Origin of the sequence: Lentzea sp. NPDC005914 (assembly GCF_040629405.1) — a bacterium.
Classification (GTDB): domain Bacteria; phylum Actinomycetota; class Actinomycetes; order Mycobacteriales; family Pseudonocardiaceae; genus Lentzea.
On record NZ_JBEXVQ010000006.1, the window covers coordinates 1 to 346,787 of the forward strand.

The following is a 346,787-nucleotide window of genomic DNA, read 5'->3' on the forward strand; positions in this document are numbered from 1 at the left end:
CGACAGTGCCGCCCTAGCGGGCCGAGCGTGCGGGCCGAGCGTGCGGGCCGAGCGTGCGGGCCGAGCGTGCGGGCCGAGCGTGCGGGCCGAGGGTGCGGACACGGCAGTGCGGACACGGCAGTGCGGCCGGGCAGGGCGGCGCGGACAGGCCGGGCGGTGCGGCCGGGCCGGGCGGTGCGGGGCGGTGCAGGCGAGGACGGCTCCTTTCTCGGGACGCGGGTCGGGCTGCGGGCTTTGGTGGCAGCGGGTTGCTGATCAGCGGTGGCTCGCGGCCGGGTCGTGCGCACGCGCGTGGGGACGGCGGGTGCGTTGTCCGCTCGCGAGCCTTCGATCTGAACATGCCCGTGCGGACGGGGCTTGCGGGTGCGTGCGTGGGTGCCGGATAGCAGGGGTGGACTGGAGCGGGTGTCGGGTGCGGGTTAGCCGACTGCTGCAGGGACGCGAGCCGGCACAGGGGTAGGGGCACGGCGGGCCATCACGGCTCGTTCCAGTTGGCGGGCCGGAGACTCGCCCAGGAGCTTGCGGGCCAGAGCCGTGCCCCGGGTTGGTGCCAAGGCCAGTTCCAGGCGCAGGGCTTGGACACCTACGAAGTGGCCCACCTCCTCGAGGATGGCCTTGGTGTCCGGGATGGACTTGGTGCGGCGGACGGCGTCGATGGCGGCTCGTTCCAGCGGGGCCGTGTGGAAGCCTCGGCGGATCACCGGTTTGGGGAGGCGGTCGGTGTGTTCTACGCGCAGGGCGCCGTAGCCCATGGCTCTGGAGCGGCGGGGAGCCAGGACGTGGATCGGGCCCAGCAGCGGGATCGCTGACTTCATGCCGTGCAGGCACAGGGCGTCGAAGGCGGTGAGCATGGCGCCTTCGCCCGCGTACATGAGGGCGGCGTGGACCAGCTGGGTGCGGCTGGGGCCCGCTCGGCTCAGGAGCAGGATGCCGGGCAGGAGGCGTTGCCAGGGGCCGCCCGGGCGGGAGCGTTGCTCTACGAGGGACGGAGTCAGTCCTATGTGGAGCAGGGCGGCCACCTGGGCTACTCGGTGGTCGAAGAGGGTGCCCAGGGCTTCCAGGTCGATGGGGTGGCGCATGGGTTCATGGTGCGCCGGGGGAAGCGGGGTGGATCCGGGTCAGGCGGGAAGCTGTGGACAACTTCCGGGTTGTGGACAGGTTGCGATCACTCGGGCTTGGGTTCGAACTCGGCTGTCCTTTCCGGACTGTTGCCGAGAAGTGAGGCTGGGCGCACGGCTAGCGAGCCGAAGCGGGAACGGGCCTGGTCAGCGGCTTGCTCGGCTTCGCGCCAGCCGTGTTCTGGGGCGTCGAAGATCAGTTGCTGGGCGGAGTCAGCGTTGTCAAGACCCTCTATTCGGACGCCAATCAGGCGGACCGCGCCGGGCGGGACCTGGGTGTCCAGGAGGTCGACGGCGGTGCGGTAGACCTCCTGGGTCACGTCGGTCGCCACGGGCAGGGTTCGCGAGCGGGTGATCGTGGTGAAGTCGGCGAAGCGGACCTTGATGGAGACGGTCCGGCCGCGCAAACCCTTCGAGCGCAAGGAACCTGTCGAGCGCTCGGACAGGCGCAGCAGCTCGCGGCGGAGCACTGCGCGGTCGTGGTGGTCGACCTCGAAGGTTTCCTCGGCGCCGATCGACTTCTCGCGCGTCTCAGGCTCGACCGAACGCTCGTCGACGCCGGCTGCCAGTGCGAACAGGTGCTCCGCCATGGCCACGCCGATCATGCGACGCAGGCGGGGCAGAGGTGTCGCGGCGACGTCGGCGACGGTGTCCAGGCCCAGTTCCTCAAGGCGCGCAGCGGTTTTCGCGCCCACGCCCCACAGAGCCGAGACGGGCAGCGGGTGCAGGAACTCCAAAGTGGCGGAACCAGGGACGACCATCATGCCGTCGGGCTTGCACATGCCGGATGAGAGCTTCGCGAGAAACTTCGTTGGAGCAACGCCGACAGAGCACGTCACGCCGTGCGCATCGAACACGCGAGAGCGAACCAACTCCCCCACACCACCCGGCGTGAGACCCAGACGACGAAGAGCCCCGCCCACGTCCAGGAACGCCTCGTCCAAAGACAGCGGCTCGACGAGAGGCGTGATGTCGCGGAAGATCGCCATGACCCCGCGCGAGACCTCCTGGTAGAGATCGAACTGCGGCGGCAGGTACACGGCATGAGGGGCCAGGCGACGAGCGTGCGCGGTGGGCATCGCGGACCGCACGCCGTACTCACGGGCCAGGTAGTTGGCCGAGCAGACGACGCCACGGCCACCAACACCGCCGACCACGACCGGCACCGACGACAGCTCCGGACGTTCGCGGATCTCCACCGACGCGTAGAAGGCGTCCATGTCGACGTGCAGCATCCGGCAGCCCGTGTCGTCGGGCCAGACGCCATCGCGGGCACGGAACCGGTCGACCAGGCCGCGTGGCAGGTTCGCACTGCGACCCATGAACACCCCCTCGAACGTGAGTTCGAGAGAATCCTACAGTTTGTACACGCGCGCCGCGTTCTCCGACGCGATGAGTCGCGCGATCCGGTGCGCGTCCTCCTCCACCAGAGCGTCACGACGAAGTCCATCGGCCAGGAAGTCGGACAACGCCTGCCGGAACATCAACGCGCCGAGGTAGTACAACTCGGGCAGTCCGAACGCGTCGGACGAGAACAAGAACTTGCCGTACGGCACGATCTCCAACGCCTCGGCGAACACTCGCGACGCCTGATGCCCCAGCCCGTGCGTCGCCAGCCCGAGGTCGCAGAACACGTGCGGGAACACCTGCGCGAGATACCCGGCCTGCCGGTGGAACGGGTAGTTGTGCAACAACAAGATCGGCACACCCAAGCCCGAAGTCGCGCGCAGGAACGGCGTCAGCAACGACGGATCGCAACGGTGCAGATCGATGTCCGAGTCGCCGTAACCGACGTGGAACTGCAACGGCAACCTGGCGTCCAACGCCTCCCACGCCAGCCAAGTGATCACCACCGGGTCGGCCAACCGCCCGCCCGGCCACGCCCCGACCGCGGCCAGAACGTCCGAATCCGAAGGCCGATCACCAGGCAGAGAAAGCCCGACCCGATACGCCGCAACGGATTTCGCCCCAACAGCCCCACCAGAAGCCAGTGACGAACGCACAGCAGCAACAAACTCCGCAGGCGACACCGATGGCCGCAACGATTCAGCCAGGTACTCCAGCCGCACGACGGAGTGCGAAACAGCCCCCGCCAGCGACGCCAGCTCACCACCGGACAGCAGCCGATCCGGCTGGAACCCACCGTCCACGAGGAACGTGTGGATCCCGGACGCCATCAGGAACGTCCGCGACACCTCGGTGATGTGCAGCGAGTTCCTCCGTTCGAGGTACGCCTCGGCCGACGCGTGCCGGGGCAGGTCCAGCAGCGGAGCACACCACCGCCGCACCGCGAACCCCACCGCCGAGTCGAAGAACGACCCGCTCAGCGGCGCGACGGAACCAGCCTCCAACAGCAGCGACTCGAACTCCTCACGCGTGCTGTCAGCGCGCAACACACCGTGGCAGTGGTGATCTATCAGCCCGAGTTCGGCGACGAACGGCAAGATGCCCATAACCTTAGGATCGTGGACTCTGCGGAACGGGACCAGCGGTTCGACCGGGCGACGGAACTCTTCGACGGGCTGAACGCCAGGGACGTGCGCGTCGTGGCGCTCACCTGGGTCGACAACAGCGGCATCACCCGCACGAAGTCCGTGCCTCTGCGCAGGCTCGCCCACGCGGCGGCGCACGGCGTCGGCGCGTCACCGGTGTTCGACGTCTTCCTGTTCGACGACTGGATCATCCAGGGCCGGTTCGCCGGCGGCCCGGTCGGCGACCTGCGCCTGCACCCCGACCTCGACCGCCTCACCGTGCTCGCGGGCCAGCCGGGCTGGGCCTGGGCACCCGCCGACCGCCACTTCCAGAGCGGCGTCCCGTATCCGATGGACCAGCGCCTGCAGGCCCGCAAGGCCGTGAAGAACCTCGAACACCAGGGCCTCACCGCCAAGGCCGGATTCGAGATCGAGTGGTGCGTCGGCAAGCCCGACACCGACGACTACGTTCCCGCTACGAGCGGCGCCGCCTATGGACACGCACGGCAGGTGGAGCTGTCCGACTACTGCGTCGACATCCTCACCGCGTTGGACCAGCAGGACGTCGAGGTCCTCCAGTTCCACCCCGAGTACGCCGCCGGTCAGTTCGAGGTCTCCACGGCACCCGAAGACCCGGTCGCGGCAGCAGACACCGCGGTACTGGTCAAAGAAACCATCCGCGCCATCACGATCCGCCACGGCATGCGCCCGTCGTTCTCCCCCAAAGTCGTCAACGGCGGTGTCGGCAACGGCGGTCACCTGCACTTCAGCATCTGGCGCGACGGCACGAACCTCTTCAAGGACTTCCACGACGAGGCCAAGCAGTTCACCGCGGGCGTCCTCAACCACATCCGCGCGTTGTGCGCCATCGGCTGTCCCTCTCTCGCGAGCTACCTCAGGCTCGTGCCGCACACGTGGTCAGCACCGTTCGTGGCGTGGGGCGAGGAGAACCGCGAGACCGCGCTCAGGCTCATCCAGGACAACCTCGAGATCAAGTGCTTCGACCTGACCGCGAACCCGTACCTGGTCGTCGCTGGTGTCATCGCGGCCGGTCTGGACGGCATCGCCACCCAGGCCGTGCTGCCCGAAGGCCTCAACGTCGACCCGGCACTGCTCGACGACGCCCTGCGGCTGCCCACGTCCCTCAGGGAAGCCGTCGACGAGTTCGAGAAGGACGCCGTGCTCACGGAAGCGTTCGGCAAGGAGCTGGCGGGCACGATCGCGGACGTCAGGCGCGGCGAGATGGAGCGCTACAAGGACGCCAGCCCGCAGGGAATCGCCAACATCACTCGCTGGCGCCACTGATTTCGCGACGTAGCCGGTTCAACGCCCGGTGCTGAGCCACCCTCACCGCACCGGGCGTGGAGCCGACCGCCTCGGCCGTCTCCTCCGCCGACAGCCCCACCACCACACGCAGCACCACGATCTCGCGCTGCTTATCGGGCAACACGCGCAGCAGAGCAGCCATCTGCGAGGACATCTCCCCCTGCATCGCACGCTGCTCCGGCCCGGCCTCGTCATCGACCGACTCGGGCAGTTCGGAGACGGGCTCCGCGCGGTTGCGAGTGTGGCTGCGGTACGAGTCGGCGACCTTGTGCGCCGCGATCCCGTACACGAACGCCAGGAACGGCCGGCCCTGATCGCGATACGACGGCAGCGAGGTCAACACGGCAAGACACACGTCCTGCGCAACGTCATCCGCCGACGCGAACGATCCAACGCGCGCACGGCAGTACCGCACGACCAACGGCCTGATGGTCCCCAACAGCCTGTTGATCGCCGCACGATCCCCCGCCACGGCCAGCGCCACGTGGCTGTCCGCCGCCTCGGGCTTGGTGGAGTAGTACGACGGCGCGGGCGGATCGACCGGCTCCTTCCCACCCACCTGAGCGGTCCGCTCGACCAACGAGTCCAAGGAACCCTTCGACACGTCGACCGAGCCGTCGACGGAGGACTGCCGCACGGCCTCCGCGGGGACCTTGCGATGCAGACCGGGTGTGAAGTCCACGCGGATCACCGTTCCTCGTCCGTGTGCTGGCGTGCGGTGAGCCGAGCGCGCCGGATCCTGCCCTCGACGGCCCGCGGGGTGAGGCGGGTGATCTCCGCGATCTCGGCGTGCGAGTAGCCCTGGTCGTGCAGGAGCAGCAACCGGCGGCTGTCCTCGCTCAACGCCGCGAACGCCGCGTTGGCCGCCTGCTGCTCCACGACCGCGTCCTCGGGGTTTCCCTCGGCCACGACCTGTTCGAGCGAGGCGAACGAGTCCAGCAGGTCGACGTCCCGCCAGCTGTTCATGCGGGTCTGCCAACGCCGGTAGACGTTCGGGAACGCCAGCACGCACGCGTTGACGAAGTACTCGTGCAACGGCTGTCCGTGCTCGGCCGACCACTCCTTGCCGAGCAGGCCTCGCTCGCAGAAGATGACGAACCCGTCGAAGACCGCGTCGCTCGCCAGCTCTTCGGCCTCGTCCAGCGGAATGGCCTGTTGTTGCAGGTAACGGCCGTGTTTGCCGCAGCGGGCGAACATCGCCCCGGACCGTACAAGCCTTGTAACAATCGTGAGCCCGCGTCCGAGAAGCTGGCGTTGGAAGTGGTCCCACAGCGGACCCGTCAGTCCTGACTCGCGGAGGTGCTGCACGAGCACCCCGTCGACGCGCAGCCGATCCGCGGCGAGCGCTGAGTCAGAACCCCTCATGCCCTTAGGTATGTCGTTTGGATTCATTTAGCCCACGCGCCCAGCCGAGATTCACCCGATCGGCACACTGGCGGCGGCTATTTCCTTCCGCAGACGCCCTAGTGCACGGTGCTGAGCGACCCGGACGGCACCCGGCGTGGACCCCACGGCCTCGGCGGTCTCCTCAGCGGACAGACCCACCACCACACGCAGCACGAGGATTTCGCGCTGCTTCTCCGGCAGCACCCGCAGCAACTCGCCCATGGCACCGTTCAGCTCGACCTGGAGGGCGAAATCCTCCGGGCCGGTCCCCCGCGAAGGTTGATCCGGCACCTCGGCCATCGGCTCCGCACGGTTACGAGCCAGCGCCCGGTGCGCGTCGGCGACCTTGTGCGCCGCGATGCCGTAGACGAACGCCAGGAAGGGCCTGCCCTGCTCCCGGTAGTTCGGCAACGCCGTCAGGACGGCCAGACAGACGTCCTGCGCCACGTCGTCCGCGGTTGTCGCGGAACGCCCCACCCGTGCGCGACAGTACTTCACCACCAGCGGGCGCAGGTAGCGAAGTAGCTGGTCAGTGGCCCTCTGGTCGCCATGCACAGCCAGGTTGACCAGTTCCGCGGATAAAGCCGAACTCTCCATCCGAAGTGTCCCCTCTTTGACTTCCCGGAGAGGAGACGTGCCACATGTCACTCCTTATGCGGAAAGTAGGGAGAAACTTCAAACGTCACCCGTTCGGAGCAACCATCAGCGGTTGGTAATAGGCGTGGAGCAACCACTCCGCGTAACCGAAACCAGCGCGTTCCACCAATTCGGTGATTTCGTGACGAGTAATCGCCCAATACCGTGCCTTGCCCACCACAACGCGCCAGGAGTCGGCCTCGTGCAGCTGGAACATCTCCAGCTCGTACTGGTCGCCATCCCAGTGCCAGAGCTGGAACCACACGACACGACCTGGGCCAACGGACGGTGGCGTCGACAACGGCCGTTCGCGGCGAATCGCGTCGTAGTCGCGCGTCGAGAGAATGAGCCGGCCACCGGGCCTCAACACCCGCCGCATCTCTCGCAACGCCGCGAGGACGTCCTCAGCGGTCAGCAGGTGCGGCAACGCGTTGTCCGCGGCGAGCACGACGTCGAACGAGTCATCAGCGAACGGCAACGCACGCATGTCCGCCGCGAACGCAGATAACGACACCCCACGCGCAGAGGCCTCCACAACGGCCCGAGAAGCCGCCTTAGGACTCAGATCCGCCCCAACGACCGAATAGCCGCGCATTGCCAGACCGATCGCCTGCGTGCCGATGCCACACGCGCAGTCCAGAACGCGCGCACCAGGTGGAATGAACTCCGAGAGCTGCGAGGCCTGCCGGGCCATCGACGCGTCCCAGTCCGGGAACATCAGGTCGTACGACCCCGCCAGCCCGTCGTAGAACGCCCCGGTCAAATCAGCTCCTCGACCCCCACGGACGACCGCAGCTTCGCCAGCGCCCGGTGCTGAGCCACCCGGACGGCACCCGGCGTCGACCCGACCGCCTCGGCCGTCTCCTCCGCCGACAACCCGACCACGACGCGCAACAGCAAGATCTCGCGCTGCTTGTCCGGCAGGCTCCCCAGCAACTGACCCAGCCGCTTCGAGAGCGACCCGAGCAGCGCGTTCTCCTCCGGATCGACGGTCAGCGACGGCCCGTCCGGCACCTCGGCGACGGGCTCGGACCGGTTGCGCGCCGACACCCGGTGGGCGTCCGCGACCTTGTGCGCGGCGATGCCGTACACGAACGCCAGGAACGGCCGGCCCTGGTCGCGGTAGGCGGGCAACGCCGTCAGCACCGCCAGGCACACCTCCTGCGCCACGTCGTCCGCCGAGGCGTACGCGCGCTCGTTGCGGCCGACGCGCGCACGGCAGTACCGGGACACGAGCGGACGCACGGACGCCAGCAGCCGATCGACGGCACGCCGATCACCCGCGACAGCCTCGTTGACGAGCGAGGCCAGCAGGTCGGAACTCTCCATGGCGTTGGTCCCTACTTTGGCAGCGGAGCCATCATCTTTCGCCGCGAAGTCGTTTGGGACCAGTCATCGGGACCAGAAAAATCCCGAGTGCAAACCCCAATGATCGGGCACTGTCAGGCGGTACGACGGGCCAGTACGTGCAGTCGAGCGGCCACATCTCTCAGCGGAGACCGTGTGGCAGCAGCCAGTTCCAGCTCGGCGAGCGCGTCGGCAGCACCCGGATTCGCGTCCAGCACCACGCCGGGCACGAGGTCCGAGACGATGCCATGACCTTGCAGGAGCTCGACAGAAAGCCCCGCCTCCAGGACCAGCTTCTCAAGTCCTGGAACGTCGAACCTACGTTGCAACGGATCGCGCGTGCCCGCAAGCTGACCCGCGTCGTCGTCCAGCAGCCGCCGGGCGTCCACGATCCGGCCCGCGATGGCCCGGTGCAGGATCGCCGCGAACCGGTTCGCCACCAGCACCGACACCGCCCCGCCCGGCGCCACGGCCGCGGCCAGCGAGATCAGCGCGGCAGGGGCGTCGTCGACGACCTCCAGCACACCGTGTGCGAGCACCAGATCGGCCTCACCAGCGGGAACGCCGAGATGGTCGGTGTCGCCCTGGACCGCGTTGATCGTCACCCCGGCCTCACGCGCACGGGTGTTCAACGTGGCCAGCGCGTTCGGCGACGGCTCGACGACCGTGACCGCGCAGCCCGTCGCGGCGAGGGGTACGGCCCAGACGCCGCTGCCACCGCCCACGTCGAGGACGCGCGGGGGTTCGCCACCCCGGCGCGTGCGTGCGGCGGCCAATTCGGCGTCGAGCACCCTGTGTACGGCGTCCGGTCGCATGGCACACAGAGTAGGAGACCCTAGAGTAGGTCTGTGCATACGGTGTCCGTGCTCAGCCTCAAGGGAGGCGTCGGCAAGACGACGGTGGTCCTCGGCCTCGCCTCGGCCGCGCTCCGTCGTGGCGTCCGCACGCTGGTGATCGACCTAGACCCGCAGTGCAACGCCACGTCGACGCTGGAGCCAGAGGAGTCCAAGGCCAGCATCTACGACGTCCTGCAGGACCCGTCCGAGGAGAACCTCGAGCAGGCGATCCGCCCGAGCAGGTGGGGCGACGGCATCGACGTGCTGTCCGGGTCCGAGGACGCCGAGCTGCTCAACCACCCGGATCCGAACGAGGGCAGGCTGCACCGGCTGAAAGACGCGTTGCGCACGTTGCGGGACATGTACGACGAGTTCCCGTACCACCTCGTGCTGCTCGACTGCCCGCCGTCGCTGGGCCAGCTGACCCGCTCGGCACTGGTGGCCGCGGACCGCGCGCTGCTGGTCACCGAGCCGACGATGTTCGCGGTCGCGGGCGTGCAGCGGGCGTTCGAGGCGGTGCAGAACGAGCGCGAGATCAACAACGCCGACCTGCAGCCGTTGGGCGTGGTGGTGAACCGGGTGCGGCCGCGGTCGCACGAGCACCAGTTCCGCATCGAGGAGCTGCGCGACATCTTCGGCCCGCTGGTGATGCCGGTGGCGCTGCCGGACCGTCTCGCCGTGCAGCAGGCTCAGGGCGCGTGCATGCCGATCCACGAGTGGGGCACGCCGGGCGCGCGTGAGGTGGCGCTGGCGTTCAACCTGCTGCTGGCCCGCATCCAGCGCATCTCCCGCAGCCGCCGCCGCGCGGTGCACCACGACTTCGACGACGACGAGATCCAAGAGGCGGTGGATGCCTGAGGGCGACACCGTCTTCCTGGCCGGGCACCGCATGCACGAGGCCCTGGCCGGCAAGACGCTGCGGCGCGGTGAGCTGCGCCACCCTCGGCTGGCCGCGCTCGACCTGGCAGGGCTCGACGTGCTGGGCGTGCGCACCTACGGCAAGCACATGTTCACGCACTTCTCCGACGGGAACAGCCTGCGCAGCCACTTCCGGATGGACGGCGCATGGCACCTCTACCGGCCGGGTGAACGCTGGCGTCGTCCCGCGCATCAGGCCCGCGCGGTCTTCGAGGTGGACGACCGGCAGGCGATCGGGTTCGCGCTGCACGACCTGGAGTTCGTGCCGACGTCCCGAGAAGATGAGCTGATTTCGCATCTCGGGCCTGACTTGCTTTCCCCTGACTTCGACGCCGCTGAGGCCGTTCAGCGGTTGACCGCGGATCCTTCCCGTCCTATTGGCCTCGCATTGTTGGATCAGCGGATCATGGCCGGCGTCGGCAATCTCTACCGCGCGGAAGTTTGTTTCCTGTTGCGGGTTCTGCCGACGGCACCTGTGTCATCTGTGGACGCGTCACGTGCGGTTGCTTTGTCGCGCAAGCTGTTGCAGGCGAACCAGTGGCGGCCCGAACAGATCACGACTTCTGATCCGCGAGTCAAGAACTACGTTTTCGAGCGCACGGGCAAACCCTGTTTGCGTTGCGGCACAAGGGTCCGATCGGGCGAGTTCGAGACAAGATTTGTGTACTTCTGCCCAAAATGCCAGTCCGGTTGAACCGAGGCGGTCTCCTGCCCGTGTCCTCCGACATGGCGGTAAATCTGGATGCGCTGCGCCCCGGCTTCACCGACGACCCGTACGCGGTGCTGAAGAGCCTGCGCGAAGCAGGCCCCGTGCACCGGGTCGAGTCCTCCGGCGTACCGATGTGGCTCGTGACCCGCTACCCCGACGTGCGTGCCGCGTTGGACAACCCGCTGCTGTCCTCGCACGGCTCCGCGCTCGCCGAGCCGCTGCGCGGTCATCCGCACTTCGCGTCCTGGTGGTTCGGCGACCTGTCGGACCACATGATGACCAGCGACGCCCCCGACCACACCCGGCTGCGACGCGCGGTGTCGAGCGAGCTCACGACGCGCCGCATCGCCGCTCTGCGCCCGCGTGTCGAGGCGCTGGCGGCGTCGCTGGCCGACAGCTTCGCGGAGGGTGGCTGCGACCTGATCGCGGACTTCGCGGCGCCACTGCCGATCACCGTGCTAATGGAACTCCTCGGCGTTCCTGCCGTCGACCAGGAGAACTTCCGGTACTGGGCGGACGTGGTCACCGGGCTGGCCGACGGCGACGCGTCCTCGGCCCGTGAAGAGGCGTCCGGCTACCTGCGCGACCTCGTGGCGCACAAGCGGACGTCCGGCGACGACGACCTGATCGGGGCCCTGGCACGCGCCAAGGGCGAGGCCGCGCTGACCGACCGCGAACTGGCCTCGCTGGCGTTCCTGCTGCTCGTGGCCGGCTACACGACCGCCGTCGACCTCGTCGGCAACGGCACGCTGGCGTTGCTGCGCCACCCCGAGCAACTGGAACTGCTGCAACGCTCGTCGTCACTGCTGCCCGGCGCCATCGAGGAGTTCCTGCGCTTCGACGGCCCGACCTCGCACCTGCTTCGGTTCGCCGCCGGGCCGGTGACGATCGGCGGCGCACAAATCCCGGCCGGTGACGTCGTGCTGCTGTCGCTGGCCTCGGCCGAGCACGACAGCGCGCGCTACCCGCGGGCCGACCAGCTCAACATCGAGCGGGCCGACCGGCAGCACCTGGCGTTCGGGCACGGCATGCACTTCTGCCTCGGGGCCCCGCTGGCCCGGCTGGAGGGCGAGGTGGCGTTCCGCACGCTGCTGGGGCGGTGCGCGGGGCTCTCACTGGACGCGTCGCGGCCGCTGGAGTGGCGGGTGTCGCTCGGCAGCCGCGGGCTGCGGGGGCTGCCGGTGACGTTCCGGACCAAGCCGGCGATGCCGCTGGACGAGCAGGCGACGATCAAGGTGCCCAAGCCGCTCTAGCCGCGGTGCTCCAGCTCGAACAGGACCCGGCGCCGGACTGTCTGCGTGAGGTAGGCGACTGACCGCCTGCGCGCCCACCCTGAGCTGCCGTTATAGGGTGGGCGCGTGGTCTACAAGCAGGTGGTTCGCAGGGCGTTGTTCGGAATGCACGGCGGCGACGCGGAGCGGGTCCACGAGACCACGCTCAACGTCATGGCGAAGCTGAGCCCGCTGGCGAAGTTCGCGCGCAACCAGAACAACCCGCGCACCGTGTTCGGCGTCCGCTTCCCCAACCCGGTCGGGCTCGCGGCCGGGCTGGACAAGGACGGCCGCGCGCTGCCCGCCTGGGCCGCGCTGGGGTTCGGGTTCGTCGAGGTCGGCACGGTCACGTGGCACGCGCAGCCGGGCAACCCGAAGCCGCGCCTGTTCCGGCTCCGCGAGGACGAGGCGATCATCAACCGGATGGGCTTCAACAACGCCGGTGCGCAAGCGCTCGCGGCCAAGCTCGACAAGACCGCCCTGAAAGCGCCCCTGGGCATCAGCCTCGGCAAGTCCAAGATCACTGCGGTCGAGGACGCCGTCCAGGACTACCTGAACTCGCTCACCGCGCTGCAGAACCACGGCGACTACTACGCGATCAACGTCAGCTCACCGAACACGCCGGGCCTGCGGAGCCTCCAGGACAAGGGTGCGCTCACCGAACTCGTGCAGACCCTCACGCGGGCCACCGACAAGCCGATGCTGGTCAAGATCGCGCCGGACCTCACCGACGACGCGATCGAAGAGGTCATCCAGGTGTGCGTGGACAACGGCATCAAGGGCCTCATCGCCACGAACACCACACTCAGCCGTGAGGGCCTCACGAGCGCCCACCGGACCGAAACCGGCGGGCTCAGCGGCAAGCCCCTCACCCAGCGCGCGAACGAGGTCGTCCGGTTCATCACCAAGAACAGCGAGTTGCCGGTCATCGGGGTCGGCGGCATCGCGACCGCGGACGACGCCAAGCGCATGATCGACGCCGGCGCGAGCCTCGTGCAGATCTACACCGGCTTCATCTACGAGGGTCCGGGGCTGGTCTCCCGCATCAACCGGGCCCTGTCAAGTGGGCACTGAGGTGAGCGTGCGTTCGACGTGTTCCCAGCGGCCGACCGGACGGTAGCCGCGCAGCACGGTCAGCAGTGAGCGCAGCACGGCCACGAAGTCGACGAACACGATCACCATCAGCAGCGGGTAGGCGAACGGCGCCAACGCGAGCAACGGCGCCTTGGCACGCCACGGTTCGGTCAGGTCGCCGATGATGGTGAAGAACGCGACGCCCGTGTAGACGGCACACAGCAGGAGGACGCCGGTGAACCAGCCGGTTTGGAACGTTGCGCTGACGACGACGTAGATGAAGACGGGCTCGAACAGCACGAGCACCTCCCCTGCCGCCGTGTAGGGCAGGTGCAGCCACGAGAGAAGGCGCGAGCAGGACGTGCCGAAGAAGAGCGAGCGGTGTTTGTAGAACGCTTGCAGGCGCCCGAATTTCCAGCGGAACCGTTGCCGCAGCAGGCCGTGCAGTGACGGCACGGCCTGGGTGTAGGCGATGGCGTCGGCCGCGAAGATGATGCGCCAGTCGAAGTTGCCGCGCACCGAAAGGATCTTCATCGAGAAGTCGATGTCCTCGGTCATCGTGTCGGTGTCGAAGTAACCGCATGCGCGCACGACCGAGGTGCGGAACATCGAACCGACGCCGCCGATCACGTACTCGCAGTTGAACACCGTGTACCCCTGCTTCAACCGGTGCACCACCGCGTACTCCAGCCGCTGCACCCACCCCAGCACGCCGCGCTGGTCGCGGATCTTCACGTTGGCCGCGGCGGCGAGCACCACCGGGTCCGCGAAGTGCGCGACCATCCGCGAGACCGCGGTCGTGGACAACGCCGAGTCCGCGTCCAGCACCATCACGAGACCGTCGCCGACGAGACGCATGCCGGTGTTGATCGCCTCCGCCTTGCCCGCGTTCGGTTGCGAGACAACACGAACGCGCGACCCGAAGCCCTCCAGCACGGCGACCGTGCCGTCAACGGAGCCGTCGTCGACGACGATCACGGACACGTCGGGGTAGTCACTGTCCAAAACGGACTGCACGGCCTGGGCGACGCACAGCTCTTCGTTGTAGGCAGGGATCACCACCCAGACCCTTGGCGCGTAAGGCAACGGGCGTGCGCGACGCAGGGACAGGTCGTAGAGATCAGCCGCCACCAGGACGACGCACACCCGCACCACGCCGATCATCGCCAGTGGCACCATGAGCCACACCAACGAGTTCATCGGCGGTGGCGGAGCAGCAGGATGCGGGACGCGACCAGACTTCCCGCGATGATGGCGCAGGCCGAGAACAACACCACGTAGTACGCGGCGACCATGACGGAACTCCCTCCGTGGACCGGAAGCAGGATCGGTCCGAAGTGGAGGGATGAAAACCACACAAAGGTGTAAAGACTAGTTACGCCGCGCAGCCCTGAGCCAGCGCATCACCGGGTGCAGGATCACGACGAGCAGCGAGCCCCACACCATGCCGCCCATCGACAGGTCGCCGATCTCGATGGTCAGGTCGCCGACGCCGGCCACCAGTGCCGCGCCGCCCACCATCGCGTTCGCCGGGTTCGTCAGGTCGACGCCGCGGTCCATCCAGATCCGCACGCCGATGAGCACGATCAGGCCGTAGAGCACCAACGTGCACCCGCCCAGCACACCGGCCGGGATGGTGCCGAACAGCGCGATGGCCTTCGGGGAGAACGCGAGAGCAGCGGCGAACACGCCGGCGAACGCGAACGCCGCGGTGCTGTAGACGCGCGTCACGGCCATGACACCGATGTTCTCGGAGTACGTCGTCGTCCCGACACCACCGCCGAGCCCGGACAACGCGGTCGACAGCCCGTTGGCGATGATCGCGTCACCGGCGCTGCCGTCCAGGTTGCGGCCCGTCAGCGCGGCGACGGCCTTCACGTGGCCCACGACCTCGGCCACGAGGACGATCACCACCGGCAGCATCAGCAGCACCACGGACGGCCGGAGCTCGGGCTGGTGCAGCTGCGGCAGGCCCACCCACGCCGCGTCGCGCAGCGCCTGGATCTGGGCGGACGGGACGGCGCCGAACACCAGACCGCCCACCCACACCCCCACGAAGCCCACCAGGATCGAGAACCGGTAGAGCAACCCCCGACCCAGCACGCCGGCCAAGAGGATCACCACGGTCGTTATGGCGGCCAGCAACGGCTGCCTGGCGAAGTTCGAGGTGGCCTGGTGCGAGAGGTTCAAGCCGATGATGATCACGACGGCGCCGGTGACGACCGGCGGCATGACCGACTCCAGCAGCCGGACGCCGAGCGCCTTGACCGCGATGCCGACGACGATCACCAGCAGGCCCGCGGCGACCACCCCACCGAGCTGGGCGGGGATGCCCTGCTCGCGGGCGGCCACGAGAGGCGCGACGAACGCGAAGGACGAGCCCAGGTAGCTCGGGACCCGGTTCTTGGTGATCACCAGGAACAGCAGCGTGCCCAGACCGGAGAACAGCAGAGTGGTGGCGACGGGCAGACCGGTGGCGGTGGGTACGAGCACCGTCGCGCCGAACATGGCGACCAGGTGCTGCACTCCGAACCCGATGGTGAGCGGCCAGCTCACCCGTTCTTCTGGCGCTACGGTTTCACTGTCGGTGATCCGACCGTCCCCGTGCACGGTCCACAACGCCAACGCACTGCCTCCCGGCAACCCAGCCGGACTTCCCGCAGACCGGCCCCGGAATCCTGCCACGCCATGTAGTGGCTACGGCTAGATAACGGTCTGATAATCACACGATTGCCCTAAAGATCCCAGAGAGACTCGCCGAATAGGCGCATGCGATTACCAAGCGTCACAGTCAGTACGCTGAATAGCCTGACACGTCTCGCATCGCAGACGCGAGGCCGGCCATGTGGTCGGTGGCGTCGTCGAGCACCTCGCGCGGATCCTGGAACGCCGTGCTCGCCGCCAGCGCCTGTCCGGCGGCCGCCACCAGCGAACAGTAGCGGTCCACGCCGTCCGCCAGTTGGATCCTGAGCACGCGCACGCCCTCGACCAACGGCGCGCGCTCCAGCGGCGGTGCGGTGTTCCTGGCGCGTTCGACGGCCTGGAGCTGCGCGGAGACCGAGCGGATGGCCGCAGAGGCCTCCTGGGCGGTCTGCCGGGCGTGCTGGACGGACTCGGTCGGCATCGACGTGAGCATCGGCGAGTCGAGCTGACGCAGCAGCTCGTGCATCGCGTCCTCGGCCCCGTGGAGCTTCTCCATCGGGACGCGGGCGGCGGAGATGTGCGCGGGCAACGGCGGCCGCACGTCCGGCGGTGGAGTCAGCTCCAGCCGCTGCCTGGCCGCCTTGAGGGCGCTCAGCTTGAACCCGCTGCGCACGGCGAGCAGGCCGGGCACGGCGGCACCGATCGTGCCGGTGACCGCGGCCCACGTGCCGAGCACGCCGGTGAAGCCGAACACCGCCAGGGTGCCGAAGATCGTGATGAGCGCCAGCCAGAACGTCAGCACGGCGTTGGTGCGCTTGCGCTTGCGTTCGAGCTTGGCGCGCGGGTCGTTCCACTTCTGCAGGCGGTACCGCGCCTGTTCGGCCAGCGGGTGGCCCTGGAGCGACACACCCAACTCGTTGACGACCTTGCGGACGATCTCGTTGTTGGGACGGTTTCTCCAGGGCTCCATGATCACCTGCTGACTCCTTCTGCAGGAAGCACCGCGCCCGATCAGTGCTGGGCGGGCGGGACCTGCTGCTGCGTGGTCTTCTGCTCCTGCTGGACGCGCTGCGCGATCTCGGCCTGGATCTGCGCGGCCGCGCTGTTGCCCGCGGTGACCTGCTGCGGGGTGCTCGCGGCGCCACCGTGCATGGACGCGCGGATCTGCTCCAGTCGCGACGACCCCGCGAGCTGGGTGGTCGAGGCCTGCACCTCGAGCATCCGGCCCTGCACGGAGTTCTGCGCGAGCTCGGCGGACCCGAGCGCGGTCGAGTAGCGCTTCTCGATCTTGTCGCGAACCTCTTCCAGCGACGGCACGTTGCCCGGCGCGGCGAGCTCGCTCATCTGGTTCAGCGACGCGGAGACCTGCTCCTGCATCTTCGCCTGCTCCAGCTGGCTGAGGAGCTTGGTGCGCTCCGCCAGCTTCTGCTGCAGCATCATCGAGTTGCGCTCGACCGCCTGCTTGGCCTGTGCGGCGGCCTGCAGCGACTGGTCGTGCAGCGTCTTGAGGTCTTCGATGCCCTGCTCGGCGGTGACGAGCTGGGTCGCGAAGCCCTGCGCGGCGTTCTCGAACTGCGACGCCTTCTGCTCGTCGCCCTTCGAGCGCGCCTCGTCGGCGAGCACGAGCGCCTGACGGGCGGAGGCCTGCAGCTTCTCGACGTCGCCGAGCTGCCGGTTCAGCTTCATCTCCAGCTGCCGCTGGTTGCCGATCACGGCTGCCGCCTGCTGAGAAAGCGCCTGGTGCTGACGCTGCGCCTCCTCGATGGCCTGCTGGATCTGCACCTTCGGGTCAGCGTGCTCGTCGATCTTCGACGAGAACGAAGCCATGAGGTACTTCCAGAACTTCACGAACGGACTGGCCATCTCCTACGCCTGCCTTCTCGGTGCCGGTGTTGGATCCATCGTCTCAATTGTGCGTCGGCGGTTCCACCAACCTGGGGAGATATCCGGGAAGACCCCGACCCACCCCCGGGACTTTGGAGTGAAACGCCTGACGGCGCCCAATCCTGCCCGCACCCGCGTCCCCAGACGCGGTGACCCAACGTGCTGATGCCAAGCCGTTGCCTGCCGTTCAGCGTGCTGGCGTCGTTGCCTGATGAACGTACGAATGGGCAGTCTTGTTGCAGACCGTCACGTGGCGGGCACCACAGCTCACCCGAATGCAGGCGACCCCGCACGCCTGGTGGCGTACGGGGTCGGAACGACATGGGTCATCAAGCCGCGACGACTGCTTTGGGCTTCTCGCCGATCTTGCTCGTGAGCCTGTGACTGAGCATCGGCTGCAGCCGCAGGTCGGACAGGTCGTCCGAAAGCGTGGTCGGCAGCACGCGGCCGCCCTCCAGCTTCCCGCGATCCGATCGCCCGTCCGGGACGGTGTCAGGAACCGTGTCCGGCGTCTGCGAGACGGCGCCGATGTCGGAGGCGACGTGGTGCAGCAGTTCGGACAGCGGCAGTTCTAACGCGTCACAAATGGCCGCGAGGAGCTCGCTGGACGCCTCTTTGCGGCCGCGCTCCACCTCGGACAGGTACCCCAGGCTCACGCGGGCGGTCCGAGAGACCTCGCGCAGCGTGCGGCGTTGGTTGGTGCGGGCATGGCGAAGTCGATCACCGATCGCCTCGCGTAGCAGCACGGTCATCGCGCGCCTCCTTCCGGCCGGCCGTGTCCCTACGTTACCGATCGACACCGACAACGGGCAGTGACTTCCGAACACGTCCGCCAAGGGCGAACGAACGCCGAGTCATCGTTTGTTCCCGTCCCCGGTCATCAGCAGGTATTCCGACAGCAGGACCAGCGCTTTTTCCACGGCTGTGAAACGCACCGCTTTTCTGTCGCCACTCACCGTGATTGTCCGCACTGTGGACACTCCAGGCCCGCTCAAGCCGATGTGGACCGTTCCTGGAGCGACTCCGTCCTGCGGATCGGGGCCGGCGACCCCGGTGAGTCCGATCCCCCAGTCCGATTTGCACCGGTTCCGGGCTCCCTCGGCCAGTTGGATCGCAACGTCGGGGTGCACGGCGCCGTGCTCGTCGAGCAACTGCTGATCCACGCCGGCGAGCTCGTGCTTGAGCTCGGTGGCGTAGACGATCAACCCACCGCGGACCACGGCACTCGCCCCCGGTGTGTCAACGATCGTCGCGCACAGCAGACCCGCGGTCAGCGACTCGGCCGTGGCGACGGTTTGGTGCCTCGCTTTGAGCAGCTCGACGACGTTGGTCATGCGACGGCGCGACCTGCCCTTGCCTTCAACTTGAACGCTCGGATGACGTAGTCGATTCCCGTGACGATCGTGAGGACCAGCGCGGCGGCCATGATCACCCACGCGATGACCGCGATCACGTCGTTCTGCGGGAGCAGGAACAGCCCGATGGCGATGACCTGGGCCAGCGTCTTGGCCTTGCCGCCGCGGCTGGCCGGGATCACGCCGTAGCGGATCACCCAGAACCGCAGCAGCGTCACGCCCACCTCGCGCACGGCGATGACGATCGTGATCCACCACGGCAGCACGTCGAGAATGCTCAGCCCGACCAGAGCGGACCCGGTCAGCGCCTTGTCCGCGATCGGGTCGGCGATCTTGCCGAAGTCGGTGATCAGCCCGTGCTTGCGGGCGAGCGTGCCGTCGATGTGGTCGGTGAAGCTCGCGACGGCGAAGATCCCGAACGCGATGAGCCGCCACGTGGTGTCGAAGCCGCCCGCCGCGAACAGTGAGAGCAGGAAGACCGGAACCAGTGCCATCCGCGCCATCGTGAGGATGTTGGCGACGTTGAGCAGCGGGACCTTCCTGGCCTCCGTCATGTCCCCAGCACCTCTACGACCTCGACCACGAGGTCAACGCCCTCGGAGTCCACGACACGGCACCGCACGAGGTCGCCGCGCTTGAGGTCCTCGCCCTCGAGCACGATGCACTCGCCGTCGACCTCGGGCGCCTGGTGCTCGGCCCGGCCGACGCAGTCGCTCTCCTCGTCCTCCTCGTGCTCGATGAGCACGACGACCTCGGTGCCGACCCGGTCCTCGGCGCGCTGGCTGGTCAGCTCCTCGACGAGGTTGCCGATGCGCTGGACCCGTTCCGCGATGGTGTCCGTGTCGAGCTTGCCGTCGAGGTTCTCGGCCTCGGTGCCGTCCTCGTCGGAGTACCCGAAGATGCCGACCGCGTCGAGCCGCGCCTCGGTCAGGAACCGCTCGAGCTCCTGCAGGTCCGCCTCGGTCTCGCCGGGGAAGCCCACGATGAAGTTGCTGCGGATGCCGGCCTCGGGCGCGTGCTCGCGGATCTGCCACACGAGCTTGAGGAAGCTGTCGGTGTCTCCGAACCGGCGCATGCGGCGCAGCACGTTCTCGCTGGAGTGCTGGAACGACATGTCGAAGTAGTTCGCGACCTTCTCGGTCTTCGCGATGGCGGCGACCAGCGACGGCTTGGTCTCCGCGGGCTGCAGGTAGCTGACCCGCACGCGCTCGACGCCCGGGATGGACGCCAGCCGCGGCAGCAGCTGTTCGAGGGCACCCTGCTCGCGCGGCAGGTCCTTGCCGTAGCTGGTGCTGTTCTCACTGACGAGGAACAGCTCCTTGACGCCGTTCTCCGCCAGCCACATGGCCTCGGAGACGATCTCGTCGGGGAGCCGCGACACGAACGCGCCGCGGAAGCTCGGGATGGCGCAGAAGCTGCACCGGCGGTCGCACCCGCTCGCGATCTTCAACGGCGCGACGGGGGCGTCGTCGAGCCTGCGGCGCTGGACCTTGGTGGGGCCCCAGCCGTGGCCGGGCACCTGAACGCCGTCCTTCGCTTCCTGGCGCTTGACCGGCGTGATGGGCAGCAGCGTGCGGCGGTCCACCGGCACGTGCGACTCGACCGGCGTGCCGTGCAGCACGTCGTTGAGGCGCTCGGCGAGGTCGTTGTACTGGTCGAAGCCCAGGACCGCGGCCGCCTCCGGGAGACTGTCCGCGAGCTCCTTGCCGTACCTCTCGGCCATGCAGCCGACCGCCACGACCTTGGCCCCGGTGTCGGACGCCGCGAGCAGCGTGTCGACCGAGTCCTTCTTGGCCTGCTCGACGAAGCCGCACGTGTTGACGACGACGACGTCCGCTTCGGCGCCCTCGTCCACCAGCTCCCAGCCGCCTTCGCCGAGGCGTCCGGCGAGTTCCTCGGAGTCGACCTCGTTGCGGGCGCAGCCCAGGGTCAGCAGCGACACGCGTCGCGGAGTGGTGGGAGAAGACACGGTGCTCAGAGTAACCGGCCCAGGATGCCAGCCCGGAATCGTGCCCACCTCATACTTGACGGTTGTGACCAGTGGGGTAGTCGTGCGGCGTGCCCGCACCAGCGACGTGCGCGCCATCAGGGCGTTGATCGACGGGTACGCGGGCAAGGTGCTGCTGGCCAAACCGCTGGTCACGCTGTACGAGGCGGTCCAGGAGTTCTGGGTCGCCGAGGAGGACGGCGAGCTGCTCGGCTGCGGGGCCCTGCACGTGATGTGGGAGGACCTGGCCGAGATCCGCAGCGTGGCCGTCTCCCCCATGGCGCTCGGCCGCGGTGTCGGCCACCGGATCGTGGCCCAGCTCATCGCGACCGCCAAGGAGCTGCAGCTCAAGCGCATCTTCGTGCTCACGTTCGAGACGCGGTTCTTCGGCAAGCACGGGTTCGTGGAGATCGAGGGCACGCCGGTGAGCCCCGAGGTCTACGAGGAGATCATGCGATCGGTGGACGAGGGCGTCGCCGAGTTCCTCGACCTCAGCTACGTGAAGCCGAACACGCTCGGCAACAGCCGGATGCTCCTGGAGCTGTAACTCTTCGAGTAATTACTCGAAGAGTCTTGACTCAACGAACCGGGGCACGCCAGGATCAGCGGCGTGTCCGAATCGCTGACCGTCGACGAGCTCGCTGCCCGGATCGGCCTGCCCAGCAGCACCATTCGCATGTACCAGACGAAGGGTGTGCTGCACGCGCCGAGAAGGCAGGGACGCGTGGCGTACTACGACGCCTCGCACGTCGAGCGGTTGACGTTGGTGCAGCGGTTGCAGCAGCGGGGGTTCTCGCTGCCGGCGATCGCCGAGCTGATCTCGGCACGCGAAAAGGGCGAGTCGGTCGCCGCGGTTCTCGGCATGGGCGAGACCGAGGGGCCCGACGACTGGGTTCGGATCAAGGTGCGCGACATCAAGCACCTGATTCCGATGGGAGACGTCCAACCGCGACTCCTCCTCCGGGCTATGCGGTTGGGCTTGGTGCGGTGGAAGTACGGCTGGCCGCACGCGCGTCGCTGGGCACTCGAAGCGGGCGGCAGGCTCGCCGGCCTCAGGGTGCCCAGCGATGACGTCATGGACAGCTTCACCCGCCTGCGCACAGCGACCGATGCCATCGCGTCGGACTTCGTGCGGTTGTTCGAACGCGAGTTCTGGCCGGAACTGGCCCGCAAGGCAGGTGACGACAACCAACTGGAGAACGTGCGGGCGCTGCTGGTCGAGCTCACCTACACGGCGGAGACCGCGGTGGTGGGGACGCTGCGGGAGTCGATCCGGGACGCGGCCGAGGAGTTCGCGTCGCGGCACGGGTTGCTGCCCAGCGCCGACTTCCAGCCCGCGTGGGCCGAGCAGCCGTTGCCGCCGATCGCCGAGAACCTCGTCGATCCGGCCGGTGATCTGCCGACCGAGCAGGAGATCGAGTGCTTCCTGGCCAGAGGGGACGAAGATGAGTCTGGTCGCTGATCCCGCGTGGCACGCCCAAGTTCGTGACGAAGGCCTTGTCGTGTACGCGGGAGCTGATCTCGCGTACCTGATTCCTGACCTGCCCAGGGCGGTGGCCGTGGCGCTGGCGGGACTGTTCGAGCCAGTTTTGAGGGGAGTGGCTCGAACGGTCGACGAAAGCCGGTTGGGGGAACCGGTCCGCCGGCACGTGGCCCAGCTGAGGACCCTGGGCGCTCTCCGCCCGGCGGGGTTGCCCTCACCAGAACTGCCGCCTTCGGGGGTTGGCACGCGGTTCGTCGGTGGGGCGCCCGCCGGGCTGGTGGAGCGGTTGCCGCACAACGACGATCCGGACCTCCTGCTCGTCGTGCGGACGACCGGCACGCTGGTCGACCTGGTCGAGGTGGCGCGTTCGGTTCGGGTCCCGCACCTGTTGCTGGACCTCGCGTACCACCACACCGCCGCGATCGGGCCCTTCGTGGTGCCCGGTGCCGGCGCGTGCCTGGCGTGCCTCGCGGTGCGGGCGGGGCGGCGGTGGGGGGATCCGCCGCCTCCCCCGCATCCGGGAGCTGTCTCCTCGGATTTCCCGATTTCACTTGCGTTGCAGGCCATCCAGAACATCCTGGGCGGTTCGCTGGCGCTGCTCGACGCGGTCGTGACCGTGAACCTCGACGAGTTCACGACGACCCGCGAGAGCGTGCTGCCCGCCGCCGACTGCGAGATCTGCCCCGCGCTTCCGGTCGGGCGCGTGGAGTTGCCTTGGGGGGACCACCTTGACCACTGCAGTCCGGTTACCTGACCAGTTCTCACCTGGTGCGGCCGCCGCCAGCGCCGCGACGCCCACGTGTTGCTGTTGTTGTTGCTGTTGCGCGGTTTCCTCGGTGGGCGCGGCCGTGCACATCCCGGAAGCGCTGTACCAGGACACGAAAGAGCTGCCGAGGCCGCGCAGTGCCCTGGTCCTGCCCGCCGCGTTGTACCCGCTGCTCGTCGTCGTGCTGCCGTTCCTGACCATGGGCGCGGTCTTCGACCTGCACTGGGGCTGGTGGGCCGGCGGATTCGGGCTCGCACTGGCGTGGGCGCTGGCGGTCGGGGTGATCTCGAAGTCGCCCAAGCCGTTCGCGAGCGCACGGCGACTGCTGGGGTGGGGGCTGCTCTGGTGTCTCGAACCGATCGTCGTGCTGGCCGTGCTGGGGCCGATCGCCGGCATCTCGTACTTGACCTACGTGGCGCTGGGGGCCTACCTCCTCGGGGCTCTCGGACTCGGCTACTGGCTTTGGAAGCACTACCGGGGCAAGCTGTGAAGACCGTCGCGGAGGCGCTGGTCGAGCGCGCGGTCGGGTGGCGGCAGGGCGTGGTGTCGCAGCTGCATCCCGTGCCGCACAGTCTGTCCGATGTGGACGTCGAGGGCTGGGCCGCGGTACCGGAGCCGTTCGCCACGGGTGGCACTTCCGGTGGCACCACGAGGGTTGCGGCCATCGCGGAGGCATTGGAACGGCACGCTGCCGCGCGGTCACCGCTGGAGATCGTGACCGACGGGGAGTGCTGGCCGTTGGAGCACTTCAGCCTGCACACGGTCGAGCAACGCGTGCGTGGCGACTACCGCTACCGCAAGGGATACGTCGACACCCGGTACACGCGGGCGTGGACTTTGCCCGGCAACTCTCCGATCCGCGTGCCCGCCGGGCTCGTGGGCCTCGACGCGTCCTACGGGCTGCCGACGACGTCCTCGGGGCTGGCGGCTGGGCCGTCGACGACGAGCGCGTTGCTGAGGGCCACGCAGGAGCTGGTCGAGCGCGACGCGTTCACCACCACCTGGCTGCATTCCATTGCACCTCAACGGTTCGAGGCCGGCCTGCCGCACGGCGCGCAGGCGTTCGACCTCACACCCGCCTACAGCCCGCATCCGGTGATCGCGGTCGCCGGGTCGCTGCCGATCGCCGGTCGTGCGAGGCCGACACTGGGCCTCGCGTGCCGGGCGACCGTGGCGGAAGCGCTGCGGAAGGCCTACGAGGAGTGGGTGCAGGGCACGGTGTTCATCGAGGTGTGGCTGGCGCGCAACGGTTCTGAGCCCGTCGTCGACGTCACCGACTTCGACGAGCACGCCGTCTACTACGCGACGCGCCCTGACGAGTGGGACGCGCTGCCGTGGTTCGGCGGCATCGTGATGGACCCACCGCCGGACGCCGCCGGCCGTGGTGCCGTCGCCGAACTGACGGAGTTGGTGCACGCGCTGGACAGGCGCGGGATCCGGCTCGCGTACCGGGAGCTGACGACGCCGGAACTGTCGGCGGTCGGACTGCACTGCGTCCGCGTGCTGTCTCCCGACCTCGCGCCGCTGCACTCCGACCACCGCTGGCCCCACCTCGGCGGCCGCGCCCGTGAGCTGGCGTGGCGCTACCCGCACGCCTCGCCGGGCGTGTTCCCCAATCCCGCACCGCATCCGCTGGGGTGACCGCGTGTTCAACGACTTCTGGGCCGCCAGCCGGTTCTCGCCTCTACATCAGCGCCGGCTCGGTGAGCGGCTGCGCGACTTCCGGCCGCAGCCACCGCTGATCGACCCCCTGGAACTGCCTTCCGCACCGGTCGCGCTGCCCAAGCCGTCCGACCGGCTGCAGAAGCTGTTCCAGGCTCGCCGGAGCACCCGTGAGTTCGCTTCGAAACCGTTGACGGACAAGCAACTCGGGTTCGTGCTCGGCGCACTGGGCGACCAGAGCCACCCGTCGGCCGGCGGGCTGAACCCGTTGCGCTGCTACGCGTTCGTGAACGACCGCGCGGTCCGCTACGACATCGCCCGGCACGCTCTGCAGGACATCGGCCCGGCCCCTTCGGACCTGGCCTCGATCCTCGGCACGCCCGACGTGCCGCCACTCGCGATCGTGCTTGTGTTAAAAGACAACGAGTCGTTCGAGAAGTACGGCGAACGCGCCGGCCGCTTCGGTCTGATCGAGGTCGGCGCCGCCGCCCAGAGCATCTGCCTCCGTTTGGCGCAGCAGAACCTCGGCGGCTATCTGCTGGGCGGAGTAGCGGACAACGAGATGCTTCACTCCCTTGGGCTACCCCGCGAAATTCGCGTGGCCACGGCGATCGCCTGCGGTCACATCTCCAGGCACGTGATCACCTGACGTTCATCAGATCGTGTCTACCGAGGACAGTCGATCACCCGCTACAACTGGCGAGACCCTGCTCACACCCGAGGAGCTCGCCATGTCGAAGACCCTGCGTTCGGCATTCGTGGGTGCCGCCGCGTCCTTGGCCCTGATCTTCACAGGTGCCCCGGCCCAGGCCGTGGACATCCCGGCAGTCACCGACGACTACCTGTTCTCGAAGACCCTCAGCCAGTTCACAACACTGCGCGCACAACAGCCCTACGCGGGCCAGCTCGACTGGTCGTCCGACGGCTGCTCGTACTCGCCGGACAACCCCTTCGGCTTCAAGTTCCTGCCGGCGTGCGAGCGGCACGACTTCGGCTACCGCAACTACAAGCGGCAGTCGCGGTTCAGCGAGGCGAACCGGCTGCGCATCGACAACAACTTCAAGTCCGACATGTACAGGCAGTGCGGCAGCAACACCCCCTGCAAGTGGACCGCCGACCTGTACTACAAGGCGGTGCGCGAGTTCGGTGGCACCGCGTCGTCCACGGCCACGAGCATCCAGAAGGCCGGTCTGAACTAGATCGCCCAGAACTGTCAGACCTCCCGAGTACGTTGTGACGCAGGGGTTTCCCAGCTAGAGGGGAACCCCTGCATCAGCTTGGAAGAACGACACATGAGCCCAGGGGTGACCGACAGCCATATCCGCGGCCCAGTTCGCCGCCGTGCGCAAGTCCGTGAACTCAGAGCCTCGAGGCACTGCACGAAGTGGCCGCAGGCCCAGCAGGTCGAATGCGAGGCCAAGGCGCGACGCGATGCCGTGCGCAGCCCACCGGACTAGTCTGCCGCGGTGCCGACCACCGTCTGGGTTGTGAACGCCGTTCAACCCACCTCGACGTCTCCCGTGCCACCGTCCTCGGCGGAGCCGTCGACTGTGACCACTGTCGTGTCCACGGTGACATCGCCGCCGTCATCAACCGTTGACTTGTGGTTCGTAGGACCGGCACCGACAGACGTGTTCGCGGCCTGGGGGCAGTGGGGCGGCGCGTTGGGCAGCATCGCCGCCGTGGCCGTCGCGCTGGCGGTGCTCGAAGTCGACCGCCGCAGAAGAAAGCGCGATGAGCAGGACCGTCGTGTCGGCCGTGCCCGCACGGTCATCGCAACCGCCATTGAGCATCCCACCAAGGTTGGCGATGTCGTTGTCCCGCACCTCGGCGTGGAGATCGCCAACCACGGTCAGGAACCTGTGTTGGAGGTTGTGGTCGAAGCGATCGAGTTTGTGATCGCGAACGGCGCACCGAACCCGTTCTGGGTGCAGATCAAGGAGATAACCCCCAGACGGCAGCCAATCTCACTGGTCGATCCGGTGCTCGGAGCGGGAGGACGCGAGTTCTTCGAGAACGAAGACGTTGTACGCATGTGGAACGAGCTTCGCCACGGGCGTGCTCGTGTCCTGGTCACGATCACGTTTCTCGACACCGAAGGAAACCGATGGCGGCGGACGGGTAACGATGCTCCACAACAGATCAAAGGTCGAGACGCGGCCGCAGCGTGGACTCCCTCCTAGCTCGACGAGTGGACTGCAGCACCGCCAGCCGCGGCAACGGGTACGCCGTCGAGGCCCGCACGGCAGCACCCGGCTGTTTCGCCAACACCGCCTCGATGCGCCTCGTGGAACAGCGGGGTTCGCCGAACTCGACCGATTCGAGGAGTGGGGCGTCCACAAGTGGTTCTGGGTGTAGAGCCGTCAGTCCTCGTCGCCGTCGGCGGGGCCGCCTCCACGCATCAGGTAGACCACGTTCTCGAGCTCGTCCGGCTTGATCAGCACCTCACGTGCCTTCGAGCCCTCGGACGGCCCGACCACACCACGGGTCTCCAGCAGGTCCATGAGGCGCCCCGCCTTCGCGAACCCGACGCGGAGCTTGCGCTGCAGCATCGACGTCGAGCCGAACTGCGAGGTGACGATCAGCTCGGTCGCCTGCACCAGCAGTTCGAGGTCGTCGCCGATGTCGGCGTCGATCTCCTTCTTCTCGGCCGACTTCTGGGCCGTGACGCCGTCGGTGTACTCGGGCTGGGCCTGGTTCTTGGTGAACTCGACGATCGAGGAGATCTCCTCGTCGCCGACGAACGCGCCCTGGATGCGTACCGGCTTCGAGGCGCCCATCGGCAGGTACAGGGCGTCGCCCATGCCGATCAGCTTCTCGGCGCCGGGCTGGTCCAGGATGACCCGCGAGTCCGTCAACGAAGAAGTCGCGAAAGCCAGGCGCGACGGCACGTTCGTCTTGATCAGACCGGTGACGACGTCGACGGACGGGCGCTGTGTCGCCAGAACAAGGTGAATGCCCGCCGCACGCGCCTTCTGCGTGATGCGGACGATGGCGTCCTCGACGTCGCGGGGCGCGGTCATCATCAGGTCGGCCAGCTCGTCGACGATCGCCATGATGTACGGGTACGGCCGGTAGACGCGCTCGGAACCGGGCGGAGCGGTGATCTCGCCGGACTTCACCTTGCGGTTGAAGTCGTCGACGTGCCGCACCCGGTTGACCTGCATGTCCTGGTAGCGCTGCTCCATCTCCTCGACGAGCCACGCCAGCGCGGCCGCGGCCTTCTTCGGCTGGGTGATGATCGGCGTGATCAGGTGCGGGATGCCCTCGTACGGCGTCAGCTCGACCATCTTCGGGTCGATCAGGATCATCCGGACCTCGTCGGGCGTCGCGCGTGCCAGAAGCGACACGAGCATCGAGTTGACGAAGGACGACTTACCGGAACCCGTGGAGCCCGCGACCAGGAGGTGCGGCATCTTCGTCAGGTTCGCGGTGACCATGTGGCCCTCGATGTCCTTGCCGAGGCCGATCACCATCGGGTGCGTGTCCTTGACCGTGGACGACGCGCGCAGCACGTCGCCCAGGCGCACCATCTCGCGGTCGCTGTTCGGCACCTCGATGCCGACCGCGGACTTGCCGGGGATCGGGGCCAGGAGGCGCACGTTGTCCGTCGCCACGGCATACGCGATGTTCTTGGTCAGCGCGGTGATCTTCTCGACCTTCACGCCGGGACCGAGCTCGACCTCGTAGCGCGTGACCGTCGGGCCGCGGGTGAAGCCGGTGACCTGGGCGTCGATCGAGAACTGGTCCAGCACGCCGCTGATGGCCTCGATCATCAGGTCGTTGGCCTTGCTGCGGGTCTTCGGCGCGTCGCCGTCCTTGAGGACGTCCGGCGGCGGCAGCTGGTACTCGCCCTCCACCGCGCGCACGGCCATCGCCGGAGCGGCGGCCTTCTTGGGCTCCTTCACGGGCTTGGGAGCGGGCTCGGAAGGCTCCTCCAGCGGCAGTTCGGCCTGCGTCTCCTCCTCCACGGGCACAGCGGCCTGGCGACGGCGCGACGGGCGGCGCAGGCGAACCGGCTTCGGCTCCTCCTCCGCGGACTCCTCGTCGCCGGGAGCTTCTTCCTTCGACGCGCCGGGGTGCAGCAACGAACGGATGCGTTCGGGCGCCTGGCGGATCGGCGTGTGCGTCACGACCAGCAGGCCGTACCCGAAGATGAGGAACAGCAACGGCCCCGCGACCCACGGCGTGAGGCCCTGCGCCAGGAACCCGCCGGCGAGGTAACCGAGGGCGCCACCGGCGGTGCGGCGGTCGACCGGGTCCATCGGCAGGCCGCCGATGAGGTGGAACATGCCGAGCACGCCGATCATCAGCAGCAACGAGCCGATGATCAGTCGCGGCCGCGCGTCGGGTTTCGGGTCGGTGCGCATCAGCGTCACGCCGATGCCGAGCAGCACGACCGGCACGATCACCGCGGGGAACCCGACGGAGCTGCGCACCGCGACGTCGACCCACTGCCCGACCGGACCGCCCGCCTGCCACCACACACCGGCACCGGTGATGAACGCGAGCGCGATCAGCAACAGCCCGACGCCGTCCCGGCGATGTTCGGGATCGAGGTCTTTAGTACGGCTGACCGTCCGCACCAGGCTGCCGACACCACGGCCCAATGCGCCCCACACGGCGCTGATGGCGCCACCGCTCCTGCGTGGAGCGGGCTTTCTGGACGCGGTGGATCGCGCCCGCGGCTTGGCTGGTGCTTTGCCGCGTGACGTGGTCTTTCGTGAAGTCCCTGTACGCCCGGCCATGTGTATAAGGTAGTCCCTCGCGTCTCACCAGCCACGTTTGCAACCGGGACGCGTGCGAAAGCTCATGGTTCCCCGGAACCGGCATGGTGTCGTTCCGACACGCCGTACGCTGCCCCGCGTGTCCACACCGCTCTTCTGGCGCGTGCTCATGGCGATCGACCGGGGCTTCGTCGCGCTGACCGGCAAGCTCGAAGTGTCCGGCGACGTTCCACCAGAGCTGCTCGGCAAGCCGTTGCTGCTGGCCTCCAACCACATCGGCAACCTCGACCCGTTCGTGCTCATCGCGGCGTGCCGCAAGCTGGGCATCAACCCGCGCTTCATGCTCGCGGGCGGGTTGCTCGACGCGCCGATCATGGGGCCCGCGTTGAAGGCCTGCGGTCACCTGCGCGTCGACCGTGCGTCGGCGAACGTCGGCGAGGCCATGCACCGCGCGGTCGAGGCGTTGCAGAAGGGCGGCGACCCGATCGCCGTCTACCCCGAGGGCAAGATCACGCTGGACCCCGGCATGTGGCCCGAGCGCGGCAAGACCGGCGTCGCCCGCATGGCGCTGGGCGGCGGCATCCCGGTGATCCCGATCAGCCAGTGGGGCGCGCACGAGGCGGTGTACTGGGGCAACCTGCACGTTTCCGGCTGGCGGGACTTCCTGCCGTACCTGACGTCGTGGCTGTCCTCAGTCCGCAAGCGCCCTACGTTCAAGGTCCACTTCGGCAAGCCGGTCGAACTGTCCGACCTGAACGCCGACACGATGGGCGACGCCCGCCGCGCGCACGAGCGGATCATGAGCGCGATCACCGAGGGTTTGGTGCCGCTGCGTCTCGACGAGCCGGACGTGCCGAAGTTCCACGACCCGACCCGTCCGACGACCGGATCCTCCCCCTGGCGGCCCGCCTGATCGAGCAGGCGACGACCGTGATCAGCATGAGGAACGGCATGGGCCTGCCCGTGTAGAGGCTGATCGCGAAGTCCGCCGCCGGGATCGCCAGCGCCAGCGCGAAGGTGGTCACGTTCGCCGTGGGCAGTTTGATCTTCGGGTCCGCCCACGGCGTGCGACCCCACGGCTTGGCGACGCTGAGCCACGTCTGGAACGCGATGGCGCCGACCATCAGCCCGGTGCCGACCGGCATCCACCCGGTGACGCGGCCTTCCGTCGCGGCCTGGAGGTTGTCGCTCAGGATGAAGATGCCGATGTAGAGCTGACTGACCGTGATCCCGAACTTCGCGAGCACCCACCAGTGCCGGAACCACCCCCACGGCGTCGTGGCGCACAGTGCCATGCCGGTGAACGCGCTGGTGTTGGCCATGATCGCGAGCACCTGGTGGTCGAGGACCCTCGCCATCTTGAAGGCGTTGACGTCGCTCGTCTTCATGCCGTAGAGCACCAGCGCCAGCAACGCGACGGCCTGGCTGAGCCAGCCGACGGACGTGACGACGTGCAGCCACACCAACAAGGTTCGAGCGCGCTTCTGCATGACATGTAGCTTGCCTACGCATCAGGCCACGCACATCAGGGATCACCCTGAGCGGTTTCTAGGCCAGCTCGTGCAACCGCGCCCGCACTTCCGGCGTGAGCGGGTGGTCGTAGTCCTCGTAGATCGTCAATGCTTCCAGCAGGTGCGTGCGCGCGACATCGGGCTGACCCGCGCTCGCCTCCCCCAGGCCGTGCAACGCCTCCGCGAGGCTCTTGCGGTCACCGAGCACCCGCAGGAACGCCAGCGCGTGCCGGAACGAGTCGCGTGCGAGGACGCGGTCACCCAGCTTGTGCTGCGCCCAGCCGATCGCGACGAGCGCCATCGCCTTGCCGTGCACGGCGTCGTGCGAGTCCATCAGCTCGAACGCCCGTTGCGCGGCCGCCAGCGACGCGTCGTACTGGCCCGCCGAACGGAGGATGTCGCTCAGGAACAACCGGGTGCCGCCCTCGCCGAACCACGACCCCACCTCGGCGTGGCGGTCGAGGGCCTCGCCGAAGCGGTCCACGGCCAGGTCGAACTGGCGCAGGCCGCCGTACGCCATGCCCAGGCCGGTGAGGCTCCACGCGGCGCCGACGTGGTCGTCGATGTCGCGGCGGATCGACAGAGCGCGGTCGAAGAGCTCGAGGGCGTCGGCGAAGCGCTGGCCGCGGAAAGCCGCCAGACCCTGGCCGTGGATCGCCCAGGCGCGGGCGGCCTGGTTTCCGTCGCGGGCCGCGGTGCGTTCGGCGACGCGGTAGGTGCGGGTCCACTCGTCCAGGGCGCTGGAGACGATGAAGTAGTTCCACAGCGCGACGGGAATCTGCCAGGCCGTGGGCGAGTGTTCCTCCTCGGCCAGGCGCGAGACGGCCAGCAGGTTCGAGGACTCCGTGCGGCACCAGGTGAAGGCCTCGTCGTGCGAAGCGAAGTCCTGAGTGGACAGTGGCGGCAGCAGGAACGACGGGTGGTCCGGGGGCGCGATGACCGTGCCGGCGGCGTTCGCGGTGTCGAAGTACCACCGCAGCAGGCGTTTCACGGCCTCCGCGCGCCCGTCCGAGGACTCCTCGGTGGCGCTCAGCTCCGTGGCGTACAAGCGAAGCAGGTCGTGCAGGCGGAAGCGGCCGCGGGCGACCTCCTCCAGCATGTGGCCGCCGGCCAGCACGTCCACCAGGACTCGAGCCCGGGACACGGGCACGCCGGTCAGCGCGGCGACGGCGTTCAGGCTGATCTCGGCGCCCGGATGCAGTCCGATGAGCCGGAACATCCTCGCCGCGTCGGGCTTGAGGGCCAGGTACGACCACGAGAAGGCCGCGCGCACGGCCGTGTCCTCGTCGTCGCCGGTCGCCAGGACGTTGAGGCGGTCGCGTTCGTCGGCCAGGTCGTCGGCCAGATCGGCCAGCGTCAGGTGCGGGCGGGTGACGACGCGTTCGGCCGCGATCCGCACCGCCAGCGGCAGATGGCCGCACAGCTCGACGAGCTTGGCGGCAGCGGCGGGTTCGGCGGCGACGCGGTCCGGCCCCACCGCGGAGGTCAGCAACGCCAGCGCCTCGTCGCGGGTCAGGGTCGACAGCGTCACCGAGTGCGCGCCGTCGCGAGCCACCAGGCCGCCGAGGTGGTTGCGGGACGTCACCAGCACCATCGACGACGACCGGCCCGGCAGCAGCGGGCGCACCTGCTCGGCCAGCCGCGCGTTGTCGAGCAGCACCAGAACCCGTTTGCCGGCCAGCACACTCCGGTACAGCGCGGACTTCGCGGGCAGGTCGTCCGGGATGCGTTCGGCCGGAACGCCGAGGCTCTGCAGCAGCTGGTGCAGCGCGGCGGCGGGCTGCACGGGCGGCGACGACGCGTCGAACCCGCGCAGGTCGACGTGCAGCTGCCCGTCGGGGAACCGGGACGCCACCTGGTGCGCGAACCGGACGGCGAGCGCGGTCTTGCCGACGCCGCCGGTGCCGGTGATGGCGACCAGAACGGGCGAGTGGTCGTGCGGAACGACTTCGGCGAGCTTCGCGAGCTCCTTGGCACGGCCGGTGAAGTCGCGGATCTCGTGCGGCAGCTGGACGGGCACCAGGACGGGTGCCGCGGGCTCGGGCTGCGGGTCGTGGCGGCCGACGAGCAGTTGCTCGTGGAGCTGGCGGAGCTCGGGGCCGGGCTCGATGCCGAGCTCTTCGATGAGCAACCGGCGCAAGTCGGTGTAGACGGCCAATGCCTCCGCCTGCCTGCCTCCGCGATAGAGAGCGGACATCAGCAGGCCGTGCAACCTCTCGCGCAGCGGATGCGCACTGACCAACGTCGTCAGCTCCGCCGCCACTTCCGCTTCACGCCCGACGGAGAGCATCAACGCGGCGCGCTGCTCCACGGCCGTGAGTCGTAACTCGGCGAGGCGCGCGCGTTCGACAGCGGCGAACGGGCCGGGCACGCCGTCCAGAGCGATGCCGCGCCACAAGCCCAGAGCCGCGTCGAACGCCGCGATGGCTGCCGCGGGTTGTGCGCGCAGACGGCCCGCGTCGTCCAGATGAGTGCGGAACGTGGCGGCGTCGGAACTGTCGGACGGGAGCCTCAGCATGTATCCAGCGTCCGTGGAGAGCAGCACGGAACTCGGCGCGCGCGAGGCCCTGTCCGGCTCGAACAGGCGCCGCAGACCCGCCACGTAGGTGTGGATGCCGTTGTCGGCACTCGCGGGCGGCTCGTCTCCCCAGACGGCGTCGATCAGCTCGCTGCGGGACACGACGTGGTTGGCGCGCAAGGCGAGCACCGCGAGCACAGCTCTCTGCCGCGGCGGACCCAGGGTGAGCTCCTGACCGTCCACCGTCGCCGCGAGCGCGCCCAGCAGGCTGACGCGCAACTCGTTCTGCACCCTTTGTCTCACTTCGTCGCTGTCCGCAGTCACCTAGCAACCTACCGTCAGTTTCCGTCCAGAAACCATCCAGAGACCGTGCAGAGACCTTCTCCACACTTCACATCAGGTGGATTGGGCCGAAATGAGGGGGCGGACATGAACGCGGCCGATGTCTTCGACACGCTGGGGCTGGAGTACCAACGCGCTTGGTCGCACCAGCCCGCACTGCACGGCACCCTCGCCTGGTTCGCCGCGACGCAGCCCTCGGGCTCGCGCGTGCTCGACATCGGTTGCGGCACGGGCGTTCCCGTGGCCCGCACGCTGGCCAAGGCCGGCATGAAGGTCACCGGCCTCGACGTCTCCCCGGTGATGGTCGACATCGCCACCGCCCAGGTACCCGACGCGACGTTCCACAAGATCGACATCCGCGACTTCGAGTCGCCCGACGGTTCGTGGGACGTCATCTGCGCCGTCTTCTCACTTCTGCAGATGCCGCAGGCCGAGATCATCCAGACCCTCGGCCGCGTCTCCGCGTGGCTGCGCCCCGGCGGTCACTTCTTCCTGGCCACCGTGGCGGTCGACGCCGAGCAGGTCTCGCTGCCGTGGATGGGCCAGGAGATCGAGGTGTCGTCGTTCTCGGAGGAGAACTTCGAGTCCCACCTCGGCGACGTCGGCCTGCGGGTCGTGCGCCGGAGCCGTCCGGTCTTCACACCGTCCTACCCCGGCGCCATGCCCGAGGAGTCGCTGCACCTGGTGTGCCAGCGTCCCTAGTGCTGTTCAGCGAGCGCGCGGCCGATGAAGTGCGCTGACAGCAGCGCGAAGATGTAGGCCTGCAGCACCTGCACCAGCGCCTCGAGGAAGATCAGCCCGATCGCGAGCCCGAAGCCCAGCAGCGACGCCGGCTTCAACCAGATCGGGCCGTGCAGCAACAGGAACTCGCCGCCGAGCGTGAACACCAGCACCAGCAGGTGGCCCGCGAACATCGCCGCGAACACCCGGATCATGAGGTTCAGCGGGTCGAAGAAGAACTTCAGGATGACCTCGGTGGGGATCAGCAGTCCCCACAGGACCGGCTTCGGAACGTCCGGGATGATGAACTGGTTGCGCAGGTAGCCCCTGAGCCCGAACTTCCTGATGCCCACGAAGTGGTAGAGCGGGTAGATGATCAGCACCACGGCGAACGGGAAGCCGGTGTGCGTGAACGTCGGGAACTGCACGAACGGGATCAGCCCGTAGAGGTTGTTCACCAGCGCGAAGCAGAAGATGCTGAGGATCAACGGCACGTACGGCGCGAACTCCTTGGCGCCGATCTGCTCCCGCGCGATCGTGTTGCGGCCGAAGTCGTAGACCGACTCGGCGGCGAACTGCCAGCGCGACGGCACCAGCTTGAGGTTCCTGGTGGTGACCAGGAAGAACGTCAGGATGATCACGATCGACAGGACCAGCAGCACGTGCGCCTTGGTCACCGCGAGGTCGATCGGCAGTCCGAACGGATCGTGCCAGGTGAAGATGGGCGGCAGAAAGACGTCGTCTTTGCCCGGTGGTACGAAAACATCGTCGGCCATGAGGCGAACCCCCTCGTCCATGGTCTGGGACTAGACCTTATCGAACGAGGGGGACACAGATCACAGCCGGGTCACAGAACGTGGGCGAGGCCGAGGGGGCGGCGCCGGACGAAGCGGACCTTGACGCGGCGCTGCTGAACCTCGAAGAGCAGGTCTTGATCGACGAGTGGCAGCTCGTCCTGTCCGGGCGGACCGTGCGGGAGTTCTACCGGCCGGCTGCTCGACACGTTCGTCGCGGCCCAGTTGCGGGCAGAACCCCAGCTCTGCGAACGAGGAGCGACGCTGCACCACCTGCGCAACGCCAACGGGTCACGCGAAGTGGACCTGCTGATCGAGTTCGACGACGGCCGCGTGATCGCCTGCGAGGTCAACGTGACCGGGCGCCGCGCAAGGAACTCGCCAAGCACCTCACCTGGTTGCGCGACGAGCTCGGCGACAGGTTCGTCGCCGGCATCGTCTTCCACACAGGTCCGCGCGTCTTCCCGCTCGACGAGAAGGTGTCAGCCGTGCCGATCTGCGCGATCCGGCACGGCTGACCAGAACTCAGACGGGAATGACCGTGGGCACGATCATCGGCCGGCGGCGGTAGGTCTCCGCGACCCAGCGCCCCACCACACGGCGCACGGCCTGAGCGACCCGGTGCGTGTCCGTGATGCCCTCGGCCTCGGTGCGCGCCAGCTCCATCTCCACCAGCGGCACGACCTGGTCCAGCGCCTTGGGGTCGTCCGAGAACCCGCGCCCGGAGATCGTCGGCGAGGACACGGCCCGCCCGGTCGCGGTGTCGATGGCGACGGAGATCGAGATGAACCCGCCCTCCCCCAGCACCAGCCGGTCGGACAGGGTGGACTCACCGACGTCGCCGACCGACAGGCCGTCGACGTAGACGTGGCCCACCACAACGCGTCCGGACACCGCCGCCTTACCGTCCACCATGTCCACGACGACGCCGTCCTCGGCGATCACGACGTGGTCCTCGGCGACACCGGTGGCGACCGCGAGAGCCGCGTTGGCCCGGAGGTGCCTCCACTCGCCATGCACCGGCATGACGTTGGACGGCCGGACTGCGTTGTACAGGAACAAGAGCTCGCCGGCCGGTGAGTGCCCGGAGACGTGGACCTTGGCGTTGCCCTGGTGCACGACGGTGGCGCCGAGCTTGACCAGGCCGTTGACGACGTTGAAGACCGCGTTCTCGTTGCCGGGGATCAGCGACGACGCCAGGATCACCGTGTCGCCCTCGCGGACCGAGATCTGGCGGTGCTCGCCGCGGGCCATGCGCGACAACGCTGACAGCGGCTCGCCCTGCGACCCCGTCGACACGAAGAGGACCTCGTCCTCCTCCATCCGCATCGCGACGTCGAGGTCGACGAACAACCCGTCCGGCACGTTCAGGAAGCCCAGTTCGGCCGCGATGCCCATGTTGCGGACCATCGAGCGGCCCACGAACGCGACCTTGCGCTTGTACTGCACGGCGACGTCGAGCACCTGCTGCACGCGGTGCACGTGCGAGGCGAAGCACGCGACGATGACCCGCTGACGGGCCTTGCGGATCACGTTCTCCAGCACCGGGCCGATCTCGCGCTCCGGCACCACGAAACCGGGCACCTCGGCGTTGGTCGAGTCGACCAGGAACAGGTCCACGCCCTCGTCACCGAGACGGGAGAAGCCCGCCAGGTCGGTGAGCCGGCCGTCCAGAGGCAGCTGGTCCAGCTTGATGTCACCGGTGTGCAGCACCAGGCCGGCCGCGGTGCGGATGGCGACCGCGAGAGCGTCCGGGATGGAGTGGTTGACGGCGAAGAACTCCAGCTCGAACGGCCCGTAGGTCGCGCGCTGGCCCTCCTTCACCTCCACCAGGCGCGGGTTCTGCCGGTGCTCGCGGCATTTGGCGGCGAGCAGCGCCAGCGTGAAGCGGGAACCCACGACAGGCACGTCGGGGCGCAGCTTCAGCAGGAACGGCACGGCGCCGATGTGGTCCTCGTGGCCGTGCGTCAGGACGATGGCGTCGATGTCGTCGAGCCGGTCCTCGATGGCGCGGAAGTCCGGCAGGATCAGGTCGACGCCCGGTTGGTCGTCTTCGGGGAAAAGAACGCCGCAGTCGACCACGAGCAGCCGGCCGGCGTGCTCGAAGACGGTCATGTTGCGGCCGACCTCGCCAATTCCGCCGAGAGCGACGACGCGGAGGCCGCCTTCCGGCAGTGGGGGCGGCAGTTCGGTCGAGTGGGTCACGCGTTGACTCCCAGTTCGGCCGCGATGGCCTCGATGTCTTCGGCCGCGGCCGGCACGAGCGGCAGACGGGGGTCACCCACGTCGAGCCCGCGCAGGCGCAGTGCGGCCTTCGTGTACGTCACGCCGGGAACCCGGCGGAATGGTCGCAGCAGCGGCAGCAGCGACTCGTGGATTTCTTTTGCCCGGACCACGTCTCCGGCTTCATACGCATCAATGAGATCCCGCAGGCGGTCTGCGGCGAGGTGACCGATGACGCTCACGAACCCGACGGCGCCGACGGACAGCCACGGCAGGTTCAGCGGGTCGTCGCCCGAGTAGTAGGCGAGATCGGTCGAGGCGATCACCCGGCTGCCCGCGTGCAGGTCGCCCTTGGCGTCCTTCACGGCCAGGATCCGCGGGTGTTCCGCCAGGCGCAGGATCGTGTCGACCTCGATCGGCACGACCGCGCGCGGCGGGATGTCGTAGAGCATCACCGGCAGCTCGGAAGCGTCCGCGACCGCGGTGAAGTGCGCCAGCAGACCCTCCTGCGGCGGCCGCGAGTAGTACGGGGTCACGACCAGAACGCCGTGCGCGCCCGCCTTCGAGGCCTGCTGCACCAGGTGGATGCTGTGCGCGGTGTCATAGGTGCCCGCGCCCGCCACCACGTGCGCACGGTCCCCCACGGCCTCCACGACGGCCGTGATCAGCGCGGCCTTCTCGCGGTCGGTCGTGGTCGGGCTCTCCCCGGTCGTGCCGTTGACGACCAGGCCGTCGTTGCCCAGGTCCACCAGGTGTTTCGCCAGTTCCTGCGCCTTGGCGAGGTCGACCTCGCCGCGGGAGTCGAACGGCGTGACCATGGCGGTGAGAACGCGGCCGAACGGGCGGTCCGGCCCTGCGTACGGGCTTGCAGGCATGCGCAGAAACTACCCGAGATCAGACACTTCGGTTCAACGACCGCACCCGTTCGACCGCGTCGGCGTCCCCGCTGTATTCCACGCGGACCTGGTCACGCCCGAACGCGAGCATCACCAGCTCGGCCACCTCACCCGTGATCACCACGCCGTTCGCCCCCGGCTTGGCCACGTAGTGCGCGCCGTCGGGCCGCACGAGCGTCACGCCGACGGGCGACGACCGGTAGGTGAACTTCGCGGTGAACGGCAGGAACTTCCACAGCACGTGCTCGCGCTTGCCGTCGTAGGGCCGCGGTTCCCAGCCGGCCTGGGCCCGCCGCACGTCCTCGTGGTGCACGAAGTACTCGGTGGTGTTGATGTACGAGTCGAGCGGCTGGATCCAGAACGGCGGCGTGCGCACCAGGTCCAGGAGCTCGCCCCACGCCTTGTGCGCGTAGTCGTCCTGCACCTTCTCCGACCACTTCGCGAACGGCTTGAGCAGGATGCCCGGCGCGGTGTCCGGGCGCCGCTCGCGGATCGCGAGGTGCGCGGCCAGGTCCCTGTTCGTCCAGGTGCCGCACAACGTGGGCGCGTCCGGGCCGAGCTCGGTCATCAGGTCGACAAGGGCCTTGCGCTCATCACGGGCAACACTCACCCCGCCATTCCACCACAGACGCGGCTCAGGCCTCGTTCGGCTTGTAGCAGTCCTTGAAGCCGTCCGGCTTGGCCGAGCTGTCGGCCAGCAGCTTGACCACCTGGTCGCGGGTCAGGTTCTCCGGATACCCGGGCCAGTCCGGTTCCTGTCCCTTGACGTGCAGCTCGTCCAGCCAGTAGCCGGACTGGCCGGAGATCTTGGCCATCTCCAGGTCGCAGCCCTTCACCCGCACCATCACCTCGATGGTGCTCTGCGAGGACTTGACCGTGCGCTTGCCGACCTTCTTGGACTTCTTCTCCGTCTCCGTGCTGGGCGCGCCGGGGTTGCTGAAACCGGCGGCCTTGAGCTCGGAGACGAACTTGCTCTCGTTGCTGGTGCACGCGGACAGGGCGGCCGCACAGCCGAGAACCAGCAGGGCGGAAACGATCCTCTTCACGCGGGGGAGACTAGTTGTCCTTCTTCGCGCTGATGGTCGTATTCAGCTGACTGCCGTCCTTTTTGCTCGCAACGCAGTAGATGCGGCGCTGCGCGTTGTCGTTCTTGTCCTTCTTCCACGCCGTCTCGGTGGGGACCAGCGTGCTGAGCTTGAGCTTGGCGCCGTCCTTGATCCACTGCGATTTCAGCGTGAGCTCGCAGCGGGAGACGCCGAACGTCTTCAGCACGTCGGCACCGGGGTAGGTGGCGTCGGGCAGGTTCGACTGCACCGGCAGCGTCTCGGTCACGTCGAACACCTCGAAGTCGTGCGGCTTGTCGCACTCCTCGCGGGTGTCCGAGTCGAGCTGCTTGGTGGGCGCGACCTGGCCGTTGCCGCACACGTTCTCGGAGAGGCCGAAGACCGGGATCTCGCCCTCCTCGCCGTAGGTCAGCGCGACGCTGCTGCCTCCACCAGGCGACGTGAACCAGCTGTGCGCGTAGATGCCGCCGGTGAACGCCAACGCGGCAACGAGAACCGCGCCGGCGATCGTGAGGATGCGGTTGCGCTTCTTCTTCGCCGGGTCGACGGCGGGCGTCTGCTGGTACTGCTGGGTCGCGGCCGGCGGAATTCCGGTGGGCGGCGTCGGCTGGTTGCCGATGCTGCCGAGCATGGCGCGGGCCTGCGGGCCGGACAGCCGCGCGTTCGGGTCGGCGATCAGCAGACCGGTGATCACGGCGCTGAGCACGCCCGTCGCACGGGTCAGCCGCGGCGTCTCGCTCATGATCGCGTGCAGCGTCGAGGCCGTGGAGGAGCGCTCGAACGGGCTCCAGCCCTCGACGGCGTAGCAGAGGGTCGCGCCGAGAGCCCACAGGTCGGACGCGGGGCCTGCCTCGTGGCCGTGGATGCGTTCCGGCGCCATGTAGGCGGGCGAGCCGATCAGGCTGCCGCTGGTCGTGAGGCGCGGGTCGTCGACGGCCTGGGCGATGCCGAAGTCGGTGAGCTTGAGCTTGCCGTCCGGGCGGACCATCAGGTTGCCGGGCTTGACGTCGCGGTGCACGATCCCGGCCTGGTGCGCGGTCTCCAGCGCGGACAACGCCTGCAGCGCGATCGACACGACCTGGTTCGGCGGCATCGGGCCGTGGGTGCTGATCAACGTCGACAGCGTCGCCGCCTCGACCAGCTCCATGATGATGTACGTCAGGCCGTTCTCGTTGATCGCGTCGTAGACCGTCACGACGGCGGGATCGTTGAGCTTGCCCGCGGTGCGCGCCTCACGCAGAGCGCGCTCTTCGAGCACACGGCGTTCCTCGTGCGCGATGCCGTCGGGCAGGTGCAGTTCCTTGATCGCGACGAAGCGTCCGATGTGGCGGTCCTGGGCACGCCACACGATGCCCATGCCACCACGGCCCAGCTCGGCCACCAGGGCATACCTGCCGGCGATGACGCGTGGTTCGACAGCCTGTCCGTGCAACGTGCGCTCCTAGACCCGGGAACCGAGGCGTTGACGGTACTTCAGACCGTCCAACCGGGGGATCGGTTCCTAGACTTCCGGCGCTACAACCAGTTCGTGACCTGCGGCACGCAACGCCAGCACCGCGCGACCGAGGTCCGTGTGCTTCACGAGCAGGTGGTCCGTGTCGTAAGTGGACAGCGCGAACAACGACACCCCGGCCGCGGCCAGCTCCCCGGCCAGCGCGGCCATGATGCCGGTCAGGGTGAACTCCAGCGGCCCGCGCACGGTGAGCAGCCGCCAGCCCTTCTCGGCGTTGTCCGCCGCCAGGTCGAACGACGAGGGCGCGATGATCGACATCTCGGCCGGGGTCCTGGTCACCGACACCAGCACGCCGGTGAGGTCGAGCAGCCCTGAGGGGACCGGAGCGTCTGCTGCCAGGCGCGTGACGGTGTACTCGCCAGGGCGGACGTCCACGATGAGCCGCTTCATGGGCGTCAGCCTTCAACCACCAGTGGGCTGGAGGCAACTTCTGTGCCGTCCGGGAGTGTCGAGACGACGAAGTCCGCGAACGCGTTGGGCGCCGCCTTCGTCAGCTCGCGCAGGCACGCGACCGCCAGCTGACGCAGTTCGACGTTGATGTGCTCGGTCGCGCGCATCGCGATGAAGTGCCGCCACGACCGGTAGTTGCCCGTCACGACGATCTCGGTGCCGGTCGCGTTGGGGAGCACCGACCGTGCGACCTCCCGCGCACGCCGCCCGTTGACGGTCTTCTCGAGGCTCTGCACCAGCTCCTCGTACGCCTTGAGGCTCGCCTCGGTCGCCGCGACGAACCGCGCGTGCAACTCGGGGTCCTGAGCGATCAACGACGGCTCGACGACGTCGGTCGGGTCGGTGCGCTGGGACAGCTGCGAGTACGAGAAGTGCCGGTGCCGGATCAGCTCGTGGGTGAGCGACCGGGGCAGCTCGGTCAGGTACAGCGTCGCGCTGCCGTGCTCGAACGCGGCGAGGTGGCCGACGTCGAGCAGGTGGTGCAGGAACGTCGCGTTGGTGTTCGTCATGGGGTTCGAGCGGTCCCACGACTGGTAGCAGGCCCGGCCGGCGAACTCGACGAGCGCCGCGCCACCGTCCGCGTCGGTCGACCACGGCACGTCGTCCGGTGCGATGAACTCGGTCTTGGCCACCAAACGCACTCTCGGCATGACCCGGGACATTAACTGACGGTTGCGCGACACCAGATGTGACGCCATAGTGGTGTCATGGATCTGTCGCCGTACATCGCGTCACTGCGCGAGGACCTGGCGACGGCCGCATCTGCGGGGGACGAGAACACCCGTCGAACGGCCGCCGCGTTGTCCGCAGCGCTCGAGCCAGCCGCGCGACTGGCAATCATGAACGCGCTCTCCGACCTGGCCGCGGAGGTCACCGCCTCCCTGGAAGGCCAGGTCGTGGAGGTTCGGCTGGCCGGCCGGGACGTCCAGGTGGTCGTCACCGGGGCGGCCCAGCCGGAGCCGGAGCCCGGCCCGCACCAGGAGGTGCCGCTCGGTGACGCCACCGGTGACATCAGCCGCATCACCCTGCGCATGATCAACGAACTCAAGTCGAAGGCCGAGGCTGCCGCAGCCGCTCAGGGCGTGTCGCTGAACTCGTTCATCCAGCAGGCCGTGCAGGGGTCGGTCCACGGCAAGCACAAGCATCAGCACAAGGGGTGGAGCGGGAACGCCGGCTCTGGGTCGCGCGTCCGCGGATGGGTGCAGGGGTGACCGGGATGACTGAGCAAACCGAACCGACAGGCGTCGTGCGGCAGCAGAGTTTCGAGTTCGCGGGCATCGCCGAGATCGACATCTCGCTGCTCAGCGGCCGCGTGCAGGTCCACCTGTCCGACGAGCCGGGCGTGCACGTGGAGGTGCGGCACGACCCGACCGCGGGCAACTCGTGGACCGAAGGCCTCTCCAGCGTGCTGAGCTGGGTGAGCGGCCAGTTCGGACCGGACAAGGGCGCCGGGCCCGGCGGTCCCGAGGACGCCGTCCGCGAGGCCCGCGTCGAGCTGCTGGGCAACCGTTTGCGCATCGAGTCGTCAAAGGCGCTGCCGTTGCGCGCGGTGCCGCTCTCCGTGGTCGTGACGGCACCGGTGGGGTCACACGTGACGTCACGGACCGGCGCGGCTGACGTCTTCGTGACCGGCGGCGCGGGCAGGCTCGACCTGAACACCGGCACGGGCAGCGTGTCGGCGGACAGGGCCACCGGCGAGGCCAAGATCAACTCAGGCGCGGGCACGGTCCGGCTGGGCACGATGCTGGCGGGCCTCAAGGCCAAGACCGGCAGCGGTGACGTCGAGGTGTCGTCGGTGGGCGGCAGCTCCACGTTGATCACCGGCACCGGCGACGTGTGGCTGGGCGCCGTGCAGAGCGACGTCATGGTGCGCACCGGCAGCGGCGACCTGACCGTGGCCGACGCGGCCGCCGGCGAGGTCCACCTGGCCACCGGCTCGGGCAACATCCGCGTCGGCATCCGCCAGGGCACCCTCGCGCGCATCGACCTGGTGTCCACGTCCGGCAACGCCCGCAGCGACTTCGACGTCTCGTCCGCTCCGCTGGGAGACGCGGCGCTGACGGTCACGGGCCGCACGGGCAGCGGCAACGCACTGGTGACCGCCGCAACGAGCTGACCGGGGGGTCGGGAGGGAAACGACGTCCCCGGTCAGGGCTCCTGGAACGGTTTGGAGCCGCCGGGGACGTCGTCCGGGAAGATCGGGCAGGTGATCTCGCCGGTCAGGAACTTCCTGATGAAGCTCGAGAAGTTGCCGTCGTACGACCAGCTCTGCCGCAGGTCCGTGATCACCACGGTCCACTCGTCCGGTTCGCCGCGGGTGTACCAGAGGCAGTGGTCGCCGTTCAGCGTCGTGCCCCAGGGCAGCAGGCCGGGGACTTCCGGGTGCACGCGCAGTCCAGGTTGGCGGCGAAGGGCCCGCAGGAGCTTGGGCGCCTGCGCCATCCAGTTCATGAACCCGGCACGGGCCGTCGGGTGCAGGATCCGGACGTAACCGCCCACCACCAGCGGCGGATAAGCCTCCGCGAGGTGCACGAAGTCGCTGGGAAGCGCTGTGCCCGCCCGTGCTCTGACCGCGTCCCAGTCGACCGGGTCCGGACGCCTTTCGGGCGCTCCCAGCAGATCGATCCACTCGTCAGGCGGCACAGCTCACCTCCGTGACCCTCAAGCATCGCCTGCGGCACTCGGAGTTCGGTTGTACCGCAGTCCAGCGATGACCAGTGAGACGACGGCGTCGAAAGCTGCCTGAATGTGAGGATCCCCCCACTCCTGGGCGTGCGCCGGGTGGTGGAACATGTCGGTCGCGTCCCACACCGCCTTCGCCGTTCTCTCCACGTCGTCGGTCACGAACTCCTGGGTTTCCACTCCCGCCGAAATGATGCGCGCGACCTGACCCACCAGGTGCCCGATGTGGTAGTCGGGGATGACGCAGCTCTCGCTCACCAGCACCCGGAACGTCGCGAACAGCTCGGGTTCGTCGACGTGCGAGCGCCTCTTCTTGTCGAACAGGCGCTGCAGCCAGGCCCTCAGGTTGTCGGACGCGCTCGCGTTCTCGTCGAGCACCGACTCCATCTCGACGTGGATGGCGTCGAGCCAGCGCCGCGTCACGGCCTCGCGCAACGCGGCCTTCGTCGGGAAGTGGCGGTAGACGCTGCCGTGGCTGACCCCGAGCGCCTTGGCGACGTCGACCACCGTCGCCTTGGCAGGGCCGTACCGTCGCAGCACCTCTTCGGTCGCCGCGAGGATCGCCTCGCCGGTCAACGCCTCCGCCACCGCACTCACCTCTCGCTGTCCAGCATGGCCATCTGCTCCGCGGCGTACCGCGTGCCCGCGGCGGCCCCGGCGGGAGCAACGGCCTCGATCTCCTGCAGCTCCCGGTCGGTGAACGTCACGTCGACGGCCCCGATCGCCTCGTTCAGCCTCGCACGCTTGGTCGTGCCGACGAGAGGCACCACGTCCTCCCCGCGTGCCGCGACCCACGCGATGGCGAGCTGCGCGACGGTGACGCCCTTGTTCGTCGCGATCTCGTTGAGCTTCTCGACCAGGGCGAGGTTCTGGGCGAGGTTCTCGCCCTGGAACCGCGGCGTGTGCCCGCGCCAGTCGGTGGCGCTGATGGCCGGCGGCGTGGCGGAGATCAGTCCGCGCGACAGCACGCCGTACGCGGTGATGCTGATGCCGAGCTCGCGCGTGGTCGCCAGGATCTCCCGCTCGACGCCGCGTTCCAGCAGGCCGTACTCGATCTGCAGGTCGACGATCGGGTGGACCGCGTGCGCCCTGCGGATGGTCTCCGCGCCGACCTCGGACAGGCCGATGTGGCGGACCGTGCCCTTCTCGATCTGCTCGGCGATGGCGCCGATGGTGTCCTCGATCGGCACGCTCGGGTCGAGCCGCGCGGGCCGGTAGACGTCGACGTGGTCGGTGCCGAGCCGCTCCAGCGAGTACGCCAGGAAGTTGGCCACCGCGACCGGTCGCGCGTCGAACCCGAGGAACGCGCCGGTGTGGTCGCGCATGCCACCGAACTTGACGCTGAGCTGCACCTCGTCGCGGCGGCCCTTGATGGCCTCGTTGATGAGCAGTTCGTTGTGCCCCATGCCGTAGAAGTCACCGGTGTCGAGCAACGTGATGCCCGCGTCCATGGCGGCGTGGATGGTCGCGATGCTCTCGTCGCGGTCGGCCGGGCCGTAGGCGTTGGACATGCCCATGCAGCCCAGACCGATGGCGGACACGACCGGGCCGGTGGCTCCGAGCTGACGCTTCTGCATTTCGAACCCCTTCGTCTCTTCGGTGCCTCCAGCTTGCCCGATGGACTGACAGATTTCAATATCTGTCAGTCCATAGTTGTCTGCTCGATTGACAAAATAGTTTTGAACGTTCAAAGTTGTTTTTGCGATGAGAGACGTGATCTATCTGGACCGGATGGAGCAGGCCGAGACCCTGCTCAAGCCGCAGCGCGTGGAGGTGCTGCGGCAACTCGCCGCGCCGCGCTCGTGCACCGAGGTCGCCGAGGTGCTCGACCAAACGCCGCAACGCGTGCACTACCACGTGAAACAGCTGGTCAAGGCCGGTCTCGCGACCCAGGTGGCCGAACGGAAGGTGCGCGGCGTCCAGGAAGGCCTCTACCAGGCCGTGGCGCGGTCGTACTGGCTGTCGCCGCGGCTGGTGGGCCGGATCGGGTCGCGTGACGAGCTGGCGCTGGGACACCTGGTCGACCTCGCCGAACAGATCCAGGTCGACGTGGCGGCACTGGACCGCACGAGCGAACTGCCGTCGGTCGGCGTGTCCGGCGAGATCCGGGTGCGACCCGAGGACCGCCAGCAGTTCCTGGCCGAACTCCAGAACACCCTGCAGGACCTCTTCACCCGATACGGCGGCGCCGAAGGGGACGCGTTCCGCCTCGCGCTCGCCTGCTACCCCAAGGGAGACAACCGATGAGCACCGGAACCGTCCGCGTCCGCACCTCCGCATCCGCCACCAGGGTCCACGAGGCGCTCACCACCGCCGACGACCTGCGGGTGTGGCTGGCCGAGCACGCGCACGTCGACCTGGAGGGCGGCCAGTACGAGTTCTGGGGGCGCTACACACCGGACGGCGAACGCGGCCGGCAGAAGCTGCTGGGCTTCGACGACAAGTCGGTGCGCTTCTCGTGGTTCCTCTACGACACCGAGTACACGGTCGAGCTCGGCGTGGAACAGCGCGATGGCGAGACGCTCGTCGCGGTGACGCAGTCGCCGTACCCGACCTGGGGCCAAGGCGACGACAAGTCGGAGATCCTCCAGACGTTCTGGCCGCTGGTGCTGGGCAACCTGGTCGAACACGTCGAGGGCCGCCCGGTGCTGGGGTTCTGCGACTTCACCTCGCCCGAGCAGCGGTTCGAGTTCGACATCGCGGCAGCTCCGGCGGCCATCCTCGACGCGCTGACCGACCCCGACGTGTTCGCGCGGTGGTTCGGGGCGCGGATGGAGATCGAACCGCACGTCGGCGGCCGGTGGTCGATGGGGAGCCTCGACGACAACCCGCACCCGGCGAAGATCATCGCGCTCGACGAGGGGCACTTCGCGCTGGACTTCCAGGAAGGGATGGTGGCGTCCTGGGAGCTCAAGGGCTCGGAGGGCAGGACGCACCTGACGTTCGTGCAGAGCGGGTTCGACCCGGCCACCCCGCCTTACGGGCCGTGGATGGGCTGGCTCAGCGGGTTCGCGGACCTCAAGCGGATGCTGGAGTTGCCGAACTGGCGGCCGATGTGGCACTCGTTCGAGCTCCCCGGTCTGCCCGACGGGGTTCTCGTCCTTGAATGATCGGGTGTGAAACGGCGGGTGAGAGCCGGATCATTCGGCTCTCACCCGAACCAGGCCATGACCATCGCCGGTGAGGCCGCGAGGAAGCTGAACCTCGCGAAGCGGCCCACCATCCCGGTCACGATGAACATCAGCGTGGACATGCCAGCGAGCCCGGCGAGCACGCTCGTCGCCATGAACGGCGGGACACCGACCAGCGCGCTCACCGCGTGCGTGCCGGCCATCCAGTTCGGGTGCGCCTTGCACTTCACGTGGATCCAGTCGCCCCAGCGGTGCATGCGCGTGCCGGGCCCGAACCAGCGGGCGAACTTCGACGGCTTGGTGCGCTCTCGTTTGGTGCGGTGCATGAACTTGGGCAGCTTCAGGTCGCCTCGTGCCGCGTAGAAGTACAGCAGCTTGCCGAGCACCTGGGCGACGGCGACCACCAGGCCGACGAGGAAGCACGAGACACCTGGCCAGCGCACGCCAACGCCCACCACCCAGGCTTCGACACTGATGAAGGGGATGAGGGCCGAGCCGAGCGCGACCCCGAAGGTGAGGCCAACCAAGCCGAACACCCGGCCGAGGCTACACAGGTCTCAGTCGTCGAGTCGGACCGCGAGTGGTCCGGAAACCCGGATTTCGCGCAATGGACGCCCGCCCGCGTCCAATGTGCGCACCGTGCCGTCCCCCGACCAGCCGAGCCGTTCGTAGAAGTTGCGCGACGCCTTGTCGGCTTCCGGCACCCACGCGATGCCCCTGGTCGCTCCGGCTTCTTTCAGGCGCCTGGTCGCTTCCGCCACCAGCCGCGTGCCGTGCCCGCGCCGCCCCCACCGCGGCTCGACGAGGACGCTGAGCAGGGCCGTCGTATCCGCGTCGTCCGGCAGAGAACCGTCCGCCTTGGCCACTTCGTCGTCCGGAGCCTTGCTCGCCACGACGAACCCGACCGTCCAGTCGCCTTCCATTGCCTTGAGCACCGCTCCCTGTTGGACGGCGAGCGCCCACGCCTCGTCCGTGTCGAGCGTGTCCAGCACTTCCTGCGGGAGCAGTTGGGAGTAGGCGAGCCGCCACGTCTCCCGGTGGATGCGGATGATCTCCGCGAGGTCAGCAGCGGTGGCGATGTCCACGCCGGCGTCGGCCATAACCGCAGCTTATCCACGGGGTGTCCGAGAATTGTCAGGGGTGCGTGGCAACATCGGTCCCGTGCAGACGATGAGTGCGGACGTGGCCCGTCGAATCGCCCTGGCGGCGCAGGGCTTCACCGACCTGCGACCCTCGATGGCCACCCGCAGGCACCTGCAACGGGTGCTGTCGCGCGTGCAACTGCTGCAGATCGACTCGGTGAACGTGGCCGTGCGCGCCCACTACATGCCGCTGTTCTCCCGCCTGGGCGCCTACGAGCCCACTCTGCTGGACGACGCCGCGTGGACGCACTCGTCGCGCAAGCCCCGCATGCTCGTAGAGACGTGGGCCCACGAGGCCTCGCTGGTGCCGGTAGCGGACTGGCCGCTGTTCCACTCAGGCGCGAAGAAGCGCGGCTGGTGGCAGAACTACCAGACCATCCTCGAACGCTCCCCGCAGCTGGTGGACGAGGTCCTGGCCGCGATCAAGGAACTGGGCCCGATCGGCGCCGGCGCCCTGGAGAAGGCCCTGGTCGGCGACTCCGGCCGTGCCAAGGGCCCGTGGTGGGACTGGTCAGAGGTCAAGCGCGTGTGCGAGGTCCTGTTCGGAGTCGGCGTGCTGACGACGGGCACGCGCCGTTCGTTCGAACGCCTCTACGACCTGAGCGAGCGCGTAATCCCCGCCGACGTGCTCGCCCAGAAGTGGACGCCGGAGTCCGGTGCCCGCGAGCTGATCACCCGGTCCGCCGTGGCGCTGGGCGTGGCGACCGAGCCGGACCTGCGCGACTACTACCGCCTCGACCCGCGGCGCTCGCAGGCCGCCGTGGCATCGCTGGTGGAGGACGGCGTGCTGGAACCGGTGTTAGTCGAGGGCTGGCGCGGCGCCGCCTACCGGCACGTCGAGGCCAAGGCCCCGCGCCGGGTGACCGGGCGGGCGTTGCTCTGCCCGTTCGACCCGCTGATCTGGGAGCGGGCGCGGACCGAGCGCATCTTCGGCTTCCGGTACCGCATCGAGATCTACGTGCCGGAGCCGCGGCGGGTGCACGGGTACTACGTGTTCCCGTTCCTGCTCGACGGCGAACTGGTCGGCCGCGTGGACATCAAGGCCGACCGGGCGGCCGGGGTGCTGCGCGTGCAGTCCGCGTGGGCGGAGGAGGGCGTCGACCGCGGCCGGGTCGCTGCGGAGCTGGCCGGGGAGCTTCGGCACATGGCGGAGTGGCTGGGCCTGGAGGACGTGCTGGTGGTGCAGAAGGGTGATCTGGCGGCCGAGCTGATCGCCGCTGTCTGATCCGCTGCCCGCCCGCGCTTCATGCTAAGCCTGGACCGCTCCTCTCCAGGCACTTCCTGCTTGGCCTGGTCCGCTCCTCTCCAGGCACTTCCTGCTTGGCCTGATCCGCTCCCCTCGCGCGCATCCTCCTCGTGCCTGATCCGCTTCCCCGCGCTTGGGTGCCCGATCCGCGTCCCGGCGCGCTTCCTGGTGCCTGAGCCGCGTGGCCGTGCGCTTCCTCCCATGCCTGGTTCGCTCCCTCGCGCGCTTCCTGCTGGTGCCTGATCGGCGTCCGCGCGCTTCCTGCTGGTGTCTGAGCCGCGTCCCCGCGCGCTTCCTCGTGCCTGATCCGCGTCCCAGTGCCTGACCCACGCCCCGGCCCGGTCGCTCATGTCTGATCCGCTTCCCCGCGTGCATCCTCCGATGTCCTGGTTCGCTCCCCCGCGCGCTTCCTCATATGCGAGGGACCGGTAACAACGTTTCAGGACATCGTTCACCCGACCGGGCGACCCTAGGGGCGAAGCAACTTGTCGGCCAGGTCCTGCGCGACCCTGGCCAGCTGCTCCGCAGGCAGGCCACTGCGTCCAATGTAGACCAACCCCTGCTGCGCGGTCTGCAACATCCGCGCGAACGCCGTCGACTCAACCCCTACAGGCAGATCGCCCTCCCGCTGGGCCCGTTTCACCGCGGCCGCGACCAGCTCCACGATGTCCTCGTACGCCTGCCGCGCCCGCGCCGCTACCTCCGGATCGGTGGCGGCGAGCTCGGTGGTGCTGTTGGCCAGGTAGCAGCCCTGGCGCAGTGACGACGCTCCAGCCAGGACGAAATCCCGCAGCCCGTCCACGGCGCGCTCGGACCCCTCGAGGTTCTGCCGCAGCCCGGCGCACGAGTCGGTCACGTAGTCGTCGAGCGTCCGCATGAACAGCTTGTGCTTGTCCCCGAAAGCCCCGTAGAGGCTGCCCTTGCCGAGCCCGGACGCCCGCGTGAGGTCGTCGAGCGACGTGGCCGCGTAGCCCGCGGCCCAGAACTGGTCGCGAACGTCCCGCAGGACGTCTTGCTCCTCGAACTTCCGCGGTCGTGCCACATCCCGACGATACCGGTTGTTGACCGATCGGTCCATAACTGAGTAGGTTTTGGACCGATAGGTACAGAACCTGGAGGACAGTCAGATGGGTGCACTCGATTCGAAGACCGCGCTGGTCACCGGTGGCACGTCGGGAATCGGTCTCGCGATCGCCACGCGGTTCGTCGCGGAAGGAGCCGACGTCTTCATCACCGGCAGGCGTCAGCCGGAACTGGACGCCGCGGTGGCCCGGCTCGGACCGAAAGCCGTCGGGGTGCGCAGTGACGTGTCCGACCTGGACGACCTCGACCGGCTCTTCGCCCGCATCGCCCAGCACGGCAAGGGACTCGACGTGGTTGTCGCGAACGCCGGCGGCACCGCGGCCATGGAGAGCATCGAGACGCTGACCCCGGAGGCGTTCGAGTCGGACTTCCGGATCAACGTGCGCGGCACGGCGTTCACCGTGCAGAAGTCCTTGCCGCTGCTCAACTCCGAGGCGTCGATCATCACGCTCGGCTCGACGTCTGCGTCCCGGGCGACAAAAGCGTTCGGCACCTACTCCGCGACCAAGGCGGCCATCCGCCAGTACAGCAGGGTGTGGGCGCTGGAACTGGCGCCGCGCGGCATCCGCGTCAACACGCTGGTGCCCGGCCCCACCGAGACCCCCGGCATCAAGGGGCTGGCGGACACCCCCGAGGAGGTCGAGGCGGTGCTGAAGCAGGAGGCGAGCCGGGTGGCGTTCGACCGCATGGGACAGCCCGAGGAGATCGCCGCGGCGGCGCTGTTCCTGGCGACGAGCCAGTCGAGCTTCGTGACCGGCAGCGAGTTGTTCGCCGACGGAGGTGAAGCCCAAATCCTGATCTAGGAGTGCAGCTCGATGGCCTTGCGCATCGTCTCGCGGGCACGACCGCGGTCGCCCGCGATGTCGTAGGCGTAGGCGAGGCGGAACCAGACGCGCCAGTCCTCTGGCGACGCCTCGACCTCGGCCCGGCGCTCTTCGAACCACTCGTCGGCCGCGTCCCGGTCGACCCGGCCGGACGGCCGGCGCGGCAGGTGCGAGGCGTCCGGGAGCAGCCCGTCGGCGTCGAGCTCGCGGGCCATCTTCTCGGTCTCCCAACCGAAACGCAGGTTGGAGTACACGAGCCACACGCCCAGCAGCGGCAGGATCAGCACGCCGACGCCGAGCAGGATCCCGACCAGCTCACCGGTCTGCAGCAAAGCGACCGCACGACCGGTGAGCAGGACGAAGTAAACGGCGAGGGCCGCGATCAGCACCCCGACGGTGATCCTGACCTTCACAGGTCGAGGTACTTGTCGAGGCCTACAGCGAGTCCGGGACGACCGACGATCTCCCGCACTCCCAGCACGACACCGGGCATGAAAGAGGTGCGGTGCAACGAGTCCTGACGAATCGTCAGCGTCTCGCTCTCGCCACCGAACACGACCTCCTGGTGCGCGATCATGCCGGAGATCCGCAGCGAGTGGACGCGCACGCCGTCGACGACGGCACCGCGCGCGCCCGGCTCCTCCTGCGTGGTCGCGTCGGGCATCGGGTCCATGCCCTCCCGCGCCGCCGCGATCAGCCGTGCGGTGTGGGCGGCGGTGCCCGAAGGCGCGTCGGCCTTGCGCGGGTGGTGCAGCTCGATGATCTCGGCCGACTCGTAGTAGCGGGCGGCGATCTCCGAGAAGCGCATCAGCAGCACGGCACCGATGCCGAAGTTCGGCGCCACGAGCACACCGACGGACGGCTGCGAGGCCAGCAGCTGTTCCACCGCGGCGAGCTTGGCGTTGTCGAACCCGGAAGTGCCTACCACGCAATGGATTCCGTTCGCGATGCAGAACGAAAGGTTGTCCATCACCACGTCGGGGTGCGTGAAGTCGACGACGACCTGAGCACCGGCGTCGACCAGGGCCGACAACGGGTCGTCGGCGTCGATCGCGGCCACGACCTCCATGTCCTTCGCGGCCTCGACCGCGCGGACCACCTCGGAACCCATGCGGCCCCGCGCGCCGAGAACTCCGACGCGAATCATGCAATCACCTCGTGTACCTGGTCCGGCAGATCGTCGGCATGATCGTAGGGGCCGACCACGGCCGCGGCGACGGGCCTGCGCAGCAGCTCACGTGCGAGCATCGCCACTTCCTCGGCGGAAACGGCGTCGATGCGCGCCAACGTGTCTTCAACGCTCAGGTGGTCGCCGTAGTTCAGTTCGGACTTGCCGATGCGCGACATCCGGGAGCTGGTGTCCTCGAGACCCAGAACCAGAGCGCCGCGCAGCTGTCCCTTGCCCCGCGCCACTTCCGCGTCCGAAAGCCCGCCGCGCGCGACGTCCACGAGCACCTCGCGGATCACACCCGCGGTCTCCCCCAGACGGTCCGGCTGGCAGCCCGCGTAGACGGCGAACGTGCCGGTGTCCGCGTACAGGCCGACGGACGAGTACACCTGGTACGCCAGGCCGCGCCGCTCACGAACCTCCTGGAACAGCCGGGAGCTCATGCCGCCGCCGATGGCCGCGTTCAGCACGTTCAACGCGAACCGGCGCTCGTCGTGGCGGTCCAGGCCGCGCATGCCGAGCATCATGTGCGCCTGCTCGGTGTCGTCGGTGTGCAGCACCAGCTTGCGGGCGTCGGCGATGCGCGCGCGACCCGCACGAGGCACCACCGCGCTGCCCTCCCGCGACAGCCGGTCACCGATCGCCTTGCGCACCAGCCGCATCACGTAGGCGTGCTCGATGTTGCCCGCGACGGAGAACACCATGCGCGGCAACGTGTAGCGCTTCTTGTAGAACGAGTAGAGGTTGTCCCTCTCCATGTCCTGAATGGACTTCTCGGTGCCCAGCACCGGACGCCCCAGCGCGTGCCCGCCGAAGATCGCCTCGATGAACGCGTCGTGCAGCAGGTCCTCGGGGTCGTCGTCGCGCATCGCGATCTCCTCGAGCACGACACCGCGTTCGGTCTCGAAGTCACGCGGACCGCAGATCGCCTCGAACACCACGTCGGACACCAGATCCACCGCGAGCGGCAGGTCCTCGTCCAGCACGTGCGCGTAGTAGCAGGTGTGTTCCTTGGCGGTGAACGCGTTCAGCTCGCCACCGACCGCGTCGATCTCCTCGGCGATGGCCGCGGCTGACCGGCGCGACGTTCCCTTGAACAGCAGGTGTTCCAGGTAGTGCGCGGCACCCGCCACCTCGGGCCGTTCGTCACGGGACCCGACCTGCACCCACAGACCGACCGACGCGGACCGCACGCTCGGGATGCGTTCGGTGATGACCCGCAGGCCCGAGGGCAGCATGCTGCGCCGCACCTCGATTCCCGCGGACATCTCGAGCACTCGCGTGCTGCCCGGCTTCTGGAGGTGCCCCAACACGGGAGTACGCGGACGGCCGCGGGTGGATGCACCCGCGGCCGTCACGTTGTTGTCTGTCGCACTCACTGCGCGGGAGCCGCCTCAGCAGCAGCTTCCTCGACAGCGGGCGCCTCGTCGGACGCGGGCGCCTCGGCGGCGTCCTCGTTCACGACCACCAGGCTGATCTTGCCGCGCTGGTCGATGTCGGCGATCTCGACGCGGAGCTTGTCGCCGACCTTGACGACGTCCTCCACCTTCGCGATGCGCTTGCCGTTGCCCAGCTTCGAGATGTGGACGAGGCCGTCCTTGCCGGGCAGCAGCGAGACGAACGCGCCGAACGCCGCGGTCTTCACCACGGTGCCCAGGAAGCGCTCGCCGACCTTCGGCAGCTGCGGGTTCGCGATCGCGTTGATCATGCCGATCGCGGCCTCGGCCGACGGGCCGTCAGCCGCACCGACGTAGATCGTGCCGTCGTCCTCGATGGAGATGTCGGCACCGGTCTGCTCGGTGATCGAGTTGATCATCTTGCCCTTCGGGCCGATGACCTCGCCGATCTTGTCGGTCGGGATCTTGACCGACGTCACGCGCGGCGCGAAGGCGCTCATCTCGTCCGGGTCGGAGATGGCCTCGGCCATGACCTCCAGGATGGTGTAGCGCGCGTCGCGGGCCTGGCCCAGCGCCGCCGCCAGCACCTCGGACGGGATGCCGTCGAGCTTCGTGTCGAGCTGCAGCGCCGTCACGAACTCCTTGGTGCCCGCCACCTTGAAGTCCATGTCGCCGAACGCGTCCTCGGCACCGAGGATGTCGGTCAGCGCCACGTAGCGGGTCTCGCCGTCGACCTCGTCGGACACGAGGCCCATGGCGATGCCGGAGACCGGGGCCTTCAGCGGGACGCCGGCGTTGAGCAGCGACATCGTCGAGGCGCAGACCGAGCCCATGGACGTCGAGCCGTTGGAGCTCAGCGCCTCGGACACCTGGCGGATCGCGTACGGGAACTCGTCGCGCTTGGGCAGCACGGGCATGATCGCCCGCTCGGCCAGCGCGCCGTGGCCGATCTCGCGGCGCTTCGGCGAACCCACGCGGCCGGTCTCACCGGTCGAGTAGGGCGGGAAGTTGTAGTGGTGCAGGTAGCGCTTGTGCGTCTCGGGAGCCAGCGAGTCGATCTGCTGCTCCATGCGCAGCATGTTCAGCGTGGTGACACCCAGGATCTGGGTCTCGCCGCGCTCGAACAGCGCCGAGCCGTGCGTCCTCGGGATGACCGCGACCTCGGCACCCAGGTCGCGGATGTCGGTGAGGCCACGACCGTCGATGCGGACCTTGTCGCGCAGGATCCGCTGGCGCACGAGCTTCTTGGTCAGCGAGCGGAACGCCGCGCCGATCTCCTTCTCGCGACCCTCGAACTGCTCCGCGAGCTTCTCGAGCGTGGCGGCCTTGACCTCGTCGAGCTTGGACTCGCGCTCGGCCTTGCCCGCGATGGTCAGCGCCTGGGCCAGCTCGGCCGAAGCGGACTGCTCGACGGCCTCGAACGCGTCGGCCTGGTAGGCCGGGAACGTCGGGTACTCGCCGGTGGCCTTCGCGGCGACCTGGGCGAGCTGCGCCTGGGCCTCGCAGAGGACCTTGATGAACGGCTTGGAGGCTTCGAGACCCGCGGCCACGACCTCCTCGGTCGGGGCGGTGGCACCCTCGGCGATCATGTCGATCACGTTGTCGGTGGCCTCGGCCTCGACCATCATGATCGCGACGTCGCCGGAGTCGACCACGCGGCCCGCGACGACCATGTCGAACACGGCCTTCTCGAGCTGCTCGTAGGTCGGGAACGCCACCCACTGGCCCTCGATCAGAGCGACGCGGACGCCGCCGATCGGGCCGGAGAAGGGCAGGCCGGCGAGCTGCGTGGACGCGGACGCGGCGTTGATCGCCACGACGTCGTACAGGTCGGCCGGGTTCAGGCTCATCACCGTGATGACGACCTGGATCTCGTTGCGCAGACCGTCCACGAAGGACGGGCGCAGCGGCCGGTCGATCAGGCGGCAGGTGAGGATGGCGTCCGTGCTCGGACGGCCCTCACGCCGGAAGAAGGAGCCGGGGATGCGGCCCGCCGCGTACATGCGCTCCTCGACGTCCACCGTGAGGGGGAAGAAGTCGAAGTGGTCCTTGGGGTGCTTCGACGCCGTCGTGGCGCTCAGCAGCATCGTCTCATCGTCCAGGTACGCGACCACGCTACCGGCGGCCTGACGCGCGAGGCGCCCGGTCTCGAAGCGGATCGTGCGCGAGCCGAACTTGCCGTTGTCGATAACGGCAGTCGCCTCGTGGACCTCGATGTCCGTCATTTACTTGTTACTCCTCGTCTTTTGGACACCGCAGCACGCGTTTCTGACGAGGCCGGTCTTCGATCGAAGTCCCCTGGTTGTCATTGCCAGGGGGCCACTACCGAGGACCGGCGAAAACTGCTTCGCGCGATGCGGGCCCTGTTCTTTTCCTCTTTGCAGCCAGGGATGTGTATACACCCGGCTGTGCGCCGAGGGGGAGTGACCGGCCGGTCACTCCCCCTCGGCAGGTATCACCTGCGCAGACCGAGGCGCTGGATCAGCGCGCGGTAGCGGTTGATGTCCACCTTGGTCAGGTAGTTCAGCAGACGGCGGCGACGGCCGACCATCAGCAGAAGACCACGGCGGGAGTGGTGGTCGTGCTTGTGCTGCTTGAGGTGCTCCGTGAGGTCAGCGATGCGCTTGCTCAGCAGGGCGACCTGCGCCTCGGTGGAGCCGGTGTCGCTGTCGTGCAGCCCGTACTCGCCGAGGATGGACTTCTTCTGATCCGTGGACAGTGCCACTAGGTACTTCTCCTACTTGTTCAGGTCCGTGCGGCCCCACGCCCGCCGTATTGCTGGCCGGGGTAGCCGGTACTGGCCGCCACGGACCGCAGCCAGACCCAACTGCGAAGGCTATCAGGCACGGTGCTCAGTGGCGCGCTGACGTGCGCAACCCCACCCGTGCGACGGGTGTGTGGACGCCATCGGCGCTGCTCACGAGCACTGCTTCGGACGGCTGCCACGGGCTGCTCAGGAACTCCGGCATCGGTTGTCCCTTGTACCCGTACGCCACCGTCAGGTGCGCGAACCAATTGTCGTTCGCGCCCGCCGCCCGTGCCAACTCATTTAAATCTCCGTGAATTCCCGCCCACAGGACCTTCCCGCGGAAGTCGCTGAAGTTCCTGAGCCGGATTTCGGGCACCTCGTGGCCCTCGAGCGCTTTGAAGCGTTCCTCATCAGCGGTTTCGCCGTGGAAGCACAACGTGATGTGCCACTTCTCCGGCTTCGTCCACTCCAGGTCGAGGCTTCGGTCGAGCACCGCGTCGAGCTCGTCGACCACGCGCTGAGGCGGGTACAGGGCGGTGAAGAACTTCATCGCGCTCGCGCGATCTCGGGGGTCTGGGGGTCGCTCCCCAGAAGACACTGCGAGCGACGTGGTCCGCGCTGTCCGCGGACACACCTCTCCGAAGAGCGAGTCACTTCACCTACCGGCGGCCCGGATCACTCGGCGGAACAGGTCGGCGATGGCCGGGAAGTCGTCGGAGAGCAGATCGGCGGCCTGCTGGAGCTCGGTGCGGTCGGCGACCCGGCGAAGCACCGGGTACGCGACGCTCTCGTCTCCGTTGACCGGCAGCGAGTCGCGGGACACCGTCGGCTTGGACTCGCGCACGTCGTCGAGCGCGCGCTGCAACGCCTCCGGAGCGCCGGTCGCCACGTCCGGCGTGAGCACCTTGCGCTCCAGCATGATCATCCGCGCGAGCACGGACGGGTTGCCGATCTTGGCGCGGCGGCCGCTCATCACCTGGCTGAGCATCGGCGCGCTGATCCCCAGCACGTCGGCGAGCTGAGCCTGGGACACGTTGAAGGCCACGACCAACCGGCGCACTCGGTCACCCAAAGGCTCCCCGTACCACTCCCGCTGAAGCGCGAGATTGCGCTGAACGATCTTGTGGTCCTCCACCTTTGCCTCTCCCGTTGCACGCACTCCGACCCGCATCCTGCCAGCCTGCGGACGCCCTCATGCCCGCTTCGCCCAATCTGACGGTCACGACTCGGTCAGGAGTTCCCTCGTTCGGTCTACATCTCGGTGCATCTGCTCGAGAAGCTCCTCGACGGAGTCGAACTTGACCATCTCGCGCAGCCGGTCGACGAAGTCCACCGCGACCCGCTGCCCGTAGTAGTCCTCGTCGACGTCCAGCACGAACGCCTCGACCCGCCGCTCCCGCCCCGAGAACGTCGGGTTCGTCCCCACGCTGACCGCAGCCTTGAGCTTCTTGCCCTTGGAGTCGGTGAACCAGCACGCGTAGATGCCGTCGGCCGGAACAGCCGCGAACTTCGGCGTCGACAGGTTGGCCGTCGGGAACCCCAGGTCCTTGCCGCGCCCGTCGCCCTTGACGACGATCCCCTCGAGCCGGTGCGGCCGCCCCAAAGCCTCGGCCGCGGCCTTCACGTCGCCGGCGTCGATGCACGCCCGGACGTAGGTCGACGAGTAGGTCACCTCGTCAGCGGACACCAGATCAGCCCCCTCGGTCACGAATCCGAACCGCTGCCCGAGCTGGCGCAGCAGTGCGACGTTACCCGCCGCCTTGTGCCCGAAGGTGAAGTTCTCACCCACTACGACAGCCGCCGCGTGCAGCTTCTCGACCAGCACCTCGTGCACGAACTCGTCCGCGGGCATCCGGCTCGTCTCGAGGCTGAACGGCACCACGACGAAGTGGTCGATCCCGAGCTCCTCGACCAGTTCCGCCCTGCGCCGCAGCGTCGTGAGCTGCGCGGGATGGCTCCCGGGCCGCACCACTTCGGAGGGATGGGGGTCGAAGGTCATCAGCACGCCCGGCAGCCCGCGCTGCTCCGCGAGGGCCACCGCCCGCCCGATGAGCGCCTGGTGGCCTTTGTGGACACCGTCGAACACGCCGATGGTCACGACGCAGCGGCCCCAGCCGCCGGGAAGGTGGTCTAGTCCGCGCCAGCGTTGCACGGTGATCAGCCTACGACGGCGGCCGAAGCCGCCGCAGTCGCAGGTCCGGTCACGCGCTGCCGGAGTCGTCGCGGCCGAGCTCGCGCAACAGGTTCGACACCAGCAGACCGAGGTCGAAGTCCTCGAGATCCGCGGCGGTGAAGTCGTGCTCGGGCTTGATCAGGATGTTCCAGAGGCTCGGCCAGTAGACGCACGACCACACCGCCTCACCGTCCGACAGGATCGTCAGCCGCCGCCGGGGACCGGCGACGTCCGTCAGTTCCGCGGTCATGCCCGGTTCCAGCGCGAACCGCCGCCACCGATCCCGCAGCCAAAGCCGTCCGTCGCGCCGATGAAACGCGACGAACCACAACGCTCGTCCACTCGTCATGGCGCCCCCGGACGAAGCCTAGCCAGCCGGGCTCAGCACCACCACGGGCTTGCAGACGGTGCCCTCGTCCTTCGCCAGCGCGATGACGTGGCCGTCCGGCCCGAACACGCCGTAGGTGCCCTCGATGCCGCCCGAGCGCAGCCGCTGCCCGTGCGAGAGCGCCGAAGCTTCCTGCGGGTCGATCTCGCGGCGCGGGAACGCCGTGGTGACCGCCGCGTCGAGGTCCAGCGACAGCTCGGGCTTCTCCTCCAGCTGCTCCAGCGTCCTGGCCACGCGGAGGTCGAACGGACCGACCCTGGTGCGCCGCAACGCACCCAGGTGCCCTCCGACGCCGAGCGCCGCACCGAGGTCGCGGGCCAACGCGCGCACGTAGGTGCCGGAGGAGCACTCGACCATCACGTCGAGCAGGACCGTCTTGTCCTCACGGCGCGTGAACAGGACGTCGAACCGATGCACTGTCACGGGGCGTGCGGGGATATCGACCTGTTCGCCCGCACGCACCCGTGCGTAGGCGCGCTTGCCGTCGATCTTGACCGCGGACACGGCCGACGGCACCTGCTGGATCGGGCCGGACAGCTTCGCGATCTCGGCGGCGATCGCGTCGTCGGCCACGTCCGAGGCGTCCACAGTGGACAGGACTTCGCCCTCGGCGTCGTCCGTCGTGGTGGACGCGCCGAGCACGATCGTCGCGAGGTAGGCCTTGCTGTCGAGCGCGAGGTGGCCGAGGAGCTTCGTCGCGCGTTCGATGCCGAGCACGAGCACGCCGGTCGCCATCGGGTCCAGCGTGCCGGCGTGCCCGACCTTGCGGGTGCCGAGAATCCTGCGCACACGCGCCACCACGTCGTGCGAGGTCATGCCGTCCGGCTTGTCGACGACGACCAGGCCCGGTGCAACAGAGGGTTTCACGGCCGGGAATCCTAAGCGACGCGCAAGGCGTCCCAGCGACGACGCCGCAACTGCACCGGCACCGTCTCACCACGCTCCTCGGCCTCGAACACCGCGGCACGCGCGCGACGCCACCACACGAGCATCCGCCAGCCGCCGAAGACCAGCGCAACGACGCAGAAGCTGAACGCCACCCGGAACGCCGTCTGCGGGGCCATCACGTTCTCCATGAGGTCCAGCAGCACGCCGACGCCCAGTGCCATGACGGTCACCGCGAGGAAGCCGCCGACGTTGACCAGGCCGCTCGCCGTGGACTGGCGGTGCGACGGGTTGTAGTCGCGGGCCAGCGCGAACGCGACACCGGAGATCGGGCCGCCCACGGTCAGCACGAGGAACACGACGGCGATGACCGGCACCGGCACGTGCCCGCCCGGCCACAGCAGCAGCACGCTCCACCCGGTGAACGCGAACGCCAGGAACCAGCCCGCGATCGGCATGCGCCACTCGGGGTTGCGAGAGAAGAGCGCGCCGACGATCGGACTCGACACGATCGCGCCGATGACCAGCAGTCCGAGCGTGGACGACGCCGCCTTGGCCGACATGCCCTGCGCCTGCACGAGGTACGGGTACCCCCACAGCAGCCCGAGCACGGCCGGCGTCGACATGGTGCTGAAGTGCGACCAGAACCCGAGCCGGGTGCCGGGCACGCTCCACGCCTGCCGCACCTTGGGCCAGATCTTGGTGAACGGCACGGGTTCCGGCTTCGGCGCGGTGAAGTCGCGCGGCACGTCCTTGATCCTGATGAACGCCACGACCGAGTACAGCGCGGTGACGCCACCCGCGACGAGGAACGCCCAGGTCCACCCGATCGAGCCGAGCGCGAGCGTCAGCGGCACGGTGGCGACGAGGTTGCCCACACCGCCCAACGCGGCCGTGACCGCGACCACGAGCGAGTACTGGCGCGGCGGGAAGTGCGCCGCGACGATCCGGATCACGCTGATGAACGTCATCGCGTCACCCATGCCCAGCACGGCGCGGGCAGTCAGTCCCAGCGCGTACGAGTCGGCGACGGCGAAGAGCACCTGGCCGGTGCCCATGAGCAGGGCGGCGACGGTGAGGATCTTGCGCGGACCGAAGCGGTCCACGAGCAGACCGGTCGGGATCTGCATGAGGGCGTAGACACCGATCTGCAGCACGGTGAACACACCGAGCTGCGCGGGTCCGAGCCCGAACCGCTCACTCGCTTCCAGCCCGGCCACGCCGAGCGTGCTGCGGTGGAAGACGGCGGCGAAGTAGACGAGAACGGCGGTGGTCCAGATCAGCCACGCGTTGCGGGTGGCGCGATCGACCGACGGCAAGACAACACACTCCCAGGTCAGAGGCGGGCAGACATTAGTTACATCGCCTAAACAACCTTCTTGGTAACGGTTTCATGCCGTGAGGTCGGACACAGCGCCCGTTCGGGCGTTTTGCCCGTGTGCCCCGCCTCACCCACCCGCGCTACCTGACCGCGCCCTCGACGGCCCAGTCCCCCGAGCGCGTCCGCCACACCACCGCGACCAGCCGCAGCACCATGAACGCCGACAGCCCGGTCCAGATCCCGGCGAGCCCCCACCCGAACGCATACGAGGCCCACACCAGCGGCAGGAACCCGACCACCGCCGACCCGAGCGTCGCCGTCCGCATGAACTTCACGTCGCCGGCGCCCAGCAACACCCCGTCCAACGCGAACACCACACCCGCGATCGGCTGCAGCGCAACGAAAAACCACCACGCGTTGGGGATTTCCCTCAGGACGCCCGCATCCGACGTGAACGCGTGCGGCAGAACCGTTGCCAGCGCGGCGAACACGACCCCGAGCCCGATCCCGAACACCAGCCCGTACCGCGTCACCTGCCACGCGAGCTTCTCGGCCTGCTTCTTGTTCGAGGCCCCGAGCGCCGCGCCCACCAGCGACTGCGCCGCGATCGCCAACGAGTCGAGAACGAGCGCCAGGAACGTCCACAACTGCAACACGACCTGATGCGCCCCCACGGCCGCCACCGACGTCCGCGCCGCCACCGAAGCCGCACTGATGAAGCACGCCTGGAACGCCAAACTGCGCAACACGAGGTCACGCCCCATGCCGAGCTGCGCGCGCATGGCTTGGTAGTGCGGCGTGAGCGGCACCTTCTCACTGATGAGCGCTTTGAAGAACAAGCTCGCCGCCAGCACCTGCGCGACCACGTTGGCGACGGCCGACCCCTCAAGCCCCCACCCAGCGCCGTACACGAGCGCCGGACACATCACCGCGCTGATCCCGTTGCCGATCAGGATGTACTTGAGCGGCCGCCTGGTGTCCTGAACCCCGCGCATCCACCCGTTGCCGGCCATCGTGACGAGAATGAACGGCGCCCCGAACAACGCGATGCGCACCCACTCCACCGCCGCGTCAGCCACCGCCCCACCACCAGCGAGCAACTCCGCCAACGGCCGCGCGAACACCTGCCCGAGCACCACCACGAGCAGCCCAGCCGCCAATGCCAGCCAGGTGGCCTGAACCCCTTCCTCAACGGCCTCCCGCCGCCGCCCGGCCCCGTGCAACCGAGCCGTACGCGCCGTGGTGCCGTACGAGAGAAACGTCAGCTGCGTCGACACCTGCGTCAGCAACACCCCGCCAAGCGCCAGCCCGGCCAACGGCAACGCCCCGAGATGCCCCACCACCGCCGTGTCGACCAGCACGTACAACGGCTCGGCCGCCAGCACCCCCAGGGCAGGCACGGCCAGCCCGATGACCCGCCGAGCGGGAACCCGATCCTCCACACGTCGAACCTAGGTGGTCAGCGCAACTTTCCGCCGGTGACGACGGCCACCCGTCCATCCCGCGAGACCCACCAGCGTCCGCGCCAAATCCGCCTCATCGACGCAGCCCACGCCCCATCGGCGACGGCCTCAGCGCACGCAACCTCGCGCGCCGGTTCGCGACGCTCGACCCCGGTGGAGGCAGCCCGAGCGATGGCCTCGACGTCGACGCAGCGAGCCCGCGGCGCCGCAACCCTTTTGCGCGTCACCGAACACCACTCAGCCGACCCTGCAGGCCCACGTGACAGGCACCCAGGCCGGCCGCAGCAACCCCTGCCCACCACAAACGATCACGACCAGTCGCACCTGGCCAGCACCCCCATGGCCAGCACCGTCGACGACACGCGACAAGCCCGCGCGAGCATGGGCAACTCAACCCTGCCGCGGGTTGCCGGGCACCGTTCGTCCCGCCGGCGGCGACCGGCCAACCCGGCCGCAGCACCATGTCCCTGCTACCGATGCCGCGCCACCCACCGACAACCACGCCCGCGCAGCGGCTCAACCTGGCGCACGTGGCCCACGCGGGCTCCTGCCGCGGCCCAGTGACCACGCCACGCCAGCGACCGCTGCCCTCCACCGCACCTCCACGGCGACGGCCACGGCACACCAGCCCGGAGCCCATCAGGACGGCGACCACACCACGGCCACACCACAGCTAAGCCGCACGCCCCGGTCTGCTCCCCCACGCGCTTCCTCATACGCGAGGCGACCGAACCAGCGTTTCAGGACACTTCCCGGGCCACGTTCACCCGACCGTGTGACCTAAGCGCGCTGCGGCAGGCCGAACACGCGTTCTCGCGCCACCGCCAGCGCCGAGTGCAGGGCTCCCGAGCGCACCGGGTTCGCGGTGATCTGTGCGAGCTGCACCGGGGTGCGCGGGACCACCAGCTTCAGCAGTTCCACCGACACCAGCTCGCACAACGTCTCGCCGCCCGCCTGGGCGACGCCGCCTGACAGCAGCACCAGTTCCGGGTCGAGCACGCACACGACGTTCGCCAGGCCCAAAGCGATCCTACGAGCCAGGTCCGACAGAAACGCGCGGCCTTCGGTGCCCGCGGTCAGGGCGTGGGCTACCGCCTCCAGGCCGGAGGAGGCCGAGATGCCGTGCGACGACGCCAGGTTCACGATGGCGTCGCTGTCCACCTGGTCGCCGTAGCGGCCGCCGGGGATCTGCATCGAGTCGATCTCGCCCGCGCCGCCCGTGACGCCGCGCAGCAGCACGCCGTTGACGACCACGGCCGAGCCGATCTCGTCGGCCGGCCAGAACAGGACGAAGTTGCGGACGCCCACTGCCTTGCCAGAGCTCATCTCCTCCAGCGCGGCGAGGTTGATGTCGTTCTCGATCGACACCGACGTGCCCAGCTGTTCGCGCAGGGTCGCGGGCAGGTCGACGTCGACCAGGCCGGGCAGGTGCGGTGCGAAGCCCAGGTGGCCGGTGGCCGGGTCTACGGCGCCGGGCGTGCCCACGACGACGTGGGACAGCGCGTCCAGCCGCAGGCCCGCCAGGGCCGCTGCCTTCTGGACGGTCTCGCGGAAGGCGGCGAGCGTCTCGGTCTTGGGCATCGGCGCGCTGTGCTCGGACAGCAGCGAACCCGTGATGTCCGCGATGGCCACGTCGATCAGGTCCGGCGTCAGCGCCACCGCCGCCACGTGCCCGACGCCGCCGTTGACCGCCCACATCTGTGCGCGCGGGCCTCGGCCGCCGCCGCGCAGGCCGGTGCGGACGACCATGCCGTCTTCTTCTAGCCGGGCGAGCAGTTGTGCGGTCGCGGGCTTGGAGAGGCCGATGACCTCCTCCAGCTCGGCGCGCGTCATCGCCCCGCTGCGCAGCAAGGTCTCGATGGCCGCGCGGTCGTTGATCTCCCGCAGCAGCCGCGGGCTTCCTGTCCTCGTCATGACTCCACCTGCTCCAGCGCGCCCTTGAGCGCGGCGACGACCTGGTCGGCGGACCCGTCGAACGTGAACCCGGCCGCCAGCCGATGCCCACCGCCCCCGAGCACCTGCGCCACCTCACGCACGTCGACCCGGCTCACGGCCCGCAACGAGACCGACCAGAACCCGGGTCGCAACTCCTTCAGGACGGCGGCGACCTCGGCCTCGGAGGCAGAGCGCACCACGTCGATCACGCTCTCCACCTCCTCGCTCCGCACATCGCGCGCGTCGTCCATGCCCACCACCGCGTGCACCAGCCCCAAGCCGTGAGCAGCACGCGCGTCCAACTCAGCCCGAGCCAGCACACGCGACAACATGCCCAAGTACGCGAACGGATGTGCGTCCATCAACGGCCGTGTGACGCTGTACGCGTCCACTCCGGTCTCCAGCAACCGCGCCGCCGTCACGTGTGCGGCAGGCCCTGCCTTGCGAAAGCCTCCGGTGTCCGTCACGAGCCCGGCGTAAATGCACCGCGCGATCGGCTCGTCGAGGTCCACGTCCATCTCGTCGAGCAACTTCAAAGCGATCAGCGCCGTGGCTTCCGCGTGCTCGTCGATGCAGTGCAACGTCCCGTACCGCGTGTTCGACACGTGGTGGTCGATGACGATGACCGGACCCGTGCAGGCGGCGACGCGATCGGCCAGCGGTCCGAGGCGCTGCAGGCTTCCGGTGTCCATGACCACGAGGAACTCCGGCGCTGCGGGCACCTCGTCGCGGTGCACCAGCAGCCCGGCCGTGTCCAGCGCCTTCAACGACTCCGGCACCGTCGAGGGCTCACCGAACGCCACGCGCACCGCTACTCCGCGCCGGTGCAGCGCGAGTCCCACCGCCAGGGCACTCCCGAGCGTGTCCGCGTCGGGGTTGATGTGACTGAGAAGGGTCACATCACGGGCGCCGGCCAGCAACCGCGCGGCCTCGGCAATGGTGGTGCTCAGGTCGTCTGCCACAGGGAGACGTTAGCTGTTCACCGTCTCAATGTGCTGCAGGGCACCCTCGGACAAGACAGTTTCCATCCCATAGACAGCCTGCGGGGACCTTCCGCGTGCGAAAGGTCCCCGGGCAAACGAACTCAGTCCTCGTCGTCCTCGCGAGGCGCCTTGTAAGGATCCGCTTCTCCAGCCGGAGAAGCACCGGCGGCGAGCCGGGCCACCTCGGCGTCGGCGGCCTGAGCCTGAGCCAGCAGCTCGTCCATCTTCCGGGCCGTGTCCGGCACGGTGTCGGTCATGAACGTCAGCGTCGGCGTGAACCGGACCCCGGTCTGCTGCCCGACCATCGAGCGCAGCACGCCCTTGGCCTTTTCCAGAGCGGCAGCCGCCCCGGCGTAGTCGGGCTCGGTGTCCAGGCGCTCCCCGAGAACCGTGTAGTACACGGTCGCGTCGTGCAGATCGCCGGTCACCTTGGTGTCGGTGATCGTGACGCGAGCCAGACGCGGGTCCTTGACCTCGTGCTCCAGAGCCGAAGCCACGATCTGCGAGATCCGCTTCGCGAGCTTGCGGGCACGTGCCGTGTCGGCCACGAGCCTCCCCTTCCTAGTCGTCCTCCGGCCCGACGAAACGTGTGCGGGCGGAGAGCAGTTCCAGTTCGGGACGTCCGGCGACCAGCCTTTCACAACTGGCCAGCACGTCCCTGACGTGCTCCAGGTCGGCGGCGACCGCCGCGACCCCGATCAAGCTGCGCCGATGCAGGTCGAGATGACCGGCCTCGGAGACAGCGACCTCGAAGCGCTTGCGCAGCTCGGCCACGACGGGCCGGACCACCGAGCGCTTCTCCTTCAACGAGTGGACGTCGCCCAAGAGCACGTCCAGTTCCAGAGCCCCCACGTACATGGGCAAGATCCTCCAGAAGAAAAGGGTGCGGAGCCACCGGTTAAATGGCCCCGCACCCCCATCAAGCCACTATGCGCGCGGCTTCTCGCGCATTTCGTAGGTCTCGATGATGTCTTCCAGCTTGAGGTCGCTGTAGTTGCCGAGCGTGAGACCACACTCGAAACCTTCGCGAACCTCGGTGGCGTCGTCCTTGAACCGCTTGAGCGAGCTGATCGGGAGGTTCTCCGCGATCACCTTGCCGTCACGGAGCAGGCGCGCCCTGGCGTTGCGGCGAATCTCGCCCGACAGGACCATGCAACCCGCGATCGTGCCGACCTTGGAGGACTTGAAGACGTCGCGGATCTCGGCGCGGCCGAGCTGGACCTCTTCGTACTCCGGCTTGAGGAGACCCTTGAGGGCCGCCTCGATCTCGTCGATCGCCTGGTAGATGACCGTGTAGTAGCGGACGTCGATGCCCTCGCGGTTCGCGAGCTCGGTCGCCTTGCCCTCGGCCCGGACGTTGAAGCCCAGGACGATGGCGGAGGAGGCCACGGCGAGGTTGATGTCGCCTTCGGTGATGCCACCGACACCGCGGTGGACCACACGAAGCTCGACGTCGTCGCCGACCTCGATCTTCATGAGCGCGTCCTCGAGGGCCTCGACGGTACCCGAGTTGTCACCCTTGATGATCAAGGTGAGCTGGCTGGTTTCCTTGAGTGCTGCGTCCAGGTCCTCGAGGCTGACGCGCTTGCGCTTCGCGGCGTTGGCAGCGTTGCGAGTGCGGGCCTGACGACGCTCGGCGATCTGGCGAGCAACGCGGTCCTCGTCGACGACCAGGAACGAGTCACCAGCGCGCGGCACCGACGTGAGGCCGATGACCTGCACCGGACGCGACGGGGTCGCGTCGTGGACGTCGTCGCCGTGCTCGTCCACCATGCGGCGGACGCGGCCGTAGGCGTCGCCCGCGACGATCGAGTCGCCGACGCGGAGCGTGCCTCGCTGGACCAGCACGGTGGCGACCGGACCGCGACCGCGGTCGAGGTGCGCCTCGATCGCGACACCCTGGGCCTCCATGTCCGGGTTGGCCCGGAGGTCCAGCGAAGCGTCGGCGGTCAACAGGATGGCCTCGAGGAGGCTGTCGATGTTGATGCCCTGCTTCGCGGAGATGTCGACGAACATCGTGTCGCCGCCGTACTCCTCGGCGACCAGGCCGTATTCCGTCAGTTGCTGACGGATCTTGGCCGGGTTGGCGCCTTCCTTGTCGATCTTGTTGACCGCGACCACGATCGGCGCCTGAGCGGCCTGCGCGTGGTTGATGGCCTCGACCGTCTGCGGCATCACGCCGTCGTCGGCGGCGACGACGATGACCGCGATGTCGGTCGCGTTCGCACCACGGGCACGCATGGCGGTGAACGCCTCGTGACCGGGGGTGTCGATGAAGGTGATGAGACGCGGGTTGCCCTCGAGCTCGGTCTCCACCTGGTAGGCGCCGATGTGCTGGGTGATGCCACCGGCTTCACCCTCGTGCACCTTCGCCTTGCGGATGGTGTCGAGCAGTCGGGTCTTACCGTGGTCGACGTGACCCATGACGGTGACGACCGGCGGGCGAATCTGCAGGTCCTCCTCGTCGCCGGCGTCCTCGCCGTAGGTGATGTCGAACGTCTCGAGCAGCTCGCGGTCCTCCTCCTCGGGGGACACGACCTGCACGACGTAGTTCATCTCGGAGCCGAGCAGCTCCAGGATCTCGTCGGACACCGACTGGGTCGCCGTGACCATCTCGCCCAGGTGGAACAGCACCTGCACGAGCGACGCCGGGTTGGCGTTGATCTTGTCGGCGAAGTCGGTCAGCGAGGCACCGCGCGGAAGGCGGATCGTCTCGCCCTGGCCCTTGGGCAGGCGGACGCCACCGACCGAAGGCGCCTGCATGTTGTCCATGTACTCCTGGCGCTTCTGCCGCTTGGACTTGCGTCCACGACGCGCCGGACCACCCGGACGACCGAAGGCACCAGCGGTACCGCCGCGACCTGCGCCGCCACCGCCACCGGGACGACCGCGGAAACCGCCGCCACCACCGGCAGGGGCACCGCCGCCTGCGCCGCCGCCACCGCCGGGACGGAAGCCACCGCCGCCGCCACCGCCGCCACCGGGACGGAAGCCACCGCCACCGCCACCACCGGGACGGAAGCCGCCACCGCCGCCACCGCCACCGCCGCCGCGGAAGCCGCCACCGCCGCCGCCCCCACCGGGACGACCGCCGCCACCGCCACCGCCACCGGGACGGCCACCGCCGCCACCAGGACCGGGGCGACCGCCACCGCCGCCACCGGCCGGGCGACCCGGCATCATGCCGGGGTTCGGGCGCGGAGGCATGTTGCCCGGGTTGGGGCGAGGACCGCCCTGACCGGGACCGCCGGGACGAGGACCGCCCTGGCCGGGGCCGGGACGACCGCCACCCTGAGCGGCGGCCGGACGCTGACCACCCTGACCGGGCGCACCGCTCGGACGGGGGTTGGCCGGACGCGGGTCACCGGGCTTCGGGCCGGAAGGGCGCTCGCCCTGCTCCGGACGCGGGCCGGGACGAGGTCCGGGACGCGGGCCGGGAGGGTTGCCCCCGCCGACGCCGAAGGGGTTGTTGCCCGGACGCGGGGCACGCGGGCCCGCAGGCTTGGGAGACTGCGTGCGCGGCGGCACCACGGACGGGGACTGCTGAGAACCAGCGGACGCGGCCGGAGCCTGCGGCTGCTGGGGCTGCTGCGGAGCCTTCTCCTGCGGAGCCGGGCGCGGGCCCGGACGCGGACCGCCACCCGGCTTGGTGGCGGGAGCCGGGGCAGCCTTGGGAGCGGCCGGAGCCGACGCGGCGGGTGCCGGTGCGGCGGCGGCCGGAGCCTGGGGCTGCTCGGGTGCGGGCGCCGCGGGAGCCGGAGCCTGCGCGGCAGGAGCTGCCGCGGCGGGCTTGGGCGCCGGAGGGCGCGGGGCCGCGGGCTTCGGGCCGGGCATGGCCTTCGGCGCGGTGGCCGCGGTGTCGGATGCTGCCGGCTTGGACTCCGCCGGGGCGGCGGGCGCTGCGGCAGCAGCGGGTGCGGGTGCCTTGGGCTTCGGAGCGGACGGCTTGGGAGCCGGCTTCGAAGACTTGGCTTCGTAGGCATCACGAAGCCGCCGGGCCACGGGGGCCTCGACGGTGGAGGACGCCGACTTCACGTATTCGCCTTGTTCGGCGAGCTTGTTCAGAACTTCCTTGCTCGTAACACCGAGCTCTTTCGCGAGCTCGTGCACGCGGGCCTTGCCTGCCACTGCACTCCTCTGTTGTGAGGTCGGCGGGCAAGTCCCATCGACCTCGTCTTAACGTCGCGCGTTCATGTCTTCAGCTTCACGGCTGACTCATGACGGGTCGACCTGCTTCCTTGTTTCCTGCGGATCGAGAGGCTGTCCCTCGATCATTTTCCCGTACTGCTCGATGTGCTCGCGCAACGAAGCGACGTCGAGTGCTCCCTGGACCCGGAAGGCCCGCGAGAACGCCCGTCGCCGCTCGGCGTTGCGGAGACATTCGAGATCGAAATGCAACCAAGCACCCCGACCAGGAAGTCGCCTGCGGAGGTCCGGAACCACCGAACCGTCCACCGCGACCACACGCAGCAGCTCAGAGGGCAACGTCCTGGCGCGGCATCCAATGCACGTACGAACAGGGCCGATGTGTTGGGTGACCGAACCCGACGTTGAACCGTTGATGAGTCTATCCCCTGGAGCTCATTCGGCCGAACTGGATGTGACCGCTCCGGCGGCCGGAGCCTCCGCGTCACTGCGGATGTCGATGCGCCAGCCGGTCAGGCGGGCGGCCAGACGGGCGTTCTGCCCCTCCTTGCCGATCGCCAGCGACAGCTGGAAGTCCGGCACCACGACGCGAGCCGTCTTGGCGCGCTCGTCGAGCACCCGTACGGACACAACCTTGGCCGGGGACAAAGCATTCCCGACGAAAGTGGCCGGGTCGTCCGAGTAGTCGATGATGTCGATCTTCTCGCCACCGAGCTCGTGCATGACGTTGCGCACACGGGCACCCATCGGGCCGATGCAGGCACCCTTGGCGTTCACGCCGGAGACCGTCGACTTGACCGCGATCTTCGAACGGTGACCTGCCTCACGTGCCACCGCGGGGATCTCCACGGTGCCGTCCGCGATCTCCGGGACCTCGAGGGCGAACAGCCGCCGCACGAGGTTCGGGTGCGTGCGCGAGAGAGCGATCTGCGGTCCGCGCGCACCGCGGGACACGCTCACGACGTAGCACTTGATGCGCTCGCCGTGGTTGTACTGCTCGCCCGGCACCTGCTCGGCCGGCGGCAGCACTCCCTCGGTGTCACCGACCTGCACGACGACCATGCCGCGGGCGTTCGCGCGGGCGTCGCGCTGCACGACACCGGCGATGATCTCGCCCTCCTTGGCGGCGAACTCGCCGAAGGTGCGCTCGTGCTCGGCGTCGCGCAGGCGCTGCAGGATGACCTGCCGCGCCGTGGTGGCGGCGATGCGGCCGAAGCCTTCCGGAGTGTCGTCCCACTCCTCCTGCACCGCGCCGTCCGGGCCCAGGTCCTGCGCGAGCACGCGCACGACGCCGGTCTTGCGGTCGATCTCCACGCGCGAGTGCGTGGCATGTCCTTCGGTGTGCTTGTAGGCGGTCAGCAGTGCTGACTCGATCGCCTCCAGGACCGTCTCGAAGGGGATGTCCTTTTCACGTTCGATCGCCCTCAGGGCGGCGATGTCGACGTTCACCTCGGCTCCTCCTTCGGTGCTTTCCGAGTGAGCCGAGCCAGTTCCTCGACCGGCGGCTGCTTGAACTCGATCTCCATGACCGCGCGTTCGATGTGGCGGTACTCCACGCGTCGCAGCTCGTCCTTGTGCAGCAACTCGACACCTGTCTCGTCGCACTCGCCGACCCGGCCGAACCACTCGGCCTTCTCGGGCTGCTTGATCTTCACGAGACGCAGGTGCGCGCGCTTCCAGTGGCGCGGGCGGGTGAGCGGGCGGTCGACACCCGGCGAGGTGACCTCGAGGGTGTACGGCCCGTTGATGATGTGGTCGTGCTCGTCGAGCGTGGCGGAGACCACACGGCTCGCCTCGGCGACCTCGTCGAGCCCGATGCCGTCCTCGCCGTCCACCACGACCTTGACCAGACGGCGGCGCCCAGCCTGATTCACGTCGAGTGCGTCGAGGTCGAAGCCGGCGGCTTCGAGCGCCTCCCGCACAACGGGTGCTAGCTGCGCGGCAAGCTCTCCGCGCGGCGGGCTGGACACGTGGTGTCTCCTTCAGTTCGAACGCATGAAAACCCCGGCCGACGGTGTTTCGGCGGCCGTGGACGCCCAGACTATCTCCTTTGCCCGCCTCCCACCGCGCCGCAGGGCTGCTGGCAAGATGGGTTCGCGTGATCTCCGAATCGGTCAGCCGCCGCCGCGTGCTGTTCGCGGTGGCTGCCGCACCGCTCGCCGTTGCGTGCACCACAGAACCCCCGCCGCCACCGCCGCCGGACCCGTTGTCGGCACTCGCGGCCCAGGCTCGCGCGGACGCCGCGTTGGCCCAGACGCTCGCGGCGGTTCCGGGGGCCGCGGAGATCGCCAAGGCCCGTGACACGCACGCCCGCCTGCTGCAGGCCGAGGTCGACCGCGAACGCCCGCCGCTGTCCTCGACGGCCCCGCCCGCTCCCACCGCCCCGCCCACGCCGCCGGACCCCCAGGCGGCCTTGCGGACCGCGCTCGACGAGGCCGTGCGCGACGCCTCGGCCGTCGTCTCCACGCTGCCCACCTACCGCGCCGGTCTCGTCGGTTCGGTGGCCGCGGGCTGCGCGTCGCTGAGGGAGGTGCTCGCATGACCGTGGACGCCGTTCAGACCGCGCTCGGGACCGAGCACGCGGCGTTGTGGACCTACGGCCTGGTGTCGGCGTTCCTGGGCAACCAGGCCGCCGCCGTCGCGGAGGGTGCGAACGCGCACCGGGCACGCCGCGACACGACCGAGCGGTGGCTGCGGGACAAGGGCGCGACGCCGAACCCGCCGGCGGCCGCCTACCTGCCGCCCGCCCCGGTCTCCGACGGGCCTTCCGCGCTGGCCGCGCTCATCGCTGTCGAGCAGGACACCTGCGCCGCGTGGCACGGGGTTCTGGAGCGCACGGACGAGGCGACGCTGCGGACTTCGGCGCTGGACGCGCTGACGACGGCGGCGGTGCGGGCGACCCGGTGGCGCAAGGCGGCCGGCACGAACCCGGCATCCATCACGATGCCGGGTGTCGCTTCGGGCTAATTGCCGAACGAGGACGCGAGCCTGATCGCGTCGGCGGAGACCTTCTTCATCTCCTTGTTGTGCGCGAGCGCGTCGGTTCCGCGGTTCGGGGAGTCCGACTCGACGATCACGACGAGCTGGTCGCGCTGCTCGGAGGCATAGCCGCCGTTGGCCAGCGTGGTCAGCGGCGGCACGCTGATCGCCTTGTCCAGCACCAGGTCCTTGACGTTGCCGGTGCCGTCCTTCTGGGTCAGCTCGCGCAACGCCTTCGCCTCGGCCGCGGTCTTCATCTTCACCACGGACACCGACGAGTAGACGGTGCGCCCGTCCTGCAGCTTGGCGGTGTAGAAGGCGCGCGTGAGCTGGAGGCACGGCGTGGTCTTGAAGAACGCCTGCGTCTGGCTCGTCGCGTGGGCGGCGCAGTCGCTGTCCTTCACCGGCTCCGGGAGTTCGGGCACGGTGCTGAACTCGAACTCCCCCGCGGTCTTCTGCGGCTGCGCGACCGGCTGGTCGATTCGCTCGGTTGGCTGCAACACCCACCACACGAACCCCGACACCACCGCGACGCCGACGAGCGCCAGAGCCTTGCCCACCCACGTCCTCTTCCGAGGAGGCTGTGGTGGCAGCTGTCCCTGGCGGTTGTCCATGATCGACTGGAGCTTCATCAGCTCGTCGGCCGGGTAGAGCGGCGCGGTGTCGGTCGGCCTCGGTGGAAAGCGAGGCATGTTCTGGGTCACCTCTTCAGGTGACTGGCGTGGTTCCGACACAAGGACCCACGGTAACGGACGGCGGTCAGCCAAGCGCTTTGAGCACCCGATCCACGTCCTCGACCGTGTTGTAGAGGTGACATGCGAACCGTGTGCGAGCTGCGCGAACAGAGGAGACGACACCCGAAACGTGGGGTACGTCTACTGAGACGATGGCCGAGCCGTTGGGTTCGAGCCCCAGTCCGGTCAGCAGGTGATCCGTCAGGTTCGCGTTGTGCGCGCGCACGGCTGCGAGGTCCAGCGACGCCACCCACGGCAGCGCCACGGCGGCACCTACATGGGCGAACCACGCCGGCGCGAGGTCGAACCGCCGCGCGTCCGAACGGAGCACCAGCTCGGTCCCGTAGTTCTCCCCGGTGCTGTACCAGTTCGCCGCCACCGGTTCGAGGAAGTCCATCCGGTCCGGCCGCACCGCCATCCAGGCCGCGCCCTTCGGTGCCATCAGCCACTTGTACGCGACGCCGACCACGAAATCGGCCCACGCCAACGACAGCGGCATCCACCCGGCGGCCTGCGAGACGTCCAGCACCACCGGTTTGCCGGATGCCTTCAACGCCTCCAGGTCCGCGACCGCGCCGTCCGCCGACTGGACCACGCTCACCGCGACGAGATCACATTCGTCCACTGTGGACACCATCTCGTGCCCGGCCGCGACGAACGGCAGCGTGACACTGGTGAACTCGCCCGGCTGGACGAAGATCTTCGACCCCTTCGGCAACGCCCGCGCGACCAGTGACACGAACTGCGAGACCGTGGCGCCGCACGCGACCGACGTCGCGGGCACCCCGACCACCCGGCCGAACGCCTCACGCGACGTCTCGACCGCCGTGCCGAAGTCGGACGAGGTGTCCTGGCCGCGCCGCCACCGTTCGTGGGCTGCCGCGACCGCGTCGGCGACGTGCCGCGGGGGCACGCCGATCGAGGCCGTGTTCAGGTAACCCGGCTCGACGTCGAAAACCGCCCCGAAGGCCTCACGCATGCGCGAGCTGCTTGTCGCGCTTGCGGCGCGCGTAGACCTGCTTCTTCACCCGTGCGATCACGGTTCCATCCTGCCCGACGACATCGGTCTCGAACCAGATCAAGGCCTTCTCGCCGGACGCCGTCCGGTCCAGCACCTGCCCGACGTGCTCGTCGGTGAGCCGGAACTCCGCGTACACCGTGCCGCGGCCGGGTTCGACGAACTCGATCTCGCCGGCCCGGTCCCACACCACGTGCTGACCCTTGAGCTGGTTGAACAGCAGCAACACCCAGAACGGGTCGGTCATCGCGAACAGCGAGCCGCCGAAGTGGGTGCCGAAGAAGTTGCGGTTCCACGGGCGCAGACGCATCTTGACCCGCGCGTACCGGTAGTCCGGCGAGATCTCTTGCACGCGGATCCCGGCGAACAGGAACGGCGGCCACAGGTTCATCCCGAAGCGCAGGCGGCTTGCCTTCATAAAAAACAGTGTTACACAACGTCCGCCAGACTGTCCGCAACTTCCTGCGGCGAAGGCATGTGACGTATCTCTTCCGCGATCTGACCTGCGGCTTCCCGGTGGCTGCCGTCCACGAGCACCAGTCGTGCGCTCTCCGCGACCGCCTCGGCACTCACCGCGTCCAGCCGCACGCCCGCACCGCTCTCTACGAGCGCTTTGGCGTTGCCGAACTGGTCTGCTCCTTGCGGCAGCACGACCTGTGGGACCCCCTCGGCCAGAGCGGCGAGCATCGTGCCGCTGCCGCCGTGGTGCACGACGACGTCCGCCTGCCTGATCACCTCGGCCTGCGGCAGCCACCTGCCCGGTCCGGCGACCACCACCTGGGCGTCGAGCGACCCGAGCCCCGCCACCGCCTTCGCGAGCAGGTCCTCGCTGCCGAACACGGTCCCGAACGTGACGTAGATCAGCTTCTCGTGCGTGCGTGCCGGAACCTCGCCCGGGCTCTGATGCGCCACCGGTCGCAGCAGGATCCGGTCCGCGGTGAAACCCTTGTCCTGCAACGAGGGCGGGCAGATGTCGAGGTGCCGTCCACCCTCCGGCCGCGCGAGCCCGATCCCCTCGTCGAACATCCGCCCGAACCCGTGCCACAGCACCGGGAACGCCCTTCTGCGCGCCTCCCTGTACACCTGAGGCACGGCCCACCCGCTGATCACGAGGTCCGGCAGCACCCGTTCCAGCTCGGGCGCGATGTCCTCGGCGTAGATCTCGCCGAACACCAGGCCGGGGCGGAACGGCCGCAGCCCCAGCCTGGTCAGCTCGGGGTGCATTTCGTCGCCCACCGCGAAGTGGACCTCGTGCCCGGCGTCGCGCAGTGCGAGCGCCAACGGGATCAACGGATAGGTGTGGCCGACCGCGGCCATGCTGGCGAAGAGCACGCGCATGCCGTGACAATACTGACGTCCCATGGGAACCAACCGCGAGAAGATGATCAACGGCGAGCCCTACCTGGCGGTGGACCCCGAGCTGGACGCGGACCGCCGGCGAGCCTGGCGGGAGATGGCCCGGTTCAACGCGCACGACCCGGAAGACCTCGACGGCCAGTACGCGATCCTGAAGGGCTTCCTCGCGGAGATCGGCGAGAACACGACGTTCCTGCCGCGCCTGCAGATCGAGTACGGCTACAACACGCGCATCGGCTCGAACAGCTTCATGAACTACGACGGCATCATCCTCGACTGCGGCCCGGTCACCATCGGCGACAACGTGATGATGGGCCCGCGCGTGCAGCTGTTGACGGCGTTGCACCCGATCGAGGACCACGACGCGCGGATCGAGGGCTGGGAGACGACCGCGCCGATCGTCATCGGGGATCGTGTGTGGTTCGGCGGCGGCGTGATCGTGTGTCCCGGCGTGACGATCGGCAGCAACACGGTGGTCGGCGCCGGCAGTGTCGTGACGCGTGATCTGCCTGATCACGTGCTCGCGGTCGGCAACCCGGCACGGGTGGTTCGTAAGATCTGAAGCCATGCGCAGCGAGGAGATCGAAATCCGCACCGGTGCCGAAGAGGTCGTGCACGACCTGACGCGAGAGTGCGAGAGGTTCCTCAGCAGTGAGAACGGTGACGGCCTGTTGCACGTGTGGGTGCCGCACGCGACCGCCGGCGTCGCCATCATCGAGACGGGCGCGGGCAGCGACGACGATCTGCTGACCGCGCTGGAACGAATCCTGCCCCGCGACGTGAAGTGGCGGCACCGGCACGGCACCCCTGGCCACGGCCGTGACCACGTGATGCCCGCGCTGGTGCCGCCCTACGCGACGATCCCGGTGCTAGGCGGTGTGCTGGTGCTCGGCACGTGGCAGTCCGTCTGCCTCGTGGACACCAACGTCGACAACCCCGTCCGCACGGTCCGGCTGAGCTTCCTCGCCGGCTAGTTCGGTCTTCTTCATGGCAAGCAGCACGAGACCGACGAGCGCGATCCCGCCGAACACCCACCACTCGGTGCTGATGGAGCCGTCGTACATGAGGCTGCGCAGGCCTTCCGTGGAGAACCTGAACGGCGTCCACGACCAGAGGACTGCCCTGTAAGCCGGGTTGAGCAGCTCCGGCACCTGACCCGCCACCGCGGGCGCCATCAGGTAGAGCACACCGAGCACGCCCATCGCGCGGATGCCGAGGTGCTTGAACAGCCCCGCCTGCAGCAGCGCGAACGAGACCGCCACGGCGAGCATGAAGGTCAGCGCCTCCGCGGTGAACGTGACGCCCCACCACGCCAGCAGTCCGACCACCGAACCCTCCACGAGGACCGCGGTGGTCAACGCCGCCAGCCACCTGAAGCGCCGGCCCTTCAGCACCACGAACAGCAGCCCGGCGATCATGCCGCCGACCCACAGCAGCGCGCTCGCGGCGAGCGGCGCCGTGCGTTCGGCGGCGGTGACGGCCCGCGTCTCGACCTTGACCGGCAACCCGGCACCCTGCGCGACGCCGGTCAGCACCTGCTGCGCGACCTGCGTGCCGGACGGGTTGACCGCCGGGTTGAGCCGGATCGTCGCCTGACCGGGTGAGATTTCCAGGACGCCGTAGACGTCCTTGTCCGCCAGCAGGGTCTGAGCTTCGGCGGCGGACACGACCCTGATGTCGACCTCGGCCGAGTCGGCGGCCTTGACGCGTTCCGCGATCGGCGGAGGCGCCACCACGGCGAGCGGGACGTCGTGCGGGTGCACGGTCGCCTGCACGCCGAACGTCAGCAGTCCCAGGAGAAACGCCACCACCGTGCCTGCGACGGCGGTGACCAGCGCGGTGCGCATCACGGGCCTCCACTTGTTCATCACACGTTGAATTTAACGGGCACGCTACGCCCGGCTCGCCCTGGAAGTCAACGCATGATGAATTAAATCCCTGTCAGACCCACCAGGTACCGTTTGGCGCGTGACTTACCCAGGTGGCGGCGGACAGGGCGGCTGGAACGACCAGCAGCAGGGCTGGGGCCAGCAGCAGGGTGACTACCCCGGCGGCGGCTACCCGACCGGCGGCTACCCGCAGACGGGCGGTTTCCCGCAGCAGGGCGGCTACACCGACCAGGGCGGCTTCCCGCAGCAGGGCTACGGCCAGTACGGCGGTCTCGGCGTCTACGGCGGCTTCGACAGCGAACCGCCGAAGAGCAAGAAGACGCTCTGGCTGGTCCTCGCCACCGTCGTGCTGGTGCTGCTCGCCGGCGGTGGCCTGACGTGGTTCCTGCTCTCGCGCGACTCGGGCGACCCGAACGCGCAGAACACCCCGTCCACGCCGACCAGCGCCTCCTCGCAGCCCACCAGCGGCAAGTGCAAGAACGACGACATGCAGTGCGTCGAGACGACGCTCGGCTACAACTACGAGGTCCCGAAGAACTGGGACGTCGTGGCCGACGCGAGGATCTCCGTCGACAAGTTCCCCGGGATCTCGCTGTCCGGCGTCACCACGTACGGCGACTACAGCTGCGAGAGCAAGGCGTACACCAAGGGCACCAACGGCGGCACGCTGCTGCCCAAGGGCGACATCAACCAGACCGCCACCGACTTCACCAAGGCCGTGGCGACGCAGTTCTACGCCTCCGGTGGCGAGCCCCAGGTCGCGCTCACCCAGCCCAAGGCGGTGAAGATCCAGCACACCCAGAAGGACGGCAACAAGGTCACCATCGAGGGCGTGCAGGTCGACGCCACCGTCACCCAGACCGCCAACAAGTGCCTGGCGAGCAAGGGCGTCGTCAAGGTCGTGATGCTCAACGGCAGCAGCAAGCTGCACGTGCTGGTGGTGAACGGCGACCTGGAGGGTGGCGGAGGCGGCACGAACCCGCCGATGCCCAAGGAGGCCGAGCTGCAGAAGATGATCGACTCGCTGGTTCCGACCACGTAGTCGCGGCATCGCACGCCGCCAGCCGAAGGGGACGGCGGCGGGAGCCTTCCGGCCGCACACGCTAAGCACTGGCGCCGTGCAGAAGCGGCTCACGCCCGCACGACAGCCCGAACGGCGACTGGCCCGGGGCGGCCGCGACTGGGCAGCGTCTGCCTGCACCCTGCCCGGACATCAGCCCTAGCGCGCGCCGCCGTTCAACGTGACGGCGGCCGGCAGCGGGTTCTCGGCAGTGATCTTCTCCAGCACCGCCAGCGCCTTGCTCTCCCAGAGCGCCAGCCGCAGCTCCTGGAACGTCATCATCGCCTGCTCCACGATGGCGATCGCGTGGAACGTCTCGCCCCGCTGCGACACCAGCTGCGCCAGGTCGAGCCGGATCCGCGCCGCCCCCACCCGGTCGAGGTTCTCCTCGCACAACCGGATCGCGCGCCGTAGCAGCCGGCCGGCCTCCGCGAACATCCGCATCCGCCCGTGGATCAGCCCGAGCGAGTGCAGCGCGTAGCTCTCGCCGACGGTGTCGCCGGAGCGTTGCACCATGCCGAGCACCGACGTGATGAGCTGCTGCGCCTGCTCGTAGCGGCCCTGCACCAGCATGGCGCCGCCGAGCCGGTACAGGACCTGGGCCTCGACACGCGGGCTCGAGATCTCCCGGCACATCCCCAGAGCGCCGCGCAGCTGGCCCACCGCCAGCTCGTGTTCGCCGCGGTCCAGCGACAGCTGCGCGAGTTGAGACACCACGTAGGCCTGGCCCACGACGTCGCCGACGCGTTTGAAGCCCGCCAGCGACTGCTCGAAGATGCGGGTCGCGACCTCGGGGCGTCCCTCGTTGTACTCCAGCAGGCCCAGGTTCCGGCGCACCAGGGCCAGGCCGTGGGAGTCGTCGAGCTCGGTGAAGAGCTCCAGCGCCGGTTCCAGGGCGGCGCGCGCGGATTCCATGCGGCGCTGGCTGTGGTGCAACGAACCCAGCGAACACAGCAGGGCCGCGGTGCCGCGCTTGTTGCCCGCCTTGCGCACGGCGTCCAGGGCGCGTTCGTGGGTCTGCTGCCAGTCGTCGAGGTAGCTGCGGGTCTCGAACAACGTCACCAGCGTCATCGCGAGGTCCCAGCACAGCTCGTCCAGGCCCGCGTCGGCCGCCTGCAGCACGGCCGCGCAGATGTTGGGGCGCTCGCTTTCCAGCCACCCCAACGGGTCCTGCAGCACCTGGTCCAGGTACGGGGCGTGCGGCTGCCAGCGCCGGCCGTTGCCGTGCAGGACCGTGAAGTCGCCGCCGTAGAGGCGTTGGTGGGCCTGCTCGGCCATCGCCAGCCAGCCGCCGGCCACGCGTTCGACGGCGGCGAGCTGGGTCGCCGGGGACTCGTGCACGGCGAGCTGTTCCTTGGCGAACAAGCGAATCAGGTCGTGGAAGCGGTAGCGGGGCAGGCCCGTCACGTCGCTGCCGACCACGTCCAGCAGCTGGGCGTCGACGAGGCGCTCCAGCAGGTCGAAGCCGCGGTGGCGCTCGTCGTCGGTGAGCGCGGAGGCCGTCCAGACCGGCAGGCTTTCCGCCTCCAGCAACGACATCAGCCGCATCACCCGGCACGTGTCGGGCTCCAGGCCGTCGTAGGTGAGCGAGAGGCTGGCGCGCACGACCATGTCGCCGTGCACCAGCTCGTCGAGGCGGTGGCGTTCGTCGGCGAGACGTCCGACCATCGAGGCCAGCGTCCAGTGCGTGCGAGCCGCGAGTCGTGCTCCGATGATGCGCAACGCCAGGGGCAGACCTCCGACGACATCCACCAATGCTGATGCCGCAACGGGTTCGCTCTCCAGGCGTTGCGTGCCGATGATGCGGCCCAGGAGCTCGAGCGCGTCGTCGGAGTCCATGAAGTCGACGTCGACCAAATGAGATCCGGCGAGACCGGTCAACCGGGTCCTGCTCGTGACGACCACGCCGCACGTCGGTGAGCCCGGAAGCAGTTGGTGCACCTGCGACTCGCTGCCCGCGTCGTCGAGAACGACCAGCACACGGCGGTTGGCGAGCATGCTGCGGTACATGTCCGCGCGCTCGTCCACACCATCGGGCAACGTCGAACCCACGGCGCCCAGAGCGGACAGGAACCGGCCGAGCACCTCGGCCGGGGTCGCCGGTAGGGCCTGCGTGCCGCGCAGGTCGCAGTAGAGCTGGCCGTCCGGGTACTTCTCGGTGGCGACCCGGTGCGCGACGTGGACCGCGAGAGCGCTCTTACCGATACCCGCTTTTCCCGAGATGTTCACCACGGGCATCGTCATGTGGTCGCCGGACAGCACGGTCTCGGCGCGTGCCACGACGTCCTGGCGGCCGATGAAGTCCGAGATGGTGGCCGGAAGCTGGTGCGGTGACACGACGTTCTGCACGGTGACCGGGACTGCCTTCTCCTGGTCGAGGCGCAGTACCTCGTCGTCGGTCAGGATCGCGGTCTCGAGTTTGCGCAACTGGTCGCTCGGCTCGAGGCCGAGGTGCTCGATGAAGAGGTCACGGCCGGTGCGATAGACGTCGAGAGCCTCGGACTGACGGCCGGAACGGTAGAGCGCGAGCATGAGCTGGCCGCGCGGGCGTTCCCGCAGCGGGTGTTCGGTCACCATGCTCTGCAATTCACCGATGAGAGCGTGATGGCGGCCCAGCAACAACTCGATGTCGATGCAGTTCTCGAGCACCGACAGGCGTTTCTCGTCCAGACGTAATGCTTTGTTCTGCAAGGTGGCCGCGGCGCCGCCGAGCGCGGGGCCCCGCCACAACGCCAATGCCTGACGCAGAACAGCCGAGGCCTCCTCCATGCGTCCCTGGCGGACGGCGGCGTCGGAGTCGGCCACGCGGCGTTCGAAGAGGAAGGTGTCGATCTTGTCACCGGCGACGCGCAGCAGGTAGCCGGGCTGACGGGTCTCGATCTGGGCGTCGACGCCGACCCTCGCGAACTCCCGCCGGAGCGCGGACACGCAGATCTGGATCTGCGCCCGTGCGGTCGACGGCGGGGTGTGCTCCCAGACGAGGTCGATCAGCTGATCCATGCTGACCACGCGGTTGGCTTCGAGCAGCAGAGCGCCCAGGATCGTCTGCTGACGTCCTGGGGGTACCTGAACCTGCTCCTCGGGGCCGATGACCTCGATCGGGCCGAGCAGCTTGAAAATCAGCTTCTCATCGGGGGCGGAGCTCATGACGGACGACCCCTCGCGCCTTTATCTCTCGCAAAGCCCCGACACCTCACGCTCCGGACGATTACCGCTACGGATTTTCCGTGACGGAATTGCATTTACGGATGCGGCGTCACACACGTCGCGCAATCCGGCCGAAGACGCGAAAAAAGGCACTCCCAGGGCGTCACCTCAAGATCGGGTTAACAGTATGAAAATGTTTCATATCTTACGTTTGACCTCCCGTTAGCATCAGCTACAGACGGTCACTCGGATGGTGATGATCTCTAAAGTTAGACCTGGCAGGGAAAACTGTCAAGATCCTTCTTGTGCATCAGTGCACGATCCACCATAATGCGCCCGATCTCAATAGGCATCTCATTTGGAGATGATCCAAACGGGAACAAGAGGGCAGATCAAGCAGTACGTGTGCCCGAGAATTCACAGGTGTCGGTGGCGGCTTCACGACGATCGTACGTCATGGTGCCAAGCAGCCTGAACGACTGATCGGGGTTACTCCGAGCGGCACAAGCCGTTCGTTCGGATCGCTAACCGCACCCAACCATTGCGGTACACCGCACCTAATTCCGCGGATAAGCCACCACCCTGCGTAGTAACACCAGTTTGCTGAGTGGCGGATCAGCTGTTGAGGCGTCTCAATTGGCCACTTCAGTCCCGCCATCACGGCCGATTGATACGCGGTGGGTGCGCGATAGAGCCGCGATGGGCGGCACTTCTAACTTCGTTCTCAGACACCACTCGAAGGTGTCTGAAGCACAACTCGAAGCCAAGGTCCGACCAAGTATGAGGAGGCCGACATGATCCGCAAGACGACCGCAGCCGCTCTGGTTCTCTCCGCCGTCCCCGCGGCCCTGGCACTTTCCCTCTTCTCCGGCACCGCGCAGGCCGACGACACCCCCTGGGGCAAGACGGGCCCGGGCGGGACCACATCGGGCGCTGTCATCGCGAGCGACGACACCCCGTGGGGTCGTGGCATCACCACCTCCGACGACGACGCGCCGTGGGGAAAGGCCATCACGCTCCCCGCCATCCCGAACGACGACACCCCGTGGGACGACGACACCCCTTGGGGCTGATCTCTCCCCCTCCGTCCGGATAACCATCTAATGGAGGCCAGAACCATGCGATTCCACCTGCTGGGCTCACTGGAAGTCCTCGACGACGACATGCCCGTGCCACTGGGCGGCGTCAAGCAGCGCGCGGCTCTGGGTTTCCTCCTGCTGCACGCCAACCGCGTCGTGGCAACGAGCAAGCTGCTCCAGGCGCTGTGGCCGCGGGACGTCCCGCCCACCGCGCGCAAGATGCTCCAGAACGCGGTCTCCGGACTGCGTGGTGTTCTCACCCCACACGGCAGCCCTGAGGGATCCGGCCCGGAAGGATCGGGCCCAGACGGATCCGCACTGCTGCTGACCCACGCGCCGGGATACCTGCTGCGCGTGGACCCCGACTCCCTCGACCTGTCGCGCTTCCAGCAGCTCACTGAACAGGGTCGAGGTGAACTGTCCTCGGGCAACTGGCCCGCAGCCGCGAAGGTGCTCCGCAAGGCACTGAGCTTGTGGCGCGGCCCGGTGCTCGCGGATCTTGCGGAGACCGGCATCAACTGGCCGGAGCTGACCGCCATCAAGGACTGGCGGCTGGCGACGCAGGAGGACTGCTTCGAATCGGAGCTCGCCTGCGGAAGGCACTACGAGATCATCGGCGAACTGGAGTCGTTGATCGAGGTCGAGCCGTATCGCGAACGACTCAACGGGCAGCTGATGCTCGCTCTGTACCGGTGTGGCCGGCAGGTGGACGCCCTGAGCGTCTACCGCCGCACGAGGGCGGCGTTGGTGGAGGAACTCGGTCTCGAGCCGGGACGCGAGCTCCAGGAGCTGGAGCGCGCCATTCTCGACCACGCCCCCGCACTGGACCTGCCGCCGTCGGTGCAACGCAGGCACCTGCTCGCCGTCGGTCAGTCTTCTCCCGCTCTTCCCGTTCCCGCCCCGGCTCCTGTGGTGATCACGCCGCCTGTGGTGGAGCCCGCCGCGGCGGACGTGACGATCGTGGAGCGCAAGCTCGTCAGCGTCGTGATGGTGTCCGCCCAGCTCGGTCTCGCGGCCGGGGACGGCGATCCCGAGGACGTCGATGAGGTGCACCAGGAAGTCGCTGCTGTTGTGCGCGCTGAGGTTTCGCGTCTCGGTGGCGTCGTCGGAGGCAACGTCGGCTCCGTGTTCCTGGCTCTGTTCGGTGTGCCGCGCACGTCGGAGGACGACGCCGACCGCGCCGTGCGTGCAGCGTTGGCGATCCGCGACCGGTTGAGCTCCGTCGCAGACGTGCAGGTCGGCGTGACCACGGGCGACGCTCTGGTCCGCCTGCCTGGTTCCGGCACTCCTTCAGCCTCGGGCGTGCTGCTCGACCAGTGCCGCCAGCTCATGGCGCTCGCACCGCTGGGCGCCGTCCGTGCCTGCACCACGACCCGTGACGCCGGCCCTTCCGTGACGTGGGCCGCCGACCCGGCCCCCACCGGTGGCTGGCAAGCGGTCTCGTGCGTCTGTCCACGTGGCGCGACCCGCCGCACTCAGGCTTCGGTGCCGCTCGTCGAACGCGAACGTGAACTCTTTGTGCTGCAAGGACTTCTGGACGAGGTCCGGGACCGTCGCCGGCCGCACTTCGTGACGGTGCTCGGCGAGGCGGGCGTGGGCAAGACCCGCCTGGTGAACGAGCTGACTCCTTCGTGTGCCACCGCTTTGCGCGGCACCGCCACGGCGTTCGGCGACGACCACGGCTACGGCCCGCTCTCCGACGTCGTGCAGGGCTTCTCCTCCCCCGAGGCCCTGCACGACGCGCTCACCTCACTGGTCGGCGCCGGCGACCTCGCGGATCGGCTGCACTCGAGCCTGGCGGGCCTGGCCTCGGGCTCTCCTGACGTCTCCGCTGACTTCCCGGCCTGGCGGCGTTTCCTGGAGGAGATCGCCGACTCCGGTCCGCTGGTCGTCTTCCTGGAGGACGTGCACTGGGCCAACGACGTCGTGCTCGACTTCGTTGAGGAGCTGAGCGAACACGCAGGCTCGGTGCCGTTGCTCGTGATCGCGACCGCGCGGCCTGAGTTGCTGCAGCGCCGTCCGTCCTGGTTCGGCGGCAAGCGCAACGCCACCACCATCAGCCTGGAACCGTTGTCGCACAACGGAACCCGCAGCCTGTTGAACTCGCTGCTGGGAACCCGCGAGCTGTCCGCGGAACTGTGGCAGGCGCTGGTCTCGTGCGTCGGCGGCAACCCGTTGTTCGCCACCGAGTACGCCAGGATGGTGGCCGACCCGCGGATGCCGTGCGTGCACAACGATGGCGCGCTGCCGGTTCCGCCGCCGGTGCGCAGCGTGATCACGGCTCAGCTGGACTCGTTGCCGTTCCCGGTGAAATCGGTTCTGGGCGACGCCGCCGTCGTGGGCGACCTCGTCTCCCCCGGTGCGGTGGCGGCGACCGGTCAGCATGACCTCGGCGACGTGTCCAAGGCGCTGGAACTGTTGGAACAACGGGACTTCCTGCGCCGTCAGGGCCGCAACAGCGAGACGGGCGAGATCGAGTACGGCTTCCGCCACGGCCTGGTTCGCGATGTCGTGGCCGACCAACTGCCCCGTGCGGTGCGGTCGGAGAAGCAGGAACGGGCAGCGGCCTGGTTCGCCGAGCCCGCGCTGGACCTGATGCCGTTCATGGACCGCCGGGCGGGCTGATCCGCCGCAGACGGCGAAGGCCGCCTCCCCCGACGCGGGAGAGGCGGCCTTCAACCGTGCTTGGGCGCTGTATCAGTGCTGCGGAGCTGCCCGGCGCGGACGACCGGTGCCACCCGCCGGCCGGCCGAACGAACGGCCGCCCTCGGAGCGGTCCGGCCGACGCGGGCCGCTGCGGAACTCGCCGCCTTCCGAACGACGACCGGAGCCGCCGCGGTACTCGCCACGACCACCGGCGGCCGGGGCACCGAACCGGCGACCGCCACCGCCACTGCGACGGGCCGGCTTCTCCCGTTCGATGATCGGCTCACCGCTCGGGATGCGAGCACCCGTGATGCGGATCAGGTCGTCGTCGCCGGGGCGCACCTTCGTGCTCTCCGGACGGATGCCCGCGCGAGCGGCCATGCCCTGGACGGCGCGACGCTGGTCGTGCGTGACCAGCGTGACGACCGTGCCGGACTGGCCGGCGCGAGCCGTACGACCGGCGCGGTGCAGGTAGTCCTTCGGGTCGGCCGGCGGGTCGACGTGCACGACGAGCGAGACGTCGTCCACGTGGATGCCGCGCGCGGCCACGTCGGTCGCGATCAGGACCGGCGTGGTGCCCTCGCGGAACTCGCCGAGCACGCGGGTGCGGGCGCTCTGCGCCTTGCCGCCGTGCAGGGCTCCCGCGTGGACACCGACGGAGCGGAGCTTCTTGGCGAGGCGGTCGACGTGGTGCTTGGTGCGCACGAACATGATCGTGCGGCCCTCGCGCGCGGCCACCTCGGTCACCACGTTCTGCTTGTCCTCAGCGGACACGAACAGCAGGTGGTGGTCCATCGTCGTGACGCTCGCGGTGGCCGGGGCCACCGAGTGCGTCACCGGGCTGTGCAGGTACTGGCGGACCAGCTTGTCCACGTCGCCGTCGAGCGTCGCGGAGAACAGCAGGCGCTGCCCGTCCTGCGGGGTGAGGTCGAGGATCGCGCGGACCTGGGGCATGAAGCCCATGTCCGCCATCTGGTCGGCCTCGTCCAGCGCGGTGATCTCGACCGAGCCGAGGTCGCAGGTGCCCTGACGGACGTGGTCGGACAGCCGGCCCGGCGTGGCGATCAGCAGGTCGACGCCGCGGCGCAGGTGCTCGATCTGACGCGGGAACGACGTGCCGCCGACGATGACGCGGCACCACAGGCCCAGCGAGCGGGCGTGCGGCATGAGCGCCGTCTCCACCTGCATCGCGAGCTCGCGGGTCGGGACGAGGATCAAGCCGCGCGGCTTGTTCGGCAGGGTGCGGCCGCCCGCGAGACGGGTCAGCATCGCGAGACCGAACGCCAGCGTCTTGCCGGAGCCGGTCTGACCGCGGCCGAGGATGTCGCGGCCTGCCATGGAGTCGGGAAGGGTGGCCGCCTGGATCGGGAACGGCTCGGTGATTTCGTTGGCGACGAGCGACTTGATCAGCGCGTCAGCCAAGCCGAGCTCGGCGAACGAGGGCAGCGGGCCTTCCGGCAGCGTGCTCTCGAAGACCTCGGCGACGATCGGCTCCTCGACCCGCTGCTGCGGACGCGAGGAGTTGCCCTGGCGACCCGAGCGGCGCCGCGGTGCCCTGCGGCTGTTGGAGCGCTCGGAACGACCTTCGGACATTGATGGCAAAACAAACCTCCGGGACATGGCACGTCTCGAGGCTGCCCCGCGCGCTACCGCGGTGCCGATCACAAGGACGGGCCCGGCGTGATGGTCACGCCGCTGATGAGTGGGTGGAAACACCGGTCAACGGCCGTCAAGCCTTCATCGGTGTACAGCACAGTCTAGCTGATCAATGACCACACCTTGCGCGCCCGGCAGTGTCGTTGGACACGGCCGGACGCGCAACGTGGGTCACGCCATACCGGCCACGTCCAGCAGCGTCGCCACCAGCGCGGACGGGTCGGCGATCTCCGGCGGGAGGCCGCGCGAGGCGAACCAGCCGGTGATGTTGCGGACGTCGCGGTCGAGGAACTCCGCGCCGCGAGGGTTCGCGACGAGGTCGACCACCTGCGGCAGGTCGATCATGATCAGCTTGCCCTCGTGGACCATCAGGTTGTACGACGACAGGTCGCCGTGGGTGAGGCCCGCCTCTGCGAGCGTCATCAACGTGCCGACCAGCTGACGCCACAGGTCGAGCAGCTCGTCCTCGCCGGGACGGGTCTGCGCGAGCCGCGGCGCCGCGTTGCCCTCGTCGTCACCGATGAACTCCAGCAACAGCTCGGTGCCGCTGCGCTGCACCGGGTACGGCACTGGTGCGCCGAGCTGCCACAGCTGGGCGAGCGCGCGGAACTCCGCGACCGCCCACTGCTCCGCGATCAGGTTGCGCCCGAACGCGGTGCGGTTCTGGATGGCCCGCAGCTCGCGGGACTTCTTCATCCGCCGGCCTTCCAGATATCCCGCGTCGCGGTGGAACATCCGGTGGTCGTTGCTGCGGTAGCGCTTGGCGGCGAGCAGGCACGCCTTCTCGCCCATCGCGCGTTCCAGCAGGAAGACGTCCGCCTCCTTGCCGGTCTTCACGATGCCCAGCTCTCGGTCCACCGCGGCCAGCTCGGTGATGAGCCAGCCGGGGTGCGGCTTGGGGCCCTGGTCGGCGTCGCCCCAGGTGGACCAGCGGTCGCCGTCCTCAGGAGTGTCCGCCGTGCTGAGCTGGTCCTCGCGCAGTCGTGCGACCCGAAGTTTCTCTTCTTCGGTCATGCGGCCGCGACGCGTGGGCTCCGCGTCGGCGGCGTTCTTGTTGGTGCGCTTTCCCTTGCGCCGCATGGTTTCGTCGGCGCCATCGAAAGCAGACTCGTAGCGTTCGTAAAGATCGTGCTCGCGCACGGTGGGGTCTCCTGGATGATGAAGGTGACCGCCCCACTGGCGCTCTGCGATCAGACGGTGCTGATCAGGCGCGAAGGGCGGAGGGACGGGTCCTGCGGCCACGTCCGAAGACAGGCTCTGACATGTCGCACCTCCTCGTTCCTCACGCCGAACTTCGGCTGCGGTGAAGCTTGCCCGGTCGCTCACGGGCCCGCAACCGAATTAATCCGTGATCAGGTCCGCGGTCTTCTCGCCGGTCGGCACGATCTTGAGCCCGGCCTTCCGCGCGACCTTGACCAGGCCTTTCAGGTCGCCCGGCTCGGTGCTGGTGGTCACGATGGCGCGGGCGAGCAGGCCCTTGTGCGCCTTGTTGAAGTGGCTGACGATCTTGCCCTCGCTCGTGATCACCCGGACCACGACGGCGTGCGGGATCCTCGCGAGGCTCGAGTACGCGCCCGAACGCAGGTCGACGACGAACTCGTCCGCGTCCTTGAAGACCGGCTCCAGCACCGGCTTCCACACCGTGCGCAGGCTGCCGTGCGACGGGAGCGTGCTGCCGCCGGACAACCGGTACGCGGGCACCGGGTCGCCGCCGCGGATCGCCCCGAACAGCGCCGACGCGACCGCCAGCCGCTGGTAGGCACGTTCCTTCTCGGCCTTCTTGAGGGTGCCGAAGGCCAGGTTGTCGTAGAGGACGCCGGTGTAGCGCAGCAGCGCGGGCGTGGTCTCCGACGTGCGCAGCGCCGCGTTGCGCTCGATCTCGTCCAGCTGACGCTCGGAGATGTCGAGCGCCTTCAGGCTCGCCGGAACGTCGTTCGCCAGGTCCTCCAGCGCGGACACGAGCTTGTCCCGCACGGGGTTGAGCTCCGGGAACGACAACGCGTCGAGATCGAGCGGCGCACCCTCGCCGCCGATCGCCTTGGTCTCCGACGGGGGAAGCAGCACCAGCACGGTTCGCAAGCGTAGGGCAACGGCGGAAAACCGCTGGACCTGCGTGGTGCTCTGGACGACGTGGACGCCTTGGACCGCCTGTACGACTCGCTCGACGCACGGCCGCGCCCGGAGGACGTGGCCACCCTCGTGCTGGACGCGCTTCCGTCGCTGACGGATCACGAGCGCGAGATCGTCCTCGATGCGACGACGCACACTTGGCGCTGGCATGGCTTCTCCTGGATGAGTGACGACTTCGACCGCCCGGTGGGTGCCGCACGCCAGGTCGCCGCTACCCGCTTCCTGTTCGGTGTGGACGGAGGTGTAGTCGACGTGGACGATCCGATCTCGGTCCTGGAGTTCGCCGCAGTGGTCGGCTCCGAGATCAACTGGGACCCGGCGCGCACCGACTTCCTCACCGACCGGCTGAACCGCGAGGCCCGCGCGTCGGCGGGCATCGACCTGCCGAAGCGCCAGTACAACCGCCGGTTCCGCATGCTGCGCCGCCTCTCCGCCAAGGCGTCGCGAATGGAGCGCGCGCGGAAGAGACGCGGCACGACGCTGTTCGCGGCGGCCGGATTCGCCGGCGCGATCGACCGCGACCAGTTCCTCGCCGACCCGGACGCGGCCTGCTTCATCGCCTACTTCACCGCACTCCGCAAGCTGCGCCGCGAGTTCGTCCTGGGGTCCCGCGTGAACCCGTTCGACCTGGTGGCGCACGTGCTCTTCGCACGCTGCACCGCCCGCGGCGGCACCGACTGGCCGATGATCGCGCTGGCCTGCCCGACCCCGGACGTCCTGCAGCGCCTGCGCCCCGAGCAACTCGGCTCGTTGCTCGGCCGGTGGTCCGCGGCGACCAGGGCGGTCGCGACGTCCCTGGCCGCGCTGTGGCAGTCGTCGTCGATCGACAAGGCGACCATGACCGTGCAGCACGGCGTCGACTCGTCGACCTGGAACACCCTCGCCGACACCTACAACGCCGCCCGCACCGGCTGGATCGCCTGCCTGCACGCCGCCGGCCTGACGTCGCTGATCGACGACGCGTGGCCTGGCAAGGTCATGCGCGTGATGCCCGCCGACCTGGCCGAGTGGCACCGGAACCCGGGCGGTGGCCCGCACCCGGACATCTCGGTGTGGTCACGCCTGCCGTTGCCATGGGAAGTGCTCGACGGCACCGTTGGATGCTCACGCGCCGAGGTGGAAGCAGCGTGCCGTGAGCACCGCGTGGAGCCCGAGAAGTCCGGCTGGACGGTCCCCCGCACGCGCCGCGCGATCGCACCCGGCCGGCCGACTCCGGAACTCGTGCACGGCATCGCCGTGTCCGATCCGTTGTGGGCCATGGCGTTGCGGCGCGCGCACGCGTTGGCGCAGACCGAGGTAATCGGTGGACAGGACGCCCTCGACTGAGGAGTCTGTGCGAGAACACGTAGCTCAGTGGTAGAGCGCCCGGCAGCGAGTCGGGGGGACGCCGGTTCGAGCCCGGTCGTGTTCTCTACGGTGCCTGCAGCGTCAGGTACGCGAGGCCCATGGTGGCGCGCCACCCGCGCAGGCGCCACCCGCGCTGCCGGTCAGCCTTCGCCCTGATGTCGCCGGCGTGCTCCGAGTCCGGGTTGTCGCGCAGCCAGCGTTCCCACGCCAGCGCGTGCCCGTTCTCGAACACGTCCCACTCGTCGAGGCTCGCCTGTTCCGCCGCGATCAGCCGGTACCCGTGCTCGTGCGCGAAATCCACCAGGCCGGCGAGCGTGCGGTACTGGTCACGCGGGACCGGCATCGCGCCGAGCTGCTCGTCGGTCGGCTCACGCTCCCAGAAGCCCTCACCCAGCAACAGCCGCCCTCCCGGGTTGAGCAGCTTCCTCGCCGCCACGAGCGCGTTCTCCGTGTGCCGCAACGGGTCTCCGCCCCACACCTGAGTGGCGCCGTTGACGATCACGACGTCGGCCGGCTTCTCGGGTTGCCACTGCTGGACATCAGTCACGTGCAGGCTGACCCTCGTCGCGAGGCCCCGGGCTTCCGCATTGGCTTGCGCATGAGCGATCGCCGTGGCGTCCCGGTCGACACCCGTGCCGGTGGCGGTGGGCGCGGCTTCGAGCGTGCGGAGCAGGAACTCCGCCCACCCGCACCCGACGTCGATCACGTGGCTTCCGTCGAGCGGCTGCAACCCGCGGATCAGGCGGGCGGCCCGTTCTTCGGACAGCGGTCCGTGGAACGTCACGTCCTCGTGCAGCGGGGTGATCTCTGGTGTCGTCATCGCCCGTAGGATGGCGTCGGCCGCCGGTTCGTGGCAACGCGTTATTCGGTTGTTGGGTCCATCACCTCCCCGTAGCTTCGGTTTCGTGGAACTCGTGTGGCGCCCGCTCACCAGAGCGGACTTCCCTGCGGTGACGGCGTTGTGCGCCGCCGCCGAGGCTGCCGACGACACCGGCGAACATCTGTCCGAAGAGGACTTCGCCCAGTCGTTCGGCCAGACGGAGGTGGTACTGGGCGAGTCACTCGCCCAGGTCCCGGCTCCTCACGAGATCGCGCCGTTCTCCGCTGTCTACGCCTGAGAAGAACGCTTCGGGTCAACGCGGCGTTCGGCCGGCGCTGCTGAGCTGAACGCCAGCGCGGAGACCCCGTCGGCGTTGTCGACCCGAAGGCTCAAGGCTGCGCTGACCTGTGAGGGTCCGGGAGCACAGGCTGGACGGCCCGGTGGCGCTGAGATCCCGAGGGCCCATGGGATGCGCTGTGCCATGAGGGCTCGGGAGGACACGCTGGCCGACCCGGTGGCGCTGAGGTCCCGAGGGCCCATGGGATGCGCTATGCCATGAGGGCTCGAGAGGACACGCTGGACGACCCAGTGGCGCTGAAGTCCCGAAGGCTCATGGGGTGCGCTGTGCCATGAGGGCTCGGGAGGACGCGCCGGCGCGACGCTGGGGCGTTGGTTCTGAGGGCTCGCGGGAATGCGCAACGTCACGAAGGCTCAGAAGGTCACGCCGTGCGGCGTGGGGCCGGCTCGGCCGCGGCCTGGGTGCAGCCGTGCAGGGCCGGCGGCGGTGGCCGGGTCGTGCCGGGGTTCGGCTCGGGTGCGCGGTCCGGACGTGGTCGCGCCTGGTCTGCCGAGGTGCGGTGGCCTGTGCGTGCGCCTGGCGTGGGCTGCTGGGTCCGGTGCTGTCGCGTTGTGCCGAGCCGGGTGCTGGTCAAGTGGTCAAGGGCGGCTCCAGAGCGGTTGGTGGTGGGCCGAGGTGGCGGTGATCAGCCGCTGTCCCGGCCCGGTGCACGACCAGTGGTGTGTCTCGCCGGTCTTGTTTCGCGCCCAGCAGGGCACCTCGCGGTGTCCCGCCAGGCCACACCACTAGAGCGACTCGCCTGCCTGGCCGATGCAGAACTGGTTGCCGTCCGGGTCGGCGAGGACCGACCAGACGAGGCCGGGGATGCTGTGCACGGCCACCTCGGTGGCGCCCAGCTCCGTCAGCCTGGCGACCTCGGCCTTGCGGTCGGGCACGTGCGTGTCGAAGTGCACGCGGTTCTTGCCCGGCGTGGCGTCCGGCACCTGCTGGAAGGCCACGGCCGGACCGGTCTCGGAGGGCGGCGCGAGGACGATGAACTCGCCCCAGTCGTTCTGGATCGTCGTGTCCAGCGCGGCCGCCCAGAACTCGGCGAGCTTGCGGGCGTCGCCCGTGTCGAAGGTGATCATGTCGATGCTCATGGCCATGGGAGGGACGCTACTCATGGGGTCTGACAATTTTGGTTTGCCCAGGTCATGACCCATGACAGCCAGATCTGTACCGCTCAAATCCGTCGGCAGCCCAACCAGTAGGCTGCTCCAACAGCCCGAACGAGGAGTACCCACCGTGATCACCAGGATGTCGTCGCTGTTCCTCCGCACGCTTCGCGAGGACCCGGCCGACGCCGAAGTGCCCAGCCACAAGCTGCTGGTGCGCGCCGGCTACGTCCGCCGCGTCGCTCCGGGCGGGTACTCCTGGCTGCCGCTGGGTCTGCGCGTCCTGCGCAACATCGAGGCCGTCGTCCGCGAGGAGATGGACGCGTTCGGCGCGCAGGAGATCCAGTTCCCCGCCCTGCTGCCCAAGGAGCCCTACGAGGCGACCAACCGGTGGGAGGAGTACGGGCCCAACATCTTCCGGCTCAAGGACCGCAAGGGCGCCGACTACCTGCTCGGCCCCACCCACGAGGAGCTGTTCACGCTCACCGTGAAGGGCGAGTACAGCTCGTACAAGGACTACCCGGTCACGCTGTACCAGATCCAGACCAAGTACCGCGACGAGGCGCGTCCCCGTGCGGGCATCCTGCGCGGCCGCGAGTTCCTGATGAAGGACTCGTACTCGTTCGACCTGACCGACGAGGGCCTGAGCAAGTCCTACCAGGACCACCGCGACGCCTACATCCGCATCTTCGACCGGCTCGGCCTGGAGTACGTGGTCGTGTCGGCGACGTCCGGCGCGATGGGCGGCTCGGCGTCCGAGGAGTTCCTGGCCGTCGCCGAGACCGGTGAGGACACCTTCGTCCGCAGCACCGAATCCGGCTACGCGGCGAACGTCGAGGCCGTCACCACCCCGCCCCCGCCCGCCCAGTCGATCGACGACAAGCCCGCCGCGGCCGTGCACCACACGCCGAACACGCCCACCATCGAGTCGCTGGTCGACTTCCTCAACGCCAACACCGACCGCAAGTTCACCGCGGCGGACACGCTGAAGAACGTCCTGGTGAAGCTCAAGCACCCCGGCAAGGACTGGGAGCTGCTCGCCGTGGCCGTCCCCGGCGACCGCGAGGTGGACTTCAAGCGCCTCGAGGCGGCCCTCGAGCCCGCCGAGGTCGCGATGCTGGAAGAAGCCGACTTCGCCAAGAACACGTTCCTGGTCAAGGGTTACATCGGACCGGGCGCGCTGCAGGCGAACGGCGTCCGCTTCCTGGCCGACCCCCGCGTGGTCACCGGCACCGCGTGGGTGACCGGCGCTGACAAAGCCGACCACCACGTGGTCGACCTCGTGGCGGGCCGCGACTTCACGCCCGACGGCGTAATCGACGTAGCCGAGGTCCGCGAGGGCGACCCGTCCCCCGACGGCCAGGGCGTGCTCGTCGCCGCGCGCGGCATCGAGATCGGCCACATCTTCCAGCTGGGCCGCAAGTACGCCAACGCGTTCTCGCTGGACGCGCTCGGCCCGGACTCCAAGCCGGTCCGCATCACGATGGGTTCGTACGGCATCGGCGTCTCGCGTCTCGTGGCGGCGATCGCCGAGCAGTCGCACGACGAGCGCGGCCTGATCTGGCCTAGGAACGTCGCGCCCGCCGACGTGCACATCGTCATCGCGGGCAAGGACGAAACGCTCACCGCGGCGGGCGAGGACTTCGCGGCGCAGCTCAGTGCCAAGGGCCTCAAGGTCCTGCTGGACGACCGCAAGGCGAGCCCGGGCGTGAAGTTCGCGGACGCCGAGCTCGTCGGTATTCCCACGATCCTGGTGATCGGGCGCGGGCTGGCCAACGGTGTCGTCGAGGTCAAGGACCGCAAGTCCGGTGACCGCGTAGAGGTTGCAGTCGCGGAGGCCGTCGACCACCTCGTGAACGTCGTCAACAGCTGACTCACGCGTTGAGCAACGCCCGGCCGGGACTCCTGGCCGGGCGTTCGTCATCTGCGGAGCAAGTAACGGCGATGGCGAAGCCGAGCCCCCAAGCGATGGCGAAGCCGAGCAGTTCTTAAGGCATACAAATCCGGTGGGGTGGGTCCCGTCACCGCAACCAACAACGCAACAGGCAGCCGCCCCAAGCAACAGGCGTGCCATCAACCCGCGTGCGGCGCTGGTGGGTCTTTGATCAGATTGGCGGGGGCCTGGGGGCGGGGCCTCCCAGGAAGCAGCCGCCGGATCACTACGGAACACGCCCACCTACGAACAACAAACCGGCACCCGCCAACGCAACCGGGGGACGACCAACGGAACCGGCGCGCCCGAACACATAAGCTGCGGCATGGGGCGGAACTGGTACCTGCTGTGGACCAGCAGCGCAATCTCAGCACTAGGCGACGGCATCTTCCTCGCCGCACTCCCCCTACTAGCCGCAACACAAACCCAAGACCCAAAACTGATCGCAGGAGTCAGCTTCTTCGGCGCCCTCCCCTGGCTGCTCACAGCACTGCCCGCCGGCGCAGCCACCGATCGCTACGACAGCCGACGCCTTCTCCTCACAGCCCTGTGGATCCAGTGCGCACTCATGACCGTCCTGGCCACCTTCCACAGCACGCACATCGCATTCCTGTACGGCATGGCATTCCTGATCGGCACCGCGGAGACCGTGCCAAGGGCCGTAGGGCAGCCGCTGATCAAGGCGACCGTGGAGAACCACCTGCTGGAAAGGGCAAACGGCAGACTCTTCGCCTCACAAGCGGTAGCCCTGCAGTTCGCGGGCCCACCACTGGGCGGCCTACTGTTCGCCATAGCGGTACCGGCCCCGTTTTGGGTCAACGCACTGACGTTCGCGATTGCGGCAGTGCTGGTCACCACGATGCGCACGGAACGGCAGCCAAGAAAAGCCAAGCAGCGAGTTGTGGAAGGGCTGCGGTGGCTGGCGAGGCACAAGGCGTTGCGGGTGGTCACGGTCGTGTCCGCGACAACGAACCTGTGCATCGCGATGACCATGGCGACGCTGGTGTTGTTCGCGAATCACCGACTAGGCCTGACGAACGCGGGGTTCGGTGCGTTCCTCGCGACGCTGGCGTGTGGCGGGGTCGCGGGCGGGCTGCTTGCCGAGAGGATCCTTGCCAGGTGGCGCCACGCGGTCCCGACCACGGTGGTGCTGATTCCGTTGGCGTGGCTGGGGATTGCCACCGTGGCGCACGACCTGAAGACGGTGGCGGCGTTTGCGGTGGTGAGCTCGTTCTGCACCGCGGTCTGGGGCGTGGCCACGGCGGCACTGAGGCAACGAGCCGTACCCACGGAACTGCTGGGCCGCGTCAGCAGCGCGCAGACCCTGATCACCTGGGGTGTTCAGCCTGTCGGCGCGCTGCTGGGCGGGTTCATCGCGGACAGGTTCGGACTGCTGGCCCCGTGGTACGTCGCGATCACGCTCCGCACCACGGTCGGCCTGGTCAGCCTGAAGCCGCTACGTGCTCACTTCTTGGCAGCTGCCTTGAAGTCCCACTTGGCCACGTCACCGGAGCACGACGCCGCAGTGACCTTGCCCGAAGCGTCCCGGTAGCACTTGGTGTTGTACTGCATGTCCGAGATCGTCTTGTTCGGGTTGATGGACCACTGCTGAGCCGGGCCGCCGTCACACTTCTTCAGCAGCACCTTGCCCGAGGACAACGTGGTGCACTGCTGCGGCGAACCCTGCTCCATGAACGCACCGTGGAACTTGAACTGCTGGTTGGCAGCACCGGTACAAGTAGCCGTCGTCAACTGCGACCCGGACGAACCACCCTGCAGGCACTTGCCGGTCGACACGTTCTTGTACTCGCCGTTGGTGGTCTTGGGCTTGGCGCCGCCGTAGCACTCGCCGGTCTGGGTGTTGAAGATCGGCGTGGAGTCGACGGTGAGGTTGGACGGCGGGTTCAGGATGGTTTCTTCCATCACGGGCTTGCCGTCGTCGTGGTAGTTGGTCAGGGCGTCTTCGCAGTCGATGGCGTTCATGGCGTTGCCGCCCTTGCCGCCCACCCAGGCGTCGAAGTGCCACAGCTTCGGGCCGCCGTTGGGGCCGTTGCCGTTCCAGTCCTGCTCACAGGAGGAGCAGGAGTCCTCCATGATGAAGTACTTCTTCACGCGCGGGAAATAGATCTTCGTGCCCGGCTTGGCTTCCTTGCTGGACGTGGCGAACGTGATCGGGTCGGTCCAGGTTCCCTTGCCGCCGGCCGTCTCGTGGATCTTCGGGTAGGCGATGTCGCCACCGGGCGGCGTGTTGTCGTACCAGCCGTAGAAGGTCCAGAAGACCTGTTGGGGGGCGGCGCTCGCGGGTGACGAAGCGAACAAACCGGACATCATGAGCAAGATACCTGCCGCCACTGACAGGGCGCGTTTCATGCATGCCTCCGCAAGAACCGGTGGACTGGGGCGGCGTGAATGCAGAGTCCACCGGCCGGGCGGTTTTTGTAAAGAAACTTATCTAACTATTTGCGGAAGCAATGTTCGCTACCGGGCCCACGACGATGATCGCCGGCGGGCGGACCTCCCAGCGCTTCACGTCGGCGCCCAGGGAGTCCAAAGTGGACCGGTAGACGCGCTGGGAAGCTGTGGCGCCTTCCTGGATCACGGCCACCGGGGTGGAAGCGGGACGGCCCTCCATGAGAGCGGAAGCGAAGGCACCGGCGCGTTCTACGGCCATCATCAGCACGACGGTGCCCTGCAGGCGTGCGATCGCGGGCCAGTCCACGAGAGAGCGCGGGTCGTCCGGGGCCACGTGACCGGACACCACCACTACCTCGTGCGCCACGCCTCGGTGCGTCACTGGCACACCGGCCAATGCGGGCACACCGAACGCTGACGTCACGCCTGGCACCACGGTCACGGAGATGCCGGCCTCGGCGCATGCCAGCAGTTCCTCGAAGCCGCGCCCGAAGACGTACGGATCGCCGCCCTTCAGCCGGACGACGAACTTGCCCTCCTTGGCGCGGTCGATCAGCGTCTGGTTGATGAACTCCTGCGTGGCGGCACGGCCGTAGGGAATCTTCGCGGCGTCTACGACCTCTACGTGCGCCGGCAGTTCCTCCAGCAGCTCCCGCGGAGCCAGCCGATCAGCGACGACCACGTCCGCGTGGGCCAGCAAACGCTTGCCCTTCACGGTGATCAGCTCGGGATCGCCGGGGCCGCCACCCACCAGGGCGACGCCGGACGGCTTGGAAGTCTGATCCGCGATTCGACCGTCGCGCAAGGCCGCTACCAGTCCGTCGCGAACGGAAGCCGAGCGACGGTGCTCGCCGCCCGCCAGCACACCGAGTACGAGGCCATCGTGCGTGCCTACGGCCGGAGTGACGGCCGTGCCCTCGACGGCGATGTCCGCGCGCACGCAGAACACACGCGACGACGAAGCCTCATCGCCGATCTGCGTGTTGACCTCGACGTTGGACGTGCAGGCCACCACGTACCACGCGCCTTCGACGTCACCAGGCTGGAAGCGGCGCTGGTGCCACGTCAGCTCCCCCGCGTCGACCATGCCCTGGACGGCGGGCGTGACGGACGGCGACACGAGTTCGACGGCGGCGCCGGACGCGATCAGGCGAGGCAGGCGGCGCTGGGCGACCGTGCCTCCGCCGACCACGAGGACGCGCCGGCCCCGGAGATCGAGCCCGGCCAGGTAGTGCTGTTCAAACGGCATGAGTAGAAGCATCCACACCGGACACGCCGTGTCCAGCCGAAGGGAACATGGTCACAGGCTCAGCAGCTCGAAAGAGGTAGCGAGAACGCCGCCGAACCGCTGCCCCACGGCCTCCGCCGAACGGCGCAGGAACGGCTCCGGCTCGGCCATGTCCCCACCCAGCGCAGCCAGATACGCCTTGTGCTCGCGTAGGGATGCCACCGAAGCGTCGAACGAGTCGGTGATGTCCACGGCGTGCGTTGCCAACGGTGAGGACGCCGCCGCCACGTACTTGACGCCATTCCACGGCTCAAGGCCCAGGTCCTGGAACACCCACCGGTTGCCGGCATCGCGCACGGCGTCCACGGCTGCACGGCCGACCGCGATGTGGTCCGCCTGGTTCCACCCGCCACTGGGCCAGGTGTCGCGGAAGTTGCTGACGATCACGAACTCGGGCCTGTGCCGCCGGATCGCCGCCGCGATGTCGCGCCGCAACGGCACGCCGTACTCGATGACTCCGTCCGGGTGGTCCAGGAACTCGACGACCGAGACACCCACCGCCGCGCAGGACGCGATCTGCTCCTCGACCCGCACCGGCCCGCAGATCGACGGCTCCATCGTGTCGATGCCCGCCTCGCCACGGCTCGCGAGCAAGTACGCGATGTTCTTGCCCTGGGCGGTCCAACGCGCGATGGCGCCCGCACCGCCGTACTCCATGTCATCGGGGTGAGCGACGACGACCAGCGCGCTCGACCAGTCCTCCGGCACAGCTTCCAGATCAGCCATGAAGGCAGCATACGACTGCGCACCGAGTCCATTGTGGACTCGGTGCGCAGTCGTACCGGAACTAGAGCTGGGCGGTGATGGCCGAGTAATAGGGCGCGATCCGGCCGTACACGCCGGGGTAGCCCGCACCCGCACATCCGCGACCCCACGAGGTGTCACCGATGAGCTTGCCACCGAACACCAGCGGGCCACCGGAGTCGCCCTGACAGGTGTCCACGCCACCCTGCGGGAAGCCGGCGCACACCATCGAGGTGTTGCTGTACTGCGGGTACGCGGTCTTGCAGGTCGCGTCCGAGGTCAGCGGCACGTTGGCCTTCAGCAGGTACCGGGAGGCCGAGCCGCCGGAGGACGTGGTGCCCCAGCCGAGGATCAGCGCGGAGTTGCCCGCCGCGTACAGGGCGGTGTCGGCCGGGGTGGCGAGCGGCAGGGTGGCCGAGTTGATGTTGCGGTCCAGCGTCAGCACGGCGACGTCGTAGCCAGCGGTCGCGGTGGTGTAGCTCGGGTGAACCCAGATCTTGGTGACGTTCGCGGTGGTGCCCGCGGTGCTCTGCTTGTCGTCACGGCCGTGGACGACGCGCGTGCTGGCGGGCGTGCGGCCCTTCACGCAGTGCCCGGCGGTGACGACCTTGTTGGCCTTCACCAGCGTGCCACCGCAGAACTGGCCGCCAGAGGAGGAGGCGAGGAAGACGACCCACGGGTACGTCGAGGTGCTTGCGCGCGTACCGCCGACGATCATTGGCGACACATCGCCGGCGTTCGCTGCCGGTGCGGTGAAGAAGATGCTCGCGAGAGCGGTGACCACGACGGACACAATCAGGCGACGCAGGGTTTTCGCCATGTTGCCAGTCCTTCCCGATGACGCTGTGTGTGCACGGTGTCGAGCGGCGGCACACACAGCGTCACGGGCGGAGATTCGGCGGCATAACCGCCATTAGTCGTACATGTCCGACTTCACAGTTGACTACTTGATGATTCCGCGCGCTTTGAACGCCGACGTGACCGCAGCGGCGTCCGCGTCACCGTAGAGCTTCTGGGCCGTCGCCACCGTGGCGTTCGCAGCCGCCGTGAAGCTGGTCGACGGCGAGTAGGAGAACTGCGCCTCCAGCACGATCTTCGCCGACTTCTCCCGGCCGAACTTCTTGTAGATGTCGAACAGCGCACGCGACCAGATCTCGCCGTCGTCGTGCACTTCGCCGGTCTTGTCCGCGATCGTCTTGTTGGTGTCCGTACGACGAATGCAGTGCGGCGTCGTGGTCGTGTATGACGTCGAGTCCCAGTCCATGACGCACGCGTACGGGGTGGTCGCCGTGTCCTTCGAGTCGCGCGAGGCCATGATCATCGCCCACCAGTCACCGAAGCCCTCACCGATCGCGCCGCCCTCGTCGGACGAGCCGAAGCCCGGGACCTGGGCGTCCTGGATCGCGTGGCCGAGCTCGTGCCACACCACCTCGAGGTCCTCGGCGTCGTCCACGCCGCCGGTGCCGAACGTGATCAGGTCCTTGCTCGGGGTGTAGTACGAGTTGTCGGCGGTCTCGCCGAGGGTGGTGATCTTCTGAGCCTCGTTGTTGATGTTGGTGAAGCCGAGGCTCTGGATGTACTTCTGCGCCTCCGTCACGCCCCAGTAGACGTTGACCTGCTCGAAGAAGGGGTTGTGGCGCGTGTACTCGAACTTGTTGTTCTTGTTGTACGCCAGCTTGCTCTTCGCACCGGTCAGCTGCGCGTACTTGCCCTTGAGGTAGCCGGAACCGTCCAGATCGGACAAGGTGACCGACTTGTAGGCGGCGGCGGGAACGGCCGAGTCGGCGTCGTTGTTGTCCTTGAGGCTCTCGTTCTGCTGCGACACCACGGGGTTCGGGCTGAACACCTTGCCGGTGCCCTCGGCGAACTTGACCAGGCTCTCGGTCTTCACGACGGCACCGGTCTCCGCGTGCACCAGCGTGCGCTTGAGCTCCTTGCCCTCGCCCGAGGTCACCTCGTAGACGAGACCCGCTCCCGGCAACACCTTCAGCTCTGCCCCTTGAGGCGCACCGGCGGACTTGGTCTTCGCGTCCTCCGCGGTGACGGCGGGCGTGACGTCGACCGAACCAACGGCGAGACGGCCGTCGTCCACGGTCTTCACGCCAGTCGCCTTGTCGACGTGCTCAACGTAGTAGGCGCCCAGCACGGGTTTTCCGTCGAAGGTCTGCTCGTACCAGGTGTGCGTGGCGGTCAGCGAATCCTTGACGGTCAGCAGCCGCAGACCTTCTTGGGGAGCCGCGGCCTGGGCGTTGACGGTCAGCAGGGACAGGACGACGCCGGCGGTGCAGGCGACAGCGACGAGACGACGCGATCTCATGTCGGTCTCCAGTGCTTCGGGCCCAAGGCAGGGGAGGGCCGTGTGCATGGCGACGCTAATCAAGAAAACTTGAACAGAGACCCTACGAAAGAAGGAAAAACATCAGCGTTCCCACACTCCGGGAACAACAATTACGTCGGCTTCGACCGGATTGTCCAGCGTTGGTCCGGTTCCGAAAGCGATGAACGCGACCGCCGCACCGTGCGCGGCCAAGTCACCCGCACCCTCGTGACGGACCTCCGTGCCGGACCGCAGAATGGGCGAGACCGCGTCGATCGCCTCGGGCGTTCCGACCACGATCGAAGCCCGCCGGATCTCCGCCTCCGCACGCGGCGTGCGTTCCTCGGCGGCACCCGGACCGAGGCCGACCAACGCCAGCCGGCCACGCGGCAGCACCCGTGCCGCGGCCACGGTCACGTTGTCCCGCTTGAACTTCTCGGCCGCCATCTCGATCGGCGCGCCGTGCCCGAGGGTCTGCGCGCCCCGCAACGCCGCCGCCTCCGCCACGCTCGCCGTGCCCATCGAGTTGCGCACCACGGAGCTCGGGTTCGGCACCCCGATCCCGGCCAGCTCCTCGGTCGGGAACGTCAGCAGCTCGGCCGTGTCGCCGTGCCAGAAACCCCAGTCCTCCACGGCATCCACGATGCCGGGCTCGTCCGCTTTGGCGTCCGCGGTCGCAAATGCCTTGATGGCACGCAGATCCAGGCCGCCCTGCGCGTCCAATTCAGACAACGCCGCGCCCACGCTCGTGGCCGACGCACCGCGCGTCGAGCCCACACCGACGACGAGCGTGCGCGGGATGATCCGCAGCACGTTGGCCTTGGTCCCGGCAGCCCGGTCGTCGATGACGATCATCCAGCTGGCGTCCTCACCCGCCGCGATCACGTTGGGCGGCAGCGCGGGCAACGGGAAGCCCAGCGGGTTGCGCAGCACGACCTTCTCGCCCGCCTCGAGGGCGGCGGTGCAGGCCTCGACGTCGCCGTCCGCGGTCGCGTCGAGCTGCTCGACGAGCTCGTCCAGCACCGAGTCGACCGACGGTCCGCCGGTCACGACGGCGGTGCGGTTGAGCAGGTCGGCGACGTGGCGGGCGAACACGTCGGCGTCACCGGCCAGTGCCACCACGAAATGCGCGTCCACGCACACGACGGCGGGGTCGGATCGCCTGTCCCGCAACAAAGGCGCGATCAACCGGACCGCGGAACCCGCGTCCAGGAACAGAACCGCGGCCCCGAGCCGCGACCACAGCTGCCGCACGGCGGGCTTGACCGAACCGTCCGGCACGACCGCGTCCGCGCCCAGCAGACCGGCGAGGTCAGCGGCGTCACCGCGCTGAGCCGGACCGGCGAACACACCGATCACTTCTTGCTTCCCCACAGCACGGTCACCGGGACCGCCGGAGCGAAACCCGAGTCGAGCAGGCGGGAGGCGGTCCAGTGCACGCCCTCCACCTCGTATCCGGCGGCCTGCAACGCGTCACGGGCGGGCACGATCTCGTCCACGCTCTCGGTCACGACGACCACGCGCCGTGCGCTGACGGCCGCGCACGCCTTGACCTCGGGCAGCCGGCCGCGGCCGACGAACACCGCGTCCGGACGGGGCAACGACGCCGTGTCCAGTTCGGCTTCTTCGACACGGACATCGACGCCGTGCGCCGCGGCGTTCGCGATGATGCGCACGCACTGCACGGGATCCGGCTCGACCGCGAGCACCGCGGCACCCAGCCGCGCGCACTCCACGGCCACCGCGCCGGAACCGGCCAGAACGTCCCACACCAGCACGCCGGGACGCGGGGCGAGCCGGGCCAGCACGAACGCGCGGACCTCGGCTCCGAGGACGTGCGTGCGGCTGGCGAACGAGTCGTCCGGCAGCGCCCAGCCGTCGTTCGACTGGAGAAGCTCGTTGTCCGCCAAGCACAACACCGCGTCGGGCGCCGTCCAGCGACGAGTCACCGCGTCGCGCGGGTCCACAGTGGTCAGCTCGCCGGAGTCCGACACCGTCAGCGTGCGGCGCCAGCCCGCGAGGCCAGCGGCGATCTCGGCGGGACCGATGCCGTCGGTCAGCTCGACGATCACGGCGGAGCGGGCGCGGCACACGTTCAGCGCGGGACGCAGCCCGTCCGCCGCGTCAACGATCTCGACGGGGCGACCGGCTGCCTCTCGCAGCTTCTCGAGCGACATCAGTTGGCGGACCGCTTGGGCTTACGGGCAACCGGCTTCTTCTTCGCGGTCGCCGTCGAGGCACGGACCGTCGGCGGCTTCGGCTTCTCCGCCGCGACGACGGTCAGCTTCGGCTTGGGAGCAGGCTCCTCGGCCGGCTTGCGCACCGACTGCTGTATTTCCTCGACCGCCGTCCACGCCGGATTCGGCTCGGTCACGGCGGCGCCGGGCACAGGCTCGTCGGTGCGCGTCGAGATGCGCGTGGCGGCACGGCGCGACCACCGCGTCGGGCGGGCGGCGCGAATCGGCTCGTCCACCGACGTCGTCGCAGACGTGGAGACACGGCGCGTCGGCGCCTTCACCGCGGCACCGACGAGGAACAGCGTCGGCCGGTACAGCTTGTGCTTCTTCACGACCGACTCGAGGTCGCCGACCGTGGTGTGCACGACCAGCTCGTCGGCCTGGCTCACCTTGTACGCGACGACGACCGGGGTCTGCTCGGAGTAGCCGCCCTCCAGCAGCTTCTCGACGAACTGACCGGTGCGCGCGCCCGAGACCGTGGCGGCCATCGTGGTCTGCAACGCAGCGAACTCGACGACCAGCTCGCTGCTCTCCGGCGAGATCAGCACGGTCGACGACGCCTCGGTCAGCGTGATCTCGCGGCCGATCTTGGCGGCCGCGGCGGCGACCACGGACACGCCCGGCACGACCTCGACGTCGAGGCCGAGACGCACGCACAGGTCGTGCTGCTCCTGCACACCACCACCGGTCGCGGCGTCGCCCGCGTGCAGACGGACGACCGTCTGGCGTGACGCGGCCGCACGGCGGTAGAGGTCCGTGATCTCCTCGGGCGTGACGCGCGAGAAGTCGACGAGCTCGGCGTCGGCGCGGGCGTGCTCGCGGACGCACTCGGCGTCCACCGCCGCGGGAGCCCAGATGACGACGTCGGCTTCCGCGATGCGGCGCGCGCCTCGGAGAGTGATGAGGTCGGCGGCACCCGGACCGGCACCGACGAAGGAAACCCGACCGGTCGTCGTCACGACAGCTCCACAGGGGTTCGGACTTTGGCTTGAGCGAAGACCGTACCGTCTGCCACTCCGGCCACGAACGGGTGGCAGGCCCGCACGAACCGGGCTACGGCTTCCGGATCACCGGCGGGGTGCGTGTGGAGGTACGACGCGTGCACTCCCCCGGCCACGAAACCCTCTGCGACGGGCCGGGAGTCGACGCCGCGCCAGTGCCACGCGGGCGGGGTCGAGTGCGGTGTGGACAGCTGCGTCCGGTGGAACTCGTGGCCGGTCACGCGGCTGCCGGGCGGGTGCAGCGGTGAGCTCGCCGCCGCGACGGCGTCCCGGTAGCCCAAGGTCAGCTTCGAGGTCATGACCCCCTCGGCGTCGAGCACGCCGCACATCGGGTGCCCGTCGAGCGATCTCGCGAGGTACAGCAGGCCTCCGCACTCGGCGTGCACAGGCGCACCCGATCGAGCGAACCGCGCGACGGCCCCGCGCAACTTTGCGTTGGCTGACAAAGCTTCCGCGTGCTGCTCCGGGAAACCGCCGGGCAGCACGAGGCCCGCGGTGCCCTCCGGAAGATCTTCGTCGTTGAGCGGATCGACGACGGCCACCGCCGCGCCCGCCGCTCTGAGCACCTCGACGTGTTCCGCGTAGCCGAACGTGAAAGCCGCTCCGCCCGCGACCGCGACCAGCGGCTCGTCCGCGACCGGTTCGACCTTCGGTTCCCACGCCGCGACGGCCATCGCGGGCACCGACGACGCGAGTCTCCGCACCGCGTCGAGGTCGACGTGCTGGGCGACCGCGGCGGCGATCGCGTCCACGGCCCGCACCGCCTCCGAGCCGTGCTCCGCAGCCGTGACGAGGCCCAGATGCCTTGAGGGCAAAGAGAACTGGGGATCTCTCGGCAACACGCCGAGCACGTCCAGACCGACCTCGTCGCACGCGGATCTGAGGACCTGCTCGTGGCGTTCCGAACCGACCTGGTTGAGGATCACGCCGCCGAGCCGGACCGTCGGGTCGTAGCCGCGGAAGCCGTGCAGCAGCGCCGCCAGTGACCGGCTTTGGCCTCGCGCGTCCACCACGAACAGCACCGGGGCGTTGATCAGCTTGGCGACGTGCGCGGTCGAGCCGACGCCCGCGGTGTCGACGCGACCGTCGAACAGGCCCATGACGCCTTCGACGACCGCGATGTCGCAGCCCTTGGACCCGTGCGCGAACAGACCCGGGATCCGCTGTTCTCCGACGAGGACCGGGTCGAGGTTGCGGCCCGGCCGGTTGGTGGCCAGCGAGTGGTAGCCGGGGTCGATGTAGTCGGGGCCGACCTTGAACGGCGCGACCCGCGACCCGGCGCGGCGCAGCGCGGCCATGAGGCCCGTCGCGACCGTGGTCTTGCCGCTGCCCGAGGCCGGGGCCGCGACGACCAGCCTGTTCACCACTCGATCCCCCGCTGGCCCTTCTGCCCGGCGTCCATCGGGTGCTTGACCTTGGTCATCTCCACCACGAGGTCGGCGGCGGCGATCAACTTCTCGGGCGCGTACCGACCGGTGATCACGACGTGCTGGTGGCCGGGACGGTTGGCCAGCGCGTCCACCACCTCGTCCACGTCGATCCAGCCCCAGTGCAGCGGGTAGGTGAACTCGTCGAGGACGTAGAAGCCGTGCCGTTCCGAACGAAGGCGGCGGGCGATCTCCTCCCAGCCTTCCTTCGCGGCCGCGGCGTGGTCGTCCTCGGTGCCCTGCTTGCGGGTCCAGGACCAGCCCTCGCCCATCTTGTGCCACTCGACGGCGCCGCCCTCGCCGGTCTCGTCGTGCAGCCTGCCGAGCGCCTTGAACGCGGACTCCTCGCCGACCTTCCACTTGGCGGACTTCACGAACTGGAACACGCCGATGTCCCAGCCCTGGTTCCAGCCGCGCAACGCCATGCCGAACGCCGACGTCGACTTCCCCTTCATCTCACCGGTGTGCAGCATGAGCAGCGGCCGGTTGCGACGCTGCCGCGTCGTCAGGCCGTCCTTCGGCACCTCGGTGGGCTGTCCCTGTGGCACTTGGGTTTCTCCTTACGCGGCGCGGACTACGCCGGCGAGGTGGTCGGCGCTGAGCTGGTCGAGGCGGACGCAGGCGCCCTTCAGGGCCTCGGCGATCTTCTGGGCGAGCCCCAGGCGGATGTGGCCCTGTTCGCAGTCGACGACGACCACCGCGGTCTGTTCGAGCAGCCCGGCCGCTTTGAGCGCGTCCTTGGTCGGATCGCCGCCGAGTCCGGACGACGTGGCTCGGCCGTCGGTCAGCAGCACCACCAGCGGGCGCTTCTGCGGTTCCCTGAGCCGTTCGATCTCGAGGATCTTGTGGGTCTTGAGGATGCCGTCGGCCAGCGGGGTCCGGCCACCGGTGCGCATCTTCTTGAGACGGGTCGCGGCGGCGTCCACGGAAGTCGTTGGGGGCAAAGCGACTTCGGCGCTGCTGCCGCGGAACGTGATCACGCCGACCTTGTCGCGGCGCTGGTAGGCGTCGCGGAGCAGCGAGACGACCGCGCCGCTCACCGCAGACATGCGCTGGCGTGCGGCCATCGAGCCCGAGGCGTCGACCACGAACAGGATGAGGTTGGACTCCTTGCCCTCTCGCACCGCCTTGCGCAGGTCTGACGCGGCGAGGATGAGACCGGGGCTGGTGCGGCCGCGTTCGTGCTGGTGCGGCGCGGCGTTCAGGAGCGTGTCGACGAGGTGCAGGCCACTGCCGTCCACTTTGGACGAACGGACGATCCTGCCGGTGCGGGCGCGGGCCCTGGAACGCTTGCCCGGCGCGCCTTCTCCGACGCCGGGGACTTCCAGGAGCCTCGCCTTGAACGCCGGAGCGGGTTCCGGAGCCGGACGGTCGTTGGGCGCGTTCCCGTTGCCCTGGGGGCCTTCCTGCGGTTCGGGCAGCTCGCCGCCGCCGGGACCGTCGTCGTCGGGGCCGTCGCCGGGTTCCTCGGCGTGCTCGGCTGCCTCGCGCATGGCGTCCTCGAGCTGCTGCTCCTCGATGCCGGGCTCGTCGAACGGGTCGCGCCGGCGCCGGTGCGGCAGGGCGAGCCGCACGGCGGCCTCGACGTCCTGCTCCTCGACCTCGTCGGCGCCCCGCCAGGCCGCGTGGGCGGTGGCGGTGCGGGCGACGACGAGGTCCGCGCGCATGCCGTCGACCTCGAAAGCCGCGCAGACAGCGGCGATCCTGCGCACCTCACCGTCCGGAAGGGACACACGGGGCAGCTTGGCCCGCGCGTCGATGATCTGCTGCTTGAGCTGGGCGTCGTGGTGCGCCCAGAAGGAGGTGAACGACCCGGGGTCGTTCTCGTAGCCGAGCCGGCGCTTGATCACCTCGTACCGGGTGGCCACGTCCCGCGACGCCTTGACCGAGACCGTGAGCCCGAACCGGTCGAGCAGCTGAGGCCGGAGCTCGCCCTCCTCGGGGTTCATCGTGCCGACCAGAAGGAACTGGGACGGGTGCGACACCGAGACGCCTTCGCGTTCCACGTGCGCACGGCCCATCGCGGCGGCGTCGAGCAACAGGTCGACGAGGTGGTCGTGCAGCAGGTTGACCTCGTCGACGTAGAGCACGCCCCGGTGCGCGGTGGCGAGCAGACCCGGCTGGAACGCCCGCACGCCCTCGGTCAGGGCCTTCTCCAGGTCGAGCGAGCCGACCAGGCGGTCCTCGGTGGCGCCGACCGGCAGTTCGACGAGCTTGGCTGGCCGTCGTTCGCTGCCTTCGTGGGGCGCGTCGGGGCAGTCGGTGCTGCCGGGAACGCACCCGAAGCGACAGTTCCGCGAGACGTCCAGCTCCGGGAGGAGTGCGGCCAGGGCACGCACGATGGTCGACTTCGCGGTCCCCTTCTCGCCGCGGACGAGAACGCCGCCGATGCCGGGGTGCACGGCGTTCAGCAGCAGGGCGAGCCGGAGATCGTCATGTCCGACGACGGCCGAAAAGGGGTACATGCTCGGCGAAGTCCTTCCTCGGGTGTCCACGCCCGTGGCCGGTTGATCGAAGAGGGGGTCGAGTTCCTGACTCCCGGTCTCTCCAGGACCGGTCACAGTCGCGGGACGGCGCCGGATTCGCACCGGCTTCCTCGCACTCCCCTCACAGCCCCGGCATCGTCGCATTTCGCACCTGCGGGACCAACAGCCAGGTGAGCGACATCGCTCAGAGCAGGCTCTGGAAGTGCGCCCACGCCTCCTCGACCTCGTCCGCCGTCCACTCCAGCGCGGGCTCGGCGATCGTGACCTCGTTCTTCGCGAGCGTGCCGTCCCGCCAGAAGTTGCCGAGGAACTTGCCGCTGACCTCGGTCAGGTGCTTCGGATCGCCGGGCAGGTGCAGCGCGAACTGGTGGGTGTGCGGTTCCGGCAGGCCCATCGCCGCCGCCACGACCTTGGCGTGCTCGACGTACGTGCCGAGCTTCGGCAGGACGGTGTCGAGGCCGTGCAACGCCGAAAGCGCCGCTGGCCACTGCTGGAACAGCATGCCGCCGTAGCGGTGCCGCCACACCCGAGCCTGGTCGACGAAGTCCTGGCTGCCCGCGAGTGCCGCGCCGGAGACTCCCTCCAGCGACTTGTAGAACGACACGTAGACCGAGTCGAACAGGCCGGCGATCTCGGCCAGCGGCTTGCCCAGGCCGAACGTGCTCTCCCACAGCCGCGCGCCGTCGAGGTGCACGACCGCGTCCCGTTCACGGGCGGCGTCCACCGTCTCGGTCAGCTCGTCCCAGGTCGGCAGGATGAACCCGGCTTCGCGGTCCGGCACCTCCAGCAGCAGCGTCCCGAACGGCTCAGGACAGGTCGCGACCTCGGAGTTGCGCACCTTGATCGGACGGAGACCGGACAGCACGGTCAGCGCGTCGTCCTCGTGGTTGAGCGGGTGCGCCTGCGGATGCATCGCCACGATCGGGTTGTGCGTGCGGTCGGCCCAGCACTTCAGCGCGATCTGCTGCGCCATGGTCCCGGTCGGCACGAACAACGCGGCCTCGGTGCCCAGCAACTGCGCGACCCGCGCCTCCAGCGCGCCCACCGGGCCGCCGTCGCCGTACCGGTCGGGGTCGACGTCCGGCACGGGGCCGAGCCTCTCCAGCAGCGTCTTCTTGCGGGTTCCCGAGAGCTGACGATTCATCACCCGAGCATCAAACCTCAGGTCAGCGACTCACGGCCACCGACTTCGGCGCGCGGAACGACAGCAGGTTCAGCCACTGCGGATCCTCACCGACCAGGTGCAACGACGGCTCGTGCTCCGCCACGGTCCGCAACGTCACCGCGGTCTCCAACCGAGCCAGACCGGCGCCGAGACAGAAGTGGCGGCCGTAGCCGAACGCGAGGTGCCTGGGGTCGTTCTCCTTGCCGCTCAACAACAACACGAGCTCCGCACCGGCAGGAACGCGAACACCGGACAGCACGACCTCACGAGCAGTCAGCCGCCGCCAGGTCACCACGGGCGTGTCGGTCCGCAGCACGTCCTCCACGAACGACTCCGCGACACCCGGCACGCCCAGACGTGCCCACAACGCGCGGTCCTGCAGCGCACGACGCAACGCCGTGGACAGCAACTGAGTCGTCGTCTCCTGGCCCGCGATCAGCAGGAAGTAGCAGAGGCCGGCGGAGTCCTCGGCGGACACACCGGCGTCGGCCAGTGCTTCGAAGAGCTCGCCGTCCCGTGCGTGGTAACGCTTGATCAGCCACTGGTGGAAGTCGCCGACGTCGTCGACGAGCTCCAGCTGGCGTTCGGTGGAGATGTTGCCCCAGAAGAACTCCAGGGAACCCGTGCTCCAGCGCTTGAGCGTCGGGATGTCGACGTTCTCCAGGCCGAGGAGGTCCATCAGCACGATGGCGGGCGTGTCCCAGGCCAGGTCGTGCACGAGATCCGTGCCACCCAGGCGTTCCAAAACGAGCTCACGGATGCGAGGCTCCGCGGCGGCGACCCGAACCGGCGTGAAGAACGACGCGACGAGTCTGCGCAGGCCGGCGTGGGACTCGGAACCGTTGTTCGCGAGCGTCGGCGGCAGCGAGAAACGGGCCCTCACCAGGGCGCGCAACGCGGCCGGCGCGACCGGCGTGACGGCGGTCAGGGCGTTGTCGGGCAGGTAGGTGACAGGATCGGCGAGGATCGCGCGCACGTCGTCGTAACCCGACACCACCCAGCGGCCGTCGCAGAACTGCACCGGCGAGGTGAGTTCGGCGCGCGTGAAGGTGAACAGGTCCACGAGCGGCACGCTAGTCGGCGGATGGGAGACTCTGGCGGTGACCGTGAGCACAACTGAGGCGATTTCCAGTGGTGGTGAGTCCACGTTCGACTGGATCGACGTCCGTTCTGAAGCGAGGGCCAAGGCGGGTCTGACCCGCCGTCTCCGGCCGCGCACCTCGGACTCGACGGACCTCGACCTCGCCAGCAACGACTACCTCGGGCTCGCGAAGGACAAGCGCGTCGCCGGTGCCGCGGCCGCCGCCACGTTGAAGTGGGGTGCGGGCTCCACGGGGTCACGCCTGGTCACGGGGTCGACGGAACTGCACGCCGAACTGGAGTACGAGCTCGCGAACTTCTGCGGCTCGCAGTCGGCGCTGGTGTTCAGCAGCGGCTACCTGGCGAACCTCGCCGCGGTCACGGCGTTGTCCGGCCCCGGCACGGCGATCGTCGCCGACCAGCACATCCACGCGTCGCTGATCGACGGCACGCGGCTGTCCAAGGCGGACGTGGTCGTCGCGGACCATTGCGACGTCGGCAAGGTCCGGCACGCTCTGGAGACCCGCGGCAAGCGACGCGCGATCGTGGTCACGGACTCGGTGTTCTCCGTCGACGGCGACATCGCGCCTTTGAACGAGCTGCACGAGGCCTGCCGCGCCACCGGTGCCGCGCTCGTGGTCGACGACGCGCACGGGCTCGGTGTCGTCGGGCCCGGAGGACGAGGTGCGGTCGCCGAGGCGGGCATCATCAAGGCGCCGGACGTCATCACGACTCTGACGCTGAGCAAGTCGCTGGGCGCGCAGGGTGGTGCGGTGCTCGGGCCGAGCCGGGTGATCAAGCACCTGATCGACACCGCGCGCACGTTCATCTTCGACACCGGGCTCGCACCTTCGAGCGCGGCGGCGGCCCTCGCGGCGATCAAGATCCTGCGCGAGGAGCCGGACCGTCCCTCGCGCGCGCTGGCCGTGGCGCACGACCTGTCGAACCGGCTCAAGGAAGCCGGTTTTCAGGTGAGCACGCCGACGGCCGCCGTGGTGAGCGTGCGGGCTCCGTCGCCGGAGCAGGCGTTCCAGTGGGCCGAGAACTGCCGGACCAACGGCGTGGTCGTCGGGTGCTTCCGGCCGCCGTCGGTGCCGGACCAGATCAGCCGGCTGCGGCTGACCGCGCGGGCCGACCTGACCGAGGCGGAGATCGAACGCGCGGTGCGGGTGATCAGGGAGTGCGCGGCGGCCGCGGGTGTGGAGCCTCGGTCTCGGTGAGGCCGGCGCGCGGCATCGAGGCGTGCGGACCATCCGCATGCCGTCCTCGATGAACGCCGCGCTCTCGGGAAAGAAGCCGCACGGCTGGCGTGGAGCGCGCCGCGTCAGGGCGTGCGCACCATCCGCATGTGCGGGATGCCGTCCTCGATGAACTCCGCACCCTCCACCACGAACCCGAACGACGCGTAGAAGTCCGTCACGTACGTCTGCGCGTCGAGCACGCACGGCGTGGTGCCCACGTCGACCAGCGCGGCCTGCATCAACCGCCGGCTGAAGCCGCGGCCACGGGCCATGCGGGCCGTGGCGACGCGGCCGATGCGGAACGTGCCGTCGGGCTCCTCGACCAGGCGCAGGTACGCGAGCGGGTCGTGTGATCCGTCGGCTTCCAGCCAGAAGTGCCGGGTGCCCTGGTCCAGGTCGTGGCCGTCGACGTCGGCGTAGACGCAGTTCTGCTCGACTACGAAGACGTCCTGACGCAGACGCAGGATGGCGTAGAGCTGGCCGGGGCTCAGGTCGAGGCCCCACTGCCGGCGCAGAGTGGCGGGAAACGGTGTGGTTCGCACCGCACCTTGGATATCAGAAGCCCAGCACGGACCGGTAGTGAGCCAGACGGGTGTAGACACCCGGTTCGTCCGCCCGCGCACAGCCTCGGCCGAACGAGACGACACCCGCCAGCCTGCCCCGCACCACCAGGGGGCCGCCGGAATCGCCCGTGCACGCGTCACGGTTTCCTCGTCCTGCGCACAACATCGCACCCGGCCGGAAATCCGGCTCCTTCAGCATGCACTCCTGGTCCGACAAGATCGGCACGGTGACCTTGCGCAGGGTCATGGACGGCGGGGTGTTCTCGGCGGTGCGGCCCCAGCCGAGCACCATGCCCTCGTCGCCGACCTCGCCGAGCGCGATCGTCCGATACGGCAACGAGCGTTCCAGGGTCAGGATCGCCACGTCGTCGCCCTTGGTGACCTCGCGGTAGTCGGGGTGCCGCCACACGTCGACGACCTGAGCTTCGACGCCCTCGTCGTGGGAGCGCAGGTCGGTGCGGCCGGCGACCACGCGCACCTGGTCGGCCGGGCGCTGGTTCTTGCCCAGCACGCCCTTCAGCGTCACGCAGTGGGCGGCCGTCATGACCTTGTCCGGGGCCACCAGCGCGCCGCCGCAGATCAGCTGGCCGTCCGTGGTGGTGATTGCCACAACCCACGGGGTGTCGGCCACCCGCGCGGGTGTCCCCCCAACGATCGCATCAGCGGAGGAAGTACCGCTGACCAGCGCGATCACCGCCACCAGCACGGCAAGCCGCTTACCCCTCACGGACCACTCCTCGTTGCGCCAGGTGGACGATTGGTCACCAACGGTAGCGATCGCGCTAGGACGGCGTCAAAACCGGAGATTCTCGTGTTAGTGTCCAGTCAGGCCGGAGATTTTGCGGTCAGTGGCACAAATCACGGGGGTATGTACGGTGTTGTTCGACTTCGGCCAGGTTCCGGCCTTTCTCATCGCGTGCGCGGTCATCATCGTGACCCCCGGTGTTGACGCGTTCCTGTTGCTGCGCACGTCACTGCGGTCGGGCACGCGTTCGGGACTGCTCGCGCTGGCGGGCATCCACTCGGCCGCCGCGGTGCAGGTCGCGCTGGTGATCTCGGGGCTCGGCGTGGTGCTCGCGCAGTACCCGATGGTGCTCACGGCGCTGCGCTGGATCGGTGCCGCCTACCTGCTCTACCTGGCGGTTTCCATCACGCGGGGCCTCCTCAAGCGATCAGCCGCGGAGCCGGAGGAGGTCATGAGCACCAGGCCGTTCCGCCAGGGCTTCCTGACCAACATCACAAACCCGAAGATGATCCTGTTCTCGCTCGCGTTCCTGCCGCAGTTCATCGGATCGGGTGAACCGGCACCGCAACTCGCGATGCTCGCCGTGCTGTTCCTCGGACTCGCCGCGATCTGGGAGCTGATGATCGTGCTGGCGGCCTCCCGCATGGCCGGGAAGCTCAAGCGGCCCGGCGTGACCACGGCACTGGACGCGGTCTGCGCGGCGGTCTTCCTGACCATGTCCGTGGGGCTTGTGCTCTGAGGCAGACTCGATCTCGTGGCGGATCGACTGCAGGCCCTGCGCGACGCTCTGGCCGCGCACCCCGGTGAGCCCGTGTCGTTCGACCGACTGGTCGCCGAGGTCTGGCCGGACGATCCGCCGAAGCACCCGCGAGCGGCGCTGCGCACGCTGGTCCAACGGCTCCGCACCACCGAGCGCGTGATCACCGAACCGTCCGGTTACCGGCTCGTCCTCCGCCCGCCCGCGCCCTGCCAGCTCCCCGCGGACCTGCCTGATTTCGTTGGCAGGAAAGAGGAAATCGCACGACTGCGCCTGTTGGACGCACCGGTGCGGGCGATCACCGGCCTGCCGGGGGTCGGCAAGACCGTGCTCGCCGTGCGGGAGGCACACCGGTTGCGCGAGCAGTTCCCGGACGGCCAGCTGTACGTCAACCTGCGCGGCTACTCCACCGGGCCGTCGATGACCGTCGAGCAGGCGCTCGCCCGGTTCGTGAAGGTGCTCGGCGGCGGCCCGGACGACGACTACCGCGAGCTGCTGCGCAATCGGCGGGTGCTGGTGGTGCTCGACAACGCGACCGAGGACGTGATCGCCCCGCTGCTCCCCGAGGTGCCCGGCTGCGTCGCACTGGTCACCAGCCGCGCGGAAATGCCGATGTTCCCACAGGTCAACCTGGGTGTGCTGGCGGATCGGGAAGCACGCGAGCTGCTCGAGCGGATGCGCGTCGAGGGCGACCCGAGCGAACTGATCGAGCTGTGTGCGCGGCTGCCGCTGGCACTGCGCATCGCCGGGGCGAACCTCGCCGGCCGTCACCTGCCGGACTACGTGGCGGAACTGCGCGAGCACCGGCTGGAGGCGTTGGAGATCGAGGAGGACCACACCGCCGTGCGGGCGGCGTTCGACCTCTCCTACCGGAAGCTGCCGGAACGGGCGCGGCGGACGTTCGACTTCCTCGGCGCCGTGCCCGGTCCGGACATCCCGCGCGCGCTCGCGGGTGACACCATCGACGAGCTCGTCGCGGCGAACCTGGTGCAGAGCAACGGAAACGACCGCTACCAGCTGCACGACCTGCTGCGCCTGTACGCGCATTCCCGTGCGACACAGCAAGACCGGCGCACGGTCTTCGACTTCTACCTCGCCAGGGCGGACGGTGCCGACGCCGCCCTGAACGCCGGATTCACCCGGCTGCTGCCACCCGTGCCGGACGCCGTGCCGTTCGCGGACGAACACGAGGCCCAGGCGTGGTTCGAGGCCGAGCGGCTGAACCTCGTCGCGCTGGCCGAGGACCAACCGGACGCCGCGCTGGTCGCCGCGCTGCGCGCACACCTGTCCCTCACCGGGCCCTTCGCCGACCTGCGCTCGATCGCCCGTGCCGCCCTCGCCCGGGAGACCGGGCAACGCGCGGCCGCGATGCGCGTGTGCCTCGGGTATCTCGACTACCGCTTCGGTGAGCACCGCTCGGCCATCGAGCACTGCGAGCGGGCGATCGCCGAGTTCCGGGCGGCCGGCCGGCAGGCGGAGGAGTCCGTGGCGCTCAACATGCTCGCCGGCGCCTATCACAGCCTCGGCGAGCTCGATCTCGCGCGCAGGCATCTCGGTGCCGCGATCGAGCTGTACCTGGCGAACGACCTGAAGCCGAACCTCATCGGCGGCCTCGGCAACCTCGGGTTGCTGGAGATGGAGCTCGGCAACCTCGACGGCGCGGAGAAGACGCAACGGCGAGCGATCGGGCTGGCACGCGAGATCGACTACGTGAGCCAGCTCGCGAACCAGCTCGGCAACCTCGGCACGGTGCTGACCGCGCGGAAGAAGTTCGCTGAGGCCGAGGAGGCCTTCCGCGAGGCGCTGGAACTGGCCGGGCGGCACGGCCTGCGTCCGATCGAGATGTTCGTGCTGGTCGAGTTCGCCGAGCTGTTCACCACCACCGGCAGACGTGACGAGGCCCGCGACCACGCTCTGCGCGCGCTCGAGATGTCCGGGCAGGACAACCCGTTCGTCGAGGTCAACGCCCGCCTGGTGCTCGCGGGGTTGCATCGTTCGATCGCCGAGTACGACGACGTGCACCGGCGCGCGGCCGACGCCGAGTTCCGGCTCCTGGAAGTGCTCGCGCTCGCGGGCAAAGCGGCTCTGCTACGCGAAAACGGCGCCGCGGAAGCCGCGAACACGGTGTGCCACAAGGCGATCGAGCGCGCGGAGGCGGCCGGGTTCCGCTACCGCGCGGATCTGGTGCGCGCTCAGCTCAAGTAGGTCGTGACGCGCGTGTAGACCCCGGGCGTGTTCGGGCGAGCGCACCCGATGCCCCACGACACGATGCCCGCCAGCCTGCCTTCGACCACGAACGGGCCGCCGGAGTCGTCGATGCACGAGTCGATCCCGCCCTCCGGGTACCCGGCGCAGAACATGGCCTCGGCGTCGTACCGCGCGTACACCCCGGCGCACTGCTCGTCCGCCATGATCGGGATGGAAGCCTTGTGCAGCAACGGACTCTTGTTCGTGTCGCTCTCCGCCTGCCGCCCCCACCCGTACACGACGCCGACGTTGCGAGCCGCGTACACAGCTGTCGTGGCGGCCACCGGCAGCACCTCGTACGGCATGGGCTGAGCGAGCATCAGCAGCGCGATGTCCTTGCCCCGCGAGGGAGTCGAGTAGCCCTCGGCGATCTGGTACTTCTCTACGACCGACGCGGAACCGCCGTCGGTGCGCAGATCCAGCCTGCCACCGACCACGGTGATCGAGCTGGGCGTGCGGCCGTGGACGCAGTGCGCCGCCGTGGCCACCAGACCGGACCCGACCAGCGCGCCTCCGCAGAACTGGTAGCCCGACGACGTCGTCAGGGCGACCATCCACGGCGCCTCGCCGGCGTTCTCGACCACGACTCCGCCGACGACTCTGGGCTCGGCCTGCGAAGGGGGCGCCGTGATCACGAGCAGAGCCAGAACCGCTGCCAGCAGACGCATGCACCCCACTGAACCCAGGGGCCTACCGGTCGACAACTCCAGTCGGCAAAGCATCCACGACCGGGTGAAGGTCCTTCGCGTAGCGGGAGAGCCGGACGTAGACGCCGGGCTTGCCCCTGCGCGCACAACCCTCGCCCCACGACGTGACGCCGACGAGCTTGCCGTCCGCGACGATCGGGCCACCCGAGTCGCCCTGGCAGGTGTCGACCTTGCCGCCCTCGTAGCCCGCGCAGAACATGTCCGTCTTCACGAACTGCGGGTACGCCTCGACGCAGTAGTCGTCGGGCAGCACCGGCAGCACGGCCTGCATGAGGAAACGCGACGTCTTGCCGTTCTCGCTGGTACGGCCCCAGCCGAGCGCCCGCAGCTGCGTGCCGGGCTGGTAGAGCGCCCGATCGGTCAGTTCCGCGATGGGCAGCGGGGCGTAGGGCAGCGCCTTCTTGAGCGTCAGGACGGCGACGTCCTCACCCTCGTCGGCCGCGACGTACTGCCTGTGGATCCAGATGTCCGCGGGCGTCACCGACACCCCGGAGTCGCGGTCCTGCTTGTCCTCGCGGCCGGCGACGACGCGCAGGTCACGAGGTGCACGGCCGAGGGCGCAGTGGGCCGCGGTGAGCACCTTCGTCGGCGCGACGATCGTGCCTCCGCAGAACTGCGCGCCGGTGTCGTCGGTGAGGTAGACGGCCCACGGGCTGGCCTCGATCGAGGCCCGCTCGCCGCCGATGACCTGCTCACCGGCGGCAGCGGTGCCGCTCGAAACCAGCATGGCCGACACAACCAGCACCAGGAGTCGTCTCATGACTCCAGATGGTAGCTACTCCGATGCTCCATTCGGAGCAAACTTGCTCCAGGCCCTGCCCGCGGCACCCATTACGGTCTCGCCGATGTCGTTGATCGTCTTGATCAACGGGTCGGCGGAGTTGCCCATGGACTCCTTGTACGAGCGGGCGGCGGACTTCACGTCGTCCGTGAGGTTGCTCGCCGGCCGGTCGTCCTCGCGGCGCGGGTACGTGCCGGTCAGGATCTCGCGGTACTCCTCGGTCGCCGACCAGCGCTGCAGCTCGGCGGCCCGTACCACGACCAGCGGGTGCGAACGGTGCTCGGTGTGCAGGAGCTTGAGGAGGCTGTCGCGGATGTCCTCGACCTCCTCGTACTCCTTGGCCTGGGCGAGGAACGACGCGATGTCGACCTGGCCACCGAGGTCGCCCGCCATCGCGAGGTGCGTGCGCAACGCGGCCTGCGGGTCCTGGCACGCGAGCAGGCCCGCCCGGTCGCACGACAGCTCGGTCTTGCGCTGCCACTCGCGCAGCGCCGCGATGACCGCCCGCATGGCGATCGCACCCGCGGGCACCCACGCGAACGACGTGGTGAGGTCGATGAGCCGGCGCAGCAGCGTGTTGTAGAGCGCGTGGCCCGACATCACGTGGCCCATCTCGTGGCCGATGAGGAACCGCAGCGACTCGTTGTCGAGCAGGTCGACCGCGCCTGTGCTGATCACGATGAACGGCTTGTCGATGCCGTAGGTGAAGCCGTAGACCTGCGCGTTGCGCTCGACGTAGAGGTCGGGGATCTCGGCGAGGTCGAACGTCGCCGCCACCTCGTTGCGGATCCTGTCGAGCTGCGGGTACTGCTTCGGGCCGACCCGCACGGAGGAAGCCACCTGAAGCAGGCGCTCACCCCGCTCGGAGAAGGCTCCGGCGACCGCCTTGAGAATCGGTGCCACGGCGGGCACCGCCCTCAGCACCGCGAGGGCGCCTCGGTCGGCAGGGTGTTCATAGGCGCGCGGGCTCATGCCGACGAAGCGCACCCTCGATGACTGCTCAATATCCCCCGTCACACCCCCAGGTTAGACACGATCCGGACAAGGCTGCACGGAATCGGCGCCGGATGGTTGCAAACTGACGCGGTGACCGACGAAGACACCACCGTCCTGCCGCTGCGTGGCGGTGCCTCCGCGACCCTGGTCCGCAGGCGTGCCGTGGCCAACGACCGCGGCGCGATCCTCTACGTGCACGGGTTCGCCGACTACTTCTTCCAGGAGCACGTGGCCGAGCACTACACGGCCCAGGGCTACGACTTCTACGCCGTCGACCTGCGCGGATACGGCCGGTCGTTGCGCGACGGCGAGCTGCCGAACTACACGACCGACATCGCGGTGTACTTCGAGGAGATCGACGCCGCCGTCGCCAAGGTTCGTGAAGACCATTCGCGTGTGGTGCTGATGGGCCACTCGACCGGCGGACTCACCACGTCGTTGTGGGCGCACGAACGGCGCTCCAGCGACCTGATCAGCGCGTTGGTGCTCAACAGCCCGTGGCTGGACGTCGTCGAGCCGCCGTTCGTGCGCCAGCTGGTGCGCCTGATCGGGCAGGTCGCGCCGAAGGTGAAGATCCGCGCGAACCTCGGCGACGCCTACGGGTCGGCGATCCACAGTTCGCGCAACGGCGAGTGGGACTTCGACCTGAAGTGGAAGCCGCTCGCGGGGTTCCCGGTGCTCGCCGGGTGGATCCGGGCGATCCTCATCGCGCAGGAGAAGGTCCACAACGGACTCGACGTGCGGGTGCCCGTGCTGGTGCTGCACTCGTCCCGGAGCATGTTGAACGCCAAACAGTGGAGCGAGGACGTGTCCAAGGCGGACGCGGTGCTCGACGTCGAGGGCATGAGGAAGTGGGGCCCGAAGATCGGATCATCGGTCAAGGTCGTGGAGATCGAGGCCGGCATGCACGACCTGTTCCTGTCGCCCGAGCCCGTTCGCGCGGCGGCGCTGGCCGAGGTCGACGAGTTCCTGAAAACAGCTTGACCTCGTCATAGGTCGAAGTTCGAGACTGGTCGTCATGAACATCGACTTCAACGCCTGGTACGCGCTCGAAAGCGCGATGCAGGACGAGAAAAATCGTCGCGTCAGCCGGGCGACGTTGAAGCGCGTCGCCCGGTTCGCACGGCCGCAGCGCCGTGCCGTCTACGCGCTGCTGGCCACCAGTTCGGTCGCCGCCGTGCTCGCGGTCGCCTCGCCGGTGCTGGCCGGACGCGTGGTCGACCAGATCGTCGGTGGCCGCGACCTGGGGCTGATCATCTGGCTCGCGGTGGCCATCGCGGGGGTGGCGGTGCTGGAGGCCGGGTTCTCGCTGGCCGAGCGGTGGCAGTCGTCGCGGGTCGGTGAGGACCTGATCCTGCGGCTGCGGCAGGCCGTTTTCGATCACGTGCAACGGATGCCGATCGCGTTCTTCACCCGCACGCGCACCGGAGCGTTGGTCTCGCGGCTGAACAACGACGTGATCGCGGCACAACGGGCGTTCTCCGAGACGATCTCCGGCGTCGTCACGAACATCATCGCCCTGATCCTGACCCTGATCGTGATGCTGACGCTGTCGTGGCAGGTCACCGTGCTCGCGATGGTGCTGTTGCCGATCTTCCTGATCCCGGCGCGGCGGATGGGCCGCCGCCTGGCGTCGATGCACCGCGAGGCGGCGAACCTCGACTCGGCGATGACCACCCAGATGACCGAGCGCTTCTCGGCGCCGGGTGCGACGTTGATCAAGCTGTTCGGGCGGCCCGCGTTGGAGAGCGCTGAGTTCGGGTCGCGGGCGCGGCGGGTGCGTGACATCGGCGTGCGAACGGCCGTGGCGCAGTGGTTGTTCCTCGTGGCGTTGACGCTGGTGTCGTCGTTGGCGTTGGCTCTCGTCTACGGGCTGGGTGGGTATTTCGCGATCGCCGGGCAGATGGCACCGGGCACGATCGTGACGCTCGCTTTGTTGTTGACCAGGTTGTACGGGCCGTTGACCGCGTTGGCCGGTGCACGGGTGGATGTGATGACCGCGCTGGTGTCGTTCGAGCGGGTCTTCGAGGTGCTGGACCTGCCGCCGCTGATCAAGGAGAAGGACTCCCCGGTGCCCGTTCCCGAGGGCCCGGTCTCCGTGGAGTTCTCGGACGTCCGGTTCGCCTACCCGTCCGCGGACAAGGTGTCGCTGGCGTCGCTGGAAGAGGTCGCGTCGCTCGACACCCGCGGTGGGGACGAGATCCTCGGCGGAGTGTCGTTCGAGGCCGCGCCCGGTTCGCTGATCGCACTGGTGGGCGCGTCCGGTGCGGGCAAGTCGACGATCGCGTCCTTGGTGCCTCGCCTGTACGACACGGACTCGGGATCCATTCGACTGTCCGGTGTGGACGTTCGCGAGCTCTCGTTCGACTCGATCCGCGAAACCGTGGGCATGGTGACGCAGGACGGGCACCTGTTCCACGAGTCGATCGGGGCGAACCTGCGGCTGGCCGCGCCCTCCGCGTCGGACGAGGAACTGTGGGACGCGCTGACGCGGGCACGGCTGGCGGACCTGGTGGCGTCGCTGCCCGACCAGCTCGACACCGTTGTGGGTGAACGGGGTTACCGGCTGTCGGGTGGTGAGCGGCAACGGCTGACGATCGCGCGGTTGCTGCTGGCCAAGCCGCGCGTGGTGATCCTGGACGAGGCCACGGCGCACCTGGACTCGCGGTCGGAGGCGGCGGTGCAGGAGGCGCTGGTCGAGGCACTGGCGGGACGGACGTCGCTGGTGATCGCGCACCGGCTGTCGACGATCCGCGCGGCGGACCAGATCCTGGTCGTGGACCGGGGGCAGATCGTCGAGCGTGGTACGCATGAGGCGTTGCTGGCGCTGGAAGGCCACTACGCCAAGTTGTACCGGACGCAGTTCAGCGAAGAGCCGATCGGAGCACCGTGAGTGTCATCCCGTCGCCCGACAACGTCTACCCGTTGCCGGACATCGCCCGGACTGTGCAGCTGCGGCCGTTGGTGAAGAACCCGCAGATCGTCGTCGGCGAGTACACCTACTACGACGATCCGTTGCACGCCACGGAGTTCGAGCAGCGCAACGTGCTCTACAACTTCGGGCGGGAGAAGCTGGTCATCGGGCGGTACTGCGCGCTGGCCGAGGGGGTCCGGTTCATCATGTCCGGGGCCAACCACCGGATGGACGGGGTGTCGACGTTCCCGTTCACGATCTTCGGCGGGCTGTGGGGCGAGAGGGCGCTCGACATCGAGCTGGGTGCGCCTACGCGTGGGGACACGGTGGTGGGCAACGACGTCTGGATCGGGTACCAGGCTTTGATCATGCCGGGGGTGCGGATCGGGAACGGGGCGATCATCGCCGCCGGGTCCGTCGTGGTGTCGGACGTTCCCGCTTACGGGATCGTGGGCGGGAACCCCGCTCAGGTGCTTCGCCGACGGTACAGCGACTCGGACGTCGAGCTGCTGGAGGAGATCGCCTGGTGGGACTGGCCGGTGGAGAAGATCACCGAGCATCTGCGCGTGATCATGGCCGGGACGCCTGCCGAGCTGGCGGCGCTCGCCTGAGGGCGCCGCGTGCGAGCAGCGCGACGAGGCAGGCCGCCGGCACGGCGGCCTGCCTCGGCCGAAAAGACGGTGACTACGCAGAATGCGACTCAGCGAAATCGTAGAGCGATTTGAAGTTGTCGTCGAAATAGGGACTGCGGTTCCAGTTGTCGGAATTGATGGTGCTGGTCACGCCGTTGGCGAAACCGACACCCCAGCCGTCCGCGCGGTCGTTGTAGTCCTGCAACCACGGACCGCCGCTCGCGCCGCCCTGGAAACCGCACTTGATCTGGATGCGGCCGTCGAAGACACCGACTCGTTCGGTCTTGCCCCAGCACAGCCAGGGACGTTCCCCGTTGTTGCGGTCCAACGGGTAACCCATCATCGTGATGTTCACGTCGCGCGGATAGTTCCAGCGCGTGCCGTTGCCACCGACCTCGTCGTTGAGCTTGCGGCCGGACGCGTTGTTGCCGGTGACCGCGATACCCATGTCGTAGGCGAAGTCGCTGTCGTTGATCCAGCCGTTCTTGGAAGCCATGTACGTCGCGGCGAAGCTTCCGTGCGGCCGATTGCCGTCGAAGTAGTACGGCACGAAGACGAAGTCGGTCGCCCAGCCGCCGCCCTTGCCGCCGTGCACGCAGTGGCCGGCGGTGAGCACGAGCCGCCGCTTGGGGCTGCCGATCGAGGCGCCCGAGCAGTGCCACAGCCGGGTGTCGCCCGGCTTGTGGAAGAACACCTTGCCCATGGCCCGCGACGCGTTCACGGCCTGGATGCCGATGTCCTGAATGACGGCGTTCTGCTGCTTGACCGTCGGCGCGGTGGGCTGGATCTCACCTGCGGGCCCGGTCGGCCCGGCTTTGCGCGTCGACATGACGGTGTCCGCGGGCAGATCCGCCGGAATCGACGCCTTCATTCTTTCCGGTGTCCAGTAATCCAGAATGGATCTCTGCGCGTCGGCCGTGTTCATGGTGCGCCCGTCCGCCGAACGGGCTACCGATGACGAGTTGCCGTCGGGGTTGCTTCCGGCCGTGGCGACGCCACTGACCAATGCGGTGGCGGTGATGAATGCCGCCGATAAAGCTGCTAAACGTTTGCCTACCACAAATATCCCCCTCCAGGATGACCTTGTGGTGCAACCGGTGAATTCAGGGGTCGGCAAACAGAATCAGCTCCCCGCCCCCCGAAAAATCTGACCACCGAAGACTAGGGGCGGGTCCGGGGCGAGGCAATCGTCCGATGGAGGGCCCGCCAGACGCTGCGGAATGACCAAACGGTCCATTCTTCGTTGTGCGCCGACGCTTGCTTATGCCATGCGGGTGAGCCACGTGCCAACCCAACGAGTGGAGATCGGTTCGATGGCGACCGAGTGAACTTCCGCGACGGATGGTGTTGATCGCGCCACCATGAGCACATGGAGTACGACCGCTACTGCGACCTGACGATGCGCGGCGGCACGACCAGCGGTGTTGTCTACCCGCTGGCTGTCGCGTCGTTGGCGCGCCACTACGAGTTCAAGCAGATCGGTGGTGCGTCCGCGGGGGCGATCGCCGCGGGGTTCACCGCGGCCGCCGAGCACGGGCGTGCGCGTGGAGGGTTCGAGAAGCTCGCGAAGCTGATCGACTGGTTCACGTCGGGCTCCGGCGCGGAGCAGTGGCGGATGGCGCAGTTGTTCCAGCCCAACGAGAAGACGCGGGCGCTGTACCGGATCGTCGTGGCGACCATGCAGAGGCGGGAGACGACGGGGCGCAGTGCGATCTCGTGCCTGTTCTTCGCGTTGCTGGGCGCGGTGGGGATGCGGGCCAAGGCCGTGCTCGGGCTGATGGCCCTGTTGTGGCTGGGCGGGCCGGTGTTGTGGTCGGCCTGGCTGGCGCCCAAGGCTTATGCGGGCTGGCTTGCGGCACTGGTCGTGGTGCTCGCGCTGGCTTGTGTCGTGTTGGTGCTGTGGCCGTTGAGGGGCAGTTTGCCCTGGCCGGCGATCATGTTCGTCGTCGTACCGCTGTTGCTCGGGCTGGCGTTCTCCAGGCATTACGCGACGGCTGCGGTCGTGTTGTTGGTGTGGCTGGTGCTGACGTTGGCGGCGGTCAGCGCGTTGACGGTCACGTACGGGTATGCGATGCAGCGGTACATGCGGAACAACGCGCGCGCTATCCACTTTGGACTGCTGCCGGGTACCGGGGACTTCACGCCGTCGTGGCTGGATCGGCTGGCGGGCATGCCGAAGCAGACCGGTGTGCCGCCGCTGGCCGACTGGATCGCGGACCAGCTCGACGACATCGCGGGGACCGAGCGGGCGTTGACGTTCGGGGATCTCGGCGAGCTCAACCTCGTGCTGATGACGACGGACCTGTCGGAGGGGCGGCCGTATCGGTTGCCGTTCAAGGAAGGGACGTGGCAGTACTGCGAGGAGTGCCTCGGGTACGTCCTGCCGAGCCGGGTCGTCGAGCAGATGAACGGCGCCGAGACGGACCAGAGGTGCCCGGAGCACGCGCACATGCCGTTGCGGGACCTGCCTTCCCGCGACCGGCTGCCGGTGGTGCTGGCCGTGCGGATGAGCCTGTCGTTCCCCGGGCTGATCGCGGCCGTGCCGTTGTGCCGGGACGGGCGGGTGCACTGGTTCTCGGACGGCGGCATCACCAGCAACTTCCCGATCCACTTCTTCGACTCGCTGCTGCCGCGCTGGCCCACGTTCGGGCTGAGCCTGCAACCGTACCCGCCGGGCGACACGACCGACGTGTGGCTGCCGGAGCAGGACGCGTCGACCAGCGGCACGCACTACGCGCCGCTGACGTCGATGCCGAAGTTCCTTGTGTCCATCTTGGACACCTTCCTGGACTGGCGGGACACCATGCAGTCGGCACTGCCCGGATATCGCGGACGGATCGCGCACGTGCGGCAGGCTGACGACGAGGGTGGCACGAACCTGTTCATGCCACCGGACACGATCAAGAAGCTGGCCGCACGTGGGCAGAAGGCCGGGGACCTGTTGCGCGAGCGGTTCCAGCAGCAGGAGAACACCGACAGGTACCGGTGGATCCGGCTGCGCATGGCCGTGCGGGAGTACCAGGAGCTCGGTGTGCAGGCCGGGGAGCGCGACGCGATGTACGAGGAACTGCTGGCGCGGTTCCAGATCCCCGCGGAGCTGCACGAGTGGTTCAGCACTCCCCCTGCCGACGGTGACCCGTTCCGGGACGGGATCGAGGTTGCGCTCGACCACGTCGGAAGGTTGAAGGACGACGGGCCGTTCGACGGTGCGCCGCCGGTGAACCCGGATTTGCGGCTGACACCGCCCGAGTAGTCGAGCTAGCCTGTGTTCATGACGCGATTTAGCCACCCCCGACCTGCGGCGGTGGCGCGCGCCTAAAAACCTTCCCGTCGGTCGGGGGACTCCGCATCCCGCACGACCGAACAGAACGGGAAGATCTCATGTACCGCACCGATGAACTCGTGCGCGCCCTGAACGTCCGCGACCTCAGCGATCCCGCACAGGGACCGCACGCGATGCAGCTGCTGATCGCCGACCTCAAGGCGGCGTTGGACAACCCCCAAGAAGTTCGGCACCACCCGCTCGTTCCGGTGGAGCACAACTACGAGCACCTCGGGTATCCGACGGACGCGATCACGCGAGAGGCTCGCTACACCAGGTACGTCAGCGAGACGTGCATGCTGCGCAGCCACACGACCGCGATGATCCCGCCGTCCCTGCGCGAGGCGAAACCGGACGTGACGCTGGTCTGCCCAGGGCTCGTCTACCGCCGTGACACGGTCGACCGCCTGCACACCGGCACGCCGCATCAGCTCGACGTCTGGCGGATCAGCGCGCAGCAGGAGCGTTTCGAAGACCTGGTCGCCACCGTCGTCACGACGTTGTTGCCCGGCAAGCGATATCGCCTGGTCGACGCGCAACACCCGTACACCACGCACGGCAAGCAGATCGACGTGTGGCACGACGGGGAATGGGTGGAGATCGGCGAGGGCGGACGGGCCGCGCGCCACGTCCTCAAGGACCACCCGCACGGCCTCGCGACGGGGTGGGGACTCGATCGGATTCTGATGCTGCGCAAGGGCGTTCCCGACATCCGCCTGCTGTGCAACACCGATCCGCGCATCGCGGCCCAGATGCTGGACCTCGACGAGTACCGGATGATCTCACGGCACCCGGCGGCCATCAGGGACATCTCGATCATGGCCCACCACAGCGAGGACGCCGAGACGCTGGGCGACCGGATCCGCGCGCTGGTGCCGGAGGATGTGGTCGAGGAGATCGCGATCCTGAGCGAGACGCCGGCCGAGCACCTGCCCGACCACGTTCAGCGGCGACTGGAAGCCAGGCCCGGCCAGAAGAACGTGCTCATCCGCGTGACGATGAGGGCGCCGGAACGCACCCTCACCGACCGCGAGACGAACGAGATACGGGACCGCCTGCTTCAGGGCTTGCGGGCGACGGCGCCGTAGATGCCGGTGTGGTCCTCGAAGGAGTCCGGGCGCCACGCGTCGACCGAGACGATGCCCGGCTCCAGCAGTTCGAGGCCGTCGAAGAACCTGCTGACCTCGGCGTGCGTGCGGATGGCGAGCTTGTTGTCCGAGTTGCTGTAGATCAGGGCGACCTTGCGGGCCTCCTCGGCCTCCTCTTCGGTGAGGCTGTCCCAGGTGGCGTGGGTGATGGCCAGGTACGACCCGGACGGCAGGCCCTCCATGTACGCGGCGACGGCCTCGTACGGGTTGTCGGCGTCCGGGACGAAGTGCAGCGCCGCGATGATCAGCACGCCGACCGGGCGGGAGAAGTCGAGGTTCTCGCGGGCGCCGGCCAGCACCGTGGAGGTCGCGCGCAGGTCGGCCAGGATCGCCGTGGCGTTCGGGTTCTCCGCGAGCAGGGCGTTGCTGTGCGAGACGGCGACCGGCTCGTAGTCGACGTAGACCACGCGGGCGGCCGGGTTGTCCTGCTGGGCGATCTCGTGGACGTTGCCCACGGTCGGGATGCCCGAGCCCAGGTCGAGGAACTGGTCGACGCCATTGGCGACGAGGTGGCGGACGACCCGGCGCAGGAACGAGCGGTTGGCCTGCGCGCTCTGGGCGATGCCGGGGAAGATCTGCTCCACCTGCTTCGCGGCGGCGCGGTCGGCTTCGAAGTTGTGCGAGCCGCCCAGGTAGTAGTCGTACATCCGGGCCACGCTCGGGCGAGTGACGTCGACTGTGGACGGGACCCACTTCAGCTCTTCCATCACGCGCGCATCCTCGCTCGCCGACGCACGGGTGTCCACCGCTACCCGTGCGATCCACGATCGGGCCGGGGGCACACCCCCAGTACTGCTGAACGCCACGCGAGGCTAAAGCTTTACGCCGATCGACGTAGCAGTAAGACTGTCAGGGGTCAGCACTAGCTTCGCCGCATGCCTGAACATTCCCCGGCACCTGGATCCGCCGCTGATCGATCTTATGGCATTGCCACCACGAAGGCCTTGTTCGCGCTGAGCCTCGGTTCCTGCTACTGGCCAGGCTGTCCTGAGCGCGTGGTTCGCAAGGTAGGCGAGCGAGCAATCGTCAATGCCGACATCGCCCACATTCGTGCCGCCAAGAAGAACGGTCCACGCTGGGACGGTGACATGACGCCGGCGGAGCGAAAGAGTTTTTCCAATCTACTACTGCTATGCAGCATCCACCACAAGGAGATCGACCGCCCGCCGAGCTGCGACAACTACAGCGCAGAAAAGCTTGAGGAATAGAAAGCTGCCCGGGAGGGAAGCCTGGAGCCCGACCTTCGATCACTGACAGAAGATGATCTCGAGAAAATTCTCGCGGACACTTTCAAAAAAGATATCGACCGAGCAAGGGCGGAAATACTGAGCTCCGTCGAGGGCCTGGGAAATGAGAGCATACTCCTGCTCAAGATGATCGCAGAAGGGACCTTCGATCGCCCTTACCTCGACCTTGACGTCGTTGGGTCACTGTCGGAATCAGCAGGGCTCATTCGCCACCTACTGGGATTTTCCGACACGTTGCAGGAGCTGAACCTCAGGTTGGCCAGAGCCGAAGGCATCGCTCAAACCCCGCACAGGTCGCCACCAGACTTGCAGAGCCTGGCAGGCCACGTGTCAGCGCTGAACGACTCACTGAAGGATGCCCGGAAAATTCCGGATCACGCCGAAGCCTTGAGAGATGCGACCGAGCCGTTACGCGGGCTTCTCGACTCCATCCCGGCTCTTCGTCAGTTTGCAGATTCCATTCAGGACCTTCCAGACCGCACGGAAAACTTGAGAGAGGCCACTGAACCGTTGCGCGGACTTCCCGAATCCGCCTTGGCCATTCAGCGGTCGAACGAAGCGTTGGCAGCTTCACATGAGGAGGTTCAGCAACTGCTGGCTTCACTGAGCCTTTTTCATCCTGCGGTGGCCTCGTAGTTCTGTAGGACGTGGATGGCTTTGGCCAGTCGGCCGGCGCGGCGGGGGCAGCAGCGGAGCTTGCGCAGGATGCGCCAGGTCTTGAGCTGGGCGTTGGCGCGTTCGCCGGGGCCGCGCAGACGGGCGTGAGCGCGGTTGGCGTCCTTCTGCGATTCGGGTTTGTTGCGGCCCTTGTACGGGGTGATCACGTGGTGACCGGTCGGGTCGTAGCCGTGGTAGCCCTTGTCGCCCAAGGCGATCAGCCCGGCGTCGCGCAGGGCGGCGAGGATGTTCCAGATCCGGGCCGCGGCGGTGTCGTGGGTGCTGCCGGGCAGGTCGCCGGAGACCCACAGGATCGTGCCGTCCGGGGACGCGATCACCTGCAGGTTCACTCCGTGCATCTTGTGCTTGCCGGAGTAGAAGGGGCGGTCGGCGGCGATCCGGTCGATCGGGATCAGCGTGCCGTCGATCACCACGTAGGCGCAGCCCCGGCGCTTCGCCGTCCGCAGCGCCTCCCGCAGCTTCGGGGACCGCTGGGCGAGCAGCTCGACGGTCTCGTTGACATATCGCCAGCATGTGGTGGCCGAGACCCCGAACCCGGCACCGACCTCGGCGAACGGCTCCCCTTTACGCAGGTGAACCAGCACCAGCAGGGCTTGTTGCCCGACATCGAGCCTGCGCCACCTCGATCCCAGCTCCCGGCGGTGCGTGCGGATCAGTCCGGACACGAACCTCAGGGTCCGATGTGACAACGGCAGCGCGGCACGATAGAACAACACGTGAAGCCCTTGGTGATGCGGAGCGGTCTTGGTCGATAGCCCTGCTACCAGGGGCTTCGCCATGCCCTCAGGTCGACACGCCGGGAGTGCATCAACCCATCACGACCGCAAACCCTTACCCACCAACGCATCCAGACCAGGATGAAAATGGCTCACTCCGAAGCCTCGACACAACCAGGGTTGTCAATCCCGCACTACTTACGAAAATCACAGCAGCCTCGTCGCAGCTGTCGGTCGAGTCGAAAAGCCTTGCCGCCAACATCGACAAAATGGAACACGCGGCGGAGCTGGCCATGCAAGCCACCCGGATGCGAACTCCCGACCGGTTGACGTACGTGGTGTGGGGCATCGTGATCGGTGCGGCGGCAGTGATAGGTGTCGTCGCCAGCGGGATCTGGCCACGATGAACGCCGCGTCGAGGCCGGCGAAGGGTGCTCGCTGACAGCGAACACCGGAGGGGAACACCACCAGGCTCCAGATGGTTGAGCGGTACAGACTCAACTTTGGAGGGTGACGAGATGGGCGAGACTCTGGCCCTGCCGGTACTGCCGCTGGACGACGTCGTAGTGCTGCCTGGCATGGTGGTGCCGATCCGCATCTCCGGTGCGGACGCCAGCGCCGAGGCCCGCGCGGCCGTCGACGCAGCCACGACCGCGGCAAATCATCAAGTGCTGCTCGTTCCACGTCTGGACGGGAAGTACGCAGCAGTAGGCACACTGGCCGAGATCGAGCAGGTCGGACGCCTGCCGGGCGGCGAGCGCGCTGCCGTCGTGCGCGGCACCAAGCGCGTGCGCATCGGCACGGGCACCACGGGACCGGGCGCGGCGCTGTGGGTGAACGCGACGATCGCGGACGACTCCCCGATCACCGAGCGGACCCGTGAGCTCGCGAAGCAGTACCGCGCGCTCGTGACGAACATTCTGCAGACGCGCGGTGCGTGGCAGATGGTCGACTCGGTGCAGCAGATCAGCGACCCGTCGGCGCTGGCCGACCTCGCCGGTTACGCCTCCTACCTCGACGAGAAGCAGAAGATCTGGCTGCTGGAGACGTCCGACGTCACCACGCGGCTGGAGAAGCTGGTCGAGTGGGGCCAGGCGCACCTGACCGAGCTGGACGTCAACGAAACGATCGCCAAGGACGTCAAGGAAGGCGTCGAGAAGCAGCAGCGGGAGTTCCTGCTGCGCCAGCAGATGGCCGCGATCCGCAAGGAACTGGCCGAGCTCGACGGCAAGCCCGCCACCGAGCAGGACGACTACCGGGCCCGCGTCGAGGCCGCCGAACTTCCGGAGAAGGTCCTCAAGGCCGCGCTGGCCGAGGTCGACAAGCTGGAGCGCACCTCCGAGCAGTCGCCCGAGGTGGGCTGGATCCGGACGTGGCTCGACACCGTTCTCGAGATGCCGTGGAACGAGCGGACCGAGGACTCCTACGACATCAAGGCCGCGCGCGAGATCCTCGACGCGGACCACGCCGGGCTCGACGACGTGAAGCAGCGCATCACCGAGTACCTGGCCGTGCGCAAGCGTCGTGCCGAACGCGGCCTGGGCGTCGTCGGTGGACGTCGTTCCGGCGCCGTGCTGGCTCTGACGGGCCCTCCCGGCGTGGGCAAGACGTCGCTCGGTGAGTCCGTGGCGCGCGCGATGGGCCGCAAGTTCGTGCGTGTCGCCCTGGGTGGCGTGCGCGACGAGGCCGAGATCCGCGGTCACCGCCGCACGTACGTCGGCGCGCTGCCGGGCCGGATCGTCCGCGCGATCAGCGAGGCCGGGTCGATGAACCCGGTCGTGCTGCTCGACGAGATCGACAAGGTCGGCTCCGACTACCGCGGCGACCCCACGGCGGCGTTGCTCGAGGTGCTGGACCCGGCGCAGAACCACACGTTCCGCGACCACTACCTGGAGGTCGAGCTGGACCTCTCGGACGTGGTGTTCCTCGCGACCGCGAACGTGCTGGAGTCGATCCCGGCGCCGTTGCTCGACCGCATGGAACTCGTGCAGCTCGACGGCTACACCGAGGACGAGAAGGTCACGATCGCCAGCGACCACCTGCTGCCGCGGCAGCTCGACCGCGCCGGCCTCACCGCTGAGGACGTCACGTTCGAGAAGCCCGCGCTGCACCAGCTGGCGAGCGAGTACACCCGTGAAGCCGGTGTGCGGCAACTGGAACGAGCTCTGGCACGGGTTCTGCGCAAGGTGACCGCGAAGGTGGCCCTGGGTGACTCGGAGCTGCCCGTCGTGGTCGACCAGCCTTCGCTGAAGTCGTACCTGGGCAGCCCGAAGAACACGCCCGAGTCGGCCGAGCGCACCTCGGTTCCCGGTGTGGCAACAGGTCTGGCCGTCACGGGTGTCGGCGGCGACGTGCTGTTCATCGAGGCCTCGCTGGCTCCCAAGGACACCGGTGCGTCCGGCGTCACCCTGACGGGCCAGCTGGGCGACGTGATGAAGGAGTCGGCGCAGATCGCGTTGTCGTACCTGCGTTCGCACGACGACAAGGCGGCGACCCTGGAAGGCCGCGGCGTGCACATCCACGTCCCGGCGGGTGCGGTGCCGAAGGACGGTCCGTCCGCGGGCGTCACGATGACGACGGCGCTGGCGTCGCTGCTGTCGGGCCGCCCGGTGCGCTCCGACGTGGCGATGACCGGTGAGATCTCGCTGACCGGCCGGGTGTTGCCGATCGGTGGCGTGAAGCAGAAGCTGCTCGCCGCTCACCGTGCGGGCATCACGACGGTGCTGCTGCCGTCCCGCAACGAGCCGGACCTGGACGACGTGCCAGAGTCGGTGCGCGAGCAGCTGACCGTGCACTTCGTCTCGGACGTGGCCGAGGTGCTGGAGCACGCGCTCTCGAAGGAGGCCGTCGCGACCGTTGCGGCGTAACGGTTCCTGACAGACCCCTCGTGGGGGCAGTAGCGGCGACTGCTGTCCCCACGAGGCTTTTTCGCGTCAGATGCGTCCGATGTCGATGACGAGCCGGGCCGGGTTCTGCAACTGGGACACCCGGTGCCAGGTGTTGAAGTTCTCGTAGCCGACGGCGATGGTCAGCACCGCCTCGAAGTCGCAGGTGACCGCGACCCTGCGGATGTTGCTGAGGCCGGGGGTCGCGAAGTTCCGCGACCCTGGGTACGTGGAGTTCCCGTTGTCGTCGTGCGCGGCCGCATGGAACACGGTGACCGTGAGGACCTCGTTGCTGCCGGGCATGGAGACCGGGGCGCCCGACCCGCAGTTCACGGCGCCTGGTTCCTCCCTGAGCCGGTAGTCCGGCGTCAGGCCGGACATGTCCAGGACCACGCGGTCGTACTCGGGGTGCTGGCCGGTGCGGATGTTCGACATCGTCGGCACGCTCTGCGCCGACGCCATCGGGACGACGAACGTGAAGACCGCGAGCACTGCCACCAGCACCGCGGCCAAGCGTCTGTTCCTCATCATTGGCCCCCTCTCAGGGCTGTAGATGAAAGAACAGACGCGTGACCCGCGTCACAGTTGCGTCAGCTGTGGTAGATGTCCACCACATAGCGCAGCGGGCTGTCGTAGTAACCCGCCCTGAAGGTGGCGTTCCGGTGGTTCACGCCGATCGCGATCGACAGGTCCGCCTCGAAGTCGCAGGTGAACACGACGCTCTGCGCGGTCGGCAGGCCCGTGTTGATGTTGCGCGACCCCAGGTACTTCTGTGCGTCCGCAGGCTGCAGTCGCACCTCGATGAACTCCACGCCCGGCGCCGAGATCGGCTTGCCGGAGCCGCAGCCCGTCGGCTCCGAGATGGTGCTGATGCTGTCCTTCGCCTTACCGCCGGTCAGGTCGAACACCACCCGGTCGTACTCGGGGTGGTGCCCCGTGCGGACGTTGGTCAGCTGCGTTTGGTCGGCCGCCGACGCGCTCGGCACGATCGTCACCGCCATCGCGACAGCGGCGAGCACGGCAAGAAACTTCTTCATGGAAGTACCCCCAGTTCGTACTACTTGCTACCCCAGAAAGTCCTCCAGTGGCACTGGAGTGAGTCCATCTTGCTTGGCGCGGTTCAAGAACGCCGTGAAGTCCTCGACGAACGTCGTCCGGAAGTGCATCAGGACGATGTCGCCGGGCTTGAGCTTGTCGCCCATCTGGAACTGCACGCGACCGTCGTTGACCGCGGCCGTCCAGTTGACCAGCGCCTTGAACCCACAACTCGCGGCGGCCTTGCGGGTGTTCGTGTCGTAGTTGCCGAACGGCGGCCGGAACAGCGTTGGGCGCTTGCCGTAGTCGGAGGTGAGGAAGTCCGCGTTGCCGCAGATCTCCTGCTTCTGGAACTCGAACGGCTTGCCCTGCAGGTTCGGGTGGTCGGTCGTGTGGCTGTGGATCGTGACCGGCAGTTCCTTGAAGTAGTCCTTGTGCCCCTGGGCGTACTTGGTGTTGAGGAACAGCGACGGCCACACGCCGGCGTTGATCATCAGCTCGCGCGCCTTCGGGTGCTGCACCGCGCCGTCGTCGATCGTGATGAACACGTACGGCTTGTCCGTCGGGATGTGCGTCACCACGGGCACCATGCCGTCGACCGTCGCGGGAGCGTGGGCCTGCACCTTGCCGTACGTGTACGGCGGCTCGAACATGCGCTTCGGGCGCTCGGGAGTGGTCGTCGTCGGCGCCGGCGAGGACGTCGTGAGAACGGGACCACTGGGTTGCGCGTCGGGTGGTTCTCCGCATGAGACCAGCCCGGCAACCAGTGCAAATGCAGCTACAAGCCGCAACCTGGACATCGTATTTCCCCCTCCACGCGAAAGACGTCGCGCAGGCCTTCATGGTTGCACGGGGATAGGCTCGATCTGATCACAACGAGGAGGAGATCCGATGAGCCTCGAGCGCCCAGTCGCTCCCGACCCCTACCAGTTGCTCCCGCAGGTCGGCACGTTCGAAGTCACCTCGTCGGACGTGCGCGACGGCGAGCAGTTGCCCGACGCTCAGGTTTTCGAGGGCGGCAACACCTCGCCCCAGCTGTCGTGGTCCGGCTTCCCCGCCGAGACGCGCAGTTTCGTGGTCACGTGCTTCGACCCGGACGCCCCCACCCCCTCCGGCTTCTGGCACTGGGTGGCCGTGAACCTTCCCGGCACCACCACTTCGCTGGACACCGGCGTGGGAGCCTCCGACGACACACTTCCGGGCGACGCTTTCCACGTGCGCTCCGACTACGGCACGCGCGCGTTCGGCGGCGCGGCCCCGCCCAAGGGCGACCACCCGCACCGCTACTACTTCGTGGTGCACGCGGTCGACGTCGACAAGCTCGACGTCGACGGGGACGCCTCGCCCGCGGTGGTGAGCTTCAACCTCGCGTTCCACACGCTGGCCCGCGCGATCATCACGCCGACTTACCAGCACTGACGGTCCGGCCGGCTCGCTGGGCCGTTCCCAGCGAGTTGGCCAGGCTGGCGCCGCAGATCAGCACGATCCCGACGATCTGCAGCGGGTGGATCCTGGTGCCGTACACCGACATGTCGACGACGATCGCGACGGCCGGGTAGACGAATGACAGCACGGCGATCAGCGACGTCGGCAGCTTCTGGTAGCTCGAGTACAGCAGGATGTACATGACGCAGGTGTGGATCACGCCGATGCCGATGAGCCACGCCCAGCCCGTGCCGATCGAGGCGGTGCCGGAGAAGTCGACGAACGGCAGCAGCAGGAAGATGCCCGCGGTCACCTGGGTCAGTGCGATGACGTGCGGGCGGATTCCCTTGAGCTGCTTGGCGATGATCGTGGCGAACGCGTAGAGCAGGGCGGCGAGCAGTGCCTCGCCGATGCCGAGCAGGTAGTCGCCGCTCATGGTGACGCTGGTGATGTCGGTGACCAGCACGACGCCGACGAACGCGACGCCGACCCAGCCGAGCTTGACCGCGGTCAGCTTCTCCTTGAACACCAACGCGCCCAGCAGCACGACGTAGAACGGCTGCGTGTGGTAGACGACGGTCGCGAGCGAGATCGACGTCTTGGAGTAGGCGGAGAACAGGAACGCCCAGTTGTAGACGAGGAAGACTCCGCCCGCGAGCGCGAGCAGGAACGTCTTGCGGGTGAAGCCGGTGTTGCCGAAGAAGCCCCGGATCCAGCAGTACAGCCCCAGTGCGATCGCACCGAACACACAGCGCCAGAACGCCACGGTGAACGGCTGCGCACCGGACTCGAAGACGAACACACCGATGGTCCCGGACAGCACCATGGCGATCGTCAGCTCGACGATCCCCTTCTTCTGCAGGTCACCCGCTTGAATGCTCATGGCGGTAAGTTTGCGGTAGCTCACATACCGCCAACAGTGGCAGCGTAGACACCCTTCGCTAAGATCCTGCCATGTTGCGTAATGTCGCCGTGGTCCTGATCGACGGGGTCGCGCCGTTCGAGTTCGGTGTCGTGTGCGAGGTGTTCGGCATCGACCGCACCGAGGACGGCGTGCCGCCGTTCGAGTTCAGGGTGTGCGGAGAGCGGCCGGGCGAACCCGTCGGCACGAACGTCGGCGTGCAGCTGGTCCCCGAGCTCGGGCTGGACGCATTGGCCGACGCGGATCTCATCGCGGTACCCGCGGCGAGGTTGCGCGAGCACTACCCACCGGCCGTGCTGCAGGCGTTGCGCGAGGCCCACGCGAGCGGTTCGACGCTGCTCTCGGTGTGCAGCGGGGCGTTCCTGCTCGGCGAGGCCGGACTGCTCGACGACCGGCCGTGCACGGTCCACTGGCATCACGCCGCCGCGTTCACCGAGCGCTTTCCCCGAGCCCAGGTCGACCCGAACGTGCTCTACGTCGACGACGGCGACATCGTCACTAGCGCGGGCACGGCGGCGGGCATCGACGCCTGCCTGCACATCGTGCGCCGCGAGCTCGGCACCGGCCCGGCGACCGCGATCGCCCGGCGGATGGTGGTGCCGCCGCAACGCGAAGGCGGGCAGCGGCAGTTCATCGAGATGCCGGTGCCGACGAACGCGGCGATGAGCCTGCAGCCCGTGCTCGACACGATGCTGGAGTCGATCGACACCGAGCACACCGTGGCCGAGCTGGCTCGCCGCGCCCGGCTCTCGGAACGCACCTTCGCCCGGCGGTTCGTCGCGGAGACCGGCACCACCCCGGTCCGCTGGCTCACCGCGCAACGCGTCCTGCACGCCCGCAAGCTGCTGGAGGAGACCTCGCTGGCCGTCGAGGAGATCGCCCGGCGCAGCGGGTTCAGCACGGCGGCGTTGTTGCGCCACCACTTCTACAAGGACATCGGCGTCTCCCCCAACGCCTACCGCCGCACCTTCTCCACCAGCAGCCTGACCTCGGCGTAAGGCCCACGTAACACCGCTTCCGGGAACACAGGCCCACGTCAGATGGTTGGATCAGCACGTGAGGCACTTCGACCTGGTCATCATCGGTACCGGCTCCGGCAACTCCATCCCGAACGACGCGATGGCGGGCTGGGACATCGCCATCCTCGAGAAGGGGACCTTCGGCGGCACCTGCCTGAACGTGGGCTGCATCCCCACCAAGATGTTCGTCCACACCGCCGACCAGGCCGCGGCGCCTGCGAACGCCAAGAAGCTCGGCGTGGACGCCCACCTCGACGCGGTGCACTGGCCCGAGATCCGCGACCGCATCTTCGGCCGCATCGACCCGATCGCCGAGGGCGGCCGCAACTGGCGCGCCAACGAGAACGCGAACGTCACGGTCTACGAGGGCACCGCGAAGTTCATCGACGCGCACACCATCGACACCGGGACCGGCGAGACGATCACCGCCGACCGGATCGTGGTCGCCGCGGGCAGCAGGCCGATCGTCCCCGCGATCGCCGACATCGAGACCACCGGCTTCCACACCAGTGACTCGATCATGCGGCTCGACGAGCTGCCCGAGAGCATGGTGATCCTGGGCAGCGGGTTCATCGCGTCCGAGTTCGCGCACGTGTTCAGCAGCTTCGGCGTGAAGGTCACGATGATCGCGCGCTCGAACCTCCTGCTGCGTCACGAGGACCTGGAGATCGCCGAGCGGTTCACCGAGGTCGCGAAGCAGAAGTGGGACGTCCGCCTGCAGCGCAAGACGATCCGCGCGGAGAAGACCGAGACCGGTGTCCGCCTGCACATGGAGGGCCCCGACGGCGCGGAAACCGTTGAGGCGTCCCAGCTTCTCGTCGCGGTCGGCCGTCAGCCGAACACGGACCTGCTCGACGCGGCCAAGGCGGGCCTCGAGCTGCACGACGACGGCCGCGTCAAGGTCGACGAGTTCCAGCGCACGAGCCAGCCGCACGTCCTGGCACTGGGTGACATCAGCTCGGACTACCAGCTCAAGCACGTCGCGAACCACGAAGCCCGCGTGGTGCAGCACAACCTGCTGAACCCGCACGAGCCCAAGGCGAGCGACCACCGGTTCGTGCCGGCCGCGGTGTTCTCCAGCCCGCAGATCGCGAGCGTCGGACTGACCGAGGAACAGGCCAAGGCAAAGGGAATTCGGTACGTCACCGCGTCGCAGGCCTACGCGTCCATCGCGTACGGCTGGGCGATGGAGGACACGACCGGTTTCGCGAAGCTGATCGCGGATCCCGCCACCGGACAGCTGCTCGGCGCGCACATCATCGGCCCGCAGGCGTCGACGGTGATCCAGCCGCTCATCCAGGCGATGAGCTTCGGCCTGGACGCGAAGTCCACGGCGCATGGGCAGTACTGGATCCATCCCGCGATGCCGGAACTGGTCGAGAACGCCCTTCTCAACCTGCCACTGGACTGAATGCCTTGGAAGACAGGGACTTCCGCCGCTGCCGCTGACCTCGTCGACCAACAACGATGCAGCGATGACTGACAGAGTCCTCGTCGCGTACACCTCGAAGATCGCCGCCACCGACGAGATCGCCCAGATCATCGGCACCGAGCTCGCCGGCTGCGGGCTGAGAGTCACCGTGCTCTCGGTCGCCGCCGCCGACACGCTTCACGGGTTCGGTGCCGTGATCATGGGCGATGCCGCGACCCGCGATGCGCATCGGTTCGTGCGGCGGCACAAGAGTTCGTTGAAACACACGCCCGTGTGGTTGTTCCACCGCGGCACTCCGCCCGTGCCGAACGACGTCACGCGCATGGTGCGCAAGCTCGGCGCCAGCGGGCCGGTGAGCTTCGCCGGTGCGGCACCGGACTGGGATCGGGCGAAGGCATGGGCCCGCTACCTCGCCGATCAGCTCACGGTGCTGCACCGGGGGTTCGTCTCCAACTAGCGCTGGAGAATGCGGACGTTGTTGCCGGCCGGGTCACGGAACACGCAGTCGCGGCTGCCCCACGGCTGTTCGGTCGGCTCCTGCACGACGTCGGCGCCGCTCGCCTGCAGCTTGTCGAACACGCCGTCGAGATCGGGCGTGGACAGCTGGATGTACCCGTACGAGCCGGCGTCGATCATCTCGGCGATGGCGGTCTTCTGCGTGTCCGTGAGGCCCTCCGCCATGGCCGGCGGCGAGAGCACGACGGAGGTCGCCGAACCGACCGGGGCGACGGTGATCCAGCGCATCGTGCCCTGGCCGACGTCGACGCGGACCTCCCAGCCGAGCAGGTCGCGGTAGAACGCGAGCGAGGCCTCGGGGTCGGTGTGCGGCAGGAACGTGGCGTGAATGTTGATGTCCATGCCGGCAACGCTACGACCAGCGCGAACGCCGCGCTTCTCGATTCCTGACCAGTGCCATGACCGTCAGCCTTCGCCGCGTCTTCGGCGCTCAGCAGGGCGCCTCGCGGCACCACGATGCACCCGTCTGACCACCGAATACGGGGCAAAGGCTGACGGCCATGGCACTAGATGTAGCGGGGGCGGCTGGCGAGCATGCCGAGCCCGGTCAGGGCGGCGAGCAGCACCAGCTGCAGCACGAGCGACGTGGTCCACGAGCCCGTGGCGTCGCGCAGCACGCCGAACGCGAACGGCCCGGTGGCCGCGATCAGGTAGCCGAGGCTCTGCGCCATCGCCGAGAGCCGCGCGGTGTCCGAAGTGGACTTCGTGCGCAGCGACATCACCAGCAGCGCCAGCGGGAACATGCCCATGCCGAACCCGATCAGCACCACCCACAGGCCGGGCGCCGCGGAAGGCGCCACCAGCATGCCGAAGATGCCCGCGAACGACAGCACGCCCAGCGCCAGCACCATCGGCGCCTGACTGGAGAACCGTGCGGCGATCGGCGGCACGAACAGGCTGACCGGGACGCTGAGCAGCATCGAGACCGCGAGCAGCATGCCGGCGGTGTTCCGGTCCACCCCGGCGTCGACGAGCATCGCGGGCAGCCAGCCCATGACGGTGTAGGCGAACAGCGACTGCAGGCCGAAGAACACGGTGATCACCCACGCCAGCGGGCTGCGCAGCAACGACCGCTTCTCGACCGGGGTGGCCGACCGCACGACAGAGGCGACCGAGCCGTGGCGTGCACCGGCGAACCACACGATCACCGCACCGGCCGACAGCAGCGCCCACACACCGACGGCGAGGCGCCACGAGCCGAAGAAGTCCTCCAGCCGCGGCGTGAGAGCGGCGGCCAGCGCGGCGCCCGCGGAGAGCGTTCCCGTGTAGACGCCGGTGATCAGGCCGACCTTGTCCGGGAAGGAGGACTTCACCACCACGGGGATCAGCACGTTGGACACCGCGATGCCCGCACACGCGACGAAGGTGCCGCCCAGCACGACCCACGGACCGTCGATCACGCGCAGCACGAGGCCGAGCGTGAGCACCCCCAGGGACAGTCCGATCGCACGGGCCATGCCGAGGCGGCGACCCAGCCAGGGTGCCGCGAACGCCGCGAAGCCGAAGCAGAGCGCCGGAACGGCCGTCAGCGCGCTGGTCCAAGCGGCCGAAACCCCAAGGGCGGCGCGGACATCGCCGAGCACCGAGGCCAGACTGGTCACCGCAGGGCGGAGATTCGCCGCCGCGAGGGCGACCCCGATCGCGAGCAGCGTGGACCCGACCAGCGGAACGTGACGATTCTTGACGACCGTCACCCTGCGACCCGGATCGGTGGCAGTCTGTGCGGCACTGGTCGTCTGCTGAATCGTCACGCGCACCACTATCGCAGACGTAGGATGTTCGGATGAAAGGATGACGCTGTGCCGTTGGCCACTACCCGACGGGCAGGCCTCGTCGACCAGGTGATCGAGCAGATGCGAAGCGCGATCACCAGCGGCGAATGGCCCGTCGGGCAGCGCATCCCGCCCGAGCCCGAGCTGGTCACCGCGCTCGGGGTGGGCAGGAACACGGTTCGCGAGGCCGTGCGCGCGCTCTCGCACGCCGGCCTGCTGGAGGTGCGGCAGGGCGACGGCACGTTCGTCCGCGCGACCAGCGAGATCTCCGGCGCCGTCCGCCGCATGTGCGGGACGGAGCTGAAGGAGGTGCTCCAGGTCCGCCGCACCCTCGAGATGGAGGGCGCCCGGCTGGCCGCCAAGCACCGCACCGACGCCGAACTCACGCGCCTCACCGAACTGCTGCGCAAGCGCGACGCGGCGATGGAGGCGGAGCTCTGGACCGAGGTGATCGAGCACGACACCGCGTTCCACGTGCTGCTCGTGCAGTGCTCGCACAACACGCTCCTAGCGGAGCTCTACCAGGGCTTGACCGAGGCCGTCAAAGCTTCGGTGGCGGCATCTGTCGACACCACCCAGCCTGGTCAGGACCAGGTGTCGCACACCGGGCTGCTGCACGCGGTCCGCGACGGGGACCAGGAGAAGGCGGCGATCGAGGCGGGCGGGTTCTTCGAGGAGCTGATCGAGAAGTTCTGTTGATTGCGGACTGAAAGTGTCCGCATCGGGTCATAGCGTGGGGGCCATGGAGATCACGCCGTTTCGCATCGAGATCCCGCAGGCCGAGGTCGACGACCTCCGTTCACGCCTGACCAACACGCGTTGGCCGGAGAAGGACCTGCCGGGCGTCGGCTGGTCCTACGGCATCCCGCTGAGCTACCTGCGCCCGCTCGCCGAGTACTGGGCCGACGGGTTCGACTGGCGTGCCCAGGAAGCGCGGATCAACTCCTACCCGCAGTTCACGACCGAGATCAGCGGCCAGCGCATCCACTTCCTGCACGTGAAGTCGAAGACGCCGAACGCGTTGCCCCTGATGCTGATCCACGGCTGGCCCGGCTCGGTCGTCGAGTTCCTGGACGTCATCGACCAGCTGTCCGAGAACTTCCACCTGGTCATCCCCTCGATCCCCGGCTTCGGTTTCTCGGGACCGGTCACCAAGCCCGGCTGGAACGTCCTGCGCATCTCGTGGGCGTTCGCGAAGCTCATGGAGGGCCTGGGCTACGAGCGCTACGGCACGCAGGGCGGCGACTGGGGTTCGGGCATCGCGCAGGAGATCGGCCGGGTGTTCCCCGAGCAGGTCGTCGGCGTGCACGTGAACATGCTGCAGACGTTCCGGCCGCAGGGGGTCAACGACCTGACGCCCGAGGAGCTGCGGGCACTGGAGTCGCTGGACCACTACCAGAACGAGCTGTCCGGGTACATGCACGTCCAGCGCAGCAGGCCGCGCACGCTCGGGTACGGGCTGACCGACTCGGCCGTCGGGCAGCTGGCGTGGATCGCGGAGAAGTTCCACGACTGGACGGACAACGAGGGCTCGCCCGAGGACGCGGTGAGCCGCGACCACATCCTGACCAACGTGTCCATCTACTGGTTCACCCGTACGGCGGGCTCGTCGGCGGCGCTGTACAAGGAGCAGTCGGCGTCGTGGGGGCAGCAGCAGCCCTCGACGGTGCCGACCGGCGTCGCGATCTTCCCGCACGACATCAGCGTGCCGGTCCGGTCGCTGGCGGAGAAGATGATACCGACGATCGTGCACTGGACGGAGTTCGACCGCGGCGGCCACTTCGCCGCGCTGGAGGAGCCGGACCTGCTGGTCCAAGACATCAGGAAGTTCTTCGGGTCGCTGTGATCACTCTTTCGAACCGCACTCTCAACCGGACGCTCCTTCAGCGGCAACTGCTGCTGGAGCGGACGAGCATGCCGATCGTGGAGGCCGTCGAGCACCTCGGCGGCCTCCAGGCCCAGGCGCCGGTCCCGCCGTACCTCGCGTTGTGGACGCGGCTCAAGCCGTACAAGTTCGACGCGCTCAGCAAGCTGATCATCGACCGGTCGCTGGTGCGGATGACGTTGTGGCGCGGCACTTTGCACCTGATCTCGGCTTCCGACGTCTACCTGATGCGCACGGCGTTGCAGCCGGAGCTGAACAAGTGGGCGAAGATCGTGATGCCGCCGGCGACGCGGGTCGAGATCGACCTGGACAAGCTGGCGCGCATCACCCGCGAGTACATCGACAGCGAACCCCGGACGGTCGCGGAGATCGGCGCGTTCCTGGAGGAGCACTTCCCGGAGGCCAAGGCTCGGGAGCTGTCGACGCAGGCGCAGATGCTGGTGCCGATGATCCAGGTGCCGCCGCGCGGGATCTGGGGTGTGGGCGGCATTCCGCAGAACGTCGCGATGGCCACGTGGCTCGGCCGCGACCTGCCTTCGTCGGCGGCGGTGCCCGAGCTGATCACGCGGTACCTGCGGGCGTTCGGGCCGGCGACGCTGGCGGACATGCAGGCGTGGTCGCGGCTGATCGGACTGAAAGCGCACGCGGCGGACCTCGAGTTGGTGGAGTACAAGAACGAGGCGGGCAAGGTGCTGCTGGACGTGCCGGACGGGGTGATCGTCTCCGAGGACGCGCCCGCGCCCGCACGGCTGCTGCCCGCGTTCGACAACGTGTTGCTGGGGCACGCGGATCGCGCCCGGATCATGAACGAGGAGGCGCGGTCGCGGTGGGGCGCGGTGCGCAACGGGATCTTCCCGCCGACGTTCCTGGTGGACGGGTTCGTGCGCGGCACCTGGAACGTGGTGGAGACCAAGGACACCGCGACGGTGACCATCGAGCCGTACTTCAAGACCTTCAAGAAGGACATGGCGGGCGTGGTCCGCGAGGCCAAGGCCGTGCTGAAGGTGATGGCGCCCAAGAAGAAGCACGTGGTCGCTGCCCCTTAGGGCGGATTTTGCTGCCCTTGCGTGTGCCTGACCGGCATGTTCCACGTCGCGAGGCTCGTTCAGGCTCGTGGCATGGTCGCCGCACGCCGGTCAGCCGATGAGAAGGTCACGGGCGCTCTCGCGGACGGTAAGCGCAAGGCGGGCCCTGCGGTAGGCCTGCACGCTCTGCTTGCGCTGCAACGGGACGCGGGTAACGCGGCCGTGGGCGCGCTCATGGCGGCCAAGCAGAAGAAGCCGGACGAGGCCGTGCTCGACGCTGCCTTGAAAGAGGTGCGCGGCTCCGAACCCGACATCGACACGGTCGAGAAAGGCCTCAAGGCCGCGCAGTCGGCCGGTGTGCCGGTGACGCTGGAGGGACCGAAGCCGCCTGCGTCCGCGCTGGCCGTGACGACGACCGGGTTCGGCCCGAACGCCGTGCAGCCCAAGAAGCCCGTGCCACCAGCGAAGCCGGTGCCCGCGAAGTCCAAGCTCGGCACGGCGAGCGCCCGTCCGGCAGGCGGCAGCGCTTCGGCGAAGCCCGTTGCGGCACCGGCTGTTCCCGCCGTGGCCGCGGCGGATCCGGCGTTCATGCAGGTGACGGCGAAGGTGAAGGGGTTCGCGGCGGCCAAGAAGGCGCATCCACCCGCCGCGGCGAAGGCCAAGGAGGCGCAGAACGCCGCGCAGGCACCGGCCGACGACCTGGCGGGGCAGGCGAAGGCCTCGAAGGTCGACTCGATGGACGCGCAGCAGGCCGGGTCGTTCGACAAGCAGGCGTTCATCGCGGCCGTGAAGTCCGCGATCGAGGCCAAGTCGCCCAAGACGCTGCAGGAGGCCACGTCACCCGCGGGCAAGGCCGACGGTGTCGCGTCCGAAGTGAAAGGCATGGTCTCTCAAGGGACCCAGGGGCAGGCCAAGGACGTGGCCGCCGCCACCGACGCGCCGCCGGACCAGTCGAAAGCGGTGCCGAAGCCTGTCACGCCGATGGCCGCGGAGAACCCCGGTGCCGCCGTCGCGATCCCGGCCGCCGGTGCCGTGCCGAAGCCAGCCACGCCGGCGCAGACCGACCTGTCCGCGGGTAAGCAGCAGGTCGCGCAGGAACAGGGTGACGTCACCGACGAGCAACTGCGACAGTCGAACGAGCCGCAGTTCCAGCAGGCGCTGGACGCCAAAGGTGCCGCCGCCGCACACGCCGACACGGCTCCCGGCGAGTTCCGCGCCCAGGAACAGCAGGTACTCGGCCAGGCCAAAGCAGATGCCGGCGCCGTCACGGCTTCGGGTGTCGCGGGGATGCAGGGCGCCAAGGGTGCGGCGCTGGCGAAGCTGGTGGCGGACAAGGGAAAGACGAAGACCAAGGACGAGACCAAACGCGCCGAGGTGACGACTCGCGTCCAGGGCATCTTCGCGGCCACCGAGACCGAGGTGAAGAAGATCCTCGAGGGCATCGACGCGAAGGTCGACGCGGCGTTCACGGCGGGCGAAGCGCAGGCGCGGCAGGCGTTCGAGTCGTTCGTGGCGGCCAAGGTCAACGCCTACAAGCAGGACCGGTACTCCGGCTGGCTCGGCGGGTACCGGTGGGCCAAGGACAAGCTGCTCGGCATGCCGGACAAGGTCAACGAGTTCTACACCGCCGGCCGCGAGCTCTACCTGAAGCAGATGGACGGCGTGATCTCCCGCGTCGCCGACATCGTGGGCACCGACCTTTCCCTTGCCAAGCAGAAGATCGCTTCGGGCAAGGCCGAGATCGCGGCCTACGTGAAGACGTTGTCGCCCGACCTGCAGAAGGTCGGCGCGGAGGCGTCCGAGGAGATCTCCGCTCGTTTCGAGCAGCTCGAAAGCGACGTCACCGACAAGCAGAACTCCGTCGTGGACTCCTTGGCCAGCAAGTACGTCGAGGCACGTCAGGGCCTCGACGAGCGCATCGAGGCGTTGCAGGCGGAGAACAAGGGCCTCGTCGACGCCGCTCTCGACGCGGTCAAGGGCGTGCTCAACACGATCCGCGAGCTGGCCGCGATGCTGCGCGACGTGCTGTCCCGTGCCGCCGGGGTCGTCGGCGACATCATCAAGAAGCCCGTCGAGTTCCTCGGCAACCTGATCGCCGGCGTGAAGGGCGGCATCCTCAAGTTCAAGGACAACATCCTCGACCACCTGCGCAAGGGCCTGATGGGCTGGCTGTTCGGCGCACTCGCCGAGGCGGGCATCGAGCTCCCGGAGAAGTTCGACCTGCGCGGCATCATCAAGCTGCTGGCGTCGATCTTCGGCCTCACCTGGGCCAACATCCGCAACCGCCTGGTGCGCCAGATCGGCGAGAAGGCCATGGCGGCGGCCGAGAAGGGCGTCGAGATCTTCCAGGTGCTGACCTCGCAGGGCGTGGCGGGTCTGTGGCAGATGCTGCTGGAGAAGCTCGGCGACATCAAGAACATGATCCTGGAGCAGGTGAAGGACTTCGTGATCACGAAGATCATCACCGCCGGCATCACCTGGCTCATCGGCCTGCTGAACCCCGCCGCCGCGTTCATCAAGGCCTGCAAGCTGATCTACGACGTCGTGATGTTCTTCGTGAACAACGGCAGCCGCATCATGAAGTTCGTCAACACCGTGATCGACTCGGTGGCCGACATCGTGCGCGGCAACGTGGGCGGCGTCGTCAACAAGATCAACGACGTGCTCGGCCAGATGGTCCCGATCATCATCGGCTTCCTCGCGAGCGCGATCGGGCTGGGCGGGATCGGCGCGAAGATCAAGTCGATCATCGAGACGCTCCAGAAGCCGGTGAACAAGGCCCTGGACTGGGTGATCAAGAAGGGGCTGACGCTGGCGGGGCCGATCATCCGCGGTGTCAAGGGGATCGGCGGCAAGATCAAGGCGAAGCTGCGGGGCGGCGACGACAGCCCCGAGGGCAAGAAGAAGCGCCTCGACTCCGCAATGCGGGCGGGAGTCGCGGCGGCCAACAGGTTCGGCGGCAAACCGGTCGGCGACCGGGTGCTCAAGCCGGTGCTCGGCGCGATCAAGTTCCGCTACGGGCTCTCCGTGCTGGAACCCGTGCCACAGGGCAGGAACTGGGCCGTGCACGGCGAGATCCAGCGCGCCGTCGAGCCCACCGACGCACAGATCCCGGACGGCAGCACGCCCGCGACGTCGGGGACCGCACCTGTCGACCCCAAGGATCCCGGCACACCGGCTCCAGGCATCGGCCGGATAGGCAGCCACGGCAGCAAACCGCCGAGCAACCGCAAGGGCGAGGAGATCCACTGGACGGAGTCCGAGCACGTCATCCCGTTCGCCGTCGGCAAACGACTGTGGCAGATGGTCAATCTCGCGATACCTGTACGAGACAAACGCGAAGACAAGGCCCAGACCACGATCATGATCTACGAGCGTGCAGCGGACCAGAAGACCAACAACGGGGACGCCGCGCTGTACAACGGTTTCGAAGCTGCGGTAGTCCGTGCGAACATCCAGAAACGGCTCACGGCTGTGCGCACCGCGCTGGCCGGCGGAATGACCAGTGCCCGGGCCGAGGGCATGGAAATCCTGGGGCTGCTGATGCAGGGCATGCGGGTGGCCAAGGAGGACGCGGTCAAACGCACCAAGGCCGCGATCATCGACGAAAGCCAGTCCCGTAGCGAGGGATACACCAAGACCAACGCCGAACGCCGTGGCCCAGCAGGCAAACCCGAGAAGGCAACTCCGGGCCCCGACGATGTCGACGCTGCCGCCGACAGGCAGTACGACGACGTGACCAGCCTGTTGACCGCCGCACTCGACGACGTCAACGCGGCTGAGCAGGCTGAGGTGGACAAGATCGACCGTACTCCCGCTAACGTTCCGTTGAGACCGCGCCCACGGCGGCCCTGATCACCTCCAGCGCCGCGGTGATCGCAGGGCGGCGCGAGGCCTGCGTGCGCCACACCGCGTACAACCGCCGCGTCGGATTGGGCCGCAACGGCACGACGCGCACGTTGCCCGGCACCTCTCCCCGACCCAGCCGCGGGATCAGCGCCACCCCGATTCCCTTGGCCAGCAACGCGAACTGCGTGTGGTATTCGTTGATCCGATAGGCCAGCTCCGGCTCGATGCCCGCCCCGCGGAACGTCCGCACCAACCAGTCGAAGCAGATCGACCCCTCCGGCTGGCTCATCCACCGCTGGCCGGCCAAGTCGGCGGGTTCCAGGAACTCCTTGCGCGACAAGGGGTTCGTCTCGGGGATCAGCACCTCGGCCACGTCCTCGAAGATGAACATCCGCGACAACGACTCCGGCAGCGGCAGGGGTGTGTTCTGCCAGTCGTGCACGATCGCCATGTCGAGCTCGCCCCGTGCCACGGCCTCGGTGGCCTGGGGCGGGTCGATCTCGGTCAGGCGCACGTCCAGTGCCGGGTGTTGCTCGATCAGGCTCGCCAGGACGCCGGGTAGCAGGCCTCGTGCGGCGGTGGCGAACGAGCCGATGCACAGGCGGCCGATCGCGGCGCCGCGCTGTTCCTCCAGGGCTACCTCGGCCTCTTCGACGAGCTTGAGGACCTGGCCCGCGGTCTCGGCCAGCAGGAGCGCGGCGTCGGTGAGGCGGACGCCCCGGCCTTGGCGTTCTAGCAGCGTGGTGCGAGTTTCGCGTTCTAGCTTCGCGATCTGCTGCGAGACCGCCGACGGCGTGTAGCCGAGCACTTCTGCTGCGGCGCCGACCGTGCCGTGGGTCGCCACGGCGTGCAGTGCCTTGAGCCTTCCGAGGTCGAGCATGTAGTGATGCTAAACCCATCACCTAAGCAAGCGGAACTGGTGCTTAATAGTTAGCGCGTGCAAGCTTAGTGCCATGAGTCCGCGTCACATCCTGCTCGCCGTGCTGGTCGCCGCCATCTGGGGCTTCAACTTCGTCGTGCTCAAGATCGGCCTCGACGAGTTCCCGCCGATCCTGTTCTCGGCGCTGCGGTTCCTCGCCGCGGCGGTGCCGGCGATCTTCTTCGTGGGACGGCCGCGGGTCGCGTGGCGGTGGATCATCGCGGTCGGGCTGGTGCTCGGCGTCGCGAAGTTCAGCTTCCTGTTCATCGGTCTCAAGGCGGGCATGCCGGCCGGCCTCGGCTCGCTGGTGCTGCAGAGCCAGGTGATCTTCACGACGGTGTTCGCCGCCGTCGTTCTGCGTGAACGGCCGCGGGCCGTGCAGGTCACCGGGATCGCGCTCGCCGTCGCGGGCATCGGGGTGATCGCGTGGGACTACGGGCTGAGCTCGCCGCTGCTCGGGTTCATGCTGCTGATCGCGGCGGCGGCGTGCTGGGGTGTGTCGAACGTGCTCATGCGGTACGCGCGGCCGGCCGACACGTTGCGGTTCATGGTGTGGGTGAGCGCGGTGGCGGTGCTGCCGTTGTTCGCGCTGTCGTTCCTGACCGAGGACGTGAGTGCGCTCGGCAGGCTCGACTGGGCCGGGGTGGGCGTGCTCGGGTACGTCGCGTGGATCTCGACGCTGCTCGGGTTCGGCATCTGGGGGTTCCTGCTGCGCAAGTACGAGTCCTCCACCGTGGCGCCGTTCTCGTTGCTGGTGCCGGTGTTCGGGATGTTCTCGGCGTGGCTGTTCCTCGGCGAGGACCTGACCACGCTGCGGGCGGCGGCCGGCGGGCTGGTGCTGCTGGGGCTCGCTATCCCGCAGCTGGTGGGGCGCCGGGCGGCACGAACGGAAGTCCGGCCGGAGCCCCTCGTTCCAGCAGGTCGATGACGGCCTTGGTGTCGAGGTTCTCCGCGACCAGGTCGCCCAGCAGGTCCAACTGGGCCTCGCGGGCGGCCTGGAAGCTCACCTCGCCCGGCACGAAATCCCTGCCCGCGCGATCAGCGGCCCACAGCAGGAACTTGCGGCGGAACGCGTCGTTCTCCAGCAGCCCGTGCCAGTGCGTGCCCAGGACTCGCTCGGTCTCGGCGCCCTCGTCGGACACCAGAGGCTGTTCGGTGCTGCGCACGACCTGACCGTGGTGGATCTCGTAGCCGGTGACGGGCTCATCCCACGCAAGAGCAGCAGGTCTGGCAAGGGTTTTCGAAGGCTGGAAGCGGATGTCGACGTCGAGCAGGCCGAGTCCGTCGATCACGCCGTTCTTCGACTCCACGTCGTCCTCGATGCGCTTCGACAACATCTGGAAACCACCGCAGATGCCCAGGATCGGGCCGCCGAACCGTCCGATCGCCTCGGCCAGGCCGGTTTCGCGCAGCCACGCGAGGTCGGAAACGGTGGCCTTGGAACCCGGCAGCACCACCAGGTCCGCGTCCGCCAGCCGGGACGGCTCGGTCACGAACCGCACGGAAACGCCTGGCTCGCAAGCCAAAGCCTCGACGTCGGTGGCGTTGGAGATGCGCGGCAACCGGATCACGGCGACCCGCAGCCAGTCCTTCACAGGCGGCTGCGGACGGCCGATCACGCCGTCCGCGTTGTAGGACAACGAATCCTCGGCGTCGAGCCAGAGTTCCTCGCGCCACGGCAGCACACCGAGCACCGGCCGTCCGGTCAACGCTCGCAACTGATGCAGGCCAGGTTCGAGCAGACGGGCGTCCCCGCGGAACTTGTTGATGACGAAGCCCGAGACCAACGCCTGGTCAGCCGCGTCCAGCACCGCCACCGTGCCGAAGAGGTGCGCGAACACACCCCCGCGGTCGATGTCTGCGATGACGAGCACCGGCAGACCGGCCCGTGTCGCGAGGCCCATGTTCGCGATGTCGTTGGCGCGCAGGTTGATTTCAGCCGGCGACCCCGCGCCCTCGCAGATGACGACCTCGTGATCGGCGCGCAGCCCGTCCAAAGTGGACAAGACCGTGTCGAGGAGCTGCTGCTTGCGTTCGCGGTAGCTCAACGCGGACACCTCGCCCACCGCCTGGCCGAGCACCACTACCTGTGACGTCCGGTCACTCCCCGGCTTCAGCAGCACGGGGTTGAACCGCACGCTGGGCTCCTTGAACGCCGCCCGCGCCTGCAGGGCCTGCGCGCGCCCGATCTCCCCGCCGTCGAGTGTGACGAACGAGTTGTTGGACATGTTCTGCGCCTTGAACGGCACCACGTCGACGCCCTGGCGTGCCAAGAAGCGGCACAAACCCGCGACCAGAACGCTCTTGCCCGCGTCCGAGGTCGTCCCACAGATCAACATCGCGCCCCGCATGGACGCCAATGCTGCCATCATCACCCACATGGTCACCGTCGTCCTCATGCACAGCCCGTTCCTCGGCCCGTCGAGCATGCGTCCGCTCGCCGACGAACTGGCTTCCGACGGGGTGGCCGTGCTGCTGGTCGACCTGCAGATGACCATCAACGAGGCACCGGTGCACCAGCGGCTGATCGGCGCTTTCGCGGACGCCCTGGAGGACTCGGGCGTCACCGGGCCGGTGATTCTGGTGGGCCACAGCGGCGCCGGACCGTTGCTACCGGGCTTCGCGTACGCGCTGGAGATCGACGTGGCGGGCCTGGTGTTCCTCGACTCCGACCTGCCGACGCCGGGCAGGTCGTGGCGCGAGACCGTCGACCCCGCGCTCGTGAACCAGGTCAAGGCGTCGGTGCGGGACGGCAAGCTGCCGCGCTGGGACCGCTGGTTCCCCGAGGACCCGCTGCGGCTGGTGCCCTCGGAACTGCGCGAGGAGATGCGCGACGAGGCACCCCAGGTGCCGTGGGAGTTCCTGAAGGAGCAGCGCCCGACCGTCGAGTGGACCGGGGCGTGCGGGTACGTGCTGCTGTCGGCGGTCTACGAGGACCAGGCGGCCAAGGCCGAAGCGCTGGGCTGGCCGGTCGAGCGCGTCGAGTCGCACCACCTGGCGGCCGCGACGTCGCCCTCGGCGGTCGCGGCCGCGGTGAAAGCCGTGGTCAGCAGACTGTGAGGATCTCCGAGCCCGTGTCGGTGACGACGAGCGTGTGCTCGAACTGAGCGGTCCAGCTCTTGTCCTTCGTGGTGACGGTCCAGTCGTCGTCCCACATGTCGTGCTCGTAGTCCCCGAGCGTGATCATCGGCTCGATCGTGAACGTCATGCCCGGCTCGAGCACGGTCTTCACCGACGGCTCGTCGTAGTGCAGGACCACGAGCCCGCTGTGGAACGAGCGGCCGATGCCGTGGCCGGTGAAGTCGCGCACCACGCCGTAGCCGAAGCGCTTCGCGTAGGCCTCGATGACGCGGCCGATGACGTTGATCTCGCGGCCCGGCTTCACGGCCTTGATCGCGCGCATGGTCGCCTCGTGCGTGCGCTCGACGAGCAGCCGGTTCTCCTCGGAGACGTTGCCCGCGAGGAAGGTGGCGTTCGTGTCGCCGTGCACGCCGCCGATGAACGCCGTCACGTCGATGTTCACGATGTCGCCGTCCTCGACGACCGTGGAGTCCGGGATGCCGTGGCAGATGACCTCGTTGAGCGAGGTGCAGCACGACTTCGGGAAGCCGCGGTAGCCCAGCGTCGACGGGTACGCGCCGTTGTCGCACAGGAACTCGTGCGCCACCGCGTCGATCTCGTCGGTGGTCACACCGGGAACGACGACCTTGCCCGCCTCCTGCAGCGCCTGCGCGGCCAGCCGGCCGGCGATCCGCATGGCCTCGATGATCTCCGGCGTCTGCACCCACGGGTCGGTGCCGCGCTGCGGCGCGGGCTTGTCCACGTACTCGGGACGCACGATGCGCGACGGCACCTGACGCCGCGGAGACTGAACACCGGGTTGCAAGGGAGCACGAACAGCCATGCGCTCCAGATTAGCCTTGTGCGCGTTGCCCACCCTGAACCTGGTCCTCGGCCCGCGGCTCGGGCAGCCGCGGTGCCGGCAGCAGGACACCCGCCCGGATCAGGCGTTCCCGCATCGTCAGTTCTCTGGTTTTGGGCATCACGGCACCGCCTTCAGGAACCTCGCCGCCACCTCCACGGCTGGAGTAGAAGTTTCTCCGCTCAGGACCAGCGTCGCGAACGCGAGATCGCCTCGATAGCCCATGAACCACCCGTGTGAGTGCACGCCGTCGCCGAACTGTGCGGTGCCAGTCTTGCCCCGCACGTCCCCGAACGGCTTGAGTTGCGGTGCAGTGCCGTAGTCGACGACCTCGCGCATCATCTGCCGCACCGGGTCGAGCGCGGCCGCGGGCGGCGCGGTGGGCTGTTTGTCCGCTTTGGTCTCCTTGCCGCGCACCAACTGCGGCACCGGCATCGAGCCCTTCGCGATGGACGCGCTGACGAGAGCCATGCCGAACGGCGAGGCCAGCACCTTGCCCTGCCCGAACGCGTCCTCCGCCCGTTCCACGACGTCGGTCGCGGGCGGCACGGAACCGGTGATCGTGGTCAGGCCGGCGACGTCGAAGTCGGCGCCCAGACCGAGCGACAGCGCGGCGCCCGGCAGCAGGTCCGGCGGCATGTCGACGGCGAGCTGCGCGAACGTGGTGTTGCAGGAGAACGCGAAGGCGGAGCGCAGCGGGATGGTGCCCTTGTCGAACTCGTTGGAGTTCGGCACGATCCGGCGCCCGTCGATGGTGGTCTTGCCGGGGCACGGCAGCGGAGTCTCGGCGTTGACCTTGCCGGACTCGAGCGCCGCCAGCGCGGACACGGCCTTCATCGTGGAGCCCGGCGGGAAGCGGCCGGTCAGCGAGAGAGCGCCCTGGGCGTCGGCCGGGTCGTTCTGCGCGACGGCGAGGATGTCGCCGGTGGACGGCTGGATCGCGACCAGCATCGTGGGCTGCTGCAGCGGTTCGACGGCGTCCTCGGCGGCGGCCTGGATCGCCCGGGACAGCGCGATGTTGACGGCCTTGGCGGGCTCGGGAGCCTTCGAGAACAGCTCCTCGACCTCGGTGCCCTGCGCGTCGACCGTGGCGACGCGGAAACCGGCGTTGCCCGCGATGTCGTTCTCGACCAGCTTGCGCACGGCGGGCAGCACCTGGGACCCGAAGTTGCGGCTCGGCGCCAGCAGGGACGTCTGCGAGCTGAACCGCACGCCGGGCAGGTCGTAGATCTTGGGCTTCACGGACTGGTAGTCGGGATCCCGCAGCGCCGCGACCTGGTAGGCCTGGCCGTCGGGGGTCTTGCCGACGCCCTCGGTGATCGACTGCTGGGTGATCGCCTTGTCGAACGGGTTCAGCGCGTCGGCGAGGGCCTTGCCGACCGCCGCGACGTCACCGGCCTCCTTCCCGACGAGCAGGACCGACACGACCCGTTCGGGGGCCAGCAACGGCGTGCCCTCGCGGTCGAGCACCGGCGCCGGGTCGGGCTTGAGCTCGGTGAGCTGGATGGACTGCTGCGGGGCGAGCTTGGGATGCGCCACCGACGACTGCCAGTGCACCTTCCAGAAGTCGCCCTCCTGGCGGACGTCGAACTTGGTCGGGTACGTCCAGTGGCGGTTCTTGTCGAGGTCCCAGTCGAGGGTCACGGACGCCTCGGACGCGGTCTCGCCGTTCTTGCGGATCTGGTCGACCTTGCTGGTGAGGCCCTTCGGCTTCAGCGCGCCCCGGAACTTGTCCAGGGTCTCCTTGGCCTCGTTCGGGTTGTCGGTGAGCCCGGCGGCACCCTGCACGTCACCGGACGCGAGCTTCGCCAGGAAGTCGTTGGTGATCTCCGGAGCACCCGGTTCGGACTTGAACAGGCCGCAGCCGCTCAGCGTCAACGTCAGGACCGTCACCGTGATCGTCGCGAGAAGGCGCACCCGCGCGAGTATGCCCGGTCAGAACAGGACCGTGGCGTACTGGCCCACCTGTTCGAAGCCGATTCGACGATAGGCGGACTGGGCCACGTGGTTGTAGCCGTTGACGTAGAGGCTGGCAGTGCGGTTCAGGACTCTGGTCAGGCGGTCGGCCACCGCCGCCGTTCCGGCTGTGCCGATGCCCTCGCCCCGGCGGTCCGGGCGGACCCACACGCCCTGGATCTGGCCGACCCTGGAGGACATGGCGCCGATCTCCGCCTTGAAGACGACCTCGCCGTTCTCGAACCTCGCGAAGGCCCGTCCAGCGGCGATCAGTTCGGAGACCCTGGCCCGGTAGCCCGCGCCGCCGTCCTCCGCGCACGGGTCGATGCCGACCTCTTCGATGAACATCGAGATCGCCGCGGGGAGGTAGCGGGGGAGTTCGCTGGGGCGGACCTGCCTCACCAGCGGGTCCGGGGTGATCTTCGGGGGGCTGGAGATGGCCATCAGCGGCTGGTCGCCCCGGACCTCCCTGGCCGGGCCCCAGTCCGGTTGCAGCTCGTCCCACAGCGTTAAGACCTGTTCGGCCGGGCCTACCAGGGACGAGCACATCCGGCCGCGGCGTCTCGCCCTGTCGGCGAACATGCGCATGGCGCTCGCGCTGCCCTTGAGAGGGATGAGGTTGGGGCCGGAGAAGCAGAGGCCGTCCACCTTGCCCCTGATAGCGCGGGTGTCCGAGCCCCACATCTCGCCACCCAGGCGCCACGGGTCCAGGCCGGCCACCTCGACCCTTGCGGCGACCATGCACGCGGCTACGGGGTCGTTGTCGAAGACCCCGCGTACGTCGATCAGGTCGCGTTCGTCCAGCACGCGCGCTCCGGCCAGCCTCAGCACGTCATCTAGCGTGCCAGATAAGACGTGTGTGTGGCATCAGCCAACTGTGCGGAGCGGTCGTGACGGTGCGCACCCGCCTTGGAACGAGGAAGGGAACCTTCCTCCACCTGCGTGAACGAAGGTTCCCTTCATCGACAGCCTGGTCAGGTGATCTTGTAGGCGCGGATCACCGATTGCTCGACGGTGTTGCCCCGCGAGTCCGCGGCCTTGGCGCGCAGGGACATGGTGCCCGCGCCCGCCGGGTGGTCGATGAACGCGTTGTCCCCGATCACCAGGGCCCGGCGCCACGTCTTGCCCTCGTCGAGCGAGTAGTCGACGTCGACGTGCCGGATCCGGCCCGCACCCTCCTGCTGCTGCACCGACAGCGCGACCCGGTGCGTCCTGCCACCGGGCAGCGAGTCGTTGTCGTCGAGCTTCGGCGCGAACCTGACCACCGAGATCGGCAGTGCGGCACGGACGTCACCCGCGACGGCACCGGAGCGGAACGTCCAGGCCGCCGACACCTTGGTGCTGAGCTCTGCGTCGCCCGAGCGGTCGACGGTGACCTCGGCTCGGTAGCCGGCGGGTGCGGCGGGCAGGTCGTCGAAATCGGCGATCCGGGCAGGCGACTCGCCGACGAGCACGCCGTCGCGGTGCAGCGTCGTCCTGATGGAGTCGACCGGACCGCCACCCCAGCCGCCGTTCGAGTCGGCCGACATGGACATCATGAACGACATGTGACCGCCCGTCCGCGTGGCGTCCGGGACGACCTTGGACAGCGACGGCCCGAAGACCCCGAAGAACTCGCGTTCGATGTAGGACCGATCCGGCTGGTAGCGGCGCAGGTTCGAGATCATCACGGTGGTGAAGCCGTTCGGAGGAGGTTGCACCGTCAGGTACGACTCCCACCTGACGTTCTTGGTGGTGACGAACTCGACCGCGGTCTTGTCCGGCGGCACCGGGTAGATCGCCGTGCCGGTCCGCAGGCCGCGGTCTGTCGTCGGGTACTCGCCGAGCATCGCCCAGGCGTCCTTCGCGAACGGGCCGAACTTGTGCTCGACACGGGCGAGGTCCTGCTTGCGCGGTGCCCCCGCGAAACCGGTCGGCACGCGGCCGTCGACCGTCAGCGCCAGGCGGTAGAACGTGGTGTCGTCGGCCGCCGACACGCTGTGCGTGATGAAGAGCGTCGACAGCTGGTCGGCGGGCAACGGGCCGCCGATCTGCGCCGTGCGGAAGTCCCCGAACGCCGGCGACGACAGCGAGGTGCGCTCGACCTCGTAGTTCCCCAGGACCCGCCGGAAGGTCGCCTCGCCGACGGTGTCGGTCGTGGGTTCGGGCGCGGTCATCGAGACCGGCTTCGCCGTCCGCGCGTCGAACGTGACCGAGGTGTCCCCCTTGACCACGAGCTTCGGCTGGACGACGAGATCCGCGCTCTCCGCCACCTCGTCGGAGAACTCGGTCTCCACCACGTAGGTGCCCTTCGGCACGCGCACCTTCCCCGGCCCGTCCGGACCGAACAGGAGCAGGTACTTCCCGGTGTCGAGCCCTTCGACGGACGTGACGTAGGTACCGGGCCCACCACCGTTGCGGTCGATGTACGACAGCGTCACGTCGTAGCTCTCGACCTCGCGGGCGATGCTCACGAGCGTGCGCACGGACTGCCCGTCGGCGGTCGCGGTGACCTGCCCGCTGAACGCCGCGTCCTTCGTGCCGACCCTGGTGTCACCGGTGACCGTCACCGACGCCTTGCCGTTCGCGGGCACGGTGATCTTGGTGGCGCTCACCGAGAACAGGCCGGCCGGCGCGTCCGAGTCGATCCGCACGTCGGCTGTCACGGCCTTGTCGGTCGGGTTGACGTAGGTGATGTCCTTCGTCACGGGCTTGTCGTCGGCGTGCGGCCACTGCTGCGTGCCGAAGTTGATCGTGATCTGGTCGGCGAACACCTGCGCCTTGATCGCCTTGGTCAGGTCGACCCGGCCGAGGCCCTGGTCGAAGATCGTCTGGTCCGGGGCGGGTTTCGCCGTCCCGGCGAGCGCGGCCTTGAGCTGGGCGCCCTTCCACTCCGGGTGCTGCTGCTTGAGCAACGCGACCGAGCCCGCGACGTGCGGGGTGGCCATCGACGTGCCGGAGAACGCGACGTGCCCGGTCGTGCCCGCCTCGGCCGCGACGATGCCGACGCCGGGTGCCGTGATCTCCGGTTTCATCCCGCCGTCACCGGTACGCGGGCCGCGGCTGGAGAACCACGCGATCCTGTCGTCGCGGTCGACGGCGCCGACGGTCAGCGCCGCGTCCGCCGAACCGGGCGAACCGATGGTCTCCGGACGGCCCTCGTTGCCCGCCGCGATCACGAACAACGTGCCGTACTGCTCGGACAGCCGGTTGACCGCTTCCTCCAGCGGGTCGATCTCCGGGCCGTCGGCACCGCCGAGGCTCATGTTCACGACGTCCGCGCCGTTCTCCACGGCCCACCGCATGCCTTCGAGGATCCAGGACTCCTCGCACCCGGTCTCCATGCAGACCTTGCCGTCGAGGATCTGCGCGTCCGGCGCGACACCGCGGTATTTGACGTCGGTGCTCGCGATGGTGGACGCCACGTGCGTGCCGTGCCCGTCGTTGTCGGTGTTGTCCGGGTCCTCGGTGAAGTTCCGCTCCGCCAGCTGCCTGCCCCTGAGGTCGGGGTGGTTCTCGTCGACTCCGGTGTCGAGCACGGCGACCTTGACGCCCTTGCCGGTGAAGCCCGCCTGCCACGCGGCGGGGGCGCCGATCTGCGGAACGCTGCGGTCGAGCGTCGGCTTGCGCAGCCCGTTCAGCCAGATCTTGTCCGTCGTGGTCCGCAGGGCCGCCCAGCTCCGGGCCGTCCTCGCCGCGAGCACGCCGTGCCCGCCGATGATCAACGGCAGCCGGTCGCGGTAGCCGAACTCCAGCAGCTGCGTGACGTCGAACAGTCTCCGGTCGAGTTTGTCCGCGCGCAGCAACGCGATGGCGTCGTGCGGCAGGACGATCGTGTGCTTGCCGGCGCCTCGGTAAATGGAGAACCGGGCGCTCTTCCTGCCCTCGCCGGGCTGGACGCGGGCGACACGGCCGTCGGGCGCGAGGGTGACCCGGTCACCGGTGATCAGGGTGACGGTGCGGGCGGTGTCCGGTGTGGATCCGGCAGCGGGCGCCGCGAGCACGGGGGCCGCCGCCGACCCCGCGATCACGGCGAATGCCAGTACCGCTGCGGACGACCTGGATCGGCGATGTTTCAACAGGGACCTCCCGGTGAACCGATGCGCACGTTCTTCGCGACGGCCGGAAGGTCTTTACGGTAACGACGATTCTCTCAACGAGAAGATCCGAAATTACGGCAAATGCAGCCAGAACTGGGAAAATTCCCGGTTCTGGCTGCATTTGAGGAACTGCGGCTCAGCCGACGGTGACGGCCGGGGCCTCGCCCTCGACCGGCTCCATCTCCTCGGCGAGGCGCATCGCCTCTTCGATGAGCGTCTCCACGATCGCGTGCTCGGGCACGGTCTTGATGACCTTGCCCTTCACGAAGATCTGGCCCTTGCCGTTGCCGGACGCCACGCCCAGGTCGGCCTCGCGGGCCTCACCGGGACCGTTGACGACGCAGCCCATGACGGCGACGCGCAGCGGCACCTCCATGCCCTCCAGGCCCGCGGTGACCTGCTCGGCGAGCGTGTACACGTCCACCTGGGCGCGGCCGCAGGACGGGCAGGACACGATCTCCAGCTTGCGCGGACGCAGGTTGAGCGACTGGAGGATCTGGTGGCCGACCTTGATCTCCTCCACCGGCGGGGCGCTCAACGACACGCGGATCGTGTCGCCGATGCCCTGCCTCAAGAGCGCACCGAAGGCCACGGCGGACTTGATGGTGCCCTGGAAGGCGGGACCCGCCTCCGTGACACCGAGGTGCAGCGGGTAGTCGCACTGCTCGGCCAGCAGCTCGTACGCGCGCACCATGACCACCGGGTCGTTGTGCTTCACCGAGATCTTGATGTCGTGGAAGTCGTGCTCCGCGAAGAGCGAGGCCTCCCACATCGCCGACTCGGCCAGGGCCTCCGGGGTGGCCTTGCCGTACTTCTGCAGCAGACGCGGGTCGAGCGAACCGGCGTTCACGCCGATTCGAATCGGGGTGCCGTGGTCCTTCGCGGCGGCCGCGATCTCCTTGACCTGGTCGTCGAACTTCCGGATGTTGCCGGGGTTGACGCGCACCGCCGCACAACCGGCCTCGATCGCGGCGAAGACGTACTTCGGCTGGAAGTGGATGTCCGCGATCACCGGGATCTGGGACTTGCGGGCGATCGCCGGCAGAGCGTCCGCGTCGTCCTGCGACGGGCAGGCGACCCGGACGATGTCGCAGCCCGCGGCGGTGAGCTCCGCGATCTGCTGCAGCGTCGCGTTGACGTCCGACGTCAGGGTCGTCGTCATCGACTGGACGGAGACGGGGAACTCGCTGCCGACACCGACGTTGCCCACCATCAGCTGCCTGGTCTTGCGACGTTCCGACAGCACCGGCGGCGGCAGTGCCGGCATTCCGAGCATCACGCCGTCACTCATGGGTTGTGCACCTTTCCGTATTTCACTACTGCAACCTGATCGGGTTGACGATGTCGGCGGTCACGGTCAGCAGCGTGATGGCGCCGCCGATGAAGATGACCACGTAGGTGAGCGGCAACAGGCGCATGTAGTTGACCGGGGCGCCGGCGGGCTTCCCGCGCAGCTTCCGAATCCAGTCTCGCACCCGTTCGTAGAGGTTGACGGCGATGTGACCACCGTCTAGCGGGAGCAGCGGCAGGAGGTTGAACACACCCACGAAGAAGTTCAGGCCCGCGAGCATCAGGATGAAGAACGCCCAGAGGCCGCGTTCGGCCGCGTCGCCGCCGAGGCGGGAGGCACCGACCACCGAGATCGGGGTGTCGAGGTCGCGTTCGCCGCCGCCGATGGCCTTGACCACGGCCGGGATGCGCTCCGGGAAGCGCATGAGGCCCTTCCAGGTGTTCACGAACATGTCACCGGTGAAGGCCACGGCGGCCGGGACCGCGTCGATCGGGCCGTAGGTGAAGGCCTGCTGGACGATCACGCCGATGGCGCCGACCTGCTTGACCTCGACGCCGCCCTTGCCGTCGGAGATCTGGCGGGTGACCTTGGGCACGTCGACGGTGAGCGTGAGCTCCTTGTCGTCGCGCAGCACCTTGAACTCGTTCGGGCCGCTGAGGTCGCGGGTGACCTTCTGCATGTCCGACCAGGTCGCGATGGGCTTGCCCGCGATCGAGACGATCTGGTCGCCGGACTTCAGTCCCGCGCTCTTCGCCGGGGACGGAGCCCCCGCGGGGCACGGCGCGTCGAAGGGCACCGTGTAGTCCTGCACGCAGTCGGAGACCTGGGCGAGGACCGGCACGTCCTTGTTGTTCGGCAGGCCCAGCGACATCGCGAGGACGAGCAGGATGATGAAGCCGAGCAGGAAGTGCGTGATCGAGCCGGCGGAGAGCACGACGACGCGCTTCCAGACCTTCTGCTTGTAGAACGCGCGCGGCTTGTCGTCCGGGTGGACTTCCTCGAGCGCGGTCATGCCGGTGATCTCGCAGAAGCCGCCGGCCGGGATCGCCTTCAGGCCGTACTCGGTCTCGCCCTTGCGGAACGAGAAGAGCTTCGGACCGAAGCCGATGAAGTAGCGGGTGACCTTCATGCCGAAGGCCTTCGCGGTCAGCAGGTGCCCGAACTCGTGCAGCGCGATGGACACCGCGATGCCGAACGCGAACAACAGCACCCCGAGGATGTTGATGAATGTGTTCACGAAGTTCAGTTCCTTCCAACCAGCTCGCGGGCACGTGCGCGTGCCCAGTCCTCGGCGGCCAGGACCTCCGCGACGTCCGCGGGATCCCTCTGCCAGTCATTCGCCTCGCCGAGAACCTGGCCGATGGTGTCCACGATCGACAGGAACGACGTCTTGCCCGCGACGAAGCAGGCCAGAGCCTCTTCGTTCGCGGCGTTGTAGATCGCGGGGAGGCATCCTCCGCCGCTGCCCGCCTGCCGTGCCAGCTCGACCGCGGGGAACGTGACGCTGTCCAGCGGTTCGAACGTCCACGAGGTGGCGGTGTCAAAGGTACAGGCGGGCGCCGCACCGGCGACGCGCTCGGGCCATCCGAGACCGAGTGAGATCGGAAGACGCATGTCCGGCGGCGACGCCTGCGCGAGCGTCGAGCCGTCGGTGAAGGTGACCATCGAGTGAATGATGGACTGCGGGTGCACCACGACGTCGACCCGGTCGTAGGGCACGCCGAACAGCAGATGCGCCTCGATGAGCTCGAGGCCCTTGTTCACCAGGTTCGCCGAGTTGATCGTGACGACCTGGCCCATCGACCACGTCGGGTGCGCCATGGCCTGCTGCACCGTGACGTCCTTCAGGTCATCCCGGGTCTTGCCCCGGAACGGCCCACCGGACGCCGTCAGCACCAGCTTGTGCACCTCGTGCGGAGCGCCACCGCGAAGGCACTGGGCGAGCGCGGAGTGCTCCGAGTCGACCGGCACGATCTGGTCGGGCTTGGCCGCCTTCAGCACGAGCGGCCCGCCCGCGATGAGCGACTCCTTGTTGGCGAGGGCCAGCGTCGCGCCGGACTCCAGCGCCTTCAGCGACGGCTCGAGGCCGCGCGAGCCGTCCATGCCGTTGAGGACGACGTCCGCGGGGCAGGCTTTGATCAGGTCGACCATGCTGGTCAGCGTCTTGACGCCGGGGACCTCGGCACCGTTGGCCACGGCCACCGTGGACACGCCGAACTCGGCTGCCTGCTGTTGCAGCAGGTCAAGCTGACGCCCGCCCGCGCCGAGCCCGACGACCTGGAAGCGGTCGCGGTTGCGCCGGATGACGTCGAGCGCCTGGGTACCGACCGAGCCGGTGGACCCCAGGATCAGGACAGTGCGTGGAGTACTCATCGCCCCTCATTGTTCCGGAGAGTGCCTGAGAGCCCGGCACAGCCCGTTACTTTGATAACGGAGTGGTTTTGGAGGCGTGAAGTCGCCAGTTCGGGGGCATTCCCTTCGCGACAAGCGGATGGAAGGAGACTCTCCGTGGGCATCCTCGGATGGATTGTGCTCGGTCTGCTGGCCGGCGCCATCGCCAAGGCCATCATGCCTGGTAACGACCCTGGTGGTTTCATCATCACGATGCTGCTGGGCATCGTGGGCGCGATTCTGGGTGGTTTCATCGGATCTGCGCTCTTCGGGACGGACCTGGGCTCGTTCTTCGAGATCCGCACGTGGCTGCTCGCCATCGTCGGATCGTTGATCCTGCTCGGCATCTACCGACTGGTAACCGGCAGGCGAAGCCGGGTCTAGCCGCCTGAGACGTTTGGGGCCGTTCGGGTGACACCCGAACGGCCTCACGTCATTCCAGCTCCTTGCGGAAGACCGACTCGACCGCCTGCCGGGCGGTGTCGTCCGGCAGAGACCGTCGACGCGAGATTTACACCTTCGTGTACGACTGGATGCGCGGGTTGGCGTTCAGCCCGGACCGTTACCTGGTTGAGCATGGACTGGAGCTGCAAGCTGATGCTCTGGGAGCGGATGCGTTAGTTCGCGATGCCCGCGTCGCGAGCGAGCAGCGCGGCCTGCACCCGGTTCGTCAGCCCCAGCTTCGCCAGCAACCGCGACACGTACGTCTTCACCGTCGCCTCCGACATGTGCAGCTTCGCGCCGACATCCGCGTTGGACATCCCCTGCCCCAGCAACGCCAGCACCTCGACCTCGCGCTCGGTCAGCCCGGCGACGGCCTTCTGCGCCTCCTGCCGTTTCGGCTGCCCGGACGTGGCCACCATCCCCACGACCCGCGACGTGACCATCGGCGAGAGGTACGCCTCGCCGTTGTGCACCGCGCGCACGGCCCGCAGCAGTTCCTCGGGCGCAGAGTCCTTCAACAGGAACCCGGCAGCACCGTCGGACAACGCGCGCACGATGTTCTCGTCCTCGCCGAACGTCGTCAGCATGACGACCCGCACGGACGGCGCGACGACTCGCAGCTCCTTAGCGCACGCCAGGCCGTCCATCCGCGGCATGCGGATGTCGAGCACCGCCACGTCGACACGGCGCTCGCGGACGATCTGCACCGCCTCGCGGCCGTCGCCCGCCTCCGCCACCAGTTCGATGTCGTCGGCGGTGCCGAGGATGGCCTTGATGCCCGCGCGCATCAGCGGTTCGTCGTCGGCGATGAGCACCCGGATCATGGATTGTTCCTCTGCACGTGGATCTTCTTCTCGACCAGCTTGCCGTCCCGGAAGCAGAAACGCACCACCCGGGTTCCCTGGTCGCGGTAGGACTGCTCGTCGGTGACGTGGTAGACGCAGCGTGCGCCCGGCGGTTCGGGAGAGGCCTGCGACTTGCGGTCACCGTCGCCGACCAGGGGTTCGTCGCCGGACGGCAGCAGCGCCATCACCTCCGCCTCCGACTGTCCTTCGTGGATCCTGTCCAGGTCCTGCTGCGTCACGACCTCGGTCACCGGCTGGGCGCCGAGGAGGGTGAAGCCGCCGATGATGATCGCCAGCACGATCGACGCGCCCGCGATCGACCCGATGCCGGCCCACTTGCGGATCCCCCGCGGTGACTCCGTCTCGTCCTGCTCGTCCTCCGGCTCGTCGGGGAGCGCGGTCTCCTCGTACGGCAGCACCGCGGCGATCCGGAAGCCACCCGACGGCAGCCCGCCCACGTGCAGGATGCCGCCCGCCACCCGCACGCGTTCACTCAGGCCGATGAGTCCGACCCCCGGCTCACTGGCAGCAGAACCGTTGCGCGACGGGTTGTTCCGCACCTCCACGACCAGCGCGTCCGGCTCGTACTTCACCGTCACCTGCACGGCAGCGCCCGGCGCGTGCTTGGCGGCGTTGGTCAGTCCCTCCTGCGCCACGCGATAAGCCGCGTGCGACACACGGGAAGGCAACGGATTCGACTGCCCACCACGCACCAACGACACCAGGACACCGGCCTTGCGCGCATCGCTCACCAACGAGTCGATGGACTCCACGGTCCGTGTCGCGGGGTCGTCGTCGGGGCCGTCCTCTGCCCGCAGCACGCCGATGATCGCCCGCAGCTCCTCCATGCCGGTCAACGCCGCCGAGCGCAGCACCCCGATCGCCTCGCGCTGCTTGTCCCCCAGCGACGGGTCCAGCGCCAGCGCGCCGGCGTGCACCGAGATCAGCGACAGCCGGTGCCCGAGGCTGTCGTGCATGTCCTGGGCGATGCGGCTGCGTTCCCGCAGGCGCACCTGCCGCGACAGCATCTTGTGCTCGCCCTGCATCCGCGTCTCGCGGTCCCGCATCGCCTGCACCAGGGCCTCGCGCTGCGCCAGGTACCGGCCGACGAGGAACGGCAGCGCCACGCCCACACCGAAGATCGTGATCAGGATGAGCATGCCGTAGACGGGTTCGATGTCGACCGGCCGCGAGTCCCAGTCCCACACCAGCGCCACGACGACGAACGTGATCGTGGTCGACAGCACCGCCCTGCGCCACGACTCGATCCGCCGCCCGGCCGTGTAGCTCAGCACGACCATCAGCGCGGGCCCGAGGAACGGGATCGCCGCGCCCCCGATCATGGCGGTCGCCGGCAGCACGTGCCGCAGCGGCAGCACCAGCAGGTAGGTGGCGATGAAACCGGCGAGCGCCCAGCCCGTCGCCTTGTCCTCGCCCCACGGCCCCGGCCACAGGTCCAGCAGGACCACGGCGACCATCACGAGCACCTCGCCGACGACCCGGACCGGCGTCAACGCCTTGAGCCGGGCCAGGGTGTCGGCGAGCAGCGCCTCGGCCCTGGTCCGCACAGCAGTAATCACGCTCTCAAGCTACGAGACGTCCCATGTTCGCGCGGCACGCTGGAGTATCGAATCTGCGCGACGAAAGTTGACGCCTCACTCGGTCCGCGTCGCGTGGAAGCCCTTCGACGAGGTTCGAAGGACGCTCCTGGCGTGCGACAGCCTCGACATACTCCGCCTGCACATCACTGTGCCTGTACCTGGAAGCGAACTACGGGGGGCAACGTCGCCTACTTCTTCTCGCAGGGCGAGGCGGACACCAACTATCCGGACGTGATCTTCCGCTCTCACAGGCCAGCAGCCGCGACTCGGCCCGGATCGGGAACACCAGCACCCCCGGATCCGCCAGGACCACCTGGTGGCGCACGGCGAAGTAGCAGGGAACCAGCACGAGACCCCGTCCGCCGAGGTACAGGTCCACCTCGTGCGGGTGGTCGACGGACAGCACGGGCGGATTCCAGCTTCAACCGGGTGTGCGCAAGATCCCTGTCGGTGAAATGGACACGCAACTGCGGCACGTCTTCCCCCAAGAGCTGCCGGTGTCACCACCGGAGAAGTCGTGCGCGCCAAGGCCGGGCTACAGCCCCGGCCCGAAGTCAGACCAGCTGCGCGGTGGATCCGGCCTTGCGCGCCCGCCACGACGCGATCAGGACACCGCTGATCAGCAGCAGCGCGGTCGCCGTCACCATCAACGTCGACAGCGCCACGATCTCCGGTGAGATACCGCGCTTCGACGCCTGCGCGTACACGAACACCGGCAACGTCGTCGACCCGACACCGGTGAGGTACGAGGAGATCACCACGTCGTCGAACGACAGCAGGAACGCGAACGCCGCACCGGCCACCACCGCGGGCGCCACCAACGGCAACGTGACCGTTCGGAACGCCGTCGAGGGCGAGGCCCCGAGATCGGCGGCCGCCTCCTCCATCCGAACGTCCATTCCGGACACCCGCGACCGCACCACGACGACCACGAAGCTCAGCGAGAACGCCACGTGCGCGAACAGCAGCGCCCCGAACCCGAGCGGAATCCCGGCCAGCTTCACGAAGAACCCCAGCATCGCCACACCCATGACGACCTCGGGCACCACCAGCGGCAGCGACAGCAACACGGTCCACAGCCCGCGACCGGGGAACGCCCGCCGCAGCCCGAACGCCGCCAGCGTCCCGATCACCGTCGAGATCACCGCGGACGCCAGCGCCAGCTGCAGGGTCAGCTGCAACGACTCCAGCACGCGCGTGTCGCCGAACAGCTCGGCGTACCACTGCGTCGACAACCCGCTGATCTTGCTGAGCGACCGCGACGAGTTGAACGACGCGAGCGCCAGCCACACGATCGGCGCGTACAGGAACACGAAGACGAAGGCCACGACGAGCCCGAGCGCCCACGGACGACGGTTCACAGCACGTCCTCCCCACGCCGCCCGCGCAGCAGCAGCACGAGCACCACCAGCACGAGCAGCAGCACGGCCATCGCCGAGCCCAGCGGCCAGTTGTTGCCGCTGCGGAACTGGTCGTCGATCACCGACCCGAACGTCGACTGGCCGACGCCACCGAGCAGCTTCGGCGTCACGAAGTCACCAGCCGCGGGCACCAGCACGAGCAACGACCCGGCCAGCACACCCGTGAACACACCGGGCAGCACCACACGGACGAAGGTCGACACCCGCCCGTGCCCGAGGTCGAACGACGCCTCGACGAGCCGGAAGTCGAACCGCTCGCACGCCACGTACAGCGGCAGGACCATGAACGGCAGAAAGCCGTACGTCAGCCCGAGAACCACCGCGCCGTGCGTTAGCAAGAACCCGCCGTCGCGCCCCAGTCCGACCCACCCGAGCACGGTGTTGACCAAGCCCTCGCCGTCGAGCAGGGCCTTCCACGCGTAGATCCGCGCGAGATAGCTCGACCAGAACGGGATCAGCACCGCCGCGAGCAGCACGGTCCGATACCGGCCGCCGTACCGCGCGATGAACCACGCCAGCGGGAAACCCAGCAGCAGACAGGCGACCGTCGTCGCCACCGCGTAGACCAGGATCCGGCCGAAGATCGGCAGGAACGCCGGGTCGAGCGCCCTCAGGTAGGCCTGCGTCGTCCACGGCAGCACCGCGCGGGCGACACCGGTGTCCCGAGTCGCGAAGCTGAACTCGACGACGACCACCAGCGGCGCGATCAGGAAGATCCCCAGCCACAGCCCGGTGGGCGTGAGCAGGGCGTTGGCCTTCAGCCAGCGTCGGAACACAGGTGCAGATCATGCCATGTGGACAGTTGCTCGACGCTGCCTGGCCGGTGCTGTACAGGTGGATCCAGGGGGTAATCCAATGTTCGAGAAGCTGACCGGTCATGAGGACCCACACCCGATCTACGAGCAGGTGCGCGCGCTAGGACCGTTGGTGCGCGAAGGCGCCGACTGGGTCACGACGAGCCACACGCTGTCCAACAAGATCCTGCGCGACCGGCGTTTCGGCGTCCAGTACACCGACGGCAGCTATCCGGGCGTCGCCGGCGTGCTGCCGCGGTCGTTCCTGGAGATGGACCCCCCGGAGCACACCAGACTGCGCAGGCTCGCCATGCCCGCGTTCAGCCCGAAGAAGATCGACGAGTACCGGGCGCGCGTCGAGAAGGTCGCCGAGTCACTCCTCGACGCCGACGAGTTCGACCTGATGACCGACTTCGCCTCGCCGCAGCCCATCGCGGTGATCAGCGACCTGCTCGGTATCCCCGACTCGGACACCGCCGAGTTCGCGGACTACGGCGCGCTCGTCGCCAGGTCGTTCGACACTGGCGTCACCCCGGAGATGGCGCACGCCAACGACCAGGTGCTCGCGCTGTTCGAACGGCTCATCGCCGAGCGCCGCACCCGGCCGGGCGACGACGTGATCAGCTCGCTGGTGGCGGCCGAGGCGGAGCAGAAGCTCACCGCGCAGGAAATGGTGGCCACGCTGGTGCTGCTGCTGGTCGCGGGGTTCGAGACCACGGTGAACCTCATCGGCAACGGCGCCCAGGCGCTGCTCGGCCACCCGGCGCAGTGGGTGCTGTTCAAGGCGAACCCCGAGCTCGCGCCGGACGTCGTCGAGGAGACGCTGCGCTGGGCGCCGCCGGTGCAGCTGACCGGCCGCATCGCCCACGAGCAGGTTGGCGAGGTCGGCCGGGACGAGATGGTGCACATCATCATCGGCGCCGCGAACCGCGACCCCGACGTCTATCCGGAGGCGCACAGGTTCGACGTCCTGCGGGTGCAGAAGCCGGAGCACCTCGCGTTCTCCAGCGGCATCCACTACTGCCTGGGCGCCACGCTCGCGCGCATGGAGGGCGAGGTGGCGTTGCGTGCGCTGGCTCGCCGGATGCCGGACCTGCGCCAGACCGGTCCGGTGACGTTCCGCGACTCCGTGGCGATCCGGGGGCTGAGGAGCTTCCCGGTCAGCCGGTCTTGACCTTCGTCCAGGCGTCCGCGTACAGCGCTTCGGCGTCGCCACCGAGATCTTTGGTGAACGGGAGCTTCTTCAGCTGTTCCTCCGGCGGGTAGACCACCGGGTCGTTCAGCAGGTCCTTGTCGATCAACGGCTTGGCGGCGGCGTTGGGGCTGCCGTACCGCACCGCGTTGGACAGCGCCGCACCCGTGTCCGCACCGAGGATGAAGTCGATGAACCGGTGCGCGTTCCCGGCGTGCGGCGCGTCCTTCGGGATGACCAGGAGGTCCACGTAGGACAGTCCGCCCTCGGCCGGGATGGCGTACCCGATGTCGTCGTTGGCCGCCTTGGCCTGGAACGCGTCACCGGAGTACGCCTGCGCCAGCCGCACCTGGCCCGAGGTCAGCGGTTCGATCACGTCGGAGGTGATCTGCCCGAGCTTCTTCTTCAACGACAGCAGGAAGTTGGCCGCGTCGTCGATCTGCCTCGCGTCGGTGGTGTTCGGGTCGTGGCCGAGCTTGAGCAGACCGAGGGCCAGGCCGTCGCGGGCCTCGTCGAGGATCGAGCTGCGCCCCTCGGCGTTCGGCAGGTCGTAGGCGTCGAACCCGGTGACGTCGCCGCCGATCTGCGACTTCGAGTACGCCAGACCCGTAGTGCCCCAAGCCCACGGCACGGAGTACCTGTTGCCGGGGTCGTAGTCGGCCTCGACGAACCGCTGTTCCAGGTTCGCGAGGTTCGGGATCGCGTCGTGGTCCAGCGGCTGCAGCAAGCCGGAACGCAGGAAGCGGCGCAGGAAGTTGTCGCTCGGCACCACCAGGTCGTAGCCCGCCTGGCCGGACGCGATCTTGGCTTCCATCTCGTCGTTGGTGGAGAAGTTGTCGTACGTGACCTCGATGCCGGAGAGCTGCTGGAAGCCCGGCAACGTCTCCGGCGCGATGTAGTCGGTCCAGTTGTAGAAGTTGAGCTTGGGCTCGTCCCGCAGGTTCGTGGCCTTGGCGGCACTCACACCGCCGCTGTCGGCCGGCGCCGGACCGACCGCGCAGGCCGCGAGCGCGAAGTAGGCCATCGAACCCAGCATCGCGCGCCGGGTCACCCTCGGGCTGTCTGTGTCCCACAGCCGGGCGATCCGGAGCTCAGCCATCGGAGGAGTCCAGCAGCACGGTGAACTCGGGGTCCCACGCCATCCGCACCGGCTGCCCCGGCGCGCCCGCGTCGTCGATGCGCTGGGCGTTCTGCACGAACGCCACCAACTCGCCGCCCGGGGTGTCGACGACGAACTGCGTGGAAACGCCCGTGTAGACGACGTCCTGGACCACGCCCTGCACCACACACCAGCCCGTCGGCGGTTCGGCGGTCTCGTTGAAGAGATGCACCTTCTCGGGACGCACGGTCGCGGCGACCTTCTGGCCGTGGCTGACGCTGCCGGAGAACTTCGCGCGCAGGTTCGTGGCTCCAGAGGCTCGCAGCGCGGCGAACTCGCCGTCCACACCGGACACTTCGGCGTCGAGGATGTTGGACGTGCCGATGAAGCCCGCGACGAACCGGGTGGCTGGCCGCTCGTAGACGTCCTCGGGGTAGCCGACCTGCTCGATCTTGCCCGCGTTCATCACGGCGATGCGGTGCGAGAGGACCAGCGCCTCTTCCTGGTCGTGCGTGACGTAGAGGAACGTCGTGCCGACCTCGCGCTGGATCCGCATGAGCTCGATCTGCAGCTCTTTGCGCAGCTTGGCGTCGAGGGCACCCAGCGGTTCGTCGAGCAGGAGCAACTGCGGTCCGGCGGCGAGCGCACGGGCGATGGCGACGCGCTGCTGCTGACCGCCGGACAGCTGCGTGGGCCTGCGCTTGGCGAACTGAGAAAGCCTCACCAGTTCAAGATGCTCGCCGACGCGCTTCTTCAACTCGTCGCCGCGGACCTTCTTGCGCTTGAGGCCGTAGGCGACGTTGTCCCACACCGACATGTGCGGGAACAGCGCGTAGGACTGGAAGACGGTGTTGACGTCCCGCCGGTACGGAGGGACGCCCACCATGTCGTTGCCGTCGAGCTCGATGCGGCCCTCGTCCGGGTCGACGAAGCCCGCGATCATGCGCAGGACAGTGGTCTTGCCGCAGCCGGACGGGCCGAGAACCGAGAAGAACTCGCCTTCGTGGACGTTCAGCGAGATGCCGTCGACCGCCACCTGGTCGGAGAAGCGCTTGCGCACCCCGTGGAGACCGATCTCGACGGGAGCGAACGTGTCCGGGGTGGAGCCCTCGGCGGGAGAGAAGCCGGTCAAGTCGAGGCGCCTTCAAAGATCGGACGGGTGGGGCGGCGCTGAGGGTATCGGCGCACGACCTCGCCCGTAAGTCGTGCGCGCGCGACCTCACACCTCCGTGCTCATGAACATGTGCGACGATGACCCGGTAATCCGGATGAGCAGTGGAGGAAACCGTGGCTTCGTCCTCGGAACTGGACAAGCGTCCTGCCGTCGACCCTCACGAGGAGCCGTCGCACGAGTGGGGCTGGCACGGCTCGTTCCACAAGGGCACGCGCATCGCCGGCTGGCTCTCCGCGGGCTTCTGCTTCCTGATGCTGATCGGCAACCACCACGGTCACACCGAGAACATCTACCTCGTCGCCACCGGCCTGGTCATCATCTCGCTGCTGGTGTGGGACGCCGCCCGTCGCAAGACGTCCTGGCGCCGTTAGAGCGTCTCGAGCACGATCTTGCCCTGGGTGCGGCCGGTCTCGCCCAGGGCATGTGCTTTTCCGGCGTCCTGCAGCGGGAACGTCGCGTCGACGTGAACCCTCAGCTCACCCGACTCTACGAGCGCGGTGATCGCCTCCAGTCCGGCGCGGTCGGGCTCGACCAGGATCGAGCTGATCCTGATGTCGTCCCGGCTCACGCCGTCCACTCCGGACGGGACGCCGACGAACAGGCCGCCGCTGCGCACCGCGTCCGGTGACGAGCCACCGACAAGATCCACGAGCACGTCGACGTCGTTCTTGTCGTAGTCGGCCTGCGTGTAGTCGATCACTTCGTCGGCACCGAGGTCCTTCAGGAACGCGTGCTTCGGTTCACGCGCGGTGCCGATGACGTACGCGCCGTGGGCCTTCGCGATCTGGACCGCGAGGTGGCCGACGCCGCCCGCCGCGGCCGTGATCAGCACCTTCTGGCCCGGCTGCACGTCGGCGGTGTCCTTGAGGATCTGCCACGCGGTGAGCGCGGCCAACGGCAGCGCGCCCGCCTCGACGTGGGTGAGGCTCTTCGGCTTGAGCGCGAAGTGCCTGCTCGGAGCTGTGACGTACTCGGCGTAGGCGCTCGCGGCGTGCGGGAAGCGCGGCATGCCGTAGACCTCGTCGCCCGGCTTGAGCGTGGTCACACCGAAGCCGACCTCCTCGACCACGCCGGAGACGTCCCAGCCGTTGATGAACGGGAAGCTCTGCAGGCCCGCCATGCCGCCGCCCTCGCGGGTCTTCCAGTCGACCGGGTTGACGCCGGCCGCGTGGACCCTGACCAGCACCTCCGTCGGAAGTGGGACCGGCTTGGGGACGTCGGAGAGGATGAGGGGGCCGCCGAACTCGTTCTGGATGATCGCTCGCATGCGCACAAGCTTGAGAGAGAAGGTCTCTTCTGGCAATCAGGCACTATCTTGTGCACTAGGTACCTGATAGAAACTATGGCGTGATCAGGGACGTTTACCTCAAGATGTGCCCGTGCCGCGGCCTGCTGGACATGGTCGCGTCGAAGTGGACGGCGTTGGCGATCGGAGCTCTGGAAGACGGGCCCATGCGGTTCGGTGAGCTTCGGCGGCGGTTGGACGGCGTCAGCCAGAAGATGCTCACGCAGACGTTGCGCACGTTGGAGCGCGATGGGCTCGTCACGCGCACGGTCTACCCCTCGGTGCCGTTGCGCGTCGAGTACGAGCTGACCGCGCTCGGTCGCAGCGTCACCGAGCCGCTCGCCGCGTTGCGGTCGTGGGCGCAGCAGAACTACGAGTCCGTCGCCGAGGCGCGGGAGATGTTCGACTCGGCCGAGCCGATCGGGCTGGAGCCCGCTACGGCCCGCTGAGCACCCAGCCGAGCTGACCGTCGAGGCGCCCGCCGCCGTCGCAGCTCTTGTCGAGCGCGTCGAAGTGCCTGGCGCCGTTGTCCCACGTGCAGCGGTAGAGCGGGATGACGTGCCCTTCCGCGGGCGGGGTGACGAAGATGTAGCCGAGCGTGCCGAACACCTCCTGCTTGTCGCACGAGGAGTCGACCGAGGTCATGTAGTCACCGGCCGTGCCGACCCGGCAGGCGAGCAGCTCGCGCGTGCCCGGCTCCTGCTCGGCGGCGACCCAGCCCGCCGGACCGTCCAGGGCGTTGAACTGCGAGGGCTTCTTGGCGAAGCCCTCCGCGGTCGTGAAGTAGTGCTTGCCGTCGTTCCAGCGGGTGAGCGCCCTGGTCTTGCGCTTCGGCTTCGGCGGCGCGTTCGTCGGCTGGGGCTGTGCCTGGGCCTGGCTCTGCTTCGGCGTGCTCGACGGCGTCTGGCTGGACGACTGACTGCTCGGCGCGGCTGAGCTGCTGCTGGGCGCGCTGCTCGACGTCTCGCTGGGCGCGGTTGTGGTCGTCGTGCTCGCGATGTCCTGCTGGGCGGCGGCGTTGCTCGGCTGGCCGGTGGGCCGCACGATCAGGAACGTGACGAGCGCGATCACCGCGACGGCCGCGACCGCCGCACCGGCGATCAGTCCGGGGCGGCGCTTCTTCGGTTCGTCGAAGTCGTCGCGGGTCGGCTGTTGGGGCGTCACATAGGTCGTGACGGGCTCGATGACGACCGTGCGTTCGGACGGCGCCCCGAGCTGGGCCCTGGTCTGGGCGGCGGTGAGGCGCTGGGCCGGGTCCTGGTGCAGCAGGCCCGTGATCACGTTCACGAGCGGGCCGCGGGCGCGCCGGATGACCGGTTCGTCGTACATGATCGCGTGCATGGTGGCCGCGGTCGTGTCCCTTTGGAACGGTGAGTGGCCCTCGATCGCGTGGAACATGGTGGCGCCCAACGCCCACAGGTCGCTCGCGGGCGACGGCTGCCTGCCCGCGAACAGTTCCGGCGCCATGTAGCCGGGCGAGCCCATGATGCCGCCGGTGGCCGTGAGCCCGGGGTCGTCCATCGCGCGGGCGATGCCGAAGTCGGTCAGCTTCACCGTGCCGTCGGAGGCGACCATGATGTTGCTGGGCTTGACGTCCCGATGCACGATGCCCGCCGCGTGGGCCGCTTCGAGCGCATTGAGCGTCTGCAGGCCGATGCTCGCGACCTCGTCCTCGGTGAACGTCCTGCGCGCCATGAGGTCGGTCAGCGTCGGCGCCTCGACCAGCTCCATCACGATGTACGTGACGCCGTTGTCGGTGATCACGTCGTGGATCGCGACGACGTTCGGGCTGTTCAGACGACCTGCGGTGCGGGCCTCGCTGAGCACGCGCTCGACCTCGTTCGTGCGCAGCTCCTTCAGGGCGACGCGGCGGCCGATGACCTGGTCCTCGGCGAGCCAGACCACACCCATGCCGCCGCGGCCGAGCTCGCGGATCGTGCGGTACCGGCCGGCGATCACGCGACCACCCAGCCCTGGCGGAACTCCTGCTTGTACCCCTCGCAAAGCTCGTCCAGCGAGTCGAAGTGATGACCACCCGCGTTGCAGCGGTACAGCGACACCGTGTTCACGTCCGCCGGCTGGGCGGTGAAGACGTAGCCCAGCGGGGTGACGTTGTAGATCCGCTGCCCCTCGCAGTTCGCCGAGGAGGAGGTCATGCGGTCCTCGGAGTTGTTGACCTGGCAGGAGTACAGCGGCTTCGTCGCTGACTCGGACTTCGCGAGCAGCTTGCCGAGGTAGCCGGGGTTCTCCTTGGTGAAGCCGTCCGGGACCTGCAGGTTCGAGGTGCCGCTGTAGTGCCAGCCGTTTCCGCTGCGGTAGCGGGAGAACGCGAGCGTCTCCCGCTGCGGCTTCGGCTGCGTCGTCTGCGCGGGCGGGTTCGGTTGCGGGGCCTGGCTCTGGGTGGGTTTCGGGCCGCTCGCCGCCTGACTGCTCGACGGAGCGCTGCTACTGCTGCTCGGCGAAGCGCTGCTGCTCGGCGCGCTGGAGGTCGTGGTCGTGCTCTGGGTGGTCTGCTCGCTCGAACCAGGACCCGGCTGCGCCGATGCCGTGCCCGGTGTCTGCGGTTTGAGGAGGAAGACGGCGGCGAGGGCGATCACCACGACCGCCGCCGTCGCGCCCGCGAAGATGCCGATCTTCTTGCGGGACTTGGGTTTCTGCAGCACGACCGTGGTCACCGGCTCAATGAAGACGGTCTGCTCGGACCGGGCCGGCGTGACCTGCGTCGTGCGGTCGCTCAGTCGTTCGCGGAGCTGGGGCGCGGTGAGGCGCTCGGCGTCGTCGTGGGTGAGCAGCGCCATGATCGTGGCGGCGAGCGGACCCTGGGTGCGCTGCAGCACCGGCTCCTCGTACATGATCGCGTGCATGGTGGCCGCGGTCGTGTCCCTTTGGAACGGTGCGCGGCCCTCGACGGCGTGGAACATGGTGGCGCCCAACGCCCACAGGTCGCTCGCGGGCGACGGCTGCCCGCCGGCGAACAGCTCCGGCGCCATGTAGCCGGGCGAGCCCATGATGCCGCCGGTCGCCGTGAGCCCCGGATCGTCCATCGCGCGGGCGATGCCGAAGTCAGCGAGCTTCACGCGTCCGTCGGAGAGCACCATGATGTTGCTGGGCTTGACGTCCCGGTGCACGATGCCCGCCGCATGGGCCGCTTCGAGCGCGTTGAGGGTCTGCAGGCCGATGTCCGCGACCTCGTCGTCGGTGAGGGTCCTGCGGGTCATGACCTCGGAGAGCGTCGGGGCCTCGACGAGCTCCATGACCAGGTACGTGACGCTGTCCTCGACGATGACGTCGTAGATGGCGACGACGTTGGGGCTGTTCAGGCGCCCTGCCGTGCGGGCTTCCCGCAGCACGCGCTCGGTCTCGGTGGTCCGCAGCTCCTTGAGCGCGACCTGGCGTCCGATGACCCGGTCCTCGGCGAGCCAGACGACCCCCATGCCGCCCCTGCCGAGCTCTCTGATCGTCGCGTATCTGCCCGCGACCAGCCTTGTCGCATCCCCCACGCGCGGCATGCTATCGGCACGGTCACGCCGACCGGTTTCCTGTCCGGTTCTGTCCGCTGACAGCGCGTGTCCGATTCACTACCGTCTCTATTGGTCTAGACCGCTTCCCTGTTCGTTGCACCTCAAGGCGGTCCCTGTCATGTCCTTTGGCGTGTTGATAGCGGCGTTGTCCCTGCTCAGTCCCATCGTGGACGACCTGCCGGGCGAGTTCCGGCTCCCTTCCTCCCCCGACGTCTCCATCCAGTCCGTCGTGTGCGACGGCGACGGTGTGAGCGGTAAGCGCGTTCAGGCGGTCTACGTGCGCGGCGACCAGTCCGCGGACCGGTACTCGCAGTTCGTGGGCCAGTTCCAGACGTTCGCCGACCAGATCGACAACACGTTCGTCGAGGCGGCCTCGCGTCTGGGCGGCGGCGTCCGGCACGTGCGCTTCGTGACCAACTCAGCGTGTCGTGCGTTCGTCGACAACGTTGTCGTGCCGCAGTCCGCGATGTCCTCGCCTTCCGCCATCGCCGACCAGCTGGCCGCGCGGGGTTACAACCGCACGGACCGGAAGTACCTGTTCTGGCACGACTCCGACGGCTGCGGCGTCGCCTGGGGCGCGCCGGGCGACGACCGTCCGGGCGCCGACAACGGCTACAACTCCGGACCTTCTTACGCCGCAGTGGGTACAGGCTGCTGGACGTGGCAGGCCAGCGGCCACGAGCTGCTGCACACGTTCGGCGCCGTGCAGCGTTCGGCGCCGCACTCCACGGCCTACGGTCACTGCTGGGACGACCAGGACATCATGTGTTACGACGACGGCGGCATCCCCTCGCCGCCCGGTGGCCTGGTGAACGTGTGCCCCGGAGCGCCGGAGAACCAGATCGACTGCGGTGGTGACGACTACTTCCACACGAACCCCGCCGCGGGTTCTTACCTGGCAACGCATTGGAACGTGGCGCGCAGCCAGTTCCTGGTGTCGTCAGGGTCTTCCGGCGGCGCGATCGTTGGCATCGGCGGGAAGTGCGTCGACGTCAACGGTTCCGGCACTGCGGACGGCACGGCTGTGCAACTGTGGACCTGCAACGGCACGGGCGCGCAGCAGTGGTCACGCTCCGGGGACACGGTGCGGGCCTTGGGAAAGTGCCTGGACGTCGCTGGTTCCGGCACTGCCAACGGAACTGTCGTGCAGCTGTGGGGTTGCAACGGCAGCGGCGCCCAGGTGTGGTCGCGCGTCGGGACCACGTTGCGCAATCCGCAGTCCGGCAAGTGTCTCGACGCTTCCGGTGGTTCGTCCGCTGACGGCACGCGCCTGATCATCTGGGCGTGTTCGGGCGGTGCCAACCAGAACTGGCAGCTCTGAGTTGTGTCGGTCCCCGCTCCTGTCCGAGCGGGGACCGTTCTCAGACGCAGACCCAGCAGTAGAGCCGTTCGTCCTTCTCCACCGCTGTTGCCGCAAGCTCTTTGAGCTGCCCCAACACGTCTTCGAGCACCTCCGCGTCGGACCCGCCCAGCTCCTCGATCCCGGCCCAGCGCACCGCCACCTCACCCAGCCCATCAGCCGCGGCGAGCCCGTCCCTGAGCTCGTCCGTGACCGTCAGAACCATCAGTTCGCCGCCGTGCTCGACTGCCACACCGCCGCCCGCTCGAGGATCCACGACGACCTCGTCGAAGGCGCGCCCGGTGAGCAACTCCTCCAGCTTCCCCAGCACGACAGCTGGGTCGAGCCCCTTGGCCGGCACCGTCGTGAACCCGTGTGCGGCGGGCCCACCGTCGATCACCGAAGCCGCCACTTCATCCGACGGCGCGGCGAAATAGTCGAACAGAACCCCCACGATGCCCCCTCAAGCGTGAACGCGATGCTTGTCGCAGTAGACCACGTGCATCCAGTTCCAGTTCTGCCGATCCTCGTTGATCTCGGCACAGCAGTGCGTCCCGGGGCTCTCGTGCATGTGCCGGGGACAGTCCTCGACCAGCTCCCGCAGCGCCTGTCCCCCGACCTCGAACGCAGGCCTGCTGCCGACCACGAACACGGTGTCGGCCACGATCTCGCCCCGCAGCAGATCCCGGTTGTCCTTGTGGCGCAACCGACGGTAGTCGGGTTCCCGCTGAAACCCTTGGCACACAACGGTGTGCGGCCGCCCGCCGCGCAACCTGGCCCGCACCTGCTTCCACCTGGACAGCCGGAACCCGAGGCTGTGGTGCGCCAGCACCAGATCCAGCAACGGCCCCGCGCTCCAACGGCACTCGACATCGCTCTGCCGCAACGGCAGGTACACCAACGTCCGCGGTGACCGCATGGCGAACTCCCAGGCCATGGCGATGGTGAGCGCGGACGCCTTGTCCACACTCGCCTCGACGCCCATGTACCCCTCGTACAGCGGCGCGTGCGACAGCGGCTGGGCCGGCTGCACCACTCGGTACTCGTCGCGACCCAGCCTGACCGTGCTGACGAGCGTGCGCCAGCGTTCCCCCTCGAGTTTCATCGCGGGAGACGGTAGAAGGCGTGACGTGAACGCTCTAGCGAATTAGCCCTCTGCGGCGAGCTGACCGCAGGCCGCCGCGATCTCCTGCCCGCGCGTGTCCCGCACGGTGCACTCGACACCCTGCTCTCGGACACGCCGCACGAACTCCCGCTCCACCGGCTTCGGCGACGCGTCCCACTTGCTGCCCGGCGTCGGGTTCAGCGGGATCAGGTTCACGTGCACCAACTGCCCGAGGTACTTGCGCAGCTTCTTGCCCAGCAGGTCCGCACGCCAGCCCTGGTCGTTGATGTCCCGGATCAGCGCGTACTCGATGCTGACACGACGGCCGGTCTGGTCCGCGTACCCGCGCGCCGCCTCCAACACCTCGGAGACGTCCCAGCGCGTGTTGACGGGCACCAGCGTGTTCCGCAGCTCGTCGTCCGGGGTGTGCAGCGACACCGCGAGCCTGACCTGCAACTTCTCCTCGGTCAGCTTCTTGATCGCGGGCACCAGGCCGACCGTCGAGACCGTGACCGTGCGCTGCGAGATGCCCAGGCCGTCGGGCGCGGGGGCCGTGATGCGGTGGACGGCCTCGATCACGCGCTTGTAGTTCGCGAGCGGCTCGCCCATGCCCATGAAGACGATGTTGGAGAGCCTTCCCGGCCCGCCAGGGATCTCCCCGTCGCGCATGGCCGCGGCGCCCAGGCGGACCTGGTCCACGATCTCCGCGGTCGACAGGTTGCGCTGCAGGCCGCCCTGGCCGGTCGCGCAGAACGGGCACGCCATGCCGCAGCCGGCCTGCGACGAGATGCACAGCGTCGCGCGGTCCGGGTAGCGCATCAGCACGGACTCGATAAGCGTGCCGTCATGCGCGCGCAGCAGCGTCTTGGCCGTGGTCCCCTCGTCGGTTGTGACCTTGCGCACGACCGTGAACAACGGCGGCATCAGGTCGGCGACGAGCTTGTCCCGCGTGGCGGCCGGGATGTCGGTCATCTCCGCCGGGTCGACCGTCAGGCGGCTGAAGTAGTGGTTCGACAGCTGCTTGGCGCGGAACGGCTTTTCACCAAGGGCCTCAACGGCTTCGGCACGTTCAACAGGCGACAGGTCGACGAGGTGGCGCGGCGGCAGGCCGCGCTTGGGCGCGTCGAAGACAAGGGGAAGCGAAGTCATAGCACATCTAGTGTCCCACGAACTTCGCAACCACAAGACCGTTGCATCGCGATAGGTTCCGATATATCGTTAGCGACATGATGATGAGACCACACCACAGAGAGCACCACCACAGGCATCGCCACGGACCCTTCGGGGGCGGTGGCAGGGGCGGCCGCCAGAGGCGCGGCAACGTCCGGGCGGCGGTTCTGTCCTTGCTGGCAGAACGGCCGATGCACGGCTACGAGATCATTCAGGAGATCGCCAGGCGCACCGGCGGCGTGTGGAGCCCGAGCCCCGGCTCGGTCTACCCGACGCTGCAGATGCTCGCCGACGAAGGCCTCATCTCCTCGGAGGAAGAAGGAGGCAAGAAGCTGTTCACAGTCACCGACCACGGCAGGACGGAGCACACGGCCCCGCCCTGGCGCGACATCGACATCCAGCTCGACCCGGCCGACGGCGAGCTGCGGTCCGCGGTCCGGCTGCTCGGCAGCGCGATGGAGCAGATCTCGCACGCGGGCACGCCGGAGCAGAAGACTCGCGCCGCCGAGCTCTACAACGAGCTGCGGCGCAAGCTCTACGCCATCCTCGCCGAGGAGTGACCTACCACCGGTCGTGCACGTGCGGCCGGATCAGCTCGTCGTACACGGCGGCGACGGCCTTCTCGTCCACCGGCTCCAGGTCAGCGGCCTGCGCGTTCGCCCGCGCCTGCTCCACGTTGCGAGCACCGGGAATCACGACCGTGACACCGGGCTGGTCGACGATCCACCGCAGCGCGAACTGCGCCATCGTGGCACCCTGCGGCACGAGCGGCCGGAGCCGTTCCACCGCTTCCAGCCCGACCTCGTAGGGGACCCCGGAGAAGGTCTCGCCGACGTCGAACGCCTCGCCGTTGCGGTTGTAGTTGCGGTGATCATCCGCGCCGAAAGTCGTTGCCTTGTCGTACTTCCCGGTCAGCATCCCGGACGCGAGCGGCACCCGCGCGATGATCGCGACACCCGCTTCAGCCGCTGCGGGCAGCACCTCTTCCAGAGGCTTGAGCCGGAACGCGTTCAGGATGATCTGCACGCTGGCCACGTGCGGCCTCCGGATCGCGGCGAGCGCCTCCTCGACCTTCTCCACCGACACGCCATAAGCAGCAATCCGTTGCTGCTCAACCATTTCGTCCAGGGTGTCGAACACCTCGTCCCGGCTGTAGACCGGCGTGGGCGGACAGTGCAGCTGCACGAGGTCCAACGTGTCGACACCCAGATTGCGGCGGCTCCGGTCGTTCCACGCGAGGAAGTTCTCCCGGCTGTACCCCTCCGTGGTCTGCGCCGGCAGCCGCCGCCCCATCTTCGTGGCGACGAAGACGTCGTCCTGGCGCTCCTTGAGGAACCGCCCGACGAGGCTCTCGCTGCGCCCGTCGCCGTACACGTCCGCGGTGTCGAAGAAGTCGACACCCGTGTCGGCGGCGGCGTGCAGCAACGCGAGCGCCTCGCTCTCGTCCACCTCGCCCCAGTCGGCGCCGAGCTGCCAGCACCCGAGCCCGACGACGCCGACCTGGCGGTTCAACCTGCCTGCGATTCGCTTCTCCACGAACCAAAGCCTAGTCCGCGCAGAAGCACATGGCCTCGGCGCGGACCGCAGCTTCATGATCGCGACATCAGTAGCCGGCCCGATCGCCTGACCTGCTGCACAACCTCTGAATGTTGTCGAACCTCTGGTAGCCGCCCCGCTCCAGGCCCGCCTGGACCTCGAAGGCGTTGTTCTTCCACATTTCGCCCGTCTGAATCTTCGACCTCGCGGATTCGCCGATGTACGCCGCCACGAACAGCGGGAACCCCACGACAGGCGGGTATCCGCCCTCCTGCATGGAGTGGATGGCCTCGTGCCGCAGCAGGTCCTGACCGAACGTGTTCACCACACCGGCGCCGCTTCTCTGGCGCAGGTACATGTTCTGGTAGGCCTCACAGCGGATCCAACTGTTCAGATCGGCCCTGCTGTAGGGGTAGAAGAAGTAGTCGCCGATGGTCGACGGCTGGTCTCCGCCGACCGACCAGTTGAAGCAGATCTTCTGCCGGAAGCTGTTGTCGCACTCGAGGTTGATCACGGCGAGCATCGCGTGACCGTTCGCGCCGTTGCTGGAGTTCGACCCGTACGACGGTGGCGAGCCGTAGGGCAGCCACGGCAACGAGACCTGGCTGGCCACATTGCTGCTCTCCGAGCTACCGGTCATGTTCCGCGCGATCACCCGGAACTCCCAGACGATGCCGTACGTCGACGGGTCGAACAGCGAGTTGGTCTGGTAGGTGGTCGTCCAGGGATACCAAGCACCTTCGTGGCTGGCGTTGCGCACCTCCACCGAGTAGCTCACGCCGGACACCGGGTTCGGGTCCCAGCTCAGCGGGATCCGCGAGTTGTAGGCGTAGGACGGGGCCTGGAGCCCTGTCGGTTTCGCGGGCAGCGGCGGCATCGGTTTGACCGTCACCTCGTTCGACGGCGGGCTCTGACCTGCCTGGTTCGCCGCCGTCACCCGGAACGAGTAGTTGAAGCCGTTCAACAGATTCGTTGCGGTGAAAGAAGTTCCGCTCGCCGGGAACTGGTAGTAGAACCAGTCGTTCTGCCCCTGCGGCTTGAAGTAGACCCAGTAGAACACCGGCCCGGACGGACTCGGGTCCCAGGTGAGCGTCGCCTGGCCGTCGCCCGCGGTCACCCGCAGGTTCGGCGGCGCGGCGGGCAGTGGCAGGAACGGCCGCGCACTGACCACGTTGGACGCGGGTGACTGACCGCCGAGGTTGGCCGCCGTCACCTTGAACTCGTAGGTGAACCCGTTCAGCAATCCCGTTGCCACGAAAGAGGTTCCGCTCGCCGGGTACTGGAAGTAGTACCAGTCGGGGTGCCCCTGCGGCCGGAAGTACACCCAGTAGTACACCGGGCCGGACGGACTCGCGTTCCACGACAGCGACACCTTGCCGTTGCCCGCCACCGCACGCAGGTTGGACGGAGCGGCGGGAGGCGGTGGCACCGGCGTGGCGCGCACCGTGTTCGACGGGCCGCTCTCCCCCGCCACGTTGCCGGAGATCACGCGGAACTCGTACTGATGACCGTTGGCCAACGGCCTGACCGTCAAAGCCCAGTTCGACACCGGCAGCGGCAACCGCTGGAACCCACCTTGACCAGCAGTGATGTCGCGGTACTCGACCCAGAAGTAGGTCGCCTGGTCGACGGCGTTCCACCCGAGGCCGACCTCACCGTCGCCCGCGATGGCAGTCAGCGAAGCCGCGGCGGGCACCGGCGGCAACGGCCGTGCGCTGACCACCGGGGTCGTCCGGCTGTCACCGGCCCAGTTCGTCGCAGCGACCTTGAACTCGTAGGTGTGGCCGTTGGTCAACGGCTCCAGGGTCGCGTTGGGCGAGCCGAACGGCACCTCCAGCTTGCGGAAGTTCTCACCGAGAGAAGCATCGCGGTAGTACACCCAGTAGAGGACGTCGGGGGTGCTGCTGGCCGTCCACGAGATCACGACGCGACCGTTGCCGGGCGAGGCGGACAGGCCCGACGGCGGTTGCGGCAGCCCGCCGAGCGACTTGATCGAGACGGTGTTCGACGCGGTACCGAGCCAGCCCGCGTTCTCCGCGCGGACGTAGAACTCGTAGACGTGCCCGTTCTGCAGCTGCTCCCACGACAGCAACGTCTTGTCCGTCGGGAACGCGGCCCGCGTGAACCCGGTCTCGCCCGCCGTCACGTCCCGCCGGTACACCCAGTAGAAGAGGTTCGGCCCGGCGGAATCCCACGCCAGGTCGATACTTCCGTCACCGGCAGCCGAGCCGCGCAGGTTCGCGGGCGCGCCGGGAACCGCGAACTGCGACTTCACACTGACAACATCGGAAGCCGGTCCGTCACCCGCAAGGTTGGTCGCGGCGATCTTGAACGCGTAGACGTGCCCGTGTGTCAGCCCGCCCGCGGTGAACGAGGCGTCGGAAGCGGGGAACGGCAGCTTGGTGAACTGCTGTCCGGCGGTCACGTCACGCTGGTAGATCCAGTAGTAGACGCTCGGCTGCGCGGTCCAGGACAGCTTGATCTCACCAGAGGCCTGCGGCGTCGAGGAAAGCCCCGTCACCTTGGGCGGCAACGGCGGCATCGGCTTCGCGGACGCCGGAGCGCTCGCGGCGCCCTCGCCACCGGCGGTGATCGCGGAGACCTTGAACTCGTAGGTGTGCCCGTTGGCGAGCAACCCGGCGGTGAACGAGGTCCCGTCGGTGATCGGGTACTCGAGCTTCGCGAAGTTCGTGTCGCCCGCGGTGACGTCCCGCTGGTAGATCCAGTACCAGGCACCGGGGGCGGGCGCTGTCCAGTTCAGCGCAACGGTTCCGTCGCCGGGCGTCGCGGTGAGGTTCGTCGGCGCGGCCGGTGCGTCGTACCGGGCGGTCGCCTGGACTTCGGCCGACAACGGCCCGTCGCCACCGGCGTTGATCGCGCTGACCTTGAACGCGTAGACGTGGTCCTTGAGCAGCAATCCCGCGGTGAACGTCGTCCCGTTCGTGACGGGGTAGTCGAGCTTGGTGAAGTCGGTCTCGCCCGCGGTCACGTCCCGCTGGTGGATCCAGTACCAGTGGTTCTCGCCGGTGGAGCTCCAGGTCAGCTTGACGCCGCCGTCGCCCTGAGCCGTCGCCGTGAGGTTCGCGGGTGCGGCGGGCTTGTCCCATCTGGCCGTCACGCTCACCGCGGCCGACTTGGCCGACTCCAGGTTGAACCTGTTGACCGAACTGACCGCGAACTCGTACACGTGCCCGTTGGTCAGCAACCCCGGCTGGGCCGAGGTGCCGTTGGTGACGGGATATTCCAGGCGCTGGAAGGCCGCCCCCGCGGTGACGTCGCGCTGGTAGATCCAGTACCAGAGCCCGTCACCCGCGGAGTTCCAGCTCAACTTGGCACTGCCGTCGCTCTGCGCCACGGCGGTCAGGCCGGCCGGTACCGGTGGCGGCGCGGAGATCGCGGTGGCGCTCACCACGTTCGACGGCGGGCTCTCGCCACCACCGTTGCGCGCGATGACGCGGAACTCGTAGGCGTGGTTGTGCAGCAGGTCCGTGACGGTGTGGGTGGTGTTGGCGGGACTGGGGAACCAGACGTCGGCGAAGTCGGTGTCGCCGGCCGTCACATCGCGCTTCTGCACCGCGTACAGCACGTTGCTGCCCGGCACCGCGTCCCACGCGAGCGCGACGTCGACGTCGGTGCCGGGTGTCGCGCGCAGGTTCGCCGGCGCGTTCGGCGGGATGACGTGTGCGGTACCGGAAACCGTTGCGGAGAAAGCACCTTCGCCGACACCGTTGACCGCGGCGACCTTGAACTCGTAGGTGTGCCCGTCCTTGAGGCCGCCCAGTTGCTGCGACTTCGTCGTGACGCTGTTGGGGCCGTGCGAGAAGTGCGTCTGCCCGGCGGTCACATCCCTTTGGTAGAGCCAGAAGCTGAGCCCGTCCGGCGCGTTCCACGTGACCGTGCCACCGCCGTCGGTGCCCAGCGCCAGGCTGACGTTCGCCGGCGCCGCGGGCACACCGGGTCCGGGGCTCGGGCGCGGCCAGGTGATGTCGGCGAACCGCGGCCGGTAGATCCGCGCGTCCTTGTAGTTGTCCTCGTTCTGCAGGCTGTTGACGTTGTAGGACATGAGCAACGTGCCCGTGGCCGCCTGTTCCTGATGCAACTGGGCGTCGTAGGCGAACTGCCACGGGTTCAGCCCCGGCTCGGGCGCCTTGAGCAGGTAGGCAGGCCCGGTGAACGGACCTGTCGGCGCGGAAGCCGTGTACGCGACGAACCACGGGCTGAAGCCGACGTTGCCGTCGTGCGTGACGACGACGATCTGCCCGTCCTTGCGGATCACCGAGAACCCGGTGCCGCCACCGGAGAACAGCCGCTTGGACCGAGTCTCGTCGCTCCCCCACGCCGTGCCGTCCCAGAACTGCCACGCCGCACTGAGGTTGCCCGACGGCACCCGCGCGACGTGCGCGAACTTGAAGCCGTCGGCGTCCTCCGTGCCGTAGACGTAGTCGTAGCCGCCGTCGGACAGGATCGCCGAACCCCAGCCGATCTTGTTCTGCAGCGACAGGTCGGTGACGCTCGCGACCGTCAGCCCGGGCAGGGTGAACGTGACGAGAGTGGTGCCGACCCGCTGGAAGCCGAGCGGGCCGGAGCCGGCGTTCTTGTACCGCCCGTACAACGCTTTCACCGCGTTGCCCTGCACCGTCGCGGCCCCGATCCAGTGGAACTCGTCGGGGTTGGTGCCGGTCACGAGCGTGGTCGGGTTCTGCGGGGTGCCGCCGTGCAGCGTCTGCACGAGCTGGTCGCCCTGCTGCACCACCACGGAGTTGCGGATGAACGGCGCCGTCTTCGGACGACTGAAGTCGGCGTTGACGGTGCCGAGGAACGTGTCCGAGAAGAACCACGCGGTCCGGCCGTCCGGCAGCCGCACCGAGACCGTGCTGTCACCGCCGGTCCAGTGCCCGCCCTGGTTTCCGTAGGCGGTGAACATCGCGCTCAGGTCGGCCGCGGGCGGCGCCGCGTACGAGGCCGGCGGTATGACCAGCACGCTGAACAGCATCAACAACGACAGCAGGAACCGGCGTCTCATCACGTACCCCCAGTAGTACGTCGCAGCGACGAAGCTGAGGGACTGTACATATGTGACGAGCTCGCGGGACAGCACCCGAACGGTCTAGCGGCGGATCACACGATCAACCCCGTGGGCTTGCGGCGGACGTGCAGCCGGTAGCCCACGGGGAAGCTCAGGCCGTCGACGGACGCGATCGCGCGTTCGGCGACCTTGGCCGAGAACTCGATGCGCAGCACGGACTCCAGGTCTTCCCGCTTGTCGAAGCGCCACTCCGCGGTGACCCGTCGAAGCGAGAACCCGTTGTCCGCGAAGAACTTCTCGACCGCCTCCGGGTCGTAGCGCGGTTCGTCGGCACGCAGCCACGGCCCGTACGGATCAGCCGAGCCGTCCAGGTCGACGATCGCCAGGGCGCCGCCGGGACGCAGCACCCGGTCGGCCTCGCGCAGGCCCGGTTCGCAGCCCGGTCCGAAGAAGTAGGCCGTGCGGGCGTGCACGACGTCGGCGGAGGCGTCGTCGAGCGGTAGGCGTTGTGCGGGACCGGAAACGACTCGCGCGTTGGGCGAGGAGGCCACGCGGTTGCGGGCGCGCACGACCAGCGGCGGATGCGGTTCGACGCCCACGACCGAACGCGCGGATGAGGCGAAGATCGGCAGGTGGAAGCCGTCACCGCAGCCGACGTCCACGACGTCGAGGCCTTGAAACGGGCATTCGTCGCGCAACGCCGTCCAGATCGCGCCGTGCACGTCCTGGGCGCGGTTCTCGACCTCGTAGACGTCAGGCCAATGCCAGATGTTCGGACTTGGCACCACGTCCACCGGGCGCACCGCGTTCAGCGCCGCCCGCACGAATCCCCTCACGAAGACACTGTAGGGCTTCGATTTGCCGGTGACCGTTCGAATTCGTCCAACTACGGCGTAGCGTAACCGCATCTCTCCCCTGCAGGAGGCGGCAGTGTCGATCGCGCCCAACACGCCCCAGCTCGCGCCGTTGCTCGGAGGAAGCCCGTGCTGGGTGGAGCGGTCGGTGGACGACCTCAAGGCGGCGATCGAGTTCTACACCGGCCTGTTCGGCTGGCACTACGCCGACGACGCCGGCTACACCGTGGCGATGGTCGACGGCATCCCCGTCGCCGGACTGCCGCAGGGTGAGCCGGAGCAGTGGCTGTTGTACCTGGTCACGCCGCACGCGCGAGCCACCGCCGAGAAGGCCTTCCACCTGGGCGGATCGGTGCTGCGCAACCCCGAGGACGCCGCCGACCACACGCAGAGCACGGTGATCGGCGACCCGACCGGTGCCGTCGTCGGGTTCCGGCACGTGCCGCCGGACTGGCGGTTCGGCACGGGCGGGCACGGCGCCTACGCGTGGGCCGAGCTCAACACCCGTGACGGCGCGGCGGCCGACGAGTTCTTCGGCGAGCTGTGCCACTACGACATCACGCAGATCGGCGACGGGCACCGGCTGGACTACGCGACGTGGTCCGTCGAGGGCACCGAGGTCATCGGCAGGCAGAAGATGGGGCGCGAGTTCCCGTACGGGGAGCAGTCGCACTGGATGGTGTACTTCAACGCCGCGCCCGAGATCGGCACCGACTCGGTCGCCTACCGGGTGCTGGAGCTCGGCGGCCGGGTGACCGTCGAGCCCTACGACACCCCGTACGGACGCATCACCGTCGTCGAGGACCACGCGGGAATGGCGTTCTCGGTGATCGACCAGTCCCGCGTGATCGAGGCCGGGCCGCGCATCGAGGCGGACGACCCGTACGACGACTAGCTGCCCTGCATCGGCACGCACTTCGGCATCTCACCGCGCGCGTACCCAGCGCCGAACTGCAGGCCGCGACCACGCTGGATCGCGGAGAGGACGAGCTGCGCGTCCGCCGGGATCCGCTCGGGATGGATCTTCATCTGGTAGATGTCGTCCATGTTCCACTCGACCGCCGAGGTCTGATCCGGGTCCAGCAGCTGAATGTTCTCGATCTTGAACCACTCGTCCCACGAGCAGTCCTTCCTGATCGGCACGGCGATCGCGCGGATGCCGTGCTTGCGCAGCTCCGCCGTCGCCGCCTCGAAGGCCTGGACCTCGCGCACCGTCAGCGTCACCGAACCGTCCGGGTTGTCCACCACGGCGTACGCGGGTGGCGCGCCGCCGAAGTAGGTCGACGCCGCCAACGCGCCCGTCCCGAGTACGACTACCGCGGCCGCTGCGCCGATCCAGCGCTTGGTGCGCCGGCTTTGCCGCTTCGCCATGTTCTGCAGCAGCGCCTGTCCGTGCTCGTGCTGCAGCTCAGCCCACAGGTTGTCCTCGAACTTGCTCATCGTGCCTCCACCTCGTCGTCGACGACCGCGCGGAGGCGTGCCATGGCGCGATACAACCTGGTGCGCATCGCTCCCTTGGGCACGCCGAGCGCCTCGGCCGCTTCCCTGGGTGCGAGACCGCAGAGGTGCACCAGCTCGACGGCTTCCCGTTCCAGCTCCGGCAACTCCGTGAGCCGTTCCAGCAGCGCGCGGCCAGGCCGTTCGGCGTCGATGCGGGCCTCGAGCTCAGCCAGTTCGTCGCTGTCGAGCTCGCGCCGGCCGCCGACCCTGCGCACGAGCTCGCCGCTCTTCGCGGACTGCTCGGCGTGCGCGGCGAAGGTATGCCGGGCGATGCCGAACAACCAGCTCGACGCGGACCCCTTGGCGGGGTTGAAGGTGGCGTACGACGTCATCGCGCGGACGAACGTGTCCGCGGTCAGGTCGCCGACGAGCTGCGGGTCCACGCACCGTCGCGCGAAGAACCGGGTGATCGCGCCGACGTTGTCGCGGTAGATCCGCTCGAACGCCGCCAGTACCTCGTGGTCTCTCACAACCACTACTTGCGGCGTTGTGCGGAAAACGTCACTGGATGAAGAGGTGCAACAGCAGCCAGGAGGCGACTGCGGACGGCAGGAGCGAGTCCATCCGGTCCATGATGCCGCCGTGGCCGGGCAGCAGCGTGCCCATGTCCTTGATGCCGAGGTCGCGCTTGATCAGCGACTCGACCAGGTCGCCCGCCGTGGCCGTGACGACGAGCGCGGCACCGAACAGCACGCCCTGCCACCACTGGCCGTCCAGCAGCAGCGTCAGCGTGAGCGCACCGCCGACCATGCCCGCGACCAGGGAGCCCGCGAAGCCCTCCCACGACTTCTTCGGGCTGATCGTGGGCGCCATCGGGTGCTTGCCCAGGAAGACACCGGCCGCGTAGCCGCCGACGTCGGACAGCACGACACCGATGAGGAACGCGAACGCGCGGCCCGCACCGTCCTTCTCGGGGACGACGAGCATCGCCGCGAACGCCGCCATCAGCGGCACGTACGCGACCGTGAACACCGACGCGCTGAGGTCGCGCAGGTAGCCGTCGGAGCCGCCGCGGAACCGCCAGATCATGCACACCAAGATGGTGATCACGAAGGCCGTCATCATGCCCGAGCGTTCGTACGGCCAGGACAGCCAGATGATCGCCTGACCGCCGACCAGCGCCGGCCACAGTGCGACGTCGATACCGCGCTTCTTGAGCTCGGACGCCAGCTCCCACGTCGCCACCGCCGCGGCTGCCGCGACGATGGCGATGAAGGTCTGCCTGACGGTCAGCAACGACACGATGATGACGGCGCCGAGCCCGACGCCCACCAGGATCGCCGACCGCAGGTCACGTCCCGCGCGCGAAGGCTTCGACGCCGGCACGTCCGCGGGACTGCCTGCCACCTGTGCTCCCATCACGACCTCCACCCGGCCTGGGCATTCACGCCTGCGGCGCGATTCGGCCGGGCGAAACCATCAGGAACATCAGACTTCGAGAAGTTCGGCTTCCTTGTGCTTCACGAGCTCGTCGACCTGCGCGGTGTACTTGTGGGTCAGAGCGTCGAGCTCCTTCTCACCACGCGCGCCGTCGTCCTCGCCGACCTCGCCGTCCTTGACGAGCTTGTCGATCTCTTCCTTCGCCTTGCGGCGGACACCGCGGACGGAGACGCGCGCGTCCTCGCCCTTCTGCTTGGCGACCTTCACCATGTCCCGGCGGCGCTCCTCGGAGAGCTGCGGGATGACGATGCGGATGATGCTGCCGTCGTTGCTCGGGTTGACGCCCAGGTCCGAGTCCCGGATCGCCTTCTCGATGGCGTTGAGCTGGCCCGCGTCGTACGGCTTGACGACCGCCATGCGCGCCTCGGGAACCGTGATGCTGGCCATCTGGTTCAGCGGCGTCATCGAGCCGTAGTAGTCGACGTGGATGCGGTTGAACATCGAGGGAGTCGCACGACCGGTCCGTACGGAGGCGAGGTTCTCCTTCGCCACCGAAACCGCCTTTTCCATCTTCTCCTCGGCGTCGAGGAGGGTCTCGTCGATCACGACTGCTCCCTTGCTCTGCGTGTGCTTCTTCCCGGTTCCTGTCAGATCCCAGCAGGTCTAGAAGGCCGGGCGGCCACCGGGGGTGCTGACCAGTGTGCCGATCTTCTCACCACGCACCGCGCGCGCGATGTTCCCCTCCGTGAGGAGGTTGAAGACGAGGATCGGCATGTTGTTGTCCATGCAGAGGCTGAAGGCCGTGGCGTCGGCGACGTTGAGGCCGCGCTCCAGCACCTCGCGGTGGGTGATGTTGTCGAACATCAACGCTTCGGGGTCGATCTTGGGGTCGGCCGTGTAGACACCGTCGACGGCCTTGGCCATCAGGACGATCTCGCAGCCGATCTCCAGAGCGCGCTGGGCGGCGGTCGTGTCGGTGGAGAAGTACGGCAGGCCCGCACCGCCGCCGAAGATCACGACACGTTCCTTCTCGAGGTGACGCATCGCGCGGCGAGGGATGTACGACTCGGCGACCTGCGTCATCTGGATCGAGGTCTGCACGCGGGTGTCGATGCCGTGCTCGCGTTCGAGGAAGTCCTGCAGCGCCAGGCAGTTCATGACCGTGCCGAGCATGCCCATGTAGTCGGCACGCGAACGGTCCATGCCGCGCTGCTGGAGCTCGGACCCGCGGAAGAAGTTGCCACCACCGATCACGACGGCCACCTGCACGCCGGACTTGTGGACGGCCGCGATCTGGCGGGCGACTGTCTGGACGACATCGGGATCGACACCGACGCCACCGCCGCCGAACATCTCGCCACCGAGCTTGAGCATCACCCGGTTGTAGCCGTGGCTACCTTCTTCGCTCACAGGTCCTCTCCTTGTGCCCTGGGGAACTGCCGTGGACACGCCAAGGGCGGGGTCGCATTGTCGCCGCAACCCCGCCCTCACCGCGATCAGCTCTGGCCGACCTCGAACCGCGCGAAACGGGTCACCGTCACGCCGGCCTCGTCCAGAAGAGCCTTGACCGACTTCTTGCTGTCGGTCACGGAAGCCTGCTCCAGGAGCACGACGTCCTTGAAGAAACCGTTGACGCGACCCTCGACGATCTTGGGGAGCGCACCCTCGGGCTTGCCCTCCTCGCGAGCGGTCTCCTCGGCGATGCGACGCTCGTTGGCGACGATCTCCTCGGGGACGTCCTCGCGGGTGACGTACTTCGGGCGCATCGCGGCGATCTGCATCGCGGCACCCTTGGCGGCGTCGGCGTTGTCACCGGTGTACTCGACCAGGACACCGACGGCCGGCGGCAGGTCCGCGGCACGCTTGTGCAGGTAGACCGAGACGGTGCCGTCGAAGTCGACGGCCTTCGCCAGCTCGAGCTTCTCGCCGATCTTGGCGGAGAACTCCTGGACCAGCGCGTCCACGGTCTTGCCGTCGACCTCGACGGCCTTGAGGGCCTCGACGTCGGCGACCTTGTTGGCCTTGGCGATCGCGACGATGTCGTCGGCCAGGGCGATGAAGTCGGCGTTCTTGGCCACGAAGTCGGTCTCGCAGCGCAGCTCGACCATCGCGCCGTCCTTGACGGCGACCAGGCCGTTGGACGTGGTGCGCTCGGCGCGCTTGCCGACGTCCTTGGCGCCCTTGATGCGCAGGATCTCGACGGCCTTGTCGAAGTCGCCGTCAGCCTCGTCCAGCGCCTTCTTGCAGTCCATCATGCCGGCGGCGGTCAGCTCGCGGAGCTTCTTGACGTCCGCGGTGGTGTAGTTCGCCATCGTTTTCCTTCTGCGATGTACGCGCGTGAGTCACGCGCCGCCCGCTGGTGGGCGGGCGGCGCGTGGGGGAAATCAGGACTGGACGGGCTGCTCGGCCGGGGCTGCCTCGGCCGGGGCCTCAGTCGCGACGGCGGCGTTGGTGGTGAGGAGCTCCTGCTCCCACTCCGTCAGCGGCTCGTCGCTCGCGACCTCGGGCTTGTCCTGGCCGTCCGCGGCGTCGCGGCGGCCACCGGAGCGCTGCATGAGACCGGCGGCGGCGGCCTCGGCCACGACCTTGGTCAGCAGAGCCGCGGAACGGATGGCGTCGTCGTTACCCGGAATCGGGTAGTCGACCTCGTCCGGGTCGCAGTTGGTGTCGAGGATCGCGACGATCGGGATGTTCAGCTTGCGAGCCTCACCGACCGCGATGTGCTCCTTCTTGGTGTCCACGATCCACACGGCACTGGGCACCTTGGACATGTCGCGGATACCGCCGAGCGTGCGCTCCAGCTTGTCCTTCTCGCGGTTCATCATCAGGATTTCCTTCTTGGTGAAACCCTGGAAACCGCCGGTCTGCTCCATCGTCTCGAGCTCCTTGAGGCGCTGAAGCCTCTTGTGGACCGTCGAGAAGTTGGTGAGCATGCCGCCCAGCCAGCGCTGGTTCACGTAGGGCATGCCGACGCGGAGGGCCTCGTTGGCGATGGCCTCCTGCGCCTGCTTCTTCGTGCCGATGAACAGGATCGACCCGCCGTGCGCGACCGTTTCCTTGACGAACTCGAAAGCCCGGTCAATGTAGGTCAGCGTCTGCTGCAGGTCGATGATGTAGATGCCGTTGCGCTCGGTGAAGATGTAACGCTTCATCTTCGGGTTCCAGCGCCGGGTCTGATGCCCGAAGTGCACGCCGCTGTCAAGCAGCTGCCTCATGGTTACGACGGCCATGGCCGGTTCGCACCTCATCTGTAGTGACGCTTGCGCGTCGTTCCGGTTGCCGCCCCGAGCCGGTGGCTCGAAGCCCTGGTGCCAGTACCGCCGCCCGTACCTGCGGAAGATCTCTCCACCATCAGGACCGTCGGACGTCGTGACTCGACCCGGCTGGGATCAGCTGGTCGGATCTGCGTTGGCACGCGAAGTCGTCCCGCGATAGACGGGACGCGCCCAAAAGTCTACCCCCCACCCCCGACAAACTTCGAATCGCCCCCCGCCCACCGTCCGCAGTTATCCACACCCCGCGACTTGTCCACAGTTCCCCGATACCCCCTGGTCCCCAGGCTGCCCCTCCCCCCACCGTTGACCCATGCCCCTCCTCCCCGCCGCCCTGCTGCTCACGACCCTCCTGACCCCGCCCTCCACCCGCTTCTCCTGGCCGCTCCCACCTCCACACCCGGTGGTCCGCACCTTCCAAGCCCCCGCCACCCCGTTCGGCCCGGGCCACCGAGGCGTAGACCTCTCCGCCCCAGCCGGCTCCCCAGTCCTGGCCGCCGGCGACGGCGTGGTGGTCTACGCGGGCGCCGTAGCGGCCCGAACACTGGTCTCCCTGCAGCACCCAGGTGGCCTGCGAACGACCTACGAGCCGGTCACCCCAGCCGTGACAGCCGGCCACCAGGTCCGCCGAGGCGACGTAGTAGGCCACCTACAAGAGGGCCACTGCCCCTCGCCGTGCCTGCACTGGGGCGCCCGCCGCGCCAACGAGTACCTGGACCCTCTGCGCCTGGTGACGTGGGCCCGAGTCCGCCTGCTCCCACAGGCCCCCAAACCGCCCAGCGGCTAAATCCTCCGCTGCCGGCGGCACTGCCTCCGCCCGCAGCGGCCCGATAGGGCGCTTTCCCGCCGCCAACCCCGGCGGTAGACCAGCGGCGCGTCCCCGACACGCGCCGCAAGCGCCCACCAGGTGCCGGGAGGCGGGCCGCGCCCAAACACCCGCCCGCCTCCCGGCCCCTGTCCTCCGCCACCCACAGCCCAGCCGCGCGCGGCCAGCCCATGCCGACGGTTCCCTCGCTCGATCTCCCGCCTGCCTCCGGCAGCCCTGTCCTCCGCCCACCCACAGCCCAACCGCGCGCGGCCAGCCCATGCCGACGGTTCCCTCGCTCGATCTCCCGCCTGCCTCCCGGCAGCCCTGTCCTCCGCCCACCCACAGCCCAACCGCGCCCGGCCAGCCCATGCCGACGGTTCCCTCGCTCGATCGCCCGCCACAGCCCACCGGGTCTAGCCCGCACACACCGACCGCGCCCTCGACGCCGCTCGCCGCGGCGGTTGACGGCAACTCGCCCCCTTGCCCGCCGCAAACGCCCGGAAGGTGCCGGAAGACTGGCCGCACCCGAACACCCCGCCCGCTCCCGGCACCCCTGTGCTCCAACCACCCACAGCCCAGCCCGCCCACGCCAGCCGCGCCCTCGCTCGCCCGTCCGCCCGCCACCGCGTCGCCGCTCGCACACACGGCCCGGCCAGCCCTGTCTGTCCACGTCCCCCGAGCCACGCACTTCCCGCCCGCCCGAACTGTCCCCCGGAGTGCAGCTCAGCCAGCTCCCACTTCACGCCGAGCCTCTAGGCCAGGTCCGCCGCACCTCACCTCGGCAACCTGCACCGTTCCCACAACCGAGCCCGCCCAGCCCGACCACCTGGCGCTCACCGTCATCACGCCCACCCCGCAAGCGCCCGAAGGCCGCACCCGCACCCCATCCACGTCTCAACCCATCCATCCCCGACCAACCGCAGCCCAACCGGGTCCGCGCTGCCCGGCACCCCCAGGCCGCCCGCCCCCAAACCGCCACCAACCACCTCATCGCCGTTCGCACAGCACGGCCCGACAAGTCCTGTCCACGCCCCCGAGCCAGACGCCTCCCGCCCGCCAACCGTCCCCCGACGAACTCCAGCTCAACCGCTTCTCACTTCACGCTGAGCCGCCGAGCCAGATCCACCGCACCTCACCTCGGCAACGTCCACCGCGCCGCACAGCCGAGCCCATCCAGCCCGACTGCACCCCTGATCGCCCGCCTGCCGCCCCGCCTCCGCGGGCGCTCGAAGGCCCAGCCGAACCGGCCTCCGTGCGCTCGCCGTGACGCCCACGCGGCGTGCTTGGAGGAGCTCCAAGACCCACCCGTTCGAGTGAATTAGGCCTGGCAACGGGCGGAAAGTTGTGTGAAGACATGGTTGTGAGGCTCGTACGGCTTCTCAACGCGTCCGCGCGGAGCGATCCCGGCGTGCGGCGGCGTGACGGTGCGGCCGTGCGGCAGCCCGGCTACGGCCGGGTTGCGGATGAGGAAGGAGGCGCGGTCAGGCCTCGGACTGCTCGTTGAGCTTGGTGCGCAGGCGCAGGACGGCGCGGGTGTGCAGCTGGCAGACCCTGGACTCGGTCACGCCGAGGACCTTGCCGATCTCGGCGAGGGTCAGGTTCTCGAAGTAGTAGAGGGTCACGACCACGCGGTCGCGCTCGGCCAGCTGGGCAATCGCGTCGGCCAGCTGACGGCGGCTGTCCTGGTCGACGAGCGATGCCACCGGGTCTTCCGCGGCGTCGTCGGGCAGCGACTCGGCCAGGGAGGAGCCGCCCTTGTTCGGGGCGATCAGCTCGTCCAGGGCGACGACGCTGGTGAGCTGGAGCTGGCCGTACAGCTCGCGCAGTTCGGCCAGGCCGATCTTGAGCTCTGCGGCGAGCTCGCGGTCGGTGGGCGTGCGCTGCAGCTTGGCGCCGAGGCGTTCCAGGGCGCGCTCGACGTCGCGGGCGCGGCTGCGGACCGAGCGCGGCACCCAGTCCTGCGAGCGGAGGTCGTCGAGGATCGCGCCGCGGATGCGCTGCATGGCGTAGGTCTCGAACTTGAGGCCGCGTTCCGGCTCGAACTTCTCGATCGCGTCTACCAGGCCGAAGATGCCGGACTGGATCAGGTCGGCCACGTCCACGTGGGCGGGCAGGCCGGTGCCGACGCGGCCTGCGACGTACTTGACCAGCGGCGCGTAGTGCAGCACCAGGCGGTCGCGCTGGCCCTGGTCGTGGGACTCGCCGTAGCTGCGCCACAGGGCGACGATGCCGGCTTCGACGTCGTCACCGGACCGGGCGTCCGCGCGCGTCACAGCAGCGGCCGGGACGGCAGTGGGCGTGCCGTTGACATGCGTGTCAGCACCAGGCTCTGCGGTCGACCCGGTGCTCGCCTCGGTGCGCGGCGCGCCGTTCTGACGGTGCCCGTTGCTCGCCTGCTTCGAAGCGGGCGCGGGCACGATGGGTTCAGGGGGCACGGTCGCCGTACGCGATCCTCCCCCTGCGGCGTCAGGAACGGGGGTGGGTTCGGTCATGGATCGCCTTCAGCCGTTCGACAGTGACGTGTGTGTAAAGCTGAGTCGTTGCGAGCGTAGCGTGACCAAGCAGTTCTTGGACGGTGCGCAGGTCCGCTCCTCCTTCCAGCAAATGGGTCGCAGCGGAGTGGCGCAACCCGTGCGGCCCGATGTCCGGCGCATCCGGTACCACGGCGACCACCTCGTGCACCAGACTGCGAACGGCGCGCTGGTTCAGCCGGCCACCGCGGGCACCGAGGAACAATGCCGACGGCGAATCCGGTGCTACCAGGGCGTTTCGGCCCTCGTCCAGCCATCGTCGCAGCGCTCGCTCCGCCGGCACGCCGAACGGCGTGCTGCGCTCGCGTCCACCTTTGCCCAGAACCCGAATCACCCTTAGGGAGTAGTCCACGTCGCCGAGATCAAGACCACAGAGTTCGGCCACGCGGATACCTGTGGCGTACAGCAACTCCACCACGGCCTGATCACGCAGCGCAACCGGATCACCTTCGGAAGCGCCAGAGGATACGGCGGCCATCGCGTCCTTCGCCTGGTCCGCGCGCAACACGGACGGCAACGTCCGATGCGGTCGCGGCGCGGCGAGACGAGGGCCCGGATCCGCGGTCAGATGGCCCGCACGGTACGCCCACGCGGTGAACGTGCGCGCAGCCGCGGCGCGCCGCGCGAGCGTTGTGCGGCTGGCACCCGCGGTGCGTTGCGCGGCAAGCCATGACCGCAAACTCGTCAGGTCGATGCGGCCAAGATCGGCCTGTTCAGGGATATTCCCCGCGACATGTCCAAGCAGCGCAACCGAATCGCCGATGTACGCGCGCACGGTGTGCGGCGACAGATCGCGCTCCAAAGTCAGGTGCCGTTCGTACTGCCGCAACACGTCTGCAACAGACGCCGGCAGCTTTTCGCGCAGGCGAACGAGATCGACACGGCGTGTCCGACCATGCGGCGGCGGGGACATAGGCCAAGACGCTGCGCCAGTCGGGGCGTTTGGTCAAGTATCGCCACACCCTCGCGCCATTTGAGAGCGCTCTCATGATCGCGAACACGATAACGTTTCAACTCCCTGTGACGACCAGGGGTTCGGTGGCACGTACAGATCACCTTTCGGAGTAGCGATGGTAGCCAGCACCACCGTCCGAACAGCCGATGAGCTAGCTCGCCGTGTCGTGGGGAAGATCGCTCCTGAGGAGCTGCCTTCGTTCGACATCGTCGCCGCTCCCTACCTGGAGTCCCCCGAGCAGGCCGAACGCAGGCTGCGCCGGGCCCACGACGACCCGCTGGGCTTCGGCCTGGGCGACATCGTCGCGATGGCGACCCCCGTGGTCGCTCTCGTGTCCGGCAGCGTGATCACCGCGGTGTCCGACAGCGTGGGCAAAGCCGTGCACAAGGGCACCACCAGCGCCTTGCGCAAGGCGTGGCGCAAGCTCCGCGGCAAGCCCGCGGAACCGCTCGAACTGCCGTCCACGCCGCTCACCACGACCCAACTGGCCGAGGTGCGCCGGATCGCCCTCGAGCGCGCCCTGTCGCTCGGCATGAAGCAGCAGAAGGCTGACGCACTCGCCGACGCCGTTGTCGCCGCTCTAGTGCTGCGCGAGAGCGAACAGGACACGGGACGCCAGTCCGGTGAAGCCTCCTGATGACGGAAGCGAAGCCGCAGGTCAACCCCAGGGCCTTACCGTCCGAAATGATCCTCCTGCTTCTCCTCCTCGCGGCGACGGTGCTGCTCAACGTCGTCTTCGTCGCAACCTGGCTGTCCGGCCTCGAACGCGGCGGCGCGGGCGCCCTCCTGCAGAAACTGCAGATGCTCTTGACACCGGGACTCGCGGCGTACGGCCTTTACACGGCGATCCGCATCCGCCGTTCCGTTCCGCTCGGCGAATCAGGCCTCCGCGACGCCAGCAAGGCCGTCACGGAGCTAGTCCTGCAGGTCAATCCTCCACGCCGCGTGGACGTCCGCCTCGGCAAGCGCCTGGGCAGCCGTGCCTACGTCACCGGCGCGCCGCGCAAGCCGATCATCGTGCTCGGCCCGGAACTCCTGGCACTGCACTCGATGCCCGGCGAACGCAAGGCCGTCTTCGACGCCGTGGTGCGCCACGAGGTCGCACACGTGCACGCAGGCGACCTGTGGTGGTACCAGCTGGCCACCGTGCTGCGGTTCTCGAACCTCTCCACGGGTTTCTTCGCCCTGCTGGTGTTGTGGCTGAACGTCCTGTTCGACCGCGGCGACGTCACCTCCTTCCTGGTCAGCACGTTCCGCCTGGCCGCGCTGACCGTCCTCACGGAGCTGATCGCCCGCGCGTTCCTGCGCGCCCGCGAACACTCCGCCGACCTCCACGCCGCGCAGTTCGGCGTAGAAGGCCTCCTGGCCGCCGTCCAAGCACACGAAACCGCGCAGACCCGCTCGGTCGTCCGCACCTGGCTGCGCCGTCACCCCGGCGCTGACGAACGCTCCCAAGCCCTGACGAACCCGATGCGTCTGCTGGCCTCACCGATCGGCCAGATCTTCCTCGGCGCCGCAGCAGCAGGCGCCGCCTTCGTCACGTTGCAGGATCTCCTTCTCAATGGCAGCAGCGGGGACAAGTCGACCCCGCTGATCACCGGTGTGGTGATCGGCATCCCGCTGACCTTGTTCACGGCCTTCGACCTTTGGCGCGGGACGTGGCAAGAGGACCGCAACCGCTTGCGTCCCCTGCTGACCGCGGCCGCTCTGCTGGGCGGTCTGGTGATCGGCAGTCATCTGCCGCTCTACACCCGGATCTTCGACGAGGCCCCGATCGGCATCCCGATCGCGCCGTCCACGCTCCTCCCTTTCGCCGTCGGCACGCTCGGCTTGTGCTGGTGGCTCGACGCCCTGAGCACGGCGTGGCGCAGGATCGACCCGGGCGCTTCCCGGATGCCCTCCTTTCTCAGGTATGCCGTGCCCGCCGCCTGCGTGGCCGGCGGCTGGCTGTTCGCGGTCTTGTGGACCTGGTCAGCCAGACTGCGCGGCCTCTACCTCGGCTGCCCCACCGAGGAAGCCAAGAACCTGGCGATCTGCCGGTCCCCGACACCCCAGTCGGACATCGCGCTCAAGGTCGCGACGGACTTCGGCTTCACGTTCTGGTCGATCCTCACCGTCCTCGTCGTCGCGGCGACCCTCGTGATCCCGCACTACCTCCGCACCCGGACGCTCCGGCCGGTAGCAGTGGCTTTGGTGGCAGTGCTCGTCGTGCTGGCAGCCCTGTGGACAACCCAGTCATCTCCGCCGCCACTCGACCGAGCACGCGCCGAGTTCCGCCTGGTGCTGAAAACAGAGACGCCGGCCCCTGGCGACTGCACACCGCCGTTGGACAGCAACGTGAAGTGCTCCGCCGACGGAAACGAGAGGTTGACGCTGGGCCCGACAGTCCTGTCCACAGTGGACATCGCGGACGCAGTGGCGGAACAGACCACGACGGGCTACGCCATCCGTCTCGAGTTCACCTCCGATGGCCAACGCCACTGGGAGGACACGACGAGGGCGAACGTGGGCCGGTTCATCGCGTTCCTGGTGAACGACGAACTGCTCGCCGCTCCCCAGATCACCCAGCCCCTGACCGGCGCCTCTGCCCAGCTGCCGGGCCCGTTCAAGACCCTCGACCAGGCCAAGAAGGTCGCGGACGCCATCCGAGGCGACTGATCACGGCACCTCCAGCTTCTGCCAGCCGCCGTCGCTCTGCAACGCCAGCCCGGCAAGCTCCAACTCAGGCAACAAGGCCCGAACCCGCTCCAGCTGCACCCCGGACTCCACCGACACGACCTCGTCACTGACGCCGGTCCGCTTCCCCAAGGCCTCGTACACCCGCATGGCTTCCCCTTGAGGTGCCCCGAGCTCGCTGTCCTTCTCGGCGGGCTCGGTGGCGAGGTCGTCCCCGAACCGCCCCACCGACTCCACGATCTCGGCCACCGAACTGACCGAAACCGCCTGCCCGTCCCGCAACAACTCGTGACATCCCACCGAACTGGCCGACGTCACAGGACCAGGCACAGCCATCAACGGCCGCCCCAACGCCAGCGTGATCGCAGCCGTGTTCTTGGCCCCGCTACGCCGCCCGGCCTCCACGACGACAGTGCCGCCGCTCAACGCCGCGATGAGCCGGTTGCGCATGAGAAACCGATGCCGCGCAGGCGTAACGCCGGGCGCGTACTCGCTGACGATCACCCCTTCGCGCGCGATCCTCCCAAGCAACCCTTGGTGCCCGGCGGGATAAGCGAAGTCCACTCCGCACGCCAACACCGCCACCGTCAGCCCGCCACCTCCAAGCGCACCCCGATGCGCCGCGCCGTCAATCCCATACGCGGCACCGGATACGACGGTCACACCCGCCCCCGCCAGCCCGAACGCGAACTCGGCGGCCACGTGTCCGCCATACCCGCTGGCAGCCCGCGACCCGACGATCGCCACAGCCTTGTCCGTCGCCACAGCGAGGTCCTGCTGCCCGCGCACCCACAACGCCAACGGCTCACCCCCACACCTCTGCGCCGCCGCACCTCGAAGCGCCACCAACGGCCACCGCGGCCACTCGTCGTCCTCGGGGATGAGCAGCCGCCCACCGCGCTTGGCGATGAGCTCGAGGTCCTGATGGACCCGCTCCTCACCCCTGCGAGCCGACGTCTGACTGGCAACGGACGGCGACACCTCGCCCGCGCGCACCCGCTCCGCGGCCTCAACCGGACCGACCTGCGCGACGAGCGCGGCCAGCGCTGCCGGGTACGGCTCGGCCACGCGGGACAGATACGCCCTCGCCAGGCGGATGGCGTCGGTGGGTGGGGCGGTCACCGGAACCACCACCAGGGGAGCCACCGGTGCCACGGGTCGGGGCGCCACGGGCTGGGTGGGCTGGAGCCGGAGGAGCGTCTGCGGACTGTGCACGGCAGTTGGAGGAGGGCGGATGCCGCGGAGGAGGCGGCTGGGGCGAGAAGTGGGGTCATGGTCGGGTTCCTGTTCGAGGTCGTGTGGGGTGAGCGGGCCGCCCGCTGGGGAATGGGCGAGCGGCCCGCTTGGAACCGGACGCGAGCCGAGGCTCGAGGCTCTGCGCCCGGCAGCTTGGGAAGGCGGATGCCGGGTTAGGCGGGTGTGGTCGGGCCGGGGCCGGGTGGTCGGTGAGCGGCGGAGTGGGTTGCCGGGTGGTGTGGTTGTGGGACGGGTCGCACGTCGGCGGGCTGATACCGGATGGGGCGGGCATCAGTGGGTTGGTGGCCGGGCAACGTGGTGGCCGGGCGGGTCCGACGCCAGCAGGTTGACGCCAGCGGGGTGGGAATCAGCGAGGTGGGAATCGGAGCCAGGCAGGTCGGGTGCCGGACGGGGTGGGCGCTGGTCGGGTCGGGTGCCGCACGAGGTGGGTGCCGGGCGCGGAGTGGGAGTGGGGCTCCGCGCCCGGCGGTCTGGGCCGGACATCTGTGTGGGCAGTGGCCGGGTGTTCGTCGAGGTTGGGCACGGGTCGGGTTTGCGAGTCGTTTCGGTTGGCCCGTGCAGCGAGGTTGGCGGCGGTGAGGTGGGTAAGCGGGACGCCCACTGGGGGGCGGTGGGCGGCCCGCTCAACCGGGGCCGGTCGCGGAGCAGGGGCTCGATTGCTGCGCGACCGGCTGCTTGAGGGGTGGGTGGTTGGCGTCTGGGGCGGGCGTTGGGTAGTGGACTGGTGTTGGTGGGGCCAGGCGTGGAGGAGGGGGTGGCTCCACGCCTGGCTGCTTTGGGCGGTCGGGATCGGCCGTAGCAGTGGAGATGTGGTGGCTGGGCAAGCGGTGAGAAGAGTGGGCTGGAGGGACGGGGGCCGGCGCCTGGACGGTGGGCTGGGCGTCGGGCCGGTCTGGTTGTGCGGGCGGTGATTAGGCGATCCGGGCAGCGGCTCGGGCCAGGGCGAGCGCGGAGAGCGGGCGGGCCAGCGGGCAGGCGCGCGGGGACGGGGCGGGGCGGGCTGGTTACTGGACGGCACCTTGGGAATCGGGCCGGTTCGGTTGTGCGAGCGGGTGGTTAGGCGGTCCAGGCAGCGGCTCGGACCAGGGCAAGCGCGGAGACCGGGCGGGCGGGCATGCGGGCGGCGGCGACACGGGTGGGACGGGGTGGGGTGGTGCCTGGACGGCGGCTTAGGTGTCGGGCCGGGTCCGGTTGGGTGGGCAGGTGATTAGGCGGTCCGGGCGGTGGCAGGCGCGGAGACCGGGCGGGCAGGTGGGCGGGCGGAGCGGGTGCGGGGCGACCGGGCAGCGCGGGCAAGCGGGCGTGCGGCGGGGCTGGGGGGCAAGCGGGTGGGTGGGTGGGTGGGGGCGGGCGGGCTAGGGGTGGCGGCGTTCTCGGAATTGGAGGGCGGCGGCTACGTGGTCGGCTGTGGGGCGGTCGGACTCGGCCAGGTCGGCGAGGGTCCAGGCGACTCGGAGGCAGCGGTCGGCGCCTCGGCCTGTTAGGGCGCCGGTGGAGAGGGCGCGGTCTAGGAGGGAGGTGGAGGTGCGGGGGAGGGCGAACTCGCGGCGTAGGGCCGGGCCTGGCACTTGGGCGTTGGTGGGCCAGGTGTGGCCGTGGGCGGACCAGCGGGTGGCGGCTCGGGATCTGGCTTTGAGGACTCGTTCGCGGACTACCGCGGTGGATTCGGGTTCGGTGGCGTCGGCGTTGGTCATGGCTGTGGTGGCTCGCATTCGGACTCGGAGGTCCACGCGGTCCAGGAGCGGGCCGGAGAGGCGGGCCTGGTAGCGGCGGCGGACTGTGGGCGGGCAGACGCAGTCGACTTCCTTGGGCGGGGCGCACGGGCAGGGGTTCGTGGCGAGGATGAGCTGGAAGCGGGCCGGGTAGCGGGCCATGCCGTCGCGGCGCGGGATGCGGACCTCGCCGGACTCCAGGGCCGTGCGGAGGGCGTCGATGGTCTTCGGGCCGAACTCGCAGGCCTCGTCCAGGAACAGGACGCCTTTGTGGGCCTGGGAGGCGGCGCCTGGTTTGGCCATGCCGCTGCCACCGCCGATGAGGGCGGCTATCGACGTCGTGTGGTGGACGTCCACGAACGGCGGGATGGCCACCAGCGGGTAGTCGGACGAGAGCGTGCCCGCTACCGAGTGGACCGCGGTCACCGCCAGGGCGTCTTCACGGGTCAGGGGTGGGAGGAGGCCCGGCAGGCGTTCGGCGAGCATCGTCTTGCCCGTGCCGGGCGGGCCCGTCAGGAGCAGGTGGTGGGCGCCCGCGGCCGCTACCTCCAGGGCCCAGCGGGCTTCTGGCTGGCCCAGCACGTCGGCCAGGTCCGGAACGTCCGGGCGGGGTGGCGGCGCGGTTTCCGGGGGTGGGTGCAGGGTCACGGCCTCGGAGCGGAGCCAGGCCAGGACTTCGGACAGCGTCAGCACGCCCTGGACGGTCAGGCCGTCCACCAAAGCGGCCTCGGGCAGAGTGTCCACCGGGACGATCGCGGTGCGCAGGCCCGCGCGGCGAGCGGCCAGCAGGGCCGGCAGGACGCCTCGGACCGGACGCACCCGGCCGTCCAGCGCCAGCTCGCCCACCAGCACCGTGCCGGACAGGCGGTCCGGCGGGACGGAGCCTGCCGCGGCGAGCGTGGCGCAGGCTATGGCCAGGTCGTAGCTGGAACCGCCCTTGGGGAGATTGGCCGGGGAGAGGCCCAGCACGATGCGCTGCTTGGGCCACTCCTCGTCGCTGTTGCGGACGGCGGCTTTGACGCGCTCCTTCGACTCGTGCAAGGAGGCGTCGGGAAGGCCGAGGAGGTGGGTGCGGGGCTGGCCCACTCCCACGTCGGCCTCGATCTCCACCGCCAGGCCGTCCACGCCGTGCAGGGCGACCGACCACGCCTGCGCCAGGCCCATGTCAGGCACCCCGCAGATGTTGCAGGCGCGGTTCGCCGCCCGGAGGCCAGTGGACCGAGATCAGGTCTACGCGGACCCGGCACCAGCCCACACCGTGCGCGGCGAGCCAGCGCAGGGCTGTTCGGCGCAGCCGGGAGAGCTTGGCCTGGTCGACGGCCTCGTCCGGGCGGCCCCAGACCGGGCCGGACCGAGTCTTGACCTCGCAGACGACCAGACGGTCGCCCTCCACCGCCACGACGTCCAGCTCACCGTCGCGGCACGTCCAGTTGCGGGACAGGACGACGAGGCCCTGCCCCTCCAGGTACGTGCACGCCAGGTCCTCGCCCTGACGGCCCAGCTCCTGCTGCCTGGTCTCGACCAGTGCCTGTGCCACCACTGTCCTCGCCTCCCTGCGGGTCGTTGGGTACGACCTTGCTGGGTGGGGCGGGGTGGGTGGCCGGGTTGAGGGGAATCTGTGGACAACTCAGCGGCTGTGGACAAGTCGGCCGTTGTCGATCTTGAAACGGCGGAATTGTCGGTGGGGTGTGCTACGTCGGGAACGGCCCGCTTTCCGGCAGGCGAAGGTCCGGCTTGTCCAGCTCCTCCACGTTCACGTCCTTGAACGTGATGACACGAACGTTCTTGACGAACCGGGCCGGGCGGTACATGTCCCACACCCATGCGTCCGACATGCGCACCTCGAAGTACACCTCGCCATCGGCGTTGCGCACCTGCACGTCCACCGAGTTGGCCAGGTAAAAACGCCGTTCGGTCTCCACGACGAACGAGAACTGGCTGACGATGTCGCGGTACTCCTTGTACAGCGACAGCTCCATCTCGGTCTCGTACTTCTCGAGATCCTCTGCACTCATTACGCCTCCGCGCGGGTCATCTGCTCCGCGCCCTCACTCGTCGCGAGCTCCCCGGCGTCAGCCGGGGTTGCATCATTCTGGACCACAGCGGTCGCGGTCGTACCGCGCGCCACCCTGTGCGGCGCGGCGAGACCGTGCTTCGTGGCCGCTGCTGCCACATTTACATACGACCAGCGATGCTCCGCACACGGGCCGTGTTCCATCAACGCCGCCGTGTGGTCCGGCGTGCAATAGCCCTTGTGCTCGTTGAAGCCGTACTGGGGATAACGCTGGTGCAGATCGGCCATGATCCGATCCCGCGTGACCTTGGCCAGCACAGATGCCGCCGCCACGCACGCCGCCGCCTGGTCGCCCTTGATCACCGCGACGTTCGGCGCGGGCATCCCCGGCACCCTGAAACCGTCCGTCAGCACGTACCCAGGATGCGTCGCCATCCGCGCAACGGCGCGCCGCATGCCCTCGAGGTTCATGACGTGGATGCCCAGCCAGTCGATCTCGGCGGGCGACACGACGACCACGGAGTGATCCACGGCACGCTTCAGGACCAGGTCGTACATCCGGTCGCGAGCCGAAGCCGTCATCAGCTTGGAGTCGTTCAGGCCCTCGAACCGCGCCGCGTCACCAGGCCGGAGCACGCACGCGGCGATCACCAAAGGCCCGGCGCACGGTCCCCGCCCTGCCTCGTCCACGCCGGCGACGGGCCCGAGCCCGCGACGCTCCAGCGTGCCCTGCAACGCCCAGTTCCCCGACGAGCCCCGCACGACCGCGCGGGGCGGCAACAGCATCGTCATCGGCGGAATCGGTCTCGCACTCGACGTCCCAGCAGCAGAAGCGGCCACGCAGCGACGATACCCACGCCCAGCGGAACGTTCTGCTGCCAGCCCGGCACACCCATCGAAACGGCCTGCGGGTTGTGGTCCGTCACCCCGCCCCACCTCGACGGAGGCAGCACGATCACGCGTGCCTTGCCGATCACGTCGTCCACCGGCACGAGGCCGTTCAGGCCGCCCTGGCCCTGACAGCGCGAGTCGCACGAGTGGTTGCGGTTGTCCCCGAGCACGAACAGCATGCCGTTCGGGATCTTGAGCTCCTCGAACGACTCCTGCACGGCCTCCGAACCCTCGTCGAAGTGCTTGTACGGCTCGTCCAGCGCCTTGCCGTCCACCGTCACGCGGTTCTGCTCGTCGCAGCACTTCACGGTCTGCCCGCCGACGGCGATCACGCGCTTGACGAAGTCCTCCTCGTTCGCCGACGGCAGCCCGACCAGCGACCCGAGCCACGACAGCCCCTGCGAGATCGGGTTGCCCGGCTCGTCGGTGATGAAGTCGTTCTGCCACGACGGCGGCCCGCGGAACACGATCACGTCCCCCGGCGACGGCTCGGTGAAGCGATAGGTGACCTTGTCCACCAGCACGCGGTCGCCGTAGCAGTCGGTGCAGCCGTGCAGGGTCGCCTCCATCGACTCCGACGGAATCATGTAGACGCGGCCGAGGAAGATCTGGATGCCGATCGCGAGGCCGAACGCGACCAGGATGAGGACCGGCAGTTCCTTCCAGAAGTTGCCCTTTTTCTTCTTCTTCGAAGGTTCATCCGAAGCGTCCGAAGTCGGCTCGTCGCTGGACGGGGTCTGCTCTGGATCGACGTCAACCACGAGATCAGCCTAGGGGCTGCGGGTTGTGATCCGACACAACACTCCACCGATCTTTCGGGAAAACGATGTAGCGCGCCTTCCCGATGACGTTCTCGATCGGGATCGTGCCCGCTACGCCCCCGCCGCCCTGTTTGCGGGAATCGGTGGAGTTCATCCGGTTGTCGCCCATCACGAACAACCGTCCCTCTGGGACGCGCACCGCGGCGAACGGCTCGTGGTCGGCGGGCGTTGTGCCGGGCTGCCAGTAGATGTACGGCTCATCGAGCGGTTTGCCGTCCACGACGAGACGGTGTTGCTCATCGCAGCACATCACCGTCTGACCGGGCAGCGCGATGACGCGCTTGACGAAGTCGCGCTCGTTCGCGGGCGCGATGCCCAGCAACGACCCGACGTTCTGCACAGCGCGCGCAACGGGGTTGGCCGACGGCGTGGCGCGGAAGTCGTGCGCAGTCCACGCCTCGGGGCCGCGGAAGACGACCACCTCGCCCGCCTCGACGTCGCTGAAGCGGTAGGTGACCTTGTCGACCAGCACCCGGTCGTTCTCGCACCCGGTGCAGCCGTGCAGCGTGTGTTCCATCGACGCCGAGGGGATCACGTAGACCCGCGCCACGAACGCCTGGATCAGCACCGTCAGCACGACGGCCGTCACGACGACGTAGAGAACTTCTCTCCAGACAGGAGTACGCCCCCGCTCCGGTTCATCCGGTGCGGAGGCGTCATCCGAGACTTCTGGGCTCGAAGCCACCGATCAGGAGACCGGCTTGGCCTCGCGCTTCTCCTTGATCTTCGCAGCCTTGCCGCGCAGGTCGCGCAGGTAGTACAGCTTGGCGCGACGCACGTCACCGCGGGTGACGACCTCGACCTCGGCGATGTTCGGCGAGTGCACCGGGAAGGTGCGCTCGACACCGACGCCGAAGGAGACCTTGCGGACGGTGAAGGTCTCGCGGATGCCGCCGCCCTGGCGACGGATCACGACGCCCTGGAACACCTGGACGCGCTCGCGCGAGCCCTCGATGACGCGGACGTGAACCTTCAGCGTGTCACCGGCGCGGAACGCCGGGATGTCGGTGCGCAGCGACTGGGCGTCGAGTGCGTCCAGGATGTTCATCGGTGGTCCTCACGTGTCTGTGAACTCCCCAGAGCATGTTCCATGACTGTGCACGACATGATGGGGGTCGGCTTGGTGCGCATGCCGATGTGACACCGGCTGCGGCAACTGGTCCAGTGTGCCAGACCAGGCACTTCGGAATGAAATCGGGCTACTCGGCGTCTTCCCGCAGGCGCGCGAGCAGTGCCCGGTCGCGCTTGTCGAACGCTTCCGCCGGCAACGATTCCAGCAGGTCAGGACGCCTTTCGAAGGTCCTGACGAGCGATTGGTCACGCCGCCAGCGGTTGATCAGCTTGTGGTTTCCCGAGCGCAGCACGTCCGGCACGGCGAGCTCGCGCCACACCTCCGGCCGCGTGTAGCTCGGGCCTTCGAGAAGGCCGTCCTGGAACGAGTCCTCCGCGTGCGACTTCGGGTTGCCGAGCACACCGGGAAGCAGCCGCGCGACCGCTTCCACGATCGCGAGCACGGCCACCTCGCCGCCAACCAGCACGTAGTCGCCGATGGACACCTCATCGACGCGCACGCGCCGTGCAGCGTCATCGACAACACGCTGGTCGATGCCCTCGTACCGCCCGCACGCGAACACCAGGTGCGATTCGGACGCGTACTCGTGCGCGAGCGCCTGCGTGAACGGGCGACCGGCCGGCGTCGGCACGATGAGGCGCGTGGAGTCCGTGCACACGTCGTCGAGCGCCTGGCCCCAGATGTCCGGCTTCATGACCATGCCGGGACCACCGCCGTACGGGCTGTCGTCGACGGCCTTGTGCACGTCCTGCGTCCAGTCCCGCAGGTCGTGGACACCGACGCTGATCAGGCCCTTGTCGATCGCCTTCCCGAGCAACGCGGCACGCAGCGGCGCCAGGTACTCCGGAAAGATCGTGACGACGTCAATCTGCATCGAGCAGGCCCTCTGGCGGATCCACCACGACACGGCCGCCGCGAACGTCCACAGTGGGCACGATCTCGCGCACGAACGGGATGAGAGCCTCCCCGCGATCACGGATGATCACGAGCAGCTCGCCACCGGGTCCGTGCAGGATCTCCTTGACCGTGCCGAGCTTCGTGCCGTCGACGAGTTCGGCCGTGAGCCCCTCGAGCTCGTGGTCGTAGAACTCGTCGGGGTCGTCGTTCTGCGGCAGGTCGTCGGTGCTGCCCAGCAACAACGTGCCGCGCAACGACTCCGCGACATCACGTGTGACGACCTCGGTGAAACGCACGAGCAGCCGCCCGGCATGAGGCCGGGCGGCTGACACGGTGAGGCTTCGAGACGTGCCGTCACGCAGCTTGGCCTGGAGGATCGCCCCCAGCGCGAAACGCAACTCGGGAGAATCCGTGCGCACGTCAACGGCGAGTTCGCCGGTGATCCCGTGCGCCTTGGCCACACGGCCGACAACGACGTCCATTTGCCCTTTTGAAACTTCGCTCAGCGGTCGGTGTCGACGACGTCGACCCGCACACCACGACCGCCGATACCGGCCATCACGGTGCGCAGAGCCGTCGCGGTGCGACCACCACGACCGATCACCTTGCCGAGGTCGTCCGGGTGGACGTGGACCTCGAGGGTGCGGCCGCGGCGGGTCGTGACGAGGTTCACCCGGACGTCGTCCGGGTGGTCGACGATGCCGCGAACGAGGTGTTCGAGGGCGTCAGCCAACAAACTCACGCCTCGTCCTTGGTCGCCTCGGCGTCAGCCTTGGGGGCGTCGTCGGCCTTGCGGGCCTTCTTCGCCTTCGGCGTGGTGGCCTCGGTCATCGGCTCCTCGTTCGCGGCGGCCAGAGCGGCGGCGAACAGGTCGGCCTTGGAGGTCTTCGGCTCCTTGACGCGCAGCGTGCCCTCGGCGCCCGGGAGGCCCTTGAACTTCTGCCAGTCACCGGTGATCTCGAGGATCCGCTGCACCGACTCGGTCGGCTGCGCGCCGACACCCAGCCAGTACTGCGCGCGCTCGGAGTCGACCGCGATGAACGACGGCTCTTCCTTGGGGTGGTACTTGCCGATCGTCTCGATCGCCTTGCCGTCGCGACGGGTGCGCGCGTCGGCGACCACGATGCGGTAGTACGGCTGACGGATCTTGCCGAGACGCTGAAGCTTGATCTTGACGGCCACGGGCCTGGTACTCCTTGAACTCTGTGTTGGTGGTTCGCACAGCCGCGGCTCGGGCAGAGGGGCCGACCACGGCGGAACAACCAGCGATTGTGCCAGATGGGGACCGGCGGATCCGAATCGGGTCTCTACGCGAACGCAGTGACGGTCCTGATGGCCTCTTTCACGGCTCGCGCGTGCTCGACCGCGCCCGGTGTGTCGCCGTGCACGCACAGCGACTCGGCACTGGTTTTGATGATCGTGCCGTCGACCGCGACGATCTCGCCCTGAAGCAGCCTGGTGGCCCGTTCGATGATCTGCGCGGTGTCCGTGAGCAGGGCGTTCGACTCGCTGCGCGGGACCAGCGTGCCCTGCGGGGTGTAGCCGCGGTCGGCGAACGCCTCCTGGACCGGCCGCAGTCCCGCTTCCGCGGCTTTGACGAGCAACTGGGAGCCGGGCAGGCCGAGGACGGGCAGGTCCTTGAACGCCTTGACGCCGTTGACCACGGCTTCCGCCTGCTTCTCGTGGTGCACCGTGGCGTTGTAAAGCGCTCCGTGCGGCTTCACGTAGACGACCTCGGTGCCTGCTGCTCGTGCGCACGCGTCGAGCGCGCCGATCTGGTACAGGACCTCGTCGGCCAGCTCGATGGGGTCGGCGTCGATGAACCGGCGGCCGAACCCCGCGAGGTCGCGGTAGCTCACCTGGGCGCCGATCTTCACGCCGTTCTTCGCCGCCTCCTCGCACACCCTGCGCATGGTCGACGGATCTCCGGCGTGGAAGCCGCACGCGACGTTCGCGCTGGTGATGATGCCCAGCAACGCGGTGTCGTCGCCGAGCTTCCAGATGCCGAAGCCCTCGCCGAGGTCGCTGTTCAGGTCCATCACATGACCCCGACGGACACGAGCAGGAGCGTGAGGCCGGGGAGGAAGTTGTTCATCACGTGCACCACGATGCTCGCCCCGAGCCGGCGGGTGACCAGCCGGGCGATGCCGATCGGGATCGCGATCACGAGCAGCAGCCACGTGCGGTGCGGCTCGAGGTGGCTGACCGCGAAGATCACCGTCGTGAGCACGAACGCGGCCCACCTGCTCCAGCCCTGGCGTTCGACGGCGCCCCACAGCAGGCCGCGGAAGATGATCTCCTCGCAGATCGGCCCGATGAAGCTCATGTAGACGAACATCGTGATCGCGGCCGACAACGGCAGGTTCGCCTCGGTGAACAGGTCGCCGACCGCGCTCGTGGCGTTCTCGGCGCCGACGATGTTCGTCCAGAGCTTGGCCGCGACCAGCGTGAGGACCAGCCCACCAAGACCGATCTTGAGCCCGGTGACCAGGTCTTCCTTGGTCATGCTCAGGCGCAGGTCGACGACGGGGCCGTTGCCGCGGACGTACGTGATCGCGATGGCGAGCCCGGCCGCGAGCAGGATCGGCACGAGCGACCCGATCAGCACCAGCGAGGTCGAGTTCTCGAGGTTCGCGCCGACGCTCGTCCCGACGGCCGTGATGAACACGGCGCTCAGGATGAAGACCGCCTCCACCAGTATGAAAGCGCCGAATCCCCAGCGCTGGCCGACCCGCGCGGGCTCCGGGTTGCGGCTGATGTCCCGCACGCTCTCGAGGAAGCCGCGCTTCGGCTTCAGGGACTCCGGCTCACTCACGTCCTGCAATCTAGTCACGCCGCGGCTACCAGCGGACGAACAGCCTGGTGTGGCACCCTCATGATCGGCTCACCTCGCGATCGACGGCTTCTGAAGCACCGATGCACTGTCGGTGCCTCGCGATACGCTTGGAGTGGGGACCGCGATCCCCCTTGGGGGACGTCTGCCGCCCCCGAATCCGAGGTTACTGTGCGGCACTGACGGAAACCGGGCCATGCATCTGGCCAAAACATGGCCAGATCGGGTCCCCGCCGGATGTCCCTCTCCTGGTGAACGGATCGGCAGACAGGGGCTGCGACTAAACCCTCCGTCCGGTGCCGGCCTGATCGTGCGGTGTGGCGGTGCGGACTGGGGCTGCACGTCCGTGACCAGCGGCGGTGGCCGGAATCGAAACAGCGCCCCGGTCACGTGCGTCGCAAGGCTTTCAGCGGCGCAGAGCCGTCTCCTGCTCCATGTGCGAGAGCTTCGCCGGGTTGCGCACCGCGTACAGGCCCGTGACCACGCCGTCGTCGATGCGGAGGGCGATCACGGTGTCGAGCTCGCCGTCGAACTTGAAGATCAGCGCCGGGTGGCCGTTCACCTGAGCGGGCTCCATCGCCCACCCGGTGGTCCTCATCAGGCCGCCGAGGAGCATGCGGGCGACCTTGTCCGACCCGAGCACCGGACGCGGAACAGCCTGCTTCACGCCACCGCCGTCGCCGAGGAACACGACGTCGGGGGCCAGCAGGTCGAGGAGTCCCTGCAGGTCACCGGTTTCGACCGCGCGCTGGAACGCGGACAGGGCCTCGCGCGTGGCGGCGGCGGACGCACGGCCACGCGGGCGGCGGGCGGCCACGTGGGAACGGGCGCGGTGGGCGATCTGGCGGACCGCGGCGGCGTTCTTGTCGACGGCGAGCGCGATCTCGTCGTAGTCCAGGTCGAACACCTCGCGCAGGACGAACACGGCGCGTTCGGTCGGGGTCAGGGTTTCGAGGACCAGCATCATCGCCATCGAGACGCTGTCGGCCAGTTCGACGTCCTCGGCGACGTCCGGGGTGGTCAGCAGCGGTTCGGGGAGCCACGAACCGACGTAGGACTCCTTGCGGCGGCCCAGGGTCCGCAGCCTCGACAACGCCTGGCGGGTCACGATGCGGACCAGGTACGCGCGCTGGTTCTCGACGGTGCCGAGGTCCACGCCCGCCCACTTGAGCCAGGTCTCCTGCAGCACGTCCTCGGCGTCGGCGGCGGAGCCGAGCATCTCGTAGGCGATCGTGAAGAGCAGGTTGCGGTGGCTGACGAACGTGTCGGTGGCGGCGTCCATGGTCACAAGACACCACCCGGCCGCCGTTTGTGACAGTGGCGCGGGTCACAGTCACAAAGCTCGGGGCGCCGGCATCTCGTGGTCGTTCAGGTACAACCACGAGGGAGCACACCATGAAACCCCGCTTCGACCTCTTCAGCACCGAGACCGGCACCAAGATCGGGAAGCGGTTCGCCGGCCTCGGCATGGCCCTGCACCAGTCGCCGCTGCCGACGATCACGGCCGAGCTCGTCAACCTGCGGGCCAGCCAGATCAACGGCTGCGGCTTCTGCATGGACATGCACGTCAAGGAGGCGGTCGCCGCCGGCGAGGACCCGCTGCGGCTGCACCTGGTGGCCGGGTGGCGCGAGACGACCGTGTTCACCGAGGCCGAGCAGGCGGCGCTGGCGTTCACCGAGGAGGCCACGGTGCTCACGCGCGAGGGCGTGAGTGACGAGACCTGGGCGAACCTGCGCAAGCACTACGACGACGAGGAGACCGCCGCGCTGGTGTGCCTGGTCGGGCTCATCAACGCGGCCAACAGGATGGCCGTGATCACGCACCAGAAGGGAGGGTCGTACCAGGCCGGAGCCATGGCCAACTTCCAGGCCTAGTGCACCCTGCCCCTGAGCATGATCATGCGCGGCGACCGCAGGACGTCGAGGTCGAGGCGAGGATCCCCGTCGTAGACCACGATGTCCGCGGCCGCGCCTTCGGTCAGCGACGGGAAGCCGAGCCACTCACGGGCGTTCCACGACGCGGCGCCGATGGCGTCCGTCGCGCTCATGCCCACGCGGTGCAGCGCGGTGATCTCGTCGACGATGCGGCCGTGCTGGATGCCGCCGCCCGCGTCGGTGCCCGCGTAGACCGGCACGCCCGCCTCGATCGCCGACGACACGGTGGCCGAGACACGGGCGTGCAGGTCACGCATGTGGTTCGCGTACGCCGGATACTTGCCGGCCTTGTCCGCGATGCCGGGGAACGTCTCGATGTTGATCAACGTGGGCACCAGTGCGGTGCCCCGCGCGGCCATCAACGAGATCGTGTCGTCGGTGAGACCGGTGCCGTGCTCGATGCAGTCGATGCCCGCGTTGATCAGGCCGGGCAACGCGTCCTCGCCGAACACGTGGGCCGTGACCTTCGCACCGGCGTCGTGGGCGACCTTGATCGCCTGGGCCAGCTCCTCGTCCGTCCACAGTGGAGCGAGATCGCCCACGCCGCGGTCGATCCAGTCGCCGACGAGCTTCACCCAGCCGTCGCCGTACGCGGCCTGCTCGGCCACGGCGGACGCGAGGTCCGACTCGACCTCCACGCCGATGTACGGGATGTAGCGCTTCGGGCGGGCGATGTGACGGCCCGCCCGGATGATCCGCGGCAGGTCCAGGCGCTCCTGCAACGGCGTGGTGTCGATCGGCGAGCCGCAGTCCCTGATCAGCAACGTGCCCGCGTCGCGGTCCGTCACGGCCTGCTCGGCGGCCTCGGACAACTCCACTCCACCGTGCGACCCCAGGCCGACGTGGCAGTGCGCGTCGACCAGGCCCGGGACCAGGAACCCGCCGTCGACGACGGTCTGTGCGTTCGGCACCGGCCGAGTGCGCACACGGCCGTTGACGACCCACAGGTCTCGCGGCTCGCCGTCCGGGAGGACGACGCCGCGCAAGTGCATGGTCACTTCTTCTTGTCGTCCCCGTCGAACTTGAACTTCGACGGGTCGAAGCCGGGCGGAAGCTCGTTCATGCCGCCGCCGAGGTTGGGCAGGCCGCCACCGGGCGGCATTCCGGGGATCCCACCGGGCAGACCACCGGGCATGCCGCCGGGGAACATCCCGGGGAAGCCGCCCTTGATCTTCGGGGGCGTCGGGCCGCGTCCGCCCTTGCCCTTCTTCCCCTTCTTGCCCTTGCGGGTCTTGCTGCCGCCACCGCCGAAGCCCATCCGGCCGGCCATCGACGCCATCATCTTGCGGGCCTCGAAGAAGCGGTTGACCAGGTCGTTGACGTCGCTGACCTTGACGCCGGAGCCGTTGGCGATGCGCAGGCGGCGGGACCCGTTGATGATCTTCGGGTCGTCCCGCTCCGCCGGGGTCATGCCGCGGATGATCGCCTGGATGCGGTCGAGGTGCTTCTCGTCCAGCATCCCCAGCTGGTCCTTCATCTGGCCGGCACCGGGGAGCATGCCGAGCAGGTTCGCGATCGGGCCCATCTTGCGGATCGCGAGCATCTGCTCCAGGAAGTCCTCGAGCGTCAGCTGGCCGGACTGCAGCTTGACCGCGGCCTTCTCGGCCTGTTCCTGGTCGAAGTGCTGCTCGGCCTGCTCGATCAGCGTGAGGACGTCACCCATGCCGAGGATGCGCGAGGCCATCCGGTCGGGGTGGAAGACGTCGAAGTCCTCGAGCTTCTCGCCGTTGGACGCGAAGAGGATCGGCTGGCCGGTGACCTCGCGGACCGACAGCGCGGCACCACCGCGGGCGTCACCGTCGAGCTTGGTCAGCACCACACCGGTGAAGCCGACACCCTCGGCGAACGCCGTGGCCGTGTTGACCGCGTCCTGACCGACCATCGCGTCGACCACGAACAGGACCTCGTCCGGGACGACCGCGGCCCGGATGTCGATGGCCTGCTTCATCATCTCTTCGTCGACACCGAGCCGGCCGGCCGTGTCGACGAGGACGATGTCGTGCTGCTTCGCCTTGGCTTCCTCGACACCGCGCCGCGACACCGCGACCGGGTCGCCCACGCCGTTGCCGGGCTCGGGAGCGAAGACGGGCACGCCCGCGCGCTCACCGACGACCTGCAGCTGCGTGACGGCGTTCGGGCGCTGCAGGTCGGCGGCGACGAGCAGCGGCGTGTGGCCCTGCCCCTTCAGCCACTTGGCGAGCTTGCCCGCGAGCGTCGTCTTACCGGCACCCTGCAGACCCGCCAGCATGATCACCGTCGGCGGGTTCTTGGCCAGGTTGAGCCTGCGCGTCTCGCCACCGAGGACGTTGACGAGCTCCTCGTTGACGATCTTCACGACCTGCTGCGCCGGGTTCAGCGCCTGGTGGACCTCGGCGCCCTTGGCGCGCTCCTTCACCTTGGCGATGAAGTTGCGCACAACGGGCAGCGCGACGTCGGCCTCGAGCAGGGCGACCCTGATCTCGCGGGCGGTCGCGTCGATGTCGGCGTCGCTGAGCCGGCCCTTGCCGCGAAGGCCCTGGAGAACCGTGGTCAGCCGGTCGGAAAGCGTGGAGAACACGCCGTCCAGACTAGCTAACCTCGTGTTCACCCGATCCCGTGGCTCGCCAGGGCCTCCAGGAGCACCGGTTCACGGCGTCCGACCGGAGCAGTGGCGATCTGCGCGAACCGCAGCCCCGCCGCCACCGCAGCCCCGTCCGCCACCGGATCGTCGCCGACGTACAAACACTCGGACGGCGCAACGTCCAGCCGCACACAAGCCGCCTCAAAAGCCCGCGCGGACGGCTTGGACACCCCGATCTCGAACGACAACGCGAAGGCGTCCACGGCCAGGGACTCGCGCGAGAACACCGACCGGATGTCCCAGGAGATGTTGCTCAGCACCCCGACCTTCAACGGCCGGACAACCCGCAGAGCGGTGGCGGCATCGGAGTAGGGCAGCCAGAAGGCCGGATCGTGCAGCCGCTGGAAGAGCGAGTCGGGCATCGTGAGGCCGGCCAGGCGGAACAGGGTCCAGTAGGCCGAGCGGTTGGCGAGCGGGGTCAGGTCGCGCGCCTCCCACACCGCACGCTCGGCAGCATTCATCCGCGCCACGTAAGGAGCCGGCGCGCGCAGCACGGAGAGGTGCGGCGGCGAGAGCCAGCGGTAGGTGGGACGCCCGAACAGGGTGCCTGCGAAGTCGAAGAGAACTGCCTTGATCACGACACCATGATGCGCAGACCACCCGAGGTTCCCGCACGGGTGAGCAGCGTCACGCTGCCGAAGCCGAAGGGCACCCAGCCGGCCTCGAACTGCGAACGCATCGACGAGCCGCGGCGAACGTGTCGCTCGAAAGCGTGAGTCCGGACGACGCGGCGGCGGGCGATCTGGCCGTCCAGGGCCTGGGCCGCCGAGGCGTCCAGCCACAGGAAGTGGCGGGCGCGCCCCGACAGCAGGCCCGCGAGCACGAGCATGAAACGCGTGCCGGGACGGGTGGACGGCTCGTGCACGACCAGCAGGCCAGAACAGAACACCGCAGCCCAGAACACACGCAGACGGTGCGAGAGGTGCACGACGACGCGCCAGTACTTGTACGGCAGCGGCACGCGCGGTTCGAGCCACAGGCGCACCTGGTCCGAGTCGAGCACGGTGACCGGTTCGTCCGCGTCGAGGCGGGTGAGCAGCGTCGTCTTGCCCGCGCCGGGGATGCCGGCGAGGACGACGAGCGAGCGCGGCTGCACCCGGACGGCGGTGGTCTGCGTGTTCAACACGGCGGTCATGTCCTAAAAGACGTGTTGACCTTCCCTCTCGTTCAGTTTGGTCCGAATTCAGACGAAATGCACAGCTTTCAGCGCCACACGACTGCCCGGTAGGTCCCGTCCGCGAACCCCGCCGTGCCGATGACCTGGCCGTTCTCCGCCAGACCGGTCACGGAACTGCGCGTCGAGCCGGAGAGCGCTGGCAGCGTCGTCCGCACACCGGCGGAGTTCCACGTCACAGCAGAGGAACCGACTGTGCCCGCGACCACACCGGCGTTGTTGATCTGGGCGGCGACGGACGGGGACGGCGCGAGCGTCACGGCGACCGGCGGCTCGGTCACCGTCCAGCGGACGGCCTGGGTGCCCGAGGTGCCGACCGCGTAGCCGTTGTCGGAGATGTCGCGCGGGAGGGTGTCCACGCCCAGCGACACCCGCCTGCGGCCCGGCCACAGCACGCCTTCGGAGCCGACCCGGCCGACCGCGTCAGCTGCCTGGTTGTGGCCGCTCAGCACCGCGCCGGCGTTGTCGTAGACGTACAGCGAACCCTGCCCGGCACTGGTCCACCGCGCGGGCGCGTTGCCCGAGTAGCCGATCACGGTGTCGTCGCTCGTCACGTGCATCGCCCGGCCCACGCCGATCACGAACGCCACCCCGTCGCGGTCCCAGACCACCGCGTGCTCGACACCGCTGATCGTCGCGGTGCCGGCGACGGTGCGGTTGTCGTTGATGTCCCAGGCGACCGAGCTTTCCGCGCCGGGCACGGACAACACGGTCAGCCGGTTGCGGTCGTCCCAGCGCGCGGCCTGGGAACGGTTCGCGGAGTCGGCGACGTAGCCGACGACCATCGCCGAGCCGTTGACCGCGCCCGCCCACGAACCGAAGCCGAGGTCGTCGAGCTTCGAGATGGGTGAGAAGCGGTCCCAGCGGACGGCGTTCGACGACCGGCCGTCCGCGCTCATGGAGACACCGGCGACGGTGCCGAACTCGTTGATGTCGCTGGCGATGCTGACCTGATGACCCGGCAGCGTGCCGAGGTCCTCGACCGCCGCCGCGTGTGCGGAAGGAGTGGACAGGAAGGTCGCGGCAACGGCCACGACAAGGACAGATGACAGTTTGTTCTTCACGATGCAACCCCCAGCTTCGCGAATCCCTTACCCGCCACCCTGCCCCGGTCGTGTCGTCGTTGTCCAGCAAGCTGTCTCGTTGTCAGCGTCGGCGAACCGCTTGCGGGATCGCCGGGCACCTCTTCCAGCGAACGGACCGTGCCGCCCGCGTTCGAGCCCGCGCCGGGGCCCTCCCCGAGCCTGGTGGCGCACAAGGGGAAACACCGGCCGGAGAGTCCGGCGGTGACATTGCACGGTGCCTCCCCCGGCGCCGCGAATGATCACCACCAGCCTGCCCCGGCCGGGTCAATCCGTCCAGAAAGTGGTCCACCCCTCGAGGACGCTTTCCGGACACCACAAGACTGCAGGGATCCGGAACGACAAAGGAGCGTGAGCACCCTGAGTGGTTGTGCGTAGAGCTACTCAACTGCTACCTGGCCGCGTCGAGCACCGCTCGTTCGATCCGCTTCCGGTCCAGATCTGTCGCCGTGATGCTGAACGAGTCGACGACCGTGGCACCCAACGTGGACACGCGCGCCCACTGCACGTCGGCCCCGCACTGCTCCAACGCGCCGGCCACCCGGTGCAGCAGCCCGATCCGGTCGGCCGCACGAAGCTCCAGCACCACCGCACCGGTCGCCTCGTCGTCGAACCAGAGGACGCGAGCGGGCGGCGGGTCGAGCGGCGGGCCGCCGTAGTCGCGTTCCTTCGCGGCCAGCTTGTCGGCCAGCGGCAGCGAACCCTCGATCGCCCGTGACAGCTGTTCCCGCAGCAGCGACGCGTCCGGCAGCGAGCCGAACCGCGGCGACACCGTGAACGCGTCCACCGTCGCGCCGCCGTGCGAGCGCAACGTCGCCGCGTGGACCTCCAGCGAGTTCAACGCCAGCACGCCCGCCGCCTTGGACAGGACGCCCGGACGGTCCGGCGCGAGCACCGTCACGATCGCCGCGTGATCCTGCTTCTCCAGCAGCACGTCCGGCTTCCCCGACGCCGCAACACGTTCCGCCATGGCCACGAACGCCGGGTCCAGCGGTTCCGGTTTGGGCAACGTCTCGCCGGCCATCGCCTTGCGGCAGCGCGCGACGAGATCGGCCAGCAGCGCGGCCTTCCAGTCCGTCCACACACCGGGCCCGGTCGCGAGGGAGTCCGCCTCGGCCAAGGCGTACAGCAGCTCCAGCAGGATCGCGTCGCCGCCGAGGGTCTCCACCACCCGGTGCACGGTCGCCTCATCTTCGACGTCACGCCGTGTCGCGGTGTGCGGCAACAGAAGATGGTGCCGAACCATCATCGACAACGTCTCGACGTCCTGCGGCCACAGCCCGATCCGCTCACCGATCTGGGTCGCCAGCGCGGCGCCCACCTCGGAGTGGTCCTGCTGCCGTCCCTTGCCGATGTCGTGGACCAGCGCGCCGAGCAGCAACAGGTCCGGCCGCGCCACCGTGGTCACCAGCCGGGCGGCGTGCGCGACGGTCTGCACGAGATGCCGGTCGACCGTCCACATGTGCGCGGCGTCGCGTGGCGGAAGGTCCCGGACCGCGCCCCACTCGGGGAACAGGCGGCCCCACAGGTCCGTGCGGTCCAACGCTTCCACGACGTCGACGAGCCCGCTTCCGCTGCCCAGCAACGCCAGCAGCTCCTCGCGAGCCTCGCGCGGCCACGGCTGGCGCAGTTCGGGCGCGGAGTCCGCGAGCCGGGACAGCGTGCCGGTCGCGATCGGGTGCTTCGACCGCGCCGCCGCCGTCGCCACGCGCAACAACAACGCGGGATCACGGCTGGGCATCGCGTCACGGGCGAGAGACACCTCAGACCCGTGCAGCACAACGCCTTCGTCCAACGGCCGGCGCGGCGGCTGTCCTCGGAGGAACGCCCCGAGCCCGCGTTTCGGCACGGCGGCACGAGCCGCCCGCGTCGCCACGTCGAACGCGTAGACGACCGTGCGTGCGGCAGAAGACAGCGAACGGGCCAAAGCGAACCGGTCGGCCAAGCCGAGAGCGGAGGCCACCTCGTCACCGTCCTGCGCCCGCAGCACGTCACGAGGCTTGCGCGCGACACGGCGAAGTTCGGTGCGCACGTCCAGCAGCAGCTTGCGGGCCTCACCGACGTCACCGGAAGGCCGATCCACGAGCTGTGCCAACGACAGCGCGTCCACGATCGTGAGGTCGCGCAGACCGCCACGCCCGTGCTTCAGGTCGGGTTCGACGCGGTGGGCGATCTCGCCGCTGCGGGCCCAGCGCTTCTGCGACGACTCGGCGATCTCGTCCAGCCGGTTGCGCACGTTGCCGCGCCACGCCTGCTTCGCGCCCTCGGCGAGCTTCGCCGACACCTCGGGGTCGCCCGCGATGTGCCGGATGTCCAGCAGTCCCAGCGCGGTCCGCAGATCACCGGCCGCGACCCGCAGAGCCTCCCCGACCGTGCGGACCGAGTGGTCGAGCCCGATGCCGGAGTTCCACAACGGGTACCAGAGCTTCTCGGCGATCTGGTCGACGTTCTTGACGCCGTTGTGCACCAGCACGAGATCCAGGTCGGAGTAGGGCACGAGTTCGCGCCGCCCCAGCCCGCCGACCGCCACGAGCGCGATACCCGATCCGGATATCCCCGCTCCCCCCGCGTGTTTGGTCAACCAGAACTCGTGCAGGTCCACGAGTGCTTCGCGCAGAGGTTCGGCGGTCAAGCGACGACGACCTGGCACGAGCAGCCTTTCGCGTGCTCGCACCAGGTCGTCAGCCGTGACGACGGCCGTTTCGTTGTTCTCCACGGGCCGTCTCCCCAACTAGTTAAAGCGCATCCGATCCACGTTCACCCGTGCGCACACGGACGACTGTCTCGACCGGAGTGACCCAGACCTTCCCGTCGCCGATCTTGCCGGTGCGGGCGGCCTCGACGACCGCTTCCAGCACCTTGTCGACGGCGGCGTCGTCGATGACGACCTCGATCTTGATCTTGGGCACGAAGTCCACGGAGTACTCGGCGCCCCGGTAGACCTCGGTGTGGCCCTTCTGGCGGCCGTAGCCCTGCACCTCGCTGACGGTCATGCCCAGCACCCCGAGCTGTTCCAGGGAGCTCTTCACGTCGTCGAGCGTGAACGGCTTGATGATCGCGGTGACCAGCTTCATGACTTGTTGCTCCCCTCGAGAACCGCGGTCGCGCCCGCGGTCACACTGCCCTTGTTCGCACCGCGAGCACTGGAGAACGCGCCGAACTCGTAGGCCGACTCGGCGTGCTCCGACTCGTCGATACCGGTGACCTCGGCCTCTTCGTCAGCGCGGAAGCCGACCGTCTTGTTCACGACGAACGCGATGATGAACGTGAGGACGAACGAGAAGGCGAGCACCGACACGGCCGCGATCGCCTGCCTGCCCAGCAGGCCGAACCCGCCGCCGTAGAACAGGCCGTCCGCACCGGCCGAGTTCACGCTGGTGGTGCCGAAGAAGCCGATCAGCAGCGTACCGACGAGACCGCCGACCAGGTGGACGCCGACGACGTCGAGCGAGTCGTCGTAGCCGAAGCGGAACTTGAGACCGACGGCGAGGCTGCACAGCGCACCGGCGATCACGCCGATCGCGATGGCACCGAGCGGGCTGACGAACGCACAGGCGGGCGTGATGGCGACGAGGCCCGCGACCGCACCGGACGCGGCGCCCAGGGTGGTCGGCTTGCCGTCGCGGAACTGCTCGACGAGCAACCAGCCGAGGACGGCGGCGGCGGTGGCGACGGTGGTCGTGGCGAACGCGACGGCGGCGGTCTCGTTGGCACCCAGCGCCGAACCGGCGTTGAAGCCGTACCAGCCGAACCACAGCAGAGCGGCACCGAGCAGCACGAACGGCAGGTTGTGCGGCCGCATCGGCTCCTTCGGCCAGCCCTTGCGCTTGCCGAGCACGAGCGCGACCGCGAGACCCGCGGCACCGGCGTTGATGTGGACCGCGGTACCACCGGCGAAGTCGAGCGCCTTGAGGTTGTTGGCGATCCAGCCACCGACCGTCGCACCGTCAGCGCTGGAGAACGCGAACACCCAGTGCGCCACCGGGAAGTACACGATCGTCACCCAGAGCCCGATGAACAGCGTCCAGCCCCAGAACTTCGCGCGGTCGGCGATGGCACCGGAGATCAGCGCGGGCGTGATGATCGCGAACATCAGCTGGAACATCACGAACGCCATCACCGGGAACTGGTGATCGGCCGGGCCGGTCAACGCACCGAGCACGCCCTTCATCCCGATGTTGTCGAAGTTGCCCAACAGGCCGGCGCCGAGGTCGTTGCCGAACGCCAGGCTGTAGCCGTACAACACCCAGAGGATGCTGACCACGGCCAGGGAAATGAAGCTCATCATGAGCATGTTCAGGACGCTCTTGGAACGGACCATGCCTCCGTAGAAGAAGGCCAGGCCCGGCGTCATGAGCATGACCAGCGCTGCGCTGATCAGCACCCAGGCCGTGTCACCTGTGTTCACTTCGACCTCCACTGCACGTCGGTTGCAGGGAGCATCGAGATGTCCTGTTTCACAGGCTTACGTGGAACGTTTCCGGCAGGTGAACTGTCGGGCGCACGTTGTTACGTCCAGGTTTCGCGGGGTTCACGGCATCGATTCGGTCACCTCACGGCGCAGGACTGGTTACCGTCAGCTGATGCGCGCCGTTGCGATCGTGCTGCTGGTCGTCACCCTTTCAGCGTTCGCCGCCTACTCGTGGTTGATGTCGAATCTCCACATCGGCTTCGTCGGTTCGCAGCAGGGGAAGCCCACCACCGAGACGAGCGCACCGCCGAGGCCACAGGTGCTGACGGCCACCGTCGCGAGCGAGCACGGGTGGGACCTCGTCACGCGGGGTCAGCAGATCACGAGCGAGTACGGGCACGAGCCACGAACCTGCGCCGAGACGTACGGATCCCTGTCGGTCGTACCGCACTCCGGCCACACCAGGGTCACCCTCGACGTCCGGCCGGGCGCGGGGCGGCAACTCGTCGTCAACGCGGTCAGGGTGCGGGTGACCGTCGCGGTGCCGCTGGTCCGGACCCCGACCTACCTCTACCACTGCACCGGTCCCGCCGACCCACCCGTGACCAGTACGCGGATCGAGCCACGCGCGGGTGCGGTGTTTCCGGTCGAGGGCACCTTCCCGCGGCAGGTGTCCGAGGAGGGCTACCGGCAGGACATCGAGGTCGAGGTGCACGGCAGGGAAGCCGCCGACTGGCAGGTCGAGGTCGACTACACGCTCGACGGCGTCAGCGCGACGCAGCCGGCGACCGCTCAACTGCTGGTCACCGAGCCCGAGCGGATGGACACCACCGGGCACACGGTGTGGTGCGACCGGGAGTGGCGCCAAGGCGAAAGCTGCTAGCGGCGGATTTCGCTGTACCCGGAAGCGCTGTTGAGGACGACCAGCGGCGTGGCGGCGATCAGCAACGCGACCACCAGCCCGCTCGCGACCACGACCGCGAACCCAGGCGTCGGCAACGGTCCCTTCGTCGCGAACAACGTGACCACGCCCAGCGCCACGCCGAGCCCGGTCATCGCCACCAGCGGGACCTGGGCTCCAGCAGCACCACCTTCCGCGAGGCCACCACAGGTCGGCCATGCACGCACCATGCCCCCGGCGTGTACACCGGGGGCATGGTCATCTAGCTGGACAGACTTTAGAACGGTCCGGCCGGAACCTTCACCTTGGCCGTCTGGACCAGCGTCTGCGGCGCGGGCTCGACCGCCGCACACGTCGTGCCGTTGCGCGGCAGCTTCAGCGACACCATGTACTCGTTGTTGATCTTCAGGGTGCACTCGCTGCGGTCGTAGACACCGTGGCCCCAGCCTTCGTAGGTCACGAAGACGGTGGTGTCACGGGTCTGCCGGTGCGCGTTGACCGCCCATTCGTAGACCGTGGCCGGGTCGTGCTCGGAGTTGGTCATCAGGATCTTCGGCGCGTGCTTGATGTTCAGCGGGCGCTGCGGGTTCGTGGCCTTCGGGAACCCGATGCACCCCATCATGGCGCCGTGACCGAGCGACGAGCCGCGGGTGTTGGGCGCGACGCGGTTCTCCATGTTGTTGAGCGCCTGGTACTCGCCCCACGAGCTGACGCGCAGGTTGTAGTCGTTGCAGAAGATGCCCGGGAACGGGTTCTCGAACGTCTCACCCTCCGCGAAGGCAGCGGCGGCCGGAGCGCCGTTGACCAGCGTGGCGATGTAGTCGGCGAACGGCTTCCACGCCGGGCCGTAGCCCATGCTCACGACCCCGGCGCCGAGGCGCTCGGAGGTGATCACGTTGCCCTGCGGGTCCTTCAGCTCACCGCGGTCGGCCTTGGCGAGCAGGTCCTTCCAGATCTTGCGCAGGTCCTTGCCGTGGAACGGTGACGACGCGTCGCGGTCGCTCCACTTGACCCACTCGTTGAACACGTCCTCCGCGCCACGCGCCTCGGTCTCGAGGAACTTCCACGTGCCGAGGCTGTGGTCCATGTTGGAGTCGATGATCATGGCGCGGATGTTCTTGCCGTACTGCGCCGCGTAGTGCTGGCCCATGATCGTGCCGTACGAGACGCCGTAGTAGTTGATCTTCTTCTCGCCCAGCGCACGACGGATCGAGTCGATGTCGTTCGCGACGTCGTAGGTCGAGGCGTGGTCGAAGATCGGACCGGACTGCTTGCGGCAGTCCGCGCGCAGCTCCTTGTTGAACGCGAAGAGCTGGTCGAACTCGGCGGCCGTCTTCGGGTAGTCGGACGGCTGCTTGCGCAACAGGTCGGCCGAGCACTTGATCGGCTGGCTGCGCGCGACGCCACGCGGGTCGAACCCGATGACGTCGAACTTGTCGACGATGTCCTTGCTGAAGTAGCGATCGGCGGCGAACGAGAAGTCGACACCCGAGCCGCCAGGGCCACCCGGGTTGATGACCATCGCGCCGATTCTCCCGGCCTGGTCGTTCGCCTTGCGGCGCGAGACGGCCAGCTGGAACTTCTCACCGTGCGGCTTGGCGTAGTCGATCGGCAGCTCGAGGAAGCCGCAGTCGATCGTCGGCACCTCCGCACACGGCTTCCAGTCGATCGCGCCGACCTTGTACTCCGGTTGCCCCTCCGGAGCCGCGACTGCGATCTGACTCGCACCCAGGACCAATGCAGAACTCGCGAGCGCGGCCCCGAAGGCACGCACCATCGGTTGCATGATGGATTTCCTCCCTAGATCCCCGATCTTGCGGGAGGAAACGCTTCCACCGATCGTGTGACGTAGACAACCAACCGAGGTAGGGAAAGAAATCAGACTGTGGTCGGACAACCACCCTCAGTTAGTCGTTTTGGCCCACATCGTCTGAAGGTGTGCTAGGCCATCGCCCGTAGGGGTTCCTAGTACGCGCAGCCGCGCCATGCCGCCGTCGGGATAGATGTCGAGCCGCACCGCGGTCACCTCCACGCCGTCCACCACGAACCGGTGCCGCGTGTCGGGCTGCAGCCGGGTGCGCGGCAGAACGTCGAACCACGCGTCCGGGTCCTTGCGCTCGTCACAGCCGCTGACCGACGCCCAGCCCGGCGCGTTGCCCTTGAAGTGGCTCGTGTCGAGCTCGACCAGCTGCACGACACCGGGCGTGGCGAGCCTCACGGAGACCCAGTCGTTGCCCTCGTCGCGCCGGCGCGCGGTCTCCCAGCCCTCCCCCATGACCGTGGCCTGTCCAGGGGAGATCAGGTTGTTGGGCGAGCTGTAGAACATGTTGCTGCAGCCCGTGACGACCGCGCCGTTCTCCAGTGCGGCCAGGTCGATGCCGGGGACGAGCAGCCGCGGGTCGGCGACCGGCTCGCCGTGCACGCGCAGCCGGGCGACGCCGCCGTCCGGGTCGATGGTGAGCCTGACGTGCGTGACGCGGCGACCTTCATCGACGTCGAAGTAGTGCTTCTCGTCGCCCTTCAGCGCGGAGCGTTCGACCAGCGGGAACCACTCGGTGATCTCCTCGGCGGCCGGGTAGCCGTCGACCTGCGCGCCCTCGACCCAGCAGAACGGCGGGTAGTTGCCCTTGAAGAACGCCGTGTCGACGACGACGCCCTTGACCACTCCGGGCATGCCGAGCCGGATCACCGCCTGGTCGACGCCCGCCTCCCTGCGCCGCCTGGTCTCCCAGCCGTCGTAGATCTGCCCTTTGTGGCCGAAGCTGTAGGTCTGGTAGACCGGCTCGGCGGGCTTGATCAGGTTCTCCCGCTCGGCGAACAGCTCGTCGTTCGCCCACACCACACCGCCCCCGGCCGCGCGCGAGGCGAGATCGGGCAGCCGGGTCCACTCCGTCATGCTTCTCCTCTGCGTAGCAACTTGCCTTGCGTTGTGCTGGTTTCCTTGCCCCGCAACCACGTTTGCCTGACCACACCGTGCAGTTCCCGACCGTGGTAGGGCGTGACGGGGTTGCGGTGGTGGAGTGCGTTCTTGTCCACCACGAACGTCTGGTCCGGCGCGAACACCACGAGGTCCGCGTCCTTGCCGACCTCGATGGCGCCCTTGGTCTCCAGCCCGACCTGGCGGGCCGGGTGTGTCGCCATCCAGCGGACGACGTCGGTGAGGTGAAAGCCGCGTGAGCGCGCCCCCGTCCACACCGCGGGCAGGCCGAGCTGCAGTGACGCGATGCCGCCCCAGGCCGTGGCGAAGTCGCCGGCCTTCAGCTCCACCGTGCTCGGCGAGTGATCGCTCACGACGAGCTCGATCACTCCCTCGCGCAACCCCTGCCACAACGCCTCGCGGTTCTCCGCCTCGCGGATCGGCGGGCAGCACTTGAACTCCGTCTGCCCATCGTGGATCTCCTCGGCCGTGAACGTGAGGTAGTGCGGGCAGGTCTCGGCGGTCACGGGAAGCCGGTCGCGGTGCGCTCCCTCGATGATGTGCAACGCGTCCGACGACGACAGGTGCAGGATGTGCGTCCGTGCGCCGGTCTTGCGGGTCAGCTCCACGACATCCGCGATGGCCCGGTTCTCGGCTTCACGCGGACGGGACGCCAGGAATCCCGCGTAGTCCGGTTCCGACTCACGAACGGTGTGCGCGTCCTCGGCGTGCACGATCGTCAACGCGTCGAGCGTCGCCAACTCTCGCAACGCGGCTTCGAGCTCGGCTTTCGTGACCGCCGGAAACTCGTCCACGCCCGAGTGCAGCAGGAAGCACTTGAAGCCGAAGACTCCGGCCTCGTGCAACGGCTTCAGATCGGCCAGGTTGCCGGGGATGATCCCGCCCCAGAACCCGACGTCCACCGAGATGTTCGCGGCGGCCTTGCGCTTGATCTCCAGCGCGGCGACCTCGACCGTCGGCGGGATGCTGTTCAGCGGCATGTCGATGATCGTCGTGACGCCACCGGCAGCGGCGGCACGGGTCGCGGTCTCGAAGCCCTCCCACTCGCTGCGGCCGGGGTCGTTGACGTGCACGTGCGTGTCGACCAGGCCGGGCAACAGCACCTCGTCGTCGGCGAGGTGCACGACGTTCGGGGAGTCGATGAACGGCTCGACGGCCACGATCCTGCCGTCGGCGACACCGACGTCGCAGGCGATCTCGCCCTGGGGGGTGATGACCCTGCGGGCGCGGAAGACCAGGTCCATGTCCCTCACTCTGACATCCAGTCGCGGGCGATGCGACCGCCGAGAACGCCCAGCAACGAATCTGCCTGGGCCATGCACCGCGTGACGTCCGGCTCGATGTCCAGCAACGCGTAGGCGGCCTTGAGTCCCAGCTCGCCCGGCGCGACCGAGCACTGACCGGCCACCGCGACCACCGGTACGTCACCTGAGGCCTTGACCACGCCGAACGGTGCCTTGCCGTGCTGGGTCTGCGCGTCCAGTGATCCTTCGCCTGTGACCACCAGACGCGCGTCCCGGACGGCCTCTTCGAAGCCGACCAGTTCCAGCACCACCTCGATGCCCGGCCGGAACCGCGCACCGAGCACCGCGAGCGCGGCGAACCCGATCCCGCCGGCCGCACCTGCTCCGGGCCGACCGGCGTGCTCCAGCCCTACCCGGTCCGCGAACGCTTCAAGCCGTGCTTCGAGGATCTCGACCTGTTCGGGTGAAGCACCCTTCTGCGGCCCGTAGACCGCAGCCGCCCCAGAAGGCCCGAGCAGCGGGTTGTCGACGTCCGACGCCAGCACGAGGTCGACGCCGTCGAACGACGCGGTGCCCAGCGCCTCCAGCATTCCCGCGCCGCCGTCCGTGCACGCGCTGCCGCCCAGCCCGAGCACGATCGTCGCGCAGCCGATGTCCATCGCGGCCTTCAGCAGTTCGCCGACGCCGTAGCTGGTCGCTTCGAGAGGCGCCGGCCTGTCCAGCAACGTGAGCCCGGCCGCCGCGGCCACCTCGACCACGGCGGTCGTGCCCTTGACGGCGAAGGACGCGGGCACCGGTGTGCCGGCCGGGCCGGTGACCCAGCGCCCGACCTTCAGGAACCCGGCGGCGACGGCGGCGTCGACCGTGCCGTCGCCGCCGTCCGCCACCGGGAGGAGGCGCACGTCCACGTCCGGGGCCGCCTCCCGCAGGCCGCGCGCGACGGCGGCAGCGACCTGCGGGGCGGTGAGCGATCCCTTGAACTTGTCCGGCGCGACGACGATCACGGCAACGGCTCGAATTCCCGCATGGCCGCGATGGACGTGCCGTTGGCGGTGTTGCCCTCGCGCTCGATCATGATCTCCACGAGGACTGGGCGAGAAGTGCGATCGGCCTCCTTGCGCGCCCACTCCAGCGAGCTGCGGATCTCGCTCGGATCGGCCACGCGGATGCCCGAGCACCCGTAGGCCTCCATGATCTTGACGTTGTCCGAGCCGCTGGTGTCGTAGTGGATGTCGACCTCGTACTTCATGTCGTAGCCACCGTGGTCCTCCGCCATCCGGATCAGGCCGAGGTACTCGTTGTTCAGCATGATCAGCACGAACGGCACGTCGTACTGGGCGCCGACCGCGAGCTCCTCCACGAGGAACTGGAACGAGTAGTCGCCGACGATGCCGACGACCTCGGCGTCCGGTCGCGCCTTCTTCACGCCGATGGCCGCCGGGATCTCCCAGCCGAGCGGACCGGCCTGGCCGCAGACCTGGTAGTGGCGCGGCTTGTGCGCTTTCTGGTGCTGGCCCGACCAGATCTGGTAGAGCCCGATGGCCGTGACGAAGTAGGTGTCCGGGCCGTAGAACTCGTTGATCTCCTTGAACACCCGCGGTGCCTTGACCGGCACGGTGTCGAAGTCCTCGCGGCGCAGCAGGGTCCGCTTGAGCTCCTGGCAGCGGTCGACCCACTCGCCGGCCGCGCGCGGACCGCGTTCGCGTGCTTTGTCGAGGAGTGCCCGCAGGAACACCTTGGTGTCCGCGACGATCCCGAGGTCCGGCCCGAACACCTTGCCGATCTGGGTCGGTTCGATGTCGACGTGGATGAACTTGCGGTCACCGCGGTAGGTCGCGAGGTCGCCGGTGTGCCGATCGCCGAACCGCGCCCCCAGGGCGAGAACCAGGTCCGACTCCAGGAACGACGCGTTGCCGTAGCGCTGCGAGGTCTGGATGCCGGTCATGCCCGCGTACAACGGGTGGTCCTCGTCGATCGCACCCTTGCCCATCAACGTGGCCTGGATCGGGATCTGCAGGAGCTCAGCCAGGTCCAGCAGCTCGGCGGACGCCTCGCCGAGGATGACACCGCCACCCGCGAGCAGCAGTGGGCGTTCGGCGGCCAGCAGCATCTCCAGCGCCCGTTCGACCCGTGCGTCGGAGGGTGCGCTTTTCACGACCGGCAACGGTTCGTCGATCGAGGAGTCCCACTCGATCTCCTGCTTCTGCACGTCGATCGGCAGGTCGATCAGGACCGGTCCGGGACGGCCGGAGCGGGCGATCCGGAACGCCTCGCGGAAGATCCACGGCATCTGCGCGGCTTCCTTGACCTGCACCGCCCACTTCGTGACGGGGGCTGCGATCGAGACGATGTCGACGGCCTGGAACGCCTCCTGGTGCAGCTTCGACACCGCGGCCTGGCCGGTGATGCACAGGATCGGCACGGAGTCGGCCTGCGCGGTGTACAGGCCGGTGATCATGTTCGTGCCGGCCGGACCGGACGTGCCGATCGCGACACCGACGTTGCCGGTCGTGCGCGACCAGCCGTCGGCCATGTGCGTGGCGCCCTCCTCGTGCCGCACGATGAGGTGCTCGATGGAACCGTCCAGCTCCATCGCCTTGTACAGCGGCAGGATCGCGGCGCCGGGGCAGCCGAACACGGTATCGATGCCCTCGGACTTGAGGACCTCGACGACCGCCTGCATGACGGGGATCTTCGGCATGTGTCAGGCCCTTCCCGCGAAGTTCTCGATGACCTTGAGCAGCGCGGAGTGGTCGAGCGACCCGTAGCCCTGCGCGCGTGCCGCCGCGACCAGCGCGGCGATCTGGTTGGTGACCGGCAGCGCGACGTCGGCGGCGCGCGCCGCGTCCAGTGCGATGCCCATGTCCTTGTGGTGCAGGTCGATCCGGAATCCCGGCTGGAACTCGCGCGCGATCATGGACTCGCGCTTGAGGTCCAGGATCCGGTTGGCCGCGAGACCGCCCGCGAGCACGTCCAGGCCCGCCTTCGGGTCGACACCGGACGCCTCCAGCAGCACGATCGACTCGGCGACCAGCGCGTAGATGCCGCCGACCATCAGCTGGTTGGCGGCTTTCACGACCTGGCCGGCGCCGTGCGGTCCCACGTGGACGATCGTCTTGCCGACGATCTCCAGGAACGGCCTGGCGGCGGCGAAGTCGGCCTCGTCGCCGCCGACCATGATGCTCAGACTTGCTTGCACCGCACCGGTCTGGCCGCCGGACACGGGCGCGTCGAGCACCCGCACGTTCGTCAGCTTCCTCGCGATGTCGATCGAGGTGGACGGGCGGATCGTGCTCATGTCGATCAGCAACGTGCCGTCGTCGAACGTGACCTCGTCGATGACCGCCTCGACCTGCGGGTGGTTCGGCAGCATCGTGATGACGACCTCGGCGCCGCTCACGGCCTCCTGGGCGCTAGCGGCCGCCTTGCCGCCGTCCGCGACGAGCTTTTCGAGCGAGGCCGAGCTGAGGTCGAAGCCCGTCACGTCGTGCCCGGCGGCTACGAGGTGGGCCGCCATCGGCGAGCCCATGATGCCGAGTCCGATGAAACCGATCCTGGTCATGCGTTGTCCCTCCAAGCAAAGGAGTTCGTGACGGGCTTGTACTCGGCGCCGACGAAGCCCGTGTAGCCGTTGGCGCGGAGCTTCGCGAGATGCCCGAAGAGGTCGAGCTCGCCGGTGCCCGGCTCACCGCGTCCGGGAGCGTCGGCGATCTGCACGTGACCGATGCGGTCGACGTGGTCGGCGAGGGTGTCGAGGTCGTCGCCGTTCGTGGCGAGGTGGTAGAGGTCCGCGAGCAGCTTCACGTTGCCGCGGTCGATCTCGTCGATGAGCTCGAACGCCTGGTGGGCGGTCTTGATCGGGTAGTTCGGCGCGCCGCTGAGCGGTTCGACCACGATCTGCGCGCCTGCCTCGGCCGCGACGTCGGCGGCGAAGCGGTAGTTCGAGATGGTCTGCGCGGTGGTCTCGAAGTTGCCGTGCAGCGCGTTGAGCGTGCGGCAGCCGAGCCGGGCCGCGATGGCGACGGTGATCTCGACGTTGGTCCGGAACTCGGTCTCCCGGCCGGGCCAGGACGCGAGGCCGCGGTCACCGGCCGGCATGTCGCCCGCGTAGAGGTTGAGGCCGACCAGGCGCACCCCGGCGTCCTCGATCGCGCGTTCGAACGCCTCGATCTCACGTGTCTCGGGTACGGCGTCCGCGAACGGCCACCAGATCTCGACCGCGTCGAACCCGGCTGCGCGCGCGGCGGCCGGACGCTCCAGCAGCGGCAGCTCGGTGAAGAGCATGGACAGGTTTGCGTCGAACATCTCTTGGCCCGTTCCTTCCACATTGCGGAAGTTGAATTTCGCTCTATGGAGACACTAGACATCTCGCTCAGCCCAGGTCAAGAATGTGGAAGTTAGATTCCGCGATACAGAAACTTGGAGAGCCGTGGACAGCTTCAACAGCGCCCCGGAGGCCGAACTCCGACCTCTGCTCACCGAGTGCCTCGCGGTACCCCGCTGGGTCGACGCGATAGTGGCGGGCAGGCCGTACGCGTCGATGGATGCTCTCCTCGCAGCTTCTTCCGTTGCTGCACAAGGACTTTCCGACGAGGAGGTGCTCGGCGCCATCGCCGGGCACCCGCGCATCGGCGAACGACAGAAGACAGGTGGGGTGTCGGCGAAGTGGTCGCGGTCCGAACAGTCCGGTGTGGACAGCTCCCAGGCTGATCGCCTGGCGGCTGCGAACGCCGCGTACGAGGATCGGTTCGGGCACATCTACCTGGTGTGCGCGACCGGCCTGAGCGGTGCGGAGATGCTCGGCAACCTGTCCAGTCGCATGGACAACCCGCCGGACGTCGAGATCCGTGTCGTCAACGACGAACTCGCGAAGATCGCCGCCTTGCGGCTGCAGAAGCTGATCGGGAGCTGAAACATGGCCATCGTCCTGGGCCCCAACCAGTACGGGAAGGCGGAGAACCGCCTCGTCACGGTGTCGCGCAACGGTTCCGTGCACACGATCAAAGACCTGACCGTCAGCACGTCGCTGCGCGGAGACCTCGCCGACACGCACCTGACCGGCGACAACGCCAAGGTGCTCGCGACCGACACGCAGAAGAACACCGTCTACGCGTTCGCCAAGGAAGCGCCGGTAGGTGAGATCGAGGACTTCGCGCTGCGCCTGGGCCGCCACTTCGTCTCTTCGCAGGAGGCGATCTCCGGCGCGCGGATTCTGATCGACGAGCACTCGTGGGACCGCATCGACGCGAACGACCACTCGTTCGTGCAGGGGTCGAACGAGAAGCGCACCACGGCTGTGACGATCGAGGGCTCACAAGCGTGGGTCGTGTCGGGTGTGCGCGACCTGGTGGTGCTGAAGTCGACGGGTTCCGAGTTCCACGGCTACCCGAAGGACCCGTACACGACGTTGAAGGAGACGAACGACCGGATCCTGGCGACGTCGGTGACCGCGCGCTGGCGCTACACGGGCACCGACGCCGACTGGGCGAAGTCGTTCACCGAGATCCGCTCGCTGATGCTGAAGACGTTCGCGGACAAGCACTCCCTGTCGTTGCAGCAGACGCTGTACGCGATGGGCGAGGCGGTGCTGAACGCGCGTCCCGAGGTCGCCGAGGTACGGCTCTCCATGCCGAACAAGCACCACTTCCTGGTGGACCTGAGCGCGTTCGGCCTGGAGAACGACAACGAGGTCTTCTACGCCGCGGACCGCCCGTACGGCCTCATCGAGGGCTCGATCCTGCGGGACGACGCTCCTGATGCGGGCCTGGCCTGGAGTACTTTGCCAGCCTTCTGAACAGCAGCGGGTTCATGAGGCTGGCGGGCGACGCCATCATGTGGATGACCTTGAAGAACCGCTTGAAGAGCTCGGGGTCGTACGTGATGGCCACGAACCACTTCCTCATGTACCAGCCCTGAAAGCGCTCCAACGGCCCCGGCGCGTGCGTCACCCCCGTCCAGCCCAGATCGGCCCCGCTGGACAGGGACCACGCGCCGGCGGCCTGCTTCGCCACCGCGCGCTGGAACCCGCGGCAGCTCTTTGCACTGAAGTCCTTGAGCTTCCTCAGTTCCAATGCCTCGAGCGCCGCGATCGTCATGCCCTGCCCGTAGACGGGGTTGAACGCGCACACCGAGTCACCCAGCGCGACCAGCCCGCCAGGCCAGCCCTCCGCCTGCTCGAACGCGTTGCGGCGACTGGCCGTCCGTGCGAACAGGTAAACGGGCGTGACCGGCTCGAAGTCCTTCAACATCTCGATGAACGGGGCTTCGAGCGACTCCAGGAACGCCCGGTACCCCTCCTCGTCACGCGGCGGATGATCACCACCGGCCCCCTGCGCCGTCATCATCACGCGGCCACCCTCGATGCGCATCATGATCGCGCCCCGCGGCCTGGCCGGCGCGGACAGCAACTCCGCCATCAGCACCGGCAGGTCGGCCTCGGCCGGCACGTCGTAGAGCCTGGTCGCATACCCGGTCCGCGAGTCGACCACCGTCGGCTCCGGCGTGGCGACCCCCGCCTCGCCCAGCCACTTCCCGATCTTCGACGCGCGCCCGGACGCGTCCACTACCAGATCGGCGTCGATCCTGCCGTCCTTCGTCAGCACACCATCCACAGTGGATCCGTTGAAGCTGAGCCCGACGACCGCGGTGTCGTCCTGGATCTTCGCGTTCACCCGGCGCCGGATCGCGGTCTCCAGCAGCGGCCGGCCGACCGTCAGGAACGGCAGTCCGGTGTGGCCCGTCTTGATCCAGCCCACCGCGTTGAGCATCCGCATCTCGCTGGCGTCCCTGAGGTACGCCCCGGCGGCCACGAGCTCGTCGAGCAGGCCGGGAAACAGGTCCTCCAGCACCTCGCCGCCACGCACCAGCAATCCGTGCACGTGTCTGCCCTGCGGCACACCCGCGCGGTACTCGGGCTCGTCGGACAGCTTGTCCCGTTCCAGGACAACGACGTCATGAGACTCGCTCAAAACGCGAGCGGCCACCAAACCGGCGATTCCCCCACCTATCACCACGGCTTTCATGACTCCCATTGAACCCGAACGGCCCACGGTTTTCGGGCGAAAGCCGTCGACAGGTTCGGTCAGGCGTTGACGGTCGCCTTGCGGAGCTTCCACAGCGCGGACGGGCTCAGCAGCGAGGTCGGCGGTGCCTGCAGGTGCATGACGCTCAGGAACCGGCGCACCATGTCGACGTCCTGCGTCAACGCGACCTGCCAGCGGTCCATCACCTTGTTCATCAGACCCGGCTTGAACTCCGGCGACCACTGCGCGTCCGCTCTGGCCGACATGCCGAACGGCCCGGCGACGACCTTGGCCAGCGCCGCCTGGAACGCCTTGACGCCCTCCGCCGAGAAGTCGGTGTGGTTCCGCAGCAGCTCGGCCTCCAAAGCGGCCACCGTCATGCCCTGGCCGTACAGCGGGTTCAGCGTCGCCACGGCGTCGCCGACCGCGATCAGTCCGGCCGGCCAGTCCGACGTCCAGCGACCGCGCGAAGTCCATGAACCGCTCGGGGTCGTTCGACGGGTGGTCACCATCGGCACCCTGCAGCGTCACGAGCAGCTTGCCGCCCTCGATCCGGGTGGCGGAGCAGCCGCGGCGAACAGAAGGCGCGCTGATCAACTGGCCGATCGCGACCTCGTCGTTGTGCGGCAACGCGTACAGCCGGGTCGCATAGCCAGTCCGCGAGTCGGCCGACGCGGGTTCGGGCACCTCGATGCCCGCGGCACCCAGCCACTCGGCCAGCTTCGCGGTGCGGCCGGCGGCCATCACGACCAGCGACGCCTCGATGATCGATTCGTCACCGGAGTCCTTGGAGCGGACGCGCACGCCGTCCACAGTGGACCCGTCGAAGCGGAGGCCGACGACGTTCGTGCCGTCGGCGAACGAAGCGGAGACGCGGTGGCGGTCTCCAGGAACGGGCGGCCGACGGACCGCATCGGCAGCCCGGTCTCCCCCTGCGCGGCCCACCCGTGCGGAGTCAGCACCTGGGCGAAACCGGCGTCCATCAACTGCGCCCCGGCGTCGACGAGAGACGCCCTCAAGCCGGGGAAGAAGTCCTCCATGATCTGAGCTCCGCGCAGCAACAACCCGTGCGCGTGCCTTCCTTGCGGTACACCGGAACGGTATTCCGCGTCGCCACGGGTCGGACAACGCGACACGCCCGGTCGTTGCTACCCGAACGAGACCGAGGTCACCGGTTTTCGCTGGAGCGCAAGGACATCTGCTGGTCACGCCACGAGTGGAAGAGGTCTGCCTCGCTGTACCAGTCCACACCCTTCGGGCGTTCGCCGGTCTTCATGAACTCGATCAGCAGCTGCCGGTACAGCGGGAGCGGCACGCCTACGCCGGGCGGGAAGTCGGTGTACTTCTCGTTGACGTACGGCGCTTCCCCGGAGCCCTTCGGCCAGCCCATGAAGACGTTGTCGACGTAGTACATGTAGCCCCAGCCGCCCCGCACGGCGAGCACCACGTTGTGGTCCGGGTCGCCCTCGGCGGTCAGCGCCCTGCCGAAGTGGTCGAGCGATCCGTCGTTGCACTCCGGCCTGCCGAGCAGTCCGATCAACGTGTCCACATCCGCCTCGCACGCGACGACCTGGTACTTGTGCTCCGCCGCGTCGAGGTCGGGTAGCCCTGTCCAAAGGCCGGCACGCATGCTCATGCGAGTCACCCTGCACCCATTGCCGGGAACATTCGACACCCATTGACAGAACCACACGAACGGGTGATGACCCGGTCAGCCTGATCGGGTGGCGAGGCCTCTCAGCGCTGACTCGTCCAGACCTGTCGCGACCTGCACTTCCACCGGATCGAGCGCATCGCAGTCCACCGCACGGAGGAAGAACGACGACAGCGCCTGAGCGGTCGCGGGTTCGTCCAGAACGCCTCCTGAGACGCGCTGCACATAGGACTTCAGCCGCGCGGCATCAGCGTCCAAACCCTCGCGGTAGAAGGCGTAAACGGCCGCATAACGTGTCACCAATTGTGCCGGGTGCAAATCCCAACCCTGGTAGAAACCGTGTTTCAGTGATCGGCGGGTCAACCGGTAGTGCGTGTCCCAGCCGTACTGCTTCTGGTCGCCGACCGGGAGCACGTTGGTGGAACCGTCCGACAGCCGCACCCCGGTCCCAGCAGCGGAAACCTGCATGACGTGCCGCGCGAAGTCGCACGCGCCGTGCGCCAGGTGCTGCTGCGCCGCGGACAACCCGCAGCCCGCCGTGTAGTCGTAGGTGCCGAAGTGCAGACCTGTCACCCGGCCCCGGCCCGCCTGGATGAAGCGCGGGATCGCGAGCCGTCCATCGTGATCCACAATGGACTGGGTGGTCTCGACCTGGATCTCGAACTTCAGATCGGTGCCGAAGAGGTCCAGCACCTCGCCGAACACCTCGACCTGGTCGACTGATGTCACCTTCGGAAAGGTGATCACGAAACCTGGCGGAACCTCTCCCAATGCTGTCAGGAAGATGTCCAGTGTGCGCAGTCCGCGTTCACGCAACGCCTTGGTGTCGAACGACTTGATCCGCAGCCCGAACGACGGCGGCGCCGTGCCCTCCTCCACCCACCGGGCCACCAGATGGGCCGTGCTCTCGGCGTCCATGTCCTCGACGTCGTCCTCTGGCGCGCCGTAGCCGTCCTCGAAGTCGATCCTCAGGTCCTCGATCGGCTCCCTGGCGAGCTTGGCGCGGACGCGGTCGAGCACACCCTCCGGCAGTTCCGGCAGCAGGTCCGGCTCGATCGACTCCAGCGCCTCGCGGCCCCAGTCGGCGACCGTCGTCGCGATGACGCGACCGGCGGGCACGTAGCACGTGTGCACGGGCTGACGGCCCACCGGCCAGGTTCGCTCCACAGTGGACAGCCGGGCGGTCACCCGCGCGACGTCCTCCGGTGACAGCGACGTCTCGTACATCAGATGCGCTCGTACGCCGGCAGCGTCAGGAAGTCGACGAAGTCCTCGGACAGCGCGACCTGTTCGAACAGCTCGACGGCGGCCGCGACGTGCGGGCCGTCGACCTCGTGGCCCACCCGCGCCAGGACTTCCCGCACGGCGTCGGCGGTGACCTGAGTGCCGTCGTCGAGCACGACCTTGTTGTTGATCCACTGCCAGATCTGGGACCTGCTGATCTCCGCGGTGGCCGCGTCCTCCATGAGGTTGTGGATCGCCGCCGCCCCGTTGCCGCCCAGCCACGACGCGATGTACCGGACGCCGACGTCAACAGCGCTCTCCAGCCCGGCCCGCGTGGCCGAACCGCCCGCCGACTTGAAGTCCAGCAACTGCTCTGCCGTAACGCTGACCTCGGGCCGCTGCTTGTCGATCTGGTTCGGCTTGTCGCCGAGCACGCCGTCGAAGATCTCGCGGCAGATCGGCACCAGGTCCGGGTGCGCCACCCAAGACCCGTCGAAGCCGGCGTTCGCCTCGCGCGTCTTGTCCTCACGAACCTTGCGCAACGCGTTCTCCGTGACCTCGGGATCGCGCCGGTTCGGGATGAACGCCGCCATGCCACCCATGGCGAACGCCCCGCGCTTGTGGCACGTCTTCACCAGAAGCTCGGTGTACGCGCGCATGAACGGCGCCGTCATCGTCACGCTGTTGCGGTCCGGCAGCACGAAGTCCGCGCCCGCGTCCCGGAAGTACTTGATGACGCTGAACAGGTAGTCCCACCGACCGGCGTTGAGCCCCGACGCGTGGTCGCGCAGCTCGTAGAGGATCTCCTCCATCTGGAACGCGGCCGGAATCGTCTCGATGAGCACCGTCGCGCGGATCGTGCCGTGCGGGACGCCCTTGAGCTTCTGCGCCGTGGTGAAGACGTCGTTCCACAGCCGCGCTTCGAGGTGCGACTCCATCTTCGGCAGGTAGTAGTAGGGCTTGCCGAGCTCCGCGTTGTGGAAGAAGTGCAGCCCGAAGTCCACCAGCGCGCCGACGGCGTTCTTGCCGCCGAACTGGAGGTTGCGCTCGTCGAGGTGCCACCCGCGCGGCCGCACGACGATCGTCGGGTACGGCCCGCCCTTGAGCCGGTACTCCTTGCCCTCCGGCGAGGTGAACTCGATCGTCTCGCGCGCCGCCTCGTACAGGTTCACCTGTCCCTGCACCACGTTGTCCCAGTGCGGCGTGTTCGCGTCCTCGAGGTCGGCCAGCCACACCTTCGCCCCGGAGTTGAGCGCGTTGATCGTCATCTTGCGCTCGGTGGGCCCGGTGATCTCGACGCGCCGGTCGCGCAGTGCCTCGGGCGCCTCGGCCACCTGCCACTCACCGTCGCGGACGTCCTGGGTCTCGGGCAGGAACCCGAGAGGGCGCCGCTCCTTGCGCAGGGCGAGCAGCTCGTCCCGGCGGGCGGCGTGCGCCTCGTGCAGCTTCGCGACGAACTCAAGAGCCTCTTCGGTGAGGACCTGCACCTGGATCCACCTCTCTCGGTTTTGCTGTGTGGACTATAGTTTTTGCATTGCGGAACTGCAATGAGAGGAGCCGCACGTGTCCACAGGTGGCGTGCAGTCCCTTCAGCGGGCCTTCGACCTGCTCGAACGGCTCGCCGACGCGGGCGGGGAGGCGTCGCTGTCCGAGCTCGCCTCGGTGTCCGGGTTGCCGCTTCCCACGATCCATCGGCTCATTCGCACCCTTGTCACGCTGGGGTATGTGCGGCAGAACAGCAACCGGCGGTACACGCTGGGGTCGCGGCTGATCCGCCTCGGCGAGACCGCCTCCCGGCAGTACGGGACGTGGGCCCGGCCGTTCCTGTCGCAGTTGGTTGACTCCGTGGAGGAGACGGCAAACCTCGCGGTCCTCGACGGTGACGAGGTCGTCTACGTGGCGCAGGTGCCGTCCAAGCACTCGATGCGGATGTTCACCGAGGTGGGGCGGCGGTTGCTGCCGCACGGGACCGGGGTCGGCAAGGCGATGTTGTCGCAGCTGCCCCGCGACGAGGTCCGGGCGTTGCTCGACCGCACCGGGTTGCCCGCTTACACGCCCAACACGATCACGGACGCCGCCGAGCTGCTCGACTCGCTGGACGAGATCGCCGAGCGCGGGTTCGCGCTCGACGAGTCCGAACAGGAGCTCGGGGTCCGGTGCATCGCGGTGCCGGTGGTCGGCGGGCCCGCGCTGGCGGCGGTGTCGGTGTCGGGGCCGGAGGGCCGGCTCACGAAGGAAGCCGTGTCGCGGATCCTGCCCGAGGTGCTGGCGGTCGCGAAGAGGCTCGCGGACCGCGCAAGCTGACGCAGGGGTCCCCCGAGCTGGGAACCCCTGCATCACAACGTACTCAGCGGGTCCGACGGTCTCAGCGGGTCTGACAGCCTCAGCCGGTCCGACGGCGCAGTGCCGGTGCGAGCGCCCGCTGAGCCGCGAAGAGCGCGACCCCGCCGATCGCGCAGGCCGATCCGAGAACGGCCGGTCCGGCCAGGCCGAGCAGCGCTGTTCCGGCCAGCGGACCGAGGACCGCGCCGACGCTCCAGGTGGTCGAGGCGAGACCCATGTACCCGCCGCGCAGCTCGGCCGGCGCGAGGTCGGCGAAGGTGTCGCCGAACCGGACGGCGATGCCGATCTGGCCGAGGGTCCAGATCAGGACCGATCCGGCGAAGCCCGCGCCGCCGTGGCTCACGGCGCCGAGCGCGGCACCGGCCCCGACCAGCAGCATCGACACGGCCGACACCGCGGTGCCGTTGCGACCGGCGAGCACCCGGACCGCCACCGGCTGCAGCGCCACGATGGCGACACCGTTCAGCGCCAGCACCGCGCCGTACGTCGCGGGGCCGAGACCATCAGCCGTCATCAGCAACGGCAACGTCGTGAACGTCTGCAGGAACAACGTGAAGTAGCCGACGTGAATCGCCATCATCGCGATCATCAACCGGTCGCGCAGCACCACGGGCAACAGCGCCTGCCGCGTCTGCACCGACCCAGCCGGACGGGTTTCCGGCACCTGGCGCCACACGATCAGCGCCGCGACCAGCGAGGCCGTCACGTTGATCCAGAACAACAGCCCGTAGCCGTACTGGGCCAAGATTCCGGCCGCCACCGTTGCGACGGAGAAGCCGAGGTTGGCCGCCCAGTAGAGCAACCCGAACGCACGGATCCGCTGCGACGCGGGCAGATCGGCCACCGCGGCGGACCCAGCCGGGCGGTGCAGCTCGACGGTCAGTCCGACCGCGACGGCGGCCAGCCAGATCTCGGGCATCGAGTCGGCTGAGCCGAGCGCGGTGAGTGCCACCGCGGCACCCACGAACCCCACCAGCATCGTGTTGCGGCGGCCGATCCTGTCTCCCAGCCAGCCGCCGAGCAGCTGGGATCCGATGTCTCCCACGCCGACAGCCGCGACCACCGTGCCCGCCGTCGCGGGCGAGAGGTGCTGCGCCTGCGTCAGGTACAGCACCAGGAACGACCGGACCACGCCCCCAGCCCTGCCGACGAACTGCGTGGCCGCCAGGGCCCAGACCAGCTTGGGCAACTCCAGAAGCGGTCGGCTCGGGCTGAGCGTCGAAGTCGTCATGGCAACCACGCTAGGTTCGCAAGTGCATCACGAAAAGCGATGACTTCCGATCAAAGCAATCGCCAGCACTTATGCTTAACGACATGGCGGACCTCGAACTGCGTCACCTGCGGGCCATGGCCGTGATCGCCGAGGAAGGAACGTTCGGCCAGGCGGCGGCCCGGCTCGGCTACACCCAGTCGTCGGTGAGCCAGCAGATCGCGGCGCTCGAAAAGGCCGTCGGCGGCCCCGTCTTCGATCGCCCAGGCGGGCCGAAACCCGTCCGGATCACGCCGCTGGGCGAGGTGGTCCTGGCCCACGGCCGCGAACTGCTGCACAGGGCGGAGGCGCTGAACGACGCCGTCGACCGCTTCCTGGCGGGCAACGGCCGGATCGACATCGGCACGTTCCAGGGCGTGTCCACGCTGATCCTGCCGGTCGTCATCCGCCGGCTGCTGGACTCCCATCCCGGCTGCGACATCAGGCTGTCCGACGTGAAGCCGGAGGATCCGCGGATCGGGGATCTCGACCTGATGTTCCACGACGGTCACGTCGAAGGCGACGTCGAGAGCGTCAAGCTCTTCGACGAGCAGTACCTCCTGGTGACGCGCACGGGCACGTTCCCGGCCGGCCCGGTGCGCGCGAAACTGCTCGACGACGCTCCGATGGTCGGCTGGCCGCCCACCTACTACCAGCGATGGCTGGAACGGACGCTCGCCCGCGCCGGCGCCCGGCCGCGGTTCGTGTTCCGCACCACGGGTCACGAGACCATCCTGTCGATGGTGCGTGCCGGCATCGGCTGCGCGGTGCTGCCGTGGCTCGCCCTGCACGCCCATGACGCCTGGTCCGACGATCAGCTCAGCATCCACCCGCTGAAGCCGGCGCCTGCCCGCGAACTGTTCCTGCACTGGCCTTCCGGGCGCACCGAGTCCCCGCTCGCGCTCCGCACGCGCGAGATCGCCATCGACGTCGCACGCGATCTCGCCGAACAGATGTAACCCAGCAGAGGTGACTCAGCCGAGCAGAGCGTCCACAAAGGCGCCGGGCTCGAACGGCGCCAGGTGGTCGGCACCTTCGCCGAGACCGACGAGCTTCACCGGCACGCCCAGCTCGCGCTGCACCTGGAAGACGATGCCGCCCTTGGCCGTGCCGTCCAGCTTGGTCAGCACGATGCCGGTGATGTCGACCTGCTCGGCGAACACCCGCGCCTGGGTGAGGCCGTTCTGGCCCGTGGTGGCGTCCAGGACGAGCAGGACCTCGTCCACCACGGCCTGCTTCTCGACGACCCGCTTCACCTTGCCGAGCTCGTCCATCAAGCCCTTCTTGGTGTGCAGGCGGCCCGCGGTGTCGACCAGCACGGTGTCGACGCCGGTGTCCATGCCCCGCTTGACCGACTCGAACGCCACGGAGGCCGGGTCGCCGCCCTCAGGCCCGCGCACGGTCTCGGCGCCCACTCGCTTGCCCCAGGTCTCCAACTGGTCGGCAGCGGCGGCACGGAACGTGTCAGCGGCACCCAGCAGCACCGTGCGGCCATCGGCCACGAGCACGCGGGCGAGCTTGCCGGTGGTGGTGGTCTTGCCGACGCCGTTGACGCCGACCACGAGCAGCACGGCGGGCTTGCCGGCGTGCGGCAGCGCCTTGAGGGAACGGTCCATCTCCGGGTGCAGCGCGTCCACCAGGACCGAGCGCAGCAGGGCGGATGCCTCGGCCTCGGTCCGGACACCGGAACCGGCGAGCTTCGTGCGCAGGGTGGTGACGATCTCGGTCGTGGTCGCTGCGCCGAGGTCGGCGATCAGCAGCGTGTCCTCGACGTCCTGCCACGAGTCCTCGTCCAGGTCGCCCGCGCCCAGCAGGCCCAGCAGCGAGGAGCCGAAGGCGTTGCGCGACTTGGAGAGCTTGCCGCGCAGGCGTTCCAGGCGGCCCGCCGTCGGCTCGATCTCCTCGACCTCGGAGGCCTCCTCCGGCAGGTCGACCTCGACGAAGCCGCGCTTCACCGAGTCGCGCGGCACGGAGGCGTCGTCGCCCACGCCCGGCTGACCGTCCACCTCGGTGCGTTCGGCCACCGGGTGCTCGACCGGTTCGGCTTCGGGCTTGGCCGGGGCCAGCGAGAAGCCCGACGAGGCCTCGTAGCCGCCGGGGCGGGGCGCCTCTTCCTTCTGGGTGAGGCTGATGCGACGGCGACGCGTCAGCACCACGCCGGTCACCAGCGCGGCGATCAGCACGACCGCCACGACTACGAGGATCAGGACAAGGGAGGACGTCGACACGCGCTCATGGTTTCACAGGCCCGCATGTGACCTGTCAACCATCTACTGCTCAATTAGGCGAAGATTTCACCAAAGCACTTGCATCCGACCAGAGTGTGGAATAGACCACACGTCGTGAGGGTGATCGGACTGATTTCCGGCACGTCGATGGACGGCATCGACGTCGCCGTCGCCGACCTGTCGATCAACGGCGACGTCGTCGAACTCGTACCGGTGCAAAGCGCCGAACACCCGTTCCCGAAGGATCTGCTCGAGAAACCCCGGGATCTCGCTGAAGTGTGCGCCTTCGACACGTCGCTGGGGCAGGCTTTCGGCGAAGTCGCCGCCGGGTACCTGCCGGCGGACCTGATCTGCTCGCTCGGCCAGACCGTCCACCACGAGGTCCAGGACGGCGACTGCCTCGGCACGTTGCAGCTCGGGCAGCCCGCGTGGATCGCCGAACGCACGGGCGTCCCGGTGATCGCCGATCTGAGGGTCCGCGACGTCGCGGCAGGCGGCCAGGGGGCGCCGCTCGCGAGCACGCTGGACGAACTGTGGCTGACCGGCATGGTCGGCGACGCGCCCTCGATCGCGCTGAACATCGGCGGCATCGCCAACATCACCGTCGTAAGACCCGGGACACCACCGATCGCCTACGACACCGGGCCAGGCAACGCGCTGATGGACGCCGTCATGGAGGTCATCTCCAACGGCCAGCGACGCCAGGACACCAACGGCGAGTTCGCGCGCAGGGGCACGGTCCGCGAGGACATCCTCAAGAAGCTGCTCGCCGACCCGTACTACTCGAAGCCCTGGCCCAAGTCGACGGGCAAGGAGCTCTTCAACGCCGAGTACCTGCAAGGGTTTCCAACGGTCCCGGCCGAGGACATGCTCCGCACCCTCGCCGAGCTGACCGCCCGCACCATCGCCGACACCTGCCGCGCGCACGACGCGAGCACGGTCGTCGCGTCCGGTGGCGGGATGCGGAACCCGGTGCTCGTGGAAGCGCTCACGAAGGCGCTCGACCCGATCCCGTTGAAGATCAGCGACTCGCTGGGCCTGCCGCGTGACGGCAAGGAGGCCTACCTCGCCGCACTGCTCGGATTCCTGACGTGGCACGGGATCGCGGGCAACACGCCGTCCGCGACCGGTGCGTCCGGGCCGCGGCTGCTGGGCAGCATCACGCCCGGAAACGGGCCATTGAGGCTGCCCGAGCCCGTCACCACCGCCGTGACCAAGCTGAAAGTGGGGGAACCGAAGTGGCTGGCCTAGATCTCGCGATCATCGCGGTCTTCCTCGTCGGCATGCCGTTGCTCGGCACGTGGATCGGCGGCAGGCAGAAGTCGTCCACCGACTACTTCGTCAGCGAGAGCCGCATCTCGTGGTGGGTCGTCTGCCTGTCGGTCGTGTCCGCGGAAACGTCGACGCTCACCGTCCTGAGCGTGCCGGTGATCGCCTACATGGCGACACCCGCGCAGGGCGGCATGACGTACCTGACGCTCGCGCTCGGGTACATCGTCGGACGGATCATCGTCAGCTTCGTGCTGCTGCCGAAGTACGTCGCCGGTGACCTCGTGACGGCGTATGCGTTCCTGGGCAAGCGCTACGGCAACGGCATGCGCGCCACGGCGTCCGTGACGTTCCTCTTCACGCGCCTGCTCGCGGACGGCATCCGGCTCTTCGCGACGGCGATCCCGATCAAGCTGGTGCTGGCCCAGTACGGGATCGACGCCTCGTACTGGCTGATCATCGTGGCGCTCGGCGTCGCGATGGTGTTCTACAGCTTCTTCGGCGGCGTGCGCGCGGTCGTGTGGGTCGACGCCATCCAGATGCTCTGGTACGTGCTCGGTGGCGTCGTGGTGATCTGGTGGCTCGCCGGCAAGCTGCCGGACGGATGGCTCTCTAAGGCCGCGGACGTCGGCAAGTTCCAGATCTTCGACTTCACCTCGTCACCGCTGACGGGCGCCTATCCGTTCGTGGCCGCCTTCTTCGGCGGTGCGCTGCTGTCGATGGCCTCGCACGGCGCGGACCAGTTGATCGTGCAGCGGCTCATGGCCACGCGGGACGTGAAGGCCGCGCAGAAGGCGTTGATCGCCTCCGGTGTCGTGGTGTTCCTGCAGTTCGCGTTCTTCCTGTTCATCGGCGTCATGCTGTGGGCGTTCTACAACGGCGTCGACCCGGTGAAGGGCCTCAAGCTCGGCAACAAGGACGAGCTGTTCGGCAACTTCATCGTCCGCGAGCTGCCTTCGGGCCTGTCCGGCTTCGTGATCGCCGGCATCCTCGCGGCCGCGCTGTCGTCGTCGTTGGGCGCCTTGGCCTCCTCGACCGTCACGGACGTCTACGAACGCATCCGCAAGACCCCGATGACCGACGACGAACGCCTGCGCCACGGCCGGATCTGGACCCTGGTGTGGGCGGGACTGCTGATCGTGTGCGCGGGCCTGTTCGCCTCCTCGAACAAGACCACGGCGGACCCGATCGTGGTGCAGGCGCTCGGCATCGCCGGCTACACCTACGGCGCGCTGCTCGGGGCCTTCCTCCTCGGCCTCATCTTCAAGCGCGTCACGCAGGCGGACGCGATCATCGCGTTCGTGACGACGGTGCTGGTCGTCGGGTTCGTGATTCTGGGCGTCAAGTTCGCCGGCGGCACGCCGACGATCAACTTCGGCAAAGCGACGTCTGAGCTGAAGTCCTTGACGGGGTGGTGGAACACGCCTCTGGGGGTGGCGGTCACCTTGCTCGTGGGTGGATTGCTGTCATTGCGGCATTCACGCAGTGTGGCGGTAAGCGACGAGCTCGATGTGGAGACGAAAGCCTAGGCGGGCGAACATGTTCTGCGACGACTCGTTGCCGGAGTAGATCGACGCGGCGGCTTGCGGCCGGGCGCCGTGCTCGGCCGCGAGCTTCCACAGCAGCTCGGTGACGAGCGCGGCGCCGGCGCCCTGACCGCGAACATCGGGTTCCACGGCCACGAAGTCGACGTAGTACTCCTCGGGTTGAGCTTTGCCCGCCGCGTACCCGATGACGCGTTCGCCGTCCATCGCGACGACGACCGTGCGGGTCTCCGGTTTGGATTCGACGAGTTGCTTGCCGGACAGGTAAGTCCGCGGGAAACATCGCTCGTGCAACACGGCCACGGCCTCGTGCACGTGCTTGTCGGTCGGCAGGACGCGCATCTCACGTTCGCTGGGACACTTCGCGTCCCGCAGCAGCAAAGTGCGCAGCTCCCCGTTGTCCAGCACGTGGATGGCGCTCGCCTTGCCGGCGCTGAAGCCGTGGCGTTCGGCGAACGCCGCCAGCCGCCGGTGCGAGGTGTGCCCGTACAGCTCGAGATCGGTGATGCCGGTGAGGAGCTCGGCGGCGCGCCGGAACATCGCGTCGGCGGTCTGATCCCAGATGCGGCTGCCCGCGGGATGGTTGACCGGTACGTCGACGAACGGCCCGTGCAGCCACGCGCGGCCCAGCTCCGCGTCGATCTCCACGCTGAGCATGCCGGTGATGTTGTCGTCGGCGTCGACGGCCACCACCGTGCAGTCGGCCCAGCTGGGCTCGAACTCGGCGAGCTCCGCGCGGAGCTCTTCGACTGTCTCACCGAGGTAGCCGATGTGATGCGCTGAGTCGGCCTGGAGCCGGACCAGGAGCGCCATCGTGGCGCCGAGGTCGCCAGGTTCGGCGAAACGAATGTCGTACATAGAAGGAATGGTTGCTCCCGCGACGGCTGGACGCGAGGGAGTTTTCGGACGGGTAAAATGGCGGGGATGTCCACCCAGATCGGTGATGACCTGCCCGGTGCGCTCAGGACGCGGAACGACCTGGCCAAGGCCAAGGCGCACGCGGGCGACTTCCGGGGTGCGATCGCCGAGTTCCGGACACTCGTGAAGGATCTCACGGCCGAGGTCGGCGCCGATCACCCCCAGACCCTCGACGTCCGCGCGAACCTGGTGGGCGTGCTCGGCACAGCGGCGCAGTTCGCCAAAGCGGTCGCCGTCGGCGAGCCGTTGCTGCGCGACCAGGTGCGGGTGCTCGGCCCCGAGCACGACGACGTCTTGGAGACCCGGCAACTGCTTGCCAACCTGCGCTACCGGACCGGTGACACCGAAGGCGCGGCCGAGGAGCTGGAGCAGTTGCTGGCAGTCCTGTCGCGCGTGCTCATGCCCACCCACGACCGGATCACCAAGCTGAAGAGCGAGATCGAGTTTCTGAAGCGCTCCACCTGAACCGAAGAGTGAGAGACAACACTCACACCGAGTGCCTCATCAGCGCTGGTATGCCCCATCACGATCGTGCACGGCGTACGGGGCGCCACCCAGATTCGGGCTTGCAGGGCTGGTGAGGGTGGGGGACTCTTCTACAGTGAGTGAGGAAACGATCCAACTCGATCTCAGCGAATCCGGGGTGGCCGTCGACCTGCCCTTGCCGACGAACAACCGGGACGGCGTCCAGGGTGTTCCCTACCGGCCGGTCGAATTCCGAGACGATGATCTGCCCACTGCCCTCGAACGTGCCGCCGCGTGGCTGCGGCAGACGCAGGACTGGCTGGGCGAGCCCGTGGACGTCATCGCAGTTCATCTCGACTACGACGACACCAAGGGCAACCCGTACTACGACCTCAAGTTGCTGTGCAACGACGAGGACCTCGCGGGTGTGCCGAGGGTCATCCGAGACAACGAAAGGGCCGCTACCGGTCAGTAGCTTTTCCGGCTACCGTTCGGAAGCATGTCGGATCGCGTATATCCCCCGGTGATCGCCGCGGCGAAGCTCATGTTCAAGGTGCTGGACATGCGGCTCACCGTCGAAGGGGCGCACAACGTCCCGCGCACAGGTGGAGCGGTGCTGGCGTCGAACCACGTCAGCTACCTCGACTTCATCTTCGCGGGCTACGGCGCACGTCCCTCGGGGCGCCTCACGCGGTTCATGGCGAAGCACGAGATCTTCGCCAACAAGATCGCAGGCCCGCTCATGCGCGGCATGCACCACATCCCCGTCGACCGGAGCGCGGGCCAGGCCTCCTTCCAGCAGGCCCTGTCCGCGCTCCGCACCGGCGAGGTCGTCGGGATCTTCCCCGAGGCGACCATCAGCCGCTCGTTCACGGTCAAGGACATCAAGTCCGGCGCGAACCGCCTGGCGCACGAGGCCGGCGTCCCGCTCATCCCGGTCGCGCTGTGGGGAACCCAGCGCCTGTGGACCAAGGGCCGGCCCAAGGACCTGACGCAGCGGCACGTGCCGATCACCATCCTCATCGGCGAGCCGTTCGAGGCCTCCCCCGGTGACTCCGGCGACACCTTGCTGCGCAAGCGGATGCAGGACCTGCTGGACACCGCGCAGGCCGGCTACCCCACCGACCCCACCGGTGCCTGGTGGGCCCCGAGGCACCTCGGCGGCACCGCGCCGAGCCCCGAAGAGGCCGCGCGACTGGACGCGAACCGCGACTGACCTGCGGATACAAGGTTTTCACAAGCTCGGTCGTGCAGAGTGGTCCGTGCGCACTCGGAGCGGTGAGGTTGAACTGGGGGATCTCACCCCTTCAGGCGCCGGGCTGCGTCTGCACGGTGATACGGGGGACCTCCCTCCCCTAAGAGGAAGGTCACCGCGCACGGCGCAGCCCTACGTAAAGGCCGCGGTCGGGGTTGGTCTTAGCCCCCCAGGCACCGCCCCGACCGCCCTCTTCTAGGCCTCGGCCGGCACGTCTCCTGGCACGTCTTCCGCCGGCGCGTCTTCCCGCACGTCTTCTGGCGCCTTCGCCACCGCGACGGCAGGCGCCTGCTCGTGGGTGCGCAGCCGCTGCGAGATCACCTGCGAGATGCCGTCACCGCGCATCGAGACGCCGTACAGCGCGTCCGCGATCTCCATGGTGGGCTTCTGGTGCGTGATGATCAGCAGCTGCGACCGTTCCCGCAGTTGCTCGAACAGGCCGATCAGGCGGTGCAGGTTCGTGTCGTCCAGCGCCGCCTCGACCTCGTCCATCACGTAGAACGGTGAGGGGCGGGCGCGGAAGATCGCGACCAGCATCGCGACCGCGGCCAGCGACTTCTCGCCACCGGACAGCAGCGACAGGCGCTTGACCTTCTTGCCGGGCGGGCGGGCCTCCAGCTCGATGCCGGTGGTCAGCATGTCGCCGGGCTCGGTCAGCACCAGACGGCCGTCGCCACCGGGGAACAGGACCTTGAAGACGATCTCGAACTCGCGCGCCACGTCCTCGTAGGCCGACGTGAAGACCTCGAGGATCTTGTCGTCGACCTCCTTCACGACCGTGAGCAGGTCGCGGCGGGTGTCCTTGATGTCCTCGAGCTGGGTCGAGAGGAACTTGTAGCGCTCCTCCAGCGCCGCGAACTCCTCCAGCGCCAGCGGGTTGACCTTGCCCAGCAACGACAGGTCGCGCTCGGCACGCTTGGCGCGGCGGGACTGGGTGTCGCGGTCGTACGGCATCGGCTGCGGCTCGGAGACCTGCTCGCCGCGTTCCTTGGCGGCCTGGTACTCGGCCATCTCGGCGGCCGAGGCGGGCACCATGACGTCGGGCCCGTACTCGTTGACGAGGTCTTCCAGGCCGATGCCGAAGTCCTCGGAGATCTTGGTCTCCAGCGTTTCGATGCGCAGGCGCTGCTCGGCGCGCAGGACCTCGTCGCGGTGCACGGCGTCGACGAGCTTCTCCAGCTCGCCGGACATCTCGCGCACCAGGTTGCGCACCTGGGTCAGCAGAAGTTCGTGCTGCTGACGGCGTTCCTGGGCCTGGTCGCGCTCACGGGCGGCGCGGTGCAGCGAAATTTCGATGCGCTCCAGCGCCTGCTCACCGCCACGGGCCACGGCCTTGGCGACCAGGGCACCGCGCGCACGGTGCTGCGTCGCACGGGCGTGACGTTCACGGGCCTCACGCTCGGCGCGCGCGGCACGGCGAAGGCCTTCTGCCTTGCCCTGCAACGCACGTGCGCGCTCCTCGGCCGTGCGCTGCACAAGACGTGCGTCCATCTCGCTCTGACGCGCAGAAGCGAGCTCAGCGGCCAACGCGTCGCGCTGCTCGGTGTCCGGCTCGTCGTCGAGGGTCTGCTCCTCCTCGGCCATCAGCAGCCGCTCTTCGAGCTCGCCCAGCTTCAGCAGGGCTTCCTCGCGCGACCGCTCGACCTTGGCGCGCTGCTCGGTGATGCGGCTGACCTCGGCCTCCGCGGACCGCACCGCGGCGCGCATCCGGTTCAGCCGCTCGCCGGAGCGGGCCTGGCGAACCTTGGCCTCCTGCATGGCTTCCTTGACCGCGTCGAGCACCTTGCGGCGAGCCTGCTGCTCGGCACGGGCGCCTTCGAGCGCGGCCGAGGCGTGCTCCAGCGCGCGTTCCGCGGTCGCCAGGGCTTCCTGCGCCTCGTCGACGGCCGCCTGGACCTCGATGACGCTCTGGCCACGGGCACCCGAGCCACCGATCGCCCAGTCCGTGCCGAAGATGTCACCCTCGCGCGTGACGGCGCGGACGTTCAGACGAGCCGCCGTGTCCAGATCCTCGACCACCGCAAGGCGATCGAGCGCGCGGGCCAGTGCCGGACGCAACGCCTCGGGCGCGTGCACGACGTCGATGGCCCACCGCGCGCCGTGCGGGAGGTAGCCCCACTGCGAGGTGTCCACAGTGGACCCGTGCGAGCCGATCAGTACACCGGCGCGGCCGGCGTCCTTCTCCTTCAACAGCTTCAGGGCCTGCAGCGCGCCGTCGCCGGACGACACCGCGACGGCGTCGGCGATCGGGCCGAGTGCGGCTGCCAGCGCGACCTCGAAACCGGGCTCGACGGTCAGCAGTGCCGCGACAGAACCCAGCAGCCCCGGCACATCTGACGCGAGCAGCGCGCCCGCACCGTCCTTGCGCGTCAAGCCCAGCGAGAGTGCGTCGACGCGCGCGCGCCACGACGCGATGTCTCGTTCCGCGGTGCGTTCGGCCTTCACCAGCTCCTCGACGCGCTGCCGTGCCGCGTCGTTGGACTGCACGGCGTGTCGGTGGCGTTCGTCGAGCCCGCTGTCGCCCTCGTCCTCGTAGCCGGTGACCGCCTGCGCCTCGGCCAGTTCCATCGACGCGAACTCGACGCGTTCGGAGGCCTCGACGACCGTGACGGAGAGACGTTCGATCTCCTCGGCGGTGGCGTTCGTCTTGCTGCGCAACGCTTCCACCTGACCCGACAGACGGGCCAGGCCTTCACGGCGGTCGGCGATCGCGCGGACTGCGGCGATGTGCGCCTTCTCCGCCTGCGACACCATGCGCTCCAGCTCGGACCGCGTCTCCACGGCCTCCGCGAGCGCGATGCGCGCCTCGGTCACGCCTTCCTGGAGCTCCAGCTCCATCTCGGCGGTCTCCTCGGCCTCGCGGTCGAGGTCGTCCGGGTCGCGGCCGCGCGAGGGCGCGTCCACGTCGGCGGACAGGTGCCGCGCCCGTTCCGCGGCCAGCCTCACCGTGCCGCGAAGACGTTCCTCCAAAGCGGACAGCCGGTACCAGGTGTCCTGCGCGGCCTGCAGCTTCGGCGAGTCGGCGGCGACCCGCTCCTCCAGCTCGTTCTGCTGGTACTGCGCCGCCTGCAACGACTTCTCGACCTCGGCGCGGCGCTCGCGGGCCTTCGCCTCGTCGTGTTCCTCCTGCGCGATGGCCTCTCGCTGCGTGACGAGGTCGTCGGCGAGCAGGCGGAGCTTGCTGTCTCGCAGCTCGGACTGCACGACCTGGGCGCGGCGAGCGATCTCGGCCTGCTTGCCCAACGGCTTGAGCTGGCGGCGAAGTTCGGTGGTGAGGTCGGTGAGGCGCGTCAGGTTCGCTTGCATCGCCTCGAGCTTGCGCAGCGCCTTTTCCTTGCGCTTGCGGTGCTTCAGGACACCGGCGGCCTCCTCGATGAAGGCGCGGCGTTCCTCCGGCTTGGACTCGAGGATCGCGGCGAGCTGGCCCTGACCGACGATCACGTGCATCTCGCGGCCGATGCCGGAGTCCGAGAGCAGCTCCTGGATGTCCATGAGACGGCAGGAGTTGCCGTTGATCTCGTACTCGGTGGCGCCCTCGCGGAACATCCGGCGGGTGATCGACACCTCGGTGTACTCGATCGGCAGCATGCCGTCGGAGTTGTCGATCGTCAGCGTCACCTCGGCGCGACCGAGCGGCGCGCGGCCGGACGTGCCGGCGAAGATGACGTCCTCCATCTTGCCGCCGCGCAGGTCCTTGGCGCCCTGCGTGCCCATCACCCAGCGCAGCGCGTCGAGCACGTTGGACTTGCCGGACCCGTTGGGGCCGACCACACAGGTGATGCCGGGCTCGAAGCGCAGCGTGGTAGCCGAGGCGAAAGACTTGAAGCCTTTCAGCGTCAGGCTCTTGAGATGCACGCGGGGCAGAGTACCCAAACGCTTGCGTTGGATGCGTGAGGCGGGCCGTGACCTGCGTTTCTATGGACGGAGAGTAACCAACAATCCGCTGTCGTCCGACACTTCCAGGTGATCTATTTGATCTACCCGGAACGACGTGGAACCGGGAATCCGCTCGTCAGGTGCGTGATCCGAGCCCCACCAGCCGCCGATCTCACGCCGGCCCTGCCGGTCGAACACCATCACCTTGCAGCGCGCGCCCGGCTTGACGCCCGCGAACATGAACCACATCTCCGTGCCCCACGACCGGGTGACCATCGCGACGCTGGCGTCGACCCCCGTCGCCTGGTCTTTCGCGACCCACATCGGCTCGGTCGCGGGCTGCGACGACGTGGGCGGCGCGGTCGAAGGCGGTGCCGACGGCAGGAACAGGATGCCGCCCGCCAGCGCGAGCGCCGCGAGGACGGCCGCGCAGACGACGAGCACACGGCGCTGATGGTTCGGCTTGGGCGGGCTGACGGGGATCTCGTCGAGGTTCTCGACGTCCTCCAGGCTCAGGCGGCCCAGCAGGCCCGGCAGCGGGGCCAGCCGCAGCATCTCGGCCTGGCAGGCGTCGCAGCCCGACAGGTGCTTCTCGAACGCGGACCGCTCCTTGAGGTCGAGCGACCCGAAGAGGTAGGCGCCGACGTCGACGGTGAGCTGGCAGCTCATGCCTCGGTCACCCCTCTTTCCTCCAGTGCGTCGCGCAGCGCCCGCAGTGCGTAGAAGCAGCGCGACTTGACCGTGCCCGGCGGGATGCCGAGCGTCTTGGCGGCCTCCGCGACGGTGCGGCGGCGGTAGTACAGCTCGATGACGACCGTCCGGTGCTCAGGCGTGAGCGCCCGCAGCGCCGACGCGATCTGCCACGTCTGCAGCACGTGTTCGACCTGGTCGCTCACCGGCGGCAGGTCCACCGGTTCGAGCGGCACCTCGGTCGCGCGTGCGTTGCGGCGGCGGTATCCGGAGATCACCAGGTTCTTGGCGACCGTGTAGAGCCACGGTGCCGCGTCGTCCGGTTTCAGCTCGTCGTAGTGCCGCCACGCGCGGAGCAGTGTCTCCTGCACAACGTCCTCCGCCTGCTGATAGTCGCCATCGACCAGCCGCAGCACGTAGTGCAGCAGCGGGCCTCTCCAGCGGTCGTACAGCTGGATGAGGACGTCTTCGGCGGAGTCCACGCTCCCTTACTACGCCACTTCTTTCGGGAAGGTTCAGCGCTCGACGAAGCCGGTCAGGTCACCCCGCGCGTCCGACCACTGCTCACCGACGGAGTCGACGTAACCAGGGGTTTCACCCGAACGGAGCGCCTTCAGCAGTTGTTCACACTTCTCGCGGGGACCCTCGGCCACCACCTCGACCCGTCCGTCCGGCCGGTTCGAAGCACTGCCCACCAGGCCCAGTTCTAGCGCCCTGGCTCGCGTCCACCAGCGGAAACCGACTCCCTGAACCCGTCCTCGCACCCACGCGTTTAGTCGCACGTCCACCTCCGAATGGTTGCGTAGTCACCCAAGGTGATCGAAGACGCACTCGGGGTTTATCACCCATTAGTGGTACGGTGCCGACCCGTGAGTGCCCGCAGCCTCTTAATCGGCCTGCTGATCGGTGCAACCGGCGTAGGCGGTCTCGCCTTCATCGGCACCTCCCCTCTCGGCATCAGTTTCACGACTGCCGCGCAGCAGGAGAGCACCGACGCAGCGAACCAGTTCGGCACCGGCAACGCGGCAGCACCCAACAGACAGACGCCCTCCGACAACACGGGCGTCGGCGTTCCGGCTTCGTCGTCTTCTTCTTCCGCTCCCACCACCTCGTCGACGACGGCAGCCCCCTCTTCCGCTTCTTCTTCGTCAGCGGCCCCCACCACCACGACGGCGCCTCCCGAAGCGCCGAAGCCGCCCGCCCAGCCGCCGCAGCCCGGGAACAAGACCCCGGAGCAGGCCGTCCTGGAGATCGTGAACGACCACCGCGCGGCGAAGGGCTGCAAAGCCCTCGTCATCGACGACCGCATCACGACCGCGGCGCAGGGTCACAGCGCGGACATGGCCAACAAGGGCTACTTCGACCACGTGTCACAGCCGGAGAAAACGACGTTCGCCCAGCGCATGAAGGACGCGGGCTACCCGAAGCCCGGCGGCGAGAACATCGCGATGGGCTACGCGACGCCCGAGGCGGTCATGGACGGCTGGATGAAGTCGTCCGGTCACCGCGAGAACATCCTGAACTGCAGCTTCACCGCCATGGGCGTCGGCCTCGACACGCGTGGCAACTACTGGACCCAGAACTTCGGCTACTGACGGTTGAGCAGGGGAAACTTCGTGTACGAGAGCCCGGAACCGGACTCGCGCTCGCGCTTTCGCGGTGCACCGCAGATCATCCTCGCCGCCTCCGGCGTCGTTCTGGCGACCGTCTTCGCCGCCGTCGCCTCGCTCGCGGCCGGTTCGGACAACGCCGCCGAGCCCCCGGCGACGCAGCCGCAGCGCAAGGAGGCCGTGCGCGACGCCCTGAGCATCGTGCCGACGACCGTCCCCACCTCTTCTTCGGTCGAGCTGACGTCGTCCTCCGTGCCGGAGACCACGACGTCGACCACTACGACCGCGAAGAAGACCCCGCGCGTCACCACCATCACGCGTCCTGACGGCACCACAACCACCGTCACGACCGATGACACCCCGCCGGTCGTCACGTCGACTACGACGTCCACCACCACGACCACCACAACCACGACGACGACCACCACGACGGACCCGTCCTCAACGACTCCGTAGGCGCAGGGTTACGCCCGTCGCCGCCTAGTGACGCAGAGCTACACGAAGGTGTGGCGTGACTGAGGCTTTGGTGCGTTTCCGCCGATAACTCGAACGCAAGTCCATCCGACCGGGTTTCCCACGAGGAGATGGGTGTGTTCGAGGAAGATCATCCGCAGTCACCAACCGATCCCGCGCCGCCGAAGAAGCGCGTGGGCACGGCCGTCATGCTGGCTGCGGGCGGCGTGGTGGTGGCGACCCTGTTCGCGACCGTCGCGTCCATGCTCGCCGCGTCCGGCCACGAGGCGACCCCGGAACGCACGTCCGCGGACGTCGTGCAGACCATCACGAGCGTCGCGCCGGACGGCAGCACCAGCACCGTCGTCGTCACGGTGTCGTCGAGCGCCGGCAAGCCGTCGGCCAAGCCGGACCGCAAGCAGGCCGCGCCGCCGAACGAGCAGCCCAAGCCGGGCGCTCCGCAGCAGCAGCCCCAGCTGACGACGAACCCGGCCGAGCCGACGGAGACGCACAGCAACCCGCCCACGTCGTGGACCGAGCCGCCGGCGTCCACCTCTTCTTCGGCGTCGTCGACGACGACCGCGCCGCCGTCATCCTCCTCGTCGTCGAGCTCGTCGACGCCGGCCCCGAAGCCCTAAGGCTCGAACCGGTACCCCATGCCGGGCTCGGTGAGCAGATGCCGCGGCCGGGCCGGTTCCGGTTCCAGCTTCCGCCGCAACTGCGCCAGGTAGACCCGCAGGTAGTGCGTCTCCTTCTCGTACGCGGGGCCCCAGACGTCCCGCAGCAGCTGCTTCTGGGCGACGAGCTTCCCGGCGTTGCGCGCCAGCACCTCCAGCAGGCCCCACTCGGTGGGCGTGAGGTGCACCTCGGCGCCGTCCTTCAGCACCCGCTTGGCCGCCAGGTCCACGGTGAACGAGGCCGTCTTCACGACCGGCTCGTCCTCGGGGCCCGTGGCGGCCGAGCGGCGGACGGCGGCGCGCAGGCGGGCCAGCAACTCGTCCATGCCGAACGGTTTCGTCACGTAGTCGTCGGCGCCGGCGTCCAGGGCGTCGACCTTGTCGGTCGAGTCGGTGCGGGCGGAGAGGACGATGATCGGCAGGGTGGTCCAGCCGCGCAGGCCCGCGATCACGTCCGTGCCGTCCATGTCCGGCAGGCCGAGGTCGAGAATCACGACGTCGGGCTTGCCGTCAGCGGCGAGGCGCAGGGCGGTGGCACCGTCGTGGGCCGTGAGCACGTCGTAGCCCCGTGCCGAGAGGTTGATCCTCAGCGCGCGCACGATCTGCGGCTCGTCGTCGACCACCAGTACCTTCGTCACGAAACCCTCTCATCCACCGGCAGCGAGATCACCACGGTGAGGCCACCACCGGGCGTGTCCTCCATGGTGATCGTGCCTCCCATCGCCTCGGTGAAGCCCTTCGCCACGCTCAGACCGAGACCAACGCCACCCGGCGTGCGGTCGCCCAGGCGCTGGAACGGGGCAAAGACCTCGTCCGCGGTGCCCCTGGGCAGGCCGCGGCCGTGGTCGACGACCCGCAGCTCGACCTCCGAGCCGTGCGCGGACGCCCTGATCGCCACAGCACCGGCGTAGCGCAGCGCGTTGCCGACGACGTTCGCGATCACCCGTTCGAGCAGACCGACGTCGGCGCGCACGGGCGCGAGCGACTCCGGGACGTCGACCTCGATGTCGCCGTTGAGCCCGCTCAACGCCCGCGCCACAGCTTCGTAGTAGCCGACGGCGCGGAACTGCGGCTCCACGGCGCCCGTGGCGAGGCGGGACGAGTCGAGCAGGTTGTCGACCAGGCCGGTCAGCCGGTCCGCGGACTCCTCGACGGCCTCCAGCAGCTCGGCGGTGTCCTCGTCGGACAACTTCAGCTCCGGGTCGCGCAACGAGCCCACGGACGCCTTGATCGAGGTCAGCGGTGTGCGCAGGTCGTGCCCGACCGCGCTCAGCAGCGCGGTCCGCAGCTCGGTCCGCGACGCCTGGCGCTGGGTTTCGAGCGCCTGCTCGGCCATGCGTTGCTGCCTCAACGCGAGCAGCGCCTGCCCGGCGGCCGCCTCCAGGACCCGGCGGTCGGACGCGGGCAGCGAGCGGCCGCGCAACGCCAGGTGCACGTCCGGGGTCACCGCGATGTCGACGTCCGCCTCGTCGGGCTCGTCGCACGGGCTCGCTCCAACGCACGCCACGCGTTCCCACTCGCCGTCGGCTCGTTCCAGCAGCGCAACGGACTGCAGGCCGAAGTTCTCCTTCACCTTCTCCAGCAGCCGTGCGAGCGGGAACGGGTTCGTCAGCACGGTGCGCGCGTACGACGCGAGAAGCGTGGCCTCGGTGCGTGCGCGGGCTGCTTGCGTGGCGCGACGGGCTGCGTAGTCCACCACCAACGCCGTGGACACACCCACGACGATCATCGCGAAGAAGGTGAGCACGTTCTGCTGCGCGTCGATCGTGAACGTGTAGAAGGGCTCGGTGAAGAAGTAGTTCAGCAGCAACGCGTTGATCAGCGCCGCCGTGATCGCCGGGCCCAGTCCGCCGACGATCGCGACCACGAGCGTGACCAGCAGATACGCGATGACGTTCGTGGAGAAGTTCAGGCTGCCGCGCATCGACGCACCCGCCGCCGTCACCAGCGAGGGACCGGCGACCGCGAGGAACCAGCCCCACGCGAGCCTGCTCGGCTTGAGCGGGCTGCTCACGAACCGGGCGCGCCAGCCGCTGGTCGTCGCCGGGTGCGTGACCATGTGGACGTCGATCGCGCCGGACTCCTGCACGACCGTGGAGCCGATACCTGCGGAGAACGCGCGCGCGAACCGTGAACGACGCGATGTGCCGACCACGAGCTGAGTGGCGTTCACCCCGCGCGAGAACTCCAGCAATGCTGTTGGCACGTCATCGCCGACGACGGTGTGGAACGTGGCACCGAGGTCTTCGGTGAGCTTGCGGTACTTCTGCAGCGAGTGCGGGTCAGCCCCGGCAAGACCATCGCCGCGTAGGACGTGCACGACCAGAAGGTCGCCGCCCGCGCGCGTGGCGATGCGGCGCGCGCGTCGGATGAGCGTCTCGCTCTCCTTGCCACCGGTGATGGCGACGACGACACGTTCGCGCGTCTCCCACGTGTCGGTGATCTGCTGCTCGGCCCGGTAGCGCATCAACGCGACGTCGACCTGGTCCGCGACCCAGAGCAGCGCGAGCTCCCGCAGAGCGGTGAGGTTGCCGACGCGGAAGTAGTTGCCGAGGGCCGCGTCGATCTTGCTGGCCGCGTAGACGTCGCCGTGCGCGAGCCGGCGCCGCAACGCCTCTGGTGTGAGGTCGACGAGCTGCATCTGGTCCGCTTTCCTGACAACTTCGTCAGGTACGGTTTCTTGCTGCGGGACGCCTGTTATGCGTTGCACGACGTCGTTGAGCGATTCCAGGTGCTGAACGTTGACGGTGGAGAGCACGTCAATCCCGGCTTCGAGGAGTTCCTCGACGTCCTGCCACCTTTTTGCATTACGAGAACCCGGCACGTTCGTGTGCGCGAGTTCGTCGACCACCGCGACCTCGGGCGCGCGGGCCAGCACGGCGTCGACGTCCATCTCCGTGAGTTCGACACCGCGATGCGTGGAGTGCCTGCGCTGGACGATTTCCAGGCCCTCGACCAGATCGGCGGTCTTGGCCCGGCCGTGGGTCTCCACAAATCCGATGACCACATCTGTGCCGCGTTCCCGCCGCCGGTGCGCTTCGCCCAGCATGGAGAACGTCTTGCCGACGCCAGGAGCGGCTCCGAGGAAGATGCGGAGCTCTCCACGCCTTGTTTTCGCACTCACCTGACCAGTCTGCTCCTGGCCCCGCATGGGCTGTTCGGGGGTACGTGCTGCGCCGCTCGGCGATACACGTGCTCCTTCCCACATCTTTGGCCAGAGATCTGTCCTGTTGAATCATGCTTCAGCCCGGCGCCCGTTCGAGTGAGCTTCGCTGCGCTTTTTACGCCGTTTACCAGCACATTTAAGTGTGCCGGACGCGCGCCGTGACACCCCGCGTCACCACAACGGCCGAATGGGTTATCGGCAGTTGGCGGATAGCGCGCGGAGCGTGAATGAGGGAAAGTGCCATGGTTCGTGTCCGAATTCGGACAATCACATGCGCGCGGAGAAACGATGCCCACCACCGTCACCAACCACGAGGCACTTCAACTCGTGGTGGCCGTGCACCGGCTGGTGCGAAGTCTTCGACAGGCCGCTCCGGCCCGTCGTTTGCAACCCACCCAGTTATTGGTGCTGTCAGAACTGAGCGCCCACGGCCCGATGCGGATCGGCGAGATCGCGGTGCGCGCGCTGTGTTCGCAGCCGACCGCGACAACCGTCGTGACCAGCCTCGAGTCCACCGGCCTCGTGCGAAGAGAGCCTGACGCCGCCGACGGCAGAGCGACGATAGTCGTGCTCACCGAAGTCGGTCGCGAGACGATCCTGTCGCTCAATCACGGCGAGGCCGAACTATTGAGTGAAAGAATGTCCGAACTTTCGCCGGAAGACAGGGACCACCTGCGTTCGGCCATGCCGATATTGCGCCACCTGGCCGAACCCCAGGAAAACAAGTAGGAGCGGGACCCCCCGACAGGTCCCGCTCCAGGATTACTTGCTGGGTGACACAGAAGTAGGTGGCACCGGGCTCGAAGTGGCGCTCCCAGAAACAGGCGGCGACGTACTCGGCGAAGTACTCGGCGTTGATGACGGAGCGGACATGCTCGGTGCCACCGTGTAACAGGTGCCGTTCTCGTAGTCGATCTTCGGCCGCGGATACCTGTTCACAGGAATCATCGGTTCCGGACCGCTGCCACCACAGCCGTAGAACGGGCGGCCGTTGATGGGATTGCCGTCCTCGTCGTACAACAGCACGTTGGTGAGCAACTTGCCGTTCTCGTCGTACGCGTAGATGTTCTCGTACGACCGCACGTTCGGCACGGACTCGTACGCCGACGACCTGTTGTTGTACGCGAGGTTGTTCGCGGTCACGTCGATCACCTGAAACAGCAGTCCCACCGCCAGCGCCGAGGCCGGCAGGCTGAACCACAGCCACCGCCGGTCGATCTTGGCGCGCGGGCCTGCGAACACCGACAGCACGGCGATCCCGGCGATGAACAGAAACCCGAGGATGTCGCGGCCGGCCAGCAACACGGCGCCGAGCCCGAGCAGGCCGGCCCGCGCCAGCCACCACGCCGGCTGCAACGACCGCAGGTAGGTCAACGCCCGTTCCGCCGGCGTGCCCGTCTCCGGCGTGAGCCACTGCTTGATCCTGATCGTCTCGGGCAGCGCCATGATCTCGGCCTGAGTCGGCCCGCGGTCGTGCACCAGCGCCAGACTGAGCACCAGGATCACACCCGGCAACAACAGGACCGCCGGTTCACGCAGAGCCGCGACCCCCGCGAGCAGCGTGATCCCGGTGGCGATCACCAGTCCCCACGCCGCCGCCCGAGGCCTGCTGAACAGGCCCTTCTTGGTCGTCACCGGCAGCCGCTCGGTCCGCGGCGGATACCCGGCGGCCTGCCGCAGCTCCTGCGCGTACTGCTCGGGCGACCCGAGCCGCTGCTCGAGCGTCTCGTTCTCCGCCAGCTCGGTCGACAGCTCGGCGACGTGCGCGCTGACGTCCTCCATGATCTCGGCGACCTCGCCGGGCGGGAGGTCGTCGAGGGCCGCACGCATCCCGGCCAGGTAGTACTCGACCCCGAGTGCCTGCGTGTTCATGCTGCGACCTCCTCGAGCAGGCCGTCCAGCGTGCTGGCGAACGACCTCCACGTCTCCCTCGACTCAGCCAGGCGCACCCGCCCGGTCTCGTTGATGCTGTAGTACTTGCGGTGCGGCCCCTCTTCGCTGGGCACCACGTACGAGGTCAGCATCCCGCCGTTGTAGAGCCGCCGCAGCGTCCCGTACACCGACGCGTCACCCACGTCGTTCAATCCCCCGGCGCGCAGTCTGCGCACCACGTCGTACCCGTACCCGTCGTCCTTGCGCAGAACCGCAAGGACGGCCAGGTCCAGCACCCCTTTGAGCAGCTGACTCGTGTCCATGGCCCCTCCGACCCGCTCTTCCGCCGTGAACACTACTACGCAGTGCGCAGTACTGTCTAACGCGTTACTGCTTCGAGATGACAGGGCTGGCGAAAAGGGGTCGGCTACAGGACGTCCACGAGCGGACGCCGGTTGTCACCGAGGGAAGGAAACGAGCTCAGCTCTTGCAGCCGGAGGCGCCGGTCGGCTCGCCGAACTTCACGGCCCCCAGCGTGATCTTGGTCTTCGGGTCGGGAGTGCTGCCCGCAGAGGCCGACTGGCTCACCACGACCCAGTTCCGGTCGACGACCTGATTGCGGCCCTGGCCGGTCGCGTCCTCGGATCCGAGCAGGTAGAAGCCCGCGGCCTGCAACGTGTCCTGCGCCTTCTGCAGATCCAGGCACACGACGTTCGGCACGGTGCCCTTGGCGGGCGGTGCCTGACTGGACGAAGGATCGGTCGGCTTGCGCACCTTCAGCGTCACCTGCGTGCCGCCGGGCACCTCGGCGTCAGCTTCGGGCGACTGCGAGACGACCACCCAGTTCGACGGTTCGAGAATCGGCCTCTTCTGGCCGGTCGCGTCCTCCTCCGTCACGCGGTAGCCGCGCGCCGCCAGGAGCTCTCGCGCCTCACTGAGCCGCAGGTCAGCGACCTTCGGGACCTTCGACGTGCCCTGACTGGACGAAGTGGAGGGCTGGTTGCCACGGCCGACCGGCTCACCGCCGGTGCAGCCGGCGAGAGCGAGCAGCAGGAGGGCGACGAGGATCTTCATGCGCGGCTCAGATGCGAGGACGAGGCTGGCAGCGCGGACAGGAGTACGACGAGCGGTTCATGAACGGCTCACGGATGATCGCCGCCCCGCACCGCTTGCACGGCCGGTTCTCCTGGCCGTAGGCGTTCAGGGACCGGTCGAAGTACCCGGACTGCCCGTTGATGTTGACGTACAGGGCGTCGAACGACGTCCCACCCTGCCCGAGCGCCTCACGCATCACGTCCGTGGCGTGATCCAGCAGCTCAGCGGCCTTGACCTTGGTCAGCTTGTCCGTCATCCGGGTGCCGTGCAGCCGGGCGCGCCAGAGGGCCTCGTCGGCGTAGATGTTGCCGATGCCGGACACGAGGGTCTGGTCGAGCAAAGCGCGTTTGATCTCGGTGTGACGCAGGCGCAACGCACGCACGGCAGCATCACGGGAGAAAAGAGGGTCCATCGGGTCGCGAGCGATGTGGGCGACCGTGTCGGGGACCAGGGTGCCGTCGACCTCGACGAGTTCGGCGAGAGCCAGGCCGCCGAAGGTTCTTTGGTCGACGAAGCGCAGCTCCGGACCGCCGTCGGCGAACCGGAACCGCACTCGAAGATGTTTCTCGTCCGGAGCCTCAGCAGGCTGAACGAGCATTTGGCCGCTCATGCCCAGATGGGCCAGCATGGCGGCCTTGTCGGCCAGTTCGACCCAGAGGTACTTGCCGCGGCGCTTGGCTGCAACCATCGGTTGCGAGACCAAGCGCGCGCAGAAGTCCGCGGAGCCCAGGTCGTGCCGGCGGATGGCGCGTGGGTGCAGAACCTCTACCGAGGCGATGACCCGGCCGGCGACGTGGGCTTCGAGGCCGAGGCGAACCACCTCGACCTCCGGGAGTTCGGGCACGTCAGGCTTCGGACTTGCCCTCGTCGACGGGCTGCGCCTCGATCACGGCGGCCTGCGGCTTGGTGGGCTTGAGCACCCACACGCCCGCACGGCTCGTGTCCCTGACCAGCACAAGTCCCTGGATGCCTCCGTTGCGGGAGGTGTTCACCGGGCCGCGAGCGGAGCGCGTGCGGCGGTTGGTGCGGTACCTGGTCGCATACATTGCGTATCTCAGTCTTCCTCGGATGGGAGGGTCCCTGGCGTCACCGAGGCGCCGTTCTGTCCGTTTGCGGACTTGGCCGCCTCCTGCTCGGCCTTGACCCGCTCCGACAGAACATGATAGGCCGCTTCAGCGGCTTTCTGCTCGGCTTCCTTCTTGGTGCGCCCATCACCCTTGCCGTAAGGCTGGCCACCGACGAGCACCGTGGCGGTGAACTCCTTGCGGTGGTCCGGCCCCTGGTCGTCCACGCGGTACTCCGGGACGCCGAGACTGGCTTGAGCGGTGAGCTCCTGCAGGCTTGTCTTCCAGTCCAGTCCAGCACCCAAAAGCGGAGCTTTGGCCAAGAGTGGATCGAACAGCCGGTGAACGAACGCTCGTGCGGTATCGATACCGAACTGCAGGTACACCGCACCGATGACGGCTTCGAGGCCGTCGGCGAGGATGCTCGCCTTGTCCCTGCCGCCGGTCAGTTCTTCGCCACGACCGAGCAACAGGTGTGCACCTAGCCCGCCTTCTCCCAGGTCACGCGCTACGCCCGCCAGAGCGTGCATGTTCACCACGCTGGCGCGGAGCTTCGCGAGCTGACCTTCGGGAAGGTCGGGATGAGTGCGGTAGAGGTGGTCGGTGACGACCAACCCGAGCACGGCGTCTCCCAGGAACTCGAGACGCTCGTTCGGCGGAAGACCGCCGTTCTCGTACGCGTAGGACCTGTGGGTGAGCGAAAGCCCGAGCAGCTCGGCGTCCAACTGGACGCCGAGCGCTTCGGACAAAGACGCGCGGTCAGCTTGCGGAGCGCGCGGCGGCTTTCCCCCCACTACGTAACCGAGGAGATCAGGCCGGCTGAGCGACCTGGCGGCCAGCGTACTGACCACAGGCCGGGCAGGCGACGTGCTGCGGCTTCGGCTGGCGGCAAGCCTTGTTGGAGCACGCCACCAGGTGCACGGCAGACGTCTTCCACTGGGAACGGCGCGCACGGGTGTTCGAACGCGACATTTTCCGCTTCGGGACGGCCACGACTACTTCTCCTCCGAGTTGTCATCGCTGAACCGCTCTTGCAACGCGGCCCAACGAGGGTCAATCGTCTCATGCCCATGGTCGGGCCCGAGCTCCGCCCACCTGCCACCACATTCGGAGCAAAGCCCCTTGCAGTCCGGCTCGCAAAGCGGCGCCTGCGGCAGCGCGAGGACGATGGCGTCCCGCACCACAGGCTCGAGGTCGATCAGATCGTTGACGATCCGGCTGACCTCGTCTTCATCAGTGGTCTCGTCCGTGGTGCTGTCCGGCCACGCGTACAGCTCCGTGATCCGGACTTCGACCTCATCGGTGAGCGGCTCGAGGCACCTCGAGCACTCCCCTTCGACCTTCGCGGACGCCGTCCCCGACACGAGCAGGCCCTCCACGACCGATTCGATCAGGAGGTCGAGCTCCACTTCCCCGGACTCGGGCACCGCGATCACCCCGACCAGCCCCACACCTGCGCCGGGGACCGACCTCGCGAGGGGTCGGCTCAGACCGGCGCGACGGCCGATGTCCCTGGTGTCGATGACCCAGGGACTGGATGCTGTGGGACGCGTGGACGCGTGACGATGCTCAGTCATGATTTCGGGTTTTGCCGGCGGGGACCTACCACGTCCAGCCGGTCCAGGGTACGGGACAACGGGCTCACGCGTGAAATCGGCAGGTGATCGCACCTGTCCGACGTAGCGCGAATCACACGTTCAGGCGCCTCGGACTCCAGCTGGTTCGCGAAGAACCGTACCAAGTGCCGCTAAGCGCCGTAGTCGAACGGCGCGGACGCCCCGGCGACGGCCGGACCGCGCAGGTGCGAGCGGCCCTTGCCGACCGACCTGAGCGTGTGCGCGAGGAGGTCCTCGAAGTCCGCGAGCTTGCTGTCGACGTACGCGTCGCACTCCGACCGCAGCCGGATCGACTCGTTCTGCGCGGCGTCGAGCAGACGTGCCGCCTCGGCGTGCGCCGCCCGGACGACCTCCTGCTCGTTGACGAGCCTGGCCTGCTCGGCGCGGCCGTCCTCGGTGGCGCGCTCGTAGTTGGCGCGGCCCGCCTGGATCATCCGCTCGGCCTCGGCGTGCGAACGGCCGACCAGCTCGTCGTACTCCTGGCGGCCGGCGGCGACGGTGCGCTCCGCCTGGTCTTCGGCCTCGGCGATCATCCGCTCGGCACGGGCCCGCGCGTCGGACAGCATCGCCTCGGCCTCGGCCTGCGCCTCCGCGAGCATGCGCTCGGCGTCCGACCTGGCCTTGGACACGCCCGCCTCGGCGTCGTGCTTGGCCTTGCCGACCAGCTCGTCCTTGTGGTCCAGCACGTCCTGCGCGTCGTCGAGCTCCGCGGGGATCGCGTCGCGCACGTCGTCGAGCAGTTCGAGCACATCACCGCGCGGCACCACGCATCCCGAGGTCATCGGAACTCCGCGCGCTTCCTCGACGATCGTGACGAGCTCGTCGAGTGCCTCGAACACCCGGTACACGTCTCACTCCCTAACCCTGTGGCTCCCATACAAGTGTGCCCTGCCGATCTCCCCGAAAGAGGGAGATCGGCAGGGCGTGTCAGGATTTGCCGTGACCTTCGTGATCAGGCAGGCGACCGCGGCCGATGTCGACCCGATCGTGGCGATGCTCGCCGACGACCCGCTGGGCGCCAAGCGCGAGAAGCCGGGTGATCCCGCCTACCTCCGGGCCTTCGAGGTGATCGACGCCGACCCGCACCAGTACCTCGCGGTGGCCGAGTCCGGCGCCGAGGTGGTGGGCACGCTGCAGCTCACGTTCACGTACGGCCTGTCGCGCCTCGGCATGACCCGCGCGACCGTCGAGGCCGTGCGGGTGCGCTCCGACCAGCGCGGCAACGGCCTCGGCGAACGCCTCGTGACCTGGGCGATCGACGAGGCACGCGCCCGTGGCTGCGGTCTGGTCCAGCTCACGACGGACGCCTCACGCACGGACGCACACCGCTTCTACGAGCGGCTCGGCTTCACCGCGTCGCACGTGGGGATGAAGCTAGCGCTCTAGTGGCGCGTCCCGGAACGTCGGCGAGGTAATTCACGCTCAGCAGGGCACCTCGCGGCACCGCCCCCGCGCCCACAGCCAACCAGGATGAGGACGCCGGGGCGGCACCACGATGCACCCGTCTGACCGCGAATTCCCCCGGCAACCTTCCGGGTCACACCACTAGCGCATCTCCGCGAGGCGCTGCTGCAGCCTCTGCTCGATGGTCGCGGGCAGCAGCGTCTTCACGTCGCCGCCGTACGTCGCGACCTCCTTGACCAGCGAGGACGCCAGGAACGAGTACGCGGGCGTGGCCGGCATGAACAGCGTGTCGACCCCGGTGAGCTGGTGGTTCATCTGCGCCATCTGCAGCTCGTAGTCGTAGTCGGTGACCGCGCGCAGGCCCTTCACGATGGCCTTGATGTCGTTCTCACGGCAGTAGTCGACCAACAGGCCGTGCCACGAGTCCACACGCACGTTCGGCCACGGCTGACAGACCTCGCGCAGCATCTCCATCCGCTCTTCGACGGAGAACAGCGTGCGCTTGGTCTTGTTGATCAGCACGGCGACGACGACCTCGTCGAAGAGATGCGCTGCTCTCTCGATGATGTCCAGGTGACCGTTGGTTACCGGGTCGTAGGAGCCGGGCGTCACGGCACGCGTCATAGGCCGGACGTTAGCACCCGATCGGACGCCTCCAGGCGTGTCCGTGGTTCTCGTCACCCATCAGAACGCACCTGGCCCCAGTACACCGCCGTATCGCCGTATCGCTTGGCACGCAAGGATTCCACTTGCTCCGGCCAGGCTGGTTCGCTGCTTCTCGAAGCGCGTTCGACGATCAGCACCGCGTCAGGGGCCAATCTGTCTTTGAGGCCGTGCAGCACTTTCGCGAGCTCGTCGTCCCCCACCGCGTACGGCGGATCCGCGAACACGACGTCGAACCGCTCCCCCTCGGCCGTGACGTACGCCTCGGCCGTCCGGTTGGCGATGACCACGCCGGCGAACCCGAGCTCCCGCGCGTTCGCCTTGAGGACCTCGGCGGCCCGCTTGTCCGACTCCACGAACGTCGCGTGCCCTGCCCCGCGGCTGAGCGCCTCGAACCCCAGCGCCCCCGACCCCGCGTACAGGTCCAGCACCCGCGCCCCGTCGAGGTCCATCATCGCCTCGAGGGAGCTGAACAGCGCCTCCCGCACCCGGTCCGACGTGGGCCTCGTGCCCTTCGGCGGCACCTTGAGCCTGCGACCCCCAGCGGTCCCGGCAACAATTCGCGTCACCGGTTCATGCTCTCAGGTTCGTCCTGTGCCGATGACCCGCACCGCGACGCTCCGCGAGGATCCGCCTTCGACCTCCGTGCGCTAGCGCCCCAGGTGCGCCCCGCCGTTCACCGCCAGCACCTGCCCGGTGATGTGGCCCGCCCGTTCCGACGCCAGGAACGCCACCAGCGCGGCCACGTCCTGCGGTGTCCCCGCCCGCCCGTTCTTGGTCTGCCCGATGAGCGTGTTCAGCCGCTGCTCGGTCATCGAGTCGCCGAAGAACTCCGTGTCGACGATCAAGCCGGGCGACACGACGTTTGCCGTGATCCCGCGCGGGCCGAGCTCACCCGCCAGGTCCGCCGTCCACGCCTCCACCGCTGCCTTCGCGGCGCCGTAGCTGCCGCCGCCGCGCCGGCCTGCGATCGAGCCGAGGGTGATCACCCGGCCGTTGTCGGCGAGCCTGGGCGCGAGTGCCTCGGTGACCAGCACCGCGCTCACGACGTTGGACTCGTAGTTGGCGAGCCACCGGGTCTTGGTGTCGGCGTGGCTGATGACGCCACCCGCGTTGTTGACCAGAACGTCCACACCGGCCGGAAGATCGGCCAGCACGGCGTGGACCGCGTCCGGATCGGTGGCGTCGAACGCCACGTGCCGGACGTCCGGGACCTGGGCCAGCACCTCGGCGCGGCGGCCGGTGATGGTGACGTCAAGTCCTTGTGCGACAAGCTCCAGAGCGATGGCCCGGCCGATGCCGGTGCCACCACCCGTGACCACTGCAGTGCGCATGCATTCCCCCAACGAAGTCGTCAGGCGAGAGCCTGCCACCACCCGTCAACCTCATTTGGCGCGTCCACGTCGACCCGCTCGCCCGGCCTCGGCACCGCCAGCTTCAGACCCCGGGCCTTGGTCTCCCGCCACACCCGGTCGACCGGCTCCGTCCACGAGTGCAGCGCGAGGTTGAACGTCGCCCAGTGCACCGGGATCAGCAGCCCGCCACCGAGGTCCTCGAACGCCTGCACGCCTTCCTCGGGGGTCATGTGGATGTCCGGCCACGCGTCCCCGTACGCCCCGACCTGCATCAGCACCGCGTCGAACGGCCCATGAGCGGCCCCGATGGTCTTGTAGCCGGGGAAGTACCCGGTGTCACCGCTGTAGAACACCGAACGGGACCCGCGCGAGATCACCCACGAGGCCCACAGCGTGACGTTGCGCTGCACGGACCGTCCGGAGAAGTGTTGCGCCGCAGTGCAAGTGAGCGTGAACCCGTCCACCGAGAAGGACTCGTCCCAGTCCAGCTCGACGATCCGGTCCACAGGCACGGACCACCGCAGCAGATGCGCCGCCAACCCCAACGGCACCACGAACACACACGACGACGACGCGACCAACGCGTCCACAGTCGCCATGTCGAGGTGGTCGTAGTGGTCGTGCGAGATCACGACCGCGCTCAGAGCGGGCAAATCCGACAACTCATGCGGAACCGGATGCAGGCGCTTGGGTCCGACGTGTGCCGAGGGCGAGACGCGGTCGCTCCACACGGGATCCAGCAGAACCGCGGCGCCGTCGATCTCGATCAACGCCGAAGCGTGGCCGTACCAGGTCACGTGCAGCCCGGAGGACACCGGCGCGGCGGGCCCCACCAACGGCACCGCGACGGACGGCTTGCGGTCCTCGCCGCCGAAGATGAAGTCGCGGACGGAGAAGGAGTCGCGGTCGGGGACCGTGCTGACTTCCTTGTCGTTGTGGAACTTGCCGTCGCGGTAGCGCGGCGAACGCGACATCTCCACCGGATCCGGTTTGCCGCCCAGCTGTCTGGGCACGTCACGCAACGCCCACGCGACACCCGCCAGTCCGAGCAGGCCGGCCAACGCCTTCTTCATGATCGAACCCTCTTCCCTGACCTGTGCCCGGTGCAACGCAGGGAATGCTCGTTGAGTTCCACACCGCCCGCACGACGAAGGGCCCGGCCAGATGGCCGGGCCCTTCGCGAGAACTAGCTATTCCAGGACGATCAGGAGGTCTCCGCCCTCGACCTGCTGGGCTCCGCGCAACGCGAGGCGCGCCACCTTGCCCGCCTTCGGGGCGGTGATCGCGGCCTCCATCTTCATGGCCTCGATCGTCGCGACGGTCTGACCCGCGTCCACGGAGTCACCCTCCGCCACCGCCGCCGTCACCACGCCCGCGAACGGCGCCGCGACGTGGTTCGGGTTGGCGCGGTCGGCCTTCTCCGCGGCCGGGATGTCGGCCGCCACGGACCGGTCGCGGACCTGGATCGGGCGCAGCTGGCCGTTCAGGGTCGCCATGACCGTGCGAATGCCGCGCGCGTCGGCCTCGGAGATCGCCTCCAGGCCGATCAGCAGCCGGACACCCGGCTCCAGGTCGACGGAGTACTCCTCGCCGGGACGCAGGCCGTAGAAGAAGTCCTTGGAGCGCAACACCGACGTGTCGCCGTAGGCGTCGCGGTGCGCGCGGAACTCCTTCGTGGGCGCCGGGAACAGCAGCCGGTTCAGGGTCGCCCGGCGGTCGTCGACGAGGCCTGCCTCGTCCTGCGCGGAGAGCTCCTCGATCGGCTTCGGGGCCGGGCGGCCTTCCAGCGCCTTGCTGCGGAACGGCTCCGGCCAGCCGCCGGGCGGGTCGCCCAGTTCGCCGTGCAGGAAGCCGATGACCGACGCCGGGATGTCGAACTTGCCGGGGTCGGCCTCGAAGTCCTTGGGAGAGACACCCGCGCCCACGAGGTGCAGCGCGAGGTCACCTACGACCTTGGACGACGGCGTCACCTTCACCAGGTGGCCGAGCATCCGGTCGGCGGCCGCGTACATGGACTCGATCTCCTCGAACTTCTCGCCCAGGCCCAGAGCGACGGCCTGGGTGCGCAGGTTCGAGAGCTGACCACCGGGGATCTCGTGGTGGTAGACGCGGCCGGTCGGGCCGGGGATGCCGGACTCGAACGGCGCGTAGATCTTGCGCACGGCCTCCCAGTAGGGCTCCAGGTCGCACACGTTCTGCAGGTTGAGGCCCGTGGCGTGCTCGGTGTGGTCGGTCAGCGCCACGATCGACGACAGCGGCGGCTGCGACGTCGTGCCGGCCATCGACGCGGCGGCGCCGTCGATCGCGTCCACCCCGGCCTGGATCGAGGCCAGGTAGGTCGCGAGCTGGCCACCGGCCGTGTCGTGCGTGTGGAGGTGGACCGGGAGGTCGAACTCCTTGCGCAGAGCCGAGATCAGGCGTGCGGCGGCGGGTGCCCGCAGCAGACCGGCCATGTCCTTGACGGCCAGCACGTGGGCACCGGCGCCGACGATCTGCTCGGCCAGCTTGAGGTAGTAGTCCAGTGTGTACAGACGTTCGTCCGGGTTGGACAGATCGCTGGTGTAGCACAGGGCGACCTCGGCGATTGCCGTCCCGGTCTCGCGCACGGCCTCGATCGCCGGGCGCATCTGCTCGACGTCGTTGAGCGCGTCGAAGATCCGGAAGATGTCGATGCCGGTGTTCGTCGCCTCCTGCACGAACGCCTTGGTGACCGCCTCCGGGTACGGCGTGTAGCCAACCGTGTTGCGGCCCCGTAGCAGCATCTGCAGGTTGATGTTCGGCACGGCCTCGCGCAGTGCGGCGAGACGCTCCCACGGGTCCTCGGCGAGGAACCGCAGCGCCACGTCGTACGTCGCGCCGCCCCAGCACTCCAGCGACAGCAGCTCGGGCGTCATGCGTGCGACGTGCGGCGCGACGGCGAGCAGGTCCTTGGTGCGCACTCGGGTCGCCAGCAGCGACTGGTGCGCGTCGCGGAACGTCGTGTCCGTGACGCCGACCGCCTTGCTCTCCCGCATCCACCGCGCGAAGCCCTCGGGGCCGAGCTCGGTGAGCTTCTGCTTGGAGCCGGCGGGCGGTTCGGCGTTGAGGTCGGCGATCGGCAGCTTCTCGCGCGGGTCCACCGCGGTCGGGCGGGTGCCGTTCGGGTGGTTGACCGTCACGTCCGCGAGGTAGGTCAGCAGGCGCGTGCCTCGGTCGGCCGAGTGGCGCGCGGTCAGCAGGTGCGGCCGCTTCTCGATGAACGACGTGGTGACGCGGCCCTCGTAGAAGTCCGGGTCGTCCAGAACCGCCTGCAGGAACGGGATGTTCGTGGAGACACCGCGGATGCGGAACTCCGCGATCGCGCGGCGCGCACGGGAGACGGCGAGCTCGAAGTTGCGGCCGCGGCACGTGAGCTTCACGAGCATCGAGTCGAAGTGGGGGCTGATGGCCATGCCCGCGCCGGCCGTGCCGCCGTCGAGGCGGATGCCGGAACCACCCGGCGAGCGGTAGGCGCTGATCGTGCCGGTGTCCGGGCGGAACCCGTTGGCCGGGTCTTCCGTCGTGATGCGGCACTGCAGTGCGGCGCCGCGCAGGTGGACGGTGTCCTGGCTCAGGCCGAGGTCGTCGAGCGACTCACCCGACGCGATGCGCATCTGCGACTGCACGAGGTCGACGTCGGTCACCTCTTCGGTGACCGTGTGCTCGACCTGGATGCGCGGGTTCATCTCGATGAAGACGTAGTGGCCCTGCGGGTCGAGCAGGAACTCCACGGTGCCGGCGTTGCGGTAGCCGATGTGGCGCGCGAACTTCACGGCGTCGGCGCAGATCCGGTCACGCAGCTCGGGCGCGAGGTTCGGCGCCGGCGCGATCTCGATGACCTTCTGGTGACGCCGCTGCACCGAGCAGTCGCGCTCGAACAGGTGGATCACGTTGCCCTGGCCGTCGGCGAGGATCTGCACCTCGATGTGGCGCGGTTCGACCACGGCCTGCTCGAGGAACACGGTCGGGTCGCCGAACGCCGACTCCGCCTCACGTGACGCCGCTTCGAGCGCCTCGCGCAGCGCGGCCGGGTCGTCGACCTTGCGCATGCCCCGGCCGCCACCACCGGCAACGGCCTTGACGAACACGGGGAAACGCATCGTCTTCGACGCTTCGAGCAGTTCGTCGACATCGGACGACGGCGCGCTCGACTCCAGCACCGGCAGCCCGGCCTCGCGGGCGGCGGCGATGGCGCGCGCCTTGTTGCCCGTCAGCTCCAGGACCTCGGCGACGGGGCCGATGAACGTGAGACCGGCCTCACGGCAGGCCATCGCGAGTTCCGGATTCTCCGACAGGAAGCCGTATCCGGGGTAGATCGCGTCGGCGCCGGCCTTGCGCGCGGCCTTGATGATCTCGTCGACGGAGAGGTACGCGCGGACGGGGTGACCGGGCTCGCCGATCTCGTAAGACTCGTCCGCCTTCAAGCGGTGCAGCGAGTTTCGGTCCTCGTGAGGGAAAACGGCGACCGTTCCCGCGCCCAGTTCGTAGGCGGCACGGAACGCGCGAATCGCGATCTCGCCGCGGTTGGCGACAAGAACCTTGCGGAACATCCGTAGCCCTCCCGGGTGTTGCTCGGCGGTCAGTTCAGGCACGTTACCGTGCGACTCTTGCCTGTTGGGAGGACTGTCTCACGTGATGGGTGTCATCCTGATCGGTCTTGTTCGTGAGGATTCTCGCGGTTTGGGCGCTAGGGGGATACCCACCACCCGGTCAGACTCCACCCGGTAGTGGGATTAACCAGATCGAGTGACGATCTTGGTAACCATCTCGGTAGGGTGAGCCATATGGCCGGGGCTGATGGAGCCGGGCAGCCTACTGCCCGCACACCGCATTTCGACGTTGTCCTCCGTGGTTACAACCAGCGACAGGTGAACGAGAGAGTCACTCGCCTGGAGTTCGATCTCAAGAACTCGAACCGCTCCCGAGACGCCGCTGCCGCGCAGGTGGGGGAGCTGACGAAGCTCCTGAACTCGATGCGCGCCGATCTCGACAAGACCAAGCTGCAGCTCCAGAACCTGGCCAACAGTCCCGTGAGCGCGTCGAACGTCACTGAGCGTGTTCGCGTGATGATGTCGCTCGCCGAGGAAGAGATCGCGGACATCCGCAAGGACGCCCTCGACAAGGCGGCCGCGACGCGGGGCGAGGCCGAGAAGTGGGCGGCCGAGCAGCGCGAGAACCACAACCGCCTGCTCGCCGAGACCGAGGCCCGCCGCAAGCACCTCGAGGTTTCCCACCAGCAGCGCACGGCCGAGCTGGACAAGCAGTTCGCCGGCCGCAAGTCCGAACTGGAGGCCGAGTACGCAGCGCTGCGCACCCGGTTGACCTCCGAGCACGAGGCCCTGGTCGCCGAAGTGCGCGCGGACGGCGAGCGCCTGGCCGCCGAGTTCGAGAAGAAGTCCTCCGACCTCGACGCCCGCCGCGTGGAGCTCGACGCCAAGTACAAGGCGTACCACGACGAGCTCGACAAGGAGTACGACGGCCTCAAGTCGACTCTCGCCGCCGAGCACAAGAAGGTGCTGGCGGACGCGCGGTCCGAGGCCGAGCGCATCGCCGCCGAGTCCGAGGCGACGCGGGTCGCCGCGCTCGCGAAGCTCGACGAGGCTCTGGCGTCGAAGCAGGCGGAGGCCGAGCAGGCCGTCGCCGAACTGGAGGCCGAGTCGCTGGCTCGGGCCGAGAAGACGATCGCTGACGCGTCCGCGCAGGCCCTTGCCCTGGTCAGCGAGGCCGAGGAGAAGGCGGCGACGACCCTGCGCGAGGCTTCCGAGAAGGCCACGGCGACCGTGACGGAGGCGACGCAGAAGGCGGCCACCACCGTGCGCGAGGCCGACGAGAAGGCCGCGACCACCGTGCGCGAAGCCGACGAGAAGGCCACCAAGCTGGTTCAGGATGCCGAAGCGCGAACCTCGGCCCTGATCCGCGAGGCCGAGGACAAGTCGGCGGCCGCGGTGGCGCTGTCCGACCAGCGCGCGGCCGCGGCGGCGGACCGGGAGGCTTCGCTGCGGTCGGCGCACGACAACCTGGCCACGCAGTTCCACGCTGCGCAGGCGGCGGTGGAGGCGGCGATGTCGGTGCTCAAGCCGCTGGAGGACGGGTCCGCGGCCGAGGACTCCGGCGATCCGAAGACCGAGCAGTTCCCGCTGCCCCGCCAGAACTAGTGACGCGCTGAACGTTCGGCCAAAAGCAATCGAGGCCCCGCATCGACTCCGGTGCGGGGCCTCGCGTTGTTGTGCGAGAGGCCGCGACTAGGCCTTCTCCAGAACTCCGCTCGCTCCTCCGTCAGCAGTGTGGCCACCATCCCGCCAGAACGTGGCCACCAACCCCGCAGAACTAGGTGGTGTGGCTCGGCAACCTCGCGGGGCCACACCACCGGCAGTGCGCAGTCCGACGACGTGAACGTCCGCCCAAAGCGATCGGCGCCCCGCACCGAACCTGGGACCTCGCGTCGATGTGCGAGACGCCCCGCCTAGGCCTTCTCCAGGAACTCCGCCCGCTCCTCCGTCAGCAGCGTGGCCACCATCCCCGCCAGGCCAGGGTGCTTCTCCAGGTCCGGATCCGCGTCCACGAACCCCTGAGCCGCCACACGGGCGTCGGCGATGATGTCCTCGTCGCGCAGCAGCGAGAGCATCTTCAGGGCCGAGCGGCGGCCCGACTGGGCGGCGCCCAGGATGTCGCCCTCGCGGCGCAGTTCCAGGTCCAGCTGGGCCAGTTCGAAGCCGTCCAGAGTGGACTCGACCGCGCGCAGGCGTTCCATGGTGGCGGTCATCTCCGGCATCTCGGTGACCAGGAGGCAGAGGCCGGGAGCGCTGCCTCGGCCCACGCGGCCGCGGAGCTGGTGGAGCTGCGAGACGCCGAAGCGGTCGGCGTCCATGATGGCCATGACGGTGGCGTTCGGGACGTTGACGCCGACCTCGATGACCGTGGTGGCGACGAGCACCTGGACCTCGTTGGCGGTGAAGGCGCGCATCACGGCGTCCTTCTCGTCGGGAGGCATGCGGCCGTGCAGGATCTCGATGCGCAGGCCGCGCAGGGGGCCCTGGGCCAGCAGATTGGCCACGTCGATCACGGACAGGGCCGGGCGCTTGTCCTCGTCGTCGGAAGAGGACTTCGCGGGCTCCTCGTCGCCGATGCGCGGGCAGACGAAGTAGGCCTGGTGGCCCGCGGCCACCTCCTCGCGCACTCGGGCGAAGGCGCGGTCCAGCCAGGCCGGTTTCTCGCGCACGGGCACGACCGAGGTCTTGATGGGTGAGCGGCCGCCGGGCAGCTCGCGCAGAGCCGACACCTCCAGGTCGCCGTAGACGGTCATGGCCACGGTGCGCGGGATCGGCGTCGCGGTCATGACCAGCACGTGCGGGTTCTCGACGGCGCCGCGGGCCGAGAGGGCGGCGCGTTGCTCCACGCCGAAGCGGTGTTGTTCGTCGACGACGACCAGGCCCAGGGAGTGGAACTCGACCTTGTCCTGGATGATCGCGTGGGTGCCGACGACGATGCCCGCCTCGCCGGTGACGATGTCGAGCAACGCCTGGCGGCGCTGGGCCGTGTTCATCGAGCCGGTCAGCAACGTGACGCGCGTCGCGTCCTCCGCGCCGCCCAACTGGCCTGCCTGGGCGAGGTCGCCGAGCATCTCGGAAAGCGACCGGGCGTGTTGTGCCGCAAGGACTTCCGTGGGAGCGAGCATGGCGCACTGACGGCCAGCGTCGACGGCCTGAAGCATGGCTCGCAACGCGACCATGGTCTTGCCCGAGCCGACTTCCCCTTGCAGCAGGCGGTTCATCGGCACGACCGACTCCAGGTCGGAAGAAATCTGCTGGCCCACCGACACCTGACCGGCCGTCAGCGTGAACGGCAGCCGCGCGTCGAACGCGTCGAGGATGCCGCCGGACCGACGCGCGCACGAAGGCGCGGGACGTGCGGTGGAAGCCTTGCGGCGCTGGGCCAGAGTCAGCTGCACGGCCAGCGCCTCGTCCCACTTCAGCCGCTGCTGCGCCACGGAGATCTGCGCCCAGCTATCGGGGCGGTGGATCGCCCGCAGCGCCTCCTCCAGCCCGATCAGGCCGTGCTCCGAGCGGAAGTCGGCCGGCAGCGGATCGGCAGGCACGCCGTCCCAGATCTCCAGCAGCTGCTTGACGCAGTTCGCGATGTTCCACGTGTTGATGTGCTGCGAGGCCGGGTAGACGGGCAGGAAGGTCTGCAGGAACGACGACCCGTCCTGCTCCGGGCTCAGGATCTCGAACGCCGGGTGCACCAGCTGCAGGTTTTGGCGGTAGCGGCCCACCTTGCCCGCGAACAACGCCTTCGTGCCCGGCAGGAGCTCCTGCTCGGCCACGAACGCCACCTTGCCGAAGAACACCAGGTGCAGCTCGGACGTGCCGTCCGTGATCACCGCTTCGGTCATGTGGCCGTGCCGGGCCTTCATGCGCCGCTTCGTGCACTTGCGGACCTCGGCCTGCACCGTCACGTGCTCGTCGATTTCCAGTGACCTGATGTCGGTCAGCTTCCCGCGCTCGTCGTACCGGCGCGGGTAGTGGCGCAGCAGGTCACCGACCGTCGTGAGGCCGAGGCCGGTCTCCAGTGCGTCGGCGGACTTCTTGCCGAGCAACGGCTGCAGCTTGTCGTCGAAGGAGATCATCGGGTCCCATTCAACTACTCGACACCGACAAAAATGACCGCGTCCGGCTGACCGCCGGGATAAGCCGTCACCTCGACCTCCGGATGGGTCACCCGGAGGTGGTCCTCCAGCACGTCGACCAGGCCGTCCGGGGCGTCGGCGCCGAGGATCACCGTCACCAGCTCACCACCGCCGGTCAGCATGCGGTCGACCAGGCGGCACGACAGGTCCATCAACGACTCCGCGGACGACGGCCCCGGCTCGATCAGCACCACCTCGCCGTCCAGCATGCCCAGCAGATCGCCCGGCTGGCAGCGGCCCACCCACGTCAACGCCTCGTCGGCGGCGATCGACAGCTCACCGCGGCGCGTGGCGGCAGCAGCCTCGGCCATGGCGACAACGTCGTCACCGGCGCGCCGAGACGGGTCGTGCACGGCCAACGCCGCGAGGGCCTGCACGGGCGAGGACGTCGGCACCACCACTACGTCCTGCCCTGCGGCCTGTGCGTACGCCACGGCTTCGTCCAACGCCTCACGGATGTCCGGATCACCGGGCAGAACCGCGACGTGACGCGCGCGCGTCGACACGATGGCCGACAACAGGTCCGTGGGCGTGGCAGAAGAAGTGACGAGGTCGAACACCGTGGCACCCTCCGCGCGGAACAGGTCCACTGCGCCGCTCACCACCACCACGATCGACCGGTCGCGCACGAACCGTGAAGCCTGCGCGGCGATCTGGTCGGCGAACCGCGCCACGGTGATCCGATGCGGCCGCCCAGCGCGCACACCCGCCTCGATGGCCGCGCCGACGTCGTTGCAGTGCACGTGCGCGGTCCACAGAGAAGCACCATCACCCACGACCGACACGCAGTCGCCGAGCAGGTTCAACGACGCGCGCAGCTCGAGAACCGCCTCCTCCGAGGTGTCGTCGAGCAGGTACATGACCTCGTACTCGAACTCCGCGGACCCGCTCTCGCGCTCGGTCGTCAGCGACTCGGGCGTGCGCGGCAGCAGCGGCGCGTCCACCGGCGTTTCCACGACCTGGCCGGTGATCACCGCGGCCAGTGTGTCCAACAACACAACGAGTCCACGTCCGCCGGCGTCGACCACTCCGGCCTTGGCCAGGACCGCGAGCTGACGAGGCGTATCGGCCAGTGCGACGGCACCCGCGCGCGACGCCGCCATCACCACCTCGTCGAGCTCGTCCGACGGGCAGTCGCGTGCGGCTTCCGCGGCGGCGTGCAGCACTGACAGCACCGTGCCGGCCACCGGCTTGGACACAGCGGCGGTAGCGAGCTCGTCAGACCGTTGAAGGCCCTTGCGCAGCGCCGAACCGGTCACCAGGGAGACCTCCTGAACGGTCTCCGCCAGCCCCCTGAGCACCTGCGACAGGATCACGCCGGAGTTCCCGCGCGCCCCGGCGAGCGCGCCACGGGCCAGTGCGGCCAACGCCTCACCTACCGTGGAGATGGGCGAGCGCAGCAGCGCGTCCAGCGCCGACTGCATCGTGTGCAGCAGGTTGGTACCGGTGTCACCGTCCGGCACGGGGAAGACGTTGATCTGGTCGATGGACTCCCGATTGGCGTCCAACGACCGCACGCACGCGTCCGCCCACCTGCGCACCGCGACCGCATCCATGACCTGCATGGCGGCGAGGGTATCCACCCGGTTTGGTCGCGGGTGAGGCCACCGGCTACCCTGATTGGGTTGCCGTGCCCGGTTGAGGCTTGTGCACGCTTGCGCGCCCACCGGGACGCGAGACTTACCGCTTGAGGAACCTGAAGGAGTGGCTGACGTGGCTGCCGTGTGCGACGTCTGTGGCAAGGGGCCGGGCTTCGGCCATTCGGTTTCGCACTCCCAGCGGAAGACGAACCGCCGCTGGAACCCGAACATCCAGTCTGTGCGCGCGAAGGTCTCGGCCTCTCAGCGCCAGCGGATCAACGTGTGCACGTCCTGCCTGAAGGCTGGCAAGGTCGTGCGCGGCTGATCACCGCCACAGTTCGTTCAGTTCGAGAAGAGCCCGGCTTCGGCCGGGCTCTTCTTGTTTTTGGAACGCATTAGTGGAATTGCCCAAACAAGACGTCTTACGACACCAAACGAGACGTTGTTGAACAGTCCTGAACTTACGTTTACTTTGGGAGCATGCGAGTCCTGGTGACGAGCTGCCCCGGTTATGGGCACCTTTATCCGCTTATTCCACTGAGCTGGGCGTTGAGCAACGCCGGGCACGACGTGCTGCTCGCGTTGCCCGACCAGTTCACGCAGGTGGCAGCCGCTACCGGACTACCTGCCACCGCGGTAGGACCGGTATCGATCCGGGAAGTCTTCGAGAAGGCGAATCACGCGCTCTATTCCGGGAATGTGACGGAAGCTCTGATCGAGCACGTCACCGAGCATTACGCGAAAATCGCCCATTTCACAGTTGCCAACGTGATCGCTCTGGCCGAGAGATGGCGGCCGAATGCCGTAATGCACACGCCGTGGGAGTACGCGGGGCCGATCGCCGCCGCACGACTCGGCGTTCCGCTCGTCCGGCACACCTGGGGTGTCGCACTGCCGCCCGAGCTCGCACCCGCCGAGGCCGAGACGCTCGCACCGGTGCACCGGGAGCACGGGTACCCCCGCGATCCCGCGTTCGAGGTGGACGTCTGCCCATCCGCGCTGCAGTACCCGGACGCGCGGGCGGGCGTGCCGATGGCCTACACCGCCTACAACGGCTCGGGCGTGCTCCCGTCGTGGCTGTTCGAGCCGCGCACCAGGCCGAGGATCTGCGTGACGCTCGGCAGCGTGCCCGTCCCCGGCGGGGAGCACGACCGTGTGCTGCGCACGGTGCTCGCCGGACTCGCCACGATCGGCGCCGAGGTCCTCGTGATCACCGGCGGCGGCGCGCTCGATCCAGGGACCCTCCCCGCCAACGCCCGCGTCGTGGACTGGCTACCGCTCAACCAGGTGCTTCGTGTGTGTGACGCCGTGGTGCACCACGGCGGGTCGGGCACGACCATGACCTCGCTGCACGCGGGCCTGCCGCAGCTCGCGTTGCCGCAGATGTGCGACCAGCACCGCCACGCCGACCGCGCTGAAGCCGTCGGCGCCGCCGCCAAGCTCATCGGAGACGACATCACCGCGGAGTCCGTCCGCGACCACGCCGCCTGGCTGCTGGAGGACCCGGCACCGCGCGTGGCCGCGGAGAAGATCCGCGACGAGATGCGGGCAATGCCGCCACCCGCCGCCGTCGTCTCCTCCCTCATCGCCCTAGTGGAGGCGCAACAGTGACGACGTATTCAGGGAAAACAGTCGTGGTGACAGGTGCGGGCGGCTTCATCGGCTCGCACGTCGTGGAAACTCTGCTGAGCACCGACAACCGCGTGATCGCCCTGTACCGCACCGATCCGCCGCCGTTCACCGCGCCGAACCTCCAGACGTTCCCGCTCGACCTGCGCGACGAGAGCGAGCTCAGAGCGGTGCTGCGGTACGCGGCACCCAACGCCCATACAGTGATCCACACCGCGGCGATGGATGGCAACGCCGCGTTCAAGCGCGACAACACCGCTCTCATCTTCGACACGAACCTGCGCATCGGGTCGAACGTGCTGAACTGCGCGCGCGACTCGGGCGTCGAGAACGTCGTCATGGTCAGTTCCGCCGAGGCGTCGGTGGAGTCCGACAACGGCTACGCGCTCTCGAAGTCCGTGGTGGAACTGCTGGCCGAGCAGTACCGCAAGCAGTACGGCATGCGGATCTTCCTGCCGCGTCCGTCGAACGTGTACGGCCCGCGCGACAAGGTCCACCGGGTGATCCCCGCGATGATCAACCGGATCACCTCGGGCCAGGACGTCGAGATCTGGGGCGACGGTTCGCAGACGCGCTCGTTCGTGCACGTGCGCGACGTGGTGGCGGCGATTCTGCAGATGGTCGTCCAGGACACCGACGACGTGCTGACCGTGGCGACCCGCGAGACGATCACGATCCTCGAGCTCGCCCGCACTCTCTGCGCGCTGCTGAACGTGCCTGAACGGATAAGGCTCGACCCCACCAAACCGACCGGCGCTCCCCCACGCCCGTTCGACACCACGCGGATGTACGAGCTGGTGACGCCGCGGTCGTTGCGTCAGGGACTCGGCGAAACCGTGTCCTGGTACCGGTCGGTCGCGCCGTTAGCAGCCTGACGACGCAGTGCGCGGTGGACGAACACCAGGCACGCGGCGCCGCTGAGCAACGCGCCGGTGCCACCGAGCGCGAACACCGCCCGTGGGCCCATGACCAGCAGCAACGCACCCGCTGCGGCGGTCCCGATCAGGTTCGCGCCGGTCACCATCGACCCGACCGCGGCGAACGCGCGTCCGCGCATCTCCTCCGGCGTGCGCAACCGGACGATGGCGTTCACCGTGACGTTGTCGACGCCGTTGGAGATGCCGCCGATGAGCCACCCGATCCCGGCAGCCACGACGAAGGGGAACACGGCCGGGATCAGCACTGCTGTGCCAGTGGTGATCCCGGTGATCGCAAGCGCGTAGGCGGCCTGGGGAGCAGTCGTCAGCCGAGCGGCCAGCCGGTTGCCGACGATGACGCCCACCATCCAGCACGCCTGCATCGCGCCCAGCAGGAACTCGTCGCCGTGCAACACGAACCGCACGAACGCCGGGTCGGCCACGTTGATCACCACGACCGCACCGACGAAGACCGCGAGTCCGAGAATCGCCGCGAACAGCACGGGATCACGCCGGACGTGCCTGATGCCGGCGAGCGCGCTGGGCCGCGCGTCGTGCTCACCGGAAGGCCTGCGTTCGGACCGGACGAACACCAGCAGCGCCGCGTAGACGAGGAAGGTGCCGCCGTCGATGAGCATCGCGGCCGGGTGCCCGAAGATCCCGGCGAGCAACGCGCCGCCGGTCACGCCCGCGACGCTGCCGACACTGCGCGCGGTGCCGACCCACGCGTAACCGCGCGTCGCTTCTTCTTCGCCCGCGATGTGCGGCACCAAGGCCCCCGTCGCCGGCATGGCGACGGACCGGCCGCAGCCGGAGAGGAACACCAGCGCCAGCACGAAGACCGGCTGGCCCATCAACGGCGCGATGGCCGCGGTCGCGACGCCCTGGAAGAGCAGCGCGATGATCAGCAGTCTGCGGTTGGGCAACCGGTCGACGAGGACCCCTGCCAGCGGTGCGCCGAGCACGAGCGGCAGCAGTTCGGCGACCAGGATCGCGGCCACCAGCAACGAGCTGATCGGAGTCGCCCAGAAGAGCAGCACGAGCAGCGACAACGAGTTGCCGAACTCGGAGACGGCGACTCCGGCCGCCAGCAGCTTCAGGTCACGATTCCCCCGCATGTCTCGCGACGCTAATACCGCGAGCCATGCGGGGAAGAGCGAATTACGGGAGCTTCCAGTCGACCGGCTCCGCGCCCTGCTTCTCCAGCAGTTCGTTGGCGCGGCTGAACGGCTTCGACCCGAAGAAGCCCGCGTGCGCCGACAGAGGTGACGGGTGCGCGGACTCGATGGCGGGCAACGGTTCCAGCAGAGGCCTGAGGTTGCGCGCGTTGCGGCCCCACAGGATGGAGACCAGCGGTGCGTCACGAGCCGCCAGTGCCTTGATCGCCTGCTCCGTCACGGCCTCCCAGCCCTTGCCCTGGTGGGAGTTCGCCTTGCCGGGCTGCACGGTCAGCGCCCTGTTGAGCAGCAGCACACCGCGCTCGGACCACGGGGTCAGGTCGCCGTTGGAGGGCAGCGGGTGACCGAGGTCCTCCGCGTACTCCTTGTAGATGTTGACCAGTGACTTCGGAATCGGCCGCACGTCGGGCGCCACGGAGAACGACAGGCCGACCGCGTGGCCGGGCGTCGGGTACGGGTCCTGCCCGACGATCAGCACCTTGACCTGGTGGAACGGCTGCTTGAACGCACGCAGCACGTTCTCGCCCGCGGGGAGGTAGGTGCGGCCGGCGGCGACCTCCGCACGCAGGAACTCACCCATGGCGGCGATCTGGTCAGCAACGGGGGCGAGAGCTTCAGCCCAACCGGCTTCGACAACTTCGTTGAGGGGACGAGCCACGGCTGTGAACCCTATCTCAGCCGGGATCGGTGTCAGCCGACAACTACTTCGGCCAGGTGCAGTACGGGCCGATCTTAGTGATGCAGACCTGAAGTTCGTTGGGAAGGCTGTAGTAGGTCGGTGTGCTGGCCACCTCGCGCTCAGGGTTCGGGATGGTCGTCGAGCCTGGTACCGACCCTTTCTGCTGCCAGGGGATGTAGTAGAGGGCGAACTCGTGCTTCGAGCCTTCACCGGCCCTGAGCTCACCCCACGCCAGGCGTTCCGCGCTCGATCGCGGCGACGGGCACTCCCACAACCGCAGGCGCATCAGACCGTCCGGGAGAACGCGGGACTGCGCCACGTAGCACCCTTCCGCGTCAGCCGGACTGGCGACGGCGACGCACGCGCCGACCGCGACGGCGACCGTCAGAGCGGCTGAGACCTTCCTCGGAATCCCCATGATCAGAGGATGCCGGGCGGGTGTTGCAGAAACCTTGAACGCAGGTCAGTCGAGGCGGCGGAGCTTCTCCCGGTACAGCGCGATGTTCTGCACGTACTTCTCGACGATGAACGCCCAAGCCTGTTCCGGCACAACATGTCCCACCCGCTCACGAGCCGGAACCCCGAGAACCATCGTGCGTTCCCGGACATGCCCCTCGAACGACACCACCGCGCCGGCGCCGACGATCGCGCCCTTCTCGACGATGGAACCGTTGAGCACCACGGAACCCGACGCGATCAGGCAGTCGTCCGCGACCGTCGCGCCCTCGATGTGCACGTTGTGGCCGACGACGCAGGACGAGCCGATGTGCACCGGGTGGACCTCGGTGCAGTGGATCACGGTGCCGTCCTGGATCGACGTGCGCTCGTCGACGACGATGCGGCCGTAGTCACCGCGCAGCACCGCTTGCGGCCACACCGACGAGAAAGCGCCGATGCGCACGTCACCGATCACCGTCGCATCCGGGTGCACGTACGCGTCCGGATGGATCTGCGGCGTGTAGTCCCCCAACGCATAGATGGCCATGCGCCGAACCTACAACGGCTTGCCGAAGCAGCGGCTCTCCGGGTGGTCGCGGTAGACACCGAAGTTGTCGATCCGCTCGTAGCCGCTGGAGGTGTACAGGCTGATCGCCTCGGGCTGGCGGAGGCCGGTTTCCAGCACTATCCGCTGAAGGCCCGCCTCGCGCGCGGTCATTTCCAGGTGGGCGAGCACGAGCCGTGAGAGGCCTTTGCCACGTGCGATGTCGACGACGTACATCCGCTTGATCTCGGCGGCACCGGCGAGCTCGTCGTTCACGCGCCAGCCACCGCACGCGACGGGCACGCCGTCGAGGTAGCCGATGACGAAGTAGCCGAGCGGTGCGGTGAACTGCGCCGGGTCGACCGGCGTGACGTCGACGTCGCCGTAGCGCTCGACGTAGACCTGCTGGAGGTCGGCGATCATCTTGACCGAGTCTGGATGGTCATACGTGCGCGTGCATAGTTCCACATCGACCAGTTTACGCGCGCCAGTGCTCCCAGCCAGGGGGTTTTTCATAAACCCTGCCGTCGACCGTCACGCCCCCACCTGCGCGGACCGTGCCGATGGTCGTCCAGTTCTCCGGAACCGACTTGGGGCCGGGGAAGGTCGCGGCGAGCGCGTGATCTTCGCCTCCGGTCAGCGCCCAGTGCCGTGCGTCACCGCCGAGCGCCGACGCGACGTCAAGCAGCCGCTGGTGCAACGGCAGCAACTCGGTGCGGATGTCGATCGCGACGCCCGACGAGTCCGCGATGTGGCCGAGGTCCTGCAGCAGGCCGTCCGAAACGTCGATCATCGACGTGGCGCCCGCCTCGGCGGCCTTCGGGCCTTCTTCGTATGGCGGCTCGGGCGTGCGCTGGGCGTTGACGATGCCGACCGGCGAACGGAATCCGCGCCCCAGCACGGCCAGTCCGGCGGCCGCCCAGCCGAGCCGTCCGGTCACCGCCACGACGTCGCCGACGAGCGCGCCGGAACGTGTGATCGGCTCAAGTCCGTTCATGTCACCCATTGCGGTGATGGAGATCACCAGCGTCGCGGAGCTGACCATGTCGCCGCCGACGATGCCGGCGCCGGCCGTCGCCGCCTCCTGCCAGAGGCCCGACATGATCCCCTGGATCGTCGCCGCGGGAGTGTCACCGGGACACGCGATCCCGACGAGCAGACCGGACGGCAACGCACCCATCGCGACGACGTCCGCGAGGTTCACCGCGGCCGCTTTTCGGCCCACCTGCTCGGGGCTGGACCAGTCGAGTCTGAAGTGGACACCCTCGACCAGCACGTCCATGGAGGCGACGACCCGCCCGTCCGGCACGGCGACGACGGCCGCGTCGTCACCGGGACCGAGGATCGTGGTCTCCGGTTGCGCCCGGCCGGTCGTCACCCGGTGGATGAGATTGAACTCACCCACTTCGGCGACCGTCTCCGCGTCGCGCGGCGGCTCCGGACGCAAAGTTGCCTCCCAATCTGAGCATTCGGAACCCCAACTGGGGTACGTTGCGTGACACGTTCCTACCTCGACCCAACCTGTCGCGACGAAGGGGCACGCCGTGGTGCATGCATACATCCTCATCCAGACCGAGGTCGGCAAGGCCGCCGCAGTCGCCTCCGAGATTTCCGGAATCACCGGGGTAGCAACCGCAGAAGACGTCACCGGTCCTTACGACGTCATCGTCCGTGCTGAAGCGGACACCGTCGACCAGCTCGGCCAGCTCGTGGTCGCGCGCATCCAAAACGTCGAAGGCATCACTCGTACGTTGACCTGCCCGGTCGTGCATCTCTAGCTCGTGTTGTCATAACTGGGTGACTCAGCAGGAATCCACGTCGGCGCTGTCCCGGCCGCTGCTCGCGGCGGTCGGGCTCGCCGTGCTGCTCGCCATCGGTGTCGCCGCGCTCGGTCTCGTGCTGGGCACGGGTGGCCAGACCGACGACGTGCCCGGTCGCACGGGCCCTCTCGCGCTGGTCTCGATCGACGCACCCGACGCGGGCTCCGAGCCGTGCACGTCGTTGATCGAGAAGCTGCCGGTGGGGCTGCCGTCCGGGAAGGACATGCTGCCGCGCCGGGAGATCGCCTCCCCCGCACCACCCGCGACGGTGGCGTGGGGTGACGCCAAACACGATCCGGTGGTCCTGCGCTGCGGGCTGCCCAGGCCGTCCGAGCTGTCCGCGACCTCGCAGCTGCGCGTGATCTCGGACGTGCAATGGCTGCAGCTGACCGGTTCCGGCAGCTCGACGTGGGTGATCGTCGACCGCGGCGCGTACGTCGCGCTGACGGTGCCCGGCGACGCGGGCACCGGACCGTTGCAGGACATCTCCACGACGGTGCGCGACCTTCTGCCGAAGCAGCCGGTCAGGACTTCGCCCTAACGAAGGCCCGAGCCGCGCGCGATCGCCGTGTCGATCAACGTGGTCAGCAACGTCGTGAAGTCGATGCCCGTCGCCTCCCACGCCTTGGGGTACATGGAGATCGGCGTGAAGCCCGGCATCGTGTTGAGCTCGTTGATGATCAGCTCGTTGTGCTCGGTGAGGAAGAAGTCCACCCTGGACAGTCCCTGGCAGTCGAGCGCCTTGAACGCGGTGACGGCCATCTCGCGCAGTGCCGCGGCGATGTCGTCATCGAGCTTCGCCGGGATGTCGGCCTCGTAGGAGTCGTCGACGTACTTGGCGTCGAAGTCGTACCACTCGACGCGCTCGCCGACCGGACGCAGCTCGCAGGGCAGCGAGGCCTCGACGCGGCCGTCCGGGAACTCCAGCACGGCGAGTTCGATCTCGCGCATGTTCGGCACGGCGGCCTCGATGATGACCTTGGGGTCGTGCTGGCGCGCCTCGAAGATCGCGGCGTCGAGGTCCGCCCAGTCGCTCACCTTGGAGATGCCGACGGACGACCCGGCGCGCGACGGCTTCACGAACACCGGCAGGCCGAGGTGCTCGCGCTCGTCCAGCGTCAACGTCGTGGCGGCGCGGTCCAGCGCCACGAACTTGCCGACCGGGAGTCCCTCGGCCTGCAGGATCTTCTTGGCGAAGATCTTGTCCATGGCGGCGGCGCTGGCGAACACGCCCGGCCCGACGTAGGGCAGGCCGCCCAGCTCGAGCAGGCCCTGGATCGTGCCGTCCTCACCCCACGCGCCGTGCAGCAGCGGGAAGACGACGTCGACGTCCTTCAAAGCCTGGCCGGGCTCGATCGCGGCGACGGTCTGGTTGCGCAGCGTGGGGAGGGTGCCGGCGCCTGCCTCCAGCGCGGTCGGGTCCGTGCCGAGTGCCCACTGCCCCTGCGGTGTGATGCCGACCGGCACCACCTCGAAGCGGTCCGCGTCCAGGTAGGGCAGGACACTCTTGGCGGACTGGCAGGAGACCTCGTGCTCGGAGCTGCGGCCGCCGAAGACCACGGCCACCCTCGTCTTGCGCTGCGTCATGGGGCCCGACCCTACCCGTTTGGGCGATTGTGCCTACTCACCAGTTCGAGGCGCGTAGCGAACCTCGGGGAACGGCCAGTCGTACGCCAGCCAGGCGGAAACCGCGTCGTGCAGTGGCTTGTCCAGCTCTGCCCTGTCGGCCCGCACCCAAGAGTGCACCCTTGCCACGGTGCGGTCGTCGCGCGCCGGATAGATGTACACGCAGCCGATCACGTCTTCTTCGTCGAGCACCGAATAGGTGAAGCCGGCACGTTGGGTGAAGTCGTTCGCGTGCCTGCGCAGATCGGAGAGGTTGCGCTCCAGCGACATCCCCTCGGCGGGCGGCCAGGTCCAGGTGTCGAAGCCGGGTGTCGACCGGATGTGCTCGATGCTGGTCGTCCACGCCCGGTGATCTCGCTCGTTGTGCTGGGGGCCGAGAGGCTCCAGGCGGAACGACTCGGTGGCGAGTCCGCGCGGGACCTCGAAGTCGTCCGCGACCCACGGGTGATCCGGTTCAGCCATTCGCTGCCTCCGCTCTGCTGTCGATCTGGTGAACGAGGTGCTGAGGTTCGTCACGACGCGCGCGGTGGTCGTGGTCAGCCGTTCCGCGTGATCAGCTCGGTGAGGATCGGCAGAGCGCTGACCAGCTGCTCGCGGGAGCACGCGCTGTAGCCGACGGCGAGACCGTGGAACTTGGCCCGGTTGACGTAGTGCCTGGCCAGGCCGTCCAGCCGCAGGCCGCGTTCGAGTGCCTGCCGCATGACCTCGCGTTCCTGCTCGGCGCTCGGCAGCAGCACCACGACGTGAGCACCCGCGTCGTCGCCGAGCACCTTGATCCCGGCTTCGGCGAACGTGTCGACGATCAACGCGCGGCGCTCGGACAGCTCCCGCCGCAGTTTGCGCAGGTGGCGGCCCAGGTCACCCATGCGTGCCAGTTCGACGACCACCCGTTGGCCCGCGGCGGCCGGGCCGGTGCCGGTCAGATCGCGGTGTTCGAGGATCGTCGTGGCGATGTGCTCGGGCGCGACCATCCAGCCCGCGCCCAGGGTCGGGGTGAGGATCTTGCTCGTGGTGCCGAGGTGGACGACGACGTCCGGGGCCAAGGCCGCGAGCGAGGGCAGCGGTGCCACGTCGTAACGGAGCTCGCCGTCGTAGTCGTCCTCGATGACGAGCCAGCCGTCTCGCCTCGCGCGCTCGACCAGCGCCACCCTGCGACCCGCCGACATGCGGCCGCCGAGCGGGTACTGGTGGGCGGGCGAGCAGTAGACGGCCTTCACTCCGGGCGGGACCGCCTCGGGGAGAAGGCCCTCGGCGTCGACGGCAGCCTGGACGACCTTCAAGCCGTTGGCCCGGAAGACGCCCACGGCGCGTTGGTAGCCGGGCTCTTCGACGGCCACGGCGTCGCCGCGCTTCAGAACGGCGACCGCGATCTCGGTCAGGACCGCGGTGGTGCCGCCGGTCGCGAGCACGGGGTCGGCGTTGACGGCCAAGCCTCGGTGACGCAGCAGGTGTTCGGCGATGGCCTCGCGGTATTCGGGCAGGCCGGCGCGTTCGGGCCGGGACAACGGCGGTGCGTCGGCCGCGGCACGCCAGGCTCGGCGCCAGGCCGCCCGGTCGAGGCCGCCTGCCCACGGCGCGCCGGTGCCGAGATCGACGAAGTCGGTGATGGCGGGTGCGACGGCCTTGCGCGAACGTTTGCGCAACGGGCCGGGCGGGGTCGTGGTGACGTACGTGCCGGAGCCGTGGCGGCCCGCGATCCAGCCTTCGGCATGGAGCTGGTCGTAGGCGGCGGCTGTCACCGTGCGCGAGACACCGAGCGACTCGGCCAACGCGCGCGTGGACGGCAGACGGTCGCCCGCACGCAGTCTTCCCTCGGACGCGGCGGAGCGGAGAGCATCGGCCAGCTGGACGGCGAGCGGTTCAGCGGACTCGCGGTCCAGCGCGACGGGAAGCGCGGTCTCAGCCACGGACGGCCTCAGCCACGGACAGCTCAACCATGGACAGCTCAGCCATGGACGGCCTCCCACGCTCGCGCAGGCGTCCCCCGGCGAAGGGGACCCCTTGTTGTAATTCTCCCAGACAGCACCGACACTCCCGGCAGGCCCGCAGCACGAAGTGGCATTCTCAAATCGGCGGATAATGGCGCTTCAATGATGCCACTTCGCGGGTCACAGTAGGAGCATGACCTCTGACCTGCAGCTCTCTCCCACCCCGCACAGCACCGTCGTCCGCGGCAAGAAGCGAGCCGTCGAAGACCGCCAGGTGCTCTACGACATTCTCGACGCCGGTCTGGTCTGCCACCTCGCCGTGGAGGTCGACGGGGCGCCGTTCCTGATCCCCACCGCGTACGGGCGGGACGGCAACCGCATCTTCCTGCACGGGTCGACGGGCTCACGGTCCATCAGGAGCATGCTGGAAGGCAAGCAGGTTTGCGTCGCGGTCACGCTCGTGGACGGCGTTGTGTACTCACGGTCGGTGTTCCACCACTCGATGAACTACCGCTCCGCGATCATCCACGGCACCGCGAAGATCGCCGACGACCCCGCGCACGCACTCAAGACGATCGTCGAGCACGTCACGCCCGGTAGCTGGGACTACGCGCGCGAGCCGTCCAAGAAGGAGCTCGCGCAGACGGCCGCGCTGGAGATCGACCTCACCGAGGCGAGCGTGAAGGTGCGCGAGGGCGGACCCGGCGAGGATCCAGATGACCTCGCGCAGAACCTCGTGTGGGCGGGGCACATGCCGCTCATCACGTCGTGGGGTGCGCCGGTGCCGCACGAGACGGACAAGGCGATCCCGCCGCACGTCAGCGCACGGGGCCGTTGACCGGGTCGTAGCGGTAGGAGGTCATGGCGCGTGTGCCGTGACGGTAGACGTGGATCGACACGGCCGGATCCACGCCGTCGTTGCGCACCTGGTGCACGTAGCCGGGCCCCCACACGCGCGACTGACCGGCGTGAAGTGAGTGCACGACCTGGATGCGGGTCGTCACGACCTCGGTCAGCAGGCCGCTGACCACGGTGAACGCGCCCGAGGTGTGATCGTGGTCGTGCAGCGAGGCGATCTGACCGGGGAGCCAGCTCATGAGCCAGATCTCCTGGTCGTCGGTCTTGTCGACCAACGCCGAGAAGCGCTCCTCCGGGTCGTACCGGAGCAGGTGCTTCCAGCGGTCGCGGTCGGCCGCCCACGCCAGAGCCACCCGGACGGGGTGCAGCAACGCGGTGTTTTCAGGCAGAACGAGGCTGTTCTCAGGAACGGCGAACATCGGGAAAAGTCCTTACCAGGCGAGTGCGCGAAACGAGGACGCGGGACTATCGCCAGGTACAACAGCAACATGCGTTGAAGGACATGACGCAGAGGGTCCCGGAACCGGGACCCTCTGTCAAACCAGGCCCAAAGCTTGGGACACGTCCGCGACCAGGTCTCGAGTGTCCTCACAGCCGGCCGAGAAGCGCACCAGCCCCTCGGGCACCGGGTCGCCGAACTGCGCGCGCCGGTCCGCCGTGGAGTGCAGGCCGCCGAACGACGTCGCCGCCGACACCAGCTTCGAGCGCGCCAGGAACTTCTCCACGGCCGCCACGTCCTCGAGCTCGAACGTCAGCACGCCGTTGAACCGCCGCATCTGCTGCGCCGCAACGAGGTACGCGGGGTCTTCCGGAGCGCCCGGCCAGCGCAGCCCGGCCACACGGCCCTTGAGCAACGAGTAGATCGCCGCCGCGTTCTCCGCCTGCCGCGCGAGCCGCAGGTCCAGCGTTCCCAGTCCGCGCAACGCAAGCCAGGTTTCGAAGGGACCCGGAATCGCGCCGTTCAACGTCCGCGCGTCCCGCACCTTCGCGGCCAGCTCCGCGGAAGCCACCGTCACGTGTCCGAAAAGGACATCGCTGTGCCCCGCGACCGCCTTGGTGTCCGACGCCACGACGATGTCGGCGCCGAGCTCCAGCGGCCGCTGGCCCAACGGCGTCGCGGTCGTGTTGTCGACCGCCAGCAACGCCCCCGCTTCCTGCGCCTTCGAGGCGAGCTCGGCGATGTCGCACACGTCCAGGCCGGGGTTCGACGGCGTCTCCAGCAGAACCAGTTTCACCCCGCCGAAGGACGGGTACGGCCCGCACGTGGGCACTTCGACGACGTTCACGTCCATTTCGGACACGAACTTGCGAGTCAGGAAATAGCCGTCCGACGGGACCACCAGAGTGTCCCCAGTGGACAGCACGACCCGCAGCAGCGTGGAGATCGCCGCCATCCCGGACGGGAAGACGACGCACTCGCCGCCTTCCAGCGACCCCAGCGCGCTCTCGAGAGAACGCCACGTCGGGTTGCCCGCGCGGCCGTAGTAGTCCGAACCGCCCAAGTGGAACGCCGACGCGAACACCGGCTGCGCACCGAACGGTTCGCCCGGCTCACCCGACACCGCGTGGACGACCCGCGTGCCGTCACCGAGCTCGCTCACTGGCGCTCGTGCTTGCGGTCACGGCCCAGCAGCGCGGCACCGAGGTCGCGCACGCTCAGCCCGTCGTGGCACACCTCGTGCACGCCTTCGGTGATCGGCATGTCGACGTCGTGCGCCCGCGCCAGGTCGCGGATCGAGGAGCACGACTTCACGCCCTCGGCGACCTGACCGTGCGCGGCTTCCTGCGCCTGCGCGAGAGTCTCGCCCTTGCCGAGCCGCTCGCCGAAGGACCGGTTGCGCGACAACGGCGACGCACAGGTCGCCACGAGGTCGCCCAGCCCTGCCAGACCGGCGAACGTCAGCGGGTCGGCACCGAGAGCCGCGCCGAGACGGGCGGTCTCGGCCAGGCCGCGCGTGATGATCGACGCCATCGTGTTGTCGCCGTAGCCCATGCCCGCCGCCATGCCGCACGCCAGCGCGATGACGTTCTTGCACGCCCCGCCCAGCTCGCAGCCGACGACATCGGTGTTGGTGTACGGGCGGAAGTACGAGTTCGAGCACGCGTGCTGCAGGTCGACCGCGCGGTCGTGGTCCGTGCACGCGATGACGGTCGCGGTCGGCTGCCCGACGGCGATCTCCTTGGCCAGGTTCGGCCCGGACACCACGGCCACCTGCGACTCGCCGACGCCGGCGACCTCGCGGATCACCTCGCTCATCCGCTTGCCCGTGCCGAGCTCGACGCCCTTGGACAACGACACCAGCGTCGCGTCCGGAGGCAGCAGCTCCTTCCACGCCGACAGGTTGACCCGCAACGTCTGCGACGGCACGGCCAGCACGACGGCGTCCGCACCGTCCAGCGCCTTGGCCGGGTCGGAGGTGGCGGCCAGGTTGGCGGGCAACGAGATGCCGGGCAGGTAGTCGGCGTTCACGCGGGTCTCGGTGATCGTCGAGGCGACCTCCTGCCGCCGCGCCCACAGCACGACCTCGGGGCCGGAGTCCGCGATGACCTTCGCGAACGTCGTGCCCCACGAACCGGCGCCGAGCACCGCAACGCGTTCGATCGCCATGGTCAGGCCTTCCTCGGTCCGTAGAAGCCTTCGGGCGCCGGCTGCTGGCGAACCTCGGCGAGCTGGTCCTTCACGTGGTTCATGAGCAGATCGGTGACCTCGCGCAGCAGCGGGAGCGTCTCCTCCTTGCCGCGGTAGGCGGACAGGTCGATCGGCTCACCGACGAAGTGCGTGATCGTCTTGCGGGGCAACGGCCGGAACTTCTTCTGGTAGTGGTTGTAGAGGTCCAGCGTGCCCCAGCGGGCGACCGGGATGACCGGGCCGTCGTGCTGCAACGCGAGCCGCGCGACGCCGGTGCGCGAGTTCGCCGGCCAGCCGTCGGGGTCCTTGGTGATGGTGCCCTCGGGGTAGATCACCACGACCTGGCCGGTCTCCAGCGCCTCGTGCGCCGCCCGCAGGCTCTGCTGCGCGTCCGACGTGCCCCGGTAGACCGGGATCTGCTTCGCGCCCTTCAGGATCGAGCCCATGATCGGCACGTTCCACAGGCTGTGCTTGGCGAGGAAGTGCGGCACCCGGTCGTTGCGGTGCACGAACACGGCGTCGTAGCACGGGTCGAGGTGCGAGATGTGGTTCATCACGAGCAACGCCGACCCCTGGCGCGGGATGCGGTCGCCGTGCAGGATCCGGTGCCTGCCCAGCACGAACGACATGGGGTAGACGATCGCCGCGGCGACCCCGACCCAGAAGCCGCCCTTCTCCTTGGCCACGTGGCCTCTCCTCACTCCCGGACCTGCAAGAACTGCGCCCATGAGCACAGTAGTGCGTCGACCACAATCCTCACCCCTCGCTTCCGGCGCCCAGCAGGGCACCTCGTGGTGTCGACCCCCGCCCCCCATATGTCCAATATGGGGGGCGGGGGCCGACACCACGATGCACCCGTCTGAACGGCGGAAATCGAGGGGCGAGGGTTAGTGGTCGACGCACTAGTCGCCGGATCGTGGACTATGACGAGGTGAGGGATGAAGTCGACCTCGTCGTACCGGTCAAAACGCTCGACAGGGCCAAGACCAGGCTGACCAGCGCGACCGGCGGAGATCCGGTGTCGCACGCGGCACTGGCGCTGGCGCTCGCCATGGACACGGTGAGCGCCGCTCTGGCCACGCCGGGCGTCCGTCGCGTGGTGACGATCACATCGGACCCGGCCGTCGCCGCCGAGATGGCCGCGCTGGGCGTCGAGTCCGTGCCCGAGCCACCGGAGCCCGGACTCAACGAGGCTCTGATGCACGGCGCGCGCACGCTCCGGTCGTCCCGCATCGGCGCGCTCCAGGCCGACCTCCCCGCGCTCCGGTCCTCTGAGCTCCAAGCCGCACTCGAAGCAGCCAACGGCAGGCGCGCGTTCGTCCCCGATCGGCAGGGCACCGGCACGACGTTGCTCCTCGCCACGCCCCGAGGTGAGCTCGATCCGCGGTTCGGCGTCGGATCGGCTGGGCACCACCGGAATTCCGGTGCGATCGCGCTGATCGGGCCGTGGCCAACGCTGCGCTGTGACGTGGACACGGAAGAAGATCTGCGCCTCGCGTTGACGCTCGGTCTCGGCGCGCACACCGCGAACGCCTTGCCCGCCTGGACAACCTGAGCGATCCACACGCGTCCTCTGGGGTGATCGAACCCTGGGGAGAAGATGCGAACACTGATCGTGCTGGCGGCGATCACGGTCATTTCCGGATGTGCCGCCGCGGTGCAGAACGACCGGCCGCCGGACTACACCGCACCGGACAAGCTCGTGTCGTGCAGCGTCGGCCTGCCACAGCAGTGGAAGGACGAGCTCGCCCGCAACCAGACGGAGGTGGGCTCGCACGAACGGGTGACCATCGTCGGCGCCGACGAGAACGCCGAAACGACGCTGGTGCGCACGAAACGCAACCAGACGACCGAGCTCGTGCTGCGCGACAACGACAAACGCCAGCAGGTGATGGCGGTGCAGGGCCAGGCACAGATCTTCGGCGTCGAGTACGACGGCCGCTGGGTCACGTTCTCCACCACGCCGCACCCCGAGAACCACACCGTCACCACCTACGCGTGGGACTCGCGCAACGACGGCGCGCCCGTGCGGATCGGCGGCAGCGTTGCCGTGGTGCACAACGGCAAAGCCGTCTGGTCGGACAACAAGTCCATCCACGTCTACGACCTCGCGAAGAAGAAGGACAAGGTCGTCGGCGAGGGCACCTCACCGGCGTTGTTCGGTGACGCCGTCATCTGGGTGCAGCAGGGGAAGTTCGGGTCGGAAACGCCACTTCCCGAGCCTTTGAAGGACGCTTCGGCCATCGCGAGTGTCGCGTCGGACGGCCGCACGCTGGTGTGGACCCAAGGTGACGACGAGCTGCACGGATGGCGCTCGGACTGGGCGGCACCACGTCAGCTGGCCGAGATCAAGACCGCGCCGATGACCGAAGGCATCGTGTTTCCGCGCGTGAGCGGCGACTTCGTGTCGTGGCACTCGGAGTCCGCCTACGTCACCGACATCCGCAGCGGCGCGACGATGCACACGACCGATGGCGCGTACCTGGTGGAAGTCCGCGGCGGCGCGCTGACGCGAGAAGGCGGTCAGATCGTGGCGTCCGCTCCCCTGTGGTCGCTTTCACCATTGCCCAAGTGTTAAGTGACGAACGCCACGAAAACGTTGTTCGGAGCAACGCGACGGGGAACCCCGGCACCTTTACATCCGTATCCCCTGATGCAAACGGCGTACCCCCGACGTCGTTCCCCGACGCTTGCCCAGAGGTGTACCTGCATGAAGTCGTTGACGCACGCCGACTACCTGGCGTTGCGCCGCTTTCCCGCTCTCGACGGCCTCCGTGCCATTGCCGCGGTGCTGGTGGTGTTCTTCCACTACGGGGGCCCGGACTGGCTGCAGGGCTGGGCGGGGGTTCAGATGTTCTTCGTCCTCAGCGGATTCCTCATCACGACGCTGATGCTGCGCGAGGAACGCCGTAGCGGCCGGATCTCGCTGAAGGAGTTCTACCTGCGGCGGTCGTTCCGGATTCTGCCCGTGTACTTCGTGCTCCTGCTGGTCACCGCGGTCGGATCGGCGCTCTACGGCACGTTCACCAGCAACGGCATCGGTCCCTCGCTGAGGTACTTCCTGACGTTCACCAACGAGTTCGCGGGCGCGAGCCCGTACGGACAGTCGTGGTCGCTGGGCATCGAGCAGAAGTTCTACCTGGTCTGGCCGCTGGTGGCGATCGCGCTGGGCACCGTCGTGCTCAAGCGCCGCGCCGGTGCCGCCGTCCTCGGCATGCTGTTCGCGCTCGTGGTCGTCAACTTCACAACGTCTCACAGCAACCCGGGCTGGCCGCTGCACTACTTCTCGATCCTGACCGGGGTTCTGCTCGCCGTCGCGTTGCACAGTCCGCGCGGATTCGCGTTGCTGCGGCCGCTGACGAACCCGGTCGCGCAGGTGATCGTCTCGATTGGATTCGTCGGCGTGCACCTGAGCGTGAAGCCGATCGCCGGATTCCTCGACAGGATCAACGGAATCCCTGGTCACGTGCTGATCATTCCGGTGTACGCGCTCGCGACGGCGGTGCTGCTCACCTCGTTGGTCGCGCCAGGACCGGCGACGACTTTCCTGTCCACGAAGCCGATGCAGTTCGTGGGCGAGCGCTCGTACTCGCTCTACCTGGTGCAGACGATCGCCGCGACGGTCATCTGGTTCTTCTGGCCCGCCTTGTCCGGTATCGGACAGTCCGTGATGGTCACCGGGCTGGGCTTGGCGCTGGCGAGCGTCCTCTACCTGACCGTGGAGATCCCGATGATCAACGTCGGCAGGAGGGTGATCACTCGCCAGCGCGCGAAAGCCGCTGTCGAAGCGGGGATCGCTCAGCAGGGTGCGCCGCACGCTCCCGCGCCGCAGTCCGCCGAGTCGTCGCGGCTCGCGACCATCGGGCAGGCCCAGCCGTAGAACGGGTTCGGGGCGAGCGGCACGCGGTCGCGTCCGCTCTCCCTGGCCAGTTCCTTCGAGTACTCCGTCGTGAGCGTCACGTTCGTGCCGCTCTCCTGCGCCTCGTAGGCACCCTTCTCCAGCGACACGATCTCGACGCCGCGCGAGATGTCGGCGATGAAAACGCTGTTCTTGTGCCAGTACGGCGCCCACGACACGGCCGAGTCCGGCCGCCAGTAGCCGATCTGGATCGGCTTGGCCGGGTTGGAGATGTCGAGGAACCGGGTGCCCTGCTCGTACCAGGAGTAGGCCACGATCCGCTTGTTCACGTCGAAGTAGTGCGCCGAGCACTCGACGTCACCGGGGATGGTGCCCTCCTGGTCGTCCGGGCTCCACACGCCGACCGTCTTCATCTCGAACGGCTGCGCGCTCCAGCCCTCGCCGTTGTACGAGCCCTTCAGCGACGAGATGACGAACCGGCCCTCGGTCTTGCACGTAGGCGACCCGAACGCCTCCTCGGTGTGCAGCAGCAGGCTGCCCGGCGGGTTCTCCGGTGTGGGGCGGGGTCCGTCGGCCAGCGTCGCGCCGGTCGGGCGGAACGAGTTGTGCGTGAACGAGGTCGGCATGTCCGCCTTCGGGACGGTGCCGCCCGCGTACGCGATCGGGTCCCACGCCTTCGCCTCGCGGAACTTGCCGCTCAACGGGTCGCGGTGCCAGCCCTGCGTCCAGTAGCCGCGCGTGCCGTTGTCGCCGGCGACCCACGCGATGCCCTGCGCGTCGACCTGCACGTCGTGCGTGATTTTTCCTTCGCCCGGCTTGCCGCGGACGTCGATCGAGACCGGAAGTTCTTTCGGGGTCTTCGGATCGCGGATGTCCGTGACGAAGATCCGCCCGGTCTTGGCGTCCGACCGGTCGCGCCCGGCCGTCCACAGGAACTGGCAGTCGTTGATGCAGGTGGTCGTGTGGCCGGTGTCCTGCCGGTGGAACGCCAGGATCTTGAGGTCGGCCGGGTCCACAGCGGACACGATGTAGTTGCCGGTCGGGCGGTCGCCGGGAAGCGTGCGTCCGAACGAGTTGACTTCCCGGGCCAGGAACGCGAGCTTGCGGACCGGGTCGACGTTGATGTCCTCGTTCTCCCAGAAGATCTTCGTCGGGTCGTCGCCCGGCAGCGCCATCTCCTGCTTGGTGAGGTGGTCGAGGAGCTTCGGGTGGTCGAGGTCGGTGACGTCGAACGTCTTCAGCCCGGTCTCCAGGCTGACGAACGCGACGTCGCGGTGCCCGTACTGGGCGAACGCAATCGAGATCGCGCGTTGTGAGTCGGGCAGGGTCGCCTTCAGTCGCACGTTCTTCGCCGCCGCCTGCAGGCGTGGTTTGTCCACCGTGGGGGTCTTGGGTTCGGCCGCCGCCGCCGAAGCCAGGCCTGCCGTGGTGAACGCCAGCAAGGCCGCCGCGGTCAATGTGGCTATAACCTTCATGCCCTCGACCCTGGCAGCGCGGCAAATGAGACGAGTAGGTCCGAACGTCTAAGCTTCTGCTCCGTGCAGGCGACGGTGTCAACGTTCAACAGTGACGGCTCAGCCGTCGTTCTGCGTGATGACGGCGTTTTGCTCGACGTGAGCGCGGCCGCGGTCACCGCGGGTGGCTGGCGAATGCTGCGACCGGGTCAGCGGGTGACCCTCGAACGTAGTCCCGACGGGGCCGTCGTCGCCCTGCGGTTGCCTGTTCTGTGACGAGGAGTTCACCAGTCGGACGTCCTGGTTAGGGGCGCTCACGGCGATAGTGCGGAACAATGCGGGACGTGAGCACGGACGACAACGACGGCAAGGCGACCCCCTCTCGACGCCGCTCGACGCGCGGCAAGGCAGCGGCGTCCCCGCCCGCGGCGACCCCGCGCAAGCAGCCTCGCGCGGCGACGAGGCGGGCCTCCAACCCTCCTCGGACGAAGACCCAGCCGACCCAGCCGGTCGCGACGCCGGTGCGCGGCGTGCCCTCGGCGCCGCCCGCGGTGACGTCCGCCACCATGCCCACGGATCTGCCGGACGACCGGTATTTCAACCGTGAACTGTCCTGGTTGGACTTCAACTCCCGCGTGCTCGCGCTGGCCGAGGACTCCTCGCAGCCACTGCTGGAGCGCGCGAAGTTCCTCGCGATCTTCGCCTCGAACCTGGACGAGTTCTACATGGTCCGGGTGGCGGGCCTGAAGCGGCGCGCGGAGACCGGCCTCACGGTGCGCAGCGCGGACGGGCTCACGCCGCTCGAGCAGCTCGTGGGGATCTCCAAGCGCTCACAGGAACTCGTCGAGCAGCACGCCCGCGCGTTCCTCGACCACATCCGGCCTGGCCTGGAACAGCACCAGATCAGCATCGTGACGTGGGGCGACCTCACCGACTACGACCGGCTGCGGCTCTCCAACTACTTCAGCGAGCAGGTGTTCCCGGTCCTGACGCCGCTGGCGGTCGACCCGGCGCACCCGTTCCCCTACATCTCCGGGCTCTCGCTGAACCTCGCGGTCACCGTGCGCGACCCCGAGGGCGGCGGCGAGCGGTTCGCCCGCGTGAAGGTGCCGGACAACGTGCCGCGCCTCGTCCGTGTGGAGGCGGACCGTTCGTCTTCCTCGGCGACTTTCCTGCCGTTGGAGGAACTCATCGCCGCGCACCTGGGCGAGCTGTTCGCGGGCATGGAGGTCATCGAGTGCCACGCGTTCCGCGTCACGCGCAACGCCGACCTCGAGGTGGAAGAGGACCGCGACGAGGACCTGTTGCAGGCGCTGGAACGCGAGCTCGCGCGGCGCCGGTTCGGTCCGCCTGTCCGGCTCGAGGTGGCCGACGACATGACCGAGCACATGCTCGAGTTGCTGCTGCGGGAGATGGACGTCGACCCGCACGACGTCGTCACGGTGCCTGGATTGCTCGATTTGTCGTGCCTGTGGCAGCTGTACGGCATCGACCGCAAGACGTTGAAGGACCCGGCGTTCGTGCCGGCGACGCACCCCGCGTTCGGTGAGCGCGAGACGCCGAAGAGTGTTTTCGCGACGCTGCGCGAGGGTGACGTGCTCGTGCACCACCCGTACGACTCGTTCTCCACGTCGGTGCAGCGCTTCATCGAGCAGGCTGCCGCCGACCCGCACGTGCTCGCCATCAAGCAGACGCTGTACCGCACCTCGGGCGACTCGCCCATCGTGGACGCGCTGATCGACGCGGCCGAGGCGGGCAAGCAGGTCGTGGCGCTCGTGGAGCTCAAGGCGCGCTTCGACGAGCAGGCGAACATCAAGTGGGCGCGAGCGCTGGAGAAGGCGGGCGTGCACGTCGTCTACGGCCTGGTGGGCCTGAAGACGCACTGCAAGACGTCGCTGGTCGTGCGCCAGGAGGGTTCGACGATCCGGCGCTACTGCCACATCGGCACCGGCAACTACAACCCGAAGACCGCGCGGCTGTACGAGGACGTCGGCATCCTCACGGCCGAGCCGACGATCGGCGCGGACCTCACGGACCTGTTCAACGTCCTCACCGGATACGCGCGCCAGGACGAGTACCGCACGCTGCTGGTGGCGCCGTACGGCGTCCGCAGGGGCATCGTGGACCGGATCAACCTGGAGATCGAACGCGCGCAGGCGGGCGAGCCCTCCGGTGTGCGCATCAAGGTGAACTCGCTCGTGGACGAGCAGATCATCGACGCGCTGTACCGCGCGTCGCAGGCCGGTGTGCCCGTCGACATCGTGGTGCGCGGCATCTGCAGCCTGAAGCCCGGCGTGAAGGGCATGTCGGAGAACATCCGCGTGCGCTCGATCCTGGGCCGGTTCCTGGAGCACTCGCGGATCTTCCACTTCGCGGGCCTCGACGAGTACTGGATCGGCAGCGCGGACATGATGCACCGCAACCTGGACCGCCGCGTCGAGGTGGCCGTGCGCGTCATGAACCCGCGACTGGCCGCGCAACTGGCCGACATCTTCACCTCCGCGCTCGACCCGCAGACGCGCTGCTGGGTGCTGCGCGCTGACGGAGAATGGGAAGCGTCGCCGTCCGACGGCTCGTCGGTGCGGGACCACCAGATGGAACTTCTCCACAAGCACGGAGCTCTTGGGTGATCAAAGCTGCTGGGGCGGTGCTCTGGCGCGATGCCGACGGTGACGTCGAAGTCGCCGTGGTGCACCGCCAGCGTTATGACGACTGGTCGTTGCCGAAAGGAAAGCTGGACCGGGGAGAGACGATCCCGGCCTGCGTGGCACGGGAGGTCATGGAGGAGACCGGGTACGCGTGCGTGCTCGGCCGGTATCTGCTGCAGACCTCGTACAAGACGCGGGGCGTTGCGAAGACCGTCGACTACTACGCCGCCGAAGCCGTCTCGGGTTCTTTCGTGGCCAACGACGAGGTCGACTCGTTGAAGTGGCTGCCGGTGGCCGAGGCCGCCGCGGTGGTGACGTACGCGCACGACCGCGACGTGCTGGCGGAGTTCGACAGGCTGCCCGCGGACCTGTTGCTGGTGTTGCTGGTGCGGCACGCGAAGGCCGGGAAGCGGTCCGAGTGGGACGGCGATGACGACCTCCGCCCGCTCTCGGACGCGGGTTGGAAGCAGGCCGCAGCGCTGCGGTCCCTGTTGCCCCTGTGGTCGCCCACGCGTGTGCACACGGCGCCCAGGGTGCGGTGTGCGGACACCGTGCGGGGCGTGGCTTCGGACCTGGCCGTCGAGATGGTCGAGGAGGCGCGGCTGTCCGAGGAGGGCTACTGGCCCGACCCGGACGCCGGTCTGGTGCGGCTGCTGGAGGTGGCCGCTCTCGAAGGCCGGGCGGTCCTGTCCTCGCAGGGCGGTGTGATCCCGGCCGTGGTGCAGGCGCTGGCCGAAATGGGTGGTCTGCGGCTGTCCGAGTTCCCGAGCAAGAAGGGCAGCGTGTGGGTGCTGGCCTTCACCCGCCCGTTCGGCACGTGGTCCACTTCGGACTCACCTTCGCGCTGGCCAACGCTGGTGTCGGCCCACTACCTGGCCTCACCGCTGCCGCGTCCCTGAGCGCGCGCTGCAGACGTTTTCACCGCCTGATCGCCGCCGTCTTCCTGGCCCGGCGAAAGTTCGCCTCTGGCAACCAAGTCGGCCTCGGAGGCGGCGGTTTCGCTTGTGCCGGGGGCGTTCGCAGGCGTGGCGGCGTTATTTCTATTGGGGCTTCAGGCGTTCCCGGACGCTGTTCCGGAACGCCGCCGGGGGAGCCCGAAAGGTTCGGCTCGCAATCGTCTCGGGGCGTCCGGCAATTCCGGGGAGGCCACCAGAGGTGGGCGTGCGAGGGACTCTTCTCTCCGGTGCGGGGGCGGCATTCCTATACCGCCCGATCCCCGGTTTCATTCGGCGATGTGCGAGTGCCTTCTCGGGCAACGGCATCCGGAGGCACTTTGATGAGCGGCTCAACTACGCTCCCCCAGAGCGTCCGACCAGGCCTTGAGCGCGCCAAGCACCTTCGCGGTCACCCTGCCGGCCTTCCTGGCGCCTCAGGGCTTCTCCGATCACGCTCAGCCGCTTCCCAGGCGTGCCAGGGCATCCTCAGACCGTCTTCACGGGCAGTCCGGGCGCCCCTCCCACGCCTGGGCTGAGCTCCTGCAGGCGTGCCAACGGAAGCTGCCAGGGCCTGGGCACGGGGCGAGTTCGCGTCTGCAGACAACACGAAGGCCTCGGTGTGCGCACACCGAGGCCTTCCGCGTGTTCTCTGAAGTGACGCAGCCTCCCTCAGGAGGCCCGTCTCACTTCTTCTTGGCAGCCGGCTTGCGAGCCGCGGGTGCCTTGGCAGCCGTGGTCTTCGCGGCGGGCTTGGCCGCAGCCGTCGTCTTGGCGGCAGCCGGCTTCTTGGCAGCGGTCGCCTTGGCGGCCGGCTTCGCAGCGGCGGTCTTCGTCGCGGTCGCCTTCGCGGGCGCCTTGGCAGCAGCGGGCTTCGCTGCGGCCGTGGTGGTGCGACGGGTCGCGGGCGCCTTGGTGGCGGCCGCGGCCGTGCGAGTGCGCGTCGTGGTGGTGGCGCGCGTGGTGGTCGCCCGAGTGGCCGGAGCCTTGGCAGCAGCGGGCTTCGCAGCCGCGGCGGCAGCGGGCTTCGCGGCCGGCTTGGCCGCAACGGCCTTCGGCAGCTTCTTCGCGCCGCTGATGACGTCCTTGAACGTCGAGCCGGGGCGGAACGCGGGCACGTTGGTCTTCTTGACCTTCACGGTCTCGCCCGTGCGCGGGTTGCGCGCGGTGCGAGCCGCACGGGCGCGCTTCTCGAAGACGCCGAAGCCCGTGATGTTGACCTTCTCGCCCTTGTTGACGCTGCGGACGATCACGTCCACGAGGCCGTCAACAGCAGCGCCGGCGGTCTTCTTGTCTCCAAGGCGCTCGGCGAGCGCCTCGATGAGCTGGGCCTTATTCACCGTCAGTCCCTCCCAGGACGCTCCCGGCCCTAAGAGTCGGGCCGACTAGAACGCAACGGTAGGCCCAAATCGCGAGAAATACCAATCGCCACGCCAGATTTTTCGTTGTGGCGTGGCTAATTGCGCCCCTTCGAGGGACAGGAGGCGCCGGATTCGCCCCTCTGGAGGGGAGAATCCGGCCCCCTCTCAGACCGCCGGAAGCGGATCCGTTGTGGGCAACCAAGTCTGGCGATCGCCCTCGAATGCGCTGATCTCGGCCTCGTGGCGCAGCGTCAAAGCGATGTCGTCGAGGCCTTCGAGAAGGCGCCAGCGGGTGTAGTCGTCGATCTCGAACGGGGCAACCAAGTCCTTGGCGCGAACGGTCTTGTCGGTGAGGTCCACGGTGACCGGCGTGCCGGGTTCGGACTCGAGCAGCTTCCACAGCAGCTCGACATCGGACTGGCTGCACTGCGCCGCCACGAGACCCTGCTTGCCCGAGTTGCCCCGGAAGATGTCGGCGAACCGGGACGACACGACCACGCGGAAGCCGTAGTTCATCAACGCCCAGACGGCGTGTTCCCGTGAGGACCCGGTGCCGAAGTCGGGGCCCGCCACGAGGACGCTGCCGGACTTGTACGGCTCCTGGTTGAGGATGAAGTGCTCATCGGAGCGCCACGCGGCGAAGAGCCCGTCCTCGAACCCGCTGCGGGTCACGCGCTTGAGGTAGACGGCCGGGATGATCTGGTCGGTGTCCACGTTGGACCTGCGCAGCGGCACACCGACGCCCGTGTGGGTGGTGAAGGCTTCCATGGCTCAGTTCTCCAGGTCTGCGGGTGCCGACAGGGTGCCGCGAACGGCCGTGGCGGCTGCGACGAGCGGCGAAACGAGATGCGTCCTTCCGCCCTTGCCCTGCCTGCCCTCGAAGTTGCGGTTGGAGGTCGACGCGCTGCGCTCACCGGGCGCGAGCTGATCCGGGTTCATGCCAAGGCACATCGAGCAGCCGGCCTGACGCCACTCGGCGCCCGCGTCGAGGAAGACCTTGTCCAGACCCTCTTCTTCGGCCTGCTTGCGCACCCGCATCGAACCGGGGACGACCAGCATCCGTACTCCAGAAGCGACGTGCTTGCCCTTGATGACGTCGGCCGCGGCGCGCAGATCCTCGATGCGCCCGTTCGTGCACGAACCGAGGAACACGGTGTCCACGTGGATGTCGCGCAGTGGCGTGCCCGGCTCCAGGCCCATGTACGTCAGCGCCTTCTCGGCGGCCACGCGCTCGTTCTCGTCCGCGATCTGCTCGGGGTCGGGGATGTTCGCGCCCAGAGGCAGGCCCTGGCCGGGGTTCGTGCCCCACGTGACGAACGGCGTGAGCTCGTCCGCGTCGATGTGCACCTCGGCGTCGAAAGTCGCGTCGTCGTCAGTGCGCAGCGTCTTCCAGTATTCGACGGCCGCGTCCCAGTCCGCGCCGGACGGTGCGTGCGGACGGCCCTCGATGTAGTCGAAAGTCGTCTCGTCCGGTGCGATCATGCCGGCGCGCGCGCCCGCTTCGATCGACATGTTGCAGACCGTCATGCGCGCTTCCATCGAAAGGTTCTCGATGGCACGGCCGCGGTACTCGAGCACATAGCCCTGTCCGCCACCGGTTCCGATCTTCGCGATGACCGCGAGGATGATGTCCTTCGCCGTGACGCCGGGCCGCAGCGCGCCGTCGACGTTGATGGCCATCGTCTTGAACGGTCGCAACGGCAACGTCTGCGTCGCCATCACGTGTTCCACCTCGGACGTGCCGATGCCGAACGCCAGCGCGCCGAACGCACCGTGCGTGGACGTGTGACTGTCGCCGCACACAACGGTCATGCCGGGCTGCGTGAGGCCGAGCTGCGGACCCACCACGTGGACGATGCCCTGTTCGAGGTCACCCATCGGGTGCAGCCGCACGCCGAACTCCGCGCAGTTGCGGCGAAGCGTCTCGACCTGCAGGCGTGACACGGGGTCCGCGATCGGCTTGTCGATGTCGACGGTCGGGACGTTGTGGTCCTCGGTGGCGATCGTCAGGTCGGGCCTGCGCAGCTTGCGGTTCGCAAGGCGCAGCCCGTCGAACGCCTGGGGGCTGGTGACTTCGTGCAGCAGATGGAGGTCGATGTAGAGCAGGTCCGGCTCCGCACCACTGCCGTGGCGCACAACGTGTGCCTCCCACACCTTCTCCGCGAGCGTGCGGCTCATCGCGACATCTCCCACATCATGGACGCGCCGACAGATCTGGACTTCTCACTGTCTGGGAAGTTAGTATCGGCTTGTGGGACAGCATAGCGGGATCGGCGTGCTGGACAAGGCAGTGGCCGTGTTGAACGCCGTAGCAAAAGATCCGTGTGGCCTGGCCGAGTTGTGCAACCGCACCGGCCTTCCACGAGCGACCGCGCACCGCCTGGCCGTGGGCCTCGAGGTGCACCGGTTGCTGCGTCGTGGCTCTGACGGCCGCTGGCGTCCAGGCGCCGCACTGGCCGAACTGGCCGGCGGCGCGACGGACCCGTTGCTGGACGCGGCGTCCTCAGTACTGCCACGCCTGCGCGACATCACAGGCGAGAGCGTGCAGCTCTACCGCCGCGACGGCATGCAACGCGTCTGCGTCTCCTCAGCCGAGCCTCCCTCAGGCCTGCGCGACACAGTCCCGATCGGCGCCCGCCTCCCCATGACCGCAGGCTCAGGCGCCAAGGTCCTAGCTGCCTGGGCCGACCCAGGCACCCAACGCGCCGTCCTGGCCGACGCCGTCTACGGCGAACGCACCCTCCTAGAGGTACGCCGCCGAGGCTGGGCCCAAAGCGTCGCAGAACGAGAACCAGGCGTGGCCTCAGTCTCAGCCCCAGTAAGAGACTCCTCAGGCGCGGTCGTAGCCGCAGTCTCCGTCTCGGGCCCGATTGACCGAATGGGCCGCCGCCCAGGAGCCAGATGGGCAGCCGACCTACTAGCGGCGGCAGAAGCCCTACAAAGCCGCCTCTAAAGCACCAACGCCACCGTGGCCGCTCTCCCCCCAAGGAGGGCGGCCACTGCCGTTTGAGCCCCACGACACGCCGCGCATTCCACAAGACACGCGGGCCCACCGAAAGCAGTGCGCAAAGCCACAAACACCGCACCACTCAAATCGCCAAACGTTGGCAGGCATTCCCAGAAATCGACGCACACGCGGGCTTACCCGATGGGAAACGTACGGGGGGTCCGGGGGGCGAAGCCCCGCCGGCCGGGGGTCTGGGGGCTGGGCCCCCAGAAGACAAAGCGAAAGAGGTCTGTCAGCGCTTTCCGCTGACAGACCTCTCCCACCTCTGTAGCCCCGAAGGGATTCGAACCCTCGCTACCGCCTTGAGAGGGCGGCGTCCTAGGCCGCTAGACGACGGGGCCCTAGAACTTCTTGCCGGGTGAACCTTATCAGATCGCTCTGTCCGGTCCAAATCCGGCTATTCAGTTCGCATTCTTACTTTCTTCAGCTAGCCCCGGAAATCTTACCCGAAGGCAGTTCTTCCGTTGCAGCTGGGGTACCAGGACTCGAACCTAGACTAACTGAACCAGAATCAGTCGTGCTGCCAATTACACCATACCCCATTGGCTTTCACGATCGACTTCGGTGTCCCGAAGGAGTTCCGAGGTCTTCGTTGCTGCCGGGAGAAATACTAGACCACGCGGCCACCAGAAGTGAAATCGGCCCCCACCTGCAGGCAAACGCGCAGGTGAGGGCCGGTTTCTGGGCTGGTTCAGGCGTTGGCGGCCGACAGCTCGCACACGAGGAGCTCGGGCAGTTCGGCGAGCCCCGTGATGGAGGACAGTCCGGCGGGCAGCGTGCCGCCGGTCGGGCCTGTCCGGTTGATCCAGACGCCGTGCATTCCGGCGTCACGCGCGCCGATCGCGTCGGCGTGCAGGCGGTCTCCCACGTGGACTGTGTCGCCGGGCGGCACGCCCAGGGCCAGGCACGCCGTGTGGAAGATCACGCGGTCCGGCTTGGCGCAGCCGACCTCGCCGGCGATCAGGACGGCGTCGAAGTACGACGAGAGGCCCAGCTGGGCGATCTTCACGCGCTGGTGGCGGCCCGAGGCGTTGCTGATCGCGGCGATCGGGAGGCCCGTGGCGCGCAGCCAGTCGAGCATCGGGATGACGTCCGGGAACAGGCACCAGCCGGCCGAGAGGACTTCCTGGCGGTCCAGCTCGCGGCGGGTGGCTTCTTCCAGCGTGAGCTCCTCGCCGAGAGCGGCGAAGAAGGCCTGGGTGCGGATGTTGCGCATCGCCTCGTACTGGAGTTCACCGGCGAGCTGGCGGGACACGTGGTCGTCGGTGATTCGCTGCCACAACGACCAGGCGTCGGCGTTACCGACCATCGAGGCCAACGCGGCGCGCGAAGAAGTGCTGTAGTCGACAAGTGTGTCGTCGACGTCCAGGCACACAGCGCGGATCTCGCCGGTTCTCTTACGCGTGAAAGTCGGGGACGCAGTTGTCACCCCGGAAGGTTAGGTGTGAGGGGGCCTCGTCCGATTCGGCTAACGAGGTGATTCCTATAGGTCCTTGCACGATCAAGCGGACCTTGAGGCCCCGAACGAACTAGTGACGCTCGTCCGGGCGCCGGGCGCAATCCCCCGGTCGAGTGTTGTTCGGCCGTTCGAGCAGGTGTGCCCGAACGGGCGGTTCCGCGGGCGCGACACCCTAGCTCGCACAACGACATTCCGCAGCGGCCGCAATCGTTTCGAGGCCTGGTTTCCCAGACCGTCCACAGAGGACCTCGGCCCGGCGCGACCCACGTCACCCGTAACCCAGCTTGACGCACCTGGCGATCGAGAGCATGCTGAGTTTATTCAACAGCGGTTGAAATGAGGGGATCGAGATGGAGAGGAACACCGAGCGGACCACCTGCCTGGTCGTCGGAGGCGGACCCGCGGGCATGGTGCTGGGGCTGCTGCTGGCACGCGGCGGTGTCGAGGTCACGGTGCTGGAGAAGCACGCCGACTTCCTGCGCGACTTCCGCGGCGACACGGTGCACGCGTCGACGCTCACGCTCATGGACGAGCTGGGGCTGGGTCCCGCGTTCGAGCAGGTGCCGCACCAGGACGTCGACAAGATCGAGGCGCTGCTCGACGGCGGCACGACGGCCACGATCGCCGACCTGCGCAGGCTTCCCGGGCCGAACAAGCGCATCGCGATGGTGCCGCAGTGGGACTTCCTGGACCTGCTGGCGGACGCGGGCAAGCTCGAGCCCACGTTCACGCTGCGGGTCAACACCGAGGTCACCGGGATCACCAAGGCCGGCAACAGGGTCACGGGCGTGAAGTACCGCGACCGCGTCGACGGGCACGAGGGCGAGATCGCCGCGGACCTCGTCGTCGCGGCGGACGGGCGGAGCTCGATCCTGCGCGCCGCCGTGGGCCTGCCGGTCTACGAGTTCGGCGCGCCGATGGACGTCTGGTGGTTCCGCTTGCCGCGCAAGGAGAGCGACGCGGTCAAGGGCGGCGCCGGACGGTTCAGCGCGGGCAGCGCGATGGTGCTCATCCCGCGGGGCGACTACTTCCAGTGCGCGTTCCTGATCCGCAAGGGCACGGACCAGAAGCTGCGCGCCGAGGGCGTCGAGAAGTTCCGCGAGCGCGTGGTCACGCTCGTCCCGTGGCTCGCCGACCGCGTCGACCACATCAAGAGCATCGACGACCCGAAGCTGCTCGACGTGAAGCTGGACAGGTTGCGGCAGTGGCACGTCGACGGGCTGTTGTGCATCGGTGACGCGGCGCACGCGATGTCACCGGTCGGCGGCGTGGGCATCAACCTCGCCGTGCAGGACGCCGTGGCCACCGCGAGGCTGCTCGCGAAGCCGTTGCAGCAGGGCGCGGTCTCGAGCGCGGCGCTCGCGAAGGTGCGCAGGCGCAGGCTGTTCCCGACGGTGGTGATCCAGACCGTGCAGCGGATCATCCACAGGCTGTTCCTGGGCCGCAAGCTCAACAGCACCGAGACGGTCTCCAGCACCGGCATGCCGTTCATGCTGAAGATGGCGCAGCGGCTCCCGTTCCTGCAGGCGGTGCCGGCCTACGTGATCGCGATCGGCCCGCGACCGGAACACGCGCCCGAGTTCGCGCGCAGGAAGCCGCAGACGATCGCCAGGTCGTGACCAAGCCCGAGGATCGCTAGGTCGTGACGAAGGCCTCGGAGCTTTCGCCGAGCACCATCGCCACGGCGTGGGCGCGATCGCGTGCGCCCAGCTTGCGCAGGATCGCCTTCACGTGGGTCTTCACGGTGTCGTTGCTGATGAAGAGCCGCTGGGCGATGCGCGCGTTGTCCATCCCCTTCGCCATCTCGGCCAGCACGTCGAACTCACGAGCCGACAGCCGGCCGAGCGAGGCGGGGGGAGGCATCCGCGACGGCAGGCGCGCGAGCGACCCCACCCGTGCGTCGATCGTGGCGGGAGCACCCCGCACAGCGGCCGCGATCAGCGGTAACAGTTCGGCCACGGGTGAGGTTTTCAGCAGGTAGGCCACCGCGCCGGCGTCCAGGGCCGCGCGGGCCCAGCTCGGACTGTCCGCATTGGACAGCACGACGACACGGGCGCTCGGCCGGAACTGCGCCGTGTCCCGCACGGTGCGCAAAGGCCCGGCGCCCGGCACGTCGAAGTCCGTGACGACCAGGTCCACCAGGACGCTGCGCAGACAGCGCGCAGCGTCGGCCACGGTGTGGGCGATACCCACAACGCGGAAGCAGTGCGTGCGGTGCAGCGAGATGCGCAGGCCCTCTGTGATGAGCTGCGAACCATCGACCAACAGCACACGGGTGGACGCCAGGTCCGTCATGACACCGGGAAGTTACTAGTGGGTACCCGAGTGCGTAACCTGCCGGACGCCGGATTGCTCCGTACGGCTACCTATTTGCGACCGGATTGGTGAGCGTCCCAAGGCCGTCCACAGTCACGGAGACCGTCTGTCCGGCCCTCATCGGCCCGACACCGGCCGGCGTCCCGGTCAGGATCACGTCGCCGGGAAGCAGCGTCATGACTCCGGAGACGTACTCGATGAGCGACGGAATGTCGTGCACCATCAACGAAGTACGCCCGTCCTGCTTGACCTCCCCGTCGAGCTCGGTGACGACCCGGACATCGGAGGGGTCGAACTCGGTCTCGATGAAGGGACCCATCGGGCAGAACGTGTCAAAACCCTTGGCGCGAGTGAACTGCACGTCCTTCTTCTGCAGGTCGCGGGCGGTGACATCGTTGGCGATGGTGTACCCCATCACCACGCTCATCGCCTTGGCCTTCGAGACGTCGCGGCACGGCTGGCCGATGATGACGGCCAGCTCGCCCTCGAAGTCGACCCGCTCGGACGCCGCGGGGATCTTGATCTCGACGTTCGGGCCGATCACCGAGGTGTTGGGCTTGAGGAAGACCAACGGCTCGGCCGGGACCTCGTTGCCCAGCTCAGCGGCGTGGTCGGCGTAGTTGCGGCCGATGCCGATGATCTTGGTGGGCAGGATCGGCGCCAGCAGCCTGACGTCGGCCAACGGCCACTTCCGGCCGGTGAAGGTGGGCGTGCCGAAGGGGTGTTCGGCGATCTCCGCAGCCTCTTCGCCGTGAACGGCGACAAAAGCTACGCCTTGAGGGTGAGCTATTCGGGCGATACGCACGTACTACACCTTAGACGGGCTTGGAGCGCATCGACTTGTGCACCAAGGCGTCACACAGTGCTAGCCAGGAGGCCTCGACGATGTTTCCGTGCACACCCACAGTGGTCCACTCGCGCTCACCGTCCGTGGACTCCACCAGCACGCGCGTGACGGCGTCCGTCCCGGGGTGCTCGGTGAGGATGCGCACCTTGTAGTCGGCCAGCTCCACAGTGTCCAACCAGGACAGATGCGGCAGCAACGCCTTGCGCAGGGCGGCGTCCAGGGCGTGCACCGGGCCGTTCCCCTCGGCGGTCGCGATGACCCGCTCCCCCGCCACGTGCACCTTGACCGTGGCCTCGGACACGATCTCGCCGTCCGAGCGGTGATCCAGCACCACCCGGTACGACTCCAGCGTGAAGGGCGGAGTGTCCAGTTCGGACAGCTCGTTGCGCAGCAGCAGCTCCATCGACGCGTCGGCCGCCTCGAACGACCAGCCCTTCGCCTCCAGCTCCTTGACCCGAGCGAGAGCGCTTCCCACTTCGGCTGACCGGCCGGTCAGGTCGAGTCCGAACTCACGTCCCTTGAGTTCGATGCTCGCCCGACCGGCCATCTCGGTGACCAGCACCCGCATGTCGTTGCCGACGGTGTCCGGATCGATGTGGTTGTACAGCTCCGGATCCACCTTGATCGCGCTCGCGTGCAGACCCGCCTTGTGAGCGAATGCTGACGACCCGACATAGGCCTGGTGGGTGTCGGGTGCGATGTTCGCGATCTCGGCCAACGCATGGGAGACACGGGTGAGCTCGGCCAGTGCCCCGGTCGGGAGCACGTCCATGCCGAGCTTGGTCACGAGGTTTCCCACGACGGCGAACAGGTCGGCGTTGCCTGCTCGCTCGCCATAACCATTGGCGGTGCACTGAACGTGCGTCGCGCCCGCCTGAACGGCCGCGAGGGTGTTCGCCACGGCGCAGGACGTGTCGTCCTGGCAGTGGATTCCTACTCGGAAACCGGTCTTCCCGACGATCTCCGCGACCGTCTCGGCGAGACCCAGCGGCAGCTGGCCGCCGTTCGTGTCGCACAGCACAACGACGTCCGCGCCACCCTCCACAGCGGACTCCAGCACGCGAAGCGAGGTGTCCGGGGAGAACGCGTAGCCGTCGAAGAAGTGCTCGGCGTCGAGGAAGACGCGCCTTCCGTGGTCCTTCAGGTACTTCACGGTGTCGCGCACCATCTTGAGGTTCTCGCCGGTGTCGGTGCGCAACGCCCGTTCGATGTGCCGCAGGTCCGACTTGGCCACCAGCGTGACCACCGGCGCCTGGGAGTCCAGCAGCGCCTTGACCTGCGGGTCCTCCTCGACCTTGACCCCCGCCTTGCGAGTCGCGCCGAACGCGACCAGCTTGGCGTGCTTGAGCTCCAGGTCCCCTGCCGCCGCCCGCGCGAAGAACTCCGTGTCCTTGGGCATGGCACCGGGCCAGCCGCCCTCGATGAACCCGACGCCGAGACCGTCCAGCAGCCGCGCGACCGCGAGCTTGTCCGTGACGGAGTACGAAATGCCCTCACGTTGTGCGCCATCGCGCAACGTCGTGTCGTAGACGTGGAACTCGTCGCTCGGGCCGGCCATCGGGGTCATCTCCTCATCCGGGCAAACAAAAAGACCCCCCGCGGGATGCGAGAGGTCTGCGCGTCGGGTGCCAGGGGCGGCAACTACCCGACGCGCTCGTCAATAATGATGGCGACGTGCTGAACCATGACGCGGATGCTGCCACAGCTCAGCACGGCGTACCAAGCGCCGGGAGGAAATCTCCCACTATCTGGTCACGGTGAGTACTGGCGCACGCCTCTCAGTACTGGATTCACGCCTGTGACAGGTACTTCGCGAACGCCTCGATCGACGCCGGGTTGCGCGGCGACTCCACCAGTGCGGCGTATGGAAGCGCGAAGAACCGCTTGTTCCTGATCGCGGGCGAGTTCGCGAGGCCCGCGAAGCCCTCCAGGAACGCCTGCTTCTGCGCGGGCGTGTTCGCCTGCCCGTCCGCGTAGTCCACGATCAGCACGACGTCCGGGTCGCGCTGCACGACCGTCTCCCAGTTCACCGTGGCCCAGCTGTCGTCGAGGTCGGCGAAGATGTTGTCGCCGCCGGCCTTGGAGATCACGTCCTGCGGCGCCGCGTTCTTCCCGGACGTGAACGGCTGGTCCTGGCCGCTGTCGTAGAGGAACACGTTGGGCCGCGGCCTGCCGGCCATCAGCTTGCCCGCGTTCTCGATCTGAGCCTCGTAGGACCTGATGAGCTCCTCGGCCTTCGCCTCGACCCGGAAGATCTTCCCGAGGTTGCGCAGGTCCGTGTACAACGCGTCGAGCGCGGGCATGATGCCGCGCTGCTTGCCGGTGCCGTTGCGGCACGCCTCGGTCAGCTGGTACGTCGGGATTCCGATCTGCTTCAACGCGTCCGGGGTGAAGCCGGTGCTCTCGCTGAAGCCGTAGTTCCAGCCGGCGAGGACGAGATCGGCGTTCGCGCCCTGCACGACCTCCTTGGAGATCTTGTCGGACAGGTGCTTCGCGCTCTCGAAGTCCGTCTTCCACGGTGACGTGCGGACGTCGACGGTGTCGATGCCGTCGACCACGTACCCGGCCATCCGGTCCCTGAGGCCCAGCGCGAACATCAGCTCGGTGATGCCGGTGTCGTTGGTGACCACTTTGGACGGCACCTTGTCGTAGGTGACGTACTGGCCGCAGTTCTTCACCGTCACCGGGTCGGACGCGGAGGTGTCCTGCGCGACCGTGGCACCGCAGCCGGAGACGAGCAGCAGCGCTGCCGTGGCGAGTGCGATTCTCAAGGGGTGACCTCCTGGTCGAACAGGAGCTGGGGCACTCCCGTGGTGGGATGGGGAACCACGTGCGCGGTGACGTGGAAGACCTTGGCGATCAGCTCCGGCGTGAGCACGTCGTGCGGGGTGCCGCCCGCCACGAGCCGTCCCTCGTCGAGCACGTACAGCCGGTCGCAGTAGGACGCGGCGAGGTTGAGGTCGTGCAGCACGGTCAGAACGGTCCTGCCCAGCGTGCGGGCCAGCCGCAGCACGTCGAGCTGGTGGCGGATGTCGAGGTGGTTCGTCGGCTCGTCGAGCACGAGCACGTTCGGTTCCTGAGCGAGCGCGCGAGCGATGAGCACGCGCTGCCGCTCGCCACCGGACAGGGTCAGGAAGCTCCTGGCCGCGAGATGAGCCGCGTCCACTGTGGCCAGTGCCTCGGCGCAGACCCGCGCGTCCTTCGCGGGATCGCGCTCGTGCGGCAGCCTGCCCATCTCCACGACCTCGGCGACCGTGAAGTCGAACTCGACCTGCGACTCCTGGGTGAGCGCGGCGAGGTCCACGGCGAGGTTCTGTCGCTTGTGGACGTTCTCGCCGTCGACGAGCACGGCACCGGAGGTGGGCTTCAACGCCCGGTACACGCAGCGCAGCGTCGTCGACTTGCCGCTGCCGTTGGGGCCGATGATGCCGGCGACCTCGTTCTCGGCGCGGAGACTGATGTCGTCGACGATGCCCTTGACGGTCAGGCCGTCGAGCTCGACCAGCATCAGCGTCCCCCGAAGACGTAGGCCTTGCGGCGCATGAGGAACACGAAGCAGGGCACGCCGAGCGCGGCCGTGATCACGCCCAGCGGAAGCTCTTCGGGCGCCGCCAGCATGCGCGCGGCGACGTCGACCCAGACCAGGAAGCTGGCACCCGCGAGCGGCACCAGCGGCAGCACCTTGCGGTGATCGGCTCCCACGACCATGCGCGTGAGGTGCGGCAACATCAGCCCGACGAACCCGACCGCGCCGCTGACCGCCACCAGCACGCCGGTCATGGCCGCGGTGACCAGGAACAGGTGCGTGCGCAGGCGTTGCACCGGCACCCCGAGCGTGGTCGCGGTCTCGTCGCCCATCGCGAGCGCGTTGAGCGGCCGGGCCTTCGTCAGCAGATGGACGATGCCGCCCGCGGTGACGAACGCCGCTACCGGCAACGACTGCCAGCTCGCGCCACCGAGACTGCCGAGCAGCCACAGCATCGCGGCGCGGGAGGCGTCTCCCCGCGGTGCCTGGAAGACGAGGAGCATCGCGATCGCGGAGAACCCGTAGCCGAGCGCGGTGCCGGTCAGCACCAGCTTGAGCGGCGCGAGGCCCCGGTTCGTGCGCGCGGTGAGGTAGACGAGCACGCTCGCACCCAGCGCCGTCGTGAACGCGCCGACCGACATCGCGTACACGCCGAGCGAGGGCAGCACCCCGAGCGTGGCGACCGCGATCGCACCCACGCTGGCGCCCGACGAGATGCCGAGCACGTACGGGTCCGCGAGCGCGTTGCGCACCATCGCCTGCATCGCCACGCCCACGGTGGCGAGGCCCGCGCCGACGACCGCGGCCAGCAGCACGCGAGGCAGCCGGATGTCCCAGACGATGTGGTACTGCCCGGCGTCGGCGGCGGAGATCACCCCGCCGGTGATGGCGGCGTGCAGCAGTTCGGCGGTCTGGCCGAACGGGATGCTGACGGGGCCGAGCGAAACGCCCGCGACAACGCTGACGGCGAGCACGCCGACGAGCGCGCTGATCTTCCCGATCACTTGTTCCCTTCCCGCAGTCCACGGCAGGAGAGTTGCTTTGGTCTGCCGTGTGCGGGTATTCGGGCTCGCCCTCTCGCCGGAGGGCCTACCGTTGCGGGTCAGCGCCGGACTTCGACCGGACTTCCCCCACGCACGACCCACGCATGCTAACCCGAGCCTCGGCAGCGAGGTTCCGGCCGGCGACCGGAAGGCAGGTCCACCCAGGTATGGCTGAGTTACCCGGCCGGGCGCGAGAGCTCGCCGTCCTGCGCAGACTGCTGGCAGCGGACGGCGCCCGGTGCGTCGTGGTCACCGGTGAACCGGGAATCGGCAAGAGCAGGCTGCTGGCGGAACTGACGACGCTCGCGACGGGGTGGACGGTCCGCGGCGCACGCGCGGCGGAGTTCGAGTCGCACGTGCCGTTCGGGGTGTTCGTCACCGCACTCGACGACCACCTCGCGCGGCTGGAACCGGACAGGCTCGCCGTGCTCGGTCCCGAACGGCTCGGGTTGCTCGCGACGATCTTCCCCGCGATCCCCGCGGACGGCCCGGCGGACCTGGTGGACGCGGAGCGGTACCGGTTGCACAGGGCCGTCCGCGCACTGCTGGAGTTGCTCGTCGAACCGTGCGGGCTGGTGCTCGTGCTCGACGACCTGCACTGGGCGGACGAGGGTTCGGTGGAACTGCTCGACTTCCTGCTGCGGCACCCACCACGGGGGCGGCTGCTCCTCGCGCTGGCGAGCAGATCCCGGCAGACCTCGTCCCGCCTGTGGCACGCGTTGTCGCGCGCCGCGGCCGACGGTGTGGCCGAACTGCTGGAGCTCGCGCCGCTGGCTCTGGCGGACGCCGACCTGCTCCTGCCCGCCGAGCTCGGCCGGTCCCGGCGCGAGGAGATCCACCGGGCGGGCGCGGGAAATCCTTTCTACCTGGAGGCGCTGGTACGGGCCGACGCGAACGGCCTGCCGGTCGCCGTCCACGCGGTGCTCGCCGCCGAACTGGCCGCGTTGACGCCGCGGGAACGGGTCGTCGCCCATGCGGCCGCGGTCGTCGGGGACGACTTCGACGCCGGCTCTCTCGCCGAAACCGCGACGCTGGCACCGGAGTCGGTGCTCACCGATCTCGACCGGCTCGCCGACCGCGACCTGGTGCGGCTGGACGTCGCCACCGGCCGGTTCCGCTACCGCCACCCGCTCGTGCGCAGCGTCGCCTACCAGGACGCGGGTCCGGGCTGGCGGCTCCAGGCACACGGCAGGGCAGCGGCGGCGTTGCGACGCCGTGGGGCGCCTCCCGCCGAGTTCGCCCGGCACGTGGAGCGGTCCGCCGCCCGAGGCGATCTCGACGCCGTCGCGGTGCTCGGCGAGGCAGCCGAGGCGACGATGCACTCCACGCCCGCGACGGCGGCGCACTTCCTGCGGGCGGCCATCAGGTTGCTCCCCGACGCGGAGTCGGCCACGCCGCAACGACTTCTCCTGCTCGGGCGGCTGGCCCAGGCACTCGGTGCCACGGGAGATCTGCGGCAGGCCAGCGAGACGATGCACGAGGTGCTGCGGCTCCTGCCGGTCGAACTGACGGCCGCACGGGCGCGGACGGTGCGGGCCTGCGCGACCGTGGAACGGCTCCTCGGGCGCTACACCGAGGCCACGGCGATGCTGCGCGGCGAGTGGCGGCGGATCGCGGACACGGATGCTCATTCGGCGGCGGTGCTGCAGGTCGCGCTCCTCGCGGGCCGCAGCGTCGAACGGGAGCGTGCACCAGGCCGTGACGAAATCACCGAGGTGATCACGGCCGCACGGGACGCAGGGGATCCCACCCTGCTGGCCATGGCGCTGTCGGTCGCGACCCTCGTCGACCTGCGGGCGGACCGGCTGGACGAGGCGGCGGCGCTCGTCGACGGGCTGCCGGACGGCGACCTGGTCCGCGACATCGACGCGGTCTTCTGGCTGGGCTGGGCCGAAGCCTCCGCCGACCGGCTCACGGCGGCGGGCAGGCATGTCGGCCGAGGTCTGCGGCTCGCCCGCGCGAGTGGACAGACGCACGCGATCGCAGTGCTGACCGCGATCCGCGGGATGGTGCACGCCTACGTCGGCGAGCTGGCGGAGGCGGCGAACTGCTTCGAGGACGGCATGGAGACGGCCGAGCTGACCGACAGCGACGAGCTCCGCGTCACGGTGCTGACCTTCGGCTGCTGGATCACGGCGTTGCGCGGGGACCCGGCCGAGGCGGTGCGCCTGGGCGAACGGGCTGTGGCCATCGACGACCACTCCGTCGCCTCGAACACGTGGCGCAGCGGTCAGGCCGAGGCGATGCTGGCCCAGGCGCTGGTGCACAACGGCGATCCGCACGGCTGCGTCGAGGTGTTGCTGAGCACCGGTGGCGGACCCGAACTGCCCGCGGTGGACCCGCTCACCCGACCGTTGACCTACCAGCTGCTCGCCGAGGCCGAGGTCGCGATCGGCCGGGACGCCACCGGGTGGGCGGACCGCGCTGAGGACGCGGCCACAGCGCTCGGGGTGCCGCTGCGCACCGCGATGGCCGAGCTGGCCCGCGCGATCGCCACTCTCCCAACGGATCCGGCGGCGGCCGCACCGTTCGCGGTCGCCGCCGCCGGCACGTTCACCCGGCTCGGGGTGGCCGTGGAGGCGGGCCGGGCACACCTGCTCGCCGCCACCGCGTTCGGCGGCAGCGACGAGATCGAGTTGGCCCGTGAGCACTTCGTGGCCGCCCGCACGGTGTTCACCCGCTGCGACGCGCGGCTGTTCCTGCCCCAGTTGGCGCGGGAGGAACGGCGCATGAACGCACGCCGTCCCCGCCGCGCCGAGACGAACCGCTTCGACCTGACCGCCCGCGAGGTGGAGATCGCCGCGCTCGTCGCGGACGGTCTGACCAACCGGGACATCGGCCTGCGACTGCACCTGAGTCCCAGGACCGTCGAGGTCCACCTGGGACGGATCTACGCGAAGGCCGGGGTCTCCGGCCGGGCGGCGCTGGCCGGGGTGTGGGCGTCCGCTCAGTCGCCGAGGTCGCGCACGTAGAGGTTGGCGACCAGTGTGGGACTTCCGCCGAGGTTGGTCGCGTAGCTCGTGAACGCGACGTGGCGTCCGTCGGCCGAGATCGCGGGCGTTCCGCTCTGGCTGTTGGCCTCCTCCCCCGCGGAGGCGACGCTGACCCTGGTCGTGGTCGTGGTCACCATGTCGCGCCGGAAGACGTCCCAGCTGCCGTTGGTGTCGCCGGGGACCAGGTCCCACTCGCCGGACTGGAACGCGACGAACCGGCCGTCGGCCGAGATCACCGGGCGGTGCACGGGCGTGCCGCTGGTGCTCGTGCCGTCCGGGCCGAGGTTCACCTGGGTGGTCTTCTTGGTCTGCCGGTCGAATCGGAACACGTCGATGTCGACGTCACCGCCGGGAGAACTGTCGCCGGGCACCAGGTTCGACGCGTTGGACGTGTAGACGACGTAACGCCCGTCGGCCGAGATCGACGGCTGCCAGCTCACCGAGTCGCCCTCGAGGTTGGCGCTGGAGACGCTGACGCGGTTGGTGCGGCCGGTCTCCTGGTCGCGCACGAACACGTCGGACACGCGGTTGTTGTCGGACCACACCGCGAGGTTCGTCGCGTTGGACTCGAAGGCGACGTAACGGCCGTCGGCCGAGATCGAGGGCTTCTGGCTGGGCCCGTTGCTCTCGAAGCCGTTGGTCTCCATGCTGGCCTTGGTGATCCTCCCGTCAGTCCGGTCGTGGACGAAGACGTCGCGGTAGTTGTTCCAGTCGCGGTAGATCAGGTTCGACGCCAGCGAGTCGAACGCGACGAACCGGCCGTCGGCGGAGATCGACGGATTGAGGCTGTCGCTCTCGGCCTCCCGCTCGTAACGGCCGCGGCTGATCCTCGTGGTCGCCCCGGTCTGCCGGTCGTGCACGAAGACGTCCCAGTGGCCCAGGGTGTCCTCGGCCACCAGGTTCGTCGCGAACGACTCGAACGCGACGTAGCGGCCGTCCGCCGAGATCGACGGGTTGCGGCTGACGTTGTCGCCCTGAACGCCCGCGGAGTCGACGCTGACCCTGGTGGTCTCCCCGGTCTGCCGGTCGCGCACGAACACGTCGGACACGCGGTTGGTGTCGCCCGCCACGAGGTCGCTCGCCGAGGACCAGAACGCCACGTAGCGGCCGTCGGCCGAGAGCGACGGGCCGTCCGCCGGAGCGTTGACGGGGGTCGTGCCCGCCGGTTCGGCGTGCGCGATGCCGCCGGGTGTGAGCGCCGCGAGGATGCCCGCCGCGCAGAGCACACGGATTGCTGTTCTCATTGCCGTCCTTGAAGTTCGGTTCGCCGCCGGGGCAGTTTCGTGCCCCGGCTCAGCCTTGCGCTCCGGACCGGCGGAAGCATGAGGGAACCCCCTACACCTCGCGTCACCGAGGAGCGGTGCGGTAGCGCAGGAGTGCGGCACTTCCCTTGCGTTCCAGCGAGACCAGGTGCAAATCGGACATCCGGCCGGCGAAAAGTCGTTGCCCGGTACCGAGCACGGTTGGGAACACCATCAGGCGGTACTCGTCGACGAGACCGGCTTCGGCCAGCTGCCGCACCACGCTGGTGCTGCCGGTGACCACGACGTCCTTGTGCGCCTTGAGCCCGCGCACCTGCGCCACGAGATCGCCCCCGACCAGCGACGAGTTGCGCCAACCGTCCACACCGGTCAGCGAGCGCGAGGCGACGAGCTTGGGGATGTCGTTCATCTTCGTGGAGAACTCGTCGGTGCGGCCCGGCCAGATCTTGGCGAACAGCTCCCACGTCGTCCGGCCGAGCAGCATGACACCGCTGTCGAGCAACGGTCCCAGCCCGAACTTGTCTCCCGCCACGGCTTCCGGTCCGTGCCGGAACGCCCAGCCGCCGCCGGGTGTGCCGCCGGAGCCGTCCGGGTCCTCGACCACGCCGTCCAGTGTCACGAACTCGATGACAATCAGATCGCTCATGCCACTACATACCTGCGAGGCCTCCCATACTCATCGCGATGACCGACACGACTTTCGAGACCAGCGTCGAGCAGCACCGCGGCGAGCTGCTGGCCTACTGCTACCGCATGCTCGGGTCGGTCCACGAGGCCGAGGACCTGGTCCAGGAGACGATGCTGCGGGCGTGGAAGGCCCGCGAGCGCTACGACGAGCGCAGGGCGTCGATCAGGACCTGGCTGTACCGGATCGCCACGAACGCGTGCCTGACCGCGTTGGAGGGAAAGGCGCGCCGGCCGCTGCCGTCCGGGCTGGGCGCCGCGAGCACCGATCCGCAGACCCCGCTGGTGCCCGCGTTCGAGGTGCCGTGGCTGGAGCCCTTCCCCGACGATCCCGCCGACCGCGCGGTCCGGCGTGACGGCCTGCGCCTGGCCCTGGTCGCGGCCATGCAGTCGCTGCCCGCCCGCCAGCGCGCCGTCTGGGTGCTGCGCGAGGTGCTGGAGTTCAGCGCGGCCGAGGTGGCCGGGCAGCTGGACACCACGGTCGCGTCGGTGAACAGCGCTCTGCAACGGGCGCGGGCGGGGCTCGCGGACGTGGCCTCGGAGAAGATCGCTCCGCCGGACGACCCGGCTGTGCGGCAGACCGTCGAGGCGTACGTCCGCGCGTTCGAGGCAGCCGACGTGACCGCGCTGGTCGGCCTGCTCACCGAGGACGCGATCCTGGAGATGCCGCCGGTGCCGTTGTGGTTCCTCGGCCGCGACGACTACGGCGCCTTCATCCGCCGTGTGTTCGCGATGCGCGGGACCGGCTGGCGGATGATCCCGGCCGCGGCCAACGGCCAGCCCGCCGTGGCCGCCTACGCACCGGACGACGGTGTGCTCCGGCTGCACACCCTGCAGGTGTTCACCGTCGTCGGCGGCCTGGTCGCGCACACCGTCGTCTTCCAGTCGCCGGCAGTCTTCACAGCCTTCGGACTGCCTTCTGAGCTGCGATAACAGAAACTTCGAAAAAAGTTAGAGGCTCGTGTCGATCCGGCTCGGGGCCCGTTCGACCTGTGGATGCCAAGGCCCTCGTGGCCCGAGAACACAGGGAGACACACCATGAAGTTCATGCTGATCTGGCGCGCCACCGACGAGGCATGGGCGAACCTCGGCGACGTCGACTTCGAGAAGATGATGGACCTGACCGGCCAGTTCAACGACGAGATGATCCGCGCGGGCGTGCTGCTGGCCGCCGAGGGCCTGGACGACGCGAACCAGGGCGTGGTCGTCGACTTCTCCGCCGAACCGCCGATCGTCACCGACGGCCCCTACGGCGAGGCCAAGGAGCTGTTCAACGGCTACTACATCATCAACGTCGCCTCGAAGGAGGAGGCGGTCGAGTGGGCGAAGCGGGCACCGATCAGGGCCGCGGGCTTCAAGACCGAGATCCGCCGGGTGCCGACGATCGACGAGTTCCCGCAGGACAACGAGTGGATCAAGAAGGAGCGGGCCTGGCGCGAGTCGACCGGCCAGCTCTGACCGGGAACGCACGCGGGGACCTTTCGCAGAGTGCGAAAGGTCCCCGCGTGACTGCTGGAACTCAGCCCGTGCGCACGTTCGACGACACGAGCGCCGCGAGACGGTCACCGATCCCGTAGGTGGCCCCCGGCGACTGGTGGTCCCGGGTCGCCAGGTCGAACGCCACGGAGGCCTCGATCCGGCGTGCTGCCTCGTGCTCGCCCAGGTGGTCGAGCAGCAGCGCCACGGACAGGACCGCGGCGGTCGGGTCCGCGATGCCCTGGCCCGCGATGTCCGGTGCCGAGCCGTGCACCGGCTCGAACATCGACGGGTTGCGCCGCGTCACGTCCATGTTTCCCGACGCGGCCAGGCCGATGCCACCCGTGACGGCGGCGGCGAGGTCGGTCAGGATGTCGCCGAACAGGTTGTCCGTCACGATCACGTCGTACCGGCCAGGGTCGGTGACCAGGTGGATCGTGGCCGCGTCGACGTGCTGGTACGCCACGGTCACGTCCGGGTGCTGCAGCGAGACCTCCTCGACCACGCGCGACCACAACGAGCCGGCGTGCGTGAGGACGTTCGTCTTGTGCACCAGCGTCAGGTGGCGACGCGGGCGGTTCGCCGCGCGGGCGAAGGCGTCGCGGACGACACGCTCCACACCGAACGACGTGTTGAGCGAGACCTCGGTGGCGATCTCGTGCGGCGTGTCCTTGCGGAGCAGACCGCCGTTGCCCGCGTACGGGCCCTCGGTGCCCTCGCGGACCACCACCATGTCGATCTCCGGCGGGTCCGCGAGCGGGCTGCGGACGCCGGGGTAGAGACGGGCGGGGCGGAGGTTCACGTGGTGGTCGAGCTCGAACCGGAGGCGCAGCAACAGACCGCGCTCCAGGATTCCGCTCGGCACCGACGGGTCGCCCACCGCGCCGAGCAGGATCGCGTCGTGCTGGCGAAGCTCACCCAGCACCGACTCGGGCAACAACTCTCCCGTGGCGTGCCAGCGCGCCGCGCCGAGGTCGTAGCGAGTGATCTCGGCCGCCGGAACGACCTCGCCGAGGACCTTCAGGGCCTCAGCGATGACCTCGGGCCCGATCCCGTCTCCTGGGATCACTGCGAGCCGCATCCACACACCTCCCAGGTGTCAGTCCCCAATTAGTGGGACTACTTTCCTTCGCGAAAGGCTACCGGCATCACGGCCACTCGCCGCATGCCGGACACCCCTTCGGGGTGTTCTCTCCCGTACTGCGGGACACCCACACGGCCCATTGCCCACTTTCGAGTGTCACTCGACCGCAGGAACGGGGTCGCGTCAAGGGGTGACCACCCCCGGTTCCGCCCCGTAACAGGCCGCAGGCCCGGCCCCATGGGATGGGACCGGGCCTGCGGGACGAACATCGGATCAGTAAGCGGAACCGCGCCCGCTCGACTTCACCGTCACGACCGACGCGCGGTCGCCGTTGGCGTTGTGGTGGTTGAGCACCAGCAGGCCCTCGGACTTGTCGGCCTTGAGCGCCGCCTCGTCCTTGTTCACCACGAGCGCGGTGCCCGGCTTGGCGAGGTACGAGAGCGCCGCGTCGCCGCCACCCTGCGTCCACAGACCCGGCTTGAGCGGGTCGAAGGACAGGTTGCGGTCGATCACGTCGATCAGGCCGTTCGCGTTGCCCGGCGCCACGTAGAAGCCGGTGGTGCCGGCGACGTACGAGATGCGCGAGGTGTCCTTGGCCGGGTCGATGCCCAGTGCCGTGAGCAGCACCGGCAAGACCGCGACGTTGGTGTCGGCGGTGTTGGTGTCGACGTCACCGAACAGGCCGTTGACCGCCTGGATGTCGACCGTCTCGCCCGTCTTGAGGTTGACCGTCGTGGCGACCAGCAGGTCGGTGTCGGTCAGGCGGGACGCGTGGGTCTCGAAGTCGGCCGTGCCGTCGCCGTTCGTGTCGATGTCGATGAACGGAACGGTGTTCGTGCCGAGGCTGTACCAGTTGCCCCACGTCGCGATGCCGAACGCGAGCAGCGCCTCCTCGGGCTTGCCCTGAGCCTTGGCCAGCGGGGCCGTGGAGGCCGCGCCGACGTAGCGCAGGTCGCCGCCCTTGGCGGTCTCGTTGAGCGCGCAGTTCTCGGTGACGTTGCGCTTGCAGTCGCGCAGCTTCGGCGACTGGGCCTGCAACTCGAGAACGCTGACCAGCGAGCGGTACGCCTGCGAGCCCGTGCCCTGGTCGACCCCGCGGCCGGTCAGGTTGAGGATCGCCTGCTTGTCCTTGCCGCGGAACTTGAGGCTGTCGGCCGTGCTGATGTCCGCGACCGGCTTCGGCGCCGAGTAGACGGACAGGCGCAGCGGCACCGTGGCACCGGCGGTCGGCGTGAGGGTCACGCGACCGGAGGCGTCCGCGATGAACTGACGCGGCGTGTCGAGTTGCGTCGGAGCGACGGTCGAGTCGATCGTCTTGCGCAGCGCCTTCGGGTCGTCGATCTTCAGGGTGACCTTGACACGCGCGATGCCGCGCGGGCTCAGCGTCACCTTGTTCTGCGAGAGCACGTAGCTCACGCCGGGGATCGACGTGGCGGCCGTGTAGCCGACGTTGTACTCGACGCGCTTGGTCGACTTGTTGACGATCTTGATCGTCTTGGTCTTCGAGACCGGCTTGGCGACCTCGACGACACCGAAGTTCGCGCTCACGTAGCCGGGGTCGTCCTCGACGAACGCCAGCACCTGGTTGTCCAGCGCGGACTTGCCGTCCACACGACCGGTGCCGATGCGGTTGGGCGCGAAGGTCTTGCCGTTCTCCTTCACGTCCGCACCCGCGGTGTTCATGATCGCGGCCTTGACCTCTTCCAGCGAGTAGTCCGGGTGCGCCTGGCGCACCAGGGCCGCGATGCCCGCGACGTGCGGGGACGCCATCGACGTGCCGGAGAACACCGCACGGTCGTTGCCGGAACCGACAGCGGTCGACGAGATCGTGTCACCGGGGGCCGCGACGTCCGGCTTGATGGACTGGCCACGGGTGCCACGGCTGGTGAACGAGCTCGGGGTGTCCGAAATGGACTGGTCGTACGTCGGCGTCGACGTCCGCAGCGAACCCGCCAGGCGGACGGTCAGCGTGCCCGCGTCCAGCAGCGGACGCACCTGGTTGGTGGCGTCGCCGGTGAACTGGAACACCGGGATGGTCGCGTTGCCCGCGATGCCCGCGTTGAAGTTGTTCAAAGTGGACGAAAGCACCACGCCCTCGGCACCGGCGGCCTGCGCGTTGTTGGTGCGGGCACCCGAGCCACAACGGCGCGTCGCGTCGTTGTCGTCCCACTCCAGCCACACGAACTTGCCGGCGAGGTTCTCGGTGATCGCCTGGCAGCCGTCGAGGTTGCCCGCCTGGGTCAGCTTCGCGACCGGCCGGGTCTTGTCGTAGCCCAGGTAGCCGGTGAAGTTCTGGCTGTACTGACCGGGCTTCGTCTGGCCGTTGGCCACGGCGCCGTCACGCAGCACGAACGAGTCGCGCACGGACGCGACGGTCAGCGCCTCGGGCGTGCTGCCCGGCGAGCCGGCGATGTCGTAGAGATCGCCGCCGTTGCCCGCGGAGAAGACCGGCATGACGCCGACCTTGAACAGCTTCTTGACGAAGAGGCTGTCGGGGTCGTCCGGTGCGCCGTAGTCGGAGCCGAGCGACAGGTTGACCACGTCGAGGTGGTCGGAGAAGTCGCCGTCGCCGTCGGGGTCGAGCGCCCAGTCGAGCGCCTGCGAGGTGACGTTGGTCGAGCCCTCGCAGCCGAAGACCTTCAGCGCGTAGAGGAGGGCCTTCGGCGCAGTGCCGGGGCCGATCTTCATCGCGTTGAGCTTGTCGGCGTCGAGCTTGGTGTAGTCACCCTTGAACGTGCTGCCGTCGGCGTTCTCGCCGAAGCCGGCCGTGGTGCCCGCGACGTGCGAGCCGTGGCCGTTGCAGTCGATCGGGTTCGGGTCGGGCTTCGGCGTGTTGACCGCCGGGTCCTTGCTGGCCCCGTCGTAGTCCTCACCGACGAAGTCGTACCCGCCGACGACCTTCGCGGTCGGGAAGTTCGGGTCCGCCTTGCGCGGGTCGACCGCGCGGAACGCGTCGACCGTGCCAGGACCGCCGAAGTTCGCGTGCGTGTAGTCGACGCCGGTGTCGATGATGCCGACCCGGATGTCGTCGCCGAGCTTGCCGTACTGCTGCCAGACGTTGAGCGTCCTGGTGAGCTGCACCGCGTTCGAGTTCTGGCGCTGTTTCGGCACGACCGGGTAGACCGCGGCCACGTCCGGGCGGTTCGCCAGTTCGCGGACCTTCGCGGCGTCCGCCGTCACGACCACGCCGGGAACGCCGTTGGACGTGCGGTAGAGCTCCTTGGTGGCGGTGTCCTTCGCCTTGAGCTCACCGACGACCTGGTCGGCCGTCGCCGAGGTGTCCTTCTTCGCCTGCTTGGCGGCCTGCTTCGCGGCCTCCTTGCCCTGCGGCTTCTTCTCCTCGAAGGCGTCGACGGCAGGCTTGCGGTCCAGCGCGACGAACGCGGTGACCTTGCCGGACTGGTTCAGACGGGGAGAAATCTTGAGCTGCAACGCTTTCGCGTCCAGTCCGTGTGCACCCTTGACCGGTTGCGCGAGCGGTTCGCTCTGCGCGTGAGCGGTGGCGGGTGCGATCAGCAGTGTGGTGATGGCAGAGAACACCACCAGACTTGATCGTCTCTTCACAACATTGCCCCAAACGAGGTGTGTGCCTTCGACCCGAATACAACAGCGCCGCGCCCTCTACGGCACCGGGTCAACCTCGTGGGGACGCTAATCGCTGATCGTGCGTCTGCGATTGCCCCGAAAGTATGAATGTTGTCTACAGATAGTTGCTTGTAACCCGTTCGTTGTGAACGGCGATACCCACGGGAAGGGGACTTTGCCGTCCCCTTCCCGGTTTGTCGTGACTATCCGAAGTCGACACTCCGGACCGTGCGGGCTCCGACGGCAGCGCCGATCGGGTCGAGCACGGCGGTGTCGACCGGGCGGTCCACCCGCAGCACCATGACGGCGTCGGCGCCGGTCTGGCTGATCTGGGCGGCCTCGATGTTCACGCCCGCCTCGCCGAGCAGCGTGCCGACCGTGCCCATGACACCCGGACGATCCGGGTACTCCAGCAGCAGCACGGTTCCCTCGGCCCTCAGGTCGAAGTTGCGGCCGTTGATGTTCACCAGCTTCTCGACCTGCGCGATGCCGCTGATCGTGCCGGAGACGGTGTTCGTCGTGCCGTCCGCCTGCACGGCCTTGACCGTGACGAGGCTGCGGTGGTTCGGGCTCTCGGTCTCCTTGACGACCTCGACGTTGACGCCGAGGTCCGCGGCGAGCTGCGGCGCGTTCACGAACGTCACCTGCGACTCGACCACGCTGGAGAAGACACCGCGCAGTGCCGCGAGGGGCAGGACGGCGACGTCCTCATTGGACAGTTCGCCGCGGACCTCGACGGTGACGCTGGTCGGGGCCTTCGGCGACAGTGCACTGAGGACGGTGCCGAGCTTCTGCACCAGCGGCAGGTACGGGCGGACCTCCTCGCCGACCGCGCCGCCCTGGACGTTGACGGCGTCCGGCACGAAGTCACCGGCGAGCGCGAGGATGACGCTCTTCGCGACGTCGGTGCCCGCGCGGTCCTGCGCCTCGGCCGTGGACGCGCCGAGGTGCGGGGTGACGACGATGCCCGGGACGTTGAACAGCGGGCTCTCGGTCGTCGGCTCGGTGGAGAAGACGTCGATGCCGGCACCGCCGACCTGGCCTTGCTTCACGGCCTCGGCGAGGGCTTCCTCGTCGATGAGGCCACCGCGGGCGGCGTTGACGATGATGACGCCGCGCTTGGCCTTGGCGAGCTGCTCCGAACCGATGAGTCCCTTGGTCTCCGGGGTCTTCGGCAGGTGGATGCTGATGGCGTCGGCGCGCTCGAGCAGTTCCTCCAGCGACACGAGCTCGATGCCGAGCTGGGCCGCGCGCTGGGCGGACACGTACGGGTCGTACGCGATCAGCTCGGTGCCGAACGCGGCGATGCGCTGCGCGAACAGCTGGCCGATCTTGCCGAGGCCCACCACGCCGACCGTCTTGCCGTTGAGCTCGACGCCGTTGAACTTGCTGCGCTTCCACTCGTGGTTCTGCAGCGTCTCGTGGGCGGCGGGGATCTGCCGTGCCACGGAGAGCAGGAGCGCCACGGCGTGCTCAGCTGCGGACACGATGTTGGAGGTCGGCGCGTTGACGACCATCACGCCGTTGGCCGTGGCCGCGGGCACCTCGACGTTGTCCAGGCCGACGCCCGCGCGGGCAACGACCTTGAGCTTGCGGGTGGCGGCGAACACCTCGGCATTGACCTGCGTGGCGGACCGCACGAGCAGGGCGTCGGCGTCCGCGACGGCCTCGAGCAGGGCCGGGCGGTCGGTGCCGTCTACGTGGCGCACTTCCACGCCATCACCGAGAGCGTCAAGCACGGACGGTGCGAGCTTCTCGGCGATGAGGACAACAGGTCGGCTCGTGTTGGTCACGGACATCGCTCCCAGAACGGTTGGATCGTGGGGCGCGGGCGTGGTCGAGGCGGCTGACCCGCGCCGACCGGGCACCGCAATGTGTCCGGACTGTTAACGAGCATAGACAGGGGGACTCGCGTCCCATTCTGGCGGGTGTCTCAGGTCACTGGAGCGTCCTGCGTGGTGGGACGGTGTTTGCGCTGGTTGCCATCAGCGGGAACGCGGGGTCCGTTCACTCGAGGGTGTCGAGCCGCTCCTGGATGCGCTCGGCTTCCTCGGCCCGACCCTGCTGCTGGTAGATCTCCAGCGCCTCCTGCCACACCGCGCGTGCCTCGTCGTGCTGCCCGAGCGCCGCGTGCGGCGCACCGAGTGAAGACAGGACTTCGGCGATGCCGTAGTCGAAGGCGAGCTCGCGCTGCAGGGCGAGCGACTCGCGGTAGTGGGCCACGGCCACCTCGTGGTCGCCGGCGAGGTGGGCGATGTAGCCGAGGCTGTCGAGCACGCCCGCCTCGCCCGAGGGGTCGTGGTGGGCGCGGTGGAGGTCGAGGGCGGCCAGGCAGTGCTCGCGGGCCAGGTCGTGCTCACCCAGGCGGGCGGCGGCCCAGCCGACGCCGTTGAGCGCGCGGGCCTCCCACACCTGGTTGCCGAGGGCGCGGCAGAGCTCCAGGGCTCGGACGCAGTGCTCCAGGGACCGCCGGTCGTCGCCCTGTTGTTCGTAGGCCCTGCCGAGGACCGTGTGGGTGTGGGCCTGGGCGGTCTCGTCACCCTGCTGCTCGGCGAGGGTCAGGGCCTGGCGCAGGTGGTCCATGGCCTCGGGGTGGCGGCCAAGCTCGGTGTGGGCGATGCCCAGCTGGCGGTGGCCCAGCACGCGGACGGCGGGGTCGGTCGCGGACAGCGCGGCCTGCCAGGTGGCGATCTGGTCGTGGTGGTGGCCCCGGAGCTGGTGGAACGTCGAAAGCGACCACGCCAGCTGCCACACCGCCTTCAGCCACCCGAGCGTCGACGCGGTGTGCTGGGCGGCCAGGACGCAGAGGTGTTCGGTGCGGAACCACTGCATGGCCGCCGCCGCGTCGGGCAGGGAGAGCGCGCAGTCCGGTGGGTCGAGCTCGATGTCCACGCGGTGCAGGTGCACGAGGCGATCGGCGGCGTGGGCCGTGTGCAGGTAGAAGCCGACCACCCGCCGCAACGCCGCCTCCCGCACATCCGCGGCAAGCTCACGCGACGCGGCGTAGCGGCGGATCAGGTCGTGCAGGCTGTAGCGGCCGGAGGCGTCCTGACTGATCAGCGACGCCTGCTCCAGCCCGCGCAGCACGGTCCTGGTCCTGGCGTGGGACAGCCCCGTGAGGCACGCGGCGGCGGGCAGGCCGATGTCGGGCCCCGGCGCGATGGCCAGCAGTCCGAACACCAGCGCCTGCTCCGAGGTCAAAACGTTGTAGGACAACGACAGCACGGCCGGCAGGCTCGCCACCGGGTCGCCCTCGTCCAGCACGTCGAGCATGCATTCGCGCAGCTCGAGCGCGACGGTGGGCAGGGACGAGCCCGAATAGGTGTGGACCCGGCCCGCGATGATGCTCAACGCCAGCGGGAACCCGCCGCACAGTCGCACCAGCTCATCGGCGGCATCGGGTTCGGACGAGACCTGCGCGGCCCCGAGCCTCGCGACGAGCAGGTCGTGGGCCGCGGCGTCGTCGAGCACGTCCAGCGACAGGTGCCGGGCGCCGTGCCCGGTGACCAGGCCGGGCAGCCTGTTGCGGCTGGTCACCAGCACGGTGCACGACCCGCTGCCCGGCAGCAGCGGAGTGACCTGGGTGGTGTCCGCGGCGTTGTCGAGCACCAGCAGCATCCGCTTGCCCGCGACGAGGCTGCGGAACAACGCCGTCTGGGCGTGGGGCTCGATCGGGATGCGGCCGGACTCGACCCCCAGCGCGTCGAGAAAGCCGCGCACGGCCGCCGTCGGATCGAGCAGGTCGCCGTCGGGGCTGAAGCCGCGCAGGTCGACGTACAGCTGCCCGTCCGGGAACCGGTGCAGGTTCTGGTGCGCCCAGTGCAGTGCGAGCCACGTCTTGCCGACGCCGCCGGAACCGGCGATGGCCGTCACGACCGCCGAGGCGTCCAGCAGCTCCAGCTCACCCCGGCGGCCGACGAACGGGGTGGGCGCCATCGGCAGCTGGCGAGGTGTCGCCGTCCGGGCCCGCACCGCGGTGGTGAGTGCGCAGTCCGCCGTCAGCAGCTGCTGGTGCAGTTCCTGCAGTGCGGTGCCGGGTTCGGTGCCCAGTTCCTCGACCAGGCGCGCGCGGACCTGCCGGTACTGCTCCAACGCGTCGATCGTGCGGCCGACCTGGTGCAGGGCGAGCATGTACTGGGCCGCCACCCGCTCGTCCAACGGCTGCTGCGCGCTGCGGCCGGACAGCTCGCTCACCAGCTGACCGCCTTTCCCGAGCCGTAGCAGGGCGTCCGCCAAGTCGTGCTCGGCAGCCTGCCGCTCCAGTACCAGCCGGTCGCGTTCGGCTTCGGCCCACGCGCCGTCCACCCCGGTCAGCGGCTGCCCCCGCCACAGCGCCAGCGCCTCGGTCCACGAGCTCACGGCGTCGGCGTCGTCGCCTCGCGCCTGGGTGCAGAGATCGCGGAACCGGTGCAGGTCCGTCACGGGCTCGATCGTGTCGGCGATCAGGGCGTAGCCACCGGAACGGCGCACGATGCTCACGCTCGAGGCGTCAGCCAGCGAGCGCCGCAACCGCGAGATGTAGCTGTGCAGCGTCGCCCGCGACCGAGCCGCCCCCTCCGTGCCCGAGATCCGCTCGACCAGGCGCTCCACCGGCACCACGCGGCCCGCGTCGACGGCCAGCGCGGCGAGCACGCAGCGCTGCTTGGGCGTGCCCAGATCCACCGGCCGTCCGTCGACCTCCGTGCCGACCTCGCCCAGCAACCTCACCAGCACCGACACGCACACCGTCCCCCGCGCCCACCGCCTCCGACCATGAGATCACAGTCGAGGGCGGCGGGCCGACGGAGACGATCAGCCGCAGGGCACGGTGATGCTCGCGGAGGTCTTCACCGTCTCGTGCGTGCCGATGCCAGTGATGAACAGGGCGCGGTACTTCTTCGTCTTGGTGCCGTTGCAGGTGTACGTGGTGATGGCGCCGACGTTGGTGCGGAACACCCCGTTCCGGACCACGTGGTCCTTCCAGCCGATCGTCTTCTTCTCCTGCACCGCGATCGTGAAACTCGTGGTGGCCTGGTCGCAGTTGAAGAACCCGCCGACCGCGTCGACGAAGTTGCCGCGCTTCTGCACGTTGATCCGCACGTGCTTGTCCGGATCGCAGTTGGCCGCCGACGCCGTGCCCGGCATCACCAGCGCGGTGGCGGCGATCGCGACCGCCGCGGCCGTCCCCAGAATCTTCTTCAAGGTCTTCTCCCTCTTCCAGTGCAAGGTGCGGGACAACCTTGTGGGAGAGGGCGTGCGGGAATCTTGCACGGTTTCTGCAATGCGCAGGTCAGCGACGTGCGCGTCCGAAAACCGGCTGACCGTTGTCGGTGTGCCTTGCTAGCTTCCGGGCATGACGTGCCTGACAGAACTCAGGTGGCAGTTCTCCGCGGTGGAGGAACTGCGTGCCGAGAAGCTCGTGTCGGCCACCGCGCTGATCGCGGCGTGCGGTGCTCGCCGGCGTGCGGATCGCGTGCGGGAAGCGGATCAGCGCTTCGGACGTGGACCTCGCTCACGTGACAAGTTCGCGGGCCTGGGGATGTTCACCAGGGCTCGTCGAACTCCCCGTCTTTGGCGCCCGCTACGAAAGCGTCCCACTCGGCCATCGTGAAGACGAGGACCGGTTCCAGCTGCTTGGAGTTGCGCATGGCGACATAAGTAGCGCCGTCGGTGTGCGGGACGAAGGCGATCTCGACGTGGCCGTCCTCGGGTTCGGGCTCCGGCGGGCGCTTCCACTCCGCGTCGCGGAGGTCCAGGTTGCCGCGCACGTGGGCCTTGTCGTCGTAAATCGGCGCACTTTCCGTCATGAGAGGCAAGCTAGCGGATGATCCACAACTGAAAGCGGAAAGGCCCGCGGCGCGTCACACACGCGCCACGGGCCTCCCCTTGAGGAAAGACTCAGCTGAAAAGACTCAGGCGGTCTCGGTGATCGGCCGGTCGACCCACGACATCATGTCGCGGAGCTTCTTGCCGGTCGCCTCGATCGGGTGGTTCTCACCCTCCTGCTGCAGCTTCTTGTAGTTCGCGCGGCCGTTGTCGTCCTCGGCCACCCACTCGTTCGCGAAGGTGCCGTCCTGGATCTCGCCCAGGATCTTCTTCATCTCCTCCTTGACCGCGGGGGTGATGACGCGCGGGCCGCGGGTCAGGTCACCGAACTCGGCCGTGTCGGAGATCGAGTAGCGCATGCGGGCGATGCCGCCCTCGTACATGAGGTCGACGATCAGCTTCAGCTCGTGCAGGCACTCGAAGTACGCGACCTCGGGGGCGTAGCCCGCCTCGGTCAGCACCTCGAAACCGGCCTGGACGAGAGCCGAGGCACCGCCGCACAGCACGGCCTGCTCGCCGAAGAGGTCCGTCTCGGTCTCTTCCTTGAAGGTCGTCTTGATGACGCCGGCGCGCGTGCCGCCGATGCCCTTCGCGTACGACAGGGCGAGCGCCTGGGCGTTGCCGGAAGCGTCCTGCTCCACCGCGATGAGAGCGGGCACACCCTTGCCGTCCACGAACTGGCGGCGAACCAGGTGGCCCGGGCCCTTCGGCGCGACCATGGCGACGTCCACACCGGACGGAGCGGTGATCAGGCCGTAGCGGATGTTGAAGCCGTGGCCGAAGAAGATCGCGTCACCCTCGTTGAGGTTCGCGGCGATCTCGTTCGCGTAGATGTGGCGCTGGGCGGTGTCCGGCGCCAGGATCATGATCACGTCGGCCCACGCGGAGACCTCGGCCGGCGTGCCGACCTCCAGGCCCTCTTCCTCGGCCTTGGCGCGGGACTTGGAGCCCTCCTGCAGGCCGATGCGGACCTCGACGCCCGAGTCGCGCAGGGACAGCGCGTGGGCGTGGCCCTGGCTGCCGTAGCCGATCACGGCCACCTTGCGGCCCTGGATGATGCTCAGGTCGGCATCGTCGTCGTAGAAGATCTCAACGCTCACTGTATTTCCTTCTGTCTGTGTTTGATTGCCGCTGCTCCGCAGACGGCGGCGAGGTCGTCGAGAAGCCTGGCGTCCGGCACGACCTCGCGTTTCTAGCGAACCGCGGTGGCAGTGATGGAACGAGCGCCACGGCCGATGGCGACCATGCCGGACTGGACGATTTCGCGAAGCCCGTAGGGCTCCAGCATGCGCAGCAACGCGTCGAGTTTTTCAGACGTGCCGGTGGCCTCGATCGTGACCGCTTCCGGGGACACGTCGACGACCTTCGCGCGGAAGAGCTGGACGGTTTCGAGGACCTGCGACCGCACCGTCGCGTCCGCACGAACCTTGATCAGCACCAGTTGCCGCTGAACGGAAGCGGCCGGCTCCAGTTCGACGATCTTGATGACGTTGATGAGCTTGTTGAGCTGCTTGGTCACCTGCTCCAGCGGCAGCTCGTCGACCGACACCACGATGGTCATGCGGGAGATGTCGGGGTACTCGGTGCGGCCGACCGCCAGCGACTCGATGTTGAAGCCACGACGGGAGAACAGGCCGGCGACGCGCGCGAGCACACCGGGCTTGTCCTCGACCAAAACGCTCAGCGTGTGCCTGGTCATCACAGATCCTCGTCGAACAGGGGGCGGATGCCGCGGGCGGCCATGATCTCGGAGTTGCCGGTGCCCGCCGCGACCATCGGCCACACCTGGGCGTCCTTGCCGACGACGAAGTCGACGACGACCGGCCGGTCGTTGATCTCCAGCGCCTTCGCGATCACGTCGTCCACCTCCTCGCGCGACTCGGCCCGCAGGCCGGCGCACCCGAGTGCTTCCGCCAGGAGCTTGAAGTCTGGGATGCGGTGCTTGTGCGTCCCCAGATCCGTGTTGGAGTACCGCTCGCCGTAGAACAGCGTCTGCCACTGGCGGACCATGCCCAGGTTGCCGTTGTTGATCACGGCGATCTTCACCGGCAGGCCCTCGATGGCGCAGGTGGCGAGCTCCTGGTTGGTCATCTGGAAGCAGCCGTCACCGTCGATGGCCCACACCGTGCGGCCCGGCTCACCGGCCTTGATGCCCATCGCGGCGGGAACGGCGAAGCCCATCGTGCCGAGGCCGCCGGAGTTGATCCACGTGCGCGGGTGCTCGTACTTCACGAACTGCGCGGCCCACATCTGGTGCTGGCCGACGCCCGCCGTGTAGATCGTGTCGGCCGGCGACAGCTTGCCGATCCGTTCGATGGCGTACTGCGGCGACAGCGTGCCGTCCTCCGGCCAGTCGTAGCCCAGGGGGAACGTCTCCCGCAACGACTTCAGCGTCGTCCACCACGGCGTGAGGTCGACGGCCTTGGCCGTCTCGCGCTCCGCGCGGACCGCGTCGATCAGCTCGGTGATGATCTCCTTGCAGTCGCCCACGATCGGGACGTCCGCGCGGCGGTTCTTGGAGATCTCGGCCGGGTCGATGTCGGCGTGGATGATCTGCGCGTCCGGCGCGAAGGAGTTGAGCTGACCGGTCACGCGGTCGTCGAACCGGGCGCCGAGGGCGACCAGCAGGTCCGACTTCTGCATCGCCGCGACGGCCGCGACGGTGCCGTGCATGCCGGGCATGCCCAGGTGCTGGTCGTGCGAGTCGGGGAACGCACCGCGCGCCATCAGCGTGGTGACGACCGGGATGCCGGTGTCCTCGGCCAGGCGCAGCAGTTCGGCCGACGCGTCCGCCTTGATCACGCCGCCGCCCACGTAGAGGACGGGCTTGCGCGCGTTGACGATCAGCTTGGCGGCTTCGCGGACCTGCTTGCCGTGCGGCCGGGTCGTCGGCCGGTAACCGGGCAGGCGCAGCTCGGGCGGCCACGAGAAGCTGGTCTGCTCCTGCAGCACGTCCTTGGGGATGTCGACGAGAACCGGGCCGGGTCGGCCGGTCGACGCGATGTGGAACGCCTCCGCGATCGCCCGCGGGATCTCCGCGGCGTCGGTCACGAGGACGTTGTGCTTGGTGATCGGCATCGTGATGCCGCAGATGTCCGCCTCCTGGAAGGCGTCCGTGCCGATCAGCGGCCGCGACTGCTGGCCGGTGATCGCGACGACGGGCACGGAGTCCATGTTCGCGTCCGCGAGCGGGGTGACGAGGTTGGTCGCACCCGGTCCCGAGGTCGCCATGCAGACCCCGACCTTGCCGGTGGCCTGCGCGTATCCGGTCGCCGCGTGTCCCGCGCCCTGCTCGTGGCGGACGAGGATGTGCCGGACCTTCGTGGAGTCCAGCAGCGGGTCGTACGCGGGAAGGATCGTCCCGCCGGGAATGCCGAACACCACTTCGCACCCGACCGCCTCAAGCGAGCGGACGAGGGACTGCGCCCCGGTCACTCGAATCGGCGCGCCAGTGGGCGGAGCCGGTTTGGGCCGCGGACCTGGACGTGGCGACGAGGGCTCGGAAGCCTGTCGCGATGGTGCGCTGGTCATTGGTTTGCCTCGTGGGTATCGGGGTCCGGACACGAAAAAACCCTCGACAACCCGAAGTTGGGTCGTGCGAGGGTCGCGCGTCGACGCAGGCTGTTCGGCTCAGGCGTCGACGCGCCTGAGAAGTACGAGAACGAGCGTGCGCTGCATGAAGCGGACGTTATCGCCTCTGACAAGAGGGCGTCAACTCTGCGGGATGGAAATCCCGGATCGTGGACGTGGAACAATCCTTCGAGTGAAGAAGCTGGTCTTTCGCATCCCGGCGACTGCGCTGCTCGCGGCGGGTCTGATCGCCATCTGCGTGACTCCTGTGGCGTGGGTCGCTCCGGGGCTGCAAGCGCTCTACGTTCTGCCGCTCGGGTACGCGTACTGGGTCATCCGCAACCGCACGACGGTCACCGAGGAGGAGCTCGTCGCACGGGGCCTGTTCGGCTCGACGACGCTCAAGTGGACCGAGGTGAAGTCGATCCGGCTGGTCCAGAAGGGCTGGCTCAAGGCGGTCCGCGAGGACGACTCCGAGGTGACGCTGCCCGCCGTGCGGTTCATGCACCTGCCGGCGTTGTCGTTGGTCAGCGGTGGGCGCGTGCCCGACCCGATGGTCACTCAGGAGCCTGAAGCCGAGGAAGCCGCCGCCGAGCCTGACGAGGCCGAAACACCTTCGGCCGTACAGTCGGAGAAGTGATCCAACGAGTTCCGCTGCTGAGCCTGCTGCTGTCCATCGCAGGCCTGCTGACCTCGGCTTATCTGACGTACACGCACTTCAACGCTTCCGCGCTGCTGTGCTCGGCCGACGCCGTCGTCGACTGTGAGACCGTGACCACGAGCGAGCAGTCGGCGCTGTTCGGCATCCCCGTCGCGTTCCTCGGGCTGGCGTTCTTCGCGTTCCTGACCGTGATCTGCCTCCCGTTCGCGTGGCGGATCGAGGCACTCAAGTGGGTACGTCTCGGCGCGGTCGGTGTCGGCGTGCTGATGGTGGTTTACCTGGTCGCGGCCGAGTTCCTGATCATCGGCAAGATCTGCCTGTGGTGCACGGTTGTGCACGTCATCACGCTCGCGCTGGCCTATCTGCTCGTCTCGGCCAGTCTGCGTACAAGTAATGTTTGAGGCACCGCTCCCAGACTGATGGACGCCTCACCCGGCCGTCCCGCGCGTTTTTCATGAAGAACTGAATCTGGAGGAGCAGTGCCTCAGCTCCGCTCTCGCACCACCACGCACGGCCGCAACGCTGCCGGGGCTCGCGCTCTCTGGCGCGCGACCGGCATGACGGACAGCGACTTCGGCAAGCCCATCATCGCGATCGCCAACTCCTACACGCAGTTCGTGCCGGGCCACGTGCACCTGCGCGATCTCGGCGACATCGTGGCCGAAGCCGTGCGCGAGGCCGGTGGCGTGGCACGCGAGTTCCACACCATCGCGGTCGACGACGGCATCGCCATGGGCCACAGCGGGATGCTCTACTCGCTGCCCAGCCGCGAGATCATCGCCGACTCCGTCGAGTACATGGTCAACGCGCACCAGGCCGACGCGATCGTCTGCATCTCGAACTGCGACAAGATCACCCCCGGCATGCTGAACGCGGCGATGCGGCTCAACATCCCCGTCGTGTTCGTGTCCGGCGGGCCGATGGAGGCCGGCAAGGCCGTCGTCGTCGAGGGTGTCGCCGTAGCTCCGACCGACCTGATCACCGCGATCTCCGCCTCGGCCTCCCCCGCTGTCGATGACGCGGGTCTGTCGGAGGTCGAGCGTTCCGCGTGCCCGACGTGCGGTTCGTGTTCCGGCATGTTCACCGCGAACTCGATGAACTGCCTCACCGAGGCTCTCGGGCTCTCGTTGCCGGGCAACGGATCGACGCTGGCCACGCACGCCGCGCGCCGCGAGCTGTTCTCCGAGGCCGGTCGCGTGGTCGTCGAGCTTTGCCGTCGCTGGTACGGCGAGGACGACGAGTCCGCGCTGCCGCGGTCGATCGCGAACCGCAAGGCGTTCGAGAACGCGATGGCGCTCGACATGGCCATGGGCGGCTCGACGAACACCGTGCTGCACATCCTCGCCGCCGCACAGGAGGGCGAGATCGACTTCACGCTGCAGGACATCGACGACCTGTCCCGCCGCGTGCCGTGCCTGTCCAAGGTGTCGCCGAACTCCGACTACCACATGGAGGACGTGCACCGGGCCGGCGGAATCCCCGCGCTGCTGGGCGAGCTCTACCGCGCCGGTCTGCTCAACGACGACGTGACGTCGGTGCACACGCCGACCCTCGCGGAGTGGCTCGGCAAGTGGGACATCCGCGCGGAGAACCCGTCGCCGGAGGCCATCGAGCTGTTCCACGCCGCTCCCGGTGGCGTGCGCACGACCGAGGCGTTCTCCACGTCGAACCGCTGGTCCTCTTTGGACACCGACGCGGCTGGCGGCTGCATCCGCGACGACGAGCACGCCTACACGCGTGACGGCGGCCTCGCGGTGCTGCGCGGCAACCTGGCCGAGCGCGGCGCGATCATCAAGGCCGCGGGCATCGACGAGGACCTGTGGCACTTCGAGGGCCCGGCGCGCGTCGTCGAGTCCCAGGAGCAGGCCGTCTCGGCGATCCTGAACAAGGAGATCCAGGCGGGCGAGGTCCTGGTCGTGCGCTACGAAGGCCCGTCCGGCGGCCCCGGCATGCAGGAGATGTTGCACCCGACGGCTTTCTTGAAGGGCTCCGGCCTCGGCAAGAAGTGCGCGCTGATCACCGACGGCCGGTTCTCCGGAGGTTCGTCGGGGCTGTCGATCGGCCACATCTCGCCGGAAGCCGCCGGTGGCGGCACGATCGGCCTGGTCGAGAACGGCGACCGGATCCTGATCGACGTGCACGAGCGGCGCCTCGAACTGCTGGTGGACGACGAGGTGCTGGCCGAGCGGCGCGCCAAGATGGACGCCTCCGAGCGGCCGTGGCAGCCGGTGGACCGGATCCGTCCGGTCACGGGTGCGCTGCGGGCGTACGCGCGGATGGCGACGGACGCCTCGACGGGCGCGGTGCGCGACCCGAGCCGGTAACGACGCTCTGCTGATGCTGCCCTGGCCGCTTTCTGGTCAGGGCAGCTCTCTTTTGTGAGCGTCGTACCGCTCGACGTTCACGAGGACCTCGCCCATGTGCTCCTGCGCCCAGCTCCTGAGCCCGCGTGTCATCCGGTGCAACGACAGGCCGAGCCCGGTCAGCTCGTAGGTCACGGTGACGGGGACGGTCGGCGTCACCGCGCGGGTCAGCAGGCCGTCTCGTTCCAGCGACCGCAGCGTCTGCGTCAGCATCTTCTGACTGACCCCGGCCAGCCTGCGGGCGATCTCCGAGTACCGCATCGGACCGTCGCCGAGCGCGCACAGGACGAGCACCACCCACTTGTCCGAGATGCGGTCGAGCAGCTGCCGGCTGGGGCATCCCGCCAGGAACGCGTCGTACTCCACCTTGGCCTGAGCCCTCTTCTGGGCCGCGTTCTTCGTCGCCACCGATCGCACCTCTCACCCGTGGGCGGGTTACGCACTTCTGAGTGCCTGCTTCCCGTCAGGAAGCTTCTCTCCAAGACTAGGGCGCATGAACACTCTTCCCGGCGGCACCTGGACTCTGGGCGATCTGACGGTCACCAGGTTCGGTTACGGCGCCATGCAACTGGCCGGCCCGCACGTCATGGGTCCGCCCGCCGACCGCGACGGCGCCATCGGCGTTCTGCGTGCAGCGGTCGATCTCGGCATCACCCACATCGACACCAGCCATGCCTACGGGCCGCACGTCACCAACGAGTTGATCCGCGAGGCGTTGCACCCGTATCCCGAGTCGCTGCACATCGCGACCAAGGTCGGCGCGACCCGCGACGCCCGGGGTGGCTGGCCGGTCGCGCGGCGGCCGGAGGACCTGCGCGATCAGGTTCACGACAACCTGAAGTCTCTCGGGCTCGACGTGCTCGATCTGGTCTACCTCCGGCTCGGGAACGCGGAAGGTCCCCAGCCCGGTTCGATCGCGGAGGCGTTCGAGACCCTCGCCGACCTCCGGCAGGAGGGCCTGATCCGCCATCTCGGGGTGAGCAACGTTCTCGCGGAGCAGGTCGCCGAGGCTCAGCGCATCGCACCGATCGTGTCCGTGCAGAACATGTACAACCTCGAGTACCGCCAGGACGACGAGCTGATCGACCGGCTCGCGGCCGAGGAGATCGCGTACGTGCCGTTCTTCCCGCTCGGCGGGTTCACGCCACTTCGGTCGCCGAGGTCTGCCGCACTGGCCTGGCTGCTGCGGCGGTCCCCGAACATCCTGCTCATCCCGGGTACGTCATCGGTGGCGCACTTGCGCGAGAACGTCGCCGGCGTTCTAGAGGACGAGCGCTAGGGCCATCACGACGCCGAACACCAGCCAGCCCGTCAGCGGTCCGCTGACGGGCTGGTCCGTTTTCTTGACCATGACGCCACCCACGATCAGGCCCGCGAGCAGGCCGAGCGGCGGTAGCAGGGACTTCGCGGTGAGACCGAACGGGACCGCCACCAGGTAGACGACCGGAATCCCGATCACCAGCAGGGCGAGCTGGAGCAGCGCTCCCGTCAGGTTCTTCCGCATTCGGCAGTTCTTACCGGAACACGAAGAACGTCACCGCCGCACCACCCGCTCCGAGCAGGAGTGCGATGAACCCGGCCGCCACGGGGTGGCGGAACCAGCTGCGGTTGTAGTCCAGCGCGGCCCGGCCGGGTCCGGCGAACAGCGCCGCGAACGCCATGCCCGCGAGCGCCAGTTCCAGCTCCACGCCGTTGGGGCCGAAGAAGCCGCCCTTGTACTTCAGCGCGATGACGTTCGCCATGACGGCGAGCAGGCCCGCCGCGGCCAGGGGCGTGAAGAGACCCAGCACGAGCAGGCCGCCGCCGGTGAGCTCGGTGACGCCGGTGACCCAGGCGAGGACGACGGACTCGCGGTAGCCCATCGACTCGAGCGACTTCGCGAAGCCGTTGATGCCGGGACCGCCGAAGAGACCGAAGACCTTCTGCAGGCCGTGCAGCACGAAGATGCCGCCGAGCACCGCACGCAGCCCGAGCAGACCGAGGTCAGGGCCCGCGGTCCAGCCGAACTTCTTGCGCTCGTCGTCGAACGGGTCGTCGTCCGCGTACGCCTGGTTGTCCACAGTGGACTTGTCCAGCGGGGTGTAGCCCGTCGTGTCGAACGCCTTCGTCGTCGAGTCGTACGGCGAAGCAGCACCGCCGTCGACTCTGGCCGTGCTGTCGTCGAAGTGGTGCACTCCCCCTCCGCTGCTCGAATAGAACGAGTCGTCGGAGAAAGCGCTCGATGTCTTCGAGCCTTTGTCGTGAGTAGCCACGCCCGCACGCTAGGGGGCCCGAAACGGGCGCGCGAGATCCGAACGGCAGCTTAGGTTCACCCAGATGGACTAGGGGCTCCCTAGTAGCTGCCGTTCACAAGATTGCGCGGACGTTCCCCCGCAACGTAGCGAGCGACCTCGGAGGCGACGACCGCGTATGCGCGTTGTGCATGCCCCGTACAGGAACCTGCCACGTGCGGGGTCAGCAGCAGACCCGGCGCGGTCCACAGTGGATGACCCTCCGGCAGTGGTTCTGGATCGGTGACGTCGAGAGCTGCGCGCAGTCGCCCGGAATTCAGTTCCGCGAGCAATGCGTCCGTGTCGACGACGGGCCCGCGGGCACCGTTGACCAGGATCGCGGTGTCCTTCATCGCGGCCAGGAACTTGGCGTCGACCAGGTGCCTGGTCTCCTCGGTCATCGGCGTGAAGATCACCACCGCGTCGAACTCCGGCAGCAGCGACGGCAGCTCGTCGGCACCGCGCACGCCGTCACGGGCGGTGCGGCCGACCAGCACGGCCGAGGCGTTGAACGGTTCGAGGCGCCGCTGCAGCTGCTCGCCGAGGTCACCCGCACCGACGATCAGAACCTTCTTGTCCTGCAAGGTGTCCGTCAGGTGGTAGTCCCAGCGGCCCTCGGCGCGGGCGCGCTCGAAGACGAGGAACTCTCGGTATATCGCCAGCAACGCGCCGATCGCCCACTCCGCGGTGCTGCCGCCGTGCGCGCCGCGGCACGTGGAGAGCATCACACCGTCCGGCACCTTGCCGACGAAGTTCTCCGCGCCCGCGCTCAGCAGCTGCACGAGTTTGAGGTTCGGCAGCTGCGCGAACACGTCGCGGGGATCGGTGCCGGCGAGGAACTTGGGCACCAGGACCTCGGCGTCCATCCCGTCGGACGGCAACGGCTGCCCCGGCGTGTAGCGAACCGGCCGGACACCGTCCACCTGAGACAGCGCCTGAACTCCGAAATCATCTGGCACGAGCACGGTGAGCGTCACGAGCCCAACATACTGCCGTGACCGCCGGCCTTCACCGCGTCTTCGGCGCTCAGCAGGGCGCCTCGCGGCCGCCTGAACACCGAACACGGGGTAAAGGCCGGCGGCCTCGGCAGTACGACAGAATGGCGGGCATGCGGGAGCACGACATCATCGCGTGGGACGGCACGAAGATCCGGACGTGGCACGCGCCGGGTGAAGGAACACCCGTGCTGCTGTGTCCCGGCGTGGGGTCGGGGCCGGAGTCGTGGCCGTCGCTGACCGGCCGCGGCGGTCTGCTCAGCTGGTACATGCGCGGCACGATGGGCTCCGACCGCCCTGTCGATGAGCGCAACATCTCGCTGGACGACCACGTGTCGGACGCGCTCGCGGTGCTGGACGACGCGGGCATCGAACGGTGCGTCGTCATGGGCTGGTCGATGGGCGTCACGATCGGGGCCGAACTGGCGCTGCGCCATCCGGACCGGGTGGCGGGCCTGCTGCTCGTCGCGGGCGCGCCGGGCGACTCGTTCGACGGGATGCTGCCGCTGGTCCCGAAGTCCGCGCGCCGGTTCGTCGGCAACATGGCCACGCGGGTGCTCAGGCAGGCCGGTCCGCTGCTGGACAGCGTGCTGCACCGGGTGCCGGTGACGGACGCGACGACGTTCCTGCTGCGGCACAGCGGCGTGATCAAGCCGAGCAGCGACCCGAAGGCCGTGACCAACGCCGTCAGCCGGTTCCTGCAGCACGACTGGCGCTGGTACTTCACGCTGGCGCTCGCGCTGGGCGAGACGCCGCGCCAGGACCTCGGCCCGATCGTGTGCCCGGTCACACTCCTGGCCGGGCGTGACGACGTGCTGGCGACGACGGAGAGCATGTCGGCTCCCGTCGGCGCGCTGCCCCAGGCGCGGCTGAGGGTGCTGCCCTGCAGCCACTACCTGCCGCTCGAGGCTCCCGAGGTCGTGTCGGCCGAACTCGATCTGTTGCTGGACCGGGTGCGTTCGGTCGACTTCGCGACCTCGGAGGCGTTCACCGAGGGTTCACGGTCGCGCACCTAGCCTGGGAGTCGTGGTTCGTTCCGTCTTGTTGCTGACCGCCGCCTGCCTGCTGGCAGGGGGCTGCGCGAGCTTTCCCGACGAGCCGGCGCCGACGAGCTGGAGCGCGCAACCACAGCTGACCCCGCAGGCGGGGCCCAAGCCCGAGCTGCCCGGCGAGTACCGGCCGTCTCCCGGCGAGCAGGGCAAGGGGCAGACGCCGCAGAGCGTGCCGCCGCCGCAGGGCTGCAAGGACTTCAACCCCGCGGTGATCGCGACGTGCCTCAACACCGTCACGGGTGTCGCTCCGATCGGCGCGGACGCCCAGGGCGGTGTCGCCGCCTACGCCGCGGAACGCGGTGGCCGTCTGGTCAAGGTCACCAAGGACGTCGACCCGGTCCTGGTCGCGCAGATCGAGGTGGACGCGTCGTCGGACGGCGGGCTGACCGGGCTCGCGCTGTCCGCCACGTTCGCCGAGGACCAGCTCGCGTACGTCTACGTGACGACCGCGACGGACAACCGGGTGCTGCGCGTCGCCCCCGGTGACATGCCCAAGCCCATCCTCACCGGCATTCCCAAGGGACCGTCCGGCAACCGCGGTGTGCTGGCGAGCGACCGCAAGGGCTCGATCCTCGTCGCCACCGGTGACGCCGGGAACCCCGCGCTGGCCGCCGACCCGAACTCGCTCGCGGGCAAGGTGCTGCGCATCGACGGCTCCGGCAAGCCCGCCCAGGGCAACCCGACGGCCGGCAGCGCGGTCGTCACGTCCGGGCTGCGGCAGCCCGGTGGTCTGTGCGTGTCGGCGGACGCCCAGAAGATCTGGGTCACGGACTGGTCGGCGAGCTACGACGCCGTGTACCGCGTCGTGCCGGGCAAGCTCGGTGACGCCGCGTGGACGTGGCCGGACCGGCCGGGCGTGATGGGCTGCGCGTCGCTGTCGGACCTGCTGTGGGTCACCACGGCGAAGACTCCTGGCTTGCAGAACCTGCCGATGAACTCCGCCGGCGCGGTCATGGGCAAGCCGAACCTCACGATGGACGACGCCACCGGCTACGGCCGGATGGGCCCGATGGAGCAGATCAACGACTCGGCCGCGCTCGTCGGCACCATCAACAAGGCCGGTGGCCAGCCCGTGTCGTCGGACGACAGGGTCGCGATCGTCGTGCGCACGGGTCAGGACCCCGGCAAGGACTGAGTCCCTGAGCTCAGCGCGAACTCCGCTCCTCCCTGGCGCCACCAACGCGCGTAGACGTCGCTCTCCTCGACGAGCTTCAGGTACCCGGCGGCGACCTGCTCGCACAGGTCGTCGACCTCGCCCGCGACCGGTGCGTCCCGGCGCCAGGCCAGCACGACCTCGCGGACCAGCGGGTTTCCCGTGACCGGCAGCCGAGCGACGCCCGCCGCCGTGCCGCCGACCGGGTAGAGCGGGCACACCGCGCCGGATTCCCTGATCAACGTCAGCGCGACGTGCGCCTCGCTGCTGAAGTGCGCGATCCGCTGCTCGAACCCGGCCTTGGCGCACTCCCGCGCGAAGTGGGCGTTCATGCCGCTGTCGTCCGGCTCGGGCATGACCCACTGCTCGCCGGCGAGCGCTTCGAGCGGGATCTCCGGCTCCTGCGCGTACGGGTGGTGTTGCGGCACTCCGACGAACAGCGGCTCGCGGGTGAGCAGGCGGTGTCCGACGTTCGGCGGCAGGGTGAGCGGAGTACCGGGAAATTGACGCATCACGGCCAGGTCGAGTTCGCCGGTCGTGAGCAACGCGGTGAGCGTCCCGGTCTCCTTGATGGTGCGGCTCGTGACGTTTTTCAGCGCCCCCGCCAATAGTCCGAAGTGATAAGCGGGGATTCCCGCGAGCCTGGTAGGAGCACTGGGGCTGTGGGTGTTACGGCGCGTTACGCGTTCCAGCATGACCAGCTGAGTGAGCATCGACCGCGCCTTCTGCACGAAATCCGCGCCGGCCGGAGTGAGCCTCGCGCCGTCGGCCGTCCGCAGGAACAGCGCGCCGCCCAGATGGTCCTCGATGCGTTTGAGCTGCGTCGTCACCGCGGGCTGGGTGAGGTGCAGGCGTGCGGCCGCCTTGCGCAGGCTGCCGCAGTCGGCGATCGCCACGACCAGTTCGAGATGCCGCACCTCAAGACGCATGCGCCCGATGTTATCGCTGAATGTAATAGCCTCAACACCCTCCGGAATCTCGCGCAAGACGTCGCGGTCTCGATACGTTCGCCGGCGTGATGGAATTGGCCGAGCGCCCGACGCGCACCGATGCGGTGCTGTTTTCGGATCGCGCAGTGAAAACGTTTCTGGAGGCCGCGTCCGCCGAATACTCGTTCATCACCGAGGATGAACCGAGACCGTGTTTCGCGGTCCTGCTCGGTCTCGCCGCGGGGTCGGAGGCCGTGGTTCAGGAGGTCGCGTTCGGCCGCAACGCGCGACTGACCGACCCCTCGGCGCGCGAGGAGTTCGCGTCCACGATCGTGCCGCGTTTCGGCACGGCGTACGAGAACCCGGTGCGGGCGTGGTGGCTCGACCCGGCCGACCTGCTGACGATCACCCGCACGGCCGGCGCCGCGGGCCTGGACGTCCTCGGCTCGATCCACCTGCACCCGGACTGGCACCGGCTGGGGCCCGAGTGCGAGCGCGACCGGCCGTTGAGCGACAGCCCGACGCCGATGGACGAGCACATGTTCCGCAACAGCGGATGGCCAGTGAACGTCGTCTGCTACCTCGAACGCCGCCACGGCGGCCTCTACTACTCGCTCGCCGCGTGGGACGCCGAGTGCCTGCGCCTGCCGTTGAGGATGAACCACTCATGACCGAACAGATCTACTCGTTGTGGCAACGCATGGAGCAGGGCTGGGCCCAGGGCGACGGCGAGGCCTTCGCCGCCGTGTTCGCCGAGGACGTCGACTTCGTGACGGTGCGCGGTGAGGAGCTGTTCGGGCGGCGGGCCGTGGCGCTGGGCCACGGGCAGCTCTTCGCCGGGCCGTACCGCGACACGAAGCTGACCGCGGAGATCAGCCTGATCAGGCCGCTGTCCGAGGGGATCTCGCTCGTGCACGTCACGTCCTCCATCTCCCCTGCTGGCATCACCACCCACGCGCAGGCCGTCGTCGTGCAGCGTGACGGCGCGTGGGAGATCGCCGCGTTCCACAACATGATCCCGAAGGAATCTGAATGATCGTGTCAAGCCGCTGCGGTAGCGGGTTGTGGCGCGGTCGGGGTGAACTTCCGGCCGTCGCGCAGCAGCGCCCAGAGCA

General features: G+C 68.7%; 332 protein-coding genes, 3 tRNA genes, 2 pseudogenes and 2 riboswitches. Of the genes and pseudogenes, 107 read left to right on the forward strand and 230 right to left on the reverse strand.

All coding sequences use genetic code 11. The features are described 5' to 3' along the window. Positions 1–419: 419 nt before the first annotated feature. From ABZ345_RS09820 to ABZ345_RS09830, 3 genes are all read right to left on the reverse strand, one after another. The gene (locus ABZ345_RS09820; protein ID WP_359844866.1) at positions 420–1,079 is read right to left on the reverse strand and encodes a hypothetical protein; all 660 of its coding nucleotides are present in this window, start codon (positions 1,077–1,079) and stop codon (positions 420–422) included. A gap of 86 nt (positions 1,080–1,165) precedes the next feature. Further along, entirely contained in the window at positions 1,166–2,440 is a 1,275-nt protein-coding gene (gene dinB / locus ABZ345_RS09825; RefSeq protein WP_359844868.1) for a DNA polymerase IV, read from the reverse strand. A gap of 33 nt (positions 2,441–2,473) precedes the next feature. Next, positions 2,474–3,571: an amidohydrolase family protein gene (locus ABZ345_RS09830; RefSeq protein ID WP_359844870.1), complete on the reverse strand. Its 1,098-nt coding sequence runs from the start codon at positions 3,569–3,571 to the stop codon at positions 2,474–2,476. A gap of 12 nt (positions 3,572–3,583) precedes the next feature. Here ABZ345_RS09830 and ABZ345_RS09835 point away from each other — a divergent pair, with 12 nt between their 5' ends. Further along, positions 3,584–4,894, forward strand: coding sequence for a glutamine synthetase family protein (locus ABZ345_RS09835; protein WP_359844872.1), 1,311 nt, complete (start codon positions 3,584–3,586; stop codon positions 4,892–4,894). Here ABZ345_RS09835 and ABZ345_RS09840 read toward each other — a convergent pair. From ABZ345_RS09840 to ABZ345_RS09865, 6 genes are all read right to left on the reverse strand, one after another. Continuing rightward, positions 4,875–5,399 carry a sigma-70 family RNA polymerase sigma factor gene (locus tag ABZ345_RS09840; protein ID WP_359845735.1) on the reverse strand — a complete coding sequence of 175 codons (525 nt, stop codon included), beginning with the start codon at positions 5,397–5,399 and terminating at the stop codon, positions 4,875–4,877. The genes ABZ345_RS09835 and ABZ345_RS09840 overlap by 20 nt on opposite strands. A 203-nt stretch (positions 5,400–5,602) precedes the next feature. Beyond that, complete coding sequence (locus tag ABZ345_RS09845; protein WP_359844874.1) at positions 5,603–6,280, reverse strand: sigma factor-like helix-turn-helix DNA-binding protein; 678 nt, start codon at positions 6,278–6,280, stop codon at positions 5,603–5,605. 51 nt (positions 6,281–6,331) lie between these two features. Further along, the gene (locus tag ABZ345_RS09850; protein ID WP_359844876.1) at positions 6,332–6,898 is read right to left on the reverse strand and encodes a sigma-70 family RNA polymerase sigma factor; all 567 of its coding nucleotides are present in this window, start codon (positions 6,896–6,898) and stop codon (positions 6,332–6,334) included. A gap of 85 nt (positions 6,899–6,983) precedes the next feature. Next, the gene (locus ABZ345_RS09855) at positions 6,984–7,700 is read right to left on the reverse strand and encodes a class I SAM-dependent methyltransferase (RefSeq protein ID WP_359844879.1); all 717 of its coding nucleotides are present in this window, start codon (positions 7,698–7,700) and stop codon (positions 6,984–6,986) included. After that, positions 7,697–8,266: a sigma-70 family RNA polymerase sigma factor gene (locus ABZ345_RS09860; protein WP_359844882.1), complete on the reverse strand. Its 570-nt coding sequence runs from the start codon at positions 8,264–8,266 to the stop codon at positions 7,697–7,699. Before ABZ345_RS09860 ends, ABZ345_RS09855 begins: the two co-directional genes overlap by 4 nt. Positions 8,267–8,379: 113 nt before the next feature. Continuing rightward, the gene (locus tag ABZ345_RS09865) at positions 8,380–9,099 is read right to left on the reverse strand and encodes a class I SAM-dependent methyltransferase (RefSeq protein ID WP_359844885.1); all 720 of its coding nucleotides are present in this window, start codon (positions 9,097–9,099) and stop codon (positions 8,380–8,382) included. Between the two features lie 33 nt (positions 9,100–9,132). On the opposite strand from ABZ345_RS09865, the gene ABZ345_RS09870 reads away from it, so the two are divergent. The 4 genes from ABZ345_RS09870 to ABZ345_RS09885 all read left to right on the forward strand — a co-directional run bounded on the left by ABZ345_RS09870 (position 9,133) and on the right by ABZ345_RS09885 (position 13,092). Beyond that, the gene (locus ABZ345_RS09870; RefSeq protein WP_359844888.1) at positions 9,133–9,978 is read left to right on the forward strand and encodes a ParA family protein; all 846 of its coding nucleotides are present in this window, start codon (positions 9,133–9,135) and stop codon (positions 9,976–9,978) included. Next, positions 9,971–10,732 carry a DNA-formamidopyrimidine glycosylase family protein gene (locus ABZ345_RS09875; RefSeq protein ID WP_359844891.1) on the forward strand — a complete coding sequence of 254 codons (762 nt, stop codon included), beginning with the start codon at positions 9,971–9,973 and terminating at the stop codon, positions 10,730–10,732. Before ABZ345_RS09870 ends, ABZ345_RS09875 begins: the two co-directional genes overlap by 8 nt. Positions 10,733–10,764: 32 nt before the next feature. Next, positions 10,765–12,000 carry a cytochrome P450 gene (locus tag ABZ345_RS09880; RefSeq protein ID WP_359844893.1) on the forward strand — a complete coding sequence of 412 codons (1,236 nt, stop codon included), beginning with the start codon at positions 10,765–10,767 and terminating at the stop codon, positions 11,998–12,000. Between the two features lie 105 nt (positions 12,001–12,105). After that, positions 12,106–13,092, forward strand: coding sequence for a quinone-dependent dihydroorotate dehydrogenase (locus ABZ345_RS09885; RefSeq protein WP_359844896.1), 987 nt, complete (start codon positions 12,106–12,108; stop codon positions 13,090–13,092). Here ABZ345_RS09885 and ABZ345_RS09890 read toward each other — a convergent pair. The 8 genes from ABZ345_RS09890 to rimO form a co-directional block, all read right to left on the reverse strand. Further along, positions 13,078–14,292 carry a glycosyltransferase gene (locus ABZ345_RS09890; RefSeq protein WP_359844899.1) on the reverse strand — a complete coding sequence of 405 codons (1,215 nt, stop codon included), beginning with the start codon at positions 14,290–14,292 and terminating at the stop codon, positions 13,078–13,080. The genes ABZ345_RS09885 and ABZ345_RS09890 overlap by 15 nt on opposite strands. 171 nt (positions 14,293–14,463) lie before the next feature. Next, complete coding sequence (locus ABZ345_RS09895; protein WP_359844900.1) at positions 14,464–15,648, reverse strand: solute carrier family 23 protein; 1,185 nt, start codon at positions 15,646–15,648, stop codon at positions 14,464–14,466. 235 nt (positions 15,649–15,883) lie between these two features. Next, a complete protein-coding gene (locus ABZ345_RS09900) occupies positions 15,884–16,705 on the reverse strand; it encodes a hypothetical protein (RefSeq protein WP_359844903.1) in 822 nt (273 codons plus the stop codon). 41 nt (positions 16,706–16,746) lie between these two features. After that, the gene (locus tag ABZ345_RS09905; protein WP_359844906.1) at positions 16,747–17,598 is read right to left on the reverse strand and encodes a PspA/IM30 family protein; all 852 of its coding nucleotides are present in this window, start codon (positions 17,596–17,598) and stop codon (positions 16,747–16,749) included. A gap of 350 nt (positions 17,599–17,948) precedes the next feature. Next, positions 17,949–18,371 (reverse strand): helix-turn-helix transcriptional regulator, encoded by a 423-nt coding sequence (locus ABZ345_RS09910; RefSeq protein WP_359844909.1) that lies wholly within the window; start codon positions 18,369–18,371, stop codon positions 17,949–17,951. A gap of 102 nt (positions 18,372–18,473) precedes the next feature. Then, positions 18,474–18,953 (reverse strand): CinA family protein, encoded by a 480-nt coding sequence (locus ABZ345_RS09915; RefSeq protein ID WP_359844912.1) that lies wholly within the window; start codon positions 18,951–18,953, stop codon positions 18,474–18,476. Further along, positions 18,950–19,528: a CDP-diacylglycerol--glycerol-3-phosphate 3-phosphatidyltransferase gene (pgsA, locus tag ABZ345_RS09920; RefSeq protein WP_045314742.1), complete on the reverse strand. Its 579-nt coding sequence runs from the start codon at positions 19,526–19,528 to the stop codon at positions 18,950–18,952. The genes ABZ345_RS09915 and pgsA overlap by 4 nt, the downstream gene beginning before the upstream one ends. After that, on the reverse strand, positions 19,525–20,943 hold the full coding sequence (gene rimO, locus ABZ345_RS09925; protein ID WP_359844915.1) for a 30S ribosomal protein S12 methylthiotransferase RimO: 1,419 nt from the start codon (positions 20,941–20,943) through the stop codon (positions 19,525–19,527). The genes pgsA and rimO overlap by 4 nt, the downstream gene beginning before the upstream one ends. Positions 20,944–21,007: 64 nt before the next feature. Here rimO and ABZ345_RS09930 point away from each other — a divergent pair, with 64 nt between their 5' ends. The 8 genes from ABZ345_RS09930 (at position 21,008) to ABZ345_RS09965 (ending at position 27,055) form a co-directional block, all read left to right on the forward strand. After that, on the forward strand, positions 21,008–21,508 hold the full coding sequence (locus tag ABZ345_RS09930; RefSeq protein WP_359844917.1) for an amino-acid N-acetyltransferase: 501 nt from the start codon (positions 21,008–21,010) through the stop codon (positions 21,506–21,508). Positions 21,509–21,571: 63 nt separating this feature from the next. Beyond that, positions 21,572–22,423 carry a MerR family transcriptional regulator gene (locus ABZ345_RS09935; protein ID WP_359844920.1) on the forward strand — a complete coding sequence of 284 codons (852 nt, stop codon included), beginning with the start codon at positions 21,572–21,574 and terminating at the stop codon, positions 22,421–22,423. Continuing rightward, a complete protein-coding gene (locus ABZ345_RS09940) occupies positions 22,407–23,198 on the forward strand; it encodes a hypothetical protein (RefSeq protein ID WP_359844922.1) in 792 nt (263 codons plus the stop codon). Before ABZ345_RS09935 ends, ABZ345_RS09940 begins: the two co-directional genes overlap by 17 nt. Positions 23,199–23,280: 82 nt before the next feature. Further along, positions 23,281–23,700, forward strand: a complete 420-nt coding sequence (locus ABZ345_RS09945) for a hypothetical protein (protein ID WP_359844925.1) — start codon at positions 23,281–23,283, stop codon at positions 23,698–23,700. Beyond that, positions 23,697–24,851 carry a YcaO-like family protein gene (locus ABZ345_RS09950; protein ID WP_359844927.1) on the forward strand — a complete coding sequence of 385 codons (1,155 nt, stop codon included), beginning with the start codon at positions 23,697–23,699 and terminating at the stop codon, positions 24,849–24,851. The genes ABZ345_RS09945 and ABZ345_RS09950 overlap by 4 nt, the downstream gene beginning before the upstream one ends. Before the next feature lie 4 nt (positions 24,852–24,855). Then, on the forward strand, positions 24,856–25,521 hold the full coding sequence (locus ABZ345_RS09955; RefSeq protein WP_359844929.1) for a nitroreductase family protein: 666 nt from the start codon (positions 24,856–24,858) through the stop codon (positions 25,519–25,521). Between the two features lie 82 nt (positions 25,522–25,603). Then, positions 25,604–26,071 carry a phospholipase gene (locus ABZ345_RS09960; protein ID WP_359844932.1) on the forward strand — a complete coding sequence of 156 codons (468 nt, stop codon included), beginning with the start codon at positions 25,604–25,606 and terminating at the stop codon, positions 26,069–26,071. Between the two features lie 351 nt (positions 26,072–26,422). Continuing rightward, entirely contained in the window at positions 26,423–27,055 is a 633-nt protein-coding gene (locus tag ABZ345_RS09965) for a hypothetical protein (protein WP_359844935.1), read from the forward strand. Between the two features lie 180 nt (positions 27,056–27,235). Here the strand turns inward: ABZ345_RS09965 and ABZ345_RS09970 are convergent, their stop codons facing one another. Next, entirely contained in the window at positions 27,236–29,620 is a 2,385-nt protein-coding gene (locus ABZ345_RS09970; RefSeq protein WP_359844938.1) for a DNA translocase FtsK 4TM domain-containing protein, read from the reverse strand. A 118-nt stretch (positions 29,621–29,738) separates the two neighbouring features. On the opposite strand from ABZ345_RS09970, the gene ABZ345_RS09975 reads away from it, so the two are divergent. After that, positions 29,739–30,512 (forward strand): lysophospholipid acyltransferase family protein, encoded by a 774-nt coding sequence (locus ABZ345_RS09975; RefSeq protein WP_359844941.1) that lies wholly within the window; start codon positions 29,739–29,741, stop codon positions 30,510–30,512. Here ABZ345_RS09975 and ABZ345_RS09980 read toward each other — a convergent pair. Further along, positions 30,409–31,089, reverse strand: a complete 681-nt coding sequence (locus tag ABZ345_RS09980; protein WP_359844944.1) for a hypothetical protein — start codon at positions 31,087–31,089, stop codon at positions 30,409–30,411. The genes ABZ345_RS09975 and ABZ345_RS09980 overlap by 104 nt on opposite strands. A gap of 58 nt (positions 31,090–31,147) precedes the next feature. Next, positions 31,148–33,952 (reverse strand): BTAD domain-containing putative transcriptional regulator, encoded by a 2,805-nt coding sequence (locus ABZ345_RS09985; RefSeq protein WP_359844947.1) that lies wholly within the window; start codon positions 33,950–33,952, stop codon positions 31,148–31,150. A 105-nt stretch (positions 33,953–34,057) separates the two neighbouring features. Between ABZ345_RS09985 and ABZ345_RS09990 the strand changes: the two genes are divergently transcribed. Next, positions 34,058–34,672: a class I SAM-dependent methyltransferase gene (locus tag ABZ345_RS09990; RefSeq protein ID WP_359844950.1), complete on the forward strand. Its 615-nt coding sequence runs from the start codon at positions 34,058–34,060 to the stop codon at positions 34,670–34,672. On the opposite strand, the gene ABZ345_RS09995 is transcribed toward ABZ345_RS09990, so the two are convergent. Further along, on the reverse strand, positions 34,669–35,466 hold the full coding sequence (locus tag ABZ345_RS09995) for a F0F1 ATP synthase subunit A (RefSeq protein ID WP_359844953.1): 798 nt from the start codon (positions 35,464–35,466) through the stop codon (positions 34,669–34,671). The genes ABZ345_RS09990 and ABZ345_RS09995 overlap by 4 nt on opposite strands. A 243-nt stretch (positions 35,467–35,709) precedes the next feature. Here ABZ345_RS09995 and ABZ345_RS10000 point away from each other — a divergent pair. Then, positions 35,710–35,775: pseudogene (locus tag ABZ345_RS10000) on the forward strand (hypothetical protein); the annotation flags it as partial. Between the two features lie 234 nt (positions 35,776–36,009). Here the strand turns inward: ABZ345_RS10000 and ABZ345_RS10005 are convergent. From ABZ345_RS10005 to thyX, 7 genes are all read right to left on the reverse strand, one after another. Continuing rightward, positions 36,010–37,689, reverse strand: a complete 1,680-nt coding sequence (locus tag ABZ345_RS10005; RefSeq protein WP_359844956.1) for a ribonuclease J — start codon at positions 37,687–37,689, stop codon at positions 36,010–36,012. Then, positions 37,686–38,582 carry a 4-hydroxy-tetrahydrodipicolinate synthase gene (gene dapA / locus ABZ345_RS10010; protein ID WP_359844958.1) on the reverse strand — a complete coding sequence of 299 codons (897 nt, stop codon included), beginning with the start codon at positions 38,580–38,582 and terminating at the stop codon, positions 37,686–37,688. The genes ABZ345_RS10005 and dapA overlap by 4 nt, the downstream gene beginning before the upstream one ends. A 19-nt stretch (positions 38,583–38,601) precedes the next feature. After that, on the reverse strand, positions 38,602–39,213 hold the full coding sequence (locus tag ABZ345_RS10015; RefSeq protein ID WP_359844961.1) for a TIGR03085 family metal-binding protein: 612 nt from the start codon (positions 39,211–39,213) through the stop codon (positions 38,602–38,604). 25 nt (positions 39,214–39,238) lie between these two features. Further along, positions 39,239–39,649, reverse strand: coding sequence for a hypothetical protein (locus ABZ345_RS10020; protein ID WP_359844964.1), 411 nt, complete (start codon positions 39,647–39,649; stop codon positions 39,239–39,241). 10 nt (positions 39,650–39,659) lie between these two features. Next, positions 39,660–41,099: a serine/threonine-protein kinase gene (locus tag ABZ345_RS10025; protein WP_359844967.1), complete on the reverse strand. Its 1,440-nt coding sequence runs from the start codon at positions 41,097–41,099 to the stop codon at positions 39,660–39,662. Positions 41,100–41,168: 69 nt separating this feature from the next. Then, positions 41,169–41,570 carry an ACT domain-containing protein gene (locus tag ABZ345_RS10030; protein ID WP_359844970.1) on the reverse strand — a complete coding sequence of 134 codons (402 nt, stop codon included), beginning with the start codon at positions 41,568–41,570 and terminating at the stop codon, positions 41,169–41,171. A 5-nt stretch (positions 41,571–41,575) separates the two neighbouring features. Continuing rightward, positions 41,576–42,280, reverse strand: a complete 705-nt coding sequence (gene thyX, locus ABZ345_RS10035) for an FAD-dependent thymidylate synthase (protein WP_359844973.1) — start codon at positions 42,278–42,280, stop codon at positions 41,576–41,578. A gap of 57 nt (positions 42,281–42,337) precedes the next feature. Between thyX and ABZ345_RS10040 the strand changes: the two genes are divergently transcribed. Both ABZ345_RS10040 and ABZ345_RS10045 read left to right on the forward strand, forming a co-directional pair. Next, on the forward strand, positions 42,338–42,841 hold the full coding sequence (locus ABZ345_RS10040) for a toxin-antitoxin system HicB family antitoxin (protein ID WP_359844975.1): 504 nt from the start codon (positions 42,338–42,340) through the stop codon (positions 42,839–42,841). A 5-nt stretch (positions 42,842–42,846) separates the two neighbouring features. Further along, complete coding sequence (locus tag ABZ345_RS10045) at positions 42,847–43,746, forward strand: DUF4097 family beta strand repeat-containing protein (RefSeq protein ID WP_359844978.1); 900 nt, start codon at positions 42,847–42,849, stop codon at positions 43,744–43,746. A gap of 32 nt (positions 43,747–43,778) precedes the next feature. Here ABZ345_RS10045 and ABZ345_RS10050 read toward each other — a convergent pair whose 3' ends face one another. Genes ABZ345_RS10050 through ABZ345_RS10060 form a run of 3 tightly spaced genes read right to left on the reverse strand, consistent with a single transcriptional unit; the run spans position 43,779 to position 45,889 of the window. Next, on the reverse strand, positions 43,779–44,273 hold the full coding sequence (locus ABZ345_RS10050) for a hypothetical protein (RefSeq protein ID WP_359844981.1): 495 nt from the start codon (positions 44,271–44,273) through the stop codon (positions 43,779–43,781). Positions 44,274–44,291: 18 nt separating this feature from the next. Beyond that, the gene (locus ABZ345_RS10055) at positions 44,292–44,900 is read right to left on the reverse strand and encodes a TetR family transcriptional regulator (RefSeq protein ID WP_359844984.1); all 609 of its coding nucleotides are present in this window, start codon (positions 44,898–44,900) and stop codon (positions 44,292–44,294) included. A 5-nt stretch (positions 44,901–44,905) separates the two neighbouring features. Further along, complete coding sequence (locus ABZ345_RS10060) at positions 44,906–45,889, reverse strand: aldo/keto reductase (RefSeq protein ID WP_359844987.1); 984 nt, start codon at positions 45,887–45,889, stop codon at positions 44,906–44,908. Between the two features lie 127 nt (positions 45,890–46,016). Here ABZ345_RS10060 and ABZ345_RS10065 point away from each other — a divergent pair, with 127 nt between their 5' ends. Both ABZ345_RS10065 and ABZ345_RS10070 read left to right on the forward strand, forming a co-directional pair. Then, positions 46,017–46,559: a helix-turn-helix domain-containing protein gene (locus ABZ345_RS10065; RefSeq protein ID WP_359844990.1), complete on the forward strand. Its 543-nt coding sequence runs from the start codon at positions 46,017–46,019 to the stop codon at positions 46,557–46,559. Further along, positions 46,556–47,422 carry an SRPBCC family protein gene (locus ABZ345_RS10070; protein ID WP_359844993.1) on the forward strand — a complete coding sequence of 289 codons (867 nt, stop codon included), beginning with the start codon at positions 46,556–46,558 and terminating at the stop codon, positions 47,420–47,422. Before ABZ345_RS10065 ends, ABZ345_RS10070 begins: the two co-directional genes overlap by 4 nt. Before the next feature lie 41 nt (positions 47,423–47,463). Here the strand turns inward: ABZ345_RS10070 and ABZ345_RS10075 are convergent, their stop codons facing one another. Together ABZ345_RS10075 and ABZ345_RS10080 are read right to left on the reverse strand one after the other, a co-directional pair. Then, positions 47,464–47,979 (reverse strand): hypothetical protein, encoded by a 516-nt coding sequence (locus ABZ345_RS10075; protein ID WP_359844996.1) that lies wholly within the window; start codon positions 47,977–47,979, stop codon positions 47,464–47,466. Positions 47,980–48,000: 21 nt separating this feature from the next. Next, positions 48,001–48,543 carry a GNAT family N-acetyltransferase gene (locus tag ABZ345_RS10080; RefSeq protein WP_359844999.1) on the reverse strand — a complete coding sequence of 181 codons (543 nt, stop codon included), beginning with the start codon at positions 48,541–48,543 and terminating at the stop codon, positions 48,001–48,003. A gap of 70 nt (positions 48,544–48,613) precedes the next feature. Here ABZ345_RS10080 and ABZ345_RS10085 point away from each other — a divergent pair, with 70 nt between their 5' ends. Next, complete coding sequence (locus ABZ345_RS10085; protein ID WP_359845738.1) at positions 48,614–49,810, forward strand: crosslink repair DNA glycosylase YcaQ family protein; 1,197 nt, start codon at positions 48,614–48,616, stop codon at positions 49,808–49,810. A 490-nt stretch (positions 49,811–50,300) separates the two neighbouring features. Here the strand turns inward: ABZ345_RS10085 and ABZ345_RS10090 are convergent, their stop codons facing one another. Next, positions 50,301–50,873, reverse strand: coding sequence for a TetR/AcrR family transcriptional regulator (locus ABZ345_RS10090; RefSeq protein WP_359845002.1), 573 nt, complete (start codon positions 50,871–50,873; stop codon positions 50,301–50,303). 85 nt (positions 50,874–50,958) lie between these two features. Here ABZ345_RS10090 and ABZ345_RS10095 point away from each other — a divergent pair, with 85 nt between their 5' ends. After that, positions 50,959–51,717, forward strand: a complete 759-nt coding sequence (locus tag ABZ345_RS10095; RefSeq protein WP_359845005.1) for an SDR family oxidoreductase — start codon at positions 50,959–50,961, stop codon at positions 51,715–51,717. Here ABZ345_RS10095 and ABZ345_RS10100 read toward each other — a convergent pair. The 20 genes from ABZ345_RS10100 to rimP form a co-directional block, all read right to left on the reverse strand. After that, positions 51,714–52,151, reverse strand: a complete 438-nt coding sequence (locus ABZ345_RS10100) for a tetratricopeptide repeat protein (RefSeq protein ID WP_359845008.1) — start codon at positions 52,149–52,151, stop codon at positions 51,714–51,716. The genes ABZ345_RS10095 and ABZ345_RS10100 overlap by 4 nt on opposite strands. After that, positions 52,148–52,885: a 4-hydroxy-tetrahydrodipicolinate reductase gene (dapB, locus tag ABZ345_RS10105; protein WP_359845011.1), complete on the reverse strand. Its 738-nt coding sequence runs from the start codon at positions 52,883–52,885 to the stop codon at positions 52,148–52,150. The genes ABZ345_RS10100 and dapB overlap by 4 nt, the downstream gene beginning before the upstream one ends. After that, positions 52,882–54,174, reverse strand: coding sequence for a pitrilysin family protein (locus ABZ345_RS10110; protein WP_359845740.1), 1,293 nt, complete (start codon positions 54,172–54,174; stop codon positions 52,882–52,884). The genes dapB and ABZ345_RS10110 overlap by 4 nt, the downstream gene beginning before the upstream one ends. A gap of 107 nt (positions 54,175–54,281) precedes the next feature. Next, entirely contained in the window at positions 54,282–56,528 is a 2,247-nt protein-coding gene (locus tag ABZ345_RS10115) for a polyribonucleotide nucleotidyltransferase (RefSeq protein WP_359845014.1), read from the reverse strand. A gap of 230 nt (positions 56,529–56,758) precedes the next feature. Further along, positions 56,759–57,028 (reverse strand): 30S ribosomal protein S15, encoded by a 270-nt coding sequence (gene rpsO / locus ABZ345_RS10120; RefSeq protein WP_045318466.1) that lies wholly within the window; start codon positions 57,026–57,028, stop codon positions 56,759–56,761. Positions 57,029–57,155: 127 nt separating this feature from the next. Continuing rightward, positions 57,156–57,602, reverse strand: a complete 447-nt coding sequence (locus ABZ345_RS10125; RefSeq protein WP_359845018.1) for a 2'-5' RNA ligase family protein — start codon at positions 57,600–57,602, stop codon at positions 57,156–57,158. A gap of 105 nt (positions 57,603–57,707) precedes the next feature. Further along, positions 57,708–58,187: a helix-turn-helix transcriptional regulator gene (locus tag ABZ345_RS10130; protein ID WP_359845021.1), complete on the reverse strand. Its 480-nt coding sequence runs from the start codon at positions 58,185–58,187 to the stop codon at positions 57,708–57,710. 84 nt (positions 58,188–58,271) lie between these two features. After that, positions 58,272–59,204, reverse strand: coding sequence for a bifunctional riboflavin kinase/FAD synthetase (locus ABZ345_RS10135; protein ID WP_359845024.1), 933 nt, complete (start codon positions 59,202–59,204; stop codon positions 58,272–58,274). Between the two features lie 49 nt (positions 59,205–59,253). Continuing rightward, positions 59,254–59,574 (reverse strand): hypothetical protein, encoded by a 321-nt coding sequence (locus ABZ345_RS10140; RefSeq protein WP_359845027.1) that lies wholly within the window; start codon positions 59,572–59,574, stop codon positions 59,254–59,256. An 18-nt stretch (positions 59,575–59,592) separates the two neighbouring features. Next, positions 59,593–60,480: a tRNA pseudouridine(55) synthase TruB gene (truB, locus tag ABZ345_RS10145; protein WP_359845030.1), complete on the reverse strand. Its 888-nt coding sequence runs from the start codon at positions 60,478–60,480 to the stop codon at positions 59,593–59,595. Between the two features lie 11 nt (positions 60,481–60,491). After that, positions 60,492–61,817 carry an MFS transporter gene (locus ABZ345_RS10150; RefSeq protein WP_359845033.1) on the reverse strand — a complete coding sequence of 442 codons (1,326 nt, stop codon included), beginning with the start codon at positions 61,815–61,817 and terminating at the stop codon, positions 60,492–60,494. A gap of 142 nt (positions 61,818–61,959) precedes the next feature. Beyond that, positions 61,960–63,261 (reverse strand): MATE family efflux transporter, encoded by a 1,302-nt coding sequence (locus ABZ345_RS10155; RefSeq protein WP_359845036.1) that lies wholly within the window; start codon positions 63,259–63,261, stop codon positions 61,960–61,962. Between the two features lie 801 nt (positions 63,262–64,062). Continuing rightward, a complete protein-coding gene (locus ABZ345_RS10160; protein WP_359845039.1) occupies positions 64,063–65,196 on the reverse strand; it encodes an ROK family transcriptional regulator in 1,134 nt (377 codons plus the stop codon). After that, the gene (locus tag ABZ345_RS10165; protein WP_359845042.1) at positions 65,193–66,179 is read right to left on the reverse strand and encodes a bifunctional oligoribonuclease/PAP phosphatase NrnA; all 987 of its coding nucleotides are present in this window, start codon (positions 66,177–66,179) and stop codon (positions 65,193–65,195) included. Before ABZ345_RS10165 ends, ABZ345_RS10160 begins: the two co-directional genes overlap by 4 nt. A gap of 122 nt (positions 66,180–66,301) precedes the next feature. Further along, positions 66,302–66,748, reverse strand: coding sequence for a 30S ribosome-binding factor RbfA (gene rbfA, locus ABZ345_RS10170; protein WP_359845045.1), 447 nt, complete (start codon positions 66,746–66,748; stop codon positions 66,302–66,304). Positions 66,749–66,761: 13 nt separating this feature from the next. After that, positions 66,762–67,058 (reverse strand): DUF503 domain-containing protein, encoded by a 297-nt coding sequence (locus tag ABZ345_RS10175; RefSeq protein ID WP_359845047.1) that lies wholly within the window; start codon positions 67,056–67,058, stop codon positions 66,762–66,764. 69 nt (positions 67,059–67,127) lie between these two features. Next, complete coding sequence (infB, locus tag ABZ345_RS10180; RefSeq protein ID WP_359845050.1) at positions 67,128–70,328, reverse strand: translation initiation factor IF-2; 3,201 nt, start codon at positions 70,326–70,328, stop codon at positions 67,128–67,130. Positions 70,329–70,415: 87 nt separating this feature from the next. Continuing rightward, the gene (locus ABZ345_RS10185) at positions 70,416–70,763 is read right to left on the reverse strand and encodes a YlxR family protein (protein ID WP_359845743.1); all 348 of its coding nucleotides are present in this window, start codon (positions 70,761–70,763) and stop codon (positions 70,416–70,418) included. 18 nt (positions 70,764–70,781) lie between these two features. Beyond that, positions 70,782–71,795, reverse strand: a complete 1,014-nt coding sequence (gene nusA, locus ABZ345_RS10190; RefSeq protein WP_359845053.1) for a transcription termination factor NusA — start codon at positions 71,793–71,795, stop codon at positions 70,782–70,784. After that, positions 71,792–72,316: a ribosome maturation factor RimP gene (gene rimP, locus ABZ345_RS10195; RefSeq protein ID WP_359845056.1), complete on the reverse strand. Its 525-nt coding sequence runs from the start codon at positions 72,314–72,316 to the stop codon at positions 71,792–71,794. The genes nusA and rimP overlap by 4 nt, the downstream gene beginning before the upstream one ends. A 128-nt stretch (positions 72,317–72,444) precedes the next feature. Between rimP and ABZ345_RS10200 the strand changes: the two genes are divergently transcribed. Next, entirely contained in the window at positions 72,445–72,888 is a 444-nt protein-coding gene (locus tag ABZ345_RS10200) for a hypothetical protein (RefSeq protein WP_359845059.1), read from the forward strand. Then, positions 72,885–73,313: a ferritin-like domain-containing protein gene (locus ABZ345_RS10205; RefSeq protein ID WP_359845062.1), complete on the forward strand. Its 429-nt coding sequence runs from the start codon at positions 72,885–72,887 to the stop codon at positions 73,311–73,313. Before ABZ345_RS10200 ends, ABZ345_RS10205 begins: the two co-directional genes overlap by 4 nt. Here ABZ345_RS10205 and ABZ345_RS10210 read toward each other — a convergent pair. From ABZ345_RS10210 to ABZ345_RS10225, 4 genes are all read right to left on the reverse strand, one after another. Next, entirely contained in the window at positions 73,310–74,017 is a 708-nt protein-coding gene (locus tag ABZ345_RS10210; protein ID WP_359845065.1) for a hypothetical protein, read from the reverse strand. The genes ABZ345_RS10205 and ABZ345_RS10210 overlap by 4 nt on opposite strands. A 67-nt stretch (positions 74,018–74,084) precedes the next feature. Continuing rightward, a complete protein-coding gene (locus ABZ345_RS10215) occupies positions 74,085–75,038 on the reverse strand; it encodes an aminotransferase class V-fold PLP-dependent enzyme (RefSeq protein ID WP_359845067.1) in 954 nt (317 codons plus the stop codon). Continuing rightward, entirely contained in the window at positions 75,031–75,495 is a 465-nt protein-coding gene (locus tag ABZ345_RS10220) for a DUF4442 domain-containing protein (RefSeq protein WP_359845070.1), read from the reverse strand. The genes ABZ345_RS10215 and ABZ345_RS10220 overlap by 8 nt, the downstream gene beginning before the upstream one ends. A gap of 11 nt (positions 75,496–75,506) precedes the next feature. Next, entirely contained in the window at positions 75,507–76,415 is a 909-nt protein-coding gene (locus ABZ345_RS10225) for a nucleotide disphospho-sugar-binding domain-containing protein (protein ID WP_359845072.1), read from the reverse strand. Between the two features lie 22 nt (positions 76,416–76,437). On the opposite strand from ABZ345_RS10225, the gene ABZ345_RS10230 reads away from it, so the two are divergent. Further along, on the forward strand, positions 76,438–76,995 hold the full coding sequence (locus tag ABZ345_RS10230; RefSeq protein ID WP_359845075.1) for a sugar O-acetyltransferase: 558 nt from the start codon (positions 76,438–76,440) through the stop codon (positions 76,993–76,995). Between the two features lie 4 nt (positions 76,996–76,999). Then, entirely contained in the window at positions 77,000–77,407 is a 408-nt protein-coding gene (locus ABZ345_RS10235; RefSeq protein ID WP_359845077.1) for a YjbQ family protein, read from the forward strand. Here ABZ345_RS10235 and ABZ345_RS10240 read toward each other — a convergent pair. Next, a complete protein-coding gene (locus ABZ345_RS10240; protein WP_359845080.1) occupies positions 77,303–78,280 on the reverse strand; it encodes an ABC transporter permease in 978 nt (325 codons plus the stop codon). The two genes, ABZ345_RS10235 and ABZ345_RS10240, sit on opposite strands and share 105 nt — an antisense overlap. Positions 78,281–78,401: 121 nt before the next feature. Here ABZ345_RS10240 and ABZ345_RS10245 point away from each other — a divergent pair, with 121 nt between their 5' ends. Next, positions 78,402–79,364 carry a hypothetical protein gene (locus ABZ345_RS10245; RefSeq protein ID WP_359845082.1) on the forward strand — a complete coding sequence of 321 codons (963 nt, stop codon included), beginning with the start codon at positions 78,402–78,404 and terminating at the stop codon, positions 79,362–79,364. Between the two features lie 177 nt (positions 79,365–79,541). Here the strand turns inward: ABZ345_RS10245 and ABZ345_RS10250 are convergent, their stop codons facing one another. Continuing rightward, positions 79,542–82,529 (reverse strand): BTAD domain-containing putative transcriptional regulator, encoded by a 2,988-nt coding sequence (locus ABZ345_RS10250; protein ID WP_359845085.1) that lies wholly within the window; start codon positions 82,527–82,529, stop codon positions 79,542–79,544. A gap of 794 nt (positions 82,530–83,323) precedes the next feature. Here ABZ345_RS10250 and ABZ345_RS10255 point away from each other — a divergent pair. Both ABZ345_RS10255 and ABZ345_RS10260 read left to right on the forward strand, forming a co-directional pair. After that, positions 83,324–83,602: a hypothetical protein gene (locus ABZ345_RS10255; RefSeq protein WP_359845087.1), complete on the forward strand. Its 279-nt coding sequence runs from the start codon at positions 83,324–83,326 to the stop codon at positions 83,600–83,602. Between the two features lie 45 nt (positions 83,603–83,647). Further along, positions 83,648–86,233, forward strand: coding sequence for a BTAD domain-containing putative transcriptional regulator (locus ABZ345_RS10260; RefSeq protein ID WP_359845090.1), 2,586 nt, complete (start codon positions 83,648–83,650; stop codon positions 86,231–86,233). 72 nt (positions 86,234–86,305) lie between these two features. Here ABZ345_RS10260 and ABZ345_RS10265 read toward each other — a convergent pair whose 3' ends face one another. From ABZ345_RS10265 to yaaA, 3 genes are all read right to left on the reverse strand, one after another. Continuing rightward, positions 86,306–87,847: a DEAD/DEAH box helicase gene (locus tag ABZ345_RS10265; RefSeq protein ID WP_359845092.1), complete on the reverse strand. Its 1,542-nt coding sequence runs from the start codon at positions 87,845–87,847 to the stop codon at positions 86,306–86,308. 234 nt (positions 87,848–88,081) lie between these two features. After that, the gene (locus ABZ345_RS10270) at positions 88,082–88,990 is read right to left on the reverse strand and encodes an RIO1 family regulatory kinase/ATPase (RefSeq protein ID WP_359845745.1); all 909 of its coding nucleotides are present in this window, start codon (positions 88,988–88,990) and stop codon (positions 88,082–88,084) included. A 261-nt stretch (positions 88,991–89,251) separates the two neighbouring features. Further along, positions 89,252–89,980, reverse strand: coding sequence for a peroxide stress protein YaaA (yaaA, locus tag ABZ345_RS10275; RefSeq protein WP_359845095.1), 729 nt, complete (start codon positions 89,978–89,980; stop codon positions 89,252–89,254). A 60-nt stretch (positions 89,981–90,040) separates the two neighbouring features. On the opposite strand from yaaA, the gene ABZ345_RS10280 reads away from it, so the two are divergent. Next, positions 90,041–91,366 carry a hypothetical protein gene (locus tag ABZ345_RS10280; protein ID WP_359845098.1) on the forward strand — a complete coding sequence of 442 codons (1,326 nt, stop codon included), beginning with the start codon at positions 90,041–90,043 and terminating at the stop codon, positions 91,364–91,366. A gap of 13 nt (positions 91,367–91,379) precedes the next feature. Then, positions 91,380–91,451: transfer RNA gene (locus tag ABZ345_RS10285), tRNA-Arg, on the forward strand. Here ABZ345_RS10285 and ABZ345_RS10290 read toward each other — a convergent pair. Further along, on the reverse strand, positions 91,452–92,207 hold the full coding sequence (locus tag ABZ345_RS10290) for a class I SAM-dependent methyltransferase (protein ID WP_359845101.1): 756 nt from the start codon (positions 92,205–92,207) through the stop codon (positions 91,452–91,454). Between the two features lie 85 nt (positions 92,208–92,292). Between ABZ345_RS10290 and ABZ345_RS10295 the strand changes: the two genes are divergently transcribed. Then, complete coding sequence (locus ABZ345_RS10295; RefSeq protein WP_359845104.1) at positions 92,293–92,505, forward strand: hypothetical protein; 213 nt, start codon at positions 92,293–92,295, stop codon at positions 92,503–92,505. A gap of 785 nt (positions 92,506–93,290) precedes the next feature. On the opposite strand, the gene ABZ345_RS10300 is transcribed toward ABZ345_RS10295, so the two are convergent. Beyond that, positions 93,291–93,650: a VOC family protein gene (locus tag ABZ345_RS10300; protein ID WP_359845107.1), complete on the reverse strand. Its 360-nt coding sequence runs from the start codon at positions 93,648–93,650 to the stop codon at positions 93,291–93,293. Between the two features lie 139 nt (positions 93,651–93,789). Between ABZ345_RS10300 and ABZ345_RS10305 the strand changes: the two genes are divergently transcribed. Both ABZ345_RS10305 and ABZ345_RS10310 read left to right on the forward strand, forming a co-directional pair. Next, entirely contained in the window at positions 93,790–95,532 is a 1,743-nt protein-coding gene (locus ABZ345_RS10305) for a proline--tRNA ligase (RefSeq protein ID WP_359845110.1), read from the forward strand. Between the two features lie 385 nt (positions 95,533–95,917). Beyond that, the gene (locus ABZ345_RS10310) at positions 95,918–97,144 is read left to right on the forward strand and encodes an MFS transporter (protein ID WP_359845113.1); all 1,227 of its coding nucleotides are present in this window, start codon (positions 95,918–95,920) and stop codon (positions 97,142–97,144) included. Here ABZ345_RS10310 and ABZ345_RS10315 read toward each other — a convergent pair. The 13 genes from ABZ345_RS10315 to ABZ345_RS10375 form a co-directional block, all read right to left on the reverse strand. Then, positions 97,057–97,920 (reverse strand): RICIN domain-containing protein, encoded by an 864-nt coding sequence (locus ABZ345_RS10315; RefSeq protein WP_359845116.1) that lies wholly within the window; start codon positions 97,918–97,920, stop codon positions 97,057–97,059. The genes ABZ345_RS10310 and ABZ345_RS10315 overlap by 88 nt on opposite strands. A 124-nt stretch (positions 97,921–98,044) precedes the next feature. Beyond that, on the reverse strand, positions 98,045–99,253 hold the full coding sequence (gene cobA / locus ABZ345_RS10320) for a uroporphyrinogen-III C-methyltransferase (protein WP_359845118.1): 1,209 nt from the start codon (positions 99,251–99,253) through the stop codon (positions 98,045–98,047). A 51-nt stretch (positions 99,254–99,304) separates the two neighbouring features. Then, positions 99,305–100,018 (reverse strand): PIG-L deacetylase family protein, encoded by a 714-nt coding sequence (locus ABZ345_RS10325; RefSeq protein ID WP_359845121.1) that lies wholly within the window; start codon positions 100,016–100,018, stop codon positions 99,305–99,307. Between the two features lie 61 nt (positions 100,019–100,079). Next, on the reverse strand, positions 100,080–100,856 hold the full coding sequence (locus ABZ345_RS10330) for a serine protease (protein ID WP_359845124.1): 777 nt from the start codon (positions 100,854–100,856) through the stop codon (positions 100,080–100,082). A gap of 123 nt (positions 100,857–100,979) precedes the next feature. Then, on the reverse strand, positions 100,980–102,353 hold the full coding sequence (locus ABZ345_RS10335; protein ID WP_359845127.1) for a M36 family metallopeptidase: 1,374 nt from the start codon (positions 102,351–102,353) through the stop codon (positions 100,980–100,982). A 102-nt stretch (positions 102,354–102,455) separates the two neighbouring features. Next, positions 102,456–103,727, reverse strand: a complete 1,272-nt coding sequence (locus ABZ345_RS10340; RefSeq protein ID WP_359845130.1) for a cobalamin biosynthesis protein — start codon at positions 103,725–103,727, stop codon at positions 102,456–102,458. Then, positions 103,709–104,530 (reverse strand): hypothetical protein, encoded by an 822-nt coding sequence (locus ABZ345_RS10345; protein WP_359845133.1) that lies wholly within the window; start codon positions 104,528–104,530, stop codon positions 103,709–103,711. The genes ABZ345_RS10340 and ABZ345_RS10345 overlap by 19 nt, the downstream gene beginning before the upstream one ends. Further along, complete coding sequence (locus tag ABZ345_RS10350) at positions 104,530–105,549, reverse strand: SAM-dependent methyltransferase (RefSeq protein WP_359845136.1); 1,020 nt, start codon at positions 105,547–105,549, stop codon at positions 104,530–104,532. Before ABZ345_RS10350 ends, ABZ345_RS10345 begins: the two co-directional genes overlap by 1 nt. Continuing rightward, on the reverse strand, positions 105,546–106,958 hold the full coding sequence (locus ABZ345_RS10355) for a cobyrinate a,c-diamide synthase (protein WP_359845139.1): 1,413 nt from the start codon (positions 106,956–106,958) through the stop codon (positions 105,546–105,548). Before ABZ345_RS10355 ends, ABZ345_RS10350 begins: the two co-directional genes overlap by 4 nt. After that, positions 106,952–107,566, reverse strand: a complete 615-nt coding sequence (cobO, locus tag ABZ345_RS10360; protein ID WP_359845142.1) for a cob(I)yrinic acid a,c-diamide adenosyltransferase — start codon at positions 107,564–107,566, stop codon at positions 106,952–106,954. Before cobO ends, ABZ345_RS10355 begins: the two co-directional genes overlap by 7 nt. Positions 107,567–107,578: 12 nt before the next feature. Continuing rightward, positions 107,579–109,483 carry a putative cobaltochelatase gene (locus ABZ345_RS10365; RefSeq protein WP_359845144.1) on the reverse strand — a complete coding sequence of 635 codons (1,905 nt, stop codon included), beginning with the start codon at positions 109,481–109,483 and terminating at the stop codon, positions 107,579–107,581. A gap of 39 nt (positions 109,484–109,522) precedes the next feature. After that, a riboswitch (cobalamin riboswitch) is annotated at positions 109,523–109,659 on the reverse strand. A gap of 29 nt (positions 109,660–109,688) precedes the next feature. Continuing rightward, a complete protein-coding gene (locus ABZ345_RS10370; RefSeq protein ID WP_359845147.1) occupies positions 109,689–110,648 on the reverse strand; it encodes a beta-eliminating lyase-related protein in 960 nt (319 codons plus the stop codon). Between the two features lie 22 nt (positions 110,649–110,670). After that, positions 110,671–111,732, reverse strand: a complete 1,062-nt coding sequence (locus ABZ345_RS10375; RefSeq protein WP_359845150.1) for a hypothetical protein — start codon at positions 111,730–111,732, stop codon at positions 110,671–110,673. A 43-nt stretch (positions 111,733–111,775) separates the two neighbouring features. On the opposite strand from ABZ345_RS10375, the gene ABZ345_RS10380 reads away from it, so the two are divergent. After that, complete coding sequence (locus ABZ345_RS10380) at positions 111,776–112,969, forward strand: 8-amino-7-oxononanoate synthase (RefSeq protein WP_359845153.1); 1,194 nt, start codon at positions 111,776–111,778, stop codon at positions 112,967–112,969. Positions 112,970–113,073: 104 nt separating this feature from the next. Here ABZ345_RS10380 and ABZ345_RS10385 read toward each other — a convergent pair whose 3' ends face one another. Both ABZ345_RS10385 and ABZ345_RS10390 read right to left on the reverse strand, forming a co-directional pair. After that, positions 113,074–113,532, reverse strand: coding sequence for a GNAT family N-acetyltransferase (locus ABZ345_RS10385; RefSeq protein ID WP_359845156.1), 459 nt, complete (start codon positions 113,530–113,532; stop codon positions 113,074–113,076). A 13-nt stretch (positions 113,533–113,545) separates the two neighbouring features. Further along, a complete protein-coding gene (locus ABZ345_RS10390) occupies positions 113,546–114,280 on the reverse strand; it encodes a serine protease (RefSeq protein ID WP_359845159.1) in 735 nt (244 codons plus the stop codon). A 148-nt stretch (positions 114,281–114,428) separates the two neighbouring features. Here ABZ345_RS10390 and ABZ345_RS10395 point away from each other — a divergent pair, with 148 nt between their 5' ends. Beyond that, positions 114,429–115,037, forward strand: coding sequence for a LysE family translocator (locus ABZ345_RS10395; protein ID WP_359845162.1), 609 nt, complete (start codon positions 114,429–114,431; stop codon positions 115,035–115,037). A 15-nt stretch (positions 115,038–115,052) separates the two neighbouring features. Next, a complete protein-coding gene (locus ABZ345_RS10400) occupies positions 115,053–117,260 on the forward strand; it encodes a tetratricopeptide repeat protein (protein ID WP_359845165.1) in 2,208 nt (735 codons plus the stop codon). Here ABZ345_RS10400 and ABZ345_RS10405 read toward each other — a convergent pair. From ABZ345_RS10405 to ABZ345_RS10415, 3 genes are read right to left on the reverse strand one after another with little or no spacing between them, the layout of a single operon-like run. Next, entirely contained in the window at positions 117,248–117,970 is a 723-nt protein-coding gene (locus ABZ345_RS10405; RefSeq protein ID WP_359845168.1) for a serine protease, read from the reverse strand. The two genes, ABZ345_RS10400 and ABZ345_RS10405, sit on opposite strands and share 13 nt — an antisense overlap. A 22-nt stretch (positions 117,971–117,992) precedes the next feature. After that, positions 117,993–118,769 (reverse strand): serine protease, encoded by a 777-nt coding sequence (locus tag ABZ345_RS10410; protein WP_359845171.1) that lies wholly within the window; start codon positions 118,767–118,769, stop codon positions 117,993–117,995. Between the two features lie 15 nt (positions 118,770–118,784). Continuing rightward, entirely contained in the window at positions 118,785–119,807 is a 1,023-nt protein-coding gene (locus ABZ345_RS10415; RefSeq protein WP_359845173.1) for a M48 family metallopeptidase, read from the reverse strand. 69 nt (positions 119,808–119,876) lie between these two features. Between ABZ345_RS10415 and ABZ345_RS10420 the strand changes: the two genes are divergently transcribed. The 3 genes from ABZ345_RS10420 to ABZ345_RS10430 are packed head-to-tail and all read left to right on the forward strand — an operon-like array spanning position 119,877 to position 123,311. After that, the gene (locus ABZ345_RS10420; protein WP_359845176.1) at positions 119,877–120,770 is read left to right on the forward strand and encodes an alpha/beta hydrolase; all 894 of its coding nucleotides are present in this window, start codon (positions 119,877–119,879) and stop codon (positions 120,768–120,770) included. A gap of 34 nt (positions 120,771–120,804) precedes the next feature. After that, the gene (locus ABZ345_RS10425) at positions 120,805–122,679 is read left to right on the forward strand and encodes an ABC transporter ATP-binding protein (protein ID WP_359845179.1); all 1,875 of its coding nucleotides are present in this window, start codon (positions 120,805–120,807) and stop codon (positions 122,677–122,679) included. After that, the gene (locus ABZ345_RS10430) at positions 122,676–123,311 is read left to right on the forward strand and encodes a CatB-related O-acetyltransferase (RefSeq protein ID WP_359845182.1); all 636 of its coding nucleotides are present in this window, start codon (positions 122,676–122,678) and stop codon (positions 123,309–123,311) included. The genes ABZ345_RS10425 and ABZ345_RS10430 overlap by 4 nt, the downstream gene beginning before the upstream one ends. A gap of 73 nt (positions 123,312–123,384) precedes the next feature. On the opposite strand, the gene ABZ345_RS10435 is transcribed toward ABZ345_RS10430, so the two are convergent. After that, positions 123,385–124,449: a hypothetical protein gene (locus ABZ345_RS10435; protein WP_359845184.1), complete on the reverse strand. Its 1,065-nt coding sequence runs from the start codon at positions 124,447–124,449 to the stop codon at positions 123,385–123,387. Positions 124,450–124,701: 252 nt separating this feature from the next. Between ABZ345_RS10435 and ABZ345_RS10440 the strand changes: the two genes are divergently transcribed. Further along, complete coding sequence (locus tag ABZ345_RS10440) at positions 124,702–126,585, forward strand: patatin (RefSeq protein ID WP_359845187.1); 1,884 nt, start codon at positions 124,702–124,704, stop codon at positions 126,583–126,585. A 128-nt stretch (positions 126,586–126,713) separates the two neighbouring features. Then, complete coding sequence (locus ABZ345_RS10445) at positions 126,714–127,742, forward strand: hypothetical protein (RefSeq protein WP_359845190.1); 1,029 nt, start codon at positions 126,714–126,716, stop codon at positions 127,740–127,742. Here the strand turns inward: ABZ345_RS10445 and ABZ345_RS10450 are convergent. Next, the gene (locus ABZ345_RS10450) at positions 127,715–128,509 is read right to left on the reverse strand and encodes an SAM-dependent methyltransferase (RefSeq protein ID WP_359845748.1); all 795 of its coding nucleotides are present in this window, start codon (positions 128,507–128,509) and stop codon (positions 127,715–127,717) included. The two genes, ABZ345_RS10445 and ABZ345_RS10450, sit on opposite strands and share 28 nt — an antisense overlap. A 168-nt stretch (positions 128,510–128,677) precedes the next feature. On the opposite strand from ABZ345_RS10450, the gene ABZ345_RS10455 reads away from it, so the two are divergent. Continuing rightward, positions 128,678–129,010, forward strand: a complete 333-nt coding sequence (locus ABZ345_RS10455) for a hypothetical protein (protein WP_359845193.1) — start codon at positions 128,678–128,680, stop codon at positions 129,008–129,010. A gap of 165 nt (positions 129,011–129,175) precedes the next feature. After that, positions 129,176–129,685, forward strand: coding sequence for a hypothetical protein (locus ABZ345_RS10460; RefSeq protein ID WP_359845196.1), 510 nt, complete (start codon positions 129,176–129,178; stop codon positions 129,683–129,685). Here ABZ345_RS10460 and ABZ345_RS10465 read toward each other — a convergent pair. Then, positions 129,664–130,443, reverse strand: a complete 780-nt coding sequence (locus tag ABZ345_RS10465) for a transposase family protein (protein WP_359845198.1) — start codon at positions 130,441–130,443, stop codon at positions 129,664–129,666. The two genes, ABZ345_RS10460 and ABZ345_RS10465, sit on opposite strands and share 22 nt — an antisense overlap. Positions 130,444–130,712: 269 nt before the next feature. Here ABZ345_RS10465 and ABZ345_RS10470 point away from each other — a divergent pair, with 269 nt between their 5' ends. Together ABZ345_RS10470 and lon are read left to right on the forward strand one after the other, a co-directional pair. Next, a complete protein-coding gene (locus tag ABZ345_RS10470) occupies positions 130,713–130,850 on the forward strand; it encodes a hypothetical protein (RefSeq protein WP_359845201.1) in 138 nt (45 codons plus the stop codon). Positions 130,851–130,961: 111 nt separating this feature from the next. Continuing rightward, positions 130,962–133,310: an endopeptidase La gene (gene lon, locus ABZ345_RS10475; RefSeq protein ID WP_359845204.1), complete on the forward strand. Its 2,349-nt coding sequence runs from the start codon at positions 130,962–130,964 to the stop codon at positions 133,308–133,310. A gap of 66 nt (positions 133,311–133,376) precedes the next feature. Here lon and ABZ345_RS10480 read toward each other — a convergent pair whose 3' ends face one another. The 3 genes from ABZ345_RS10480 to ABZ345_RS10490 all read right to left on the reverse strand — a co-directional run bounded on the left by ABZ345_RS10480 (position 133,377) and on the right by ABZ345_RS10490 (position 135,016). Further along, positions 133,377–133,856, reverse strand: a complete 480-nt coding sequence (locus ABZ345_RS10480) for a hypothetical protein (protein ID WP_359845206.1) — start codon at positions 133,854–133,856, stop codon at positions 133,377–133,379. 62 nt (positions 133,857–133,918) lie between these two features. Next, a complete protein-coding gene (locus ABZ345_RS10485) occupies positions 133,919–134,365 on the reverse strand; it encodes a hypothetical protein (protein WP_359845209.1) in 447 nt (148 codons plus the stop codon). Between the two features lie 27 nt (positions 134,366–134,392). After that, a complete protein-coding gene (locus tag ABZ345_RS10490) occupies positions 134,393–135,016 on the reverse strand; it encodes a polysaccharide deacetylase family protein (protein ID WP_359845211.1) in 624 nt (207 codons plus the stop codon). Positions 135,017–135,254: 238 nt separating this feature from the next. On the opposite strand from ABZ345_RS10490, the gene ABZ345_RS10495 reads away from it, so the two are divergent. Next, positions 135,255–135,782 (forward strand): YbhB/YbcL family Raf kinase inhibitor-like protein, encoded by a 528-nt coding sequence (locus tag ABZ345_RS10495; protein ID WP_359845214.1) that lies wholly within the window; start codon positions 135,255–135,257, stop codon positions 135,780–135,782. On the opposite strand, the gene ABZ345_RS10500 is transcribed toward ABZ345_RS10495, so the two are convergent. Further along, a complete protein-coding gene (locus ABZ345_RS10500; protein ID WP_359845217.1) occupies positions 135,760–136,671 on the reverse strand; it encodes a DMT family transporter in 912 nt (303 codons plus the stop codon). The genes ABZ345_RS10495 and ABZ345_RS10500 overlap by 23 nt on opposite strands. 71 nt (positions 136,672–136,742) lie before the next feature. Between ABZ345_RS10500 and ABZ345_RS10505 the strand changes: the two genes are divergently transcribed. The 3 genes from ABZ345_RS10505 (at position 136,743) to ABZ345_RS10515 (ending at position 139,618) form a co-directional block, all read left to right on the forward strand. Then, positions 136,743–137,708 carry a helix-turn-helix domain-containing protein gene (locus tag ABZ345_RS10505; RefSeq protein ID WP_359845220.1) on the forward strand — a complete coding sequence of 322 codons (966 nt, stop codon included), beginning with the start codon at positions 136,743–136,745 and terminating at the stop codon, positions 137,706–137,708. 58 nt (positions 137,709–137,766) lie between these two features. After that, positions 137,767–139,140, forward strand: coding sequence for a mycothione reductase (locus ABZ345_RS10510; RefSeq protein ID WP_359845223.1), 1,374 nt, complete (start codon positions 137,767–137,769; stop codon positions 139,138–139,140). A 64-nt stretch (positions 139,141–139,204) separates the two neighbouring features. Then, positions 139,205–139,618: a hypothetical protein gene (locus ABZ345_RS10515; protein ID WP_359845226.1), complete on the forward strand. Its 414-nt coding sequence runs from the start codon at positions 139,205–139,207 to the stop codon at positions 139,616–139,618. Here ABZ345_RS10515 and ABZ345_RS10520 read toward each other — a convergent pair. Beyond that, entirely contained in the window at positions 139,615–140,019 is a 405-nt protein-coding gene (locus ABZ345_RS10520) for a VOC family protein (protein ID WP_359845227.1), read from the reverse strand. The two genes, ABZ345_RS10515 and ABZ345_RS10520, sit on opposite strands and share 4 nt — an antisense overlap. Before the next feature lie 164 nt (positions 140,020–140,183). Further along, positions 140,184–141,428, reverse strand: a complete 1,245-nt coding sequence (locus tag ABZ345_RS10525) for an MFS transporter (RefSeq protein ID WP_359845230.1) — start codon at positions 141,426–141,428, stop codon at positions 140,184–140,186. Between the two features lie 48 nt (positions 141,429–141,476). On the opposite strand from ABZ345_RS10525, the gene ABZ345_RS10530 reads away from it, so the two are divergent. The 4 genes from ABZ345_RS10530 (at position 141,477) to ABZ345_RS10545 (ending at position 148,214) form a co-directional block, all read left to right on the forward strand. Next, complete coding sequence (locus ABZ345_RS10530; protein WP_359845233.1) at positions 141,477–142,148, forward strand: FadR/GntR family transcriptional regulator; 672 nt, start codon at positions 141,477–141,479, stop codon at positions 142,146–142,148. A gap of 43 nt (positions 142,149–142,191) precedes the next feature. Further along, complete coding sequence (locus tag ABZ345_RS10535; RefSeq protein WP_359845236.1) at positions 142,192–143,295, forward strand: epoxide hydrolase family protein; 1,104 nt, start codon at positions 142,192–142,194, stop codon at positions 143,293–143,295. Beyond that, a complete protein-coding gene (locus tag ABZ345_RS10540; protein WP_359845239.1) occupies positions 143,292–144,380 on the forward strand; it encodes a winged helix DNA-binding domain-containing protein in 1,089 nt (362 codons plus the stop codon). The genes ABZ345_RS10535 and ABZ345_RS10540 overlap by 4 nt, the downstream gene beginning before the upstream one ends. Positions 144,381–144,452: 72 nt before the next feature. Beyond that, complete coding sequence (locus ABZ345_RS10545) at positions 144,453–148,214, forward strand: hypothetical protein (protein ID WP_359845242.1); 3,762 nt, start codon at positions 144,453–144,455, stop codon at positions 148,212–148,214. Here ABZ345_RS10545 and ABZ345_RS10550 read toward each other — a convergent pair. After that, positions 148,177–149,088 (reverse strand): LysR family transcriptional regulator, encoded by a 912-nt coding sequence (locus ABZ345_RS10550; protein ID WP_359845244.1) that lies wholly within the window; start codon positions 149,086–149,088, stop codon positions 148,177–148,179. The genes ABZ345_RS10545 and ABZ345_RS10550 overlap by 38 nt on opposite strands. 73 nt (positions 149,089–149,161) lie before the next feature. Here ABZ345_RS10550 and ABZ345_RS10555 point away from each other — a divergent pair, with 73 nt between their 5' ends. Continuing rightward, complete coding sequence (locus ABZ345_RS10555; RefSeq protein WP_359845247.1) at positions 149,162–150,055, forward strand: EamA family transporter; 894 nt, start codon at positions 149,162–149,164, stop codon at positions 150,053–150,055. Here ABZ345_RS10555 and ABZ345_RS10560 read toward each other — a convergent pair. Beyond that, positions 149,979–151,478 carry a cobyric acid synthase gene (locus tag ABZ345_RS10560; RefSeq protein ID WP_359845751.1) on the reverse strand — a complete coding sequence of 500 codons (1,500 nt, stop codon included), beginning with the start codon at positions 151,476–151,478 and terminating at the stop codon, positions 149,979–149,981. The genes ABZ345_RS10555 and ABZ345_RS10560 overlap by 77 nt on opposite strands. A 28-nt stretch (positions 151,479–151,506) precedes the next feature. Here ABZ345_RS10560 and ABZ345_RS10565 point away from each other — a divergent pair, with 28 nt between their 5' ends. Beyond that, complete coding sequence (locus ABZ345_RS10565) at positions 151,507–152,187, forward strand: alpha/beta fold hydrolase (protein ID WP_359845250.1); 681 nt, start codon at positions 151,507–151,509, stop codon at positions 152,185–152,187. On the opposite strand, the gene map is transcribed toward ABZ345_RS10565, so the two are convergent. From map to dxr, 8 genes are all read right to left on the reverse strand, one after another. Beyond that, positions 152,174–153,031: a type I methionyl aminopeptidase gene (gene map, locus ABZ345_RS10570; protein WP_359845253.1), complete on the reverse strand. Its 858-nt coding sequence runs from the start codon at positions 153,029–153,031 to the stop codon at positions 152,174–152,176. The genes ABZ345_RS10565 and map overlap by 14 nt on opposite strands. A gap of 10 nt (positions 153,032–153,041) precedes the next feature. Next, positions 153,042–153,170, reverse strand: coding sequence for a hypothetical protein (locus ABZ345_RS10575; RefSeq protein WP_359845256.1), 129 nt, complete (start codon positions 153,168–153,170; stop codon positions 153,042–153,044). Next, the gene (locus tag ABZ345_RS10580) at positions 153,170–154,966 is read right to left on the reverse strand and encodes a penicillin-binding transpeptidase domain-containing protein (RefSeq protein WP_359845259.1); all 1,797 of its coding nucleotides are present in this window, start codon (positions 154,964–154,966) and stop codon (positions 153,170–153,172) included. The genes ABZ345_RS10575 and ABZ345_RS10580 overlap by 1 nt, the downstream gene beginning before the upstream one ends. 18 nt (positions 154,967–154,984) lie before the next feature. Continuing rightward, entirely contained in the window at positions 154,985–155,836 is an 852-nt protein-coding gene (locus ABZ345_RS10585) for a GNAT family N-acetyltransferase (protein ID WP_359845262.1), read from the reverse strand. Positions 155,837–155,979: 143 nt separating this feature from the next. Beyond that, positions 155,980–159,063 (reverse strand): S8 family serine peptidase, encoded by a 3,084-nt coding sequence (locus tag ABZ345_RS10590; protein WP_359845265.1) that lies wholly within the window; start codon positions 159,061–159,063, stop codon positions 155,980–155,982. Between the two features lie 157 nt (positions 159,064–159,220). Continuing rightward, a complete protein-coding gene (ispG, locus tag ABZ345_RS10595; RefSeq protein WP_359845753.1) occupies positions 159,221–160,351 on the reverse strand; it encodes a flavodoxin-dependent (E)-4-hydroxy-3-methylbut-2-enyl-diphosphate synthase in 1,131 nt (376 codons plus the stop codon). A gap of 49 nt (positions 160,352–160,400) precedes the next feature. Beyond that, positions 160,401–161,612: a site-2 protease family protein gene (locus ABZ345_RS10600; RefSeq protein ID WP_359845268.1), complete on the reverse strand. Its 1,212-nt coding sequence runs from the start codon at positions 161,610–161,612 to the stop codon at positions 160,401–160,403. A gap of 5 nt (positions 161,613–161,617) precedes the next feature. Further along, entirely contained in the window at positions 161,618–162,748 is a 1,131-nt protein-coding gene (dxr, locus tag ABZ345_RS10605; protein WP_359845272.1) for a 1-deoxy-D-xylulose-5-phosphate reductoisomerase, read from the reverse strand. 135 nt (positions 162,749–162,883) lie between these two features. Between dxr and ABZ345_RS10610 the strand changes: the two genes are divergently transcribed. Continuing rightward, entirely contained in the window at positions 162,884–163,150 is a 267-nt protein-coding gene (locus ABZ345_RS10610; RefSeq protein WP_359845274.1) for a GlsB/YeaQ/YmgE family stress response membrane protein, read from the forward strand. A 233-nt stretch (positions 163,151–163,383) separates the two neighbouring features. Here ABZ345_RS10610 and ABZ345_RS10615 read toward each other — a convergent pair whose 3' ends face one another. The 4 genes from ABZ345_RS10615 to ABZ345_RS10630 all read right to left on the reverse strand — a co-directional run bounded on the left by ABZ345_RS10615 (position 163,384) and on the right by ABZ345_RS10630 (position 167,853). After that, positions 163,384–164,034, reverse strand: coding sequence for a response regulator transcription factor (locus tag ABZ345_RS10615; RefSeq protein ID WP_359845277.1), 651 nt, complete (start codon positions 164,032–164,034; stop codon positions 163,384–163,386). Further along, complete coding sequence (locus ABZ345_RS10620) at positions 164,031–165,635, reverse strand: histidine kinase (protein WP_359845280.1); 1,605 nt, start codon at positions 165,633–165,635, stop codon at positions 164,031–164,033. The genes ABZ345_RS10615 and ABZ345_RS10620 overlap by 4 nt, the downstream gene beginning before the upstream one ends. 575 nt (positions 165,636–166,210) lie before the next feature. Continuing rightward, the gene (locus ABZ345_RS10625; protein WP_359845283.1) at positions 166,211–167,017 is read right to left on the reverse strand and encodes an ABC transporter permease; all 807 of its coding nucleotides are present in this window, start codon (positions 167,015–167,017) and stop codon (positions 166,211–166,213) included. Then, positions 167,014–167,853: an ABC transporter permease gene (locus ABZ345_RS10630; RefSeq protein ID WP_359845286.1), complete on the reverse strand. Its 840-nt coding sequence runs from the start codon at positions 167,851–167,853 to the stop codon at positions 167,014–167,016. The genes ABZ345_RS10625 and ABZ345_RS10630 overlap by 4 nt, the downstream gene beginning before the upstream one ends. Positions 167,854–167,932: 79 nt before the next feature. Between ABZ345_RS10630 and ABZ345_RS10635 the strand changes: the two genes are divergently transcribed. Next, positions 167,933–169,045 (forward strand): cytochrome P450, encoded by a 1,113-nt coding sequence (locus ABZ345_RS10635; RefSeq protein ID WP_359845289.1) that lies wholly within the window; start codon positions 167,933–167,935, stop codon positions 169,043–169,045. On the opposite strand, the gene ABZ345_RS10640 is transcribed toward ABZ345_RS10635, so the two are convergent. After that, a complete protein-coding gene (locus ABZ345_RS10640; protein WP_359845292.1) occupies positions 169,032–170,162 on the reverse strand; it encodes a spermidine/putrescine ABC transporter substrate-binding protein in 1,131 nt (376 codons plus the stop codon). The genes ABZ345_RS10635 and ABZ345_RS10640 overlap by 14 nt on opposite strands. Next, positions 170,155–171,294, reverse strand: coding sequence for an ABC transporter ATP-binding protein (locus ABZ345_RS10645; RefSeq protein WP_359845295.1), 1,140 nt, complete (start codon positions 171,292–171,294; stop codon positions 170,155–170,157). Before ABZ345_RS10645 ends, ABZ345_RS10640 begins: the two co-directional genes overlap by 8 nt. A 155-nt stretch (positions 171,295–171,449) precedes the next feature. On the opposite strand from ABZ345_RS10645, the gene ABZ345_RS10650 reads away from it, so the two are divergent. Further along, a complete protein-coding gene (locus tag ABZ345_RS10650; protein ID WP_359845297.1) occupies positions 171,450–171,707 on the forward strand; it encodes a DUF2631 domain-containing protein in 258 nt (85 codons plus the stop codon). Here ABZ345_RS10650 and ABZ345_RS10655 read toward each other — a convergent pair. Then, complete coding sequence (locus ABZ345_RS10655) at positions 171,704–172,603, reverse strand: NADP-dependent oxidoreductase (protein ID WP_359845300.1); 900 nt, start codon at positions 172,601–172,603, stop codon at positions 171,704–171,706. The genes ABZ345_RS10650 and ABZ345_RS10655 overlap by 4 nt on opposite strands. An 80-nt stretch (positions 172,604–172,683) precedes the next feature. Here ABZ345_RS10655 and ABZ345_RS10660 point away from each other — a divergent pair, with 80 nt between their 5' ends. Continuing rightward, positions 172,684–173,070, forward strand: a complete 387-nt coding sequence (locus ABZ345_RS10660; protein WP_359845303.1) for a helix-turn-helix domain-containing protein — start codon at positions 172,684–172,686, stop codon at positions 173,068–173,070. On the opposite strand, the gene ABZ345_RS10665 is transcribed toward ABZ345_RS10660, so the two are convergent. Then, entirely contained in the window at positions 173,057–174,580 is a 1,524-nt protein-coding gene (locus ABZ345_RS10665) for a serine/threonine-protein kinase (protein WP_359845306.1), read from the reverse strand. The genes ABZ345_RS10660 and ABZ345_RS10665 overlap by 14 nt on opposite strands. Then, positions 174,577–176,121 carry a serine/threonine-protein kinase gene (locus tag ABZ345_RS10670; protein ID WP_359845309.1) on the reverse strand — a complete coding sequence of 515 codons (1,545 nt, stop codon included), beginning with the start codon at positions 176,119–176,121 and terminating at the stop codon, positions 174,577–174,579. The genes ABZ345_RS10665 and ABZ345_RS10670 overlap by 4 nt, the downstream gene beginning before the upstream one ends. Before the next feature lie 139 nt (positions 176,122–176,260). Here ABZ345_RS10670 and ABZ345_RS10675 point away from each other — a divergent pair, with 139 nt between their 5' ends. Then, positions 176,261–177,463 (forward strand): ricin-type beta-trefoil lectin domain protein, encoded by a 1,203-nt coding sequence (locus tag ABZ345_RS10675; protein WP_359845312.1) that lies wholly within the window; start codon positions 176,261–176,263, stop codon positions 177,461–177,463. Between the two features lie 40 nt (positions 177,464–177,503). Here the strand turns inward: ABZ345_RS10675 and ABZ345_RS10680 are convergent, their stop codons facing one another. Genes ABZ345_RS10680 through rlmN form a run of 3 tightly spaced genes read right to left on the reverse strand, consistent with a single transcriptional unit; the run spans position 177,504 to position 179,735 of the window. Then, positions 177,504–177,935, reverse strand: a complete 432-nt coding sequence (locus ABZ345_RS10680; protein WP_359845315.1) for a hypothetical protein — start codon at positions 177,933–177,935, stop codon at positions 177,504–177,506. A gap of 9 nt (positions 177,936–177,944) precedes the next feature. After that, the gene (locus ABZ345_RS10685; protein WP_359845317.1) at positions 177,945–178,586 is read right to left on the reverse strand and encodes a hypothetical protein; all 642 of its coding nucleotides are present in this window, start codon (positions 178,584–178,586) and stop codon (positions 177,945–177,947) included. A gap of 42 nt (positions 178,587–178,628) precedes the next feature. After that, positions 178,629–179,735 (reverse strand): 23S rRNA (adenine(2503)-C(2))-methyltransferase RlmN, encoded by a 1,107-nt coding sequence (gene rlmN / locus ABZ345_RS10690; protein WP_359845320.1) that lies wholly within the window; start codon positions 179,733–179,735, stop codon positions 178,629–178,631. Positions 179,736–179,929: 194 nt separating this feature from the next. Between rlmN and ABZ345_RS10695 the strand changes: the two genes are divergently transcribed. Beyond that, positions 179,930–180,316, forward strand: coding sequence for a PadR family transcriptional regulator (locus ABZ345_RS10695; protein WP_359845323.1), 387 nt, complete (start codon positions 179,930–179,932; stop codon positions 180,314–180,316). Between the two features lies 1 nt (position 180,317). Here the strand turns inward: ABZ345_RS10695 and ABZ345_RS10700 are convergent, their stop codons facing one another. The 3 genes from ABZ345_RS10700 to ABZ345_RS10710 form a co-directional block, all read right to left on the reverse strand. Continuing rightward, positions 180,318–181,292: an aldo/keto reductase gene (locus tag ABZ345_RS10700; RefSeq protein ID WP_359845326.1), complete on the reverse strand. Its 975-nt coding sequence runs from the start codon at positions 181,290–181,292 to the stop codon at positions 180,318–180,320. Between the two features lie 67 nt (positions 181,293–181,359). Further along, a complete protein-coding gene (locus ABZ345_RS10705; protein WP_359845329.1) occupies positions 181,360–186,315 on the reverse strand; it encodes a fibronectin type III domain-containing protein in 4,956 nt (1,651 codons plus the stop codon). Between the two features lie 95 nt (positions 186,316–186,410). Continuing rightward, entirely contained in the window at positions 186,411–187,154 is a 744-nt protein-coding gene (locus ABZ345_RS10710) for a class I SAM-dependent methyltransferase (RefSeq protein WP_359845332.1), read from the reverse strand. 94 nt (positions 187,155–187,248) lie between these two features. Here ABZ345_RS10710 and ABZ345_RS10715 point away from each other — a divergent pair, with 94 nt between their 5' ends. Next, entirely contained in the window at positions 187,249–188,067 is an 819-nt protein-coding gene (locus ABZ345_RS10715; protein ID WP_359845335.1) for a VOC family protein, read from the forward strand. On the opposite strand, the gene ABZ345_RS10720 is transcribed toward ABZ345_RS10715, so the two are convergent. The 7 genes from ABZ345_RS10720 to rpsB form a co-directional block, all read right to left on the reverse strand. Next, a complete protein-coding gene (locus ABZ345_RS10720; RefSeq protein ID WP_359845338.1) occupies positions 188,064–188,612 on the reverse strand; it encodes a hypothetical protein in 549 nt (182 codons plus the stop codon). The genes ABZ345_RS10715 and ABZ345_RS10720 overlap by 4 nt on opposite strands. Beyond that, the gene (locus ABZ345_RS10725) at positions 188,609–189,142 is read right to left on the reverse strand and encodes an RNA polymerase sigma factor (protein ID WP_359845341.1); all 534 of its coding nucleotides are present in this window, start codon (positions 189,140–189,142) and stop codon (positions 188,609–188,611) included. Before ABZ345_RS10725 ends, ABZ345_RS10720 begins: the two co-directional genes overlap by 4 nt. A 31-nt stretch (positions 189,143–189,173) precedes the next feature. Beyond that, complete coding sequence (locus ABZ345_RS10730) at positions 189,174–190,031, reverse strand: phosphatidate cytidylyltransferase (protein ID WP_359845343.1); 858 nt, start codon at positions 190,029–190,031, stop codon at positions 189,174–189,176. 69 nt (positions 190,032–190,100) lie between these two features. Next, positions 190,101–190,658, reverse strand: coding sequence for a ribosome recycling factor (frr, locus tag ABZ345_RS10735; protein ID WP_359845346.1), 558 nt, complete (start codon positions 190,656–190,658; stop codon positions 190,101–190,103). Between the two features lie 57 nt (positions 190,659–190,715). Next, a complete protein-coding gene (gene pyrH, locus ABZ345_RS10740) occupies positions 190,716–191,462 on the reverse strand; it encodes a UMP kinase (RefSeq protein ID WP_359845349.1) in 747 nt (248 codons plus the stop codon). A gap of 86 nt (positions 191,463–191,548) precedes the next feature. Then, a complete protein-coding gene (gene tsf / locus ABZ345_RS10745; RefSeq protein ID WP_359845351.1) occupies positions 191,549–192,364 on the reverse strand; it encodes a translation elongation factor Ts in 816 nt (271 codons plus the stop codon). Positions 192,365–192,436: 72 nt separating this feature from the next. Further along, positions 192,437–193,282, reverse strand: coding sequence for a 30S ribosomal protein S2 (gene rpsB / locus ABZ345_RS10750; RefSeq protein ID WP_359845353.1), 846 nt, complete (start codon positions 193,280–193,282; stop codon positions 192,437–192,439). Positions 193,283–193,637: 355 nt separating this feature from the next. On the opposite strand from rpsB, the gene ABZ345_RS10755 reads away from it, so the two are divergent. Next, the gene (locus tag ABZ345_RS10755) at positions 193,638–194,111 is read left to right on the forward strand and encodes a peptidoglycan DD-metalloendopeptidase family protein (protein WP_359845356.1); all 474 of its coding nucleotides are present in this window, start codon (positions 193,638–193,640) and stop codon (positions 194,109–194,111) included. A 1,502-nt stretch (positions 194,112–195,613) separates the two neighbouring features. On the opposite strand, the gene ABZ345_RS10760 is transcribed toward ABZ345_RS10755, so the two are convergent. Beyond that, positions 195,614–196,624, reverse strand: coding sequence for a FliA/WhiG family RNA polymerase sigma factor (locus ABZ345_RS10760; protein WP_359845359.1), 1,011 nt, complete (start codon positions 196,622–196,624; stop codon positions 195,614–195,616). Continuing rightward, the gene (locus tag ABZ345_RS10765) at positions 196,599–197,576 is read right to left on the reverse strand and encodes a tyrosine recombinase XerC (protein ID WP_359845362.1); all 978 of its coding nucleotides are present in this window, start codon (positions 197,574–197,576) and stop codon (positions 196,599–196,601) included. The genes ABZ345_RS10760 and ABZ345_RS10765 overlap by 26 nt, the downstream gene beginning before the upstream one ends. Positions 197,577–197,784: 208 nt before the next feature. Here ABZ345_RS10765 and ABZ345_RS10770 point away from each other — a divergent pair, with 208 nt between their 5' ends. Together ABZ345_RS10770 and ABZ345_RS10775 are read left to right on the forward strand one after the other, a co-directional pair. After that, positions 197,785–198,255: a hypothetical protein gene (locus tag ABZ345_RS10770; protein WP_359845365.1), complete on the forward strand. Its 471-nt coding sequence runs from the start codon at positions 197,785–197,787 to the stop codon at positions 198,253–198,255. Between the two features lie 47 nt (positions 198,256–198,302). After that, complete coding sequence (locus ABZ345_RS10775) at positions 198,303–200,276, forward strand: M48 family metalloprotease (RefSeq protein ID WP_359845368.1); 1,974 nt, start codon at positions 198,303–198,305, stop codon at positions 200,274–200,276. Here ABZ345_RS10775 and dprA read toward each other — a convergent pair whose 3' ends face one another. The 15 genes and pseudogenes from dprA to ABZ345_RS10850 form a co-directional block, all read right to left on the reverse strand. After that, a complete protein-coding gene (gene dprA / locus ABZ345_RS10780) occupies positions 200,277–201,416 on the reverse strand; it encodes a DNA-processing protein DprA (protein WP_359845371.1) in 1,140 nt (379 codons plus the stop codon). Positions 201,417–202,906: 1,490 nt separating this feature from the next. Next, the gene (locus tag ABZ345_RS10785) at positions 202,907–204,427 is read right to left on the reverse strand and encodes a YifB family Mg chelatase-like AAA ATPase (protein ID WP_359845756.1); all 1,521 of its coding nucleotides are present in this window, start codon (positions 204,425–204,427) and stop codon (positions 202,907–202,909) included. A gap of 1 nt (position 204,428) precedes the next feature. After that, on the reverse strand, positions 204,429–204,800 hold the full coding sequence (locus ABZ345_RS10790) for a YraN family protein (RefSeq protein WP_359845374.1): 372 nt from the start codon (positions 204,798–204,800) through the stop codon (positions 204,429–204,431). A gap of 154 nt (positions 204,801–204,954) precedes the next feature. Next, positions 204,955–205,278: a DUF2469 domain-containing protein gene (locus ABZ345_RS10795; protein WP_030468024.1), complete on the reverse strand. Its 324-nt coding sequence runs from the start codon at positions 205,276–205,278 to the stop codon at positions 204,955–204,957. Next, a complete protein-coding gene (locus ABZ345_RS10800) occupies positions 205,278–206,069 on the reverse strand; it encodes a ribonuclease HII (RefSeq protein ID WP_359845377.1) in 792 nt (263 codons plus the stop codon). Before ABZ345_RS10800 ends, ABZ345_RS10795 begins: the two co-directional genes overlap by 1 nt. Then, positions 206,066–206,929: a signal peptidase I gene (gene lepB, locus ABZ345_RS10805; RefSeq protein WP_359845380.1), complete on the reverse strand. Its 864-nt coding sequence runs from the start codon at positions 206,927–206,929 to the stop codon at positions 206,066–206,068. Before lepB (ABZ345_RS10805) ends, ABZ345_RS10800 begins: the two co-directional genes overlap by 4 nt. A 16-nt stretch (positions 206,930–206,945) precedes the next feature. Next, positions 206,946–207,602, reverse strand: a pseudogene (gene lepB, locus ABZ345_RS10810) (signal peptidase I); the annotation flags it as partial. Positions 207,603–207,677: 75 nt separating this feature from the next. Continuing rightward, positions 207,678–208,037, reverse strand: a complete 360-nt coding sequence (rplS, locus tag ABZ345_RS10815; protein WP_359845383.1) for a 50S ribosomal protein L19 — start codon at positions 208,035–208,037, stop codon at positions 207,678–207,680. Positions 208,038–208,188: 151 nt separating this feature from the next. Beyond that, positions 208,189–208,935: a tRNA (guanosine(37)-N1)-methyltransferase TrmD gene (gene trmD / locus ABZ345_RS10820; protein ID WP_359845386.1), complete on the reverse strand. Its 747-nt coding sequence runs from the start codon at positions 208,933–208,935 to the stop codon at positions 208,189–208,191. Then, complete coding sequence (rimM, locus tag ABZ345_RS10825) at positions 208,925–209,440, reverse strand: ribosome maturation factor RimM (protein WP_359845389.1); 516 nt, start codon at positions 209,438–209,440, stop codon at positions 208,925–208,927. The genes trmD and rimM overlap by 11 nt, the downstream gene beginning before the upstream one ends. Before the next feature lie 20 nt (positions 209,441–209,460). Further along, positions 209,461–209,700, reverse strand: a complete 240-nt coding sequence (locus ABZ345_RS10830) for an RNA-binding protein (RefSeq protein ID WP_030468017.1) — start codon at positions 209,698–209,700, stop codon at positions 209,461–209,463. After that, complete coding sequence (gene rpsP / locus ABZ345_RS10835) at positions 209,697–210,140, reverse strand: 30S ribosomal protein S16 (protein WP_359845393.1); 444 nt, start codon at positions 210,138–210,140, stop codon at positions 209,697–209,699. Before rpsP ends, ABZ345_RS10830 begins: the two co-directional genes overlap by 4 nt. A 125-nt stretch (positions 210,141–210,265) precedes the next feature. Then, on the reverse strand, positions 210,266–210,997 hold the full coding sequence (locus ABZ345_RS10840) for a 5-oxoprolinase subunit PxpA (protein WP_359845396.1): 732 nt from the start codon (positions 210,995–210,997) through the stop codon (positions 210,266–210,268). Continuing rightward, positions 210,997–211,773 (reverse strand): type II CAAX endopeptidase family protein, encoded by a 777-nt coding sequence (locus ABZ345_RS10845; RefSeq protein WP_359845399.1) that lies wholly within the window; start codon positions 211,771–211,773, stop codon positions 210,997–210,999. The genes ABZ345_RS10840 and ABZ345_RS10845 overlap by 1 nt, the downstream gene beginning before the upstream one ends. A gap of 424 nt (positions 211,774–212,197) precedes the next feature. Further along, positions 212,198–213,073 carry an RNA polymerase sigma-70 factor gene (locus ABZ345_RS10850; RefSeq protein WP_359845402.1) on the reverse strand — a complete coding sequence of 292 codons (876 nt, stop codon included), beginning with the start codon at positions 213,071–213,073 and terminating at the stop codon, positions 212,198–212,200. Between the two features lie 113 nt (positions 213,074–213,186). Here ABZ345_RS10850 and ABZ345_RS10855 point away from each other — a divergent pair, with 113 nt between their 5' ends. Beyond that, on the forward strand, positions 213,187–213,666 hold the full coding sequence (locus ABZ345_RS10855) for a carboxymuconolactone decarboxylase family protein (RefSeq protein ID WP_359845404.1): 480 nt from the start codon (positions 213,187–213,189) through the stop codon (positions 213,664–213,666). Here ABZ345_RS10855 and ABZ345_RS10860 read toward each other — a convergent pair. The 8 genes from ABZ345_RS10860 to ABZ345_RS10895 all read right to left on the reverse strand — a co-directional run bounded on the left by ABZ345_RS10860 (position 213,663) and on the right by ABZ345_RS10895 (position 223,010). Continuing rightward, positions 213,663–214,718: an amidohydrolase family protein gene (locus tag ABZ345_RS10860; protein ID WP_359845407.1), complete on the reverse strand. Its 1,056-nt coding sequence runs from the start codon at positions 214,716–214,718 to the stop codon at positions 213,663–213,665. The two genes, ABZ345_RS10855 and ABZ345_RS10860, sit on opposite strands and share 4 nt — an antisense overlap. A 2-nt stretch (positions 214,719–214,720) precedes the next feature. Then, positions 214,721–216,283 carry a signal recognition particle protein gene (gene ffh / locus ABZ345_RS10865; protein WP_359845410.1) on the reverse strand — a complete coding sequence of 521 codons (1,563 nt, stop codon included), beginning with the start codon at positions 216,281–216,283 and terminating at the stop codon, positions 214,721–214,723. Positions 216,284–216,309: 26 nt separating this feature from the next. After that, positions 216,310–216,924 (reverse strand): HAD-IA family hydrolase, encoded by a 615-nt coding sequence (locus ABZ345_RS10870; protein WP_359845413.1) that lies wholly within the window; start codon positions 216,922–216,924, stop codon positions 216,310–216,312. Next, positions 216,921–217,481 (reverse strand): AAA family ATPase, encoded by a 561-nt coding sequence (locus tag ABZ345_RS10875; protein ID WP_359845416.1) that lies wholly within the window; start codon positions 217,479–217,481, stop codon positions 216,921–216,923. The genes ABZ345_RS10870 and ABZ345_RS10875 overlap by 4 nt, the downstream gene beginning before the upstream one ends. Before the next feature lie 68 nt (positions 217,482–217,549). Continuing rightward, positions 217,550–218,584, reverse strand: a complete 1,035-nt coding sequence (locus tag ABZ345_RS10880; protein ID WP_359845419.1) for a hypothetical protein — start codon at positions 218,582–218,584, stop codon at positions 217,550–217,552. 409 nt (positions 218,585–218,993) lie between these two features. Continuing rightward, positions 218,994–221,318: a [protein-PII] uridylyltransferase gene (locus ABZ345_RS10885; protein WP_359845422.1), complete on the reverse strand. Its 2,325-nt coding sequence runs from the start codon at positions 221,316–221,318 to the stop codon at positions 218,994–218,996. 19 nt (positions 221,319–221,337) lie between these two features. Further along, positions 221,338–221,676 carry a P-II family nitrogen regulator gene (locus ABZ345_RS10890; protein ID WP_359845425.1) on the reverse strand — a complete coding sequence of 113 codons (339 nt, stop codon included), beginning with the start codon at positions 221,674–221,676 and terminating at the stop codon, positions 221,338–221,340. Then, the gene (locus ABZ345_RS10895) at positions 221,673–223,010 is read right to left on the reverse strand and encodes an ammonium transporter (RefSeq protein WP_359845428.1); all 1,338 of its coding nucleotides are present in this window, start codon (positions 223,008–223,010) and stop codon (positions 221,673–221,675) included. The genes ABZ345_RS10890 and ABZ345_RS10895 overlap by 4 nt, the downstream gene beginning before the upstream one ends. A 175-nt stretch (positions 223,011–223,185) precedes the next feature. Between ABZ345_RS10895 and ABZ345_RS10900 the strand changes: the two genes are divergently transcribed. Continuing rightward, positions 223,186–223,896, forward strand: a complete 711-nt coding sequence (locus tag ABZ345_RS10900) for a hypothetical protein (RefSeq protein WP_359845430.1) — start codon at positions 223,186–223,188, stop codon at positions 223,894–223,896. Here ABZ345_RS10900 and ABZ345_RS10905 read toward each other — a convergent pair. From ABZ345_RS10905 to ABZ345_RS10940, 8 genes are all read right to left on the reverse strand, one after another. Continuing rightward, complete coding sequence (locus tag ABZ345_RS10905) at positions 223,893–224,144, reverse strand: hypothetical protein (protein ID WP_359845432.1); 252 nt, start codon at positions 224,142–224,144, stop codon at positions 223,893–223,895. The two genes, ABZ345_RS10900 and ABZ345_RS10905, sit on opposite strands and share 4 nt — an antisense overlap. A 47-nt stretch (positions 224,145–224,191) precedes the next feature. Further along, on the reverse strand, positions 224,192–225,691 hold the full coding sequence (locus ABZ345_RS10910; RefSeq protein WP_359845434.1) for an alpha/beta fold hydrolase: 1,500 nt from the start codon (positions 225,689–225,691) through the stop codon (positions 224,192–224,194). 126 nt (positions 225,692–225,817) lie between these two features. Further along, positions 225,818–226,810: an allantoicase gene (alc, locus tag ABZ345_RS10915; protein WP_359845436.1), complete on the reverse strand. Its 993-nt coding sequence runs from the start codon at positions 226,808–226,810 to the stop codon at positions 225,818–225,820. Then, positions 226,807–228,096 carry an allantoinase AllB gene (gene allB, locus ABZ345_RS10920; protein ID WP_359845438.1) on the reverse strand — a complete coding sequence of 430 codons (1,290 nt, stop codon included), beginning with the start codon at positions 228,094–228,096 and terminating at the stop codon, positions 226,807–226,809. The genes alc and allB overlap by 4 nt, the downstream gene beginning before the upstream one ends. A 5-nt stretch (positions 228,097–228,101) precedes the next feature. Then, the gene (locus ABZ345_RS10925) at positions 228,102–229,100 is read right to left on the reverse strand and encodes a glycerate kinase (RefSeq protein ID WP_359845441.1); all 999 of its coding nucleotides are present in this window, start codon (positions 229,098–229,100) and stop codon (positions 228,102–228,104) included. Further along, positions 229,097–230,797, reverse strand: coding sequence for a glyoxylate carboligase (gene gcl / locus ABZ345_RS10930; RefSeq protein ID WP_359845444.1), 1,701 nt, complete (start codon positions 230,795–230,797; stop codon positions 229,097–229,099). The genes ABZ345_RS10925 and gcl overlap by 4 nt, the downstream gene beginning before the upstream one ends. 3 nt (positions 230,798–230,800) lie before the next feature. After that, a complete protein-coding gene (locus ABZ345_RS10935; RefSeq protein ID WP_359845447.1) occupies positions 230,801–231,658 on the reverse strand; it encodes an NAD(P)-binding domain-containing protein in 858 nt (285 codons plus the stop codon). Continuing rightward, a complete protein-coding gene (locus ABZ345_RS10940; protein ID WP_359845450.1) occupies positions 231,655–232,401 on the reverse strand; it encodes a TIM barrel protein in 747 nt (248 codons plus the stop codon). Before ABZ345_RS10940 ends, ABZ345_RS10935 begins: the two co-directional genes overlap by 4 nt. A gap of 85 nt (positions 232,402–232,486) precedes the next feature. On the opposite strand from ABZ345_RS10940, the gene uraD reads away from it, so the two are divergent. Both uraD and pucL read left to right on the forward strand, forming a co-directional pair. Next, positions 232,487–233,008, forward strand: a complete 522-nt coding sequence (gene uraD, locus ABZ345_RS10945; protein ID WP_359845453.1) for a 2-oxo-4-hydroxy-4-carboxy-5-ureidoimidazoline decarboxylase — start codon at positions 232,487–232,489, stop codon at positions 233,006–233,008. A 3-nt stretch (positions 233,009–233,011) separates the two neighbouring features. Then, positions 233,012–233,890, forward strand: a complete 879-nt coding sequence (gene pucL, locus ABZ345_RS10950) for a factor-independent urate hydroxylase (RefSeq protein ID WP_359845456.1) — start codon at positions 233,012–233,014, stop codon at positions 233,888–233,890. Here the strand turns inward: pucL and ABZ345_RS10955 are convergent. The 6 genes from ABZ345_RS10955 to aceB all read right to left on the reverse strand — a co-directional run bounded on the left by ABZ345_RS10955 (position 233,817) and on the right by aceB (position 239,483). After that, positions 233,817–235,118, reverse strand: a complete 1,302-nt coding sequence (locus ABZ345_RS10955) for an FAD-dependent monooxygenase (protein WP_359845459.1) — start codon at positions 235,116–235,118, stop codon at positions 233,817–233,819. The two genes, pucL and ABZ345_RS10955, sit on opposite strands and share 74 nt — an antisense overlap. Before the next feature lie 59 nt (positions 235,119–235,177). Then, the gene (locus tag ABZ345_RS10960; RefSeq protein WP_359845462.1) at positions 235,178–235,627 is read right to left on the reverse strand and encodes a hypothetical protein; all 450 of its coding nucleotides are present in this window, start codon (positions 235,625–235,627) and stop codon (positions 235,178–235,180) included. A 234-nt stretch (positions 235,628–235,861) separates the two neighbouring features. Next, positions 235,862–236,158: a hypothetical protein gene (locus tag ABZ345_RS10965; RefSeq protein WP_359845465.1), complete on the reverse strand. Its 297-nt coding sequence runs from the start codon at positions 236,156–236,158 to the stop codon at positions 235,862–235,864. A 128-nt stretch (positions 236,159–236,286) separates the two neighbouring features. Continuing rightward, complete coding sequence (locus tag ABZ345_RS10970; RefSeq protein ID WP_359845468.1) at positions 236,287–236,754, reverse strand: Imm1 family immunity protein; 468 nt, start codon at positions 236,752–236,754, stop codon at positions 236,287–236,289. A gap of 75 nt (positions 236,755–236,829) precedes the next feature. Next, positions 236,830–237,999 (reverse strand): aldolase, encoded by a 1,170-nt coding sequence (locus ABZ345_RS10975; RefSeq protein WP_359845471.1) that lies wholly within the window; start codon positions 237,997–237,999, stop codon positions 236,830–236,832. Then, on the reverse strand, positions 237,999–239,483 hold the full coding sequence (aceB, locus tag ABZ345_RS10980) for a malate synthase A (RefSeq protein WP_359845473.1): 1,485 nt from the start codon (positions 239,481–239,483) through the stop codon (positions 237,999–238,001). Before aceB ends, ABZ345_RS10975 begins: the two co-directional genes overlap by 1 nt. A gap of 76 nt (positions 239,484–239,559) precedes the next feature. On the opposite strand from aceB, the gene ABZ345_RS10985 reads away from it, so the two are divergent. Continuing rightward, entirely contained in the window at positions 239,560–240,300 is a 741-nt protein-coding gene (locus ABZ345_RS10985) for an IclR family transcriptional regulator (RefSeq protein ID WP_359845476.1), read from the forward strand. A 79-nt stretch (positions 240,301–240,379) separates the two neighbouring features. Here ABZ345_RS10985 and ABZ345_RS10990 read toward each other — a convergent pair whose 3' ends face one another. Continuing rightward, positions 240,380–241,570, reverse strand: a complete 1,191-nt coding sequence (locus ABZ345_RS10990; RefSeq protein ID WP_359845479.1) for an MFS transporter — start codon at positions 241,568–241,570, stop codon at positions 240,380–240,382. Positions 241,571–241,653: 83 nt separating this feature from the next. On the opposite strand from ABZ345_RS10990, the gene ABZ345_RS10995 reads away from it, so the two are divergent. Next, positions 241,654–242,547: a LysR family transcriptional regulator gene (locus tag ABZ345_RS10995; protein ID WP_359845482.1), complete on the forward strand. Its 894-nt coding sequence runs from the start codon at positions 241,654–241,656 to the stop codon at positions 242,545–242,547. A gap of 15 nt (positions 242,548–242,562) precedes the next feature. Here ABZ345_RS10995 and ftsY read toward each other — a convergent pair whose 3' ends face one another. Continuing rightward, positions 242,563–243,816, reverse strand: coding sequence for a signal recognition particle-docking protein FtsY (gene ftsY, locus ABZ345_RS11000; protein WP_359845484.1), 1,254 nt, complete (start codon positions 243,814–243,816; stop codon positions 242,563–242,565). A 120-nt stretch (positions 243,817–243,936) separates the two neighbouring features. Here ftsY and ABZ345_RS11005 point away from each other — a divergent pair, with 120 nt between their 5' ends. Both ABZ345_RS11005 and ABZ345_RS11010 read left to right on the forward strand, forming a co-directional pair. Next, a complete protein-coding gene (locus ABZ345_RS11005) occupies positions 243,937–245,067 on the forward strand; it encodes an anhydro-N-acetylmuramic acid kinase (RefSeq protein WP_359845759.1) in 1,131 nt (376 codons plus the stop codon). Continuing rightward, a complete protein-coding gene (locus ABZ345_RS11010; protein WP_359845487.1) occupies positions 245,055–246,614 on the forward strand; it encodes a sodium:solute symporter in 1,560 nt (519 codons plus the stop codon). Before ABZ345_RS11005 ends, ABZ345_RS11010 begins: the two co-directional genes overlap by 13 nt. On the opposite strand, the gene ABZ345_RS11015 is transcribed toward ABZ345_RS11010, so the two are convergent. Next, positions 246,564–247,487: a GNAT family N-acetyltransferase gene (locus ABZ345_RS11015; RefSeq protein ID WP_359845490.1), complete on the reverse strand. Its 924-nt coding sequence runs from the start codon at positions 247,485–247,487 to the stop codon at positions 246,564–246,566. The genes ABZ345_RS11010 and ABZ345_RS11015 overlap by 51 nt on opposite strands. Before the next feature lie 66 nt (positions 247,488–247,553). Between ABZ345_RS11015 and ABZ345_RS11020 the strand changes: the two genes are divergently transcribed. The 3 genes from ABZ345_RS11020 to ABZ345_RS11030 all read left to right on the forward strand — a co-directional run bounded on the left by ABZ345_RS11020 (position 247,554) and on the right by ABZ345_RS11030 (position 249,228). Next, positions 247,554–248,012, forward strand: a complete 459-nt coding sequence (locus ABZ345_RS11020) for a tetratricopeptide repeat protein (RefSeq protein ID WP_359845493.1) — start codon at positions 247,554–247,556, stop codon at positions 248,010–248,012. Between the two features lie 136 nt (positions 248,013–248,148). Continuing rightward, positions 248,149–248,487: a hypothetical protein gene (locus tag ABZ345_RS11025; protein ID WP_319970212.1), complete on the forward strand. Its 339-nt coding sequence runs from the start codon at positions 248,149–248,151 to the stop codon at positions 248,485–248,487. A 24-nt stretch (positions 248,488–248,511) separates the two neighbouring features. After that, positions 248,512–249,228: a lysophospholipid acyltransferase family protein gene (locus ABZ345_RS11030; protein ID WP_359845497.1), complete on the forward strand. Its 717-nt coding sequence runs from the start codon at positions 248,512–248,514 to the stop codon at positions 249,226–249,228. A gap of 234 nt (positions 249,229–249,462) precedes the next feature. Here the strand turns inward: ABZ345_RS11030 and smc are convergent, their stop codons facing one another. From smc to ABZ345_RS11050, 4 genes are read right to left on the reverse strand one after another with little or no spacing between them, the layout of a single operon-like run. After that, positions 249,463–253,122, reverse strand: a complete 3,660-nt coding sequence (gene smc / locus ABZ345_RS11035) for a chromosome segregation protein SMC (RefSeq protein WP_359845500.1) — start codon at positions 253,120–253,122, stop codon at positions 249,463–249,465. A gap of 60 nt (positions 253,123–253,182) precedes the next feature. Beyond that, a complete protein-coding gene (locus ABZ345_RS11040; RefSeq protein ID WP_359845503.1) occupies positions 253,183–253,812 on the reverse strand; it encodes a zf-HC2 domain-containing protein in 630 nt (209 codons plus the stop codon). Continuing rightward, on the reverse strand, positions 253,809–254,315 hold the full coding sequence (locus ABZ345_RS11045) for a sigma-70 family RNA polymerase sigma factor (RefSeq protein ID WP_359845505.1): 507 nt from the start codon (positions 254,313–254,315) through the stop codon (positions 253,809–253,811). Before ABZ345_RS11045 ends, ABZ345_RS11040 begins: the two co-directional genes overlap by 4 nt. Before the next feature lie 33 nt (positions 254,316–254,348). Further along, on the reverse strand, positions 254,349–254,621 hold the full coding sequence (locus ABZ345_RS11050) for an acylphosphatase (protein ID WP_359845508.1): 273 nt from the start codon (positions 254,619–254,621) through the stop codon (positions 254,349–254,351). An 81-nt stretch (positions 254,622–254,702) separates the two neighbouring features. On the opposite strand from ABZ345_RS11050, the gene ABZ345_RS11055 reads away from it, so the two are divergent. The 3 genes from ABZ345_RS11055 to ABZ345_RS11065 all read left to right on the forward strand — a co-directional run bounded on the left by ABZ345_RS11055 (position 254,703) and on the right by ABZ345_RS11065 (position 256,534). Next, the gene (locus tag ABZ345_RS11055) at positions 254,703–255,428 is read left to right on the forward strand and encodes a CAP domain-containing protein (protein WP_359845511.1); all 726 of its coding nucleotides are present in this window, start codon (positions 254,703–254,705) and stop codon (positions 255,426–255,428) included. Between the two features lie 21 nt (positions 255,429–255,449). Next, positions 255,450–255,899, forward strand: coding sequence for a hypothetical protein (locus tag ABZ345_RS11060; RefSeq protein WP_359845514.1), 450 nt, complete (start codon positions 255,450–255,452; stop codon positions 255,897–255,899). Between the two features lie 134 nt (positions 255,900–256,033). Further along, the gene (locus ABZ345_RS11065) at positions 256,034–256,534 is read left to right on the forward strand and encodes a hypothetical protein (protein WP_359845517.1); all 501 of its coding nucleotides are present in this window, start codon (positions 256,034–256,036) and stop codon (positions 256,532–256,534) included. Here the strand turns inward: ABZ345_RS11065 and ABZ345_RS11070 are convergent. Continuing rightward, a complete protein-coding gene (locus ABZ345_RS11070) occupies positions 256,531–257,211 on the reverse strand; it encodes a response regulator (RefSeq protein ID WP_359845519.1) in 681 nt (226 codons plus the stop codon). The genes ABZ345_RS11065 and ABZ345_RS11070 overlap by 4 nt on opposite strands. Further along, entirely contained in the window at positions 257,208–259,724 is a 2,517-nt protein-coding gene (locus tag ABZ345_RS11075; protein WP_359845522.1) for a sensor histidine kinase KdpD, read from the reverse strand. The genes ABZ345_RS11070 and ABZ345_RS11075 overlap by 4 nt, the downstream gene beginning before the upstream one ends. Positions 259,725–260,027: 303 nt before the next feature. On the opposite strand from ABZ345_RS11075, the gene ABZ345_RS11080 reads away from it, so the two are divergent. Further along, complete coding sequence (locus ABZ345_RS11080) at positions 260,028–260,468, forward strand: MarR family transcriptional regulator (protein WP_359845525.1); 441 nt, start codon at positions 260,028–260,030, stop codon at positions 260,466–260,468. Between the two features lie 33 nt (positions 260,469–260,501). On the opposite strand, the gene ABZ345_RS11085 is transcribed toward ABZ345_RS11080, so the two are convergent. The 9 genes from ABZ345_RS11085 to ABZ345_RS11125 form a co-directional block, all read right to left on the reverse strand. Beyond that, complete coding sequence (locus tag ABZ345_RS11085) at positions 260,502–261,611, reverse strand: hypothetical protein (RefSeq protein ID WP_359845527.1); 1,110 nt, start codon at positions 261,609–261,611, stop codon at positions 260,502–260,504. After that, entirely contained in the window at positions 261,608–261,934 is a 327-nt protein-coding gene (locus ABZ345_RS11090) for a PadR family transcriptional regulator (RefSeq protein ID WP_359845530.1), read from the reverse strand. Before ABZ345_RS11090 ends, ABZ345_RS11085 begins: the two co-directional genes overlap by 4 nt. A 157-nt stretch (positions 261,935–262,091) precedes the next feature. Then, positions 262,092–262,685: a PASTA domain-containing protein gene (locus ABZ345_RS11095; RefSeq protein WP_359845533.1), complete on the reverse strand. Its 594-nt coding sequence runs from the start codon at positions 262,683–262,685 to the stop codon at positions 262,092–262,094. Between the two features lie 7 nt (positions 262,686–262,692). Next, positions 262,693–263,550 (reverse strand): bifunctional DNA-formamidopyrimidine glycosylase/DNA-(apurinic or apyrimidinic site) lyase, encoded by an 858-nt coding sequence (gene mutM / locus ABZ345_RS11100; RefSeq protein WP_359845536.1) that lies wholly within the window; start codon positions 263,548–263,550, stop codon positions 262,693–262,695. Position 263,551: 1 nt separating this feature from the next. Then, positions 263,552–263,752 carry a hypothetical protein gene (locus tag ABZ345_RS11105; RefSeq protein WP_045310608.1) on the reverse strand — a complete coding sequence of 67 codons (201 nt, stop codon included), beginning with the start codon at positions 263,750–263,752 and terminating at the stop codon, positions 263,552–263,554. 8 nt (positions 263,753–263,760) lie between these two features. Then, positions 263,761–264,564: a ribonuclease III gene (rnc, locus tag ABZ345_RS11110; RefSeq protein WP_359845539.1), complete on the reverse strand. Its 804-nt coding sequence runs from the start codon at positions 264,562–264,564 to the stop codon at positions 263,761–263,763. Between the two features lie 16 nt (positions 264,565–264,580). Beyond that, complete coding sequence (rpmF, locus tag ABZ345_RS11115) at positions 264,581–264,763, reverse strand: 50S ribosomal protein L32 (protein ID WP_030467958.1); 183 nt, start codon at positions 264,761–264,763, stop codon at positions 264,581–264,583. Positions 264,764–264,765: 2 nt separating this feature from the next. Continuing rightward, positions 264,766–265,347 carry a YceD family protein gene (locus ABZ345_RS11120; RefSeq protein ID WP_359845543.1) on the reverse strand — a complete coding sequence of 194 codons (582 nt, stop codon included), beginning with the start codon at positions 265,345–265,347 and terminating at the stop codon, positions 264,766–264,768. Between the two features lie 170 nt (positions 265,348–265,517). Continuing rightward, complete coding sequence (locus ABZ345_RS11125; protein WP_359845546.1) at positions 265,518–266,234, reverse strand: DivIVA domain-containing protein; 717 nt, start codon at positions 266,232–266,234, stop codon at positions 265,518–265,520. A 145-nt stretch (positions 266,235–266,379) separates the two neighbouring features. On the opposite strand from ABZ345_RS11125, the gene ABZ345_RS11130 reads away from it, so the two are divergent. Then, positions 266,380–266,772 carry a GNAT family N-acetyltransferase gene (locus ABZ345_RS11130; protein ID WP_359845762.1) on the forward strand — a complete coding sequence of 131 codons (393 nt, stop codon included), beginning with the start codon at positions 266,380–266,382 and terminating at the stop codon, positions 266,770–266,772. 159 nt (positions 266,773–266,931) lie between these two features. Here the strand turns inward: ABZ345_RS11130 and coaD are convergent, their stop codons facing one another. From coaD to ABZ345_RS11155, 5 genes are all read right to left on the reverse strand, one after another. After that, positions 266,932–267,414 (reverse strand): pantetheine-phosphate adenylyltransferase, encoded by a 483-nt coding sequence (gene coaD, locus ABZ345_RS11135; RefSeq protein WP_359845549.1) that lies wholly within the window; start codon positions 267,412–267,414, stop codon positions 266,932–266,934. 53 nt (positions 267,415–267,467) lie between these two features. Continuing rightward, positions 267,468–268,022: a 16S rRNA (guanine(966)-N(2))-methyltransferase RsmD gene (gene rsmD / locus ABZ345_RS11140; RefSeq protein ID WP_359845552.1), complete on the reverse strand. Its 555-nt coding sequence runs from the start codon at positions 268,020–268,022 to the stop codon at positions 267,468–267,470. Positions 268,023–268,103: 81 nt separating this feature from the next. After that, the gene (locus ABZ345_RS11145; protein ID WP_359845555.1) at positions 268,104–268,787 is read right to left on the reverse strand and encodes an SDR family oxidoreductase; all 684 of its coding nucleotides are present in this window, start codon (positions 268,785–268,787) and stop codon (positions 268,104–268,106) included. Between the two features lie 20 nt (positions 268,788–268,807). After that, the gene (locus tag ABZ345_RS11150) at positions 268,808–269,881 is read right to left on the reverse strand and encodes an MBL fold metallo-hydrolase (protein ID WP_359845558.1); all 1,074 of its coding nucleotides are present in this window, start codon (positions 269,879–269,881) and stop codon (positions 268,808–268,810) included. A 117-nt stretch (positions 269,882–269,998) separates the two neighbouring features. Continuing rightward, on the reverse strand, positions 269,999–273,376 hold the full coding sequence (locus ABZ345_RS11155) for a pyruvate carboxylase (protein WP_359845561.1): 3,378 nt from the start codon (positions 273,374–273,376) through the stop codon (positions 269,999–270,001). Between the two features lie 318 nt (positions 273,377–273,694). On the opposite strand from ABZ345_RS11155, the gene ABZ345_RS11160 reads away from it, so the two are divergent. Beyond that, positions 273,695–274,981 carry a hypothetical protein gene (locus ABZ345_RS11160; RefSeq protein ID WP_359845564.1) on the forward strand — a complete coding sequence of 429 codons (1,287 nt, stop codon included), beginning with the start codon at positions 273,695–273,697 and terminating at the stop codon, positions 274,979–274,981. 308 nt (positions 274,982–275,289) lie between these two features. Here ABZ345_RS11160 and recG read toward each other — a convergent pair whose 3' ends face one another. After that, a complete protein-coding gene (gene recG / locus ABZ345_RS11165; RefSeq protein WP_359845567.1) occupies positions 275,290–277,452 on the reverse strand; it encodes an ATP-dependent DNA helicase RecG in 2,163 nt (720 codons plus the stop codon). Between the two features lie 14 nt (positions 277,453–277,466). Continuing rightward, positions 277,467–279,077 (reverse strand): DAK2 domain-containing protein, encoded by a 1,611-nt coding sequence (locus ABZ345_RS11170; RefSeq protein WP_359845570.1) that lies wholly within the window; start codon positions 279,075–279,077, stop codon positions 277,467–277,469. Between the two features lie 148 nt (positions 279,078–279,225). Here ABZ345_RS11170 and rpmB point away from each other — a divergent pair, with 148 nt between their 5' ends. The 3 genes from rpmB (at position 279,226) to ABZ345_RS11185 (ending at position 281,596) form a co-directional block, all read left to right on the forward strand. Continuing rightward, positions 279,226–279,417: a 50S ribosomal protein L28 gene (rpmB, locus tag ABZ345_RS11175; RefSeq protein WP_030467945.1), complete on the forward strand. Its 192-nt coding sequence runs from the start codon at positions 279,226–279,228 to the stop codon at positions 279,415–279,417. A gap of 155 nt (positions 279,418–279,572) precedes the next feature. Then, positions 279,573–280,703, forward strand: a complete 1,131-nt coding sequence (locus tag ABZ345_RS11180; protein WP_359845574.1) for a nucleotide disphospho-sugar-binding domain-containing protein — start codon at positions 279,573–279,575, stop codon at positions 280,701–280,703. A 23-nt stretch (positions 280,704–280,726) separates the two neighbouring features. Beyond that, a complete protein-coding gene (locus tag ABZ345_RS11185) occupies positions 280,727–281,596 on the forward strand; it encodes an NAD-dependent epimerase/dehydratase family protein (protein ID WP_359845577.1) in 870 nt (289 codons plus the stop codon). Here the strand turns inward: ABZ345_RS11185 and ABZ345_RS11190 are convergent. From ABZ345_RS11190 to ABZ345_RS11215, 6 genes are read right to left on the reverse strand one after another with little or no spacing between them, the layout of a single operon-like run. Beyond that, a complete protein-coding gene (locus ABZ345_RS11190; RefSeq protein ID WP_359845580.1) occupies positions 281,539–282,756 on the reverse strand; it encodes an MFS transporter in 1,218 nt (405 codons plus the stop codon). The two genes, ABZ345_RS11185 and ABZ345_RS11190, sit on opposite strands and share 58 nt — an antisense overlap. Before the next feature lie 43 nt (positions 282,757–282,799). Next, the gene (locus ABZ345_RS11195) at positions 282,800–283,474 is read right to left on the reverse strand and encodes a uracil-DNA glycosylase (protein ID WP_045310622.1); all 675 of its coding nucleotides are present in this window, start codon (positions 283,472–283,474) and stop codon (positions 282,800–282,802) included. 43 nt (positions 283,475–283,517) lie between these two features. Next, positions 283,518–283,913, reverse strand: a complete 396-nt coding sequence (locus tag ABZ345_RS11200; protein ID WP_359845583.1) for a hypothetical protein — start codon at positions 283,911–283,913, stop codon at positions 283,518–283,520. A 45-nt stretch (positions 283,914–283,958) separates the two neighbouring features. Then, the gene (locus ABZ345_RS11205; protein ID WP_359845586.1) at positions 283,959–284,480 is read right to left on the reverse strand and encodes a gamma carbonic anhydrase family protein; all 522 of its coding nucleotides are present in this window, start codon (positions 284,478–284,480) and stop codon (positions 283,959–283,961) included. A gap of 9 nt (positions 284,481–284,489) precedes the next feature. After that, positions 284,490–284,900, reverse strand: coding sequence for a GNAT family N-acetyltransferase (locus tag ABZ345_RS11210; RefSeq protein ID WP_359845589.1), 411 nt, complete (start codon positions 284,898–284,900; stop codon positions 284,490–284,492). Positions 284,901–284,955: 55 nt separating this feature from the next. After that, complete coding sequence (locus ABZ345_RS11215) at positions 284,956–285,924, reverse strand: thiamine-phosphate kinase (protein WP_359845592.1); 969 nt, start codon at positions 285,922–285,924, stop codon at positions 284,956–284,958. A gap of 97 nt (positions 285,925–286,021) precedes the next feature. On the opposite strand from ABZ345_RS11215, the gene ABZ345_RS11220 reads away from it, so the two are divergent. Beyond that, positions 286,022–286,255 (forward strand): Lrp/AsnC ligand binding domain-containing protein, encoded by a 234-nt coding sequence (locus ABZ345_RS11220; protein WP_053736927.1) that lies wholly within the window; start codon positions 286,022–286,024, stop codon positions 286,253–286,255. Positions 286,256–286,274: 19 nt separating this feature from the next. After that, positions 286,275–286,838 carry a DUF3515 domain-containing protein gene (locus tag ABZ345_RS11225; protein WP_359845595.1) on the forward strand — a complete coding sequence of 188 codons (564 nt, stop codon included), beginning with the start codon at positions 286,275–286,277 and terminating at the stop codon, positions 286,836–286,838. Here the strand turns inward: ABZ345_RS11225 and ABZ345_RS11230 are convergent. The 3 genes from ABZ345_RS11230 to ABZ345_RS11240 all read right to left on the reverse strand — a co-directional run bounded on the left by ABZ345_RS11230 (position 286,835) and on the right by ABZ345_RS11240 (position 289,830). Further along, complete coding sequence (locus ABZ345_RS11230; protein WP_359845598.1) at positions 286,835–287,884, reverse strand: D-alanine--D-alanine ligase family protein; 1,050 nt, start codon at positions 287,882–287,884, stop codon at positions 286,835–286,837. The genes ABZ345_RS11225 and ABZ345_RS11230 overlap by 4 nt on opposite strands. 33 nt (positions 287,885–287,917) lie before the next feature. Continuing rightward, complete coding sequence (locus ABZ345_RS11235) at positions 287,918–288,385, reverse strand: N-acetyltransferase (RefSeq protein WP_359845601.1); 468 nt, start codon at positions 288,383–288,385, stop codon at positions 287,918–287,920. 74 nt (positions 288,386–288,459) lie between these two features. After that, positions 288,460–289,830 (reverse strand): PLP-dependent aminotransferase family protein, encoded by a 1,371-nt coding sequence (locus ABZ345_RS11240; protein ID WP_359845604.1) that lies wholly within the window; start codon positions 289,828–289,830, stop codon positions 288,460–288,462. A 214-nt stretch (positions 289,831–290,044) separates the two neighbouring features. On the opposite strand from ABZ345_RS11240, the gene ABZ345_RS11245 reads away from it, so the two are divergent. Next, positions 290,045–290,689, forward strand: coding sequence for a pyridoxamine 5'-phosphate oxidase family protein (locus ABZ345_RS11245; RefSeq protein WP_359845607.1), 645 nt, complete (start codon positions 290,045–290,047; stop codon positions 290,687–290,689). Here the strand turns inward: ABZ345_RS11245 and ABZ345_RS11250 are convergent. From ABZ345_RS11250 to ABZ345_RS11265, 4 genes are all read right to left on the reverse strand, one after another. Beyond that, positions 290,670–291,128, reverse strand: coding sequence for a cysteine dioxygenase family protein (locus ABZ345_RS11250; RefSeq protein WP_359845610.1), 459 nt, complete (start codon positions 291,126–291,128; stop codon positions 290,670–290,672). The two genes, ABZ345_RS11245 and ABZ345_RS11250, sit on opposite strands and share 20 nt — an antisense overlap. A 117-nt stretch (positions 291,129–291,245) precedes the next feature. Next, positions 291,246–292,310 carry a cystathionine gamma-lyase gene (locus ABZ345_RS11255; RefSeq protein WP_359845613.1) on the reverse strand — a complete coding sequence of 355 codons (1,065 nt, stop codon included), beginning with the start codon at positions 292,308–292,310 and terminating at the stop codon, positions 291,246–291,248. Then, positions 292,307–293,317, reverse strand: coding sequence for an NAD(P)H-dependent glycerol-3-phosphate dehydrogenase (locus ABZ345_RS11260; protein ID WP_359845616.1), 1,011 nt, complete (start codon positions 293,315–293,317; stop codon positions 292,307–292,309). Before ABZ345_RS11260 ends, ABZ345_RS11255 begins: the two co-directional genes overlap by 4 nt. A 2-nt stretch (positions 293,318–293,319) precedes the next feature. Then, positions 293,320–293,967, reverse strand: a complete 648-nt coding sequence (locus tag ABZ345_RS11265; protein ID WP_359845764.1) for a lysophospholipid acyltransferase family protein — start codon at positions 293,965–293,967, stop codon at positions 293,320–293,322. Positions 293,968–294,269: 302 nt separating this feature from the next. Here ABZ345_RS11265 and cofC point away from each other — a divergent pair, with 302 nt between their 5' ends. The 3 genes from cofC to ABZ345_RS11280 all read left to right on the forward strand — a co-directional run bounded on the left by cofC (position 294,270) and on the right by ABZ345_RS11280 (position 297,218). Continuing rightward, complete coding sequence (gene cofC, locus ABZ345_RS11270) at positions 294,270–294,893, forward strand: 2-phospho-L-lactate guanylyltransferase (RefSeq protein WP_359845619.1); 624 nt, start codon at positions 294,270–294,272, stop codon at positions 294,891–294,893. Positions 294,894–294,938: 45 nt separating this feature from the next. Continuing rightward, entirely contained in the window at positions 294,939–295,916 is a 978-nt protein-coding gene (locus ABZ345_RS11275) for a hypothetical protein (RefSeq protein WP_359845621.1), read from the forward strand. Positions 295,917–296,048: 132 nt separating this feature from the next. Continuing rightward, positions 296,049–297,218 (forward strand): acyltransferase, encoded by a 1,170-nt coding sequence (locus ABZ345_RS11280; protein ID WP_359845624.1) that lies wholly within the window; start codon positions 296,049–296,051, stop codon positions 297,216–297,218. On the opposite strand, the gene ABZ345_RS11285 is transcribed toward ABZ345_RS11280, so the two are convergent. Next, entirely contained in the window at positions 297,137–298,672 is a 1,536-nt protein-coding gene (locus ABZ345_RS11285; RefSeq protein ID WP_359845627.1) for a hypothetical protein, read from the reverse strand. The two genes, ABZ345_RS11280 and ABZ345_RS11285, sit on opposite strands and share 82 nt — an antisense overlap. Positions 298,673–298,986: 314 nt before the next feature. Between ABZ345_RS11285 and ABZ345_RS11290 the strand changes: the two genes are divergently transcribed. Together ABZ345_RS11290 and ABZ345_RS11295 are read left to right on the forward strand one after the other, a co-directional pair. After that, entirely contained in the window at positions 298,987–301,281 is a 2,295-nt protein-coding gene (locus ABZ345_RS11290; RefSeq protein ID WP_359845630.1) for an RNA degradosome polyphosphate kinase, read from the forward strand. Next, on the forward strand, positions 301,281–302,198 hold the full coding sequence (locus tag ABZ345_RS11295) for an NUDIX hydrolase (protein WP_359845767.1): 918 nt from the start codon (positions 301,281–301,283) through the stop codon (positions 302,196–302,198). Before ABZ345_RS11290 ends, ABZ345_RS11295 begins: the two co-directional genes overlap by 1 nt. Before the next feature lie 719 nt (positions 302,199–302,917). On the opposite strand, the gene ABZ345_RS11300 is transcribed toward ABZ345_RS11295, so the two are convergent. The 3 genes from ABZ345_RS11300 to leuC form a co-directional block, all read right to left on the reverse strand. Continuing rightward, a complete protein-coding gene (locus ABZ345_RS11300) occupies positions 302,918–303,571 on the reverse strand; it encodes an HU family DNA-binding protein (RefSeq protein WP_359845633.1) in 654 nt (217 codons plus the stop codon). 186 nt (positions 303,572–303,757) lie between these two features. After that, a complete protein-coding gene (gene leuD, locus ABZ345_RS11305) occupies positions 303,758–304,360 on the reverse strand; it encodes a 3-isopropylmalate dehydratase small subunit (RefSeq protein WP_359845636.1) in 603 nt (200 codons plus the stop codon). 3 nt (positions 304,361–304,363) lie between these two features. Beyond that, positions 304,364–305,770 carry a 3-isopropylmalate dehydratase large subunit gene (leuC, locus tag ABZ345_RS11310; protein ID WP_359845639.1) on the reverse strand — a complete coding sequence of 469 codons (1,407 nt, stop codon included), beginning with the start codon at positions 305,768–305,770 and terminating at the stop codon, positions 304,364–304,366. A 73-nt stretch (positions 305,771–305,843) separates the two neighbouring features. Here leuC and ABZ345_RS11315 point away from each other — a divergent pair, with 73 nt between their 5' ends. Further along, positions 305,844–306,545 carry an IclR family transcriptional regulator gene (locus tag ABZ345_RS11315; RefSeq protein WP_166043375.1) on the forward strand — a complete coding sequence of 234 codons (702 nt, stop codon included), beginning with the start codon at positions 305,844–305,846 and terminating at the stop codon, positions 306,543–306,545. Positions 306,546–306,867: 322 nt separating this feature from the next. On the opposite strand, the gene ABZ345_RS11320 is transcribed toward ABZ345_RS11315, so the two are convergent. From ABZ345_RS11320 to ABZ345_RS11330, 3 genes are all read right to left on the reverse strand, one after another. Beyond that, positions 306,868–306,940 (reverse strand) — tRNA-Glu (locus ABZ345_RS11320). A 129-nt stretch (positions 306,941–307,069) separates the two neighbouring features. Then, positions 307,070–307,141: transfer RNA gene (locus tag ABZ345_RS11325), tRNA-Gln, on the reverse strand. 149 nt (positions 307,142–307,290) lie between these two features. After that, positions 307,291–308,028 (reverse strand): HAD family hydrolase, encoded by a 738-nt coding sequence (locus ABZ345_RS11330; RefSeq protein ID WP_359845642.1) that lies wholly within the window; start codon positions 308,026–308,028, stop codon positions 307,291–307,293. A 380-nt stretch (positions 308,029–308,408) separates the two neighbouring features. On the opposite strand from ABZ345_RS11330, the gene ABZ345_RS11335 reads away from it, so the two are divergent. Beyond that, a complete protein-coding gene (locus ABZ345_RS11335) occupies positions 308,409–309,677 on the forward strand; it encodes an FAD-dependent oxidoreductase (protein WP_359845645.1) in 1,269 nt (422 codons plus the stop codon). Positions 309,678–309,693: 16 nt separating this feature from the next. On the opposite strand, the gene ABZ345_RS11340 is transcribed toward ABZ345_RS11335, so the two are convergent. The 6 genes from ABZ345_RS11340 to ABZ345_RS11365 form a co-directional block, all read right to left on the reverse strand. Continuing rightward, entirely contained in the window at positions 309,694–310,353 is a 660-nt protein-coding gene (locus ABZ345_RS11340; RefSeq protein ID WP_359845648.1) for a response regulator transcription factor, read from the reverse strand. 67 nt (positions 310,354–310,420) lie between these two features. Further along, positions 310,421–311,179, reverse strand: coding sequence for a fumarylacetoacetate hydrolase family protein (locus ABZ345_RS11345; protein ID WP_359845651.1), 759 nt, complete (start codon positions 311,177–311,179; stop codon positions 310,421–310,423). Between the two features lie 10 nt (positions 311,180–311,189). Then, positions 311,190–312,788: a citramalate synthase gene (cimA, locus tag ABZ345_RS11350; protein ID WP_359845654.1), complete on the reverse strand. Its 1,599-nt coding sequence runs from the start codon at positions 312,786–312,788 to the stop codon at positions 311,190–311,192. A gap of 223 nt (positions 312,789–313,011) precedes the next feature. Next, a complete protein-coding gene (locus ABZ345_RS11355) occupies positions 313,012–313,992 on the reverse strand; it encodes an ABC transporter substrate-binding protein (protein WP_359845657.1) in 981 nt (326 codons plus the stop codon). After that, positions 313,989–314,729 (reverse strand): ABC transporter ATP-binding protein, encoded by a 741-nt coding sequence (locus ABZ345_RS11360; protein ID WP_359845660.1) that lies wholly within the window; start codon positions 314,727–314,729, stop codon positions 313,989–313,991. The genes ABZ345_RS11355 and ABZ345_RS11360 overlap by 4 nt, the downstream gene beginning before the upstream one ends. Further along, complete coding sequence (locus ABZ345_RS11365; protein WP_359845663.1) at positions 314,729–315,751, reverse strand: iron ABC transporter permease; 1,023 nt, start codon at positions 315,749–315,751, stop codon at positions 314,729–314,731. Before ABZ345_RS11365 ends, ABZ345_RS11360 begins: the two co-directional genes overlap by 1 nt. 32 nt (positions 315,752–315,783) lie before the next feature. Continuing rightward, positions 315,784–315,907: riboswitch (cobalamin riboswitch) on the reverse strand. A 50-nt stretch (positions 315,908–315,957) separates the two neighbouring features. On the opposite strand from ABZ345_RS11365, the gene ABZ345_RS11370 reads away from it, so the two are divergent. Then, positions 315,958–318,762 carry a LuxR family transcriptional regulator gene (locus ABZ345_RS11370; RefSeq protein WP_359845665.1) on the forward strand — a complete coding sequence of 935 codons (2,805 nt, stop codon included), beginning with the start codon at positions 315,958–315,960 and terminating at the stop codon, positions 318,760–318,762. Here ABZ345_RS11370 and ABZ345_RS11375 read toward each other — a convergent pair. Both ABZ345_RS11375 and ABZ345_RS11380 read right to left on the reverse strand, forming a co-directional pair. Beyond that, positions 318,738–320,027: a hypothetical protein gene (locus ABZ345_RS11375; protein WP_359845668.1), complete on the reverse strand. Its 1,290-nt coding sequence runs from the start codon at positions 320,025–320,027 to the stop codon at positions 318,738–318,740. The genes ABZ345_RS11370 and ABZ345_RS11375 overlap by 25 nt on opposite strands. A gap of 103 nt (positions 320,028–320,130) precedes the next feature. Beyond that, positions 320,131–320,691 (reverse strand): dihydrofolate reductase family protein, encoded by a 561-nt coding sequence (locus tag ABZ345_RS11380; protein ID WP_359845671.1) that lies wholly within the window; start codon positions 320,689–320,691, stop codon positions 320,131–320,133. Positions 320,692–320,729: 38 nt separating this feature from the next. On the opposite strand from ABZ345_RS11380, the gene ABZ345_RS11385 reads away from it, so the two are divergent. Together ABZ345_RS11385 and ABZ345_RS11390 are read left to right on the forward strand one after the other, a co-directional pair. Next, positions 320,730–321,662, forward strand: coding sequence for a sigma-70 family RNA polymerase sigma factor (locus tag ABZ345_RS11385; protein ID WP_359845674.1), 933 nt, complete (start codon positions 320,730–320,732; stop codon positions 321,660–321,662). A gap of 105 nt (positions 321,663–321,767) precedes the next feature. Next, positions 321,768–322,187, forward strand: a complete 420-nt coding sequence (locus tag ABZ345_RS11390) for a YciI family protein (protein ID WP_359845677.1) — start codon at positions 321,768–321,770, stop codon at positions 322,185–322,187. 61 nt (positions 322,188–322,248) lie between these two features. On the opposite strand, the gene ABZ345_RS11395 is transcribed toward ABZ345_RS11390, so the two are convergent. The 9 genes from ABZ345_RS11395 to ABZ345_RS11435 all read right to left on the reverse strand — a co-directional run bounded on the left by ABZ345_RS11395 (position 322,249) and on the right by ABZ345_RS11435 (position 336,210). Then, positions 322,249–323,286, reverse strand: a complete 1,038-nt coding sequence (locus ABZ345_RS11395) for a 3-isopropylmalate dehydrogenase (protein ID WP_359845680.1) — start codon at positions 323,284–323,286, stop codon at positions 322,249–322,251. Positions 323,287–323,562: 276 nt separating this feature from the next. Continuing rightward, entirely contained in the window at positions 323,563–326,832 is a 3,270-nt protein-coding gene (locus tag ABZ345_RS11400; protein ID WP_359845683.1) for a S8 family serine peptidase, read from the reverse strand. A 245-nt stretch (positions 326,833–327,077) separates the two neighbouring features. Then, positions 327,078–328,667 (reverse strand): phosphoglycerate dehydrogenase, encoded by a 1,590-nt coding sequence (serA, locus tag ABZ345_RS11405; protein WP_359845686.1) that lies wholly within the window; start codon positions 328,665–328,667, stop codon positions 327,078–327,080. Between the two features lie 214 nt (positions 328,668–328,881). After that, the gene (locus ABZ345_RS11410) at positions 328,882–331,593 is read right to left on the reverse strand and encodes a BTAD domain-containing putative transcriptional regulator (protein ID WP_359845688.1); all 2,712 of its coding nucleotides are present in this window, start codon (positions 331,591–331,593) and stop codon (positions 328,882–328,884) included. A 72-nt stretch (positions 331,594–331,665) separates the two neighbouring features. Then, positions 331,666–332,055: a hypothetical protein gene (locus ABZ345_RS11415; protein ID WP_359845691.1), complete on the reverse strand. Its 390-nt coding sequence runs from the start codon at positions 332,053–332,055 to the stop codon at positions 331,666–331,668. A gap of 341 nt (positions 332,056–332,396) precedes the next feature. Further along, positions 332,397–332,660 (reverse strand): DUF397 domain-containing protein, encoded by a 264-nt coding sequence (locus ABZ345_RS11420; RefSeq protein ID WP_204763750.1) that lies wholly within the window; start codon positions 332,658–332,660, stop codon positions 332,397–332,399. Between the two features lie 105 nt (positions 332,661–332,765). Beyond that, positions 332,766–333,779 (reverse strand): ketol-acid reductoisomerase, encoded by a 1,014-nt coding sequence (gene ilvC / locus ABZ345_RS11425; RefSeq protein ID WP_325522132.1) that lies wholly within the window; start codon positions 333,777–333,779, stop codon positions 332,766–332,768. A gap of 92 nt (positions 333,780–333,871) precedes the next feature. Then, complete coding sequence (gene ilvN / locus ABZ345_RS11430) at positions 333,872–334,378, reverse strand: acetolactate synthase small subunit (RefSeq protein ID WP_045310681.1); 507 nt, start codon at positions 334,376–334,378, stop codon at positions 333,872–333,874. Beyond that, positions 334,378–336,210 carry an acetolactate synthase large subunit gene (locus ABZ345_RS11435; protein ID WP_359845695.1) on the reverse strand — a complete coding sequence of 611 codons (1,833 nt, stop codon included), beginning with the start codon at positions 336,208–336,210 and terminating at the stop codon, positions 334,378–334,380. Before ABZ345_RS11435 ends, ilvN begins: the two co-directional genes overlap by 1 nt. A gap of 232 nt (positions 336,211–336,442) precedes the next feature. Between ABZ345_RS11435 and ABZ345_RS11440 the strand changes: the two genes are divergently transcribed. The 3 genes from ABZ345_RS11440 (at position 336,443) to ilvD (ending at position 339,234) form a co-directional block, all read left to right on the forward strand. After that, on the forward strand, positions 336,443–336,889 hold the full coding sequence (locus ABZ345_RS11440) for a PH domain-containing protein (protein WP_359845698.1): 447 nt from the start codon (positions 336,443–336,445) through the stop codon (positions 336,887–336,889). Then, on the forward strand, positions 336,886–337,311 hold the full coding sequence (locus tag ABZ345_RS11445; protein WP_359845701.1) for a vitamin K epoxide reductase family protein: 426 nt from the start codon (positions 336,886–336,888) through the stop codon (positions 337,309–337,311). The genes ABZ345_RS11440 and ABZ345_RS11445 overlap by 4 nt, the downstream gene beginning before the upstream one ends. A gap of 78 nt (positions 337,312–337,389) precedes the next feature. Then, positions 337,390–339,234, forward strand: coding sequence for a dihydroxy-acid dehydratase (gene ilvD / locus ABZ345_RS11450; protein ID WP_359845703.1), 1,845 nt, complete (start codon positions 337,390–337,392; stop codon positions 339,232–339,234). A 36-nt stretch (positions 339,235–339,270) separates the two neighbouring features. Here the strand turns inward: ilvD and ABZ345_RS11455 are convergent, their stop codons facing one another. Then, positions 339,271–339,681: a helix-turn-helix domain-containing protein gene (locus ABZ345_RS11455; protein WP_359845706.1), complete on the reverse strand. Its 411-nt coding sequence runs from the start codon at positions 339,679–339,681 to the stop codon at positions 339,271–339,273. A gap of 85 nt (positions 339,682–339,766) precedes the next feature. Between ABZ345_RS11455 and ABZ345_RS11460 the strand changes: the two genes are divergently transcribed. Then, positions 339,767–340,552, forward strand: a complete 786-nt coding sequence (locus ABZ345_RS11460; RefSeq protein ID WP_359845709.1) for an oxidoreductase — start codon at positions 339,767–339,769, stop codon at positions 340,550–340,552. On the opposite strand, the gene ABZ345_RS11465 is transcribed toward ABZ345_RS11460, so the two are convergent. From ABZ345_RS11465 to ABZ345_RS11475, 3 genes are all read right to left on the reverse strand, one after another. Further along, positions 340,535–340,777 (reverse strand): hypothetical protein, encoded by a 243-nt coding sequence (locus ABZ345_RS11465; RefSeq protein ID WP_359845711.1) that lies wholly within the window; start codon positions 340,775–340,777, stop codon positions 340,535–340,537. The genes ABZ345_RS11460 and ABZ345_RS11465 overlap by 18 nt on opposite strands. A 10-nt stretch (positions 340,778–340,787) precedes the next feature. Beyond that, the gene (locus ABZ345_RS11470) at positions 340,788–341,525 is read right to left on the reverse strand and encodes a DoxX family protein (protein ID WP_359845714.1); all 738 of its coding nucleotides are present in this window, start codon (positions 341,523–341,525) and stop codon (positions 340,788–340,790) included. An 80-nt stretch (positions 341,526–341,605) separates the two neighbouring features. Then, positions 341,606–342,520 carry a 2-hydroxyacid dehydrogenase gene (locus ABZ345_RS11475; protein WP_359845717.1) on the reverse strand — a complete coding sequence of 305 codons (915 nt, stop codon included), beginning with the start codon at positions 342,518–342,520 and terminating at the stop codon, positions 341,606–341,608. A 131-nt stretch (positions 342,521–342,651) separates the two neighbouring features. Between ABZ345_RS11475 and ABZ345_RS11480 the strand changes: the two genes are divergently transcribed. Continuing rightward, the gene (locus tag ABZ345_RS11480; RefSeq protein WP_359845720.1) at positions 342,652–343,554 is read left to right on the forward strand and encodes an alpha/beta hydrolase; all 903 of its coding nucleotides are present in this window, start codon (positions 342,652–342,654) and stop codon (positions 343,552–343,554) included. A 10-nt stretch (positions 343,555–343,564) separates the two neighbouring features. Beyond that, the gene (locus ABZ345_RS11485; protein ID WP_359845723.1) at positions 343,565–344,725 is read left to right on the forward strand and encodes a PQQ-dependent sugar dehydrogenase; all 1,161 of its coding nucleotides are present in this window, start codon (positions 343,565–343,567) and stop codon (positions 344,723–344,725) included. On the opposite strand, the gene ABZ345_RS11490 is transcribed toward ABZ345_RS11485, so the two are convergent. Further along, positions 344,704–345,672 carry a LysR family transcriptional regulator gene (locus ABZ345_RS11490; RefSeq protein WP_359845726.1) on the reverse strand — a complete coding sequence of 323 codons (969 nt, stop codon included), beginning with the start codon at positions 345,670–345,672 and terminating at the stop codon, positions 344,704–344,706. The genes ABZ345_RS11485 and ABZ345_RS11490 overlap by 22 nt on opposite strands. Positions 345,673–345,818: 146 nt before the next feature. Here ABZ345_RS11490 and ABZ345_RS11495 point away from each other — a divergent pair, with 146 nt between their 5' ends. Continuing rightward, positions 345,819–346,343, forward strand: coding sequence for a hypothetical protein (locus tag ABZ345_RS11495; protein WP_359845729.1), 525 nt, complete (start codon positions 345,819–345,821; stop codon positions 346,341–346,343). Beyond that, positions 346,340–346,708 carry an SgcJ/EcaC family oxidoreductase gene (locus ABZ345_RS11500; protein WP_359845732.1) on the forward strand — a complete coding sequence of 123 codons (369 nt, stop codon included), beginning with the start codon at positions 346,340–346,342 and terminating at the stop codon, positions 346,706–346,708. The genes ABZ345_RS11495 and ABZ345_RS11500 overlap by 4 nt, the downstream gene beginning before the upstream one ends. Positions 346,709–346,787 lie beyond the last annotated feature (79 nt).

Excerpts from the sequence above, each read along its gene's own strand:
- ABZ345_RS10575 (WP_359845256.1), bottom strand. The coding sequence starts at position 153,170 with ATGCCCAAAACCAGAGAACTGACGATGCGGGAACGCCTGATCCGGGCG.
- ABZ345_RS10115 (WP_359845014.1), bottom strand. The coding sequence starts at position 56,528 with ATGACGGACATCGAGGTCCACGAGGCGACTGCCGTTATCGACAACGGC.
- rimM (WP_359845389.1), bottom strand. The coding sequence starts at position 209,440 with ATGGACGTCGTTGTCGGCCGTGTGGCCAAGGCGCACGGGATCACCGGC.
- ABZ345_RS10730 (WP_359845343.1), bottom strand. The coding sequence starts at position 190,031 with ATGGGAGCACAGGTGGCAGGCAGTCCCGCGGACGTGCCGGCGTCGAAG.
- ABZ345_RS10520 (WP_359845227.1), bottom strand. The coding sequence starts at position 140,019 with ATGGACATCAACATTCACGCCACGTTCCTGCCGCACACCGACCCCGAG.
- ABZ345_RS10935 (WP_359845447.1), bottom strand. The coding sequence starts at position 231,658 with ATGACCAGGATCGGTTTCATCGGACTCGGCATCATGGGCTCGCCGATG.
- ABZ345_RS10875 (WP_359845416.1), bottom strand. The coding sequence starts at position 217,481 with ATGACCGCCGTGTTGAACACGCAGACCACCGCCGTCCGGGTGCAGCCG.
- ABZ345_RS09860 (WP_359844882.1), bottom strand. The coding sequence starts at position 8,266 with ATGGAGAGTTCCGACCTGCTGGCCTCGCTCGTCAACGAGGCTGTCGCG.
- ABZ345_RS11250 (WP_359845610.1), bottom strand. The coding sequence starts at position 291,128 with ATGTTCGCCGTTCCTGAGAACAGCCTCGTTCTGCCTGAAAACACCGCG.
- ABZ345_RS10705 (WP_359845329.1), bottom strand. The coding sequence starts at position 186,315 with ATGAGACGCCGGTTCCTGCTGTCGTTGTTGATGCTGTTCAGCGTGCTG.
- ABZ345_RS09905 (WP_359844906.1), bottom strand. The coding sequence starts at position 17,598 with ATGGCCAGTCCGTTCGTGAAGTTCTGGAAGTACCTCATGGCTTCGTTC.
- ABZ345_RS11075 (WP_359845522.1), bottom strand. The coding sequence starts at position 259,724 with ATGCGGGGCCAGGAGCAGACTGGTCAGGTGAGTGCGAAAACAAGGCGT.
- ABZ345_RS11420 (WP_204763750.1), bottom strand. The coding sequence starts at position 332,660 with ATGACGGAAAGTGCGCCGATTTACGACGACAAGGCCCACGTGCGCGGC.
- ABZ345_RS10480 (WP_359845206.1), bottom strand. The coding sequence starts at position 133,856 with ATGAGGAACAGACGCTTGGCCGCGGTGCTGGTGGCAGTGCTCGCGGTC.
- ABZ345_RS10905 (WP_359845432.1), bottom strand. The coding sequence starts at position 224,144 with ATGGTGCGTGCATGGCCGACCTGTGGTGGCCTCGCGGAAGGTGGTGCT.
- ABZ345_RS10990 (WP_359845479.1), bottom strand. The coding sequence starts at position 241,570 with ATGACGACTTCGACGCTCAGCCCGAGCCGACCGCTTCTGGAGTTGCCC.
- thyX (WP_359844973.1), bottom strand. The coding sequence starts at position 42,280 with ATGCCGAGAGTGCGTTTGGTGGCCAAGACCGAGTTCATCGCACCGGAC.
- ABZ345_RS11290 (WP_359845630.1), top strand. The coding sequence starts at position 298,987 with ATGCGGGACGTGAGCACGGACGACAACGACGGCAAGGCGACCCCCTCT.
- ABZ345_RS11230 (WP_359845598.1), bottom strand. The coding sequence starts at position 287,884 with ATGACGCAGCGCAAGACGAGGGTGGCCGTGGTCTTCGGCGGCCGCAGC.
- ABZ345_RS10250 (WP_359845085.1), bottom strand. The coding sequence starts at position 82,529 with ATGAGCTCCGCCCCCGATGAGAAGCTGATTTTCAAGCTGCTCGGCCCG.
- ABZ345_RS11105 (WP_045310608.1), bottom strand. The coding sequence starts at position 263,752 with ATGTATGCGACCAGGTACCGCACCAACCGCCGCACGCGCTCCGCTCGC.
- ABZ345_RS11030 (WP_359845497.1), top strand. The coding sequence starts at position 248,512 with ATGTCGGATCGCGTATATCCCCCGGTGATCGCCGCGGCGAAGCTCATG.
- ABZ345_RS11145 (WP_359845555.1), bottom strand. The coding sequence starts at position 268,787 with ATGCGCACTGCAGTGGTCACGGGTGGTGGCACCGGCATCGGCCGGGCC.
- ABZ345_RS10760 (WP_359845359.1), bottom strand. The coding sequence starts at position 196,624 with ATGACCGAACCCACCCCCGTTCCTGACGCCGCAGGGGGAGGATCGCGT.
- ABZ345_RS10640 (WP_359845292.1), bottom strand. The coding sequence starts at position 170,162 with ATGGCTGAGCTCCGGATCGCCCGGCTGTGGGACACAGACAGCCCGAGG.
- ABZ345_RS09995 (WP_359844953.1), bottom strand. The coding sequence starts at position 35,466 with ATGGCCGACGATGTTTTCGTACCACCGGGCAAAGACGACGTCTTTCTG.
- ABZ345_RS10565 (WP_359845250.1), top strand. The coding sequence starts at position 151,507 with ATGGTCACCGTCGTCCTCATGCACAGCCCGTTCCTCGGCCCGTCGAGC.
- ABZ345_RS10310 (WP_359845113.1), top strand. The coding sequence starts at position 95,918 with ATGGGGCGGAACTGGTACCTGCTGTGGACCAGCAGCGCAATCTCAGCA.
- gcl (WP_359845444.1), bottom strand. The coding sequence starts at position 230,797 with ATGCCGAAGATCCCCGTCATGCAGGCGGTCGTCGAGGTCCTCAAGTCC.
- ABZ345_RS10045 (WP_359844978.1), top strand. The coding sequence starts at position 42,847 with ATGACTGAGCAAACCGAACCGACAGGCGTCGTGCGGCAGCAGAGTTTC.
- ABZ345_RS11285 (WP_359845627.1), bottom strand. The coding sequence starts at position 298,672 with ATGAAGGTTATAGCCACATTGACCGCGGCGGCCTTGCTGGCGTTCACC.
- ABZ345_RS10175 (WP_359845047.1), bottom strand. The coding sequence starts at position 67,058 with ATGTACGTGGGGGCTCTGGAACTGGACGTGCTCTTGGGCGACGTCCAC.
- ABZ345_RS11260 (WP_359845616.1), bottom strand. The coding sequence starts at position 293,317 with ATGGCGATCGAACGCGTTGCGGTGCTCGGCGCCGGTTCGTGGGGCACG.
- ABZ345_RS10910 (WP_359845434.1), bottom strand. The coding sequence starts at position 225,691 with ATGGTGCGTGCCTTCGGGGCCGCGCTCGCGAGTTCTGCATTGGTCCTG.
- dinB (WP_359844868.1), bottom strand. The coding sequence starts at position 2,440 with ATGGGTCGCAGTGCGAACCTGCCACGCGGCCTGGTCGACCGGTTCCGT.
- ABZ345_RS10270 (WP_359845745.1), bottom strand. The coding sequence starts at position 88,990 with ATGCGGCGCAAGGGAAAGCGCACCAACAAGAACGCCGCCGACGCGGAG.
- ABZ345_RS10205 (WP_359845062.1), top strand. The coding sequence starts at position 72,885 with ATGACCGTGGACGCCGTTCAGACCGCGCTCGGGACCGAGCACGCGGCG.
- ABZ345_RS10890 (WP_359845425.1), bottom strand. The coding sequence starts at position 221,676 with ATGAAGCTGGTCACCGCGATCATCAAGCCGTTCACGCTCGACGACGTG.
- ABZ345_RS10795 (WP_030468024.1), bottom strand. The coding sequence starts at position 205,278 with ATGAGTGCAGAGGATCTCGAGAAGTACGAGACCGAGATGGAGCTGTCG.
- ABZ345_RS10095 (WP_359845005.1), top strand. The coding sequence starts at position 50,959 with ATGGGTGCACTCGATTCGAAGACCGCGCTGGTCACCGGTGGCACGTCG.
- ABZ345_RS11465 (WP_359845711.1), bottom strand. The coding sequence starts at position 340,777 with ATGCGGAAGAACCTGACGGGAGCGCTGCTCCAGCTCGCCCTGCTGGTG.
- ABZ345_RS10495 (WP_359845214.1), top strand. The coding sequence starts at position 135,255 with ATGAGCCTCGAGCGCCCAGTCGCTCCCGACCCCTACCAGTTGCTCCCG.
- ABZ345_RS10850 (WP_359845402.1), bottom strand. The coding sequence starts at position 213,073 with ATGGACGCCGCCACCGACACGTTCGTCAGCCACCGCAACCTGCTCTTC.
- ABZ345_RS10535 (WP_359845236.1), top strand. The coding sequence starts at position 142,192 with ATGGAGATCACGCCGTTTCGCATCGAGATCCCGCAGGCCGAGGTCGAC.
- ABZ345_RS11500 (WP_359845732.1), top strand. The coding sequence starts at position 346,340 with ATGACCGAACAGATCTACTCGTTGTGGCAACGCATGGAGCAGGGCTGG.
- ABZ345_RS10140 (WP_359845027.1), bottom strand. The coding sequence starts at position 59,574 with ATGACGAGTGGACGAGCGTTGTGGTTCGTCGCGTTTCATCGGCGCGAC.
- ABZ345_RS10470 (WP_359845201.1), top strand. The coding sequence starts at position 130,713 with ATGGAACACGCGGCGGAGCTGGCCATGCAAGCCACCCGGATGCGAACT.
- ABZ345_RS09970 (WP_359844938.1), bottom strand. The coding sequence starts at position 29,620 with ATGGCCGGGCGTACAGGGACTTCACGAAAGACCACGTCACGCGGCAAA.
- ABZ345_RS10965 (WP_359845465.1), bottom strand. The coding sequence starts at position 236,158 with ATGGAGGACTTCTTCCCCGGCTTGAGGGCGTCTCTCGTCGACGCCGGG.
- ABZ345_RS10405 (WP_359845168.1), bottom strand. The coding sequence starts at position 117,970 with ATGCGTCTGCTGGCAGCGGTTCTGGCTCTGCTCGTGATCACGGCGCCC.
- ABZ345_RS10290 (WP_359845101.1), bottom strand. The coding sequence starts at position 92,207 with ATGACGACACCAGAGATCACCCCGCTGCACGAGGACGTGACGTTCCAC.
- ABZ345_RS10425 (WP_359845179.1), top strand. The coding sequence starts at position 120,805 with ATGAACATCGACTTCAACGCCTGGTACGCGCTCGAAAGCGCGATGCAG.
- ABZ345_RS09875 (WP_359844891.1), top strand. The coding sequence starts at position 9,971 with ATGCCTGAGGGCGACACCGTCTTCCTGGCCGGGCACCGCATGCACGAG.
- ABZ345_RS09990 (WP_359844950.1), top strand. The coding sequence starts at position 34,058 with ATGAACGCGGCCGATGTCTTCGACACGCTGGGGCTGGAGTACCAACGC.
- lon (WP_359845204.1), top strand. The coding sequence starts at position 130,962 with ATGGGCGAGACTCTGGCCCTGCCGGTACTGCCGCTGGACGACGTCGTA.
- ABZ345_RS10215 (WP_359845067.1), bottom strand. The coding sequence starts at position 75,038 with ATGCGTGAGGCCTTCGGGGCGGTTTTCGACGTCGAGCCGGGTTACCTG.
- rplS (WP_359845383.1), bottom strand. The coding sequence starts at position 208,037 with ATGAACATCCTGGACGCACTCGACGCCCAGTCGCTGCGCACCGACATC.
- ABZ345_RS10635 (WP_359845289.1), top strand. The coding sequence starts at position 167,933 with ATGTTCGAGAAGCTGACCGGTCATGAGGACCCACACCCGATCTACGAG.
- ABZ345_RS11395 (WP_359845680.1), bottom strand. The coding sequence starts at position 323,286 with ATGCGGCTCGCAGTGATCCCAGGAGACGGGATCGGGCCCGAGGTCATC.
- ABZ345_RS10085 (WP_359845738.1), top strand. The coding sequence starts at position 48,614 with ATGAGTGCGGACGTGGCCCGTCGAATCGCCCTGGCGGCGCAGGGCTTC.
- ABZ345_RS10485 (WP_359845209.1), bottom strand. The coding sequence starts at position 134,365 with ATGAAGAAGTTTCTTGCCGTGCTCGCCGCTGTCGCGATGGCGGTGACG.
- ABZ345_RS11435 (WP_359845695.1), bottom strand. The coding sequence starts at position 336,210 with ATGACCAGCGCACCATCGCGACAGGCTTCCGAGCCCTCGTCGCCACGT.
- ABZ345_RS10300 (WP_359845107.1), bottom strand. The coding sequence starts at position 93,650 with ATGGCCATGAGCATCGACATGATCACCTTCGACACGGGCGACGCCCGC.
- ABZ345_RS10515 (WP_359845226.1), top strand. The coding sequence starts at position 139,205 with ATGACTGACAGAGTCCTCGTCGCGTACACCTCGAAGATCGCCGCCACC.
- ABZ345_RS10555 (WP_359845247.1), top strand. The coding sequence starts at position 149,162 with ATGAGTCCGCGTCACATCCTGCTCGCCGTGCTGGTCGCCGCCATCTGG.
- ABZ345_RS09850 (WP_359844876.1), bottom strand. The coding sequence starts at position 6,898 with ATGGAGAGTTCGGCTTTATCCGCGGAACTGGTCAACCTGGCTGTGCAT.
- ABZ345_RS11360 (WP_359845660.1), bottom strand. The coding sequence starts at position 314,729 with ATGCTGGTCGAGCTCGACGGCCTGACCGTCAAGGGCATCGTCGACGAC.
- ABZ345_RS11130 (WP_359845762.1), top strand. The coding sequence starts at position 266,380 with ATGCTCGCCGACGACCCGCTGGGCGCCAAGCGCGAGAAGCCGGGTGAT.
- ABZ345_RS11020 (WP_359845493.1), top strand. The coding sequence starts at position 247,554 with ATGTCCACCCAGATCGGTGATGACCTGCCCGGTGCGCTCAGGACGCGG.
- ABZ345_RS10445 (WP_359845190.1), top strand. The coding sequence starts at position 126,714 with ATGTACCGCACCGATGAACTCGTGCGCGCCCTGAACGTCCGCGACCTC.
- ABZ345_RS10490 (WP_359845211.1), bottom strand. The coding sequence starts at position 135,016 with ATGTTCGAGCCGCCGTACACGTACGGCAAGGTGCAGGCCCACGCTCCC.
- ABZ345_RS11155 (WP_359845561.1), bottom strand. The coding sequence starts at position 273,376 with ATGTTCCGCAAGGTTCTTGTCGCCAACCGCGGCGAGATCGCGATTCGC.
- ABZ345_RS09900 (WP_359844903.1), bottom strand. The coding sequence starts at position 16,705 with ATGGAGCCCTGGAGAAACCGTCCCAACAACGAGATCGTCCGCAAGGTC.
- ABZ345_RS10450 (WP_359845748.1), bottom strand. The coding sequence starts at position 128,509 with ATGGAAGAGCTGAAGTGGGTCCCGTCCACAGTCGACGTCACTCGCCCG.
- ABZ345_RS10860 (WP_359845407.1), bottom strand. The coding sequence starts at position 214,718 with ATGCACTTGCGCGGCGTCGTCCTCCCGGACGGCGAGCCGCGAGACCTG.
- ABZ345_RS09915 (WP_359844912.1), bottom strand. The coding sequence starts at position 18,953 with ATGACCAACGTCGTCGAGCTGCTCAAAGCGAGGCACCAAACCGTCGCC.
- dxr (WP_359845272.1), bottom strand. The coding sequence starts at position 162,748 with ATGAGTACTCCACGCACTGTCCTGATCCTGGGGTCCACCGGCTCGGTC.
- ABZ345_RS10460 (WP_359845196.1), top strand. The coding sequence starts at position 129,176 with ATGATCGCAGAAGGGACCTTCGATCGCCCTTACCTCGACCTTGACGTC.
- ABZ345_RS11370 (WP_359845665.1), top strand. The coding sequence starts at position 315,958 with ATGGCTGAGTTACCCGGCCGGGCGCGAGAGCTCGCCGTCCTGCGCAGA.
- ABZ345_RS10370 (WP_359845147.1), bottom strand. The coding sequence starts at position 110,648 with ATGAATCGTCAGCTCTCGGGAACCCGCAAGAAGACGCTGCTGGAGAGG.
- dapA (WP_359844958.1), bottom strand. The coding sequence starts at position 38,582 with ATGCCTGCAAGCCCGTACGCAGGGCCGGACCGCCCGTTCGGCCGCGTT.
- ABZ345_RS11460 (WP_359845709.1), top strand. The coding sequence starts at position 339,767 with ATGAACACTCTTCCCGGCGGCACCTGGACTCTGGGCGATCTGACGGTC.
- ABZ345_RS10455 (WP_359845193.1), top strand. The coding sequence starts at position 128,678 with ATGCCTGAACATTCCCCGGCACCTGGATCCGCCGCTGATCGATCTTAT.
- ABZ345_RS10365 (WP_359845144.1), bottom strand. The coding sequence starts at position 109,483 with ATGTACCCCTTTTCGGCCGTCGTCGGACATGACGATCTCCGGCTCGCC.
- coaD (WP_359845549.1), bottom strand. The coding sequence starts at position 267,414 with ATGACGCGTGCCGTGACGCCCGGCTCCTACGACCCGGTAACCAACGGT.
- ABZ345_RS10500 (WP_359845217.1), bottom strand. The coding sequence starts at position 136,671 with ATGAGCATTCAAGCGGGTGACCTGCAGAAGAAGGGGATCGTCGAGCTG.
- ABZ345_RS10995 (WP_359845482.1), top strand. The coding sequence starts at position 241,654 with ATGGCGGACCTCGAACTGCGTCACCTGCGGGCCATGGCCGTGATCGCC.
- ABZ345_RS11040 (WP_359845503.1), bottom strand. The coding sequence starts at position 253,812 with ATGAGCTGCCAGCTCACCGTCGACGTCGGCGCCTACCTCTTCGGGTCG.
- ABZ345_RS11235 (WP_359845601.1), bottom strand. The coding sequence starts at position 288,385 with ATGGCTGAACCGGATCACCCGTGGGTCGCGGACGACTTCGAGGTCCCG.
- ABZ345_RS11490 (WP_359845726.1), bottom strand. The coding sequence starts at position 345,672 with ATGCGTCTTGAGGTGCGGCATCTCGAACTGGTCGTGGCGATCGCCGAC.
- ABZ345_RS10440 (WP_359845187.1), top strand. The coding sequence starts at position 124,702 with ATGGAGTACGACCGCTACTGCGACCTGACGATGCGCGGCGGCACGACC.
- ABZ345_RS09880 (WP_359844893.1), top strand. The coding sequence starts at position 10,765 with ATGGCGGTAAATCTGGATGCGCTGCGCCCCGGCTTCACCGACGACCCG.
- allB (WP_359845438.1), bottom strand. The coding sequence starts at position 228,096 with ATGGACCTGGTCTTCCGCGCCCGCAGGGTCATCACCCCCCAGGGCGAG.
- ABZ345_RS09980 (WP_359844944.1), bottom strand. The coding sequence starts at position 31,089 with ATGCAGAAGCGCGCTCGAACCTTGTTGGTGTGGCTGCACGTCGTCACG.
- leuD (WP_359845636.1), bottom strand. The coding sequence starts at position 304,360 with ATGGAAGCCTTCACCACCCACACGGGCGTCGGTGTGCCGCTGCGCAGG.
- ABZ345_RS11080 (WP_359845525.1), top strand. The coding sequence starts at position 260,028 with ATGCCCACCACCGTCACCAACCACGAGGCACTTCAACTCGTGGTGGCC.
- ABZ345_RS10265 (WP_359845092.1), bottom strand. The coding sequence starts at position 87,847 with ATGTCCGAAGGTCGTTCCGAGCGCTCCAACAGCCGCAGGGCACCGCGG.
- ABZ345_RS10080 (WP_359844999.1), bottom strand. The coding sequence starts at position 48,543 with ATGGCCGACGCCGGCGTGGACATCGCCACCGCTGCTGACCTCGCGGAG.
- ABZ345_RS11190 (WP_359845580.1), bottom strand. The coding sequence starts at position 282,756 with ATGCGGGGGAATCGTGACCTGAAGCTGCTGGCGGCCGGAGTCGCCGTC.
- ABZ345_RS10230 (WP_359845075.1), top strand. The coding sequence starts at position 76,438 with ATGGGAACCAACCGCGAGAAGATGATCAACGGCGAGCCCTACCTGGCG.
- rpsB (WP_359845353.1), bottom strand. The coding sequence starts at position 193,282 with ATGGCCGTCGTAACCATGAGGCAGCTGCTTGACAGCGGCGTGCACTTC.
- ABZ345_RS10345 (WP_359845133.1), bottom strand. The coding sequence starts at position 104,530 with ATGTCGCTCGAGAAGCTGCGAGAGGCAGCCGGTCGCCCCGTCGAGATC.
- ispG (WP_359845753.1), bottom strand. The coding sequence starts at position 160,351 with ATGCCGGCACTGCCGCCGCCGGTGCTGTCGGAACGTCGCAAGACCAGG.
- ABZ345_RS10545 (WP_359845242.1), top strand. The coding sequence starts at position 144,453 with ATGGTCGCCGCACGCCGGTCAGCCGATGAGAAGGTCACGGGCGCTCTC.
- ABZ345_RS10560 (WP_359845751.1), bottom strand. The coding sequence starts at position 151,478 with ATGCGGGGCGCGATGTTGATCTGTGGGACGACCTCGGACGCGGGCAAG.
- ABZ345_RS10775 (WP_359845368.1), top strand. The coding sequence starts at position 198,303 with ATGATCCTCCTGCTTCTCCTCCTCGCGGCGACGGTGCTGCTCAACGTC.
- ABZ345_RS09960 (WP_359844932.1), top strand. The coding sequence starts at position 25,604 with ATGTCGAAGACCCTGCGTTCGGCATTCGTGGGTGCCGCCGCGTCCTTG.
- rlmN (WP_359845320.1), bottom strand. The coding sequence starts at position 179,735 with ATGACTTCGCTTCCCCTTGTCTTCGACGCGCCCAAGCGCGGCCTGCCG.
- ABZ345_RS10070 (WP_359844993.1), top strand. The coding sequence starts at position 46,556 with ATGAGCACCGGAACCGTCCGCGTCCGCACCTCCGCATCCGCCACCAGG.
- ABZ345_RS10210 (WP_359845065.1), bottom strand. The coding sequence starts at position 74,017 with ATGCCTCGCTTTCCACCGAGGCCGACCGACACCGCGCCGCTCTACCCG.
- ABZ345_RS09830 (WP_359844870.1), bottom strand. The coding sequence starts at position 3,571 with ATGGGCATCTTGCCGTTCGTCGCCGAACTCGGGCTGATAGATCACCAC.
- ABZ345_RS10655 (WP_359845300.1), bottom strand. The coding sequence starts at position 172,603 with ATGCGAGCGATCATCCAGAACGAGTTCGGCGGCCCCCTCATCCTCTCC.
- ABZ345_RS11210 (WP_359845589.1), bottom strand. The coding sequence starts at position 284,900 with ATGATCGCCGACCTCCAGCAGGTCTACGTCGAGCGCTACGGCGACGTC.
- ABZ345_RS10325 (WP_359845121.1), bottom strand. The coding sequence starts at position 100,018 with ATGGCTGATCTGGAAGCTGTGCCGGAGGACTGGTCGAGCGCGCTGGTC.
- ABZ345_RS10855 (WP_359845404.1), top strand. The coding sequence starts at position 213,187 with ATGAAACCCCGCTTCGACCTCTTCAGCACCGAGACCGGCACCAAGATC.
- ABZ345_RS10720 (WP_359845338.1), bottom strand. The coding sequence starts at position 188,612 with ATGAGCAAGTTCGAGGACAACCTGTGGGCTGAGCTGCAGCACGAGCAC.
- ABZ345_RS11095 (WP_359845533.1), bottom strand. The coding sequence starts at position 262,685 with ATGAAGATCCTCGTCGCCCTCCTGCTGCTCGCTCTCGCCGGCTGCACC.
- dapB (WP_359845011.1), bottom strand. The coding sequence starts at position 52,885 with ATGATTCGCGTCGGAGTTCTCGGCGCGCGGGGCCGCATGGGTTCCGAG.
- ABZ345_RS11275 (WP_359845621.1), top strand. The coding sequence starts at position 294,939 with ATGCGAACACTGATCGTGCTGGCGGCGATCACGGTCATTTCCGGATGT.
- ABZ345_RS10315 (WP_359845116.1), bottom strand. The coding sequence starts at position 97,920 with ATGTCCGGTTTGTTCGCTTCGTCACCCGCGAGCGCCGCCCCCCAACAG.
- ABZ345_RS10975 (WP_359845471.1), bottom strand. The coding sequence starts at position 237,999 with ATGTACGAGACGTCGCTGTCACCGGAGGACGTCGCGCGGGTGACCGCC.
- ABZ345_RS10065 (WP_359844990.1), top strand. The coding sequence starts at position 46,017 with ATGAGAGACGTGATCTATCTGGACCGGATGGAGCAGGCCGAGACCCTG.
- ABZ345_RS10685 (WP_359845317.1), bottom strand. The coding sequence starts at position 178,586 with ATGAAACTCGAGGGGGAACGCTGGCGCACGCTCGTCAGCACGGTCAGG.
- trmD (WP_359845386.1), bottom strand. The coding sequence starts at position 208,935 with ATGCAGATTGACGTCGTCACGATCTTTCCGGAGTACCTGGCGCCGCTG.
- ABZ345_RS10615 (WP_359845277.1), bottom strand. The coding sequence starts at position 164,034 with ATGATCCGGGTGCTCATCGCCGACGACGAACCGCTGATGCGCGCGGGC.
- ABZ345_RS10240 (WP_359845080.1), bottom strand. The coding sequence starts at position 78,280 with ATGCGCACCGCGCTGGTCACCGCCGTCGCAGGCACGGTGGTGGCGTTT.
- cobA (WP_359845118.1), bottom strand. The coding sequence starts at position 99,253 with ATGCCGTTTGAACAGCACTACCTGGCCGGGCTCGATCTCCGGGGCCGG.
- ABZ345_RS10125 (WP_359845018.1), bottom strand. The coding sequence starts at position 57,602 with ATGAAGTTCTTCACCGCCCTGTACCCGCCTCAGCGCGTGGTCGACGAG.
- ABZ345_RS09910 (WP_359844909.1), bottom strand. The coding sequence starts at position 18,371 with ATGACCGTGCTGCTACGCGAGGCGATCGGTGATCGACTTCGCCATGCC.
- ABZ345_RS11200 (WP_359845583.1), bottom strand. The coding sequence starts at position 283,913 with ATGGGGATTCCGAGGAAGGTCTCAGCCGCTCTGACGGTCGCCGTCGCG.
- ABZ345_RS11340 (WP_359845648.1), bottom strand. The coding sequence starts at position 310,353 with ATGACGGACCTGGCGTCCACCCGTGTGCTGTTGGTCGATGGTTCGCAG.
- ABZ345_RS10255 (WP_359845087.1), top strand. The coding sequence starts at position 83,324 with ATGATCCGCAAGACGACCGCAGCCGCTCTGGTTCTCTCCGCCGTCCCC.
- ABZ345_RS10335 (WP_359845127.1), bottom strand. The coding sequence starts at position 102,353 with ATGAGATCGCGTCGTCTCGTCGCTGTCGCCTGCACCGCCGGCGTCGTC.
- ABZ345_RS11245 (WP_359845607.1), top strand. The coding sequence starts at position 290,045 with ATGACCTCTGACCTGCAGCTCTCTCCCACCCCGCACAGCACCGTCGTC.
- ABZ345_RS10800 (WP_359845377.1), bottom strand. The coding sequence starts at position 206,069 with ATGACGATGCTGTTGCCGCCCCGCGCGGTCGTGCGGGGCTCGTCGGGG.
- ABZ345_RS10505 (WP_359845220.1), top strand. The coding sequence starts at position 136,743 with ATGTTGCGTAATGTCGCCGTGGTCCTGATCGACGGGGTCGCGCCGTTC.
- ABZ345_RS11150 (WP_359845558.1), bottom strand. The coding sequence starts at position 269,881 with ATGAAGAAGGCGTTGGCCGGCCTGCTCGGACTGGCGGGTGTCGCGTGG.
- ABZ345_RS11205 (WP_359845586.1), bottom strand. The coding sequence starts at position 284,480 with ATGGCCATCTATGCGTTGGGGGACTACACGCCGCAGATCCATCCGGAC.
- ABZ345_RS11180 (WP_359845574.1), top strand. The coding sequence starts at position 279,573 with ATGCGAGTCCTGGTGACGAGCTGCCCCGGTTATGGGCACCTTTATCCG.
- ABZ345_RS10220 (WP_359845070.1), bottom strand. The coding sequence starts at position 75,495 with ATGAAGGCAAGCCGCCTGCGCTTCGGGATGAACCTGTGGCCGCCGTTC.
- ABZ345_RS10675 (WP_359845312.1), top strand. The coding sequence starts at position 176,261 with ATGTCCTTTGGCGTGTTGATAGCGGCGTTGTCCCTGCTCAGTCCCATC.
- ABZ345_RS10755 (WP_359845356.1), top strand. The coding sequence starts at position 193,638 with ATGCCCCTCCTCCCCGCCGCCCTGCTGCTCACGACCCTCCTGACCCCG.
- ABZ345_RS10840 (WP_359845396.1), bottom strand. The coding sequence starts at position 210,997 with ATGGACCTGAACAGCGACCTCGGCGAGGGCTTCGGCATCTGGAAGCTC.
- leuC (WP_359845639.1), bottom strand. The coding sequence starts at position 305,770 with ATGAGCCGCACGCTCGCGGAGAAGGTGTGGGAGGCACACGTTGTGCGC.
- alc (WP_359845436.1), bottom strand. The coding sequence starts at position 226,810 with ATGACGGAGTGGACCCGGCTGCCCGATCTCGCCTCGCGCGCGGCCGGG.
- ABZ345_RS11480 (WP_359845720.1), top strand. The coding sequence starts at position 342,652 with ATGCGGGAGCACGACATCATCGCGTGGGACGGCACGAAGATCCGGACG.
- ABZ345_RS11375 (WP_359845668.1), bottom strand. The coding sequence starts at position 320,027 with ATGAGAACAGCAATCCGTGTGCTCTGCGCGGCGGGCATCCTCGCGGCG.
- ABZ345_RS10040 (WP_359844975.1), top strand. The coding sequence starts at position 42,338 with ATGGATCTGTCGCCGTACATCGCGTCACTGCGCGAGGACCTGGCGACG.
- ABZ345_RS11390 (WP_359845677.1), top strand. The coding sequence starts at position 321,768 with ATGAAGTTCATGCTGATCTGGCGCGCCACCGACGAGGCATGGGCGAAC.
- ABZ345_RS10410 (WP_359845171.1), bottom strand. The coding sequence starts at position 118,769 with ATGAGACGACTCCTGGTGCTGGTTGTGTCGGCCATGCTGGTTTCGAGC.
- ABZ345_RS10160 (WP_359845039.1), bottom strand. The coding sequence starts at position 65,196 with ATGACGAGGACAGGAAGCCCGCGGCTGCTGCGGGAGATCAACGACCGC.
- ABZ345_RS11380 (WP_359845671.1), bottom strand. The coding sequence starts at position 320,691 with ATGAGCGATCTGATTGTCATCGAGTTCGTGACACTGGACGGCGTGGTC.
- ABZ345_RS10970 (WP_359845468.1), bottom strand. The coding sequence starts at position 236,754 with ATGAGCATGCGTGCCGGCCTTTGGACAGGGCTACCCGACCTCGACGCG.
- pgsA (WP_045314742.1), bottom strand. The coding sequence starts at position 19,528 with ATGACGGAGGCCAGGAAGGTCCCGCTGCTCAACGTCGCCAACATCCTC.
- pucL (WP_359845456.1), top strand. The coding sequence starts at position 233,012 with ATGGCCATCGTCCTGGGCCCCAACCAGTACGGGAAGGCGGAGAACCGC.
- ABZ345_RS11090 (WP_359845530.1), bottom strand. The coding sequence starts at position 261,934 with ATGGACACGAGTCAGCTGCTCAAAGGGGTGCTGGACCTGGCCGTCCTT.
- ABZ345_RS09820 (WP_359844866.1), bottom strand. The coding sequence starts at position 1,079 with ATGCGCCACCCCATCGACCTGGAAGCCCTGGGCACCCTCTTCGACCAC.
- ABZ345_RS10235 (WP_359845077.1), top strand. The coding sequence starts at position 77,000 with ATGCGCAGCGAGGAGATCGAAATCCGCACCGGTGCCGAAGAGGTCGTG.
- ABZ345_RS09845 (WP_359844874.1), bottom strand. The coding sequence starts at position 6,280 with ATGAGGGGTTCTGACTCAGCGCTCGCCGCGGATCGGCTGCGCGTCGAC.
- map (WP_359845253.1), bottom strand. The coding sequence starts at position 153,031 with ATGGCTGTTCGTGCTCCCTTGCAACCCGGTGTTCAGTCTCCGCGGCGT.
- ABZ345_RS11385 (WP_359845674.1), top strand. The coding sequence starts at position 320,730 with ATGACCGACACGACTTTCGAGACCAGCGTCGAGCAGCACCGCGGCGAG.
- ABZ345_RS10900 (WP_359845430.1), top strand. The coding sequence starts at position 223,186 with ATGCGCGCCGTTGCGATCGTGCTGCTGGTCGTCACCCTTTCAGCGTTC.
- ABZ345_RS09940 (WP_359844922.1), top strand. The coding sequence starts at position 22,407 with ATGAGTCTGGTCGCTGATCCCGCGTGGCACGCCCAAGTTCGTGACGAA.
- ABZ345_RS10030 (WP_359844970.1), bottom strand. The coding sequence starts at position 41,570 with ATGAAGCGGCTCATCGTGGACGTCCGCCCTGGCGAGTACACCGTCACG.
- ABZ345_RS10110 (WP_359845740.1), bottom strand. The coding sequence starts at position 54,174 with ATGTCCGCGGGAATCGAGGTGCGGCGCAGCATGCTGCCCTCGGGCCTG.
- ABZ345_RS11280 (WP_359845624.1), top strand. The coding sequence starts at position 296,049 with ATGAAGTCGTTGACGCACGCCGACTACCTGGCGTTGCGCCGCTTTCCC.
- ABZ345_RS10765 (WP_359845362.1), bottom strand. The coding sequence starts at position 197,576 with ATGTCCCCGCCGCCGCATGGTCGGACACGCCGTGTCGATCTCGTTCGC.
- ilvN (WP_045310681.1), bottom strand. The coding sequence starts at position 334,378 with ATGACCAGGCACACGCTGAGCGTTTTGGTCGAGGACAAGCCCGGTGTG.
- ABZ345_RS09865 (WP_359844885.1), bottom strand. The coding sequence starts at position 9,099 with ATGCGACCGGACGCCGTACACAGGGTGCTCGACGCCGAATTGGCCGCC.
- ABZ345_RS10785 (WP_359845756.1), bottom strand. The coding sequence starts at position 204,427 with ATGGGCCTGGCGCAGGCGTGGTCGGTCGCCCTGCACGGCGTGGACGGC.
- ABZ345_RS11170 (WP_359845570.1), bottom strand. The coding sequence starts at position 279,077 with ATGCAGGTCATGGATGCGGTCGCGGTGCGCAGGTGGGCGGACGCGTGC.
- ABZ345_RS10330 (WP_359845124.1), bottom strand. The coding sequence starts at position 100,856 with ATGGCGAAAACCCTGCGTCGCCTGATTGTGTCCGTCGTGGTCACCGCT.
- ABZ345_RS10260 (WP_359845090.1), top strand. The coding sequence starts at position 83,648 with ATGCGATTCCACCTGCTGGGCTCACTGGAAGTCCTCGACGACGACATG.
- ABZ345_RS11335 (WP_359845645.1), top strand. The coding sequence starts at position 308,409 with ATGGAGAGGAACACCGAGCGGACCACCTGCCTGGTCGTCGGAGGCGGA.
- ABZ345_RS10060 (WP_359844987.1), bottom strand. The coding sequence starts at position 45,889 with ATGCAGAAGCGTCAGCTCGGAGCCACCGGCCCGGTCGTGTCCGCCATC.
- ABZ345_RS10550 (WP_359845244.1), bottom strand. The coding sequence starts at position 149,088 with ATGCTCGACCTCGGAAGGCTCAAGGCACTGCACGCCGTGGCGACCCAC.
- ABZ345_RS11015 (WP_359845490.1), bottom strand. The coding sequence starts at position 247,487 with ATGTACGACATTCGTTTCGCCGAACCTGGCGACCTCGGCGCCACGATG.
- ABZ345_RS11120 (WP_359845543.1), bottom strand. The coding sequence starts at position 265,347 with ATGACTGAGCATCGTCACGCGTCCACGCGTCCCACAGCATCCAGTCCC.
- ABZ345_RS10955 (WP_359845459.1), bottom strand. The coding sequence starts at position 235,118 with ATGAAAGCCGTGGTGATAGGTGGGGGAATCGCCGGTTTGGTGGCCGCT.
- recG (WP_359845567.1), bottom strand. The coding sequence starts at position 277,452 with ATGATCTCCTTCGACGACAAGCTGCAGCCGTTGCTCGGCAAGAAGTCC.
- ABZ345_RS10225 (WP_359845072.1), bottom strand. The coding sequence starts at position 76,415 with ATGCGCGTGCTCTTCGCCAGCATGGCCGCGGTCGGCCACACCTATCCG.
- ABZ345_RS11265 (WP_359845764.1), bottom strand. The coding sequence starts at position 293,967 with ATGTCGTTCGTGCTGGGCAGGCACCGGATCCTGCACGGCGACCGCATC.
- cimA (WP_359845654.1), bottom strand. The coding sequence starts at position 312,788 with ATGACCCCGATGGCCGGCCCGAGCGACGAGTTCCACGTCTACGACACG.
- tsf (WP_359845351.1), bottom strand. The coding sequence starts at position 192,364 with ATGGCGAACTACACCACCGCGGACGTCAAGAAGCTCCGCGAGCTGACC.
- ABZ345_RS09890 (WP_359844899.1), bottom strand. The coding sequence starts at position 14,292 with ATGAACTCGTTGGTGTGGCTCATGGTGCCACTGGCGATGATCGGCGTG.
- ABZ345_RS11085 (WP_359845527.1), bottom strand. The coding sequence starts at position 261,611 with ATGAACACGCAGGCACTCGGGGTCGAGTACTACCTGGCCGGGATGCGT.
- ABZ345_RS10940 (WP_359845450.1), bottom strand. The coding sequence starts at position 232,401 with ATGTTCGACGCAAACCTGTCCATGCTCTTCACCGAGCTGCCGCTGCTG.